420 protein-coding genes, 6 pseudogenes and 3 riboswitches (1 of these 429 cut by a window edge) are annotated in these 452180 nt (G+C 70.1%); of the genes and pseudogenes, 228 read left to right on the forward strand and 198 right to left on the reverse strand.

Going from position 1 to position 452180, the window contains the following annotated elements; all coding sequences use genetic code 11:
- Positions 1-96 precede the first annotated feature (96 nt).
- Positions 97-1095, forward strand: coding sequence for a LacI family DNA-binding transcriptional regulator (locus J2853_RS08460; RefSeq protein WP_307556416.1), 999 nt, complete (start codon positions 97-99; stop codon positions 1093-1095).
- A 156-nt stretch (positions 1096-1251) separates the two neighbouring features.
- On the opposite strand, the gene J2853_RS08465 is transcribed toward J2853_RS08460, so the two are convergent.
- From J2853_RS08465 to J2853_RS08475, 3 genes are all read right to left on the reverse strand, one after another.
- Complete coding sequence (locus J2853_RS08465) at positions 1252-1866, reverse strand: PrsW family glutamic-type intramembrane protease (protein WP_307556417.1); 615 nt, start codon at positions 1864-1866, stop codon at positions 1252-1254.
- Between the two features lie 157 nt (positions 1867-2023).
- Positions 2024-2593, reverse strand: coding sequence for a TetR/AcrR family transcriptional regulator (locus tag J2853_RS08470; protein WP_307556418.1), 570 nt, complete (start codon positions 2591-2593; stop codon positions 2024-2026).
- Between the two features lie 152 nt (positions 2594-2745).
- Complete coding sequence (locus J2853_RS08475) at positions 2746-4314, reverse strand: FAD-dependent monooxygenase (protein ID WP_307556419.1); 1569 nt, start codon at positions 4312-4314, stop codon at positions 2746-2748.
- A 77-nt stretch (positions 4315-4391) separates the two neighbouring features.
- On the opposite strand from J2853_RS08475, the gene J2853_RS08480 reads away from it, so the two are divergent.
- The 5 genes from J2853_RS08480 (at position 4392) to J2853_RS08500 (ending at position 10485) form a co-directional block, all read left to right on the forward strand.
- The gene (locus tag J2853_RS08480) at positions 4392-5018 is read left to right on the forward strand and encodes a TetR/AcrR family transcriptional regulator (RefSeq protein ID WP_307556420.1); all 627 of its coding nucleotides are present in this window, start codon (positions 4392-4394) and stop codon (positions 5016-5018) included.
- Positions 5019-5125: 107 nt separating this feature from the next.
- Entirely contained in the window at positions 5126-5653 is a 528-nt protein-coding gene (locus tag J2853_RS08485; RefSeq protein WP_307556421.1) for a SixA phosphatase family protein, read from the forward strand.
- A gap of 579 nt (positions 5654-6232) precedes the next feature.
- Complete coding sequence (locus J2853_RS08490; protein WP_307556422.1) at positions 6233-7708, forward strand: ice-binding family protein; 1476 nt, start codon at positions 6233-6235, stop codon at positions 7706-7708.
- Between the two features lie 480 nt (positions 7709-8188).
- The gene (gene manA / locus J2853_RS08495; protein ID WP_307556423.1) at positions 8189-9304 is read left to right on the forward strand and encodes a mannose-6-phosphate isomerase, class I; all 1116 of its coding nucleotides are present in this window, start codon (positions 8189-8191) and stop codon (positions 9302-9304) included.
- A gap of 323 nt (positions 9305-9627) precedes the next feature.
- Positions 9628-10485: an SAM-dependent methyltransferase gene (locus J2853_RS08500; protein WP_307556424.1), complete on the forward strand. Its 858-nt coding sequence runs from the start codon at positions 9628-9630 to the stop codon at positions 10483-10485.
- A 313-nt stretch (positions 10486-10798) separates the two neighbouring features.
- Here J2853_RS08500 and araB read toward each other — a convergent pair whose 3' ends face one another.
- Positions 10799-12457: a ribulokinase gene (gene araB, locus J2853_RS08505; protein WP_307556425.1), complete on the reverse strand. Its 1659-nt coding sequence runs from the start codon at positions 12455-12457 to the stop codon at positions 10799-10801.
- 225 nt (positions 12458-12682) lie between these two features.
- Between araB and J2853_RS08510 the strand changes: the two genes are divergently transcribed.
- From J2853_RS08510 to J2853_RS08540, 7 genes are all read left to right on the forward strand, one after another.
- Positions 12683-13714 (forward strand): LacI family DNA-binding transcriptional regulator, encoded by a 1032-nt coding sequence (locus tag J2853_RS08510; RefSeq protein ID WP_307556426.1) that lies wholly within the window; start codon positions 12683-12685, stop codon positions 13712-13714.
- Positions 13715-13906: 192 nt separating this feature from the next.
- On the forward strand, positions 13907-14896 hold the full coding sequence (locus tag J2853_RS08515; RefSeq protein WP_307556427.1) for an ABC transporter substrate-binding protein: 990 nt from the start codon (positions 13907-13909) through the stop codon (positions 14894-14896).
- 238 nt (positions 14897-15134) lie between these two features.
- The gene (locus J2853_RS08520; protein WP_307556428.1) at positions 15135-16658 is read left to right on the forward strand and encodes a sugar ABC transporter ATP-binding protein; all 1524 of its coding nucleotides are present in this window, start codon (positions 15135-15137) and stop codon (positions 16656-16658) included.
- A complete protein-coding gene (locus J2853_RS08525) occupies positions 16655-17716 on the forward strand; it encodes an ABC transporter permease (protein ID WP_307556429.1) in 1062 nt (353 codons plus the stop codon). Before J2853_RS08520 ends, J2853_RS08525 begins: the two co-directional genes overlap by 4 nt.
- Positions 17713-18702, forward strand: a complete 990-nt coding sequence (gene yjfF / locus J2853_RS08530) for a galactofuranose ABC transporter, permease protein YjfF (protein WP_307556430.1) — start codon at positions 17713-17715, stop codon at positions 18700-18702. The genes J2853_RS08525 and yjfF overlap by 4 nt, the downstream gene beginning before the upstream one ends.
- 91 nt (positions 18703-18793) lie before the next feature.
- Positions 18794-19408, forward strand: coding sequence for a DUF2975 domain-containing protein (locus J2853_RS08535; protein WP_307556431.1), 615 nt, complete (start codon positions 18794-18796; stop codon positions 19406-19408).
- Entirely contained in the window at positions 19408-19629 is a 222-nt protein-coding gene (locus J2853_RS08540; RefSeq protein ID WP_307556432.1) for a helix-turn-helix domain-containing protein, read from the forward strand. Before J2853_RS08535 ends, J2853_RS08540 begins: the two co-directional genes overlap by 1 nt.
- Before the next feature lie 4 nt (positions 19630-19633).
- Here the strand turns inward: J2853_RS08540 and J2853_RS08545 are convergent, their stop codons facing one another.
- Positions 19634-20593 (reverse strand): alpha/beta hydrolase, encoded by a 960-nt coding sequence (locus tag J2853_RS08545; protein WP_307556433.1) that lies wholly within the window; start codon positions 20591-20593, stop codon positions 19634-19636.
- Between the two features lie 456 nt (positions 20594-21049).
- On the opposite strand from J2853_RS08545, the gene J2853_RS08550 reads away from it, so the two are divergent.
- The 3 genes from J2853_RS08550 to J2853_RS08560 are packed head-to-tail and all read left to right on the forward strand — an operon-like array spanning position 21050 to position 22300.
- Positions 21050-21298, forward strand: a complete 249-nt coding sequence (locus tag J2853_RS08550; RefSeq protein WP_307556434.1) for a DUF6400 family protein — start codon at positions 21050-21052, stop codon at positions 21296-21298.
- The gene (locus tag J2853_RS08555) at positions 21285-21515 is read left to right on the forward strand and encodes a hypothetical protein (RefSeq protein ID WP_307556435.1); all 231 of its coding nucleotides are present in this window, start codon (positions 21285-21287) and stop codon (positions 21513-21515) included. The genes J2853_RS08550 and J2853_RS08555 overlap by 14 nt, the downstream gene beginning before the upstream one ends.
- The gene (locus tag J2853_RS08560) at positions 21467-22300 is read left to right on the forward strand and encodes an NAD(P)H-binding protein (RefSeq protein ID WP_307556436.1); all 834 of its coding nucleotides are present in this window, start codon (positions 21467-21469) and stop codon (positions 22298-22300) included. The genes J2853_RS08555 and J2853_RS08560 overlap by 49 nt, the downstream gene beginning before the upstream one ends.
- 127 nt (positions 22301-22427) lie before the next feature.
- On the opposite strand, the gene J2853_RS08565 is transcribed toward J2853_RS08560, so the two are convergent.
- On the reverse strand, positions 22428-22832 hold the full coding sequence (locus tag J2853_RS08565; RefSeq protein ID WP_307556437.1) for a hypothetical protein: 405 nt from the start codon (positions 22830-22832) through the stop codon (positions 22428-22430).
- Positions 22833-22844: 12 nt separating this feature from the next.
- On the reverse strand, positions 22845-23072 hold the full coding sequence (locus tag J2853_RS08570) for a ribbon-helix-helix domain-containing protein (RefSeq protein ID WP_307556438.1): 228 nt from the start codon (positions 23070-23072) through the stop codon (positions 22845-22847).
- Positions 23073-23206: 134 nt separating this feature from the next.
- Here J2853_RS08570 and J2853_RS08575 point away from each other — a divergent pair, with 134 nt between their 5' ends.
- A complete protein-coding gene (locus J2853_RS08575) occupies positions 23207-23890 on the forward strand; it encodes an SDR family oxidoreductase (protein WP_307556439.1) in 684 nt (227 codons plus the stop codon).
- On the opposite strand, the gene J2853_RS08580 is transcribed toward J2853_RS08575, so the two are convergent.
- On the reverse strand, positions 23887-24555 hold the full coding sequence (locus J2853_RS08580; RefSeq protein WP_307556440.1) for a TetR/AcrR family transcriptional regulator: 669 nt from the start codon (positions 24553-24555) through the stop codon (positions 23887-23889). The genes J2853_RS08575 and J2853_RS08580 overlap by 4 nt on opposite strands.
- A 102-nt stretch (positions 24556-24657) precedes the next feature.
- Here J2853_RS08580 and J2853_RS08585 point away from each other — a divergent pair, with 102 nt between their 5' ends.
- From J2853_RS08585 to J2853_RS08600, 4 genes are all read left to right on the forward strand, one after another.
- The gene (locus J2853_RS08585; protein WP_307556441.1) at positions 24658-25776 is read left to right on the forward strand and encodes a Gfo/Idh/MocA family protein; all 1119 of its coding nucleotides are present in this window, start codon (positions 24658-24660) and stop codon (positions 25774-25776) included.
- A gap of 628 nt (positions 25777-26404) precedes the next feature.
- Complete coding sequence (locus J2853_RS08590) at positions 26405-28183, forward strand: discoidin domain-containing protein (protein ID WP_307556442.1); 1779 nt, start codon at positions 26405-26407, stop codon at positions 28181-28183.
- A gap of 199 nt (positions 28184-28382) precedes the next feature.
- Positions 28383-28622 carry a hypothetical protein gene (locus tag J2853_RS08595; RefSeq protein WP_307556443.1) on the forward strand — a complete coding sequence of 80 codons (240 nt, stop codon included), beginning with the start codon at positions 28383-28385 and terminating at the stop codon, positions 28620-28622.
- 45 nt (positions 28623-28667) lie between these two features.
- Positions 28668-29630, forward strand: a complete 963-nt coding sequence (locus J2853_RS08600) for an ATP-grasp domain-containing protein (RefSeq protein ID WP_307556444.1) — start codon at positions 28668-28670, stop codon at positions 29628-29630.
- Between the two features lie 100 nt (positions 29631-29730).
- Here the strand turns inward: J2853_RS08600 and J2853_RS08605 are convergent, their stop codons facing one another.
- Positions 29731-30195 carry a helix-turn-helix domain-containing protein gene (locus J2853_RS08605; protein ID WP_307556445.1) on the reverse strand — a complete coding sequence of 155 codons (465 nt, stop codon included), beginning with the start codon at positions 30193-30195 and terminating at the stop codon, positions 29731-29733.
- Between the two features lie 87 nt (positions 30196-30282).
- Here J2853_RS08605 and J2853_RS47780 point away from each other — a divergent pair.
- Positions 30283-31389: pseudogene (locus J2853_RS47780) on the forward strand (MFS transporter); the annotation flags it as partial.
- A 120-nt stretch (positions 31390-31509) separates the two neighbouring features.
- On the opposite strand, the gene J2853_RS08615 reads toward J2853_RS47780, so the two are convergent.
- The 4 genes from J2853_RS08615 to J2853_RS08630 all read right to left on the reverse strand — a co-directional run bounded on the left by J2853_RS08615 (position 31510) and on the right by J2853_RS08630 (position 35870).
- Complete coding sequence (locus J2853_RS08615; RefSeq protein ID WP_307556447.1) at positions 31510-32409, reverse strand: carbohydrate ABC transporter permease; 900 nt, start codon at positions 32407-32409, stop codon at positions 31510-31512.
- 1 nt (position 32410) lies between these two features.
- Positions 32411-33484, reverse strand: coding sequence for a carbohydrate ABC transporter permease (locus tag J2853_RS08620; RefSeq protein WP_307556448.1), 1074 nt, complete (start codon positions 33482-33484; stop codon positions 32411-32413).
- Positions 33485-33550: 66 nt separating this feature from the next.
- Positions 33551-34792 carry a sugar ABC transporter substrate-binding protein gene (locus J2853_RS08625; RefSeq protein WP_307556449.1) on the reverse strand — a complete coding sequence of 414 codons (1242 nt, stop codon included), beginning with the start codon at positions 34790-34792 and terminating at the stop codon, positions 33551-33553.
- Between the two features lie 40 nt (positions 34793-34832).
- On the reverse strand, positions 34833-35870 hold the full coding sequence (locus tag J2853_RS08630) for a LacI family DNA-binding transcriptional regulator (protein WP_307556450.1): 1038 nt from the start codon (positions 35868-35870) through the stop codon (positions 34833-34835).
- Between the two features lie 152 nt (positions 35871-36022).
- On the opposite strand from J2853_RS08630, the gene J2853_RS08635 reads away from it, so the two are divergent.
- Positions 36023-38146 carry an amylo-alpha-1,6-glucosidase gene (locus J2853_RS08635; RefSeq protein ID WP_307556451.1) on the forward strand — a complete coding sequence of 708 codons (2124 nt, stop codon included), beginning with the start codon at positions 36023-36025 and terminating at the stop codon, positions 38144-38146.
- 79 nt (positions 38147-38225) lie between these two features.
- Positions 38226-38292: riboswitch (guanidine-III (ykkC-III) riboswitch) on the forward strand.
- Between the two features lie 10 nt (positions 38293-38302).
- Complete coding sequence (locus J2853_RS08640; protein WP_307556452.1) at positions 38303-39184, forward strand: MBL fold metallo-hydrolase; 882 nt, start codon at positions 38303-38305, stop codon at positions 39182-39184.
- Positions 39185-39293: 109 nt separating this feature from the next.
- On the opposite strand, the gene J2853_RS08645 is transcribed toward J2853_RS08640, so the two are convergent.
- The 4 genes from J2853_RS08645 to J2853_RS08660 all read right to left on the reverse strand — a co-directional run bounded on the left by J2853_RS08645 (position 39294) and on the right by J2853_RS08660 (position 44183).
- On the reverse strand, positions 39294-41657 hold the full coding sequence (locus J2853_RS08645) for a M14 family zinc carboxypeptidase (protein ID WP_307556453.1): 2364 nt from the start codon (positions 41655-41657) through the stop codon (positions 39294-39296).
- A 327-nt stretch (positions 41658-41984) separates the two neighbouring features.
- Complete coding sequence (locus tag J2853_RS08650; protein ID WP_307556454.1) at positions 41985-42416, reverse strand: VOC family protein; 432 nt, start codon at positions 42414-42416, stop codon at positions 41985-41987.
- A gap of 295 nt (positions 42417-42711) precedes the next feature.
- Entirely contained in the window at positions 42712-43500 is a 789-nt protein-coding gene (locus tag J2853_RS08655; RefSeq protein ID WP_307556455.1) for a glycerophosphodiester phosphodiesterase, read from the reverse strand.
- A gap of 143 nt (positions 43501-43643) precedes the next feature.
- Entirely contained in the window at positions 43644-44183 is a 540-nt protein-coding gene (locus tag J2853_RS08660) for an SH3 domain-containing protein (protein WP_307556456.1), read from the reverse strand.
- Positions 44184-44862: 679 nt separating this feature from the next.
- Between J2853_RS08660 and J2853_RS08665 the strand changes: the two genes are divergently transcribed.
- The 3 genes from J2853_RS08665 to J2853_RS08675 all read left to right on the forward strand — a co-directional run bounded on the left by J2853_RS08665 (position 44863) and on the right by J2853_RS08675 (position 48189).
- Positions 44863-45297, forward strand: coding sequence for an ArsR/SmtB family transcription factor (locus J2853_RS08665; RefSeq protein ID WP_307556457.1), 435 nt, complete (start codon positions 44863-44865; stop codon positions 45295-45297).
- A 23-nt stretch (positions 45298-45320) separates the two neighbouring features.
- Positions 45321-46469, forward strand: coding sequence for a cation diffusion facilitator family transporter (locus J2853_RS08670; protein ID WP_307556458.1), 1149 nt, complete (start codon positions 45321-45323; stop codon positions 46467-46469).
- Between the two features lie 397 nt (positions 46470-46866).
- Positions 46867-48189: an aminotransferase class V-fold PLP-dependent enzyme gene (locus J2853_RS08675; RefSeq protein ID WP_307556459.1), complete on the forward strand. Its 1323-nt coding sequence runs from the start codon at positions 46867-46869 to the stop codon at positions 48187-48189.
- Positions 48190-48385: 196 nt separating this feature from the next.
- On the opposite strand, the gene J2853_RS08680 is transcribed toward J2853_RS08675, so the two are convergent.
- The 3 genes from J2853_RS08680 to J2853_RS08690 all read right to left on the reverse strand — a co-directional run bounded on the left by J2853_RS08680 (position 48386) and on the right by J2853_RS08690 (position 51368).
- Complete coding sequence (locus J2853_RS08680; protein WP_307556460.1) at positions 48386-49660, reverse strand: MFS transporter; 1275 nt, start codon at positions 49658-49660, stop codon at positions 48386-48388.
- Positions 49657-50748 (reverse strand): PLP-dependent cysteine synthase family protein, encoded by a 1092-nt coding sequence (locus J2853_RS08685; protein WP_307556461.1) that lies wholly within the window; start codon positions 50746-50748, stop codon positions 49657-49659. Before J2853_RS08685 ends, J2853_RS08680 begins: the two co-directional genes overlap by 4 nt.
- A 164-nt stretch (positions 50749-50912) precedes the next feature.
- The gene (locus J2853_RS08690) at positions 50913-51368 is read right to left on the reverse strand and encodes a hypothetical protein (RefSeq protein ID WP_307556462.1); all 456 of its coding nucleotides are present in this window, start codon (positions 51366-51368) and stop codon (positions 50913-50915) included.
- 250 nt (positions 51369-51618) lie between these two features.
- On the opposite strand from J2853_RS08690, the gene J2853_RS08695 reads away from it, so the two are divergent.
- Entirely contained in the window at positions 51619-52362 is a 744-nt protein-coding gene (locus J2853_RS08695) for an SAM-dependent methyltransferase (RefSeq protein ID WP_307556463.1), read from the forward strand.
- 38 nt (positions 52363-52400) lie between these two features.
- On the opposite strand, the gene J2853_RS08700 is transcribed toward J2853_RS08695, so the two are convergent.
- Entirely contained in the window at positions 52401-54002 is a 1602-nt protein-coding gene (locus J2853_RS08700; protein ID WP_307556464.1) for a penicillin-binding transpeptidase domain-containing protein, read from the reverse strand.
- 584 nt (positions 54003-54586) lie between these two features.
- Between J2853_RS08700 and J2853_RS08705 the strand changes: the two genes are divergently transcribed.
- Positions 54587-56719 carry a tellurite resistance TerB family protein gene (locus J2853_RS08705; protein ID WP_307556465.1) on the forward strand — a complete coding sequence of 711 codons (2133 nt, stop codon included), beginning with the start codon at positions 54587-54589 and terminating at the stop codon, positions 56717-56719.
- Positions 56716-58017, forward strand: a complete 1302-nt coding sequence (locus J2853_RS08710; protein WP_307556466.1) for an ATP-binding protein — start codon at positions 56716-56718, stop codon at positions 58015-58017. Before J2853_RS08705 ends, J2853_RS08710 begins: the two co-directional genes overlap by 4 nt.
- Before the next feature lie 168 nt (positions 58018-58185).
- On the opposite strand, the gene J2853_RS08715 is transcribed toward J2853_RS08710, so the two are convergent.
- From J2853_RS08715 to J2853_RS08725, 3 genes are all read right to left on the reverse strand, one after another.
- Positions 58186-59331: a cysteine desulfurase family protein gene (locus J2853_RS08715; protein ID WP_307556467.1), complete on the reverse strand. Its 1146-nt coding sequence runs from the start codon at positions 59329-59331 to the stop codon at positions 58186-58188.
- Between the two features lie 175 nt (positions 59332-59506).
- The gene (locus J2853_RS08720; protein WP_307556468.1) at positions 59507-60448 is read right to left on the reverse strand and encodes a D-2-hydroxyacid dehydrogenase family protein; all 942 of its coding nucleotides are present in this window, start codon (positions 60446-60448) and stop codon (positions 59507-59509) included.
- Between the two features lie 130 nt (positions 60449-60578).
- Positions 60579-62312 carry a right-handed parallel beta-helix repeat-containing protein gene (locus tag J2853_RS08725; RefSeq protein WP_307556469.1) on the reverse strand — a complete coding sequence of 578 codons (1734 nt, stop codon included), beginning with the start codon at positions 62310-62312 and terminating at the stop codon, positions 60579-60581.
- A 67-nt stretch (positions 62313-62379) separates the two neighbouring features.
- On the opposite strand from J2853_RS08725, the gene J2853_RS08730 reads away from it, so the two are divergent.
- Positions 62380-63198: a TetR/AcrR family transcriptional regulator gene (locus J2853_RS08730; RefSeq protein WP_307556470.1), complete on the forward strand. Its 819-nt coding sequence runs from the start codon at positions 62380-62382 to the stop codon at positions 63196-63198.
- A gap of 21 nt (positions 63199-63219) precedes the next feature.
- On the opposite strand, the gene J2853_RS08735 is transcribed toward J2853_RS08730, so the two are convergent.
- The 3 genes from J2853_RS08735 to J2853_RS08745 all read right to left on the reverse strand — a co-directional run bounded on the left by J2853_RS08735 (position 63220) and on the right by J2853_RS08745 (position 66410).
- Positions 63220-64857, reverse strand: a complete 1638-nt coding sequence (locus J2853_RS08735; RefSeq protein WP_307556471.1) for an L-lactate permease — start codon at positions 64855-64857, stop codon at positions 63220-63222.
- Positions 64858-65079: 222 nt separating this feature from the next.
- On the reverse strand, positions 65080-66183 hold the full coding sequence (locus J2853_RS08740; protein ID WP_307556472.1) for an AF_0692 family protein: 1104 nt from the start codon (positions 66181-66183) through the stop codon (positions 65080-65082).
- A complete protein-coding gene (locus tag J2853_RS08745) occupies positions 66180-66410 on the reverse strand; it encodes a hypothetical protein (RefSeq protein WP_307556473.1) in 231 nt (76 codons plus the stop codon). The genes J2853_RS08740 and J2853_RS08745 overlap by 4 nt, the downstream gene beginning before the upstream one ends.
- 176 nt (positions 66411-66586) lie before the next feature.
- Here J2853_RS08745 and J2853_RS08750 point away from each other — a divergent pair, with 176 nt between their 5' ends.
- The gene (locus J2853_RS08750; protein WP_307556474.1) at positions 66587-67744 is read left to right on the forward strand and encodes a sensor histidine kinase; all 1158 of its coding nucleotides are present in this window, start codon (positions 66587-66589) and stop codon (positions 67742-67744) included.
- Positions 67741-68430, forward strand: coding sequence for a response regulator (locus J2853_RS08755; protein ID WP_307556475.1), 690 nt, complete (start codon positions 67741-67743; stop codon positions 68428-68430). Before J2853_RS08750 ends, J2853_RS08755 begins: the two co-directional genes overlap by 4 nt.
- On the opposite strand, the gene J2853_RS08760 is transcribed toward J2853_RS08755, so the two are convergent.
- Positions 68427-69248, reverse strand: a complete 822-nt coding sequence (locus tag J2853_RS08760) for an SGNH/GDSL hydrolase family protein (protein WP_307556476.1) — start codon at positions 69246-69248, stop codon at positions 68427-68429. The two genes, J2853_RS08755 and J2853_RS08760, sit on opposite strands and share 4 nt — an antisense overlap.
- A gap of 143 nt (positions 69249-69391) precedes the next feature.
- Here J2853_RS08760 and J2853_RS08765 point away from each other — a divergent pair, with 143 nt between their 5' ends.
- A complete protein-coding gene (locus tag J2853_RS08765) occupies positions 69392-70765 on the forward strand; it encodes an IS1380 family transposase (RefSeq protein ID WP_307556262.1) in 1374 nt (457 codons plus the stop codon).
- Between the two features lie 286 nt (positions 70766-71051).
- Positions 71052-72425 (forward strand): IS1380 family transposase, encoded by a 1374-nt coding sequence (locus tag J2853_RS08770; protein ID WP_307556262.1) that lies wholly within the window; start codon positions 71052-71054, stop codon positions 72423-72425.
- A 261-nt stretch (positions 72426-72686) separates the two neighbouring features.
- Here J2853_RS08770 and J2853_RS08775 read toward each other — a convergent pair whose 3' ends face one another.
- The 4 genes from J2853_RS08775 to J2853_RS08790 form a co-directional block, all read right to left on the reverse strand.
- Positions 72687-73319 carry a transposase gene (locus J2853_RS08775; protein WP_307556477.1) on the reverse strand — a complete coding sequence of 211 codons (633 nt, stop codon included), beginning with the start codon at positions 73317-73319 and terminating at the stop codon, positions 72687-72689.
- Positions 73244-73627 carry a helix-turn-helix domain-containing protein gene (locus tag J2853_RS08780; protein ID WP_307556478.1) on the reverse strand — a complete coding sequence of 128 codons (384 nt, stop codon included), beginning with the start codon at positions 73625-73627 and terminating at the stop codon, positions 73244-73246. The genes J2853_RS08775 and J2853_RS08780 overlap by 76 nt, the downstream gene beginning before the upstream one ends.
- A 48-nt stretch (positions 73628-73675) precedes the next feature.
- On the reverse strand, positions 73676-74107 hold the full coding sequence (locus J2853_RS08785; RefSeq protein ID WP_307556479.1) for an MFS transporter: 432 nt from the start codon (positions 74105-74107) through the stop codon (positions 73676-73678).
- 321 nt (positions 74108-74428) lie between these two features.
- Complete coding sequence (locus tag J2853_RS08790) at positions 74429-75034, reverse strand: TetR/AcrR family transcriptional regulator (RefSeq protein WP_307556480.1); 606 nt, start codon at positions 75032-75034, stop codon at positions 74429-74431.
- 91 nt (positions 75035-75125) lie between these two features.
- Between J2853_RS08790 and J2853_RS08795 the strand changes: the two genes are divergently transcribed.
- The gene (locus J2853_RS08795; protein ID WP_307556481.1) at positions 75126-76028 is read left to right on the forward strand and encodes an alpha/beta fold hydrolase; all 903 of its coding nucleotides are present in this window, start codon (positions 75126-75128) and stop codon (positions 76026-76028) included.
- A gap of 42 nt (positions 76029-76070) precedes the next feature.
- Here the strand turns inward: J2853_RS08795 and J2853_RS08800 are convergent, their stop codons facing one another.
- From J2853_RS08800 to J2853_RS08820, 5 genes are all read right to left on the reverse strand, one after another.
- Positions 76071-76502 (reverse strand): VOC family protein, encoded by a 432-nt coding sequence (locus tag J2853_RS08800; protein WP_307556482.1) that lies wholly within the window; start codon positions 76500-76502, stop codon positions 76071-76073.
- 100 nt (positions 76503-76602) lie between these two features.
- A complete protein-coding gene (locus J2853_RS08805; protein ID WP_307556483.1) occupies positions 76603-77661 on the reverse strand; it encodes a hypothetical protein in 1059 nt (352 codons plus the stop codon).
- Positions 77658-77996: a PadR family transcriptional regulator gene (locus J2853_RS08810; RefSeq protein ID WP_307556484.1), complete on the reverse strand. Its 339-nt coding sequence runs from the start codon at positions 77994-77996 to the stop codon at positions 77658-77660. Before J2853_RS08810 ends, J2853_RS08805 begins: the two co-directional genes overlap by 4 nt.
- A gap of 228 nt (positions 77997-78224) precedes the next feature.
- On the reverse strand, positions 78225-80198 hold the full coding sequence (locus tag J2853_RS08815) for a site-specific integrase (protein ID WP_307556485.1): 1974 nt from the start codon (positions 80196-80198) through the stop codon (positions 78225-78227).
- Positions 80195-81175, reverse strand: coding sequence for a tyrosine-type recombinase/integrase (locus J2853_RS08820; protein ID WP_307568632.1), 981 nt, complete (start codon positions 81173-81175; stop codon positions 80195-80197). The genes J2853_RS08815 and J2853_RS08820 overlap by 4 nt, the downstream gene beginning before the upstream one ends.
- A gap of 187 nt (positions 81176-81362) precedes the next feature.
- On the opposite strand from J2853_RS08820, the gene J2853_RS08825 reads away from it, so the two are divergent.
- The gene (locus J2853_RS08825; protein WP_307556486.1) at positions 81363-82190 is read left to right on the forward strand and encodes a transposase family protein; all 828 of its coding nucleotides are present in this window, start codon (positions 81363-81365) and stop codon (positions 82188-82190) included.
- Positions 82191-82313: 123 nt separating this feature from the next.
- Here J2853_RS08825 and J2853_RS08830 read toward each other — a convergent pair whose 3' ends face one another.
- The 4 genes from J2853_RS08830 to J2853_RS08845 all read right to left on the reverse strand — a co-directional run bounded on the left by J2853_RS08830 (position 82314) and on the right by J2853_RS08845 (position 85470).
- On the reverse strand, positions 82314-82880 hold the full coding sequence (locus J2853_RS08830) for a transposase (protein ID WP_307556487.1): 567 nt from the start codon (positions 82878-82880) through the stop codon (positions 82314-82316).
- Between the two features lie 134 nt (positions 82881-83014).
- A complete protein-coding gene (locus J2853_RS08835) occupies positions 83015-83587 on the reverse strand; it encodes a hypothetical protein (RefSeq protein ID WP_307556488.1) in 573 nt (190 codons plus the stop codon).
- Positions 83588-83600: 13 nt separating this feature from the next.
- Positions 83601-84137, reverse strand: coding sequence for a DUF3289 family protein (locus J2853_RS08840; RefSeq protein WP_307556489.1), 537 nt, complete (start codon positions 84135-84137; stop codon positions 83601-83603).
- An 886-nt stretch (positions 84138-85023) separates the two neighbouring features.
- Complete coding sequence (locus J2853_RS08845) at positions 85024-85470, reverse strand: Lrp/AsnC family transcriptional regulator (RefSeq protein WP_307556490.1); 447 nt, start codon at positions 85468-85470, stop codon at positions 85024-85026.
- 250 nt (positions 85471-85720) lie between these two features.
- Here J2853_RS08845 and J2853_RS08850 point away from each other — a divergent pair, with 250 nt between their 5' ends.
- The gene (locus J2853_RS08850) at positions 85721-86146 is read left to right on the forward strand and encodes a nucleoside deaminase (protein ID WP_307556491.1); all 426 of its coding nucleotides are present in this window, start codon (positions 85721-85723) and stop codon (positions 86144-86146) included.
- A gap of 37 nt (positions 86147-86183) precedes the next feature.
- Here the strand turns inward: J2853_RS08850 and J2853_RS08855 are convergent, their stop codons facing one another.
- The 3 genes from J2853_RS08855 to J2853_RS08865 form a co-directional block, all read right to left on the reverse strand.
- Complete coding sequence (locus J2853_RS08855) at positions 86184-87074, reverse strand: aminoglycoside phosphotransferase family protein (protein WP_307556492.1); 891 nt, start codon at positions 87072-87074, stop codon at positions 86184-86186.
- A 122-nt stretch (positions 87075-87196) separates the two neighbouring features.
- Entirely contained in the window at positions 87197-87922 is a 726-nt protein-coding gene (locus J2853_RS08860; RefSeq protein ID WP_307556493.1) for a hypothetical protein, read from the reverse strand.
- Positions 87919-88293 (reverse strand): hypothetical protein, encoded by a 375-nt coding sequence (locus J2853_RS08865; RefSeq protein WP_307556494.1) that lies wholly within the window; start codon positions 88291-88293, stop codon positions 87919-87921. The genes J2853_RS08860 and J2853_RS08865 overlap by 4 nt, the downstream gene beginning before the upstream one ends.
- Before the next feature lie 183 nt (positions 88294-88476).
- Here J2853_RS08865 and J2853_RS08870 point away from each other — a divergent pair, with 183 nt between their 5' ends.
- From J2853_RS08870 to J2853_RS08885, 4 genes are all read left to right on the forward strand, one after another.
- Entirely contained in the window at positions 88477-89145 is a 669-nt protein-coding gene (locus tag J2853_RS08870; RefSeq protein WP_307556495.1) for a response regulator transcription factor, read from the forward strand.
- Entirely contained in the window at positions 89138-91171 is a 2034-nt protein-coding gene (locus J2853_RS08875; protein WP_307556496.1) for a sensor histidine kinase, read from the forward strand. Before J2853_RS08870 ends, J2853_RS08875 begins: the two co-directional genes overlap by 8 nt.
- A gap of 81 nt (positions 91172-91252) precedes the next feature.
- Positions 91253-92251: a dihydroxyacetone kinase subunit DhaK gene (locus tag J2853_RS08880; RefSeq protein WP_307556497.1), complete on the forward strand. Its 999-nt coding sequence runs from the start codon at positions 91253-91255 to the stop codon at positions 92249-92251.
- A 13-nt stretch (positions 92252-92264) separates the two neighbouring features.
- Positions 92265-92897 carry a DAK2 domain-containing protein gene (locus tag J2853_RS08885; RefSeq protein ID WP_307556498.1) on the forward strand — a complete coding sequence of 211 codons (633 nt, stop codon included), beginning with the start codon at positions 92265-92267 and terminating at the stop codon, positions 92895-92897.
- A gap of 24 nt (positions 92898-92921) precedes the next feature.
- Here J2853_RS08885 and J2853_RS08890 read toward each other — a convergent pair whose 3' ends face one another.
- The 3 genes from J2853_RS08890 to J2853_RS08900 all read right to left on the reverse strand — a co-directional run bounded on the left by J2853_RS08890 (position 92922) and on the right by J2853_RS08900 (position 95375).
- Positions 92922-93575, reverse strand: coding sequence for an MOSC domain-containing protein (locus tag J2853_RS08890; RefSeq protein ID WP_307556499.1), 654 nt, complete (start codon positions 93573-93575; stop codon positions 92922-92924).
- A gap of 79 nt (positions 93576-93654) precedes the next feature.
- On the reverse strand, positions 93655-94617 hold the full coding sequence (locus tag J2853_RS08895; RefSeq protein WP_307556500.1) for a threo-3-hydroxy-L-aspartate ammonia-lyase: 963 nt from the start codon (positions 94615-94617) through the stop codon (positions 93655-93657).
- A gap of 269 nt (positions 94618-94886) precedes the next feature.
- Entirely contained in the window at positions 94887-95375 is a 489-nt protein-coding gene (locus J2853_RS08900; protein WP_307556501.1) for an NUDIX domain-containing protein, read from the reverse strand.
- Between the two features lie 219 nt (positions 95376-95594).
- Here J2853_RS08900 and J2853_RS08905 point away from each other — a divergent pair, with 219 nt between their 5' ends.
- The gene (locus tag J2853_RS08905) at positions 95595-96128 is read left to right on the forward strand and encodes an SLC13 family permease (protein ID WP_307556502.1); all 534 of its coding nucleotides are present in this window, start codon (positions 95595-95597) and stop codon (positions 96126-96128) included.
- Positions 96080-96949, forward strand: coding sequence for an SLC13 family permease (locus J2853_RS08910; protein WP_307556503.1), 870 nt, complete (start codon positions 96080-96082; stop codon positions 96947-96949). The genes J2853_RS08905 and J2853_RS08910 overlap by 49 nt, the downstream gene beginning before the upstream one ends.
- Before the next feature lie 121 nt (positions 96950-97070).
- Here the strand turns inward: J2853_RS08910 and J2853_RS08915 are convergent, their stop codons facing one another.
- Positions 97071-98840 carry an MOSC and FAD-binding oxidoreductase domain-containing protein gene (locus tag J2853_RS08915; protein WP_307556504.1) on the reverse strand — a complete coding sequence of 590 codons (1770 nt, stop codon included), beginning with the start codon at positions 98838-98840 and terminating at the stop codon, positions 97071-97073.
- Between the two features lie 201 nt (positions 98841-99041).
- Between J2853_RS08915 and J2853_RS08920 the strand changes: the two genes are divergently transcribed.
- Complete coding sequence (locus tag J2853_RS08920) at positions 99042-99617, forward strand: TetR/AcrR family transcriptional regulator (RefSeq protein WP_307556505.1); 576 nt, start codon at positions 99042-99044, stop codon at positions 99615-99617.
- An 83-nt stretch (positions 99618-99700) separates the two neighbouring features.
- On the opposite strand, the gene J2853_RS08925 is transcribed toward J2853_RS08920, so the two are convergent.
- The 3 genes from J2853_RS08925 to J2853_RS08935 form a co-directional block, all read right to left on the reverse strand.
- The gene (locus J2853_RS08925) at positions 99701-100402 is read right to left on the reverse strand and encodes a hypothetical protein (protein WP_307556506.1); all 702 of its coding nucleotides are present in this window, start codon (positions 100400-100402) and stop codon (positions 99701-99703) included.
- Between the two features lie 71 nt (positions 100403-100473).
- Positions 100474-101124, reverse strand: coding sequence for a response regulator (locus tag J2853_RS08930; RefSeq protein WP_307556507.1), 651 nt, complete (start codon positions 101122-101124; stop codon positions 100474-100476).
- Positions 101115-101501: a sensor histidine kinase gene (locus tag J2853_RS08935; RefSeq protein WP_307556508.1), complete on the reverse strand. Its 387-nt coding sequence runs from the start codon at positions 101499-101501 to the stop codon at positions 101115-101117. The genes J2853_RS08930 and J2853_RS08935 overlap by 10 nt, the downstream gene beginning before the upstream one ends.
- Between J2853_RS08935 and J2853_RS08940 the strand changes: the two genes are divergently transcribed.
- Together J2853_RS08940 and J2853_RS08945 are read left to right on the forward strand one after the other, a co-directional pair.
- Positions 101496-102008, forward strand: a complete 513-nt coding sequence (locus J2853_RS08940) for an oxidoreductase (RefSeq protein ID WP_307556509.1) — start codon at positions 101496-101498, stop codon at positions 102006-102008. The genes J2853_RS08935 and J2853_RS08940 overlap by 6 nt on opposite strands.
- 82 nt (positions 102009-102090) lie before the next feature.
- The gene (locus J2853_RS08945; protein WP_307556510.1) at positions 102091-102387 is read left to right on the forward strand and encodes a hypothetical protein; all 297 of its coding nucleotides are present in this window, start codon (positions 102091-102093) and stop codon (positions 102385-102387) included.
- A 223-nt stretch (positions 102388-102610) separates the two neighbouring features.
- On the opposite strand, the gene J2853_RS08950 is transcribed toward J2853_RS08945, so the two are convergent.
- Positions 102611-103372, reverse strand: a complete 762-nt coding sequence (locus J2853_RS08950) for an SDR family NAD(P)-dependent oxidoreductase (protein ID WP_307556511.1) — start codon at positions 103370-103372, stop codon at positions 102611-102613.
- An 80-nt stretch (positions 103373-103452) separates the two neighbouring features.
- On the reverse strand, positions 103453-104472 hold the full coding sequence (locus J2853_RS08955) for a sigma-70 family RNA polymerase sigma factor (protein ID WP_307556512.1): 1020 nt from the start codon (positions 104470-104472) through the stop codon (positions 103453-103455).
- A gap of 244 nt (positions 104473-104716) precedes the next feature.
- Here J2853_RS08955 and J2853_RS08960 point away from each other — a divergent pair, with 244 nt between their 5' ends.
- Positions 104717-105559, forward strand: coding sequence for an NAD(P)/FAD-dependent oxidoreductase (locus J2853_RS08960; RefSeq protein ID WP_307556513.1), 843 nt, complete (start codon positions 104717-104719; stop codon positions 105557-105559).
- Between the two features lie 77 nt (positions 105560-105636).
- Here J2853_RS08960 and J2853_RS08965 read toward each other — a convergent pair whose 3' ends face one another.
- Positions 105637-106944, reverse strand: coding sequence for a serine hydrolase domain-containing protein (locus J2853_RS08965; RefSeq protein ID WP_307556514.1), 1308 nt, complete (start codon positions 106942-106944; stop codon positions 105637-105639).
- 225 nt (positions 106945-107169) lie between these two features.
- On the opposite strand from J2853_RS08965, the gene J2853_RS08970 reads away from it, so the two are divergent.
- The 3 genes from J2853_RS08970 to J2853_RS08980 are packed head-to-tail and all read left to right on the forward strand — an operon-like array spanning position 107170 to position 109713.
- Entirely contained in the window at positions 107170-107694 is a 525-nt protein-coding gene (locus tag J2853_RS08970) for a PadR family transcriptional regulator (protein ID WP_307556515.1), read from the forward strand.
- Positions 107687-108349: an ABC transporter ATP-binding protein gene (locus J2853_RS08975; protein WP_307556516.1), complete on the forward strand. Its 663-nt coding sequence runs from the start codon at positions 107687-107689 to the stop codon at positions 108347-108349. The genes J2853_RS08970 and J2853_RS08975 overlap by 8 nt, the downstream gene beginning before the upstream one ends.
- A complete protein-coding gene (locus J2853_RS08980; RefSeq protein ID WP_307556517.1) occupies positions 108346-109713 on the forward strand; it encodes an FtsX-like permease family protein in 1368 nt (455 codons plus the stop codon). Before J2853_RS08975 ends, J2853_RS08980 begins: the two co-directional genes overlap by 4 nt.
- Positions 109714-109796: 83 nt before the next feature.
- Here the strand turns inward: J2853_RS08980 and J2853_RS08985 are convergent, their stop codons facing one another.
- The gene (locus J2853_RS08985) at positions 109797-111188 is read right to left on the reverse strand and encodes an alpha/beta hydrolase family protein (RefSeq protein WP_307556518.1); all 1392 of its coding nucleotides are present in this window, start codon (positions 111186-111188) and stop codon (positions 109797-109799) included.
- Positions 111189-111370: 182 nt separating this feature from the next.
- On the reverse strand, positions 111371-112360 hold the full coding sequence (locus J2853_RS08990; protein WP_307556519.1) for an ArsR/SmtB family transcription factor: 990 nt from the start codon (positions 112358-112360) through the stop codon (positions 111371-111373).
- A 65-nt stretch (positions 112361-112425) separates the two neighbouring features.
- On the opposite strand from J2853_RS08990, the gene J2853_RS08995 reads away from it, so the two are divergent.
- The 3 genes from J2853_RS08995 (at position 112426) to J2853_RS09005 (ending at position 115180) form a co-directional block, all read left to right on the forward strand.
- Positions 112426-113643 carry an MFS transporter gene (locus J2853_RS08995; protein ID WP_307556520.1) on the forward strand — a complete coding sequence of 406 codons (1218 nt, stop codon included), beginning with the start codon at positions 112426-112428 and terminating at the stop codon, positions 113641-113643.
- 90 nt (positions 113644-113733) lie between these two features.
- Positions 113734-114363: a DsbA family protein gene (locus tag J2853_RS09000; protein ID WP_307556521.1), complete on the forward strand. Its 630-nt coding sequence runs from the start codon at positions 113734-113736 to the stop codon at positions 114361-114363.
- Positions 114364-114595: 232 nt separating this feature from the next.
- The gene (locus J2853_RS09005; protein ID WP_307556522.1) at positions 114596-115180 is read left to right on the forward strand and encodes a hypothetical protein; all 585 of its coding nucleotides are present in this window, start codon (positions 114596-114598) and stop codon (positions 115178-115180) included.
- Between the two features lie 60 nt (positions 115181-115240).
- Here J2853_RS09005 and J2853_RS09010 read toward each other — a convergent pair whose 3' ends face one another.
- The 8 genes from J2853_RS09010 to J2853_RS09045 form a co-directional block, all read right to left on the reverse strand.
- Positions 115241-116152 (reverse strand): amidohydrolase family protein, encoded by a 912-nt coding sequence (locus J2853_RS09010; RefSeq protein WP_307556523.1) that lies wholly within the window; start codon positions 116150-116152, stop codon positions 115241-115243.
- Entirely contained in the window at positions 116149-117327 is a 1179-nt protein-coding gene (locus J2853_RS09015) for a vWA domain-containing protein (protein WP_307556524.1), read from the reverse strand. The genes J2853_RS09010 and J2853_RS09015 overlap by 4 nt, the downstream gene beginning before the upstream one ends.
- 84 nt (positions 117328-117411) lie before the next feature.
- The gene (locus J2853_RS09020; RefSeq protein ID WP_307556525.1) at positions 117412-118302 is read right to left on the reverse strand and encodes an AAA family ATPase; all 891 of its coding nucleotides are present in this window, start codon (positions 118300-118302) and stop codon (positions 117412-117414) included.
- A 101-nt stretch (positions 118303-118403) separates the two neighbouring features.
- Positions 118404-118706, reverse strand: a complete 303-nt coding sequence (locus tag J2853_RS09025; RefSeq protein ID WP_307556526.1) for an EthD family reductase — start codon at positions 118704-118706, stop codon at positions 118404-118406.
- A 31-nt stretch (positions 118707-118737) separates the two neighbouring features.
- A complete protein-coding gene (locus J2853_RS09030; protein WP_307556527.1) occupies positions 118738-119745 on the reverse strand; it encodes a xanthine dehydrogenase family protein molybdopterin-binding subunit in 1008 nt (335 codons plus the stop codon).
- 3 nt (positions 119746-119748) lie between these two features.
- The gene (locus tag J2853_RS09035; protein WP_307556528.1) at positions 119749-121134 is read right to left on the reverse strand and encodes a xanthine dehydrogenase family protein molybdopterin-binding subunit; all 1386 of its coding nucleotides are present in this window, start codon (positions 121132-121134) and stop codon (positions 119749-119751) included.
- The gene (locus tag J2853_RS09040) at positions 121131-121649 is read right to left on the reverse strand and encodes a (2Fe-2S)-binding protein (protein ID WP_307556529.1); all 519 of its coding nucleotides are present in this window, start codon (positions 121647-121649) and stop codon (positions 121131-121133) included. Before J2853_RS09040 ends, J2853_RS09035 begins: the two co-directional genes overlap by 4 nt.
- A 42-nt stretch (positions 121650-121691) precedes the next feature.
- Positions 121692-122492: an FAD binding domain-containing protein gene (locus J2853_RS09045; RefSeq protein ID WP_307568633.1), complete on the reverse strand. Its 801-nt coding sequence runs from the start codon at positions 122490-122492 to the stop codon at positions 121692-121694.
- A gap of 139 nt (positions 122493-122631) precedes the next feature.
- Between J2853_RS09045 and J2853_RS09050 the strand changes: the two genes are divergently transcribed.
- The 3 genes from J2853_RS09050 (at position 122632) to J2853_RS09060 (ending at position 124791) form a co-directional block, all read left to right on the forward strand.
- Positions 122632-123309, forward strand: a complete 678-nt coding sequence (locus J2853_RS09050; protein ID WP_307556530.1) for a GntR family transcriptional regulator — start codon at positions 122632-122634, stop codon at positions 123307-123309.
- A 139-nt stretch (positions 123310-123448) separates the two neighbouring features.
- Entirely contained in the window at positions 123449-124189 is a 741-nt protein-coding gene (locus J2853_RS09055; protein WP_307556531.1) for a hypothetical protein, read from the forward strand.
- A gap of 128 nt (positions 124190-124317) precedes the next feature.
- Complete coding sequence (locus J2853_RS09060) at positions 124318-124791, forward strand: DnaJ family domain-containing protein (RefSeq protein ID WP_307556532.1); 474 nt, start codon at positions 124318-124320, stop codon at positions 124789-124791.
- An 89-nt stretch (positions 124792-124880) separates the two neighbouring features.
- On the opposite strand, the gene J2853_RS09065 is transcribed toward J2853_RS09060, so the two are convergent.
- Both J2853_RS09065 and J2853_RS09070 read right to left on the reverse strand, forming a co-directional pair.
- On the reverse strand, positions 124881-125201 hold the full coding sequence (locus tag J2853_RS09065; RefSeq protein WP_307556533.1) for a hypothetical protein: 321 nt from the start codon (positions 125199-125201) through the stop codon (positions 124881-124883).
- 235 nt (positions 125202-125436) lie between these two features.
- Positions 125437-125820: a VOC family protein gene (locus tag J2853_RS09070; protein ID WP_307556534.1), complete on the reverse strand. Its 384-nt coding sequence runs from the start codon at positions 125818-125820 to the stop codon at positions 125437-125439.
- Between the two features lie 263 nt (positions 125821-126083).
- Here J2853_RS09070 and J2853_RS09075 point away from each other — a divergent pair, with 263 nt between their 5' ends.
- The 3 genes from J2853_RS09075 (at position 126084) to J2853_RS09085 (ending at position 129138) form a co-directional block, all read left to right on the forward strand.
- Entirely contained in the window at positions 126084-127058 is a 975-nt protein-coding gene (locus J2853_RS09075; RefSeq protein WP_307556535.1) for a zinc-binding alcohol dehydrogenase family protein, read from the forward strand.
- Between the two features lie 185 nt (positions 127059-127243).
- Positions 127244-128443, forward strand: a complete 1200-nt coding sequence (locus J2853_RS09080) for a histidine kinase (RefSeq protein ID WP_307556536.1) — start codon at positions 127244-127246, stop codon at positions 128441-128443.
- Positions 128440-129138, forward strand: a complete 699-nt coding sequence (locus J2853_RS09085; protein ID WP_307556537.1) for a response regulator — start codon at positions 128440-128442, stop codon at positions 129136-129138. Before J2853_RS09080 ends, J2853_RS09085 begins: the two co-directional genes overlap by 4 nt.
- A 38-nt stretch (positions 129139-129176) precedes the next feature.
- Here J2853_RS09085 and J2853_RS09090 read toward each other — a convergent pair whose 3' ends face one another.
- The 4 genes from J2853_RS09090 to J2853_RS09105 form a co-directional block, all read right to left on the reverse strand.
- Positions 129177-130046 carry an LLM class F420-dependent oxidoreductase gene (locus J2853_RS09090; protein WP_307556538.1) on the reverse strand — a complete coding sequence of 290 codons (870 nt, stop codon included), beginning with the start codon at positions 130044-130046 and terminating at the stop codon, positions 129177-129179.
- Positions 130047-130191: 145 nt separating this feature from the next.
- Positions 130192-130959 carry a glycoside hydrolase family 25 protein gene (locus J2853_RS09095; protein ID WP_307556539.1) on the reverse strand — a complete coding sequence of 256 codons (768 nt, stop codon included), beginning with the start codon at positions 130957-130959 and terminating at the stop codon, positions 130192-130194.
- A gap of 13 nt (positions 130960-130972) precedes the next feature.
- A riboswitch (cyclic di-AMP (ydaO/yuaA leader) is annotated at positions 130973-131118 on the reverse strand.
- 338 nt (positions 131119-131456) lie between these two features.
- Positions 131457-131720, reverse strand: a complete 264-nt coding sequence (locus tag J2853_RS09100; protein ID WP_307556540.1) for a hypothetical protein — start codon at positions 131718-131720, stop codon at positions 131457-131459.
- Between the two features lie 673 nt (positions 131721-132393).
- Complete coding sequence (locus J2853_RS09105; protein WP_307556541.1) at positions 132394-132717, reverse strand: hypothetical protein; 324 nt, start codon at positions 132715-132717, stop codon at positions 132394-132396.
- Positions 132718-133138: 421 nt separating this feature from the next.
- Here J2853_RS09105 and J2853_RS09110 point away from each other — a divergent pair, with 421 nt between their 5' ends.
- Positions 133139-136498: an AfsR/SARP family transcriptional regulator gene (locus tag J2853_RS09110; protein ID WP_307556542.1), complete on the forward strand. Its 3360-nt coding sequence runs from the start codon at positions 133139-133141 to the stop codon at positions 136496-136498.
- A gap of 115 nt (positions 136499-136613) precedes the next feature.
- On the opposite strand, the gene J2853_RS09115 is transcribed toward J2853_RS09110, so the two are convergent.
- Together J2853_RS09115 and J2853_RS09120 are read right to left on the reverse strand one after the other, a co-directional pair.
- Entirely contained in the window at positions 136614-138830 is a 2217-nt protein-coding gene (locus J2853_RS09115) for a S9 family peptidase (protein ID WP_307556543.1), read from the reverse strand.
- Positions 138831-139072: 242 nt separating this feature from the next.
- Positions 139073-139714, reverse strand: a complete 642-nt coding sequence (locus tag J2853_RS09120; protein WP_307556544.1) for a TetR/AcrR family transcriptional regulator — start codon at positions 139712-139714, stop codon at positions 139073-139075.
- 223 nt (positions 139715-139937) lie between these two features.
- On the opposite strand from J2853_RS09120, the gene J2853_RS09125 reads away from it, so the two are divergent.
- Positions 139938-140594, forward strand: a complete 657-nt coding sequence (locus tag J2853_RS09125; RefSeq protein ID WP_307556545.1) for a CatB-related O-acetyltransferase — start codon at positions 139938-139940, stop codon at positions 140592-140594.
- A 70-nt stretch (positions 140595-140664) separates the two neighbouring features.
- Here the strand turns inward: J2853_RS09125 and J2853_RS09130 are convergent, their stop codons facing one another.
- Positions 140665-141513: a patatin-like phospholipase family protein gene (locus tag J2853_RS09130; protein WP_307556546.1), complete on the reverse strand. Its 849-nt coding sequence runs from the start codon at positions 141511-141513 to the stop codon at positions 140665-140667.
- Positions 141514-141630: 117 nt separating this feature from the next.
- Entirely contained in the window at positions 141631-143091 is a 1461-nt protein-coding gene (locus tag J2853_RS09135) for a PucR family transcriptional regulator (RefSeq protein WP_307556547.1), read from the reverse strand.
- A gap of 150 nt (positions 143092-143241) precedes the next feature.
- Here J2853_RS09135 and speB point away from each other — a divergent pair, with 150 nt between their 5' ends.
- Genes speB through J2853_RS09150 form a run of 3 tightly spaced genes read left to right on the forward strand, consistent with a single transcriptional unit; the run spans position 143242 to position 146374 of the window.
- Positions 143242-144189, forward strand: coding sequence for an agmatinase (speB, locus tag J2853_RS09140; protein ID WP_307556548.1), 948 nt, complete (start codon positions 143242-143244; stop codon positions 144187-144189).
- Positions 144186-145715, forward strand: coding sequence for a purine-cytosine permease family protein (locus tag J2853_RS09145; protein ID WP_307556549.1), 1530 nt, complete (start codon positions 144186-144188; stop codon positions 145713-145715). Before speB ends, J2853_RS09145 begins: the two co-directional genes overlap by 4 nt.
- A gap of 14 nt (positions 145716-145729) precedes the next feature.
- Positions 145730-146374 carry a cyclase family protein gene (locus J2853_RS09150; RefSeq protein WP_307556550.1) on the forward strand — a complete coding sequence of 215 codons (645 nt, stop codon included), beginning with the start codon at positions 145730-145732 and terminating at the stop codon, positions 146372-146374.
- Between the two features lie 159 nt (positions 146375-146533).
- Here the strand turns inward: J2853_RS09150 and J2853_RS09155 are convergent, their stop codons facing one another.
- Entirely contained in the window at positions 146534-147010 is a 477-nt protein-coding gene (locus J2853_RS09155) for a hypothetical protein (RefSeq protein ID WP_307556551.1), read from the reverse strand.
- A gap of 280 nt (positions 147011-147290) precedes the next feature.
- On the opposite strand from J2853_RS09155, the gene J2853_RS09160 reads away from it, so the two are divergent.
- Complete coding sequence (locus J2853_RS09160; protein WP_307556552.1) at positions 147291-148046, forward strand: SDR family oxidoreductase; 756 nt, start codon at positions 147291-147293, stop codon at positions 148044-148046.
- A gap of 120 nt (positions 148047-148166) precedes the next feature.
- On the opposite strand, the gene J2853_RS09165 is transcribed toward J2853_RS09160, so the two are convergent.
- From J2853_RS09165 to J2853_RS47785, 3 genes are all read right to left on the reverse strand, one after another.
- Positions 148167-149402: an IS701 family transposase gene (locus tag J2853_RS09165; RefSeq protein WP_307554052.1), complete on the reverse strand. Its 1236-nt coding sequence runs from the start codon at positions 149400-149402 to the stop codon at positions 148167-148169.
- Between the two features lie 166 nt (positions 149403-149568).
- Positions 149569-150324, reverse strand: coding sequence for a metallophosphoesterase (locus tag J2853_RS09170; protein ID WP_307556553.1), 756 nt, complete (start codon positions 150322-150324; stop codon positions 149569-149571).
- On the reverse strand, positions 150321-150605 hold the full coding sequence (locus tag J2853_RS47785) for an NAD-binding protein (protein WP_370879519.1): 285 nt from the start codon (positions 150603-150605) through the stop codon (positions 150321-150323). Before J2853_RS47785 ends, J2853_RS09170 begins: the two co-directional genes overlap by 4 nt.
- Before the next feature lie 86 nt (positions 150606-150691).
- Between J2853_RS47785 and pdxR the strand changes: the two genes are divergently transcribed.
- Together pdxR and J2853_RS09185 are read left to right on the forward strand one after the other, a co-directional pair.
- Positions 150692-152164: a MocR-like pyridoxine biosynthesis transcription factor PdxR gene (pdxR, locus tag J2853_RS09180; protein ID WP_307556555.1), complete on the forward strand. Its 1473-nt coding sequence runs from the start codon at positions 150692-150694 to the stop codon at positions 152162-152164.
- 49 nt (positions 152165-152213) lie between these two features.
- Positions 152214-153035 carry an alpha/beta hydrolase gene (locus tag J2853_RS09185; RefSeq protein ID WP_307556556.1) on the forward strand — a complete coding sequence of 274 codons (822 nt, stop codon included), beginning with the start codon at positions 152214-152216 and terminating at the stop codon, positions 153033-153035.
- 28 nt (positions 153036-153063) lie between these two features.
- Here J2853_RS09185 and J2853_RS09190 read toward each other — a convergent pair.
- From J2853_RS09190 to J2853_RS09200, 3 genes and pseudogenes are all read right to left on the reverse strand, one after another.
- Positions 153064-153285, reverse strand: a pseudogene (locus J2853_RS09190) (hypothetical protein); the annotation flags it as partial.
- A gap of 42 nt (positions 153286-153327) precedes the next feature.
- The gene (locus J2853_RS09195; RefSeq protein WP_370879520.1) at positions 153328-154599 is read right to left on the reverse strand and encodes an IS256 family transposase; all 1272 of its coding nucleotides are present in this window, start codon (positions 154597-154599) and stop codon (positions 153328-153330) included.
- Between the two features lie 489 nt (positions 154600-155088).
- Positions 155089-156489 (reverse strand): IS701 family transposase, encoded by a 1401-nt coding sequence (locus J2853_RS09200; protein WP_307556558.1) that lies wholly within the window; start codon positions 156487-156489, stop codon positions 155089-155091.
- A gap of 744 nt (positions 156490-157233) precedes the next feature.
- On the opposite strand from J2853_RS09200, the gene J2853_RS09205 reads away from it, so the two are divergent.
- Positions 157234-157563, forward strand: coding sequence for a hypothetical protein (locus J2853_RS09205; RefSeq protein WP_307556559.1), 330 nt, complete (start codon positions 157234-157236; stop codon positions 157561-157563).
- Positions 157564-157628: 65 nt separating this feature from the next.
- On the opposite strand, the gene J2853_RS09210 is transcribed toward J2853_RS09205, so the two are convergent.
- Together J2853_RS09210 and J2853_RS09215 are read right to left on the reverse strand one after the other, a co-directional pair.
- Positions 157629-157883 carry a hypothetical protein gene (locus J2853_RS09210; RefSeq protein WP_307556560.1) on the reverse strand — a complete coding sequence of 85 codons (255 nt, stop codon included), beginning with the start codon at positions 157881-157883 and terminating at the stop codon, positions 157629-157631.
- 6 nt (positions 157884-157889) lie between these two features.
- The gene (locus J2853_RS09215) at positions 157890-158228 is read right to left on the reverse strand and encodes a DUF6247 family protein (protein ID WP_307556561.1); all 339 of its coding nucleotides are present in this window, start codon (positions 158226-158228) and stop codon (positions 157890-157892) included.
- Positions 158229-159164: 936 nt separating this feature from the next.
- Between J2853_RS09215 and J2853_RS09220 the strand changes: the two genes are divergently transcribed.
- Positions 159165-160034 (forward strand): permease-like cell division protein FtsX, encoded by an 870-nt coding sequence (locus J2853_RS09220; protein WP_307556562.1) that lies wholly within the window; start codon positions 159165-159167, stop codon positions 160032-160034.
- A gap of 342 nt (positions 160035-160376) precedes the next feature.
- Here J2853_RS09220 and J2853_RS09225 read toward each other — a convergent pair whose 3' ends face one another.
- Positions 160377-161291 (reverse strand): site-specific integrase, encoded by a 915-nt coding sequence (locus tag J2853_RS09225; RefSeq protein WP_307556563.1) that lies wholly within the window; start codon positions 161289-161291, stop codon positions 160377-160379.
- 202 nt (positions 161292-161493) lie between these two features.
- Between J2853_RS09225 and J2853_RS47790 the strand changes: the two are divergent.
- Both J2853_RS47790 and J2853_RS09230 read left to right on the forward strand, forming a co-directional pair.
- Positions 161494-161574: pseudogene (locus J2853_RS47790) on the forward strand (hypothetical protein); the annotation flags it as partial.
- A 107-nt stretch (positions 161575-161681) separates the two neighbouring features.
- Entirely contained in the window at positions 161682-162014 is a 333-nt protein-coding gene (locus J2853_RS09230; RefSeq protein ID WP_307556564.1) for a recombinase family protein, read from the forward strand.
- Between the two features lie 15 nt (positions 162015-162029).
- Here J2853_RS09230 and J2853_RS09235 read toward each other — a convergent pair whose 3' ends face one another.
- Positions 162030-162593, reverse strand: a complete 564-nt coding sequence (locus tag J2853_RS09235) for a TetR/AcrR family transcriptional regulator (protein ID WP_307556565.1) — start codon at positions 162591-162593, stop codon at positions 162030-162032.
- A 91-nt stretch (positions 162594-162684) separates the two neighbouring features.
- Between J2853_RS09235 and J2853_RS09240 the strand changes: the two genes are divergently transcribed.
- Both J2853_RS09240 and J2853_RS09245 read left to right on the forward strand, forming a co-directional pair.
- Positions 162685-164094, forward strand: coding sequence for an MFS transporter (locus tag J2853_RS09240; protein WP_307556566.1), 1410 nt, complete (start codon positions 162685-162687; stop codon positions 164092-164094).
- Between the two features lie 27 nt (positions 164095-164121).
- Positions 164122-164484, forward strand: a complete 363-nt coding sequence (locus J2853_RS09245) for a nuclear transport factor 2 family protein (RefSeq protein WP_307556567.1) — start codon at positions 164122-164124, stop codon at positions 164482-164484.
- 292 nt (positions 164485-164776) lie between these two features.
- Here the strand turns inward: J2853_RS09245 and J2853_RS47795 are convergent, their stop codons facing one another.
- The 12 genes from J2853_RS47795 to J2853_RS09300 form a co-directional block, all read right to left on the reverse strand.
- Positions 164777-164932, reverse strand: a complete 156-nt coding sequence (locus J2853_RS47795; protein WP_370879214.1) for a hypothetical protein — start codon at positions 164930-164932, stop codon at positions 164777-164779.
- The gene (locus J2853_RS09250) at positions 164929-165237 is read right to left on the reverse strand and encodes a hypothetical protein (RefSeq protein WP_307556568.1); all 309 of its coding nucleotides are present in this window, start codon (positions 165235-165237) and stop codon (positions 164929-164931) included. The genes J2853_RS47795 and J2853_RS09250 overlap by 4 nt, the downstream gene beginning before the upstream one ends.
- 637 nt (positions 165238-165874) lie before the next feature.
- Entirely contained in the window at positions 165875-166537 is a 663-nt protein-coding gene (locus J2853_RS09255; protein WP_307556569.1) for a GntR family transcriptional regulator, read from the reverse strand.
- Positions 166538-166616: 79 nt separating this feature from the next.
- Entirely contained in the window at positions 166617-167522 is a 906-nt protein-coding gene (locus tag J2853_RS09260; RefSeq protein ID WP_307556570.1) for a dihydrodipicolinate synthase family protein, read from the reverse strand.
- Positions 167523-167580: 58 nt separating this feature from the next.
- Complete coding sequence (locus J2853_RS09265) at positions 167581-168888, reverse strand: aminopeptidase P family protein (protein WP_307556571.1); 1308 nt, start codon at positions 168886-168888, stop codon at positions 167581-167583.
- Positions 168881-170146, reverse strand: coding sequence for an alpha/beta fold hydrolase (locus tag J2853_RS09270; protein ID WP_307556572.1), 1266 nt, complete (start codon positions 170144-170146; stop codon positions 168881-168883). The genes J2853_RS09265 and J2853_RS09270 overlap by 8 nt, the downstream gene beginning before the upstream one ends.
- Entirely contained in the window at positions 170143-170961 is an 819-nt protein-coding gene (locus J2853_RS09275) for an ATP-binding cassette domain-containing protein (protein ID WP_307556573.1), read from the reverse strand. The genes J2853_RS09270 and J2853_RS09275 overlap by 4 nt, the downstream gene beginning before the upstream one ends.
- Entirely contained in the window at positions 170958-171758 is an 801-nt protein-coding gene (locus tag J2853_RS09280; RefSeq protein WP_307556574.1) for an ABC transporter ATP-binding protein, read from the reverse strand. The genes J2853_RS09275 and J2853_RS09280 overlap by 4 nt, the downstream gene beginning before the upstream one ends.
- On the reverse strand, positions 171755-172744 hold the full coding sequence (locus J2853_RS09285) for an ABC transporter permease (protein ID WP_307556575.1): 990 nt from the start codon (positions 172742-172744) through the stop codon (positions 171755-171757). The genes J2853_RS09280 and J2853_RS09285 overlap by 4 nt, the downstream gene beginning before the upstream one ends.
- Positions 172744-173700, reverse strand: a complete 957-nt coding sequence (locus tag J2853_RS09290) for an ABC transporter permease (protein WP_307556576.1) — start codon at positions 173698-173700, stop codon at positions 172744-172746. Before J2853_RS09290 ends, J2853_RS09285 begins: the two co-directional genes overlap by 1 nt.
- Positions 173701-173709: 9 nt before the next feature.
- On the reverse strand, positions 173710-175395 hold the full coding sequence (locus tag J2853_RS09295; RefSeq protein WP_307556577.1) for an ABC transporter substrate-binding protein: 1686 nt from the start codon (positions 175393-175395) through the stop codon (positions 173710-173712).
- 31 nt (positions 175396-175426) lie between these two features.
- On the reverse strand, positions 175427-177283 hold the full coding sequence (locus J2853_RS09300) for a glycoside hydrolase family 127 protein (protein WP_307556578.1): 1857 nt from the start codon (positions 177281-177283) through the stop codon (positions 175427-175429).
- Between the two features lie 693 nt (positions 177284-177976).
- Here J2853_RS09300 and J2853_RS09305 point away from each other — a divergent pair.
- Positions 177977-180832, forward strand: a complete 2856-nt coding sequence (locus tag J2853_RS09305; RefSeq protein WP_307556579.1) for a beta-L-arabinofuranosidase domain-containing protein — start codon at positions 177977-177979, stop codon at positions 180830-180832.
- A gap of 169 nt (positions 180833-181001) precedes the next feature.
- Here the strand turns inward: J2853_RS09305 and J2853_RS09310 are convergent, their stop codons facing one another.
- The gene (locus tag J2853_RS09310) at positions 181002-181481 is read right to left on the reverse strand and encodes a cupin domain-containing protein (protein WP_307556580.1); all 480 of its coding nucleotides are present in this window, start codon (positions 181479-181481) and stop codon (positions 181002-181004) included.
- 192 nt (positions 181482-181673) lie between these two features.
- Here J2853_RS09310 and J2853_RS09315 point away from each other — a divergent pair, with 192 nt between their 5' ends.
- On the forward strand, positions 181674-182135 hold the full coding sequence (locus tag J2853_RS09315; protein WP_307556581.1) for a carboxymuconolactone decarboxylase family protein: 462 nt from the start codon (positions 181674-181676) through the stop codon (positions 182133-182135).
- A 21-nt stretch (positions 182136-182156) separates the two neighbouring features.
- Here the strand turns inward: J2853_RS09315 and J2853_RS09320 are convergent, their stop codons facing one another.
- Entirely contained in the window at positions 182157-183080 is a 924-nt protein-coding gene (locus tag J2853_RS09320) for an NADP-dependent oxidoreductase (protein ID WP_307556582.1), read from the reverse strand.
- 204 nt (positions 183081-183284) lie between these two features.
- Between J2853_RS09320 and J2853_RS09325 the strand changes: the two genes are divergently transcribed.
- Both J2853_RS09325 and J2853_RS09330 read left to right on the forward strand, forming a co-directional pair.
- Positions 183285-184049 (forward strand): class I SAM-dependent methyltransferase, encoded by a 765-nt coding sequence (locus tag J2853_RS09325; protein WP_307556583.1) that lies wholly within the window; start codon positions 183285-183287, stop codon positions 184047-184049.
- A gap of 163 nt (positions 184050-184212) precedes the next feature.
- Positions 184213-185379 (forward strand): glycerophosphodiester phosphodiesterase, encoded by a 1167-nt coding sequence (locus J2853_RS09330; protein WP_307556584.1) that lies wholly within the window; start codon positions 184213-184215, stop codon positions 185377-185379.
- Between the two features lie 189 nt (positions 185380-185568).
- On the opposite strand, the gene J2853_RS09335 is transcribed toward J2853_RS09330, so the two are convergent.
- A complete protein-coding gene (locus J2853_RS09335; RefSeq protein WP_307556585.1) occupies positions 185569-186456 on the reverse strand; it encodes a LysR family transcriptional regulator in 888 nt (295 codons plus the stop codon).
- 103 nt (positions 186457-186559) lie between these two features.
- Between J2853_RS09335 and J2853_RS09340 the strand changes: the two genes are divergently transcribed.
- From J2853_RS09340 to J2853_RS09365, 6 genes are all read left to right on the forward strand, one after another.
- Entirely contained in the window at positions 186560-188128 is a 1569-nt protein-coding gene (locus J2853_RS09340; protein WP_307556586.1) for an amidohydrolase, read from the forward strand.
- Positions 188129-188140: 12 nt separating this feature from the next.
- Positions 188141-189115: an ABC transporter substrate-binding protein gene (locus J2853_RS09345; protein ID WP_307556587.1), complete on the forward strand. Its 975-nt coding sequence runs from the start codon at positions 188141-188143 to the stop codon at positions 189113-189115.
- Positions 189116-189120: 5 nt separating this feature from the next.
- On the forward strand, positions 189121-190044 hold the full coding sequence (locus tag J2853_RS09350; protein WP_307556588.1) for an amino acid ABC transporter permease: 924 nt from the start codon (positions 189121-189123) through the stop codon (positions 190042-190044).
- Positions 190041-190817, forward strand: a complete 777-nt coding sequence (locus J2853_RS09355; RefSeq protein ID WP_307556589.1) for an amino acid ABC transporter ATP-binding protein — start codon at positions 190041-190043, stop codon at positions 190815-190817. The genes J2853_RS09350 and J2853_RS09355 overlap by 4 nt, the downstream gene beginning before the upstream one ends.
- Before the next feature lie 193 nt (positions 190818-191010).
- Complete coding sequence (locus J2853_RS09360; protein WP_307556590.1) at positions 191011-191133, forward strand: hypothetical protein; 123 nt, start codon at positions 191011-191013, stop codon at positions 191131-191133.
- The gene (locus J2853_RS09365) at positions 191130-192263 is read left to right on the forward strand and encodes an aminotransferase class V-fold PLP-dependent enzyme (RefSeq protein WP_307556591.1); all 1134 of its coding nucleotides are present in this window, start codon (positions 191130-191132) and stop codon (positions 192261-192263) included. Before J2853_RS09360 ends, J2853_RS09365 begins: the two co-directional genes overlap by 4 nt.
- A gap of 76 nt (positions 192264-192339) precedes the next feature.
- On the opposite strand, the gene J2853_RS09370 is transcribed toward J2853_RS09365, so the two are convergent.
- Positions 192340-194355 (reverse strand): AfsR/SARP family transcriptional regulator, encoded by a 2016-nt coding sequence (locus J2853_RS09370; RefSeq protein ID WP_307556592.1) that lies wholly within the window; start codon positions 194353-194355, stop codon positions 192340-192342.
- 113 nt (positions 194356-194468) lie between these two features.
- On the opposite strand from J2853_RS09370, the gene J2853_RS09375 reads away from it, so the two are divergent.
- Positions 194469-195347, forward strand: a complete 879-nt coding sequence (locus J2853_RS09375; protein ID WP_307556593.1) for an alpha/beta fold hydrolase — start codon at positions 194469-194471, stop codon at positions 195345-195347.
- A 112-nt stretch (positions 195348-195459) separates the two neighbouring features.
- On the opposite strand, the gene abc-f is transcribed toward J2853_RS09375, so the two are convergent.
- Positions 195460-197097, reverse strand: a complete 1638-nt coding sequence (gene abc-f, locus J2853_RS09380) for a ribosomal protection-like ABC-F family protein (protein WP_307556594.1) — start codon at positions 197095-197097, stop codon at positions 195460-195462.
- 391 nt (positions 197098-197488) lie between these two features.
- Here abc-f and J2853_RS09385 point away from each other — a divergent pair, with 391 nt between their 5' ends.
- A complete protein-coding gene (locus J2853_RS09385) occupies positions 197489-197917 on the forward strand; it encodes a protein-tyrosine phosphatase family protein (RefSeq protein ID WP_307556595.1) in 429 nt (142 codons plus the stop codon).
- 147 nt (positions 197918-198064) lie between these two features.
- On the opposite strand, the gene J2853_RS09390 is transcribed toward J2853_RS09385, so the two are convergent.
- On the reverse strand, positions 198065-199561 hold the full coding sequence (locus tag J2853_RS09390) for a condensation domain-containing protein (RefSeq protein WP_307556596.1): 1497 nt from the start codon (positions 199559-199561) through the stop codon (positions 198065-198067).
- Positions 199562-199945: 384 nt separating this feature from the next.
- Positions 199946-201082, reverse strand: a complete 1137-nt coding sequence (locus J2853_RS09395; RefSeq protein ID WP_307556597.1) for an alkene reductase — start codon at positions 201080-201082, stop codon at positions 199946-199948.
- 65 nt (positions 201083-201147) lie between these two features.
- Here J2853_RS09395 and J2853_RS09400 point away from each other — a divergent pair, with 65 nt between their 5' ends.
- The 4 genes from J2853_RS09400 to J2853_RS09415 all read left to right on the forward strand — a co-directional run bounded on the left by J2853_RS09400 (position 201148) and on the right by J2853_RS09415 (position 205415).
- Positions 201148-201594, forward strand: coding sequence for a MerR family transcriptional regulator (locus tag J2853_RS09400; protein WP_307556598.1), 447 nt, complete (start codon positions 201148-201150; stop codon positions 201592-201594).
- Between the two features lie 638 nt (positions 201595-202232).
- Positions 202233-202541 (forward strand): hypothetical protein, encoded by a 309-nt coding sequence (locus tag J2853_RS09405; protein ID WP_307556599.1) that lies wholly within the window; start codon positions 202233-202235, stop codon positions 202539-202541.
- A gap of 449 nt (positions 202542-202990) precedes the next feature.
- Positions 202991-204427 (forward strand): alpha/beta hydrolase domain-containing protein, encoded by a 1437-nt coding sequence (locus tag J2853_RS09410; RefSeq protein ID WP_307556600.1) that lies wholly within the window; start codon positions 202991-202993, stop codon positions 204425-204427.
- A 184-nt stretch (positions 204428-204611) separates the two neighbouring features.
- A complete protein-coding gene (locus J2853_RS09415) occupies positions 204612-205415 on the forward strand; it encodes an IclR family transcriptional regulator domain-containing protein (protein ID WP_307556601.1) in 804 nt (267 codons plus the stop codon).
- A gap of 39 nt (positions 205416-205454) precedes the next feature.
- Here the strand turns inward: J2853_RS09415 and J2853_RS09420 are convergent, their stop codons facing one another.
- The 4 genes from J2853_RS09420 to J2853_RS09435 are packed head-to-tail and all read right to left on the reverse strand — an operon-like array spanning position 205455 to position 208710.
- Entirely contained in the window at positions 205455-205814 is a 360-nt protein-coding gene (locus J2853_RS09420) for a hypothetical protein (protein ID WP_307556602.1), read from the reverse strand.
- Entirely contained in the window at positions 205811-206674 is an 864-nt protein-coding gene (locus tag J2853_RS09425; protein WP_307556603.1) for a DODA-type extradiol aromatic ring-opening family dioxygenase, read from the reverse strand. Before J2853_RS09425 ends, J2853_RS09420 begins: the two co-directional genes overlap by 4 nt.
- On the reverse strand, positions 206667-207527 hold the full coding sequence (locus J2853_RS09430) for a citryl-CoA lyase (protein ID WP_307556604.1): 861 nt from the start codon (positions 207525-207527) through the stop codon (positions 206667-206669). Before J2853_RS09430 ends, J2853_RS09425 begins: the two co-directional genes overlap by 8 nt.
- A complete protein-coding gene (locus tag J2853_RS09435) occupies positions 207520-208710 on the reverse strand; it encodes a CaiB/BaiF CoA transferase family protein (protein ID WP_307556605.1) in 1191 nt (396 codons plus the stop codon). The genes J2853_RS09430 and J2853_RS09435 overlap by 8 nt, the downstream gene beginning before the upstream one ends.
- A gap of 381 nt (positions 208711-209091) precedes the next feature.
- On the opposite strand from J2853_RS09435, the gene J2853_RS09440 reads away from it, so the two are divergent.
- A complete protein-coding gene (locus J2853_RS09440; protein WP_307556606.1) occupies positions 209092-210540 on the forward strand; it encodes an amidohydrolase family protein in 1449 nt (482 codons plus the stop codon).
- Positions 210541-210763: 223 nt separating this feature from the next.
- Here J2853_RS09440 and J2853_RS09445 read toward each other — a convergent pair whose 3' ends face one another.
- Both J2853_RS09445 and J2853_RS09450 read right to left on the reverse strand, forming a co-directional pair.
- Positions 210764-211339: a PadR family transcriptional regulator gene (locus J2853_RS09445; RefSeq protein ID WP_307556607.1), complete on the reverse strand. Its 576-nt coding sequence runs from the start codon at positions 211337-211339 to the stop codon at positions 210764-210766.
- Between the two features lie 24 nt (positions 211340-211363).
- A complete protein-coding gene (locus tag J2853_RS09450; RefSeq protein ID WP_307556608.1) occupies positions 211364-211747 on the reverse strand; it encodes a VOC family protein in 384 nt (127 codons plus the stop codon).
- Positions 211748-212173: 426 nt separating this feature from the next.
- On the opposite strand from J2853_RS09450, the gene J2853_RS09455 reads away from it, so the two are divergent.
- Complete coding sequence (locus J2853_RS09455) at positions 212174-212647, forward strand: VOC family protein (protein WP_307556609.1); 474 nt, start codon at positions 212174-212176, stop codon at positions 212645-212647.
- Positions 212648-212858: 211 nt separating this feature from the next.
- Positions 212859-213404: a YceI family protein gene (locus J2853_RS09460; RefSeq protein ID WP_307556610.1), complete on the forward strand. Its 546-nt coding sequence runs from the start codon at positions 212859-212861 to the stop codon at positions 213402-213404.
- Between the two features lie 40 nt (positions 213405-213444).
- Here J2853_RS09460 and J2853_RS09465 read toward each other — a convergent pair whose 3' ends face one another.
- The 3 genes from J2853_RS09465 to J2853_RS09475 form a co-directional block, all read right to left on the reverse strand.
- Entirely contained in the window at positions 213445-214044 is a 600-nt protein-coding gene (locus J2853_RS09465) for a hypothetical protein (RefSeq protein ID WP_307556611.1), read from the reverse strand.
- 164 nt (positions 214045-214208) lie between these two features.
- The gene (locus tag J2853_RS09470) at positions 214209-214946 is read right to left on the reverse strand and encodes a phosphotransferase (protein WP_307556612.1); all 738 of its coding nucleotides are present in this window, start codon (positions 214944-214946) and stop codon (positions 214209-214211) included.
- Positions 214947-215014: 68 nt separating this feature from the next.
- Entirely contained in the window at positions 215015-216016 is a 1002-nt protein-coding gene (locus J2853_RS09475; protein ID WP_307556613.1) for a phosphotransferase family protein, read from the reverse strand.
- 171 nt (positions 216017-216187) lie between these two features.
- Between J2853_RS09475 and J2853_RS09480 the strand changes: the two genes are divergently transcribed.
- The 3 genes from J2853_RS09480 to J2853_RS09490 are packed head-to-tail and all read left to right on the forward strand — an operon-like array spanning position 216188 to position 218281.
- Positions 216188-216823, forward strand: coding sequence for a TetR/AcrR family transcriptional regulator (locus J2853_RS09480; RefSeq protein WP_307556614.1), 636 nt, complete (start codon positions 216188-216190; stop codon positions 216821-216823).
- The gene (locus tag J2853_RS09485) at positions 216807-216998 is read left to right on the forward strand and encodes a ferredoxin (protein ID WP_307556615.1); all 192 of its coding nucleotides are present in this window, start codon (positions 216807-216809) and stop codon (positions 216996-216998) included. Before J2853_RS09480 ends, J2853_RS09485 begins: the two co-directional genes overlap by 17 nt.
- An 11-nt stretch (positions 216999-217009) precedes the next feature.
- Positions 217010-218281 (forward strand): cytochrome P450, encoded by a 1272-nt coding sequence (locus J2853_RS09490; RefSeq protein WP_307556616.1) that lies wholly within the window; start codon positions 217010-217012, stop codon positions 218279-218281.
- A gap of 363 nt (positions 218282-218644) precedes the next feature.
- On the opposite strand, the gene J2853_RS09495 is transcribed toward J2853_RS09490, so the two are convergent.
- The 3 genes from J2853_RS09495 to J2853_RS09505 are packed head-to-tail and all read right to left on the reverse strand — an operon-like array spanning position 218645 to position 221930.
- Complete coding sequence (locus J2853_RS09495; protein ID WP_307556617.1) at positions 218645-219424, reverse strand: ABC transporter permease; 780 nt, start codon at positions 219422-219424, stop codon at positions 218645-218647.
- Complete coding sequence (locus J2853_RS09500; RefSeq protein ID WP_307556618.1) at positions 219421-220989, reverse strand: ABC transporter permease subunit; 1569 nt, start codon at positions 220987-220989, stop codon at positions 219421-219423. Before J2853_RS09500 ends, J2853_RS09495 begins: the two co-directional genes overlap by 4 nt.
- On the reverse strand, positions 220986-221930 hold the full coding sequence (locus tag J2853_RS09505; RefSeq protein ID WP_307556619.1) for an ATP-binding cassette domain-containing protein: 945 nt from the start codon (positions 221928-221930) through the stop codon (positions 220986-220988). The genes J2853_RS09500 and J2853_RS09505 overlap by 4 nt, the downstream gene beginning before the upstream one ends.
- Positions 221931-222039: 109 nt before the next feature.
- Here J2853_RS09505 and J2853_RS09510 point away from each other — a divergent pair, with 109 nt between their 5' ends.
- Together J2853_RS09510 and J2853_RS09515 are read left to right on the forward strand one after the other, a co-directional pair.
- The gene (locus J2853_RS09510) at positions 222040-223227 is read left to right on the forward strand and encodes a HAMP domain-containing sensor histidine kinase (protein ID WP_307556620.1); all 1188 of its coding nucleotides are present in this window, start codon (positions 222040-222042) and stop codon (positions 223225-223227) included.
- Entirely contained in the window at positions 223224-223892 is a 669-nt protein-coding gene (locus J2853_RS09515; protein WP_307556621.1) for a response regulator transcription factor, read from the forward strand. Before J2853_RS09510 ends, J2853_RS09515 begins: the two co-directional genes overlap by 4 nt.
- Positions 223893-223978: 86 nt before the next feature.
- Here the strand turns inward: J2853_RS09515 and J2853_RS09520 are convergent, their stop codons facing one another.
- From J2853_RS09520 to J2853_RS09535, 4 genes are all read right to left on the reverse strand, one after another.
- Positions 223979-224590, reverse strand: a complete 612-nt coding sequence (locus tag J2853_RS09520; protein WP_307556622.1) for a dihydrofolate reductase family protein — start codon at positions 224588-224590, stop codon at positions 223979-223981.
- A gap of 190 nt (positions 224591-224780) precedes the next feature.
- Positions 224781-225512 carry an SRPBCC family protein gene (locus tag J2853_RS09525; RefSeq protein ID WP_307556623.1) on the reverse strand — a complete coding sequence of 244 codons (732 nt, stop codon included), beginning with the start codon at positions 225510-225512 and terminating at the stop codon, positions 224781-224783.
- A 352-nt stretch (positions 225513-225864) separates the two neighbouring features.
- Positions 225865-226539 carry a hypothetical protein gene (locus tag J2853_RS09530; protein WP_307556624.1) on the reverse strand — a complete coding sequence of 225 codons (675 nt, stop codon included), beginning with the start codon at positions 226537-226539 and terminating at the stop codon, positions 225865-225867.
- Between the two features lie 240 nt (positions 226540-226779).
- Positions 226780-227400 carry a helix-turn-helix transcriptional regulator gene (locus tag J2853_RS09535; protein WP_307556625.1) on the reverse strand — a complete coding sequence of 207 codons (621 nt, stop codon included), beginning with the start codon at positions 227398-227400 and terminating at the stop codon, positions 226780-226782.
- A 471-nt stretch (positions 227401-227871) separates the two neighbouring features.
- Here J2853_RS09535 and J2853_RS09540 point away from each other — a divergent pair, with 471 nt between their 5' ends.
- The 14 genes from J2853_RS09540 (at position 227872) to J2853_RS09605 (ending at position 245286) form a co-directional block, all read left to right on the forward strand.
- Positions 227872-229329 (forward strand): SGNH/GDSL hydrolase family protein, encoded by a 1458-nt coding sequence (locus tag J2853_RS09540; protein ID WP_307556626.1) that lies wholly within the window; start codon positions 227872-227874, stop codon positions 229327-229329.
- A 127-nt stretch (positions 229330-229456) separates the two neighbouring features.
- Positions 229457-232261, forward strand: coding sequence for a helix-turn-helix transcriptional regulator (locus J2853_RS09545; protein WP_307556627.1), 2805 nt, complete (start codon positions 229457-229459; stop codon positions 232259-232261).
- A 122-nt stretch (positions 232262-232383) separates the two neighbouring features.
- Positions 232384-233196: a glutamate racemase gene (locus J2853_RS09550; protein WP_307556628.1), complete on the forward strand. Its 813-nt coding sequence runs from the start codon at positions 232384-232386 to the stop codon at positions 233194-233196.
- 189 nt (positions 233197-233385) lie between these two features.
- A complete protein-coding gene (locus J2853_RS09555; RefSeq protein ID WP_307556629.1) occupies positions 233386-234399 on the forward strand; it encodes a LacI family DNA-binding transcriptional regulator in 1014 nt (337 codons plus the stop codon).
- Positions 234396-235328: a carbohydrate ABC transporter permease gene (locus J2853_RS09560; protein WP_307556630.1), complete on the forward strand. Its 933-nt coding sequence runs from the start codon at positions 234396-234398 to the stop codon at positions 235326-235328. Before J2853_RS09555 ends, J2853_RS09560 begins: the two co-directional genes overlap by 4 nt.
- 1 nt (position 235329) lies before the next feature.
- Entirely contained in the window at positions 235330-236148 is an 819-nt protein-coding gene (locus J2853_RS09565) for a carbohydrate ABC transporter permease (protein WP_307556631.1), read from the forward strand.
- 59 nt (positions 236149-236207) lie between these two features.
- Entirely contained in the window at positions 236208-237524 is a 1317-nt protein-coding gene (locus tag J2853_RS09570; protein WP_307556632.1) for an ABC transporter substrate-binding protein, read from the forward strand.
- Positions 237521-238483 carry an ADP-ribosylglycohydrolase family protein gene (locus J2853_RS09575; RefSeq protein WP_307556633.1) on the forward strand — a complete coding sequence of 321 codons (963 nt, stop codon included), beginning with the start codon at positions 237521-237523 and terminating at the stop codon, positions 238481-238483. Before J2853_RS09570 ends, J2853_RS09575 begins: the two co-directional genes overlap by 4 nt.
- A gap of 83 nt (positions 238484-238566) precedes the next feature.
- Positions 238567-239538 (forward strand): ADP-ribosylglycohydrolase family protein, encoded by a 972-nt coding sequence (locus J2853_RS09580; protein ID WP_307556634.1) that lies wholly within the window; start codon positions 238567-238569, stop codon positions 239536-239538.
- Complete coding sequence (locus J2853_RS09585) at positions 239535-240707, forward strand: ADP-ribosylglycohydrolase family protein (RefSeq protein ID WP_307556635.1); 1173 nt, start codon at positions 239535-239537, stop codon at positions 240705-240707. Before J2853_RS09580 ends, J2853_RS09585 begins: the two co-directional genes overlap by 4 nt.
- A gap of 76 nt (positions 240708-240783) precedes the next feature.
- Positions 240784-242163 (forward strand): ADP-ribosylglycohydrolase family protein, encoded by a 1380-nt coding sequence (locus J2853_RS09590; protein WP_307556636.1) that lies wholly within the window; start codon positions 240784-240786, stop codon positions 242161-242163.
- Between the two features lie 67 nt (positions 242164-242230).
- Positions 242231-243106: a ribokinase gene (gene rbsK / locus J2853_RS09595; RefSeq protein WP_307556637.1), complete on the forward strand. Its 876-nt coding sequence runs from the start codon at positions 242231-242233 to the stop codon at positions 243104-243106.
- A 124-nt stretch (positions 243107-243230) separates the two neighbouring features.
- On the forward strand, positions 243231-244403 hold the full coding sequence (locus J2853_RS09600; RefSeq protein WP_307556638.1) for a CaiB/BaiF CoA transferase family protein: 1173 nt from the start codon (positions 243231-243233) through the stop codon (positions 244401-244403).
- A gap of 67 nt (positions 244404-244470) precedes the next feature.
- Positions 244471-245286, forward strand: a complete 816-nt coding sequence (locus tag J2853_RS09605; RefSeq protein ID WP_307556639.1) for an HpcH/HpaI aldolase/citrate lyase family protein — start codon at positions 244471-244473, stop codon at positions 245284-245286.
- A 156-nt stretch (positions 245287-245442) separates the two neighbouring features.
- Here J2853_RS09605 and J2853_RS09610 read toward each other — a convergent pair whose 3' ends face one another.
- The gene (locus tag J2853_RS09610; protein WP_307556640.1) at positions 245443-246921 is read right to left on the reverse strand and encodes an MFS transporter; all 1479 of its coding nucleotides are present in this window, start codon (positions 246919-246921) and stop codon (positions 245443-245445) included.
- Between the two features lie 151 nt (positions 246922-247072).
- Here J2853_RS09610 and J2853_RS09615 point away from each other — a divergent pair, with 151 nt between their 5' ends.
- The 3 genes from J2853_RS09615 to J2853_RS09625 all read left to right on the forward strand — a co-directional run bounded on the left by J2853_RS09615 (position 247073) and on the right by J2853_RS09625 (position 249473).
- A complete protein-coding gene (locus tag J2853_RS09615; RefSeq protein ID WP_307568634.1) occupies positions 247073-247723 on the forward strand; it encodes a TetR/AcrR family transcriptional regulator in 651 nt (216 codons plus the stop codon).
- 303 nt (positions 247724-248026) lie between these two features.
- On the forward strand, positions 248027-249238 hold the full coding sequence (locus J2853_RS09620; RefSeq protein ID WP_307556641.1) for a cytochrome P450: 1212 nt from the start codon (positions 248027-248029) through the stop codon (positions 249236-249238).
- Positions 249239-249278: 40 nt separating this feature from the next.
- A complete protein-coding gene (locus J2853_RS09625) occupies positions 249279-249473 on the forward strand; it encodes a ferredoxin (RefSeq protein ID WP_307556642.1) in 195 nt (64 codons plus the stop codon).
- A gap of 123 nt (positions 249474-249596) precedes the next feature.
- Here the strand turns inward: J2853_RS09625 and J2853_RS09630 are convergent, their stop codons facing one another.
- Positions 249597-250193 (reverse strand): helix-turn-helix domain-containing protein, encoded by a 597-nt coding sequence (locus tag J2853_RS09630; protein WP_307556643.1) that lies wholly within the window; start codon positions 250191-250193, stop codon positions 249597-249599.
- A 76-nt stretch (positions 250194-250269) separates the two neighbouring features.
- Between J2853_RS09630 and J2853_RS09635 the strand changes: the two genes are divergently transcribed.
- The 4 genes from J2853_RS09635 (at position 250270) to J2853_RS09650 (ending at position 257750) form a co-directional block, all read left to right on the forward strand.
- Entirely contained in the window at positions 250270-251187 is a 918-nt protein-coding gene (locus tag J2853_RS09635) for a class I SAM-dependent methyltransferase (RefSeq protein ID WP_307556644.1), read from the forward strand.
- Between the two features lie 422 nt (positions 251188-251609).
- Positions 251610-255563, forward strand: coding sequence for a metallophosphoesterase (locus tag J2853_RS09640; protein WP_307556645.1), 3954 nt, complete (start codon positions 251610-251612; stop codon positions 255561-255563).
- A 68-nt stretch (positions 255564-255631) separates the two neighbouring features.
- Positions 255632-256765 carry a HupE/UreJ family protein gene (locus J2853_RS09645; RefSeq protein ID WP_307556646.1) on the forward strand — a complete coding sequence of 378 codons (1134 nt, stop codon included), beginning with the start codon at positions 255632-255634 and terminating at the stop codon, positions 256763-256765.
- A 346-nt stretch (positions 256766-257111) separates the two neighbouring features.
- Positions 257112-257750 carry a nitroreductase family protein gene (locus J2853_RS09650; protein WP_307556647.1) on the forward strand — a complete coding sequence of 213 codons (639 nt, stop codon included), beginning with the start codon at positions 257112-257114 and terminating at the stop codon, positions 257748-257750.
- 218 nt (positions 257751-257968) lie between these two features.
- Here J2853_RS09650 and J2853_RS09655 read toward each other — a convergent pair whose 3' ends face one another.
- Positions 257969-259204, reverse strand: a complete 1236-nt coding sequence (locus J2853_RS09655) for an IS701 family transposase (protein ID WP_307554052.1) — start codon at positions 259202-259204, stop codon at positions 257969-257971.
- Positions 259205-259354: 150 nt separating this feature from the next.
- Here J2853_RS09655 and J2853_RS09660 point away from each other — a divergent pair, with 150 nt between their 5' ends.
- The gene (locus tag J2853_RS09660) at positions 259355-260452 is read left to right on the forward strand and encodes an IS630 family transposase (RefSeq protein ID WP_307554255.1); all 1098 of its coding nucleotides are present in this window, start codon (positions 259355-259357) and stop codon (positions 260450-260452) included.
- Positions 260453-260459: 7 nt separating this feature from the next.
- On the opposite strand, the pseudogene groEL reads toward J2853_RS09660, so the two are convergent.
- Positions 260460-261362: pseudogene (gene groEL, locus J2853_RS09665) on the reverse strand (chaperonin GroEL); the annotation flags it as partial.
- A 21-nt stretch (positions 261363-261383) separates the two neighbouring features.
- Between groEL and J2853_RS09670 the strand changes: the two are divergent.
- Positions 261384-261716 carry an acyl-CoA-like ligand-binding transcription factor gene (locus J2853_RS09670; protein WP_370879521.1) on the forward strand — a complete coding sequence of 111 codons (333 nt, stop codon included), beginning with the start codon at positions 261384-261386 and terminating at the stop codon, positions 261714-261716.
- 61 nt (positions 261717-261777) lie between these two features.
- Here J2853_RS09670 and J2853_RS09675 read toward each other — a convergent pair whose 3' ends face one another.
- Positions 261778-262713 (reverse strand): ribonuclease Z, encoded by a 936-nt coding sequence (locus J2853_RS09675; RefSeq protein WP_307556649.1) that lies wholly within the window; start codon positions 262711-262713, stop codon positions 261778-261780.
- A gap of 277 nt (positions 262714-262990) precedes the next feature.
- Here J2853_RS09675 and J2853_RS09680 point away from each other — a divergent pair, with 277 nt between their 5' ends.
- Entirely contained in the window at positions 262991-263428 is a 438-nt protein-coding gene (locus J2853_RS09680; RefSeq protein ID WP_307556650.1) for a Fur family transcriptional regulator, read from the forward strand.
- A 33-nt stretch (positions 263429-263461) separates the two neighbouring features.
- The gene (katG, locus tag J2853_RS09685) at positions 263462-265693 is read left to right on the forward strand and encodes a catalase/peroxidase HPI (RefSeq protein ID WP_307556651.1); all 2232 of its coding nucleotides are present in this window, start codon (positions 263462-263464) and stop codon (positions 265691-265693) included.
- Between the two features lie 148 nt (positions 265694-265841).
- On the opposite strand, the gene J2853_RS09690 is transcribed toward katG, so the two are convergent.
- A complete protein-coding gene (locus J2853_RS09690; protein ID WP_307556652.1) occupies positions 265842-266597 on the reverse strand; it encodes an SDR family NAD(P)-dependent oxidoreductase in 756 nt (251 codons plus the stop codon).
- 160 nt (positions 266598-266757) lie between these two features.
- Between J2853_RS09690 and J2853_RS09695 the strand changes: the two genes are divergently transcribed.
- Positions 266758-267636 carry a helix-turn-helix transcriptional regulator gene (locus tag J2853_RS09695; RefSeq protein ID WP_307556653.1) on the forward strand — a complete coding sequence of 293 codons (879 nt, stop codon included), beginning with the start codon at positions 266758-266760 and terminating at the stop codon, positions 267634-267636.
- An 11-nt stretch (positions 267637-267647) separates the two neighbouring features.
- Here the strand turns inward: J2853_RS09695 and J2853_RS09700 are convergent, their stop codons facing one another.
- Positions 267648-268229, reverse strand: a complete 582-nt coding sequence (locus tag J2853_RS09700; RefSeq protein ID WP_307556654.1) for an SDR family oxidoreductase — start codon at positions 268227-268229, stop codon at positions 267648-267650.
- A gap of 98 nt (positions 268230-268327) precedes the next feature.
- Complete coding sequence (locus tag J2853_RS09705; protein WP_307556655.1) at positions 268328-269083, reverse strand: SDR family NAD(P)-dependent oxidoreductase; 756 nt, start codon at positions 269081-269083, stop codon at positions 268328-268330.
- 130 nt (positions 269084-269213) lie between these two features.
- Between J2853_RS09705 and J2853_RS09710 the strand changes: the two genes are divergently transcribed.
- Positions 269214-269648: an Rrf2 family transcriptional regulator gene (locus tag J2853_RS09710; protein WP_307556656.1), complete on the forward strand. Its 435-nt coding sequence runs from the start codon at positions 269214-269216 to the stop codon at positions 269646-269648.
- On the opposite strand, the gene J2853_RS09715 is transcribed toward J2853_RS09710, so the two are convergent.
- Complete coding sequence (locus J2853_RS09715) at positions 269645-269890, reverse strand: hypothetical protein (RefSeq protein WP_307556657.1); 246 nt, start codon at positions 269888-269890, stop codon at positions 269645-269647. The two genes, J2853_RS09710 and J2853_RS09715, sit on opposite strands and share 4 nt — an antisense overlap.
- Before the next feature lie 157 nt (positions 269891-270047).
- On the opposite strand from J2853_RS09715, the gene J2853_RS09720 reads away from it, so the two are divergent.
- From J2853_RS09720 to J2853_RS09745, 6 genes are all read left to right on the forward strand, one after another.
- Positions 270048-271226, forward strand: coding sequence for a sensor histidine kinase (locus J2853_RS09720; RefSeq protein WP_307556658.1), 1179 nt, complete (start codon positions 270048-270050; stop codon positions 271224-271226).
- Between the two features lie 13 nt (positions 271227-271239).
- Positions 271240-271902 (forward strand): response regulator, encoded by a 663-nt coding sequence (locus J2853_RS09725; RefSeq protein WP_307556659.1) that lies wholly within the window; start codon positions 271240-271242, stop codon positions 271900-271902.
- A 156-nt stretch (positions 271903-272058) separates the two neighbouring features.
- On the forward strand, positions 272059-272721 hold the full coding sequence (locus J2853_RS09730; RefSeq protein WP_307556660.1) for a response regulator transcription factor: 663 nt from the start codon (positions 272059-272061) through the stop codon (positions 272719-272721).
- Between the two features lie 47 nt (positions 272722-272768).
- Complete coding sequence (locus J2853_RS09735) at positions 272769-273098, forward strand: cupin domain-containing protein (RefSeq protein ID WP_307556661.1); 330 nt, start codon at positions 272769-272771, stop codon at positions 273096-273098.
- Positions 273099-273242: 144 nt separating this feature from the next.
- Positions 273243-273830, forward strand: coding sequence for a TetR/AcrR family transcriptional regulator (locus J2853_RS09740; protein WP_307556662.1), 588 nt, complete (start codon positions 273243-273245; stop codon positions 273828-273830).
- Between the two features lie 83 nt (positions 273831-273913).
- Entirely contained in the window at positions 273914-274522 is a 609-nt protein-coding gene (locus J2853_RS09745) for an SUKH-4 family immunity protein (protein ID WP_307556663.1), read from the forward strand.
- A 217-nt stretch (positions 274523-274739) separates the two neighbouring features.
- Here J2853_RS09745 and J2853_RS09750 read toward each other — a convergent pair whose 3' ends face one another.
- Positions 274740-274871 (reverse strand): hypothetical protein, encoded by a 132-nt coding sequence (locus J2853_RS09750; protein ID WP_307556664.1) that lies wholly within the window; start codon positions 274869-274871, stop codon positions 274740-274742.
- A 98-nt stretch (positions 274872-274969) separates the two neighbouring features.
- Between J2853_RS09750 and J2853_RS09755 the strand changes: the two genes are divergently transcribed.
- The 3 genes from J2853_RS09755 to J2853_RS09765 all read left to right on the forward strand — a co-directional run bounded on the left by J2853_RS09755 (position 274970) and on the right by J2853_RS09765 (position 277451).
- Positions 274970-275629 (forward strand): HNH endonuclease family protein, encoded by a 660-nt coding sequence (locus tag J2853_RS09755; RefSeq protein WP_307556665.1) that lies wholly within the window; start codon positions 274970-274972, stop codon positions 275627-275629.
- Between the two features lie 162 nt (positions 275630-275791).
- Positions 275792-276175 (forward strand): YciI family protein, encoded by a 384-nt coding sequence (locus tag J2853_RS09760; RefSeq protein WP_307556666.1) that lies wholly within the window; start codon positions 275792-275794, stop codon positions 276173-276175.
- A gap of 31 nt (positions 276176-276206) precedes the next feature.
- Positions 276207-277451, forward strand: a complete 1245-nt coding sequence (locus J2853_RS09765) for an RNA polymerase sigma factor (protein ID WP_307556667.1) — start codon at positions 276207-276209, stop codon at positions 277449-277451.
- Positions 277452-277520: 69 nt separating this feature from the next.
- Here the strand turns inward: J2853_RS09765 and J2853_RS09770 are convergent, their stop codons facing one another.
- The 3 genes from J2853_RS09770 to J2853_RS09780 all read right to left on the reverse strand — a co-directional run bounded on the left by J2853_RS09770 (position 277521) and on the right by J2853_RS09780 (position 285119).
- Positions 277521-278360 carry an SDR family oxidoreductase gene (locus tag J2853_RS09770; protein WP_307556668.1) on the reverse strand — a complete coding sequence of 280 codons (840 nt, stop codon included), beginning with the start codon at positions 278358-278360 and terminating at the stop codon, positions 277521-277523.
- Between the two features lie 54 nt (positions 278361-278414).
- On the reverse strand, positions 278415-279557 hold the full coding sequence (locus J2853_RS09775; protein ID WP_307556669.1) for an aminotransferase class I/II-fold pyridoxal phosphate-dependent enzyme: 1143 nt from the start codon (positions 279555-279557) through the stop codon (positions 278415-278417).
- Positions 279558-279656: 99 nt separating this feature from the next.
- The gene (locus tag J2853_RS09780) at positions 279657-285119 is read right to left on the reverse strand and encodes an ATP-binding protein (protein ID WP_307556670.1); all 5463 of its coding nucleotides are present in this window, start codon (positions 285117-285119) and stop codon (positions 279657-279659) included.
- Positions 285120-285604: 485 nt separating this feature from the next.
- On the opposite strand from J2853_RS09780, the gene J2853_RS09785 reads away from it, so the two are divergent.
- From J2853_RS09785 to J2853_RS09800, 4 genes are all read left to right on the forward strand, one after another.
- Positions 285605-286492 (forward strand): helix-turn-helix domain-containing protein, encoded by an 888-nt coding sequence (locus J2853_RS09785; protein ID WP_307556671.1) that lies wholly within the window; start codon positions 285605-285607, stop codon positions 286490-286492.
- A 141-nt stretch (positions 286493-286633) separates the two neighbouring features.
- Positions 286634-287617 carry an SMP-30/gluconolactonase/LRE family protein gene (locus tag J2853_RS09790; protein WP_307556672.1) on the forward strand — a complete coding sequence of 328 codons (984 nt, stop codon included), beginning with the start codon at positions 286634-286636 and terminating at the stop codon, positions 287615-287617.
- 592 nt (positions 287618-288209) lie between these two features.
- A complete protein-coding gene (locus J2853_RS09795; protein ID WP_307556673.1) occupies positions 288210-289094 on the forward strand; it encodes a DUF929 family protein in 885 nt (294 codons plus the stop codon).
- Positions 289091-289549 carry a vitamin K epoxide reductase family protein gene (locus J2853_RS09800; protein WP_307556674.1) on the forward strand — a complete coding sequence of 153 codons (459 nt, stop codon included), beginning with the start codon at positions 289091-289093 and terminating at the stop codon, positions 289547-289549. The genes J2853_RS09795 and J2853_RS09800 overlap by 4 nt, the downstream gene beginning before the upstream one ends.
- A gap of 143 nt (positions 289550-289692) precedes the next feature.
- On the opposite strand, the gene J2853_RS09805 is transcribed toward J2853_RS09800, so the two are convergent.
- From J2853_RS09805 to J2853_RS09825, 5 genes are all read right to left on the reverse strand, one after another.
- Complete coding sequence (locus J2853_RS09805; RefSeq protein WP_307556675.1) at positions 289693-290298, reverse strand: copper resistance CopC family protein; 606 nt, start codon at positions 290296-290298, stop codon at positions 289693-289695.
- Between the two features lie 210 nt (positions 290299-290508).
- Positions 290509-291126 (reverse strand): copper resistance CopC family protein, encoded by a 618-nt coding sequence (locus tag J2853_RS09810; protein WP_307556676.1) that lies wholly within the window; start codon positions 291124-291126, stop codon positions 290509-290511.
- Between the two features lie 110 nt (positions 291127-291236).
- The gene (locus tag J2853_RS09815; protein ID WP_307556677.1) at positions 291237-291953 is read right to left on the reverse strand and encodes an SDR family oxidoreductase; all 717 of its coding nucleotides are present in this window, start codon (positions 291951-291953) and stop codon (positions 291237-291239) included.
- A 144-nt stretch (positions 291954-292097) separates the two neighbouring features.
- Entirely contained in the window at positions 292098-292958 is an 861-nt protein-coding gene (locus J2853_RS09820) for a DUF427 domain-containing protein (protein WP_307556678.1), read from the reverse strand.
- Between the two features lie 87 nt (positions 292959-293045).
- Complete coding sequence (locus J2853_RS09825) at positions 293046-293762, reverse strand: SDR family oxidoreductase (RefSeq protein ID WP_307556679.1); 717 nt, start codon at positions 293760-293762, stop codon at positions 293046-293048.
- Positions 293763-293878: 116 nt separating this feature from the next.
- Here J2853_RS09825 and J2853_RS09830 point away from each other — a divergent pair, with 116 nt between their 5' ends.
- A complete protein-coding gene (locus J2853_RS09830) occupies positions 293879-294829 on the forward strand; it encodes a LysR family transcriptional regulator (RefSeq protein ID WP_307556680.1) in 951 nt (316 codons plus the stop codon).
- A gap of 92 nt (positions 294830-294921) precedes the next feature.
- On the opposite strand, the gene J2853_RS09835 is transcribed toward J2853_RS09830, so the two are convergent.
- A complete protein-coding gene (locus J2853_RS09835) occupies positions 294922-295332 on the reverse strand; it encodes a hypothetical protein (protein WP_307556681.1) in 411 nt (136 codons plus the stop codon).
- Positions 295333-295473: 141 nt separating this feature from the next.
- Positions 295474-296211 carry an SDR family oxidoreductase gene (locus tag J2853_RS09840; RefSeq protein WP_307556682.1) on the reverse strand — a complete coding sequence of 246 codons (738 nt, stop codon included), beginning with the start codon at positions 296209-296211 and terminating at the stop codon, positions 295474-295476.
- A 340-nt stretch (positions 296212-296551) separates the two neighbouring features.
- Here J2853_RS09840 and J2853_RS09845 point away from each other — a divergent pair, with 340 nt between their 5' ends.
- The 8 genes from J2853_RS09845 (at position 296552) to J2853_RS09880 (ending at position 302335) form a co-directional block, all read left to right on the forward strand.
- Complete coding sequence (locus J2853_RS09845) at positions 296552-298282, forward strand: L-aspartate oxidase (RefSeq protein ID WP_307556683.1); 1731 nt, start codon at positions 296552-296554, stop codon at positions 298280-298282.
- A gap of 152 nt (positions 298283-298434) precedes the next feature.
- Positions 298435-298635 carry an NAD-dependent epimerase/dehydratase family protein gene (locus J2853_RS09850; RefSeq protein ID WP_307556684.1) on the forward strand — a complete coding sequence of 67 codons (201 nt, stop codon included), beginning with the start codon at positions 298435-298437 and terminating at the stop codon, positions 298633-298635.
- On the forward strand, positions 298620-298856 hold the full coding sequence (locus J2853_RS09855; RefSeq protein ID WP_307556685.1) for a hypothetical protein: 237 nt from the start codon (positions 298620-298622) through the stop codon (positions 298854-298856). The genes J2853_RS09850 and J2853_RS09855 overlap by 16 nt, the downstream gene beginning before the upstream one ends.
- Positions 298857-298905: 49 nt before the next feature.
- Positions 298906-299067: a hypothetical protein gene (locus tag J2853_RS09860; RefSeq protein ID WP_307556686.1), complete on the forward strand. Its 162-nt coding sequence runs from the start codon at positions 298906-298908 to the stop codon at positions 299065-299067.
- Positions 299068-299150: 83 nt separating this feature from the next.
- Positions 299151-299945: a class I SAM-dependent methyltransferase gene (locus tag J2853_RS09865; RefSeq protein ID WP_307556687.1), complete on the forward strand. Its 795-nt coding sequence runs from the start codon at positions 299151-299153 to the stop codon at positions 299943-299945.
- A complete protein-coding gene (locus J2853_RS09870; RefSeq protein ID WP_307556688.1) occupies positions 299942-300181 on the forward strand; it encodes a hypothetical protein in 240 nt (79 codons plus the stop codon). The genes J2853_RS09865 and J2853_RS09870 overlap by 4 nt, the downstream gene beginning before the upstream one ends.
- Positions 300182-300248: 67 nt before the next feature.
- Positions 300249-302135 (forward strand): ferritin-like domain-containing protein, encoded by a 1887-nt coding sequence (locus J2853_RS09875; protein WP_307556689.1) that lies wholly within the window; start codon positions 300249-300251, stop codon positions 302133-302135.
- Positions 302132-302335, forward strand: a complete 204-nt coding sequence (locus J2853_RS09880; protein WP_307556690.1) for a hypothetical protein — start codon at positions 302132-302134, stop codon at positions 302333-302335. Before J2853_RS09875 ends, J2853_RS09880 begins: the two co-directional genes overlap by 4 nt.
- A gap of 170 nt (positions 302336-302505) precedes the next feature.
- Here J2853_RS09880 and J2853_RS09885 read toward each other — a convergent pair whose 3' ends face one another.
- Entirely contained in the window at positions 302506-303249 is a 744-nt protein-coding gene (locus J2853_RS09885) for a dienelactone hydrolase family protein (RefSeq protein WP_307556691.1), read from the reverse strand.
- 475 nt (positions 303250-303724) lie between these two features.
- Here J2853_RS09885 and J2853_RS09890 point away from each other — a divergent pair, with 475 nt between their 5' ends.
- The 3 genes from J2853_RS09890 (at position 303725) to J2853_RS09900 (ending at position 305906) form a co-directional block, all read left to right on the forward strand.
- Positions 303725-304120, forward strand: a complete 396-nt coding sequence (locus J2853_RS09890; protein WP_307556692.1) for a VOC family protein — start codon at positions 303725-303727, stop codon at positions 304118-304120.
- 206 nt (positions 304121-304326) lie between these two features.
- Complete coding sequence (locus J2853_RS09895; protein WP_307556693.1) at positions 304327-304698, forward strand: YciI family protein; 372 nt, start codon at positions 304327-304329, stop codon at positions 304696-304698.
- On the forward strand, positions 304695-305906 hold the full coding sequence (locus J2853_RS09900) for an RNA polymerase sigma factor (protein WP_307556694.1): 1212 nt from the start codon (positions 304695-304697) through the stop codon (positions 305904-305906). Before J2853_RS09895 ends, J2853_RS09900 begins: the two co-directional genes overlap by 4 nt.
- A 39-nt stretch (positions 305907-305945) precedes the next feature.
- Here the strand turns inward: J2853_RS09900 and J2853_RS09905 are convergent, their stop codons facing one another.
- Both J2853_RS09905 and J2853_RS09910 read right to left on the reverse strand, forming a co-directional pair.
- Positions 305946-307205 (reverse strand): MFS transporter, encoded by a 1260-nt coding sequence (locus J2853_RS09905; protein ID WP_307556695.1) that lies wholly within the window; start codon positions 307203-307205, stop codon positions 305946-305948.
- Between the two features lie 79 nt (positions 307206-307284).
- A complete protein-coding gene (locus J2853_RS09910; protein ID WP_307556696.1) occupies positions 307285-307764 on the reverse strand; it encodes a GNAT family N-acetyltransferase in 480 nt (159 codons plus the stop codon).
- A 26-nt stretch (positions 307765-307790) separates the two neighbouring features.
- Between J2853_RS09910 and J2853_RS09915 the strand changes: the two genes are divergently transcribed.
- The 5 genes from J2853_RS09915 to sigJ all read left to right on the forward strand — a co-directional run bounded on the left by J2853_RS09915 (position 307791) and on the right by sigJ (position 311940).
- Positions 307791-308348, forward strand: coding sequence for a CGNR zinc finger domain-containing protein (locus tag J2853_RS09915; RefSeq protein WP_307556697.1), 558 nt, complete (start codon positions 307791-307793; stop codon positions 308346-308348).
- A 310-nt stretch (positions 308349-308658) separates the two neighbouring features.
- Positions 308659-308931 carry a GlsB/YeaQ/YmgE family stress response membrane protein gene (locus tag J2853_RS09920; protein WP_307556218.1) on the forward strand — a complete coding sequence of 91 codons (273 nt, stop codon included), beginning with the start codon at positions 308659-308661 and terminating at the stop codon, positions 308929-308931.
- A 252-nt stretch (positions 308932-309183) separates the two neighbouring features.
- Positions 309184-309378: a CsbD family protein gene (locus tag J2853_RS09925; protein WP_307556698.1), complete on the forward strand. Its 195-nt coding sequence runs from the start codon at positions 309184-309186 to the stop codon at positions 309376-309378.
- A gap of 302 nt (positions 309379-309680) precedes the next feature.
- Positions 309681-310664, forward strand: coding sequence for a glycoside hydrolase family 113 (locus J2853_RS09930; RefSeq protein ID WP_307556699.1), 984 nt, complete (start codon positions 309681-309683; stop codon positions 310662-310664).
- Positions 310665-310980: 316 nt separating this feature from the next.
- Positions 310981-311940 (forward strand): RNA polymerase sigma factor SigJ, encoded by a 960-nt coding sequence (gene sigJ, locus J2853_RS09935; RefSeq protein ID WP_307556700.1) that lies wholly within the window; start codon positions 310981-310983, stop codon positions 311938-311940.
- Between the two features lie 31 nt (positions 311941-311971).
- Here the strand turns inward: sigJ and J2853_RS09940 are convergent, their stop codons facing one another.
- From J2853_RS09940 to helR, 4 genes are all read right to left on the reverse strand, one after another.
- Positions 311972-312382 (reverse strand): VOC family protein, encoded by a 411-nt coding sequence (locus tag J2853_RS09940; RefSeq protein ID WP_307556701.1) that lies wholly within the window; start codon positions 312380-312382, stop codon positions 311972-311974.
- Positions 312383-312387: 5 nt separating this feature from the next.
- Positions 312388-312852, reverse strand: a complete 465-nt coding sequence (locus tag J2853_RS09945) for a helix-turn-helix transcriptional regulator (protein WP_307556702.1) — start codon at positions 312850-312852, stop codon at positions 312388-312390.
- Between the two features lie 29 nt (positions 312853-312881).
- On the reverse strand, positions 312882-313184 hold the full coding sequence (locus J2853_RS09950; RefSeq protein WP_307556703.1) for a VOC family protein: 303 nt from the start codon (positions 313182-313184) through the stop codon (positions 312882-312884).
- A gap of 238 nt (positions 313185-313422) precedes the next feature.
- Complete coding sequence (helR, locus tag J2853_RS09955; protein ID WP_307568635.1) at positions 313423-315570, reverse strand: RNA polymerase recycling motor ATPase HelR; 2148 nt, start codon at positions 315568-315570, stop codon at positions 313423-313425.
- Positions 315571-316509: 939 nt separating this feature from the next.
- Here helR and J2853_RS09960 point away from each other — a divergent pair.
- Both J2853_RS09960 and J2853_RS09965 read left to right on the forward strand, forming a co-directional pair.
- A complete protein-coding gene (locus tag J2853_RS09960; protein WP_307556704.1) occupies positions 316510-316731 on the forward strand; it encodes a hypothetical protein in 222 nt (73 codons plus the stop codon).
- Between the two features lie 326 nt (positions 316732-317057).
- Positions 317058-317561 carry a GNAT family N-acetyltransferase gene (locus tag J2853_RS09965; RefSeq protein ID WP_307556705.1) on the forward strand — a complete coding sequence of 168 codons (504 nt, stop codon included), beginning with the start codon at positions 317058-317060 and terminating at the stop codon, positions 317559-317561.
- Between the two features lie 89 nt (positions 317562-317650).
- On the opposite strand, the gene J2853_RS09970 is transcribed toward J2853_RS09965, so the two are convergent.
- The 4 genes from J2853_RS09970 to J2853_RS09985 all read right to left on the reverse strand — a co-directional run bounded on the left by J2853_RS09970 (position 317651) and on the right by J2853_RS09985 (position 322095).
- Entirely contained in the window at positions 317651-318622 is a 972-nt protein-coding gene (locus J2853_RS09970; RefSeq protein ID WP_307556706.1) for a TIGR01777 family oxidoreductase, read from the reverse strand.
- Positions 318623-318865: 243 nt separating this feature from the next.
- A complete protein-coding gene (locus J2853_RS09975) occupies positions 318866-320050 on the reverse strand; it encodes an ArgE/DapE family deacylase (RefSeq protein ID WP_307556707.1) in 1185 nt (394 codons plus the stop codon).
- A gap of 56 nt (positions 320051-320106) precedes the next feature.
- The gene (locus tag J2853_RS09980; RefSeq protein WP_307556708.1) at positions 320107-320856 is read right to left on the reverse strand and encodes a M20/M25/M40 family metallo-hydrolase; all 750 of its coding nucleotides are present in this window, start codon (positions 320854-320856) and stop codon (positions 320107-320109) included.
- 117 nt (positions 320857-320973) lie between these two features.
- Complete coding sequence (locus J2853_RS09985) at positions 320974-322095, reverse strand: diaminopropionate ammonia-lyase (RefSeq protein ID WP_307556709.1); 1122 nt, start codon at positions 322093-322095, stop codon at positions 320974-320976.
- 117 nt (positions 322096-322212) lie between these two features.
- On the opposite strand from J2853_RS09985, the gene J2853_RS09990 reads away from it, so the two are divergent.
- The 5 genes from J2853_RS09990 to J2853_RS10010 all read left to right on the forward strand — a co-directional run bounded on the left by J2853_RS09990 (position 322213) and on the right by J2853_RS10010 (position 337571).
- On the forward strand, positions 322213-323151 hold the full coding sequence (locus J2853_RS09990) for a LysR substrate-binding domain-containing protein (RefSeq protein WP_307556710.1): 939 nt from the start codon (positions 322213-322215) through the stop codon (positions 323149-323151).
- A gap of 65 nt (positions 323152-323216) precedes the next feature.
- Positions 323217-323780 (forward strand): P-loop NTPase family protein, encoded by a 564-nt coding sequence (locus J2853_RS09995; RefSeq protein WP_307556711.1) that lies wholly within the window; start codon positions 323217-323219, stop codon positions 323778-323780.
- Between the two features lie 163 nt (positions 323781-323943).
- Positions 323944-324264, forward strand: a complete 321-nt coding sequence (locus J2853_RS10000; protein ID WP_307556712.1) for a plasmid stabilization protein — start codon at positions 323944-323946, stop codon at positions 324262-324264.
- Positions 324265-324432: 168 nt separating this feature from the next.
- Positions 324433-325392 carry a TIGR03557 family F420-dependent LLM class oxidoreductase gene (locus J2853_RS10005; RefSeq protein ID WP_307556713.1) on the forward strand — a complete coding sequence of 320 codons (960 nt, stop codon included), beginning with the start codon at positions 324433-324435 and terminating at the stop codon, positions 325390-325392.
- A 104-nt stretch (positions 325393-325496) separates the two neighbouring features.
- Complete coding sequence (locus tag J2853_RS10010) at positions 325497-337571, forward strand: non-ribosomal peptide synthetase/type I polyketide synthase (RefSeq protein ID WP_307556714.1); 12075 nt, start codon at positions 325497-325499, stop codon at positions 337569-337571.
- Positions 337572-337691: 120 nt separating this feature from the next.
- Here J2853_RS10010 and J2853_RS10015 read toward each other — a convergent pair whose 3' ends face one another.
- The 5 genes from J2853_RS10015 to J2853_RS10035 are packed head-to-tail and all read right to left on the reverse strand — an operon-like array spanning position 337692 to position 342604.
- Positions 337692-338339, reverse strand: a complete 648-nt coding sequence (locus J2853_RS10015; protein WP_307556715.1) for an ABC transporter ATP-binding protein — start codon at positions 338337-338339, stop codon at positions 337692-337694.
- Positions 338332-339267 carry an ABC transporter ATP-binding protein gene (locus J2853_RS10020; RefSeq protein WP_307556716.1) on the reverse strand — a complete coding sequence of 312 codons (936 nt, stop codon included), beginning with the start codon at positions 339265-339267 and terminating at the stop codon, positions 338332-338334. The genes J2853_RS10015 and J2853_RS10020 overlap by 8 nt, the downstream gene beginning before the upstream one ends.
- Positions 339264-340076 (reverse strand): ABC transporter permease, encoded by an 813-nt coding sequence (locus J2853_RS10025; protein WP_307556717.1) that lies wholly within the window; start codon positions 340074-340076, stop codon positions 339264-339266. Before J2853_RS10025 ends, J2853_RS10020 begins: the two co-directional genes overlap by 4 nt.
- Positions 340077-341057 carry an ABC transporter permease gene (locus tag J2853_RS10030; protein ID WP_307556718.1) on the reverse strand — a complete coding sequence of 327 codons (981 nt, stop codon included), beginning with the start codon at positions 341055-341057 and terminating at the stop codon, positions 340077-340079.
- Positions 341054-342604, reverse strand: a complete 1551-nt coding sequence (locus J2853_RS10035) for an ABC transporter substrate-binding protein (protein ID WP_307556719.1) — start codon at positions 342602-342604, stop codon at positions 341054-341056. Before J2853_RS10035 ends, J2853_RS10030 begins: the two co-directional genes overlap by 4 nt.
- 370 nt (positions 342605-342974) lie before the next feature.
- On the opposite strand from J2853_RS10035, the gene J2853_RS10040 reads away from it, so the two are divergent.
- Positions 342975-343199, forward strand: a complete 225-nt coding sequence (locus J2853_RS10040; RefSeq protein WP_307556720.1) for a hypothetical protein — start codon at positions 342975-342977, stop codon at positions 343197-343199.
- Positions 343200-343286: 87 nt separating this feature from the next.
- Here the strand turns inward: J2853_RS10040 and rox are convergent, their stop codons facing one another.
- Complete coding sequence (gene rox / locus J2853_RS10045) at positions 343287-344714, reverse strand: rifampin monooxygenase (protein ID WP_307556721.1); 1428 nt, start codon at positions 344712-344714, stop codon at positions 343287-343289.
- A gap of 701 nt (positions 344715-345415) precedes the next feature.
- Between rox and J2853_RS10050 the strand changes: the two genes are divergently transcribed.
- The gene (locus tag J2853_RS10050; protein ID WP_307556722.1) at positions 345416-348859 is read left to right on the forward strand and encodes a phosphodiester glycosidase family protein; all 3444 of its coding nucleotides are present in this window, start codon (positions 345416-345418) and stop codon (positions 348857-348859) included.
- Positions 348860-349010: 151 nt separating this feature from the next.
- Here the strand turns inward: J2853_RS10050 and J2853_RS10055 are convergent, their stop codons facing one another.
- Positions 349011-349943, reverse strand: coding sequence for a LysR family transcriptional regulator (locus tag J2853_RS10055; RefSeq protein WP_307556723.1), 933 nt, complete (start codon positions 349941-349943; stop codon positions 349011-349013).
- Between the two features lie 152 nt (positions 349944-350095).
- On the opposite strand from J2853_RS10055, the gene J2853_RS10060 reads away from it, so the two are divergent.
- Positions 350096-351484: a serine hydrolase domain-containing protein gene (locus J2853_RS10060; RefSeq protein ID WP_307556724.1), complete on the forward strand. Its 1389-nt coding sequence runs from the start codon at positions 350096-350098 to the stop codon at positions 351482-351484.
- Positions 351485-351628: 144 nt separating this feature from the next.
- Here J2853_RS10060 and J2853_RS10065 read toward each other — a convergent pair whose 3' ends face one another.
- Positions 351629-352579 carry an alpha/beta fold hydrolase gene (locus J2853_RS10065; protein WP_307556725.1) on the reverse strand — a complete coding sequence of 317 codons (951 nt, stop codon included), beginning with the start codon at positions 352577-352579 and terminating at the stop codon, positions 351629-351631.
- 92 nt (positions 352580-352671) lie between these two features.
- Positions 352672-352863: riboswitch (cobalamin riboswitch) on the forward strand.
- 325 nt (positions 352864-353188) lie between these two features.
- Between J2853_RS10065 and J2853_RS10070 the strand changes: the two genes are divergently transcribed.
- The 6 genes from J2853_RS10070 (at position 353189) to J2853_RS10095 (ending at position 359287) form a co-directional block, all read left to right on the forward strand.
- Positions 353189-354193, forward strand: a complete 1005-nt coding sequence (locus J2853_RS10070; protein WP_307556726.1) for an ABC transporter substrate-binding protein — start codon at positions 353189-353191, stop codon at positions 354191-354193.
- Between the two features lie 5 nt (positions 354194-354198).
- A complete protein-coding gene (locus J2853_RS10075; RefSeq protein WP_370879522.1) occupies positions 354199-355272 on the forward strand; it encodes a FecCD family ABC transporter permease in 1074 nt (357 codons plus the stop codon).
- Positions 355269-356105, forward strand: a complete 837-nt coding sequence (locus J2853_RS10080; RefSeq protein ID WP_307556728.1) for an ABC transporter ATP-binding protein — start codon at positions 355269-355271, stop codon at positions 356103-356105. The genes J2853_RS10075 and J2853_RS10080 overlap by 4 nt, the downstream gene beginning before the upstream one ends.
- Positions 356102-356812 (forward strand): (2Fe-2S)-binding protein, encoded by a 711-nt coding sequence (locus J2853_RS10085; protein ID WP_307556729.1) that lies wholly within the window; start codon positions 356102-356104, stop codon positions 356810-356812. The genes J2853_RS10080 and J2853_RS10085 overlap by 4 nt, the downstream gene beginning before the upstream one ends.
- A 306-nt stretch (positions 356813-357118) precedes the next feature.
- On the forward strand, positions 357119-358312 hold the full coding sequence (locus J2853_RS10090; RefSeq protein ID WP_307556730.1) for an MFS transporter: 1194 nt from the start codon (positions 357119-357121) through the stop codon (positions 358310-358312).
- 15 nt (positions 358313-358327) lie between these two features.
- Positions 358328-359287, forward strand: a complete 960-nt coding sequence (locus J2853_RS10095) for a small ribosomal subunit Rsm22 family protein (protein ID WP_307556731.1) — start codon at positions 358328-358330, stop codon at positions 359285-359287.
- A gap of 229 nt (positions 359288-359516) precedes the next feature.
- On the opposite strand, the gene J2853_RS10100 is transcribed toward J2853_RS10095, so the two are convergent.
- Both J2853_RS10100 and J2853_RS10105 read right to left on the reverse strand, forming a co-directional pair.
- Positions 359517-360008, reverse strand: coding sequence for a methyltransferase domain-containing protein (locus tag J2853_RS10100; protein WP_307556732.1), 492 nt, complete (start codon positions 360006-360008; stop codon positions 359517-359519).
- Between the two features lie 145 nt (positions 360009-360153).
- Positions 360154-360303, reverse strand: coding sequence for a hypothetical protein (locus J2853_RS10105; RefSeq protein ID WP_307556733.1), 150 nt, complete (start codon positions 360301-360303; stop codon positions 360154-360156).
- Between the two features lie 29 nt (positions 360304-360332).
- On the opposite strand from J2853_RS10105, the gene J2853_RS10110 reads away from it, so the two are divergent.
- Together J2853_RS10110 and J2853_RS10115 are read left to right on the forward strand one after the other, a co-directional pair.
- Positions 360333-360929: a helix-turn-helix domain-containing protein gene (locus tag J2853_RS10110; RefSeq protein ID WP_307556734.1), complete on the forward strand. Its 597-nt coding sequence runs from the start codon at positions 360333-360335 to the stop codon at positions 360927-360929.
- Positions 360930-361044: 115 nt separating this feature from the next.
- Entirely contained in the window at positions 361045-361464 is a 420-nt protein-coding gene (locus J2853_RS10115) for a hypothetical protein (RefSeq protein ID WP_307556735.1), read from the forward strand.
- A 99-nt stretch (positions 361465-361563) separates the two neighbouring features.
- Here the strand turns inward: J2853_RS10115 and J2853_RS10120 are convergent, their stop codons facing one another.
- Positions 361564-362169: a TetR/AcrR family transcriptional regulator gene (locus tag J2853_RS10120; RefSeq protein WP_307556736.1), complete on the reverse strand. Its 606-nt coding sequence runs from the start codon at positions 362167-362169 to the stop codon at positions 361564-361566.
- Positions 362170-362243: 74 nt separating this feature from the next.
- Between J2853_RS10120 and J2853_RS10125 the strand changes: the two genes are divergently transcribed.
- Positions 362244-362651: a RidA family protein gene (locus J2853_RS10125; RefSeq protein WP_307556737.1), complete on the forward strand. Its 408-nt coding sequence runs from the start codon at positions 362244-362246 to the stop codon at positions 362649-362651.
- A gap of 233 nt (positions 362652-362884) precedes the next feature.
- Here J2853_RS10125 and J2853_RS10130 read toward each other — a convergent pair whose 3' ends face one another.
- Entirely contained in the window at positions 362885-363790 is a 906-nt protein-coding gene (locus J2853_RS10130; RefSeq protein WP_307556738.1) for a LysR family transcriptional regulator, read from the reverse strand.
- A gap of 131 nt (positions 363791-363921) precedes the next feature.
- Here J2853_RS10130 and J2853_RS10135 point away from each other — a divergent pair, with 131 nt between their 5' ends.
- Entirely contained in the window at positions 363922-365229 is a 1308-nt protein-coding gene (locus J2853_RS10135) for an aspartate aminotransferase family protein (RefSeq protein WP_307556739.1), read from the forward strand.
- A gap of 380 nt (positions 365230-365609) precedes the next feature.
- Positions 365610-366086 (forward strand): hypothetical protein, encoded by a 477-nt coding sequence (locus J2853_RS10140; RefSeq protein WP_307556740.1) that lies wholly within the window; start codon positions 365610-365612, stop codon positions 366084-366086.
- Positions 366087-366203: 117 nt separating this feature from the next.
- Here J2853_RS10140 and J2853_RS10145 read toward each other — a convergent pair whose 3' ends face one another.
- Positions 366204-366746, reverse strand: coding sequence for an SMI1/KNR4 family protein (locus tag J2853_RS10145; RefSeq protein ID WP_307556741.1), 543 nt, complete (start codon positions 366744-366746; stop codon positions 366204-366206).
- Between the two features lie 321 nt (positions 366747-367067).
- Between J2853_RS10145 and J2853_RS10150 the strand changes: the two genes are divergently transcribed.
- The 3 genes from J2853_RS10150 to J2853_RS10160 all read left to right on the forward strand — a co-directional run bounded on the left by J2853_RS10150 (position 367068) and on the right by J2853_RS10160 (position 372173).
- Positions 367068-367514, forward strand: coding sequence for a MarR family winged helix-turn-helix transcriptional regulator (locus tag J2853_RS10150; RefSeq protein WP_307556742.1), 447 nt, complete (start codon positions 367068-367070; stop codon positions 367512-367514).
- A complete protein-coding gene (locus J2853_RS10155) occupies positions 367507-368925 on the forward strand; it encodes an MFS transporter (protein ID WP_307556743.1) in 1419 nt (472 codons plus the stop codon). The genes J2853_RS10150 and J2853_RS10155 overlap by 8 nt, the downstream gene beginning before the upstream one ends.
- 104 nt (positions 368926-369029) lie before the next feature.
- On the forward strand, positions 369030-372173 hold the full coding sequence (locus tag J2853_RS10160) for an AfsR/SARP family transcriptional regulator (RefSeq protein WP_307556744.1): 3144 nt from the start codon (positions 369030-369032) through the stop codon (positions 372171-372173).
- Between the two features lie 275 nt (positions 372174-372448).
- Here the strand turns inward: J2853_RS10160 and J2853_RS10165 are convergent, their stop codons facing one another.
- On the reverse strand, positions 372449-373051 hold the full coding sequence (locus J2853_RS10165) for a TetR/AcrR family transcriptional regulator (protein WP_307556745.1): 603 nt from the start codon (positions 373049-373051) through the stop codon (positions 372449-372451).
- A gap of 120 nt (positions 373052-373171) precedes the next feature.
- On the opposite strand from J2853_RS10165, the gene J2853_RS10170 reads away from it, so the two are divergent.
- Positions 373172-374164, forward strand: coding sequence for an aldo/keto reductase (locus tag J2853_RS10170; RefSeq protein WP_307556746.1), 993 nt, complete (start codon positions 373172-373174; stop codon positions 374162-374164).
- Positions 374165-374324: 160 nt separating this feature from the next.
- Entirely contained in the window at positions 374325-374972 is a 648-nt protein-coding gene (locus J2853_RS10175; protein ID WP_307556747.1) for a TetR/AcrR family transcriptional regulator, read from the forward strand.
- Between the two features lie 1308 nt (positions 374973-376280).
- Here the strand turns inward: J2853_RS10175 and J2853_RS10180 are convergent.
- The gene (locus tag J2853_RS10180) at positions 376281-377051 is read right to left on the reverse strand and encodes an ABC transporter ATP-binding protein (RefSeq protein ID WP_307556748.1); all 771 of its coding nucleotides are present in this window, start codon (positions 377049-377051) and stop codon (positions 376281-376283) included.
- A gap of 146 nt (positions 377052-377197) precedes the next feature.
- On the opposite strand from J2853_RS10180, the gene J2853_RS10185 reads away from it, so the two are divergent.
- Complete coding sequence (locus tag J2853_RS10185; RefSeq protein ID WP_307556749.1) at positions 377198-377779, forward strand: TetR/AcrR family transcriptional regulator; 582 nt, start codon at positions 377198-377200, stop codon at positions 377777-377779.
- A 258-nt stretch (positions 377780-378037) separates the two neighbouring features.
- Here the strand turns inward: J2853_RS10185 and J2853_RS10190 are convergent, their stop codons facing one another.
- Positions 378038-378769 carry a TetR/AcrR family transcriptional regulator gene (locus tag J2853_RS10190; RefSeq protein ID WP_307568636.1) on the reverse strand — a complete coding sequence of 244 codons (732 nt, stop codon included), beginning with the start codon at positions 378767-378769 and terminating at the stop codon, positions 378038-378040.
- A 144-nt stretch (positions 378770-378913) separates the two neighbouring features.
- On the opposite strand from J2853_RS10190, the gene J2853_RS10195 reads away from it, so the two are divergent.
- The 3 genes from J2853_RS10195 (at position 378914) to J2853_RS10205 (ending at position 381631) form a co-directional block, all read left to right on the forward strand.
- Complete coding sequence (locus tag J2853_RS10195; RefSeq protein ID WP_307556750.1) at positions 378914-380107, forward strand: NAD(P)/FAD-dependent oxidoreductase; 1194 nt, start codon at positions 378914-378916, stop codon at positions 380105-380107.
- A gap of 87 nt (positions 380108-380194) precedes the next feature.
- Positions 380195-381406 carry a cytochrome P450 gene (locus tag J2853_RS10200; RefSeq protein WP_307556751.1) on the forward strand — a complete coding sequence of 404 codons (1212 nt, stop codon included), beginning with the start codon at positions 380195-380197 and terminating at the stop codon, positions 381404-381406.
- Between the two features lie 30 nt (positions 381407-381436).
- Positions 381437-381631, forward strand: a complete 195-nt coding sequence (locus tag J2853_RS10205) for a ferredoxin (RefSeq protein WP_307556752.1) — start codon at positions 381437-381439, stop codon at positions 381629-381631.
- Between the two features lie 103 nt (positions 381632-381734).
- On the opposite strand, the gene J2853_RS10210 is transcribed toward J2853_RS10205, so the two are convergent.
- Entirely contained in the window at positions 381735-382310 is a 576-nt protein-coding gene (locus J2853_RS10210; protein WP_307556753.1) for a TetR/AcrR family transcriptional regulator, read from the reverse strand.
- 100 nt (positions 382311-382410) lie between these two features.
- On the opposite strand from J2853_RS10210, the gene J2853_RS10215 reads away from it, so the two are divergent.
- From J2853_RS10215 to J2853_RS10250, 8 genes are all read left to right on the forward strand, one after another.
- Positions 382411-383610, forward strand: a complete 1200-nt coding sequence (locus J2853_RS10215; protein WP_370879218.1) for a macrolide family glycosyltransferase — start codon at positions 382411-382413, stop codon at positions 383608-383610.
- 355 nt (positions 383611-383965) lie between these two features.
- A complete protein-coding gene (locus J2853_RS10220; protein ID WP_307556755.1) occupies positions 383966-384484 on the forward strand; it encodes a toxin-antitoxin system HicB family antitoxin in 519 nt (172 codons plus the stop codon).
- A gap of 81 nt (positions 384485-384565) precedes the next feature.
- Positions 384566-385414, forward strand: a complete 849-nt coding sequence (locus J2853_RS10225; protein ID WP_307556756.1) for a DUF4097 family beta strand repeat-containing protein — start codon at positions 384566-384568, stop codon at positions 385412-385414.
- A gap of 27 nt (positions 385415-385441) precedes the next feature.
- Positions 385442-386386, forward strand: coding sequence for an ATP-binding cassette domain-containing protein (locus J2853_RS10230; RefSeq protein WP_307556757.1), 945 nt, complete (start codon positions 385442-385444; stop codon positions 386384-386386).
- Positions 386387-386394: 8 nt separating this feature from the next.
- Positions 386395-387186, forward strand: coding sequence for an ABC transporter permease (locus tag J2853_RS10235; protein WP_307568638.1), 792 nt, complete (start codon positions 386395-386397; stop codon positions 387184-387186).
- A gap of 25 nt (positions 387187-387211) precedes the next feature.
- The gene (locus J2853_RS10240; RefSeq protein ID WP_307556758.1) at positions 387212-387379 is read left to right on the forward strand and encodes a hypothetical protein; all 168 of its coding nucleotides are present in this window, start codon (positions 387212-387214) and stop codon (positions 387377-387379) included.
- A 37-nt stretch (positions 387380-387416) separates the two neighbouring features.
- A complete protein-coding gene (locus J2853_RS10245) occupies positions 387417-388109 on the forward strand; it encodes a HEAT repeat domain-containing protein (protein ID WP_307556759.1) in 693 nt (230 codons plus the stop codon).
- Positions 388110-388115: 6 nt separating this feature from the next.
- Entirely contained in the window at positions 388116-389120 is a 1005-nt protein-coding gene (locus J2853_RS10250) for a HEAT repeat domain-containing protein (RefSeq protein WP_307556760.1), read from the forward strand.
- A gap of 73 nt (positions 389121-389193) precedes the next feature.
- Here J2853_RS10250 and J2853_RS10255 read toward each other — a convergent pair whose 3' ends face one another.
- Complete coding sequence (locus tag J2853_RS10255; RefSeq protein WP_307556761.1) at positions 389194-389385, reverse strand: hypothetical protein; 192 nt, start codon at positions 389383-389385, stop codon at positions 389194-389196.
- A 9-nt stretch (positions 389386-389394) separates the two neighbouring features.
- Here J2853_RS10255 and J2853_RS10260 point away from each other — a divergent pair, with 9 nt between their 5' ends.
- Both J2853_RS10260 and J2853_RS10265 read left to right on the forward strand, forming a co-directional pair.
- Positions 389395-389907 (forward strand): hypothetical protein, encoded by a 513-nt coding sequence (locus tag J2853_RS10260; RefSeq protein WP_307556762.1) that lies wholly within the window; start codon positions 389395-389397, stop codon positions 389905-389907.
- On the forward strand, positions 389901-390266 hold the full coding sequence (locus J2853_RS10265; RefSeq protein ID WP_307556763.1) for a GntR family transcriptional regulator: 366 nt from the start codon (positions 389901-389903) through the stop codon (positions 390264-390266). The genes J2853_RS10260 and J2853_RS10265 overlap by 7 nt, the downstream gene beginning before the upstream one ends.
- 125 nt (positions 390267-390391) lie before the next feature.
- Here J2853_RS10265 and J2853_RS10270 read toward each other — a convergent pair whose 3' ends face one another.
- Positions 390392-391444: an aldo/keto reductase gene (locus J2853_RS10270; protein WP_307556764.1), complete on the reverse strand. Its 1053-nt coding sequence runs from the start codon at positions 391442-391444 to the stop codon at positions 390392-390394.
- Between the two features lie 206 nt (positions 391445-391650).
- Here J2853_RS10270 and J2853_RS10275 point away from each other — a divergent pair, with 206 nt between their 5' ends.
- The 3 genes from J2853_RS10275 to J2853_RS10285 all read left to right on the forward strand — a co-directional run bounded on the left by J2853_RS10275 (position 391651) and on the right by J2853_RS10285 (position 394087).
- Positions 391651-392790 carry an NAD(P)/FAD-dependent oxidoreductase gene (locus tag J2853_RS10275; protein WP_307556765.1) on the forward strand — a complete coding sequence of 380 codons (1140 nt, stop codon included), beginning with the start codon at positions 391651-391653 and terminating at the stop codon, positions 392788-392790.
- Between the two features lie 71 nt (positions 392791-392861).
- Positions 392862-393356 (forward strand): NUDIX domain-containing protein, encoded by a 495-nt coding sequence (locus J2853_RS10280; protein WP_307568640.1) that lies wholly within the window; start codon positions 392862-392864, stop codon positions 393354-393356.
- A 68-nt stretch (positions 393357-393424) separates the two neighbouring features.
- Complete coding sequence (locus J2853_RS10285) at positions 393425-394087, forward strand: SMI1/KNR4 family protein (protein ID WP_307556766.1); 663 nt, start codon at positions 393425-393427, stop codon at positions 394085-394087.
- Between the two features lie 65 nt (positions 394088-394152).
- On the opposite strand, the gene J2853_RS10290 is transcribed toward J2853_RS10285, so the two are convergent.
- The 3 genes from J2853_RS10290 to J2853_RS10300 form a co-directional block, all read right to left on the reverse strand.
- Positions 394153-395988 (reverse strand): serine hydrolase domain-containing protein, encoded by a 1836-nt coding sequence (locus J2853_RS10290; protein WP_307556767.1) that lies wholly within the window; start codon positions 395986-395988, stop codon positions 394153-394155.
- A 259-nt stretch (positions 395989-396247) separates the two neighbouring features.
- Positions 396248-398182 (reverse strand): ABC transporter ATP-binding protein/permease, encoded by a 1935-nt coding sequence (locus tag J2853_RS10295; protein WP_307556768.1) that lies wholly within the window; start codon positions 398180-398182, stop codon positions 396248-396250.
- A 119-nt stretch (positions 398183-398301) separates the two neighbouring features.
- A complete protein-coding gene (locus J2853_RS10300; RefSeq protein ID WP_307556769.1) occupies positions 398302-399258 on the reverse strand; it encodes an alpha/beta fold hydrolase in 957 nt (318 codons plus the stop codon).
- Positions 399259-399523: 265 nt separating this feature from the next.
- On the opposite strand from J2853_RS10300, the gene J2853_RS10305 reads away from it, so the two are divergent.
- Entirely contained in the window at positions 399524-400144 is a 621-nt protein-coding gene (locus tag J2853_RS10305; protein ID WP_307556770.1) for a TetR/AcrR family transcriptional regulator, read from the forward strand.
- A gap of 231 nt (positions 400145-400375) precedes the next feature.
- Here the strand turns inward: J2853_RS10305 and J2853_RS10310 are convergent, their stop codons facing one another.
- From J2853_RS10310 to J2853_RS10320, 3 genes are all read right to left on the reverse strand, one after another.
- Positions 400376-400786 (reverse strand): VOC family protein, encoded by a 411-nt coding sequence (locus tag J2853_RS10310; protein ID WP_307556771.1) that lies wholly within the window; start codon positions 400784-400786, stop codon positions 400376-400378.
- A 335-nt stretch (positions 400787-401121) separates the two neighbouring features.
- A complete protein-coding gene (locus J2853_RS10315) occupies positions 401122-401961 on the reverse strand; it encodes an SMI1/KNR4 family protein (RefSeq protein WP_307556772.1) in 840 nt (279 codons plus the stop codon).
- A 181-nt stretch (positions 401962-402142) separates the two neighbouring features.
- Positions 402143-402856 (reverse strand): GNAT family N-acetyltransferase, encoded by a 714-nt coding sequence (locus J2853_RS10320; protein WP_307556773.1) that lies wholly within the window; start codon positions 402854-402856, stop codon positions 402143-402145.
- Between the two features lie 145 nt (positions 402857-403001).
- Between J2853_RS10320 and J2853_RS10325 the strand changes: the two genes are divergently transcribed.
- The 3 genes from J2853_RS10325 to J2853_RS10335 all read left to right on the forward strand — a co-directional run bounded on the left by J2853_RS10325 (position 403002) and on the right by J2853_RS10335 (position 405014).
- The gene (locus J2853_RS10325; protein ID WP_307556774.1) at positions 403002-403568 is read left to right on the forward strand and encodes an ABATE domain-containing protein; all 567 of its coding nucleotides are present in this window, start codon (positions 403002-403004) and stop codon (positions 403566-403568) included.
- A gap of 132 nt (positions 403569-403700) precedes the next feature.
- A complete protein-coding gene (locus tag J2853_RS10330; RefSeq protein ID WP_307556775.1) occupies positions 403701-404591 on the forward strand; it encodes a siderophore-interacting protein in 891 nt (296 codons plus the stop codon).
- Positions 404592-404630: 39 nt separating this feature from the next.
- On the forward strand, positions 404631-405014 hold the full coding sequence (locus J2853_RS10335) for a VOC family protein (RefSeq protein WP_307556776.1): 384 nt from the start codon (positions 404631-404633) through the stop codon (positions 405012-405014).
- A 213-nt stretch (positions 405015-405227) separates the two neighbouring features.
- On the opposite strand, the gene J2853_RS10340 is transcribed toward J2853_RS10335, so the two are convergent.
- The 4 genes from J2853_RS10340 to J2853_RS10355 all read right to left on the reverse strand — a co-directional run bounded on the left by J2853_RS10340 (position 405228) and on the right by J2853_RS10355 (position 407475).
- On the reverse strand, positions 405228-405413 hold the full coding sequence (locus J2853_RS10340; protein ID WP_307556777.1) for a hypothetical protein: 186 nt from the start codon (positions 405411-405413) through the stop codon (positions 405228-405230).
- Positions 405414-405462: 49 nt separating this feature from the next.
- On the reverse strand, positions 405463-406578 hold the full coding sequence (locus J2853_RS10345; protein ID WP_307556778.1) for a CU044_5270 family protein: 1116 nt from the start codon (positions 406576-406578) through the stop codon (positions 405463-405465).
- Positions 406575-407114 carry an RNA polymerase sigma factor gene (locus tag J2853_RS10350; RefSeq protein ID WP_307556779.1) on the reverse strand — a complete coding sequence of 180 codons (540 nt, stop codon included), beginning with the start codon at positions 407112-407114 and terminating at the stop codon, positions 406575-406577. Before J2853_RS10350 ends, J2853_RS10345 begins: the two co-directional genes overlap by 4 nt.
- A gap of 61 nt (positions 407115-407175) precedes the next feature.
- Positions 407176-407475 carry a hypothetical protein gene (locus J2853_RS10355; protein WP_307556780.1) on the reverse strand — a complete coding sequence of 100 codons (300 nt, stop codon included), beginning with the start codon at positions 407473-407475 and terminating at the stop codon, positions 407176-407178.
- Between J2853_RS10355 and J2853_RS10360 the strand changes: the two genes are divergently transcribed.
- Positions 407456-408076, forward strand: a complete 621-nt coding sequence (locus J2853_RS10360; protein ID WP_307556781.1) for a hypothetical protein — start codon at positions 407456-407458, stop codon at positions 408074-408076. The two genes, J2853_RS10355 and J2853_RS10360, sit on opposite strands and share 20 nt — an antisense overlap.
- 142 nt (positions 408077-408218) lie before the next feature.
- Here J2853_RS10360 and J2853_RS10365 read toward each other — a convergent pair whose 3' ends face one another.
- The gene (locus J2853_RS10365; RefSeq protein WP_307556782.1) at positions 408219-409076 is read right to left on the reverse strand and encodes a helix-turn-helix transcriptional regulator; all 858 of its coding nucleotides are present in this window, start codon (positions 409074-409076) and stop codon (positions 408219-408221) included.
- A gap of 86 nt (positions 409077-409162) precedes the next feature.
- Between J2853_RS10365 and J2853_RS10370 the strand changes: the two genes are divergently transcribed.
- The 3 genes from J2853_RS10370 to J2853_RS10380 all read left to right on the forward strand — a co-directional run bounded on the left by J2853_RS10370 (position 409163) and on the right by J2853_RS10380 (position 413663).
- Complete coding sequence (locus tag J2853_RS10370; RefSeq protein ID WP_307556783.1) at positions 409163-409945, forward strand: SDR family NAD(P)-dependent oxidoreductase; 783 nt, start codon at positions 409163-409165, stop codon at positions 409943-409945.
- 136 nt (positions 409946-410081) lie between these two features.
- Positions 410082-412781, forward strand: coding sequence for a helix-turn-helix transcriptional regulator (locus J2853_RS10375; protein WP_307556784.1), 2700 nt, complete (start codon positions 410082-410084; stop codon positions 412779-412781).
- 3 nt (positions 412782-412784) lie between these two features.
- Positions 412785-413663, forward strand: coding sequence for an alpha/beta fold hydrolase (locus J2853_RS10380; protein ID WP_307556785.1), 879 nt, complete (start codon positions 412785-412787; stop codon positions 413661-413663).
- 71 nt (positions 413664-413734) lie between these two features.
- Here the strand turns inward: J2853_RS10380 and J2853_RS10385 are convergent, their stop codons facing one another.
- On the reverse strand, positions 413735-414901 hold the full coding sequence (locus tag J2853_RS10385) for an erythromycin esterase family protein (protein ID WP_307556786.1): 1167 nt from the start codon (positions 414899-414901) through the stop codon (positions 413735-413737).
- A 90-nt stretch (positions 414902-414991) separates the two neighbouring features.
- Here J2853_RS10385 and J2853_RS10390 point away from each other — a divergent pair, with 90 nt between their 5' ends.
- The 3 genes from J2853_RS10390 (at position 414992) to J2853_RS10400 (ending at position 417608) form a co-directional block, all read left to right on the forward strand.
- Positions 414992-415675, forward strand: a complete 684-nt coding sequence (locus J2853_RS10390) for a TioE family transcriptional regulator (protein WP_307556787.1) — start codon at positions 414992-414994, stop codon at positions 415673-415675.
- Positions 415676-415815: 140 nt separating this feature from the next.
- Positions 415816-416622: a MerR family transcriptional regulator gene (locus J2853_RS10395; RefSeq protein WP_307556788.1), complete on the forward strand. Its 807-nt coding sequence runs from the start codon at positions 415816-415818 to the stop codon at positions 416620-416622.
- Entirely contained in the window at positions 416619-417608 is a 990-nt protein-coding gene (locus J2853_RS10400; protein ID WP_307556789.1) for a BtrH N-terminal domain-containing protein, read from the forward strand. Before J2853_RS10395 ends, J2853_RS10400 begins: the two co-directional genes overlap by 4 nt.
- A gap of 22 nt (positions 417609-417630) precedes the next feature.
- On the opposite strand, the gene J2853_RS10405 is transcribed toward J2853_RS10400, so the two are convergent.
- The 5 genes from J2853_RS10405 to J2853_RS10425 all read right to left on the reverse strand — a co-directional run bounded on the left by J2853_RS10405 (position 417631) and on the right by J2853_RS10425 (position 420786).
- A complete protein-coding gene (locus J2853_RS10405; RefSeq protein ID WP_307556790.1) occupies positions 417631-417912 on the reverse strand; it encodes a helix-hairpin-helix domain-containing protein in 282 nt (93 codons plus the stop codon).
- A 71-nt stretch (positions 417913-417983) separates the two neighbouring features.
- Positions 417984-418892 carry an LLM class flavin-dependent oxidoreductase gene (locus J2853_RS10410; RefSeq protein WP_307556791.1) on the reverse strand — a complete coding sequence of 303 codons (909 nt, stop codon included), beginning with the start codon at positions 418890-418892 and terminating at the stop codon, positions 417984-417986.
- A gap of 37 nt (positions 418893-418929) precedes the next feature.
- Positions 418930-419217 carry a hypothetical protein gene (locus J2853_RS10415; RefSeq protein WP_307556792.1) on the reverse strand — a complete coding sequence of 96 codons (288 nt, stop codon included), beginning with the start codon at positions 419215-419217 and terminating at the stop codon, positions 418930-418932.
- A gap of 55 nt (positions 419218-419272) precedes the next feature.
- Complete coding sequence (locus tag J2853_RS10420; protein WP_307556793.1) at positions 419273-420181, reverse strand: SDR family oxidoreductase; 909 nt, start codon at positions 420179-420181, stop codon at positions 419273-419275.
- Positions 420178-420786: a TetR/AcrR family transcriptional regulator gene (locus J2853_RS10425; protein WP_307556794.1), complete on the reverse strand. Its 609-nt coding sequence runs from the start codon at positions 420784-420786 to the stop codon at positions 420178-420180. Before J2853_RS10425 ends, J2853_RS10420 begins: the two co-directional genes overlap by 4 nt.
- Before the next feature lie 308 nt (positions 420787-421094).
- Here J2853_RS10425 and J2853_RS10430 point away from each other — a divergent pair.
- Positions 421095-421235: pseudogene (locus J2853_RS10430) on the forward strand (transposase); the annotation flags it as partial.
- 52 nt (positions 421236-421287) lie between these two features.
- Here the strand turns inward: J2853_RS10430 and J2853_RS10435 are convergent.
- Positions 421288-422067: an SDR family oxidoreductase gene (locus J2853_RS10435; RefSeq protein WP_307556795.1), complete on the reverse strand. Its 780-nt coding sequence runs from the start codon at positions 422065-422067 to the stop codon at positions 421288-421290.
- Between the two features lie 111 nt (positions 422068-422178).
- Positions 422179-423009, reverse strand: coding sequence for a tautomerase family protein (locus J2853_RS10440; RefSeq protein WP_307556796.1), 831 nt, complete (start codon positions 423007-423009; stop codon positions 422179-422181).
- Positions 423010-423238: 229 nt separating this feature from the next.
- Between J2853_RS10440 and J2853_RS10445 the strand changes: the two genes are divergently transcribed.
- Positions 423239-423835 (forward strand): TetR/AcrR family transcriptional regulator, encoded by a 597-nt coding sequence (locus tag J2853_RS10445; RefSeq protein WP_307556797.1) that lies wholly within the window; start codon positions 423239-423241, stop codon positions 423833-423835.
- A 72-nt stretch (positions 423836-423907) separates the two neighbouring features.
- Positions 423908-424075, forward strand: a pseudogene (locus tag J2853_RS48190) (S1 family peptidase); the annotation flags it as partial.
- A gap of 126 nt (positions 424076-424201) precedes the next feature.
- Here the strand turns inward: J2853_RS48190 and fxlM are convergent.
- Complete coding sequence (fxlM, locus tag J2853_RS10450; RefSeq protein WP_307556798.1) at positions 424202-425446, reverse strand: methyltransferase, FxLD system; 1245 nt, start codon at positions 425444-425446, stop codon at positions 424202-424204.
- A 489-nt stretch (positions 425447-425935) separates the two neighbouring features.
- Here fxlM and J2853_RS10455 point away from each other — a divergent pair, with 489 nt between their 5' ends.
- The 5 genes from J2853_RS10455 (at position 425936) to J2853_RS10475 (ending at position 430886) form a co-directional block, all read left to right on the forward strand.
- A complete protein-coding gene (locus tag J2853_RS10455) occupies positions 425936-426292 on the forward strand; it encodes a transposase (protein WP_307556799.1) in 357 nt (118 codons plus the stop codon).
- Positions 426293-426488: 196 nt separating this feature from the next.
- Complete coding sequence (locus J2853_RS10460) at positions 426489-428000, forward strand: hypothetical protein (RefSeq protein WP_307556800.1); 1512 nt, start codon at positions 426489-426491, stop codon at positions 427998-428000.
- A gap of 202 nt (positions 428001-428202) precedes the next feature.
- Positions 428203-428847 (forward strand): DUF1989 domain-containing protein, encoded by a 645-nt coding sequence (locus tag J2853_RS10465; RefSeq protein WP_307556801.1) that lies wholly within the window; start codon positions 428203-428205, stop codon positions 428845-428847.
- A gap of 7 nt (positions 428848-428854) precedes the next feature.
- Positions 428855-429997 carry an oxidoreductase gene (locus J2853_RS10470; protein ID WP_307556802.1) on the forward strand — a complete coding sequence of 381 codons (1143 nt, stop codon included), beginning with the start codon at positions 428855-428857 and terminating at the stop codon, positions 429995-429997.
- A gap of 22 nt (positions 429998-430019) precedes the next feature.
- Positions 430020-430886, forward strand: coding sequence for a polysaccharide deacetylase family protein (locus J2853_RS10475; RefSeq protein WP_307556803.1), 867 nt, complete (start codon positions 430020-430022; stop codon positions 430884-430886).
- A 38-nt stretch (positions 430887-430924) separates the two neighbouring features.
- Here J2853_RS10475 and J2853_RS10480 read toward each other — a convergent pair whose 3' ends face one another.
- Positions 430925-432484, reverse strand: a complete 1560-nt coding sequence (locus J2853_RS10480) for a PucR family transcriptional regulator (protein WP_307556804.1) — start codon at positions 432482-432484, stop codon at positions 430925-430927.
- Positions 432485-432590: 106 nt separating this feature from the next.
- On the opposite strand from J2853_RS10480, the gene J2853_RS10485 reads away from it, so the two are divergent.
- Positions 432591-434039, forward strand: coding sequence for a purine-cytosine permease family protein (locus tag J2853_RS10485; protein WP_307556805.1), 1449 nt, complete (start codon positions 432591-432593; stop codon positions 434037-434039).
- Positions 434036-435019 (forward strand): asparaginase, encoded by a 984-nt coding sequence (locus J2853_RS10490; RefSeq protein WP_307556806.1) that lies wholly within the window; start codon positions 434036-434038, stop codon positions 435017-435019. The genes J2853_RS10485 and J2853_RS10490 overlap by 4 nt, the downstream gene beginning before the upstream one ends.
- 141 nt (positions 435020-435160) lie before the next feature.
- Here the strand turns inward: J2853_RS10490 and J2853_RS10495 are convergent, their stop codons facing one another.
- Together J2853_RS10495 and J2853_RS10500 are read right to left on the reverse strand one after the other, a co-directional pair.
- The gene (locus J2853_RS10495) at positions 435161-435667 is read right to left on the reverse strand and encodes a DUF2690 domain-containing protein (protein WP_307556808.1); all 507 of its coding nucleotides are present in this window, start codon (positions 435665-435667) and stop codon (positions 435161-435163) included.
- Positions 435668-436193: 526 nt separating this feature from the next.
- A complete protein-coding gene (locus J2853_RS10500) occupies positions 436194-437288 on the reverse strand; it encodes an ArsR/SmtB family transcription factor (protein ID WP_307556810.1) in 1095 nt (364 codons plus the stop codon).
- Between the two features lie 203 nt (positions 437289-437491).
- Here J2853_RS10500 and J2853_RS10505 point away from each other — a divergent pair, with 203 nt between their 5' ends.
- The 4 genes from J2853_RS10505 (at position 437492) to J2853_RS10520 (ending at position 440595) form a co-directional block, all read left to right on the forward strand.
- Complete coding sequence (locus J2853_RS10505; protein ID WP_307556812.1) at positions 437492-437923, forward strand: hypothetical protein; 432 nt, start codon at positions 437492-437494, stop codon at positions 437921-437923.
- A gap of 148 nt (positions 437924-438071) precedes the next feature.
- Positions 438072-439235: a hypothetical protein gene (locus J2853_RS10510; protein WP_307556813.1), complete on the forward strand. Its 1164-nt coding sequence runs from the start codon at positions 438072-438074 to the stop codon at positions 439233-439235.
- Between the two features lie 42 nt (positions 439236-439277).
- Positions 439278-439790, forward strand: coding sequence for a hypothetical protein (locus J2853_RS10515; RefSeq protein WP_307556815.1), 513 nt, complete (start codon positions 439278-439280; stop codon positions 439788-439790).
- 448 nt (positions 439791-440238) lie between these two features.
- The gene (locus J2853_RS10520; protein ID WP_307556816.1) at positions 440239-440595 is read left to right on the forward strand and encodes a transposase; all 357 of its coding nucleotides are present in this window, start codon (positions 440239-440241) and stop codon (positions 440593-440595) included.
- Positions 440596-440851: 256 nt separating this feature from the next.
- Here J2853_RS10520 and J2853_RS10525 read toward each other — a convergent pair whose 3' ends face one another.
- The gene (locus tag J2853_RS10525) at positions 440852-441628 is read right to left on the reverse strand and encodes a class I SAM-dependent methyltransferase (RefSeq protein WP_307556818.1); all 777 of its coding nucleotides are present in this window, start codon (positions 441626-441628) and stop codon (positions 440852-440854) included.
- Between the two features lie 376 nt (positions 441629-442004).
- On the opposite strand from J2853_RS10525, the gene J2853_RS10530 reads away from it, so the two are divergent.
- The 3 genes from J2853_RS10530 (at position 442005) to J2853_RS10540 (ending at position 444897) form a co-directional block, all read left to right on the forward strand.
- Entirely contained in the window at positions 442005-443135 is a 1131-nt protein-coding gene (locus J2853_RS10530) for a CopD family protein (protein WP_307556820.1), read from the forward strand.
- 247 nt (positions 443136-443382) lie between these two features.
- On the forward strand, positions 443383-444501 hold the full coding sequence (nicT, locus tag J2853_RS10535) for a Nickel transporter NicT (RefSeq protein WP_307556822.1): 1119 nt from the start codon (positions 443383-443385) through the stop codon (positions 444499-444501).
- A gap of 195 nt (positions 444502-444696) precedes the next feature.
- On the forward strand, positions 444697-444897 hold the full coding sequence (locus tag J2853_RS10540) for a hypothetical protein (RefSeq protein WP_307556824.1): 201 nt from the start codon (positions 444697-444699) through the stop codon (positions 444895-444897).
- Positions 444898-445037: 140 nt separating this feature from the next.
- Here the strand turns inward: J2853_RS10540 and J2853_RS10545 are convergent, their stop codons facing one another.
- Positions 445038-445775 carry an SDR family NAD(P)-dependent oxidoreductase gene (locus J2853_RS10545; RefSeq protein WP_307556826.1) on the reverse strand — a complete coding sequence of 246 codons (738 nt, stop codon included), beginning with the start codon at positions 445773-445775 and terminating at the stop codon, positions 445038-445040.
- Between the two features lie 148 nt (positions 445776-445923).
- Between J2853_RS10545 and J2853_RS10550 the strand changes: the two genes are divergently transcribed.
- The gene (locus J2853_RS10550; protein ID WP_307556828.1) at positions 445924-446571 is read left to right on the forward strand and encodes a TetR/AcrR family transcriptional regulator; all 648 of its coding nucleotides are present in this window, start codon (positions 445924-445926) and stop codon (positions 446569-446571) included.
- A gap of 29 nt (positions 446572-446600) precedes the next feature.
- On the opposite strand, the gene J2853_RS10555 is transcribed toward J2853_RS10550, so the two are convergent.
- Complete coding sequence (locus tag J2853_RS10555) at positions 446601-449372, reverse strand: ATP-binding protein (protein ID WP_307556830.1); 2772 nt, start codon at positions 449370-449372, stop codon at positions 446601-446603.
- 775 nt (positions 449373-450147) lie between these two features.
- On the opposite strand from J2853_RS10555, the gene J2853_RS10560 reads away from it, so the two are divergent.
- A complete protein-coding gene (locus tag J2853_RS10560; RefSeq protein ID WP_307556831.1) occupies positions 450148-451068 on the forward strand; it encodes an ABC transporter permease in 921 nt (306 codons plus the stop codon).
- A 217-nt stretch (positions 451069-451285) separates the two neighbouring features.
- On the opposite strand, the gene J2853_RS10565 is transcribed toward J2853_RS10560, so the two are convergent.
- Together J2853_RS10565 and J2853_RS10570 are read right to left on the reverse strand one after the other, a co-directional pair.
- Positions 451286-451573 carry a hypothetical protein gene (locus J2853_RS10565; protein ID WP_307556832.1) on the reverse strand — a complete coding sequence of 96 codons (288 nt, stop codon included), beginning with the start codon at positions 451571-451573 and terminating at the stop codon, positions 451286-451288.
- 29 nt (positions 451574-451602) lie between these two features.
- Positions 451603-452180 carry the 3' portion of a phosphatase PAP2 family protein gene (locus J2853_RS10570; protein ID WP_307556833.1) on the reverse strand. Its footprint extends 4 nt past the window's final position, so 578 of the gene's 582 nt are visible here — the last part of the coding sequence; its start codon lies off the right edge, out of view; it ends in the stop codon at positions 451603-451605.

The following is a 452180-nucleotide window of genomic DNA, read 5'->3' on the forward strand; positions in this document are numbered from 1 at the left end:
TGCGACGGCCCGTGGTCGTCATGGGCCTGGAGCAATACGCCGGAGCAATGTGAAAGAAAAGGGTTTCGCTAGATGGTCGATAGGCGATCGCGTGCGGTGACTATCAGCGACGTGGCCTCGCTCGCCGGGGTGTCCATCGCCACGGTCTCCAAGGCGCTGAACGGCAGGGACAACGTGCGGGCGGAGACCCGGCAGCGAGTGCTGGAGGCCGCGGAGGAACTCTCCTTCCAGCCCAACGCGCTGGCCAGGGGCCTGCTGTCCGGGCAGACCCGAACCGTCGGGTTACTCACCAGCGACAGCGTCGGCAGGTTCGGGATCCCGGTGCTCCTCGGCGCCGAGGACGCGTTCGGCGCGGGGGAGATGGCGCTGCTGCTGTGCGACGCCAGGGGCGACGCCATCCGCGAGCAGCACTACATCCGCACGCTCCTGTCCCGGCGCGTGGACGGTTTGATAGTGGTCGGCGAGAGCACGGACACGCGCTCGTCCATCAGCCGTGACCTGACCATCCCCGTGGTCTACGCCTACGGGGCGTCCGACGATCCGGGCGACGTCTCGTTCGTTCCCGACGACGTGGGGGGCGCGGCCCTCGCCGGGCGGCACCTGGTGGCCATGGGACGGCGCAGGATCGCGCACATCACGGGGCCGATGGACTACAAGGCCACGATCGACCGGGCCGAGGGCCTGGCGGTGGCGCTGGCGGAGACCGGCCTCGTTCAGACCGGAGAGACGCTTCACGGCACGTGGTCGCAGCGCTGGGGCCGGCACGCGGCCGAGATGCTGCTGATGGCCGAGCCGGAGGTGGACGCGGTGTTCTGCGGGAGCGACCAGATCGCCGCCGGATTCGTCGAGGTGGCCAGGGAGCGAGGCCGTCGCATCCCCGACGACATCGCGGTCGTGGGCTACGACAACTGGGAGATGCTCTCCGCCGAGACGCGGCCGGCGCTGACCACGGTCGACATGAATCTGGAGACGCTCGGCCGCACCGCCGCCCAGCACCTGTTCGCCGCCATCGACGGCAGGGCCACGCCGGGCGTCCACCGCATGCCCTGCCGTCTCGTCATCCGCGACTCCACCGCCCCGCGCGGCTCCTCCTGATCCGGCGGATCCCTCGTGGAGCGGCGGGCCTCCCGGCGGCCGGCGCGTCTCCGGCGGAAGGGGGTCGCCGTGGAACCGGCCGAGAACCGGGCGGATACGGATCAGGGGCGGTCCCCGGCCTTGAGACGTGCGCGCCTGCCCGCCCGCCGGGCGGCTTTACGAGGCGTTCCCGGTCGCGAGGGCCTCAAGCATGTCCGCTCTGGCCGCGGCCGTCACCCGTGTCTGCTCATCGAGCCCGTCCCGGTCGCCGGTGGTTTGCGAACGGGCCCTCCGGATGCCGAGCGCACTCGCCTCCGCCTGGTATCGGCCGGTGGCGCGAGCCGCGGCCCGGCCTGAGCGGCGACGCGCGTCTCGCCTCCAGCGGCGGCGTTCTCCGAGGTTCGCGAGTGGTGTCACCTCTTCGGGCGCGATGAGGCCGTCGCGCGCGAGGGCCGGCAAGGCCGCGGCGACCATCTTCCCCTCGCGCTTGCGCAGTACGAGTGCCAGGACCAGCGTCGCGAGGAACACCGGCACCATGACGGCTCCGTAGATCCTGTAGATCAGCAGCGGATCGCTTCCGGCGAGCCCCGCCCAATCCCATGCACCGTGCAGGATGATCGCGACGAGCAGGCCCACGAGGGCGAGTCCCGCGCGTGCGGCTCGGCTGCGCCTGCCCGCGGACGCCGCCGCGGCGACGCCGAGCCCGAACACGGCCACCATGAGCGGGTGGAAGAACGGCACCATCACCACGCGCAGGAAGAAGCCGGCCCCGAGCAGGGCGACGGCGTGCACGTCAGACGTGTCCGACGAACCCGGCGCAGCTCGACGTGCTTGTGCGCATCTGGAAACAGCATGGCTGATCCGGGACCGTCCGCCTTGGGCGGCTGCCAGGGCCGGCCAGACGGCGGCCGGGCGACCACGCCGGTGATCGTGCGGACTCTGCCGCCGGTCAGGGCGTGGTCCGGCCTCGCAGCAGGGCGTCGAGGGAATCCACGATCCAGGACCAGGATTCCTGCGGGTCGACGGCGGTGTGGCTGAAGCCCCCGGTCGTCTCCAGGCTGACATAGCCGTGGAAGACGCTGCCCAGCATCCGGACCGCGTGCGTCTGGTCCGGCTCCGTCAGGTCGTAGCCGCGCAGGATCGCCCGCGTCATCTGTGCGTGCCGCACCCCGGCGCCGGCCGCCGCCGTCTCGGGGTCGAGCCGGAGCCGGGCGGCGGCGTAGCGACCGGGGTGCTCCCGGGCGTAGTCGCGGTAGGCGTCCGCGAAGGCGGCCAAGGCGTCCTTGCCGGCACGCCCGGCCAGGGCGGCGGTCACCCGGTCGGCGAGTTCCTCCAGCGCGAACAGGGCGATCCTGGTCCTGAGGTCCTGGGAGTTCTTCAGGTGTGAGTACAGGCTCGCGACCTTGACGTCGAACCGCCTGGCGAGCACCGAGACGGTCACCTGGTCGAAGCCGATCTCGTCGGCCAGCTCCGCCCCCGCCCGGGTCAGGCGCTCCGGGGTCAGCCCTGCCCTGACCATGGCCTTCCTCTCATCAAGGAAAGCCTATTATGCATTTGCCTAATAGTTTTAGGCAAATGAGCCTGCCGTTCATGAAGCCACCGGCCGAGCGGGCCGGCGGTGCCGACGTCATCGAGCTGCCCCGTGCGCGGCGCCGCCTCCCGCCGCGTCGGCTACGCCGCCGACTCGCCGATGGACGCGTTCGCGCCTTCCCCGGCGGGCGTGCCGAGCCAGGTGGACAGGGCCGCCTCCAGCGAGCCGGGGTCGGCGCCGACGGTGTCGGAGGCCCAGGCGACGAACCCGTCGGGCCGTACGAGCAGTCCGGCCGGCGCGGTCTCGTCGAGGACGGCCTCCGTGATCACCTTTATCCGGTCGCCGTAGCCGCCGGCCAGAGCCCGTAGTCCTCCCGACGGGTCCAGCAGCAACGCCCTGCCCTCGTGCAGGTGGTCGGCGAGCCTGGACCCGTCGGCCAGTTCGAGGTCCGGCGCGCCGGCGCCGACCAGCGGGTGGTCGCCGTGAAGGTCGTAGCGCTGCCATACCCCGGAGATCTGCTTGGCGAAGTAGGTGGTCCCGGTGACGGTCTCCGTCAGTTCGGTCACCACCTCGCGAAGCGCCCTGGAGCGAGGGTCCGGGCGCATCAGCACGATCTGCGCGCGGGTCCAGTCCAGGACCCAGGCGCCGATCGGGTGCCGCTCGGTGGTGTAGGTGTCCAGCAGTCCTTCCGGGGCCCAGCCCCGTACGGTGGCCGCGAGCTTCCAGCCGAGGTTCACGGCGTCTCCCATGCCGAGGTTCAGGCCCTGCCCGCCGAAGGGCGAGTGGACGTGGGCCGCGTCGCCGGCCAGGAGCACCCTGCCCATCCGGTAGGTGGTGACCTGCCGGGCGTTGTCGGTGAACCGGGTCGCGGTCTTCACCTCGGTGACGACGACGTCGGTCCCGCTGACGTTCCGGATCGACGCCTGCAGCTCCTCGGCGGTGACGGCGGCGTCCCGGTCGGCGGGCACGCCGCCGAACTCCACGGTGAGGACGCGGCCCGGCAGCGGGCCGTGGGCGTAGACGCCGGTGGCCGTGGCGTGCCAGCCCGTCTTCAGGGCTTCCGAACCCTCCATCTCCACCATCGCCTGGTGCGCGTTGATCTCCGGCTCGGTGCCGGGGAAGTCGAAGCCGGTGAGCTTGCGGACCGTGCTCCTGCCTCCGTCGCAGCCCACCAGCCAGCGCCCGCGGATCTCCTCCCCGCCCGCCGTCACCGTCACCCCGTCGGCGTCGGCCTTCAGGCCGGTCAGCTCCACGCCCCGGCGGATCTCGACCCCGAGTTTCACGGCGCGATCGGCGAGGATCCCCTCAAGCTGCTGCTGGGTGACCATGCCGATCAGGTCGGCGGGGCCGTGCCCGGCGAGCTCGGGGTCGGACGTGTCAAGCCGGTCGGCGCTGAGCATGATCCCGGCGAAGTGGCCGGCGAACCTCGGCGGCGCCTTGGCGGGCCCCCCGTCCGGGAACCGCTGCCGCATGAACGTGGCGAACTGCTCCATGTTGCGATCCTGCGCCTCCCGCAGCTCGGGCAGCATGCCGCGCCGGTAGAGCGCCTCCACGCTGGGGGTGTTCAGCGAGCCGGCCTTGATGGTGGGGTCCATCTCCGTCAGCCGCTCCAGCACCACGACCGAGGCTCCACCGATCAGCAGCTCGCAGGCCAGCATCAGGCCGACCGGTCCGCCCCCCGCCACCACCACGTCGACGTCGTATGACATGTCACTCCTCCGGAAAATATGTACCGCCGCTAGAAATTTACTTCAGCTATAAATTTTTATCAACTATAGTAAGTTCCGTGAGTGACGAGCTTGGGCTTCGTGAGCGGAAGAAGCGGCAGACCCGCCAGTTGATCTCGGACGTGGCCTCCAGCCTCTTCGTCCAGCGCGGCTTCGACAACGTCGCGGTCGCGGAGGTGGCCGAGGCGGCCAACATCTCGACGAAGACGGTCTTCAACTACTTCCAGAGGAAGGAAGATCTCTTCTTCGACCGGTTCCCGCAGGCCGTCGATCTGATCAGCTGGGCGGTCCGCGAGCGTCCCCCGGGGGAGTCACCGCTGGCCGCCCTGCGGCGTCTGGCCCTGGAATTGCTGAAGCAGCGCCATCCACTGGGCGGGGTCGGCGACCGCTACCGGTTCTTCTGGCAGGTGGTGCTGGACTCTCCGGCGCTTCAGGCCAGGGCCAGGGAGTTCGCCGAAGAAGTGGAGGTCCTGCTCGGCGCGCTGTTCGCGGAGGCGGCCGGAGCCGATCCCGACGATCCGTGGTGCCGGCTGACGGCGGCCCTGGTCGTCACGGCCTACCGTACGGCCTACGTCGTCGCCGCCCAGAGGATCCTCGCCGGTGAACACGCGGACGACGTCGTCGACGACCACATCCTGCTGCTGAACCGCTCCTTCGACGCCCTGGAACGGGCGCTGGCCTCCTAGGGACCCCCGCTCGCGCGGCAATCGGTGAATCCCGGCGATCCGGCTCCGCCCGCGTTGTCGCGGACCGGTGGATGTCGCGTCCGGAACCGGTTTGAGAGGCTGTAGTCATGACCGTACCGACGCCCCGACGCCTGATCGTGCTGCGGCACGCCAAGTCCGCCTGGCCGGATGTGAACGACTTCGAGCGGCCGCTCGCCCCGCGTGGACGCCGCGACGCCCCCGCGGCCGGGCACTGGCTACGGGATTCCGGCTGCCTGCCCGATCACGTCGTCTGCTCGCCGGCCCGCCGTACCCGCCAGACGTGGGACCTCGTCGCCCAGGAACTGGGCGCCACGCCGCCGATCCTCTACGACGAGCGGGTGTACGGCGCGAGCGTGCACGTGCTGCTCGACGTCGTGCGCGAGGTGGCGGAGCCGGTGCGGACCCTGCTGCTGATCGGGCACAACCCGGGTCTGCAGGAGCTGACGCTGGCACTGGCCGGTGAGGCGGCCGGCGACGCGATCGAGCGGGTGGAGGAGAAGTTCCCGACCTCCGCGATCGCCGTGCTGACGTTCGAGGGATCCTGGCCGGAACTCGCCCCGGCCTCCGCCCTGCTGACCGACCTCGCCGTCCCGCGCGGAAAGAAGAAATCCTGAAACCACCGATCGCCGGTCATTCCGGTTCGCCCATGAGGCAGGGCGGACCGGGCCGAGGCGGTCGACGGGCTGTCCACGGGAAGGCGCCGAAAAGTGGCCATCGCCTGAGCCGGAGAGATCGCGCGAATCGCTTGTCTCCATTTCTGGAGATTCGAACCCGCCCTTATACGCTGCGAAGTCAGCAAAAGCGGCTTCTATGATATTCCTCGCGTCCCACCACTAAACAGCATTACTCGGATTGCTGGTTTCGAATGGCGACCACCGCGGGAAAGATCATTCCTGCCCTACGTCATTGCGGGTATTCGTGCTGGTCAGAAGTCATGCGATCGAAGAATTCGTTCGATTTGATCAAGACTATTGTGCTGGTCGAGTCGAGCGTGTCCGCTCGGCGGCACGGTCATATTTCCTTTATATCTGGGAACGGCTGTCAGATTTATATCTCCCGCATGTCGGACGGCGATGAAGAGCGCGCCTATTAGTAGGGTCGAAGGCAATGGCGCATCATCGGCAATGCGTCTGGACGGAGCAATACTAAAAGAAAAGGACGGCTTTATGATAGACGCCACTCGCTCTCGCGTAGTGCCGCGAATTGTCAAGCGTTCCTGGCTGGCGGGAGCTCTCACAGCCACGGTCGCGATGGGAGCCCTCGTCGCGACGCCACACACCGCGAGCGCGGCGGCGAAGGCGCCGGTGCCGGTGGCGCTCGGCACGGCTGCGGACTTCGCGGTTCTGGCTGGGAAAGCGGCCATAAGCACCGGCACCACCGTCGTCACCGGGGATCTCGGAGTGAGTCCCGGTTCGGCGGTCAGCGGCTTCCCTCCCGGTACCGTGAGCGGAACCACGCACACGGCCGACGCCGCCGCCGCGCAGGCCCAGGTCGACCTGGCCACCGCCTACAACGCCGCCGCCACCCAGGCTCCTGCCGCCACGGTGCCGACGCAGCTCGGCGGGACCACCTTGGGGCCGGGCATCTACAAGTCCACCGCCGGCACCTTCCAGATCAACGGGAACCTGACGCTCGACGCCCAGGGAGACCCCAACGCGGTCTTCATCTTCCAGACGACCTCCAGCCTCAGCACCGGAACCGCCAGCACGGTGACCCTCACCGGAGGCGCCCAAGAGTGCAATGTCTTCTGGAAGGTCGGCAGTTCGGCCGCTCTGGGAACGAACTCCGATTTCATCGGAAACATCCTCGCGTTGAACTCGGTCTCCACGGGCAACGGCACGACCGTGCAGGGTCGTGTCCTGGCCCGTACCGGCATCGTCACCCTGAACAAGAGCAGCGTCACACCGTCCGCCTGCCAGACCCCGCCGGGCACCGTGCAGGCCGCGCCGGGCACTGTGGAGGCCGCGCCGGGCGTCCCACCGATCGCGCCGTGCGTCCTGGTGCAGGGAGGTCCGTTCGCCTTCGGCATGCCGGTGGACATCTTGAGCATGGCCGTTCCCCCCGGATCGGTGGCCTACTTCGCCACCGGACCGCTTCTGGGAGCGCCCCAGTTCGGCACCGTCGGCCAGGTCGGCCCGACCGCCGCGGACCCCTGTGAGGGGATGGGCCAGCTCCCCGTCACCCCGGGCGCTCCGGGTGGCCCGGGTGCTCCGGGTGCCCCTGGCGCTCCGGGTGCTCCGGGTGCTCCGGGTGCTCCGGGTGCCCCTGGCGCTCCGGGTGTCCCTGGTGCCCCTGGCGCTCCGGGTGCTCCCGCCGCTCCTGGTTCTCCGGGCGCTCCGGATGCTCCTGGTTCCCCGGCTGCTCCGAGCGTTCCGGGTGCTCCGGGTGCTCCGAGCGTTCCGGCTGCTTCGAGCGGTCCAGGTGCTCCTGGTGCTCCGGGTGCGGGTACGCCGGGCGTGGACGCTCCGGGCGCCGGTACGGGAACTCCGGTCGCGGCGGCCTCGAACACGGCGGCCTCGAACACGGCTGTTCCGGGCGCGGTCGTCCAGAACGAGGGCGTGGGCCTCTACCCCCAGGGGATGGGCATGGCCGATCTGGGTTTCGGCGTCTCACCGATGGCGACCGGGGGCGTCGTCATCTACGGCTCGTGCACGCCGTGGGTGTGCTGATAAAACAATGCGTCGGTGCTGGACCCCGGACTACGGAGGCGCTCCGCATGGGGCCTCCGATAAGAGGCGGGCCTGACCCACATGGGCGGATGCCGAGCCTTCTTCATCGGACTCCTTGATTCCGGAACGCCTCAAGGCGTGGGGAAGAATCCGATGCTCCCGACCGTGCCGATACCGTCGGGGGCACGTTTCCTGGCATGACCCCACCGTTGATGTCCTTTCCATGACCTCACCGCTGGGGAGAACCGACCGCTCCTTACCGCTCGCCGATGTCCCACATGGTGCTCCTGGCCGTGCGGGACATCGGCTTTCGGCTTTCCCGGGCCGGGACGGACGCGTGGATCGGGCCGGCCGGACGATCGACGCGCCGAGGCGTGATTCGCCGGCGCGGTGGCCGTCCGCCTGCGAGGACGGCGGGAGAGGCACGTTCTGGCACGTGGACGCCGGAGCATCCGCCACACTTGTAGAGGAGGAGGAATCGTGACAGAACTGCCAGTTGATCCCTTGTGGAACACCGTGAAGAACTACGACTGGGGATCGCGTACGGCCATCGCCACGCTGACGGGGCGCCCCGCTCCCACGGAACTGCCCGAGGCCGAGATGTGGCTCGGCGCTCACTCGTCCGGATCCTCGTCGCTGGTGCGGCAGGGAACGCGGCGCACGCTCGCCGAAACGGTGGCCGCCGACCCGCTGACAGAGCTGGGGCGCTCGACCGCCGAGCGGTTCGGCTCGCGCCTGCCGTACCTGTTGAAGCTGATCGCCGTGGACCTGCCGCTGTCGTTGCAGGTTCACCCGTCGCGGGAGCAGGCGGAGGAGGGGTTCGCGAGGGGGGCTTACGTCGACCCGTTCTCCAAGCCCGAACTGATCTGCGCGCTGACGCCGTTCACGGCGCTGGCCGGCTTCCGCGCGCCACGCCGGGCGGCGGAACTTCTGGAAGAGCTGGGTGTGCCGGAGCTCCGGCCGGTCGTCGCGCTGCTCGCCGGGGAGGAGACCACGGCCGCTCTGCGAGTGCTCGTGGAGTGGCCGGCGGATTCCAGGCGTGAGCTCGTCGCCTCGATCGTGCGAGGCGCGGAGGCCGCGGGCGGCCCCGACCACGCGCTGGTCGTACGGCTGGCGGATCTCCACCCCGAGGACCCGGCCTGCCTGGCGCCGTTGCTGCTGGAGCGGTACGAGCTGGAGCCGGGTGAGGCGATCTTCCTCGGCGCGGGAGTTCTCCACTGCTACCTGAGCGGGTTCGGCGTGGAGATCATGAGCGGCTCGGACAACGTGCTGCGCGCCGGGCTGACCAGCAAGCCGATCGAGGTGGAGGAGCTGCTTCGGGTGACGGTCCCCACCGCGTCGCCCCTGCGGGTCGAGCCGGTGAAGAACGTCTACCGCACGCCCGCGCCGGAGTTCGGCCTGGGCAGCGTCAGCCCCGGCCCGGGCTTCCTGCTGGAGGGAGGCGTGCCACGCATCCTGCTGTGCACGTGGGGAGAGGTCGAGGCCGGAGGGCGGACCCTGCGCCAGGGGGAGTCCGCTTTCGTCTCCGCCGCGGCCGGGCCCATCGAGCTGCGCGGATCCGGGACGGTCTTCTGGGCGGAGCCCGGACAGGAGTAGTCGGCAAGCGGTACGTGGACGACATGTCAGGCGGTGCGGCTCGCGTGAGCCGCACCGCCTGACGCGTGTCGGAGCGGCTCGGCGCCGGTCCCCGAGCTCGCTTTCGAAGGTGTCGTCCGTTCATCGCACGCTTCGGTCCACTGAGCGCGGCGTCACCCGTGAGCCGATGTCCGGAGGTTCGTGGAGAGCGCAGGATCAGGGTCGTGATCGGGTCTTCGGCGTCCGAATGACCCGCTAGATTGATCATGATATTTCGCGCTTTTGCACTAGCATCTACGATGATCAGTTAGCGAATCGGTAGACGATCCAGTGGGAGACGGGCCGTGCCTGACAGAGATGAAGACCGGAACGTGGCCGAGGACCGGCCAGAGCACGCGCCGTCCGGGATCGACGTGTCCAAGCCGAGCATCTCGCGGGTCTATGACTTCATGCTCGGTGGCAAGGACAACTTCGCCGCCGACCGTCAGCTCGCCGAGATGGCTTTGAAGATCGCTCCTGACGCTCCGGCGGCCGCGCGGTCCAACCGGGAGTTCCTGCGGCGCGTGGTGCGCCACCTGACGGCCGAAGCGGGCATCCGCCAGTTTCTCGACATCGGCTCCGGTCTTCCCAGCCAGGGAAACGTGCACGAGATCGCTCACGAGACCGATCCGGAGACGCGGGTCGTCTACGTCGACAACGACCCGATGGTCCTCGTGCACGGCAGGGCGCTTCTCGACAAGTCCGACACGACCACCGTCATCCAGGCCGACATCCGCGAACCGGACGCGATCCTGGAGCACCCGCAGGTCCGGAAGCTCATCGACTTCAACGAGCCGGTCGGACTCCTGCTGTTCAGCATCCTGCACCATCTCAACGACGAGGAGGACCCGGACGGCATAGCGGCCCGCCTCCGCGACGCGCTCCCCTCAGGCAGTTACATCGCGGTGTCCCACTTCCACAACCCGGGTGCCGAGCGTCCCGTCGTCTCCCAGCAGGCCGCCGAGGCCGAGCGGATCTTCAACGAGAACCTGGGCACCGGACGGTGGCGCACCCGGGAGGAGATCCTCGGCTACTTCGGCGATCTGGAAGTGCTGGAGCCGGGCCTGGTGCCGCTGGTGGAGTGGCGGCCGGATTCGTACGACGACCACGAGGTCGGCATCACCTACTACACCTACGTGGGCGGCGTGGCCCGGAAACCCTGAACGGAGCCGCTCCCGGCCGCGCGTCGAGCCGCCCAGGTGCGGTGGTACACGCGCCCGGATAGACGTCCGGCGGGCGTTCGACGGGCGGCCGACGGGTCCGTCGAACCGCTCGCCGCGCGGCGAGCGGTTCGACCTGACAGGGGCACCGGTACGAACCCGGGGCAGGAGGTCGTCGCCTCCGTCGAGACGGACGGCGACACGAGGCCGATGGAGTTCGTCGCCTCGCCCGGCGATCCCCGCCCGCCTTCCCGGAGGTCCGCCCGCCGGGAAGGCGGGGCCGGTCGCTCCTCGGCGCCCCCGGCGGCCTTTCGGCTCAGGAGGCCGCGGCGTTGCGGATGTTCCTCAGGGTGTGGAGCGCGTCGCTGCCGCCCCGGCCGAAGTGGTCGTGCAGCTCGGTGTAGATCGCGTACAGCGCGTCGTAGCTCCTGGCCCGCTCTTCGTCGGGCAGATACACGTTCTTGTTGATCTTTCCCATGGACTTGGAGGCGGAGTACACGTCGGGGTAGGCGCCCGCGGCGACCGCCGCGTGGATGGCGGAGCCCAGGGCGGGCCCCTGCTCGGAGCCGATGGTGCTGAGCGGACGCCTGGTGACGTCGGCGTAGATCTGCATCAGGAAGGGGTTGCGGAGCATTCCTCCGGCGATGACCAGCTCCGACACGCCGACCCCCGCGGCCTCGAAGTCCTCGATGATCGTACGGGTGCCGAACGCGGTGGCCTCCAGCAGCGCCCGGTAGGTGTCCTCGGGCAGGGTGGCGAGCGTGGAACCGATCAGCACACCGGACAGGTCGTGGTCGACCAGGACGGAGCGGTTGCCGCTGTGCCAGTCGAGCGCGACCAGGCCGTGCCGGCCGACCTTCTGGCCGGCGGCTTTCTCCGTGAGCAGCTCGTGAGGGGACAGGCCCCGCGCGCGGGCCTCCTCGTAGTAGTCCTCCGGCAGGCCGGAGTTGACGAACCAGGCGAAGATGTCGCCGACGCCGCTCTGCCCGGCCTCGTATCCCCACAGGCCGGGGGTGACGCCGTCGGACACCACCCCGCACATCCCGGGGACCTCGGCCAGGGTGTCGGAGTTCATGATGTGACAGGTGCTGGTGCCCATCACGGCGAGCATCTGGCCGGGTGCGACGGCCTGCGCGGCCACGTTCGTGACGTGGGCGTCGACGTTGCCGATCGCCACCGTGATCCCCTCGGGCAGCCCCGTCCACGCCGCCGCCCGCGCGGTCAAGCCGCCCGCCGCCGTGCCCATGGCCGACAGCGGATGCTCCAGCTTCTCGGTGAAATCGGCGAATCCGGGGTTCAGCTTGGCGAGGTACTCGGGGGAGGGCCGCCGGCCGTTCTGGTGGATGCCCTTGTAACCGGCGGTGCACAGGTTGCGGGTCTCACGGCCGCACAGCTCCCAGATGATCCAGTCCGCGGCCTCGATCCACCGCTGCGCGCGGGCGTAGACCTCGGGGTCCTCCTCCAGGACCTGCAGCCCTTTGGCGTACTCCCACTCGCTGGAGATCTTTCCGCCGTAGCGGGGCAGCCAGTCCTCGCCGAGCTCGGCCGCCAGCGCGTTGATCCTGTCGGCCTGCGGCTGGGCGGCGTGGTGTCTCCACAGCTTGGGGTAGGCGTGCGGGCGGTCCCTGAGGTCTTCCAGCTCGCACAGCGGGGTGCCGTCGACGGTGGTCGGCAGGACGGTGCACGCGGTGAAGTCCGTACCGATGCCGATCACCCGCTCGGGGGCGACCCCGGCGTCGGCCAGGGCCTGCGGGACGGCGTACCGCAGCACGTCCCGCCAGTCCTGGGGGATCTGGAGTGCCCAGTCGGGGCCGAGGGGGGCGTCCGTCGCGGGTAGGCGCCGGTCGACCACACCGTGCCGGTACTCATGCACGGCGGTGCCGAGTTCGGTGCCGTCGGCCACCGAGACCACCACGGCGCGTCCGGACAGGGTGCCGTAGTCGATGCCGATGACAACTGCGGGGTCGTTGGACACAGCGGTGCTCCCAGGGAATACAGGCGCGGATCAAGTGGGCTGATTGTTAGCGCTATCAGAAGTACCGGTCAAGGCTACAGGTAGTCACGATTCGGGGTACATCCCTCTGGCTAGGGCAATTTCGAGCACAAGAGACCTATCCGAAAAGTTTTCGCCTCTGCTATTGACAGCTTAAGTGTTATCGCAAACACTCTGGTAACCCCAGCGAAACATGGCGAGGAACCCATGACACCGAGTTTCGAGGATGGCAGGGCTCGTACCAGACCGGCGGTACTGGACGACGTCGCCGCACTCGCCGGAGTCTCCGCGATGACGGTCTCGCGTGCGCTGAACACGCCCGACAGGGTGCGTCCCGAGACCCGGGCGCGCGTCCTGGCGGCGGTGAGCGAGCTCGGATACCGCCCCAACTCGGCCGCGCGCCAGCTCGTCACGGGCCGTTCGGGGGTGCTCGGCGTGGTCAGCTTCGACACCACCCTGTACGGCCCGGCCTCCACGCTCTACGCGATCGAGCAGGCTGCCAGGCAGAACGACTACGTGGTGAACATCGCCAGCCTCGGCCTGCTGAACCGCAGGTCGATCGGGGAGGGCGTGGACCGGCTCCGCGCGCAGTCGGTTGACGGCATCATCATCGTGGCGCCGCACGAGTCGGCCGCGGAAGGACTGTGTCACCTCTCGCCCGACCTGCCGGTGGTCGCGGTGGACGCGGGGGAGGACATTCCCGTTCCCGTGGTCATGGTCGACCAGCGCGGCGGCGCCGTACGGGCGACGCGGCACCTGCTGAGCCTGGGGCACGAGACGGTGTGGCACCTGTCGGGCCCCGCGAACTGGATAGACGCCAAAGGGCGGGTCGACGGGTGGCGTTCGGTCCTCGAAGCCGAGGGCCGCCCGGTGCCCGAGGTGCCGGTCGGCGACTGGAGCGCGCACTCCGGCTACCAGCTCGGCAAACGCCTGGCGAGCGACCCGGCGGTCACGGCCATCTTCGTGGCCAACGACCAGATGACCCTGGGAGTGCTGCGGGCCCTGCGTGAGGCGGGCCGGCGCGTTCCCGAGGACATCAGCGTGGTCGGCTTCGACGACGTGCCGGAGGCCGCCTACTTCTGGCCGCCGCTGACGACGGTCAGGCAGAACTTCGGCGAGGTCGGCAGGCACGCCTTCCAGTTGCTGCAGAGCCGCATCGAGGGCGCCTCGGGAGGAGGACCGCGCATTGTCGAACCCGAGCTGGTGGTCAGGGAGAGCACCGGCCCGGTCAAACGCTGATCGCGGCGGGACCGGTGTCCGGCCCCGCCCCGGCCCGAATTGTTAACGTTACCCATAGCAAGCGCTCGACCAAGCCGCCGGCGGCGGGCTCCCCTTCGTCGGTACCGATATCGAATACGTCCAGGTCCGGGAGATCAGGCCCGGACCCGGTGACATCTCCTTCATCCCCCCAGAACAACAAGGAGAGAGACCATGTTCAGACGTGGTTTGGCGGCGGCCCTGGCGGCCGGAGTGCTCGCCTCCGTGCTCGCCGCCTGCGGCTCGGGTCAGGACAGCGGCGCGAGCCGGCAGGGCGGCGGATCGGACCAGATCACACTCGGCTTCTCGCAGGTCGGCGCCGAGAGCGGCTGGAGGACCGCGAACACCAAGTCCGTCCAGGACGCGGCCAAGGAGGCCGGCATCGATCTGAAGTTCTCCGACGCCCAGCAGAAGCAGGAGAACCAGATCAAGGCCATCCGCTCGTTCATCCAGCAGAAGGTCGACGCGATCGCCTTCTCACCGGTGGTCGAATCCGGCTGGGACACCGTTCTGAAAGAGGTCAAGGACGCCGGAATCCCGGTCATCCTGACCGACAGGGCGGTCGACTCCGCCGACACCTCGCTGTACAAGACGTTCATCGGCTCCGACTTCGTCGTCGAGGGGACGAAGTCCGGCGAGTGGCTGGTCAAGGAGTACGAGGGCAAGCCCGATCCGGTCAACATCGTCGAGCTTCAGGGCACCACCGGCTCCGCGCCCGCGAACGACCGCAAGAAGGGCTTCGGGGACGTCATCGCGGCCGACCCGAAGTTCAAGATCATCGCTTCGCAGACCGGTGACTTCACCCGGGCCAAGGGCAAGGAGGTCATGGAGGCCTTCCTGAAGGCCCACAAGGACATCGACGTCCTGTTCGCCCACAACGACGACATGGGTCTCGGCGCCATCGAGGCGATCGAGGGCGCGGGTCTCAAGCCCGGTACGGACATCAAGATCATTACTATCGACGGGGTCAGGGACGGGATGCAGGCCCTGGCCGACGGGAAGATCAACTTCATCGCCGAGTGCAGCCCCCTCCTGGGCCCGCAACTGATGGACCTGGTCAAGAAGGCCGTCAAGGGCGAGCAGATCCCCACGCGGGTGCTCACCGAGGAGACCACCTTCACCCCCGAGCAGGCCAAGGCCGCCCTGCCGGATCGTCAGTACTAGCGCACGCCGGACGCGGGCGCCGACCCCCGGCGCCCGCGCGCCGTGCGCCGTCCACCGCGGCGGGGGACACCCCGGCCGGCACCCGCCGGCCGGGGTGTCCCCACCGGACGCGCGAGAACCACCCTGGGCGCCCGACACCCCGGACCCTTGACGACCGTCCGGACGTGTAGCGGCCACGGGGACACCCCCACACGGTTCGACCACCAGGAACCACCCGAACACGCAGGGAGCCACAGGGATGGCAGAGCCCGCAGCGATCCTGGCGATGACGGGAATCACCAAGGAGTTTCCCGGCGTCAAGGCGCTGAGCGACGTCGACTTCCGGCTCTTCCCCGGTGAGGTGCACGCCCTCATGGGAGAGAACGGCGCCGGCAAGTCAACACTGATCAAGGCCCTGACCGGGGTCTACGACATCGACGAAGGCGAGGTCGTTCTCGAAGGGGAGGCGGTGCGCTTCACCGGTCCCCTGCAGGCGCAGCAGGCCGGTGTCAGCACGGTCTACCAGGAGATCAACCTCTGTCCCAATCTGTCGGTCGCGGAGAACATCTTCATCGGCCGCGAACCGCGGCGACTCGGCGCGATCCAGTGGAAGAAGATCCACCGGCGGGCCACCGAGCTGCTCAAACGGCTCCGGCTCGACATCGACGCCTCGGCCCCGCTCGGCACCTATTCCATCGCCGTGCAGCAGATGGTCGCCATCGCGCGGGCCATCGACATCTCCGCCAAGGTGCTCATCTTCGACGAGCCGACCTCCAGCCTCGACGCGAAGGAGTGCGCGCAGCTCTTCCGCGTCATGCGGCAGCTCAAGGACGAGGGCATCGCGATCCTCTTCGTGACCCACTTCCTGGACCAGGTGTACGAGGTCTCCGACCGTGTCACGGTGCTGCGCAACGGCCGCCTGGTGGGCGAGCGCCTCACCGGGGAGCTCGCCCAGATCGACCTCGTCGCCATGATGATCGGCAAGGAGCTGGAGGTCCTGGAGCAGCTGGACGAGCACCCCAAACGCTCCCCGGCCGCCCGCCAGGACGTCCAGCCGGTGGTCGCGGCGCACGAGCTCGGGCGCGACGGCGCCGTGGCGCCCTTCAATCTCGCGATCCACCGCGGAGAGGTCGTCGGCCTCGCCGGACTGCTCGGTTCGGGCCGGACGGAGGTGGCCCGGCTGCTGTTCGGGGCCGACCGGGCCGATCACGGTCAGATCCAGGTGGGCGGCACCCCCGTGGCCATCCGCGGCCCGCGTGCGGCGATGGCCCACGGCATCGCCTTCTGCTCGGAGAACCGGCGGACCGAAGGACTGGTCGAGGACCTGACCGTGCGGGAGAACATCGTCCTCGCGCTCCAGGCCGAACGCGGGTGGTCGCGTCCGATTCCCCGGCGCCGCCAGGAGGAGCTGGTGGACAAGTACATCAAGGCCCTGCGGATCACCCCCGCCAACCCGGACATGGTGGTGCGCAACCTCAGCGGCGGCAACCAGCAGAAGGTGCTGCTGGCCCGCTGGCTGATCACCGAACCACGGCTGCTGATCCTCGACGAGCCCACCCGGGGGATCGACGTCGGCGCCAAGGCGGAGATCCAGCGGCTGGTGGTCTCGCTCGCCGACGGGGGGATGGCCATCCTGTTCATCTCGGCGGAGCTCGAAGAGGTCCTGCGGCTCAGCCACAAGATCGCCGTACTGCGTGATCGACATCTGGTGACCGAGATGCCCAACGACGGGGTGGACGTCGAGCACGTCATGCGGACCATCGCGAGCGGAGCCGTCGCATGAGCGAACGCGTGAGCGCCCTGACCGGGCGGCGGCTCTTCTGGCCGGTGACCGCCCTGGTCGTTCTCCTGCTGGCCAACCTCCTCTTCACACCGGACTTCTTCAAGATCGAGCTCAGGGGCGGCCACCTCTACGGCAGCCTGGTCGACATCGTCCGCCTCGGCGCTCCACTGATCATGGTCGCCCTGGGCATGACCCTGGTCATCGCCACCAAGGGCATCGACCTGTCGGTGGGCTCGATCGTCGCCATCTGCGGAGCCCTGGCCTGCCTGTGGATCAGCCGGCAGGACGACCAGAACAGCGTCGGCGGAGTCCTGGGCGCGATCGGCCTGGCGCTCGGGCTGGCACTGGTACTCGGCCTGTGGAACGGCTTCCTGGTCGCGGGGGTCGGCATGCAACCGATCATCGCGACGCTGATCCTCATGGTCGCGGGGCGCGGACTGTCCCAGCTGATCACCGACGGGCAGATCCTCACGATCAACAGCACGCCGTACAAGCTCATCGGCGGCGGCTACTGGCTGACCGTGCCCTTCTCCATCCTGCTGGCCCTGGCCGTGACGGTCCTGGCCGTCGTGCTCACCCGCCGCACCGCGCTCGGCATGCTCATCGAGTCCGTGGGCGGCAACGCCGAGGCGAGCCGTCTGGCGGGCATCCGCTCCCGCCGGATCATCGTGATGGTCTACATCTTCTGCGCGTTCTGCGCGGGAATCGCCGGTCTGATGGTCAGCTCGAACGTCTCCAGCGCCGACGGCAACAACGCGGGACTGTGGATCGAGCTCGACGCGATCCTCGCCGTGGTGATCGGCGGCACGTCGCTGGCCGGAGGGCGCTTCTCCATCGGCGGCACCGTCGTGGGCGCCCTGCTCATCCAGGCGCTGTCCACCACCATCTACACCGTCGGCGTCCCGCCGGAGACGACCCTGCTGTTCAAGGCGCTGGTCGTCACCGTCGTGTGCCTCATCCAGTCATCGGCGTTCCGCGCCAAGGTTTTCCAACGCCGTCGCCGGCTGTCCGCGCGGACGGCCGCGCGGGAGAAGACGAAAGTCGAGGTCGCCCCATGACCGGTCTGACCGGCAGATGGCCGGAACTGCGGCGGCCCCAGGGCAAGTACATCCCCGTGCTGGCGACGTTGTCCCTGCTCGCGGTGATGTACGGGGTCGGGGCCGTCCGTTACGAGGCGTTCTCCGACGGACAGGTGATCCTCAACGTCTTCGTGGACAACGCCTTCCTGCTCGTCGTCGCCGCGGGGATGACCTTCGTCATCCTCACCGGCGGCATCGACCTGTCGGTGGGCTCGGTCGTCGCGCTGACGACGATGCTGTCGGCCTCGCTGCTGCAGGAGCAGGGGTGGCCGCCCTACGCCGTCCTGCCCCTCGTGTTGTTCATCGGCGCCTTCCTCGGCTTCACGATGGGCTGCATCATCCACTACTTCGAGATCCAGCCGTTCATCGTCACCCTCGCCGGGATGTTCCTCGCCCGAGGCCTGTGCTACACGATCAGCACCTCCTCGATCCCGATCACCGATCCCTTCTGGACGTCGATGGCGCAGTCGAAGATCAGGTTCGGGGAGTACTTCGTGTCGCCGAGCGTGGTCATCGCCCTGGTCGTCGTCATCGCCGGCGTGTACGTCCTCAGCTACACCCGGCTCGGCCGCAACACCTACGCGATCGGCGGCAGTCCCGCCTCGGCGCTCCTGATGGGCCTGCCCGTCGCCAGGACCCAGATCACGGTCTACGCGATCAGCGGTTTCTGCTCGGCGCTCGGCGGGGTGCTGCTCAGCTTCTACATGCTGTCGGGGTACGGCCTGCACGCGGTCGGCATGGAACTCGACGCGATCGCCGCGGTCGTCATCGGCGGGACCCTGCTCACGGGGGGATCGGGCTACCTGGTGGGAACAGTCCTGGGAGTTCTGGTCCTCGGCGTCATCCAGACCATCATCAGCTTCGACGGCACGCTGAGCTCGTGGTGGACGAAGATCGTCATTGGCGCGCTGCTCTTCGTCTTCATCCTTCTCCAGCGGGTCATCGGCGCCCGCAAGGCACCATGACCTCCCAGGTCGTCCGGTCTTGTCCCCGCGCCTGTTTATCGTTTATCGTTTTATCGAAAATCGATATCCATTCGCTGGGGGAGGACCTGTCATGGCCAAGCCGGGTGGGAACATCCGCAATCTGGAACTGGTGGTGTGGGTCGGGTTCGGGATCGCCCTGATCGGTGTGCTGATCTCTCTCACCGGCATCTTCGCCGGTCCCGGCGCCGGGACACGCCCCGTCGAGATCAACCCCTACAAAACCGCGAGCTCGGCCGATGACCCGGCGCCCCTTCCGACCGGCCCGCCGGGAGCGGTCAGCCTGATCAAGCCGGCGTCCGACTACACCCTGGTCATCGCAGACCCCGGCGTCTCGCAGCGTTTCCTGCTCGCGCTGCCCGATCTGCTGCTCGCAGTGATCATGAGTGTCGTCGCCGGTATTCTCCTGATGGTGATCCGGACTTTCAACCAAGACGATCCCTTCGTTCCGCGGAACGCGTGGAGGCTCTCGGTGATCGGCGTCCTGCTCCTCTCTCTCGCCGGTATTCCCGGAGTGGAGGAGCTGGCCCTGAAGGGGCTGCTCTCCGGCACCCCGCTGGAGAACACGCCCGTCCAAAGCGCCGAGAACTTCTCCTGGGCCCTCATCGTCGGGCTCGCCGCTCTCGCGCTGGCGGAGGTGTTCCGGCAGGGCAGCAAGCTCAGGGCGGACACCCAGGGGCTGGTCTGATGCCTCCGGAGGAAGAGCACCACGTCGTCGTGCACCTCGACAAGCTACTGGCCGACCGCGGAATGACCCTGACCGAGCTGGCCGACCGGGTGGGCGTGACGATCGTGAACCTGTCCATCCTGAAGAACGGCCGCGCCAGGGCGATCCGGTTCTCCACCCTCAGCGCGATCTGCCGCGAGCTCGGCTGCCAGCCCGGCGACCTGCTCGGCTACGATTCCTGAGGGCTCAGGCGGTTCCGAGCGCGGTGCGCAGGAAAGCGGTGGCCTGGGCGATGGCGGCGCGGGTGGCCCTGGTCTTGCTGAGCGAGTTGAGCAGCATGAAGTCGTGGACGGTGCCGTCGTAGCGCACGGTGGTGACCGGGACGCCGGCGGCCCGGAGCTTGGCGGCGTAGGACTCGCCCTCGTCGCGCAGCACGTCGGCCTCGTCGACGAGCAGGAAGGCGGGCGGCAGTCCGGCCAGTTGCTCGGCGGTGGCCTGGTTGGGGGAGGCGGTGATCTCCGCGCGCTGCGCCGGATCGGTGGTGTAGGCGTCCCAGAACCATTCCATGAGCTTGCGGCTGAGGTAGTAGCCGGTGGCGAACCGATCGTAGGAGCCGGTGTCCATGGCGGCGTCCGTCACCGGGTAGTACATCGACTGCTGCACGAAGGTGACGTCGCCGCGTTCCTTGGCCATCAGGGCCAGCGCGGCCGTCATGTTCCCGCCGACCGACTCGCCGGCGACCGCCATGCGGCCGGCGTCCAGGCCCTTGGAGGCGCCGTCGGCGGTGATCCACTGCGCGGTGGCGTAGCCCTGCTCGATGGCGACGGGATAGCGGGCCTCCGGCGAGGGGGTGTACTCCACGAAGGCGAACGCGGCCCTGGCGCCGACCGCCAGCTCGCGCACGAGCCGGTCGTGGGTGGCGGCGTTGCCCAGCACCCAGCCGCCCCCGTGCATGTACACCACGACGGGCAGCGTGCCGGTGGCGTTCCGCGGCTTGACGAGGCGCACGCGCACGTCGCCCACGGAGGCCGGCACGGTGATCCACTCTTCGTCGACGGGCAGCTTGTCGACCGGCGCGGCCTGAAGGTCGTCGAGGACCTCGCGTGCGGCGGCCGGCTCCAGCTCGTACAGGAAGGGGGGCCTCGAGGTCGCGTCGGCGAGCTCCTGCGCGGCGGGTTCGAGGACGATCGGGTTCTGAACGCTCATGTGAGTGCTCCTAATGAGAGCTTGTCGAGAGGCGGGCTACGCGACGGGCCTCTGGCTTCTCGTTCGAGCTCACGTCATCGGCACGGGCCACGTCCAGTGGAGTGTGCAGGAGTTGATCTCTGCATCATCAGGTTTTTGCAGGTTAAGCGGCAGATGTCCGCTGGATGAGATGGCTCCGCGGTGGCGTGCCGTCCGGCCTCGGGCCAAGAGCGATCACACCCGGGCGGTGACCATGACGTGCGTCACGAAGTGGCCATGAAAAGCGACATAAGGTATAAAAAAGGACACAAGTCCCTCTTTGGGGCCATCCAACCCCCGAGCCGCATTCGAGTGATCGCAAAGGACCGGCCATCTCCATCCCATGGCGGCCGGCTCCCCCCTTCCGGGGCCTCCGGCGGGCGTCTCCCCGCCGATCACACGGATGACACGTCCGCCGTCCCACGGGAGAGCCGCGCTTTGAGCCAGGACAGCAACGGCGAACATGCCGTCTTCGAGATCGACCTCACTCTGGAGGAGACGCGCCGCAGGGCCGCGGTCATGGCGGCGCTGGAGCCCGGCTGGGATCCGCCGGCGGTGATGCGCGGCGAGGAGGAGGCGTACGACCTCCTCTACTCCGGGCTCGACGAGCGGCAGCGGGAGACCTACGACATGCTCGTGGACGCGGGAGTCCTGCCGCGGAGAGGGCCGGGCCATGCTGCCGCTTGATCCGCACGCCGACCTCGGACGCAGGGCCTGGATCCCCTGCCCCCGGTGCCGCGACGACAGGGACTGCGGAGACTGCGGAGACAGCCGGAACTGCGGGGTGCACTGGCGCTACCTCATCGGCAACACCGGAAGCGTCCTGCACCTGCAGTGCCCGGGATGCACCCACCTGTGGAACCACGAGACCTCCTTCGGCGCCGGCGGGACCGCCCCCTTCTGACCAGGCCGGGGCGGTGGGGGAGAGGGCCGCCCGCGGGTTTCCGCGTCGCGATCGCCCGTACCCCGGACAAGACCGCCGATCTCACCGGCCGGGGCGTCGAGGTGCGGCGCGGTGACTACGACGACGCGGCCTCCCTCGACACGGCGCTCAAGGGGGTGGATCTCCTGCTGCTGGTGTCCGGTTCGGATCTGACGCCCGGGGTCCGCGTGGTCCAGCACCGGACCGTCCTGGAGCGCGCGGTCCGGGCGGGGGTACGGCACGTCGTCTACACCAGCGGCATCGGCGCCGAGAACGGCCAGGGCTTCTCGGCCGATCACGCCGCCACCGAGGAGATGATCGGTGAGTCAGGCCTGACCTACACCCTGCTGCGCAACACGTTCTACTCCGAGGCGTTCGTGGCCACCGCACTGGCCCAGGCGAAGGAGACCGGCGAGATCGTCTCCTCGACCGAGGGCCGGCCCCTCAACACGGCGCGGCTCCGCGACCTGGCCCTCGCGGCCGGCGCCGTACTGAGCGGATCCGGGCACGACAACGCGATCTACGAACTGCGCGGGCCTCTGTGGACCTACCCCGAGCTCGCCGAGGCCCTGGCGAGGGTCCTGCGCCGGCCGGTCACGTGTCGGGAGGTCACCGACGCGGAGGCTGGATGGCTCGGAAGCCTGTTCCCGATGGTGAGGGCAGGCGCCTTCGCCCAGACCGGCCCCGACCTCTCCCGCCTGCTCGGCCGGCCGGCCACCGGCCTCGAAGACACGATCACCGCGTTCGCCGAACGCGCCGGAGGCTGAGGAACGGCACGGCCAGGGGCCTCCGGCCGTCCGGGCGGCCCCCTCCGAACCCGACCCCTGTCGTTCCCGGTGCGGGTCCGTCGCGGCGGCCGACGGCGGTGCGAGCCGCGGCCGGCTCGGGCCGTGGTCAGGGCAGGGGCTCGATCTCCACGCCGGGGGCGATCGCGAACAGATCCTCCCCGCGATCGGTGACGATCTGCCAGCCGTAGCGCAGGCCGCACCAGGCGACGTGGGCGAGGGCGACGTCGGCCACAGCGAGATCGGCGATCTCGTGGGCCTTCTCCCGATCCTCGATGTGGTTGAGGTCCACGGTGGGGGAGGTGGTGAGCAGCATGAGCTGCCAGCGCAGGTCCTGCGGAAGGATGGCGAGGGCCTGGACGTAGGCGCTGACCGGGATGAGCAGGGTGATGGTGCCGGACCGCAGGGAGGCGGCGATGAGCGCGCGGGCGTAGAGATGCTTGCCCGTCGCGGCGGACACCAGGGCAGAGGTGTCGAGAATGCGGCCGGACCCGGCGGGAGGAAAGGTGCTCACCAGATCATGGTGTCAGGAAGCCGCGCGATCCTGCTCCATCCCGAGGGATCGCGCGGCGCGGTCGAGCTCGGCCTGCGGGATCGGCCCCCAGGCGTCGGTGAGACGGGAATGGACGGACAGGCGGGTCGCGCGCTCGTCGACCGCGAGCCTGACCACCTGGGCCATGGACAACCCCTCGGCCTCGGCCATGCTGCGCAGGCGCTCGTTCTCTTCGTCTTCGAATCGGATGGTCATCGCCATGTCGTCAACTGTAGCCGACAGGTGATACCACACACTACAGCTTGTGGTATCACTGGAGATTTCCATGGCTTTGGTGCACCGGGCGGAGCGCGAACCGCACGGCCGTGCGAGGCTCGTCTGAAGGGGGAAACGACATGCGCATAGTCATCGCGGGCGGGCACGGGAAGATCGCCCTACGGCTGGAGCGGCTGCTCGCCCAGCGCGGCGACGAGCCGGTCGGCCTGATCCGCCGGCCCGAGCACGAGCCCGACCTCCGGGCGATCGGCGCCAAGGCCGTCCTGTGCGACCTGGAGCAGGCCGGTCTGGAGGAGGTCACCGCCCATCTGCTGGGGGCCGACGCCGCGGTGTTCGCCGCGGGGGCGGGGCCGGGCAGCGGCGTTGCCAGGAAGAGCACCGTCGATCGCGGGGCCGCGGTCCTGTTCGCCGAGGCGGCCGAGCGTGCCGGGGTGCGCCGCTTCATTCAGATCTCGTCGATGGGAGCCGGCAAGCCGCCCGCACCGGGTTCCGAGGAGGTGTGGGTGGCGTACATCCAGGCCAAGACCGACGCGGAAAGCGATCTGCGCACCCGTGACCTGGACTGGACGATACTCCGTCCCGGAGGCCTGACCGACGATCCGGGAAAGGGCAGGGTCACGCTGTCGGAGCCGCCGCTGCCCCGCGGCCAGGTTTCCCGGGACGACGTCGCCGCGGTGATCGTCGCGCTGCTGGACGGGCCCGGCGCCCGTCACCGGAGCCTGGAGCTCATCGGGGGAGACGACCCGATCCCCGACGCCGTCGGAAAGCTGGAGGATGGTTCGGGGAGGGCGTCGGAAAGCTAGGGGACGGCCTGGGCCTCCCGCATGGGGGGCTCGGCGGGAGGGACGCCTGGCAACGAGCTCGGGCGGTCGGTGCGCAACCCGTCCAGGACGATCGCGAGGTTGCGCTCCCACTGTTCGGCGCCCGCCGTGATGCGCAACGTGTGCCCGCCGGTCGCGACGGCGGCCAGCAGGAAGGGTACGTCCTGCCACGCGACGTCCCGGCGCATCGCGCCCGCCGCCTGGGCGCGCTCGACCAGAAGCCGGATGCGCTCGCGCAACTCGGCCAGGATTTCGTCGAGGGCAGGCCCGCAGGCACCCCCCAGTGCCTCGCTGATGCCGCAGCTCTCGGCACGCAGTCGTACGAAGACGACAGAGAAGTCATGGAATCCACGCCAGGGGTCGGTGTCGTCCAGGGATCGGTCCGCCAGGTCCAGAGCCTGGCCGAGCACCTCGATGACCACCGTCTCCAGCAATGCCCCACGGGAGGGTACGCGCCGGTAGAAGGTGCCGATGCCAACCCCGGCCCGGCGGGCGATCTCGTGCGCGGTGACGTCGATGCCGACCTCGGCGACGGCGGATCGGGCCGCCGCCACCAGCCGCTCGAGGTTGCGCCGCGCGTCCGCGCGGGGTCGGCGACCCGTGCCATCCAGAAGTAGCCGGTCCACGGCGCTGCCCGACCTGCTCATACGGTGATCCTACCAACAAATGGACTTCTGAAGTCCGGTTACTCTATATTTCAAAACGGACGGTTATGGTCCGTTTATATGCTCATGAGGGGAGAGCGGATCATGACAGCGGATACGGTCCGGGTGGGGATCATCGGTGCCAACCCCGATCGGGGTTGGGCGGCACGTGCGCACATCCCGGCACTGCGAGCATTGCCGGACTTCGAGATCACCGCGGTCGGCACCAGCCGCGAGGCCAGTGCCCGGGAGGCGGCCCGCCGGTTCGGAGTCCTGCATGCCTTCACCGACCCGCGGAGGCTCGCCGCGCACCCGGAGGTGGACCTGGTCGTCATCACGGTCAAGGTGCCGTTTCATTTCGAGCTGATTCAGGCGGCCCTCGACGCGGGTAAGCATGTCTACTGCGAGTGGCCGCTGGCGCGTACGACCGAGGAGGCGGCGGTCCTGGCCGGGGCGGCCCGCGACGCGGGCGTGTACGCCACGATCGGCCTGCAGGCCCGCCATTCACCCGTGATCGGTTACGCACGCGAGCTGATCGCCGGCGGTTACGTCGGCCGGGTCACGGCGGCGACGATTTACGCCGCACGCGCCAAGGGTGCCGGCGGCCTGCTTCCCACCGGATTCGAGTACACCGTCGACCGGGCCAACGCCGCCGGGACGCTGGAGGTCGCGGGCGGGCACACGCTCGACGCGCTGGAACATCTCCTCGGCGGCATCACCGAGCTCTCGGCCGGCCTGTCGATCCGGCGCTCGCGGCAGACCGTTCCCGAGACCGGGGAGACCCTCGAGGTGACCAGTCCCGATCAGATCGTTCTCCACGCGACCCTGGCCGGTGGTGCCGTGGTCTCCGCGCACATCCACGACGCCAAGGCCACCGACGGCCGTACCCGGTTTGAGATCACCGGCACTGAGGGCGACCTGGCGATCGTCTCCGGAGCAGGCGGTCCGGGCGGCATCCAGATGAGCGAACTGCGCCTTCTGGGAGCCCAGGGCGTCGGTGGCTCGTGGCAGGAGCTGCCGGCCCCGGACCGGTACCGCTGGATTCCCGGGGCGGCCCACGGAATCGAGGTCTTCAACGTGGCGCAGACCTACGCGCGGATCGCCGATGACCTGCGTACCGGCGCCCGTACCACGCCGGATTTCGACGATGGACTGCGGCTGCACCGCCTGCTCGACACCGTACGGCTGTCCGCCGAGACCGGCACCCGACGATCCGTTCCATGAGCGGACGAACACGGCCTCTGGGTTCATGATGAACTCCGGGCGCAGGCGGCCGCTCAGCGCGGAGCCTCAGTGGTGCCGGCCTCCGGCCCGCTGGAGGTGGAGGCCGTGCGCGGCGGCGAGTAGAGGATCCGATCGTGCCGGTGTCCGCCGCCCCACCGTGCTTCGCGCAGGACGCCTTCGCGCTGGAACCCGGACTTCTCTGGCGCGCGCTGCTCGGCGTGATCCTGGATTATCTGTGAAGGTCTGGGCCCTCACAGAGAACGGATGGATCGAAACATCGGACCGTTCCACTCCGGCAGGCTTACCGGTCAAGACCTAGACGCCTTGCTCGTCGTGCTCTCTCGTTGGTCCGACCGATAACACTCGGAAAGTAGGTATTTTTTTGCGAAAAGAAGTAGAAACATTGCGGACATTCAGGCGTCATTCTATGGTGTGCACAACGCTGTCCTGCCGATTTTCGGCTGACGGCGGCGATCTTCCCGCCCCCCACCCTGCCGGATCGCGGTGACCGTAAGCCCCGACGACCGCGGTGATCCGGCCCTGCGTGACGAAGGGTCAGCCGATGAAGACATCCGATCAATCAGTCGGTCTTCTGCCATCCGCCAGACGCCGCAAACCCGTCATCCTCATGGTCCTCCTCCTCGTGCTGTGCTGGACGGGAGTGCAGGCGGCGCCGACGGCGCGCGGGGCGGCGGTTCCCGAGCTGTCCACCAACGTCCATCTGTTCTACTACCCCTGGTACGGCAATCCCCAGGTCGGCGGTGAATGGCGGCACTGGCAGCAGGGCGGTCGCACCCCGCCGAACGACATCGGCGCGGATCTGTATCCCAGCCTCGGCCCCTATGACTCCGGCGACCACGCGGGCGCCGTCACCAAGCACATGCAGTGGATCAAGCAGGCCGGAGTCGGCGTCCTGGTCTACAGCTGGTGGGGTCAGGGAAGCTACGAGGACAACCTGGCCGCGGGCGTGATGAACATCGCCGCGCAGCACGGCATCAAGGTGGCCTGGCACATCGAGCCGTACGGCGGACGCTCGGCGGCCTCGGTCGTCGACGACATCCGGTACATCAACAACCGTTACGGCGGCAGCCCGGCCTTCTACCGCGACGCCGAGCACGGCAACCGCGCGGCCTTCTACGTGTTCGAGAGCCTGAAGATCACCGACTGGGCCGCGCTCGACCAGGTGACCCAGAACAACATCGTGCTCGCCCAGACCACCGACACCTCGAAGATCGCCCACTTCTCCGGTCTGTACACCTACGACGGGATCGCCGGTGCCACCGCGCCCGGCTGGGCGAACGCGGGTGCCTACGCCAAGCAGAACGGCCTGATCTGGGCGCCCTCGGTCGCGCCCGGCTACATCGACGACCGCGCCGTCCCCGGCAACACCTCGCCGACGCTCGGCCGCGCGAACGGCGCCACCTACGACCTGGAGTGGGCCAACGCCCTCGACCCCGCCAAGGGCGGCCTGCCGTCGTGGGTCTCGATCACCTCGTTCAACGAGTGGCACGAGGGCAGCTCGATCGAGCCCGCCCACGCCAACCCGCCCGCCGGATTCGGATACCAGACGTTCGAAGGCGCGTACGGCAAGACCGGGGCCGCCGCGGAGACCGCCTACCTGGACCGGACGAAGTACTGGGCGACGGAGTTCGAGACCCGCAGGGGCACCGGGGGCCAGCAGGACACCCAGCCGCCGTCGGCGCCGGGTAACGCGCGCTCCACCGCGACCACCGAGACCAGCGTCGCGCTGGCCTGGAACGCCTCCACCGACAACGTCGGCGTGAGCGGCTACGACGTCTACCGCGAGGCGGGCGCCACCGGCGTCAAGGTGGGCAGCGCGTCCGGGACGTCGTTCACCGTCACGGGTCTCAGCCCGTCGACGTCCTACCGGTTCTACGTGGTGGCCAGGGACGCCGCGCAGAACACCTCGCCGCCCTCCGCCACGGTGACCGCGGTGACCAAGACCCCCACCGGGTGCTCGCCGGGAACCGGCGACCTGGCCCGAGGCAAGTCGATCACGGCCAGTGGCGCCACGCAGAACTACGTCCCGGCCAACGCCGTCGACGGGAACGCGTCGACCTACTGGGAGAGCGCCAACCACGCCTTCCCCCAGTCGATCACGGTCGACCTCTGCGCGCAGGCCGGGGTCAAGCGGGTGGTGCTGAAGCTGCCGCCGATCTCAAGCTGGAACACGCGCACCCAGACCCTGTCGGTGCTGGGCTCCGTCAACGGCATCGATTTCGGCACCCTGGTCGCGTCGAAGGGCTACGTCTTCGACCCGGGCACCGGCAACACCGTCACCATCGCCGTGCCGTCGACGACCCAGAGATACCTGCGGCTGAACATCACCGGTAACACCGGCTGGCCCGCCGGGCAGCTCTCCTCGTTCGAGGTCTACTCCTCCTAGTCCGATCCGGCCCGATGGTCCCCCAGGCCCGATCGGCCTGGGGTGAGGACACGCCGAAGGCGCGGCCGGCCGGCCGGCCGCGGCAACCGTCCGGGCCGGTAGGCAAAGCGCCGACGGGCTGTTTCTTTGGAGTCACGTCCAGCCGGCGCTATGGAAAATGACTTTGTGTGTCACTACAGTGACTCGATGTCATTACAAGTTGGTTGACCAACCGGAGGCCAAAGCCGTGGCAGACCCGACGCACTTCATCGTGGATCTTCCTGACAGTTTGGCGGGTGGCGCCCGCCAGGCGGGAGGATTCGGCATGACGCCGAAGCTTGATGACGGCCCGACCACGTATATGACCGGTGAGGAAGGTGGGGAGTACACCACCTACATGACCGGAGAAGAAGGCGGAGACTACACCACGTACGCGATCGGAGAGGAAGGCGGCTGGTAGGGCGAGGGCGGAGACGGTGACGACGAAGAACAGGCGCTTCGAGGCATGACGCGCTGGGGGATCATCGGCCCGCCGGGCGACGAGCAGGTGGCCAGGGTGGCGAGTTGCCTGCGAGAGCGCCGGGCGGAGCCGGTCATCCTCGATCTTTCGAGGTTTCCGGCCGAGACGACGTTCTCGCTGTTGGACGGCCTGCCCATGGCTCCGGGGCTCGGATCCGGCCCGGAAGGGCCCTGGTACGTCCGCTCGTTGCCGTTGCCTCTGCCCTTCCTTCCCCGTCACGGAGTGGAGGGCACCGCGACGGCGGAGGAGCGGGAGAGCGGGTGGCGTTCGGCCTACGCGAACGGCCGCGAGCTCCGCTCGTTCGTGTTCAGCTTCGTCTCGGCCCTCGAACGCGCCGGTGCGCTCCTCGTCAACCCTCCGTCGACGTTCGGACAGCACTTCCTGAAACTCGACCAACTCCAGCGACTGCGGGACGCCGCCGTTCCGGTTCCGCGGACGCTCGCCACCAACGATCCCGTGGCCGTCGCCGACTTCGCCCGGAGCATCGGCGGGCCGATCGTCTACAAACCCGTCGCGGGAGGAGCCCTGTGCCGCCGCGTGACGGAGGGTGACCTGCTTCCGGAGCGGCTCGGCCTGCTCGCCGGCGCCCCCGTGCTGTTCCAGGAGGAGGTTTCCGGGCGCAACCTGCGGGTGTACGTCGTCGCGGGCAAGGTGGTCGCCTCGTACGAGATCGTCTCCGACGAGCTCGACTACCGGGGCGCGGAGACCGCGGTGTTTCCGGCCCCGCCCAGTGAGGAGGAGCGAGACGCGTGCCTCCGGGCGACCGAGGCGTGCGAGATGGTGTTCACCGGCATCGACATCCGCCGCCGGGACGACGGCACCTTCGCGCTGCTGGAGTGCAACCCCTCACCCATGTTCGCCGCCGTCGAACGAAGAACGGGGGAGTCGGGCGTCACCCGGGCCCTGGCGGAGCTCCTGCTGGGATCGGCGCCTCGCCCGCCCGGATGAGCGGTGCCCGGGCTTCCGGCGCACCGTTCTTACCGGTAGAGGGGGAATGCGCCGGTAAGAACGGTCGAAGACCACATTCTGGACCCGGCACCTTTGAGGCTCACGTCATCGGAGAGGGTTCGGTGGGGTGGGCGATGATGAGGATCATGGTGTCGAGGAGACGCTGCCAGTCGCGTTCGGACAGGTCGTCGCGTCCCAGGCCGCGGGCGACGGCGGCCAGTGCGTCGATTAGACGGCTCCGGACATGATGCGGCTCCTCCCCGAGTGACGTGGCCAGCCTGCCGGCCTCCCGGCGGAAATAGCGGGTCCGGGTGAAGCCGAGGAGCGCGGGTGGTGGAGGCGGTTCCCCGGAACCGCTGTCGGGGTCGGCGAGGGTGACGGTCAGGCGGGTGCCGAGCGCTTCGGCGAGCCGGTCGAGGGCGGAGACGGTGGGGTTGCCCCGGCCGTTCTCCAGATTGGCCACGTACGGCACCGACAGTGCGGCCTCGGCGGCGACGGAGGCGACGGTCCGGCCGAGCGCGGCACGGCGGGAGCGCAGGCGCTGGCCCAGTTCGGCGTGATCCATGATCCTATCTTGACAGAATAGTTTGATCCTGTTTCTCTCTTCACAGGATAGTCCTGAAGGGGGGAAGCTGTGCTGCGGGCCTTACGAGTGCGGGACTTTCGACTGCTCTGGGTAGCGCGGGCGGCTGCCGTCTTCAGTGCCAACCTTCTGGTGGTCGCGGTCCCCGCCCATGTTTACGCGGTGACCGGATCGATATTCGCGACCGGGCTCACCCTGGCCGCCGAGTATCTTCCGGTTCTGCTGCTGGGGCCGTTCGCCGGGGTGCTGGCCGATCGTTGGGATCGCCGGCGCCTGATGTTTCTCACCGGCGTCGCTCACGTGGCGGTCATCTCCCTGTTGTTCCTCACCCGCACCCCCGACACGGTCTGGATCGTCTATCTGGCGGTGTTCGGCGAGGGCATCGTGGGGGTGCTATTCCGTCCGGCGGCCCAAGCGTACACACCTGCCGTCGTGGGCACAGGCCCCTTGCTGACCAGTGCTAACGCCCTGAACTCCTTCACCTCCGGTGTCATCGGGCTGGGCGCGGCCCCGCTCGGTGGCCTGCTGTTCGCTGTCTTCGGCATCGACGCGGCCATCACCGTCGCCCTCGTCGGCTACCTGATATCCGCCGTGGCGATCGGGTTCACCCGGCCACATCCTCATCGCCGGGAGCTCTCCCAGCGCGTGCTCGCCGAGTTGAGGGACGGGCTGCGCCACGTCGGGCGGGCCGCCGCCACCCGGGCCCTGCTGGTCGCCAACGGCGTCTACCTTCTGGCGAACGCGGCGCTCACGGCACTGCTGGTGCCGTTCGGGGTCTCCTCCCTCGGGGGCAGCACGCAGGTCGGCTGGCTGCTGTCGGCGCTGAGCGCCGGTTTCCTGATCGGCGCCCCGATCAGCGGAAGGATCGTCGAGCGCCTGCCCGTCCGGACGACGGTCGCCGCCGGCCAGATTCTCGTCGCCGGCGCGTTCTTTCTGATGTTCAACGCCCGGTCCTTGCCCGTGGCGCTGCTCGCGGCGGTCCTCCTCGGGATTCCCGCGGTCACGGTGATCGTCGCCCTGCAGACCTGGCTGCAGCGGTCCACCCCGGTGGCGCTCCTTGGCCGTGTCGGCGCGGTGTTCATCACCGCCGAGGCCGCCGCGTCGACGGTCGGCGCGTTGGCCGGCCCCGCCCTGAGCGCGTTCAGCCTGCCCATCGCCCTCAACGTGGCCTGCGCGGTCGCGGCGGTAGCCGCCGTCCTCACTTTCTGCCTGGTTCCGGGCCCCCTGGCCGAAGGCGCCGATCACCTGCCGGTCGGGGTGCCGCCGCAACTCACCGGGGGTGCCTCAACAGGCGGCTCAGCCCTTCTCGGCGCCTTCGTTGGCGCCGCGGACGAAGTAGCGCTGGAAGATCACGAAGATGATCGCGACCGGAATCGTGGCGAGTACCGCGGCGCCCAGTTTGAGTGGATACCGGGTGCCCTCGCCGAGAGATCCGGAGACCAGGTCGGCGAGCCCGCGCGGCAGGGTGAACAGGTCGGGGCTCTGCACCGCCACCAGGGTGTGCGGAAACTCGTTCCACGTGCCCTGGAAGGAGATGATGGTCAGCGTGATCAGAGCCGGGCGCGCCATGGGCAGCACGACCGACCAGAAGGTGCGGAACACCCCGGCGCCGTCGATGCGCGCGGCCTCCTCCACGCTGACCGGGATGGACTCGAAGAACTGCTTCATGATGAAGACACCCGCCGCGTCCACGAGCACCGGCAGGATCAGCGCGGTGTAGCTGTCGTACAGCCCGAGTTGGTTGAGCACGAGGAACTTCGGGATGAACAAAACCACGCCCGGTACGGCCATCACCGCGATGACGGCCGAGAACAGCGCCCGCCGCCCGCGGAAGCGGAGCCGGGCGAGCGCGTAGCCGGCCATCGAGTCCAGAAAGATCCGGCCGGCGGTGACGACGAGCGTCACCACCAGCGAGTTGCCGAGCCAGAGCGGCATGCCGGTGCCGAGGAACACCCGCTCGTAGCCGGCGAGCGTGATCGGGTCGGGCAGCGGCGAGAGCGGGTTGGCCGTCGCGTCGGGCTCGGTCTTGAAGGAGTTCGCGATCTGGATGACGAACGGGTACAGGAAGACCAGCGCGAAGAACACCAGGACGGCGTAGCCGCCGAAGGTGGAGGCCAGTGACCTCGCACCCGGCCCCGGGCTCCGCGGCCGGGCGGTGGCCGCAGGGGCCGCGTTCGGATTTGTGACCCTGGTCATGTCACGTTCTCCCCGTTCGCGCCGGGCGGCGCTCGCGCATCACCCGGCGCTGGGCCAGCGTCAGGATCACGATGATCAGGAAGAGCACGAACGAGATCGCCGTGCCGGTGCCGTACTCGAAGTCGCGGAAGGCGGTCTGGTAGGACAGGTAGGCCGGGGTCAGCGTGGTCTTCGCCGGATTGCCCTGGCTCATCACGTACACCTGGTCGAAGACCTGCCAGGTGGCGATCAGGCCGAGCGTCAGCACCAGGAAGAGCGCCGGCTTGAGCACCGGCAGGGTCACGTGCCGCAGGCGCTGCCACCAGCCGGCCCCGTCGATCATGCTCGCCTCCTCCAGCGCCACCGGGATGTCCTGGAGCGCGGCGAGGAACATCAGCATGAACGTGCCGGAAGTGGTCCATATGACCAGCATGATGATCGTGGTCATCGCCACGCTGGGACCGGACAGCCACTCCCACCACGACAGCCCGAGCCACCCACCGCCGGTCAGCGCGACGGGTGGCGCCTCCGGATCGACCAGGCCGGCGCGGCCGAGCAGCAGGTGCAGCACGCCTCGGGGGTCGGCGAACCACTGCGGGCCGTCGACGCCGAACAGCTGGAGCAGCCGGGTGGCCGCGCCGGAGGTGGAGAAGATGAACAGGAAGACCACGCTCATCGCCACCGAGCTGGTGACCGAGGGGAAGAAGAACGCGGTGCGGAAGAACGTCCTGCCCCGGAGCAGCCTGTTGTTGACGATCAGGGCGAGGCCGAGCGCCAGTACGGTCTGCGCCGGCACGACGATCACCACGTAGTAGAAGTTGTTGCGGATGCTGGTCATGAAGTCCTGGCGGGCCAGGCTGTCCTCGGTGAACAGCCGGGTGTAGTTGCCGAGCCCGACGTAGGGCACCCCGGCGCGGAACGGGCTGCCCTGGCCGTTCCAGTCGGTGAGGCTCACCCAGAGCGCCATCAGGATCGGCAGCAGCAGGAACAGGCCGAGAATCGTCACGACCGGCGCCACGAAGAGCCAGCCCGCGACGCTCTCCCCGGTGGCGGCGGTGAACCGGCGGCGAGACGCCCGCATCGTCGTGTCGGCCACGTCGACGTCCTTCCGCTTGGAACGATCCCGGCCCGTGGGAGCCGGGTGCCGTCCTTTCTGCCGGGGTCAGTCGCCGAGGGCGGCCCGGGTGTTCTTCTGCAGGCGCTTCAGGATCGTCTGGGGCGCCGTCGAGGCGAGCTGTTGGAGGCCGGTGTCGAAGTCGGCCAGCACACTCTCCATCTTCGGGGCCTTGACCGGGCCCCGGGCGTATTGGGCGCCGTTCAGGAACGGGGTGTCTTGCGGGAACTCCCTGGTGAAGGCGTCTCTGGCCGACTGCCGGGAGGGCATGGTGCCGAATGCCCGGGCGAAGGCCAGCTGCTGGTTCGCCGTGGTCATCGCCTCGACGAAGCCGATCGCCGCCTTCTTGTACCTGCTCTTGGCGGCGATGCCCCAGCAGTTGGTGAAGGCGAGGGTGCCCCTGCCTCCGGGGCCGGCGGGCAGCTCGTGCACCGAATACCTGACGCCGGGGTAGTCGGCCTTCAGCGCGCCCCTGATCCAGTTGCCCTCGACGGTCATCGCGGCCTTGCCCCTGCCGAACGCCTCGCCGCCCCATCCGGCGTCGAGACTTTGCGGGTACCGGGCGAGTCCGGCCTTGAGCAGCCCTTGGACGTAGCTCAGAGCCTCAAGGTTCTCCGGGCTGTCGGCGACGGCTCGCCTGCCGTCCGGGCTGACGATCCAGCCGCCGGCCTGCACCATGAAGGCGCCGATCCGGTCACGGGTGTCCCCGACCACCAGCGGGACGATCCCCTTCGCCTTGATCCTCTCGCTCACCGAGGTGAGTTGCTCCCACGTGGCGGGCACGTCGGCGCCGGACAGCCCGGCCCTCTTCCACAGGTCCTCGTTGACGGCCAGCGCCAGGGTGGAGAAGTCCTTCGGCGCGCAGTAGAACACGCCGTCGTAGGTGAAGGCGCTCCGCAGGCTCCCGTAGAAGTCCGCCGGGTCGGAGATCCTGTCCCCGTACGGTTCCAGCGCGCCGACGCTCGCGTAGTCGGCGAAGCGGGAGGCGTCGACGTAGAACACGTCGGGAGGGTTGTCGCCGGCGAAGGACTGGCCGAGCTGCTGGGCGATCTCCTGCGCGGGCGTGACCGTCGCGGTGTTGCCCGAGGACCTGGCCCAGGCGTCCGCGGCCCGCCGTACCGCGGTGGTCTCGGTGTCGCCGGAGGAGCCGATGAGAATTCGCAGCGCGGCGGGCCCGCTGCTCTGCCGGGTCGGCCGCCCGTCGTCGAAGCCGCCACAGGCCGCCGAGGAGAGAAACGCGCCGCAGACGGTCAGGCCGACAGCGGCGTCGCGGAGCTTGCCGCGTCTCATCGGAACTCCCCTCCGGTAGGTGGTGTACGGCTGCCGCAGGTCACGCCGACTGGCGCCTGACCAGTGAGGGCTGGAGAAGCACCCGCGTGGTGGCGGACCCGTCCTCGCCGGCGCTCGCCTCGTCGCCGTCGAGGATGCGCGCGAGCAGCGCGACGCAGCAGGCCGCGGCCTCGGACAGCGGCTGGCTGACGCTGGTGAGCCCCGTCGCCCTGGCCACGGACGTGTCGTCGAAGCCGATCACCGCGATCGGCGTGCCGCCTCCGCCGTCCGCGCGCCATCCGCCGCCGCGGGAGAGGGCCGCGTGCGAAGCGCCCAGCGCGAGCGAGTCGCTCGCGCATAGCAGCGCGGTCGCCGGGCGGTCGGCGTCGAGCAGGTCACCTGCCGCCTTCTCGCCGGTGGCCACGCCGTCGTCCGTCGTGCGGTCCAGGCCGGCCGGATCCACTCCCGCCGCGGCGAGCGTCCGCGCCCAGCCGGCCCGGCGGTCGTCTCCGACGCCGGAGCCGGTCGGCCAGCCGATGAAGCCGATGCGCCGATGGCCCGTGTCGAGGAGATGACGGGTGGCCGCGGCGGTGCCCGCGGCGCCGTCCACGTCGACCCACGGGTGGCTCGGCCCCTCCGGCATGCTCCAGGGGCGTCCGAAGGTGACGAACGGCAACCGCCGTTCGGCCAGCCACGCGGTGCGCACGTCGCCGTGGTGGGTGCCGGTGAGCACGAAGGCGTCCGGTTCGTACGCCGCGAGCAGGTCGTCGACGGCGGCGATCTCGGACTGGTCGTCGTGGGCGGTGTAGAGCAGCACGCGGTAGCCGAACCCGGCGGCCGACTCGGTGAGTCCGTGCAGGAACCGGTCGTGGATCGTGCCGTTGATGCCGTCCTCGGCCGGTTCGATGCGCGTGGCGATCAGCCGGGACCTTCCGGTGCGCATCTGCCGGGCGGCCTGGCTGGCGCGGTAGCCGAGTGCCTCGATCGACTCCAGCACCCGGCGCCGGGTGCCCTCGCGGACCAGCTCCGGCGCGTTGATCACGTTCGACACCGTCTGGCGGGACACCTTGGCGTGCCGCGCGACATCGGTGATCGTCACCTTCTGAGCCATCCTCGCCTTTCTGAAATTTGAACGTTCAAAGCCAGATGAGGCATAATTGGATCGTTCAAGTAAAAGAAGCGTTCTGCAATGTGCACCTCCGGCGCTCCTCTGTCAAGACTGCGTCGGCCCCCTTACCCCTGGGAGCCATCGTGCTCGTCGAAACCCTTCCCGAGCCGGGAGGCGCGGCTGCCACCGGGATGACCGCTCCCGAAACGGCATACCGCCCGCAGCCGCTGCTGCATGACCTCGTCAGCACCGTTCTGGCCCCGACGACCGCGTTGGGCGACGCCGACGGGCAGATCCGCCCCGCCGGGGTCCAGGGTCTCTTCCACGCCGACTCAAGAGCATTATCGCAGGTCAAGCTGGAAGTGGACGGACGCGAGCCCGAGGCCGTCGGCTACGCCCCCGACGGACCCGGCGGTGCCCGATTCGTCTCGCTGCCGCGGTGGCTGGGCGACCGCCGCGCCGACCCCACGGTGCGGATCAACCGGACCCGTCGGGTCACCCCCGGCGCCCTGAGCGAGCACGTCGAGATCGTCTCCACCGCCTCGGTGGCCGTGACCGCCGCCGTCACCCTGAAACTGAGCTGCGACTTCGCCCCCATCGAGGTGGTGAAGTCCGGTGGCGACACCGTCCCCGCCCCCGCCGTGATCAGCGGGCCCGGCGAGCTGTCCTGGCGGTCGGGCCGCATCGGGGTCACCGTGACCGGTGAGGACGCGAAGGCCGAACCGGGGGAGACGGCGTGGTTGCGATGGGAGGTCACGCTGCCCCCGGGCGGGCGAACCGTGCTGCGCTGGAATGCCGTGATCGACGACCCCGAAGCCGTCGTGGTCGCACCCGCCCGCGCCGTCGAGTGGAGCCGTCCCCAGGTCGTCGCCGATCACCGTCTGACGCGGTTGCTGGAACAGTCGCTCGACGACCTGCGGTCTCTGCGGCTCGCCGAGGCGAGCGCCCCCGGCGACACCTTCCTCGGCGCGGGCGTGCCCTGGTTCCTGACCCTCTTCGGGCGCGACAGCATCTGGGCCGCCCGCATGCTCCTCCCCCTCGGCACCGAACTGGCCGCGGGCACCCTGCGGGTTCTCGCGCGCCGCCAGGGAACCCGGGTCGACCCCGACTCGGGCGAGGCGCCCGGCAAGATCATGCACGAGCTGCGGCGGCACGAGTTCGCCCTGCCCGGCAACGACCTGCGCCTGCCGGCCGCCTACTACGGCACCATCGACGCCACCCCCCTGTGGATCAGCCTGCTCCACGACGCGTGGCGCTGGGGCCTGCCCGAGCACCAGGTGGCGGCGCTGATGCCGTATCTGGAGGCCGCCCTGGGCTGGCTCGGCGAGCACACGGACGCGGGCGGCGGCGGATTCGTCAAGTATCTCGGCACCCGCGCCCACGGACTGGCCAACCAGGGGTGGAAGGACTCGGGAGACGCCGTGCGGTTCCGCGACGGGCACCAGGCCGAGCCTCCCATCGCCCTGGTCGAGGTGCAGGGCTACGCCTACCAGGCGGCCCGGCACGGGGCGGCGCTGCTGGAGGCGTTCGGGCGCCCCGGCGCGGCGCGCTGGCGCGACCGCGCGGACACCCTGGCCGAGCGGTTCCGCGCCCGCTTCTGGGTGGACGGCCCGCACGGGAGGTTCCCGGCGCTCGCCCTCGACGGGAACGGTCGCCCCGTGGACGCCCTGACCAGCAACATCGGCCACCTGCTGGGCACCGGCCTGCTCTCGGACGAGGAGTCGGCCGCGGTCGCCGAGCTGCTGGTCTCGCCCGAGATGGCCGACGGCTTCGGGCTTCGTACGATGTCGTCGCGGGAGGGCGGGTTCAACCCGATGTCCTACCACTGCGGCTCCATCTGGGCGCACGACACGGCGATCGTGATCGCGGGCCTGGCGCGCGCCGGGTTCGGCGCCCAGGCGGGAACCCTCGCCGAGGGGCTGCTCGCGGCGGGGGAGACGTTCGACTACCGGTTGCCGGAACTGTTCGCCGGCGACGCCCGGGGGTCGGTCGGCCGGCCCATGCCGTACCCGGCCGCCTGCCGTCCGCAGGCGTGGTCCGCCGCCGCCGCGATCACGATCATGCACGCCGCCGTGGGTCTCTACCCCGACGTGCCCGCCGGTCGCGTGCTGCTGCGGCCTCTCGCCGGAGCGCCGCTCGGCGAGGTGTCCGTGCGGGGACTGCGGGTGGCGGCGAAAGAGGTGGACGTCGCGGTCGACCGGGACGGCGCGGTCAGCGTGAGCGGCCTCCCCGCCGGGATCTGCACCGAGCTCGTGGGAAACGGCTGATCTCCCGCGGACGCCACGTGGCGGTCGTGAGCCCCTGATCCGTCGGAGCCGGTCGATTCCTCCTGATGGTATTTTGCGCTCGAAGGCTCACCCGTGCCTTTCCGGACGAGACGTGCGCCGTACCCGGCCTGCCAGGACGACGCACCAGGAGGCCTCATGGATTCGAGCGCATCGTTGACCGGCTTCACCTCCGAGGGTCCCCGGCCCCGCGCGCTGGACGTCAGGTGGATCCACGGCTCGGAGTCGGCGAAGCACAACACCGACCCCGACATCCAGGTGCACGCCTACGACTCCCGCACATTCATCCTGCGGCAGAACATGGCGGTCAACTACGAGGCGCCGTTCATGTTCCTGCTGTTCGGCGACGCCCGGGCCGTACTCATCGACACCGGTGCCACCGAGTCCGCCGAGTTCTTCCCCCTGCGCCGGGTCGTCGACGAACTGGTCGAGCGCCGGCTCGGCGACCATCCCCGGGACGGCTACGAACTGCTCGTCCTCCACACGCATCCCCACGGCGACCACGTCGCGGGCGACGGTCAGTTCGCCGGCCGCCCCGGCACCGTCGTCGTGGACGCGAAGCTGGAGAGCGCCTGGGCGTATTTCGGGTTCGGCGACGATCCCGGCCGGGTGGCCCGGGTCGACCTCGGCGGCCGGGTGCTGGAGTGCTTCGCCGGCCCCGGGCACCATGAGGCGGCCGTCACGTTCTACGACCCCCACACCGGATTCCTGCTCACCGGGGACACGGTCTATCCGGGCCGGCTGTACGTCCAGGACTGGGCCGCCTTCGGCCGCACCGTCGATCGCCTGATCGAGTTCGCCGGTACCCGGCCGGTCACCCACGTCCTCGGCTGCCATATCGAGATGACCGGCCGGCCGGGGGAGGACTACCCCGTCTTCACCACCTACCAGCCCGACGAGCCGCCTCTGCAGATGACGGTGGGCCAGTTGCTGGACGTTCGCAAGGCGATCGACGAGGTCGGAGACCGGCCCGGCCGGCACGTCTTCCCCGACTTCGTCATCTGCCGCAGGGACGGGTAAGCGGAACGCGCGCAGGATCATCCGGGTCAAAACCCGAAAAAGGGCGATGAGAAGACGCGGCGGCCGCCGGTCCGAAGACCGGCGGCCGCCTGTTCGTTCTCAGTGCGAACTACCGCACCTTGCGAACCTCGACCTTTTCCTGCTTGTAGTTGTTGCTGTTGCCGTTCGGCTTGTAGTTGTTCTCCACGTTGCTGGCGATGTCGATCGAGAACCAGCGAACCTGGGTGCTCTTGTTGACCGTGAGCTGCTGCGATCCCTCACGCATCCCCGAGGAGACGAGCTTGGGGGAGCTCAGCGTCGGCCGGCTGCCGTCCAGCGTGTAGTAGATGTTCGCCGGCTCGTTGACCGAGAAGGTGAACGTGGCCGAGGTGTCGGTCCGGCCGGTCACCTCCAGCTTCGACTTGGGAGCCTTGTCGTCGGCGGAGAAGGCCAGGGCGGTCTCGAGGATGCCGATCTGGCCGGAGGCGAACTCCATCGCCTCCTCGTGACCCTCGGCGAAGTCCGGCTGGAAGCCGACGGCCTGGAACTGCTTGGTCTCCGGGTTGTAGAGGTCGGCGCCGACCTCGAAGTCCCAGCCCATGATGCCGCGGTTGAACCAGTGCTCGTCGGCGCTGTTACCGGCCGCCGAGTACAGAACGTCCGGGACCGGACCGGTGCGCCCGGGCCAGATCGCCGTACCGCGGTAGGACTGCACCGCGGAGAGGATGTGGCTGGAGGCGTCCCAGAAGAAGTTCTCCGTGCCGTAGTCGACCCGCGGCAGCAGCTCGCGCCCGGCGGCCTTGTAGGCACCCGGAGGCCACATGAAGTAGCCGCCGTAGGAGTGCGTGTTCATCGCGAACTTGATGTTCGGGTACTTCTCGGTGAGCCAGACCTCGTTCTTCGCCTCCGGCTCGGACAGCTCGGCCGGGCCGGCGAACGTGCCGCTGGTGCAGCTCGTCGTCGAGGCGCCGTCGTATCCGTCGAAGGCGGAGCCGACGGTGAAGTTGCGGTTCAGGTCCACGCCCCAGGAGTTACGCGATCCCGGGTCCCCGGAGGTGGCGGGGCAGTGGTTGGTCATGTTCTTGCGCTGCATGTTGTAGTCGTAGAAGCTGTAGTGCCCGCCGTCGGGGTTGACCACCGGCATGATGAAGATGTCGAGGTTGTCGACCAGCTTCCGGGTCTGCGCGTCGCGAGAGTAGTTGCGCAGAAGCCGCTCGGCGGTCTCCGTGCAGACCAGCGGGGTGACCCACTCGCGGGCGTGCTCCTGGCAGTAGAGGTACACACCGACCTTGGAGCCGTCGCGCTTCTTGCCGATGCGCAGCACCTTCTGCTGGAACGGCGCGCGCGAGACGGTCGCCGGTGCCTTCAGGTTGTCGCTCAGCTTCGTCGCCGTCGCCGCGGCGACCACGCCCCCACCCGCGTTGCCGCGGTAGGTGGAGGCGGTCAGCAGCGCCGACGCCGCGGCGTCCGCGCCGAGCGCGTCCACCACCTGACGGGAGGTGCTGCTGATCGCGGCGGACTCGTTCGTGGCCAGGCTGACCACGACGTCCTTGCCGGTGACCTTCACGGAGAGCGGGCTGGAGGCGACGTCCGGCTTCACCAGCGCCACGCTGAGGTCGTTGCCGCCTTCGGAGCCGTACGCCTTGGAGGTCACGTAGAACGTGCTCGCCGCGGCGGTGCCGAACTGCGCCTGAGCCGCCCGGCGGTAGCCGTTCGTCTTGTTGGGCAGGTCGACGATCTCCGAGATCTGCGGGAACTGCCTGGCGAGGGAGGTGATCCGGCCGGTGAGCTCGGTCGGGTCCATATAGTGGTCGACGAAGTCCGAGACGTAGTGCTTGTTCGGAGCCTTGCGCTTGTCACCCAGCCACTTGGTGACCGGAACCGTGATCGAGGTGCCGTGGTTGCTCGTGATCGTGACCGTGGTGGGGGTCCCGGCAACCGTCACCGGAGAGTTGAACCGGTGGTACATGTACTGGCCCGCGTCGGTGAACCGCGACATCGTCGCGGTGCCACCGGAGTCCGGGGCGGTCTTGCGGCCGCTGTCCCAGGTGGCGGTGAGCACGGTCTCCGCGTCGGTCGCGCTCGACTTGACCTCCACCGACAGGAAGCGCTGGTTGTCGGTGCTGTCGAACCACTCGGCGCGCAGCGGGGTCAGCTTGTCGGCCTCGCCCGCCACCGCGGCGGCCAGCGACTGAGCCGCCTGCCGCTCGGCCTTGTTCTCGGCGAGATCGGTCTGGTCGGAGATGGCGCCGCGCACGTCGAATCCCAGGTCACGCAGATCCTGCGCCTCCTGGGGGCTGAGTACGGCGTGCACCTCGATTCCGTCGGCGACGTCCTTCTTGTACTCCGCCAGGTCGATACCCATGGAGTTGAGAACGTCCAGGCGGGCCTGGTCGGGAACGACGATGCGCAGCAGGGCGACACCGTTCTGAGTCGTGCTGGACTGCCGGTCGGGTGCGACCTCGCTGGACGAGGGCGCCGGGTCGGCGAGCACGGGGAGCGTGTTGAACGTGAGGACAATGGGTAGGACGAGTGCGGCCGCGACACGGCCGGCTCTCCTGCCACTGTGAGAACTCCTCAAAAGATTCCTCCAGTTGGCGTGCTTGGCCGGAGCGGGGGCATTCCGGCAGGAAACACGCAGACGGTGCAGTCTTGATCAGGAAGTGAATATTCGTCAAGACCTAAACCGGTGTATGTATACAACCGAATCCAATGATCACTCTTGGTGAATGGATCGCTTCGTTTCGCGGCACGGAACCGCGGGCTTCGCCCGTGAGGCTCCGGACTTTTCCTTCCGGGCAGCGTGTCGCGCTGCCCGTTCTCACTCGGGGCGGCGGCTTCCATCCGGTGTCGCGGGAGCGATGAGCTCGACCTCGAATCCGTCGACGTCCTCCAGGTAGGCGGCGTAGTGGTGCTCGCCGCCGGCGTGGGGGTGACGCTCGGGAAACAGCAGGGTCCAGCCGTGCCGCGGCGCGTGCTCGGCCAGGGTGTCGACCATGTCCCGGCTCTCGACATGGAAGGCGAGGTGGTTCAGCCCGGGACGGCGCCGCTCGTGTTCGCCGGCGCTGAGGTCGGGCGACTGCTCGAAGACCAGATAGGTGGAGCCGAGCCGCCAGCTACGCCCGTCGCTCCAGTTCTGGAAGAGGACATAGCCCAGCTCGCCCAGCAGCCATCCCCAACTGGCGATGGCTCGCGGAAGGTCGGGCACCCAGAGCTCGACATGATGCAGCGTTCCCGTGGTCGCCTCGCTCATGCCGCGCTTCCTTTCCGAGTGCCCTGCCGGGGTGTCGCGTTCGGACCGGTTTCGTCCACTCGGAACCCGCGGCCGGCGCCGAGCGCGCATCGGACATCACCGGGCTACGACACTCGAACACCCATTCACATATGGAGGTGCAAGGGTAGCAGGCACTCAGATAGGAGCAACCCCGCGAAAAACACCCGCACCGGCGCCGAGGCGGCCAGGTGCGGATGTTCGCGGAGCGGTGCGGTGGAGCTTCACGGCGCCGTGTGCGGAGCGGCCCACAGGCGACGCCGGGTGCTTCGCGCCTCTACGGTTCGCATGCTTCCCGGGACCAGGCCAGATAGGCGGACGTCTCGTTGGTGATGACGCGGTCGACTCCGTAACTCGCCAGCCGTTCCCACGTGCTCGGGTCGTCGGGTGTCCACGCGTAGACGGCCACGCCGTGGTCGAGGTATTCGCGGGTCAGTTCCCTGGTCAGCCTGTCGTACCTGACCCCCGCGAAGGAGAACTTCCTGGCGAGTGTGAGCGGCGGTGCGGTCGTCGTCAGCAGGCCTTTACGGGCGGGGACGGATGTGACGGCTTTCAGGGCCGGCAGGGAGAACGACATCAGGCTCGCCCACCTGTAGGCGTCGAACCGGTGATAGTCCCTTTTCAGGGAACGCAGGTCCTGAGCGTCGGGTACCGCCTTGAGCTCGACCAGAACCTCCTCGGCTCTGCCCCTGGCGAGCGTGAAGGCTTCGGACAGGGTCGGCGGGCGTTGACCGTCCGTGGTGCGGAGTCTGCGAAACTGCGCCAGTGTCATGCCGGAGATCCGGCCCGTGCCCGTCGTGGTCCTGTCGACCAGGGCGTCGTGCATCAGCACCGGATGGTGGTCCCTGGTGAAATGTACGTCGAACTCGACCTGCTCGGAGCCCGCGTCGAGCGCCTGATCGAGCGCCTTGACGGTGTTCTCCACTCCTTTGACCCAATAGCCCCGGTGGGACACGATGCCGGGCGTCGAACAACGGGACGGATCCGGCAGGGCGACACCGTGGGCTTCCCCCGTTCCGCCCACCGCCAGGACCGACAGCAACGAGATCTTCGCGGTCCTTCGCACCCACGGGGTGAGGGTCGATGCCGGTCCGGCCTTCGGAATTCGATGACGACGGTCGATGCCCCGCCTCCGTGCGTCGCATGTCTGAGATTTCCCGCCCCCGGCCGGTGGAGTTCGCCGAGGGCCGGGAGCGGGCCACCCCACGACTACTTCCCGGTCACTTTCCGTAGGTATTTGGCGGAGGCCCAGCCGGGTTTGCCTTGGGAGGAGTTGACCGCCACCCAGCCGTTGGTGGGTTGGCACGCGCCGGCGAAGCGTCCGTCGGACACCTTGAGCTTGCCGACAAGGGAGGAGTGACGTGCGGCGGACGAGCGGACGTTGAGGAAGCCGTTCGCCCGCATGTGCGCGACCCGGTAGGTACACGAGAGGGCAGGGCGGCTCTCCGTGCCGGAGGAGGGAGCGTCCTTCGTTTTCCGTAGGTATTCGCCGGAGGCCCAGCCGGGTTTGCCTCGGGAGGAGTTGACCGCCACCCAGCCGTTGGTGGGCCGGCACGCGCCGGCGAAGCGTCCGTCGGACACCTTGAGCTTGCCGACGCGGTGAGAGCGCAGGGCGGCGGACGAGCGGACGTTGAGGAAGCTGTTCGCCCGCACGTGCGCGACCCGGTAGGAACAGGTGAGCGCGGGACGGCTCTCAGTGCCGGAGGGCAGGGGCTGGGGGGCGGCTTTGGCCGGCGTGCCGAAGGACACGAACCAGGCTGTGATGACAAATAAGGTCAATGTGGTCGGGATTTGTTTTTCGAGCACGATGACTCCCTTCGATTCGCATCACGTCCGCTTGGTGAAGCTCCCGGACGGTCAAGTCTCGGCGCTTGACCTGTGATGCTTACGCAAAGTAGATCTCCGATTACTTGTCGTATAAACACCTGAACACTCGCTCAAGTATCTTTTACCAATGGAAGGTTCGGATGCATGTCCGGGGGCTGTCGAATGGGGGCGGGGAAAGATGGTGATTGATTTGGAATTATCCCTGGGCTGAAATCGTGGATTTGGTGGACTCCGTAGGATATGGGCCCTGGTTCCGCATAGTGGCCTTTTTTCTCATCCCTATATTTTTGAATCAAATATCTGGAAAGTCCGAATTGTGGATATGTCACCCATGGTGGATAAAGGTGAACGATGTATGCATCGCTCCATAAGAGTGAGCTTGAGAGCTGAACATTAAGTTCCGTGCAAATCTCTGCCGCGCCGCCGCTGTCGCAGGGTTGGCGGAGTCGGCCAGTCAAGGTGTCGGTCGAGATCGCTTGGGTGACAATCCATGGAAAACGGCGCAAATTCCCGCCTTGGTGATTGACCGAATGCGCGTCGTCGAGGATTTTACTTGTATGGGATCTGGCAATAAGTAAATGCGTTATCTACGCTTCGTCATATGAGCAGAGCTTCATATGTCGTCGCCGACTCCGATTCCGAGTCCTGTGTGGTGCGCATGGTGGATCCGGACCGGGTCGTCGCGGTGGCCGGAGCCATGCCGAAGACGGTGGCGATCGAAGAACTGGCCCGGGTCTTCGGTCTGCTGTCCGATCCGGGGCGCCTTCGTGTGATCATCGCGTTGCTGGAGGGCGGCGAGATGTGCGTGTGCGACATCGCCGCGGCATGCGGGCACAGCGAGTCGGCGGTCTCGCACACGTTGCGCCTGCTCCGCGCCCACCACGTCGTGCGAGTGCGCAGATCCGGGCGCATGGCCTACCACCGGCTGGACGACTCCCACATCCGGATGCTGCTGGACCTCGGCTTGTCCCACGTCCACCACGTCCCCGCCGCTGACTCCACCGACCCCGCTGACTCCGCTGACGAGATCCATTAGTGCCGGCCATCGGAGGAGGTTCCATGGTCTTGCCGCATCACGAAGGCGACCGGCATGATCACGACGACGACCACGACGACCACGACGACCACGACGACCACGACGACCACGACGACCACGACGACCACGACGACCACGAGCACGATGGCCACGAGCGCGGGCCCGTTTCCGGGAAGACGCGGCACCACGGGCCCGCGTCACGGTACGGGCACAGACGGGAACACGGGCACGCCGTCTCGGCCGACGCGGATCGCCGGTATCTGACCGCCGCTCTCGCCCTGCTGGTCGTCTTCATGGCAGGCGAGGTCGTCGCCGGGCTCGTGGCGCGGTCCCTGGCGCTGATCTCGGACGCCGGGCACATGCTCACCGACTCCGCTTCGATCATGTTCGCCCTGGTGGCGATGCGTCTGGCGACCCGTCCGCCGCACGGCGGCTTCACCTACGGACTCAAGCGTGCCGAGATCCTGTCGGCACAGCTCAACGGCGTCACGCTCCTGCTGCTGGCCGGGTTCTTCCTCTACGAGGCGATCCGGCGCCTCATCGCGCCGCCTGAGGTCGAGGGCGGCCTGGTGCTGGTCACCGCGCTGATCGGCATCGTCGTCAACCTCGCGGCGACCTGGCTGCTCAGCAGGGCCGACAGGTCACGCCTCAATGTCGAAGGCGCCTTCCAGCACGTCGTCAACGACCTCTACGCGTTCATCGCCACCGCCGTGTCCGGGCTGGTGGTTCTGCTGACGGGCTTCGCCCGGGCGGACGCCATCGCGACCCTCGTCGTGGCGGCGCTCATGCTCAGGGCGGGGTACGGCCTCATCCGCGAGACCGGGCGTATCTTCCTTCAGGCCGCGCCGTCCGGGCTGGTCCCGGCAGAGATCGGGGCACGGCTCGCGAGCCAGCCCGATGTCGCCGAGGTCCACGATCTGCACGTCTGGGAACTCACCTCCGGCTACTCCTCGCTGTCGGCACACGTGTTCGTCCGCCCCGGAGGTGACCGCAACGCCGTACGGCGTCGCCTTCAGAGCCTGCTCGCCCACTCCTACGGGATCACACACACCACCCTGCAGGTCGATCCCGCGCCGGACGGTGAGGTCGGCGAGAACGAGTGCGTCGACACCGGCCACTGCGCCGATCCCCACGGACCCCACTACCTGCCCCCACGCGGCCGAGCCACCTGATCCTCTTTCGGCGGGGCGCTCCGCGGAATCACTCAGGATCACCGTCGCCCGGTCGCGGGTCTTTCCTCCGGCGATCCGATCGGCGGCGACCCCTCCTGGCGAATGGGAGAGGGCCAGTAATAGCAAGAAATTTCGATCGAAATACCTTCTAATTCTGCCTAAAGGACTTACCTGGGGAATCGTCGACGCTCTTTCCGATGGCCCGCGTCAGGCCCTTGTTTCCGCCGTTCGCGATGAACGAATGCAAAGGGAAGGGGAATCGTCGCCGCGCCACGCCCGAGCGGCACGAATGCGCACTCCATGAGGCCGGCCCGCCCACACTGGAGGTCAATCACTGTAAACAGGTCGGGGTTCCGCTCTGTGCCGCGGGCTCTCGCTGATCCATGGGAGAGGTTCGATGACCCTGTCCAGGCGTGCGATGGTTGCCGGGCTCGGAGCGTTGGCCGCCCCCCTCGCCCCCCTCGCCTCACGGCCACCGGCCCCGCGATCGGTGACTCCGGAGCCGCCGGCCGTTCCCGCCGGACGCGCACCCGACCAGCTCGCGCGGGACGAGAGCTTCTGGGGCACCGTCACCCGGAAGTACCGGGTCAGTCCGGACTTCGTCAACCTGGAGAACGGCTACTACGGGATCATGCCCGAGCCGGTGCGCCTGGCCTACCACCGCAATGTGGACCACCTGAACGAGCTGAACTCTCATCTGTTGCGCACCACCTACAAAGCGCAGGCCGACGCGGTCAGGCAGCGCATCGCCACTCTTCTCGGCGTGTCCACGGAGGAGATCGCCCTGACCCGCGGTGGCACCGAAGCCCTTCAGAACCTCATCGCCGGGTACAACAGGCTGCGGCGGGGCGACGCGGTGATGTACTCCGACCTCGACTACCACAGCGCGCGGTACGCCATGAACTGGTTGCGCGACCGGCGCGGTGTGAGCGTCGAGCGGATGGTCGTCCCCGAGCCGGCGACCCGCCAGGCCGCGCTGGACGCCTACGCCCGGGCGCTGCGCGACCACCCGCGGGTCAAGCTGTTGCTGCTCAGCCACATGAACAACCGCACCGGGCTCGTCCTGCCGGTCGGGGAGATCGCCACGATGGCCCGTGAGAAAGGCGTCGACGTGATCGTCGACGCCGCCCACTCCTGGGGGCAGCTCGACTTCACCGTCGATGACCTGAAGGCGGATTTCGCCGTGTTCTCCCTGCACAAGTGGATGGGGGCGCCGCTGGGGTCCGGGTTCCTCTACATACGCGCCGGCCGCCTGGCCGACATCGACCCCGCCTACGCCGACGAGACCTACCCGGACGGCGACATCCGCTCGCGGGTCCACTCCGGCACCGTGGACGTCGCCCCGATCCTCACCGTGGGCACCGCCCTGGACTTCCACGACGCGCTGGGCAGCGCGTTCAGGCAGGCACGGCTGCGCTTCCTGCGCGACCGCTGGGTGCACCAGGTGATCGACCTCCCCAACGTGGAGATCCTCACCCCCGAGGAGCCCGCCATGTACGGGGCGATCACCGCGTTCCGGATCACCGGGCGCACCTCCGAAGCCGACAACGTCGCGATCGCCGAGGAGCTGTTCGACCGCCACCGGATCTTCACGGTCGCCCGCAACGGACCGGCCAGGGGCGACTGCGTCCGGGTGACGCCGGCGTTGTTCACCTCCCGGGACGAGGTCGACCTGCTCGCCACGGCGTTGCGTGGTCTCGCCTCGCGCACGCGCGGCTGAAGGGCAAGCCGGCGACGGTCACCGCGGCCGGTGGCCTCTCGCCTCGCGCACACGCGGATGAAGGATCCCGATTGAGAGACCGGGCTCGACGGTGTGGTCCCGCCGCGCGGATGCGCGGCCCGGAACCCCGGGTGAGGCGTTCGACGCGCGCGGGTTCCCGGCCGGCCGTCGCACCGGCCGGGAACCCGCGCGAGGGTTATGCCGCCACCGCCACCTCGGGTGGGTCCGCCAGGCGTCCCGATCGATCCAGGGCGCGTACGGCCGCCGCGCATCCGGCGCCGATCAGCGCCAGGGCCAGCCAGGGCAGGCTCGGCAGGCCCACCGCCTCGCCGAGGTCCAGGGTCCAGCCCGACAGCAGGTTGCCCGCTGCTATGCCGATCCCGGCCAGGGTGCTGTAGAGCCCGTAGTAGGTGGCCACCAGGTGCCGGCCGCCGAAGGTGACGATGGTCGCCATCTCGAACGGATAGATGATCATCGTGGCCAGGCTGAGCAGCGTCGCCGTCCCCAGAACGGGCAGCAGCAGGAGCGCGTGGGTGAGGCCGCCGGCCGGGGCGGCGGCCTCGTCCGCCAGAGGCGCGGCCAGCGCGAGGGGGACGAAGGCCAGCCCCATCAGGACCAGCCCCCGGCTGATCGCCTCGGGCGGGCGCCACCGCCCGGCCGCCCACGCGGTCACCCGGGCCTGCCAGGAGATGGTCATGAGCCCGGAGACCACGAAGACGAGGGTGACCCCGAGCTCGCTGCCCGTCACCCGGCGGATCTCCAGCGGCAGGCCGAGATAGACCTGGAAGCTCAGCACGTACGAGCCGATCATGGCCAGGGAGAACAGCAGGAAGGGGCGGTTGGCGATCACCTCGCGCCAGTCGAGCAGCACGCCGCGTCTCTGCCGCGCCCCGGGGGTCTCCCGCGACGGCAGGGCACGCATCTGGGCGATCGTCAGACCGGCGAACAGCAGCCCCGCGGTGAGGCAGAGGAGTTTGAACGCCATGCCGTTGAGCACCAGGCCGATGAGGGGCCCGGTCAGGATGCCGAGCTGGGCGAAGACGTTGAACGCCGCGAAGGCCTCGACCTGGCGGGTCCCCGCCTCCTGGGCGAGGTAGGCCCGCACGGCGGGGTTGAACAGCGCCCCGGCGAGTCCGGTCAACGCCGAGGCGACCACCAGCGCGGGGACGGAGTCGGCCACGGCGAGAAGCAGGAACGCGACGGTGCGCAGCCCGCACCCCGCGACGATCATGGGTTTGTGGCCGAGCCGGTCGGCGAGGGTCCCTCCGACCAGGAACATCCCCTGCTGGCTGAGATTGCGGATGCCGAGGATGAGGCCGACCAGTGCCGCGGGCAGTGCCAGCGTGCCGGACAGGTGACCCGCCAGGTAGGGCATCAGCATGTAGAAGCCGATGTTGATGGTGAGCTGGTTGACCAGCAGCAGTTTCACCGGCCGGTCGAAGGACCGCGCCAGGGACAGGGTGTTCCTCACCGCGGTGTCTCCCCGGAGATGAGGGGAGGGCGCAGGCCGGCGACCGGGTCGATCACGGTCGTGCATCGCGTCCAGCCGGTCGGCTCGCGCTGTGCCGGGTGGTCGATCTCCTCCGGGGCCGCCGGAGGAGGTGAGCCGAGGAGGTGGTGCGCGGCGCAGTAGTCGTCGTTGAACACCGTGTCGAAGTAGCGGTGGGGGCCGTCGGGGAAGATCGCCGCTATCCGCGTGTGGCCGGGCAGCGTGCGAGCCAGCCAGGACGACACCAGGGCCACCGCTCCGACGCTCCAGCCTCCGGTGGCGTACCGCAGCGCGGCCAGGCGCCGGCAGGCCCAGACCGCTTCCGGCGGTGCGACCCAGTGGACCTCGCTGAACAGCTCGTACGCCACGTTGCGCGGATAGACGCTGCTGCCCAGGCCGCGCATGAGCCGCGAGCGCGCGGGCTGCCCGAAGATGGTCGAACCGATCGCGTCGACGCCGACGAGCCGCAGGTCGGGATGGAAACGCCGCAGCGCGCGGAAGACCCCGGCGCTGTGGCCGCCGGTGCCCACGCTGCACACCAGGACGTCGATCCGCCCGAGCTGGCCGGCTAGCTCCGTCGCCAGCCCCGCGTAGGCCGTGACGTTGTCGGGGTTGTTGTACTGGTCCGGGCAGTAGGCGTCCGGATGCTCGCCCAGCAGTTCGCGCACCCGCTCCCTGCGCGCCTGCTGCCAGCCGCCCACCGGGTGCGGCTCGGCGACGACCACGACACGGGCTCCGTAGGCCGACAGCAGACGGCGCATCAGCGGCTCCATCCCGGGGTCGGTCACCAGCGTCACCGGGTGGCCGTGCACGATACCGGCCAGCGCCAGGCCCAGGCCGAAGGTCCCGCTGGTGGACTCCACGATGGGCACGCCCGGCCTCAGCTCGCCGCGCTCACGCGCTCGGTCCACGATGTAGAGCGCGGAACGATCCTTGATCCCTCCGGGATTGCCGCCTTCGAGCTTCGCCCAGAAGCCGCGTCCCTGCCCCGAGGCGAGCTCCGGGACCCAGAGGACGGGGGTGTTGCCGACCACGTGCTCAGGGGTGTGGCACGTGTTCCCGGTGATCATCTGACTGAGTGGAAGGGTGTCGATCTGTAGTGATTTAAGGGTGTGTGTCATGATCCGTTTCCCATGGTTGCGATGTGGTCGACTCGCTTTTGGGCATGCGGAAGCGACGGCTCGTGCCGATGGTGCCGGGCGTCGAGTCGTTCGCGAGCCTGCCCGCGGGGCGGCTATATACGGGAAACGGATTTGAGCAACAGCAGATCTGCCCCGGGAGGCAGGCAGGCCGGTTGCGAGAAGCGCCGTGCCGGCGCCGGTGATGCCGTCGCGGTCGTCTCGACGGTGATCGGATCACCGATGGCGTGCCCGCTCGGCAGCGGTGCGCGCACGCCGGCGATCGACGACCCGGCCGCCGCGCCGCACAGGTCGTGATCGTCCCCGGCGGGAAGCTGGGGGCACGGTGTGCCGCCCTCGAACGCCAGGGTGGAGATCACGGCGTGGAGCCCGGCGTTCGTGCCGTGGCCGGCCGCCGGCGGTTTCGCCCCGAGCTCATGACGAGGGGCCGGATGGGCGGACGTGATGACGCACAGCCCGAGATGGAGTAACACGATGATGCCGAGCACGGACAGGCAGGCGGCGGAGAGAACGCCTCCGCGCTGTGCCAACCGCCGCATCGATACGATCATGCCGATAAATCTACATTACGATCCGTAATCATTTGCTACAGAGAGTCACTGTAGACCACTCGGGGCGTCGACCCCTTCGCCGTCGCGGTGACGCCACCGTCCGGCGCGTACGTCACGGTGCCGACGGGCCGGATTCGTTTCGAGCCGCCACGGTGGTTCCGGGCCGGCAACTGTGTGAATGACCGCTTCGGCGCGGCCTGGCGGCGATAATTGGGTGGCGAAAAGATTGGGTTAAGGGCAGGTTGACCTGATGGACCGACAACTGATCAGCGCCATCGCTCACTCCGACCATCCGATCGCCGCACCCGTCAGCGAGGTCCATCTGGAGCGGCTGCTCACCAGGACGAGACTCCCCGCGGGGTCGCGCGTCCTCGACCTCGGCTGCGGGGAGGCCGCATGGACGCTCCGGGCACTTGAGCTCCATCCGGACGTGACGGCCGACGGAGTGGACATCTGCGCGCTCGCGCTGGCGGCGGCCGCGAAGGACGCCGAGGCGCGGGGGCTCTCCGACCGGGTCCGGCTGCACGAGACACCGGCCGCCGACTTCCCCGTCGCCGAGCCGTACGACCTGGTGCTCTGCGTCGGGGCCACCCACGCCTTCGGCGGGCTCGCCGCGACCCTGGACGGTGTCCGCCGCCATCTGCGGCCCGGTGGCCTCGCCCTCGTCGGGGAGGGGTTCTGGGAGCGGACCCCCGCTCCGGAGACGCTCGCCAGGCTCGGTGCGGCCCCCGACGACTACGCCGACCTCCCCGGAACCGTCGCCATCGCCGAGGGCGCCGGGTTCCGGGTCGTCTACGGGCACACCAGCGAACTCTCCGAATGGGACGAGTACGAATGGTCCTGGACCGGCAGCCTGGCGCGCTGGGCACTGGAGCACCCCGGCCCCGACGGGGAGACGGCCATGGCCGCCGCCCTCGACCACCGCGACATGTGGCTGAACCACTATCGGGGCGTCCTCGGGTTCGTCACCTTCCTGCTCCGCGGCACCGGCTGATCCCGTACGGGTGGTGCCGCCCGAAGGTGGGGAGGAGGTCAAAGCGCGTTCAGGAACCTCGCGGCGATCGGCGCGGCCACCTCGCCGCCGGCGCCGCCGTTCTGGACGAACACCGCGAAGGCCAGCGAATCGCGGTAGCCGATGAACCAGGCGTGGTCCTCCTCGCCCGCGACCTCGGCGGTACCGGTCTTGCCGGCGGTCCCCGGAGGCAGGCCCGCCTGGGCGGCCGTGCCCTGGGTGACCACGGCGCTCATCATCGTCCGCAGACCGGCGACCACGCCCTCGTCCAGAGGCACCGGCGGCGGTGAGTCGGCGTCGGGCTCCGCGGTCATGATCGCGGGCTTCCAGACGCCGCTCGCCACCGCCGCGGCGACCTCGGCCATGCAGAGCGGACTGGCCTGCACCGAGTTCTGGCCGATGGAGTCGGAGCCCAGCTGGTTCAGATCCCCGTACGGCTGTATCCGGCAGGAGCTCAGGCCGGGCTTCACGCGGAAGCCGAACCGGTCGGCGGCCTCGGCGCGGAGCCGGTCGTCGCGGAGCCGCTCGTAGGTCTGCTGGGCGAAGGTGGTGTTGCAGGACAGGGCGAAGGCCGTGGTCAGGGTCACGGTGCCGTGGTCGACGCCGTCGGAGTCGGTGAAGGTCCTGGCTCCCGGAATGGTGTAGGCCGCCGGGCACGCGACCGGCGACTCCGGGCTCAGGCCGGAGCGGAGCAGCGCGGCCGCGGTCACCACCTTGAACGTCGAGCCGGGCGGGTAGAGACCGTTGAACGCCCTTCTGCCGCCCAGCGCGTCCGCCACCGCGAGCACCTGGCCGCTCTGGACGTCCACGGCCACGATCGCGGCGGGCCGTTCCAGGCCGTCCAGGGCCCGGGCGGCGGCGGCCTGCACGGGCCGGGAGATCGTGCTCCGTGTCTTCGTGGACGGCGGTATCGGGGAGGCCAGCAGCACCCGGCCCGAGGGCTCCTCCTCCAGCGACATGACGACCGCCGTGCCGTCCAGCCCGGTGATGTAGTCGCCCGCCCTGCTGCCGCGGGGGAACGGCGTGCCCTCGCGGGTCAGCGTGGCCGGCCGGCGGATCTGGTTCTCCCTGAACCGCACGCTCCCGCCGTCCTTGAGCGAGCGGTGAAGGGTCTCGGGGGTCCAGAGCACCTTCCAGGTACCGGCTCGCCGTATCAGGTGCAGCACCGAGGAGAACGGCCACCGGCCCAGCCCCGTGACCTCCCGTACTCCCTGGAAGGACATCTCGGCCGCCTCCTCGCCCTGGTGGTGCAGCTCGCCCACGGTGAGGGACAGCGACGAGACCCGCAGGTCGGCGTCGAAGCGCCGGTGCCGCTCGGCGAAGTCGGCCGGGGGATCGGCGACCAGGCCGGCCATGGAGGAGAGGTCGCCGGCGGTCCACGCGGCGAGATACCTCGCCGCGGTCGACCCGGGGCCGTTCGGCGGACTCGGTGCGGGCGTGAGGGTGACCGTGGCCGCGGACGCCGGGGTGGACGGCGGCGCCTCGGTCGCCTCGTCGGAGGGGGTGGGCCGCGGCGTCGGCGAGGCCACGACGGCGCCCGGAGCGCTCGCCACCCCGTACACGCCGAAAGCGATGATCGCGATCGTCACGGCGAGCAACGCGAGGAGCCGTCGATTGCGCATCTTGTTCCCTCTGGGTTTCCCTGGGCGCACACCGGATAAAAGATCATAAAGGTTGCCGACAGGCATGAGCCAGGCCGGATATCGATCCAGAACTCCACCTGCCGCCGACGGGCCGAATCTCGCGCCGGAGGCCGGCACGGTCGGTGTCCCGGCGCCTCCGCCTGCTTTGTCCGATCACGGTCCGGGCGGCCGGCGCCGCGACGCGAGGTCACGCCGTTCGCCTCAGCTAACCTTTAAAATGATAAATACGTTTTTTGAGTATTATGCGCGATTTGCGGCTCTTATGCATTGCATTGGCCGGTCGATCCACGCCGGGTTTTCAGGTCCGCGGCGTGACGAGATTCAAGACGGTAACGAGATTCCTGATTTATCGGGTCAGATGAAATGGCACGGGTTAAGGTGCAATCCGTGACCAGGTGATCACATTCACGTGAGTCTCGCGTATGACCGGATCGCGATCGCCGTACGCGGTCGGAACAAGAGGTGAGCGGATGGGATTTCTCGATCGCTTTCGCCGTGGTGTGAACCACCGGACGCCGACGCGGCCACCCGTGCCGCCGGGCTACGGCACCACCCCCCGTCACATGTCCGGCCGACACGCCTCCGCCGCCCAGGCGGCTCCCGCCGCGCCGGTGCGGCCACCCGCCCCGGCCGGTTCGTGGCTTCCCCCGGGCGAGGGGATCAACCTCGCCGGCCTCAACGTGGTCGGCGGCCTGCTGTACGTCGGCTCGGGACTGCCGTCGGTCTCCGGCACCACGGTGGAGCCGGCGCTGATCGACCCCCGCCTGCCGGTCGACATGCGCCGGCCCGACTGGAGCGGGCAAGGACTGGACCACTGGCCGTCCTACGCCGCGATCTCGCCGCGGTCCAGAGCCGCCTACCTGGCCTGGCTGGCCGACGGGCGGCGCTACCCGCAGGCGCCCATCGGCTACGTGTTCCTCTATCTCTACGGGCTCGAACGGCGGGCCCTGCACGACCTGACGCCGGATCGTTCCACCGCTCCGCACGAGCTGCCGATCATCCACGCCGAGGTGCGTCGCCTGCTCACCGTCTACGGAGACCAGGCCGCGTTCCGGCGCTACGCCGGGCAGTTCGAGCAGGTGCTCGGCGTTCTGGCGACGGACGGAGCCCGGTTCGACGCCGGAGCGCCGCCCGCGCCGACTCGCGACTCCTCACCCTCGCTGCGACTGCGAGCGGGCCTGGGAGCCTTCGCCGCGCAGAGGCGGCCGATCCCGGCCGAGTGGGCACTGAGCTGGATCGGCTCCCATCCCGGCTACCGCCCGCGCACCGCGGCCACGCGCTGCGCGCGTGAGTTCGGCGCGCTGTTCCGGCTGCGCTACGCCGCCCGCCACGGTCAGGGGCTGGTTGTCCAGCCCGGCCACCAGGAGATCGCGCTCGGCTACCGGCCCGCCAGCGCGGGTTTCCGAGGGGGCGCCACACTGACGCTCGCCGGCATCCCGGACGTGCTGACCCTGGCCGCGCCGACCCGCGAGCTCATGACCCTGGCCGACGAGTGCACCTCGGAGCTGGAGGCCTACAGCCGCTTCATCGGCCGCGTCCCCGACGGCCACGCCACCGTGCAGGCACAGGCGCTGCTTCCGGCCGAGCTGGCCGACCTCACCACCGGCGACGCCGGACGGGCCGTGGCCTGGGCGCGGGACCGGCTCGGACACCACGAGACGGCCGTCGTCGCGGGGGAGGAGTTCGCAGCCCTGATCTCCGCCCCGGACGCCGGACCGGCCAGGAAGGACGCCATCGCCCTGGCCCGGTTGCTGGGCACGGCCGGCATCGGCATCGAGCCCGACCCGCGACTGGGCGGCCCGGTGCCGTCGTCCGGTCCCCTGGTGCTGTTCGCGGCTCCGGGCGGACCCACCGCGGCCGCCTCCGACGCCTACCAGGCCGCCACCTTGCTGCTCCACCTGGCCGCGGCGGTCAGCGCCGCCGACGGGGAGACCTCCGCGGCCGAACAGCGCCATCTGAGCGATCACCTGGAACGGGCACTGCACCTGACCTCCGAGGAACGGCGGCGCCTGCACGCGCACCTGCGCTGGCTCATCGCCACACCGGTCAAGCTCAGCGGCCTGACGCGGCGCATCGCGGGCAGCGACGAAAACCAGCGCGTCCACGTCGCGGAGTTCCTCATCGGAGTGGCCGCCGCCGACGGCCACATCTCCCCGGACGAGGTCAGGACCCTCACCAAGATCTACCGGCTGCTCGGGCTCGACCCGGGCCTCGTGCACCCGGCCCTGCCGCTCGCCGCCGCCCCGGCTCCGGCGCCCGCGCCGATCGCCGTCCAGACGCAGCAGGGACGGGGTCAGGCCGTCTCCCGGCCGCCCGCCCCGCGGTCCGAGCCGCCCGCGGGGAGGCTCGACCAGGCAATGGTCGCGGCGAAACTCGCCGAGACGGCACGGGTCGCCGTCCTGCTCGGGTCGATCTTCGCGGAGGAGGAGCCGGCGCCCGTGCCCGCACCGCCTCCGGCGGCCGATCCGGTGGCCGGGCTGGACGACCGGCACTCCGGGCTGGTGCGGGCGCTCGCCACCGCCGAGCAGGTGTCCCGCGGGCAGTTCGAACACCTGGCGGCGCGCTGGAGCCTGCTGCCCGACGGCGCCCTGGATCGCATCAACGAGGCCGCCTACGAAATGGCCGGCGAGCCGTTGCTCGAAGGAGACGACCCGATCCGGGTCAACCGACACCTGCTGGGAGAAGTGCCCGCGTGAGCACCACCGCGATCCGCCCCGGTGAGCGCGAGGCCCTGCTGCGGTCACTGGGCGCGGGCGTCGTCCCGCACGGCGGCCAGCGACACGTGCTGGTGGGCCGGGCAGCCGAGGTGGAGGCGCTGGTCGCCGACGTCGGCCGGATCGCCGGCGGAGGTTCGGCGGCGCGCTTCGTCATCGGTGACTTCGGCGTGGGCAAGACCTTCCTCCTGCATCTGGCGCGCTCCGTCGCGCTGGAGAGGAGGCTGGTCACCGTGCACGCCGATCTCAACCCCGACCGCCGCCCGCACTCCGGCGGAGGACAGGTCCGCGGCCTGTACTCCGAGCTGATGCGCAACCTCGCCACCCGCGCCAAGCCGGACGGGGGAGCGCTCACCAACGTGATCGAGCGATTCGTCTCCACCGCGCTGACCGAGGCCCAGCAGACGGGAGCCGACCCGGGACAGGTCATCCGGGCGAGGCTGGCCCACCTGTCGGAGACGACCGGCGGCCGCGACCTCGCCGAGGTCGTCCGCGCCTACTGGAGGGGCCACGACACCGGCGACGAGCAGCTGAAGTCCGCGGCCGTCCGCTGGATGCGCGCGGAGTTCTCCACCACGACCGGGGCCCGCTCCGAGCTCGGGGTGCGCACGATCATCGACGACTCCACCGTCCACGACCACCTGAAGCTGATGAGCGGTTTCGTCCGGCTGGCCGGCTACGACGGGCTCCTGGTGTGCCTGGACGAGATGGACGACCTCTGCGAACCGGCCTCCGCGCGGGCGCGTGACTCCGGCTCCGGGCAGATCCTGCGCATCCTCGACGACACGCTCCAGGGCGGTGTCCCGCACCTGGGATTCGTCTTCGCCGGCACCCCCGAGTTCCTCCACGATCACGCGGTCCTGCGGTCGCGGCCGGCCGGCGACGCCCTCACCGAGGACGGGCGGGCGGGCCGTTCCGGACCGGTGCTGCACCTGGCCGCGTTCACCCAGGAAGACCTCTACGTGCTGCTGGCCAAGCTGCGTCACGTCCACGCCTTCGGTGATCCGTCCCGCTACCTGCTGGACGACGAGGCGCTGCCCGCCTTCATGCACCACTGCTCGGGCCGCATCGGCGAGACCTACTTCCGCACTCCCCGCACGACGATCAAGGCGTTCTGCGATCTGCTGACCGTGCTGGAACAGAGTCCCGGTGCCGACTGGCGGCAGATCCTGCCCTCCGTCGAGCCGGAGCAGGAGGCGAATCCCGGCCCGGCGCCCGTCGAGGATGAGGAGAGCGCCCCGGCTCCCGCGTGGAGCGTCCCGACCGGAACGGCGGGCTGAGGAAGCCGGTCACAGCAGGGAGTGTCGGCGAGGGGAGCCGGGCGACCCGGCCATCCGTCCGGCCCGAGTGCGCCGGATCCGACAGCACCGCCCGCGCCCCTCGGCGGGCACGAATCCCGGCTGCGGCGACGCGCGCGATTACGGGACGGCACCGGTTCGGATGCCGTCTCAGGCGGTGGCCAGCGCACGGGTCAGCACCTCCACGGCGCGGTCGATGTCGCCGAGGTCACTGAAACGGCCGATGCCCAGGCGGATGGTGCGCGCCGCCTGGTCGGGGGTGAGCCCGATGGCGGTCAGCACCGCCGAGGGTGCGCTGTGGCCGGTGTGGCAGGCGGCCTGGGCGGAGAAGGCCAGCTCGGGGGTGGCGGCCATCAGCTGCGCGGCGGTGAGGTGAGGCAGGGTGAGGCTGAGGTTGCCCGGCAGACGGTGGGTGAGCGAACCGTTGACCCGCAGATCGGTCCACGCGGCGGTAAGCCCGCCGAGGAGCCGCCGGCGCAGGGACAGGATTCGGGTGGCGTCGGCGTCGCGCTCGGCCAGGGCCAGGGCGGAGGCGGCGCCGAGGGCGACGATACCGGCCACGTTCTCGGTGCCGGCGCGCAGACCGTGCTCCTGCCCGCCGCCGACGAGCTGAGGCAGCGGGACGGGGGCGCCGCGCCGGACGTATAGAGCGGCGACACCCTTGGGCGCGTACATCTTGTGGCCGACGACGGTGAGCAGATCGACGCCGAGGGCCGCGACGTCGACGCCGACGGTGGCCGGGCTCTGAGCGGCGTCGGTGTGCAGCGGGATGCCGCGCTCACGGGTGAGGGCGGCGATGTCGGCCAGCGGCTGCAGGGTGCCGATCTCGTTGTTGGCGTGCATCACCGAAACCAGGATCGTGCCCGGCTCGATGGCGCGTGCGAGGTCGACGGGGTCCAGGCGCCCGTCGGCGCCCACGGGGACGCGGGTGACGCGGAATCCGGAGACGGCGAGCCGGTCACAGGCGGCCTGGGTCGCCGGGTGCTCGATGGCGGTGGTCACGATGTGCTCGCCCCGGCCGGCGGCGCGCAGGGCGTGAGCGGTGCCGACGAGGGCGAGCTGGTTGCTCTCGGTGCCGCAGGAGGTGAAGACGATCTCCTGCGGTTCGCGGGCGCCGATGAGCGCGGCCACCTGCGCGCGGGCGGTGTCGACCGCGGCGGCGGCGGTGCGGCCATAGGCGTGGGCGCTGGAGGGATTGCCGAACTCGGTGGTCAGGTAGGGCAACATGGCCTCGACCACGCGGGGATCGACCGGGGTGGTGGCCTGGTAGTCCAGGTAGATCGGCCGGCTGCTCATCGATCCTCCAGGGTGCGCCGAGGTGGTGGGGATCCGGGTGTGGAGCGGCGTCCCGAGGTGCCGGGGCCGACGTCCACGCAAGACGTCCACGTAAGGGGGAGAAGCGATGAGGAAAGCTCGCAACTCACCGAGCGCCTACAGCGTGGAGGTCCCGTTTTCGAGGGCGGGGAGGATGTCAATCCATGACGCGGATCGGGTTCCCCGACTGGAACGCGGCGATGTCCTCGACGGCGTCACGGTAGAAGATCTCGTAGACCTCGCGGGTGACATACCCGACGTGCGGGGTGAGCACGGTGTTGCCCAGCGCGCGCAGAGGATGATCGGCCGGCAGCGGTTCGGTGTCGTAGACGTCGAGCGCCGCGCATGCGATCTTCTTGCGCCGCAGGGCGTCCAGCAGGGCGTCCTCGTCGACGATCGGCCCGCGGGAGGTGTTCACCAGTATCGCCGTCGGCTTCATCGCGGCGAGTTCCGCGGCGCCGACCAGTCCGCGACTGCGGTCACCGAGCACGAGGTGGATCGAGAGCACGTCGGCCAGGGCGAACAGATCCTCCTTGGACACCGCCGTCACGCCGTGTTCGGCGGCTTTTTCGGGCGTCAGGTTCTGGCTCCAGGCAACGGTCTCCATGCCGAAGGCCTGGCCGATCCTGGCGACCTGCGCGCCAAGCCTGCCGAGGCCGAGCAGACCGAGGGTCTTGCCGTTCAGGCCGGTTCCGACGCCGACCTGCCAGCCACCGTCGCGCATGGACCCCACCTCGGCGGGGAGGTTCCTGGCGGCGGCGAGGATCAGCGCCCAGGTGAGCTCGGCGGTCGGATATCCGATGTATCCGGTCGTGGACACCACGATGCCGAGTTTCCGTGCCGCGTTGACGTCGATGGCGGCGTTGCGTGCCCCGGTGCTCACCAGCAGCTTGAGAGCGGTCAACCGGGCCAGTAGTTCGGCCGGGAATCTGGTGCGCTCGCGCATGGCGACGAGCACGTCGAAGCCGGCGAGCCGCTCGACGACCTCGTCGGCGTCGGCGAACGGTTCGGTGAACACCTCGATCTCGGCGTCGAGGGAGTCCCAATCGGCAAAGCTCAGCGCGACGTTCTGGTAGTCGTCAAGGATCGCGATCTTCATGACAGCAAAGCTACTACGAGGGCGTTCGCCGGGATTTCCTCCCGTCGGGCTTCGGTGCGACGCTGTCGTACCCGGTTCGCGATCACGGCGTGGATCGGCCATGGCGGCGCGCGGACCGATGCCGGGTCGTTCACCCTGCCGTGCCGCCCGGTGCCTGGGCCGGCAGGGCGGGCAGCGTCTGCGGCGAAGTGGCGAGCCCCGCGCCGGCCACGATGCCGGCGACCGTCGGGTCGTCGTCGAATGCCCTCTCCGGGAGCGTCGTATTGCCGGCGAGCGTCACGCCTTCGGGAGGATCGCCGGGATCGGCGTCCCAGAAGTTGCCGATGAACGCCACGTGCTCCAGCGGCGGCGACACGTTCAGCACCACCGGCGCGTCGGCCCGGTGGACGACGTTGCCCTGGACGGTGACCCAGGCGGCGCCGTAGTCGGTGTAGAGGCCGAAATTGTAGGGGGTGATCGTGTCGCGGACGACGTTGCCGCGGATCAGCGCGCCACTGGCGTGCGAGGAGCCCTGGTTGCCGGACACATAGATACCGCCGCCGTCGGCCAGCACCTGCATCGTGTCGTGCACCAGGTTGTTCAGCACCTGGGCACCGTGTCCCTCGTACACCACGATTCCCACATGTGGCACGTCGTTGACCTGGTTGTGCGCCACGACGGTGTCCCGGGTGCCGGACAGCAGGATGGCCGGTGAGCCGTGGTAGTCGCGGCCGACGTGGTGGACGTGGTTGTTCTCGACCCGGTGATGGCGCGCTCCCGAGCCGATCACCACACCGCCACCGGACACCTCGTCGATCACACTGTCCCGGAGCACGTTGCCGGTGCCGTCGCCGCGGAACTCCAGCGCGACCGCACCCAGCCGGGTGAACCGGCAGCCCTCCAGCGTGATCCGCGAGGTGTTCTCGAAGACCAGATTGCCGGGCACGGTGGCGGAGCCTCCGGGGACCGTGACCTGCCCCTGGCCTTCGGCGAAGGTGACCGTCTGGAGCGAGCCGCCGTCGTAGTAGCCGTTGCCGTGGTAGTGCAGGAATCCTTCCGGTTCGCCGGGCCGCAGCCAGGTCGCCTCCGCGAAGGTGATGCCGCGGAAGGCGACGTCGTGCACGTCCCTGGCGTGCAGCAGCGTCTCCAGCACCGGCGCCACCACGTCGTCGAGATCCTCGCCGGGGCGAGGCAGGTAGTGCAGGACGCCGCCGTCCAGCGCGAAGGTGCCCTCGGTCAGGAACTCGGGGCTGTTCTCGGCCGTGGTCGGGGCGTCGGCGCCGTTGAACTCCCCGGCGCCCGGGCCGTCCCAGGTGATGACCGACCGGTAGAGCCGCACGGCCCAGCCGAAAGCGGGCTGCGCCATGGTGACGGTCGTGGAGCGCCCGTCACCGGAGATCCGTGCCACCTGGCAGCGGGCCTCGGACCAGGGGTAGGCGCCCCGGTAGACGAATTCCACCTCGCCCTGCCAGTCCTGTGGCGCGAGATCATCGGTGACGTAGCCGGTCTCGGTCCGGGTCAGGCTGTGATCGAGGGAGATGGCGGCCCGTACGGCGCGGCGGCCGGAGACGTAGAGCTGGCGGGTGGCCAAGCCGGGGACCTCGGCTCGGCAGACGCCGTCGTCGCCCCTGCTCCAGCCGGTGATCCTCTGGCCGCCGCTGACGAGGACCTTCTCCTGTGCGGCGGTGCCATAGCCGTAGGCCTGGTAGACGACGCCGGAGTCGGGGGCCGAGAGCCGGAACGGCTCGGTGAGGCGATGGGTGCCGGACCTGAGGTTGATCACGCTGCCCGGCGCCGCCGCCATGCGGGCCCGGTCCAGTGAGGCGAACGGCCGCTCGATCGTGCCTGGACCGGAGTCGTCGCCTGACGGGTCGACAAAGAGCATGGAGGAGTCCTCTCATGTGTATGTGGTACACACATGGTATACAGCATATACGTAGAGGGGAGTCAAGATGGTGGAGCCGGAACGCGCTACCGAACTGCTGTGGGGGACGAGATCCAGGCACGGCCTCAGCCTGGAGCGGATCGTGCGGACCGCGATCGAACTGGCCGACGCGGAGGGCCTGTCTGCGGTGTCCATGCGACGGGTTGCCGAACGGCTCGGCTTCACCACCATGTCGCTCTACCGCCACGTGCCGGGCAAGGCGGAGCTGGTCGACCTCATGCGCGACGAGGTGCTGGGCGAGGGGGCGGACGCCGGCACCGATCACCGTTCGAGTTGGCGGGTGGAGCTGGAGGCGTGGGCGCGGGACGGATTGGCTCTCTACCGGCGGCACCCCTGGCTGGCCGAGTTCTCAGCGGCCCGGCGGGTACCCGGGCCGAACGCGGTGGCCCGCTTCGAGGGGGCGCTGGACGCGGTGGCGAGGGCCGGGCTGCCGCCCGCGGAGGTGGTGGCGGTGGTGACCCTCGTCGGCGGGTTCGTCGAGAGTGCCGCCCGGCAGATGGTGGAGACCGCGCGGACCGAACGGCGCACCGGCGTCAGCGAGGAGGAGTGGTGGGGTGGCCGAGACTCACTCTTCCAGCACCTGGACCGGTATCCGACGCTGAGCCGTATCTACCGGGAAGGGGGTTACGACGCACCGGTCGATCCGTTCGAGTTCGGCCTGCGGCGCGTGCTTGACGGAGTGGAAGTACTCGTCCGTGACGAAAGTCGTGATGAAACTCCCTGTGCGGTATGCGGTAAGGCCGTCGACGCTGGCGCCATGGGCAGGCCGCGGGACTACTGCTCCAGCGCCTGCCGGCAACGCGCCTACCGGACGCGCAAGGGTTGATCATCGGCCTTCGCGCGGTGGTCAGGGGACCATCCAGGACAGGACCGAGGTCTGGAGCGCGGACAGGACGCACAGGAAGGCGAGGAAGACCAGGCTCCAGCCGACGACCCGGCGGAAGATGTCGCCCTCCTTGCCGTTCAGGCCGACCGCCGCCGCCGCGATGACGAGGTTCTGCGGCGAGATCATCTTGCCCAGCACGCCGCCCGAACTGTTGCCGGCGGCCATGAGAAGCTCGGAGAGCCCGGCCTGGTTCGCCGCGGTGACCTGCAGGGCGCCGAAGAGCGAGTTGGACGAGGTGTCGGAGCCGGTGACCGCCACCCCCAGCCAGCCGAGGATCGGCGACAGCAGCGCGAACGCGCCGCCCGCTCCGGCCATCAGCGTTCCGAGCGTGATCGTCTGCCCGGAGGCGTTCATCACGAAGGCCAGAGCCAGCACCGTCATCACGGTGACGATCGCCCAGCGGAGCTGGTGGAGCGCCGTCCCGTAGGCCCGCAGAGCCCGTGGGACGGAGAGCCTGAGCGCGATCATGGTGATGAGACCCGCGACGAGCATCTGGCTGCCGGGTGTGGTGAGCAGGTTGAGGCTGAAGGTGGAGAGCGTCAGCTCCTCGCCCTGGGCGTTGAACAGATGGAGTCCCGGCCACTTCACCGTGTACGTCGCCCGGTCGAGGAGGCTTTTGACCGCGGGGATCTGGCAGACGACGAACACCGCGATGATGATCCCGTAGGGCGCGTACGCCCGGATGACGTCCGCGCGCGAGTCGGGGTGGGCGACGCGTTCGGCGAACTCGGGGGTCGGCTCGTCCGCCGCGCCGCCCGCGATCACGGCGGGCCCGGTGTACGGCTCGCGCGGACGCCAGACGCGGACCATCGCGACGACGGCGGCGGCGGACAGCAGGGCCGCGACGACGTCGGCCAGCGGCACCGAGACGAAGTTCGAGGTCGCGTACTGCCCGAGCGCGAAGACGATTCCGCAGACCAGCGCCACCGGCCACGTCTCCCGGACGCCGCGGAGCCCGTCCACGATGAGAACGAGCACCAGCGGGACGAACACCGCGAGGATCGGCGTCTGCCTGCCCACCATCGCGCCGAGGGTGTCGCTCGACAGGCCGGTCACCTTGCCGAGCGTGATGATCGGGGTGGCCATGGCCCCGAAGGCGACGGGCGCGGTGTTGGCGGTGAGCGCCAGCACGGCGGCCTTCAGCGGGTTGAAGCCGAGGGCGATCAGCATGACCGAGGTGACCGCCACCGGCGTGCCGAATCCCGCGAGCGCCTCGATGAGGGCTCCGAACGAGAACGCGATGATGATCGCCTGGATGCGCTGGTCGTCGCTCACCCGGGCGAACGAGCGCCGCAGCACGTCGAAGTGCCCGGTCGCGACGGTCATCTGGAAGACCCAGATCGCGTTGATCACGATCCACAGGATCGGGAAGAAGCCGAACGCCGCCCCTTCGGACCCGGCCAGCAGCGTCTGCCCGATCGGCATTCCGTACACCGCGACGGCGATCACGATGGAGAGGGCGAGGGATACGAGTGAGGCGATCCAGGCGGTCACCCGCAACACGCCGAGCAGTACGAACAGCACCAGCAGAGGAAGCGCGGCGACCAGGGCACTCCAGGCGAGGGAATGGGCGACGGGATCGAGAATCTGCTGGTACACGGCGGCCACCTCGCAGGTGTGCGGTTTTCCTGGTGATCAATGAGTTTTACCCCACTGGAGACCCTTGTAAAGGGTCTTGTAAATATCCCGATAAAGGCCCGGGAAGATGTGCTTCCGTACCTCGGCCTTTCCGTCGCCCGCTCTCGTCTCCGTCTGAGATCGGCTGGGGGAGTTCATTCCGCGTACGTGGTGCGGGCCTTGGCGTGGAAGGGGGCCGACTCGTCAATGGGGGACATGGGCTCGTCCGGTCGTCCTGCGCACGATGCGGCCGGCGGTAAGGAGAAGGACGATCGCGCCGAGGACGAGGACCGTCTGGCTGATCAGATTGGCGGGGCTCGCGGAGCCTTCGAGGAACAACAGGACGAAGCCGCCCCAGGCGTAGGTCAGCAGCGCGCCGCCTGCCAGAGCGAGACGATGCGTGGCGCCCCAGCCGCGGTGCCGTGACCATCGGGTGACCACGACCGTCATCGCGGCGATCAGCCCGATGCCCATGGCGACGCCCCACCAGCTTTCCGGGCGGACGAAGAACAGTCCCGATGCGACGAACCCCACTGCGCCGACCAGTCGAGGGTTCGGTGCCCGCCGGTCTGTCGCCGGACGGGGGCGGCGTCCGAGGGCGAACGCGATACCGATCAAAACCGTGATCACGGCGGCGGTGCCGATCCTCTGCGGCGTCGATGCGAGGAATCGTTCTTGTTCGTACAGGCCGTAGAAGAGCATGGCGGAGCCGAGGACGAACACGATGCCGGTAACGGCCAGGCCGAACCCGCCCAGCCAGGGTGTGGTGCTCCGGCGGGGCACCAGGGCTTCGACGACGGCAATCGGGACACCGATGCTCCAGATCACGTGCCCGGCGACGAACACCAGCGCGTAGTGGGCGCTGACGCCGAGCGCCGGGAGGTGCGCGACGCTCTGGAAGTCGTAGCCCTCGAAGGACGGGTTGAACAGCGACTGGTCGAGCAGACCCGCCTCGAGCACGCCGTACGCCGCCGCGAGCAAGAGAACGGTGGGCCAGCCGCGCCCGGTGCGGCGTGCCGCTTCGCGGATGAGGAGTGCTCCGCCGCCGTACATGGGCGCGAGAAAGAGCACGCCCAGGAGCTCGGATGGGGGAATGTTGCCGAGCAGATACTCCGCGACCAATGGGGCAAGGAGGAACAACCCGACCGCGGGTGCGATGCGGCGTGGCGTCCATGGCCGGCGGGAGGCGTCCGGGTGAGGGAGCTGGAGGTCGTTGAGGTGGCCGGCCGGGGCGGACGCGAGTCCGTGCCGGTGAGACGGGACGGTCTTCTCCGGTCGCGGTTCCGGTGGGGTGCTCCTGACTGTCATGACGGCTGGGTTTGCTCCGCGGCGATGACCACGACGACCCCCAGGGCCGCCAGGATCAGGTTCGCGAAGAGCTCGTAGCCGGTCAGGGCATCGAATCGGGGGAGGACGACGCGGTTGAAGAAGTTGAGGAACATACCGAAGAGGGGCTGGGCGGCCAGGTGGTCGACGGCTCCGCTGATGCCCTGGAGAACCATGACGATCCCCAGTAACTGGATGGGCTTGCGCATGATCCAACGCTAGACACCGCCGCTGTGACGAGGATCGGTCATCGGGATCTCCCCCTCCGACCTAGGTCTCTGTTCCCGGGCGCCACGGCCGACGAAAGTGCCGCTCGTCGCGACTTTGGTATCGTCCGCTGCTCGCAGGGACGGGGCTCTCCTATCACGCCGTAGGGTTTGGGAGGGTGAACAGATCTGCGATCACGTCCGCGAACCGGCGTGGCCTCCGCGACTGGCTCGTGGACACCGGCTTTTTCCTGTTCGCGGCGGTCTTCGGGGTCCTGACGGCTGCAGAGCGCCTCGGCGCGTCCTCCCTGGCCGGGCCGCAGTGGCTGTTCAACCTCGACCAGATCATCGGTGTGCTGGGCTGCGTCGCGCTGTGGCTGCGCCGACGCCGGCCGGTCGAGCTCGCGCTGGTGCTGATCGTCCTGTCGGCGTTCTCCGAGATGGTCGCCGGCGCGATGCTGGTGGCGCTGTTCACGGTCGCGGTGCGCCGGCCGCCGAGAACCACGGTGGTCGTCTTCGTGCTGAGCCTGCTCGCCGGGGTCGCCTATGCCATGCTGCGTCCCGACCCCGATGAGTCCCCCCTCCTGCTGTTTCTGCTGGGCGTCGCGATCCAGAGCGCCGTGGTCGGCTGGGGCCTGTTCATCCACCACCGGCGCCGGCTCGTGCTGTCGCTGTATGATCGCGCGGCCCGCGCCGAGACCGAGGCGCACCTGCGCGCCGAGCAGGCCCAGCACCATGCCCGTGAGGCGATCGCCCGGGAGATGCACGACGTGCTCGGCCACCGGCTGTCGTTGCTGAGCGTGCACGCCGGCGCGTTGGAATACCATCCCGGCGCCTCCGCCGAGGACATCGCCCGTTCGGCGAAGGTGATCCGAGAGAGCGCCCACCAGGCGTTGCAGGATCTGCGCGAGGTCATCGGCGTCCTGCGGGCCCCGGTCGGCGAACTGCCCCAACCCACCTTCGCCGACGTCCATCAACTCGTCGCCGAGTCGAGCCGGGCCGGGATGCGGGTGGACCTGCGGGAGGAGGTTGCCGGGACCGTCACCGACCAGGTGGGCCGCACCGCCTACCGGATCGTGCAGGAAGGCCTGACCAACGCCCGCAAGCACGCTCCGGGAGCGGAGGTCCGCGTCCAGGTGGCGGGGGCGCCGGAGCGGGGACTGACCATCGAGGTGTGCAACGCGGCTCCCGCCGTTTCACCCACATCCGACGCGCGGTCCGGTCAGGGCCTGGTCGGCTTGGCCGAACGCGTCGCCCTGGCCGACGGGCGCCTTGAGCACGGACCCACCGCCGCGGGTGGCTGGCGGTTGTGGTCATGGCTACCCTGGCCGCCATGACCACAACGGACCCCTGGACGGTGGGCGTGCTCATCGTCGACGACGACCCGCTGGTGCGCGCCGGGCTGACGATGATGCTGGGCGGCGCCTCCGACATCCGCGTGGTCGCCGAGGCGGGCGACGGCACAGAGGTGCTGCCCCTGGTCGATCGGCATGCCCCCGACGTGGTCCTGATGGACATCCGGATGCCCGCGATGAACGGGCTGGCCGCCACCGAGGCCCTGCGCGCCCGCCGTCACGCGCCGGAGGTGATCATCCTGACCACCTTCGACGCCGACGAGCACGTCCTGCGCGCCCTGCGCGCCGGCGCCGGCGGGTTCCTCCTCAAGGACACTCCGCCCGACGAGATCGTGACCGCGGTACGCCGGGTGGCCCAGGGTCACCCGGTCCTGTCCCCGGCGGTGACCCGGCGCCTCATCGCCCGCGTCGCCGGCTCGGGCCACGACCGGCGGCGCGCCCATGCCAGGGATCGCCTGGCACTGCTGAACGACCGTCAGCGCGAGGTGGCCGTCGCGGTCGGCCAGGGCCGGTCCAACGCCCAGATCGGGGCCGTGCTCCACCTCAGCGTCCCCACGGTCAAGACCCACGTCTCCGGCATTCTCACCAAGCTCGACCTCAACAACCGCGTCCAGATCGCACTGCTGGCCCACGACGCGGGGCTTCTGGACGACCAGGCCCCGGACTAGGGCTGGGCCGAACCGGCGAGGACGGGCACCTTGCGCTGAATGAGGTCGGCCATGGCGGCCTGTCCCTGCTGGTTGAGGTGCAATACGGCGTCCGGGCCTTCCTGCCCGGGCGCGAGTGCGTCGAACCCCCGGTAGAACTGAGGCTCGGACTCGCAGAGCGAATGACCCGCGAACTCGGGCTGGAGGTTGACCGAGTTCGTGTAGGGGCTGACGAACCGGACGTCGACCCGCTGCGCCCTGGCGGCCAGCGTGGCCAGGCGCAGGGTCGCGTCCAGCGCGCTGGCGACGTTGTTGCCTTCCACGCGCTCCTTGCCGCTGAACACCTGGCTGTCGCAGATCGGGTCCAACGGCACCCCGGTGGCGTTCTCGCCCCGGGTGACCTGCCGGCCGTACCCGGTCACCACGATCTTGGCCTGCGGGCTGCGGGTCTTGATGTCGGTCAGGAGGGTGTTCAGGGCCTTGCCCATGCCGGGCAGGCGGCTGAGGATCGCCTTGGTGGGCGCGCCCGTGCAGTCCGTCTGGATGCACACTCCGCCGTATCCGGCGAAGTCGACGTCGGTGGTGCCGATGCTCAGCATCACCACGTCGGTGTCACGCCGGAGCGCGTCCAGCTGCGGGGGCTGGTCCTTGAACGTCTGTCCCAGGGTGCTGATGGCCGCGCCGCTGCAGGTGACGTTGGTGAAATTCACCGTCCTGCCGCTCTGGCCGAGCCGGTAGTTTCCGGCACCGGTGCCGGATCCGTAGGAGTCGCCCAGCGCCACCACGTCCAGTGACGCCGATGAGCCGGCAGCGGCGACGGCGACCGGGGCGGTGAGCACACTCAGCGCCCCGATGACTAACCTCGGGCTTTCACGGTGAATATCGCCAGCCTTGATCGTTTACATGAGAAAAGTGCCTTTGAACTGGGATGATCGGACTTGTCTAAGGTCCCGTCCACACCAGCTCAAGAGGCACTTTTCACGTGAAGACTATCGCTTCGCGACCCAAGATCGTCATGTCCGCCGACGGCTCCGGGCTCATCTCCCAATCAGGCGCGCTGCTGTTGCTGGAAACGCTGCGCGTCACCGGCCTGGACCAGGCCCTGTCGGAGCAATTGCAACGATGGCGACCGGCCCGCGCGATCCACGATCCCGGAAAGATCATCGCTGATCTCGCCGTCAGCCTCGCCCTGGGAGGCGACTGCCTGGCCGACATCGCGATACTGCGCTCTCAGCCGGAACTGTTCGGCCCCATCGCCTCTGACCCGACCGTCTCCCGGCTGATCGACCGGCTCGCCACCGACACCGCCAAAGCCCTGAAAGCGATTCGACGCGCACGCGCCATCGCCCGTGAACACGCCTGGACCCTCGCCGCGTCAGCCGCGCCCGGAGCCGACGGCCAGCTAATCCCCATCGATCTGGACGCCACCATCGTCATCGCCCACTCTGAGAAGGAAAACGCCACCCCGACCTGGAAGAAAACCTTCGGCTTCCACCCCATGACCGCCTTCGCCGACCACGGCACCGACGGAGCCGGTGAGCCACTGGCCCTGGTGCTGCGAGCGGGCAACGCCGGCTCCAACACCGCCACCGACCACATCAACGCCACCGTCTTGGCCCTGGCCCAACTGCCCCGGGCCCGACGCCGTCAGATTCTGATCCGCACCGACTCAGGCGGCGGCACTCATGAGTTCCTCACCTGGCTGACCCGTCCAGGCCGGTGGTTGAAATACTCCATCGGCTTCACCATCACCGACGACATCGGCGCCGCGATCGGTCGCTTGCCCGCCAGCGCGTGGACACCCGCCTACGACGCCGAGGGGCAGGTCAGAGCAGGCGCCTGGGTCGCCGAGATCACCGGCCTGGCGAACCTGACCTCCTGGCCCAAGGGCATGCGCGTCATCGTCCGCAGGGAGCGCCCGCACCCCGGTGCGCGGCTGCGCTTCACCGACCCCGGCGGGCACCGCTTCACCTGTTTCGTCACCAACACCAAGCAAGGCCAGCTCGCCGATCTGGAGCTGCGCCATCGTCGCCGCGCCCGCGCCGAGGACCGCATCCGCTGCGCCAAGGACACCGGCCTGCGCAACCTGCCGCTGCACGATTTCACCCAGAACCAGATGTGGTGCGAGATCGTCGCGTTGGCCGGCGACCTCATGGCCTGGATGCAGATGCTCGCCCTGCAGGGCCCGGCCCGCCGCTGGGAGCCCAAACGCTTGCGGCTGCGCCTGTTCGCCGTCGCCGGACGCCTGGTCCACGGCGGCCGGCGGCTCCGGCTCCGCATCGCCGCCCGATGGCCCTGGGCACCGCAGATCATCGCCGCCGTCACCCGCCTGCAAGCCCTGCCGGCACCGCCCTGACCAGCATCAAGCCGCTCCACCGACCAAGAAAGGACACCCACGGGCTCGTGGAACCCCGCCCACCCGGCGCGACAGCCGGGCCACCACGCTGACCAGGAAGCGAAATCACGCCTCAGCCAAATGCTTCAGCCGACCACACGAAGATCACGAAAGATCGAGGCTAACCTCGGGCTTTCACGGTGAATATCGCCAGCCTTGATCGTTTACATGAGAAAAGTGCCTTTGAACTGGGATGATCGGACTTGTCTAAGGTCCCGTCCACACCAGCTCAAGAGGCACTTTTCACGTGAAGACTATCGCTTCGCGACCCAAGATCGTCATGTCCGCCGACGGCTCCGGGCTCATCTCCCAATCAGGCGCGCTGCTGTTGCTGGAAACGCTGCGCGTCACCGGCCTGGACCAGGCCCTGTCGGAGCAATTGCAACGATGGCGACCGGCCCGCGCGATCCACGATCCCGGAAAGATCATCGCTGATCTCGCCGTCAGCCTCGCCCTGGGAGGCGACTGCCTGGCCGACATCGCGATACTGCGCTCTCAGCCGGAACTGTTCGGCCCCATCGCCTCTGACCCGACCGTCTCCCGGCTGATCGACCGGCTCGCCACCGACACCGCCAAAGCCCTGAAAGCGATTCGACGCGCACGCGCCATCGCCCGTGAACACGCCTGGACCCTCGCCGCGTCAGCCGCGCCCGGAGCCGACGGCCAGCTAATCCCCATCGATCTGGACGCCACCATCGTCATCGCCCACTCTGAGAAGGAAAACGCCACCCCGACCTGGAAGAAAACCTTCGGCTTCCACCCCATGACCGCCTTCGCCGACCACGGCACCGACGGAGCCGGTGAGCCACTGGCCCTGGTGCTGCGAGCGGGCAACGCCGGCTCCAACACCGCCACCGACCACATCAACGCCACCGTCTTGGCCCTGGCCCAACTGCCCCGGGCCCGACGCCGTCAGATTCTGATCCGCACCGACTCAGGCGGCGGCACTCATGAGTTCCTCACCTGGCTGACCCGTCCAGGCCGGTGGTTGAAATACTCCATCGGCTTCACCATCACCGACGACATCGGCGCCGCGATCGGTCGCTTGCCCGCCAGCGCGTGGACACCCGCCTACGACGCCGAGGGGCAGGTCAGAGCAGGCGCCTGGGTCGCCGAGATCACCGGCCTGGCGAACCTGACCTCCTGGCCCAAGGGCATGCGCGTCATCGTCCGCAGGGAGCGCCCGCACCCCGGTGCGCGGCTGCGCTTCACCGACCCCGGCGGGCACCGCTTCACCTGTTTCGTCACCAACACCAAGCAAGGCCAGCTCGCCGATCTGGAGCTGCGCCATCGTCGCCGCGCCCGCGCCGAGGACCGCATCCGCTGCGCCAAGGACACCGGCCTGCGCAACCTGCCGCTGCACGATTTCACCCAGAACCAGATGTGGTGCGAGATCGTCGCGTTGGCCGGCGACCTCATGGCCTGGATGCAGATGCTCGCCCTGCAGGGCCCGGCCCGCCGCTGGGAGCCCAAACGCTTGCGGCTGCGCCTGTTCGCCGTCGCCGGACGCCTGGTCCACGGCGGCCGGCGGCTCCGGCTCCGCATCGCCGCCCGATGGCCCTGGGCACCGCAGATCATCGCCGCCGTCACCCGCCTGCAAGCCCTGCCGGCACCGCCCTGACCAGCATCAAGCCGCTCCACCGACCAAGAAAGGACACCCACGGGCTCGTGGAACCCCGCCCACCCGGCGCGACAGCCGGGCCACCACGCTGACCAGGAAGCGAAATCACGCCTCAGCCAAATGCTTCAGCCGACCACACGAAGATCACGAAAGATCGAGGCTAAGACCATGAACGGTAATCTCATACTGAGATCTTGCTGATTCCGGAACATATGGTCTATAGCTGACTGCCTATTGTCCGATTATGACCATTACTGATCTTTAATTCGTGATGTCGGGTGGCATGGTCACAGAGTGCATTAGGGTCAGGCCGGTCTCGGCCAGGCCCCCGTTGACCAGGTGCGGACGGTACTGGATCTTCTTCAGGCCGCGTTTGACGACGCGAACGAGCTGACGAAAGTCGGCGACAGCGAGGTTGGCCAACACGCCCCGCTTGAGCAGTGACCAGATGCCCTCGGCCGGATTGAGATTCGGGGCGTAGGCCGGGAGCTGGAAAACCGTCAGCCATGAGGCGTTCTCCGCAGCGAACGCCCGCATGCCCGGCACCAGATGCAGGGAGAGGTTGTCCCAGATGAGCACGATCGGCGCGCCGAGCTCCAGGTGCGCGGTAACGATCAGGTCGCGGTAGTCCATCCAGGTGAAGCTCTTGGATTCACCCTTGCGCCCCCGCCACAGATGCAGCCGGTAGATCAGCCGAGATCGGTGCCCGGGTTTGTAGCAGACCAAGGCGGCGATGCTCACCCGACCGGTGCCGCCGCCGCGTACCCGCACCACCGGCGTCTGTCCGCGTCGGCCCCAGGTGCGCGCCCGTGGCGGTCTCATCCCCTGGCCTGATTCGTCTTCGAAGCAGATCCAGGCGCCGCGGGCCGCCGCGGTTTTTCCACGGTCGGCCATACCTCTTTCTTCCACACCTCGATGGCCGCGTCGTCGCGCTCGATCGCCCGTCGCGCCGGTCGCTGACACGACCAGCCGTTGCGACGCAGCAGCCGCCACACGCCTTGGACGGTGTAGCCGATGTGGAAACGTCGGCCGATCAGCGTTTTGATCCGCATCAGTGTCCAGCGCTGGTCGGCGAACCCGCAGGCCAGCGGGCCTTGTTCCAGGTCGCGCTCCAGCCGGGCGAACTGCGCCTGACTCAGCCGTGGCAGCGACGGCGGGCCTTTGGAGTGCAACGCCTGGGCGCCGCCCTGCGCGTATCGCATACCTCCGTGATATCGCACGGACCGGGAGCGATTAGCACCGCCCCGACATCACGCATTCAACCTCAATAGCAGCGACCGCCCGTATTGTTGCTCGACCAGAACGCCGTGGGCGTTCATAGCAACATCCATGAGCGCGTCGGCGCCTCCGAGTAGCACCAGTGCTAGCAACAACGCCCACCACGATGGCGCCAACCCAGGCAGCATTAGACACGCACACAAGGCGGCGATCGCCACAAGGAGTATGCGGCGACTCCCAAAATGATCCACAAACATGCCTGCGAAAAATGTGAATATCAGTCCACCCAGACCAACACCTGTCAGTGCTACCCCCAGCGTCGTCGCATTGATGGCCAAGTCTTCTTGAACTGAAGGAATACGGGGAGCCCAGCTGGCGAACGCCGCGCCATTGGTGAAAAAGGCCACCAGGACAGCCCGTCGTGCTCGACGGAGAACCGTCGGGTCAATGCTGGGTTCGGTCAACAACTTGTCTCCTCGTTTCCGCGCAGAACCAGGGAAGCAACCAATTTTCATCCGCACGACGAGCGGTGTCAGCTGACTGCAGCTGTGAATCTGGCGAGCCAGCTGAGATCATCATTGATGTTCAGTGAACGATGCCGGTTCGCGCGGGATCATCTGCGCAGGTCGGGCCTAGTCATCTAGCCCGACATCGCTCATCCAAGTTCAGTAAAACGGCGGCGCCACGGGTCCCGTGGCGGCCTGCCACGGCACGTCGCCCGCATCCGTGACGTCCCGTGCCGGGACAAGCGGCCGGCCGCGGCGCGCCGGTGCGTTCCCGGCCTCTCACGCGGGGCCGGCGACCCGGTCGAGCTGGTGGCGTAGCACCGCCAGGGCGCTCTCGGCCTCGCGCTGCCCCGCCAGGACGCTGGAGCCGAGCCCGGCCGACGTGGCGAGCAGGGCCACGGCCTCCAGGTCGGGGTCGAGATCACCGGTGACGTCCCCGTCCTGCCGTGCCTGTCGCAACTGCGACGCGATGAAGGACTCCATGACGTTCGGCGCGGACAGCAGGGGATGCGCGGCCAGAGCCGGGTCGGTGACGGCCAGCATCGCGTACGAGGTGTAGATCAGGTGGAAGGTCCGGCTCTGCTCGTCGGTCGGCAGGGCTTCCACCAGGATGGCCTCGACCACCTGCCGCGGGCGCGGGGCGGCGCCCACGGTCTGGAGCCGCCGCATGACCCGCCGCGCCATCTGCTCGCTCAACTGCTCCAGCGCGAAGAGCACGAGCTGCTCCTTGGTCTCGAAGTAGTGCTGCACCAGGTGCAGCGAGACTCCCGCCTCGGCGGCGACCGCGCGCATCGTGGCGGCGTGCAGCCCGCGCTCACCGGCGACCCGCAGCAACGCCTGGGCGATCTCGCGCCGTCGCCGGTCGCGCTCCTCGGCACGTGTCATGCGGCGGTCCTTCCTCTGGACGACGAACGGATAAAGATGGTACGACTGTATCGGATACATACGTATCAAGTTTGCGAACCGGGAGGACCACATGAACGACGGCGGTACTCGTTCCGGAACGGGTCACTTCATCGACACGGAGACCAGACAGGCGTTCGACATCGCCTACGAGCGGGCGATGTCTCTGTGGCCGCCCCAGCACGACCGGTTCGACATCGAGACCCGTTTCGGCACCACCCGCGTCTACCGGTACGGCGTCGACCAGGGGGAGCCGATCGTTCTGCTGCACGGCCACGGCGCCAACGCCTCCACCTGGTACCGCCAGATCGAGACGCTCGGCGCGAGGCATCCCGTCTACGCGGTCGACATCATCGACGACCCCGGCGGCAGCGTGCAGCGCCTGCCGGTGACCGGCAGCACCGACGCCGCCGCGTGGCTGGACGAGGTCTTCGAAGGTCTCGGCCTGGAGCGCGTCCACCTGGTCGGGCACTCCTACGGCGGCTGGGTCGCCCTCAACCAGGGCGTCTACGGGGACTCCCGGCTGGCCAGGCTCACCCTCATCGACCCCGGCGGACTGGAGAAGGTGCCGCTGAGGTTCCTCGCCAGTCTGGTGGTGGCCGTGTTCGCCATGCAGGCGCCCGCGTCGTGGCGGCCGAGGCTGGCCCGGCTGCTGGCCGAGGCCGCGCTGGCGGAGCTTCCCGAGATCATGGCACCGGTCATGATCGGCGCCCGGGCGTTCCGGCCGTACCGCAAGCCCACGAGGTTGTTCACCGACGAGGAACTGCGCGGCGTCACCGTGCCCACCCAGGTGATCCTCGCCCGTCGTACCAAGCTGATGCGCCCTGCCCGCGCACTCGCCCGCGCGCGGCGGCTCCTCCCGCTCACTCGCGGCGAGATCGTGCCGGGGGTCGGGCACGGCATACCCCAGGAAGCCCCCGACCTGGTCAACGAGCGCATCCTCACCTTCGCCGGTGAGGCGATCGCTCCGGGCTGAGGCGGACCGGACGGGGCTTCCCTCGGTGCCGTCGAGGCGGGGTCAGGTCGCGAAGACCTGGGAGTCGTCGGCGAACGCCTTGAACTCCAGGGCGTTGCCCGCGGGGTCGAGCAGGAACATCGTCCACTGCTCGCCCGCCTGGCCCTCGAAACGGATGTAGGGCTCGATGACGAACGCCGTACCGGCCGCGCGGAGCCGGTCGGCGAGCTTGTGGAACTCGGGCGTCGTCAGGATCAGGCCGAAGTGCGGCACCGGGACGTCGTGGCCGTCGACGGGGTTGTGGACGCTCTGGGAGCGGCCGGGGGCCAGATGGGTCACGAACTGGTGGCCGTGCAGGTTCCAGTCGACCCAGGACTCCGAGCTGCGGCCCTGCTCCAGGCCGAGCACCTCGCCGTAGAAGTGGCGCGCTGCGGCGAGGTCGTCGACGGGCATCGCCAGGTGAAACCGCGGTATCGGGGAGTCGAGTGTGGTCATGGGTGATCTCGCCGCCTTCCGGGGGCCGGGGGGAGTTGGCCGGTGAGCCCAGGTTACCGACATCGGTCACGGTCGCAGGGGCGCCACCCCGCCCGGACGCTCACGGAGCCGGGGGAGTCACCCGGGGGAGGGCGGGCATCGTTCGGACGGCCAGGACGACGAGTGCCGGCCCGCACAGCAGGAGCGCGACGAGCTGGCCGGCGGTCACGGCCGTCATGATCTGGCTGATCGGATCGACGGCCTGGAAGGTCAGGCCGGAGACGCGGGCGAGCGCCACGGGCACGACCAGGATCGCCAGGGCCAGCGGCAGGGAGGGAGTCCGCCAGGCGGGAACCCGCAGGCGCATTACGGCACAGGTCACGCTCGCGGCCAGAAGGGCCAGGCAGGCCAGTCCCGACGGGTCCAGCCACGGCCACAACCATGACCAGGTCCACAGGTTGACGGTGGGTGCCGGCACGAACCTGCTCAGCAGGTCCAGGGCCGCGTAGAGCACGACGCCCGCGCCGACGGGCAGGGCGGCCACCCACGGGGGACGGCGTACCCGCGGCGCGTCACGATGGAATCCGGCCGACAGCGCCAGGACGGACACCATGAGCGGAAGGCTCTGTACGATCGTGATCCACTCGCCGGAACCCCAGCTCAAGCCATTCGCGGGGAAGTAGTACAGCGCGAGCGCGAGCAACGTCAGCGTCTTCGCGGCGCGCGGGCGAGCGCGGACGAGCGAGGCGAAGGCCGCGATCCACAGGAGGCCGCCGAGTCCTCGCGCGATGTTCCACAGCCGCTCCCCGGACCCGGCGGCGCCCAGGATGGTCTGGTAGTCGACGGGTGGCGAACCGAAGAGCCCGAGGGACCGCAGAAAGTCTCCCAGCCAGACGCAGCCCATCATCGCCTGGAAGAACAGTCCCAGCACGGCCACCAGGCGGACCGCCTCACCCCAGGCGAAGAACCTCGGCGTCGCGCCGGTGCCCCCCAGGCGCACGCGGACCGACAGGGCGGCGACGCTGGCGATCTCCGACCAGCGCGGCCGGGGGTTGTCGGCATCGGAGAGATCTCCCGCCCCCTCCAGGAAGGCGCTGACCATCTCCTCCTCCCGCCCGGCGCGGTAGGAGGCGGGCAACAGCCGCAGCACGTAGCGGTAGCGGTCTTCCAGAAGACTCACGCCACGCCCCCCGCATACCGGGCGCGCAGCCGCTCGCGGGCGCTTTCGACGTTCGCGGCCAGCCGTACGGCCTCCGCCTCCAGGGCGCGGGCCCCGGACTCGGTGAGCCGGTAGTAGCGGCGCAGCCGTCCCTGCTGCGCCTCCTCGCGGTCCAGCGCCACCAGCTCGTCGGCGGCCAGCCGGTCCAGCACGCCGTACAGCGTGCCGATCTTCAGATCCACCCGCCCGCCGGACAGCTTCTCGACCTCCCGCACGATCCCGTAGCCATGCCGTGACTCGTCGACCAGCGCGGTGAGGACGAGGAACGCGGGTTCCGTCATCGTTCGTGGACTCATGAATGCCATCATATATTGGGAAGCAGGATATTAGTGCCGCATCAGGCAACGTTTGCCCTGTTGACTACGGCACGTAGGCGCCGGTCGTCGGCGTGGCGGTTTCGCCAGATGATGTAGCGGCGGATCATGCTGCCTTGCTCTTTGTGGCTGGGGTGGTCGGTGCCGTCGAGGGTGAAGTAGCGCAGGGCGGTGAACTGGGCCTCGATTAACCGGCCCTGATCGGTGGGGTCAAGTATCGGTGCTTGGGGTGGCGTGTCGGGTGAGCCGGTCGAGGTGGCCTTGAAGGCTGGCGATGACGCGAGCGTGGCGGGCGATTTCGGTGTCCCAGCCGCGTTCGGCGGCATCGTCGCGCAGATGGGTGACGTCGGCGAGTTGGGCTTGGAGCGCGGGGATGAACTCGGTGGCGGTGACGAAGTTGTCGCATTGTTCGCAGATGTTGGCGTAGGGGCAGGCCTCTGCGGCCAACTGCCGAGAGCAGTAGCCGTGCGCCACCCGGGTCTTGAGCATCTCCTGGCGGAGCCATTGGATGCGATCGGGAACGATGGGCTTGCCGACGGGTGCGATGGTGAGGGTCAGTCGGGTGCGAGCCTTGCCCATGGCCTCGTCATAGGCGGCTCGGATAGTGGGCGCGGCCAGCGAAGCATAACGCAAGGTCATCTCGGTGGACACATGACCGAGTAGCGCCATGAGCGCTTGCAGCGACATACCGGCGTTGACGAGATCGGTGGCGTAGGTATGGCGGAGCTGATGCGGGGTGAGGTTCAGAGGTTGTCCATCACGGCCGCGCAGTCCGGCGGCGGTGGCAGCGTCGTGGAGTCCTTGGCGCAGGCGGTAGGCGGTCAGCCGTCGGCCGCGTTCGAGGAACAGGAAGTCTGCCGGACGGTCCAGGCGGGGGTGGGGCAAGGCTCGCTGCGGGCCACGCAGGGCCATCCACTCGTCGAGGACGGCGAGGGTCGCCGCGTCGAGCGGGACGGTGCGTTCGGTGGCGAGCTTGCCGATGGGCACCTTCAACCAGCTGCCATGGCTGGCCGAGTCCCAGATGCAGTCCAGTTCGAGGTCGAGCAGCTCGCCGAGGCGGATGCCGGTGCCACGGAGCAGGATCAGCCCGATGCGGGCGAACGGGTCGGACAGCTGATTGATCGCGGCCAGCAGGTTCCGGTCGATGTCGGGTGCCAGTGCGCGTGGGAGTGGCTTGTCCAGCCGGGGGATGTCGCTGGGGAACAGCAGTCGGTGGGGTGGGCGCTCGCTCCAGCCCCACAGGGTCAGGTCGTCGAGGAAGCAGCGCAGGTCGATGATGCTTCGCTTGCTGACGACGGCGGAGACGGGCTGGTCGCGGGCCACACGGCCACGCCAGGGTCGCTTGTGGTTGTAGATGAGGAAGCCTTCGATGTGCTCTCGGGTCAGCTCGGTCAAGTTGTGCACCCGGGGGTGGTGAGCGGCCAGGTATTCGGCGAAGGTGATCAGGCTGTCGGCGCGGAGATCGACCGTGTTCGGCCGCAGGGTCGTGGCCGCGGTGGTCAGGTAACGCAGCGCGATCTTGCGGATGTGTGGCTGAGGGATGGCGTGCAGGCGCTGCTCCAAGGTGGCCTTGACCGCTCTGGCCTGACGCGGTGGTCGCTGACAGATCCGTAGCTCGTAGCAGGCTTGATGCAGGCTGAAGGCTCGCGAGGAGTTGTGCGTCCAGGTGTGCGGACCGGCGCTGGGCGCAGCGGCCAGGGCGTGAGCGAAGGCGTCGAAGGCGTCGTCGGTGAGTTCATCGAGGGTCTTGCCGCTGGTGAGGCAGAGCAGGCTCAGCCCGCCGCGCGAGACGTCCTTGGTCCAGGTGGCGCTCCAGCCGAACCGCTCAGCGATCTGGACGATGCGGGCGACATCGTCGGGGTGACGTGAGGTCCACTCCTGGTAGAGGTCGCCGGGGTTCTTGGCGATCAGGAGGTCCAGGTCAGGTCGCAGGTGTCCTTCGACGAAGCACCAGGTGAGGAACGACCAGGCGCCGGTGCGTTGGAGGTCGGCCAGCCGGACGGGTGTGGGTCTGGTCATCCATTCGGCCGGTCGGGGGTGGATCGTCAGCAGGCGCTGGGCGGCGTTGCGTCGCAACCGCTTGGCGTCCGGGCCGATGGGCAGCTGGGCAACTGCCTCGGCATAGGCCACCAGCAGGTCCGGCGATCCTTGCCGGCGCAGCGTGAGGGCGGCTGGGGCGCTCATGACTGCCTCGCCCGGGCCTTGGCGTACTCGGCCGCGAGAATTTCTGGGGCAAGGTGCACGTAGGCGGCGGTGGTTTCGGGGTTGGTGTGGCCCATCAGGTCACGCAAGACCAGCAGGTCGATGCCGGCGGCGGCTAGTTCGGTGCCGTAGGTGTGGCGCAGCCGATGCGGCCGGACCCGGGTCGCGCCGGAGGTCTGCCGATGCGTGCGGAAGATCCGCCGCAATCCCGCCTCGGTGAGTGGCCGGCCAGTGGCCGGCCCACGCAGCACGACGAAACATTCGGCGCTCAGGCACCCGGCGGGGCGTTCCTCGCGCAGGTAGGCCGATAGTTCGGCGAAGAACGCGCCATCGACCGGCACGAGGCGTTCCTTACCACCTTTACCCGTGACGCGGACGCGGCGCAGTCCCATGTCCACCTGTGCCAGCCGCAGCGAGCGGACTTCCGCGGCGCGTAGCCCGCCCAGCAGCATCAACAAGACGATCGCGCGATCACGGAAAGTACGCAGATCGGCCAGGAAGACGGCGATGTCGTCCGGGTCGAGCGCCTCGGGCAGCAGACGCGGTTGGCGGACCAGTCGTCCGCCGGTGCGGGGCTTACCCGCTCCGATATGACCGAGCAAACCACGCTGTTTGGCCCGCAGGCCGCTGGACCGGCGGGCCGCCGGGACCGGATTGTCGGCACGAGTTCCGGTCGTGACGGCGAATTCGAAGAGTCCCCGCACGGCGGCGATTCGCCGGTTCATCGTCGCCGGTGCCGCGCCACGCCGTTCGGCCAGCCGCACCACCGTGCCCGTGCTCGCGCCAGGGCGCTGCTGCCAGGCCAGATAGTCGAACAGATCGGTGGCCACCACATCGCCCAGCCCGGACAACCGCTCGGCCAGGAACCGCAAGAAGTTGAGCAGGTCATAGGCGTAGGCCCGCACCGTTGCCGGCGAGAACGCCCGCGCTCCCAGATGCGCCAGGAACTGGTTGACCAGTTCAGTGTCTTGGCCGCTTCCACTGAGGTGATCTCAGCAAGATCAATAAGGGCGGTTGCGATTCGATGCCTCTAAAATGACGTCGGCAGACATGAATCGGGATGGATCGCGATGCCCCTGAAACAGGCGTGGAGCTTTCGGTAGAAGAGGTCTCACCACAAGTCTTCTTCGATCCAGAAAGCCCCACGTGATCACCTATCGTGCCACGCTTGACGTCTCTCGGGAGCTGGTTTGCCACCTCTCCCTGCTGCTGTCGGCCGAGCGCCGCCGACTGGGCACCCGCTCGGGTTCTCGGGCTCTGACCTGTTTTGAGCAGGCGGTGATGGGGTTGCGCTGGTTTCGCGACCGCACCGACCGGGCTGCCCTCGGCCGCGACCACGGCGTCTCCCGCGCCACCGCCTACCGCTACATCGACGAGGTCATCGACGTCCTGGCCGACCAGGCGCCCGATCTGCACCACGCCCTGCGGCGCGCCACCGACGCCGGCCTCACCCACCTGATCTTGGACGGCACCGTCATCGCCACCGACCGCTGCGCCGAGAAGACCATCAGCGTCAAAGGTGAACCCATCGACCTGTGGTACTCCGGAAAGACCCGCCACCATGGCGGTAACATCCAGGCGCTGTCCGCGCCCTGCGGCCTGCCGCTGTGGGTGTCGGCCGTCGAGCCCGGATCGGTGCACGACCTGACCGCCGCCCGCACACACGTCCTGGGAGCGCTGTACAAAGCCGCCGCCGACGGCCTGCCCACCTTGGCCGACTCCGGCTACGACGGTGCCGGCATCGGCATTCTCACCCCGGTCAAACACCCCGCCGACGGCCGGCCCCTCGACCTCGACACCCGCACCCGCAACGCGCTCCTGCGCGCCCTACGCTGCCTGGGCGAACGCGGCTTCGCCCTGCTCACCCAACGCTGGCGCACCCTCCAGCGCATCACCGCCAGCCCCAGCAGAATCGGCGACGTCGTCAAAGCCGCACTCGTTCTCACTCATTTCGAACACGGCTACCTGAAATGAAAGTCGCTGAGATCACTTCACTGATGCGATGACCGTCGCCAGTCAGAATGACACGCTGCCTCATGGCCCTCCCCCAGGGACACCAGCCGATTCTGACGGCTGCCGACTCCCCGATGGAGAACCTCAGGCAACCCGGGCGAGTCCTCCGCCCGAAGGCCGGTTAACAGAGATGCGGTTCAGCCACGAGGAGTTGGTCGGGGTGTAGGCGATCTCGACGTTGTTGGCCTCGGCCCAGTCCGCTACCCTGCGGCACCGCTTGGTGGTCAGGTGCGGGGAGTAGGTGTCGCACACGATCGCCAGGCGGACGTTTGGCGGGTAGAGGGTCCGCAGGTAACGGTAGAACTCCAGGAACTTCGACCGGTTCTTGGTCTTCTTGATGTGCCCGTAGAGCTTGTCCCTGGCCAGGTCATAGGCAGCGAACAGGTGCCGCACCCCGTGGGGGCGGGTGTAGGTCGCGCGGCGTCTCGGTCGGGGTTCGCGGTCGGGGTCCTTGTGCGTGCCGCCGCGTTCGGCCCACTGGCGTCCCGGATGCGGCTGGAGGTTCAGCGGCCCAAACTCGTCCATGCAGAACACCACCTCCGGTTCGCCTTTCTCGGGTATGACCTCGCCATCGGCGATCGCGTGCAGGTGCTCGACACGAGCCTTCTTGGCCGGGTAGTCCGGGTCGTGGGAGGTCTTCCAGGTCTTCACCCGTTGAAAGGTGACGCCTGCCGGGTCGCTATCGCAGATAACCGCGTGAAGTCAGCAGCTCCCCGAGGAATTCCACCCCGCCCCGTAGGGAGTGCGGCCCGAACACGCCAGAGACGGCCCGAGCGCCGGGCCTCCTACGGGAACTGCTTCACCTCGCGGCCGATGTCGTCGATCGGGCCGAGGATCGTCCAGCCGGGCCCGAGGGGGCGGGTGGAGCGGAAGCCGTGGGCGTCCGCGTACTCCTCGGCCTCCTCCGCGGTGTCCTCGGGTGCGCGCATGATCGTGTAGCGCGGGGGGTCCTCGTGGTAGAAGCGGTAGAACGTGCGGCCCTCGTCCTTGGGCTGGTAGAGGATCACGCTGACGCCCCAGAGGGCGTCGTACACCTTCTGGTCGCGCGGGGGCGTCGTCGTGCACGTGTCGGAGGGGCGGCCGGGCTCGCGGACGCAGGTCCGGTACCCGCTCCAGTCGATGCGTTCGGCGCGGGGGTGTTCCGCGATCAGCTTCCGCATCCGGGCGTCGGCCCGGGCGAAGGCGTCCTCGCGGCGGTCGTACTCCTGCTGCAGCCGGTTGAAGCGCTGCTCGTCGAAGCCGCTGCCGAAGTGGGCCTCCAGGCCCGCGAGGACGGCGACCCACCAGGCCAGGTACCCGGCCGTCACGACGAGCAGCGTGACGACCAGGACCCGGCCCGGCGAGCGCCTGTGGGGCATCAGGTCGGCGAGGTCAGAACGTGCCGCTGATGGGGATCTCGATGTCCGCCTGCGCGATCGGCGTGGGGTATTTCCCGTCGAACCGGTCATAGTGCTGGAGCGTAAACCAGTCGATGAAGCCGTGCTCCGTGATCTCGTCGTCCGGGTCGAGACCGAAGTGGTCGTAGGAGTGGAAGACGAGCTTGCCGGAGAAGGAGTTGCCCTCGACCTTGTAGTCCTTCAGCGCGATCGTGTGGCCGTGGAACTGGTGGATCGCGATGGAGAGGGCGCGCTGGGCCGGTACTGCGTTCGCGTCGACAGTGCCATCGACCTGTCCACGGCGATAGTGCAGGTCACCCTGAGGGACGACCTCAACAAAACCTACGGAGCCTGGACAGCGCCGCGTGCCGAATGCAGCAACGCGGCCAACACCGTCATGGTCGCTGTCAACACCCCAGATACCCCCTTCGCAGCCGCCGACTCCGCGTTCTTTCTGACCATCCCCTAGGTCTGACCAGATCGCCGCGGTGTCGGCCTCACAACGTGGCCCACCGCGGCGCAGGACGTGCACGAGGACTCGCTTCCCCCGATGCTCCGCGCGTAAGCACACGACCCCTTCCTAACGTATTCCGGCCGCGCCCCCGTGGGGTCATCATGGTCCGGCTATCGCAGACACTCGGCAGTTATCTGCGATAGATCGTCACAGAGCGTACAAGCGCACGATCCAGTTCCGATGTTCCTCACACCCCTTACACGGCTATTCAGGTGTTGAGCGTTCTGCGGTATGGGATTGGGAGCACTGATCCCAACGGTCGATCAACGTCATCACTCCGTATAGACCTGCCACCACCGATCTGCCAGTGCTCGGGTTACTTCGGCGTCGTACTGATCGGCGTCGAAGTGAAACGTCGGGGGGGCGCACATGATCAACGGGTACCTGCCAATCGGACCACTCGACGATGCCAGCGTGACGCTGTACGAACACCGACAGGTAGCCGCAGCATCCGCCCGTGCACGCAGGTTCCCCCAGCACTACGCGTCGCCCCTCGCCGGTTGCCCAGAACGGACTGTGACCGTCGGCAGGCGGCGCCTTCTCCGCAAGCGGGCCGCGGCCTCCCTCGCCGACCGCCTCTGCCGGCACTTCCTCGCCGTCGACCCAGAGCTGCAGTTGGGCGGCCCATCGGGGCCCCGGTGGCAACGCGCTGACTTCAAGCCGATTGAACACCCGAGCACCCTACGTGGGAACTGGCCGCCGCAGGTCCGCTCCTACAGCCGAATGTGGGCGGCTGGCCAAATACAAGCCCATGTCACAGAGGGCGAACGTTGCCTGATGCGGCATTAGGTCTGCCATTTCATGTGGCGTCGTCCGATGTGAAGCCGCCCGGTTCCGGCCCTGTCGTCCCGGCGGGCGGTGATGATCGGTCGGGACCGGCCGCCTCGCGCACGGGGTGCCCCGGCTAAGGCCCCTGGGGTCCGCGATAGGACAGCGTCTGGCTGTAGACGAGGTTGGTGGTGGTGCTGCCGAACTGGGCCAGCTCGTCGATGAGCTGTTCGAGGTGGGCCATGGAGGTCGCGGCCACCTTCAGCAGGTAGCAGTCGTCGCCGGTGGTTCGCAGGCACTCCAGGATCTCGGAGCGCTCGTCGAGCAGCTGGTGCAGTGGCTGGTGCCGGTTGCCGGGGTATTTGAGGCGCACCACGGCGAGCACGGCGTAACCGACCTTCGTCAGGTCGACGGTGGCGTGGTAGCCGGTGATGACGCCCGCCGCCTCCAGCCGCTTGACCCGCTCGGTCGTCGCGGAGGCGCTGAGGCTCACCCGCCGCCCCAGCTCGGTGAGCGGGATGCGGCCGTCTCGCTGGACCTCGACCAGGATTGACCAGTCGGTCGCGTCAAGACTCTCGGTCATTCGGCCAAGATACCGGCAGATTCACGACTTATCGTCCTTTGTGCCGAGAGGACTCTCTTCCGGTCAGGGGCGGGCGCTGGATAGCGTGAAGCGGTGCGGGCGGGCGCGAACGGGCCCGCACCGCCGGGTAGGGACGGGGAGAGGACCGCCCAGGTCCTTCGGCCGAAGACCCGTGCCACCCGGAAGACGGCGAGGCGGACACCCGCCCTCCTTCGCCAGGCACACCCACTCACACACGAACGGAGCGACCATGACACCCGACGACGAGAACCACCTCCGCAGAGCCATCGAGCTCGCCGCCAAGGCGCGCGCGACCGGAGACGCGCCGTTCGGATCGCTGCTGGTGGGCCCGGACGGCGCCGTACTCGCCGAAGACCACAACACGGTCCTCAGCGACGGCGACATCAGCGCCCATCCCGAGCTGAAGCTGGCCAGATGGGCGGCTCGCGAACTCGATCCCGGCGTCGCGGCCGCCACCACCATGTACACCAGCTGCCAGCCCTGCGGCATGTGCGCGGGTGCCATCGAACGGTCCGGCCTCGGTCGCGTCGTGTTCGCGCTCTCCAATGAGCAGTTCGCGACTCTCAAACCGGGGGGCGGCTGGCCGCACGTGCCCCAGGAGGGCCCCGCGCTGTTCGAGGAGGCGCGCGTCCCGATCGACGGCTACTACAGGTGACCACCGCGGCTCAGGCCCCGGTGGTGACCGGCGCGCCTCAGCCCTCCCCGCCCGCCAAGCGCAGGAGGAACCGGGTTTCCCGGTCGAGCGGGCCGCGGTTCAACCGGGGGACGGCGATGAGGGCGGCCGTCGCCCGGCACCAGCCCATGAGCCGGTCGGCGTTCACCTCCGGGTTCAGCGCGGCGAGGCGGGCGATGTTCTCCTCCAGGTCGTGAAGTTCGGTGACGTGGTCGAGAACCCAGTCGACGCCGTCGAACGTGGGATCGCCGACGCTGGGCCGCGGGTCGATCACGACGAAGCCGTGGCCGTGGCTGACGAGAACGTTTCCGGGGTGCAGGTCGCCGTGGACCAGCCCGGCCGGGCCGCCGGAGGCCAGGGCGAGCGCGGCGGCGCGATGACGATCGAGGAGATCGCGGTCGAGGTGCCGCTCCGCCGGATTTCCCCGCCATCGGCCGAGGGTCAGGTCGAAGATGAAGTCGACGCGCTGCCGGAGGGTGGGCAGCTCCACGTCGGGGACATCGGCCAGGCGGAGCGAGCGGAGAAGCAGCGCGACGTCCTCGATCGGCAGCCGGTCGACCCGGGTGCCGGGTTCCACGGCGGCCAGCAGCAGCGATCCCGACGTGTCGTCGGAGTCGATCAAACGGACCACGTGAGGACTGTCCTCCCATGCCCGGAGCGCGGACGCCTCGGTGATGCCGATCTCCGGCTCGGGAGTGAGCTTGAGAAAGGCCGGGACGCCGCCGGCCCGCCGTACGTGGAAGGTCCGTGAGGTGTTGCCCGCCGTGACGGCGGCGACGATCTCCAGGTCCCAGCGCCGGGCGAGCCTTTCCAGAAGCGCGGGCAGGGCGGCGAACCAGTCGTGGAAACCAGGCCCGAACCGGCTGACGAGCCTGGTCTCGGTGGCCGGATCGAGGGTCAGATCGAGCATGCGCCAGTGTCGCACACGCCCTGGGACCTCTGAGGGCACCCCGTCGCGGGCCGTGGAACGAGCCGGTCGCCTGCCCGCCCTCAGGCGACCGGTTCGTTCCCGGGCGTTCGGCGGGGGCGAACCTAGCCCGCCACCGCGCCCTCCCGTGGGGAACGGGAGGTTTCAAGGGCGGGGAGTTCCCACGCGTCGTTCGGGGTGCGCAGCACCCGGACCCCGAGGAATCCCATGCCCAGCGCGGTGAGTCCCCAGGCGGTGAAATCCAGCCACGGGACGGCGAGGGCGGTCGCCACGAAATGCAGGGGCTGCGAGATCGTCAGCATCACCGCCGCCCACCGTGGCATGAGCCTGGCCCGGAAGGCCAGGATTCCGAGCAGCACCGTGCCGACGATGTGGCCCACCACGAAGACGAGGACCGGGATCGCGCTCAGGGCGAAGATCTCGTCGCTCAGCCGGGTGACGGCCGGCGGATCCAGGCCGATGCCGGTCGCGGCGAGCACGGCGTAGTCTCCCGCTCCGAGCACGGTCATGCCGAGATAGCCGGGGATCAGGAAGGCGGCGGCCCAGGCGGTCAGGGCGGGACGATACCGGCGCCCCAGGTGCAGCGCCGTGTACGCTCCGGGCAGGAGGGTGAACAGCGCCGGAAGACCGAGAAGCAGCGCGAGTCGCTGCGCGTCGAGGTTCGCGGCGACCTCGGCCCCGATATCGCCGGACGCTCCCGGCATGACGAGCCGGATCACGGCCACGCAGGCGGGACCCACCGGCATGAGGACCGCGGACACCACCCGGCCCAGTGCGCGCGCGTCACGCCGGGTCCGTGCGGGAACCCCCGGCGGCGTCTGGCCGCTCATCGCTGAGACCTCGACCCCGCGAACAGGAGCACGGCCACGATGAGGGACAGGACGATCCCGACCGCGGCCGCCACGATCCACTCGGCGGGAACGCCGGGGACGAAGAACGCCGGCAGCCCGGTCAGCGCGGAGAGCACGCACGTCACGACCACGACGACGCGGGCCCACGCCGCACCGCCCCAGGCGAACGGGACGGCGGCGAGCGAGAGCACGCTGAGCACGATGTTCACGACCGGCACGACGGGATCGTCGGCGAACTGCGGCACCGAGGTGACGATGCCGCCGACGGCGAGCACCGCCGCGAGGACGAGCCCGACGCGGGCGGGGACGGGGGCGCGGTGTGCGGCTGTGCCGGGAACGGCGGTGGACATGACGGTTCTCCTCTGACCGATGCGGATGCGGCTGGGCCGCGTATGAGTGCCACCCTCGTTTTTCCGGGGCCGGGCCACATGGGGCGGACGCCCTTTCTCGCGGCTCCCGGCCCGGGATTTCTCCCGGTGTCGATAGGGCTACGACCCCAGTCGAATCGCCGATCCGGCCCTCATAATCAGGTCATGATTTTTAGGGAGGCGGACGGCCGCGCGGCGATTCGGGTGCTCCTGGTCGACGATCACCCGGTCGTCCGCCGAGGGCTCGCCGCGCTGCTCGGCACCCTGCCGGGGATCGAGGTCGTCGCGCAGGCGGGCACCGGTCAGGAGGCCGTACGCGAGGCCGCGCTGAACCGTCCCGATGTCGTCGTCATGGACCTGCGCATGCCGTCCATGGACGGGGTGCAGGCGACCCGCCACATCGTGCGGGACCATCCCGCCACCGCTGTCCTCGTGCTCACGATGTTCCACGAGGACGCTCTCGTCGCCGAGGCCCTGCACGCCGGTGCCCGCGGGTACCTGCTGAAGACGGCGGAGCAGGACGAGATCGAGCGCGCCATCCGCGCCGTCGCCGCGGGAGACGCGATCTTCAGCAGCGCCGTCGCGGGACGGGTGCTCGGGCGGATCACGCCGGCACGCGACACCCCCGTACTGCCACAGGTGTCGCCGCGCGAGCGGGAGGTGCTCGATCTCGTCGCCACGGGCGCCACGAACGCCGCCATCGCCGACCGGTTGAAGCTCTCGCCGAAAACCGTCGGCAACCACATCTCGGCGATCTTCCTCAAGCTGGGCGTGACCTCACGGGCGGAGGCCATCGTGATCGCCAAGGACGCCGGGCTCGGTCGCCGTGACTGACGCCGTCGAGCCCGTGCCGATCGCGGGAGAGGCCACCCGTCCCACCCGGCTGTGGGTGGGCGTCATCGCGGCGGCCGGGGTCGTGCTCGCCGTCTCGGCGGTCGTGCTCGCCGTCGTCGCCGGCACCGGGTGGCGGACCTTCGTCTCCTCCTACACCCTGACCAATCTTGTCATCGGGCTCGGCTTCCTCGCCTCGGGCGCGGTCACCTCGTGGTTCCGCTCGCGCAACGTCATCGGACTCCTGTCGCTGGTGTCGGCGTTCGGACATCTGACGACCGCGGCCACGACGATGCTCATGCTGCTCGCTCTCCAGGAGGACTGGCCGTCCCCGGTCGTCCGCACCCTGTCGACCGTGTCGACGGGAGCCTGGCAGATCGGCCTCACCTGGCTGTTCAACCTCGCCCTCCTGCTCTTCCCCGACGGGCGCCTGCCGAGCAGGCGCTGGCTTCCGCTGGTCTGGGCCGTCATGGTCAGTGGCGCCTACCAACTGGTGACCGGGGTGCTCTCCGGCGGCTCGGTGCTGGGAGGCTCCGCGGAGACCACGTCGATCCTCTCCGTCGGGCTGGCCGTACCCGAGCCGATCAGCGCCGTGATGGACCTCGTCGGCACCGTGGCCGAACTGCTGGTGATCGGCACGCTCGTGCTCCGCTACCGCCGCGGCGACGAACGCACCCGCCGTCAACTGCTCTGGCTGATCCTGGCCCTGCTGGCCATGCTCGTGCTCAACACGCAGCGCTGGATCACCGGTGACGGGCCGATCCTGTTCCTGCTGTCGTTCGCACTCATCCCGATCGCGATCGGGATCGCGATCGTCCGGTACGAGCTGTTCGACATCCGGCTCGTCCTTTCGAGGGCGCTGCTCTACGGCCTGGTCCTGTCGGTGATCGTCGCGGTGTACGCCGGGATCGTCGCCGGATTCTCGCTGCTCGTGCCGGCGGACGCCGAGCGCGGCGTGGCGATCGGCGCGGCGATCGTCGTGGCGATCTGTTTCACCCCGCTGCGCCTGCTGCTGCAGCGGATGATCGACCGGGCGTTCTACGGCACGCGATCCGATCCGGTGCAGACGGCCTGGCGGGCCGGTGAGCGGCTGCGCCACGACGACGACCTGACCGGGGTGCTCGATCGCACCCGCACCGCCCTGCGGCTTCCGTGGATCGCGTTGCGCCGGAAGCCCGACGGTGAGGATCTCGCGGTGGCCGGTGCCCCGCCCGATTCGGCGTCCATCGAGATCGCGCTCAGCTACCGCGGTGATGTGGTCGGGGCCCTCGTCGTGGGACTGCGCCGCGGTGAGTCGCGGCTGCACGACGCCGACCGGCGCACGCTCGAACTCATCGGAACCCCGCTCGCGGTCGCGTTGCACGCCACCGCGCTGAGCGAGCAGATCCGGCTCGCCCGCACCGCGACCGTCGAAGCCGGTGCGGCCGAGCGGGTGCGGCTGCAGCGCGAGCTCCACGACGGTCTCGGTCCGACCCTGACCAGCATCGCCTTCCGCGCCGACGCGGCCTCGAACCTCATCCGCTCGGACGCGGACGGGGCGGGCCACCTGCTCGGCGAGGTGAGAGGTGATCTCCGCGCCGCGATCGACTCCGTCCGCCGCGTCGTCTACGGGCTGCATCCCATCGAACTCGACGACCTGGGGCTGGTCGGCGCGCTGAGCCAGAAGGTGACGGAACTCTCCGATCAGACGCGCGGGGGGATCTCCATGGAGCTGGAGGCGTCCCAGTACCTTCCCGCGCTTTCCCCCGCGATCGAGCTGGCCGCCTACCGCATCGCGAACGAGGCGCTCACGAACGTGCTCCGGCACTCCGACGCGCGCCGCTGCCTGATCACCGTTTCGATCGACGGTGAGCTCGTCGTCACCGTCCGTGACGACGGCAGCGCCCCGCCCGCCTGGAACCCCGGGGTGGGCCTGCGTTCGATCTCGGACCGCGCCGAGGAACTCGGCGGATCCGCCACCGCCGGACCGGCCGCCGGCGGCTGGGAGGTGAGCGCCCGCCTGCCCCTGCACCCGGATCCCGTGGCCTGAAAGCCGGGCCGCAGGGCCGGGGAAGCCTTGAAACGCAGGGTGGTTATGGTGGAACAGAGCGACGATCGAGGAGGACCTCGGATGAAGAAGCTCATAAACGACCCCCATGATTTCGTCGACGAGGTCGTCGACGGGTTGCTGCTCGCCCACCCCGACCGCCTGCGAGCCGCGAGCGAGAGCCGCAGGGCGCTGGTGCGTGCCGACGCGCCGGTCGCCGGGCATGTCGGCATCGTCACCGGTGGTGGCTCGGGCCACCTGCCGGCCTTCCTGGGTTACGTCGGAAGAGGGCTGTGCAGTGGTGTCGCGGTGGGCAACGTCTTCTCCTCACCGTCGGCGGAGCAGATGTATGAGGCGACCAAGGCCGTCGACGGGGGCGCCGGCGTTCTCTACCTGTACGGCAACTACGTCGGCGACTCACTCAACTTCGACCTCGCCGCCGACATGGCCGACCTCGACGGCATCCCGACGCGTACGGTCCGGATCACCGACGACGCGTTGAGCGCACCGCCCGAGCGCGGCACCGAACGACGCGGGGTCGCGGGCATGGTCTTCGCGTTCAAGATCGCGGGCGCCGCGGCCGAACGCGGCGACTCCCTCGAAAAAGTGTCCGAGCTGGCCCAGCGCGCGGTCGACAACACCCGCTCCGCCGGGGTCGGGCTCTCGCCGACGATCCTGCCCGAGGCGGGCAGGCCCACCTTCCAGCTCGCCGACGGCGAGATGGAGATCGGGATCGGCATCCACGGCGAACCGGGATCACGCCGCGGCCCGCTCGAAACCGCGGACGAGGTGGCCGGGACCCTGCTCTCGGTCGTCCTGGACGATCTCCGGCTCGGGGCGGACGAGCGGGTCGCGGTCCTCGTCAACGGCCTGGGCGCCACTCCCCTGGAGGAGCTGTACCTGATCTACCGCCGCGTCCACAACGCTCTCGCGGACAAGGGGATCGGCGTGCATCGCCCCTACATCGGCGAATACGCGACGAGCCTCGAAATGGCCGGCGCGTCGGTCACGGTGCTGCGTCTCGACGACGAGCTGACCGAGCTGCTCGACGCTCCGGCTGATTCCCCGTTCTTCCGGCAGTGAGGGGAGGGCTGTGATGAGTACTCTCACCGTTCCCGAGGTCAGCGCCATCCTCGACCGGGCCCTGCGGTCACTGGCCGGGCGGCGTGACCGTCTACGCGATCTCGACGCGGCGGTCGGGGACGGAGACCTCGGCATCACCGTCGACAAAGGCGCGGCCGCGATCCGGGCCGCGCTGGCCGAGACGCCGCCGGACACGCTCGGCGCGTTGCTGCGAACCGCCGGTGCGGCGTTCGCCGGCGGCAATCCGTCGACGATGGCCGCGCTGGTGGGCACCGGCCTTCTCGCCGCGGCGAAGGAGGTGGACGGTGAGCGCGAGCTGAGCCCTGAGATCGCGGTACGGATCGGGGACGCCGCTCAACGGCGTATCGCGGAACGAGGAAAGGCCGCGCCGGGCGACAAGACCGTGCTCGACGCACTCGCTCCGAGTGTGGACGCGCTGCGGGAGGCGGGGGAGGGCGAACGCCTGGAGGCGATGATCGCGGCGGCCCGCGAGGGGATCGAGGCGACGACGGACCAGCCCGCTCGCCGGGGGAGGGCGGCGTGGGTCGGTGAACGGGGCACCGGTCACCCGGACCCCGGCGCCACCGCGTACCTGCTGTTCCTTGAGGACCTGCTGGCGGCGGTGACGGAGGGGGCGCCGCGGTAGAGGGCGATCCCCCGGAACCGGCGTCTACGCGCCGGTGCGACGGCGGACCATCTCCTTGCTCTCCTCCGGCAGCGCGTCGGCGACCAGCAGCCGGGGCAGCAGGTGCGGTTCCAGCGTCATCGCCCGGAAGGAGAGCGCGACGGTCACGTCGTGGCCGGGCCGGTGCACGATCTCGACCGGGTCGGCGGCGCTGATCTCGCCGGGCTCGATCACGCGCAGATACGCGCCCGGCCGTGCGGCCTGCGTGAACCGCTTGATCCAGCCTCCACGCTCCAGCCAGCCCTGGAACGTCGCGCAGGGGAGGCGGGCGCACGACACCTCCAGGACAACCTCCGGCCCGATCCGCCAGCGCTCGCCGATCAGGGCGTCGTTGACGTCCAGCCCCAGGGTCGTGAGGTTCTCCCCGAAGGCTCCGTTCGGGAGCGGGCCGCCCAACTCGGCCTCCCACCCGTCGAGATCCTCGCGGGCATAGGCGTAGACGGCCTGGTCGGAGCCGCCGTGGTGCTTCACGTCATAGACCCGGTCACCGGCGAGGCCGACCGCGCCGGTGCCCTTGGGGCCGGGGGCGGTGACGGCGACCGGGCCCTCGACGGGCCGCTTGTCGATGCCCGTCAGGCTCGGCCCCCCCTTCCACGGGTTGGGGCGAGGCCGGCCGATGTTGACGGAGAGCAGCTTCATGGTGACAACGGTACGTTCTGCCCCTCACTCGGGGGAAATGGTTCTTGGTCGTCCCCGGCCTCGTCGCGCGGCCGGGCGGTCACGAGGCGATCAGTGACGCGAAGCGGTCGAGGTCGATGTTGCCGCCGCTGATGATCACACCGATCCGTTGCCCGCGCAGCGGGGCGGCGAGGTTGCGGGCGGCGGCGAAACCGAGGCATCCGGTGGGCTCGACGACCATTTTCATGACGGATCCGAAGATCCGCATGCATTCGACGAGTTCGGTGTCGGCGACGGTGAGGATGTCGTTGACGTCGCGGCGGATGATGTCGAACGTGTGGGTGCCGAGATACTGGGTCTGAGCTCCGTCGGCGATGGTCTGCGGGGTGTCGATGCGGACGATGGAGCCCTGGCGCAGGGACCGCCGGCCGTCGTCGCCGGCTTCGGGTTCGACGCCGTACACCTCGCACCCGGGCGACAGCGCCCTGGCCGACAGAGCCGTTCCGGAGAGCAGCCCGCCGCCGCCCAGGGGCACGAAGAGCGCGTCGAGGTCGCCGACCTCGTCGAACAGCTCCATGGCGGCGGTGCCCTGGCCGGCGATCACGTCGGGGTGGTCGTAGGGCGGGATCAGGGTGAGGCCGCGCTCGGCGGCCAGCGCGCGGCCGATCTCCTCCCGGTCCTCGGTGTAGCGGTCGTAGACGACGACCTCGCCGCCGTAGCCCTTGGTCGCGGCCATCTTCGCGGCCGGCGCGTCGTGGGGCATGACGACCGTGGCCGGGATGTCCAGCAGCCGGGCGGCCAGGGCGATCGCCTGGGCGTGGTTGCCCGAGGAGTAGGCGACCACGCCGGCGCGTCGCTGCTCGGCGGTGAACCGCGACAGGGCGTTGAACGCGCCGCGAAACTTGAAGGCGCCCATGCGCTGGAAGTTCTCGCACTTGAACACCACGTCGGCGCCGAGGTGCTCGTTGACCCGGCGTGAGCGCAACACCGGGGTGCGGTGGGCGTGCGACGCGATGCGGGCGGCAGCGCTCTTGACGTCGTCGTAGGTCGGTGACTGGGGCATTGGCCTTACTCTCCTCGGTTGATCCACCCGGCGCGACAGCCGGGCCGCCACGGGCGGCCGGAGTGTCGAACCGCCGTCGGCCGAACGCCTCGACCGATCACGAAGACGACGAACGTCCGAGGCCGACGCCCATGCCGCGGGGTGACCCGGACCATCAGGTCTACCGGCAGGACGAGGGCCACGACAAACCGCCGGGATCCGATGCCTCCGCCCGGTGGCCGCGATCCGCGCTTTGTGGGGCCGCCCCGGCAGGCCCGCCGGACGGGTCGTCATCCCAGGTCGAAATACGTCGCCACGATCCGGGTGTGCAGCGGGAACGCCAGCTCACGCGGCCTGTCGATCAGCAGCCACTCCGTCGTCTCGGACGTGGGCGCGACCGGGGGGAGGGCGGCCGGGTCGGTCGGCGGACCCAAGGCGAAGATCAGTACGGTGCCGTCGGGGGCGCTGTGCACGTCGAAGAGCCGCACCTCGTCCGCGTCGACGACGACGCCGGTCTCCTCGCGGAGCTCCCGGACGGCCGCCTGCTGCCAGGACTCGCCCAGGTCGATGAACCCGCCGGGCAGGGCGAGCCCGCCTCGGTGCGGTTCGACGTCACGCCGGACGACCAGCAGGCCGTCGCCCACCGGCAGCACCATCACCGCGACCGGCAGCGGGTTGAGGTAGCCGGTGTTCCCGCAGGCGGAGCAGGTGCGCGGCCACGGCAGGCCGGGGGCGAAGGCCGTACCGCAGAAGGAGCAGTGCGAGTTCTTGATCGTCACGACAGCGAGACTAGACCAGGACGGCGAGCGTCCTCGGGGCCCGACCGGCCGTCGCACGGATATTCCCGCGCACTTTACCCGCGGTAACGGTCCTGGTGAAATCTTCCCCCATACCATGGCCATTCCCGCGATGATCGCCTTACTCTCGTCATGATCGGCCGGAGGCGGCCCGGCTCACTCGCCAGACCGCCCTCCACCCTTCGAGCCTTCGGAGCAGGCATGTCTCCAGAGATCATTTCGATTCTCGCGCTGGTGGCGATGTTCGTCATAGCCACCCTGTTGCCGGTGAACATGGGGGCGATCGCGTTCGCGGCGGCGTTCCTGGTCGGCGTCTACGTGGCGGGCCTGTCCGCGGACGACATCTTCGCGGGCTTTCCCGGAGACCTGTTCCTGACCCTGGTCGGCATCACCTATCTCTTCGCCATCGCCCAGAACAACGGGACGGTGAACTGGCTCGTCCGGCTGGCCGTACGCGGGGTCCGCGGCCGCATCGCCGCGATTCCCTGGATCATGTTCGGCGTCGCCGCCGTCCTGACCGCGATCGGCGCGGTGAGTCCGGCCGCCGTGGCCATCATCGCCCCGATCGCCCTCGGGTTCGCCGCGCAGCACCGTATCAACCCGCTGCTCATGGGCCTGATGGTGGTGCACGGGGCCCAGGCGGGGGTTTCTCCCCGATCAGCATCTACGGCGGGATCGTCAACGAGGTGGTCGAACGGGCCGGGCTGCCGGACAGCGCGATCGCCGTCTTCCTGAGCAGCCTGGCCTTCAACACCGTGGTAGCGCTGATCATCTTCGTCCTGTTCGGCGGACGGGAACTGCTGTCGCGTAAAGAGCCCCTGGATCGATCGGAGCAGGATGGCGTTCAGAGCGACGTCCAGGGCGGCGTCCAGGGCGGCGTCCAGGGCGACGTCCACGGTGACGTCCAGGGTGGAGAACGGGACGGCGAGCGGGGCGGGACGCGGACGACGACCCTCCGCCCGACACGCGATCAGATCCTCACCGTCGTCGGCCTGCTGGTGCTGGGCGTCGGCGCCCTCGCGTTTGATCTCGAGGTCGGCTTCGTCTCGATCACCGTGGCGGTGCTGCTCGCGATCCTCTCTCCCCAGGCTCAGAAGGGAGCGGTGGAAAAGATCAGCTGGTCCACCGTCCTGCTGATCAGCGGTGTGATCACCTACGTCGGGGTGCTCGAGAAGATGGGCACGATCAAGGCCGTCGGGGAAGGCGTCGCTCATATCGGCGCACCGCTGATCACCGCCCTCCTGCTCTGCTACATCGGGGCCATCGTGTCCGCCTTCGCCTCGTCGGTCGGGGTGCTCGGTTCGACGATCCCCCTGGCCGTGCCGTTCCTGCTCATGGGCGAGGTCGGCGCCGTAGGAGTGATCGCGGCGCTCGCGGTCTCCTCGACCATCGTCGACTGCAGCCCCTTCTCGACCAACGGGGCGCTGGTCCTCGCCAATGCGCAGGGGGTGGACCGGGACGCCTTCTTCCGCAAGCTGATCGCTTACGGCGCGGTCATCGTGATGGTGGCACCGCTCGCCACCTGGCTGGTGCTCGTGCTGCCCGGCTGGCTGTGAGCGGGTGGGGCTCGGCCTGATCCTCGGAGTCTCCTCCGAACGGAACCCGGCGCCGGCGCTCCCGGGACGGGTGGTGATCCACGCGACGCCGTCGCGCCGCCGGAGTCCGCGCGAAGCGAGGTCAGAGGTCCAGGACGAGATCCTCCCGGGGCTGGGAGCAGCAGATCAGGACGTCGCCCTCGGCCGGCGGCTCCACCGGTTCGGGGGAGTAGCCCACGGCCCCGGACAGCAGGCCGCTCTCGCAGGTGTGGCAGACGCCGGTACGGCATGACCAGCGGGTCGGCACGTCGCAGGCCTCCGCCAGTTCGAGCAGGCTCCCGTACGCGGAGTCCCATCCGACGGTGAGGCCGCTGCGCGCGAACGAGACCGACGGCCCCGTGCCCGGCGGGCCTTCCGGCGGGTGCACCGGCCGCGCGGAGACATCGGTCAGGCCGGGCGTCAGGGCCGGTCCCGCGCCGAAGATCTCCGTGTGGACGTGGGCGGGAACGAGTTCCGAGGAGGCGAGTGCGGCGGGAAGCTCGCGCATGAACGCCGGGGGACCGCACAGGTAGGCGTCGGCGGCCCGGGGAACGCGGAGGCGGCGAAGCAGGTCGGCCGATATCCGGCCCGCGGTCGCGTAGTCGACGCCCTGCCGGTCGCCGGGTGCCGGACGGCTGTAGAAAACGTGCTCGTGCGCGTTCGGAAGCCGGGCCAGCAGGTCGCGGCTCTCCCGGGCGAAAGGGTGCTCGGTGCCGTCGCGTGTTCCGTACAGCCACCACACCTCGCGCGCGGCGCGGGTGGCGGCCAGCGCGTGCAGCATGGCCAGGACGGGGGTGGCGCCGATGCCGGCGGACACCAGCAGGACCGGTGAGTCGCCGGCCTCCAGGGTGAAGGCGCCCCTGGGGGCCGCGACGTCGAGGACGTCTCCGGCGCGCAGGTGAGCGCGGAGGTAGCCGCTGGCGGCGCCCTCCGGCTCCTGCTTCACACTGATGCGATAGCACGCGGCCCCCGGAGGACCGGACATCGAGTAACTGCGGATGAGCGGGGGAGCCGCGGTGTCCGGGCGCAGCCGGAGGGTGAGGAACTGTCCCGGCAGGGCCTCCGGGAGCGGCCTGCCGTCGACGGCGGCCAGCGTCAGGGAGAACACGCTCGTGCTCTCCGCGTCGACGCGGGCGACCCTCAGCGGCCGGAACCCGTCCCATGCGGGTGGCGGACCGGCGGAGGCCGGGGCCAGCCCGGCGTTGCCCGCCGGTTTGCCCGGGACGCCGTCGGCCTGGTCGAGCAGCGCCCGCAGGGAGCCCTTCCAGCCGGGACTGAGGGCGGGGATGCGCAAGGCACGGGCGAGCTGGTCGCGGGGGTGACCGGGCAGGTACAGCAGGGCGTCGATCTCCGCGACGGTCATGCCCTCCGGGCCGGAGCCGACCTTGACGATCTCCTCTCCCGCCTCCACCCGTCCCTCGGTGAGGACCCGGAGGTAGAACCCCGGCCGCCGGTGGGACACCAGCAAGGAGGGCATTCGCGGTTCGTCCATCCGCAGGCCCACCCGGTAGCAGGTGACGCGCGGCTGGGTGACCTCGAACACCGCCTCGCCGATCCGGTACCGGTCTCCGACGCACACCTCGTCGTCCGGCAGGCCGTCGACGGTGAAGTTCTCCCCGAACTGCCCGTAGACGAAGTCGTCGCGTCCGAGCCGCTCCTGCCAGTGGCGATAGGAGTCGATCTGGTAGACCAGCACCGCGCGGTACTCACCGCCGTGTCCGGCGAGGTCTCCCTGGCCGTCTCCGTCGATGTTGAGCCGGCGCACCATCCGGGGTCCGGTGACGGGCTGCTTCCACACCCCGGTGTGCACGTTCCTGCCCTGCCAGGAGACGTCCTTCGGCAGGCCGACGTTGACCGCCAGCAGCTTGGCCATTCGCTCCTCCCCACGTCATGGGGTTCCATTCGAGTGGTCGGGCCGCGCACCGCGAGGAGCGGCCGGGAGTATGCGCCCGACCATTGTATTTCGCGTGTTTCCGCGGCTCGGAGGCCAGGGGTGGCGGTGGCTCGGCCCGGTCGGCGGCCGGGATTTGACAGAGTCTAAGACGACTGGCCATATTGAGTCAGGAGGTGCGACATGGCCAGGCGGAGCATGCGCGAGGAGATCGTCGAGGCGGGGCTGGAGCAGTTCCACGCCCATGGCTACAGCGCGGCCGGGGTGAAGAACATCACCGATGCGGCCGGAGTGCCGAAGGGGTCGTTCTACAACCACTTCGACAGCAAGGAGGCCCTGGCCGTCGTGGCGCTGGAGCGCTACGCCGAGGGGCTCCGCCTGCGGGAGCTCGCCGACACCTCCGTCGAACCCCTGACGCGCCTGCGAGCCCACTTCGAGTTCCTCCGTGACGAGAACGTACGGCGCGGGATCACGCGGGGGTGTCTCGTCGGCAACTTCAGCGCCGAGGTCGCCGATCACAGCGACGTGATCCACACCGCCGTTCGGAACAGCTTCAGGCAGTGGGCCGTCCTGATCGCGGCGGCGCTCGGCGAGGCCCGGCGCGCCGGTACGGTGCGCGCCGATCTCGACCCTGAGACGACGGCCCGCTTCGTCCTCCACGCCTGGGAGGGCACGCTCCTCGGAGCCCGCGCCGACCGCTCGGCGGAGGCCTTCGACTCCTTCTTCGACCTCGTGTTCGGCACGCTGCTCGTCAAATGACGCGCTTCGCCGGCCGCGACCGCTTCTTCGGGGCGTAGCCGTACCCCGCGCCCCGAAGAAGCGGTCGCCGCCGTTCCCGGCCGTCAACCGGCCATGCCGAGGAGCACGGCCGCGGTGCCCACGCCCAGCGCGAGCGGATAGGCCCACCACCTGGGGGCGGGCCCGTCTTTGAGGACGCGCGTCCCCAGCGGCACCAGCGCCACGCACAGGCCGAGGGTGGCGACGATCGACATCGGACCCGTGCCCTTGAGCACGCCGATCGGCAGCGCGCTCATCGATGCCAGGGCGAGGGACCTGACGATCCCCAGCACGCCTGCCCGCCATACGCCGACGGCCAGCACGACCCAGCCGAAGAAGATCGCGATCGACAACGGTTGAAGCACGTGGAACGCACCGTAGTAGCCGTCGACCGCCTTCCGCCCCGCCTCCACCCCCTGGGCGTCGGCGATCTGGAAGATCAGGTGATTGATCCCGGTGTGGAAGGCGCGGGCGAACAGCCCGAGCACGACCATCACACCACCCCACAGCGCCCACCGCGGCTGGGTCGCCCACGCGCGCCGGACCAGCGCGATGACGGCAGGCCACAGCAGGACGTTCCCCGCGGCGAAGGCGCTGTAGGAGACGGTCATCCGGCCGGGGTCGGTGGAGAACGCCGCGAGTTGCTCGGGGAAGAAATCACCGAAATCCACGCGGAGCAGCACTCCGGTGAGCATCAGAACCGGACCGAGGACAAGCCCGGCACCCTCAACCCAGCGGCCGGGGAATTCAAAAGAGGTCGTTGTCATGCCGTCGATCCAACCGGTGCGGCGCCCGCCGCACATTGGCGCGGGGACCAGGTCCCGGGGTAGATCTGGCACTACCTCGGCTCGGCCTGCAAGTAGGTCAGGACGGCCAGGACGCGGCGGTGGCCGTCGGCGGCGGGCGGGAGATCGAGCTTGGTGAAGATGCTCGCGATGTGCTTGGCGACCGCCGCGCCGGTGACGAAAAGAGCCTGGGCTATCGAGGCGTTGGCCCGTCCCTCGGCGATCAGGGCGAGCACTTCCAGCTCCCGCGGAGTAAGGCGCCGCAGCGGATCGCGCCGCCCGCTGAGCAACTGCCGCACCACCTCGGGGTCGATGACCGTGCCGCCCTCCGCGATCCGGACGAGCGCGTCGACGAACTCGCCGACGTCACCGATCCGCTCCTTGAGCAGGTAACCGATGCCCGTGCCACGACCGGAGCCGAGCAACTCGGCGGCGTAGGTCTGCTCGACGTACTGGCTGAGCACCAGCACGGCCAGTTCCGGGTGCGTCGTGCGCAGTACGAGCGCGGCGCGCAGCCCTTCGTCGGTGAAGCCGGGCGGCATCCGCACATCGACCACCACGATGTCGGGCCGGTGCTCCTCCACCGCGGTGACGAGGGAGACGGCGTCGCCAACCGAGGCGGCGACCGTGTGCCCGAAGCGTTCCAGCAGGCCGACCAGGCCCTCACGGAGAAGAACGGCGTCCTCGGCGATCACTACCCGCACGGAATCTCCACTCGCATCGTTGTCGGCCCGCCGGCCGGACTGGACAGGGACAGCCTGCCGTCGACCACGGCCACCCTGTCGGCCAGTCCGATCAGACCGGTGCCGCCGGCCGGATCGGCACCGCCGACCCCGTCGTCGCGAATCTCCATGATCAGCGTATCGTCGACCAGCAGGCCGAGCACCCGGGCCCTGCCTGCCCGGCTGTGCTTGGCGATGTTCGCCAGAGCCTCGGAGACGACGTAGTAGGCGGTCACCTCCACCGCCTCGGGCAGCCGCCGCGGCAGGGAGACGTTCACATCCACCGGGACCGGGGAGCGCCCGGCCGCGTCACGGGCGGCGGCGGCCAGGCCGCGGTCGGTGAGCACCTGCGGATGCACGCCGCGGATGCCGTCCTGGGTGACGAGGAGTGGTTCGGGGAGCTCAACATCAACCTGCTGGCCGCCGTGCGCCTGGACCGGGGGCTGCTGCCCAAAATGATCGAGAACCGCTCCGGCGCGATCGTCCACGTCTCCTCGATCCAGCGCCGCATGCCCCTGTACAACGGGACGCTGGCCTACGCCGCGGCCAAGGCGGCCCTGGCCACCTACAGCAAGGGACTGGCCAACGAGGTCGCCCCGCACGGCGTCCGGGTCAACAGCGTCGCCCCGGGTTTCGTGCGGACCGGCGCTGCCGACGATCTCGTCGACCGCATCGCCGCCGACGCCGGCACCGACCGCCAGGCCGCGCTGCGGAAGCTGATGGACTCTCTCGGCGGCATCCCCCTCGGCCGCCCCAGCCGGCCGGAGGAGGTCGCCGAACTCGTGGCCTTCCTGGTCTCCGACCGCGCCTCCGCCATCGTCGGTGCCGAGTACGTCATCGACGGCGGCACCGTCCCCACCGTCTGACCCGCGCACGTCATCGACGGCGGCACCGTCCCCACCGTCTGACGCGCACATCCCGTACACCCGCATCTCCTGAGGAGAAGACGTGAACGACCAGACGCAGGCCCGGCCCATCGACCCCGCCGAGCTTCCCGAGACGATCACCCGCTACCTGGACGCCCACCGCGTACGTGACACGGCCACGGCGATCGGCGCCTTCACCGGCGACGCCGTCGTGACCGACGACGGAGACACCCACATCGGCACGGCGGCGGTCGAGACGTGGCTGACACGCGCGGCGAGCGAGTACACCTACACCACCCGGCTCACCGAGGCCCACAGGGCCGACGACACGCACTACACCGTCGTCAACCACCTGAAAGGCGACTTCCCCGGCGGGTAGGTGGACCTTCGCTACCGGTTCACGCTCCACGACGGGCTGATCGGAAACCTCACCATCGAACCGTGACCCGTCGTGGCCGGGCCGGTCGATCGGACGGTGCCTTTCCGCCGCCGGCCGGCCGGCGGCGGAAAGGCACCGTCCTCTCTCGGCCCTTCACGGCCCAAAGGCCCTCAGCCCTTTACGGCCCGGAGGCCCGGAGGCCCGGACCGTGTGGCCGTACCTCTCAGTCCAGGACCGCGCCGCAGGTCATGTTGATCACGGACCCCGTCACGGTGCGGGCCCAGTCCGAGGCGGCGAAGACGGCCACGTTGCCGACGTCCTCCAGCGACGCCGCCCGCCCGGTCAGGGTCCGCCCGACAATGTCGCCCTCGATGGCCGCGCGCAGGCCGGAGCCGGCGGGAATCGTCTCGGGCAGGCCGCCGGTCTGCAGGGTGACGACGCGGATCCCGTACGGCGAGAGCTCGGAGGCCAGCTGGCGCCGCATGGACTCGACCGCGTCGAACGCCACCAGCAGACCTCCCAGGTCGTAGCCGCGCATCGAGCCCCGGTCGCCCGGCCCGCCGAAGGTCATGATCACGCCTGACCGCTGTCCGGCCATGTGCCGGGCGGCGGCGCGCGAGGTGAGGAATTTCGAGCTCACGGAGGTTGTGACCGGGCGCAGGTAGTCTTCCAGCGGCATATCGATCATCGGTGTTCCCTGCACGTCACCGTCCGAGATCACGTTGAGGGACACGTCGATGCTTCCCGCCCCGGTCGCGACGGCGGCCGCGTGCTTGTCGACCGACCTCTCGTCCAGCGCGTCGACCTCGGCGGTCTCGGCCGCGCCTCCCGCGGCGCGGATCTGGTCGGCGACCGTCTCCAGCGTCGCCCGGGTCCGCCCGGCGAGGAAGACCCTCGCCCCCTCACGGGCGAACGCACGGGCGACGGCACCTCCGACCGAGCCGCCGCCTCCGTAGATGATCGCGTTCTTGCCCTTGAGCAACATGGTCGCCTCCTGCGTGGTGGTCGGGTTCCTTCACCGTGTACAACCCGCGGAAGGCCCGGAACTCATCGCCCGAGACCGGATCAATCCACGATCTCGTCGGGAAGACCGAACAAGGCGAAGATCTCCGGGGTCAGGAACGAGACGACGTCGGCGATCCTCGGGCCCCGCAGCGCGATCAGGTCGAGCCCCGTCGCGATGTAGGCGGCCCTGTCCTCGTCCCACATGTAGGTGCCGAACGCGAGCTGCCCGTTCGCCCGCGCCGGCAGGAAACGCCACCGCCGGGTCAGCGGCCGCTCGATCAGGAAGGCCCTGATGGCGTCGCGTCCCTCGTACCATTCCGTCAACGGTGGCATCGCGTACCTGGCGTCGTGGGTCAGCATCGCCACGATGGCCTCGACGTCTCCCGCCTCCCACGCGGTCGCGTACCGGTCCGCCAGCCTTCGAAGCTCCTCCTCGCCCAGGGAGCGCGAGGTCGCCTGCCGGCCGGTGCCGGGAAGCCGGTGGCCGAGGACCTTGCGAGCTCGCTGCAGCGCGCTGTTGACCGAGGCGACCGTGGTCTCCAGCAGGTCCGCGACCTCGCTCGCCGGAAAGCAGAGGACCTCGCGCAGCACCAGGACGGCCCGCTGGCGCGCCGGCAGATGCTGGAGCGCGGCGACGAAGGCCAGCTCCACACCTTCGCGTGCCATGTAACGGGTCTCGGGGTCCGGATCCGCCCCGCCCGGTCTCTCGTCGGGGTACGGCTCCAGCCACGAGATCTCGGCGAGCGGCGCGGCACCCGGGCTGAGATCGGTGGGGAGTTCCCGGCGGCTCCGGCCTTCGAGCAGCGTCAGGCACCTGTTGGTCGCGATCTTGTACAGCCAGGGCCGGATCGAGCCGCGGCCGTCGAACCGCTCCAGACTCCGCCAGGCCCGCACCAGCGCGTCCTGCGTCGCGTCCTCGGCATCGTGGACCGACCCGAGCATCCGGTAACAGTGCGCCTGCAACTCGCCGCGGAACGGATCGACCAGATGCCCGAAGGCGTCGGAGTCACCCGCCCGCGCGGCGTCGAGGAGCCGCGCTCCGGGGGTGTCATTCACGAGTTCCCGCCTGACCTCGCTCATCTGGGAACCCTAGTACGGCGGTCGCGGGTCGGGATCTTGGTTTGAGCCGGAGGCCCGGACACGACTTCTCACCCGGAGGTCATGATCCACTGGGCCTGCCGCAGAGGTCGCGGGCGGGAGCCCACGACGGTCGAGAGGTCGTCGCCCGCCGTCCCGCTGTTTGCCGTTTTAGCAATGCTGTTTGTCAGTTGAGGAACTGCTGGCGGAGTATCTCCTCCGAACCCGAACGGAGGAGATGCTTCGCATGACCGTACAGAGAGAACAGGACATGACCGCCGTCCCCGCGGAAGGGGAGCGGCGTTACGACGTGGTGGTCGAGCGCCGCGGGGACGGTGGCTTCCGCGTCGCGCTCGAAGACGGGTCCGCGGTCGTGGCGAGCCGGTTGCTGGTGACCACCGGCCTGGTCGACGAGCTGCCGCAGGTGCCGGGGGTGGCCGAGCGATGGGGGCGTGAGGTGCTGCACTGCCCGTACTGCCACGGATGGGAGGTCCGCGACCAGTCGATCGGAGTCCTGGCCACCGGGCCGATGGCGGTGCATCAGGCCCTGCTGTGGCGCCAGTGGAGCAAGGAGGTGACCCTTTTCCTGCACGCCGAGGTCAAGCTCGGCGAGGAGGAGTACGAGCAGCTGGCCGCCCGTGACGTCACCGTGCTGGACGGGCCGGTGACGGCGCTGGCGGTGACGGGCGACCGGCTCACCGGCGTGACCCTGGCCGACGGCCGGACGATCCCCTGCCAGGCGCTGGTGGTGGCCCCGTGCTTCACCGCCCGCGCGGACGTCCTCACCGGCCTGGGCCTCGGCGCGACCGAGCAGGAGATGGCAGGGCACGTGATCGGCAGCTACGTCGCCTCCGACCCGACCGGGGCGACGGAGGTCCCCGGAGTGTGGGTGGCCGGCAACGTGACCAACCTGACCGAGCAGGTCATCGGCGCGGCCGGAGCGGGGCTGCGCGCCGGTGCGGCGATCAACGCCGACCTGGTCGCCGAGGAGACCCGCCTGGCCGTCGCCGCCCGTCGCGCCCCCTTCTCCGCGCAGGAGGAACGGGAGGTCTGCGAACGCGTGCTCGGAGACCGCCGGCACGGCCTCTGATCCCGACGGCGCCCGCCCCTTCCACGAGGCGGACCCGGGATCCGCCTCGGCGGGGATCCCGGGTCCGCATGGGAGCTCTAACGCTTGACGCGGACCTGGTCGGCCTGGAACGGGGCCCAGGGCTGCGCGCCCCTGGCCGTGGGGGCAGCCGAGCCGCACATGGCCTGGAGCAGGTGGCCTCCGATCGCGTAGTCGATCGGGTGCGGCAGGAGCTGGCCGTTCTGGTCGATCTCGTTGTACTTCATGAGGTTGAAGCCCATGGAGATCTGGCGGGTGCCGTCCTCGCTGGCCATGGCGTAGGTGCCCATCCCGAACACGCCTCCGCTGTGTCCCCAGGCCGGGCCGCAGGGCGTGGGCTCGTTGTAGATGCCGAGGCCGTAGTTCATCACGACGTTGCCCAGCCCGTCGGTGACCGGGACCGTGGTCTTCATCTGGGCGAGCTCCGCGGGACGCAGGATCTTCCCGCCCAGCAGCAGGCGGTAGAACCTGTTGAGGTCGTCCATGGTCGACACGAGCGCCCCGGCCGTGCCGCCCCAGGACATGTTGTAGACGCTGTAGTCACGCGGCGGGTCGATCAGTCCGTACAACGCCTCGTACGCCTTGGAGTGCGGGCCGGTGATGAACGGCGTGCGAGGGAAGTACGTCTCGCGGAGCCCCGCCTTGCGGATCACCTGGTCGGTGATGTACCGCTCGGGGTCGGTGCGGGTGACCTTCCGCAGGAGCATCCCGGCGATCACGTAATTGGTGTTGGAGTAGATCGAGACCTGTCCCGGCTCGTTCGTGGGCGGAAAGCCAAGGCCGATGCTCGCCAGTTCTTCCGGACGGAACGTGCGGAACCGGTTGTCGTCCAGGCTCTGCCCCGACCCCTGGACCAGTGAGGGGAAGGCGCCGGGAATGAAGTCGGCGATGCCGCTGGTGTGGTTCAGCAGCATCCGCACGGTGACGCGCTGTCCCCGTTCTCCCGGGATGAGGTCGGGAAGGTAGCGGGCGATCGGTGCGTTGAGGTCGATCCGCCCCTTCTCGACCTGCTGGAGGATCGCCACGGCGGTGAACGTCTTGGTGATGCTGCCGACCCGGTGCTGCATATCCGGCTTGACCGGGCGTTTCGTGTCCACGTCCGCCACTCCGGCGGCGTCGTTCCACCGCGCGGACCCGTCGCGGACGCCGGAGTAGACGCCGTACATACCCGCGGCCCGAATCGCGTCGAGGGTCTGCCGGAGGGCCTGGCGGTCAAGACCGGCTTCGGACGCCGACGGCGCGGGCTCGGCCGTCGCGGCGGCCGCGGCGGGTGCGGCGGGAGCGATGACGCACGCCAGGAGCAGCCCGCTCAGCCCGAGTCCGGAGATAGCCCGCCGACGGCGGGAGGTTTCTATGCGTACTGTCATCAACCATCTCTTTCAGGTCGGGACTACGGCATAACGATCTTCGCAATCATTCCGTGATCCGCCCTCATCCCCAGGGAGGAGCCGCCGCTCGTCCGTCAGAAGGAAGTACTCCCGGACCACGTGCCCGGAGACCGCCGGCACGGCCTCCGGTCCCGCCCGCCGCGAAACCCGGATCTCCGCGCCATCTATACACGCGATGTATTCATTGAATGTATAGTGATGATCATGTCGATCGGACACATCGTGCTCGGGCTGCTCGCGGAGCGGCCCAAGCACGGATACGAGCTCAAACGCGAGCACGATCAGCGCCTGCCGGGCGCCAGGCCGCTCGCCTACGGACAGGTGTACGCGACGTTGCAGCGCCTGCAACGGGACGGATTCGCCGAAGTCGCGGAGACCGTTCAGGAGGGTGGCCCCGAACGCACGGTGTACGCGATCACCGAGGAGGGGCTGGCCGAGCTGGCGCGATGGCTGGAGCAGGTGGAGGCGCCCGCGCCGCACGTGTCCAGCGCGCTCCTCTCGCGCGTGGTGGTGGCGGTCGTGGCCGGTGGCGCCGCCGACGGTTACCTGCTCAGGCAGCGGGCCGCCCATCTGGCGCGGATGCGCGAACTCACCGCGGAGAGGGCGTCCGGGTCACCCGCTGAGGCGCTGGCCGCCGACTACGCGCTCCAGCACCTCGACGCCGACCTGCGCTGGATCGAGACGGCCATGGAACGACTCACGGACCTTGAGAAGGAAATCGATGCTTGAAGCACGCGCGTTGCGCAAGACCTTCGCCCGGACCGTCGCCCTGGACGGCGTGTCCGCGAAGGTCGGCAAGGGAGAGATCGTCGCGATCACCGGGCCGAGCGGCTCGGGCAAGTCCACCCTGCTGCACTGCCTGGCCGGGATCATCCGCCCGGACTCGGGGGAGGTCAGCCTCGACGGGCGGCGCGTCGACACCCTCGACGAGGCCGATCGCACGAACCTGCGCAGGCAGAGTTTCGGGGTCGTCTTCCAGTCCGGCCGGCTGGTCCCGGAACTGACCGCGGAGGAGAACGTGGCGCTGCCGCTGTTGTTCAACCGGATCGGCCGCCGGGAGTCGCTGCTGACCGCCCGGTCCTGGCTGGAGAGACTGGAGGTGGCCGACTGCGCCGATCGGCGACCCGGCGAGCTGTCCGGCGGCGAGCTGCAACGGGTCGCCGTGGCCCGCGCGCTGGTCACCGGCCCGCGGGTGGTCTTCGCCGACGAGCCGACGGGCGCGCTCGACTCGCTGGCCGGAGAGAAGGTGATGGGCGAGCTCGTCGGCGCGGCGCGCGTGGACGGCACCACGCTGGTGATCGTCACCCACGACAACCGGGTGGCCGCCTACGCCGACCGGGAGATCGCGCTGCGCGACGGCACGCTGGACGGGGTGACCGTGTGATCACCGTGACGCGAATGCTCGCCAGGGGCGGGTCGCGGCAGGAACGGGTACGGGGGCGTCTCATGGCCGCGGGGGCGGCGCTCGCGACATTCCTGCTGTGCGCGGGGGTGAACCTGCTGGCGTTCGGGCGCGGTACGAGGCTCGAACCGCAACTGGGCATCCTCGTCGAAGCGCCGTTCGACTACCTGGGCGTCCTTGCCACGCAGGAGGCTCGGCTGCTCACCGCGCTGGCACTGGCCCTGCTGGTCGTGCCCGCGATGGCCTTCGTCCACCAGGTGAGCCGGCTGGCCACCGCGACGAGGGAGCGGCGGCTGGCCGCGCTCCGGCTGGCCGGGGCCACACCGCGCGAGGTGCGCCTGATCGGAGCCTACGAGAGCGGGCGGCAGGCGTTTCTGGGCGGGCTGTCCGGCGCCGCGCTGTACCTGGTGGTCAATCTGACGCTGTCGTGGTCGCTGGAGGGCGAGGTGCCCCCGGTCCCGCCGGCGCAGGCACTGGCGATCCTCGCCGCGGTGACGCTCGGCGGGGCGCTGGCCGGACTGATGGCCGGGCGGCACGTGGTGACCTCCCCGCTGGGTGTGGTCCGGCGGACGCGACCGGCCGGCCCCCGGGCGCTCGACCTGCTGCTGGTCGCGGTGGGCGCCGGGATGGTCGTCGCCGGATTCACCGCCAAGGGCAGGTTCCCCGGCGGGCCGTACGTCGCGGTGCTGTCGGTCGCGGTCGGCGTGGTGCTCGTGGTGTTCGGTCTCGTCCTCGGCGCCGCGTGGCTGATCAGGATGGCCGCCCGGCGGGTGGGCCACCGTACCGAGGCGGCGGAGACCCTGCTGGCCGCCCGGATGGTCGAGGCCGACCCCCGGGGATGGGCCCGTGCGCTCTCGGTGGTGGGACTGACCGTGTTCTTCGGCTCCGCCGTGGGCGCCCAGCAGGGACCCATCTTCCTGCGGGGCGGTCCCGGCGCCTCCTACGACGTGACCTACCTGCTGGTGGACCTCGCCCTGCTGGTCGCGCTGGTCACCTCCGCCGCCGCCCTCGTGGTGCACCAGGCGGAGGAACTGCTCGATCGCCGGCGCTCGTTCGCGGTCCTGGCCGCCTCGGGGACGCCCGGTTCCGCGCTGGGCCGGGTCCTCACCCGCCAGGCGCTCATCGCGGCGCTGCCGGTGTGCGCCGTGGCCGCCGTCGCCGGGGTGGCGATGGTCGTCCTGTCGCTGCCGGACGTCTACGGTCAGGTGCCGGAGGCGCTCGGCTTCGCCGCCGGCCGGGCGGTGATCATGGCGGGGGCAGGAGTGCTGGCCGCGCTGCTGGTGGCGCGGGCCGCCCGGCCCATCCTGCGCGGGGCGCTGCGGCCGGAGGAACTCCGGGACGAGTGAACGGCCGCTCCCGTACGGCCGCGCACCGGTCACGGGTGTCCGGGCGGCCCTCTCCGTACGGAGAGGGCCGCCCGACAGGGGACTCAGCGGCAGGCCGGTGCGACGAAGGCCGGGCGGCTCACCTCGGTGAAGCGGCAGCCGAAATCAGGCTTCGACGTGTGGTGGACCTGGTCGCCCGCCGCACGCTTCCCCTTTTCGACCCAGGTGACCAGATCGTCGAAGGCCCGGGTCAGCTCGCCCTGGGTGAAGTCGCAGTGACCGACGGCCCTGATCGCCCGGGAGACGAAGTTGCCGGACTGCCTGTTGCGCGCCGTACGGTCCGCGTAGATCTGCTCCATCGAGTAGGGGACGAAGAGGTCGCCGATGTTGTGCAGGGAGAGCACGGGAATGCGGGGGTCGCCCTCCACCGCGGGGAAGCCGTCGAGGCCGCGGCTCGGCCGGTCGGTGGCGGCGACCCTCAGCACGTCACGGTTGAGCTCGCGCTCGGCTCTCGTCAGGCTGGACCGGTCGTCGAGCTGGTAGACCGTTCGCCGGTTGTCCACGACGTTGCCCTTGGAGATGTTCGCGGTGCCCCCGGTCAGGCCCGGGTAGATGCCGAACAGGAACGGGATCTGGGTGAGCGGCGCGCGGCCGATCGCGTTCCAGTAGGCGAAGGCGGAGTCGAATCCGGGGCGGTCGCCGCCGCTGCGTTGCTCGACCGCGTCGCTCCAGGTCCTGCCCAGTTTGGTCAGCGCCGGAGGCGTGCCCTGGTTGAAACCGCTGCCGAGCTTGGGCAGCAGGCCGAGGACTCGATCGGCGTAGGTCTGCTGGTACTCGGGCGCGGGGGAGAGCGGGAAGTCGGTCCGCGTCCCGGTGAGCGCGGCGGCCGTCACGTTGGCGTCGTTGAAGTAGTCGAACAGCTCGGTGTCGCCGAGGACGCCGCACGCGGGAAGCGCCCCGGCGAACGTCCTGCGGTAGTGCTCGACGGCGACCGCGGCGACGTGCCCGCCCATCGAGAAACCGGTCATGTAGACGCGGCGCGCGGGTTTGCCGGTGACCTGGCGCGCCAGCGCGATCAGCGCGTGCGAGTCCTTGACGCCCTGCCCGACGTCGTAGCCGTTGGTCTGGTAACTGGAGGCGGCCCAGGCGTATCCCCGGGCGATGAGGTGGGCACGCAGGGGGGAGTTGTCGACGTAGACGGTGGTGTCGGTGCCCCGGTAGCCGTGGGCGTACAGGACCAGCTCACCGTTCCAGTTCGCGGGGACCTCGATCCGGTAGGCGGCGCCCTGCTTGACGCCCGCGTGGGCGGTGGCGCCCGGCAGCGCGGTGAAGGGCCTGCCGGAGGGATACTCGCACCACGGGTCGGCCACGGTGTATCCGGGTTGGGTCTCGCTGGGTGTGGGTGGGGCGCAGGCTGTCGCCGCGGCGGGCGGTGACCAGACGACCGAGACGGCCGCGACCATCAGAACCGTGACTCCGAGCCGAAGTGACCTCATCGGGCGCCTCCACTAGAAGATTAATCTGTCTAGGTGGATGTACCACGCCCCGACGATCACCGGTAGGCCCACTTTTACCGGTCTCCAGGCGTCGGGCCGTCCTTGGGGAGCGCAGGCGCGGGACTCCTCTCCCACGTGTCCGGCCTCGGATCGTTCCGTGAGTGTCGTCCGGCCGGCGGGGCTCAGGAAGTCGTTCCGCTCAAGGACGCCCCGAGATCGGTCGTCAGGTACAGAACATTGCGCCCGGATCGCTCGCGCGCGACCAGCCCGCTCTCGCGTAACACGGCAAGGTGCTGCGACACCGCACTGGGCGTGACGCCGAGCGCGCGAGCCAGGTCCGTCGTCGTCGCGGGCGACCGCAGCTCCTCCAGGAGTTCGGCCCGCGCCCGGCCGAGCAACCGGACCGCACTGGCCGCGGGAGGCCGCGTCCCCGCGGTCCACAGCGCCCCGACGCCCCGTGCCGGATATCGCACCGTGGTCTGAGTGGAGGTGCTCTTCTTGATCAGCACGTAGGGCGAGCCGAGAACGACCGGGATGAGAACCAGCCCACCCGGACCGCGATTCACGACGCGCTCGGTCAGCCAGCGCACTTCCCGCAGCATCAGCCGGCCGTCTCGCCAGCGCAGATCCGGGTGAAGGTCGGTGAACAACCTCTCGGCGCCACCCGCGGTCAACTGCCTGGCACGATAGCTGACGTCCGCCTCGAGTACGGCCCGGATCCGTGACCAGTGCGGCGCGACGAGCCGGTCGTGCGCCGCCCGCAGTTCCGCGGCGATCGCCCGCAGGCCCGCCGCCGGCCGCGCGGCGAGCGCGGCGACGGCGTCAGGGGGTTCGTCGCCGAACACTCGCCGGAGGCTGGCGCGCACCTGATGAGCGGTCGTTCTCCGCAACGCCGCCAGATCGTCCTCGATGGAGGCCCCCGTGCCGAGCGGGGCGGGGACGAGGAACTCCGGCCAGCTCAGCCGATCGTTCACGAGCAGCGGCAGGGTGCGGGAGAGGTCGAGCGGACGCCTGGCGAGTTCGTCCGCCGCCCACCGCAGCCACCGCAGGTTGATCGGGTGCCGATCGATGTCACCCAGTTGCTGCAGGCCGGCCACCGTCTCCGACAGCGGTGAGATCGCGAATCGCGTCGCCGCCAGTTCGGCCACGCCGAGATCGATCGTCAGAGCCACGAATCGATTATGTAGCGGTGGTCTAAATGCTGTCGTGACGGCGCCCGGCACCGGACGATCCCGGCATGAAACCAGACATGAAACAGGCCGACGCCGAGCCGCGCCTGCCCGCGGCCTACTGGCGGTTGTGGTGGGCGACGGGCATCAACGCCGTCGGCGACGGGGCGTTCGCCGCGGCCGTCCCGTTGCTGGCCGTCACGGTCACGCGCGACCCCCGGCTCGTGTCGGTGGTGTCCGCGGCGACGTACCTTCCCTGGTTGCTGCTGTCCCTCCCCGCCGGCGCGCTCGTCGACCGGCACGACCGCGCCGGCCTCATGTGGCGCTCGCAGGCGATCCAGGCGGTGATCGTCAGTGTCGTCGCGGTCCTTGCCGCGCTCGGTCGGCTCGGCATCCCGATGCTCGCGATCATGGCCTTCGGGCTGGGGGCGTGCACGGTCGTCTTCGCCAACGCGGCGCAGGCGATCCTGCCGGACCTCGTCGCGAAGCCCCTGCTGTACAGAGTGAACGGCCATCAGCAGACGATCACGACGGTCGGCTACCAGTTCCTGGGACCACCGATCGGCAGCCTGCTCTTCGCGGTCGCCGTGGCGCTGCCGTTCGGGATGGACGCCGCCTCGTTCGCCCTGTCCGCCGCGCTGCTGGCGACCTTGCCCGGGCGCGGTCGCCGGCAGGCCGGGCACCCGCCGATGCGCGCGGCCATAGCGGACGGCCTTCGCCGGCTGGCCCGTCATCGGCTGCTGCGCACCCTCGCGATCCTGCTCGGGGTCAACACCTTCTGCGGCCAGCTCGGCAACGTCACCCTCGTCCTGCTGGCGACCCAGACCCTGCACCTCGACGCGCGCGGTTACGGCCTGCTGCTCGCCGGCGCCGCGATCGGCAGCCTGCTCGGCGGCCTGGCCGGCGCGCGCGTCGTCAGCAGGGCCGGTGAGCTTCCCACGCTCCTCACCGCGCTCGCCGTGAACGTCGTCGTCTTCGTCGGGATCGGGCTGAGCCCGAACGCGCTCGTGCTCGGCGCCCTGCTGGCGGTCAACGGCTTCGTCATCACCCTCTGGAACATCGTGACCGTCGGTCTCCGGCAGCGGATCGTGCCCTCCGAGATGCTCGGCCGGGTCAACAGCGTCTACAAGATGCTCGGCTGGGGACTGATCCCGCTCGGGGCGCTGGCCGGCGGGCTGGTGGCGCACACGTTCGGGTTGCGAGCGCCGTACCCCGTCGCGGGGGTGCTGCGAGGGATCGCCCTGCTGGTCGCGATGCCCGTGCTGATCCGTGCCATGCGCGACTGATGGTCGCTTCTGGTGGTTCGTCGGGGGTTGTCGATAAGCTCCGTAGCCGTCCCGGTTCCAAGGCCCTCACAGCAGATGATCGGAGAGTTCATGCCGGCGGACAAGGCGATCGCGGACCTGTGGTTCGACCCCTCCTGCCCGTACACCTGGATCACCTCCCGGTGGCTGCTGGAGGTCGAGAAGGTCCGGCCGGTCGAGGTGCGCTGGCACGTGATGAGCCTGTCGGTGCTCAACGAGGGCCGCGACGAGGATCCGGAGGGCGACACGGAGGGCTATCTGTGGGTGCCCGTGCGGATCTGCGCCGCAGTGCGGCAGGAGTACGGCCAGGAGGCGCTCGTGAGGCTGTACACCGCGATGTGGACCGTCGGGCGCGAACGCGGACAGGACTGGCCCGGTTCCCTGCACGACGCTCTGACCGCGGCCGGACTGCCGCTCGAACTCGCCGAGTCCGGCATGTCGACGGCCTACGACGACGTGGTGCGCGCCTCGCACGCCGAGGGCATCGGCCTGATCGGTGACCACGTCGGCACCCCGGTGGTCGCCGTCACCGGCGCCGACGGTGAGCGCGTCGTGTTCTTCGGCCCGGTCATCTCCCGGATCGCCACCGGCGAGCAGGCCGGTCGTCTGTGGGACGGGACGCTGCTGGTGGCCGGCACCCCGGGCTTCCACGAGCTCAAGAGCGCCCCGCACGAGGAGCCCCGGCTCGACGGCCCGAACTGACCTCGGCGAGCCGGGGGCGCCCAACCGCCGGGCGGCTTGTCGATCTCCGACGGCTTTTCGCGTGCCGTCCCGCCGGCCGGCGGAAACATCGTCAATTTCTCGGTACGGCCGGTGAGTTGCCGAACCGGGGACGCGCCGCGCCTCTCTATATTGCCGAAGAGCGTGCGTCGTGCCCGAAAGCATGAGTTCAGCGGCTCGCCCCGATGGTTGGTGCCGAGCGGCTGGAGCGAACATGGTCGATGGAGCGTCCCGCGATCCCCGCCCGCAAGGGAAGCGCGGCTTCCCCGAAATCGACCCCAGCCTCCGGGCCACCGCGGCGGCGACGGCGGGTGGCACGCTCGTCATCCTGTGGCCCGCGTTCACGCTGGGCGCGTACGGCGCCGTCTTCTTCGACGCCGTGCTGGGAATCTGGGCCGTGGCCACGGCGGTGCTGCTCTCGGGTCTGATGCTGCGCACCAGAGGTGCGCTGCCCTGGGGAGGCTGGGTCGCCCTGGCACTGCCCTCGGTCTGGGTCGTCCTGGCCGTCGTGGCGCCGAGAGCTCACGGGTTTCGCTACCTCCACTACTTCGAGGTGGTGCTCACCCTGGTGGGCGCGCCGACACTGACGTGGCTGCTGTCGAGGATCCTGCTGCCCGACTACGCCGAGCTCCCCGAACTGCACCGGCTGCGGGCGATCGCCGTCACGATCGCCGTCGGAGTCCTGGCCTTCCTGCTCGGCAAGTTCAATTACCTGTTCCTCACCTGCGCCGATTTCGACATCAGCGGCAACAACCCCCCTTCCGGCTGCACACACGGCCCGCCTTTCCACCTCCTCTGAGAGCCCCGCGCGTGGGCGGCTCGTGATCGCCCCGCGGGCGGGTCCGGGGCGGGGAGGACGTCAAAGGCGGTAGACCCGGCGGGCGGTCGCGCCGAACACGTCGCGGGAGACCTCGGAGGGCCGGTGGGAGAGAACCTCCCGCCACGTGGAGACCAGGGTGGGCAGGTCCGTCCAGAGCTTCTCGATGGGGAAGTTGCTTCCCCACATGCAGCGGTGGGAGCCGAAGAGCTCCAGGCAGGTGGCCGCGACCGTCTCGATCAGCGACCGGTCCACCCGATGCACGAACGTGCCCTGGCCGGTGAGTTTCACCACGACGTTGGGGCGCTCGGCCAGGAGTCTCAGCCCGCGGGTCCACTCCGCGACCCTGGAGGGCTCGGAGTCGTCGAGCATTCCCGCGTGGACCAGCACGAACGTGACGTCGGGGAAGTCGTCGACGAAGCTCGCGGCGTCGGCCATCTGACCGGCGAAGACCTGGAGCTCGAACAGCCAGCCGAGGTCGGCGAGCGAGGCGATGTTGCGGCGGAAGACGGGGTCCTTCATGCGGTCGGGGGAGGAGGCGAAACGGAACTCCGGCCGCTCGTGCCAGTGCAACTGCAGCCGGGTGCCCCGCATGAGCGGGGTGAGCTCGGCCTGGCGGCGCATCACGTCCGCCGCGCCCTCGTCGAACAGGTCCGCCGAGCCGATCACGGCCGTGGGCCAGCCGGTCTCGGCGTGCGTCTCGCGCAGCCGGCGCACCTCGTCCAGGGAGCGGTCGAGCGGCCAGTTGGCCTGCACATAGACCGCCGACGTGATGCCGCAGGCGGTGGCCTCCTCGACGTACTCCGACACCGGGTAGTCGCGGCGGATCGGCTCGTACGGGCCGAAGATGCGCGGGACCATCTCTCCCTGGAGCCAGGGCAGGTCGGCGGCGCGCCAGATGTGGTGGTGCGCGTCGACGATCCCGGGAGACGGAAGGGCGCCGGCGTGGGTCATGAGGGGACTCCCGTGGGTCGTGGGGTGGGCCGCCGCCGCGCCGCCGCGCGCCGGGGGCCGGACAGGACGGCCGGGAGGCGGCGGACCTCCGCCAGGCCGGTGGGCAGGTCGCGCACGCCGCCGAGGTGGTCGAGGCTGGGAAGCTGGGCGGCCATGGCGCGTGTGACCGGGCTGTAGGTGGGGGAACAGGCCAGCGGCGACCACCAGACGAGCCGGTGTCCCAGGCGCGACAGGCGGGCGGTCGCGCGGACCATGGGCTCGTGGTCGCCGCGTTCGAGCCCGTCGGAGAGCACGATCACGAGCGCGCCCCTCGCGAGCGCCGTGAACCGCGGGACGCTCAGGAACTCCTGCAGCGCCGCCCCGATCGCCGTGCCGCCGTCGGCGTCCGTCACCTTCCCCGACACCGCCCGCAGCGCCCGATCGAGGTGCGGGTGCGACAGCGCGGGGGTGATCCGGGTGAGCCGGGTGCCGAAGGTGAAGACCTCGGTGCGGGCCGGCGCCGCGCGCAGCGCCGTGTGCGCGAGGCGGAGCAGGTCCGGGGTGTGCTGCCGCAGCGAGCCCGAGACGTCGACCAGGATGAGCAGGCGGCGCGGGCGTGGGGGCCGGGCGCGTCGGCGCAGTTCGACGATCTCTCCGTCGTGGCGGTGCGCCCGCCGCCAGATGTGCCGCATGTCCAGCCGGTCCCCGGACCGCGCCGGGCGCCGCCGCCGCGACGGCGCCCAGGGCAGTACGGCGGGCCAGGCGGCCTCCAGGTCACGCATGACCGAGCGCCGCCGCTCGTCGTCCGGGCCGAAGTCCCGGCTGCCGTACGTGCTGAGCGCGCTGGCCCGGGTGCCGTCGCCGGGCAGTACGTCCTGTGGCGCGGGGTCGTCCTCGCCGGGTCCCTGGGGGGAGGGCACGTCGCTCTCCGAGGCCGGTGGCGGGACCACGTCCTGAAGGCCGCCCTGCCGGAACCACGCGTCGAAGACCCGGTCGAACGCGCCCAGCTCGCCGACGTCGTGCAGCAGGGTGATCCGGGCGTACCAGTACAGGGCGGTCAGGTCGCGCGGTGGCGAGGCGTCGATGACCCGCAGCAGGTCGGCCTGTTTCGGCAGCGCGGTGGTCACGCCCGCGGCGCGCAGCGCGGACAGGAACCCCCACAGGTGACCGGCGGCGAGGGCGATGGGTTCAGGCATCGCCGGACACCTCCGTGGGGTCTGCGGGGACGGTGGGATCAGGCATCGCCGACCGCCCCCGCGTGGCCGACGGAGAGGAAGGACTCAGGCATCGCCGAACAGCTCCTCCGCGTGCCCGAGGAGCAGCCGGGTGTCCTCCTCGTCCTTGATGAGCAGGCCGAGAGCGCGGCGCAGCGCCACGGGCCATGGGCTGCCGCCCTCGGCCAGGGCCGTCGCGCCCCGGGCCCACTCCACCGATTCTGCGATGCCGGGCCGTTTGAGCAGCGGCAACCCGCGTACCCGCTGAACCGCGCGCACCAGCCCCTCCGCCGCCCGCTCCTCCAGACCGGGCACGGCCGCGCGCAGGATCGCCCGCTCGCGGTCGACCTCGGGGAAGGCGATCCAGTGGTAGAGGCACCGTCGTTTGAGGGCGTCGTGCAGCTCGCGGGTCCGGTTGGAGGTCAGCACCACGATCGGCGGCGTGCGCGCCCGGACGGTGCCCAGCTCCGGGATCGTGATCTGGAAGTCACCCAGGAACTCCAGCAGGAACGCCTCGAACTCGCTGTCGGCGCGGTCGATCTCGTCGATCAGCAGGACCGCGCCGTGGTCGGACTCAAGGGCCCGGAGCAGCGGCCGCCGCAGCAGGAACTCCTCACGGTAGAGGTCGCCGACCTCCTGGCCGCGGCTCTCGGCGACCCGGACCTGGAGGAGCTGCTTGGGATAGTCCCACTCGTACAGCGCCTGGCCGGAGTCCAGGCCCTCGAAGCACTGGAGCCGGATGAGGTTCCGGCCGACGACGCGCGAGAGCACCGAGGCGACCTCGGTTTTCCCGACGCCCGGTTCTCCCTCCAGCAGCAGCGGCCGGTTCAGCCGCAGTGCCAGGTGGATGGCCGTGCAGAGCCCTTCGTCGGCGAAGTACCCCTCCCGTTCGAGTGTCGCGGCGAGCTCGCGCTCGTCCAGGAGAGCCGGCGCCACGGAGGACCCGACAGACGTCACGGATGACCCGTCGGGCCTCGCGACGGATCCGCCGGGTGCCACGGGGGATCCCCCGGGTGCCACGGAGGATCCGTCGGGCGTCGCGAAGGGCCTGCCGGATGTCACAACTGCGAGTGCTCGGTCGTGAGCAGGTGGACCCGCTGGGCGGTGTGCGCGGCGGCGTCGGCCGCGGCGGCCTTGCCGTGCTCGGAGCCGAACGCGGCGGCCCGGGCGTCCTCGTCGTCGAAGTAGAGCTCGTTCACCGAGTCGAACGGCGCGTCCTCGCCGTTGCTGACGCTCACCGTGTACTTGCGCAGTCCGGGGAGCTTCCTGGCGAACTCGATGTGCTCCTCCACGACCCACTTCGCGAACTCCTCGTGGGAGATGTTCTCCGCGCGCTTGAGCAGCGATACGACTTTCAGCATATTGATTGATTCCTCCATATTTGGTGGGTTTTCAGGCGTCCTGGCGGAGGGCGTCCAGCCCGCGCAGGACACGTTCGGGGGTGAACGGCATCGCCGTCAGGCGCACGCCGCAGGCGTCGAAGACGGCGTTGGCGATGGCCGGGATCGGCGCGTTGGCGGTCATCTCGCCGATGCCCTTGGCGCCGTAGGGGCCGTTGCCCGCGGGGCGCTCCAGGAACAGGCTGTGCTGCGCGGGGAGGTCGGCCGGGCCGGGCATGAGATATTCGGCGAAGTCGCGAGGCCCGTGGTCGCGTCGCGGGTAGTAGGGCTCGGTGGTCTCGAACAGGGCGTGCGACAGGCCCATCCAGGCTCCGCCCTCGACCTGCTGGGTCGCCATGGCCGGGTTGAGCGCCCGGCCGATCTCGTAGACGTTGTACAGCTCCAGCACCTCGATGACCCCGGTCTCGTCGTCCACCTCGACGACGGCGGCCGTGCACGCGTGCGCCTGGCACGAGTCGGGGTCCATCTCTCCCGTCTCGGGCACCGGCGTGCTCGGCTCCTTGAGGAAAATGCCGCGCCCGGAGATCGTGCGGCCGTGCTTGAAGTGCGCGGCCAGCGCCAGGTCGGTGATGTGGATGCTCTTCTCGTCCGAGCCCTTCAGCTTGATGACGCCGGTGCCGTCGGTCTCCAGGTCCGCGGCGTCGACCTCCAGCTCCTCGGCGGCGACCTCCAGCATCACGCCGCGCGCCTCGGCCGCCGCCATGATGACGGCGTTGCCGACGCGGTGGGTGCCCCGGCTGGCGAAGGTTCCCATGCAGTGCGGGCCGGTGTCGGTGTCGGCGGTGTCGACCAGGACGTTCTCGATCGGCAGGCCGAGCGTCTCGGCCGCGCACTGCGCGGCGATCGTCTTGATGCCCTGGCCGAGGTCCACCGAGGACAGCGTGATCACGAACGTGCCCGTGGTCGTGGAGTGGATCAGCGCCTGTGAGGGGTCGCCGCCGAGGTTCATACCGGTCGGGTAGTTCACCGAGGCGTACCCGCGCCCGCGCAGCTTGGCCATGGCCTACAGCCCTTCTCGTGTCGTCGAGGACATGCGGCGGTACGCCTCGGGCAGTTCGTGCCCGACCAGCTCCGCGGTCTTCTGGATCACTTCGACCAGGGCCGTGCCCTCGGCGACCTTGCGGTGGGCCTTGAGGTCCCCGTCGCGGTAGGCGTTGAGGAGGCGCAGCCGCAGCGGGTCCATGGACAGCGCCCTGGCGACCCGGTCCATCTGCGACTCCAGCGCGAAGTCGCCGATGGTCACCCCGAACCCGCGCATGGCGCTGGACGGCGTGCGGTTGGTGAACACGCAGTGGCAGTCGGCCCACACGTTGGGGATCGAGTACGGCCCGGGCAGGTGGGCGGCGGCCTTGGTGGTGCCGTACGGCGTGTGCCGGGCGTAGGCGCCGGAGTCGACGTACAGCGTGACCTTTCGGCCGATGATCCGGCCGTCGTCCATCACGGCGTCCTTGATGTAGATGCGCTCGGCCGCGCGCGGCGAGGAGACCTGCATCTCCTCGTCCCTGTCGTAGACGAACTTGACCGGGCGGTCGGTCACCATGGCGGCCACGCAGGCGACCGGCTCGACGGTGACGTCGACCTTGCCGCCGAAGCCGCCGCCGACCGTCCCGCCGACGATGCGCAGCCTGTTGAACGGGACCTCCAGGATCAGCGCGGTGTTGTCGAGGGTGAAGAAGCACGCCTGGGTGTCGGAGTGGATGCGCAACCGGCCGTCCGCCTGCGGGACCACCACGCAGCCGGTGGTCTCCGTGGGGGCCTGCTCGATCGGGGCGGACTCGTAGCGCCACTCGAAGACGTGGTCGGCCTGGCCGAACGCCTTCTCCACGTCGCCGAAGCGGATCCGCCGGCAGTGGTGTCCCTCGTACTTGAAGAAGTTCTGGCCGTGGTACTCGTTGACCAGCGGCGCCCCCTCCGCCAGGGCCTCCTCGACGTCGAAGACCGCGGGCAGGTCCTCGTAGTCGACCCTGACCCGGGCCGCGCCCTCCAGAGCCGCCGCCTCGGACTCGGCGACCACGGCACAGATCGGCTCGCCGAGGTAGCGGACCTTGTCCACGGCCAGGATGGGCTCGTCGTCCGGCCCGACGCCGATCAGCTTGAGGGGGGTGTAGAGGTTGTTCGGGATGTCGGCGTGGGTGAGGATCCGCGTGACGCCCGGCACCGCGAGGGCGGCGGTCAGGTCGACGCCCCGGATCCTGGCGTGGTGGCGGGCCGAACGGTGCATCTTCAGATGCAGCAGCCCCGGCGGGGCGACGTCCTCGAAGAACTCGGTCCGGCCGGTGACGTGCCCCCGCGCGTCGGAGCGCTGGACGACCGAGCCGATGACGGTGAAGTCGTCCTCGCGCTCGGCGGCGAAGGGGCGCTTGTCGATGGGAGCGAGCCGGTAGGTCATCGCGACACCGCCTCCTCCGCGGGCCGTCCCGGCTCGACGCCCGCTTCGCGCCTGCGCCTGGCCGCGTCCAGGATGGCGATCACGATGGGCCGGTAGCCGGTGCACCGGCAGACGTTTCCCGAGATCGCCTCGATCACGTCCTCCTCGCTCGGATCGGGGTCGCGGTCCAGCAGGGCCTCGGCGACCATGATCATGCCCGCCGTGCAGAACCCGCACTGGGTGGCGAAGTTGTCGACGAAGGAGCTCTGCACCTCGTCGAGGTTTCCGTCGGAGGCCACCCCCTCCAGCGTGCGGACCGAGTGGTCCGCGACCGTCTCCACCGCGACCAGGCACGCGGTCGCCGGCCGGTCGTCGACCAGCACGGTGCAGGTGCCGCAGCTTCCCTGCGCGCAGCCGCGCTTGGCCGCGGTGAGCCCCAGCGACTCGCGCAGGATCGTCAGAAGTGTGGTTCCCGGTCTGGCGATGAACTCCCGGGGCTCGCCGTTGACGACGAGCGAGACGATCTGTGACGGCATGGTCCTGCCCTTTCTGGGGGATGGGCACGTGCGGTGAGACGACTAGCCGATGAAGGCCCGGCGCAGATGGACGGGCAGGACCCGCGACCGGTACCACGCGCTGGCGTAGGCGTCGTCGAAGGGCGCGGTGTCGGCGCGAGCGGCCTGCCCGGCCTCGGTCAGGACCTCGGGGCTCAGCGGGCGGCCCCGCATCAGCCGTTCGGCCGACACCGCGCGCACCGGGCGCGGGGCGACGCCGCCGAGCGCGGTCCTGGTCGAGGTCACCACGCCGTCCGCGGTGTGCGTCACGGAGGCGACGGTCACGATGGACGCCGAGTTCAGCCTGCGGCGCATGGCCTTGTGGTAGTACCAGGTTCCCGGCTCGGGCAGCGCCGCCACCACCGCCGTGACGAACTCGCCCTCGGCGACCCCCGACGCGAGCACGTCGGCCACCGGGGCCTCGCGCCGCCCGCCCGGCCCGGTGATCTCACACGTCGCGCCGAGGGCGAGCAGGCAGACGGCCAGGTCACCGTACGGCTGCGCGACGAACAGGTTGCCGCCGACGGTCGCCAGGTTGCGGATCGTCGGGGAGGCGATCGTGCGCAACGCCGGACGCAGGAAGCCGAGCCCGGGATGCTCCTTGACGGAGGACAGGGGAGCGGCCGCGCCGATCCGGGCCACGCCGTCGCGGACCTCGATCCCGGCCAGTCCCGCCCTCCGCAGGCTGACCAGCTCGTTCCTGATCGCGGCCCCGCTGTTCACCAGCGGCATCACGACGGTGCCGCCGCCCATGATCCATCCGCCCCTCGCGGAGTGGACGGCCGCGGCCTCGGGAGACTCGGGCAGGTGCACCGCCTGGATCATCACGTCTGGGACTCCTGGCTTGCTCCGTTACAACCGGTTAAATTATCGATAATTGATTATCGGCACCGTAAATCGGGCTTCGTCCCCGCGTCAAGAGGTGATCGTTGAGCGAGAATCGACGCTCGATAGGATGCGCTCCATGACCGAAGAGCCCTCCATGTTGCCGAGGCTGACGCTGTCGCGGCAGATCCGCGACTCGCTGGTCAGCCGGATCGTCTCCGGCCAGTTCAGGCCCGGCGAGCGGCTGGTGGAGACGCGGCTCGCCGCGACGTACGGCACCAGCCAGGCTCCCGTCCGCGAGGCGCTGCGCGAGCTGGAGGTCATGCGGCTGGTGGAGACCCAGCCGCGCCGGGGCACCTTCGTGCGCCCCTTCGTCCACGAGACGCTCCGGGAGAGCTACGTCGTGCGGGCCGCGCTGGAGGAGACGGCCGTCCGCCTGGCCCTGCTCGCCGGGACGGTTCCGGTGGAGGCACTCCGATCGGAGGTGGAGGCGATGGTCGCCGCGGCCGCCGAGGGTGACGGTGAGGCCTCGGCGCGGGCGAGTGTGTCCTTCCACCGGCACATCGTCGAGGCCGCCCGAAACGAGCTGCTCAGGCTCTCGTGGGAGGGCCTGCAGATCGAGGCGCGCACGTCGGTCACGATGCTCGCGACCGACGTCGACCTCCACGACATCAGCCGTGACCACGCCGAACTGCTGGCGGCGATCGAGCGCGGCGACCTGGAGACGGCCTGCAAGCACGCCCGGGACCACCAGTGGCACTATGCCGACCTCCCGCACGACGCCCACGGCCGGATCCGCGACACCGCCGCCGGCTGAACCACCGCCGGCGTGCGGCCCTTTTCGGGCATGACGGACGAAGCCCGCGGCTGCTACCCCGAGCGGCTCGCCTGAGCCCCGCCGATCGGCCGGGCGGGTCACGTTGCCCCGGCCTCCCCCTCCGGAGGATCATTTGACCGTGGACGGGAACGCGCGGTACGGGCCGCCGGTCGCGGTGGACGGCGGCGGCACGTCACTGGACTACTATCTGGTCTTCGCCGGGGCAGACGACCGGGGCCGGGGAGCACCTCCGTCGGGAAACCTGATCGAGGAGTTCCTCCTGTGCGACGACTACACCGCGGCCGGTCTCGACAGCGTCGAGTGGACGCCGGCGACCGGCGCCTGGCGTGACTCTCCGGCGTCGAGCCGCGGTATCCGCGTCGACCCCCTGCTGCGTGAGCGGGTGGTCGCGGTGAGCCGCCGCGAGGCCGGCGACGCCTACACGATGCTCGGCGGGGGCGAGCTGCCGCGGGAAGCGAGCATCCGCGGCCTCTTCCACGACGGTCAGCCCCTGCCCGCCGCCGCTCCGCTCGATCTGGGCCCCCCGGGTGGCGGCGGGCCGCGCCTCTACCGCATCCTGTTCGCCGGAGAGCTCGGCGAGCGCGGTCTGGCGAACCTGTGGCAGGCCTTGAGGCTGGAGCCGGCCGGCGACCCTGCGGATCCACGGACGCGCGTGGTCGGCACGGCGACGGCGACCGTCGTCGGCCACGTCCTCACCTGGGAGCTGCGCCGGATCGGGCCGGGCATCGCCTGGTGCCTCGATGTGACCGTGCGCCTGGGCACCGGCCCGTCCTCCGCCGTCGGGGCGCTGCTCCACCACCACCGGCAGGCGATCCGGGAGCAGGGGCTGATCCCCGTCACGATAGAACGCTTCGCCTGAACAGAGGAGCGAGGCACCGGCGCCCCGCGAGGTCCTGCCGTCTCCCACGGTTCACCCTTTTTCTCGGCCCGTACCGACGCGTGGTTATCCTCGAAAGAGCCGTCGATCGTGGCATGGGAGGCGAATCGGTGACGGAGCGTAAACCGCCGGGAGTCAGTTTCGAGACATGGGTCGATCGGCAGATTCGCGAGGCCACCGAGCGCGGGGAGTTCGACAACCTGCCGGGTGCCGGCAAACCCCTCCCCGCCGGGGGCGGGCCGGACGACGAGATGTGGTGGATCAGGCAGAAGATGCAGGCGGAGAACCTGTCGTTCCCGCTGCCGGGGACGCTCGCGCTGCGCAAGAAGGCCGAGGAGGCCCGGGCGGCGGCGGTGGGGGCGCGGACGGAGGCCGAGGCTCGCAGGATCATCGAGGACATCAACGATGAGATCCGCGCGAGCTACGGGAAGACCCTGTCCGGGCCGCCGCTCACCCAGCCGCTCTTCGACGTGGAGGAGGTCGCCGGCGACTGGCGTGCCCGCCACCCCGTCGAGGAGAAGCCCGCCCCCGAACCGCCGACCCGGGGGAAAGGCTCCTTCTTCCAGCGGCTCAGGCGTGGCTGAGCGGTAACGGTTGGCCCGAGGGCCTCGCCGTCTTCGCTGTCCGCGCCGTTCGAGGACGAACGGGCAGGGCCTCGGGCGGTGGGGGAGATTCAGCCGGTCCGTCCGCACAGGTCGGCGTGACCGGCGTTGTAACCGTCCACCCAGCCCTTCCTGTCCAGGTTCGACCCGCTGTAGGAGAAGCGCTCCGCCTTGCTGCAGTCGCTGCCGGCGTAGGAGTAGCCCTTGCTGTAGGCGTCCCGGTAGACCTTCGGCTGCTCGTCCGGAGCGGGAGTGGCCTTGCCGTGCGAGATGTTCTCCACCACCGCCCGCGCGGAGACCGAGGTGATCGTGGACGGGGAGCAGGCGGCCGTTCCGAGTGCGAAGATCGCGAGAAGTGCCGGGCTGAGCAGCAGATGGTGCCTACGGTCCATGAGCGCCTCCTCTGATCGCGCCACCGGCAGGAATCGCCGGAGGTCATGGTCGATGAAGCGGGGATATGAAATGAATTATCCAGAATGAAGAAGCTATTTGCTTAATGCCCGATTCTGGGATCGGGCATGGGCGGGCGTTTTTTCTCCTCGCCGACGCCACGGGTCACCCGGGCGTGATCGGCAGCGGTTCCGGCGACAAGCCCTGCCCGGACGCCCGAATCGGGGCTTCGGCTCGTCAGGAAGCCGTCGCGGCGCGGTCGGATTCGCTGCGCAGGACACAGAACTCGTTGCCTTCGGGGTCGGCGAGGACGGCCCAGCCCGAGCTGTCGGGCCTCCGGCGGTCGGCGACGAGGGTGGCACCGAGATCCAGCAGTCGCACGACCTCCTCCTCGCGCGAGGTCTCCGGACGCAGGCACAGGTGGATCCGGTTCTTGACCACCTTGGGCTCCGGCACCTGGTTGAAGTGCAGCAGCGGCCCCTGCGGCAGCATCACCTGGGCCTCGGGGTCACCCGGCCTGTCCTCCGGATTCAGCGGGCAGCCGGTCACCCCGCTCCAGAACCTGGCCAGCTCATAGGCGTCCGCACAGTCGATCGCCACGTTCTGAAACACCGAGACCATACGTGAGATCCTGCCGAACGCCGGCCCCGCCCGCCACCGAATTACGACTTGAAGCGCGGGAACGCCTGGAATCCCCGCCCCACGCGCGAGGACCGGCCGGCGTCGTCTTGAGGGCGGCCCCGTCGCCTCGCCCAGACGGCGGGAGGGAACCGGCCTGCCCGCACCGCCACCCGTCTCACCGTCCCTTGATGCCGAGGGGCCGAGGGGCGGGCCGTCCCGCGAGGCGTAACGTGGAAGGCAGGGCATGTCGTTGGGGGATTGTGATGCGTGCCATCGTCATCGAGAGATTCGGCGGACCGGACGGCCTCGTCTACAAGGAACTGCCCGAGCCCGAGCCCATGGCGGGTCAGGTCGTCATCAAGGTCAAGGCGTTCGGGGTCAACCACGCCGAGATGCACATGCGCAGAGGGGAATGGGCCGAGGCCGCGGAGGTGAGCGGCATCGAATGCGTCGGGCTGGTGAAAGCATGCCCCGGCGGCGAGTTCCCCGTGGGCGCCAAGGTCGCGGCGCTGATGGGCGGCCTCGGGCGCACCGTCAACGGCAGCTACGCCGAATACACCCGGGCGCCGGCCTCGAACGTGGCCCTCATCGAGTCCGACCTGCCCTGGGAGGAGCTCGCCGCGATTCCGGAAACCTACGCCACCGCCTGGACCTGCCTGTTCCGCAATCTGGAGATCGTCCAGGGGCAGACACTGGTCGTCCGGGGCGCGACCTCCTCCTTCGGCCGGGCCGCGGTCGGCCTCGCGGTGAACGTCGGCGCGCGGGTCGTCGCCACCACGCGCGATCCCGAGCGCTTCGCGGCGCTGGAGAAACTCGGTGCGGATCGCGCAGAACTGGAGGGACCGGGACTTTCCCAGCGGATCGCCGAGGCCAAGCGGCTCGACGCGGTGCTCGACCTCGTGGGCAACAGCACCATTCTCGACTCCCTCGAAATGCTGCGCCGGGGCGGGCGGGCGTGCCTGGCCGGCTGGCTGGGCGGTCTCGACCCGATCCCCGACTTCAACCCGCTGCTGCAGATGGCGAGCGGCGTCTATCTGACCTTCTTCGGCAGCTTCGTGTTCGGGACTCCCGGGTTCCCGCTGTCCGACGTGCCGCTCCAGGAAATCGCGGAGCAGGTGGCGGCGGGCCGCCTCACGGCGAAGCCGTCGCGCGTGTTCCGTTTCGAGGAGATCCGCGAGGCGCATCGCGTGATGGAGGCCAACGAGGCCGGCGGCAAGATGGTGGTCGTCCTCGGCTGAGCCCGATGAGAGCCGCCCGGCCTGCCCGAGGCGGATGCGAACCCGGGGGAGCGCCCGCCGAACCCGAAGATCATCCGAGCCGACGGCGTAACCCCGGCCCGCGTGGACATCGCCACCGCGATCGAGGGCGAATGTCCGACCGTGGGCAGATGCCGGGTGATCCGGTGAGGCGGTACCTTCTCGTCATGAAGTGGGCTCGGCGGCTCGATGGAAGGGGCGTTGCCGACGCGGCGACGGCGGTCGTCCTGGCGCTGCTCGTCGGGTATGCCATCGTTGATCCGCCGGGTCGGTCGTCGTGGTGGCCCGCCTGGTCGGCGTGGCCGGTCGCGGTGGTCGTGAGCTTTCCGATCGTGCTCCGGCGGCGCCGGCCGCGGGCCATGCTCGGTCTCGCGTGCGCCGCGGGCGTGCTGGTGACCGTGACCGGTGCCGTCGCGGCGGGCGCGATCTGGGTGTCGTTCGTGCCGACCGTGCTCGTGCTGTACGCGGTGGCCTCCACCACCTCGGTCGTGTGGTCGCTGGCGGGCTTGTCGGCCTGCCTGTTCGCCGCGGTGACCGCGGTCCTGATCTTCTACGCGCGGGTGTTCCCCGGCCTCGCACCCGCGGGCCCGCCCAGTGAGCTGCCGCAGGCCTGGCCGATCGAGATCGGTGTGGCCGGTGTGCTGCTGGCCGCCGGCTGGGGCGTCGGAACGGCCGTCCGGTGGAAGCGTGACACGACCGCTCGCCTCGTCCGCCACCTCGCGGAGGCCGCGGTGGCCGACGAGCGCAGGCGCATCGCCCGGGAACTGCATGACGTCATCGGCCACAGCATGAGCCTGATCGCGGTCAAGGCCACCGTCGCCAACCACGTCGCCGACGCCCACCCGCAGGAGGCGCGCGCCGCGCTGGCCGTCATCGAGCAGACCAGCCGGAGCACGCTCACCGAGATCCACCGAGTGCTCGGCCTCCTGCGCTCCGACGGTGATCTGCAGCAGGCCCATCTGCCCGTTCCCGGTACGGCGGACCTGCCCGAACTGGCCGCCCACGCCCGCTCGGCCGGGGTCGAGGTGGACCTGACCGTCCGCGAGGAGGCCGAGATACCTCCCGCGGTCGCGTTGTCGGTGTATCGAATCGTGCAACAGGCCCTGACCAACGTCGTCACCCACGCGGCACCCACCCGCTGCTCGGTCACCGTGGACATCGACGATCGGGAAGCCGTGATCGAGGTCATCGACGACGGCCCCCGCCACGGCCGCCCGCCCCGGGCGGGCCACGGCGGACACGGCCTGATCGGCATGCGCGAACGAGTCAAGATGTACGGGGGCACGTTCAGCGCGGGGCACCGGCCCGAAGGGGGCTTTCGCGTGTCGGCTCACCTGCCCTACGACCCGAACGGCACCGTGACATGAGCGTCGACGCCGAACCGAACACCCCACCACCCGTCCGGGTCCTGCTCGCCGAGGACCAGGTGTTGATCCGCGACAGCCTCAAGGTACTGATCGACACCACACCGGGGCTGGTCACCGTGGGCGAGGCCGGCACCGGCGCCGAAGCGGTGCTCCTGGCCCGCCGGTGCCGGCCCGACGTCGTCCTCATGGACGTGCGCATGCCGGACATGGACGGCATCGAGGCGACCAGGCGTATCTGCGCCGATCCGGCCGGTGCGGGCATCCGCGTCCTGATCCTCACCACGTTCGATCAGGACGAATACGTGTACGCGTCGCTCAGGGCCGGCGCCAGCGGATTCCTCATCAAGAGCGCGACGGCGGCCGAGCTCCTGGCCGCCATCCGGGTCGTCGCCTCCGGCGAAGCGCTGCTCGCGCCCACCGTCACCCGCCGGCTCGTCGCCGAATTCCTGCGACGCCCCCACTCCTTCCCGGCCGCGCGAGACCTCGGCGACATCACCCGGCGTGAGCGCGACGTGCTCACCCTCGTCGGCAGGGGAATGTCCAACTCCGAGATCGCCGAGCACCTGCACCTCACCGTCGGCACGGTCAAGACCCACATCGGCCGCCTCCTGGCCAAACTGCACGCCCGCGACCGGGCCCAGCTCGTCATCGCCGCCTACGAAGGCGGGCTGGTCACCGGCCCGTCGTCACAGTGATCAGCGGGCTCGCCGGTTCCCGGTCGCTGCCGTACGGCTCAGCCCTTACGCAGTCCGAGCGTCTCGGACGCGATCTCCAGCGCGGCCAGGTGCTCGTCGACCGAGCCCAGCCCCGCTTTCATGGTGTTGATGGAAAGGTGGGTGGCGCCGGACTCCCGCCACCGGCGGGCCAGGTCACTCAGTTCCTCCGCACTGCCCGTCCAGCTGGCACGGCCCTCCATGCCGAGCGCTGAGGGGTCGCGTCCCGCCTGCACGGCGGCCTCCTCGATCACCGCCTTGGCCTCGTCCAGCTTCGGGCCCGGAGACATCTGCGGGAACCAGCCGTCGGCCAGCCGCCCGGTGCGGCGGTAGGCCGCGGGTGACTGCGCGCCGAACCAGACGGGGATCGGCCGCTGCACGGGCAGGGGCGCCAGCCCCGCTCCGGTCACCCGGTCGTAGACGCCGTCGAAGGTGACCGACGGCTCGGTCCACAGCCGGCGCATCAACTCGACCTGCTCCTCGATGCGCCTGCCCCGGGTGGTGAAGTCCTGGCCGAGGGCTTCGTACTCGACCTGGTTCCACCCCAGCCCCACGCCCAGCCGAAACCGGCCGTCACTGAGCAGGTCGATCTCCGCCGCCTGCTTGGCCACCAGCGCCGTCTGCCGCTGGGGCAGGATGATGATGGCGGTGACGAGTTCCAGCGAGGTCAGCGCGGCGAGATATCCGAAGAGGACCATCGGTTCGTGGAAGGTGCTCTCCACGTCGTACACCCCTTGCCAGCCCTGGTGCACCGCCGGGTCGGCGCCGACGACGTGGTCGTAGGCCATCAGGTGCCGGAAGCCGAGCTCCTCGACTCCTTGCGCGTAGGCGCGCACCGCACCCACGTCCGGGCCGATCTCGGTCTGGGGAAAGACAACACCGATCCGCATCATGGCTCCTGTCGATCGTCAGGTGAACTCGCGGATCATCATTCCGTGCGCAGCGCCTCTCAACCACATGCGACCCCCTGGCCACCGGTTCGAGCGGAAAGATCTACATCTGGGACGGCGGGGGGTGATGCTCGCTTTTGCCGGTTCAGGCGGTGGGGGGACGGCCGAGACTGCGCAGCTGATCGGGGGTCAACGAGGAGACATCCTGGTCGATGGGCGTTTCGGTGTACTGGTGGATGGTCCAGGTCTTCCAGTCGGCGGGCGGCGGGACGTCGCCCATGGGCACGCCGTAGTAGGCCACCCAGAGGGGGTACTGGGACAGGCCCGCGCCGTAGGTGTTGGCGAAGTTCCAGCTGCTGTAGACCATCGGCTTGACGCCGGTCTTGGCCTGGACCCGGGCAAGCCAGGCCTTGGCCCAGGCGTTGACCTCGCTGACGGACCTGCCGTCGGTGGTCTCCAGATCCAGCACCAGCAGGTCGCCCGGCTTGGCCGGCTGCGAGTTCACCACCGAGAGGAAGAAGTCGGCCTCGGTGATCGGATTGTCGGCGGGGTGACCGAAGTGGTAGGCGCCGCGCACGATGCCCTTCTTCGCCAGTTCCCTCCAGTGCCGGGTGAAGGCCTTGTCGCGGAAGTGCAGTCCCTCGGTGGCCTTGACGATGCCGAATTTGGCCGGACTGGCGTTCCAGTCGTGGTCGGGCTCGTAGTTGGAGACGTCCTGGCCGTAGGTGAGCGCGTCGGCCCGGCCCGGATTGATCGGCGCGGCGAGCGTTTTGGCCGGGGTTTGCACGACACCGCTCAGGGCCTTCACGGAAAGGTCGGAGGCCAGGGCCGGGTGACCGGCGAGAATCGCACCGGTGACAACGGTCGCACTCACCACGGCGGCGAGGGGGCGAGAGAAACGGTATTTCAACATAGGGGGGATCAACTCCTTGCTTCCATGCCGCCTACCGGGTTAGCTGACGGGTTCGGGCGTGGAAGTGCCCTACGCGGTGCCATGTGGAATGGGCCGCGATTCACCCCAGAAGATTGGGTCCCCGGCTCCGTGAATTCACGGACTCGGCGGCCGTGCTCGTTCCGCGTCGGAAACTCCCGCGGCACGAAACACGGTCTCGGTAATGATCAGGGCACCACCCGGCCACGACGTCGCCGAACGTGTATCCCCAAGGACCCGAAGGTAAGCGGTGAGGATCGAATGATGCAAGGCGTCGCCATATTGACCTAACGAAATCCCCTCGAACGCAGGACTTCGATGGTGAATTCTTTACCTCGGTCGAGCGGGTGAGAAGTCCTGCGGGATCCATGCGCAGGTCACGCGGCCAGGTAGATTCCTTATCATTCCGGCCTTGCGTGCCAAGGAGAGAGCCCGTTCAGTAAAGTCGCGATCGATTGAAGGTCGGTTGGGTTCCGTTTTCATACCATGCGTACTTTGCCATTCTCGTGCAAGAAAAGTAAAAAGTACGCAATGCCGTGGACGACGTGGGTGGCCGGCCGCCCGGAGACATCCCAGGGCCGGGCCGCGTCGGCCTCGTTGCGCGCCGCCTCGTGGACGGCCGGTTCGGCCGGGACGCCGGCGAACCGGCCGAGGCCGTCGGGGCCGTGGAAGCGGACGCCCTGCGCCTGCGGGCTGGTGGCGGCGTACCGGGCGGGGAGCGCGCCGCGGTCGACGGTCCGCATGGACAGACCCCGGCGGGAGAATCGATTCTTGGGGAGAGAGGCGCCTGCGGTCCATCGAGTGAACGCGGGTGACGACGGCACTCCCCTCGACGGGGTCGCGGACCGGCACCATGAGGCCGGCGCCCGCCTCGGCCGGGCGTACGGCCGGATCGAGTCCGATGCCGTCGCTCGCCCCGGTCACCACGGCGAGCCTTCCGGCCGGATCGGCTACGGATACGTTCTTGATGACGACCCCCTGGTCAGCGGATCTCCTCGGTCGGGCCGAGGGTCGCGGGCGCCCGCGAGGTGGATCCGTGTCGCGCTTGTCCACGGACTTTCGATCCGCGGACAAGCGCGGCCCACCGGGGGTGCTCCGCCGGTCGAGTACGGGATGCTCTCCCCGGACACCCACACGGGATGAACGTCGACCAGGCCGGCTCCACCGAACGCGGGCCCGTCAAGCTCTTCATGAATCCGGAATGATTTAGCCCGTGTTCGCTGTGATCGCAATTATTCCGGAAGGGTGCGATCTCAGTGAACACGGGCAACCTCTCTCCGCCGTGGGTCTGGATATTTTCCTGATTCCAGGTTCTGCCGCATGCGGTCGACGTGCTTTGACTACATGCCGCACCCAGGCTGGAGGCCAATCTTGATGGGGTGGCTAATCAGAGACCTTAGACGTTTCGCCGTTTTTTCAGTCGTCATCGAAATCGCGGTCACGGTCGCGGTCGCGATCGCGGCCACCGCCATTGACAGTGTTGTTGTTGATATTGACATTGACCCTGCGGACGCTGCGGTGGTGGGAGCGGTGGTGGCAACCGCAGCCGCGGCGCCAACCACAGCCGCCGCCGCATCCTCCGCCCCATCCTCCGACCCAGGTCGTGAAGCCTGCGCTCGTACCTGCGGTGGTGGTGGGAGCGGTGTTGGCGGCTGCGGTGGCCGCGCTCATGCCTATGCCTCCGCCGGCCAGTGCCGTGCTGATGGCGAGTCCCGCGACGATGCTTTTGACGTTGGGCATTTTGTTCCTCCTTGAAAGGATTTGTTGCCCTGTTTCGGCGCTTTCGCAGTGCTGTGAAAGGCGCCTGGGATGACCGCGGATAGGTCGTCCTGGTTGTCATGATTTCCAGGGATATCGTGCGAGAAACGGAGATTAACGGCTTTTGCCACCACCTCACCCTTTTATTGATAATGCTGGGATAATATCTATTATTTTGCTATGAAATGTCGCTAATGTCGCATTTGTCGTACGAGAGATGGAGGTGCCGGCGGGTCGGAAGGCGAGAAAAAGACAGGGAATGTGAGAGGCAGGCTCAACCCGTTTGGCCGCTTTCGCTGGATCGATCAATCCGTCGAGGGCGCCGGGGGTGGGCTTTCGCCGTACGCCCAGGCCGTGAGCCGGGCCCGCAGCCCAGGGCGCCGCCCCTGGCAGAATCGGTCGCGTGCGGGTTGAGATGCTGGGGCCGTTGGAGGTTCGCGCCCAGGGCGGTGCCGCGGTGGGGGTGGCGGGTGCCCGGCTGCGGGCGCTGCTGATCGTGCTGGCGCTTGATCCGGGCCGGGTGGTCTCCATGACGCGACTGGTCGACGGGATCTGGGGTGAGCGCTCGCCCTCGGGGGCGGTGAACGCCGTGCAGGCGTTGGTCTCCCGGTTGCGCCGGGCGCTGCCACAGGCGCGCATCGAATCCCATCCGGCCGGATACCGCCTGGTGATCGAGCCGGACGCGGTGGACGTGACGCGCTTTGAACGCCTGGTCGCGGCGGGACGGTCCGCGCTGGCCGCTGACCCCGCCGAGGCCGCGCGGATCCTGCGTGAGGCGCTGGCCCTGTGGCGCGGTCCGGCGTTGCTGGACGTGGCGGACGCGGAGTTCTTCGCCGCGCCGGTCGCCCGGCTTTCGGAACTGCGGCTGGCGGCGGTGGAGGACCGCGTGGAGGCGGACCTGCGGCTGGGACGCGGCGGTGAGCTGACCACCGAGCTGACGTCGCTGGTGGCCGAGCATCCGCTGCGTGAACGGCTGGTGGGGGCGTTGATGCGGGCGCTGTGCGCGGCCGGCAGGCCCGCCGAGGCGCTGGTCGTCTACGGGCGAGCGCGGGAGGCGCTCGCCGAGACGCTGGGCACCGGCCCGTCGCCGGAACTGTCCGCGCTGCACATCGCGGTGCTGCGAGGCGAGGTGGGCACCGCGGCGCGGCCGGCGTCCTCGGCCGAGGCGAAGGACGGGGCGAAGGCCGAGACGAACGACGGGACGAACGACGGGACGAACGACGGGACGAACGACGGGACGAACGACGGGACGAAGGCCGAGGCGAAAGAAGGGACGGAGGCGGAGGACGGGGCCGAGGCGAAGGACGGGACGGAGGCGGAGGAACGGCCGCGGACGAACCTACGCGCCGGGCTGACCAGCTTCGTCGGCAGGGACTCCGAGGTCGCCCAGGTCGGCAGGCTGATGGGCGAGTACCGCCTCACCACGCTCATCGGGCCGGGCGGGTCCGGAAAGACCCGGCTGGCAGGCGAGACGGCCCGTACGCTGCTCCAACAGGCGATCGACGGGGTGTGGCTGGTGGAGCTCGCCCAGATCGGCGACGGCGCCGATGCGCCGCAGGCGGTGCTGGCCGCGCTGGGGATCCGGGAGCGGGCGCTGACCGGCCGGACGCCGGGGGGTGAGCCCGCCGACCGGCTCGTGGCCGCGCTGCGCACCCGGAGCATGGTGCTGGTGCTGGACAACTGCGAGCATCTGGTCGGCGCGGTCGCGGCGCTGGCCGAACGGTTGCTCGGCGAGTGCCCCCGGCTGCGGATCCTGGCGACGAGCCGGGAACCGCTCGGCATCGTCGGCGAGGCGCTGTGGCCGGTCGAGCCCCTGGGCCTGCCGCCACGGGACGCGGACGCCGCCCAGGCGAGGTCCTACGCCGCTGTCCGGCTGCTGAGCGACCGGGCGGGCGCCGCCAGCCCCGGGTTCGTGGTGAGCGAACGTACGGCGCCGGCCGTGGTGCGGATCTGCCGGGCGTTGGACGGCATGCCGCTGGCCATCGAGCTGGCCGCGGCGCGGCTGCGCACGATGACCGCCGAGCAGCTGGCCGACCGGCTCGATGACCGGTTCCGGCTGCTCACCGGCGGCGGCCGGACGGTGCTGCCCCGGCACAGGACGTTGCGGGCGGTGGTGGACTGGAGCTGGGAGTTGCTGTCCGAGGAGGAGCGGGCGCTGTTGCGGCGGCTCGCGGTGTTCTCCGGCGGCGCGACGGCGGAGGCGGCCGAACGGGTGTGCGCGGACGGCGCCGTCCCGGCCGGCCAGGTGCGCGACCTGCTCGTCGCGCTGACCGACAAGTCCCTGCTGGTGGCCTCCGACGACGGGACACAGCGCTACCGGATGCTGGAGACGATCCGGGAGTACGGCCTGGAGCGGCTCGGCGAGGCCGGCGAGCGGGACCGGATCCGCCGGGAGCACGCCGCCTGCTTCGCCGAACTGGCGGAGACCGCCGATCCGCACCTGCGCCGCGCCGGGCAACCGCTCTGGCTCGGGCGGCTCGCCGCCGACCAGGACAACATCAACGCCGCCGTGCGCGGCGCCGTCGCGGCGGGCGACGCGCGGACCGCGATCCGGCTGGTGGCGGCGGCCGGCTGGTACTGGTACCTCGACTGGGCGCTCAGCGGCCGCAAGGCGGAGGGTGCCGAGCTGGCCGCGGAGGCTCTGGCGATGCCGGGCGCGGGCGACGACGAGGCGCGGGCGACGGCCCTGGCGACCGCCGTGCTGTTCGAGCTCAACGGGAACGGTGACGAGCGCCGGGCCGGGGAATGGTTCGCCGAGGCGCGACGGCTCGCCGACCGGGTGGAGCGCCGCCATCCGGTGCTGCGGCTCGTCGAGGCGCTCGGCCGGATGCCGTGGGACGACCGGACCGCTGAGGCGCCGCCGGTGGACGCGAGGGATCCCCTCACCGACGATGACCCGTGGGTGCGGGCGATGGCCCGGTTGAACCGCGCCCTCACGCTGGTCGGGGCCGGTCGCGGGCACGCCGAGGCGGAGGCCGGATTCGAGGCGGCCCTGGCGGAGTTCCGCGCTCTCGACGAGCGGTTGGGGATCTCGTTCTCCCTCACGTCGCTGGCCGATCTGGCCGAATGGCGTGGTGACCTGGCCGCGGCGGTCGACCGCTACGAGCAGGCCGTCGCCGTCGTCACCGAGGTGGTGCCCGGTGAGGACGTGTGGCTGATGCGGCTGCGGCTGGCCCAGTTGCGATGGCTGCTCGGCGACACGGAGGGCAGCGCGGCGGCCATGGCCCGGGTCGAGCGGGACACCGAGCGGATCGGGCTGCCCGACGCGCTCGTCGCGGTGGCCTACGCCAAGGCCGAACTCGCCCGCTGGGCCGGTGAGCCGCGCTCGGCGCGGACACAACTGGCCCGCGCCGAGGCGCTGTCGCGGCACCTCACCGTCAACTGGCAGTTCCGCGCGATGGTCCTCGGCTCGCTGGGATATCTGGACGCGGGCGAGGGTGACCTGGACGCGGCCCGCGACCACCACGCCGCCGCGCTCGACTGGGCGCTGCGCTCCAGGAGCGCACCGACGATCAGTCAGACGCTGGTGGGCGTCGCGGACCTGGCGCTGCACCGGGGCAGGCCTCACGAGGCCGCCCGGCTGCTGGCGGCGAGCGTCGCGGTGCGCGGCACACCGGAGCTGTCCCAGCCCGACGCGGCGCGGGTGCGGTCGGCGACATGGGCCGCACTCGGCGAGCGGGAGTTCGCCGAGGCGGCGCGGCGCGGACATGACGCGACCGTCGAGACGGTGAGCGAGATCGCCGCGGTCACCCTCGGCGCCTGACGCGCTCCCGCCGCCTTCGCCGGGGCGGGGGCCGCCGCCCGGCTGCCTCCGCGACGGGAAAGGCGGCGGCCCGGCTCGGATGGGACACCGCCGGCGGTACCGAGGGCGGCGCGCCTCACATGAGGTGGCGGGCCAGGAAATCCCACCTGCGCCGGGCGACGTAGCGCTCGTAGCCGAAGAACATGTGCTCCGCACCGGGGACGATGAGCAGCTCGAAGTCCTTGTCGGCGGCGATCAGGCGATCGGCCAGCCGCAGCGTCAGGTGGGGGGAGACGTTGTCGTCCAGGCCGCCGTGGACCAGCAGCAGGTTCCCCTCCAGCCTGTCGGCGATGTCCACGTTGGAGGAACGGGCGTAGGTTTCCTCGTCGAACGGGCCGTCGTACGTCTCACCCCACCCCAGGTTGTAGTACCGGTTGTCGTGCGGGCCGGACTCGGAGACCCCCGTCTTGAAGACGCCGGGGAAGTCCAGCATCGCCCGGACGGCGGCGAATCCGCCCCCTGAGTGGCCGAAGATCCCCACCCGGTCGAGGTCCATCCACGGCCTCCCCTCCGCCAGTTGTTCCAGCGCCGCGACGTGGTCGGCGAGGCCGCCCGCGTCCGCCAGCCGCCGGTAGGAGGCGTCGTGGAACGCCTTGCTCCGCCCGGGGGTGCCCCGGCCGTCAACGGCCATCACGACGAACCCGAGCGCGGCCGCCGCCTCGGCGTCGTGGCCGAAGAACCCGGGATCGAAGGACGGGCTCACCCGGTTGACCTGCGGGCCGGGGTAGGGGTGGTCGAGGACCGGGTAGCGCCGGTCGGGATCGAATCCGTGCGGGCGGTACAGCACGCCGTAGATGTCGGTCCGGCCGTCGGCCGCCTTGACACGGAACCGTTCGGGGGGAGTCCAGCCGGTCGCGGTGAGCCGGGTGATGTCGGCGCGCTCCAGCTCGACGATCACGCGCCCGTCCCATCCGCGTACGGTGGCCCACGGCGGAGAGTCGGTGGTGGAGGCCGAGTCGATGAAGTACTCCCCGTTCTCCGGCACGACGACGACGTGGTCCAGGTCGTCGTCGGTGACCCGCGCGAAGCCGGAACCGTCCAGCCCGGCCCGGCACACCGACCGGCGGTACGGATCAGAGGCGACCAGCCCCGAGGCGACGAAGTACACCACCCGCCGCGCCTCGTCGACACGCAGGATCTCCTGCACCGCCCACTGCCCCGAGGTCACCTGCCCGCGCGGCTCACCGGAGCGCGCGTCGTACAGGTAGAGGTGCCCCCACCCGTCACGCTGGGAGTACCACAGCAGTTCCCGCCCGCCGGACAGAACCCTGACCATGGGCCGCTGCGCCGGCTGCTGGGACGGCTCCACCCGGGTGTCCCCGGTCTCGGTCAGCACGGTCGTCACCTCCCCGGTGCCGGGATCGAGCCGGTGCAGCCGGAGGGTGCGCACGTCGCGCGGCCGGCTCAGGTAGTAGACCGCCGAGCCGTCCTCCGCCCACCACGCCCACCTCGTGAAGATCGGCGACATCACCGGCATCGCCTGCGGTTCCGCCCGCGCCGGTACGGCCGTGCCCTCGGCGACGTCGAGCACGACGAGCTCGGCGAGCGGCAGCCGGTCGTCCCCGGGGAACGGCTGCCGCTGTGTCAGCAGCGCGGGCGCGCCGCCGTCGTCCGGCATGGACTCCACCAGATGCGTCCGCCGGACTCCGCGCTGATCGGTCCGGTGTGTCAGCACGCGCGTCGAATCGGGCGACCACGACACGGCGGGCGGCGCGTGCGGAAGCCCGGCCTTTTTCAGCATGCCGGAATACATGAAGAAGTCCGGGCCCGCCCCGTAGTCGCGGTCCGCGTCGCCGTCGGAGGTCAGGGCCCACTCCCGGCCGTCCTCCGCCGAGCGTGCCCAGAGGTCGTGGCCGCGGCGGAACACCACGAACCTCCGGTCCGGTGACGGGACCTCGAGCGGGTGGCGGGGCGGGCCGCCCGCGGCCTTCTCGCACGCGCCGCCGTCCAGCCCGCACCGCCAGTGCGCGCCGAAGGCGTCGAACTCGACCGCGTCGCCGGTCAGTTCGACGGCGCCGAACGGCAGCGCCGCCGCGTCCACGTCGTGTCCCGAGGCCGCCGCCAGGGCGGCCGCGACCATCTCCCGGTCGAACGCCGGCTCGCGGGTGCCCGCCGCCGGGTCGACGAGGACGAACCTCCTTCCGGCGGAGGTGTCCACCGCGTACCAGAAGCGGGCGCCCCCGTCGATCCAGTGAGGATTGATCTTGTCCCCGAGGACGAGTTCGTGGCGGTTGTGCCGCAGCAACCGCTCGGCGGTCCGGCAGGCCGCGGCGTCGAGTCGTGTCGTCTTCATGAGGTGTCTTTCCTGTCATCCGCGATGGGCGTCGACGGCCTGTCCTGGCCTGGCCCGGTGGTCTTCCAGGACTGTCGCGGAGCACGCTGACGGCTGTTTGAGCGCGCGCTGACAGATCGCTGATACGGCCCCGCCCTTTCCGTACACGGACGAGAGGTGAGAGCCCGCGGATGCGCGGCCGGGGCTTGGCCGACGACCGGCTCACCCGGGTCTACGAGCGCCTTGTCGCCGAGCGCACCCGCTCAGGTGCCGCCGGCCGGCGGGGACCCGGCGAAGGCGCCCGCGGACGCGGCGAGGGCCGCGGTCCTGGCCGCATGGTCGGGAAGGTCCGGGTCGGGGGGCGTACGGAGAAGCACCAGCTGGTGGTACAGCGGCGCGGTGGCGGCGATGAGCAGTCGCCGCGCGTCGGTGTGCGGCGGGAGCTCGCCGCGCCGAACGGCTCGGCTGACGATGACCTCGCAGCGGGCGTACCGGTCCTCCCAGAGCCGTCGCACGCTGCGGGCGGCTTCTTCGGAGCGGAACGAGGCGGCGATCAGGGCTGCGACGATCGGCGGCCGCGCGGTCAGGGCCGCCTGGCTTTCGTGGTTCAGCGCCGCCAGGTCGCCCCGCAGGGAGCCGGTGTCCTGGGGTTGCCAGTCGTCGTCGCTCGCCGCTTCGAAGACGTCGGCGAGCAGGCCGCCGACATCCCGCCAGCGCCGGTACACCGTGGCGCGATGCACGCCCGCACGGGCCGCGACGGCGTCCAAGGTGAGCTCGTCGTAGCCGCGCTCCCCGAGCTCGTCGCGGACCGCGTCGAGAACCCGCGCGCGGATGTGGCCGGTACGGCCACCCGGCCGGCGCCGGGGCGGCGGGCTGCCCTCCGGCGGTGGAACCGCGGGAGTCATCGCTTGGAATCCGGTTGCTCAGCGGACGGCGTCATGACAGCATCTTAATGTATTACTTGTCGCGTTAGTAGAGACATCGATGGTGTTCCCCAGGTCGTGCGGCCTTTGACGGCCGCCTCGCCCTCGAATGCCTCGGAGCGTCCGCATGCCCGCTGCCAGGTCCCGACGTCGTGCGAGGACCGTGAGTACCTGCCGTCCGCAGGAGTCTGAGAGGAAACGGTCCATGAGGCCCCACGTTCCCGCCGACCCGACCGTGGTGCATCCCATGCCCGGACAGCCGCGGGTGGTGCTGCTCCGGCCGCTGGTCACGTCCCCGCTGATCGAGGTCGGGGAATACTCCTACTACGACGACCCGGACGATCCGACCGCGTTCGAGACGCGCAACGTGCTCTACCACTACGGGCCGGAGAAACTGATCATCGGCAGGTTCTGCGCACTGGGCACGGGAGTGCGGTTCATCATGAACGGCGCCAATCACCGGATGGACGGCCCCTCGACCTTCCCCTTCCCCACCCTGGGCGGCTCATGGGCCGAACACTTCGACCTGCTCACCGGCCTGCCGAACCGCGGGGACACCGTCGTCGGCCACGACGTCTGGTTCGGTTACGGCGCGACGGTGATGCCGGGCGTCCGGATCGGACACGGCGCGATCATCGGCTCCGGTGCCGTCGTCACCTCGGACGTGCCCGACTACGGGATCGTGGGCGGCAACCCGGCCCGGCTCATCCGCACCCGCTACAGCGACGAGGACGTCGCCCGGCTGCTGGCGGTGGCCTGGTGGGACTGGCCCCCGGAGTACATCACCGAGCACGTGCGGACGATCATGTCGGGCGGCGTCGCCGACCTGGAGGCCGCCGCCCCGGGCGCCCGCCGCGCGTGACGCGGGCACAGGACGTCCGTGCCCGCGGTCCGGTCACGCGGACCGCGACCACCGAACGATCACGCCGTCGTCAACCGTGCCATACGCCGGCCACGCGTTCGGCCGCCTCGGCCGCCTGGGCGCGGCCGGCGCGGGCGACGGCCGCCCGACGGGCCGGATCGAGTATGGTCCGCAGGCTCGACCCCATCAGCCGCTGGGCGTCCGCGTCCGGGGAGATCATCGCGATCCGCGCGTCCGGCCCCAGTGCGGAGACCTGGTCCGCCACGCCGGGCATCGGCCCGCCTCCGCGTGTCACCGGCGCCAGCACCACCACCCGCTCGTGGCCCGCCGCCAGATCCATGTTCGCCGCCGAACGCATCCCGCCGTCGATGTGGCGACGGCCGTTGACGGTCGCGGGAGGCCGGACCCCGGGGGTCGCGGCGCTGGCCGCCACCGCGTCCACCAGCTCGACGCCGCTCGCCGAGTCGAACGTCACGAACTCTCCCGACTCCGCGTCCACGGCGGTGATGACCAGTCTGCGCTCCGGCCACGGGTGGGCACCCCCGATCCACCGGACGATCTGTGCCCGCCGTTCGGCCTCCGGCGGGGTCCTGGCGGCGAGTGCCATCCTGCCCATCCGGGCCCGGAACTCCGCCGGATCGCCCGTCCGGATCGTGGCCCACACCAGCCGGGACAGATAAAAAGGGGGAATGCGAGGCCGCGTCTCCTCTCCGGGCGGCTTCAGCTGGGCCGCGTACCGCAGCTCCAGGTCGAGGCCCGCCAGGAGTTGCGCGCTCACGACGGCTCCGGCGGAGGTTCCGACGACGAGGTCAGCCTGCCCCAGGTCGACGCCCGACTCGGCCAGACCGGTGACCATGCCCAGTCCCCAGGCGATTCCGGCGATGCCTCCGCCACCCAGCACCAGGGCCCTGCTCGCCATCGCCGCCTCCTCCGATGTCATCGAATGCGCGTCTTCATTGTGCATCGACCGGTGAGGGCCGCGGGCGCGGTCGTCCATGACATTCGGCGACGACCTCTCGCTGTCGCTCGCGGTGGATCAGTCCATCAGCCCGAGCTGCCCGGCGGCCCGGATGGCCAGCCAGACCTCGGCGAAGGCCGTGGTGGACGACAGATCCCTGCCGGTCAGCTCGGCGAACCGGCGCAGCCGGTAGGCCAGGGTGTTGGGGTGGACGTGCAAGACGGCCGCGGCGTCCTCGGCCCGGCGGTCGCGCTCCATCCAGACGCGGACCGAGAACAACAGGCGGGAACCCCGCTCGGAGTCGTAGCGCAGCACCTCGCCCAGCACGTTCTCGACCAGGGCGGTCAGCACCCAGGGGTCGTCGGGCAGCCAGCGGCCGGTCGTGTCGTCGCCGTAGTGGACCAGCGGGCGGCCGAACTCGGCCGCCCGCGTCGCCGCCCACACCGCCTCGCGCTGGGCCACCCGCGTCGACTCGCCGGGTGGGAACGGGCGGCTGACCCCCGCGGCGATCCCGGGCAGGGCGGCGACGACCGCACCGGCCTCGGGCGCGCAGAGCACGTAACGGTCCTCGCCGCGGCGCAGCATCAGATGGGGCTGGTCGTCGAGCGCGCGGCGCAGGGCGTCGTCGGACACCCCCCGCGCCACCAGCAGTACGGTCTCGGCCTCGACGTTCAGCCCCATCCTGATCAGCCGGCGCCGGGCGGTGGACAGGTCGAGGACGTCCTGCAGCAGTTCGGCGAGTGTTTCCGCGCCCTCGCGGCGCAGCGTCTCGCGCTCGTGCCTGGCCCTGGCGAGCTGGAGGGCCGCAACCGTGGCGATGTGCTGCGCCACGGCCAGGCCGGCGGGACGTGCGCCCCCGCGCTCGAAGGCGACCAGGAACCCGGCCGGTCCGCCGGGCGCGGGGACGGGCAGGACAAAGCCCCCGGGGATGGTCGGCGGGGCGTCGGGCTCCGAGGGCAGCACGGCGAGGTCGGGAGGCACCGGCACGCCCGCGAGCAGCGGGCGGCCCTGCGGGGTGCACAGGAACACCGCGTACCCGCTCAACCTCTCCAGCCGGTGGAACAGCGTCACGGTGTCGAGATCCTCGGCCGCCAGCCAGCGCAGCGCGCCGAACACCTGCAGTTGCGCGCCGAGCCGCTGCGCGGCGTCCTCCTGCACGGCCGCCGCCACCTCCTGGGCGACCGCGATGAACGGCACGGCCAGCGGAACCTCCAGAACCGGTATCCCCCGCTCCCGCGCCGCCACCAGGAACGCGCGGTGCAGCGGCGGCACGTGCAGCTGGGCCGACAGGGCCAGGGCGGCGACCCCGGCGTCGTCGAGCCGCTCCAGATAGGCCCGCTGGCGGGCGGCCGTACGGGGGACGGCGAGCCCGGTCGTCATGATCACTTCGGCGCCCAGCAGCCAGGGGGTGGGATCCTCCAGCTCGCTCACATGGGCCCAGGAGACCGACCGGGACAGGCCCGCCTCACCGGCCAGGAGGCGTAGCTGGAGCGCGGGGAAGGACAGGAGATCTTCCACGGTGAGTTTGTGGCTGTCCACAACAACGACGGTAACACTTCGTGAATGAGCCAATTGTCGGACGGCACCGGCTCCCTGACACTTTCCTGACCAGCTCCTTTTCGGGAGACACGACCCGGTTCACGCGGATCGTGCCCGAGGGGAGAACGTCGTGAAAGGATCCCGCAGAGCATGACCGAGCACAGAGGGCCCGTCGACTCCTCCAAGATCCCGAGGTTCGCGGGGCCCGCCACCTTCGCCCGGCTGCCGCGACTGGACGAGGTCGGGCGGGCCGACGTGGTGGTGGCGGGTGTGCCGTTCGACAGCGGCGTCTCCTACCGGCCCGGGGCGCGCTTCGGGCCGTCGGCGGTGCGGGAGGCCTCCAGGCTGCTGCGGCCGTACAACCCCGGGCTCGACGTGTCGCCGTTCGAGCGGCTGCAGGTGGCCGACGCCGGCGACATCGCCTGCAACCCCTTCAACATCGACGAGGCCGTCGAGACGATCGAGCACGCCGCGGCGGGACTGCTCAAGACGGGGACCAGGCTCGTGACCATCGGCGGCGACCACACGATCGCGCTGCCGCTGCTGCGGGCCGTCTCCGCGGCGCACGGGCCGGTGGCGCTGCTTCACTTCGACGCCCACCTGGACACCTGGGACACCTACTTCGGCGCCGCCTACACCCACGGCACCCCGTTCCGGCGCGCGGTCGAGGAGGGCGTCGTCGACACGGAGGCGCTCTGCCACGTCGGCATCCGCGGCCCGCTGTACGGCAAGCGCGACCTGGAGGAGGACCGCCGCCTCCGGTTCGGCATCCTGACCTCCAGCGACGTCATGCGGCGCGGGGTGGACGAGGTGGTCGACGCGCTGCGGCAGCGGGTCGCCGACCGGCCGGTCTACATCTCGATCGACATCGACGTGCTCGACCCGGCGCACGCCCCCGGCACCGGCACCCCCGAGGCGGGCGGCCTGACCAGCCGGGAGCTGCTGGAGATCCTGCGAGGTCTGGCGGGCGTCAACCTGGTCGGCGCCGACGTGGTGGAGGTGGCCCCCGCCTACGACCACGCCGAGATCACCTCCGTGGCGGCCTCCCACCTCGCCTTCGACCTGATCAGCCTGCTCGCGCTCAAGGAGAAGCCATGACGGGGACCATCACCGAGATCGAGACCTACGGCGTGGAGCGGATCCCCGACGCCGACCGCAGCGCCAGACCCCTGGACCTCTTCCGCGTCGCGTTCGGCGGCGCGAACACCTTCGCGACCTGCGTGCTCGGCGCCTTCCCCATCCTGTTCGGGCTCTCCTTCTGGCAGGGGCTCACCGCGACCGTGCTCGGCCTGGTCGTCGGGGCGCTCATCCTCGCGCCGCTCGCCGTCTTCGGCCCGCTCAACGGCACCAACAACGCGGTCTCCTCCTCGGCCCACCTGGGTGTGCACGGCCGCGTCGTCGGCTCCTTCCTGTCGCTGCTCACCGCGATCGCGTTCTTCTCGATCTCCGTGTGGTCCTCCGGCGACGCCCTGGTCGGCGGCGCTCACCGGCTGATCGGCCTGCCTGAGAACCAGCTCGCCTTCGGCGTGGCCTACGCGATCTTCGCCGTCCTGGTCCTCGTGGTCTGCGTGTACGGCTTCCGCTTCATGCTCTTCGTCAACAAGATCGCGGTCGTGGCGGCCTCGCTGCTGTTCGTGCTGGGAGCCTTCGCCTTCGCGGGGGACCTCGACCTCGGCTATCCCGGCGCGTTCACCTCCACCGCCGACCCCCTGTTCTGGCCCTCCTTCGTCGGCGCCGCGCTGATCGTGCTCTCCAACCCCGTCTCCTTCGGGGCGTTCCTCGGCGACTGGTCCCGCTACATCCCGGCCGACACCCCGAGGTCCCGCGTCATGGCCGCGGCGTTCCTCTCCCAGATCGCCACGATCCTGCCGTTCTTCTTCGGCCTGGCCACCGCCTCGATCATCGCGACCAAGGCCGCGCAGTACGTCGACCCGGCCGCCCCCAACTACGTCGGCGGCCTGCTGGCGATCTCTCCCGGCTGGTTCTTCCTGCCGGTCTGCCTGCTCGCGCTGATCGGCGGCATGTCCACCGGCACCACCTCCCTGTACGGCACCGGCCTGGACTTCTCCAGCGTCTTTCCCCGCTTCTCCCGCGTCCAGGCGACCGTGTTCATCGGCGTGCTGTCGATCGGCTTCATCTTCCTCGGCCGGTTCGCGGCGAACCTGACCCAGAGCATCTCCACCTTCGCCACGCTCATCGTCACCTGCACGGCCCCCTGGATGATCATCATGGCGCTCGGCTACGTCACCCGGCGCGGCTGGTACGACCCCGAAGCCCTTCAGGTCTTCAACCGCCGCCAGCGGGGCGGGCGCTACTGGTTCACCCACGGCTGGAACTGGCGCGGACTGACCGCCTGGATCTCCGCGGCCGTCCTGGCCATCCTGTTCGTCAACCTCCCCGGCCAGTTCGTCGGCCCCTTCGGGAACCTGGCCGGGGGCATCGACATCTCCCTGCCCCTGGGCCTGGCGGTGGCCGCCGTCCTCTACCTGCTGCTGCTCACACTGTTCCCCGAGCCGCGCGCGGTGTTCGGACCGGCCGGTCCGCGTCTGGTGCGCTCCTCCGACACGCCGGTCCCGCCCATCACCTCGGAAGGCCGGACCGTGGCGGAGCCGAGCACAGTGTGACGGAGAATGGCCCGATGACACTCATCGACCTGTCGGTGCCGATCGTGACCGGCATGCCCGTCTATCCGGGTGATCCCGAGGTCACGGTCGGCCCGGCGCTCACCGCCGCCGCCGACGGTGTCAACGTGCTCAGCCTGCACCTGGGATCCCAGTCGGGCACCCACGTGGACGCGCCGTACCACATCGACGACGCGCTTCCCACCCTGGACGACCTGCCGCTGGATCGCTTCACGGGCCCGGCCACCGTGATCGACGCCTGCGGGCTGCCTCCCCGGTCACCTCTCGGCCCCGAGCTCTTCGAGGCCGGGGCGCGTCCGGGGACGATCGTCCTGGTCGCCACCGGCTGGGCCGCCCACTGGGGCACCGACGCCTATCTCGCCCACCCCTACCTCACCGAGGAGGCCGCCACCCTCCTGGTCGAGGCCGGGGTGCGCACCGTGGGGATCGACGCGCTGAGCGTGGACCCCACTCCGGGCGACGACTTCCCCGCCCACCGCGTGCTCTGCGGCGCGCACGCCGTCATCGCCGAGAACCTCACCAACCTGAGCCTCCTCCTGGACGCCCAGGCCGACGGGCGCTCGGTGGAGGTCTCGCTCTTCCCCCTCCGCCTGCCCGCCGCCGACGGCGCCCCGGTCAGAGCGGTGGCCCGCGTCACCTGACGGGGGAGGAGGACACCCTCACCGTCACGATTCTCCTGGCTCCGAGGCGGACCTTCCCCGCCTCGGAGCCACCCCGGCGGAGGGGCGCCCGGTCTCGTCGAGGGGGCACGCGCCGACGTGCCCCGGACCTGATGGCCTGGGGCACGTCCAGGAAGGCGGTTATCCGCAGTTACCCCAGGTGTTCCGGCCGCCGGACGCGGTCTGGTCGTGGCCGATGGCCTTGATGATTCCCCAGTACTTCACGCAGTAGCCCTTGGCGTACAGCTTCACCGGACCGGCGTAGTACTTGTAGTTCTTGGCGTCCTGCTTCGTCGACGTCCTCGCGGGCTCGTCCTTGATGCGCCGGGTCTGCGTCTCCAGCCGTGCCGAGACGTAGGTGGAGGTCCCCACGAAGCTCGTCTTGATGGTGGTCACGCAGTTGAACCCGGTCTTGCGGTTGTAGAGCAGGTAAACACGGCCGAACGTCCTGCCGGCGGCGGTCTTGACCGGGCGGCTGCTGTCGGCCACCCGGGCGAATCCGGCACCGCACACGCTTTCCGGAGTGCCGGCGGCCGCCACGGCGTACGCCGGGTTCGCCATGACCGCTCCGGCGGCCAGCGTTCCGGCGAGGATGATCCTTCTTGTGGACTTGAGCACTCACTCGTCCCATCGTCAGGCGCCACTCGTTGATCGAATGGCATCGGGCACGATCATTCTCCATCGACCGCCGACCGGAAACTGCTGATATGCCGGAATTTTCGGCGGTTTGTATACCTGTTTCCGGATATGACCATTTACCTTTCCCTCCGGTCCTGGTCGAGGAGGTCGGTGAGGTGACGGCTCGTATGATCGTCCCGATGACGGCGGCGGCCTGAAAAGGGATCGACACGGTCCGGCTCACCCGTCGTCCCGGCGAAGGCGGACGGAGGAACGGGCGATGGGCGCGGACAGGGTGGCGGTGGTGACCGGGGCCGGGTCGGGGCTGGGCAGGGCGATCTCCCAGGCGCTGGGCGGGGACGGCTGGTCGGTCGTGCTGACCGGGCGCAGGGAGGAGCCGCTCCGCCGGACGGCCGGCTCCCTGCCGGACGGCGGCGCCACGTCGATGGTCGTGCCCGCCGACGTCGGCAGTCCGGAGTCCGTCCAGGCGTTGTTCTCGGAGGTCGGCCGGCGCTACGGCCGCCTGGATCTGCTGGTGAACAACGCGGGCACCTTCGGCCCGTCCGCGTCTCCGGCGGACGTCACCTACGAGGAGTGGCGCTCCACCGTGGACGTCAACCTCACCGGGTCGTTCCTGTGCGCGCAGGCGGCGTTCCGGATGATGCGCGACCAGCGGCCCCAGGGCGGGCGGATCATCAACAACGGGTCGCTCTCGGCGCACACTCCCAGGCCGAACAGCATCGCCTACACGGCCACGAAGCACGCGATCACCGGGCTGACGAAGTCGCTGTCCCTGGACGGCCGCCGGTACGGCATCGCGTGCGGCCAGATCGACATCGGCAACGCCGCCACCGAGATGACCGCGGCGATGAGCGCGGGCGTGCCGCAGGCCGACGGGTCGATCGCGGTCGAGCCGACGACGGACGCCGATCATGTCGCGCGGGCCGTCCTGTACATGGCGGGCCTGCCGCTGGAGGCCAACGTCCTGTCCATGACGGTCATGGCGACGGCGATGCCGTTCGTCGGCCGTGGCTAGTAGGGCTTGGTTAGGTGGGGACGGGCTGGGCGTGTCTGGGTAACGCTCGGCGGCAGGTGGGGCAGATTCCGGCCCAGCACGCCAGGAGTAGTTGCAACTCGGCGATGATCCGGTAGGTGCTCAAACCGCAGCCGGCACTTTTGGGTCGAGCCGCTCCAGGGTGCAGAAGGCGTGTGCGACCGAGGCCAGGGTCACGTGATGGTGCCAGCCACTCCAGGTGCGGCCCTCGAAGTGGTCCAGACCCAGGCCGGTCTTCAACTCCCGGTAGTCGTGTTCGATGCGCCAGCGGATTTTGGCCAGGCGCACCAGGCGCCGTAGCGGGATGTCTGCCGGGAGGGTGGACAGCCAGTATTTGGTCGGCTCGCTCTCACCAGGTGGCCATTCGGCCAGCAGCCAGCACACCGGCAGATCCTCGCCCATGTGCGCGCGGCGGATCCGTAGCCCCGCCGGCCGTACCCGCAGCGCGACAAACCGTGAGCGCAACGGCCCCTTGGACCCGGCCCGCCAGGTCACCGCGTGCAGCGCGCGCCGTCCGGCGGCGGTCACGATCTGCTGGGCTGAGCGCGGCTTGTCTCGATAACGCGGCACCGGCCGCCGCCCAGTCCCCGCATACGGCGCGACCGTCCGGCCGGCATCGATGCCCAGCAGCGCGGTATCGGAGCGCACCCCCACCACGTAGCCGATGCCACGCTCGGTCAAGCCCAGACGAAAGGCCCCGTCTTGGCCATAGCCCTCATCGGCGACCACCAGCGGCGCCTCCAGCCCCCAGCAACACAGCTCATCGATCATGTCCAAAGCCAGCTGCCACTTGGGCACATGAGTGATGTCCGCGGGGATCCGGGCCCGTTGCCTGCGCGCCGCCACCGCGGCCGAATCCTCCGTGCGCGGTGAGGCCGCATCCCACCCCTCGGGCACGAACAGCCGCCAGTTCACCGGACAGGACGCGACGTCGGTGACCAGGTGCACACTCGGGGCGACCTGGCAGTTAGCGGTCTTGCCCAGCGCCCCGCAGTACTGCGGGGCCACTCCCGGCGACTCCTCACCATCCTTGACAAAGGACACATCATCGACCACCCAGGCGGCCGGGTTGATCGCCGTGTCCATCCGCCAGGCCAGCTCGGCCAGCACCAGTTGATGTGACCAGGGGGCGTCGGTGAGAAACTGCTGCAGCCCCTGGCGGTCCACGCCCAGCCGGGCCGCCATCGGCTCCATCGATTTACGGGCCCCGTCGGTCAGCAGGCCGCGCACATATCGTTCGCCCCATCGCCGCTGATCAGCACGGGCGAAACAGGAGAACACCTCGGCGGCGAACGTCTCCAGTCGCGCCCGCACGGCCTCGAGTTCTTGAGGGGTCATCTTCCCTCACCCCCAACGCAGGTGACATACCGTCTCCTACCCGAGGTAACCAAGTCCTACTAGTGGCACCACACACAACGTCGACCGGGTTTTCCCCGGCCGGGAACAGCACCTGCCCCCGAAATGACCCGGTCAAGGCTCGGAGACACTCCACTGGACGAATGCGTCAGTCGTTGACGCACCGGTAGTGGGTGGTCAGCCGCCCCTCGTCATCAAGGACGTGGAAGGCGAGCGCGGGTGGCTGGTCGAGGTGGACGTGGTCCCGGGGGTGGGCGTGGCGCTCCCAGGGGAGCCGGAGCGTGGAGACGACTCCTGGCGCCACCAGCAGCGGCCTCCCGGCGAACGTGGTCGCCGCCGAGGTGTGGGCGTGCCCGCACAGAAAGGCCGCGAGGTTGGGGTGGCGGCCCACGAGCGCGGCGAGTCGCTCGGCTCCGAACTGGCGTATGCCGTCGACGTAAGGCACCTGCAGCGGGGTCGGCGGATGGTGGAAGCCGACCAGTACGGGCACCTCGGCGGGGGCCTGGGCCAGGACGTCCTCCAGCCACGCCAGAGTCTCGTCCTCGAGGAAGCCCTCGTCCTTGCCCGGAACGGAGGAGTCGCACAGCGCGATGACGAAGCCGGTGGCGCTGTACACCTGGTTGACGGGGGCCGCTGATCCCGGCTGTCCCAGCAGATGCTGCCGGAACGCGGCGCGCTCGTCGTGGTTGCCGGGACAGATCAGTACCGGGTGCCGCGACTCCAGCAGCCGACGGGCCTGCTCGTACTCGGCCGGCAGGGCGTGGTCGGCGATGTCTCCGGTGACCAGGACCGCGTCGAGGTCGTAGGGGAGGTCTTCGAGGTGGTCCATGACGGCCTGGGTGCGCCCGATGCTGCGCTGTCCGCCGTCGATGTGGATGTCGCTGAGGTGAGCGATCACGATCACCGCTGTGGTCCCTTCGTCGCGGTGTGCAGGATGTGAGCGACGACAGCCGAGTAGTCCTGGCCGTCGCGCCCCGCACGCTCGGCGTCGGCGAGCTGGTCGCGAACCTCGGCGGTCAGGCCGAGGCTGAGCCCACGGTCATGGACCGCGTCGGCGACGAGGTCGGCGTCCTTGCGGGCCAGGGAGAGCGCGAAGCGCGCCGGGTAGTCGTCGGTCTCGATCGCACGGCGTCGACGCGCGGCCTGCTCCGCCGGCGCGCCCCATCGCGCCGAGCCCGATGACAGCGACCTGTTTCATGCCCGCGCCCCTTCGTTCAGTCTTTCGACCTCGAACCTAAACGGAAAGCGGACCAGGGGTAAGGTCCAGTTTCATGCCGAATTCCTGGTCCGGTTCCCGCCTCGACCTGCACATCGATCTCGACGCCGCAGGCGGGCGGCGGTCCGCCCTGGAGTCCGCCCTCCGGGCGGCGATCCACCAGGGGCGCCTGTCCGCCGGGCTGCTCCTGCCGTCCACCCGCGGGCTGGCTCAGGAACTCGGGCTCTCGCGGGGCACCGTCACCGCTGCCTACGACCAACTGGTCGAGGAGGGCTACCTGACCACACGGCCGGGATCGGGCACCACCGTGGCCGACGTACCGCCAGGCGTCCCGGCCCCCGCGCTCACCGCATCCACGCCGGCAACTCCCCGTCACGACCTTCGCCCCGGGCTCCCCGATGTCAGCGCCTTCCCCACCCGAGCCTGGCTTGCCTCCACCCGCCGGGTCCTCACCCACGCCCGACCCGAGGTCTTCGGTGCCGGAGACCCCCAGGGCCGGATCGAACTGCGCAACGCACTCACCGACTACCTGGGCCGCACCCGCGGCGTGATCACCACCCCGGACCGAATCGTGATCACTTCCGGCTACTACCAGGGCCTGGGCCTGCTCGCCGACGTGCTGGCCGCAGGCGGAACCAGCACCGCGGCCGTGGAGGACCCGGGCCACGACCTCTTTCGAGACGTCGTCCGACGCGCCGGTTTCACCGTTCTCGCCATGCCCGTCGACGCACACGGCGCCCGCATCGATGCGCTCACACAGAGCACGGGAGCGGTATTCCTCACTCCGTCGCACCAGTATCCGACCGGCGTTCCCCTGCATCCCGGCCGCCGCCAGACACTGTGCGCATGGGCGCGCTCCACCGGCGGCCTGATCGTCGAGGACGACTACGACGGTGAATACCGCTACGACCGCCAACCCGTCGGGGCCCTCCAGGGTGTCGCTCCTGGTCAAGTCGTCTACTGCGGCACCGCATCCAAGACCCTCGGCCCCGCCCTCCGCCTGGCCTGGATGGTGCTACCGCCCCACCTGGTGGGGCCGGTCGTGCGAGCCAAACAGGAAGCCGACCTGTACACCGAAACCCTCGGCCAACTCATCCTCGCGGACCTGGTCACCACCCACACCTACGACCGCCACGTCCGCGCCGCCCGCCTGCGTTACCGCCGCCGCCGCGAACTCCTTCTCAACCGCATGGCCGCCATTCCCGAACTCACCGCCCACGGTGTTCCCGCCGGTCTGCACGCCCTCGTCACTCTCCCCGCCGACTGGCCCACCGAACACCGGCTCCTGACCGCCTGCGGCGACCACGGCCTCGCCCTGCGCGGTCTCACCGACCTCCACCACGACCCCGTCGGCCGCCCCCAGGGTCTGCTGATCGGCTTCGCCGCCCCGTCCGAACACGCATACCCAGCCGCCCTGGACACCTTGTTCGCAATCCTGGCATCCAATCGACGAAGCGGTGCTCTCACCGGCGGAAGCACCGCTGTCAGCTCGACTCGCCCTCAACCGCGTCAGGGCTTGTTCGTCTAGCCCGGTTCGCGTACCATCTCCAGCCGGATGTCACCTATCATTTGCAGGTATGTCGCGATATATCGTCAGTGAACTTCGTGAAGGTGCACGCAAGCGAAACGGCACGCGCGCGAAGGGGCCCGACCTGCCGCATGTCGAAGACCTGACCAGCTCCTCGGGGTTGCCGCTACGCCACTACCGCCCTTCCGCCGAGCCGCGCCCGCTGGTGGTGTTCCTGCACGGTGGGGGGTGGGTCTTCTGCGACCTGGAGACTCACGACAGGACCTGTCGCCGGCTCGCCCAGGAGTGCGACGTCGAAGTGCTGGCCGTGGACTACCGGCTGGCACCGGAGCATCCCTACCCGGCCGCGATCGACGACGCCGTCGAGGTGCTCCGCCGGGCCAGGCCGGTGGCCGTCGTGGGAGACAGCGCGGGCGGATATCTCGCCACCATGGCCTGCCTGCGACTGCGAGACGAGGGCGGGCCGTCGCCCGCCGTGCAGATCTTGATATGCCCCAACACCGACCTCACGCTATCCCAGCCCAGCATCGCCGAGAAGGGCACGGGTTACGGGCTCGACGCCGAGATGCTCGCCTGGTTCGCCGCTCAGTGGATGCCTGACCCGGCGAGGCGTCGTGCGGCGAGTCCGCTGCACCACCCCGACCTGTCCGGCTTGCCGGCCGCCCTGGTGGTGACCGCCGAGCACGACGCGCTGCGCGACGAGGGCGACGCCTACGCCCGCCGCCTGGCCGAGGCCGGGGTCCACGTCACGCACCGCTGTGAACCCGGCCTCGTACACGGATTCATCCAGGGCATGGATCTGACCAGTGCCGAGGCGGCAGCCGCGCACGAGCGGATTTTCGCCGATATCCGAAGAATGATTCCGCGCTAGTGTGATGCGCCGCAAATCCAGAGGGTAATTATTCCTTTGATGGCTGGCTGGGCGGGTTGATCTTGGCGAGGTAGTCGGCGAGGGACTTGAGGATCGCGTCGGCGGTCTTGGTCCAGGTGAACGGTCTGGGGTCCTGGTTCCAGGTGTCGATCCAGGCCTTGATGTCGTCCTCGAGGGCCTTGACAGAGGTGTGGACTCCGCGGCGGATGAGTTTGTCGGTCAGTAGTCCGAACCAGCGCTCGACCTGGTTGGGGTCTGTCCAGCAAACGGTGTAACTCGATTTTGATTAGTTCTATCGGGGGGTCGGGGACAAGCGGCCGTCGAAGGTGATGGCGAAGGCGTTGAGGGCGGCCTTCCACCGGGTGACCCAGCGCTTGCGGCCCTTGCCTGTGGGGTCCAGGCTCATGATGGCCATGTAGACGCACTTCAGTGCGGCCTGCTCGTTGGGGAAGTGGCCACGGGCCTTGACCGCGCGACGGATTCGGGCGTTGACCGACTCGATCGCGTTGGTGGAGCAGATGACCCGGCGAATCTCGGCATCGAAGTTGAGGAAGGGCACGAATTCGGCCCAGGCGTCTTCCCACAGCTTCACGATCGCCGGGTATTTGCCGCCCCAGGTCTCGGCGAACTCATAAAACCGCTCCAAAGCGGCAGCCTCGGTCGGCGCGCTGTAGATCGGCCGCAACGCCTTGGCGATGGCATCCCAGTGCTGACGGGCGGCGTAGCGGAAGGAAGCGCGCAGCAGGTGCACCACGCAGGTCTGCACCACGGCCTGCGGCCAGACGGTCTCGATCGCCTGAGGTAGCCCCTTCAGCCCATCGCAGACCACCATCAGCGCATCACCGGCGCCGCGGTTCTTGATCTCGGTCAGCACATGCAGCCAGAACTTGGCGCCCTCGCCGCCGTCGCCGGCCCACAGCCCGAGGATGTCGCGCTCGCCATCGACGGTGACCGCCAACGCCACGTAGATGGGCCGGTTGGCGACCTGACCATCGCGGATCTTGACGTGGATGGCATCGATGAAGATCACCGGGTAGACCGCATCGAGTGGCCGGTTCTGCCATTCGGCCATGCCCTCCAGCACCTTGTCGGTGATGGTGGAGATGGTCTGCTTGGACACCTCCGCACCGTAGACCTCGGCCAGGTGCGCGGAGATCTCCCCGGTGGTCAATCCCTTGGCCGACAGCGAGATGACCATCTCATCAACGCCCGACAGCCGCCGCTGCCGCTTGCGCACGATCTTCGGCTCGAAGCTGGCGTCCCGATCACGCGGGACGGTGATTTCCACCGGCCCGACCTCGGTCAGCACCGTCTTGGACCGGGTGCCGTTGCGGGAGTTGCCCACTCCGCGGCCGGCTGGATCGTGCTTGTCGTAGCCGAGATGGTCGGTGATCTCGCCTTCCAGCGCCGACTCCAGCACCAGTTTGGTCAGCCGGCCCAGCAGCCCGTTTTCTCCGACCAGCTCCACTCCGTCGGCTCGGGCTTGGTCGACCAGCCGGCCGACGAGTTCCCGATCCGACGCCTTGTGATCTTCCTGCGCCACCGCAGCAGCCTCCAGGTCCATCGCTTCCGATGCCTGGACCACAGTACTCATCAGGTGTGTCTCCTTGATCAGGAGTTACACCGAAAACCGTACAGTCCCCAACATTATTCCGTTGGCCATGCAACACCCCGGGAGGGCCTGCGCGTATAGATCAATGACGTTCGCCCGAGCACGAGAGCCCCGGCTATGGCCAAAGGAGAGCGACATGGAACACGGCAAGCTACGGAAGCGATTCGGTGCAGCTGCCGCTGCGCTCACCGTCACAGTTGGGCTGGTCGGCCCAGCCCAAGCGCGGGCGGAGGCACAGGCGGCACCGTCATGCGCCGGCTGGTACCACGAGAACTACTCCGACGACGTCGACTTCACCAAGCAAGGCACCTACCTGAAGCGCGGTCCTTACGGGCATTGCGAAACCGTCACGGGTGTGCAGTCATATCGGTGCTCTGTTAAATCCGGACGTAGAGGTTGAGTGCGTGTCCGGCTCCGACGGCGGCAAGAAGGTGCTGGAGCTCAGGGGGCGGGGGCGCGTTGGACCAGGCACGCCAGTAGCGCTGGAGCCGTATCCAGGGGGTGAGCCAGCTTCGCACGTGGCGCAGCGCTGACGGCCAAGACGGCCGGAGCCGGCTGTCGGAGCTGATTTTTCCCCCGGCCCTCGGCGGCCTGCCCGCCGTTGGAATAATTCTCACCCGGTGAAGGCGGCGGTTCATCGCCCGGATCCGTGGTGCCATCGGGTGGGCTACCGGCCAGCCAGGTGTGCCAGCAAAAGCAGAACGCGGCCATCACCAGGGTTTGGTGGCGGCGGATCGCCACCGAGGAGCGGACCTGGAAGTCGGCCCAGCCGAGCTCGTCCTTGACCTGTTTGTAGCCCTGCTCGATCCAGCCGCGTAGGCCGTACAGGCGCACGACCTGCGCGAGATCGGCTGGGGGGTGCGACGAGTCGGCGGCGGCCGATCCGTGCGGGCGCGGCAGGTTGGTGGTCAGATACCAGGTGCTCTTATCCGGCAGCGTCGCCGGGTCGGTGGTGGCGATCACCAGCCGGTAGGGCTCATCAGGGCCCCACGGACCGAGCCGGGCATCAGCCGCCCACCAGGTTTCATGGTGGCCGTCGCGGAAGCGGCGCTGCACGCGGGTCCAGTCGGCGGGATCGTCCGGGCCGCCCCAGACCAGGGCCCGGGCGGCGTCGATCGGGGTGTGGTCGGCGCAGGCGGGCGCCCACAGGCCCTTGCGCCGTTTGAGCGCCAGTACATAGGCCAGTCCCAACTGCCGTAGCTCGCGCCGGTAGTCGTCGTTGTCGCCGTAGGCGCAGTCGCCCACCACGGCGGTGAAGGGGATCTGGGCCTGCAGTGCCTTGCCCACCAAACGCGCGGCGATCTTCGGTTTGGTGGCGAACGCCGGATCATTCGTGCCGCGCGGCAGGCGGCACGCGGCCGTGTACGGCTGGGCATGTAACGGCACATACAGCCGCTCATCGGCCCACAAGGTGGTCACGGTGACGATCCCGTTGTCGGTCTTGCCGAGTCGGCCCAGCCACTGCCGGGACACGTGATCGGTGGCGTGCCCGTCCTTGCGGTCGCCGCTGTCGTCGATCACCAAAACCCCGCCCCGGTGCGGCGCGGTCGCCGGATCGGCCCGCAGCAGCGCCACCCGCCGGTCGTTGACCGCCTCGGGGTCCCACACCGATTCCGACAGGAAGTACTGCAGCCGCTGCACCGCCGGATCGTTGATCCCGACCATCGGCTCGGCCCCGGCCAGGCAGGTCAGCGTCTTGTTGCGTTCGCGTGGCAGCAGCAGCCCGGCCAGATACTCGCGAAACCCGCGCCGCTGCCCGAGCGCGGAGAACACGTCATCGAAGCGTGCCGCGTAAGCCTCCAGCGGGCCAGGCGCCACCGGAGTTGGCAGACGAGCGGTCATCACCCACCCCCGAATCACCCGAACGGTCATCAATCAGGTGATACCCGGCATCATCCTTGATCCAACGAACTACCGATATACGACCGTCTATATCCACTGCAGGGTTGCGAACGAATATGGCTACGGATGGGCTTGGGTCCGAATCGCGGGAACCACCAAAGAAGGGTGGGCAAACCTGCAGCATTTGGAAGACGCTTACTGGAACGCCTGGCAATACGAAGAGTGCTACCCCTAGAAAGCTGGAAACGGGGTCGCCGCGAGGAGGCCTGCTGCAACAGGTGCCCTGGTTCCTGCCGTAGGTGAGCGAGTCATTTCCACCGTGACGCTGCCGGTTATGGTGGGTTTGAGCGGACCAGAGATGCGCTGAGTGAAGGCTCCCGGCAAGACGGCAGTCGACCAAGATCCGATGCTCCAATCGGGAGCCTCGTTGCTGTCTTACCCTGCCGCAATACCGCTGTCGAACCGTACGCTCCCCCACCTGGCCGATGCCATCTGCGCTCAACGTGTCCAACGTCTGGCTATGCCATCGGGAAGCGGCACCGTTTGTAGACGGGTTCGGGCACCAGTTGGTGATCGAGGAGTCCGGAAATGCCGATGAGTTCGGCACCATGTCAGCCTGGTTTGGGGCGGGTAGGAACTGGTTGTTGCTTCTCGCCGTAGCTGACGCAGTCCAGTGACCTGACGCATTAAAAAGATCGCCCCGCCGCCTCGATGATCTCGCTGATCTTTAGGCACGATGAGAACATGGCCACCACCGTTGTCGAGATCCACGTCCCGCTGCGCGAAGTGTCGAGCCTCGCCAAAACCGAGTACCAGTTCCCATGGATCGACGAGATCGAGGAGTTCTTGTTCGAGCTGGAGCAGCAAGGTGAGGTCGAGGTCTTCGACGATGGCGAAGAGTTCAGAGAGGTTTACGTCTTCTTCGTCACCGGGACCGACGAAAATGCCCTTTTGGTTGCCGCGTCCCGCGTGGCGGCTCTTGATGGGGTTCCCGCAGGTGCCTTCGCCGTGATCACCGACGATGAGGCGGCAGAGTTCGGGCTTGGACGCCGGATAGACCTGCCGATGCCCTGATCAGCAGGTTGGACGGGAGCTGACAGCGACCGAACCGGGCCGAAAGCGGCCTACTTGGCGACCTTTCAGCCAGCCCACAGAACCTTGACCACGGCGACCCGTCGTTGATCTTCCAAGATCAGGAAGAAGGCCAGGCCACGCTTGTGGTCACCGAACGCGGCCGAGCGCAACGGCCCGTCGGGATTGGTCGCGGACGCGGACGGAAACCCCCACGGGGCGGTCTCCAACGCGGCGCGCAACTCCAGGTAGAACGGCAGCGCCTCGACGGGCAGCGCATCAAGCTGGGCCAGGGCCTCGGGGTCGTGCTCGACCCGATACACCTACCGCTACTCGCCGGCGGCGATCCGGGCACGCAGTCGCGCCTCGGCGATGTCCCATGAGACCGTCGCGAGGTCCTGGCCGCGGCCGGCGCGTCCTGCAAGACCAGCGGCGATCTCCGTCACCCGCTTATATTCCCCCCGAGCGCACAGCACGGCGATCGGCCACCAGCGTTCGACGAAGTCCAGGGCCGGGGCCAGATCGAGTTCCTCGGTCGCCTGGGCCATCGCCGCCCGGTACTCCCGGTCGAACGCCTCGACGTGCTGCGGTGCGAGCGCGGCGCGGATGGCCTTGGGCGTGCGCTCGGGAACCGGGGTCGGGGCGGGGCTGTGTGGCTGAGCGGTCACCAGGTCTCTCCTTTACGTCCTGCTACTAGCCTAAACCGCGACGGGCGCACCGTCTCTCACGCACGCGCATAGGGGTGTCCCGGATAGTCCCGGAATCCTGCCAATCCCTTGGCCCCTTGCCCTTCGATCATGAGTCCCCGCCCGCCCTGACCCGCCTCGCCCGGGGCCTGGGGCTCAAAGGAAGCTCCGGCCGAGTCAGAGCTCATGACTCTTCCTCCCGTACCGTAGCGATCTGACCTACGGTGCACACACCCTTCTCCCTACCGACGGCCACGGCACGCGAAGCTGCTCGATCACCCAACACGCGGCGAAATCGCTTCGAACTCCGTGCCACGGAGATGTTCATGCGTAGCGTTGACTCCACCTGCGACGGAATTCGCGCCAGAGCATCTCTTCGGCCCAGGATGCTCCCGACCGCTTTCGATGCGCTGAAGCGCACGCCGGCCTCGTGCAGCAGGTGTACGGGTCCGATCCCGTCACCTGAGCGGGGATCGGTTTTCTCACCTGCGGGAAAGAGATACCTGCCCTGCTGTCACCTGATTTGTCTTCAAGCGACTCGTACTGTGGCCGGGCATGAGCCGCCGAACGGTAAGAGTCAGAGAACACCTTCGGACCCTGCGCAACGGCACTCAGATCAGGGTCCGGGCACATAACCGCAGGGTTCCGGCTGCAGCGACGGCAGGAGGCGGCCTTGCCCTGATCGTTGTCGTTTTCATCCTAGCCAGCGTGCTCAGCGATCCACCGGAAACCGAACCCGCGCGCTCACCATTGCCGACTGCCCCGACACCGCTAGAGACAGCTTTGCCTCCAGAGCCAGTGATCGAGCCTCCACCGCCGGAGCCAGTGACCGAGCCCCCGCCTCCGGAACCAACGTGACCTTGGTGTCCCTCCGACGCGTCTTGACCGAAGTTCGGAAAGATCGACATAGTCGGGTAAATGACGTATGAGGAATTGGCCTTCGGCGGTGGCGACCCCAACCGGGAGTCGTGGTTGCGCTCCTGGATGGCGGCGCACATCAGGCTGCTGATCGCATCACTGGTGGTGCTCAGTCTGGCTGGGGCCGGCGGCTGGTACTTGTACGAGCGATCCTGGCTGCCCCAGCCTCCACCGGATGTCGCACTCTCTCCGTTCCTTGAGTTCGAGGTGGTCATGTGCGGGTGCAGTGGCATAACCGCGGCGACCGTTGAGCAACGGCAGGAGACCGAGGCCATGCTCCGGGCAATGCCCCAGGTGACATCGGTCAAGGTGAAAAGCGGCCAGGAGCAGGCTGATCAGCGGCGCAGAAGCTATGAAGGGATCGGGGACATCAGACGGGCGGAGGGTTCGTCCCCCGGCGGCGACGTCCTGCATGGCGTGCTCCGGCGCGCTCAGGACTTTCCTGCCATCGTCGAGAAGATGAAGTCAGCGCCGAGGGTTTCCACCGTGTCGCGGTCGGGAGTGAATTTCTGGGCTGGCAAGGCCGAGGCCGAAATCACGTTATGCGGGCAAGACTTCATGTCCCGAGCCGCACCCGGGTGCCGGCAGAGCAAGCGCGCGGGAGCTGCGGGGGCGGTCACCGAGGAGGAGAAGGCGGCCATCGTAGCCCGGCTGTGGGACCTTCCCGGAGTGCAGACGATTTACTTCCAAGACCCCGGCTACGCTCTGAAACTCGCGAAGCTCTCCGATCCGGACTACAAGCCGGATGCGCCCATGTCGGGTTCTTTTTTCGTCAAGTTCTCCGATCCGGCCCTCGCCCGCGCGATCGCCCCCGCCATCGAGTCGATGCCCGGCGTCGTAGCGGTGTGGCCAGTCCTGCCGAAGGAATGACGGACTCGGGGTGACGGTGAGAAGGTCGCTACCGGTCGGAGGCAGATCCACCGCCGCTTGCGATTGAGTGACGAACAGCGGCGGTGACCAGTCCGACGGCGATCGGTCCAGCGTTGGCGCAGGGCCGACCACAACCGCTGATAGGCCGATGCCGCCGACGCACGCAACAAGGTGTGGGTGAATGCCCGCTTCTGGAATTGAACAATTCCAGAAGCGGATCGGCCGTCAGCTCCCGGAAACACGCCCGTTTTCCCTGGTGACGCGCCTGCTCACGGTGATTTCGTCAATGGATGTGACACCAACCCGGCCTCACCGTTCCGTTCCTACTGGACCCCCAGACTGTCACGGGTGCGGGCGGGTGACGGGGTAGCGGCTCCAGGTGCCGCCGGCGGCGATGACGTGCTTGGTAGCGGTGGCGGGGTTGTAGCCGAGAGCGTGGGCGACGACAGGCGCGGGGGCCTGGATGACGAGCTGACGGAAAGCGGCAGTGCGAGTCTGGGTGACAGGAATCCCGAGGGCGCGGAGTTGCTGGAGGAGGGCTCCGGGGGTGAGAGGCTGTCCTGCGCGGCCGCCGGGGAACAGCCAGTTGACGGCGGTGTTCATGTTGGCGCGATTGGCGGCCAGTTCGTGGAGCAGGACGGCGAACGGTGCTGGGACGGGGACGGGTGGGTTGCCCAGGCGCAGGGTGGTCTGGTCGTCGTGGCCGAGGATGTCGTGAATGGTGAGGCGGACCAGGCGGCTGATGGGCTGGGCGTAGAGCAGTGGAAGGCAGGCCGCGACCCGGGTGCGCAGCGGGATCGTTTCATCGGTCAGGAAGCGGCGCAGAAGCTTCAACCGCCAGTCCTGGCTGATCGGAGCCTGGTCGGTTCGGATTTGGGTGGGCTGTTCCGGGCGGGGCATGTGGCCGCCTGACATGGCCCATCGGAGGAAGGCGCGGAGCCGGTGGGAGTCGAGCTGTTCGGTGTGCCAGGCGTCGATATCGGCCTGAGTCGCCTCGGCAAGGTTGCGGCCGCGTGCGGAAAGCCAGACCAGGAAGGCCATGGCGGCGGTGAACCGCCCTGCGGCGGTATCACGTGAGCCGTGGCTGAGCGGAGCGCGTGCGGCTGCGGCGTGCAGAGCGGGCAGCAGCCGCCAAATGGCGAACCGGTTGAGAATCTGGGCGTGGTCGGGGTCGGTGATCTCGGAAAGCCGTTGCTGGTACCAGCGTTCGAACAACATGATCTGCCGGTCGACCTTGGGAAGTCCGCCGAAGGCCATCAGCAGGTCGCGCAGATGAGCGGTGGTCCGCCAGCTCGGTAGCGCGTGCAGGCCCTGATGGGTGAGCGGGATGTCGCCGCGGGCCAGCCCGCGCAGGTAGTCGGAGACGAGTGGGTTGTTGGTACCTGCAGATCAGGGTGTTCCGTATAGGTGTTCCGCGAACTGTTCCGGGGAAGGCCCCCTATCCAAAACACTTGAGCGCGTGAATGGGACCCGAGTCGGCTACGCGCGCTGCTCCACCGACGAACAAGACGTCGTCATCCAGACCGAGCAGCTCCTCGCGCTCGGTGTCCCCGAGGAACGGATCTACATCGACCGCGGGTTCTCCGGCACCACCCGCCGCAACGCGCCGGCCTCGAGCAGGCCCTGGCGGCCGTGTAGGACGGGACGGTGTTCACCGTCACCAAGTTCGACCGGTTCGCTCGCAACATGGCCGAGGCCAACGACATCCTCACCGGGCTGTCCGGCCGTGGCGTGCTGTTCGGCCTCGGCGCGAGTGTCTACGACTGGAACGACCCGTTCGGCCGCCTGTTTCTCCAGACCCTCGCGATGGTCGCCGAGTTCGAAGCGAACTCGGGGTACATCAGCGATCAACTCTCCCGGCCGACCAGCGGGGGCACAATCTTTGGGCGGGACTCACGGTCCGGTAGCTATGAGTGCTCACCCACTGGCGGCTGTCAGGCCCGAGTCTGCCTCAGGGACGGACTCGTTAAGACTGATTAGTAGCGGTGAGGTAGGTCAGGCTTGCGGCTGGTGATCGAGGACGAACTCCGCCATTGCGCGCGCGGCCAGGGCCGGGTGGGCGTCGGGGCGGGTGACGGCGTGGGCGAGCGCCCCGTCGATGAGCACGAGGAGCTGGTCAGCGCCGAGGTGGGGGGCCGGGTGGCCGTGCCGGGTCAGCTCGGCGGTGAAGATCTCGTGGAGGCCGTCCTTGTAAGTGCGGATTTCCTTGTGCGCGGGGTGGGCCGGGTCGGTGAGGGCGAGTTCGGCCGCGGTATAGCGGCAGCCGCGAAATGACGGGCGCGTGGTGATCTTCTCCAGCTCGTCGAAGACGGCGAGGACACGCCGCCGTGGGTCGTCGCCGGCCCCATCCATCACCTGGCGGTAGCGGGCCTCGCCGACGGCGGTATGCAGGACTTCGGCGACCAGGCCGTCCTTGCCGCCGAAATGCTGGTAGAGCGAGCGGCGGGCGACGTCGGCCTGCTTGAGAATCGCATCCACTCCGACGTGCACACCTTGTGCATATGTGAGGTCGTGCGCGGCCTCGAGCAGCCGCTCGCGGGGTCCCGGTCTTGTTGCCATGTGTCCTATTCTGGCACGGAGTTGACAGTAGATCAATCATTCTATCTAATGAGCGATGCGTATACCGATCGTTCTATTTTTAGGAGCTGTCATGGCCCGCACGGGGACCCTTCCCATCGTGCTGACCGGCGTTTTCATCACGATTCTCGACTTTTTCATCGTCAATGTCGCCGTCCCCTCCATCCAGAGTGACCTGCACGCGAGCACTGCCGCCGTCCAGTGGACGGTCGCCGGGTACGGGCTGGCGTACGGCTCAGGCCTCATCCTGGGCGGGCGGCTCGGCGACATCTTCGGCCGCCGCCGGATGTTCGCCTTCGGCCTGGCCCTGTTCACGCTCGCCTCGGTAGCGTGCGGCCTGGTTCCCGACGCGGCCACGCTGGTCGCCGCTCGCGTCGCGCAAGGCGCGTCGGCCGCTCTTCTCGCTCCGCAGGTTCTGGCCATCCTGCGCACCGCCTACAGCGGGCACGCCCAGGTCAGGGCCATCAACTTCTATGCGCTGACGATGGGCCTGGCCGCGGTGTTCGGCCAGCTCATCGGCGGCCTGCTCATCCAGGCCAACCTATTGGGGATGGGCTGGCGCGCCTGCTTCCTGATCAACGTGCCGATCGGCGTGGCCGCTCTGGCGATGACCCGGCGCATGGTCCCCGAGAGCCGTCCGGACGGTGCCGTACGGCTCGACCTCGGCGGCGCCGCCCTGGTCACGCTCGCGCTGGTGGCGGCCCTCCTGCCGTTGATCGAGGGCCGCGAGCAGGGCTGGCCGCTGTGGACGTGGCTGTCGCCGGCCACAGCCGCCGCGCTCTTCCTCGCCTACGCCAGGCGACGGCACGAATCACCGCTGATCGACCTGACTCTGTTTCGCGAGCGCGCATTCACCGCCGGTCTGCTCACTCAGCTCGCCTTCACCATGGGCATGGCCGCCTACTTCTTGATCTTCGCTCTCTATGTCCAGGAAGGCAGGGACCTGGATGCTCTCCAGGCTGGTCTGACCTTCGTGCCGATCGGGGCCGGTTATCTGGCGGCATCATTGCTCGCGCCGAGGCTCGTGGCGCGTTTCGGCCGCCAGGTCATCGCATTCGGCGGGCTGACCAGGGCCCTCGGCCTGGTCCTGCTTCTCCTCGCCGTTTCCCGGGACGCGCCGATCGGCTGGCTGGTCCCCGCGCTGGCCATCGACGGAATCGGAATGGGCCTGGCCCTTGCGCCGATCATGGGAACCGTCCTGGCCAGGGTCGCCCCCCACCACGCCGGGGCCGCCGCCGGCGTGCTCACCACGGCTCAGCAGGTGGGCGGGGCGCTCGGGGTCGGGATCGTGGGCATCGTTTTCTACGGCAGCCTGCCCGGCGGCGTGGCCCACGCGTTCCAGCACGGGCTGGTCTATCTGATCGTCGTCACCCTGGCCATCGCCGGGCTCGTACAACTGCTACCGCGTACCACGGTCAAGCGTGACGCGGCCTCTCCTGCCGGTGCTTCAAGCCCCGGCGCCAAGGCCCTCAGCCACAAGTGATCCGCAGAACCGAGAAAGAGGAGCCCCATGAGTGACCTGAACGACCTCGCGCGCCGCTACATCGCGATGTGGAACGAACCCGACGCCGAGCTTCGCCGCAAAGCGATCACCGAGCTGTTCGCGCCGGACGCCGCTCACTACACCCCCTCTCACGAAGTCCACGGCCACACCGAGCTGGAGGAGCGGATCGCCACCGCCTATGAGCAGTGGGTCAAACCGGGGATCCATGTCTTCCGGGCCGTTCCCAACGCCAATGGACACCACAACGCAGTGCGCTTCAACTGGGAGATGGTGATCCGCGCCTCCGGGGCGGTGGACTCCGTCGGTTTCGATTTCATCGTGCTCAACGGGGAGGGCCTGATCAAGAGCGACCACCAGTTCATCGACTGATCCGATCAACAGGTAGTTCTCCCGTGTCTGCAGGCCAGATTCGCGCTGTCATAAGAGCTGCACGCCGGACGCGGTTCGCTGGTGCGGGATTTCATCATCCGGCACGGCTCCGCCGCGCGGGCTGCCACCAGTGCGGCTACCACCATGAGGTCTTCGCTCTGGGCCGGCCAGGCGTAGCACCGTAGCAGCGCCGCGCGTCGGTGCTCGGGGAAGTCCTCCGCATCCAGCCATTCGCTCATGCTCGAAGCCATCCTTCCCATCGATGAATCGGCAGATGAGCGTGCGCGGTTCCTCAGCGCCTGCGGGCGGCGGGATCACGTCCGGCCTGCCGGCGTGCGAGTGCTTCCCCGGAAACTCGGGCGTAGCGGGCCAGTGAGGCGACCGAAGTGTGCCCGGAGTAGGCCGGCAGGGTGGAGGTGCTGGCGCCGTCCTCGGCCGCGTGGGTCAACGCCGAGTGCCGGAGTTGGTGCAGTGTCCAGCCGCCGGTGGCGGCCTCGAACAGCTCGGCCGACGATAGGACAACCGCGCCTTCCCACTGCCCGCATCGACATCGGCCGGCGGCAGTTCCACCCGGGCCCGCCTGTCGGTGATGAACACCGGCCCGCTCCGGCGCCCGTCCAGCGGACGGGGCAGCCGGGCGGTGCCGGTGCGCCAGACGATGACGTCCACCGCGCCACCCTTTCGCCGTACCCGGGCCCGCCGGTTGCGCAGGTCCAGCTCATCGACATCCAGGCCCAGAACCGGTGTAGGCACCGAACCTTTCGGCCAGGGCGCGCAGCACCGTGGCATAGGACCGGGCGGTGTTGGGGTTGGGCACTCCGGCGAGAAACTTTTCGATCGCCTCTTTGAGCACCGGTGCCTGCCGTTCGGTTCCGATCCTGTGGACCACTCCCACGACCGCCTCCGCGCTCTATCGCAGATAACCATGAAGCCTGGCCCCTGCGGAGCGAGGGCATTCCTCCAGGACGGCATCGACGCTATCGCAGATAATCATGGAGTATCTGCGGCTAGCTGCTCTCCAAGGGGTCCGGGGAGGAGCTGTACAGCGCTGACCTGCTCTGAGAGGGCTTAGCGCATGATCCGGTTCCGATGTTCCTCAGACCCCGGCAACGGCCCGGTACGCGTCATGGACGCAACCCCCGGCGGCACGCTCCCCAGCGGTTGCCAGCCGCTCGACGACGGCGCCCACCGGCCCGGGCAGTCCTTCGTCGATTCCGCGGCAGGCGTCCGTATCGACGTGCTGAGCACGGCAGCGGCTTTGACACGGTCCGGATCCGTCGGCCGTGAGCGGCGTCCCGGCGACGGGCGACGGCCGCGGACGGTGATCCTCGCGGTCGCCGGGACGGGCATGGTTCTCGTCCGGCGACGAGAACCGGGGCGGCCGTCCGCGTCATAGCTCCGCCCCGTGCGCCCACAGACCGCGCACGTGACCGATGTGGCGGCGCATCAGCGCCTCGACCCCGGCGGGGTCGCGCACCTCGATGAGGTCCATCAGCTCGTGGTGCTCGGCGGCGGACCGGCCCAGCGCACCGCCGCGCAGCAGCGGGGTCAGGCCGGGCAGCCGGGTCTGCGAGCGCAGCCCCGCCACCACGTCCACCAGGAACCTGTTGTTGCTGTAGCCGAGCAACGCCAGATGGAACACGTGGTCCGCCTCGACGTAGCCGACGAGGTCGGTGTTCTCGACCGCGTCGACGATGTCCTGCGCGAGCCCGCGCAGCGTGGGGAGGTCGGCCTCGGGGATGACGGGTACGGCGTCGCGTACGGTCGACGGCTCGATCAGCAGCCGCACGGCCGTCAGGTGGTCGAGGTCCTCCTCCGACACCTCCGTGATCCGGAAGCCCTTGTTCCGCCGGGAGACGACCAGCCCCTCCCTGACCAGGTCGAGCATGGCCTCGCGGACCGGCGTGGGGGACACGCCGAACCGCGCGCCCAGGGTCGGCGCGGAGTAGACCGTTCCCGGTGTGAGCTCACCCGAGATGATCGCGGCCCGCAGTGCCCCCCTCACCTGTTCCCTGAGCGTCTCCTGCCTCCCCAGGGGGCGCAGGCGCGTCATGGCAGGAACCCCGCGGGAACCGGCGGGCCGGGCCGAGGCGGGGGGCGGCGGCCCGCGCCGGACGCGGGGCGGCGAGACCTCACCTGTAGCCCTTCGCGAGCACCGCCTCGGTGTCACGGGTGACCAGGGCGACGACCTCGGGGGAGAGCGGGGAGCGCGGCGGGCGGCAGACGCCTCCCTTGCGGCCGGCGAGGTCCATCGACAGCTTGATCGACTGGACGAACTCGGTCTTGGAGTCCCAGCGCAGGAGCGGGTGCAGGTCACGATAGATGGGCAGGGCGCGGGTGATGTCGCCGGGGTCGCCGGAGGTGGCGAGCCGGTAGAGCTCGACGGTGCTCTCCGGGATCGCGTTCGGGTATCCGGCGATCCAGCCGACGGCCCCGGCGAGGCCCAGTTCGAGCAGCACGTCGTCGGAACCGATCAGGAGGTCGAGCTCGGGGGCCAGCTCGCGGAGCTCGTACGCCCGGCGCACGTCACCGGTGAACTCCTTGACCGCGACGATCAGGCCCTCGCCGTGGAGTTCGGCGAGCAGGTCGGGGGTGAGGTCGACCTTGGTGTCGATCGGGTTGTTGTACGCCACGATCGGCAGCCCGGCCTTGGCGACCTCGCGGTAGTGGTCGATCACGGTCCGGCGGTCCGCGCGGTAGGTGTTGGGCGGGAGGAGCAGTACGGACGCGGCGCCCGCCTCTGCCGCCTGCTCGGCCCAGCCCCTGGCCTGGAGCGCTCCGTAGGCGGCCACGCCCGGCATGACGTGGAAGCCCTCGGGGGCGGCCTCGACGGCGGTCCGCACGACACGCGCGCGCTCCTCGTCCGACAGGGTCTGGTACTCACCGAGCGAGCCGTTGGGCGCGACCCCGTGGCAGCCGTGCTCGGCGAGGAACCGCACGTGTTCGGCGAAGCCGTCGTAGTCGACGGACAGGTCGTCGTTGAAGGGCAACGCCGTGGCGACGCTGACGCCGTGCCACGGCCGGGTGGATGCGCTCATGCAACTCTCCTTGCGGAAGGGGGATCACCGGGACGATATCAGTGCTATGTCACATTGTTTAGCGGGACATCCAACGTTCGAGACCGTCCGCGTCGAGCGGCAGTTCCGCGGACAGCACCTCGGCGCCGTCCTCCGTGACCACGAGGTCGTCCTCGATGCGGACGCCGATCCCGCGCAACTCAGGCGGAACCGTCAGGTCGTGGGCATGGAAGTACAGGCCGGGCTCGACCGTGAGCACCATGCCGGGAGCCATGAGCGCGTCCTGGTACGCCTCCGGCCGGGAGGAGGCGCAGTCGTGCACGTCCAGGCCCAGGTGGTGCCCGACGCCGCAGACGAGGTAGCGGCGGTGGTGCTGGCCGTGGTCCGACAGCGCCTCGTCCACGGAGACGGGCAGCAGATCCCAGTCGTGGAGCCCCTGGGCGATGACCTCCATCGCGGCGTGGTGGAAGTCGCTGAACCGGCGGCCGGGAGCCACCTGGGCGAGCGCCGCCCGATGGGACTTCTCCACCAGGTCGTGAACCTGCCGCTGCGCGGGGGAGAACCGGCCGGACGCGGGGAAGGTCCTGGTGACGTCGGCGGTGTAGAGGCTGCGAACCTCCACGCCGAGATCGAGCAGCAGCAGCTCGTCCGGCAGGACGGGGCCGTCGCAGCGCACCCAGTGGAGCGTGGGGGCGTGCGCGCCGCTGCCCACGATGCTCGCGTAGCCGGGGCCGTTGCCGTACGTCCTGGCGTGCCGGTCGAACGTGCCCTGCAACCAGCGCTCGCCCAGGCCCTCGACGGCCGCGGGGATCTCCGCGAGAACCGTGGCGAAACCCTCGACCGTGCGGTCCACGGCCTCGCGGAGCCGGCCGATCTCCCACTCGTCCTTGATCATGCGCAGCTCGGCCAGGACGCGGCGCAGCTTCTCGGGGTTCTCCACGGAAGGCGCCTCGGCGAGCGGGCGCACCTCGAGGCCGAGCGAGGCCGACCAGTCGGCCAGTCCCGGCGCGGCGCCGACCCACAGCTCACCGTGCATGGCGTCGCTGAAGAAGCCCGGCTCGCCGGGGTAGGCGGGGGGCGGCAGGTACAGGGTCGCGTCGCCGCCGCGCATCACGAGCACGCCGCCCTCGACCTGGCAGCCGGTGAGCCAGTAGAAGTCGCTGTCGGGCCGGAAGTCGTACGCCGTGTCGTTGCTCCGGATCGGGGCGTGCCCCGCGGCGACCGTCACGTCCCTGCCGGGCAGCGCCGCCGCGAGCCGGGCGCGATGCGCGGCGGCCGCCTCGGGCGCGCCCGAAACGACGGGCGGTGTCCGGTCCGGGGTTCCCCACCCCTGCGCCATGTACGCGTTGAACGCCGGGATCTCCGTCAGCTTCGGGTGGCTATTCACTTATTCCTCCTCCTATGTCTTTGACGAGCCCGGTCAGGCGCGCGAAGACGCGATCGTCGCCGAGGCCGTCGTGCTCGTACTCGTTGGTCACCCAGACCTGGGTGTTTCCGACGCGGGCCGCCGTCTCCAGCTGCAGGCCCGCGTCCACGTACATGTCGTCGAAGTAGACGGCCGCGGCGACCGGGACCTCGTTGGCGGCCAGCCGGTCCACGTCGTACAGGGAGGACCAGTCGTCGCGTTCCGCGAGCGCCTCCATCGCGGGACGGAACGGCCGCAGTTCGCGGATCTCCTCGAACATCCAGGGATAGATCATCTCCCCGGTGAACAGCAGCGGCCTGGCGGTCTCCGCGAACCGAGGGTGCTCGGAGCGCTCCCGCTCGGCCGCCGTCCAGGAGCCGCGCCCGTAGATGGCCTCCTGCAGCGCCGCGAACAGCGGGTCGTCGCTGTAGGACGAGCGCGCGAGCACCTGGTACAGGAAGGTCGACGACAGCTCGCCCGCGGTGAAGGCCTCGTCGAGCAGCCAGTGCATGCGCTCGTACCCGGGCTTCATCCCGAAGTCGATGCCGAGTGACTGCAGCCGGCGCACCGTGAGCACGTCGCCGTCGGGCAGCAGGACGTCGCCCTCGGCCAATCGGTCCGCGATCCGCGCGACCAGCTCCACCTGGTGCGGATAGCGCCGGTAGAACTCGGCGTTCTTCGCCTCGACGCGGGGATAGGTGCGCCGGTAGACCTCGGACGCGTCCGGGTCCAGGCTGGGCAGGCCGCCGGTGACGTAACACTCGGTCAGGCCCTCGGGCGCGTACGACAGATACGTCATCGTGAGGAAGCCGCCGTAGCTCTGCCCGAGCGTCGCCCAGCGACGCCCGCCGAAGACGGTCTTCCGCAGGTGCTCGGCGTCGGCCACGATCGAGTCGGCGCGGAAGCGGGCGAGATGGTCGGCGGCCTTCGCGGCGTCGTCGAACATGCCCATCCTGCGGCCGTCGACGCGCGTGCTGCGGCCGGTGCCGCGCTGGTCGAGCAGGACGACCCGGTGGGTCTTCAGCGCCTGCCCGATCCACCCGTCCGCCCTGAGCGGGCGCGGCCCCTTGCCGCCGGGGCCGCCCTGCAGGTAGAGCAGGCACGGCAGGTCCTCGCCCCGCCGCGCCGGATCGACCAGCTCGCGGGCGAAGACGGAGATGCTCTCCCGGGGGTCCGCCCAGTCGAGCGGCACCTCCACCACGTGCTCGCGCACGTGCATGCCAGGGATCGTGTAGTTCATCCGGCGGCCCTCCTTCTGCGGTCCCACTCGGGGTTGATCCGGGGGATCGCGGCCAGCAGCGTTCTGGTGTACGGGTCCTGGGGGTCGGCGAAGACCCGCTCGCACGGGCCCTCCTCGACGATCCGCCCCTTGCTCATGACCGCCACCCGGTGGGCGATCTGGCGGACGACGGCGAGGTCGTGGGCGATGAAGACGTAGCTGAAGCCGCTCTCCCGCTGCAGGCGCCGCAGCAGCTCGATCACCTGCGCCTGCACCGACACGTCGAGCGCGGAGACGGCCTCGTCGCAGATCACCAGCTTGGGGTTGACGGCGAGCGCGCGAGCGATGCCGATGCGCTGCGCCTGCCCGCCGGAGAACTGCGCGGGATAGCGCTGCGAGTGGTCGGGGTTGAGCCCGACCCGCACCATCAACTCCTTGGCGAGCGCCCGCTTCCCGCCCTTGGGCTCCATCCCCTGGTAGACGAGGGGCGCCGTCAGGATGCGCTCGACCGTGTGCCGGGGGTTGAGCGAGGAGAAGGGGTCCTGGAAGACCACCTGGACGTTGCTCCGGAACCCGGCCAGGTCGGCGCCCTTCGCGTGGGTCACGTCCCGGCCCTCGAACTCCAGAACTCCCGCGGTCGGCTCCATCAGCTTGGCCACCATGCGGGCCGTGGTGGACTTGCCGCTGCCCGACTCGCCCACCACGGCCAGGGTCTCGCCGAGCCGCACCTCGAGGTTCACCGCGTCGACGGCGGTGAACTCCGCCTTCCGCCCGAACGGGCCGCGCACGGTGAACCGCTTGGTCAGCTCCCGTGCGCGCAGCAGGGGTTCGCTCATGACAGCACCTCGTCGTCGATCCGCGGGATGCTCTCCAGGAGCATCCGGGTGTACTCGTGCCGTGGCTCGGCGAAGACCTGTTCGGCGGTGCCGTACTCGACCTGCTCGCCCTTGCACATCACGAGCACCCTCGCGGCGATCGAGCTGATCACCGCGAGGTCGTGGGTGACGAAGACCATCCCGGTCCCGGTCTCCTTCTGGAGCCCGGCGAGCAGGCGCAGGATCTGCGCCTGGACGGTGACGTCGAGGGCGGTCGTCGGCTCGTCGGCGATGAGCAGCGCGGGGGAGCAGACCAGCGCCATCGCGATCATGATGCGCTGGCGCTGCCCGCCGGAGAACTGGTGGGGGTAGTAGCCCGCCCGCCGTTCCGGCTCGGGGATGCCGACCTGCGCCAGCGCCTCGACGACGACCTTCCTGGCCGCCTTCCGCGAGCCTCCCCGGTGGGCCCGGTACATCTCCTCGATCTGCAGGCCGACCGTGTAGTACGGGTTCAGCGACGACAGCGGGTCCTGGAAGATCATTGAGGCCTGCTCGCCCCGGATCCCGCGCATCTCCCTGTCCGTGCGAGCGAGGAGCTCGACGCCGTCCAGCCGGATGCTTCCCCTGGTCATGGCCCCTCGCGGCAACAGGCCCATGATGGCCAGGCTGGTCATCGACTTGCCCGAGCCGGACTCGCCGACGATGCCGACGGTCTCGTCCCTGCCGACCGTGAACGACACGTCCTTGACCACGTCCACCAGGCCGCGCGTGGTCGGGAAGGTCACCGTGAGGTCCTCCACGACAAGCAGTTCACTCATCGGATCCTCACTCTCGGATCGAGGCCGGTGTAGACGAGGTCGACCACGACGTTGCCCACCACCACGAAGAACGCCGCGAGAAGGGTGACCGCCATGATCACCGGCTGGTCGTTCTTGGCGATCGAGTCGGCGGCCATCTTGCCGACGCCGTTGAGCCCGAAGACGGTCTCGGTGATCAGCGCGCCGCCCAGCAGCGCGGCGAAGTCCATGCCGAAGATCGTGGTGATCGGCGTGAGCGCGGGCCGCAGCGCGTGCCGCCGCATCGTGAGCGCCGGGTGCAGGCCCTTGGACCGGGCCGTGCGCATGAAGTTCTCGGCCAGGGTGTCGATGACGTTCGCCCTGGTCAGCCGTGCGTAGAGGCAGGCGTACCCGGTGGCCAGGACGATCCACGGCATCAGGTACGACTGGAACCACAGGACCGGGCCGTCGGAGAACGCCACGGCCGTGGGGAACGGCAGGATCTGCAGCTTGACCACCAGGACGAACTGCAGCGACAACGCGAGCACGTAGTTGGGGATGCTGGCACCGCCCAGGGCCAGGCCCATCAGGGTCCGGTCCCACCAGGTGCCCTCCTTGACCGCGCTGAGCAGGCCGGCGCCGATGCCGGCGAGCAACCACAGCACGGCCGCGCCGACCGCGACGGTGGCGCTGACCGGGAGCCGGTCCAGGATCATCTCCCACACCGACTGGCTGGTCTGGAAGGAGTAGCCGAGGCAGGGAGCCGGGCAATGGATGAGGTTCACGCCCGACCCGTAGTCCCGCCCGGCGAACAGCCCGCTCAGGAAGTCCCAGAACTGCGTGAAGAACGGCTGGTCCAGCCCGAGGAGCGTGCGAATCTGCAGGATCCGCTCCGGGGTGCAGGTCTTGCCGCAGATCATCACCGCCGGGTCCGGCGACAGCTTGAAGAAGATCAGATAGGTGAACAGGCAGACCATGAAGAGGATCAGCGCGAGCCCGGCGATCCGGCCTGCGAGATAACGCGCCATCAGGAGGCCTCTCCCGCGTCGGTGACGGCCCGGATCCGGTCCCCGAGCACGGTGAGGGACAGCACCGTGAGGAAGAGGAAGAGCCCGGGGATCGCGAAGTACATCGGGTCCACCGCGTACCAGCTCACCGAACTGGCGATCATCTGGCCCCACGAGGGGGTCGGCGGCGTGACGCCCACGCCCAGGAAGGACAGCCCGGCCTCGGTGCCGATGTAGCCGGGCACCGCCAGGGTCGTCATGACGATGAGCGAGCTGCGCAGGTTGGGCAGGATCTCCCTGAACACCAGGGCGCCCGTGGAGGCGCCCGACGCGCGGGCCGCCTCGACGAACTCCCGGTTCACCAGCGTCAGCGTCTGCCCGCGCACCACCCGCGCGAGGTACGGCCAGCCGAACACGCTGATCACCACGACCAGCAGGACCGACCGGTTCCCCGACGGCAGCGACGACAGAATCGCGATCATGAAGATCAGCGAGGGGAAGGCCATCAGGAAGTCCATGACCCGGGAGATCACCTGGTCGGCCCAGCCCCCGTAGAACCCGGCGAGCATGCCGAAGACCACGCCCAGCAGGGTGGTCAGCACGGTCGCCGAGACCGCGATCAGGAACGACACTCGGGCGCCGTACATGATGCGGGCCAGGACGTCGCGGCCGTTCTGCGGCTCGACGCCGAACAGGTGCTCGGCGCTGATTCCGCCGAGCGAGCCTCGCGGCAGGCCACCGAGGTTGGTGTCGATGGCCGCCGCGTCGAAGTCGTTCGGCCCGTGCCCGGTGAGGGCGGTGATCAGCGGTGCGCAGATCGCCATCAGGACGACCAGGACGAGGAAGCCCGTGCTGAGGACGGCGGCCCAGTCGTGCAGCAGCGCGCCCGCTATCCGGCGTCCCGCGGTGGCGGGCACACCGGGTGTGCCCGCCCCGGGGCCGGCCTTCGCGTCGCGCGAGGGTGCGGCGGTGGTCATGGCGTGCGCCTACTTGCTCGGGTCTTTGAGCCCGAGGGAGATCAGGTCGATGCCGCCGGAGAACGCGTCGTTCAGGTAGGCCCCCGCGACGTTGCCGCCGACGATCGTCACGTTCTTCTCGTAGACGAGAGGCACGATCGGCGCCTGCTCCATGATCTGCTTGTCCAGCTCGGCGTACGCGGCGTTGGCGGCGTTGACGTCGGTCATCTCGCCGATCTCGTCGATCCGCTTGTTGATGGCCTCGTCGTTGATCTGGGCGAGGTTCTGGTTTCCCTTGTCGAAGATGTTGCGGCCGTCGAACAGCGGCGGCAGGAAGGTGGCGCCGGACGACCAGTCCGGGCACCAGCCGGTGATGGCCGCGTCGTGCTGCTGCGCCGGGGTGGCGATCACCTCGTAGAAGGTGGACGTGTCGATGTTGTTGATCTTGACGTTGATCTTCAGCGGCTTCAGCGCCTCCTGGATCGCGACCGCCATGCCCTGCTGGCGGGCGTCCGGGCGGACGTCCAGGGTCAGATCGAACCCGGCGCCGAGCCCGGCGTCGTTGAGCAGCTGCTGCGCCTTGGCCGGGTCGGTCGGATACGGGTCGTAGTCCACCCGGCCGACGATGGTCGGCGGCTGGATCGAGGTCGCCTTGTCCGCGAGCGTCGTCCCGCCGTCCCCGGCGACCACGGTGTCCTTGTTGACCGCGTAGTTGATCGCCTGCCGGACCCGCAGGTCACCGAGGGGCTTCTTGGTGGTGTTCAGGCTCATGTAGGTGGTGCAGCCCATGTAGGTGGACAGCGTGCGTTCCTTGATCTGCGGGGTCTGGATCCGGGCCACCGTGGCCGCCTGGATCGCACCCGCGGTGGCGTTGGCGTCGGCGCCCTGTCCGGCGAGCATGCGCTCGTCGATGGTCGCGCCGTCGAGCCCGAAGGTGAACTCGAACGCGTCCGCCTTGGCCGCGCGGAGGGTGTCGGAGGAGGACTTCCAGTACGGGTTGCGGACCAGCTTCAGCGACGCGCCGCGCTGGTAGCTCTCCACCTTGTACGGTCCCGACGCGATCGGCTTGGTGTCGAAGGCGCCCGCCGCCCCCGTGTCCTTGGGGAAGGGGACGAAGTTGGGCTGCGCGAGCGCGCTGGCGAAGTCCGCGAACGGCTTCTTCAGGTGGAAGACGATCGTCTTGGCGTCCGGGGTCTCGATCGTGTCGAGGCCACCGGAGACATACGGGCCCTTGTAGTCCTTGGGCGCGTCGATGAGCAGCCTGGCGTACGGCGAGCCGATCCCGGCCTCCGGGTCCCAGGCGCGCTCGACCCCGAACTTCATGGCCTCGCTGGTGATCGGCGTGCCGTCCTCGAAGAAGATGTCGTCCTTGAGGGTGAACGTCCACGTCTTGTTGTCGTCGGTGCCGGTGCCGGTGGTGGTGGCGAGGTCGGGAACGATCTTCGTGCCCTCCGCCCCCGGGCCCGCGCCGAACGTCGTCAGGCCCCGGTAGATGAGCCGGTAGAAGTTGTTGACGCCGCCGTCCCAGCCCCGGACCGGGTCCAGGTGGGAGTAGTCGGCGGCGAGCAGGACGTGGACGGTGCCACCCGTGGCCGCCGCTGCCGCGCCTGTCGCCGGGGCCCCGGCCCCGGAGGCGGGGGCGGAGGACCCGCCACACCCGGCGAGCCCCAGAGCGGTGAACACCGCGACAGCGGCGAGAACTGCCGATCTCCTCATTGCGCCTTCTTTCTATGGGTTAACTCGGGGGTCACGCGTTTCTGACCCATACGCGCATGGCCTCGGGCCGGCGGTTGCCCCAGAGGAAGTGGGGGACGAAGGCCACCGGAACCGTCCTGCCGGGCGCCGGCCGCTCCGACGGCAGCTCGGGGTAGAGCTCGGCGGACGGCGGCACGGCCGCCTCCGCCGTCATCCGCAGGACGACCGCGCCCGGCAGCTCGTCCCGCGACCGCTCGACGGCCGCTCCGGCGATCCGCTCGGGGGAGACGACGAGGTCGTCCACCGGCACCGGGCAGTCCTGCTGCTCGACGCAGTAGACGAGCGGACCGCGTGCGACGCTGACCGCGCCGCGGGTCGCGTCCAGGTAGGGGTGCGAACCGTGCGCTCTGACCGGCATCGGGATGCCGAGCCGCAGCTCGTCGCCCGCCGCCCAGACCCGCTCGACGGTGAGCCAGCCGTCCTCGGCGCCCTCGACCGGCAGGCCGTTCACGGACGCCGTCACCGAACGGGCCCACGCGGGGACTCGCAGCCGGATCGCGTACGGCTCGCCCGACGCCCGCTCGACGACGACGCGCACGTCGCCGTCCCAGGGGTAGTCCGTCTCCATCGCCAGGGCGATGGAAGGGGTCTCGATCCGCGCCCCGGTGTAGGTCGCGATGTGGAGCGCGCCGTCGCGCTCGGCGGCGACGTGGTCGCCGAGCTGCGCCATCCAGCGGACGATGTTCGGCGGACAGCAGGCGCAGCCGAACCAGGGGCGGCGCAGCAGCTCGCCGCCCGTTTCCGCGCCGCTGCGCTGCTCGTGGTCGGGGCGGCGCTGCAGCGGGTTGTCGTAGAAGAACGCCCTGCCGTCGGCGGACAGGCCCACGGCGTACGCGTTGAACAGCACCCGCTCGAACACGTCGAGGTACTTCGCGCCTCCGGTCGCCTGGAACATCCGCCACGCCCACTGCATGGTGGCGATCGCGGCGCAGGTCTCGGCGTAGGCGCGCTCCGACGGCAGCTCGTAGCGGTCACCGATCGCCTCGTCGGAGTGGCGGCTGCCGAGACCGCCGGTGACGTAGAGCTTGGTGGCGACCATGTCGTCCCAGAGCCGGTCGAGCGCCGTGAGCAGCGAGCGGTCGCCGGTCTCCAGGTAGATGTCGGCCGCGCCCGCCGCGAGGTAGGCCATCCGTACGGCGTGCCCGGTGACCGAGGGCAGCTCGCGGAAGGGCAGGTGGTCCTGGAAGTACTCGGGAGGGAAGATCGTGTGTTTCAGCGTGCCCCGGCCCCGCCGGTCCACGAACAGGCCCGCCTGGACGAGGTAGGCACGGTCGCCGGTCTCCCTGAACAGCTCGACCAGGGCCATCTCGACCTCGGGGTGGCCGCAGGTGCTCTCCTCCTTGCCGGGCCCGAACCGCTCCACCACCAGGTCGGCGAATCTCACCGCCACCGCGAGCAGCCGCCCGTCGCCCATACGCCGTCGCGCGGCGACCGCGGCCTGGATGAGGTGGCCCAGGTTGTAGAGCTCGTGGCCCCAGGAGAGGTCCTCCCACGGCTGCCGGGGGTTCGCCGGGTCCTGGAAGTAGGAGTTCAGGTAGCCGTCCTCGGCCTGTACGCGCTCGAGCAGCTCGACGACCTCGTCGAAGAACTCCCGGGCCCCGTCCTGCGCGGTGCCGGCGCCGATCTCGTACGCCACCCCTTCGAGGGTCTTGTACAGGTCCGTGTCCAGGAACGGGTATCGGCCGCGGTACGGCGGAGCGTCCGTCATGAGGAGGCGCTTCAGGTTGTCCACGTTGCCGGCGGAGCGAAGCCGCTCGATGGTGTGCGGGACCGTCGCCGTGCTGTTGCGGACCTGCCATTGACGCAGCAGGCCGTCGGTGATCTGTACGTTGACCTGCTCAAACGTCATGAGATCTCTCGATGCCATGTAGCATTTCACCTGTACTATGTAGCATGGCACTGAACCCTAGACCGGAGTAAACGGACCGCCAAGAGAGCGGAATATTTGAGGGTTCATCCGTGTCGAAATAGTTTTCAGATTGCAATGTCTGATCTATTGACGCCCGTGTGCGCCGTGGTCGGTGAGAATCGTCCCGGATCGGCCGCGGTGCGGTTTTCGCCGGGGCGGCCACGGCGATCGTCCTCTCGCCCGGCCGGGCGCCCTCGAGGCCGTCACTCGCCGGCGAGGTCCGGTCGTTTGCCGCGTGCGGGCGTGCACCGCGAACGACGCCGTGGCGATTCTTTCGTCACAGCCCCTTGACGAGCATTATGGGATCGTTAACACTCTCGATCATGAGTCGTGAATGCGGTGGCGCCTCGACCCGTCAATGGACATGGTGGTTCGGCGCCGTCGGTCCCCTCCTGCCCTGAATGGGCCTTGACCTGGTGTTTCAATCGCATCTTCCGCTCGTCGCCCTCCCGTGGGCGGGCGGCCGGGCCCGTCGGAAGGCGCTGGTGAGCGCATGTTCGCCCGGCCTTCTCAGCGACAAAATGTTAACGCTAACAACAAAACTTCGACAGCGATCCACCCTCGATCCCTCGTCTCCGCGGACACCGCCGGGCGAGAAACCTCAGATCTCGAGTCACAGACGAGGACAGTGAATTGACGAAGCCCATGTTCCGACGCGACGTTCTACGCCTGGCGGCGCTGGCGGCCGCCACCCCGTCCGCACTCGCCCTGGCCTCATCCACCGGAGCCGGGACGGCCCAGGCCGCCGTGCGTACAGCGGCGACCGCCGTGGCACCGCCGCGGAACGACCCCGCGGTGCCCGCCGGCTGGGTCGTGAAACCGTTCGACAACAGTCGGGTCACGTTGGGCGAAAGCCTGTTCGCCACCAACCGGGACCGGATCCTGAATTTCCTGAGGGCCTATCCGGCCGACCGGATGCTGGCCAACTTCCGGGCCAACGCCGGGCTGGACACGCTGGGCGCCGAGCCGCCCGGCAGCTGGGACGACGCGACCGGCAACCTGCGTGGTCACTACAGCGGGCACTTCCTCAGCGCCCTGGCCCTGGCCTACTCGGGCTCCGGCGACGACTTCTACAAGGACAAGCTCGACTACATGGTCACGGCGCTGGGCGAGTGCCAGGACGCGCTCGCCGCCACGGTCGGGCAACCGGCTCCTCCCGCCCCGCCCGTCGCCAGGGTGAGCGGGAGGTTCGGCCAGGCGGTGAAGCTCGACGGGTCCCAGTACGTGTCACTGCCCACCGGCGTGGTGAGCGGCCTCGGCGACTTCACCATTGCCCTGTGGCTGAACCCGTCGGCGATCAGCACCTGGTCGAGGATCTTCGATTTCGGCACCGGCACCACCCGCAACATGTTCCTGGCCGTGAGCGCGGGCTCCGCGCCGAGATTCGCGATCACCACCGGCGGCGGTGGCGGCGAGCAGCGGATCAACGGCAACGCCCAGTTGCCCGTGGACCGATGGACCCACGTCGCGGTCACCCTGTCCGGCGGCACCGGGACGCTCTACGTCGACGGCGTTCCGGTCGGCACGAACCCCGGCATGACCCTCCAGCCGTCCAGCCTCGGCTCGACCGGCAACAACTGGATCGGAAAGTCCCAGTACGGGGACGCGTACCTGAAAGCCTCCGTCGACGAGTTCCAGATCTACGGCCGCGCGTTGACCGAGGCCGAGGTGCGGGCCCTGATGACGGACGCGGACGGAGGGCTGGGCGGCGGAGACACGGCCTGGTATCGATTCGAGGAGGAGAGCGGGGAGACCGCGACCGATTCCTCGGGGAGGGGGCAGGACGCCCGGCTGGTCTCCGAAGCCGGCGGGCACCCCGGTCCGAGCCATCCCGGATTCCTGGCCGCCTACCCCGAGACGCAGTTCATCCTGCTGGAGCAGTACGCCACCTACCCCACGATCTGGGCGCCCTACTACACCTGTCACATGATCATGAGGGGGCTGCTCGACGCCCACGAGTTCGCCGGCAACGAGCGGGCGCTCGACATCGTCATGAAGATGGGCGACTGGGTTCACAGCAGGCTGGGCCATCTTCCCCGGGCCCAGCTGGATCGCATGTGGGGCATCTACATCGCCGGCGAGTACAACGGCATGAACGCGGTGATGGCCGACCTCCACGCCCTGAGCGGCAAGCAGGAGTATCTCGCGACGGCGAAGTGCTTCGACAACACCGCGCTCCTCACGGCCACCGTCGCCAACCAGGACACGCTGGACAGGAAACACGCCAACCAGCACATCCCCCAGTTCATCGGCTACCTGTCGGTCTTCGAACAGTCCGAGGAACGCGACTACTACACCGCCGCCGTCAACTTCTGGGACATGGTCGTCCCCCATCGCACCTTCACCGACGGCGGGCTGGCCGGCCCGAGTGACAACGGCGAACTCTTCGGTGCCCGCGACGTCATCGTGGGCTCTCTGGGGACCAACAACGCCGAGACGTGCTGCAACTACAACATGCTGAAGCTGAGCAGGGGCCTTTTCTTCCACACCGCGGACCCGAAGTACATGCAGTACTACGAACGGGCCCTCTACGGTCAGATCCTCGCCTCGCGCCGGAACGTCGACAGCGCCACGGACCCGCTGCTGACCTACTTCATCCCCATGCGGCCGGGCGCCTCGCGGAGTTACGGCAACCTCGGGACCTGCTGCGGCGGCACCGGCCTGGAGAGCCACGTCAAGTTCCAGGACTCGATCTACTTCCGGTCCGCGGACGACTCGACGCTGTACGTGAACCTCTACATGGCCTCGGTGCTGAGCTGGCCGGAGAAGGGCTTCACGATCAGGCAGTCGACGGACTACCCGACCGACCCCACGGGAACGACGACGCTCACGGTGCAGGGTTCGGGCCGGCTGACGGTGAAGCTCCGGGTGCCCTACTGGGTGGAGAAGGGCTTCACGGTGCGGGTCAACGGGGCCGAGCAGAGGCTCAACGCCAAGCCCGGCGGGTACGTCACGCTCGACCGGCGCTGGAGCCGGGGTGACAAGATCAAGATCTCGATGCCGTTCACCCTGCGCGTCGAGAAGGCACTGGACATCCCGACCACCCAGAGCATCGCCTACGGTCCCGTTCCGCTGGCCGCCGCGAGCGACGAGACCACCTACCGGGAATTCTCCCTCTACAAGGACTTCACCCTGTCCGGGGACCTCACGGACGCGATCACGTCCACCGCGCCGATGAGGTTCACGACGAACGGCCTGCCGCTGATCCCCCTCTACGTCAACGACACGAACCGCTACCACGCCTACTTCCATCGCGTCGAGCCGACGATCGTCTTCGGGACGGTGGACTCCGGCGTGCCGAACCACGAACGAGACGACGCGGTGACGTTCCTCGACGCGGTCTGGGCCAAGGCCCCCTTCGACAACCGCGAACGGTTCCGGTCCACGGTGGACCGCACCGCCGGGGAATGGGTCCGCGCCGGGCTGATGACACCCGACGAGAGGAAGAAGGTGGTCTCCGCCGCCGCCCAGGCCAAGCTGCGCCGCTGAACCGTGTTCTCGCGACCCGGTCCGGAGCCGATCGCGGAGAGGTCCATCCCATGAGAGAAGGCAGTTCGTTCACACGCTGAGAAGTGTCAGGCAAGCCGGCCGGGCGTCGCCGAGGAGAAGGCGGCACGCGCACTGCGAACAGGTCGCCCGGCCGTGCTCGCCCGATGCCCTACCTTGGCCGATCGTCGACCTTGATCTTGTCTCCGGTGTCGGAGATGAAGATGACCAGCAGCTTCGCCGGTTGTGTCCGGCTGGTGTTCTCCGCGAGCACATGGTGGGCACCCGGCGGCTCGACCCAGTCCTCGCCTTGGCGGTACGTGCGCGCCGCCTCGCCACCGAGCTGGCTGCGCACGGTGCCCTCGAGCACGTAGGCGTAGACGAAAGCGTTGCCGTGCCGATGCGGCGCCGCGCGTGCGGTGGGCGGGAAGTCCACGATCGCCGAGGTGAACGTCTTGCCCTTGACGTTCGGAAGCGCCTGTTCCAGGAGAGGCGACAGCTTGTCGGACGGCGGCTGCGAGGACGGTGGCTGCGAAACCGTGGCGGCGACGGGCAACGCGCCGGTCGCACGCTCCACCGCGGGAGCGCACGCGGTGGCCGCGGCCACCATGCCGCCGGCGAGAAAGCCACAGGCGATCCGTATCCGGATCATGACGGCTCTCCTATCCTGCTCGGACCTTTGGGGCGCATGGAAATCGCGAGGTGTCCCGGCTTCCGCCCGAAGGGTTCGCGTTGTTGCTGGTGTATCCCTGTCCAGGCGTTTCGACGCCTAACCACGGGCGAATCCAAGCCTTGGTGATGGGCCGTCCAAGTCCTCAACAAGGGTGGTCCTAAGCTGAAACCCATGACTGAGCAGCAACGCGTCAACGCCGGTAAGCAGCACCCGGCCAGTTACAAGGCCCTCTTCGCCCTGTCGGCGACGGCGGAGGAGAGCGCCGCGGCGGCAGGTCTCGACCCGCTCCTGGTCGAGCTGGTGAAGATCCGCACCTCCCAGATCAACGGCTGCGCGTTCTGCCTGCGCATGCACACCCGCGACGCGCTCAAGAAGGGCGAGAGCACGGACCGCCTCGCGGTGCTGCCCGCGTGGGCGGAGACCGATTACTTCTCCGAGATCGAGCGCGGAGCCCTGCGCCTGGCCGAGGCGATCGCGCGGGTGTCGGACGGTCATGTGAGCGACGCGGACTACGCGGCGGCCGCCGCGGTGCTCTCCGAGGATCAGGTTTCGGCGGTTACGTGGTTGTCGACAATCATGAACGCCTTCAACCGTGTGGCGATCACGAGCCGCTACACCGTCGCCGACGACTGAGCCGGCCGCGCACGTAGCCGGCTATTCCCCTTCTGCGACCCTGATGATCGTCTTGCCGGGGGTGCGCTGGGCGGGCGCGAACGCGGAGGGCACCTCGGCGAGCGTCCGCACGGCCCCGACGATCGGGCGGAGTCGTCCGTCCCGGACCCGTCGGACCAGGTCCGCGAGCCGGACGCGATCGGGCTCGACGACAAAGAAGATCGCCTGCCCGTCTCGGGGCCGGACCGTGGGTGGCGAGGCGATGGTGACGAGCGTGCCGCCGGCGCGCACCAGCGCGGCCGAGCGGTCCAGGATGTCACCGCCGATCACGTCGAGCACCACGTCGACCTGACCGGCGTCCTCAAGGGAATCGGCCTGCAGGTCCAGGAAGGCGTCAACGCCGAGACCGAGTGCCGTGTCTCTGTCGCCGGCCCTGCCGGTGCCGATCACTCGGGCTCCCGCCTCGCGTGCAAGCTGCACCGCGATGGAACCAACGCCGCCCGCGGCGCCGTGGATCAGGACGGTCTGTCCGGCAGCGAGGCGGCCGTGTTCGAACAGGCCCTGCCACGCGGTCAGCCCCGAGATCGGAAGTGCGGCGGCCACGGTGTGGTCGACGTCGGCCGGCAGCGGCGCGAGGTTGCGGGCCTCCACCGCCGCGTACTCGGCCAGCGAACCGTTGCGGGCCCAGTCGGTCAGCCCGAACACCCGCTGGCCGACGGTCAGGCCGGTGGTTCCGTACCCCAACTCGGCGACGACACCCGACAACTCATGTCCGGGCACACTGGGCGTCCGGTCTCGGCCCGCGCGATCGGACCACGTTCCCGGCCAGTCGAGCTCTCCGGGGGTGAATCCTGCGGCATACACCCGAACGATGACGTCGTTCTCAGCGGCGTGCGGATACGGCTCCTCTGTCAGGGAGAGCCCAGCCAGACCGGCGGCGCGGTCTCGGACGGTGATGGCCCGCATAACAGGTCCTTGCCGTTGGTGGAGATGTCGAACAGGACGAACGTACAGGGCATCGACCAGGGTTCGCACTGTCGGCTCGGAACGCCGCGTAAACCTTTGTTGACCTGCGGATACGGTGGATCTGGCATCGCGCGTTCCTCGGTTGTGACGGAGCGCACGGCAACCAGGCCGTACGCCTGCGCCGCCCGTGACCGATGGGCCACAATGGCCCGCATGTCTGCCATGCCTGAGAAGTATGTTGAGGCCGCATCTTCGTCGCGATTCAACGACTATGACAGGATCGCCGAGGGGTACACGACCGAGAACGAGAACAATCTCCTGAACGCGTACTACGAGCGGCCCGCGATGCTGGAGCTCGCCGGGGACGTGACCGGAAGACGAATCCTCGACGCCGGCTGCGGTTCGGGTCCCCTGTTCTCCGAGCTACGCGATCGAGGCGCCGTCGTGACCGGCGTCGACGCGAGTGCCGGGATGCTGGAGCTGGCCCGACGGCGGCTGGGCGCCGACGCGGACCTGCGGGTCGTCGACCTGGCCGGCCCACTGCCCTTTCCCGACGAGGCGTTCGACGACGTCATCGCGTCCCTGGTGCTGCACTATTTGGAGGACTGGGGACCGACGCTGGCCGAGCTGCGACGCGTGCTGAGGCCTGGCGGCCGGCTCCTCGTCTCGGTCGATCATCCATTCGCGATCACCCTCATGCGTCACATGGCAGGGGAGAAGCCCAGCTATTTCGAGACCCGTATCCGGACCGAAGAATGGACCATGGGCGGGCAGACCGTCCAGATGAGCTTCTGGGACCGGCCGCTGCACGCGATGACCGAGGCCTTCACCGCGGCCGGCTTTCGCATCAGTGTCATCAGCGAACCGCCGTTTGTGCCGGAAGCCCGCGAACTGTTCCCCGAGGAGTTGCGCGAGATCACCGGCCAGAGGTTCCTGGGCTTCCTGTTCTTCGTTCTCGAAGCCGGCTGACGGCGCCTCGTAACGATCGATTGCGGTGGCTGAGCGTTTCAGCGGGCGATTCCCGCCTGCTGAAACGCTCGGTCACGCTCGGTGTTCCTCTCCGCGGTGATCCGGGAGAAAGTCCGCTGTCGGACTCGATGGGGACGACCCCCGGGTCGAGCAGGTCCGGCAGGTGATAGCCGCGCTGAAGCCGCTGGTGAAGCAGCCGATATGTGACCAGGTCCCGGAGCCGGAGCGCTGGGTCAACGCCGGAACCCCGGACAGGGGCTCCGCCAACGTGCTGATCTCCGCTCACCGGGGAGCGAACACCCTCGCTCCCGAGAACACCCTGAAGTCGTACGAGTACGCCTTCGCCTACGGCGTCGACATGGTCGAGGTCGACGTCCAGCAGACCAAGGACGGGCGTTTCGTCGCGCTGCACGACTCCACGGTCGACCGCACGACCAACGGCACCGGCAACATCGCGGACCTGACCTTCGACGAGGTGCGAGCCCTCAACGCCGCCGACTACGAGCCCTGGAAGGGCGGCGAGTACGACCCGGCGCAGATCGCCTCGCTGGAGGAGATCCTCGCCCTCGCCAAGCGGGCCGGTCGCGGCGTCGAGCTCGACGTCAAGGGTTCGGTGACCGAGGAGGGAAAGGTCGCCGAACTGGTGGGCAAGTACGGTCTCACCGAGGAGTCGATCTGGAACTCGGGCGACCCGCGGATCCTGGTCGCCGAGCCCGGCTCCCGGATCATCTACAACCGCGACACCTGGGAGCCCGGCTTTCTGATCTACGAGATCGGGCAGGTCGCCAAGGTGTACGGCTCGACGCTGGCCGAGTACTCGCCCGAATCCATCGCCGCGGCCCATGACGCGTGCGCGGTCGTCATGCCGCACGCCTACGACGCCGGCGCCGACCAGGAGGTGGCCCAGTTCAACCTCGCTCGTTCGATGGGCGCCGACGGAGTCCAGACCAACCAGCCCGCCCTCATCGTGGCGGCGGCCGGAGAGGCGGTCGACTCCAAGCTCCTCGTCCGCGGCGGCAAGGACCATGATGACAACGGTCACGGTGACAACGGTCACGGTGACAACGACCGCGGCGACAACGGCCATGGTGACAACGGTCACGGTGATGAGGTCTGCCTGGTCAACGCCGACAACGGCCTGGGCTTCCCCGGCAAGACGGTGAGCCTGACCAAGGGCAACGGCAAGGGCAAGAAGTCGATCGACCTGGTCACCGGAGACGGCGGCTGCGCGACCGTGCCCGCCGTGAACTGGCGCGGCTCGTTGATGTCGTTCGCCGGCGACGGCGCCGTGCACGCGTCCCGCGGGAAGTTCGTGCCGAGCGACAACTGAGTCAGCGGGAAGTTCGCGCCGAGCGACTGAGTCAGATCGAGGCGGGGGCGCCCACCGGTACACGGTGGGCGCCCCCGCCTTTTTGTGACCCGCCGACGAATTCCTCGTTCTCCCCGAAGGCGCCGCATTTCGCGGCTGAGACCCGATTACGGGATGATGCCCGGAAGAGCCGAGCGCCGGAGACCGGAGTCAGACGCGTGCGGCGGCCAGAGCGTCCAACAGCAGGCGCAGCCTGGCGCTCTCGCGATCGGGAAGATACAGCGCGAAGATGCTGCGGCTGACGTTCAGCCACTGGACGTCGGCGACCACGACGTCCTGGCCGTGGTGACGCAGCGCAAGCTCCGGAAGCAGCGCGACCCCGACGCATGCGCCGACCATCGCCAGCGTGGCGCTGGAGTCGTCGGAGTGGCCGACCACGCGCGGATGCAGGTTCCAGCGGGCGAACAGCCCGTCCAGGACGGAGGCGTCGCCGCTGGCGGGGTGATGCATGATCCACGGCAGGTCCATGAGCTGCTCCGGGCCGTAGGGCGCGAGGTCCGGCCACGCTCTCGGCAGCACGAGCTTGAACGGGTCCTCGGCGATCCATCGCCGGTGCATCGAGGAGGGCCAGGACAGGCCGGAGGTGCCCACCTGGTAGACGATCGCCGCGTCGAGTTCCCCGCCGGCGCCCAGATGTCCGATGAGCTGTGACGGCTCGGCCACGGACACCGTGAAACCCGCCCGGTCCTCGGGTTCCAGCTCCCGCAGCAGGCCGGGGAGCGCGTTCAGGCCGAAGCTCGGAAAGACGCCGAGGCGGACCTCCTGCTCGGTGTTCCTGTGCGCCTGCCTCACGGCCGCGACCAGCCGGTCCATGTCGGCCAGCACGATCGAGGCGTGCCGCGCCATCACCTCGGCGGCGCTGGTCGGCAGCACCTTGCGGGCCGATCGGTGGAACAGGCGCACCCCGGTCTCCCGTTCCAGCGAGGCCATCTGCTGGGAGACCGCGGAGGCGGTGTAACCGAGCCGGTTGGCGGCTGCGGCGAAGGAGCCACGCTGGATCACCTCACGCAGGGTCCGCAGATGTTCCGGCTTGAGCATAAGAAGTCCTTCACCTCAGGAGAATGAAATGTCGTATTTTACTGGGGTTCAGAACCCAGGGTGAGCCTTTACAGTGTTGCCAACCACCGCTCGAGAGGCCCGCATGACAATCCGTATCTTCCGCAACGCCAGGATCCACACGGGAGATCCCTCGCGGCCGACGGTCCAGGCGCTGGCCGTGGACGGCGAGACGATCGTGGCGGCGGGAAGCGAGGCCGAGGTACGCGCGGCGGCCGGCGCGGGCGCCGAGCTGGTGGACCTGGCGGGGGAGGCCGTCCTTCCCGGCCTCTACGACGCCCACATCCACACCGCCAACTACGCGCGCGCCCTGAGCGAGGTCGACCTGCGCGACGCCGGCTCGCTGGAGGAGGCGCTGGCGAAGATCGCCGCGCACGCCGTACGGCTGGCGCCCGGAGCCTGGTTGTTCGGTGGGCGCTGGAACAGCAACACGTGGGATCGGCCGGTGCAACCGGACCGCCACGCACTCGACTCCGTGTGCCCGGACCGTCCCGTCGCGCTGCCCAGCGTCGACGGCCACACCGTGTGGGCCAATTCGCAGGCCCTGCGCATGGTCGGTGTGGACCGCACGACCCCCGACCCGGTGGGCGGCCAGATCGTCAGGGACGAGCACGGCGAACCGACGGGGATCCTGCGCGAGTCGGCCTCCTACTCGCTGCGCGCCCTCATGACCGCCGGTGACCTGAGCACCGAGCTGCACGCCGCCCAGGAGGAACTGCTCGCGCTCGGCCTGACCAGCGTGCACGACATCGACGGCGAGGACTGCCGCGCCGCCTACCTGGAGCTGTACGGCGCGGGCCGGCTCAAGCTGCGGGTGCACAAGGCGATCCCGGTCGCCCACCTGGAGGCGGCCATCGAGGAGGGCCGCCACACCGGGCAGGGCGACGACTGGTTCCGTACCGGCCCGGTCAAGCTGTTCAGCGACGGGGCGCTCGGCTCGCACACCTGCCACATGAGCGAGGCGTTCGCCGGCGACCCGGGCAACCTCGGCATCGCCGTCACACCGTACGACGACCTGGAGAAACTGATCCGCACGGCCGCCGCCGCCCGGATCGCGGTGGCCACCCACGCCATCGGCGACCAGGCCAACCACCTGGTCGTCAACGCCTACGAGGCGGTGGGATCGTCTCCCGGGCTGCGGCACCGCATCGAGCACGCCCAGCACCTGCGCCGGACGGACATCACCAGGATGGCCAGGCTCGGCATCGTCGCGTCCATGCAGCCGGTCCACTGCACCAGCGACATCGACCTCGTCTCCTCCCTGCTCGCCGGGCAGGACCTGGCCTCCTATGCCTGGCGCACGATGCTGAACGAGGGCGTCCCGCTGGCCTTCGGCTCGGACGCGCCGGTCGAGCACCCGAACCCCTTCGCCGCGCTGCACGCCGCGGTGACCCGTACCCGGCCGGACGGCACTCCCGCCGGCGGCTGGCAGCCGGAGCAGCGGCTGAACATCGGCGAGGCACTTCTCGCACACACCCTCGGTTCGGCGTACGCGGCCGGAGAGGAGGGCCGCAAGGGCCTGCTCGCGCCCGGCCTGCTCGCCGACCTCATCGCCGTCGACACCGACCCCTTCACGGCAAAGCCCGACTCCGTCCAGCACACCAAGGTCCTGACCACCGTCGTCGGTGGAGACATTCGCTGGCAACGGTCCTGACCACCGTCGCCGGTGGAGACCTCCGCCGGCAACGCTCCCGAGGAGCCCCCCACCTTGAAGATCCGGATCGCCATCCTCATGCTCCTGGCCTGTACGGCCTGCGGTGCCCAGTCGCTGACCCCCGAGTCGGGCGGCGAGAGCACGCAGCCGGTCGTCCTCGACCAGGCGCCCGCCGACGACAAGGCCGCGGCGGTGATCAACGCCATCACTCCCGATCCGGCCCTGACCGCCCGGCTTCCCGCGGGCATCAAGGCCGGCGGCCTGAAGATGACCAGCTCGCTCGGCTACCCGCCGATGGACATGCTGGGCTCCGACGGCAAGACGGCCGTCGGGCTCGACCCGTCACTCGGCCGGGCGATCGCCAGGAAACTCGGCGTCAAACTCGCCATCACCGACGAGGAATTCAACTCGCAGATCCCCGGCATCATCACCGGCCGCTACGACATCATGATGTCCTCCCTCTCCGACACCGCGGAACGGCAGACGAAGGTCACCTTCGTCGACTACGTCCAGGCCGGTGCCGGGATGCTGATCAAAAAGGGCAACCCGGACGGCATCGACGCCCCCGCCGACCTGTGCGGCAAGACGGTCTCCGTGGTCGACAACGGCTCGTCGCTGAAGCTGGCCAACACCTATGACGCCGACTGCAAGAAGAACGGCGAGAAGGGGCTCGACATCATCAAGTTCCCCGGCGACCAGGATGCGCTGCTCCAGGTCAACAACGGGCGCGCGCAGGCCAACATCACCGACTACGTGGTCGCCGCCTACAAGGCCGCCGACCTGGACACGAAGGTGGAGGCGCTGGCGATCGACGGCACCGAGAGCCCCTGGGGCATCGCCATGAAGCCGGAGAACAAGGAGCTGATCGGCGCCGTCCAGGGCGCGCTCGACGCGCTCATCAAGAGCGGCGAGTACGGCAAGATCCTGCAGGCCTGGGACCTGGACAAGCTGGCCGTCCAGTCCGCCGTGATCAACGGCGGAAAGTAGCCGACGTGCGAACGGAACCCTTCACCGGCCCGTCGGGGATGGCCATCCCCGTCGTACGGACGTGGCACTGGGGGCGCTGGCTCGCCGGCGCCCTCGCGCTCGCCGTGTTCGGCTGGCTGGCCGGCCTCATCGTGATCAACCCCAACCTGGACTGGAGCGTGGTCGGCCGGTACCTGTTCGACGCGAACATCCTCAGCGGGGTCCTGGTCACCATCGAGATCTCGGTGCTGGCCACGATCATCGGCCTGGTGCTCGGCGTGCTGCTCGCCGTCATGCGACTGGCGCACAACCCGGTGCTGCGGTGGCTGTCGACCCTCTACATCTGGTTCTTCCGCGGCACACCCGTCCTGGTACAGCTCATCTTCTGGTACAACCTCGCGTTCCTGTTCCCGGAGCTGGTCCTGAAGATCCCGTTCACGATGATCGGGCTCAAGTGGGACACCAACCAGGTCATGACCGGCTTCGCCTCGGCCATGCTCGGGCTCGGGCTGAACCTGGCGGCCTACTTCGCCGAGACCGTCCGCGCCGGGATCCAGGCCGTCGACCGAGGCCAGACGGAGGCGGCGTACGCGCTCGGCATGACGCCCGCCAAGCGGATGCGCGTGATCGTGCTGCCGCAGGCGCTGCGCATCATCATCCCGCCCACGGGAAACGAGTTCATCTCGATGCTGAAGACCACCTCGCTGGTCTACGTCGTCGCCGGGCACGACCTGATGACCAACGCGAGCCAGATCTACAAGGCCAACAACCTCATCATGGAACTGCTCATCGTCGCCAGCCTGTGGTACATGCTCATGACCGCCGTCGCCACATTCCTGCAGGGCAGGCTGGAGAAACGGTTCGGCTCCGACGCCGTGCGCCTGGTCCGCGGCGGCGGTCTGGCGGTCAGGGTCCTGCCCCGTCAGTCGAAACCAGAGGTGACCGCATGAACAGCGTCCCGGTCGTCCCGGTCGTCACTGCCAGCGGCGTGCGCATGAGCTACGGGGACACCCAGGTGCTCAACGGCGTCGACTTCAGCGTCGCTCCCGGCGAGGTGAGCTGCGTCATCGGCCCGTCCGGGTCGGGCAAGTCGACGTTCCTGCGCTGCGTGAACGGGCTGGAGCCGGTGCTCGGCGGCAGCCTGCGGGTCCTGGGTGAGGAGGTCGGCTACGACCTGCGCGACGGCAAGTACCACCCCTGGTCGCCCAAGCGGTTCGCGGCCTTCCGCACGAAGATCGGCATGGTGTTCCAGCGGTTCAACCTGTTCGCCCACCAGACCGCGCTGGAGAACGTCGCCTGCGCGCCGGTCCACGTCACCGGCGTCTCCGCCGCCCAGGCGCGCGAGACGGCCATGGAACACCTCGACCAGGTCGGGCTCGCCGACCACATGCACAAGCGGCCGCACCAGCTGTCCGGCGGTCAGCAGCAGCGGGTGGCGATCGCCAGGGCGCTGGCCATGAATCCGACGCTCATGCTCTTCGACGAGCCGACCTCCGCGCTGGACCCGGAACTCGTCGACGAGGTGCTCGAAGTGATGAAGAGACTCGCCCGCGAGGGGATGACCATGATCGTGGTGACACACGAGATCGGATTCGCCCGCGAGGTCGGTGACACGCTGACGTTCTTCGACGAAGGCGTGGTGGTCGAGCAGGGCACTCCCGGCGAACTGCTGACCAACACCCGGCAGGCCCGCACGAAGGCGTTCCTGTCCAGCGTGCTCTGACCCGGCCGGCCGGCGGGCCGATCTTCGCCGAACCGTGCGCGGGCCGGTGCCGGGTGGCATGCACGCGATCGGGTGGCGCTCAGGTCGCGCAGGGTGACCCGCGACCGCTCCACCGGGGGGTGCCCGCCGGCACATCGGGGCCGGCGGGCGTGTTGTATGTTCTTCTCCTTCGCTGTGTCCTCTTGGAGTCTTTTTGACCAGGCAGTTCTTCTCCTCGACAGCCCGCCTGAGCGGTGATCCGTCGCGTGCCGTCGTCTCCGGGGCCGCCCGGTGGCCGCTCACCCGCTCCACGCCCGAGCCGTCGGCGGCCTCGTGACCGATCACCTGCCCGCCACCCGGGCCGCCGGCGACCTGGCCGGGTACGTCGCCCACTGTGACGAGCCCGCCGGCTACCTCGATTTCGCCCACGTCGGGCCTCCGCTGCGCGCGGCCGTCGACGCCCGGCACGCGGCCCTGCGGGTCACGGGCACCTCCGACCCGGTGAGACCCCTGGAGAAGATCAGGGAGGAGGCCCGCCGGAGAGCCGTCGCCGTGATCGGCGGTGACGTCGAGGTGACGTTCGAGGCGTCCACCACGGCGGGACTGTTCGCCGTGGCGTTCGGCCTGGCAGGCTCCGGCACGCTGCTCGTGCCCGAGGGCGAGTTCCCCGCCAACGCCGTACCGTGGCTCCGGGCGGCCGCGCGCGGCGGCCCCGCCGTACGGCGGGTGCCCCGGGACACCGAGCGGATCACCGCCGGGGCACTGCGGTCGGCGCTCACCCCCGACGTCGCCGGGCTGACCGTGAGCGCGGTCGACTACCGGACCGGATGGAAGGCCCCCCTCGCCGAGCTACGTGAGGTGCTCGGTCCCGACCGCCTGCTCGTCGTCGACGCCATCCAGGGCTTCGGGATCACCGAGCTGGACCTGGACGCCGCGGACGTGGTGGTGGCCGGCGGCCAGAAGTGGCTGCGCTCCGGGTGGGGCGCGGCGATCCTCGGGGTGCGGCCCCGCGCGCTGAAACTGATCGCGCCCGACCTCGGTGGCTGGACGGGCCTGGCCGACCCTTACGAGGGGAGCGCCGGAACCGAGCTGGGCGCACCGGCCAAGGGGCCGGACCGGCTCCTGACGACGAACACCGACCTGGAGGCGATCGCCGGTCTGAACGCCTCCCTCGGGCTGGTCGTCGAGGCCGGTACGGCACGACTGTCCGACAGGCTCGGGCAGGTCGTCGCCGTGCTGCTCGACGTGCTGCGTCACCGCGGGGCGGAAATCCTCGGAGACGACTGGCCGGCGTCGCGACGGGCGGGGATCGTGTCCTTCCGGCTGCCCGGTGAGGATCCGGAGGCCACGCTGGCCCGGCTGTCCGCGGGCGGGGTGACCGCGTCCGTCCGCGCCGGGCGGGTACGGCTCTCGCCGCACGTCTCCACGACGGAGGAGAGCCTGCGCCGGTTCGCCGCCGCCCTCTGAGGCGAGGTGGTCTTGACATCCACGCCGCCCTGAAGGACGGCGATTCCGGTCTGCCGCGCATGCGACTCCCGGCGGGTCACCGCGCCCGGCGGGAGCGGACCGCGGTGCCGTCGTGGGCGAGGGCGGCGGCGAGGTCGTCGAGGTGCCGGGAGACCGGCCCCAGGGTGATCAGACCGCTGCCCGCCCCGGCCAGCTCCGCCGCCGCGGGAGTGAGCTCTCGGTGCGCGCGTTCCATCGCCTCCCGGTCGCCGACGGCGATCGCGGCCCGCGCGGTGAGACACCATAGGGCCTCGAACAGCAGGTCGCGGGGCGGGTCGGGGACGTCGCGCAGCGCCGCGGCGGCCTCGGCGGGGAGGTCGCGCGCCAGCAGCACCAGGGGGCGGGCCCAGGGCTCGTAGGGGCCCCAGTCGGTGAGCTCGTCGGTGAGCTCGTCGGCGGGGGCGGGCGGTGCGTACCGCAGGCGCAGGCACAGCAGTGCGAGAGGCAGCAGGCCGTGCTCCAGTCCGGGCATGCCGGCGCCGTCCAGCCGCGTGGCGGCGTCCCGGTAGGCCGCCTCGACCTCGGCCGCTGGTGCCCGCTCGGTCGCGGCGAGCCGCAGCGCCCGGTACCACCGGGTGAACACGCCTACCAGCGGGTGTTCGTGGCGCTCGGCCAGTCGATCCGCGGCGGCCGCGTGCCGGTCGGCTTCGGGGAAGTCCGCGAGCGCGCCGCGGGCCTGAAGGCGGATGAGATGTCCGAGCACCTGGAAGGTCACCAGGTCGTGTCTGGTGGACAGGGCGATCAGCTCGGCGCCGATCCGGTCGCGGTGCGGGGCCAGGCCCGCGCGGTGGAAGGTCTGCATGAACACGCCGTTGAGGGCGAACGCCAGCAGCGCGGGGTCGTCCAGGCGGCGGGCGATCTCCTCGGCCTGTCGGGCGGCCTGGGGTCCGCGGGCGGAGCGGGTGCCGCGCGACTCCACGGCGATCGTGGCCAGCAGGCCGGCCCGCGCCGCCTCGTGCGTGCCGGGCGGGACGGCGGCCAGGGTGCGTTCGGCCGCCGCCACGATGCGCGCCGCCTGCGGCGGGTCGTCCGAGCGGGTCCAGATCGCCGGGACGTCGTAGGCGCCGATCACCCGGGCGGTCAGCTCCACGTCGCCCAGTTCCTCGGCCGCGGCGATGGCCGCCAAACGGTGCGGGCGGACGGCCTCCAGCCCGGCGCCTCCGGTCACCGCGAGGCTGCGCAGCAGGCCCACCGCCGACTCCAGCCGGGCCCGGGGGCCGGACGTCACGGTGCGGTCGTAGACGGCCGCCGCCTGCGTCCACACCTGGGCCGCCGCCCCGTCCGGCCCGGACGCGAGGTCGAGGTGGCCGGCGTGGTTGAGGATGTCGGCCTCCAGGCGGCGAAGGGGCGGGCCCGGGTCCACCCCCAGCTCCTGGACCAGCAGGGTCCGTGCCCGGCGCAGGACGGCGAGGGCGTCGCCCTGGCGGCCGGTGCGGTACAGAGCGAGAGCCAGCAGCCGCCAGGCGTCCTCTCGCCAGGGGTGCTCGGCCACGTGCGCGTCCAGATCGGGCACCGCCTCGGCGGCCAGCCCGAGGGCCAGCCGGGTCTCCGCCTGACGTTCGACGGCGTGCAGCCGCAGTTCGGCCAGGCGGGAGCTCTCCGTGCGGGCCCAGGGCTGGTCGGCGAACTCGGCGTAGGCGGGCCCGCGCCACCACTCCAGCGCCTCGGCCAGCCGGGCCAGGCCGTCCCTGGGAGGCAGCGTCGCGGCGGCGGACACCGCCCGTTCGAAGCGCCAGGCGTCCACCGCGCCCGGATCGGCGCGCAGCGCGTACCCCGGTCCCTCGGTGACCAGCAGCCGGGCCGGGGTCCGTGGTGGACGCCCGGGTTCCAGCGCGCGGCGCAGCGCGGCCACGAAGGTGCGAACCGCGCCCACCGCCCCGGGGAGCGGGTCGGTCCACAGGTCGTCGACCAGGGCGGTGACCGGGACGACGCGGCGGCGGGCGATGATCAGCCGGGCCAGCACCGCACGGTGCCGCGGCCCCTTCAGGGCGAGCGCGTCCCCGTTGCCGTCCCAGGCCGTCACCGGCCCCAGCACCCCGAACACGACCCGCATCCCTTGACCGTCCTTTCCGGACATCGCCCCTGGCCACGGTAGCGCGCTGACCGGATGCTCATTCGCGCCCGGCAGGCTGGAGGAATCCAGTCACCTACGGAAAGAGCGAGATCATGGCGCCTGTCATCGCCGGCTTCGACTACCGGCGCGTCCCCGTCGCCGACGGCGTTCTCCTGAACGCGGCCGTCGCGGGGGAGGGGAGTCCGATCGTGCTGCTGCACGGCTTCCCCCAGACCCACCTGATGTGGCGGCACGTCGCCGCCGACCTGGCGGCCGATCACACCGTGATCTGCCCCGACCTGCGCGGTTACGGCGCCAGCGACAAGCCGGCCGAGACCGACGGCACCACCTACTCCAAGCGCACGATGGCCGCCGACATCGTCGCCCTGGCCCGCGCGCTGGGGCATGAGCGCTTCGCGCTGGCCGGGCACGACCGCGGTGCCCTGGTCGCCTTCCGCGCCGGCCTGGACCATCCCGAGACGATCACCCACCTGGCGAGCCTCGACGTGCTGCCCACGGCGGACATGTGGGAGGTGATGCACGGCACCACCGCCGCCGTCGGCTTCCACCTCTACCTGATGGCACAGCCTCCGGGCCTGCCCGAGCAGATGATCGCCGCCAGCGCGGACGCCTTCTTCGGTCACTTCCTCGACATCTGGGCCAATGATCGGGAGGCGATCCCCGCCGAGATCCGCGCCGCCTACCTGGACGCCTCCCGCGCGGCCGTCACCTCGATCGTGGCGGACTACCGCGCCTCCGCCGGCATCGACGTCGACCACGACCGGGCCGACCGCGCCGCCGGAAACCGGCTGCGGATGCCGGTCACCGTACTCCAGCAGGACTGGGGCGCGGCCCTCGGCTTCGACGCGGCGGCGCTGTGGGGCGCCTGGGCACCCGACCTGCGGCACGTCCCCGTCACCTTCGGCCACTTCATGGCCGAAGAGGCCCCCGCCGACGTCGCCAAGGCCCTTCGGGATCTCCTCTCCCGCTGAACGGCCGAACCGGCCTCGGGGACGGTGCCCGACGGGGCGCCCGCCCGCAGCCTGTCATCTCGTGATCGGGAGGCCCGGAACCCGGTGGGCGGGTTCCGGGCCCTGAGGTGTCTCAGTCCCCGTCGGGCGCCCCCGTCTCCAGCAGCCGGCCGTCGGAGAGCCGCAGCCAGCGGTTCACCCCGATCTCCGCGAGGAACCGTTCGTCGTGGCTGACCACGACGAACGCGCCCTCGTAGGCGTTGAGCGCGCTCTCCAACTGGCCGACGCTGACCAGGTCGAGGTTGTTGGTCGGCTCGTCCAACAGCAGCAGCTGGGGCGCCGGCTCGGCGTACAGGACGCAGGCCAGGGTGGCGCGCAGCCGCTCGCCGCCGGACAGCGCTTCGACCGGGAGGTGAACGCGGGAGCCCCGGAACAGGAAGCGGGCGAGGAGGTTCATCCGCTCCGCCTCCGGCATCCCGGGCGCGAACGCGGTCAGGTTCTCCGCCACGGTACGGCCCGGATCCAGCAGGTCCAGCCGCTGGGACAGGTAGGCGACCCGGCCGTCGGCGCGCTTGGTCCCGCCGCCCTCCGGCGTCAGCTCGCCGTCGATCACACGCAGCAGGGTGGATTTTCCGGTGCCGTTGGGGCCGGTCAGGGCGATCCGCTCGGGCCCGCGGATCGCCAGGTCGGCGCCCTCCGCGGCGAAGATCGCCCGCTCACCGTAGCGGACCTGCATCCGCTCCCCGAGGAAGACCACGCGTCCGGCCGGGACGTTGGTCGCGGGCAGCTCCAGCGAGATCCGCTGCTCGTCGCGCAGGGCCCGGCCCGCCTCGTCGAGCCGGGCCCTGGCGTCGCCGACCCGTGCGGCGTGGGTCTCGTTCGCCTTCCCCGCCGACTCCTGGGCGCCCCGCTTCATCGTCCCGGCGAAGATCTTCGGCAGGCCGGCGTTCTTGAGATTGCGGGCGGCGTTGCCGGCACGGCGCTCGGCCCGCTCGCGGGCCTGCTGCATCTCCCGCTTCTCCCGCTTGACCTCCTGCTCGGCGTTGCGGATGTTCTTCTCGGCGACCTCCCGCGCGGCGCGCACGGCCTCCTCGTAGGCGCTGAAGTTCCCGCCGTGGGACCGGACCTCGCCCCGGTCGAGTTCGGCGATGCGGTCCATCCGGTCGAGCAGTGCCCGGTCGTGGCTGACCAGCAGCAGGCAGCCCTTCCAGTCTTCGAGCACGCCGTAGAGCGTGCGGCGCGCGTCGAGATCGAGGTTGTTGGTCGGTTCGTCGAGCAGCAGGACGTCGGGCTGCTTCAGCAGCTGTGCCGCCAGGCCGAGGGAGACGACCTGGCCGCCGCTGAGAGTGCTCAGGCGCCGGGTGAGGAGGACGTCCCCGAGGCCGAGCCGGTCCAGCTGGGCACGAGTGCGCTCCTCGATGTCCCAGTCGTTGCCGATCGTGGTGAAGTGCTCCTCGCGCGCGTCTCCGGACTCGATGGCGTCCAGCGCCCTGATCACCGGAGCGATTCCCAGGACCTCGGCCACGGTCAGGTGCCCGGCGAGGGGCAGGCTCTGCGGCAGGTAGCCGAGCACCCCTCTGACGGACACGGTCCCGCCGCCGGGCCGGTACTCGCCGGCGATCAGCTTGAGCAGGGTGCTCTTACCGGCGCCGTTCGGGGCGACAAGGCCCGTACGGCCGCCGCCCACGGTGAAGGACAGGTCCTGGAAGACCGGGGTGTCGTCAGGCCAGGAGAAGGAGAGGTTGGAACAGATGACGAACGCGTCGGACATGCGAAAGCCTTCGGGTGTGACGCGGGCATGCCAGGGGCCGCCCAGCGGGGAACGGGGGTCGGTGAAACGACAAAACGGCCACGGCGGCGGCGCTCCTACGCGCCTGCCGGTGACCGATCCCTTCCGGTATCACCCGGAGATGTCGTCGTCCCCCACCACGTCTGGTCTCCTTTGTTCCCTGACACTCGCAATTCACGATAGCAAAAGGAATCCTCCGCTCAAGGACGAGTCTCGTGCCCCTCACAGGGCCGGGGCGGCGCCGCCGGCGAGCGGGGGCGCACCGGGCGGGGGCCGGCCCGGTCGTGCCTCGGCCGCATCGATCGCGGTCCGTCCCGTACCGTTCCGTGGCGGGCGAGGGACCGGCCGGGGAGAACGGGATTAGGATCGCACGATGATCGTCACCTGGGAATCCGGGACTCCGGGTGTTCTGCGACTGCCCTCGGGCCGGCTGGTACGCGGTCGGGGACTGCGCCGGACGCCGCCGCCGGGTCCGGAACCGACCTTCGGCCTCTACCTGCTGGGCCATCGGCCACCGGAGGTCGGGTGGGAGAGCAGGTGGCTGCGCTGGCCCGACTTCTGGTTGCCGTCGGACCGGGCCGCGGCCGCGGAGGCGCTGCGCGAGGCGTGGGCGCGCGCCGAATCCGAGCGGGTGGAGATCGCCTGCTCGGGTGGCCGGGGGCGGACCGGAACCGCGCTGGCCTGCCTGGCGGTGCTCGACGGGGTGCCCGCGGCGGAGGCGGTCGGCTATGTCCGGCGGCACTACGCCCGGCAGGCCGTGGAGACCCCCTGGCAACGCCGGTTCGTGAGCCGTTTCCGGTAGCTCGGCCCGGTGGCCTTCGGCGACCGGCCGTCCGGTACGGAGGCGTCACGGGGACCGGTTCGATCCGGAAGGCGCGTTTCCCTCCCCCCGGCGGGGTCCGCCGGGGGAGTGGCGCCTCGATCCCTCAGCCGAGGGAGGGGCGGTGGTTCACCCGCCGGCCACCTCGGCCACGACCGGCCCGGACGTGGCCGGCGCCTGCTCCGTGTCCCCGGCCGGGCCGGTTTGGGAACGTTCCCATCCGGGAGGGCGCTCGATCGGGGTGATGCCGCACAGCCCGGCGACCGCGTCGAGCGGTACGTCCTCGGCGACGGCGCGCACCAGCAGGGTCTCCATCCCGCGGAGCAGCGTGTGGACCGTGGGCCGGGGCAGGTAGGCGGTGTCGGCCAGCAGGTGGAGCTCGCAGGTGTGCCGGGCCTGGCCGGTGACGAACTGGGCCGTGGCGTCCACGTGATCCCAGGAGCCCGCCGGGGCGAACGTGGTGCGCCCGGTGAGAGCGGCGATCGCGGCGGGGTCTCCCGATGGCTCCACCGTGGGAAGCTCGGGCCATTCGCCGCCGCTTCGCGTGTCGTTGAAATAGGCCGACAGGTCGATGGGCCCGCCCCGTTCGCGGCCGAGCTCCTCGCGCATCGCCATCAGCCCCAGCGGTTCGTAGTGCGCGTGGCGGTAGGCGGTCAGCGCCTGGCGGTGACCGATGCGGGTGACCTCGGCCAAGGTCCCGCCGGGCAGGTCCAGCGCGAAGATTCCGTCCTGCGCGGCCGGGCCCATCAGGACGCCGATCCGGGGATCGTGCCGGTTGGCTCCGATGAGCTGCATGACGATCCTCCGATGTCCGGTCAGGGCGGACAGGAGTACGGCGCTCGCCGTGGTCAGCACGCTGGCCGCGCTGACCGACCAGCGTGCCGCCAGCGTCTCGGCGGCGACGCCGAGCGCGACCGAGTTCATGAGGACCCGGATGTACCTGGGCGATTCAGGCGCATATGGGGGGTAGTCGAACAGGGATCTGGGCGCTTTCTCCAGTGTCGCCCGCCAGTATTGGAACGCTCTCTCCCCGCGTACCGCGCCCGGCCCCTCGCGTTCGAAGGTGGCCTGGTCCATCGGCTGCCAGGTGGGCTCGGGCGGGTCGTTCCCGGCCAGCAGGCTGCGCCAGTCGGCCGCCAGCAGGTCCAGTGCCCCTCCGTCGGCCGCCAGGTGGGACAGGCCGAAGGCCACGGCGCGGGGCCGGCCGCCGATCGTCACGATGGCGCACCGCACCGGCAGGGCGGTCTCGTAGTCGAACGCGGTGGAGGCCAGGTCGGCGGCCAGCCTCCGGGCGGTGGTCAGCGGCTTGGCGGGTCCGCCGTCGACGAGCCGGACCGTCAGCCGTCCCTCGCGCGCCACGTGCTGGACCATGCCGCCGGGGGTCCGGCGGAAGTTCGTCCGGAGGCTCTCGTGCCGTTCGAAGAGGCGGCGCAGAGCCAGCAGGACGCTGTCGAGGTCTCGCCTGCCGTAGACGGGCAGTGTCCAGGGCATGTTGAAGTAGGGGTCGCCGTCGGGCCGCCAGGTGGTCAGCCGCCAGATCGACGCCTGTCCCCAGCTGAGCGGGGCCACGCCGCCCCGGGCTCCGGCGAACTCCACGACGGCCGTGCGCCGCGGCGTGTCGTCCACCGTTGTTTCCGTCTCGGCCGGCGGCCGCACGGGTGACACCGGGGCCGGATCGTCGATCTCGGCACGGAACCGCTCAGGATCGGTTCGCGGAAAGGTCGCACCGTCAGAATTCACGCCACAAGGTTGATCTTCCCGAACCACGGTGTCAACGGGTGTTTCCGGCAATCTGGAGCCGCCGTTCCGTGCACATGGAATCGGGGTGTTCGCGCGGGCCGGCGGGGCCCGTCACCGTGGAGCGGACGGCGGGAATGTCCGCGGCCGGGCGCCGTCCCGCGCCGGGGCCGGTCGCCGGCGACGTCGTGGCCGACGTGACGGGAACAGACCCGCCGGCCGCTGACGGACGTGTCCCGCCCGGCGACGACACGGCGGCCATGGCCCGGGTGGTCAGGGCGCGGCCGGTTCGGACATCCGAATGTCGCGGTCGACGGCCAGCACCGGGTAGTCGGTGTACCCGGTCTCCCCGCCCGTGTACATCAGGCCCCTGTCGCGCACCGAGTTGAGCGGTGCGTCGGCGCGCAGCCGTTCGACCAGGTCGGGGTTGGCCAGGAACGCGCGGCCGAGTGAGATCAGGTCGGCTCCCGCGGCCAGCAGCCGCTCGCCCTCGTGCCTGCCGCCGTCGGCGGGGAGCGGTCCCGGCCAGGGCAGGATCGGATTGGCGATCAGTGTGCCCGGCCAGTCCTCGCGGATCCTCCGGAACAGAAGCCGGTCCGGGTCGGCGGAGACGACGTGCAGGTAGGCCAGGCCCTTGTCGGCCAGCGCGCCGATGAGCGCCGGGTAGATGCTGTCGGTGTCGCCCTCGCGGATGCCGTTGACGGTGGTTCCGGGGGAGATGCGCAGGCCCGTCCGTTCGGGGCCGATGGCGTCGCCGACGGCCTGGACCACCTCGAGCGCGAAGCGAATGCGGCCGGTCACGGAGCCGCCGTAGGCGTCGGCGCGGTGGTTGGTGCCCTGCGCCAGGAACTGCTGGATGAGGTAGCCGTTGGCGGCGTGCACCTCCACTCCGGCGAAGCCCGCGTCGACGGCGTTGCGGGCGGCGGTGGCGAAGTCGGCCACGGTGGAGCCGATCTCGTCGACGGTCATCTCACGTGGCACCACCGAGGCTCGGTGCCCGCCGGGGGTGAAGATGGTGTCCGGGAGCGGGACCGGCGAGGGCGCGACCGGCATCAGCCCGCTGTTGTCGGGGTGACCGATCCGGCCGCCGTGCTCCAGCTGCAGGAAAATCCGGCCGCCCGCGGCGCGTACGGCGTCGGTGACCCGTCGCCATCCGGCCACGTGCGCCCGGTTGTGGATCGCGGGGATGTTGGGATAGGTCTGCCCCACGGCGTTCGGCGTGGTGGCCTCGGCGATGATCAGTCCCGCGGAGGCCCGTTGGGCGTAGTAGGTGGCCATGATCGGCAACGGGACGCCGTCGTCGGCGGCGCGGTTGCGGCTCATCGGCGCCATCACCAGCCGGTTGGGCAGGCGCAGGGTGCCGAGGTGGGTGGCTTCGAACAGGCGGGAGGTAACCGGTGTGCTCGTCATGCAGGCACGGTAGGAGTTAACATCAATGTCAGATTCAAGTCCGGATCCGGTGTGCGAGGTGAGGAATGCGGATCGGCGAATTGGCGAAACGTACCGGGGTGAGCGAGCGTTCGCTGCGCTACTACGAGACGCAGGGGCTGCTGACGGCCGAGCGCACCCTGGGCGGTCATCGCGACTATCCCGACCGTGCGGTCGACCGGGTCATCCGCATCCAGGAGCTCTTCGCCGCGGGACTGCACAGCAAGAAGATCGCGCAATTGCTCCCCTGCATGCGGGACGCGGACGGCGGCCCGTCCGAGATCGCCACCTCGCGGCTGGTCAACGACCTCATCGCGGAACGGGACCGCATCGATCGGATGATGGCCGACCTGGTCCGCTCCCGTGACGTCCTGGACGAGGTGATCGACGCGGCATCGGACTCGCGCCGGCCGGCCGTTCCCCACCGTGACGAACGGCAACCGAGAGCACTGCCCGGAGCCGGCCAGGGCGCGGGCGAAGCGGCGATCAGCTGATTTCGGCTGCCGGGGGCGCCGTGCCGTCGGCCGGCCGAGACCCCGGGCACGAACGCTCGCGGCGGTCGATGTGGCTCTTTTTGGCTGAGCGTGGGTTTCTCCCGGCACGAACTCGATTCGATCAATGATTGCCGTCGTAGAGGAATTCATCGGCACGTCATTTTTTGGGTGTCGAGGCCCTGTGCGCTTTACCCTGGAAATACGGTGAGCTCCATCTCCGGGTGTCCCGCTTTGACCGCGTGGGTCGTCCCGGCGATCTGACCGGCCTGCCGATCGATGTCGCCGCGCGTATTAACCGCGGATGCCCGGATGCGGATCTCCGGTGATCCGCGGGACGGGGTCCCCCGATATCCGTCATGGTCTCTCCCGCGCATCGGGCCTGTCGTCGCACCGGATCACGGAGGTCATGGCAAGGACGCTCCCGGCGACGTTATCGAAGGTCCGGCCGCCGTCTTCCCGGTTGGGTCACTCCTTTTCGGGGTAACCCCCCCGCCTTTCTTTTTCTGTGACAATCCCGGGCCGGGGCTTTGTTCTTTCCGAGTGATTGTCCAGGTAGCACTCAACTAGCGTCTTACATGGCGTCGATTCCATGTATGTCCGGGAAATCGGGTCGACGCTTTATAGGCCCAGGCATCAGGATGGGCTCGACCATCAGAAATGGAACGATTTTCATGTTGAAGCACGCTATCGCCGCCGGAACATTGGCGGCTTCCAGTCTCATCGTCGCCGTGACGATGTCAGCTCAGTCCGCCGGTGCGAGCGCGGTGACCCAGGAAGCCGTTTCGGTGTCCGCACTTTCGAACGCCGGTAGCCTCGGCTATCACGATCCCTACGGTCCGTATGGCCACCATCACCATGGCCACTTCCATCACGGTCACTACGGCTATCCGCACTACAACCCTTATGGTCATTTCCATTACCACGGCTTCCATCACCACCACTGGTGAGTACGGCAAGCGGTAGCGACTGACCGTCGAGTCGAGACGCGAGCGACGCCGATCGGGCTACCCCGATCGGCGTCGCTCGTCGTGGTTCTCCGCAGGGGCGATCGGAGGGGGACGCCGGTCGGGGCCGGGGCGGTCTCCGGGGTGCTGACCCCACGGGCGCCGGAGGACGACGGTATGCGGTCGAACGCGCGGCGCAGTCCGCAGGATCGCGTTCCGGTGTGTCCGGCCGGCCGGCGATCGTGCTTACAGATCCATTGACAGAAGGATCTACCAGAGGAAAGCTCTGTAACGTCTACGCACCATGGTCGCGCCTTACGTTTCCCCGCCTGCGCGCGGGCCTCCCGGAGCTTTCTTTGGAGGTACTTCTCATGGCCTGCTCGATCGAACCTTCGTCGAGGTCCGGTGGCCGCCGACGGCATTCCCGGTGGTCCGGGTGGCGGACCGCGGGGGTGGTCGTCGCCGTGACGGCGTTCATGGCCACAGGCGCCGGCTCGGCGTCCGCGGCGGGCGCGCCGGCGGCCTCCTCGAAGAGCGCGACGCCGGGGGCGGTGGCTTCGCCCACCGTCAGCGGCCCGGTGACCGGGGGCACCCACGGCTTCCCGTTCACCTCCTCGGCGGTCGACCTGCGCTCGCACGGGTATGCCGAGCGGGAGTACTTCTTCTCGGGCACCGCCCACACCTTCACCTCGGATCAGCCGCTGAGCGGCGACGGCAGATGGCAGGTACGGAAGGGGTCACCGGCGCCCTACAAGTCCCGGATGGTGGTGCGGGCGCCCATCGATCCGAAGAAGTTCAACGGCACGGTCGTCGTCGAGTGGCTCAACGTCACCGCGGGGCGCGACATCGACGTCGACTGGAACTACGGGCACAACCAGCTTCTTCGCGACGGCTTCGCCTATGTCGGCGTCACCGCCCAGATCGTCGGCCTCAACGCCCTCACCGCGTGGGACCCCGAGAGGTACGGCTCCTTGACCAGCCCGTCCGACGACTACTCCTACGACATCTTCAGCCAGGCGGGTCAGGCACTCCGTTCGACCGGCCCGGGCAGCCCTCTGCGCGGCCTGCGCGCCAGACATCTGCTGGCCGACGGCGAGTCGCAGTCCGCGGGGCGTATGACCACCTATGTCAATGCGGTGGCGCCCTCCGCGAAGGTTTACGACGGTTACCTCATCCACAGCAACGGCGCCGCCGGGGCCGCCCTGTCCGGCACGCTGCGGCCGCCCGCGCCGACGTTCCTGCGCACCGACCTGCCCCGGCCGGTACTCAACTTCGAGACCGAGACCGACGTGCTGGGCCACCTTCCGGCACGGCAGCCCGATGACAGGTTCCACCGTTTGTGGGAGGTGGCCGGCACCGCCCACGTGGACGACGACATCCTGGTCTTCATGGGGTATCAGGGGCATCGCCAGACTCCGCAGTCGGTCGATCCGGCGTGCACCTCGCAGCGCAACACCGCTCCTCAGAGTTATGTGTTCGACACCGCCTTCGCCGCCCTGCGGAACTGGGTGGTCTCGGGCAAGCTGCCGCCGACGGCTCCGCGCATGCAGATCAACGCGGAGGGCACCGACGTGGCCAGGGACGGCTTCGGCAACGGCCTGGGCGGGATCCGGCTGCCGCAGCTGGAGGTACCCACGGCGACGCTGAGCGGGGTGGGCAACACGGCGGCCGACGCCAGCCCGATCTCGGCGTTCTGCCGTCTCTTCGGGAAGACCGTCCCGTTCGACGCGGCGACGCTGGCCAAGCTCTATCCGACCCACTCCGCCTACATGCGGGCGTTCACCGCGGCGACCAGGAAGCTCGTCGCGCAGGGTTTCCTCTTGCCGGCTGACGAGCGGGCCTTCCTGTTCGACGCCGAGCAGGCCCCGGTACCCGCCCCCGCCGGCTGACCCGGCGGGAGACCGGCAGGCCACGGCCATCGGCGAACATGTGTACGCGTAACGGCCGACGGGGCGCCGGGCAGGAAAAACGGCGCTGTCGGGGTTTCTTTCAGCCTTCCAATAGGCTTGTCAGCGCGGCAGGGGCAACATTTCGGTCACCTGACCGCGGCCTGGAGCATGGAGGACACCTTAGATGGCGGGACGAGGAGAAGGCCCGGACTTCGTCGAGGCGCTGGCTCGCGGGCTGGACGTGCTGCTGTGCTTCGACGCGGAGCGGCCTCGGATGTCCCTCAGCGAGGTGGCCGCCGCGGCGAACCTGGCCAGGCCGACGGCCCGGCGGCTGCTGCTCACGCTGGAAGAGCTCGGTTACGTCCGCTCCCACGGCGGCCAGTTCACGCTCACCCCGCGCGTGCTGAGCCTGGGCGTCGCCTTCGTGAGCTCACTCGGACTGTGGGACATCGCCCGCCCGCACATGGAGCAGCTGGTCAGGGTCGTCGGCGAATCCTCCTCCATGGCGCAGCTCGACGGATCGGACATCGTCTACGTCGCCAGGGTCTCGGTACCCAAGATCATCGCACTCCGGGTGGAGGTGGGCACCCGCTTCCCGGCGTTGCAGACCTCGCAGGGCAAGATCCTCCTGGCCGCCCTCGACTCCGGCGCCCTCAAGGGCGTGCTGGCCCAGCCCAGCCGGTCGCGTCTTCCCGGGTTCCCGCCGCGCGCCTGGGAGGACATCGAGGCGGAGCTCCTGTCGGTGCGCGCTCGGGGCTGGGCGCTGGCGGACGAGGAGCTCGCGCCGGGCGTGCGCTCGGTCGCCGTTCCGATCCGTGACGGGAGCGGAACCGTACGCGCGGCGATGAACGTCACCGTGCACGCCGCGGAGACCAGTCTCGACACCCTCGTCGACAAGCACCTGCCCCACCTCCTGCGTACGGCGGGAGACATCTCGGCCGAGTGGGCGCTGTGGCAGTCCAGGCCGCACAGCGAGATCACCGGTTAGCGGCCGGCCGGGCCGGTGGATCCGCGCGGCGCGTACGGCTCAGGTGGCGATGTCGGGGTAGGGCAGCGTCATGTGGCCGAGCCGCCGGGCGTACTCGGTCTGGAAGCCCAGCGGTTCGTGATCGCGTTCGAACATGGCGATGAACAGGGTGAGCGTCAGAAACGGGTGCGCGCCCAGCTCGAACAGGGCCGGGTAGTCATGGGTGGCCAGGGCCTCGCGCTCGACGTCGTCGAACCGCAGCCAGGTGGAGGATTCGCCGTCTGTGCAGTTGAGGATGCGGTTGGCGTAGGTGTCCTCCCACATCGTCACCGTGGCCCTGGGGTCCTCGCGGTAGCGTTCGACGAGGTCGGGGTCGCGGTCGACGGTGAACAGGAACTTGTTCAGCAGATACTTGCTCACGAGCGGCCTCCGTTCGGGTACCAGGTGAAGTAGGCCTCCATGGTGTGGAACAGGTCGTAGGTGTCGACGTAGTCGGCCTTCCGCCCCTCGCCGGCGACGCCCATCATCAGCATGAAGTCCATGAAACCGTGGGTGGCGTTGCCGGGCAGGTGGAGGCTGTCGAGGGTGACCTCGGCCAGGCAGCCCTCGATGTCCCCGGACGCGATCCACTCGACGGCCTTGCGGTCGAACTGCGGGTCCGGTCCGGTCGGCCCGAACTGGCGGGGCCCGCCGAGTTCGAGCGACAGGTGCCCGGTGCCGATGACCGCGACCCGCTTGTTCTCGGGCCACGACTCGATGAGCTGTCGGATGGTGCGCCCCAGCTGCACGAACCGCTTCGGCTGCGGCAGGGGAGGGGCGAAGATGTTGGTGTAGATCGGCACGATCGGCAGGTCGTTCTGCGGGCGCAGAGTGATGATCGGGCAGGTGATGGAGTGGTCGATCCGCAGCTCGTTGGAGAAGGCGAGGTCGAATCCGGCGTCCAGGCCCTCGCGCAGCACGTAGGCCGAGAGGTCTTCCTGGCCGGTGAGCAGCATCCTCGGCAGGCCGAACTCGCGCTCCTCGTTGTAGAAGTTCGCGTCGTAGAAGGGGGCCTTGCCGACGAGGAACTGCGGCATGTTGTCCAGCCACAGCTGGTGGAAATGGTCGGAGCCGACCATGACCAGCACGTCCGGACGCGCCTTGGTCAGTGTTTCGCGGAACGCCTCCACCTTGCGCACCCATTCGTCCGCGAACGGGGGACGGTCCTCCCCGGTGGCGGTGCTGGCGCGGTAGTAGAAGGGATGATGGGTGGACGCGATCACCGCGACCAGTTCAGCCATGCGAACCTCCAGTGGCGTCGGCGGCGGGGCCGTACGGTTCGGGTGCGACGGAGCGGTTGTTGAGATCGACCGACAGGAAGATCTCGTTTGCCACCGGGCGGCGTAGCTCCTCGGCGAGCTGCCCGATCAGTCCGGCGGTGCGGGCGAGCAGGGCGAAGCCGCGCAGCAGTTCCAGCGGCAGGCCCAGGTCGGCGAGGGCGGCGCCGCAGACGCCGGCTCCGTTGAGCGGCAGCGTCTTGCCCAGCACCTGCGGATGGACGCGGCCGATCGCGGCGAACAGCGACAGGTGCGGTCCGAACAGACCCTCCTCGCGTGCGATCTGCATCAGCCGCGGGGTGCGGGGGTCGCCCTGTTTGTGCACGTGGTGGCCGAGGCCGGGAACGAACCTCCTGGCTTCCCGCTGGGCCCGTACGGTCTCCAGAGCGAGGGCGTCCCAGCCGGCGTCGTCGCCCGGCGGCGCGTCACCGAGCGAGACCAGCACCTCGTGCAGGAACCGGCCGCAGTCCTCGGTGACGCCCAGGAAACGGGATCCGCCGCCGAGCAGCCCGGCCGCGAGCGCGCCCTGGATGGAGTCCGGCGCCGACAGGTAGGTCAGCCGGGTCACGATCGCGGTGGGGGTGAAGCCGTGGTCGGCCAGTGCGGCGAGCACGGCCTCGAACACCCGGGTCTCTCCCCGCGTGGGCCGCCGCTGGGTCGCGAGCCAGAACGCCAGCTCCCCGAATCCCACCGTGCCCATCACGTCGTCGGCCAGGTCATGGCCGAGCAGGGTGATCGATTCCAGTGACGAGGCTCCGAGCGCGGTGGGGTACTCGGGCCGGTCGATACGTTCGGGGTTTTCCGTCTGCTCAGTCACGGTCGTCCTCCTGCGAGCGGCTCAGCCAGGTGCGCAGTTCCGCGCCGTGCTCGTCGAGTCCGGGCGGCGGCAGGGTGTAGGCGACCGGTGTCTCGGAGAACGTGATCGGGTGCCGCGTCGTCGGTATGGCGCGGTCGCCCTGGCCGACCTCGACGATGGGGGCGAGCCCGAAGCGCTCGGCCATCGCGAACCCGCCGTCGATGGTGTTGATCGGCCCGCTCGGCACTCCGGCCTTGACCAGCAACTCGAACCACTCTACCGCGCCGCGCTCGGCGAGCCTCTCGGTGAGGATGGGGCGCAGTTCCTCGCGGTGCTCGGTGCGATCGGCGTTGCGGGCGAAGCGCGGGTCGTCGGCGATCTCGGGGATGCCGAGGACCTCGCAGAGCTTGCGGAACTGCCCGTCGTTGGCGGCGGTGACGATGAGGTCGTTGTCCGCGGTGGGCAGCGGCTCGTACGGGAACACGCTCGGGTGGGCGTTGCCCATGCGGTAGGGCACGACTCCGCCGGCGACGTAGGCGGAGCTGTGGTTGACCAGTCCGGTCAGCGCCGAGGACAGCAGGTTGACCTCGACGTGCTGGCCCCGGCCGGTGAGGTCGCGGTGTCGTAGCGCGGCGAGCACGCCGATGACGGCGTGGTTGCCCGCCATCACGTCGAACACCGAGATCCCGGCCCGGTAGGGCGGGCCGTCCGGGTCGCCGGTGAGGCTCATCAGGCCGGAGATGGCCTGAACCATCAGGTCGTAGCCCGGCACGTCCTTGCCGGCGCCGGAGCCGAATCCGCTGATGGAGGCGTAGACGATGCCGGGGTTGGTGCTCTGGACGGTCTCGAAGTCGAGCCCGTACTTGCCCAGCCCGCCCGGCTTGAAGTTCTCGATCAGCACATCGGCGCGGCGGGCCAGCTCTCGTGCCACCTCGGCGTCGGCCTCGTCGCGCAGGTCCAGGGCGATCGATCGCTTCCCCCGGTTGATCCCGAGGTAGTAGGTCGACACCTCGTCGCGTACCGGAGGCGTCCAGGTGCGGGTGTCGTCGCCCGCGGGCCCTTCGACCTTGATGACCTCGGCGCCCATGTCCGCCAGGAGCATCGTGGCGTACGGGCCGGCCAGGATCCGGGAGAAGTCGGCGACCAGCACGCCGGACAGTGGCCCGCCTCCGGTCGATCTTTCCGGCGTGGCGTCGTCTGCCATCTACAACTCTCCTCTGTGTCCGTCTAGCGGACATTCATCCGTTAATCCGATTTTGGCATATGCGACGTGTATGTCAAGAAGGTTCGCCGCCCAGGCCCCTCGGCGGCCGGGGCGCGCCCGGTCGAACACCGGCCCGCAGGCAGCTCGTTGAGCGCCTCTGTCCGGAGCACGGACACTCCGAGGGCTTATTGCCGTCCTCGGCGAGCCTGGGCGGCAGCGTGAGACGGCGGTGGCAGGAAGGTCGACCCCCGATGACGCTTGACACTGGCGCCGATGCTCATAAAAGTAACAGCGAACAGAATTGACCGTTTGACGGACATCCGTCCGGAAGATCGACGCGCGTCGCGCAAACCGGTCGCACACATGGTGAGGAGTTCATCGATGAACGAGCGGACCGAGTTCGGGCCCGGGCGGCCGGTGGTGCTGCGAGGCGGCACGGTGCTGCCGATGGACGACGGGCGCCAGGTGCTCACGCACACCGACGTCCTCGTCGTCGACGACCGGATCGCCGCCGTCGGAGCCGATCTGCCGGTGCCGGAGGGCACCGTCGTGATCGACGCGACCGACGGCATCGTCATGCCCGGAATGATCGACACCCACCGGCACATGTGGCAGACCGCCATGCGCGGCTACGGTGCCGACTGGACCCTGACCCAGTACTTCGTCTGGTACTACCTGGAGCACGGGAAGCTCTTCCGCCCGCAGGACGTGTACGCCGGCAACGTGCTGGCCGCGATCGAGGCCATCGACAGCGGTGTCACCACCGTCGTCGACTGGTCCCACGGCCTGCAGAGCGTCGAGCACGCCGACGCCGCCGCCGACGCGCTGCAGTCGGTGCCCGGCCGGTTCGTGCTCGCCTACGGCAACATCCAGCAGCCGCCCGCCGAGTGGACCGGCACGCCGGAGTTCCGTGACTTCGTCAACCGCCGCATCACCGGTGACGACATGCTCGGCTTCCAGCTCGCGTTCGACGTCACCGGAGACCCGGCCTTCCCCGAGAAGCCCGCCTTCGAGGTCGCCCGCGAGCTCGGCGTCGCGGTCACCACCCACGCCGGCGTGTGGGGCGCCACCGGCGACGACGGCATCCGGCTCATGTACGACCACGGCTTCATGAGGCCCGAGACGGTGTACGTGCACGCCGCCTCGCTCTCCGCGGACTCCTACCACCGCATCGCCGCCACCGGCGGCTCCATCTCCGTCTCCACCGAAAGCGAGCAGAGCGCGGGCCAGGGCTACCCGCCCACCTGGGCCATTCGCGCCCACGACATTCCGGTTTCGCTCTCGATGGACACCAGCGCCTGGTGGAGCGGTGACCTGTTCTCCGCCATGCGCACCACGCTCGGCGCGGACCGCTCCCGCGAGCACATGGAGGCGCACGCCAAGGGCGAGACCGTCACGCACTGCAGCCTGCGTGCCGACCAGGTCGTCGACTGGGCCACCCGCGGCGGGGCACACGCTCTCGGTCGTGCCCACGAGCTCGGCAGCCTTGAGGTCGGCAAGAAGGCCGACCTCGTCCTGATCAAGAACGAGCACTCGCCGGTCTCCTTCCCGCTGCTCAACCCCTTCGGCCACGTCGCGTTCCAGGCCCAGCGCGGAGACGTGCACACCGTCCTCGTCAACGGTCGCGTGGTGAAGCATGAGCACCGCCTGGTCGGCGTCGACCTCGCCGCGGCCCGCCGCCAGGTCGAGCAGACGGTCGATCACCTGCGGTCGACGATGGGGGAGGAGCAGTGGCAGAAGGGAATGAACCCCGACATCCCCGAAACGAGCATCCTCGACAACCCCTACACCTACACCGACTACCACAGCGACTCGACGCACAGCCGATGAGCGTGTCCGGGCCTGAGCCACGGTGACCGGCGCGGATCACGCTCAAAACCGCTCAAAAACCGCTCGATCCAGCTCGATCCCGAGAAGGAGAAAGGGTCCGGCACCACCGGGCCCTTCTCGCCGGCCCCCACCCGGGTGCGAGGGCGTTCTGGCTGGTCGCTCTCGTGCACCGGGTGCCCGGCGTGGGAGCGGGTGGGGGCCGGCGAGGTGAGGGGCGGCCGGTTCAGGCGTCGTCGGCCGGGTCGTCGGCCATGCGGTAGGCGCCTTCCTCCAGGCGCCGGATCAGCCGGTGGGTCCATTGGGCGCGGCTGTCGGCGGTGTGCAGCCACAATCCGATGACCTCGCCGATCGGGCCCCAGGTGTCCAGGTCGGTGTCGGGCGGCAGGTGCGAGGCGATGCCCGCCCGCCATTCGTCCATCACCCGGGCGCGTTGCCGCAGCAGGTCGACGGCCTGGGCACGGGGGAGGTCGTCGATGAGGCCGACCGCCGCGGCGAGCAGGTCGAGTCGTGGATCGCGGCTGGTGAGCGCCGTATGGAGCAGGGTGAAGTAGGCCTTCTCACCCTCGTCGGTCACCTCGTACTCCACGCGCGGCGGCCCGCCCGTCACGCTCGGCTTGGTCTCGTGCGCGAGCAGCAGCCCCTGCCCGGCCATGGTCTTGAGCGCGTGGTACACCGAGCCTGAGGCGGCGTTGGACCATTGGTGCGCGCCCCAGGACTCCAGGTCGGCGCGCACCTGGTAACCGTGCGCCCGCCCTCGCCGCCGCACCGCGCCGAGCACGAGTAACCGAATCGCCGACATCTGTTGTGTCCTCCGGGCTTGTCCTCAGGCGGGCGTGCTGACCCACCACAGCGTCCCATAGGGGTCGACGAAGCCGCCCATCCTGTTTCCGTCCTCCTGGGCCGTGACCTCCATGGCCGGCATGGCGCCCGCGGCGACCGCCCGCGCCCAGGCCGCCTCGGCGTCCGGAACGGTCGTCCAGAGCTGGACGTGCACCGGTTCCGCGGGAGAGCGCATGCACCGCCCGCCGTCGGGACCCGAGTCCGCGAAGAACAGCACCCCCGTCCCGATTCGCGCCTCGGCGTGGATCACCCGCTCGGGGTCGGTGGGCAGGGGAACGACGTTGGAAACCTCCGCGTCGAAGGCGCTCTCGATGAACGCGCGGAAGCCGTTCGCGCTGTCCACCATCACATAGGGGGTCACTGACATCCCGGTCTCCTTTTACTAGCCAAATTTTCCTACTCCTCCAAACTAGAGCAGCTAAGCAAATTTGGCTAGCGGTTTTTGCCGTCCGGTCGACCGTTCGCGACCGCGCCCGGCGATCACGTGCTCGACAGGGACCCCGGCATCGTGGGCGCCGCGATCGAGGAGGTCGTCAGGCGGCCGGCATGAGTCACCCGTCGGTGCGACGGCCGTACCCGGGCCTCGTCGGCGGCGTCGTCCGGCACGATCGAACCCCGGCGATCACCCGATGGGGCCCGGCTCCTTCTCGGCACCCGGAATGACTTCCTGGTGGACGGTCTCCGCCGCGGCGCCAGAAGGAGTGACGGGCATCACGTTCGTTCCCGTCACGGTGTGCCGGGCTGTCCGGTCCAAAGGGGTGTAACCGCCGATGACCAGTGATGGGGGACCAACATGCACCGCGGTGATTTCCCGGCCCCGGAGACCGGGCTGCTGCTCACACATTTCCTCACCGTCGCCGACGTGGCCCGCTCCCGCGCCTTCTACACCGACATTCTCGGCGGAGAGGTGGTGCTGGACGAAAATCCGTGTGTCGTCAAACTCGCCAACGGCTGGCTGATCATGAACACCGGCGGCGGGCCCACCTCCGACAAGCCCGGCGTCACCCTGCGTCCTCCCGCCGATCCGAGTACGGCCACGAGCTTTCTCAACATCCGCGTGGCCGACATTCAGGCCTGTTACCGGCAGTGGAGTGCCAAAGGCGCCGAGTTCCTCACCCCGCCGGTGGACCGCCGGGTCGAGCTGCGCTGCTACCTGCGCGATCCGGACGGCTACCTCATCGAGGTCGGGCAAGCCACCGGCGTGCTGGAAGGCGTCCTCACCGAGCCGCCGGCAGGTTCGGGCCGGCCGCGCCCGTCCGCCGCGTGAGGGCGCGGACCCGCCGGCCCGCACAGGCCGGCGGGCCGCGTTCCAGACGGTCGGACGGCAGGCGGGTGGCCGGCCCGGAGTCGCGCCGGGCGCGTTGTCCGTCGTTGAGCCATCGCGTCACGGCACATCGCACCCAATGGGTGCGCACCGCAACGAATCTCATTCACTGTCCCGCTGAATTTTCCAGCACTGAAACATATGGAGCGCAGAGATGTATCCCAGCGAGCTCACCGGAAGCTACACCGTGGACCCGGCCCACAGCCGCTTCGGCTTCGTCGCCCGCCACGCGATGGTCACCAAGGTCCGCGGCAGCATCCCCGTCAAGGAGGCGACCGTCCACCTCGACGCCGCCGACCCCGCCGCCTCCAGCGCTCACGTGGTCCTGGAGGCGGCCGGCATCCACACCGGCAACACCATGCGTGACGACCACCTGCGCACCGGTGACTTCCTGGACGCCGCCAACCACCCGCACCTCACGTTCGACTCCACCGACGTCAAGCACCTCCACGGCGACAGCTTCGAGATCACCGGCGAGCTGACCATCCGCGGCGTCACCCGGAGGGTCACCCTCCCCCTCGACTACACCGGCACCACGGTCGACGCGCAGGGCCTGGCGCGGGTCGGCTTCGAGGGGGGCACCGTGATCAACCGCAAGGACTTCGGCGTCAACTACAACGCGGTCCTGGAGACCGGCGGCATGCTGATCTCGGAGACCGTCACGCTCGAGTTCGACCTGTCCGCCATCAAGGACGCATGACAGCGCGAGGGCCGCGATCCGTTCACGGACCGAGGACGGATCACGCGGGCGGCCGGAAGTCGGGGGTCGGCCGAGTCCATAGGGTGAGGTCGCTGCTGGTGGCGACGGCGAGGGTGCGGCCCGAGGGCGAGAACCCGGCGGCTCGGAAGGTGGAGTAGTCGGCGTGGAAGACGTGCCACCAGCCTTCTCCCGGTGGATCCTTGTAGATGTCGCCGCCCGCGGAAAGCAGGACGCGGTCATTGGGCCATTCGGGGGTGACGACGTTGAGGCTCCAGCCGTCCGGGGTGGTGCTGTGGAGGCCGCCACCGAAGAGGCCGGCGATGTGCACCCGGGTGCCTGCGATCGGCCCGAGCCCGGGGCAGGTGAGGTCTGGGGAGGCGTCGGGTGTGTCGGCGTCAGGGTCGGGATCACGATCTCGGGTGATCTTCTCGCCGGTGACCGCGTCGAAGAGCCCGTGGCCGTCGTTGGAGACGACCATGACCAGATCTCGTCCGCTCTCCGGATGGACGGCGAAGCCGATGCCCAGCAGGCCGCCGATGGGCGTTCTGTTGTCCAGCACCGGTTGCCAGGGCGCCGGGGCCTGGAGGACGGGAGCAGCCAGAAGATGCTGGCGCAACCGATGCTGATAGTCCGAAATCAACACATCTCCCTATGAGGCCGCGATCAGTGGCTTCCGAGGTCGCCGACCGGCTGCCCGGGATCTTCGCGGACCATGACCTCGTCGGTCCGGAAGACGACGCGCTTCAGAAGACGGCCCGCTCGATGCGGTAGAACGGCACTCGTGGCCGTCGGGCTCGCGCGGCCTCATAGCCGGGATCTCAGCACGTCGACCTCGCAGCCCGGCGAGGACGGGTCGAAGCCGTGCTCGACCAGCCAGCGGATCGCCAGCAGGCTTCGCAACGACCACCACGCGCGGATCACGTCGAGGTCGACGTGGGCGCCGTAGCCGGCGACGACGTCGCCAAGGTGCTCCTCGTGTCCGAGCGTCAAGGTGGCGAGGTCGTACAGGGCATCGCCCTGGGCCGCCTCGGACCAGTCGATCACGCCGGTGACCTCGTCACCGTCGACGAACACGTGGGTGATCTGCAGGTCGCCGTGCGTGAACACCGGTGTCCACGGCCGGAGCGCAGCCTCGGCAACCTGGCGGTTGCGCGTGACCAGGTCGGTGGGAAGGACGCCGTTCGTGACGAGCCACTCGCATTCGCCGTCGAGGTGCGATGCGATCTCGTCGAGGCTCCGGCCGGGCCATGGCGGCAGCGGCGCGTCGTGCAGCATCCGTGCGGCGGCACCCGCCGCGGCCCACGCCGCCGACGACGCGATCGACGGCTCGCCGAGACGGCCGAGTGCCGTCCCCTGGAGGGCGGCGAGCGCGAGCACGGGCGGCTTCCGCCACAGGACCTCCGGAGTCGGGATCGGCGCCATGGCCATCGCCTCGACCTCGACGTCGGTGCGCGTCTGATCAGCGTCGACCTTCAGGAACACGTCGCCGACGCGCAGGGTCGCGCGCTCGGAATGGGCGACGACGACCTCGACCTCTTCCACGTCGGCCATTATCGCGGTATGACCACGGTCGCGTTCCGTCAGCATGATGGCCATCGGCGATGAACCGTTCAATCGTCGGTGGTTTCGAGGTAGCCGGTGAGGCAGGTCAGCGCCGCGGCGGCGTCTTCTCCTTCGCCGTGCGGTCTACGGAGATCGTCGATGAAGACGGCGATATCGGCGAGCATCCACCATCGCCGATAGAGGGCGATGCCCGCCGGCGTGGCGACGCGGCCGGTCGCCTCGGTGTATCCGGCCAATATCTCGTCGTCGACACCGACGGGATCGGCGCCGATCATGTCGGTGAACGCGGTGGTGAGCATCCATAGGTCGCGTTCCGGTGGGGCGATCTGCACGGTTCCCCAGTCGATGAGCCGCATCCCCTTCGCGGTCCGTATGACGTTGCCCGGATGGGGTTCACCGTGGGTGACCACCCACCCCGTCGCCGTGTCGCCGACGGCGTCGATGAGCCTGTCGAGATCGGCGAGCCATCGCCGGACACGTCCGGCGTGGCCGGCCAGCAGCCCGCGGGCAGGCTCGGCGTGCGGTCCACCGGTCCACGGGCGGTCGACGTCACGCAGCGCCTCGTGCAGTCGGTCACGGCCGGGAAGCCGCAGGTCTGCCCGCGGAGCGAGCCGCTCGACCACAGGGGTGGCCCGATGCAACTCGGCGAGCAGGCCGACCATCTCGGTCACGTCCTCGTGCCGATGCGGGCCGAAGTCGCCGGCGGTTCCGCAGACCATCGGGAACACCGACAAGCCGTACCGCGGGGTGAGCCGCCGCAGCACAGCGCCGTCCGTGGCCGGGATCGGCGTGACGAGGAAGTCGAGTCCGGCATCACGCCGAAGGCTCAGCGCACTTTCGAGCGACCGCCCCAGAAGACCGAAGATCTCCTCGCGCGTGGCTTCGTCGGCACCCAGATCATCGGCCGTGACGAACCAGGCGGCCCCGTTCCGGTCGGAGACGGACCAGTGATAGCTGCCCGCGCCCACCGGCAGGTACTCGGCCGAACTCGCCTCGACGGCCCAATATCTGCGGAGCGCCGCGATCAGTTCGCTTTCGTCCAAACCCATCGGCTTGTCCCGCATGGAGAGGCATTCTGCCCTACCCGTCCTGGTGGCCGGTCGGATTTTTTCACGACGCCCGTCCGTTTCCTACCGACAGCGCCGCAGCAGGTCCCCACAGGTGTCGGACAGAGTGTGCTTGGTCTTGACGAATCAAATGAACAATCTTTTAATTCATCTATGGGACGTATCGCGGGCGTCACCGCCGCTGAGACGCGCGAACGCCTGCTGCAAGCGGCCGCCGAGGTCTTCGCCGAGCGCGGGTACGACGGTACGCGCGTGGCCGACATCGCCGCGGCCGCGGGAGTGAGCAACGGCGCGCTGTACGCGCACTTCGGCTCGAAGGCCGAACTGCTCGTGGCCGCGCTGCGGGCGCACGGGCGGCAGCTGATGGCCAGCCTGTTCGCCGCCGACCCCGACCGGTCGATCACGGAGTTGCTCCTCGCCATCGGCCGCGGGCTGCCACGCCGCCGCGACGCCCCCCGCCATCTCATCGTCGAGGCGCTGGTCGCGGCCCGCCGTGACGAGGACGTCGCGCGTCCGATGCGCGACTACGTCGGTGAGCGAACCGACTGGATCGCCGAGTTGGTACGCGTGGCCCAGAGCGACGGCGAGCTGGACCCCGCGCTGTCGCCCGAGGCGCTGGCCCACTTCTGCCTGCTGCTGTCAATGGGCAGCGCACTCATCACGCCGAACCTGCACGCCGTCGACGACGCGGAATGGTCGGCGTTACTCGCCCGCGTCGCGGGCGCCCTCGTCCCACCGACGCCATCACCGCATACAGAGCGGAGTCCCCATAGTGAAAGTACGAATTGATTCTGAGCGTTGCCACGGACACGGCCGCTGCTATGACCTTGCCCCTGATCTGTTCGGAGAGGACGACGAGGGCTACGGGCAGGTCGTCGGCGACGGGGCTGTGCCACCGGGCCAGGAACAGGCAGCACGTCTGGCCCTGGCCAACTGTCCGGAAAGAGCGATCGAGATCCTCTAAGGAGGCGTGGCATGACCGTCGACGACCGCTTCACCCAGAGTTTCCAGGAGAGGCAGCAGAACCGGCCCCTCGAACCACGCAGTGAGATCATCACCGGCCCCGTCTCCGACTGGGCGACCGACTTCTCCCACGCCGAGCCCGAGTGGGCCGCCGATCCCTACCCCATCCAGGACGAGCTGCGGCAGCGCTGCCCGATCGCGCACACCGAGCGGTTCGGCGGCGCCTGGCTGCCGACGCGCTACGAGGACGTCGCGGCGATCGCCTACGACACCGAGCGCTTCTCCTCGCGGGCGATCATCGTGAGCAACGTCCGGCCGCCCCTTGAGCTGGCGCCGGTGGGCGGTACGCCGCCGATCTCCTCCGACCCGCCCTTCCACCACGACGCGCGCAAGCTGCTGCTGCCGGCGTTCACCAAGACCGCGGTCTCCAAGCAGGAGGAGGTGACGCGAGCGTTCTGCCACTCGCTCATCGACTCCTTCGAGGGGCAGGACGTCATCGACGCCGCCCGGGACTACGCCCAGCACATCCCGATGCGCGTCATCGCCGACATGCTCGGCTTCCCGCCCGAGGACGGGCCGCAGTTCCGTGAATTCGTCGAGAACGCGCTGGAGGGCATCAACTCCCCGCCCGAGGAGCGCATCCTCCGGGTGGAGAAGCTGTTCGACTACCTGCTCACGCAGATCCGCGACCACGTCGACAACCCGCGCGACGACCTGACGACCTACCTCATCAACGCGGAGCTCTACGGCCAGAAGCTGGAGCCGAATCACGTGGCGGGCACGATGGCGCTGCTGCTCATCGCCGGCATCGACACCACGTGGAGCGCGATCGGCGCATCGCTGTGGCACCTGGCCAAGACACCGGCCGACCGTGAGCGCCTGGTCGCCGAGCCCGCCCTGTTGCCGACCGCGATGGAGGAGTTGCTGCGGGCCTACGGGCCGGTCACGATGGCCCGGCTGGTCAAGGAGGACATGCACTGGAACGGCGTCGACATGAAGGCCGACGACTGGATCCTGCTGTCATTCCCGGCGGCCAACCGCGACCCGGCCCAGTTCGACCGGGCGGACGAGGTCGTCATCGACCGCCAGGTCAACCGGCACGCCGCGTTCGGCCTGGGCATCCACCGCTGCGTGGGCTCGCACCTGGCGCGCATGGAACTGCGGGTCGCGCTCGAGGTCTGGCTGGAGCGGATCCCGGACTTCAGTCTGGAGGACCCGGCGGCGGTGACGTGGGCCACGGGCCAGGTCCGCGGTCCCCGCACGCTCCCGCTCCGCATCGGCTGACCGTGGAAGGGCGGCGTGCGCGGTGACGCCGTCGTCCGGTGAGCGTCGCTCTCCTGGAACGACGGGAACGACTGGAACGACGGGCGGTGGCCGCGGGATGCCCCGCGGCCACCGCCCGTTCGTCAGCGTCACCGTCCCGAGATAGATCAGCAGACGGGACGTCTGCGATCGATCTGCGACGAGCATCAGGTAGACGGGGATACCGAGGGTGCCGAAGCTCGTGCTGTCGATGATCGCCAGAGCGGCGAGGGTGAGCAGTAAGCCCGTCGTCATGTGTCGATTATTCGATCGAAGGCCGGATCGTTCCTCCTTCCGGATGCCGAATCCGGCGTACACCCAATGGCCTACACACTCCGGGGCTTTTCACCCCGCGTCGCGAAGCCGTAGCGAGAGCCCGCCACCCAGAAGCGCCGCGACGGCCCATGCGGCGAGCACGCCGAGGCCCGCCCACGGGCTGAGGGGCAGGCCGGACAGATGGGTGGTCGCCTGGACGGTGAGTCCGGCGTTCATCGGCGAGATCTGCCAGAGGAGCCGCTGCCAGCCCGGATCGGAGACCATGAGGATGACGATCGGGAAAAGGTAGAGCAGACCGAGCACGGTCCCGATGGCCGCCGCGGAGTCCCGCACGGCGACGGCGATGCCGAGGCTGAGCAGGGCGACGAGCGCGAGATAGAGGACCGACCCGGCGGCCGCGCGAAGCGTCGGTCCGTCGGCCAGGGACAGCGGCGGTTGGCCGTGGGCGGGGATGAAGCCGTTGCCGGGCAGGATGAGCCGCCCGGCCAGCACGGACGTGAGCACGGCGAGGGTGCCCGCGGCGAGTGTCAGGCCGGTCAGGACGGCCGCCTTGGCGGCCAGGACGGTGGCCCGGCGCGGCGTCGCGGCCAGGGTGGTGCGGATCATCCCGGTGCTGTACTCGTCGGTGATCGCCAGTACGGCGAGGACGGCGACGATCGCCTGGCCCAGCTGAACTCCGAAAAGGCTGAGCTTGACGGTGTCGTGGTCGCAGCCCGCCGGCGGGCAGGACACGGTGGCGGTCGCGGCGGCGCTCAGCGCCACGGTCAGCGCGACGACGGCGAGCAGCAGCCGGCCGGTGCCTGGCATGGTGCGTAGTTTGGTCCACTCCGCGTGCAGTTGTTGTCTCACGCGTCTCTCCTGCGGAGCTGGAGGACGGCCAGGACGAGGGCGAGTGCGGTGTAGCCGCACAGCACGGCGAGGCCGGTCCACGGCGCCAGCGGGTAGTAGCCCGCCTGGGGTACGTAGTGGCCGGTCACGTGCGCGTACTCCGGGATGCTCTGCTGGATCGCGAAGCCGGCGGCCGGGGTGAGCCGCAGCAGCCACTGCGCCGCGGTCTCGGGCAGGACGGAGACGGTCGCGAGGACGTGGGGGACGACGATCACCATGATGGAGGTGATGACCGCCGCGACGCTGCGCCGGAACACGGCGCCGAGGGCGAGGGCGAGGACGGCGGCGACGGCGAGCAACGCCGCGACACCGGCGACGACGCGCGTTTCGGTGAGCACCGTCACCGGGAGGACGTAGTTGCCGTTGGAACGCAGGATCTGCTCGCCGACCGTGACCGTGACCGTGGCCGCGGCCAGCCCGGCGACGAAGGTGACCGTGCCGATCACGAGGGCCTTGGCCGCCAGCGTTCTGCCGCGCCGCGGACCGGCGGTCAGGGTGGTGCGGATCATTCCCCGCCGGTACTCGGCGGTGATGGACGTCACCGCCACCACGATCACCAGGATCAGCCCGGTGAGCACGCCGGTGAGGGTGCGCTCGACGGGCTGGCCGTCCATCAGCGGCGCGATGTCTCCGGTTCCGGTCACGGTGAACGTGCCGCCGGACTCCCGCACCCCGTTCGGACGATGGTGGCGTTCCCAATCGGTCGTTCCCGCGGCTCCCACGGCCTCGCGGTTCCACCCGCCGCCGGGCGCGTCGCCCCGCAGGTCGACGTGGTCGAAGACGGCGGTGGCCTGGGTGAAGCGCACCTGCTCGATGCTCCCGCCGAGATCGGCCTGCTTCACCGTCAGGTCGCCCGGGGAGGTGACGAAGAGCCCGACCTGCACCGTGGCGGGCAGCCCGTCCAGGTGAGCCGTGCCGACCTCGGTCCACCGGGTGCCGTCGGCCGACTCGTGGCCGGTGAGCGTGTCACCGGTGCGGGTCAGCCGCAACCAGCGCGGAGACGCCGTCGAGACGCCGCCCGGACGGCCGGCGGTGTCCTGGGTGAAGTTGTGCTGCATCCGCACTCCGTGGCCGCCGGTGACCATCACCGCCGCGTAGGCCGATCCCTGCCGCGTGCCCTCCTTGACGATGAGCCCGGCCTTCGCCCACGGCACGACGCCGGGGACGAGCTCGTCGTGGTTGGGCGGGGGATAGGTGATGATGCCGGTCAGCGAGGTCACCCGGACGGTGATGCTGCCGTTTCCGGCCAGCGACCGGTGCATGAAGAAGAACCGGTCCTCCACCGCTTCGCCGTCCGGCCCCACCGGAACAGCGGGACAGGTGACCTCGACCGGACCGATGCCGCATGAGGCGTGGCTGCCTGACGCGGAGACCAGCCCGAGCAGCACGACGACCAGCGCCGCGGCCACCAGGCCGATCACCCAGCCGCGAACCGTCCGGAACTTGGTCCACTCCGCGCGCAGCAGGTGCGCGAAGCCTTCGCGCTCGATCCGCGGGCGGTGCGGGGTGGGGGTGCCGGCGGTCATCGTGCCGCCTCCTGCCCGGTGGCGGCCCCCGCGGCGGCGCGGAACTCGACCGCGTCCCGAGTCAGCTCCAGATAGGCCTCCTCAAGCGTCGCGCGATGCGCCGAGACCTCGGAGAACGGCACCGCGCTCCGGTTGAGGAGCGTCACGACGCGCGTCGCCTCCAGTCCGGAGACGGTGAGGGTGTCGTGGCCGGCGACGGCCACGGTGGCACCGGCGTTCGCCAGCGCCGCCATCGCGGCGGGTCGCGCCGTGGTGCGCAACGTGACCCGGTCGCGGGACGCGGCCGCGATCAGGTCGGCCACGCCGGTGTCGGCGACGACCCGGCCGCGCCCTACCACCACCAGATGGTCGGCGGTGTCCTGGAGTTCGCTCATCAGGTGGCTGGAGACCAGGACGGCGCGGCCCTCGGCGGCCAGCGACCGCAGGAGGCCGCGTATCCACACGATGCCCTCGGGATCCAGGCCGTTGGACGGCTCGTCGAGCATCAGCACAGGCGGGTCGCCGAGCAGGGCCGCGGCGATCCCGAGCCGCTGCCGCATGCCCAGGGAGAAATCGCCCGCCCTGCGCCGGGCCACGGACCGCAGTCCGCTCTGCTCGATCACCTCGTCGACCCGCCTGGCGCCCAAGCCCTGGGAGTGGGCCAGCCACAACAGGTGGTTGCGGGCGGTGCGGCTCGGCTGCAGCGCCGAGGCGTCCAGGAGCGCCCCGAGGCGGCACAGCGGCCGGCGAAAGCCGGTGTACGGTCGCCCGCCCACCAGCGCGCTGCCCTCGTCGGCCGCGTCCAGGCCGAGAATCACCCGCATCGTGGTGGATTTTCCCGCGCCGTTCGGGCCGACGAACCCGGTGACCTGTCCCGGCTTCACGGTGAAGGACATCCCGTCCAGCGCGACGGTCCGGCCGAACCGCTTGCGCAGCCCGGCGACTTCGATGGTTGCTTGCATGCGTTCGGTTCTACGGAGCCGGTCATAACGTGGGCCGAACGCGGGCCGTCATGTCGTTGTTAGGTGCGGGACGGCATCCTGGAAGCAGGCACGGAACGGGAGAGGACCGATGAGGAATCCGCGACGCCTGGCGCTGCCGGGCCGCACCGTACGGCTGCGCTTCACCGCCCTGTACGGTGTTCTGTTCCTGCTGTCCGGTGTCGGACTGCTGGCCGTCACCAACCTCGTGGCCCTCGGATCGTCACGAAGCACGGTGCCGGCGGAGAACGCCCAGCTCCGGCAGCCCACGCTCGCGGCCGCCCAGGAGCAGATCGGCCTGCTCCAGACCCGGCTGTCGGAGATACATGCGGTCCAGTCGCGTCAGCTCCTGGTCGGCTCGGCGGTCGCGCTCGCCGTCATGGCCGTGGTGTCGGTCGTGCTGGGCCGGGTCGTCGCGGGCCGGGTGCTGCGCCCGCTGCGGACGATCACCACGGCCACGCGGCGGATCTCCGCCGACAACCTGCACGAGCGGCTGGCCGTACCGGGCCCCGCCGACGAGGTGAAGGACCTGGCCGACACCATCGACGGGCTGCTGGAACGCCTGGAGAGCTCCTTCGCCGCGCAGCGCCGATTCGTCGCCAACGCCTCCCACGAACTGCGCACCCCGCTGGCGACCATGCGGGCGTCGCTGGACGTGGCCGTCGCCAAGCCGGAACCCGTACCGGCACAGACGATCGCGCTCGCCGACCGGATCCGCACCGAACTCGACCAGGTCGACCGGCTTCTGGAGGGCTTCCTCATGCTCGCCCGCACCCAGCACGGCGCCCTGTCCGACCGCGCGACGATCTCGCTCGGCCGCGTGGTGTCCGCCGCCCTGGACGCCCGAGCCGCCGACATCACGGCCGGGAGCCTGACCGTCCACGACGGCGACGTCCACGACGGCGCCTGGACGCGGGGGAGCCGCACGCTCCTGTCCCGCATGGTCGACAACGTGATCGACAACGCGGTCGTCCACAATCACGACGGCGGCTGGATCCGGGTCGCCACCACATCCGACGGCGGGACGGCGCGGCTCGTCGTGGAGACGGGCGGCCACGTTCTCGACCAGGAGCAGCTCTCGCGGCTGGCCCAGCCGTTCCAGCGGCTCGGTGCGGACCGGACCGGCTCCGGCAGCGGCTCCGGGCTCGGACTGTCGATCGTCGCGGCCGTCGCGACGGCGCACGGCGGCGACCTCGACCTGCGTGCCCGGCCCGAGGGCGGCCTCCGGGTCGCCGTCTCCCTGCCCCTGGCGGATGCGCGGGCGGGGGTTTCGGCGTGAGGGTGCTGGTGGTCGAGGACGCACGCTCCCTCGCCGCCGTCCTGGCCGAGGGCCTGCGTGATCAGGGCATGGCGGTGGACGTGGCGTACGACGGCCGGCAGGCCGCGGCCAAACTCGACCTCAACGCCTACGACGTGGTCGTCCTCGACCGCGACCTGCCGGGAATCCACGGCGACACCCTCTGCCGGATGATCACTGACCGCGATGACCGCGTCATGGTCCTGATGCTGACCGCGGCCGGCGCGCCCGGCGACCGGGTCAGCGGCCTGACCCTGGGGGCCGACGACTACCTCGCCAAGCCTTTCCACTTCCCCGAGCTGGTCGTACGCATTCGCTCCCTGGCGCGCCGCCGGCCCTTCGCCCGCCCCCGCACCCTGCGCGCGGCGGGCGTCGAACTCGATCCCCTGGGCCGCACCGCCATCCGCGACGGCCGCCGGCTGGATCTGTCGGTCAAGGAGTTCGCCCTCCTCGAAGCCCTCCTGCGCGCCGTCCCCGCCTTTCTCAGCACCGAGGATCTGCTCGAACAGGTCTGGGACGAGCACGCCGACCCGTTCACCAACACCGTCACCGTCACCGTCGGCCGCCTGCGCCGCAAACTCGGCAGCCCTTCGATCATCACCACCACCCCCGGCGTCGGCTACCGCATCATCGACCCACTCGATTAGGAGACGACCTCCAGGGGGCAACGACGGGGCTTCGCGGGGCCTTGAGGGCGGGCGGTGCGGATCGGGTGCGGCGATTGCGGGCGCGGTCAGTCCAGGGCGAACGACCCTGTGGCGATCTCGCCTGCCGGCTCGTACGTACCGATCATGACGCCGGTGGTGGAGACCGTGCTGTCGACGAGCTTCAGCCCGGAGGGAAGGGTGCCTTCCGGGAACAGGCGTTTGCCCGACCCGATGACGAGGGGGAAGACCCACAGGCGGTACCGGTCGACGAGGTTGTGGCGCAACAGCGTCTGGATCAGGTTCCCGCTGCCGTGAACCTGCAGCTCCGGCCCGTCCTCCTGCTTGAGCGCCGCGATGCCCTCGGCCACGTCTCCCTCGATCAGGACCGACCTGTTCCACTCCAGCGTGGGGCGACCCCGCGACGCGACGTACTTGGTGGCGTCGTTCAACGGCTTGGATCCGGCCTCCTCCGGGACGTGCGGCCAGTGCGCGGCGAAGATGTCGTAGGTCTTGCGCCCGAGGACGAGGTCGAACGGCTTGCCCATCACCTCGCCCATGACCTGGTTCATCCGGTCGTCCCAGTAGTTCACCGACCAGCCACCGTGGGTGAACCCGCCGGTGTCGTCCTCTCCGGGTCCGCCCGGTGCCTGCATGACCCCGTCGAGGGTCAAGAAGGTGTTCAGGATCAGTTTCCTCATCTTCTGTGTCCTTTCGATCGGATCCGCTTCATGCGGATGGTGTTCCGGCACGGCACCGCGTCGTGCCGTGCCGCGGCGAACGCCGGGTACGGGCTCAAGGGCAGGTCCCGCTCCCGGTTCCGTGCCGGAGGCGAGTACCGGAACGAGCGGGTGCACGCCGGGTCGCCGCGGGCTGATCGGGACGGGCCGGTCAGCCGAAGCGTTCGGCCACCCAGCCGTCCCACGCGGCCTGCTCGTCGCGGCCCGCGAAGTTCTGGTGGCCGAGCACGAGGACGTCGCCGCGGTCGGTGCCGGAGTGGATGAACCGGTACAGGCCCTCGTCCGTCCGGACGCCCAGGTTGACCGGCAGGTTCGCGTAGTAGACGACCCCGGCGGAGCCGTCGGGAAGCCGGACGGCGTCACCCTCGGCGACGTCCGGCGTGACGTCCAGCGACTCTGTGACGATCTTCCAGATGGTGTCCGGGCCGCCCGCTCCGGGCCGGAAGGCCGTGGTGACCGACGGGGTGCGGCCGGTGAAGTACGTGAGGTACTGCTTGAGAGTCTCCAGGTAGATGGGCCAGCCGGCCTTCATCGCCTCGAACTCGGTCTCCCAGTCGTCGCCGAGCATGCCGTTCTGCACGATGCGCAGCACGGTCGTGCCGCCGCCACGCCCCTCGATGAGGTACTCGATCGCCATGAACCGGCCGTCGGGGGCCTCGGCGCCGCGGGTCACGAGGCGGGTGCCCGGCTCGTAGGCGGTGATCGTGGCCTTCTCGGTGTGGCCCGGCATCGTGAGGTCGGCGGGACCGCCGACGGACGTGCCGAGCTCGGTGCGTCCCATGAACCAGGAGTCGACGCCCGGCCCGGTCGCGATCGCGTCCCAGACCTGCTCGGGCGTGGCGCCGAACTCGATCTCCTGACTCAACTCGAACGGGTGCGTCATCGGGTTTCCTTCGTGCTCGGGTGGACGGCGGCGACGATTCGGTGGTCGCGGCCGTGCTGGGCGGCGGCCGGGTCCTCGATCACGGCGACTTCCTGCATGCCCAGAGATTAGCGCCCGACAAATTTTTTTGTCAAGGAAGAGTTGGTTATCGGTACTCCGCGATGCGCCGACATATATCGGCGCGGCGTCGAACGACACGGCTCCGGAGAGGACCGGCCGACCCCAGCGGACGTGCGTACCGGTGCGTGGTGATCTCGGGGGCGGCTGCGGAAGTACAAAGCCGGACAGGCCGGAGCGGTATGGGCCGCTCCGGCCTGTCCGGCCTGCTTGCTAGGGGAGGATCAGAGGTTCACTACTTCGGTTGCACGCAGAAGCGTCCACCGCATCCGCCGATGCCGCCGCCGGGCGAGCGGGGGGCGAGGTCCTCATACCGGATGACGTTGCCGTTGGGCATGACGATGTCGGTGGCGGCGGTGTCGCCGTTGCTCGCGAAGATGTCCTCGTAGATCTCCCAGACCTTCTTGGCGAAACCGAAGACCTGGCCCCAGTCGACGCCGTTGTTCCAGTGAACGATCTGCACGGCGTAGGTGCGGAGGGCGAGGTCCGGTGTCACCTGGCCGGTCCAGTTCTCGGTGCGGCTGGAGTAGCCGAAGGCGGTGCCGTTGACGCCCCAGCAGTCGCCGCCCACCGTGGCCAGGGCGCCGCCGTCGCGGTCCATGAGGATGGCCTTGGCGCACAGGCGCACGCCGGTGAGCCACACGCCCGACTGCACGGTCGAGGTCCCCTTGACGCTGCCGTCGTCGTAGACCTCCGCCCTGGTGTCGATGGTCTTGTTCTGGTTGTTGGCGTGCCAGGAATGCTTGCTGTTCTGCGCCACCAGCGTGGCCGCGTGCGCCGACGGCGCGACCAGACCCAGCCCGGCGAATGCCGTCACCATCACCAGCAGGCCGCCGAACAGTCTCCTGGCCATCGCCTTCACATCCCGGCGAAAGCCCGGAACGTCGTTTCTGAGAGCGGGGGATCGCATGCTTTCTCCATTGCCTTGGGATCGACCCCCTCACTATCAAGCTTCGTATTTCACCAGCTCAATGAGGGAAATTACGTACGTGTCGCCAAACCGGCGATCGTGTGGCAGTTCTCCGCGAACCTCGGCCCGGATGTCTGTCAGCACTCACCGTAGATCGGGATGACGGACCGGTTCCCGCGCATACGAACCCGCGAGATCCGGCAGGCGGCCGCCTCCGGTGGCCGAGATGGATCGCGGCGTTCACCCGGCCGGCGTCAGATCTGGACGGGCGTGGCCCGTGGACGCGCCGAAGACGCGCAACGAGGCTTCGGTGCGGTTGCTCACGCCGAGCTTGGCGTAGATGTTCCCGAGGTGTTTCTCCACCGTGCGAACGCTGATCCGCAGGACCTGTGCCGCCTGCGCGCTGGTGCGGCCGTTGGCGACGAGCCAGAGCACATCGGACTCGCGTGGGGTGAGGCCCGGACCGCCGATGGGCGTCGGCCCTTCCCCGCCCGACTCCGAGATCAGCAGGGCCGCGCTGCCGTGATGCCGGAACAGCCGCACGGTGAGACGGCGGGACCCGTGCGCCGTCGTGTAAGGCTGCGACGGCCGGCCCGGGAGAGGGACGCGGAGCTGCTCGGCCAGCCAGGCGTTCAGCTCATCGGGCAGCACGTCGCCTTCTCGCGCGGATATCCGGAAATACGTCGCCAGCAGCAGCCGCGCCGCTCTGTTGACGACCCGGACCTTGCCCATCGGACCGATCAGCACCACCCCGTACGCGGTGTCGTCGATCCCGTCCAGCGCGGCCAGCGCGGCTTCGAACCAGGAATGGGCCGCCGAGGCCGCGGACAGGTGAGCCGGATACGGCTGAGTGATCGTCACCGGCCTCTGCCCGGCATCGGTGAGGTCGTGGCCGCCGGCCGACGGGACAGATCGTCCGAAGCCGGAGACCCGGCTTCGCCCGGTGCGCGGAGTGGTTGGGTGGGATCGGTTTCGCGTAGCCCTGACACTCGGCAAGGCTACGACAGGGTGATCTTTAGCTATCATACGTAATTTCACTGATTATCAGGTGCGAGCGAAATACACCTGAGTCAGAGACCTGGACTCGCACCCGCCCGGCTGAACTCCTGGTCGGAGACCACCGGCCGACCGCCTCCGGTGTGAACGTTTCACGACCGCGGAGGGCCGCGCGCCAGGTACGGAGGCCACCGTACGGGGGCGTGGGCGAACGGCGTTGACCACGTGATCGCGAGTACGTACGTTGCCGCTGAAACATTCGGTGATCAGGGCCGAATGTTTCGGAACGGATCCGTCAACAGCCCTGCCGATGGGAGATTCCCGATGAGGCGCTTCGTGTCCGTGGTGCTTGCGGTGTGGCGTGAGGCCCGCCACCGAGACCGGCGTCGTGCGCCGAGCCGGTCCGTGCCGGTCGCCGGAGGGCCGTACGCGCAGGGCACGACCTCTATCCTCAGGGTGGCGGCCGTGGTGGCCGTCGCGGTCGCCGTCACCGCGGCGTCGCCCGCGCTCGGTGCCATGGGCGCGCGGAGCGGCGAGGGGACGCCCGGCCCCGTCGCGGGAAAGGTGACGCCCAAGATGGACGGGCACTGGGTCAACACCTGGGTGTCGATGCCGCAGCTGACCGAGCCGGGCAACATGCCGCCGGCCCCGTTCACCCAGGACGACCTGGTGCTGGCCGACAGCACGCTGCGGCAGACCGTTCGCACGTCCGTCGGCGGGCGGCAGATGCGGCTGCGCTTCTCCAACGCCTTCGGCGGCACGGCACTGCCCATCACCCGGGTGTCGGTGGCGCTCCCTGCCGGTGGCCAGGCCGGCGTCAGCGCCATCAAGGCCGGCACCTCCCGGCCGGTGACCTTCCACGGGAAGCCCTCGGTGGTCATACCGGTCGGGGCGCAGGCCGTCTCCGACCCGCTGAACTTCGAGCTGGCCCCCGGCTCCAACCTCACGGTGACGATCTATCTGGCCGAGGGGCAGAAGTCCGTCGACATCACCTCCCACCCCGGCTCCCGGACCACCTCGTACATGGTGGCCGGTGACCACGTCGACGCCGAGGACCTGCCCGGAGCCACCTCCACCGCTCACTGGTACTTCCTCAGCGGACTGGAGACGTGGTCCAAACGCACCACCGCGGGGGTCGCCATCGTCGGCGACTCGCTCACCGACGGCAGAGGCTCCACCACGAACGGCAACGACCGCTGGCCGGACCGGCTGCTCGACCGGTTGCAGGCCCACCCCGGCACCGGTGACATCGCGATCCTCAACCAGGCGGCCGGCGGGAACCGGGTGCTCAACGACGGCCTGGGTCCCAACGCCCTCGCACGGCTCGACCGCGACGTCTTCGCGCAGAGCGGGGTGAAGTGGCAGATCGTCTTCGAAGGCGTCAACGACCTCGGCACGGCCGAGGCCACCGAGGCCGCCCAGAAGCAGGTCGCGGCCGACCTGATCGCCGCCTACGACCAGATGATCATCCGGGCCCACGCCCACGGCATCCGCGTGTACGGTGCGACGCTGACGCCGTTCGGGGCCAACGAGATGTACGACGACGCCCAGGGATACCGGGAGGCGGCCCGGCAGACGGTCAACCAGTGGATCCGCACCAGCCGCCGGTTCGACGCGGTGATCGACTTCGATCGGGCGGCCCGCGACCCGGCCGACCTCCGGCGGTTGCTGCCCGCCTACGACGGCGGAGACCACCTGCACCTCAACCCGGCCGGCTACAAGGCGCTCGCCGACGCCGTCCCGGCCCGGCTGTTCCGCGACGAGCCGCTTCCGCGGGGGTTCGGCTTCGATTAGACGAGTCGTCACGAGGCCACGCGTACCGGTCGCACCCGGTGGCGTGGCCGGGCGGATTCCGCTCGGGCGGTGGGCTCAGGGGACCGTTCCGGCGGGCGGGGGGACGGTCACGGGTGATGCTGGTTGAATGATCACGTCATCGACCGCCGAAGGCCGTCACGCCGGGCATTCCAGAAAGGTCCACATGGTGATCAAGGGGCGGGACGAGGAGCGTGCGGCACTCGAACACCTCATCGCGGAGATGCGCGCGGGCGTCAGCGGGGTCCTCGTGCTCCGGGGTGAGGCCGGTATCGGCAAGAGCACCCTGCTCGACCATGCCACCCTGGTCGCGGGCCGGGCCGGGGGCGTGTCCGTCCTGCGGGTGACCGGAGTCGAGTCGGAGGCCGACTTCCCGTACGCCGCGCTGCACCGGCTGCTCATTCCCCTCCTGAAGGAGCCGAACGGGCTGCCGCCCTCCCAGGAACGGGCACTGCGGGTCGTGTGCGGCCTGGAGGAGGGACCGGTCGCCGACCGTTTCCTGGTCGGGCTGGCGACGCTGACGCTGCTGGCGGAGGCCGCCACGCGGGAGCCGCTGCTGTGTTGCGTGGACGACGCCCAATGGCTCGACCGGGAGTCGCTTCACGTGCTGACCTTCGTCGGCCGCAGGGTCCACGCCGAGGGGATCGGCCTGCTGTTCGCCGTTCGCGAGGGCGGCACCGGCCTGGAGGACCTGCCGGTCACCGAGATCACCGGTCTGGAGGAGCGGCACGCACTCGAACTCCTGCGTTCGGTGGCGACCGGCCCGCTCGACACCCGCGTCGCCGTACGCATCGTCGCCGCGACCACCGGGAACCCGCTGGCGTTGATCGACCTCGGCCGGGAGCTGTCGTCCGATCAGCTGCTGGGCGGCATGTCGCTGCCCGACCCGCTGCCCGTGGGCGAGCGGCTGCAGGATCACTATCTCCGGCAGGTGCGAGGGCTGCCTCGGGAGACGCGGACATGGCTGCTGCTCGCCGCCGCCGAACCGGGTGGCGACCTCGGCCACATCGGACGGGCCGCCGAGTCGCTGGGGATCGAGCCCGAGGCCAGCGGCCCGGCCGAGGACCTGCGGCTGCTGACGCTGCGGGCCACCGCCGGCTTCCGGCACCCGCTGATCCGTTCCGCCGTGTACGGCGGCGCCACGAGCGTGGAGCGGCGACGCGTCCACACCGCACTGGCCGCGGCCACCTCCCGGCCCGCCGACGCCGACCGGCGGGCCTGGCACCTGGCCGCCGCCGCGGTGGAACCCGACGAAGGCGTCGCCGCCGAGCTCGAACACTCCGCGGACCAGGCCGGCGGACGCGGCGGCTACGCGGCCCGCGTCACCTTCCTGAGCCGGGCGGCCGAGCTGACGCCCGAAGGCCCCCGCCGCGTCGAACGAACGCTGGCGGCGGCCGAGGCCGCCTTCACCGCGGGAGCGCCGCTGCAGGCGCAGACCCTGCTGGACGGCATCGACGCCGCGACGATCGACGACATCGGCCGGGGCCGGGCACTGGTGGTGCGCGCGGGCGCGCTGATGGCGCTGGGCGGTGAGGGAGCGTTCGCGCAGGCGCCCCTCCTCTGTCTGAACGCCGCGCTCGCCTTCGGCGAGAAGGCGCCGGACCTGGCCCGTGACGCTCTGCTGGACGCGGTCGAGCACACCATCCGCGCCGAGCACCTGATCCGGGACACGACGCCGGCCGAGATCGCCCGGGCCGCCGAGGACCTTCTGGCGCGCACGGACACCCCGACCGTGCGCGACCTGATACTGCGCGCCTTCGCCGTGCTGGTCACCGACGGCTATGAGCAGGCCGTTCCCCACCTGCGGCGGGCCTCGCGGGCGCTGCTGGACCCCGAGACCTCCGAAGAGCACGTCCTGCGCCGCTACACCGGGGTTGTCACGATGTCCATGCTGCTGTGGGAGGAGGACCTGCACAACGGCATCATCGACCGGGCGGCCGGCATCGCCCGCAGGACCGGTGCCCTGTGGCGCCTGGACACCGCCCTGTACTGCGCGGCGATGTCCCAGACCAACCTCGGCGAGCTGGTCGCGGCCGACGGCCTGCTGCTGGAGGGCCACCAGATCCGCTCGGCGATCGGTGCGACCGACGAGGTGTGGGCGATCTACCGGCATCCCGAGCTGCTCGCCTGGCACGCCGAGATCGACGGCCTCCCCGAGATCCTGCAGGGGTCGATGCAGGCGGCCAACTGGCTGGGCGTCGGCGCCGTCGAGTCGATCGGGCGCATCGGCCTGGTGGTCCTGGCGTTGGGCCGGGGCGACTACGCGCAGGCCCGTACGCTCGCCCACGACCTGATCGAGTCCGACACGATGGGTGTGCACTCCCGGGTGCTTCCACACCTGGTCGAGGCGGCCGTGCGCTCGGGCGACCGCGTACTGGCGACGGCGACGCTGCACACGCTGGAGTCCCGGGCGAGGGTGGCAGGCAACCCGTGGGCGCTGGGCCTGCTGGCGCGCTCGCAGGCCCTGCTCGCCTCCGCGGACCACGCCGAGCCGCTCTACCGTCAGGCGATCGACCTGCTCTCCGGGACGCGGGCGCGCTCGGACCTCGCCCGCGCCCACCTGGTGTACGGCGAGTGGCTGCGGCGGCAGAAGCGCCGCAGGGACGCCCGTGACCAGTTGCGCACCGCCTTGGCGATGTTCGAGCGGATGCGGGCCGCCGGATTCGCGGCGCGAGCCGCCCAGGAGTTGTCGGCGACGGGGGAGACCGCCCGGCGCGGGACGGCCGACACGGTGACCGTCCTCACCCCGCAGGAGCTCACGATCGCCAGACTGGCCAGAGGCGGCGCGACCAATTCCGAGATCTCCGCCCAGCTGTTCATCAGTGTCAGCACCGTCGAGTATCACCTGCGGAAGATCTTCCGCAGGCTCGGCGTCACCTCGCGGCGGCACCTCGGCCGATCCCTCCCCGACTGATCGCGGTGACGACCACGCGCAGGTCCGGGGCCGGGCCGGGCCGGGCCGGACCCGGCTCGCCCGTCCGCGCCCGGACCCGGTACCCGGCCGAGGCCGGGTGACGAACCGATAGGTTGAACCGCATGGCTGTTGCGTTGATCGACTCCGGGCTGGGACTTCTCCCGACGGCAGGATGGCTTCGGTATCTCCGTCCCGACCTCGACCTCGTGCTGTGCCTGGATCCCGAGGGCATGCCGTGGGGGCCTCGCAGTGAGGCGTCGATCACCGAACGGGTCCTGGCGGCGGCGAAGGCGGTCGCCGAGATGGAGCTCGACGCCATCGTGGTTCCGTGCAACACCGCGAGCGTCACGGCTCTGGACGCGCTGCGGGCGATGTTCGAGCCCGGCGTGCCGGTGGTGGGAACGGTGCCCGCGGTGAAACCGGCGGCCGCCACCGGTGAGCCGTTCGCCGTGTGGGCCACCGCCGCGACCACCGCGAGCGACTACCAAGCGCGCCTGATCGACGCCTTCGCCAACGGGCGACCCGTCGAACGGGTGGCATGCCTCGGGCTCGCCGAGGCGGTGGAGCGCGGAGACCTCGAAGCGGCGCGCGAGGCCATCGCCGACGCGGCGAAGCGAACGCCCGGGCACTGCACGGGGGTGGTCCTCGGGTGCACCCACTACCCGCTGGTCAGTGCGGAGATCGCGGCCAGTATGCCCGGCGTCGCCAATCTCTACGACAGCGCCGAGGCGGTGGCCCGCCAGACCTTGAGGCGTCTGAACCTGCCCGAGCGATCCGACACCGGTCTCGGCGCGGTCGAGGTCCTGCTCAGTGGCAGGGCCGGGACGCTTCCCGCGAGCGCGCACGTTTTCCCTCTCGGCCGCGCCATCGCCTCGGGTGAACGGATCACCCGTGACCTCCTGCCGGAGGCGACCTCCCGCACGCCCGGTCACTGATCGTCGCTCCCCGCATGCCGTGCACCCCATCGGACGCCCCGTAAGGATGTCGGCGATGTCCGCTTTATCCGACTGTGACTTGACGTCGAACGCGTCCAGCCGGTTACATTCCCTCATCCCGTAAACGTTTTCAGGGTTTTCTACATCACCCCTGTAAACGTTTACCGACTTTGACGACCGAGGTGACACGTGAATGAAGGGCCGACGATCACGACGATCGCCCAGCACGCGGGCGTGTCGATCGCCTCGGTGTCGCGCGTGCTCAACGGGCTACCCACCAGGGCCGAAACCGAACGCCGCGTGATGAGCTCCGCACGGGAGCTCGGCTACGTGCCGAACTCGATGGCCAGGTCGCTGAAGTCCAGGCGCAGCAACCAGATCGGCTTCGCGATGGCCGACATAGGCAACCCGGTGTACCTCGCGATGATCCGCGAGATCCAGCCGGTGCTCAAGGAGGCCGGCTACCGGCTCGTCCTGCACTCCACCAACGTGGACGCCGCCGACGAGATCAGCGTGCTGCGCGGCCTCGGGGAGCGGTATGTGGACGGCCTCATCATGATCCCGCTGCGTGTGACCGACGAGCACCTGAAGATGTTCGCCGCCGCCCGCGCGCCGATCGTGATCATCGGTTCGGTCCCCGAGGGCACTCGCGTCGACAACGTGAGGACCGACTCACGTCTGGGGGTGCGCCTCGCCGTCGAGCACCTTCACGGCCTCGGCCGCAGGCGGATCGGCTTCGTGAACGGCCCGCTCGACACCATCCCCGGCGCCGCCCGCTCGGCCGCCTACACCGAGGCGCTGGCGGCGCTCGGCCTGCCGTACGACCCCGGCCTGGTGCAGGTGGGCGACTTCTACCGCCCGGAAGGCGCCCGGGCCACGGCCCGACTGATCGAACGCGCGCCCGACCTCGACGCGCTGCTGTGCGCCAACGACCTGATCGCGCTCGGGGCGCTCGACGTCCTGCGGCGCGAGAGACGGCGGGTGCCGGAGGACGTCGCCGTGGCGGGCATGGACGACACCGACCTCGCCACCGTGGCCTGGCCCCCGCTGACCAGCGTCTCGCTCGGCTCGGCCGAACGCGGCCGGGCGGCGGCCGAGCTCCTGCTCGACCGGCTGGCCCGCGGTGACCGCGCGCCCCGAGCGGTCACCGTCGAGCCCCGGCTCGTGATCCGCGCCTCGACCACGGGGGAGGAGAACTCATGACTTTGACGGCCGACAGGACGCGAAAGCCCGCCACGGGTCACGGCGGGGCGAAGAAGAGGAGCCGGCAGGGGCGCGAGACGTTAGTGCTCATGCTGCCGGCGCTCGTGCCGGTGCTGATCTTCAGCGTCGGACCGCTGCTCTACGGCATCTTCCTCGCCTTCACCGACGCCAGGTCGGGGCGCAACGCCGTGACCTCCTTCGTGGGCCTGTCGAACTTCGGCGAGCTGATGACCGACGCGGACTTCTGGGCGTCGTTCCGCATCGGCCTGATCTGGGCGGTCTCGGTCACCGTGCTGCAGTTCCTGGCCTCGCTGGGGCTGGCCCTGCTGCTCAACGAGAACCTGCGGTTCCGGTCGTTCGCCCGGGTGCTGGTCCTGGTGCCGTGGGCCATGCCGCCCGTCGTCATCGGGCTGATGTGGCGGCTCGTCTACCACCCGAACGCCGGGATCCTCAACAGCATGCTGCAAGAGGCCGGCCTGCTCGACCACAACATCGACTGGCTCAACAACTTCTCCATCGCGCTACCCGCGGTGATCGTCGTCGGGATCTGGACGGGCATGCCGCAGACGACCGTCGTGCTCCTGGCGGGACTGCAGAGCGTGCCCAAGGAGCTGTACGAGGCCGGCCACATGGACGGGGCCTCGACCTTCCGGCGCTTCTGGAGCATCACGCTGCCGCAGCTGCGCCCGGTCATCGTGACGATCACGTCCCTGGACTTCGTCTGGAACATCAACCAGTTCGGCCTGGTCTACGTCCTCACCCAGGGCGGGCCGGGCGGGCAGACCAGGCTGCCGATGCTCTTCGCCTACGAGGAGGCCTTCCGCTACGGCTTCTTCGGGTACGCGGCCACGCTCGGCGTCGCCTTCGTGATCGTCGTGCTGGCCGTGCTGGGCCTCTACATATGGCGGCAGCTGCGAGAGGCGAACTGACATGCGCAGACCACTGCAGTACCTCGCCCTGCTGGGCTACGTGATCTTCCTGGCCTTCCCGATCGTCTGGCTGCTGTCCACGGCGCTCAAGTCGTCGCGGGAGATGGCGAGCCTGGTCCCGACGTGGATCCCGCGCCACCCGATCCTGTCGAACTTCGCCGACGCGTTCAGCGAGCAGGACCTCGTCGGCAGCGCGCTGCGCAGTCTGGCGGTGGCGGTCGCGTGCTCGGTGCTGACCATCGTGATCGCGCTGCCCGCCTCGTACGCGATGGCCCGCCACCGCTCGCTCATCAGCAGGTTCGCGGTCGGCTGGGTGCTCGTCAGCCAGGTCTTCCCGTTCATCCTGATCATCATCCCGCTCTTCATGGTGCTGCGGAGCCTGGGCCTCGTGAACACCCTGCCCGGCCTCACCGTCGTGCACGTCACCTTCGTGCTGCCGTTCGCGCTGTGGATGCTCCAGGGGTACGTGCGTGCGGTGCCGCGTGAACTGGAGGAGGCCGCGGCGGTCGACGGCGCGGGCCGGATCCGCTCCCTGGTGAAGATCGTCGCGCCGCTGCTCGCCCCCGGCGTGGTCGCCACGGCGCTGTTCGCGTTCATCTCCTCCTGGAACGAGTTCCTGTTCGCACTGGTCGTCCTCAAGGACCCCGACGTGGCGACCCTGCCACTGACCCTCGTGAAGTTCACCGGCGCGGAGGGGGTCGTACGGCTCGGCCCGCTCGCGGCGGCGTCACTGCTCGCGACGATCCCGAGCCTGGTGTTCTTCGCGATCATCCAGCGACGACTCAGATCGGGCCTGATGGCCGGTGCCGTCAAGGGATAGCACCAAAAGAAACCCCCTCAACCATGGCGAAGCCACAGCATCCCCCGAAGGAGAATCACTTGCGTACCAGAACCGCACTCGCGGTGGCGGCGGTCATGACGGCCGCGCTGACGGCCGGCTGCTCGTCGGCCGGAGGCACCGGCGCCGGCGGCGGTGACCAGGCCTCCGGGCCGGTGAGCCTGAAGTTCCTGAGCCTCGCCTGGCAGAAGGAGTCCATCGCCGCGAACAAGCAGCTCGTCGACGAGTGGAACAAGGCCAACCCCGACACCCAGGTCGAATACGTCCAGGGTAGCTGGGACAACGTCAACGACCAGCTCGTCACCTCGTTCGAGGGCGGTGACCCGCCGGACGTCATCCACGACGACTCCCCGGCGCTCGCCGGCTTCGCCTCGCGCGGCTACCTCATGGACCTCACCGGCAAGCTTCCCGCCGAGCTGAAGAGCGACATCCCCCAGCCCGCCTGGGACACCGTGACCTTCGCCGACGGCAAGGGCGGCCAGGGCGTGTACGGCGTGCCCTTCCTCCAGGAGTCGCAGGTCATCATCGCCAACAAGAAGCTGCTCGACGCGGCGAAGGTCCGCATCCCGACCCCCGAGGCCCCCTGGACCTGGGACGAGTACGCCGAGATCAGCAAGAAGCTCACCAAGGACGGCGTCTTCGGGGTGGCCTGGCCGCTGAAGGCGCCCGTCAACAAGGTGCTCAACCTCGGCCTGAACTTCGGCGGCACCTTCTTCACGACCGACGGCACCAAGGCCACGGTCAAGGTCGGTCCCGAGGAGCGCGAGGTGCTCCAGCGCATCCACGACCAGCTCTACAAGGACAAGTCGGCCGACCCGTCCGCGCTCGGCATGGGCACCGCCGACCCGCTGCCCGGTTTCTACGCGGGCAAGTACGCCATGCTCCCCGCGGGTGTCTACCTTCGCCAGCAGGTCGTGGAGCAGGCCCCGCCCGGCTTCGAGTGGATCACGATCCCGCCGCTGAAGGGCACCACCTCCGAGCAGGGCGCCACGTCGCAGACCCTGTCGGTCGCGGCCGACAGCGCGTACCCCGACCAGGCGACGAAGTTCATCGCGTTCTTCCTGAACAGCACCAACCAGGCCAAGCTCGCCAAGGGCGACTGGCTGCTCCCGACCAGCATGAAGGCCGCGAGCGACCCGTCGATGACGACGACGGAGAACGGCTGGGACGTGGCGACCGCCTCCGCCAAGGACCTCGTGGTCGCCCCCTACCTGCGGGTGAACGGGTTCGACGAGTGGAAGAGCAAGGTGGCGACGCCCACCCTGCAGCAGTACTTCGCCGACAAGATCACCCTTGACCAGGCGGCCGAGACGCTCGTCGCGGAGGGCAACAAGGTGCTGGAGCGTTACAACAAGTGAAACTGAACCGCGCCCGGGGGTGCCTGCTCGGCCTGGCGGCCGGCGACGCCCTCGGGCGGCCCGCCGAGAACCTCGCCCCGGGGGAGATCGCCCGGCGCTGGGGCCGTCTCACCGAGATCGAGCCGGGCATGGGCGGCACCGACGACACCGAGTACACCGTCTTCGCCTCCTCCCTGCTGTGCAAGTACGGCTCGGCGATGACCTCCTCCGACGTCGCCAGGGAGTACCGCGAGCAGATCATCCCGAACATCGAGGGACCGATGCGCGGCGCGGGCTTCTCCGAGCTCGGGGCCATCCAGGCGCTGCGCCGGGGCATCGAGCCACCGCTGTCCGGTCTGTGGCACCAGCACGGATGGTCGGACGGGCTCGCCATGCGCGCCGCGCCGTACGGGATCTTCGCGACCGGCGACCCGGACGAGGCGGCCCGGCTGGTGGCGGTCGACGGGGTGGTGAGCAACAGCGGCGAGGGCGTGTACGGCGGCCAGGCCGTCGCCGCCGCGGTGGCCGTCGCCATGACCGGGGCCTCGCCGAACGAGGTCGTCGAGGCCGGGATCGCCGCCGTCCCCGAGGACTCCTGGACCTCCCGCAACCTGCGGGCCGCCGTCGCGGCCGTCGCGGCGGGATCGGCCGAGGAGCTGTACGAGGCCGTGGTCGTGCGCCACTACCCCTGGACGGACCTCGCGCCCGAGGCGGTCGCGCTGGCCTTCGCCGGATACCTCATGGGCGCGGGCGAGGTCGAGGAGTCCGTGGTGTCGGCCGCCAACCTCGGCAGGGACGCCGACACCACCGCCGCGATCGCCGGCGCCCTCGCAGGGGCGGGGCGCGGCGAGAGCGCCGTACCGGCGCGGTGGGCAGGGGAGATCGGCCCGGTCACGGGCAGGTGCCTTCCGGTCGTCGCCGGGCGTCACGTGCTCGACGTCGCCACCGAGCTGGTGGCCGCGACGGAGAGACCGGTGTGAACGCCCGCGCGAGCCGGCGGGCACGTTCACGGCACCGGTCCGAAGGATGTTCACGGCACCGGCCTGAGAGATAAAGGAGAGACATGTCATCGGGGGACAGGATCCGCGGGGCCTTCATCGGCCTCGCGATCGGCGACGCGGCCGGTTGGCCGTCCGCGCGGCACCGCTCCGCGCTGCTCGCGCCCTGGAGCAGGCGGCTCGGGCGGGAGCTGGACGGCTTCGCCGAGGAGCATCGGGTCACGACTCCGCCCGTGCCCTTCACACTGAACCAGCCCGTCGAGCCGCTGGCGATCGGGCCGTCCGACGACGCCGAGTGGCTGGCCTGGACCGCGCTCACCATCCATGAGGACCGCGCCGAGGCCTTCGGCAGGCTGGCGGGCCGGTCGGACCTGCGCGTGCGGATCTCCGTGCGCTCGGCGCTGGACAACCTGGCGGCGGGCAAACGGCCCCCGGCCAGCGGTCACGACAACCCGCACTTCTTCGACGACGCGGCGGCCGTACGGGCCGTCGCCTTCGGGGCGATCGGAGCCGACCCGAGGGCCGACGCCTCGGTCACCAACGCCGGGGACGGCGTCCACGCGGCGATGGCCGTGGCGGCGGCGGTCACCGAGCTGGTGGCGGGCGCCTCGATGGTCTCGGCCGTCGAGGCGGCCCTGGCCGAGCTGCCCGAGGACACCGCGATCGGTTACGCGACGAGGACGGCGCTCGCGGTGGCGCGAAAGGCGGGCGACCCCTTCGCGGCGGTCCCTGCCCTGGACGCGGCCCTGCTCGACCACGTCTACAGCTACGGCGTCGCGGCCTCGCAGACGGTCGCGGTGGCGCTCGCGCTCGCGGAGGTGTCGCAGGGCTCGCTCAGCGCGGCCGTGCCCGCCGCCGCGTGCCTGCCCTCGCTCGCCGACTCCGCCCCCGCGCTGACCGGGGCGCTGACCGGGGCTTTCACCGGGTACGAAGCGCTTCCGGAAGGCTGGCGGGCCGCGGCGCGCACGCTGACCGGCTGCGGCCTGCCGGACCTGGCAGGAACGGATCTCATCGACATCGCTGGAGGACTCGCATGACGCCGCAGGACGATCTGCTGACCGACAAGGCCGTCGGATGTGTGACGGGCGCGGCGGTCGGCGACGCGCTCGGCGGCGCGACCGAGGGCTGGACGTCCGAGCAGATCCAGGACCGCTACGACGGGTACGTGACGGGCATCGTCCCGCCGTACTTCGAGGACTGGCGCAACGCCCGTCCCATCGCCCCGTACCACAAGGGCGACGGCCACGTCACCGACGACACCCTGATGACCCACGCGCTGATCCGCGTGTACGAGAAGGCCGGCCGGCACCTGGACGCGTACGCGGCGGCCGAGTACCTGGTGCCCGAGATGATGGGCGAGAAGCGCTGGATCCCCGAGCTGGAGGCCGAGGCCCTGCCCCTGCAACGGGTCTTCCTCGCTGAGAAGTGGCTGGTCCTGCGCCTGCACTACGGCCACGTCGACCCGCGCGAGGCGGGCGTCGGCAACATCGTCAACTGCGGCGCCGCCATGTACATGGCACCGGTCGGCATCGTGAACGCGGCCAACCCCGACGCGGCGTACGCCGAGGCCGTCGACCTGGCGGGCGCCCACCAGTCCAGCTACGGCCGGGAGGCCGCCGGGGTGCTCGCCGCCGCCGTCGCCGAGGCCATGCGCCCGGGCGCGAGCGCGGACTCGGTGGTCGCCACGTGCCTGCGCCTGGCGCGGGACGGCACGCGGGCCGCCATCGAGGCCGTCTGCGAGCGGGCACGGGACTTCGGCCACTGGGAGGGATCGTTCGGCGCGCTGCGCGAGGCCGTCGCCCCCTACGACACCGTCGCGGAGACCTACCGTGACCAGGGGCTCGGAGCCCGGAGGCCGAGCCGCCTGCACAGCATCGAGGAGTTGCCGCTGGCGCTCGCCTTCCTGCTGATCGCCGGGGGCGACTACCGCGACACCGTCCTCGGGGGCGTGAACTACGGCCGTGACGCCGACTCGATCGCCAGCATGGGCGGGGCGATCGCCGGGGCGCTCTCGGGCGCCAAGGCGGTGCCCTCGGAGTGGCTCGACCCGGTGGCGGAGGCCAGCAGGATCGACCTGGTGGCCCCCGGCGTGTCCATCGCCGAGGTGGCCCGCCGCCTCCACGTCGCCGACCTCGCCACCCGCCGGGCCCACGAGAGCGCCTTCACCTCCCTGACCTGGGACACCTCCGCGGGCGAGACGGCATGACCGGCCGGACCCGGGATCGGCGGAGGGCGGACGGCGTGACCGCTTCGATCAGGGACGTCTCAGCGGGGGAGAGGGCATGACCGATCGCCTGATCCGGCTGACCTGGGTGCAGCCGGAGGACCTGGTCGGCCACGAGCTGCGCCAGGCGGCCCAGGACGGCCGCCGGGCGGAGGCCGCGGGGATCGCCGCCCGGTGGCACTCCGCCGGAGGGCACGACGCGCCGCCCCGGGCGGGGGCCTCTCCGGAACCCGCCACGCCGGAGCTGCGCCGCCTGGCCGGGGAACTGCTGGACGAGCTGGCCGCGATCCCGTCCCCCCTTCCCGAGCCGTCCGGGCTTCCCGGCATCCTTGCGAGCGCTCCCGGAGCCCCGGCCCCGGTGGCCGCCGACCCCGGCGGGCTCTCCGAACGGCTGCTCGGCGCGTGGCTCGGGCGCGCCGCCGGGTGCGTGCTGGGCAAGCCGGTGGAGAAGATCCCCCGCGAGGGCATCAGGGAGATCGCGGAGGCCACCGGCAACTGGCCCATCCGGGGCTGGTTCACCGCGGCCGGCCTTCCCGGCGACGTGGCGGCCCGCTGGCCGTGGAACAGGCGCAGCGCCGTCAACTCCCTGGCCGAGAACATCGACGGGGTGCCCGAGGACGACGACCTCAACTTCCCGCTGCTGTCCCTGTCCCTGCTGGAGCGCTTCGGCCGGGACTTCACCACCGCGGACGTCGCCGCGATGTGGCTGGACGAGCTGCCCGCGGGCCGCGTCTTCACCGCCGAACGGGTGGCGTACCGCAACCTGCTCGACGGGGTGGAGCCACCGGGCACGGCGACGTGGCGCAACCCGTTCAGGGAATGGATCGGCGCGCTGATCAGGGCGGACGTGTACGGCTGGGTCAACCCGGGCGACCCCCGCACCGCGGCCGAGTTCGCCTGGCGGGACGCCCGTCTCAGCCACACCGCCAACGGGATCTACGGCGCGATGATGGTCGCGGCCATGTGCGCGAGCTCCCTCGTCGCCTCCTCGGTCAGGGAGGTCGTCGCCGCGGGGCTCTCCGTCGTCCCCGCCGGGTCGCGGCTGGCGCGAGCCGTACGGGACGCCGTCGCCGACGCGGAGTCCGAGCCGGACTTCGAGCGGGTGGTGGACCGGCTGTACGAGCGTCACGGCGGCCTGCACTGGGTCCACACGATCAACAACGCGGCGCTGGTCGCGGCGGCCCTGACCCATGGGCGCGGGGATTTCACGGCCTCGATCGCCGGGGCCGTCGCCGGAGGCTGGGACACCGACTCGGCGGGAGCGACGGTGGGATCGATCGCGGGCGGGCTGCTCGGCGCGTCAGGGATCCCCGCCGAGTGGGCGCTGGAGAACCGGCTGGCCAGCGGCATGCGAGGTTTCGACGGCATCGGCTTCGACGAGCTCACCCGCCGTACCCTGGCGGTCGCGGGGGCACAGCCGTGCGACCCGGCGTCATGACCCGCCCGTCCCGGCGGTCGCGGGCAGCCGGTCACCACCGGGTGACGGGCGAGCGAGAGGACAGAGCATGATCTCGGTTTTCGGCAGCGCCAACATGGACCTGGTCGCCTACACCGCGACCGCCCCCAGGCGTGGCGAGACGGTGACCGGCCGGGCGTTCGGCACGGTGCCCGGCGGCAAGGGCGCCAACCAGGCCGTCGCCGCGGCCCGCGCCGGCGCCGAGGTCGCGTTCGTCGGCGCGGTGGGGGACGACGCCTTCGGGCCGGTCATGCGAGAGACCCTGGAGTCGGCGGGCGTGGACGTGAGCCGCCTCCGGGTCGTGCCGGGCTCCTCGGGCATCGCCCACATCGTCGTCGACGACGAGGGCGGCAACTCCATCATCGTGATCCCCGGCGCGAACGGCACCGTGACGGGCGTCTCTCAGGACGATCTCTCCGTCATCGCCCGCTCCGACGCGCTGCTGCTCCAGCTCGAACTGCCCATGGAGGCCGTGGTGGCCGCGGCCCGCCAGGCCGAGGTCCCCGTGATCCTCACTCCCGCCCCGGCCCGGGAGCTGCCGTCCGAGCTGCTCGGCGCCGTCGCCCTGATCGTGCCCAACGAGCACGAGGCCGAGGCGATCACCGGTCTCGCCGACCCCGGCGAGGCACTCGAGGCGCTGCTGGACCTCGTCCCCGAAGCCGTGATCACCCTCGGCGGGCGGGGCGCGCTGTACGGCTCGCGTTCCGGCGAACGGCTGCGCGTGCCCGCCGTACCGGTGAAGGCGGTCGACACCACGGCGGCGGGGGACACCTTCGTCGGCGCGCTGGCCGTGGCGCGGGCCGAGGGCAGGCCGCAGGCGGAGGCCCTGCGGTTCGCCGCCACGGCGGCGGCCCTGTCGGTGCGGCGCGAGGGCGCCAGCACGTCGATGCCCACCCGCGCCGAGATCGACGCGGCACTGCGGTGACCGCCGCCGGGCCCGCCCGCGTCCCGGCGACGGTCACCGGACGCCGATCCTCGCCGCGTCGAGCCGTACGGGGACACCGCGCCGAGCCCCCGGCGGGCGTGGCCGAGAACATGGAGGAACACCGATGAAAGCCCTGGAAGGCGTCCGCGTCCTCGACCTCGCGACGCTGTTCGCCGGACCGATGGCGGCGATGCTGCTCGGTGACTTCGGCGCGGAGGTCGTCAAGGTCGAGCACCCGGCCAAGCCGGATCCCTCGCGAGGGCACGGGCCCGGCGGTCTGTGGTGGAAGATGCTCGGCCGCAACAAGCGGGCCATGACCCTGGATCTGTCCACGACCGAAGGCCAGGACCTGCTCCTCGCCCTGGTGCGCGACGCCGACGTGGTCGTCGAGAACTTCCGGCCGGGAACGCTGGAGCGGTGGAACCTCCCCTACGACCGGCTCCGTGAGGTCAACCCGCGCCTGGTGCTCGCCCGGGTCACGGGCTTCGGCCAGTTCGGGCCGTACGCGAAACGGCCCGGGTTCGGCACGCTCGCCGAGGCGATGAGCGGGTTCGCCGCGATGACCGGCGAGCCCGACGGGCCGCCGACCCTGCCGCCGTTCGGCCTGGCCGACGGCATCTGCGCCCTCGCGACGGCCTACGCCGTGATGGCGGCGCTTCGCGCGCGTGAATCCACCGGGGTGGGGCAGGTGGTCGACATGTCGATCATCGAACCCATCCTGACGGTGCTCGGGGCCCAGCCGACGATCTACGACCGGCTCGGGATCGTGCCGCCCCGCACCGGCAACCGTTCGGTGAACAACGCGCCGCGCAACACCTACCGGTGCGCGGACGGCTCCTGGGTGGCGGTGTCGACCTCGGCGCAGAACATCGCCGAGCGGGTCATGCGTCTGGTCGGCAGGCCCGAGTACATCGCCGAGCCGTGGTTCGCCACCGGCGCGGGACGGGTCGAGCACGCCGCCGAACTCGACGAGGCCGTCGCCGCCTGGGTCGCCGCGCGGACCCGCGACGAGGTGCTGACCGTGTTCGAGGAGGCACAGGCCGCGGTGGCGCCGATCTACGACGTGCGCGACGTGCTGACCGATCCGCAGCTCACCGCCCTGGACGCCGTCACCACCGTGGAAGACCCCGAGCTCGGGCCGCTGCGGATGCAGAACGTCATGTTCCGGCTGTCGGACACCCCGGGAGAGATCCGCTGGACCGGCCGTCCCCACGGCGCCGACACCTCCGGCCTGTTGTCGGAGCTGGGCCTGTCGGCCTCGGACATCGAGACACTGCGAGAGAAGGGAGTGGTCTGATGCCGGACCGCCCGCCCGAGACGGACCCGGCCATCCCGCACGCGCCGCCTACGAGGGGAGCCGGGTCGTGCTGACCTTTCTGTACGCGCCCGCCGACCGGCCGGCGCTCGTGGCCAAGGCGCTCGCCGGGCCCGCCGACGTGGTCATCGTCGATCTGGAGGACGCCGTCGCGGCGGACGGCAAGGGCCAGGCCCGGGCGGAGCTCGTACGGCTGCTCGCCTCTCCTCAGCCGCGTGTCCAGATCAGGATCAACGACGTGCGCACGGCCTGCGGCCAGGCGGACCTGCTGGCCATCGGAGCCCTGTGCTCGGGCACGGCCGGCATCCGGGTGCCGAAGGTCGAGTCGGCCGCCGACGTCCGTGACGTCGCCGAGGCCGTGCCGGGCATCGCGTTGCACCCGCTCGTCGAGTCGGCCCTCGGCCTCGAACGGGCCTACGAGATCGCCTCGGCCGATCCGGCGGTGGCGAGCATCGGCCTGGGTGAGGCGGACCTGCGTGCGGACCTGGGCGTCAGCGACGAGGCGGGCCTGGCCTGGGCGCGGTCGCGGGTGGTGGTCGCCGCCCGCGCGGCCGGACTGCCGTCGCCCGTCCAGTCGGTCTACACCGACTTCCGCGACCTGGAGGGCCTGGCCGAGTCGTGCCGCGTCGGCCGTTCCATGGGTTTCCGCGGCCGGGCCGCCATCCACCCGGCCCAGCTCGCGGTCATCGAGGCCGCCTACCGCCCGACGGAGGAGGAGGTCATGGCCGCCAACGAGGTCGTGGCGGCGGCCGGAGTCGGCGCCGTGGCGCTCCCGGACGGCCGCTTCGTCGACGAGGCCGTCGTCCGCCAGGCCAGAAGCGTCCTCACCGACGCCCTCCGCACCCCGTCGATCGGCTCGGGCTGACGAGACGGCCGGTGCGGCCGCCTCGCAGATCCGAAGGCCGGACTCGCGATGGTCTTCAAGCCGGTCGAGCCGCCCCGGGCCCGCCTTCATGGCCGGGCCCGGGGCGACGGCGTCTCGCCCGGAGTGCCGCTCAGTCCGCCTGCGGAAAGGGAACGGTCACGAACCGGCGGAGGGCGCCGTGGCCGGAGTCGGGGCGAGGGGGTGCGGTGCCACCGGGGCCGGAGCCGGGCGGCGGCGAGGGAGGAAGGCCGCGAAAACGAAGGCGACGAGAGCCGCCCCGGCGCCGATGGCCATGACCGTGCGGAAGCCGTTCGCGGAGGGGAAGGTGGCGGCGCCGACGGTGGTGGTCATCTGGGCCAGGACGACGCCGGCCACCGCGCTGGAGATCGAGGTGCCCATGGACCGCATCAGCGTGTTGAAACTGTTGGCGGCGGCCGTCTCCGACACCGGCACGGCCGCCATGACCAGCGCGGGCATGGCTCCGTACGCGAGGCCGATGCCGGCTCCGATCACGGCGGAGACGAGCACGAGGTGCCAGACGGCGGACATCAGCGCGATGCTCAGGCCGTAGCCGGCGGCGACCACGATGGCGCCGAGCATCAGTGTCACCTTCGGGCCCTTGGCCTTCGAGATCCGCGCGGACAGAGGTGCCGTGACCATCATCACCAGACCGGACGGCGCCAGCACCAGGCCCACGGCCAGCATCGACTGGCCCAGGCCGTAGCCGGTGGCCTTCGGCAGCTGCAGAACCTGCGGAAGCACCAGGGACATCGCGAACATCGCGAATCCGAACACCGCGGACGCGAGGTTGGTGAACAGCACCTGCCGGCGGACGGTGGTGCGCAGGTCCACCAGCGGCTCCCGGGTGCGCAGTTCCCACCAGCCCCACAGGAGGAGTACGACGACCGACACGCCGAACAGGCCCAGGGTCTGGGCACTGCCCCAGCCCCAACCGGCGCCCTTGGAGATGGCCAGCAGCAGGCAGAGCAGTCCGGTCGACAGCCCGGCCGCACCTACCACGTCGAAGCGTCCTCCGGTGCGGACGGCGGACTCCGGTACGAGCGTCAGCACGAGCACGGTGGCGACGGCGCCGAAGCCCGCCGCCGTCCAGAACAGCATGTGCCAGTCGGCGCGTTCGGCCAGCAGGGCCGCCGCGGGCAGGCCGAGTGCGCCGCCCACCCCCAGCGAGGCGCTCATCAGCGCGGTCGCGGAGCCGAGCCGCTCGGCCGGGAGTTCGTCGCGCATGATGCTGATCCCCAGCGGGATGACCCCGGCTGCCAGACCCTGAAGCGCGCGTCCGACGACCAGGGGCGTCAAGGTGTCGCTGAGAGCGGCGACGGCCGAACCCGCCACCAGCAGGACAAGGCTGAGCAGCAGCATGCGTCGCTTGCCGTACATGTCACCCAGCCGTCCCATCACCGGCGTCGCGACGGCGCCGGCGAGCAGCGTGGCGGTGATCGCCCAGGTGGCGTCGGACGGGGAGGCTCCCAGGAGCGTGGGAAGTTGGGGGATGAGCGGGATGATCAAGGTCTGCATGAGCGAGACCACGATCCCGGAGAGAGCCAGCACCGCCACGATGGTGCTCGCCCGCGATGGGGCGACGGTTTGGGCGGTTTGGGAAGGGGTGCGGGGCATGGTGATGCTTTCGTTTCGGCATCCAAGACAAGCGCGATGACGAGCATTAAATCAAGCGCTTGACTTAAGCTAACAGCAATAGGTTTACTGACCGCCAACGGGTGGTCGTTCCGGAAGGAGGTGCCCACGATGAGGCAGGGTGACGGTGAGCATGGCCGTCCGGGCTGAGCGGGTCAGCGCGACGCGAGAGCAGATCCTGGCGGCGGCGGAGCGGCTGTTCGCCGAGCACGGGGTGTTCGCCGTGTCCAACCGTCAGGTCAGTGAGGCCGCCGGGCAGGGCAACAACACCGCGGTCGGCTATCACTTCGGTACGAAAGCAGACCTGGTGCGGGCGATCGTGCGTAAACACACCGAGCGGATCGAGCGGATCCGCCAGGGCATGGTGGCCGAGGCCGGTCGTTCGGCCGAGGTGCGAGACTGGGTGGCCTGCCTGGTGCGACCGGTCGCCGAACATCTGGCCGCCCTGGGCAACCCGACGTGGTTCGCCCGGTTCGGCGCCCAGGTGATGACCGATCCCACCCTGCGCGACATCATGATCGACGAGGCTCTCACCTCCCCCTCGCTTCGGCAGATGCTCGACGGGCTGCACCGGTGCCTTCCCGAGTTACCGGCCGAGGTGCGGGCCGAGCGCGCCGACATGGCGAGACAGCTGATGATCCATATGTGCGCCGAGCGCGAGCGCGCTCTCGCCGACGGTCTCCCCACACCTCGGTCCAGCTGGCACGACGCCGCCACGGGGCTGATCGACGCGATCACCGGGATGTGGCTGGCCCCCGTCACGCCAGAGCCGCGGACGAACTGAACCGGAGAGGAAGCCATGACCGCCCTCGGCGGCGACCGGCCCATCGCCTCGCCCCCGCTCCCGGCCCGGCGCGTCCGGGGCTGGGATCCGAGCCCACGGCCGCCGTCCGCCGAGGCCGGGGTGGCCGTCCCGGACGGTCACCCGCCGGCGACCACTGGTCGCGCGACGCCCCCCGACGGCACGATCACCACCGTCCCCGGCCGGAACATACCCGGGCAGGGAGGCACGGCGCCTCTCCGGTCTCGCTCCGGCCCTGTGGCAGCGAACGGAAAGATCAACTACTTCTCGGAAGGAAAGCGATCGATGACCGAAACGTTGAACCAGGCGGAAATCCCACAGTTCCCGATGGCCAGGGCGGCGGGCTGCCCGTTCGATCCACCGCCGACGCTGAAGGCCCTGCAGGAGGAGGGCCCACTCGTCAAGGTCAGGCTGTGGGACGGCAGGACGCCGTGGCTGGTGACCCGGCACGCCGAACAGCGGGCACTGCTGGCCGACCCGAGGGTCAGCGCCGACATCACCCGCCCCGGCTATCCGGGCCAGACCCCGATCAGCGGCGGGTCCCCTCTGAGCTTCATCCTGATGGACGATCCCGAGCACGCCCGGTTGCGGCGGATGGTGACGGCGCCGTTCGCCGTCAAGCGGGTGGAGGCTCTGCGGCCGGTCGTGCAGAAGATCGTGGACGAGCTCATCGACGACCTGCTGGCCGGTCCCAAGCCCGTCGATCTGGTCGAGGCGTTCGCCCTGCCGGTGCCCTCGCTGGTGATCTGCGAGTTGCTCGGCGTGCCGTACTCCGACCACGACTTCTTCCAGGACAACAGCAAGACCATCGTCAAGCGCGACGTGACACCCGAGCAGCGGGCCGCCGCCGGCGGCCGGCTGGCCGAATATCTGGGCGACCTGGTGGGCCGCAAACTCGCCGACCCCGGAGACGACCTGCTGTCCCAGCTGGCCGGACGGGTCAAGGCCGGGGAGCTGTCCCAGCGGGAAGCCGCCCAGATGGGCGTGCTCCTGCTCATCGCCGGGCACGAGACCACCGCGAACATGATCGCCCTCGGCACGCTGGCACTGCTCCAGCACCCTCACCAGCTGGCCCTCCTGCGCGAGAGCGACGATCCGAAGCTGGTCGCGGGAGCGGTGGAGGAACTTCTGCGTTATCTCAACATCACCCACAGCGGGCGTCGCCGGGTCGCCCTGGAGGACATCGAGATCGCCGGCCAGGTCATCCGTGCCGGCGACGGGCTGATCATGGCCAATGACATCGGCAACCGCGATGCCGCGACCTTCCCCGACCCCGACGAGCTGGACATCCGCCGCGACGCCCGCCTCCACGTGGCCTTCGGCTTCGGAGTGCACCAGTGCCTGGGGCAGCCACTGGCCCGGATGGAACTACAGGTCGTCTACAGCACCCTCTACCGGCGCATCCCCACGTTGCGCGCGGCGACGGATCTGGACCAGATCTCGTTCAAGCACGACGGGCAGGTCTACGGCGTCTACGAACTCCCCGTGACCTGGTGATTTTCCCGGCATCTCCATCAACGGCAATCAAGAGGATCTCATGAGGATAACCATCGACCAGGACAAGTGCGTCGCCTCCGGCCAGTGTGTGACGGCCGCCATGGACGTGTTCGACCAGCGTGACGAGGACGGCATCGTGGTGCTGCTCACCTCCACCCCACCGGCCGAACTGGCCGACGACGTCCGGCAGGCCGCGATCCTGTGCCCCGCGCTGGCCATCCACATCGAGGAATGACGAACGGGCCGGCCGAACCCCCGGGACGCGACCGCCGGAAACGAGTGGCGGCCGTCCCGTTCGAGGGTGATCGCACGCCGGCCACCATCCTGAGCGGGGGCACCGAGATCACCGATCCCATCGTCACCCGCCGGATCCGGCGCGGGGCTTCGCACGGACGTGCATGCGCTCTCCCTGCCTTCCGAAGAGGCTGAGGATCTCGACGGGCCGCCCGTCCGCGCTGCTGAACCAGTGGGGCAGCCGGGTGTCGAACTCGGCGACCTCGCCGGGACCGAGGATCAGATCGTGCTCGGCGAGGACGAGCCGCAGCCGGCCGTCCAGCACGTACAGCCACTCGTAGCCCTCGTGCGTGCGGAGATCCGGCTCGGCGCCCCGGTCGGTGATGATCATCTTGTACGCCTGGAGAGGCCCCGGACCCCGGGACAGGGGTATGAACGTACCGCCGTTCGGCAGGGTGCGGGGTGTCAGCCGTATCCGGGGATCTCCCACTTCGGGGGCGCCGACCAGGTCGTCCAGGGGCACGTGGTACGCACCGGCGAGCGGCAGCAGCAGTTCCAGGCTGGGACGCCGCTGCCCGGACTCCAGTCGGGAAAGGGTGCTCTTGGAGATGCCGGTCTCCTCGGAGAGCGCGGCCAGGGTGAGGCCGCGCTTGGCGCGCAGCCGTCTGAGCCGGGGGCCGACCTCGTCGAGGACCGATTGGTGGGGCGGTGGTCTGTCCATGCGGGCATTCCATCCCTTTGTCCCGGAACTGGCAACAGGAGTTGCCGTCGCCACCCGGCGGGCGCAAACTCCCGGCATGAGCCCACACAGCGCTTCCGGACACGGACACGGACACCACCACACCGACATCGACTGGGAGGTCATGGCCTCCCGGCTGGAGAAGGGCGGCGAGTTGCAGCTCCCGGTCCTCCGCCGGACGGCGGCCCGCCTGAGGGAGCTGCTCGGGCCGGAGAGGGAGATCCGGCGCATCCTTGACATCGGCAGCGGGCCGGGCGTGATGACCTGCGTGTTCGCCGAGACCTTCGCGGACGCCGAGGCGGTCGCCGTGGACGGCGCGCCCGGCCTGCTGGACCGCGCCCTGGCCCGTGCCGAGCGCCTCGGCCTCGGCGGCAGGGTGGCCGTCCGGCACGCGGAGCTACCCGAGGGCCTGGACGGCGATGACGAGCACGGGGAAGGCGGTCTCGGCACGGCGGATCTGATCTGGAGCAGCAAGGCCGTACACCACCTCGGAGATCAGCAGGGTGCGCTGAACGCGCTCGCCGGGGCGCTGAGGCCCGGCGGGCTGCTCGCCGTGGCCGAGGGCGGCCTGCCGATGCGCTTCCTCCCGCGCGACATCGGCATCGGCAGGCCGGGCCTCCAGGCCCGGCTCGACGTCGTCCAGGAGGACTGGTTCGAGATCATGCGAGCCGAACTGCCCGGCAGTACCACCGTGGTCGAGGACTGGCCCGCGATGCTCAGCCGCGCCGGGCTCACCCGAACCGGCGGCTTCACGTCCCTGCTCGACCTGCAGGCGCCTCTGGGCGAGGCGGCCCGCGCCTTCCTGCACGCCCATCTGACCCGGCTGCGGGAGACGACGAGCGAGTTCCTGGACACGGAGGACCGCGGGACACTCGACGTGCTGCTCGATCCCGTGGCGCCGGGGGGCATCCTGCGGCGGCCCGACGCCTTCCTCCTCTCCGCCACCACGGTCTTCACGGGCGTGCGACCGACGTGAAGAGGAGCCGGGGCAATGGACGGAAACGCGCAACGGACGCCCCGGTCCGGCGGGTGCTCGCCGTCCATGCCGTTGTCCCCGCTCGGCGTCGGCATCACCGGCACGGTGACGGCGATGAAGGAACGTCCCCGATCGACGAATTCCGGTGACACCTGGCGGGGCCCGAATTCTGATGGTGACGAAAGATCGTAGTCAGTTACCGGCGTCAATGTTCGGATATATGGTCATTTGTCGATCTTGTAACCTAGTTGGTCCTGTCTCGTAACAGGTGATCATAGTGAGCCGGATAGTTCCGCTTTCCTTTGGTTTCTTCACGCACGCCGTTCATTCGTCCGCTCCAGTCTGACCGCCCGAAGGGCAAGCCGCCCGATCGGTACTCATGAGCGGAACAGAAGGGACTGCACTTGATGCAGCCAAGGGCAGTGCGAAAGTTACTGGGTGGCCTGGGGAGCCGACGGCGTTTCGCCGCAGCCGGCGCGGTCGCGGTGCTGCTGGTGAGCAGCCTCGTGACCGCGGCCTACGCCGACCCGGGACCGGAGGAACAGGGGCGGGGACGGCCCAGCCCGACGCCGACCGGCTCACAGACCCCTCCGGTGCTCACCCCCGTGAGCGGTTCGTACCTCGGGGGCACGGTGAAGGTCGCGGCGACCCCGACCGTGGCCGGTGACAGTGTCACGAAACTCGCCGTCGACGGCACCGCGCTCAACGCCACCCGTACGGTGGGCGTCTCCAGGCTCAGCTTCGACGTCGGCTCGAACTCGACGGAGGCGCAGTACCACAGCTACGTGCTCGTCAACGGCGTCTACCGCAGCGACATCGGCGACCACGTGAACGAGCGGGCGACCATCGAGATCCCGAACGAGCACCTCGTCAAGGGAGAGAACACCGTCGAGATCGTCGTCGGTACGATCCAGAGCTCATGCGGTGTCAACCACGACGACTTCGTGCTGTCCGAGGTGGGTCTGGAACTGCTCGGTGAGGTCGCGGACGGCGAGGAGAATCCCTACACCCTCTCCTTCGGCGACGGCAGCTGCGGCACGAACACCTCGCTGCTGACGCGCGCCACGCTCACGTTCTTCGTCCAGTCCGACCCGCAGGGCACCACGGGTCTCACCGCGGACGTGGACACGACGACGCTGGCGGGCGGCGAGCACGTCATCACCGCCACGACCGCGGCCAAGGTGACCGTCAAGAACACCGTGACCGTGAACAACGCTCCGGCCGGGGCGCCGCGACTGCTGCCGGTGGACGGCACGCTCGTGGCGGGCACCAAGCCGGTCTTCGCGACGGTCCCCGCCGGAGGCGAGGGCGGCGTCGCGTCCCTGACCGTCGACGGCGACAAGCCGGTCACGAAGGCCACGCTCGGCAACGGCGTCGCGAAGTTCGGTTTCGACGTGGGCGCGGACTCGATCGACGACAGGTTCGACAACTTCCTGCTCGTCAACGGCAAGCGCATCGACCTGGGCGGCTCCTGGGCGAACCAGCGCGTGACCGTCGCGGTCCCGGCACGGTTCCTGGTGCCCGGCGAAAACACGATCAAGGTCGTCACCGGTGACCTCAAGGAGTCCTGCGGCAACAACCGCGACGATTTCACGATCGCCAACCTGGACCTCGCCTTCGACGGCGCCACCGTGACCGGCCGGGACGTCAAGCCCTCGTACGACCTGGGCGACGGCACCTGCGGCAGCGTTCAGACCCTCCTCCGCGAGGCCGAGCTGCGCTACACGATCGACGCCCCGGCGGTGAACGTCATCGAGACGCTCGGCTCGGGTAACGCCACCCTCAGCTTCAACGTGGCAAGTAACTCGATCGAGGCGCGCTACCAGAACTTCGTGCTCGTCAACGGCCAGAAGGTCGTGCTCGACGGCGACTTCGTGAGCCGGCGCGTCGACCTCACGATCCCGAACGAGTACCTCGTGCCCGGCTGGAACACGATCGACTTCGTGACCGGCACCTTCCCGACGTCGTGCGGCAACAACCGCGACGACTTCGCGATCTCGAACATCGCCCTCACCCCTGCGCAGGGCACGGCGACCGGTCAGATGCTCAAGGCCTCGTACGGCATGGGCGACGGCAACTGCGGCGACACCGTGAACTCGCTGACGGAGATCGACCTCGAATTCCTCGTGGACGCGCCGGCCCGCGGCCTGCGCGCGGACCTCGACACCACCGCCGTCAAGGACGGCAGGCACACCCTGGCCGCGGCGTCGGCCACGGGCCAGGTCGCCACCCGCCTGCTGATCACCGACAACTCGGCGCCGGCGGTCGCCAGGAGCGTCCCGGCCGCGGGCAAGAAGATCAACGCCTCGGTCGTGCTGGACGTCAAGCTCGAGGACGCCTCTGGCGTCGTGTCCGGGCCGGACGTCAAGCTCGACGGCCGGCCGATCGAGCTGGGCGCCCAGGTGGGCCCGGGCCTGCACTCCGGTAAGCACACCCTGGCGGTGACCGGCGCCGACGGGCTCGGCAACACCCTGACCCGCGAGATCGTGTTCGAATCCGCGGGCATCCCGGACGTCCCCACCGAGCTGACCCCGGCGCTGGGGGCCGTCGACGTGTCGGATCCCGTCAAGCTCTCGGCGAAGGTGGCCGAACCCGACGGCGGCCAGGTGACGGCGACGTTCTCCGAGGCCGAGATCCTGACACCCGACGAGGTGTTCCAGGGCACGGCCGCCTCCGTCCCCACGACCCTGAAGGTCCCGGGCGAGAAGAAGGCCAGGGCCACAGGACTCGATCCCGCCGACGGCAGGACACTCGACGCGCCCGTCGGCCAGGACGTCACCTACCAGCGGTACGACGTCCGGGTGAAGGGTCACGTGGACTCCCCGGTCCTGCGCTGGGAGGGCGTCATCGACCCGGAGCGCCTGGCTTCGCTGCGGGTGTGGAACACGAAGACCAAGGCGTGGGACCTGCTGACGAGCGCCCGCGGCGCCGCCGAGGGCAAGACCGTTCTCACGGCCGTCGTCGACGGGGACCACATCGACAAGCAGGAGGTCCACGTCATGGTGACGGGCGAGGACCCGTTCGCCGACGACATCGAGCCCGGTGACCCGAACGGCTTCGCCGACCCCGCCTCCTACGACTTCTCGATCGTCCACTACACCGACACGCAGTACATCTCCGAGGGCGCGGTGGAGCAGGAGACCCCCGAAGAGCGGGCGGTGTGGGAGTCCGCCTACTCCGGCGTCGTCGACTGGATCAAGGCGAACAAGGACACACGCAAGATCTCGTATGTCGCGCACACCGGCGACATCATCGAGAACAACATCCGCAAGCCCACGGACGAGGCCATGCAGCGGCAGGTCGTCGGCGAGTTCGAGGTGTCCTCGAAGCAGCAGCGCGTGCTGGACGACGCGGACATCCCGAACGGCGTGATCGCCGGCAACCACGACAACCAGTCGGGCACCGAGGACGGGCCGGACGCGATCTACAACAGGTACTACGGCCCGAGCCGGTACCAGGACGCCTCGCAGGGCTGGCAGCACGCCAAGTACGGCGGGCCGTGGAAGGAAGGCGACAACCAGAACCACTACGACCTGTTCTCCGCGGGCGGGCTGGACTTCGTCGTGGTCGGCCTGTCGTACGGCGTGACGAGGGACGAGGCCGAATGGGCCGACTCCGTCTTCAAGAAGTTCCCCGACCGCAACGGCATCCTGCTCTCGCACGACTACCTCGTGCCGAGCACCAACCCCGACGGGCGCGGCGCCGGATTCTCCGCCCCCGACGGCTCGATGCTCTACAAGACGGTGGTCGAGAAGAACGCGAACGTCTTCCTCATCCTCGCGGGACACGAGCACGGCGTGGGCACCAACGTGAAGCCGAAGGTGGGCCAGGTCGGCAAGGGCGTGGTCGAGCTCCTGGCGGACTACCAGTTCTACACGGTGTCGGCGGACCGGCTCGGGCTCACCGAGGTCGGCGGGTACAACCCGACGGACCAGCTCCAGTTCGGCGCGAGCTTCTTCCGGTTGCTGCAGTTCAACGTCAAGAGGGCGGAGCTGAGCGTGGACACCTACTCCCCGCTGCTCAACGACTTCGGCGCCACCGAGTTCGACCCGCTGCGCCGCTACGACGGGCGCGAGGACAACATGGTGCTGCCGGTCGATCTCACCTCCCGCACGACGAGTTTCCAGACCGACTCGCTGGCGCTCTACAAGCCCACCCGGGTCGTCGGCAAGAGCAAGGTCGCGTCGGGTCAGGTCGCCTCGGTCACCTGGAACCGCCTCAAGGACGACACGGCCTACGCCTGGTTCGTCACGGCCCGTTCCTCCGGCGGCGGCGTGACCGCCTCCGAGCCGAGCGTCTTCGTCACGAAGGACGAGCACGGCCGTCCCGGTAAGTGGGGACCGGACTCGCCCATGTACCACTGGTTCCGCCGCTAACCCGTCACCGCCGCCCCGGACCCGGTCCGGGGCGGCATTCACCCATCCCCGACAGGGAGAGACGAGACATGTCCCGCAGGCGCTGGCCGTCCGCCGTCGTCCTCGCCGTCATCCTCGGCGGCGTGCTGGCCGGTCTGATGCGTCCCGCTCCGGCGGCGGCGCACGACGCGACCACGGCCGCCCACGCCGAGGTGACCGGCACGGGCGCGAACGTCAAGGTCGTGCTCGACCTCGAGTACGACCTCCTCATGAAGTCGGCCTGGCTCTACGCGGAGGCCTACGAGGCGAAGGAGCGGACCGAACAGCTCCGCCAACTCGCGATCAACCGCGACGCCGTGACCGCCTATGTCACGGACCGCTTCGCCGTGGCGTACGACGACAGGCCGTGCGCGCCCACGCCGGCGGGCGAGGCGGACGTCCGCGTCCGCGGCAAGGCGGCCTTCGCGGTGCTGACCTACGCCTACGCCTGTGCGGGCGGAGAGGGGGGAGTCCACGCGATCTCGAGCGCGCTGTTCCCCGACACCGAGAGCTTCGTCCACAGCACGGAGACACTCGTCCGCTACGACCTCGACGGGGAGAAGGGCTCCGCGGTCCTGGTCGCCAGGAACCCGACGCTGCGGGTCGGCGAGCACCCGGCGTCCCATCAGATCGGGGAGTTCTTCCTGCTCGGCGCCGAACACCTGCTGCTCGGCCTCGACCACATCTTCTTCCTGCTCGCGCTGCTCCTCGGCGCACGCCGCCTGCGCGACATCGTCGTCACGGCCTCCGCCTTCACGGCCGCCCACAGCATCACGTTCCTTCTGGCGGCCATGGGGATCGTGGACGTTCCGGGAGAGATCGTCGAACCCGTCATCGCGGCGTCGATCATCGTCGTGGCGGTCACCAACCTCCTGGGCCGCGGGGAGGACAGCCTGGGCAGATGGCGGCTGCCGATCGTCTTCGCCTTCGGCCTGGTGCACGGGCTGGGCTTCGCCGGGGCACTGGACATCAAGGAGAGCGGATCGTGGGAACTGCTCCTGTCGCTGCTGAGCTTCAACCTCGGCATCGAGGCGACACAGCTCGCGATCATCGCGGTGCTCTTCCCGCTGTTGCTGCTGCTGCGCCGGACGTCCGCGACTCGCTGGGCGATGGCCGCGATCTCGGTCCCCATCGTGGCGGTGAGCCTGTACTGGTTCCTCGACCGCATCCCGCTGCCGCTCTGACGAAAGCCGGTCCTGGGTGCCGTCGCAGTCACCCCCCGAGCCGGGCGACCGGCCGACTGAACGATGCCGGGGGTGCGGGCCACGCGGGGAAGGCGGAGGCCGGCGCGCCGTGCATCGGTAGCCGCTCGCCCGGCTTTGGGGACGTCGCGATCATTCCCCGGTCTCGCGGGCCGTCGGCGATGACGGCCTCGGTGGTCGGGAACGGCGCCGCGATGGAGGCGGTGTTCTGCAGCGCGGTGTGTCGGGCGCCGAACCGCGGGTCGTCGCCGGGCGGGCCGGTGGGAACGGCCGGCCTTCCCGCATCCCGCCGACCGGGCGCTCGGCATGGATCAATAAACTCCTCGGTATGACATTGCTTGACCTCAATCCGGACCAGTTGCTCTCCACCACCCGCGCCGTGCGCAAGCGTCTCGACTTCACGCGCCCGGTTCCCGACGACGTGATCAGCGAGTGCGTCGCGATGGCGTTGCAGGCGCCGTCGGGATCGAACATGGTGACCATGCGGTTCGTCGTGGTCCGCGACGAGGAGAAGCGACGCGCGATCGGCGACCTGTACGGGCAGGTGTACGCCATGTACAAGGCCTCGCCCGGCTACCCCGGCAAGCCGACCGGCGACCCCGAGCGCGACCGGATCCAGAGCCGGGTGGCGAGCTCGGCCGACTACCTGGGCGAGCACATGGGCGAGGCTCCCGTGCTGGTGATCGGCTGTAACGAGGGCAACGATCGGGCCTCGGCCACCGCGGGGATCGGCAACATTCTCCCGGCGACGTGGAGCTTCATGCTGGCGGCCCGGGCGCGCGGGCTCGGCACCGCCTGGACGTCGATGCACCTGGTCTACGAGCGGGAGGTCGCCGAGATCCTCGGCATCCCGTACGACACCGTCGCGCAGGCGGTGCTGACGCCGCTCGCCTACACCAAGGGCACCGACTTCCGTCCGGCTCACCGCCCGGACCCCGGTCAGGTGATCCACTGGGACGCCTGGTGAACTCCGGCGGCCTCGACGCGTCACACCTGGTCCAGGCCGGGGGAGGGCCGCGCGACACTATGCGGCCCTCCCCGAGTTCTTTCGGTGATCCGGCCTAGTAGGGCTTGGTTAGGTGGGGACGGGCTGGGCGTGTCTGGGTAACGCTCGGCGGCAGGTGGGGCAGATTCCGGCCCAGCACGCCAGGAGTAGTTGCAACTCGGCGATGATCCGGTAGGTGCTCAAACCGCAGCCGGCACTTTTGGGTCGAGCCGCTCCAGGGTGCAGAAGGCGTGTGCGACCGAGGCCAGGGTCACGTGATGGTGCCAGCCACTCCAGGTGCGGCCCTCGAAGTGGTCCAGACCCAGGCCGGTCTTCAACTCCCGGTAGTCGTGTTCGATGCGCCAGCGGATTTTGGCCAGGCGCACCAGGCGCCGTAGCGGGATGTCTGCCGGGAGGGTGGACAGCCAGTATTTGGTCGGCTCGCTCTCACCAGGTGGCCATTCGGCCAGCAGCCAGCACACCGGCAGATCCTCGCCCATGTGCGCGCGGCGGATCCGTAGCCCCGCCGGCCGTACCCGCAGCGCGACAAACCGTGAGCGCAACGGCCCCTTGGACCCGGCCCGCCAGGTCACCGCGTGCAGCGCGCGCCGTCCGGCGGCGGTCACGATCTGCTGGGCTGAGCGCGGCTTGTCTCGATAACGCGGCACCGGCCGCCGCCCAGTCCCCGCATACGGCGCGACCGTCCGGCCGGCATCGATGCCCAGCAGCGCGGTATCGGAGCGCACCCCCACCACGTAGCCGATGCCACGCTCGGTCAAGCCCAGACGAAAGGCCCCGTCTTGGCCATAGCCCTCATCGGCGACCACCAGCGGCGCCTCCAGCCCCCAGCAACACAGCTCATCGATCATGTCCAAAGCCAGCTGCCACTTGGGCACATGAGTGATGTCCGCGGGGATCCGGGCCCGTTGCCTGCGCGCCGCCACCGCGGCCGAATCCTCCGTGCGCGGTGAGGCCGCATCCCACCCCTCGGGCACGAACAGCCGCCAGTTCACCGGACAGGACGCGACGTCGGTGACCAGGTGCACACTCGGGGCGACCTGGCAGTTAGCGGTCTTGCCCAGCGCCCCGCAGTACTGCGGGGCCACTCCCGGCGACTCCTCACCATCCTTGACAAAGGACACATCATCGACCACCCAGGCGGCCGGGTTGATCGCCGTGTCCATCCGCCAGGCCAGCTCGGCCAGCACCAGTTGATGTGACCAGGGGGCGTCGGTGAGAAACTGCTGCAGCCCCTGGCGGTCCACGCCCAGCCGGGCCGCCATCGGCTCCATCGATTTACGGGCCCCGTCGGTCAGCAGGCCGCGCACATATCGTTCGCCCCATCGCCGCTGATCAGCACGGGCGAAACAGGAGAACACCTCGGCGGCGAACGTCTCCAGTCGCGCCCGCACGGCCTCGAGTTCTTGAGGGGTCATCTTCCCTCACCCCCAACGCAGGTGACATACCGTCTCCTACCCGAGGTAACCAAGTCCTACTAGTGGCCCGTCACTGAACCTTGGACGGGTAATTGATCTCCTGGGGTGAACCCGTCAGGCTGGCTGCTTCCGCAAGATAGGGAGGTGGTCATGGCGCGCCGACCAGAGGTGTTCGTCCGGCCGTTGTCGATGGAGGAAGGCCGCAGACTGCAGCGGATCACGAGGACCGCGAAGGATCCGATCAAGTTGCGGCGGGCGATCGTGGTGATGATGTCCGGCCAGGGCCAGTCGGTGCCGGACATCACCTCGTTGATGCAGGTCGGTGACGACTACGTCCGTGATGTCATCCACGCCTTCAACGAGCGGGGGTTTGACGCGCTGGACCCAAAATGGAGCGGGGGCCGTCCCCCGGCGATCAGTGAGCGGGTGCGTGAGCGCATCTGCCTGATCGCCAAGACGGTCCCCGCTGAGTGGGGCATCGCCGGCATGTCGACCTGGAGCCTGCGCACGCTGGCCGAGCACCTCATCGCCCGAGGGGTGGTGGCGGCGATCAGCCGCGAGCATCTGCGGCGGATCCTGCGCAAGGGCGGGGTGAGCTGGCAGACCACCACGACGTGGAAGGCATCCACCGACCCGCACTTCATCGCCAAGATGCGACGCGTGCTGAAGCTGTATGACAGCCCGCCCGCTGATGGGCGGGTGATCTGCGTCGATGAGCTCGGGCCGCTGAATCTGCTGCCGCGTAAGGGCAAACGGTGGCGACCTCAGGGTTCACCGGCCCGGCTGCGGGCCACCTACCATCGCTACGACGGCGTCATGCAGATGATCGCGGCCCTGGATCTGGCCACCGGCAAGCTGTTTTACCGCATCCGCAAACGCAAACGCTGGCGGGAGTTCTTGTCCTTCCTCAAGACGCTCCGGGCGCGCTGGCCTGGCGAAAAACTGCATGTGATCATGGATAACTACTCGCCGCACAAGCACCGCGAGGTCCGCGCCTGGGCGGCTGCCAACGATGTCGAGCTGGTGTTCCTGCCGACCTATGGCTCGTGGTTGAACTGGATCGAGTCAGAATTCGCCGCCTTGCGCTACTACGCCCTCAATGGCACTGATCACCGCAGCCATGCCGAGCAGAACGCGGCGATCGGCGCCTATGTGCGCTGGCGCAACGCCCAAGCCCGGCCCAAGACGAACTTCGCCGCCAGCTCACCCATCAGAAGCTGGACCAGTTACCCGGCCAAGGTTGCGTGACGGGCCACTAGAAGTCCATGTCGCCGCCGCCCGGCATGGCGGGAGCGGCTCCGGCCTTCTCGGGCTTCTCGGCGATGACGGCCTCGGTGGTCAGGAACAACGCCGCGATGGAGGCGGCGTTCTGCAGCGCGGAGCGCGTCACCTTGGCCGGGTCGATGATGCCCGACTCGAACATGTTCACGTACTCGCCGGTGGCGGCGTTCAGACCCTCACCGGGGGTGAGGTTGCGCACCTTCTCCACCACGACGCCGCCTTCGAGACCGGCGTTGACCGCGATCTGCTTCAGCGGCTCCTCCAGCGCCTTGCGGACGATCGCGGCACCGGTGGCCTCGTCGCCGAAGAGCTCGAGCTTGTCGAACGCCTTGGCGCCGGCCTGCAGCAGCGCCACGCCACCGCCGGGGACGATGCCCTCCTCGACGGCCGCCTTCGCGTTGCGAACGGCGTCCTCGATGCGGTGCTTGCGCTCCTTGAGCTCGACCTCGGTCGCCGCGCCGGCCTTGATGACGGCGACGCCGCCGGCCAGCTTGGCGAGACGCTCCTGGAGCTTCTCGCGGTCGTAGTCGGAGTCGGTGTTCTCGATCTCGGCGCGGATCTGGTTGACCCGGCCGGCGATCTGGTCGGGGTCACCGGCGCCGTCGACGATGGTGGTCTCGTCCTTGGTGACGATGACCTGGCGGGCGCGGCCGAGCTGGTCCAGCGTGGTGGACTCCAGCTTGAGGCCGAGGTCCTCGCTGATGACCTGGGCACCGGTCAGGATGCCGATGTCGCCGAGCATGGCCTTGCGGCGGTCGCCGAAGCCCGGAGCCTTGACGGCGACCGAGCGGAAGATGCCCTTCATCTTGTTGACGATCAGGGTGGCCAGGGCCTCGCCCTCGACGTCCTCGGCGATGATCAGCAGCGGCTTGCCGGCGAGCCACTCGACCAGGCCGTCATCGCGGCCATGATCGAGCTCTACACCGACCCCGAGCCCGACAAGGCCGGCCTGCGCATGATCATGTCGACGCCCGAGTTGGAGGGCGAGGCGCTGAAGGCGTTCACCGTGGCGGAGGGTCCGCTCGCCGAGGCGATCGCGGCGCGCACCGGCACCGACCCCGGACATGACCTGTTCCCCGCCGTCACGGCCGCCACGGTCGCCGGAGCCGTCCGCGTGGCGGGGCGGCACTGGCTCGAACACGGCACCACCGGATCCTTCGCCGCCATCCTGCGCGGTGCCCTGTCCTGTGTCGTTCCCGCCGCGCCGCCCGAAGGCCCGCAGGATCGGTGACCGGCGCGCGCGGCTCCGGCGATGCGGTCAACCGGGGATCTCCCGGCCCGCCGTCTCCCCGTCACGGGCCCTGATCGGCCCGCCGCCTGGGAACGGGGACCCGGGTGAGGTCACGGGCGACGACGATCTCTCCGGAGAAGTGGGAGCGGGCCTCGTCGAGAAACCTCGGCTCGTCGTCGGCGTCGTAGCGCTCGGAGAAGTGGGTGAGGACCAGGAGGCGTACGCCCGACTCGGCTGCGACCCGGGCGGCCTGGCCGGCGGTGAGGTGACCGTACTCCTCGGCGAGCCCGGCCTCGGCGGCCAGGAACGTCGACTCGATGACGAGCAGGTCGGCGCCTTCGGCGAGGGCGAAGGCGTTGTCGCACAGCCGGGTGTCCATGACGAACGCGGCGCTCTGCCCGGGGCGCGGGCGGCTGCACTCCTCAAGGGTGACGGTGGCGCCTTCGACGGTGACCGTTCCTTCGCGCTGGAGTTCGCCGATGAGCGGCCCGTGGACGCCGCGGGCGCGGAGGAGTTCGGGGATCATCTGGCGTCCGTCCGGTTCGTCGAGGCGGTAGCCGTACGCGGGGACGGGGTGGGAGAGCGGGCGCGCTGTGAGGGTGACGGGCCCGGCGGGCAGGCGTACGACCTCGCCGTCGAGGGGATGCTCGGCGATGTCGGCGGTGTCGTGGAAGACGGTGGCGTGGCGCAGTCGCCGCCAGTAGGCCTGCCCGCTCAGCGGGTAGGCGGCCCCGATCCGGTGCCCGACGCCGTCGCGGGAGATCCGCTGGACGACTCCCGGAACGCCGAGGCAGTGGTCCCCGTGCAGATGCGTGACGCAGATCCAGGTGATGTCGCCGGCGCTGACCCTCGCGTGAGCCATCTGCCGCTGCGTGCCCTCACCCGGATCGAACAGGAAGCCGGCTCCGTCCCAGAGCAGCAGATACCCGTTCTGGTTGCGCAGGCGCGTGGGCACCGCGCTCGAGGTGCCGAGGATGACGAGTTCGCGAAGGGACACAGCCGCCATGTTAGGAGGGGGCGGCCTTCGGCGTCTCCGCCCGTTGGGGCGACACGCCTTCCCGACGGAGCGGAACCCGCAGGTCCTCGTGGCCGATGTCGTCTACCATCACCCTCGATGACCATGGAGTCGGCCGGCTTGACTGTGATGCGCCCCCAAGATCACCATCTGGATGACATGTCACGCCGTAATGGGGCAAACGTTGTCCGACGCGATACTAGACTTGGGTCATTCATTGTCTTGGATGGTTCGTGTTTGCGAAGGCAGGTTTGGCGCCATGACCGCACCCAAGTCCTCGACCACCGCCGAGGAGCTGCGTGGGGCAGGCCTCCGGGTGACGGCCGCCCGCGTCGCACTGCTCGACACCGTGCGGGAGGGTGATCACCTCGGTGTCGAGGCGATCGCCTCCGGAGTGCGTGATCGTGTAGGCCACATCTCCCTTCAGGCCGTGTACGAGGCCCTCCACGCGCTCACCGCCGCAGGACTCGTGCGCCGCATCGAACCGGCCGACAGCCCGGCCCGGTTCGAGGGACGCGTCGGGGACAACCACCACCACGCCGTATGCCGGTCGTGCGGTGCCGTCGCCGACGTCGACTGCGCGGTCGGCGAGGCGCCCTGCCTGACCGCCTCCGACAGCCACGGCTTCGTGATCGACGAGGCCGAGGTCATCTACTGGGGCCTGTGCCCCAGCTGTTCCACCGCTCACAGTTCCTGAGCACTGTGATTCGCCTAATTCAGAAAGATTTCCATGTCTGAGAACCATGATGCAATCGTCGTAGACGCGAAGACAGAGGGTGAGGGTGGCTGCCCGGTCGCGCACGGGCGCGCCCCGCACCCGACCCAGGGCGGCGGAAACCGCCAGTGGTGGCCGGAGCGGCTCAACCTGAAGATCCTCGCCAAGAACCCCGCCGTGGCCAACCCCCTCGGCGAGGAGTTCGACTACGCGGAGGCGTTCAAGTCCCTCGACCTCGCGGCGGTGAAGCAGGACATCGCGGAGTTGCTGACGACCTCGCAGGACTGGTGGCCGGCCGACTTCGGTCACTACGGCCCGTTCATGATCCGGATGGCGTGGCACAGCGCGGGCACCTACCGGATCAGCGACGGTCGCGGCGGCGCCGGGGCGGGCCAGCAGCGCTTCGCCCCCCTCAACAGCTGGCCGGACAACGGCAACCTCGACAAGGCCCGCCGCCTGCTGTGGCCGATCAAGAAGAAGTACGGCAAGAAGATCTCGTGGGCCGACCTCATGATCCTCACCGGTAACGTCGCCCTGGAGTCGATGGGTTTCAAGACCTTCGGCTTCGCCGGCGGCCGTGCGGACGTCTGGGAGCCCGACGAGGACGTCTACTGGGGTCCCGAGACCACTTGGCTCGGCGACGAGCGCTACACCGGCGACCGGGAGCTGGAGAGCCCCCTCGGCGCGGTCCAGATGGGCCTCATCTACGTCAACCCGGAGGGCCCGAACGGCAACCCGGACCCGCTCGCCTCGGCCCGCGACATCCGTGAGACGTTCCACCGGATGGCGATGAACGACGAGGAGACGGCCGCCCTGATCGCGGGCGGTCACACCTTCGGCAAGACCCACGGCGCCGGACCGGCCGACCACGTCGGCGACGACCCCGAGGCCGCGCCGATCGAGGCTCAGGGCCTCGGCTGGAAGAACACCTACGGCACCGGCAAGGGCGCCGACACGATCACCAGCGGTCTCGAGGGCATCTGGACGAACACCCCGGTGACGTGGGACAACAGCTTCCTCGAGATCCTGTACGGCTACGAGTGGGAGCTGTTCAAGAGCCCCGCCGGCGCCCACCAGTGGCGGCCGAAGGACGGCGCGGGCGCGGGTACCGTCCCCGACGCCCACGACCCGTCGAAGAGGGTCGCCCCGACGATGCTGACGAGCGACATCGCGCTCCGCGTCGACCCGGTCTACGAGCAGATCACGCGGCGCTGGCTTGAGAACCCCGACGAGTTCGCGGACGCGTTCGCCCGGGCGTGGTTCAAGCTGACCCACCGTGACCTGGGCCCGATCGTGCGCTACCTCGGCTCGGAGGTCCCGGCCGAGACGCTGCTGTGGCAGGACCCCGTCCCCGCGGTGACGCACGAGCTCGTCGACGCCGAGGACGTCGCCTCCCTCAAGGGTCAGGTCCTCGCCTCGGGCCTGTCGGTGTCCCAGCTCGTGTCCGTCGCGTGGGCGTCGGCCTCGTCCTTCCGCGGCAGCGACAAGCGCGGCGGCGCCAACGGCGCGCGCGTCCGCCTCGAGCCGCAGAGCGGATGGGAGGTCAACGACCCCGACCAGCTGGCGACGGTGCTGCGCACCCTTGAGGGGATCCAGGAGACCTTCAACGCCGCCCAGACCGGTGGCAAGCGGGTCTCGCTCGCCGACCTGATCGTGCTCGCCGGCGGTGCCGCCGTCGAGCGGGCCGCCAAGGACGCCGGCTTCGAGGTCGAGGTCCCCTTCACACCGGGCCGCGCGGACACGTCGCAGGAGCAGACCGACGTGGAGTCGTTCGCCGCGCTCGAGCCGGTCGCCGACGGGTTCCGCAACTACCTCGGGAAGGGCAACCGGCTGCCGGCCGAGTACCTGCTGATCGACCGGGCGAACCTGCTGACCCTGTCCGCCCCCGAGATGACGGTCCTCGTCGGTGGTCTGCGCGTCCTGGGCGCGAACTCCCAGCAGTCGCCGCTCGGCGTCCTCACCGCGACCCCCGGGTCGCTGACCAACGACTTCTTCGTCAACCTGCTCGACCTGGGCACGACGTGGAAGGCGACGTCCGAGGACGCGAACGTCTTCGAGGGTCGCGACGCCGCCACGGGCGAGGTCGTGTGGACCGGCAGCCGCGCCGACCTGGTCTTCGGGTCGAACTCCGAGCTGCGCGCGCTCGCGGAGGTCTACGCGAGCGATGACGCGAAGGAGAAGTTCGTGAACGACTTCGTCGCGGCGTGGGACAAGGTCATGAACCTCGACAGGTTCGACCTCGTCTGATGACGACGTCCAGGCCGGCCCTCACCGGCCGGCCTGGACGGGTCGCGGCGCCGTCCGATCGCAGCGCCGGCCCCACACGAGATCCGCCTGGGTCAGACCCGGCGAACGTTCACTGTCAACGCTGCCGGCCACATCGACACCCAGCGCGCTATCCGGTGACCGGGCGGACCGGGAGAAGGGTTCCGGAGATGTGCTGGGCCGCGTCGCTGCACAGGAAGACGGTCAGCGCGAGAATGTCCTCGGGCTGACCGACGCGGCCACCGGGATATGCCGACGCCACCTTGTCGATGTACTCCTTCCCTACGGAGGCGCGCATCCCAGGCGTATCGGTCAGGCCCGGAGCCAGGACGGCGGTGCGCACGCCCTGGTCCGCCAGTTCCCGATGGACGACGTTGCTCAGGATGTTCACACCCGCTTTGCTCGCCCCATACGCGGCCAAGCCCGGATTCGCCTGAACGCCGATCATGCTGGAGACGTAGACGATCCGGCCGCCGCCCCCGCGGATCATGACCGGGGCCACATGCTTGGTGACGACGAAGGACCCGACCAGGTTGGTTTCCAGCACACCGCGCAGTGTGGCGAGGTCGGTGTCCAGGACCGGGCGGGCCGGAGGCATCCATCCCGCGTTGTGCACGAGCGCGTCGATGCGGCCCCACTGCCGATCGACGCGGGTCACGGCTGCCTCGACCGCGTCCTCGTCGCTGACGTCCGCGACGACCGGGAATACCGGCCCGGCCCCGGGCAGTCGGCCGATCTCCTCGGCGAGCCGATCTCCGTCCTCCCCACGACGGGTCAGGACCGCCGTGCGCGCGCCTTCGCGGGCCAGTCCGACGGCCAGGCTTCGGCCGATTCCGCGGCCCGCGCCGGTGACCAGGATGACCTTGTCCGAGACATTGATGTCCATGCTCTTACTTCCTTGCGCATATGAATGAACGCGCCGCACGGGACGTGACGGGCGCGGGAGGCATGCCACCAGGGTCACTCGGGCGCGCAAGCTGTACCAGTAACAGCCTTATCCTGGTATCAGCAGCTACCCTCCACGGACCGGTCGAAGGGGATCCCGTATGTCGGACCTGGAGCGACGCAAGGAGATGGGTCGTTTCCTCATCGACCGTCGGGCACGGCTGACACCGCAGGCCGTCGGGCTGCCGCCGGGCGAACGACGCCGGACCCCGGGGCTGCGGCGAGAGGAGGTCGCCCAGCTGACGCACATCAGCACGACCTGGTACACGTGGCTCGAACAGGGACGCGGCACTCGCCCCTCGCTCCAGGTTCTCGACGCGCTGACGCGCGCGCTGCGCCTGAGTCCGGACGAACACGATCACCTGCTGGCCCTGGCCGGCTACACCGACGTCCTGGCCCCCGACGCACCCGGCGGCGCTCGTGTCCCCACGGCGGTGCAAACGATGCTCGACGCCCTGAATCCCGTTCCCGCGTATGTCATCAACCTGCGCTACGACGTCCTCGCGTGGAACGACGCCCAGCGTGCGTTCGCCGTCGACTACCCGCGCCTGCCCGCCGACGAGCGCAACACGCTGTGGCTGCTGTTTCACCATCCGGCCCTCCGCCGCCGATTCCTCGACTGGGGTGCCGATGCCGACGCCATGGTGGCCCAGCTCCGGGCGATCACTGCACGGCACGTCGGCCAGCCACAGTTCGTCGAGCTGCTCGCCCGTTTGAACTCCTCCAGCGAGGAGTTCCGCACCCGTTGGAACCGGCACGAGGTCCGTGCCGTCGCCCCGCGCGTCAAGCGGTGCCGCCACCCCGACACCGGCCGAATCGACCTGGAAGCCGTCACGATGGAACTCGTCGGCATGCCCGACGCACGCGTCGTGGCCTTCACTCCCGCCGATCCGGTCAGCGCCGCGCGGCTGCCCCTCCTGCTGGGCCGCGACGACTCCGGCGCCGTCAATCGGCGACTCGTCAAACCCGGTGAACGCTGACGGTCAGCGCACTAGTCGGTGATGACGACGACGCCCGACGGCTCGTCCAGCAGTTCCACCGTGCGGTCGGCGGCCCGGTCGATCTGGACGCGGGGCTCCGCGGGGAGCTGCCGCTCGTTGTAGGTGCCGGGCCCGTAGAACTGCCCGTAGCTCAGCACGACGCCGCCTTCGGCGAGAACGGAACGCTCCAGCTCGGCGACGGCCAGGGCATCGGGTCCCTCGGGCAACCGCCAGGCGACGCTTTGGGCCAGGATCTTCGGCGATCCGCTCTGTCGTGCCGCCTCGATCACGTTCCGGTTGCCCTCGGTCCGGATGCGGGCGTTCGGCTCCGCGTGATCACCGATCTTCTCCACCGCGTCCGGCAGATCGGTCAGCTCGTTCAGGATGACGTCCGGGTTGAAGTCACGAACCGCCTGGATCAATGCGTCGCGGTCGAAGACGTCACACAGGATCGGCTCGGCGCCGAGCCGGGCCAGCGACTCCGTCTTGCCGGACGAGCGCGTCATGCCGCCGACCACGTGCCCCGCCTGGACCAACCGGGGAATCAGCCGCTGCCCGATCACGCCGGACGCACCGGCGAGGAATATCCTCATGATCCCTCCTGTCTGTACGGTTCGGTAGGTGAAAGCCTAGGCGCTGCTCCCTGTAGGGCCAGGTCAGGGCCTTCGGAGGGCGCGGCGGGGCTCGGCGTTCAGGCGTTGTAGCCGCCGTGGGCGTCCAGTACCGCGCCCGTGACGTACGACGCGGCGGGGCTCGCCAGGAAGGCGATCGCCTCGGCGATCTCGCCGGGACGGCCCATGCGCTGCAGGGACAGCGAGCCGAGCAGGGCCCTGAGGGCCTCGGGGTCCGGCGGCTCCATCCCGCTCTCCATCAGCCCGGCCTCCACGACGTTGGCCGTGATGCCCCGGGGGCCGAGGTCCCGCGCGACGCCCATGGTGTATCTCTCGACCCCCGACTTGGTCGCCGAGTAATCGGCGAGGCCCGGGAGCCCGACCCGGGAGCCCAGTCCGGAACTCACCGTGATGACGCGGCCGTCCGCGCGCAGCACTCGGGAGGCGGCCCGGATGACGGCGATCACGCCGAGGTAGTTGGTGGCGTGCATTCGGTCCAGTGCGGCGGTGTCGACGTCCGGGTCGTCCACCGTACGGCCCTGCTCCGGTGAGATCGCCGCGTTGTTGACGAGGATGTCCAGGCCGCCGAAGTACGCGACCACGTCGTCGATCAGCGCCGGCGCCCGGCTCATGTCCGCCTGGTCGGACTTGAAGGCGGCGACCTTCGTTCCCTTGCCGCGGACCTCGTCGACGACGGCCCGCGCCTGCTTCTCCGAGCTGACATAGGTGAAGGCGACATCGGCGCCCCGCTCGGCCAGCAGCCGTACGGTCGCGGCTCCCAGTCCGCGGGATCCCCCGGTGACCAGGGCGACCTTGCCCGTGAGTGGCTTGTTCATTCTTCTCACCTCGCTGGTTGGCTTCTCCCGACTGTCGAAACATTAATTGTTACAACAGCCTGATCGCAACGTTGGCTGTTACGACAAGGCGGCTGTAACATAGAGCGTTGCGACCGGGAGGAGACGGTTCATGAGCGCCAACAGCAGGTTGACCATCGCCGCTCACGCGCTGGCCTGGATCAGCCTCTACCAGCGCCAGGGTCATGAGGTCGCCACTTCCGAGCAGATCGCGACCAGCGCGAACACCAATGCCGTGGTGATCAGGAGGCTGCTCGGCGAGCTGCGCAGGGCGGGGCTGGTGGAGTCCCGGCGGGGCGTGGGCGCGGGCTGGTCGCTGGCGCGCGAGCTGGAGTCGATGACCCTGCTCGACGTGTACGAGGCGGTGGAGCCCGGCCCGCTGTTCGCGATGCACCGCGCCACCCCGGATCAGGGGTGCGTGGTGGGTTACGGCATCCAGCCGGCGATGCGGGGCATCTACGAGGGCATCGAGGAGACCCTGAGACGCGAGCTGGCCCGCGTCACGCTGGAGGACGTCCTCCGGGACGTCCTCGCGGCACCTCGCTAGCCCCGTTTGCGGCTTCGCCGGGTGAACGCGTCACCGGCCGCGCCTATCGCGAAGCCGAGGACGATCATGACGACGTAGCTGTAGATCTCGTAGCCGTCGGGGGCCAGGAACCGAACAAAACCCATGAAATGGATCCAGCCGAGCCACTCGTGCAGGAGGCCGCTCCCGCCGCCGACGACAAGGACGAAGCACAGCAGACCCGACAGGGCCGCCAGGGGGGACTTCGGGTTGGTGGAGGTCATGGCCCCACGGTAGGCGGGCGATGCCGGGCGCCGGATCGGGCTTAGGACGGCCGTGCGATGACCGAAGTCGGCCGTCGGTGGCCGAAGGGCCGTACTTAAGTATCCGGTCGCGGCACAGATGCCCGGTCGCGGGCGGGGCCCGCGTAGATTACCGGGCATGCGCCGCATCGACCGCACTCGCCGGGACTGGGCCGCAGATCTGGGGTTGTTCCTCTTCGCCACCTGCTTCGCCGCCGTCAGCTCGCAGTCCGTGCCGGTCGTGGCGGATCTCGATCCCGTGTGGCGGGCCGCTGATCAGGTGGTCGGGGGGCTGGGGTGCGCGGCGGTGCTGCTGCGGCGGCGCTGGCCGGTGTCGTTGGCGGTGGTGCTGCTGCTGGCGGGCACCCAGGCGCACTATCTGACCGGTCCGGCGATGGTGGCGGTGTTCACGGTGGCCGCGACCCGGCCGTGGAGAGCCACGGCGTGGGTGGCGGCGCTGGCCTTCGCCCCGCTTCCCATCTTCCTGTGGCGGCTGCCCGAGCTGCCCGAGGGCCAGGCGGGCTCGGCGCTGACGTACTTCGCGCTGATCGCCGGGGCCATCGGGTGGGGACTGTTCCGGAGGTCCCGGCAGCAGCTGATCGCTTCGCTGCGGGAGCGCGCGGAGCTGGCCGAGGCGGACGCGGAGTTGCGGGCCGAGCGGGCCCGGCGCGAGGCTCGGGAGGAGATCGCCCGTGAGATGCACGACGTGCTCGGGCACCGGCTGTCGCTGATGAGCGTGCACGCCGGGGCCCTGGAGTTCAACACGGGCGCGCCCCGGGTGGAGATCGAGCGGGCCGCCGGGGTGATCCGGGAGAGCGCCCACCTGGCCCTGCGCGACCTGCGCGAGGTGATCGGGGTGCTTCACGCGGGGCCGGCGGGAGGCGAGCGGCCACAGCCGGACCTGGCGGACCTGGACCGGCTGGTGGCGGAGGCGCGGGCCGCGGGCGGCCGGATCGAGCTGACCGGACCGCCGGACGGGCCGGTGCCGCCGCCCGCGGTAGGGCGGACGGCGTACCGGATCGTGCAAGAGGCACTGACCAACGCGCGCAAGCACGCGCCCGGTGCGGCGGTCGCGGTCCGGGTGACCGGAGGCCCGGCGGACAGGCTGACGGTTGAGATCCGCAACGCGCTGCCGCCCGGACCGGCTTCGGGCGCGGACAGGGGCGAAGGCGGCGGGCAGGGACTGATCGGACTGGCCGAGAGGACCCGGCTGGCAGGCGGCGAGCTGAGGGCCGGCCCCGCCGGCGACGGATTCCGGGTCTGCGCCTGGTTACCCTGGCCTGCGGCGGATGCGATGTCCGCCGCAGGCCAGGAATGAGGGGAGTGCGTAAGTGATCCGCGTCCTGCTTGTCGACGACGACGCGATCGTGCGGGCCGGGCTGCGCCTGATGCTGGGCGGCGCCCCGGACATCGAGATCGTCGCGGAGGCCGCCGACGGGGCGGAGGTGCCCGCGCTGGTGGCCGCGTACGGACCCGACCTGGTGCTGATGGACATCCGGATGCCGGGCGTCGACGGGCTGGCCGCCACCAAGGCGCTCCGGGCACAGCCCGGCGCTCCGGAGGTCCTGGTCCTGACCACCTTCCACACCGACGCGCACGTACTGCGGGCCCTGCGCGCCGGCGCGGCCGGATTCCTTCTCAAAGACACCCCGCCGCAGGACATCGTCGCGGCCATCCGGACCGTGGCCGCCGGGGACCCGGTACTTTCCCCCGCCGTCACCCGCCGGCTCATCGTGCAGGTGGCGGGCGGCTCCGGGCAGGACGACCGGGCCGCCGCAGCCCGGACACGGCTGGACCTCCTGGCCGAGCGGGAGCGGGAGGTGGCCCGGGCGGTCGGGCGCGGCCGTTCCAACGCGGAGATCGCGCGGGAGTTGCATCTGGCGCTGCCGACGGTGAAGGCACACGTGTCACGCATCCTGACCCGGCTGGATCTCAACAACCGCGTCCAGATCGCTCTGCTGGTCCACGACGCGAGCGCGTCGGAAGACGCCTGAGCACCCGCTCCCACGAAGTCCACGCCGCACGTCGGTCCCGATGCTCACGGCGGGCTCTTGCCGACGAGCCGTGATGCCCGGTTTGGTGGACTGAGCGTGCTCTGAGACTCTGATGTGCCCACCGAACCGGGCGACTCCAGTGCCTGAGGAGAAGACATGATCAAGATCCTGATTGTGGACGACCATGCGCTGGTTCGCGCGGGATTCCGCATGATCCTGGATGCCCAGGACGACATGACCGTGGTGGGGGAGGCGGAAGACGGCAATGAGGCGCTGCGCCGTACCCGGGAACTGCTGCCGGACGTGGTGCTGATGGATCTGCACATGCCGGGTGCCGACGGCATCACCGCCACCGGCGCGATCATCTCCGAGTCGCCCGGGGTGCGGGTGCTCGCACTGAGCACCTTCGACCTGGACGAGTACGTCGTCGACACGCTGCGGGCCGGCGCGTCGGGCTTCCTGCCCAAGGACATCTCTCCCGAGGAGTTGGTGGAGGGTGTGCGGGTGGTGTACCGAGGGGAGGCGGCGGTCGCGCCCCGACTGCTGACCCGTCTGATCGGCACGTTCGTCCGGGCGGCACGACCGCGCGGTTCGGTCGCGCCCGGCCTTCTGGCCGAACTGACCGACCGCGAGCGGGAGGTGCTGACGCTCATCGCCCGCGGCCGGTCCAACACCGAGATCTCCGCGACCCTGCAACTGGCCGCCTCCACCGTGAAGAACCACGTGAGCAGCCTGTTCGCCAAGATCGGTGTCCGTGACCGCGCCCAGGCCGTCATCGCCGCCTACGAGGCCGGTCTCATCACTCCCCGGGATTCCTGAGCCGGGCCTTCTCACGGAACGTCGCGTTCATGGAATGATCGAGCGCCATGGAGATCATCGACAGCGGGCGGTTCGTCCCCACGGAGGACGGGGCCGCCGACTACGCGGAGCACCTGCGGGTGCCCGCGCTCAGCTTCGGGACGTATTCCATCCCGGCCGGCGCGACAGACGGGCAGTCACCGCACAACGAAGACGAGATCTACGTCGTGACGAGCGGGCGCGGCTCCTTCACCTCCGGCGGCCACACGGTCGAGGTCGGCCCCGGCACCACGCTCTTCATCCCGGCCCGTGAGGAACACCGCTTCCACGACATCACCGAGGACCTGGTGGCACTGGTGTTCTTCGCCCCCGCGTACACCGGGATCCCTCAGCCCTAGCGCCGGTTCCGTCGTGACGGTGACGCCGGGCCGGCGCGTATCTCTGGTTCCCTCATCGACCCTGTCGACGTAGTACTCTGCACGGAGTGGTCAAACCGTAGTACTACATTCAGAGTTGTTCCACCTTGGGTTCGGGAGACGGCGATGCGGCAGAATCCGGCACGGCGGGCGGCGCTCCTCGACGCGGCCATCGAGGTCCTGGCCCGCGAAGGGGCGCGCGGACTGACCTTCCGCGCCGTCGACATCGAGGCGCAGGTGCCCAACGGTACGGCCTCCAACTACTTCAACAACCGCGACGACCTGCTCACCCAGGTCGGCCACCGCTTCTACGAGCGGCTGGAACCCGAGCCCGGCGTGATGGCCGCCGTGCTGGAGGGGCCGCGCGACCGCGACAGGGTCACCGAGCTCATGCACGACCTGGTGGACCGCGTCAGCCACTTCCGCTCCGGCTACCTGGCCCTGCTGGAACTGCGCCTGGAGGCCACCCGCCGCCCGGAGTTGCGACGCCTGCTCACCGAACGCATCCGCGCCGACGTCGAGGCCAACGTCGACCACCACACGCAGGCCGGTCTGCCCGGCGACGCGACCACCGTGGTCCTGCTCTATCTGGCACTGAACTGGCTGATCCTGGAACGGCTCACGCTGCCCGACATCTTTCCCGAGAATCAGATCCACGCCATGGTCACCGACATCGTCGAACGCATCCTGCCCGGTCCCGGCCGCTCGGCCTGACGCCCGCGTCCTCTGTTGTGACCGCTTCCGTCCACTGACAGTCCCACGGCGCCCGTGTCGCCGCCCAGTTCGGAGTTTCGGCAGTGCTTTTTGATGTCACCCGCAGCGAACTCGTCGACGTCTTCGGCGAGGACCGTCTCACGACCCTGCCCTCCATCGCCTTTCCGCCCGCCGCCGCGGACACCGAGGGCGCCCGCCTCCTGCAGACCGTCGGCGTCCCCACCGGGACGCTCCGGCTGCGTGAGCCCGTCGAGGACTCCGGTCGCCTGCCCCTCGTCCAGGACGTCATTGACGTCGAGGACTTCGAGGACGCCTCGGAGGGCGCGGGCGAATGGCCCGTCATCGGCTGGTTGCTCAACGCCCACCTCGCCCTCGACCCCGGTTCCGGAAAGGTGCACGCCTTGGACGCCGACGAGGAGATCGTGCGGGAACTCCACACGGACGTCTCCTCCCTCGTCCAGGTCGCCCTCCGGTTCCAGCGACTGCTGGAAGGGTTCACCTTCGGAGGCGGCGAGGAAGCCGACTTCGAGCGTCTGGAACGCGAGGTCGAGCTTATCCGTCAGGAGACGAGCGGCATTGACCCGCTTCCCTTCCAGGACGACGAGACCGTCTGGTCGGTGGTCGGCGAGGAGATCGCCGCGGGCCGACGCTTCAAGGGCGACAGTCCGGGAGCCCGCTCGCTCTACGGGTGATCGCCGGCCGATGTCGCCCACGCACCGCGCGGTCTGCGCGGTGCGTGGCCGCCTTCCTCCCTCTTGAGCGTGGGACGGAACAGCTGGAGGCAGCAGGCATCGCCGCCTGCCGGGGGAGGTAGCACAATTGACTCCACGGCCGCTCGTTGGTGATCGGGTTCTAGACAAACCAGATCGTTGACGCGACCGCTCGGCGTACCCGTCACCCGCTCGCCGATCACATCGATCTCCTCGCCCGGGTCCTGATCCAGTAACGCCGCACGATGCCGAGCTCGGTGTCCCGGACGTCCGCCGGGACACCGCCGTGGCGTTCGATCGCCAGGGAGCACCGGTGGCCGCGGACGGTCATGGAGGCGCCGCGCGCTTACGCGAGCGTGACATGTGCCTACCCGCCAGGCCCTCTCATACCGCTGCCGCCGGCGGGGAATGACTGGTATGGATGGAACCATGATCTTATTGAGGCGGACAGGCCGAATCGCCGTACTCACGCTTCTGGTCATCCCGATCATCGCCGTCACCACCGCCCAGCAGGCGGCAGCCGACTCGCGCAAGCGGCCACAGGCCGACGCCGGGACGCAGGCCCGCCGCATGCTGGCGCAGCTGAAAGTCGCCAAGCCGTTGTCGATCCGTGGTTACAACCGTGAGCGGTTCCAGCCCCGATGGGCACACCACAAGGGCACCTGCGACGCACGAGAGATGGTTCTGGCCCGCGACGGGCGAGGCGTGCGCAGAAACGCCGCCTGCCACCCGGTCAAGGGCGTCTGGTACAGCCCGTACGACGGCAGGTCGCTGAAAAGCGAGAAGCAGATCGACGTCGACCATGTCGTGCCGCTGGCGTATGCCTGGCGCTCCGGCGCCAGCAAATGGAGCCAGGCGCGGCGGCGCGCCTTCGCCAACGACCTCACCCGCCCCGAGCTGATAGTGACCAGCCATTCCGTCAACATCGCCAAGGGCGCCCAGGGGCCGCAGAGCTGGCGTCCGCCGCGCCGCGGCTATTGGTGCCGCTATGCGACCTCATGGATCACCGTGAAGCATCACTACCGGCTCTTCGTGACCCGGCAGGAGAAGGTGGCCCTGCTCAACATGCTCCGAACCTGCCGAGGGTGATGATCGAGATGCGGCCGGGAAGGAGAGCGAGCACCGGTACACCGTGACCGCGTCGACGAGGATGCCTCCGGATGTAGAAACGGCCGGTTGCCCGTTCGACGTCTGGATGAGGGTGCCGCTCGGCAGAATGGCCGGGCGGTACTCGCCGAAAAAGGAGACGTCATGAAGGTCATGGTTGTGATCAAGGTCAGTGGCGCGGACGAGGACAAGATCGCTCCGACGCGGGAGATGGTGGCGGAGATGGAGGTCTACAACGAGAAGCTGATCAAGGCGGGCATCATGCTCGACGGCGGGGGTCTCAAGCCGAGCTCCGAGGGGGCGCAGGTCGTCTTCGAGGGAGGCGCGACGTCGGTCGTCGACGGCCCGTTCACCGAGTCCAAGGAGATCATCGCCGGCTACTGGGTCTGGCAGGTCAGCTCCCTGGAGGAGGCCGTCGAGTGGGCCCGGCAGTGCCCCGCCAACCCCGACAGCGGGATGCGGGAGGTCCTGGAGGTGCGCCCGTACTACGAGGATGAGGACTTCGCGGACCTGGGAACGCAGGGCTGAGGACGCCCCCGGAGTTCGAGGAGAGGCCCCGATGGACGCGCGGCGCACGGTCGAGGCGGTGTGGCGGATCGAGTCCGCGCGCCTGGTGGCCTTCCTGGCCCGGGTGACCCAGGATGTCGGGCTCGCCGAGGAGGCCGCGCAGGAGGCGTTCGTGTGCGCCCTCGAACAGTGGCCGCAGCGAGGCGTCCCGCGTAATCCCGGCGCGTGGCTGACCACCGTCGCCAAGCGCCGGGCGATCGATCTGATCCGGCGCGAGCACGTGCGGGACCGGAAGTACGCCCGGCTCGCCGCCGACCTTCTGGCACCGGGGCCGGAGGCCGGCGGCACGGCCGACTCGGAGCTGCTGTCGCTGGTCTTCGTCGCCTGCCACCCGGTCCTGTCCCGCGAGTCACGCGCGGCGCTGGCACTGCGCCTGGTCGGCGGGCTCAGCACCGAGGAGATCGCCCGTGCGTTCCTGGTGCCCGCCGCCACCATGGGGCAGCGGATCAGCCGGGCCAAGCGCACGCTGGCCGAGGCGCAGGTGCCGTTCGAGGTGCCCGGCGACGAGGAACTTCCGACGCGGCTGTCGGCGGTGCTGGAGGTCGTCTACCTCGTTTTCAACGAGGGGTACTCGGGCACGTCGGGTGAGGAGTGGATCCGCCGGGACCTCGCGGAGGACGCCATGCGCCTCGGCCGTATCCTGGCCGGTCTGATGCCCCGCGAGCCGGAGGTGCACGGGCTCGTGGCGCTGATGGAACTGCAGGCGTCCCGTTTCCGGGTCCGCACCGGCCCGGACGGCGAGCCCGTCCTGCTCCAGCACCAGGATCGTTCCCGCTGGGACCGCACGCTGGTGACGCATGGGCTGGCCTCTCTCGCGCGGGCCAAGGGAGCAGGCAGGCCACTGGGGCCGTACACCGTGCAGGCGGCCATCGCCGCCTGCCACGCCCGCGCCCGTCGTTTCGAGGACACCGACTGGGAGGCGATCATCGCACTGTACGACGCTCTCGCCCAGCTCGCGCCCTCACCCGTGGTGGAGCTCAACCGCGCGGTCGCGCTGCTTCACGCGGACGGGCCCCAGGCGGCGCTGGAGGCACTCGACGCCATCCGCGAGGACCCCCGGATGGCCCGCTACCACCTGCTCGGCGCCGTGCGCGGCGACGTCCTGCTGTGCCTGGGCCGGCACGCCGAGGCGGCCGAGGAACTGGAACGGGCGGCCGGCGTGGCACCGACGACACGCGAGCGCACGCTGCTCATGGAGCGAGCGGCCGCCGCGATCTCAGCGTCCCCGGCCGGGTAGACGCGGCCCCCGGCCGGCGTGGTCACGGAACTGCCGGCCCCCGGGCCTCGTCGGAGGCGCTCTTCGAGGTCATCGGTCCCATCGGCGGAACCCCCCTTCGCTGTTGACGACCTGTCCGGTGATCCAGGCGGCTTCGTCGGTGACGAGCCAGGCGATGAGGCGGGCGGGGTCGTCGGGAGTGGCCCAGCGTTGTCCCGGAAAGCGGCGGCTGACCGCCTCGTGGACCTCGGGTGGCGCGTAGCCGGTGTCGACGGGGCCCGGGTTGACGGTGTTGAGCGTGACGGCCTGGTCGGCGAGGTGGTCGGCCAGGGTGCGGGTGATGGAGGCGAGGGCGCCCTTGGCGGCGGCGTAGGCGACTTCGCCCCGCATGGGGCCGAGATCTTGCCCGGAGGTCATGAAGATGACACGGCCTCCGGGCCGCCCGTCGTGCTGGTCGGCGAAGGCCTGGGTGAGCAGGATGACCGATCGGGTGTTGACGGACCAGTGAGCGTCGAGCATGCCGGCGTCCAAGGTGCCCAGCGGCCCGTCGCCGCCGCTGCGGGCATGGTTGCAGACGAGGATGTCGAGGTGACCGAATGTTCGGACCGCCGCGGAGACCAGGTCGGCCGGCGCGTCCGGCTCGGCGAGGTCGAGGCCCAGATGGTGGACGGTCGCGTCGTCGGCGGCCAGCGCCTCGGTCACTCCTTGAACGATCGCGTGGGGTCCACCGGGATCGGCTCCCCAGGGCTGGTCGTGGTCGTGGGGAGCATGGTGATGAAGGAACAGGCCGGCTCCCAGGGACCCCAGCCTGCGGGCGATCGCGTATCCGATGCCGTCACGTCGGCTCACTCCGGTGACCAGGGCGGTCCGGCCACGGAGCGGCAGCGGATCGCGGCGCAGCCGGGAGAGGTCACGTTCAGCGTGGGTCATGAACACAATCCTCGCCGTCGTCACGGGCGGGGTCCAACGGTTTGACGATCCCGGTCACGTGGTCGGGCGGTGCGCTCTCATCCACTGCGCGAAGGCGGCCAGGCCCTCCTCGGGGCCGGCGCGGCCGACGCCGATACGGAAGCGGTCGGTGGGGGTGGGGGTGAGTTCGGAGTGGTAGATGCCGGCGGGCAGCAGCAGGACGCCGGACTCCTCCACCAGGCGGGTGCAGAACTCCTCCACGCCTTCCGGGCCGAGGTAGCGAGGGTAGGCGACACAGCCGCCGTCCGGTGCCCGCCACTCGAAGAGGTCCGCGAACTCGGCGAAGAACGCGTCGAAGACCGGCAGGTTCGCCGCGATCAGGGCCCGGTTGCGGTCCAGGATCGTCTTTCGGGCCTTGATCGCGACGCGGGCCAGAACCTCGCTGGGAGCGGAGTTGCAGATGGTGGTGTAGTGCTTGGCCCGCTCCAGGCGGGACAGCAGGTCCCGGTCGCGGCAGGTGATCCAGCCGATCCTCAGGCCCGCCAGGCCCAGGGCCTTGGAGGTCACGTTCAGCGACAGGGCCCGCTCGGACAGATCCGCGGCCTGCGGCAGGGTGCGAGCCGGATCGAGCTCCAGGCCGCGGTAGACCTCGTCGCTGAACAGGTGGATGCCGCGCTCGTCGCACAGCCGTACCAGCTCGGTGAAGTCGGCGGTGTCGATGACCTTGCCGGTGGGATTGTTGGGGAAGTTCACCGACACCACCCGGGTGTTCGGCCGGATCGCCGCCCTCACCCGGTCGAGGTCCAGGGCCCAATCGCGGTCAGGATCGAGGGCGACGCCGGTGACCTCGCACAGCGCGAGCGGCACGGTCTCGGCCGCCTGGTAGTTCGGGGTCACCACCACCGCGTGATCGCCCGCGTCCAGCAGGACGTTCATCGCCAGGTACAGGGCTTCCTCGGCGCCCGCGAAGCAGATGACGTCGGCGGCGTCCGCCCGCTCGTAGGTCTGGGCGATCGCCTCGCGCAGGGCAGGATCGCCGTAGGTCTCGGTGTAGCCCAGGGACAGGTTCTCGAACGCGGCCCGGTCCCGGTCGTCGGCCAGGGCGAGCAGTTCGGTGAGCGTCATGGTCTGGGCGTCGGAGGCGGTCAGGTGGTGGCGCGCGGTGAACTCCCATCGGGAGAAGTACTTCTCCAGGCGGAAGTCGGGCAGGCGGGTCATGACGTCTGGTCCTTTGCGTCCGGTGCTTGGTGCCCGGCCCGATGGCCCCGGGCCCCGAAACGCCACGTCGAGGAGCTCGACGTGGCGTTTCGGGCAGGGTCAGCGCAGGCGGGACTCGATGGCCTCGATGATCCGCGGGCGCAGTTCCGCGGCGCGGACGACGGCGTCGACGGAGCCGACCTCGACCGCGCGCCGGATGTTGTGCACGCGGTCGAACTCCGTGGCCACCTCGCCGAGCTTCTCCGCGTGGACCGCCGAGCGGAGCTCGTCGAGCTCCGCGGTCAACGCGGCGCGGTCGGTGCCGGAGGCGGCCGCGACGCGGCCCTCCAGGTCCCGCACGCGCGGGTCGGCCGCGGTGCGGGCGTTGACGTCGCCGGAGAACACCACCGCGGCGGCGGGGGCGCCGCCGAGCACCGAGGCGAACGAGCCCTCCAGCGCGAGCACGGTCATGTTCGGGTTCAGCGCCTTCGAGAACACCACGAACGCGCCGCCGTGGTAGCGCGAGATCACGCAGAACACGATGGGCCCGCGGAAGTTCACGATCGCGCGGCCGATCTCGGCGCCGTACTCCAGCTGCAGCTTCCGCATCGACTCCGGTGAGCCGTCGAATCCCGACAGGTTCGCCAGAACCACCAGCGGCCGGTTGCCGCTGGCCGCGTTGATCGCTCGCGCGGCCTTCTTCGACGACCTCGGGAACAGCGTGCCGGCGGTGTAGGTGTCCGGCCCGTCGGTGGGCGGGAAGCCGCGCCGCGGCACCGCGCGTGACTCGATGCCGAGCAGGCACACCGGCATGCCGCCGAGATGCGTGTCCTGCACCACCGCGGTCTCCGCGTCGGCCATGCCCGCCCAGCGTTCCAGCACCGGGTGGTCCTGGTCGGCGAGCGCGCGCATCACGGTCCGGATGTCGAACGGCTTCTTGCGGTCCGGGTTGGCCTCGGCGGAGAAGATCTCGCCGACGGTGGTGAAGTCGCTGCCCGCCACGACGTGTGGGAAGTCGGAGATGTCGCGGTCGACGGGGTCCGTCGTCCTCGCCCGGCGCGGTGCCTCCTCGCCGGGGGCGACGTACGTGTGGTCGTAGTACGACATCAGCACGTCCCGCGCGCCGGTCAGGTTCGGCGCCCAGTACTGCGCCTGCCCGTTCGGGCCCATCACCCGGTCGTAGCCGCCGATGCCGAAGTTGTCCTCGGCCGACACGCCACCGGAGAAGTCGAGTGACTGCTTGCCGGTGAGCACCATCGCCGAGTCCGGCGTCATCACCAGGATGCCCTTGGTGTGCATGAGCATCGTCGCCTCGGCGTTCCAGTACGGCTGCGCGCCGACGTTGATGCCCGCGACCACGATGTTGATCTCGCCGCCGTCCTGGGTGAACTCGACGATCCGCTTGAGCGCCGCGGCCACCCAGTCCATGTTCTCCGTGCCCGACTCCATGGAGATCCGGGCGCCGGCGGACAGCGCGTACCACTCCAACGGCACCCGCATCCGCTCGGCCAGGTCCAGCGCGGCGATCACGCGGCGGCACTCCGCTTCGGACAGCGCGCCGAGCGACTTCGTCGGGTCGCCGAGCAGCACGACCCTGGTGACGCCCTGCGGGTGCCGCCGGGTCGGCGTGCTGACCACGCCCGCGACGATCGCCGCGGTGTTGCGCCCCTTCGGCCGGTCGACCGGCACCAGCGCGTGGTCGTCGTCGAGGTCGTACTCGACGAAGTCGCCGAGCAGGCCGGTCAGCTCGTACGGATACACCGTGTTGCGGCTGCTCGCGCGCAGCACCTTCTGCCGGTAGTCGTCGAACGGTTCGACCGGCTCGTTCGACGGCTCGCCGACGGTCAGCTCGGCGCCGCCGGTGGCGTCGAAGGAGATGCGTACGGCGATCTTGGTCAGCTCGCCGGTCTTCCGGTCGCGCTGCCGCGCGATGAACAGGATCTCCTCCAGCCCGGCGCCCGCGGTCGTCGGTCGCACCCGCCCGGCGATCATCTCCAGCTCGGCGTGGGTGAGGTCGCTCGGCGGCCAGACGTAGACCACGATCCGGTTGGTGTTGAAGCGGTTCTTCGACGGCCTCCGCGACTGCGCGCGGCGGATCGAGTCGAGGCAGGAGGCGACGGTGTCCTCGGCCGTCGGCAGCGCGACCAGCCTGCCGTCGTGCTCGCGCAGCTCGGTCAGGTCGCGCACCTGTGCGAACGCGACGAGGCGGTCGTCTGACGGGTTCTCCCGCGCCACGCACTGGAAGAGGTAGACCTCCTCGTCCGACGACGGCAGCCGGGTGAGGTCGAACTTGCTCAGCCGCTCCAGCTGCATCCGCTGCGCGATGTACGGGTGCAGGCCGCGGATCAGCCGCTCCTCGGTCATCCCGGTGGCCGACGGGCGGAACGTGAAGTGGTGGTGCATCACCGCGCCGCCGCTGCCCGCGACGGTGGTGGTGAGTCTGCGGACCTGGTCCGGCAGCGGGTGCGCGCCGATGACCTCGTGCAGCGCGGCCGCCATCGCGTCGGAGTCCTCCGGCTGCTTCTCCCAGGCGAGATAGATGTCGGCGTCGATGGCGTCCTCGCCGCTCGCCAGCTCCGCGAGCCCGCGCAGCGCGCTGCCCAGCGCCTCGAAGCTCACCGCGGAGGAGACCACGCACGAGTCCGCGCGCTCGGCGACCACGAACGTGCAGCCCGCGACCTCGCTGGTGCGGACGTCGGTGAGTCCCTTGTTGCCGTAGTACCGCCGGGTCAGCACTTCCAGCATGATCGCGTTGTTCAGGTCGTCGCGGGTGAGGCGCTGGCCGAGCAGCCGCACCAGCGGCTCGGTGCTGCGCACCATCTCGGCGACGCGCTCGGCGCGGTCCGGCGCGTCCGGCCGCGCGTCCAGGTGTCGTAGGTGCTTGCGGACGCCGGCGTAGACGCGGGCGCGGTTGCGGCGCAGCAGCGGCTGGCCGAACCAGGCGAACACCACGCCGCGCGCCAGGTCGGAGACCACGGGGAAGCGGACCTGCGTCGCGGCCACCAGCCGCTCCAGCGCGAGACCGGCGGGCTCGCGCAGCATCTCGTCCGGCGGCGCCTCCCGCAGCCACGCGCGCAGCAACGTCGTGACGACCGTGGCGTCGGCGGACGCGCGTTGCTGGGCGAGGAAGATCCGGAACACCGCGGCTTCGAGCCCGGGGGAGCGCTTCAGCTCGGTGACACCGTAGTGCCCGAGCGCCTTGGCGAGCTTGGCCTGGAACGCCTCCGGCAGCCCGGCCCGCTCGACGTCGAGGCTCTGCAGGTAGGTGTGGAAGTACTCGCGGGCGCTGTGCAGGTGGCCCTCACCGCCGCCGTCCTCGTCCGCCGACCGGTTGCGGCTCAGCTCGGCGAGGTCGGCGAACACGCCGACGAGTTCGAGCTCCTCGGCCAGCGGCCGGTCGCCGTCCTCGGCGGCCGTCCGGCGCGCGGCGAGGTAGTCGTCGAGCACCCGGCGTTCGTCGTGCGGGTCGACGTCGAAGCCCAGCAGCAGGCTGCGCAGGTCCTCCTGGCCGCGTGTGGTGCGCTCCCGCACCGAGATCCTCCCGGGCGCGGCGGGCAGGTCCAGCTCGACGGACCCGGCGGCCGAGGCGTCCTCGGCTTCGGCGTCGTCGGCGAGCGGCTCCAGCCGCATCAGCGGCGCTCCGCTCCCCACCTGGCTGCCCACGGACACGAGGCATTCCCTCAGCCGCGCCTTGAACGGCGCCCGCAGCACCGTCTCCATCTTCATGCTCTCCAGCACCAGCACCGGCGCGCCCGCCTCGACCTCGGCGCCGACCTCCAGCGGCGTGGCGACGACCAGCGCGGGCGCGGGCGAGCGGACGACGCCGCCCTCGTCGCGGCTGACCCGGTGCGTCACGCCGTCCACCTCGACCAGGTGGACCGGCCCGTGCGTGTCGGTGAGCAGGCGGTACCGGGTGCCGTTGACGATGATCTGCCCGGTGTGCCGGTCGAAGCGGTCTAGCTCGACCTCGGCGGTGCGGGCGTCGCCACCCGCTTCGACGCCGACGCGGAACCGATGCGCGCCGACCCGCGCGACGCGCACGCGGTAGCCGACGCCACGCAGCTTGAGGTCCAGCGGCCGGCCGCTCTCGTGCTGCACCTGCGGGCGTCCGCCGAACGCCGTCGACAGCAGCCGCTGCCGCTCGGCGCGTTCCTCCTCCTCGTACGCCTCGATGGCGGCGGCCGCCAGCGCGACGGTGGAGTGCCGGTGCGAGACGAGCCTGCCCTCGCCGCGGACGCGGTCGATCCAACCGGTGTCCGCGCTGGCGTCGATCACCTCGGGCTGGTCGAGCAGGTCGAGCACGAAGCTCTTGTTCGTCGCGCCACCCTCGATGATCACCGTGGTCTGCGCCATCGCCCGGCGCAGCTTGCCGAGCGCCTCGTCGCGGTCGCGGCCGTAGGCGATGATCTTCGCGATCATCGAGTCGAAGTCGGCGGGGATGGTGTCGCCCTCGCTGACGCCGGTGTCGACGCGGATGCCCGGCCCGGCGGGCAGGTCCAGCAGCGCGATGCGGCCCGGGGAGGGCGCGAAGTCGCGGTCGGGGTCTTCGGCGTTCAGCCGGGCCTCGATGGCGTGCCCGCGCTCCACCGGCGGCTCGCCTTCGAGCATGCCGCCGGATGCCACCCGCAGCTGCGCCTTGACCAGGTCGAACCCGGTGGTGTACTCGGTGATCGGGTGCTCGACCTGCAGGCGGGTGTTGACCTCGAGGAACGCGAACAGCTTGTCGCCGGGGTGGTAGAGGAACTCGACGGTCGCCGCGCCGCAGTAACCGACCGCGACGGCCAGCCGTTCGGCCGACGCCCTGAGCTCGGCTGCCTGCACGGGGCTGAGCACCGGAGACGCCGACTCCTCGATGACCTTCTGGTTGCGCCGCTGCACCGAGCAGTCGCGGACGCCGAGCGCCCACGCGGTTCCCCCGCTGTCGGCGATCACCTGGACCTCGACGTGCCGGGCACCGGTGACCAGGCGCTCCAGGAACACGACGCCGCTGCCGAACGCCCGCGCGGCCTCCTGGCTGGTGCGCTCGTAGGCGTCGGCGAGTTCGGCCTCGTTCGTGACCACGCGGATGCCGCGCCCGCCGCCGCCCGCGGTCGCCTTCAGCATGAGCGGGTAGCCGATCTCGGCCGCCGCCGCCAGGGCGGCGTCCAGGGTCTCGACCGCGCCGCGGCTCCACGGCGCGACGGGCACGCCGACCTCCTCGGCGATCAGCTTCGCGCCGATCTTGTCGCCGAGCTTGCGCATGGCCTCCGCGCTCGGTCCGACGAAGGTGACTCCGATCTTCTCGCACAACTCCGCGAACGCCGGGTCCTCCGCGACGAAGCCCCAGCCGACCCACGCGGCGTCGGCGCCGGTCTCCACCAGCGCGCGCTCCAGCGCCTTCAGGTCGAGGTACGGGCGCGCGGACGCGGGACCGAGATCGTAGGACAGGTCCGCTTCGCGGACGAAGGCGGCCGTGCGGTCGACGTCGGTGTGCAGAGCAACGGTCTCGATCTTTCTTCCGGTCTCCGCGGTGATCTCCCGCACGGCGTGGATGAGCCGCATGGCGGCCTCACCACGGTTGACGATGGCGACACGACTGAACACCCGAACGAGCCTTCCTGCAGACCAACGATGTGCGCGCCGCGACACGACGGCCCCGGCAGCCTTCACACCCTTCCGTCTATCGGCCGTCGGCGCCATGTCGCAGACAGCGCACGTTATGCGTCTCCAATTGTGGAAACCGATCAAAAATCATCGACCACCGCGCCCGGCCGGGACCGATCGACGGCGTCGACCGGCAGGTGCGGGCGACCGGCCCGCCGCACGCGCCGGCCTCTCCGCGCTGCCGGTCCATCGGGATTCTCCCCGAGTCGTCGCAGCTCAGAGGCTTGCCGGTGGCCTCATGGCACTCTATGCGGTCCTCGCCCGTCACCTGCGCTCCTCGCCGGCCACACCTGAGTCTTACCGCTCACCCGCCTGCCGGGGCCGCGACGCCCCTTCGTCGGCCGTCCCGCCGGGAGGCGGACCCTCCGATGCCTACCCTCGGCAGGGGCAGGCTGCCCGTTTCAGGTAGGCCCATACTCGGATCCATGAACGGAAAAGTGCAGCTCGGGGACTTCCTGCAGGCGCGGCGTTCCCGGCTGCGCCCCGACGAGGTCGGGGTGCCCACCTACGGGGAGCGGCGGCGCGTGCCGGGTCTCCGGCGCGAGGAGCTGGCGCTGCTGGCCGGGGTGAGCGCCTCCTACTACACCCGGCTGGAACAAGGACAGTCGCTGAACGCCTCGCCGGAGGTGCTGGACGCGATCGCCCGAGCCCTGCGACTGGACGAGTCCGAACGCCTGCACCTGCACGACCTGGCCCGCTCGACCCAGCGCCGCGGCCGGGGACGGCGACCCGCGCCGGAGCGCGTGACGGAGGCGACCGGTCAGCTGCTGGACGCGCTGTCGGACGTCCCCGCGATCGTGATCGGCCGCCGCGGTGACGTCCTGGCGTGGAACCGGCTGGGCCACGCCCTGTTCGCCGGACACCTGGACCCCGGCGCCGTGGACCGGCCTGCGGAGCGCCCCAACATGGCCGGACTCGTGTTCCTCGACGCCCATACCCGCGACCTGTACGCGGACTGGCCGAGCAAGGCCAGGGCGGTGGTGGGGAATCTGCGCCTGGTGGCGGGCCAGGACCCGGACGACGCCGCGCTGCACGCGCTGGTGGGTGAACTGAGCGCGAAGAGCGAGGACTTCGCCGCGATGTGGGCCGACCACCGCGTCAAAGCCTGCGCCGTCGCCGTCTACGAGATGCGGCACCCGCTGGTCGGCCCGCTGACCGTCACCCAGCAGACCCTGAGCCACGGGCCGGGTCCGAACATCGTGGTCGCCACGGCGGAGGCCGGTTCGCCCTCGCGGACCGCGCTGACCCTGCTCGCCCAGGTCACCGCCCCGGCCGCCCCGGCGTGGCCCGGGACCCCGGTCGGCACCGCCTGACCTCGCACACCCAACGGGCGCCGGCCCGCACCTGCCGGCGCCCGTCCCACCCCGGGGCACGGCCGACGAAGTGACCGCTGCCGGAAGCCCCGCCCGGGCGAAAGCCCATCCACCCCTTGTGCGTCGGCATACCGCTGCCGCATGCCCGAAAACAGTGAGGGAACCATGATCAAGCAGCTCTCCAAGGCCGCCCTGTCCGCCGTCCTGACCGCTGCCGCCGTCGCGACGATCAGTCCGGCTCCGGCGTCGGCCGCCGCCCCGCTGAGCGGCGCGCGGATCGCCGCGCACTTCGACCTGGCCAAGGGCCAGATGCCGGAGAACCTCGCCCTGGCGCCCAACGGCACCGCGTACGTCACCTTCGCCGCCGCCCGCCAGATCGCCCAGGTCGCCCCCGGGGGCGCCACCCGGGTCCTGGCCACACTGCCCGAGCCCGCCGACGGCGGCGGCCGCACCCCGGTCCTGGGCTTCGCCCTGACCACCGGCATCGTCCGCGCCCACGACGGCACCCTGTACGTCCTGTACGCCACCGGAACCTCCGACCTCACCGGCCTGTGGCGCCTGCGCCCCGGCGGCGAACCGCAGCGCATCGCCGCCCTGCCCGCCACCGGCCTGCCCAACGGCCTGGCCCTGGAACCGCGCACCCGCACCCTCTACATCACCGACTCCGTACGCGGCACCATCTGGAGGGTTCCCACCGCCGGCGGCACTCCCACCGCCTGGTCCGCCGCCCCCGAACTGGCCTCCACCGGATTCCTCGGCGCCAACGGCCTGAAGATCCACAATGGTGCGGTGTGGGCCACCAACCTCGACAAGGGCACCGTCCTGCGCATCCCCATCATCCAAGGCGGGCGCGCCGGTAAGGTCCGGATCCGGGCCACCGGCCTGCCCGGCATCGACGACTTCGCCTTCACCGGCCGCGGCGACCAGATCCTGGCCGCCCTCAACGGCCCCGGCCGGGTCACGCTCATTCAGCCCGACGGCACCCACTCCGCTGTCCTGACCGAGGCCGACGGCCTGCAGAACCCCACCTCCATCGCCCTGCGCGGCGACACCGTCTACGTCCCGAGCGCCGCCTACACCACCGCCAAGGACCCCAACCTCATCCTCGCCCGCCTGCGCGACTAGAGAACGGCGACGGCGCCCATGGCGACGGGACTTCAGCCCCGGGCCGATCTCGTCGCCACGGGCGCCGAGGCCGGGTGAGGCCGAACGGCGCGACAAGGTGATCTCGGAGTCCGGTACGGCCGGCGGGAACACCGGCACCGCGCTCGCGCGCCGTCCATCCCGAGATCGCCGGGGGGACCGCTGCGAGCTCCTCACGCAGGTCTTCCCGGGGGCTGTGGATCCTCCCGGCGGCAGGATTCCCACGGGACGCCCCGGCCTCGCCCGCGAGCACTGAGCGCATAGGCTGGAACAAAGGCGAACACCATGCCGACAGGGGTCAGGGACAGGGCGATGAGCCCGCCGCCCAGGGCGTGGCCGTCACCGGCGACCGCGACGCACACCGTCGCGAAGACGAGTGCTCGCGGTGCCGACGCCGTGGAGGCCATGGCTCGCATCCGGGCAGCCGCTCCTGGCCCTACCGCGGAGAACGAGGACGCGCCGGGGAAACCACGTCAGCTTTGGGAGATTTTTCCGTCATTATGGTGATATGTCCTATGTGTGGATATTTTTCCTATCCGCTCATCCTGTGATCCATCTACGAAGGAGCGGGTGAATGTCGGGGGCAGAGGAGCGCAGACGTCGCGTCAAGACGCTGCGAGCGGAGCAGGCGCGGCGGCAGGCGGCGGCGGCGCGCCGTCGAAGGTTTGCTCTGATCGCCGCACCGATCGCGGTGGTCGTCCTGGTGATCGCGGTCATGGCGGGAGTGAAACTCACCGGGACGAGCACGACCGGTGGGACGCTGTCGGCCGCGTCGGAGAGCACCCTCGCCAAAGTGACCGGGGTGCCCGCCGAGACACTGGCCAAGGCCGGTGCGCCTCCGCCCGACGCCAAGGTTCTCCCCGTCTCCGGTGAGCCGCCTCTCATGCAGGACGGCAAGCCGAGGATCTTTTACCTGGGCGCTGAATACTGCCCCTACTGCGCCGCCGAGCGGTGGCCCCTGATCGTCGCGTTGTCGCGGTTCGGCACCTTCACCGGCCTGGGGGAATCCCGCTCCACCAGCGATGACGTGTTTCCGAACACCGCCACCTTCACCTTCCGGTCGGCGACCTACTCCAGCCCGTACGTGGCGTTCACGGCGGTGGAGACGGAGGATTCGCAAGGCCGGCCGCTGCAACAGCCGGACACCGCGGACGCGGCGCTGGTGACCAAGCTGAACGGGCCGCCGTACGTGCCCGCCGAGGCCAAGGGGTCCATCCCGTTCATCGACATCGGCAACCAGTTCCTGATCACCGGCGCGAGCTACTCGCCCGACGTCCTGAAGGGTCTGGACAACGAGCAGATCGCCGACAAACTGGCCGATCCCACCGGTTCCATCGGCAAGCCGGTGGACAGCGTCGCCAACCTGATGACCGCGAGCATCTGCGCGATCACCGGTGACAAGCCGGCCAATGTGTGCAACGAGCCCGTTGTGAAGAACATCAGGAAGGGCCTGGGGTGACACGCACCACCGCGCCGGCACCCGCCCGGTGGATCCCGCTGACCGGCACCGTCCTCTCCCTGGCCGGCCTGGCGATATCCGTTTACCTCACCGTCAGTCACTACACCGATCCCCGGACGCTCGCCTGTCCCGACACCGGTGCGATCAACTGCGTCAAGGTCACCACGAGCCCGGAGTCGGTGATTCTCGGCATTCCCGTGGCCGCGTACGGCCTGATCTTCTTCGCGGCGATGATCCTTGCGAACCTTCCCGCCGTCTGGAGGCGGCAGGAGACCTGGGTGACGGCCGCTCGCCTGGTCGCGACGGGGATCGGCGTCGTCACCGTGCTCTACCTGGTCTACGTCGAGCTCTTCCAGGTGAGCGCGATCTGCCTGTGGTGCACCGGCGTCCACGTGATCGCCTTCGCTCTCTTCGTGATCGCGCTGATCGGCTCGTCGAGGTCGCTGATCGACTGATCGCCACCGATGGACGGCGATGACCGTTCGGCGATTCTCCCTCACACGTCCGGACATCCGGCCGGGCCCGCGCACCACGGGCACGCCCCGCCTCAGGCGCACCACGGCGCGGGTGAGGCGGCCCGCCGGGCCTGCGGGCATGATCACTTCGTGTCGGCGGACCGGTCCCGGAGGAGGCGCGGGATCCAGATGCCCAGACCGATCCCCACGAGCACGGCGAAGGCGACCCGTGTCCAGTTCGGAGAGTCCTGGGCGCTCGCGGCGTGGGCGGCGTGGGCGGAGACGGAGCCGGGCGAGCCGGGCTGCGCCGCCGCCGACGCGATCGGGGATGAGGACGCCGACGCCGGGGTGAGCCCCGGGGCGGGTGGGACGGACGACGCGGCCGAACCGGTCACGGTGAAGGGGATCTCTCCCTCGATCGGGTGGCCGTCGGAGGAGACCACCCGCCAGGCGATCGCGTATCCGCCGGCGGGCGGCGTCTCCGGGACCTCGGCGGTGACCTTCGGCCCGTCGGCGCGCGCCTTGGCCAGGGGGACGGGCCTGCCGGCCGCGTCACGCAGGGCGACCGTGGGGAACAGAACGTGAGCGCTGAACTCCAGTTCGATCCGCTTGACGGACGTGACCTCGGCGCCCTTGGCCGGGGAACTGCTCCTCAGGCTGTCGTGGGCGAGCGCGGCGGGCGCGGTGAGCATGACAAAGACGGCGCAGCACAGTGTCACCGGCACCATCCTGCGAATGAATCGTGGCATATACGCCATCACGGGCTCCAGAGGGGATCACCGCCATCCCCGCTCTCGTCGTTCGATCCGGAATCCGACGGTCACCGGACCGGCCATCCGTGCTCTGACACCGGTCGTGCGCGGAGCGAGCACGTCTTTCCCAGCATCGCACGAGCCGTGTCGGAGGCCGCCACCGCGGCGCCGCTCACCCCGGCGGCGCACCGGCCGCCGGTGCGAACGTCAGGACACGGCCCGGCGTCCGCGACGCCGGGCGACGAAGAGGGTCACCCCGGCGACCACCACGAGCAGGGCGCCGATGACCAGTACGGGCGTCGCGCCCGTCCCGTCGCTCTGATCGTCGTCGGACAGCGCGGCGGCCGGCGACGCGGACACGGCCGGCGGCGCTGCCGGGCTCGCGCTGCCTTGCGTCGGCGCCGGCGTGGGTGTCGGCGTGGGCGTTGGCGTGGGGGACGGCTTGGGCGCCTTCAGGGTGAAGCGGAGCTCTTTGCTGATCGGGTGCCCGTCGGCTGACACCACCCGGAAGGCGATCGTGTATCGCCCGTTGACCAGGTCATCCGTGAGCGGCTGGGTGAGGGTGGCGCCCTTGATCTTCGGTTTGCCGTCGACGACTTTCTCACCGCCGGGACCGGTGACGACGACGGTGGCGAGGTTGCGGCTGATGTTCTCGGTGAAGACCAGCTCGATGTCGGCAGGAGGCTTTTTCACCGTCGCGCCGTCGGCGGGATCGCTCGACTTCAGCGTCGTGTGCGCGGACGCCGTCCCCGTCATGGCGGACAGGGCACAGGCGGCGATGGCCGCGAGCGCGATGAGACGGGCGACCGGTTGCCGGTGGAACACGACGAACTCCTTCAGAGGAAGATCAGACCAGACTAGCGGTGGGGGACCGGCCCCGTGCGATGCCGGGTTTCTCGCCTGGCGCCACGGCGGATCGCCCGTGCGGCTGCCGTTCAGACGAGAGGCTCACCGCCGTCGAGCGGCAATGACACGCCGGTCATGAAGGTGCTGGTCATCGCGAACAGCACCGCCTCGGCGATGTCCTCGGCCGTTCCGATGCGCCGCGCGGGGTTGCGAGCGATGCGTTCCGCGAACAGTTCGGCCTTCTTCCGTTCCCCGAGTCCGTCCCAGGCCCCGGTGTCGACGGTTCCGGGAGAGACGGCGTTGACCCGGATGGGCGCGAGCTCCAGCGAGAGGGCCTTGGTGACGACGTCCACCGCCCCGTTGGTGGCCGCGACCCCCAGGACGCCGACGGCCGGCTTGAGAGCCGACGACCCGGAGAAGAAGACGAAAGAGCCTCCCGCGCGCACCCGCGGCGCGAAGTGCTTGGCCAGCATGATCGGCCCGATCACCTTGGTGCCGAAGGACAGCGACAGCGTGGCCGGGGTGAGATCTCCCACGCGTCCGCGGGCCCGCGCCGAGGCGGTCGACACCACGTGATCGACGTCGCCGAGCCGTTCGGCCAGCGCCGCGATCGACTTCTCATCGGTGAGATCCACCTGCTCGGCGCTGACGCCGGCGTCGTCGTAGGCGTCCGCCAGGGCCGCGCGGTCGCGTCCCGCGACCACCACCCGGGCGCCGGCCGCTCGCGCCGCCAGCGTCACCGCGCGGGCGATCCCGCTTCCACGGCCGACGACGAGCACGGTCTTGTCCTGCAGTGTCGCTGACATCGAAGTTCTCCTTCGGCCCGCTCGAACGTGGGGCAGGGCCGCACCGTCGAGGAGGCACATCCTTGGTAGGGATCTTTTCGCCGTTCCGGCAGGATTCCGCGAGCGCCCGGAGGCGGTGTCGCGAGCGCGGCGCACAGGCTGCGGTCACCGGGTACGGACCTCGTCGAGGTCCAGGCCGCGGTCGGTGCCGTGGGGCAGCACGTTCTGCCCGGGTTCGAGCTTCAGCCGCTCTCCGTCGAGGAACACCGCGACCTTGTTCGGTTCGAACGACACCAGTCCGGACACGCGGCCCATCTCGGCGTACGCGTCCTGGTAGGACCAGGCGGCTCGCTGGGAGGCGCCGATGTCGTAGTAGCTCGCCAGCCCCTTGTAGGGGCAGAACGTCCGACCCCCGACCGGGGTGAGCGCGCTCTCGTCGATGTCCGTCCTGGGGACGTACCAGCGAGGCGCGAAGCCGGACTCATACAGGACGATCGGATGCGCGGACCTGGCCACGACATGATCACCGTCGCGAACCTCCAGCCGCCGTGAGGTCCGGCGGATGTCGATCCGGTGATAGGCGTCGGCGGCGTGCCCCAGGATCCGCTCGTCCTCCTCGTAGAACGCGTCCATGGCGCGCCACGCGAAGGCGATTCGCCCCTCGAGCCGACCGGCGTGGGCGGGCAGGTCGACGTACTGCCATGCGGCCCGCTCCGTCTCCCGTTTCCCTTCGGCGACCGTGAACCATGAGGTGGCACCCAGTTCGCGATGGCGGGTGACATGGTCGGATCGCTGGAGAACGCCGGGTTTCACGTCCTCCAGGCGGAAATACGCCACCGGGTAGCGGCCCGGCTCGTGCAGCAGCGTGACGTCTTCGCCGTCGGCGATCCACTCGCCCGCGAACCGGACGCGCAACCGCCGGCGAAGCCGTTCGGCGAACAGCAGCCTCTCGGGCAGCGGGTCGGGGGTCAGGAACTCACCGACCGCGCCGGGCGAGAGCGGCCCTTGCTGCCATGACAGACCCATGGCGTTCTCCTTCCGTGCGGTGGCGGGCGACGAGCCCGCTCGTCCCCGGCCCGTAGGCGCCGCCGGGCCGACGACAGGCGGCGCCGCTCAGGTCAGTGGTTCTCCACCGTCGACGCGTAGCGTCACCCCGGTGAGGAACGGGCTGGTCATGGCGAACAGAACCGCGTCGGCGATGTCCTGGACGGTTCCGATGCGACGGGCCGGATTGCGGGCGCGGAGATCGTCGAAGTAGGCGCGCTTGCCCTCTTCGCCGAAGGAGTCCCAGATGCCGGTGTCGATCACGCCGGGCGAGATCGCGTTGACCCTGATCGGTCCCAGTTCGAGCGCCAGGGACCTGGTGAGGAAGTCGACCGCTCCGTTGGTGGCGGCCACGCCGAGATAACCGATGACGGGCTTGAAGGCCGCGACGCCGGAGAAGAGCACGAAGGAACCGTCGTCGGCGATGTGCGGCGCGAAGTGCTTGGCGAGGATGGCCGGGCCGATGACCTTGGTGTCGAAAGAGCGCCGCAGGGCCTCCCTGTCGAGATCGGCCAGGAGCCCCCGGGCGCGTGCCGAAGCGGTCGAGACGACGTGATCCACCTGGCCGAGCCGCTCCGCGAGCGCCGCGATGGTCGTGTCGTCGTTGAGGTCGACGGTCTCGGCCTCGACTCCCGGGTCCTCGTAGGCGGCCCGCAGCGCCGCCTGATCACGTCCCGCGACCACGACGCGAGCTCCCCGCGCACGCGCGGACAGCGTGATGGCGCGGGCGATCCCGCTACCCCGGCCGACGACGAGGACGGTGCGATCTTGCAACGACAGTGCCATGACGGGTCCTCCTTTCGTCTTTCGTCCCTTCCGTCCTTTTGACTCTAACGACTACCCCCGTGACCTGGTCTCTTTCTGAATATGAAAGTTCTGGTGATATGCGATAGATTTTGCGAATGGCTACGCTTCGAGCGCTGGAGTGTCTCGTGGCTCTGGCCGACATCGGGTCGGTGACCGGGGCCGCCGCCGCGCTTCACATGTCGCAGCCCGCGCTCTCGCATCAGATCGCGGCTCTGGAGCGGGAGCTGGGCACGCCCGTCGTGGAGCGGTTGCCGCGGGGCGTCCGGGTCACGGTCGCGGGCCGTGCCGCCGCCGCGGAGGCGCGCATCGCGCTACAGGCCGCCGCCCGGGCCGTCCACATGGGCCGGGAGGCGGGTGCGGGGCGCGCCGGTCGGCTCCGGATCGCCTGCGCCGAGACGATGACCGTCTGGCTCCTGGTCCCCGTACTGCGCCGGTGGCGCTCGCATCACCCCGAGGTCCATCTGGACCTGATGGAGTTCACCAGCACGGATCGCATGGTCGACCATCTCGTGGCGGGCGGAACGGACCTCGTGGTCGGCCCGCGGCCGACCGGCGCCCCCGCCCACATCGAGGTGCTGGGTCAGGAGGAAATGGTCGTCGTGACCTCGGACGACCACCCCTTCTCGGGACGGCCCTCGGTGACCGTCGCGGAGCTCGCCGCCGAGCCTTTCGTGCACTACGACCCCGACAACGGGCTGGCGGTGTGGGTGGACCGGTTCGTCGCCGGACACGAGGTGGCGCTCACCCCGGTGGTGCGGACCCGCAGTCCGCGGACCGCCGCGCAGCTGGCGGGAGCCGGGATGGGCGTCTCCATCGTGCCTGCCTCCGCCCTCATCGCCTGCCCGGCAGGGGTGGTGCGCCGCCTGAACCCGCGCGTCCACCGTGACATAGTCGCGATCATGGCGGCCCCCTCGGACGGGCTCGCCCGGAGGTTCGTCGCCGACCTGCGACGGCAGGGGCTTCCCGTGCCCGACACCGAGGCGCGGCCCCCGCTCGGCGGGCGCGGTCCCGGCTCACCCGCTCCCGATCGGTCAACCGGCGGCTGACGCGCCCGCCGGGCCCACGAGCGTGACAGGGGCCGCGACCCCGAGGCGGTCGCCGGGTCGTCGAGGACGGCCTGCGTGGGGGGGGCGACGGCTTACCGTGCCGCCGGGCGCCCGCGCTCCCACCAGAGCGCGGCCCCGGTGACCACCGCGCCGACCCCCTCCCAGATGCCGACGCCGATGAACCGGGCGGGGGCGGCGCCGGTCACCACCAGGACGGTGAAGACCGTGAACGTCAGCAGGCGGAACGGCACCGTCCACAGGAAGAAGGGCCGGTAGTCGGCGGCGGCGGCCAGGAGGTAGTAGACGCCCATGTTCACCGCGGCCATCGAGGAGGCGGCGAGGTACACCTCCGTGTAGTCGCCGGGGTCACGCGTCTGCGGCACCTCGAAGCCGAGGAGGGCCAGCATGGTGTCCGGCGACACCAGGCCGACGACGCCGAGCACCACGGCGAGGAAGCCGAAGACCGCCATCGTCCAGCCAGAGAGGGAACGCGGGAGTCGCATGGCGGATCCTCCGGGTGCCAGGTCGGCGATCGGGTGGGGGGTGCAGCCTCTCGGTGATCTTAGGATCACCATATATGCCAATACAGGGCTGGCGCTTGGTGGAGGCCGGACCGGAGGAACGGCTTGATGGGCGGGGCAGGCTCAGGTGGTGGCGAGCCAGTCGGCGTACCGGGTGGGGGCGAGGTCGGCGTCGGCCGGGGCGGTGATGACGTCGCCCTTGATCGCGGCGAACATGCCCGCCGTGTCGTCGACGACGACGGGCCGGCTGTCGCCCTTGGCCTTCAGCGTGATCCTGCCGAGGTCGTCGAGGGCGAAGACCTCGGGGCCGGCGATGTTGCGGACGCCGTTCAGCGGTGAGCCCGCGGCGACCTCCGCGACGGCGGCGGCGACGTCCGCGGCCGCGATCGGCTGGATCGGCGTGCGCGGCAGGCGCACGCTCTTCTCGTCGGAGGTCCAGGACAGGGTCGTGTCGACGAACTCCATGAACTGGGTGGCGCGCACGATCGAGAACGGGATCGACCCGGCCCGCAGCAGGTCCTCCTGAAGCACCTTCGCCCGGTAGTAGACGAGGTCGGGCACCTGGTCGACGCCGACGATGGAGAGGATGACGAAGTGCCCGACGCCGGCCTTCGCGCTCGCGGCGATGAGGTTGTCCATTGAGGTCTGGAAGAAGGCGGGCGAGGCGTCGTCGAAGGTCGGGGAGTTGGTGAGGTTGACGACGACGTCCGCGCCCGCCACCGCCTCGTCCACGCCCACACCGGTGATGACGTTCACGCCCGTGGACAACGCGTACGGCACGGCCTCGTGCCCGGCCGCGGTGAGATTCCGTACAACCTGCGAGCCGATCAGGCCGGTCCCGCCGATAACTGCGATCTTCATGATGAACCTTCCTGTCGCCGGAGCGTTCGGTGCCATCCGGTCACCGTTAAGACCGGGCAGCCGTCCGGTCTGTGACAGCCGCGGCGAAAAAGGCGCGGCGCGCCGGCCGGGGCGGCGCCGGCCAGGAGGGCGCGCACGATACGTACCCGCTGGGGACGACCCGAACACGAGGGTCCCGGCCGGTGCGACGCCGAGGGCCGCACCGGCGACGGGGGTGGCGAGCCGAGCGTCGCCGATCCCGCCGAACGGCCGCGCGCCTCGATGGGGATGTCACAAATCACGCCGCTGCCCGGTCGTCTTCTCCGGAATTGCTTTCATCTGACGCGGCCGAAGGAACACCATGCACTCATCAGAGAAACGGATCTCCACGTCGGTCCTGGTCATCGGCACGGGAGGGTCCGGGCTGCGGGCCGCCATCGAACTCGCCGAACGCGGGGTCGACGTCGTGGCGGTGGGCAAACGGCCGAAGGCGGACACGCACACCTCGCTCGCGGCCGGCGGCATCAACGCGGCGCTCGCCACGATGGACCCCGAGGACAGCTGGCAACAGCACGCGGCGGACACCATCACGGAGAGTTACCTCCTGGCCAACCCCCAGACGGTGCGCATCGTCACCGAGGGGGCCGCGCGGGGCATCGAGGACCTCCAGCGCTGGGGCATGCCGTTCGCGCTCGAGGAGGACGGGCGGATCTCACAGCGCTTCTTCGGCGCCCACACCTACCGGCGCACCGCCTACGCCGGGGACTACACCGGGCTTGAGATCCAGCGCACCCTGGTCAACCGGGCGCTGCGGCTCGATGTCCCCATCCTCGACACCGTGTACATCACACGCATCCTCGTCCGCGACAACGTGGTCTTCGGCGCGTACGGTTTCGACCTGACCGATGGCAGCCGCTATGTCATCCACGCCGATGCGGTGATCCTGGCGGCCGGCGGCCACACCAGGATCTGGCGGCGCACCTCCTCCCGGAGGGACGAGAACACCGGCGACTCGTTCCGCCTCGCGGTGCTCGCCGGTTGCCGCATCCGCGACCCGGAGCTGGTGCAGTTCCACCCGTCCGGTCTCATCTCACCCGAGAACGCGGCGGGCACCCTCGTCTCCGAGGCGGCGCGGGGCGAGGGCGGGATCCTGCGCAACGAGCTCGGTGAGCGTTTCATGGCGCGGTACGACCCGGAGCGGATGGAGCTGTCCACGCGTGACCGGGTCGCCCTGGCCGCCTACACAGAGATCAAGGAAGGCCGCGGGAGCCGAAACGGCGGCGTGTGGCTTGACGTGTCGCATCTGCCGAGACAGACGATCATGACGCGGTTGCCCCGTGTCTACCAGACGCTCATGGAACTGCAGATGCTCGACATCACCCAGGAGCCGATCGAGATCGCACCGACCGCGCACTACTCGATGGGCGGGGTCTGGGTGCGTCCCGAGGACCACAGCACGGGCGTCGACGGCCTGTACGCGATCGGGGAGGCGTCGAGCGGCCTGCACGGGGCGAACCGCCTGGGCGGCAACTCGCTCATCGAGCTTCTCGTCTTCGGCCGCATCGTCGGACAGGCGGCGGCCGAGTATTCAGCGGGCCTCGACGCCCAGCGCCGCTCGGCCGAGGCGCTCGGCGCGGCACGGGCGGAGGTGGACGGGCTGCTCGCGGCCGACGGTCCCGAGAACGTGCGTTCTCTGCAGCGGGCCATCCGCAACATCATGACCGAGCATGCCGGCGTGGTGCGCGACGAGAGCGGCCTGCTGAAAGGTCTCGCCGAACTCACCGCGGTGGAGGCGCGCATCGCCGACGTCGGCGTGCACCCGGACATCGCCGGATTCCAGGACCTGGCCCATGCCTTCGACACGAAGGCCGCGGTGCTCGCCGCGCGCGCGACGATCGAGACCGCGCTTGAGCGTCGCGAGACCCGCGGCTGCCACAACCGCTCCGACTACCCCGAGCTCGACCCCTCGCTGCAGGTCAACCTCGTCTGGTCCGGACCCGGGGCGGTGGAGAGGGAGCCCATCCCGCCGATTCACGCCGAGATCGCGGCGCTCATGCGTGAGGTCTCCACCGGGGGAAAACTCGTCGAGTAACGATCACCGGCGACTGAATCCGCGCCCGAATGCGCGCTCGAATCCGCGCCCGAAAAAGAATTTCGCGGCAGTTGTCACAAGTCCAGAGGCTGCCTGGTCTTAGCTGACGTCCGGCCGGCACGTGGGTGCCTTGGCGAAGAGAAAGGTTTTTCATGAAGGTCGTAGTAATCGGGGGGACCGGCCTGATCGGGTCGAAGCTGGTGGCCAAGCTGGGGGAGCACGGTCACGAGGCGGTCGCGGCGGCGCCGAACACGGGTGTCAACACCCTCACCGGTGAGGGGCTGGCCGAGGTGCTGAGGCGAGCGATGACGTCGCCCAGGCGGTCGGCCGGGTCGCGGTGGGATCACCGCTGAACGGCAGGGTCGAGGTGGGCGGGCCCGAGCAGTTCCGGATGGACGAGTTCTTCCGTGACGTGCTGGCCGGCTGGAACGACCGGCGCTCGGTGGTCGCCGACCCGCACGCGCGCTACTTCGGAACCGAGCTGGGCGAGCGGACGCTGGTGCCGGATGGCGGCGCCGCCCTCGGCCAGATCCGGTATCGCGACTGGCCCGGCCGTACCGCCACCGGAAAGTAGCGCGTTCTCGCCCGAGCTTCACCACCCTCAGGCCACGAAAGGTGGTTCCATGCCCGACAGCGACCCGGCGACTACCGGGTTCACGCAGAGATCGACCGCGGGGCGGACGGCGCTCACCACGCTGTGCGAACCCGGCGCGCCGATGCCCACCCTGGCCGGCGACGACGAACCCGCCCGGCGTCAGGGCCGGCGCGCCCCTCGCCCCTCCTGAACGCGGATGGGCTTCTTACCGCATCACGACGACAGGCGGCCGGTGGGCACCACGGGCGCCTGCGACCGTACGGGGGTTGTGCCGTGACCGCATCGGCGATGGTCGCCGAGTTCGACGATGTCGCCGGGTGGACCGCCGACGCCGTCGAACACCTCGGACAGCGTCACGCCATACCGGCCACCTGCCGCGGCAGCGCGAGTCCGGCCGCACTGGCCTGGCTGGCCGAGGCGTGCGAGCTGTCACCCGGGATCAGGTTGCTGGACGTGGGCGCCGGAGCGGGCGGCCCGGCGGCCTGGGCGGCCGAGCGGTTCGGGGTCCGGCCGATCCTGCTGGAACCGATGCCGGCCGCGGGCCGGGCCGCCGCCCGGCTCTTCGGATTGCCGGTCATCGCGGCCGATGGCCGCCGCATTCCGCTCCGCACGGGGTCGGCCGACGCCGCCTGGTGCCTGGGGGTGCTGTGCACCGTGCGGGACAAGGCCGCGGTACTCAGCGAGATCCACCGGGTGCTCACGCCCGGTGGATCACTGGGGCTCCTGGTGGTCGTCGCGCGAGGACCGCAGACCCTTCCGGCTCCGCACGGCAACCACTTCCCCACCCAGCGGGAACTCCTCGCGCTGCTTTCCGGCGCCGGGTTCGAGCTTCTCGAGCAGGTCGACCAGCCCCACGGCGCGCCGTTGTCGTGGTCGCGACGTGCCGAGCAGGTCGCCGCGGTCGTCGCGGCCCGCCACCGGGCCGACCCCGCCTACGCACTGGCAACTCACCAGGGTGAGCGCTTCACCCGCCTGTTCGCCTCCGGCCAGATCACCGTACGGCTGATCCACGCGGTCAGCCGGCGGCCTACCGGACGTCCCCGCACGCCACATATGGAGGAAAGATGAGCGCACCGAGCGGCGATAACGAGTTTCTGTACGAGCTCAGGATCGAGGTCGAGGAGGAAGTGATCCTGGCCGAGGCGAGCCATCCGGAGGAGGCGGTAGACCTGCCGGTCACGGAATGGCTGTTCGATCCGACGGACGCCGAGCGCGAGGAGATCGGCCTGCGAGGTCTGCTCCACGCGGTCGAGGTGCTGGAGGGTGACTCCCGGTCAGGCGATCACGGCGCGGCGAATGCCTGAAACACCCGCCCAGGCCCATTCGGCGCCGGTGGAACACGCTTCTTCCGGCAACCGAGGTATGACAGACATGAAACACTCACCACCGCAAGGGGCCGCTGCCGCCTCATCGGCGCGGATCGACACCCTCGACAGTCTCCGTGAGCACCTGCAGTGGGCGATCGAGCTGGAACACGCGACCCTGCCGCCGTACCTGTGCGCGCTGTACTCGCTGGACCCCGAGCGCAACCCCGAAGCCGTCGAGGTGGTGGGCGGCGTCTTCGTCGAGGAGATGCTGCACCTGGCGCTCGCGGCGAACCTGCTCAACGCCGTCGGCGGCCGGCCCCGCCTGGACACACCCACGACGCTGCCGGCGCATCCCCGGCGGCTGCCCCACGGCGACCGGTCCCTGGAGCTGTCGCTGGTGCCCTTCGGCGCCGACGCGCTGGAGATGTTCCTGCGCCTTGAACGACCCGCGCCGCCCGGCGCACCGGCGGAAGGCGACGACTACGAGACGATCGGGCAGTTCTACACCGCGATCGAACAGGGACTGCGCGACCTGTGCGACCGGCTCGGCGAGCGGGCGGTCTTCAGCGGCGACCCGGCCCGCCAGGTGAACGCCGGCCACTTCCGGCACACCGCCGGGCGGCTGATCGCGGTCGACGGCCTGGACTCCGCGCTGGCGGCGCTGCGGGAGATCGTCGAGCAGGGCGAGGGCACCTCCCACGGCGAGGTCTGGGACGGCGACCAGGACGTCTTCCACCCCGAACGCGACGAGGTCGGCCACTACTACCGCTTCCAGGAGCTTCAGGCGGGCCGGCGCTACCGGCGCGGCGACACCCCGCGATCCGGGCCCACCGGCGAGACGATCTCGGTGGATCTGACCGGTGTCCTGCCGATGCGGCGCAACCCCCGGCTGGACGACCACGCCCCGGGCAGCGCGATCCGCACCGCCCAGGAGGAGTTCAACCACACCTACTGCGCCGTCCTGCATCTGCTGGAGCAGGCGTTCAACGGCAACCCGAAACTGATGTCGGTCGCCACCGGCACCATGTACGCGCTCAAGGCCCAAGCTCAAGCCCTGATGCGGATGCCGGACGGGGACGGGACCACGGCCGGGCCGACCTTCGACTACGTGGCACCCGAACTGCGCCGGTGGAGCGTCGGCGACCGGCGGCGGATCGTCGTGCTCCGCGACGGCCCGTACATCGTGTACGGCGGCGTCCCGCTCCGCCGCAAATACAAGATCGTCTCTTCGGAGAAGGACTCGCTGACCTGGAAGACCGGCGAGCCCCTGGCGACCGAGGAAACCTACGCGCTGTGCCGCTGCGGCCGCTCGGGCTCCAAGCCGTTCTGCGACGGAACCCATGCCGTGGCCGGGTTCGACGGCACGGAGACCGCGGACGTGCGACCGTACAGGGAACTGCAGCACGTGCACGACGGGGTGGGCATCTCGGCTCAGCGGGTGGGGGAGCTGTGCGTCCATGCCGCCTTCTGCATCGGCCGCACCAGACCGATCGCCGCGATGCTCGCCGACACCGGGGACAGCGACGTGCGCTCCAACGTCATGGGCCGTATCGATCACTGCCCCTCCGGTTCCTACAGCTACGCCCTTCAGCGCGGCGGCGAGATGATCGAGCCTGATCTTCCGCAGGCCATCTCGATTCTGGAGGAAGAGGACGGGCTGGCCGGCTCGCTGTGGGTCACCGGGGGAGTGCCGGTCCTGCGGGCGGACGGCCGGCCGCTGGAGACCCGCAACAGGATGACGCTGTGCCGCTGCGGCCATTCCGGCAACAAACCGCTGTGCGACGGGACCCACCGGGAGATCGGCTTCCGTGAGGACCCGCCAGGTCACGAAGGCGACCGCCGGCAGGGCGCGTCACCCCCCGCCGGAGCCGGCACGGAGGTCGCGCACGCGACGGCGCCGCGGCCGGAGCCAGGAAACGGTGGTCCGGCCACGCCCCTCCCGAAGGCGTGATCGATCGTCGGCCGGCGGCCTTCGCCGCCGGCCGCGATCCCGCCGACGGCGGCTACCGGCTCCGGGCCGACATCGTCGTGAGCCGGCCCGGAGCCGAACCTGAGACGGCCACCCCGTTGCTCGCCCAGGCGACCGCGCGGTGCCCCTGCGCGAAGATGACCCGCCAGGGCGTCCCCGGAACGATCAGCCTCGCCCCCTGAGAGGCCGTCGCGCCGCAGGCCGCCCGGACTGAGCGACAGGGCACGCGATCTTCTTGATCTCGTGGCGCTCCGGCAGGGTGAACGTCCGGGACGGCCCCGCCGACCAATGTGCGCCGAACGCGCTGATCGGGGGGCGGAACCCGATCAGCGCGTCGCGGACGACGGGGGTGTCAGCCCAGGTGCCGGGCGAAGAATCGCAGCGTGCTGTCCAGCTCGAACGCCGGGATCTCCCCGTGCTTGCCGGGGTTGGCGTGCAGCGTCTTCTCGGCCGAGGCGAAGACGTCGAACAGCGCCAAACTCGCAGCCCGGGGCACCATCTCATCGTCCCACTGCACCAGGAACTCCACCGGGACGGTGATCTGCGCGGCGGCCTCGGCCGAGGTCTCCGCCCCGTTCAAACCCAGCACCGCCGCGCGGACGCGGGGCTCGGCGGCGATGAACGGAACGCCGAGCCCACAGCCCAGCGACATCCCCCAGTAGCCCACCGGACCGGCGCCGACGTGGTCGAGCTCCTGGACCGCGTCCAAGACCGCTCGCCATTCCGGGACGGTCTGGCCGGTGAGGAGCGTGTGGAAACCGGCGATCAGCGGAGTCAGTTCCCCTCCGGTCTGCGCGCAGGTCCGTATCTCGGCGATGATCCGGTCGTGTTCCTCGCTTCTGGGCCGGTCGCCATGGCCGGGCGCATCGACGGCCACCACCGCGAAACCGCACTCGGCCGCGAAGCGGCGGGCACGCGCCACGATGCCGGGGGCCTTCTTGTGCTGGCCGCCGCCGTGTCCCATCAGGATCAGGGGGCGGGTCCCGGCGTCACCGTCCGGTGTCCACAGCACGCCGGGGATCTCGCCGAAGGCGAAGGGGAGGGCGAAGAGTTGTTCGGTGACGCCGTCGGACGACGTCTGGGAGGTGAAGCGCATTGTGTTTCAAGCCTTTCGGGATGCCTTCTGCGGGCGCTCCCTAAGCCATGCGGGGGAGGGAGGCCCGACCTGTCACAGCGTTGATCGGTCTCACCTCCTCAGTTCGCAGCAGCACACGGCGACGCAGAACCTACCACGACCAGCTTCACCCGCGTCTCACCAGGGCGAGCATCGTCTGATGCGGCACCGGCACGGATGGTCCCGCCGCTTACGGCTGGAATCGAGTTTCGGTTACAGAGAGTCAACCGCCGCCGGAGGGCGGCTTCGGGAGTGCGGGGCCGAGACGCCGAGGGAACTCGTACATGCCAACTTTGTGAGGCGAAACGCAAAGGCGTTCCAGGTTCGGCGAGTCACATGCCACCTTCGCCGAGACGGGACAACAAGCTGGTTCGCTCCGGACACCACGGCGGACGGGTGCCCATCGCCCCTTCGGGCCTGCCGAGTCTGCTCCCCAGACGAACAAGGAGGACTTTCCTTGCTTGAATTTCCCACCTTCGCCCATGTCGCGCTCACGGTCTCGGACCTGGCGGTCAGCGTGCCGTGGTACGAGCGGCTGATCGGCTCGGGCCCGGTGCTCGACGAGGACACCGGCCCGTTCCACCACAGCGTGTTCGCCGTCGGCGGCACGCTGCTCGGGCTGCACGCCTTCCCCGGCGGCGTGGCCGGTGGCGACCGTTTCGACGAGCGGCGGCTCGGGCTCGACCACCTGGCGTTCCAGTGTGCCGACCGCTCCGAGCTGGAGCGGTGGCGGCACCGGCTCGACGAGCTGGGCATCGAGCACGGCGGCATCGTCGACGCGCACTACGGCTGCGGGCTGTCGTTCCGCGATCCGGACAACATCGCGCTGGAGTTCTTCTCGCCGCCCGCGTAGGAGGGCCACCGGAAGCCCCGTGCCGCCGGGCGCGAGGAGATCTCCCCGGCGGGGCGTCACCGGAGACGACGCCGTCACGGCCCGGACGACGCGGCCGCGAAAACTCGTGCGAAAGTTCTGGTGGGGGGATGTCAAGACGAGGGCGGTGACTCCGACCAACCGGCCGAAGGGCCCAGCCGGGGCTCGCGAACCACGAGGAGTACACGATGAAGTTCCTGATCAGCATGCTCATCAACCCGGCCGTGCTGGACGCGCTGACCGACGAGGAGAAGGCGGCGATCGGCGACGGCCACGGAAAGTTCATCGAGGCGTTGAAGAAGTCCGGCGAGCTGATCATCACGCAGGCGCTGGTCGACCCGTCACAGGCCGTTGTGGTGTCCGTACGCAACGGCCAGCCGGTGGTGACCGACGGTCCTTTCCTGGAGTCGAAGGAGTATCTGGGCGGCTTCTACCTGATCGACTGCGAGAACAAGGAGCGGGCGATCGAGCTGGCGGCGCAGATCCCGGACACCGCGATCGAGGGTCTGGGGATCGAGGTGCGGCAGGTGATGTTCGCCGACGGACAATTGGAAGCATGACGACACCGGCCATCGAGGACCTGCTGCGTGAGCTCGCGCCGCAGGTCCTCGGCGCGCTGATACGCCGGAACGGCCAGTTCGAGGGGTGCGAGGACGCCGTACAGGAGGCCGTCCTCGCCGCCACCGTGCAGTGGCCGGTCGAGGGAGTGCCGAACAACCCTCGCGGCTGGCTGGTGACCGTCGCGTCCCGGCGGCTCATCGACCAGATGCGCAGCGACCACGCGCGCCGCGTGAGGGAGTCGGCGACGGCCACCGAGGTGGTGTCCGAGGACGTACCGGACACCGACGACACGCTCGTCCTGCTGTTCCTGTGCTGCCACCCGACGCTGACCGCGGCCTCCCAGACCGCCCTGACGCTGCGGGCGGTTGGGGGTCTGACCACCGCTGAGATCGCCCACGCGTTCCTGGTGCCGGAGGCCACGATGGCGGCCAGGATCAGCCGGGCCAAGCAGCGGATCAAGGCCGCCGGCAGCTCGTTCAGCCTGCCGGACGGCGCGGAGCGCGAGGAGCGGCTGCGGGTCGTCCTGCACGTGCTCTACCTGATCTTCAACGAGGGCTACACCGCCTCCTCGGGCAGCGAGTTGCACCGCGCCGACCTCGCGCACGAGGCGATCCGGCTGGCCAGGATGGTGCACGCCCAACTGCCCGAGGACGGTGAGGTGACCGGGCTGCTCGCGCTGATGCTGCTGACCGACGCCCGCCGGGAGACCCGCACGACGGCGGCCGGAGACCTGGTGCCGCTGGACGAGCAGGACCGTACGAAGTGGGACCGCGGGCTGATCGACGAGGGCATCGAGCTGATCAAGGCGTCGCTGGCCGGTTCGGCGCTGGGGCCTTACCAGCTGCAGGCCGCCATCGCCGCCACGCACGCCGACGCGGCCAGGGCCGAGGAGACCGACTGGGCACAGGTGCACGCGCTCTACCTGATCCTGGAACGGATCGCGCCCAACCCGATGGTCACCCTCAACCGGGCGATCGCGCTCGCCGAGACCGAGGGGCCGCAGACCGGGCTGACCCTGCTGTCCACCTTGGACGGTGACGAGCGGATGGCCGGGCATCACCGGCTGCTGTCCGTACGGGCGCATCTGCTGGAGAAGACCGGCGACACGGCCGGGGCGTACGAGCACTACCGGCGCGCCGCGAAGGCCACCGCCAGCATCGCCGAGCAACGCTACCTGGAGTCCCGGGCAAGCCGGGTGAGGACCTAGGGTCCACCCCCTTCACCACGCCGGGGCGCACCCCGGGATCTAGGCGGTCGTCCGGTGCCGGAACGGATCGCGCCGGTGATGACGTTCTCCGCGGGCCGTGACCGTCAGGGCGACGACGGTCATCATGGAGAGAAGGCTCCAGGCCGGTACGAAACTGTCGGTCAGATCCTTGAGCAGCCCGAGGACGGGCGGCACCAGGATGACGGCGATCTGGTTGACGGCCATGGCCAGGCCGAGGGCGAATCCCGTCTTGCCCGGTGGCGCCGATTCGGCCACGTAGGCGACCCACGGGCCGTACCAGCCGATGCCGAAGAATCCGAGCCAGACGAACAGCAGGCAGGCCGCCGCGGGCGAATGCCCCATGGGGGTCGTCAGCGCCGTCATCCCCATGGTCACGGCGACCATGCAGGTCACGACAGAGCCGTAGCGCCCGGACCTGCTGCGATCGCTCCAGGCCGCCAGGCAGACGCGGCCGGCGACGCCCGCCCCCTGGGTCGCCACGAGGACGAGCGCCGCCGTACCCGCCTCCACGGACGTCGTCTCGTGGAGATACAGCACGGTCAGGACGCCTATGCCGCTGTGTACCGAGACCAGGCTCATCCCTGACAGAACGATCTTCACCATGGGCGGTTCGCGGAGCGTCCGCAGCCGAGCACCAAGCCCCGACGCGGGCGAGGCATGCGGTTCCGCACCGTGAGGAGCAGGGCTCTGGGTGGGCGGCCGACGGTAGAGGCACATGAAGGCGACGGCTCCCAGGAGCGCGACGAGGCCGCCGGCCATGAGCGTCACCCGCCAGCCGAAAGCGGTGGCGAGGAAGGGCAGCGCGGCCGCGGCGAGTACGCCGCCCAGCGGCAGCCCCGCCTGCCGGATGCCCATCGCCAGCCCCCGCTGGGACGCGTCGAACCAGGACGCCACCGACTTGCTGCCGCCGGGCTGAACGGTGCTGTATCCCGCACCGACGATCAGCAGGACAAGGAGCAGGGACGTGTATCCCGGCGCCATGCTTCCCACGCCCAGGCTCACGGCGACGACACAGGCGCCTGTCCCGACGATCCAGCGCTCGTTGTAGCGGTCCAGCAGTTCCCCGGCCACCAGGAACCCGACCAGGGGGACCAGCTGGGCCGCCGAGAGCAGGAGGCCCAGCTGAGCCGTGCTCAGGTTCAGATCGCGTTGCAGGTGGACGCCCATCGCCCCGATGCCCTGCACGAAGAAGCCGGAGGCGGCCTGGGTGAAGGTGGCGACGCCGAGGACGACCCACCGGTATCGCCGCGTGCGAAACGTGAATCCGCCGGCGCTCATCGGAGTCCCCGCCCGGACGGCGCGCCGCCGGGCCGGTCACGGTCGACGCGGTCGGTCGCCTGGCACGGCTGAACGTTCGTCACGGGCGCCAGCACAGCGCGGGGTCGGGGTGGTCGAAGAAGCCCAGTTCCCGGTAGAGCGGTTCGCCCTCATGAGAGGCGTACAGATCCACCCGGACGGCCCCGCGTTCCCGGAACCAGCCGAGCAGGCCCCGCATGATCGCGCGGCTGTGGCCGCGCCGTCGACACGACGGATCGGTGACCACGCCGATCACGTGTCCGATCCGGCCGTTCCGTGAGTGCGGGCCGGGAAACCACTGCTCGACGGTGCCGATGCCGCAGGCCGCGAGACCGTTCTCGCCGTCCACGACCAGGATCTGCGCGTCGTCCGCGATCAGTTTTTCCCTCAGGACCGCGGCGAGGGCGTCCCGCCAGTCGTCGCCTGCCGATGAGGGGTTGAAGAAGTCGCCGCCGAGGTTCTCGAACAGCAGCGCCCGCAGGCGTACGAGCTCCGCCACGTCGTCCTCGACCGCCTGCCGTACGTCGGTGTGGTCTGTCATGCGGAACAGACTGGTGTAATAGTCTTATGCACCTCAACCCTTACGGCGAGGACGTCGTGAACCTGGCCGCGGACCTGGCCAACCGGCACCCGGCGACCGCCGGGGAACTCGCGGACCGCTGCCGCGCCGCCGGGCTCGTGCTGGAGCGCCCGGCCACGCCGCAGGACCTGGACCGTGTCCACGCCGTACTGGAGGCGTGGGAGAAGGTCGTCGACGCCACCGACGAGCACGAGCGCGCCGAGCTGGTCAACCGCATGCTGGCGGAGTCCGCCGCCTACCCGCGGCTGACCGACCACGCGGGCGGCGGCTGGCACCTGCACTACCGCGACGACCGGCAGTCGCTCGGCTCCGTGCTGTTCGCACTCATCTCCGTGGGCACCGCGCTGCACCTGGTGGGACGGGGCATGCACCGGCTGCGGCGGTGCGCCGTGACCGAGTGCGCCACGATCTTCGCCGACACCTCCCGCACCGGGCGGCAGCGATATTGCTCCCAGCGGTGCGCCAATCGCGACGCGGTACGCCGGCACCGCGCGAGCCGCGCGGCCGGTCGTCCCGTGAGCCCCGAACCCTCAAGGAGCCGATAGGGCTCCGTCGGCGGCGGCGGCGGGGGGCGCGTTCGGCGGTGAGGTCGCCGTCGAGGTAGGGCGCCTTCTGGCCGGGACAGGATCCGGACAGGGGACAAGCACGTACCGGGTCCGCGCGGATCGAAGGCGTGACGCCGGCACCGGGGCCTGCCGTGCCATCGGTGACGACGAACCTCCGAGATGAACTCGATCGCCGGGCCGCCGGATCGCACCCGCAGCGGTGATCGATCCTTGTTCGTTTTGTGATGTGTGGTGCCTGTGTGCCCGGGCAGAGGGCCCGCCAGTCGAGCGAACAGATAGGGAGCGGGACATGACAATCACCGGCATCATCATCGCCATCGTCATCGGAGCCGTCATCGGTGCATTGGGCCGGCTGGTCGTGCCTGGGCGCCAGGGCATTCCGATCTGGCTGACCATCGTGATCGGTATCGTCGCCGCCCTGATCGGCACCGCCATCGCCAGTGCCCTCGGCGTGGCCAGCACCGGTGGCATCGACTGGATCGAACTGATCCTGCAGGTCGCCGTCGCCGCGGTCGGTGTGATCGCCGCGGTGAGCCTGTACGGCAGGCGCGGCGTCCGATAGACGCGATCACCAGTGGTTTTCCGCCTGCGCTACGAGCAGGTTCGTGGTGGCCGTGGCCCCGCCCGTTCAGGGCGGGGCCACGGCCTTTTCGCCGCTTCACGGGCGGGCGTCCGCGCATGCTCGCGACCATCCGGGCGACCTGACGCGGGGGGCGCGCTCATCGCGGCGGCGGCCCGCCGGTGTTTGCCGCGTCGCGCTGGGGATAGGGGACGTTGACGTGCACGAACGCCTCAGGCGTTGAAGGGAGTCATCATGGGAGCCAACGACAAGATCTCCAATAAGGCCGAAGAGCTCAAGGGTCGCGTCAAGGAGAACATCGGGAGTGCCACCGGCGACGAACGGCTTCGGGCCGAGGGAAGAACCGACCAGGACGAGAGCAACGTCAAGCAGGCCGGCGAGAAGATCAAGGACGCCGGCAAGAAGGTCAAGGACGCCTTCAAGAGCTGACCGCCGACCATATCGAGGCCGCGTGGGCCACAGGGGGTGGCCCACGCGGCCTTCCGCGTGCCCGTTCTCGGCGCGGGTTCTCCTGACCCCGCCGGTCCGTCGGGACGAGAACGCCCTCGACCGATCAGGCCGGCTCCATCGTCGTGGGCCTCGGCGCCCCCGTCCACGCCAGGGTAGCTTGGGACCGGTTGTCGCCCCGCGCGCCGACCGGCCGCTGCCGGGGTCTTGGCCTGGACGGCGGTGAACGTGGTGGTCTTGATCGTGCTGGGCCGGCTGCCGTCGCGTGGAGTGGAGCCGATCGGATGTTGAACCTCCGTGGCATCTCCTACCTGGCCGACGGGGCGGAGCCCGACGACCTGCGGCGGGACCTGAAGATCATCGCCAGGGATCTGCACTGTAACACCGTGATGCTCATCTGCCGAGACGCGTCGCAGCTGATCGGGGCCGCTCGCTGCGCCCTCGACCTCGGCTTGGACGTCCATCTCCGGCCCGACGCCACCGACCGGCCGCCGCCGAGGATGCTGGAGCACCTGGACACCGTCGCCGAAGCCGCGGAAGCGCTTCGCCGTGACCACCCCGGCCGTGTCACGCTCCTGGTCGGCAGCGAGTTCTCGCACACCGTATCCGGCATCGTCCCCGGACCGAGGTCGTTCCTGCGCCTGCACCTCATCATCCGATACCACCGGTTGCTGAGCCGCCGGATCGACCGGCGGCTCCACAAGCTTCTGACCCGCGCCGTCGCCGTCGCGCGGAGCCGTTTCGACGGTCCGATCACCTACGCCGCCGCCGGATGGGAGAACGTCGACTGGTCCCTGTTCGACCTCGTCGGCGTCAGCCTCTACCGCTCCGCCCGCAACCAGGCCACGTACCGGGACCGGTTGCGCGCCCTGGTGCGCGACCACGGCAAGCCCGTGGTCGTCACCGAGTTCGGCTGCGGCGCCTTCACCGGGGCCGACCAGCGCGGCGCGGGTTCCTTCCGGATCGTCGACTGGTTCGCCGAGCCGCCACGCATCCGCGGCGACCATCCGCGTGACGAGTCCGTGCAGGCCCGCTACCTGGGCGAGCTGATCGACCTGTACGACGTCGAAGGCGTGCACGGCTGTTTCGTCTTCACCTTCGCCATGCCTGACTTCCCGCACAAGGACGATCCCGGCCTCGACCTCGACAGAGCGGGCTTCGGCGTCATGGCCGCGTGCGGCGACGCCACCTTCCGGCACAAGCAGGCCTTCCACGCCGTCGCCGACCGCTACCGCGAACAGGTGACGGAACGCGAGTCTCCCGGTTAGTGCCGCATCCGCCGCCGCTCCCGCTCCGGCATCCGCTTGCCCTCCTGGACCTCCGGCAACGCTTCTGGCTCGCCTCTCCGCCGACGCCGAACACGACGCCTCCCGGCTCACCCCGACCTCACCTCGACCCGGCGCGTCGCCGACGCCCACGGCGTGACGACGGCGCGGGCCGCACTCGCCTGGGTGCCGTACGGTGCCTCCGCAGCCCGGCGCGTGCGACCCCCGGGAATATAAGGCGGCGCGTCGACCTCACATTTCCAGGGGTTGTTTCGTCGATCCGGTGAGGGCGGACGCGACAGAGGGAGTCGGCGACACCATGACCACAAGATCCGAGCCAGAAGACGGCCGGCGTGATCCGAGCCTGAACGCGATCATGAGCGAGCGGCGTCAGCTGATCAATCTGGCGTACCGCCTCCTCGGCTCCCTGGCCGATGCCGAGGACGTCGTCCAGGAGACCTACGCCCGTTGGTACGCCATGACCCCGCAGCAGCAGGAGGCCGTCGAATCCCCCGGCGCCTGGCTGACGACCGTCGCCGGTCGCATCTGCCTCGACCTGCTCGGCTCGGCACGGGCCAGGCGGGAGAGCTACGTGGGCCAATGGGTCCCGGAGCCGCTGCCCGAGTCCACGGAGTGGATCAACGGGCGGCCGGGCGGCAGCATGGCCGACCCGGCCGACCGGATCACCCTGGATGAGTCGGTCAGCATGGCCTTCCTCGTCGTGCTCGAATCGATGACCCCGGCCGAGCGCGTCGCCTTCGTCCTGCACGACGTCTTCCGCTACCCCTTCGCCGAAGTGGCCGAGATCGTCGGCCGCACGCCGGCGGCCTGCCGCCAGCTGGCCTCCTCGGCCCGCCGCCGCATCCGCGCGTCGCGACCTCCCGCGACCCCGGCGGCCCAGCGCGCCGGCATCGTCAGGGACTTCAAGCAGGCATGGGAGGCCAAGGACATCGACGCCCTCATCGGTCTCCTCGCCCCCGACGCCACGACGATCGCCGACGGCGGCGGCCTCGCCAGCGCCGTGCTCCGCCCGATCGAAGGCGACGAGCGGATCGCCCGCTACATGATCGATATCGCCGCCAAGGTGCCCAACCTGACGATCCTGGAGCGTACGGTCAACGGTCAGCCGGGTCTGGTGGCTCAGCAGGGCGGCGTCATCGTGACGGTGGCGGCGTTCGACGTCGTGGGTGACCGGATCCAGCGCATCTGGGCGGTACGCAACCCCGAGAAGCTCCGGTCGTGGACGGCGGACCACGGCAGCCGGGAGTCCCGGTGGTGACGATCACCGCCCGCGGCGGGGAAGGGACGGCTCAGTGCAGTTCCTGGATGCGGATCAGGTTGCCCGCGGGGTCGCGGAAGGCGCAGTCGCGAACACCGTACGGCTGCTCGATCGGCTCCTGGACGACCTCGGCGTCGGTGGCCTGCAGCTTCTCGAAGGTGCCGTCAAGGTCGGGGGTTGCCAGCAGGATCCAGCCGTAGGTGCCCTTGGCCATCATCTCGGCGACGGTGCGCCGCTCGTCGTCGGTGATGCCGGGATCGGCGGCCGGTGGCGCCAGGAGGATGGACGTGCCGGGCAGGCCGGCGGGGCCGACCGTGATCCAGCGCATCTTGCCGTGCCCGACGTCGCTGCGGACCTCGAAACCGAGGATGTCGCGGTAGAAGGCCAGGGAGGCGTCCGGGTCCTCGTGCGGCAGGAAGCTCGTGTGGATGGTGAGGTTCATGGCAGTCACGCTAGACGCGGCCCGAGAGCCGGCGCTTCTCGATTCCTGATGGGTCTGGTCACCTGTTTCGCCACGCACGACGGCATCCCCGCCGTCGTGCGCGCCGCCCGGTTCCGGTAGGCGCTGGGCGGCATGCCGACCAGCTCGGTGAAGCGCGTGCTGAAGGTGCCCAGGGACGAGCAGCCGACCGCGAAGCACACCTCGGTGACGCTGAGGTCGCCACGACGCAGCAGCGCCATCGCGCGCTCGACGCGCCGCGTCATCAGATAGGCGTACGGCGACTCACCGTAGGCGAGCCGGAACTGGCGGCTGAGGTGCCCGGCCGACATGTTCGCGCCGCGGGCCAGCGCCTCGACGTCCAGCGGCTGCGCGTACTCCCGGTCGATCCGGTCACGAACGCGGCGCAACCGCGCGAGGTCGCTCAGACGCTGCGCCGCGATGAGGGCGTGCGTCCACGAGGGGTGACACATGAGAGAACTCCTTTCAGCCCGGTTCAAAGCTACGCGGTCTCCCACGCGAACCCGTCCGGGTCGGTGCAGGACCCGATGTCACCGCCGATCATGATCCGGTGCGATCCTGTGCCGTCGGCGGAGACGCCGGCGTCCGGGGCGGAGCCGATGAGACCGTTGACGGTGGACGGCCGGGACACCGTGAGCGACAGGGTGAACCCGCGGAACCCGGTCGTCGGTGCCTCCGAGGCTCGCAGGCGCACCTGCGAGCCCGAACCGAAGGCGTCGGTGTAGAAGCGTCCGACGGCGGTGGGGTCGGCCACCTCAAGGTGGGCGGATTCGATGGAAACCATGGCGATGACGCTAGTCGCGGCTCCGTGACCCGCGCTTCTCGATTCCTGATCGATCTGGTCACCCGCTTCGCCACACTCGTCGCCCGGCGATCCGGAGCCGCCCGAGGAGAACCGCGGGCCCGGCTGGCCGGTGATGACCTTCGGCACGCTCTCGCCGGCCGCCCGGACCTGGAGAGGAGGCAGGCGATTTCCCGGTCCGTGACGGTCGCGACCCGGACGGCGAGCTGCTGGGCCGAGGTCAGGAGCTCGTGAGGATGACGAGTCGCTGGGTCGCCCGGGTCATCGCGACATAGCGGTCGACCGCTCCTTCGATGCCCTTGCCGAACGCCTCCGGGTCGACGAGGACGACCAGGTCGAACTCGAGCCCCTTCGACAGCTCCGGGGTCAGCGACCGGACGCGGGACGTCGCCCGGAACGTGGGATCGCCGATGACGCAGGCGATCCCGTCGGCGTGCGCGGCGAGCCAGGTGTCGAGGATCGAGCCGAGATCCGAGGTGGATCCGTGGACGACGGGGATGCCGCTGCCGCGGATGGAGGTCGGCACGTTGGCGTCCGGGAGCGCGGCCCGGATGACCGGCTCGGCTTCCGTCATGACCTCCTCCGGAGTCCGGTAGTTGATGCTCAGGGAGGCCAGGTCGATCCGGTCGAGCCCGATCCGCTCAAGCCGTTCCCGCCACGACTCCGTGAACCCGTGCCTGGCCTGGGCGCGGTCCCCGACGATGGTGAAGCTCCGGGACGGGCAGCGGAGCAGCAGCATCTGCCACTCCGCGTCGGTCAGTTCCTGCGCCTCGTCCACGACGATGTGCGCGAACGGGCCGGCGAGCGGGTCCGGTTCGGCGCCGGGCAGGGCGGTCTCGTCGATCAGGGTGTCCTTTAGATCCTGTCCGCGTAGCATCGTCACCGCACCTTCACCGTCGTCGTCGGCCTCGAGTATGTGGTCGATGACGTCGGCCATGTGCTCGCGTTGGGCGGCGACGGAGGCGTTGTGCCGACGCTTGCGTCGCGACGCCTCCGGGTCGCCGAGCCGCTGCCGCGCCGCGTCCAGGAGCGGCAGGTCGGACACCGTCCAGGCCTGGGCGTCCTCGCGCTGCAGCCGCCGAACGTCGTCGGGGCCGAGCCAGGGAGCGCACATCCGCAGGTAGGCGGGTACCGACCACAGGTCTCCGACGAGGTCGGCCGCTTCGAGCAGCGGCCACGCGCGGTTGAAGGTCGTGAGCAGTTCCCTGTTCTGCAGCAGTGACTTGCGGAGCAGGTCGGCCGGGGCGTCGTCGTCGTGCTTGTCCACCAGGATCGTGAGCAGTTCCTCCCAGATCTGGTCGCGCGCCTCGTTGTGCGGAGTACCGGGTTCCGGTGCTTCGAACGCCTCGGCCCAATCGTCGGCGCCCAGCCAGATGTCGGACCAGTGGGTCGCGACCGTCATCCCCTTGGTGGGCGGGTTCTCGTAGAACCTGACGGCCGGCTCGATCGCCTTCACCAGGTTCGCGGACGACTTCAGGAGGGCCACGTCCGGGTCGGTCTCGATCGCCGCCGTGGCTCCCTCGGCGATGAGGTCCCGCAGGGTGCAGGTCTGCACGCCCTCCTCTCCGAGGCTGGGGAGGACGTCGGAGACGTAGGCCAGGTAGGGCTGGTGCGGGCCGACGAACAGCACGCCGCCCCGGTGGTGACCGAGGCGGGGGTCGGAGTAGAGGAGGTAGGCGGAGCGGTGCAGGGCGACGACGGTCTTTCCCGTACCCGGACCGCCGTCGACGACGAGGGCGCCACGGGATCCCGCGCGGATGATGGCGTCCTGGTCGGCCTGGATGGTGCCGAGCACGTCCCGCATCCGGGTCGACCGGTGGCCGCCCAGGCTGGCGATGAAGGCGGACTGGTCGTCGAGCGCGGCGTGCCCCTCGAACCCGTCCGAGGTGAACACCTCGTCCCAGTAGTCGCTGATCCGGCCACGGGTCCAGCGGTACCGGCGGCGGCTCGCCAGGCCCATCGGGTTGGCGTGGGTCGCTCCGAAGAACGGCTCAGCCGCGGGTGAGCGCCAGTCGAGCAGCAGCCGGCGACCCGTGCTGTCGGTGAGGCCGAGCCGGCCGATGTACACGGGCTCGGGGTCGTCCGCGCCGACGATGTGCCCGAGGCAGAGGTCCAGGCCGAAGCGACGCAGGGCGCGCAGGCGAGCGGTCAGCCGGTGGATCTCCAGGTCCCGGTCCAACGCGGCCCGGCCCTTGCCACCGGGTGCCCTGCGCTCGGCGTCGAGGCGGCCGGACAGGTCGGCGATCGACTGTTCGAGGCTTTCCGCGATGGCCGCGAAGTGCCGTTCGTCACCGGCGATCAGCGCCGGGTCGGCCTTGGGGGAGAGGCGGTCGGGAAGGTCAAAAGCGCTGTCGGTCAGGGGGTTCACGTCATCGGCTCCGATCTGAGGTTCGTAAATCTCGGCGCTCACGAGCGCGGCTGAACTCTGCTGTGAAGGGGAAAGGGGGAGTCGCTCGCCGCCATCGCGCGCAACAGGGCGTCTGGACCGGCGTGGCGAACCTGGTGGCCAGGACGGGCCACACTCCGCCCGGCCCGCTCACTACACGGACCGGTGCGTCTCGCGGCGCTGCCGCTCGACGAACCGGCTGGATGACCCGGGAGTTGATCACGCTCCCGGGTGTCATGTTTTTTCCGGCGGGTCCTCGCCGACGTCGGCGCCGCGGCTTCGGGCACGGCCGCGTCGATCGGCCTCCAAGCGGCGGTGGCCCCCGAAAGAGGTCAGCCGTTCAGGCGCCCCCGGCGCCGCGCTTGACCGGACACCTCCCGTGGTGGCTCGACGCCCCCGCGCGACCCGATCACCGACGACGACACACGCATTTCACACCCCCGTTTTCGCAGGTTCTGGCCCCGGCCGACGATTGTGCCGCACGACCCGGGTCTTGCCGCAAGCCCCCCGGTGCGCTATACGTTGAGAGTGGAGAGGGGCGGACGTTCTCCCTTTCCTTCGTCGTCCGCCGTGGACGGACAACCTCCTCGTGAGGCGGCGGCGCGCCGCGTACGGCGATACCGCCGGCTCAAGAGGGTCTCCATGAGCCTACGGACGCACCCGCGGAACGAGAAGTCCTTCATCGACTGCCCGCGCCCTCGGCCGGGCCGTCTCGCGACTCCCGGATCATCGGTCCGGGAGTGATCCGGCCACCTCCGGCCTCGCCCGAGGCGGCTGCTAGCGTGTGCCCGTGCCGAAAACAGACAAGGTGCGCCGCCACTGAGAGTGACGGCGCACAACCCCGGTTCTCGCCGTCGCTCCTGACCTCTGGCCAGGAGCGCCTTCATGGCGCTCGGATTCCCCTTGTTCCGGAGCGCACCCATGTTCACCTTGTCTCTTCGTCAACGCCGGCGTGTCCTTCTGGCCGCCCTCCTCTCCGATGCGGTGTTCCCTCTCGCGATCACCGGTGCGACAGCGGCCGTCCCCGATGTGACCGCTCGGCTGTCCGGCGCGGATGCACTGGGCCCGTGGATCGTCCTCGCATACAACGGGCTGTTCGCCGCGGCCCTGCTCCTGGCGGGGACGACGGCGGATCGTCGATGATCTTGGCCGTGTACCCGCCGGAGGAACGGCGCCGGGTGCACGGCTACGCGGGCGCCGTGCTGGGCGGCAGCCTGGCATTCACCCTGGCCGCCGCCACGGGGATGATGGCGGCTCTCGGCCCCTCATCCGGAATGGCGGTCGCCGGAGCCGTGTGCCTTACCGCCGCCCTTGTCGTCCAGCGATCCGTCCCCTCCCGCGACGCATCGGCGGCCATCGCCATACCGAGTGACGCTCGGTATGGCGATGGCCGAGATCGATCTCACCGATAGTCGCCGTTCCTCGCCCCCGGAATGAAAGCCGGTGCCGCGAGTGGCAGGATTTCGGGCATGACTGATGTGGAGATTCGACGGCTTGTGTCAGGTGAAGGAGAGCGTTATCGGAGGATCAGGCTCAAAGCACTGGCCGATTCGCCCGAGGCCTTCGCCTCCACCTACGGCAAGGAGGTCGCCTTCACCGCCGAACTGTGGGAGGAACGGCTGGCCAGTGAGGTCGCGATACTGGTCGCGGTCGTGGACGGGGTGGATGCCGGAATCGTGGGGGTGATGCCCGGCGGCGGAGAACACCCCGGGCGTGCCCATCTGGTCTCGATGTGGATCGACCCGGCCGTCCGTGGGCGGGGAGCCGGCGGACGGCTCATGGACGCGGCGCTGTCGCAGGCACGGAAGATGGGCGCCGAGGAGGTCGAGCTGTGGGTCGTGGACGGAAACGAATCGGCCATCGCCCTCTACAAGAGCAGGGGCTTCACGCCGAGCGGCATGCGCGGCACGCTGCCTTCCGACCCCTCGGTCTTCGAATCTCACCACCTGCTGGAGAATCTTCTTCAGGCGTGACGATCCGCTACAGGCCGGTCACCCGTACGAAGTCGTCGCGGTAGACCAAGCCCCCGCCCACGTCGGCGGACCGTTCCGGGCCGGACGAGTCAGTTCCGGGTGGGGCGGGGGCCGTAGGCGATCGATTCGCGCACGCGCCGCACGAGGTCGCCGGCGGCCTCCGGCCATTGGGCGTGCTCGAAGACGAAGCCCGCTTCGAGCAGGCGGCAGGGAACGACCCGGCGGCTCTTCAACAGGAGTTCGGTGTCCGAGCGCAGCGCGAACGCGCCGAGTTCGGCCATCCACGTCGTCGCGGGCAGGCCCACGGAAACACCCCACGCGGCGCGCAGAACGCGCATGAACGTGCGCTGCGGCAGAGGAGCGGGAGCGGCGAGGTTCACCGGCCCGGCGAGGTCGTCCCGGTCGGCCAGGAATTCGACGGCGCGGACGAAATCGCGGTCGTGGATCCAGGACACGTACTGCGCGCCGCCCGCGACCGGGCCGCCGAGGCCGAGCCGCGTCAACCGCAGCAAGGCGTCGAAGACGCCGCCGCGATCGGGACTCATCACCATGGCGGAGCGCAAGGCGACCTTGCGCGTGTGCGGAGTTTCGGCTCGCTCCTGCGCTCGCTCCCACGCTTTTGCGATCTCGACGCTGTAGGCCCAGTAGCCGGGGACGCCGATTTCGGTGCCGCCGGGCACACCGGTCGCCTCGTCGTTGGGCGCGTCGAAGCGGTGGGAGTAGACAGTGGCGGTGCTCATCTGCAACCAGACCCGGGGAGGCCGCGCGGCGGCTGCGATCGCCTCACCCACGACCCGGGCGGAACGCACGCGCGAATCCATCATGGCCCGCAGATTGGCCGCGGTGTAGCGACAGTTGACGCTGCGTCCGGCCAGGTTGACCACGATGTCGCTGCCGTCGATCTCCTCCGCCCACGGGCCCGGGGTCTCGCCGTCCCAGCGGACCTCACGGTCGCGCACCGGCCGTCTGGTCAGGACCACGACCTCGTGACCCGCGGAGGTCAGCGCGCGATTCAGGATTGTGCCTACCTGCCCGGTTCCCCCGGGTATCACTATCTTCATCAAGCTCTCCCTGGGTGTGCGGGACGAGCCTAACGCAGTGGGTTGAACGCGTTCAAAAGAGGGTCGACGGCAACGTCGAAAGAAGCTCGGCACGGTCGGCGTCAGGGAGCCGGCGCTCTCGCTGCGCTGTGTCAGTGATCAAGCGGAATGCGGAAAAGACCGTTGCCCGACGATCGGGCAACGGTCCTTGCGGGTGGTCGAGCGGAATGTGGTCACCGGCCCCGGCCCGTGTCCGGCCGGGGGTCAGGAACAGAAGTCCGCGACGGTGTCGGTGAGGATGCCGGTGAGGCGGTCGAGCGAGGCGAGGTCGACGTACTCGGTGGCCGCGTGGGCCCCCGCGCCGTCGACGCCGAAGAGCAGGCAGGGGATGCCCGCGCGATCAAGGAGGGCGCAGTCGGTCCAGAAGGGCTCGGCGCGCACCACGGGCGGGTGGCCGAGGGCCCGCTCGGCGTGGCGGGTGAGGGTGCGGACGACGAGGGCATCGGGGTCGGCCTCGAAGGGCTCGCGGTGCACGCCGCGGGTCAGCCGGTAACGGAAGCCGGGGACCGTGGCGGCACAGCGGTCGAGCACGGCGGTCAGTTCCCGCTCCACGCTGTCGGCGCTCTCGCCGGGGACGGTGCGGCGCTCCAGGGTGATGCGGCAGTGCGCCGGGTAGGTGGAGGGCTCCTCCCCGCCATGGATGACGGAGGCGTGCACGGTGCCGGTGCCCAGGAGGGGGTGCGCCGGGCCCCGCGCGAGGCGCCGGCCCAGTTCCTCCAGCGCGACCAGGAAGTGGCCGGCTTTGGCGATGGCGTCGATGCCGAGTTCGGGCCGCGAACCGTGGGCCGCGCGGCCCACGACCTCCACGTCGAACCAGGCGAAGCCCTTGTGGGCGAGGGTGACTTCGAGATGGCTCGGCTCGGTGACGATCGCCGCGTCGGCGGTGAAGGACTCCAGCACTTCCTCGGTGCCCGAACTGCCGTACTCCTCGTCGGCGACGCAGGCGAGGAGGACGTCGCCGCGCAGGGGCCCGTGGGCGGTGGCGCGGGCGGCGGCGACCATCATGGCCGCGATGCCGCTTTTCATGTCGAAGGTGCCGCGGCCGAACATCCTGCCGTCGCGGATCCACGGGTCGAGCGGGTCGCCGTCGTAGCCGGCGAGGCTGACGGTGTCGAGGTGGCCGTTGAGCATGAGGGAGCGGCCACCGCCGGTGCCGCGGGCGATCGCGACGAGTGAGGGCCGGCCGGGGCGCTTTTCCAGGCGGTGGACCTCGAAGCCGCGGGCGGCCAGCCATGAGGCGCAGAAGTCGGCGATGACGGTTTCGCCGGCCCCGCCGGGTACGAGGTCCGGATTGACGGAGTCGACGGCGATCAGCCGGGCCAGCAGCCGGCCGGGGTCCGAGTCCAGGGGGCCGGGAGCCGCTGGGGCCGAAGGGGTTTCGGGGATCATGAGGGCCTTCCGATGTTCTGAGGCCGCCCCGGGAGCCGGGGACGGGCCGTGGGCGGTCAGTCCTGGCCGGCCAGGCGCAGGAGGGTGGTGGCCAGGACGTCGACGCCGTGGGCGCACGCCTCGGGGGTGGAGTACTCGCGGGGGTTGTGGCTGATGCCGTCGTACTCACCCCGGACGAAGATCATGGCGGCCGGGCAGAGCGCGGCGATCTCCTGGGCGTCGTGGCCGGCGCCGGAGAGCAAGGAGAGGTACGCCAGGCCGTGGTCGTCGGCGGCCTGCGCGATGACCTTCCGCACCTCCTCGTCGAAGGGGACGTAGGCGGTCTTGGCCATCCGCCGGGTGGTCAGCGACAGGCCCGGCCGGCTCTTCTCCAGGTCGCGAAGGAACGCGGCGAGGGCTTCCTCTGCGCGGGCCATCTGGGCGTCGTCGGGGTTGCGCAGGTCGACGGTCAGCTCGGCGCGGGCCGGGACGATGTTGGTCAGGTCCGGGTGGACGGTCAGGTGGCCGGCGGTGGCGACGCTGTCGATGTGCGAGCCGGTCAGGACCGGGGCCGCGGTGGGGTCGGTGCCCTCGCGGCGGCCGTAGACGTTGCCCATCCGGTCGATGCGGACGGCCAGGCCGGCCTGCTCCATCCACGTGATGACCTGCCGGCGGCCGGCCGCGTCGGCGTCGGTCAGGGCGAGGCGGTCGACGCCGCGCAGGCCGGTGCGCTCGTCGTCGTACGCGCCGATCTCGGCGAGGTCCATCAGGGACCGCCACAGGCGGTCGCGGTCGACGGTGATCGTGTCGGGGGCGGGGCTCGTCATGGGCTGTCTCCTGGAGATCGTCGGAAACGGCGGGGTGGGCGGTGCGTACGGGGCAGCCGGCTGCGGGGGGCGTTGACGCGGTCGTTCGACGCGGGGTGTCCTTCGGAGATCCGGACTTCAGCGATCGAGGGTGGAGTGCGGGTTGGCGGCCGGGCCCTCGGTGCTCAGCAGCACGACCACCGAGGACGGGCCGAGCCCCAGCGCCGTGCGGCGTTCCTCGGCGCCCGCGCCGGTGAGCGCGGCACGCAGACCGGCGAGCGCCGCGGCCCCGCAGGGGCCGGAGGAGACCCCGAGGGCCGAGAGGTGATCGGCCGCGCGGGCACTGCCGGCGTCGGGGACGGCGATCGCGGCATCCAGCCCACCGCGCAGGTAGGGCCAGGCGATGCTGGAGGGGGTGCCGCAGTTCAGCCCGGCCATGACGGTCTCGCCGGTGGTGACACTGACGGGTTCGCCGAGGATGAGGCTTTCGAGGACGCAGGCCGCGGCCTCCGGCTCCACCGACAACAGCGCCGGAGTCCGCCCGGACAGGCGGCTGCGGTAGTGAGTGACGACGGCCTGGGCCAGAGACCCCACACCCACCGGTATGGAGACGAGGTCAGGCCCCCCGGCGACCCCTTCGGCCACCAGCTGCTCGTCGATCTCGGCGCAGAGGGTGGAGTAGCCCTCGACGATCCACCCCGGGATCCGCTCATAGCCCGGCCAGGCGGTGTCCTGGACCAGGATCGCGTCCGGCGCGGCAACGGCCTCGGCCGCCCGGCGTACGGCCTCGTCGTACGACCCCGAGACCTCGGTGACCTTCGCCTGTTCGCCGGCGACGGCCGCCACGGCCCGCGGATGCACGCCCCGCGGGACGAAGACGTGGGCGCGCTGCCCGAGCAGGCGTGCCGTGCGGGCCACCGCCCGGCCGTGGTTGCCGTCGGTGGCGGTCACCAGGGTGACCGGACCGGATCCCTCGCCGCTCGCGGCCCGCTCGGCAAGGGCGCGGTGGACCGCCCAGGAGGCGCCCAGCGCCTTGAACGCGGGCAGCCCCAGACGGCACGACTCGTCCTTGACGAAGACCCGGCCGACCCCCGACTCGGCCGCCAGCGGCGGGAGTTCGGTCAGCGGGGTGGGTGAGTAGCCGGGCAGCGCGGTGTGGAAGTCCCGCACCTCGGCGGGGGCGGGCGCACACCGCCAGGTACGGGCACCGGGCCGTACGGACCACGGCGGCGTACGGAGCGAGGAAGCGTTCTCAGGCACACGATCAGAGTCCAGCACCCGCCTACGATCGGTCCAGCGAATGTTTCCGACCTATGCTCATCGAGGAAACCGACCATTGACGCGTTGCTCCGGGACGGCGAGGAGAGTGGTCCGCCGATGTTCGACCTGCATCGACTGCGCCTGCTTCGCGAGCTCAAGCACCGCGGCACGCTGGCGGCCGTCGCCGCCGCCCTGTCCTACGCCCCCTCATCCGTCTCCCAGCAGCTCTCGCAGCTGGAAGCCGAAGTCGGCGTCCCATTGCTCGAACCGGTCGGGCGACGGGTACGGCTGACCGAGCAGGCCGAGATCCTTGTCGCCCACACCGAAGCGGTCCTCGAACGCCTGGAGCGCGCGGAAGCGGAGATCGCCGACTCCCTGACCGAGCTGACCGGCACCCTGCGCATCGCCTCGTTCCAGACGGCCGCCCTGGCCCTGGTCCCGATCGCGCTCGACCTGCTGCGCGAACTGCACCCGCACCTGCGCGTCCACGTCAGGCACATGGAACCGGAAAAGGCCCTGCCCGCCCTGCAAGCCCGCGACTTCGACCTGGTCCTCGCCGAGGAATATCCCGGCAACCCCAACCCGAGGCCCGCCGAACTCGAGCAGGAAGACCTGCTCAGCGACCCTCTCCACCTCGCACCGCCCGGACTGGCCGACAGCCCGGACACCGAGAGCCCGATGGCGGCGCTGCGCTCACTCTCCGGCCACCCCTGGGTGATGGAACCCGAAGGCACAGCCGCGCGGCACTGGGCCCTGACCCTGTGCCGCAACGCCGGCTTCGAACCCGACATCCGGTTCGAGACCACCGATCTCCTGCTCCACCTCCGCCTCGTCGAGCAGAAACACGCCGCCGCCTTCCTTCCCGACCTCGTCTGGAGCGGACGGCATCCGACCGGCGCACTGCGGCGGCTTCCCCGCGGTCAGCGCGCACGCCGCATCTTCACCGTGGTACGCCGCGGCCGCGGCCGGCACCCCGCCATCCTGGCCTGCCGGGACGCCCTCCATCAGGCGGTCGCCCTGCGCTCCCGCCGGACCTCGGCAGAGCGCGGGGATTGACCGCGCGGCGCCGCCCGGCGAACGCGGGCTCGCCCTGCTGGCCCGACGCTGAGTAGAGTTCGGCGGTGCGACGCGTATCCGTGGTGGGAATCTCGGGATCAGGTAAGTCCACACTGGCGACGGCGATCGCCGGACGGCTGGGCGTGCCGTGGCTGGAACTCGACTCGGTCTTCCACATGCGCGACTGGACGCCGCGACCGATCCCGGAGTTCCGTGCGGAGGTCGACCGGTTCACCTCGGGCGAGGGGTGGGTGGTGGACGGCAACTACTCCGCCGTCCGCGACCTGGTGTGGGAGCGCGCCGACACCGTGATCTGGATCGACCTGCCGAGGCACCTGGTGATGCGCCGGCTGCTGTCCAGAACGCTGCGCCGGATGGCCACCGGCGCGGAGCTGTGGAACGGCAACAAAGAGTCGTTCCGCTTCCTGCTGGACAAGGACGAGTCGATCATCCGTTACGCCTGGACGGCGTACGGGCCCCTCCGCGACCGCTTCGAGCGTGCCGCCGCCGATCCCGCCAACGCGCACCTGACCTTCGTCCGCCTCACCTCCCGCGCCGCCGTCGATCGGCTGACCGAGCTTCCGCGGGGCGGCCGAGACGGCACGAATGATGATCGACGGCTTCGATGACGGGGCGCGCCCCTCGTCCCGGGTCCCGGCCGGTGGCCTGCTCGACGCGCTGATCGGCGATCGGTCCGCCCCCGTTCGGCCGGTGCCCGCATGCCCGGGCGGTGCCGGGGCATGGACCGGACAAGGACACGAGTGGTGAAAGGCCCGGGGGAAGGAGATCATCATGCCCCGAGGATCGAGTCCCAAGCGGGAACGGCAGTACGAGCACATCAAGGACAGCGAACGTGAGCGCGGCGCGAGCGAGAAGCGGGCGACCGAGATCGCGGCCCGTACGGTGAACAAGGAGCGGGCCAGGGCCGGTGAGTCGCGGACCGCGAGCCGTACCTCGACCCAGGACATCTCCTCGTCGCGGCGCGGCGGGCTGCGCTCGCACTCGGGCGCGGGCGGCCGGACGCGGGACCAGCTGTACGCCGAGGCCAAGCGCCGCGGTGTCAAGGGACGTTCAAAGATGACAAAGGCCCAGTTGGAGAAGGCGCTCGGCTAGAGCGTCCGCGGGGTCTGGGCTCCCGCGCTAGGCCGCCGACCGGTGGGTACGAAGCTGGATCGTGAAAAGCCGTCCAGCCACAGCCGGTAAAGGATGATTTGCCCGCCACGGCCCCGATCGACAGGGATGCCCGCACCCGCGTCCGAAGAGATGGGTAAGGGCCGGGGTATGACAGAGATCGGTTACACGATGATGTGTGAGCAGACGCCCGCCAGGCAACTGGTCCGGGACGTCGCCGCGGCCGAGGAGATCGGCTTCGACTACGCGGTCATCTCCGACCACTACTTCCCCTGGCTGGAGGAGATGGGGCACTCGCCGTACGCCTGGTCGGTGCTCGGCGCGGCGGCCCAGGTCACCGAGCGGCTGCCGCTCATGACGTATGTGACCTGCCCGATCATGCGCTACCACCCGGCGGTCGTGGCGCAGAAGGCGGCCACGATGGGCGAGCTCTCCCAGGGCCGCTTCACCCTGGGCCTCGGCGCGGGCGAGAACCTCAACGAGCACGTGATCGGCCGCGGCTGGCCGCCGGTCGACACCCGGCACGCGATGTTCGCCGAAGCGCTGCAGATCATCCGCGACCTGCTGGAGGGCGGCTACGTCACCAGGCGCGGCGAGTTCTTCAACGTCGACTCGGCCAAGCTGTTCGACCGCCCCGACGACGGCGTCCCCTTGGCGATCGCGGCCTCGGGCGAACAGTCGCTGGCGCTGGCCAGGCAGTTCGGCGACGGCCTGGTAGCGGTGGATCCCGACGCCGAGCTGGTGCGCGGGTTCGGCGGGCAGGGCAAACCGGTGTACGGCCAGTTGCCCGTCTGTTTCGACCCGGACAGGCAGGCGGCGGTGGAACGCGCCCACCGGCTGTGGAGGTGGTCGGCGGCCGGGTGGAAGGTGATGGCCGAGCTGCCCGCACCGGTCAACTTCGCCGCCTACACCCAGAGCGTGCGGCCCGAGGACGTGGCCGCCAAAGTGCCGTGCGGCCCGGACGTCGACGCCGTCGTCCAGGCGGTGCGCGCCTACACCGACGCCGGATTCACCCACGTCGCCCTGGTGCAGATCGGCCACGAGCACCAGGACGCCTTCCTGCAGTGGTCGGCCAAAGAACTGCTGCCCGCGCTGAGAGAAGGCACCTGAGGATCAATCCGTCATGATGTACGGACATAGGAGGCCGTAAGCTCTTTTCCCCGCGTGGACGCGGCACGGGCTCACCACGGAGCTGGCGGGAAGGCGGGGCGGCGATGCCGGGACCGGGCGATGAGACGGTGTTGCCGGATGTGCTGCTGGGAGCGGCCGAGGACGCACCGGAACAGGTCATCGTGCATGTCCGCGGTGACGGCAGCGAACGAACCGTCACCTACCGCGAACTGCGGGACGAGTCGATGCGGGTCGCCGGGGGCCTGCTCGACACGGGCCTGGCACCCGGGAGCGTCGTCCTCCTTGTCGCCGACCGCGGCGACGACTTCCAGCCCCTGTTCTGGGGCCTCCTCGCCGCCGGTCTGATCCCGGTTCCCCTGGCCCCCGACGTGCGGCGGGTGCTTCCCGTGTGGGAGTTTCTCCACCGGCCCCCGATCGCCGTCGACGCGGCCACGGCGCCGCTGCTCGCCGAGCTGGGAGACGGCGTGCGCCTCCTGCCGCTGGACGGGTTGCGCCGGGGGCGCCCGCCGGAGGTCCTCCCGGTGCGGGCGCCGGAGGACGTGGCGTTCCTGCAGTTCTCCTCGGGCAGCACCGAGGCGCCCAAAGGCGTCGAGCTGACGCACGCCGCCGTGCTGGCCAATCTGGAGCAGATCCGCGTCGCTGCGGCGATCACACCGGATGACGTGGCGGCGAGCTGGATGCCCTACTTCCACGACATGGGACTGATCGGCACCCATCTGGTCCCGCTCTCCGCACGGCTCAAGCAGGTGAGGCTGGAGCCGCTGTCGTTCGCGAAACGGCCCGCGCTGTGGTTGGAGGCGGCGGCGCGCCACCGGGCGACGCTGCTCTCGGCGGCGAACTTCGCCCTGGCGCTGGTAGAGCGGCGGGTCGCGCGGGACACGCTCGCCCGGCTGGATCTGACGAGCGTCCGGATGATCGTGGTGGGCGCGGAGCCGATCTCCCCGACGGTGTGGCGCGCGTTCGTCCGCGGGATGCGGCCCACCGGACTCGCCGCGGAGGCGCTTCAGCCGGTCTACGGCCTCGCGGAGGCGACGCTCGCGGTCACCTTCCCGCCGCCGGGCGAGGTGGCGGAGCCGCTCGTGCTGGACCGGGCCGCGCTCGGCCGCGGGCGGGTGGCGTTCACGGAGCCGGGCCCCCACGCCGTGGAGTTGATGGACGTGGGCCGCCCCGTTCCGGGATGCGAGGTGCGGATCGTCGACGACGAGGGCAGGTCTCCGGGCGGGCGCCGGGTCGGGCACATCGAGGTTCGCGGCCCGCAGCTGGCCCGCGGTTACCACCGCTCCCCGGAGGCGACGAGGGACGCTTTCACCGACGGCTGGCTGCGCACCGGTGACATGGGGTTCCTCCACCGGGGACGGCTGTGCGTGACCGGCCGGTTCAAGGACGTCGTCTTCGTCAACGGCTCCACCCACCACGCCTCCGACCTCGAAGAGGTGGCGGCGGGCACACCGGGTCTGCCCCACGGCCCGGTCGCCGTCGTCGGCTCCGTCGACCCGGTGTCCGGCGGGGAGCGGGTCGTGGTCTTCGTCGCGGCCCGGTCGCCGGGCGCCGGCGCGACGGCCGGTGCGCCGGGCGAGGTCGCGGCCCGGGTCGGTGAGGCGCTGGGACACGACGACGTACGGGTACTGGCGTTGCCCGCCCGGGCGTTCCCGCGCACCACGAGCGGGAAGCTGCGCCGGGCGGTGATGCGAGAGCGCTTCGAGTCGGGGTCGTACGCGGAGTTCGAGGTCCACCGGGCAACGGGCGCCGGCCCCGCGGCGGACGCGCCCGGCGGTTCGGTCCCGGTCCGGAGCGCCGATGCGGGCGGCGGGGCCGCGGGGTCGCCGGTGCCTCGTTCTCGCCGGGACGTCGAGTCCGCCGTTCTCGGCGTCTGGGCCCGGGTCCTGGACCTGCCCGCCGCGAGGATCGGGCCGCACGACCGGTTCTTCGCCCTCGGGGGCTCGTCGCTCAAGGCCATGCAGGTGCTCGCCGCCGTGGAGGACGTGTTCGGGGTTTCCCTGCGGCCGTCCGACATGCGCGACCACGACACCGTGGCCGCGCTCGCCGGCCAGGTCCTGACCGCCGACGGCCTCGCGCGAGGTGACGAGCCGGAGCGGCCGGGAGACGGCCGCGGCGTCCCGGTGATCGCCGTGACCGCGATGGCGTGCCGTTTCCCCGGCGCCGACACGCCCGAGGCGTTCTGGAACCACCTCGCGGAAGGCCGCGACGCCGTCACCGGCGTGCCCGCCGGGCGGTGGCCGGACCCGGCGGACGCGGACTCCCGGTGGGGCGCGTTCCTCGACGACCCGGCCGCCTTCGACGCCGGATACTTCGGCATCGGGGAGGAGGAGGCCCGCGCGACCGATCCGCAGGCGCGGCTCTTCCTCGAACTCGCCCATGAGGCCCTGGAACGGGCCGGATACGCGGGGCCGAGGCGGCGGGGCCGCCGGGTGGGCGTGTTCGCCGCGGCGGGGGAAAGCGGATACCGGCGGCTGCTCGAACAGGCGCATGGAGAGACAGAGCCGCCCTCCTCGGCGCTGACCGGGAACCTGACCGGCCTCCTCGCCGGCCGGGTCGCGCACTGCCTGGACCTGACCGGCCCCGCGCTCGTCGTCGACACCGCCTGCTCGTCCGCGCTTGTCGCGCTGCACCTGGCGCGCCGCAGTCTGCAGCAGGGCGAATGCGACATCGCCGTTGTCGGCGGCGTCCACCTCAACCTCACCCCCGACGGATACGCGTCGCTGGAAAGGTCCCACGCCCTGTCACCGACCGGGCGTTGCCGCACGTTCAGTGCCACGGCCGACGGTTTCGTCCCGGGGGAGGGCGGCGCGGCCGTCGTGCTGATGCGCCTCGACGACGCGGAACGGGCCGACGATCCGATCCTGGCGGTGCTGCGCGGCACCGCGGTGAACAACGACGGCCACTCGCTGAGCCTGATGGCGCCCAATCCGCTGACGCAACGGGAGGTCATCGCCCAGGCGTACCGTGAGGCGGGCGTCGACCCCGGCAGCGTGTCCTACGTGGAGGCCCACGGCACCGGTACGCCGATCGGCGACCCCGTCGAGGTGGGTTCCCTCACGCACGCCCTGCCGCCGCGCACCGACGGACGTCCCCGGCTGCTCGGTTCGGTGAAGACCAACCTCGGACATCTTCTCAACGCCGCCGGCATGCCCGGCCTGGTGAAGGTGCTGCTGGCGCTCGGACATCGGCAGCTACCCCCGTCCCTGCACCACTCACCGCTCGCGCCGGACCTGAACCCGGGCCGATCGGGCTTCGCGGTGGTGAGCGGGTTACGCGAGTGGGACGTGCCCGGCCCCCTGATCGCCGGCGTCAACGCGTTCGGGTTCGGCGGTACCAACGCCCACGCCATTCTGGAGGAGCCGCCCGCCCGGCGACCGCCCCCTTCGTCCGTCTCCGCGCGTCCGCGGCTGCTCACGCTGTCGGCACGCAGCGCCGAGAGCCTGCGCGCCGCCACGGCCGATCTCGCGCGGCATCTGCGTGAGCACCCGGAGCTCGACGAGGGCGATGTCTGCGCCGCCGTCGCCACGGCCCGCGACGAGGGGCCTCACCGGATCGCCGTGGTGGCCGACGGCGATCTCGCCGCGCGCCTTGAGGAAGCCCCGGCGAGCCGCCTTCCGGGGACCCGGCCACGGGTGGTCTTCCTGCTGCCGGGACAGGGGGCGCAACGCCCGGGACAGGCTCGTGCCCTGTACGCGGACGCGCCGGTGTTCCGGGACGTCCTCGACGAGGCGTCCGAACTCGCCGGTGAGGTCGGCGGGCGCAGCCTGTCGGCCTGGTGCCTGGATCCCGGCGTCCTCCCCACCGAGCTCACCCGGACCGAGGTCGCCCAGCCGCTGCTCGTCGCGTACGGTGTCGCGCTTGCCCGCCAGTTGCGCGCATGGGGCATCGCGCCGGACGCCGTCGCCGGACACAGCGTCGGTGAGATCGCCGCCGCCTGCGTCGCAGGGCGGCTCACGCTCGCCGATGCCGTACGGTTCGCCGCCGAGCGCGGGCGTCTGATGCGGGACCTGTGCGTCCCGGGCGCCATGGCCGCCGTACGCGGAGGGGAGGAGACCGTCGCCGCGCTGGTGGCCGATTCGCGGGGCGCGCTGAGCGTGGCCGCGATCAACGCCTCTGCCCAGGTGGTCGTCGCCGGGACGCCGGAGGCCGTCGACCGTGCCGTGCGCGAGCTGACCGCCCAGGGCGTGGCCGCGCGCCGGCTGGAGGTGTCCCGGGCGTTCCACTCCCCGCTGATGGACCCCGCGCTCGGGCCGCTGGCCGAGGCGGCCGCCTCCCTGACCCTCCACCCGTCCGTCACACCGCTGATGAGCACGGTCACCGCCGAGTGGCAGCCGGTCCTCTCCCCGGAGTACCTGCGGGAGCACGCGGCGCGGCCGGTCCGCTTCGGCGCCGCCGTGGAGCGTCTGCTCGACGACGGATACGACACCTTCCTGGAACTCGGCCCCGCCCCCATCCTGAGCGGGCCCGTCCGCACGGTCGCGGCGGCACACGCGCAAGGGGCCGGCGCCGTCGTGCTGGCAGCCGGGAACGAGGACGGCGCGCGCGGCCTGCTGGAGACGGCGGGCAGGCTCTGGCAGCGCGGCGTGAGCCTGGACCGCACGGCGCTGGACGCCGGACGCGCACGTCTCGCCGTGCCCACCTACCCCTTCCATCGCCGGCGGTACTGGCCGGCGTCCGCGCCCCGGCGGTTGCTGCACCGGTTCGTGTGGGACGACGCGCCGCTGACCGTCGGACCCGAGCCACGCACGGTGCTCCTGGCCGGTCCGGACTGCCCGCTCTCTCGCGCGCTGGCGGACCGGCTCGCGCGGCGCGGCGTCGCTGTGCGGCGGGAGGGGGACCCGCTTCCGGAGGGGGCGCCGCGTCCGGACGTCGCCGTCCTCCTCCCCGGCCCCGCCACGGAGCCCGACTCGGCGGCGGCGCTGGACACCGCGCAGCTCACCATGGTGAAAGACCTTCAGGACCTGCTGCCCCGGCTCGCTCGGGACCGGCCCCGGGTTCTCGTCGTGACCGAGGACGTCCACGCCACCGGAGTGGCACCGGAACGCCTGCGCCCGGAGCAGGCGGTGCTCATCGGGCTGGCGCTCGCGCTGCCCGAGGAGCTTCCCGGCGTCGTGGTCCGGAGCGTCGACCTGTCCTCCCTGGACGGCGTCGCCGCGCACCTCGCCGCGCTCGACCGGGAACTGGCCGCCCGGGAAGGGACGCGGGACGGCGGGGCTCCCGCCGGGAACGCGGGCGCCGTCGCCTGGCGTGCGGGCCGGCGCCTCCGCCGTGTCACCGAGGCCGTCGCCGCGGCGCCGGCGGACCTGCCCGCCGACGGGGTGTACCTGATCACCGGAGGCGCCGGTGGGATGGGGAGCGCGCTCGCGCGCGACCTCGCCGATCGCGGCCGGCCGACGCTGGTGCTGACCGGCCGCTCGCCGCGACCGCCCGCCGGGCTGCTGTCCGACCTCCGGGCACGCGGCGCCGTCGCGGAGTACCGCGTCGCCGACGTGTCGTGCGAGGCCGACGTCGACGCCGTCCTGGCGGACCTGCCACGCCTGGACGGAGTGTTCCACGCGGCCGGGGTGGTACGGCCGGGGACACTGCGCGCCAAGTCCCTCCAGGAGGTGGCCGAGGGCCTGGCCGCCAAGACGCGGGGCGGCTACCTCCTGGCACGCGGGCTCCGGCGTCACGGTCTGCGCCCCGTGGTCTGCGTGGCCTTCTCCTCGGTCTCCTCGGTGCTGCCGGGCCTGGCCGGAGCACTCGGCGACTACGCGGCGGCCAACGCGTACCTCGACGCCTTCGCCGCCGCCGAGCGCGCCGCCGGCCGTCCGTGGCAGGCGCTGAACTTCGCCGCGTTCGCCGGGACCGGCCTGGCCGCGAAGACGGGCGTACCGGCGGGCGGCGCCGTCCGCGGGCCCAAGCCCCTGGCCGTCGCCACCGCACTGGAGGCGCTGCGTGACGCCTGCGGCGTCGAGGCCGCCCAGCTCCTGATCGCCGAACTGGAGCCGGGCTCCCCGTCACGTCCGCGCGCCGGCGTCGGCACAGGAGCGCCCGCGGTCGCCCGTGCGCCCGTTCCCGTGCCCACGGCGCGTACGGAGGGGCGGGCCGAGGAGGAGAACAGCGTGCCGGCCGTCCTGCGGCGGCTGGTGGCCGTGGCGCTCCGGCGCGGCCCCGACGACCTCGGCGACGACGAGTCGCTTCTTGGCCTCGGCCTCGACTCGCTCACGGCCGTCGATCTCGTCAAGCGGCTGGAGAGGGAACTGGACCGCTCGCTGCCGATCACGCTGTTCTTCGAGCACCGGACCCTGCGCGAGCTCGCGGCGCACCTCCAGACCGGCGAGCCGCACCGGGGCGACGCTCCCCGGGACGACCGGGAGGCGGTGGCCGACGGCGCCCCCTTCCCCCTGACGCCGGTGCAGCTCGCCTTCCACACCCAGGCCCGCCTGCATCCGGACGTCGCCGCCTACGGCTACGTGCGCCAGACCGTCACCGGTCCGCTCAGCCCCGAGCTGCTGGGCCGGGCGCTGGGGCACCTCGCCGACCGCCACCCCATGCTCCGTCTCCGCGTCCGTCCCGATGACGCCGCACCCACGCAGATCGCCGTCCCCTCCGGCCACGGCCCGGTGCCCGGCTGGTACGACGTCCGCCCGCTCTCCGGCGCGGGTGAGAACCGCGAGGAGCTGGAGGCCCTCGAAGCGGCACTGTGCAACCGCCCCTTCGACCTCGCCGAGGCGCCGGTGCGCGCGCTGCTCGCACACACCGCCACCGGTATCGCTCACCTCGTCCTTGTCGTCCACCACGTCGCCGCCGACGGTTTCAGCCTCAACCTCCTCTGTGAGGAACTGTGGACCGTCTACACCGCGCTCGCGCGGGGCGGAACCCCCGCCCTGCCCCCGCCCGGCACGACGTTCTCCGCCTACGCCGCCCACGTGCGCGAGGAACGGTCGGGGGCGGCCTTCGCCGAGGACCTGGCGTACTGGCGCGGGACACTCGCCCCCGGAGGCGAGCCCCTCGCCCTTCCCTACGACGGTGATCCGCGCGGACTTCCCCGGCCCCCGCTGCTCGCGCATCAGGTCGCCGTCGGCCCGGAGCTGTCGGCCGCGTTGCGCGACCTCGCCGCGGCGCACGGCGTCTCCCTGTTCCATCTGCTGCTCGCCGCGTACATGCGCTGTCTGTCCCGATGGAGCGGTGACCGGCGTGACGTGACCGTGAACGTCGCCCGGGCCCGCCGCGACATCCGGCTTCCCGGGGTCGAGCGGATCGTCGGCCCGCTGGCGGACACCCTGCCGGTGTCGGCCAGGGTCGATCCGGACGAACCCGCGCACGCGCTCGCGGCACGGCTCCTGGACATCTGGTCCGCGGGGGAGAGGCACGCCCGGCTCACCAGCCTGGATCTGGCCCGGCTGCTGCCCGCGGACGGCGCCGGACCCCGTACGGCCGGCCCCGCGTCGTTCAGCTTCGCGCGTTTCCCGGCCTCCCTCGATCCCGGCTGCCCGGTGGACGTCCGGCCGGCCGCGGCGGGAACCGCTTCGGCCGCCACGCGGCTGAGCCTGCTGGGCTGGGAGTCAGGCGGCGAACTGCGCTTTTCCTGGAACTTCCCCTCGCGGCTGTTCGATCGCACGACGATCGAAAGGCTGGCCCGGGAACACCTGGCCGAACTCACCGCGATCGGCCTCCCCGGGAACCCGAAGGAGACGCGGGCCGAGCCGCGGGTCACGGCACCGCGCGTGGGCGTCGTCGCGCGGCTGTGCGCCCGATTCCGCGCGACTCCCGGCGAGGTCGCCGTCGACACGGGCGAGACCACCGTGACCTACGCCGGGCTCGACCGCGCTTCCGCGGCCCTCGCCGCCCGGCTGTGCGCCGCCGGCGTCGCCCCGGGCGACCTGGTGGGGTTGCTCACCGAGCCCGGCGCCGACACCGTGGCGGGTGTCGTCGGGATTCTCCGTGCGGGCGCCGGATGGGTACCGCTGGACGCCACGCATCCGCCCTCGCGGCTGGCCGATCAGCTGAAACGGTCCGGGGCGCGGGCCCTCGTCTGCCATGACGCGACCCGCGTCCCGGCGACGACGCTCGCCGAGGCCGCGTCCGTCGCGCTCGTCACCGTCGGCGGCCGGATGCCCGCGCCGCCGTACGACGGCGGCGCGGGGGCGCAGGCCACCGACCCTGACGCGTTCGCGTACGTGATCTTCACCTCGGGCTCCACCGGCCGCCCCAAGGCGGTGCCGATCACGCACAGGTCGATGGAGAACTACCTGGACTGGGCACTGGCCACGTTCGGCTATCACCGCGGCGACCGGCTCGCCCAGACCGCCTCCGTGTGCTTCGACGCCTCGGTGCGCCAGCTCCTGGCGCCGCTGCTCGTCGGCGCCACCGTGGTCACCGTGCCCCGGCACCTCCTCCGGGACCCCGAGGCCCTGCTGGACCGAGTCGAGCGGGGCCGGATCTCCGTGTGGAGCTCCGTGCCCACCCTGTGGTCGCGGCTTCTCGAAGCGGCGGAGACCCGGGTGCGAAGCGGCGCGCCGTTGCCGGACCTGTCGGGGCTGCGATGGATCCACGTGGGCGGCGAGGCGCTGCCCGCCGCCCACGTCAGGCGCTGGTACGACCTGTTCGGACCGGGCCACCGGATCGCCAACCTGTACGGGCCCACCGAGGCGACCGTCAACGCGACCTTCCACGTCATCGGCACCCGTCCCGCCGACGACGTGCTCACCCTGCCGATCGGCCGTCCCCTCACCGGGACGCGGGTCGAGGTGGTGGCCCCGGACGGCCGGCGTTGCGCCCCGGGTGAGCCCGGCGAACTCCTCATCTCCGGGGTGGGTCTCACTCCGGGATACCTGGGCGAGCCCGAACTGACGGCCGCCGCGTTCACGGAGCGCGACGGGCGGCGCTGGTACCGAAGCGGCGACCGGGTTCTCCGCGGCCCGGACGGGGAGCTGGAGTTCCTCGGGCGCGTCGACGACCAGGTGAAGACACGTGGGCACAGGGTGGAACCCGGCGAGATCGAGGCGGTCCTGCAGACACATCCCGCTGTGGCCCGTGCCGCCGTCGTCGTCCACGACGATCGGCTCGCCGCCTTCGTCGAATGCCGGGCGGGCGCCTCGGCGCCGGAGGCCACGGCCCTGCGCGCGCATCTGGCCCGGACCCTGCCGGCGTACATGCTCCCGTCCCGCATCCGCATCGTCGACGTGCTTCCTCTGACGGGTACCGGCAAGGTCGACCGCAGCGGGCTCGGCGTGCCCGCGCCCCGGCCCGCCACCGCCGAGAGCGCCATGGACACCGCCGAGGGCGCCGCGGATCGGCCGCCCGCCGCGGGCATCGCCGAGGGCGCCGTGCACACCGCCGAGGGCGTCGCCGACCGGCCGCCCGCCTCGGCCGGCGACGCTCCGGGGACCTCTCCGGTGACGCCGACCGAGCTCCTGCTGGCACGGATCTGGTCCGAACTCCTCGACGTGCCACGGATCGGCAGGGACGACGACTTCTTCGCGCTGGGCGGGGACTCGATCCTCGTCCTCCAGGTGTTCGCGCGGCTGCGGGAGGAGATCCCCGTGCTGCCCAGGCCCACCGTCGTCTACACCCATGGCACGCTCGGCGCCCTGGCCGCCGCCGTGGACAGCGCCTCCGTGGAGGACACCTCGCCGGACGACGCCCCGGCGGGGGACTCCACGGCGGGCGACTCCACGGAGGGCGACGGAGACCGCCGGCAAGGTGGCCTCCACCCGTCCCGCGCCGACCGCACGGGTCCTTCCCCGTTCCCGCTCACCCCCTCGCAGCGCGGCTTCCTGCTCGCCGAGGCGATGGCGCCCGACGCCGACCCGGCATGGCTGGCCCGCATGAGGGTGCACGGACGGCTGGATCCGGACCTGTTCCAGCGCGCGGTCGACACCTGCGTCGTTCGTCATCCCATGCTGCGGACCGTCTTCCCCGCCGGTGCGCGCCCTCCGGTCCAGCAGGAACTTCCGCCCGCCCTGCGGCTCCCCGTCGTCTTCGAGACCCTGGCCGACCCCGGGCTGTTGCCGTCGAGGGTCGCCGAGGAACGCGAACGCCACCTCGAGTCATGGGCGTGGCCGCTGCTGCGGCTGCGGCTGATCACCCTCGCGCCCGACGAGCACGTGCTGGTCGTCCACGCCCATCATCTGATCGGGGACGGATACAGCGTGGCGCTCCTGGGCGGTGAGCTGCTCGCCGCGTACGACCGTCTCCTGCGGGGTGGCACCGAGCCTCCCCCGCTTCGCGGCACCTTCCGCGACCATGTGGCCCTGCTGGAGCGCGCGACGACGACCCCCGCCCGGCGCGCGCGGCTCGCCGCCCCGTACCGGCGTCCGGTCCTCGGAAGGACCCGCGAGGGTTTCGTGCCGGCGTCGCCGTATCGATGCACCGGGTTCACGCTCGACGCGAACCGGGTGGCGGTCCTGCGCCGGGTCGCCGGCGAGGCGGGGACGACGCTCTTCGTCTCGCTGCTCACCGCGTACTACCGGACCCTGGCCGCCGTCACCGGGCAGGACGACCTCATCCTCGGACTGGCCGTCACCGGTCGCGACCACGCGTTGCCCGACGCGCACCTCGTGTTCGGGCCCTTCGCCACCGCCGTGCCGCTGCGTCCGGGCCCGCCGCACGGAGAGGGCGCGACCACGCGCACCTTCGCCGAGGACCTGCGCGGGGTCGCCGCCGAGGTGACGGCCGCCCGCACCGAAGGCGGCGAGGGCATCCACGGGGGCGGGGGGGTGCCGGCGGCCGCCCGGTTCTTCTTCACCTTTCTCGACTTCTCCGCACTCGGGCCGCTGAGCGGTGACGCGTTGACCCTGTCGTGGGACGACACGGATCCCGAACTCACCCCGCCGCCGATGGGCACCGACACGTTCCTGGCCGTGCGGCCGGTCGGGACCGGAGAGCTGCGGCTGGTGCTGAGGGCTTCGGCCGCGGCCTTCACGGAGGCGGACTTCGACGCGTTCGCGCGTGCGTTGGGGGAGGAACTCACCAGAGCCGCGGACGAGGCCGTGGATCCCGTCCGTCCGGCCGGCGCCGTCAAGGCGGCGGGGACGGTCGACGCGGCGGGCGCCTTGGACGCCGCGCTCGTCGGATACCTCCCCGCACCCGGGCACCTCGCCTCACTCGCCGGATCCGCGGCCGTCTCGTTGCCGCGTGAACGGCTAAGGGATCTCCTCTTCCCCGAAGGGCGCCCCCGTCTGGTCGAGGAGATCGGCACCCCCTTGGGCCGTTCCGGATTCATCTGTCTCCCGTTGTTCGCCGACGAACTTCCGGTCGTCCCCGATCTGGCCGCGCGCACCGCCGGGGCGGTGGAGTACGCCGCCTCGCTGGGGGCCCGCTGCGTCTCGCTCGCCGGAATGATCCCCTCGCTCACCGGCTACGGATTCGACGTCCTGCGGGAGACGAAGACCCGAGCGGCTGTCACCACCGGTCATGCGGCGACCGTCGTGTCCGTGGTCAAGACCGTCCACGCCGCGCTCGAACGGTCGAGGTACACCCTCGGTGAACTCACCGTCGCGGTGGTCGGTCTGGGCTCGATCGGCCGGGCGTCGCTCGAACTGCTCCTGACCCTCGCCGAGCGGCCACCCGCCCGGCTGCTCCTGTGTGACGTCGCGGGGAGCGCACCCCGTCTCACGGAACTGGCCGGTGAGCTGGTCGGCCGTGACCTGGCCGGAGCCGTCGAGGTACACGAGTCCGACCCGGAGCTGCCGGACGTCGTGTACGAGTCGGCTCTCCTCGTCACCGCGGTCAGCGGCGGTGGCGCGCCGCTCGACGTGGAGCGGCTGCGGCCCGGCGCGATCGTCGTCGACGACTCCTTCCCGCACTGCTTCGACACGGGGAAGGCCCTGGCCAGGATGGCGGAACGACGTGACGCGCTGACGGTGGGCGGCGGCCTGCTGGCGATCCGTGACGTCGAGCGGCGGATCGCCGAGGGGCTGCCTCCGGCCGCGGCGGCGGGATACGCGGCGCAACCCTGGCTTCCCGGCACGATCGCCTCCTGCCGCCTCGAATCGCTCCTCTGGGCCGCCCGCCCCGGCCTTCCCCTGGTACACGGCCTGGTGGACGTCTCACCGGCCCTTGCCTACTGGAAGGAGATGGAGGCGGCGGGCGTCCACGCGGGACCCTTGCACCTGCTCGGCCACGCCGTCGACATGGCCCGCGAGCCCGCCGACCCCTGCTCGCGGGAGTGACCCCGGGAGGCCGACGACCTCGGCTTCCATGCGGCCGGCCCCGCGCGCGCCCGCCGGCCCGGAGCCCTGCGGGCCGATGACGGAGCCAGGTGACGGAGACCGGTGACGGAGACGGACCTGTCAGCGCCCGTCTCCGGCGAAACCGACGATCTCGTCGGCCCAGCGATCCAGCAGGATCGGGTCGTGACTGATCGCCAGGACTCCCGCCCCGGTGCGTTCCCGGTAGGCGTTCACCACCCCGACCAGGTGCGCCTGCGTGGAGGCGTCCAGCATGGTGGTCATCTCATCGCAGATCAGGTAACGGGGTTCCAGGGTCAGCGCCCTGGCCACGCAGGCCCGCTGCAACTGCCCGTCGGAGACCTCGTGCGGCCATCGCGTGAGCAGCTCGTCGGTCAGGCCGGTCTCCCGGGCCAGTTCGACGACGCGCCCCTCGTCCGGCCGGCCGTTCGCGACCAGGGGCTCGCCGATCACTTCGGCGAGCGTGAGGCGTGGATCCACCGCGAGCCGGGGTTGCTGGTAGATCAGGGCCACCCGGATGCGCAGGTCGCGTGCCGCGCGCTGTCGCCAGCGCGTCACGGCCGTGCCGTCCACGGTGAGCGTGCCGGACGCCGGGCGCAGCATCAGCGCCATGACCCGGGCCAGCGTCGACTTCCCGCAGCCGCTCGGCCCGGCCAGGCCGGTCACCTCACCGGGCGTGATCGTCAGGGACGCCTCGTCCAGCGCGGTGTGCCCGCCGTACCTGACGGTGATCGCGGACGCTTCAAGCATGCCTGTCCTCCAGGGCGTGGTGGCAGGCCACGCCGCCGTCCATCGGCGGCGGCGCGGCGCACCGCTCGGTCTCGTGGCCGCAGCGCGACCGGAACGCACACCCTTCGGGCAGCCGGGTCAGCTCGGGCGGCAGGCCGGGGATGGGGACGAACGCCCGGTCCGGCTGGGCCGCCACCAGTCCCGACGTGTACGGGTGGCGGGGGCGCCCGAGCACCTCGGCCACCGGCCCCACCTCGACCAGGCGGCTGGCGTACATCACCGCGAGGTCGTCGGCGACCCGCTCGGCCGCGCGCAGGTCGTGCGTGATCAGCAGTACGGCACGCCCCTCGTCGCACAGCTCGCGCAGCGTCGCCATCGCCCGGTCCACCAGGGGCCGGTCCAGCCCGCTGGTCGGCTCGTCGGCCAGCACCAGCCACGGGTCGCCCGCCAGCGCGATCGCGTTCGCCACGCGCTGGGCCATGCCGCCCGACAACTCGTGCGGGTAGCGGTCCAGCTCGTGCGGGCGCAGGCCGTACCGCGCCGCCAGGTCGTCGGCCGTGGCGCGCGAGCCGAGTTCGCGCACGGCCTCCTGGAGTTGCGCCCGCGCCGTGCGCACGGGCGTGAGGTGGGTGGCCGGGCTCTGCGGGATGAGCCCGATCGCGCGCCCGCGCACCCGCTCGGCGAGTACGGCCTGTGAGGCGCCGACCAGTTCCACCGGCTCCCCGCCGTGTTCCAGCCATGCCTGGCCGGAGACCGTCGCGTTGTCCGGGAGCAGGCCGAGCAACGCGTGCGCGAGCACCGACTTGCCGCACCCCGACTCGCCCACCAGGGCCAGGCACCTGCCCGGCCGTACCTCGAAGGTGGCCTCGCTGACCGCCTGCACCAGCGCGCCCGGGATCCGGAAGCCGACGCTCAGTTCCTGGACCCGTAGTCGTTTCCGGTCGGTCAAAGTTCCAGCTCCGATCTCCAGCGGGGGCTGCGGCGGTCGCGCCAGTGCTGGGCCAGCACCGACACCGCCAGCGTGGGCACCAGGATGAACAGGCCGGGCACCAGGCTCGACCACCAGTCGCCGGTGAGCAGCGAGCGCTGCCCATCGTTGATCATGTTGCCGAGTGAGGCCAGGTGCGGAGGCAGACCCAGACCGAGAAAGCTCAGCGCGGTCTCGTGCCAGATCGCGTGAGGCATCATCAGCACCGTCGCCAGCATCAGGTGGGGGAGAAGATGCGGGAGGAGATGGCGGCGGATCACCCGCATCCTGGTCGAGCCGCCGGAGATCGCCGCCTCCACGAACGGGCGTGAGCGCAGCGAGAGCACCTCCGAGCGGACGATCCGCGCGGCCGTGGTCCAGTGCGTCACGCCCACGGAGACCACCACGGCGGCGGCGCTCGGCGCGAACAGCGCGACGATGAAGATGCCGAACAGCAGGTGCGGCAGGGCGTTGAAGCCGTCCACCACCCGCATGAGAAGACGGTCGGGCAGTCCTCCCAGGGCGCCCGCGGCCAGGCCCATGAGCCCGCCGATCACCATGCTGACCAGCGCGGCCACCAGGCCCACCATGAAGGAGACCCGCAGGCCGTAGATCGACCGGATCAGCACGTCCCGCCCGACCTCGTCGGTGCCGAAGGGATGCGAGAGAGAGGGCGGCTGCCCGGCCGCGCGCAGGTCCACCAGGCTCTGGTCGAGGTCCACGACGGGGGGCACCAGGAGGACGGCGAGTGCCAGCACCACCAGGGTGCCGATCGCGAGTCTCACCGGCATTCAGCCCACCCCCAGAGTGCGCACCCGCGGGTCGGCCACGGTGTAGGCGATGTCGGCGAGCAGGTTTCCGGCCAGCACCGCCGCCGTGCCCAGCAGCGTGAGCGCCGCCAGCAGCGGGAAGTCCACGGCCAGCGCCGCCTGGACCGAGGCCGCGGCGACGCCGGGCCAGGAGAAGATCGTCTCGACCAGGATCGCGCCGGTGACCAGTTCCGGCATCCGGGCGCCGAGCAGGGTGAGGAAGGGCAGCAGCGCCGACCTCAGCGCGTGCCGTACGATCACGGTTCGCTCGCGCAGGCCACGGGCGCGGGCGCCGATCACGAAGTCCTCCCGCAGCACCCCGATGACCGACTCCCGCACATAGAGCACCAGCCACGACGACTGGGAGATCGCCAGAACCGCGACCGGCAGGACCATGTGCGCGGCCACGTCGGCGGGGTTGATCGTGGTCGACGCCGCATCCGTCAGGCCTCCCGCGGGCAGCCAGTCCAGCTGGACCGCGAAGACCCAGATGGCCAGCAGCCCCAGCCAGAACACCGGGGCGGCCTCGTTGGCGAACGCGCCGCCGGTGATCACCCGGTCCAGCCAGGAGCCGCGCCGCCAGGCGGCGAGGGTGCCCACCACCAGGCTGCCGACGAACATCAGCACCAGCGCCGAGCCGGTGGCCAGCAGGGTCCAGCCCAGCCGCTCGCCGATGATCTCGCTGACCGGCCGGTGGAAGGAACGCGACTCGCCCAGATCACCGCCGGCCAGGTTGCCGAACCAGGTGGCGTACTGTTCGAGGACCGGCCGGTCCAGGCCCCAGTTCTGCCGGATCGACTCGACCACCTCCGGAGAGGTGACCAGTGCGCGTTCGCCGAGATACTGCCTGACCGGGTCGAAGGGGGAGGCCTGGGCCAGCGCGAACATGCCGATCGTGACGGCCGTCAGCAGCGGTATCGCGAAGGCCACCCGCCAGGCGACCATCTTGAGGATCGCTCTCACGCGACCGGCTTCCAGGTGGGGATGCCGGCGAACAGGCCTCCGGTGGCGTGCTCGTGCCCGTCCACGCCCGGCACGATCCCTTCGTACTCGCCGCGGATCACGTACACGTGCTTGAGGAAGACCAGGTAGGAGTAGACCTCGTCGTCCCTGATGATTTTCTGGAAGCCGGCGTAGGCCTGTTCGCGCTCCGCCCGCTCGCCCGAGGCTCTGCCCCGCTCCAGCAGCCTGTCGACCTCGGGGTTGTCGTAGAGGCCGGGGTTGAAGAAGCCCTGGCCCTTGAAGCCGGAGTGGAACAGCTCGTAGTTGACGTAGTCGGGGTCGTACGGGCTGCCGAATCCCATGACCGCCGCGTCCTTGCCCAGTCGCGCTTCGATCGCGTCCCAGTCCAGGCCGATCGGCTCGACGCGCAGGCCGATCTTCTTGGCGTCGGAGGCGGCGGCCAGCGCGAGTTCCTTGCGCAGCGAGTCGCCCGCCGGATACATCAGGGTGAACCCGGCCTTCCTGCCGTCCTTCTCCCTGATGTCGTCCTCGCCCATGACCCAGCCCGCTTCGTCGAGCAGCTTTCGCGCGGCCGCGGGGTCGGTGCCGCCGGTCACCTCGGGGTTGTGCCATGCGGTGTCGGGCGAGATCGGCCCGTAGGCGGGGGTGCCCGCGCCGGCCAGGATCGTGTCGGCCATCGCCTGCCGGTCGAGGGCCAGGCCGAACGCCTTGCGCACGGCCCGGTCGCCGGTCACCGGCTGGGTCATCGGGAACATGATCGCGCGGTAGTCGGCGCTCGGCACGTCGTACACGGTCACGTCCTGCCGCCCGCGTAAGCCGGCGGCGGCCTTCGGCGGCAGCACGGTGGCGTCGAACTCGCCCGCCCGGACCCGGGTCGCGCGCACGTTGTCGTCGGGTGCGAAGGCGAGCACCAACCTGGAGATCGCCGGAGCGCCGCCCCAGTACTCCTTGTTCGCCTCCAGCACGATCTTGTCCCCGGGTGTCCAGGAGACGAACCGGTAGGGGCCGCTGCCGACCGGCCTGGTCTTCTCCAGCGTGCCCTTGGGCACGATGCCGAGCGTGGTGCGCTGCACGAGCGGCGCATAGGGGTGCCGGAGGCTGAACACCACGGTCCGCGCGTCGGGAGCCGCCACCTCCTTGATCGCCGAGTAGTCGCTCCTGATCGTGGAGTTGTTGGCGGGATCGAGCAGCGCCTCGTAGGTGTACTCCACGTCCTGGCTGGTCAGCGGCTTTCCGTCGTGGAACTTCAGCCCTTCCTTCAGGGTGAAGGTGACGGTCGTCCCGTCCTTGGAGACGGTGGGCGGCTCGGCGGCGAGCGCGGGCTTGATCGTCAGGTCGGGCGTCCGGCTCATCAATCCGTCGAAGATCAACGAGCCCCCGTCGGGGGAGAAGCCGAGCACCGGGTTCAGATTGTCGAATTCCGAGCTCAGACCGAGGACGAACGTGTCATCCGTCCGGTCGGCCGGGCCCTGGGGGGCGGAGCAGGCCGCGCCGGCCAGAGCGAGGACGGCGCACAGCGTGGCGGACTTCTGGAGAAGTGTTGTCACAAGAGAATTTCTACCACTTGCAAAGAATTCGCAATAACTTGAGACGGGCCGCTCGTAGAGATCGTGTCGCCTCCACCCGCGCCGCTCGGAAACGCGGTTCGGGGTCTGACCTGGAGTCTCCTGATCATGCTGCGTTCTCGTACTCACCGGCCGGACCGCCGAAGACGGGAGACGGTTCACGGATGACCGATGCGCGCGACGAGCCGGGGCGGCATGTCCGCTGACCGGCGCACGCGCCGTCGGGGCACCGGATCATGAGGCTGACGGTCGCGGTGTGCGGGGTTCCGCGGTGGTTCGGCGCCCAACCGGGGTAGGGGAGAGGCAGGAAAGGTGATCGACGGCACCACCGGCTGAGAGCGGGGGGATGGACATGAGGAAACCGCTGAACGTCTGGCTGATCGTCTCCTGTATCGCGTTCATCGTCCTGCTGGCGCTCACCCTCGGGGCCGGGATCTCCCAGAGGTGGCCGCTCTTCCTGGCGAGCATCGTGCTGACCGCGGTGGCCGCCACCTGCGCGCTGGTCACGGGGGAGTGGCTGACGACCCTCCGCAGGGGCGGCTCCGCAGAGCCCAGGTCCAGAGCCCGGCACCGCTGAGCGCCGCCGGTCGGCGGGAGGGCTCCGGGGGCACCGATTCCGGCTGAGGTGCCGGGCGGGGCGGTGGGCAGACGGGCGATCGAGCGCTCAGCCGGCGGCGGCGCCGAACCACCTGGGCAGCCGGTCGAGCAGATCCCGCTGGTCCTCACCGACCCACGCCACGTGGCCGTCCGGCCGCAGCAGCATCGCGGGCACCTCCAGTTCCCCGCCGGCGTCGACGACGTGGTCGACCCGATCCGCCCAGCCCTCCACCGAGAGCCCGCCGGTCCGGTCGAGCAGCAGCCCGCGGCCGCCGTGCATCAGTTCGTAGAGGCGACCCCGCTTCAGCTCCACGTCCCGCATCCGCCGGCCGAGCAACTCGTGCCCCTCGCCGAAGTCGTAGCGGACCCCGATCGCAGTGATCTTCTCGGTCAGGTACCGGTTCACGTCCTCGAAGCGCATCAACTCCGACAGCAGCCGGCGCACCGACCGGGGACCCGGCTCGGTGGACAGCAGCTCCATCTGCGCGCGGGTGTTGTCCAGCACGTCGGCGGCCACCGGGTGCCGTTCGGTGTGGTAGCTGTCCAGCAGTCCCTCAGGTGCCCAGCCGTTGACCGTGGCGGCCAGTTTCCAGCCGAGGTTGAACGCGTCCTGGATACCGAGGTTGAGCCCCTGCCCGCCGGTGGGCGGGTGGATGTGCGCCGCGTCGCCGGCCAGCAGCACCCGCCCGTCCCGGTAGCGCTCGGCCAGCCGGGTAGCGTCGCCGAATCGGGAGAGCCGGCGCGGTGAGTGCGCGCCGAAGTCGGTGCCGGCGAACACCCGCAACCGCTGCTTGAACTCCTCGATGGACGGAGGGGCCGTGCGGTCCTCGGCCACCCCCTCGGCGGGCACGACGACGCGGTACACCCCGTCCCCGAGGGGCCCGAGGCCGAACCGCTTCTGGGTCTCGCGGACCTCCGCGACGACGGCGGCGACCGTCGCCGGATCCTCGGTCACCTCCATCTCGCCCAGCAGCGTCTCGACCCTGGTGGGCTCACCGGGGAAGCCGACGCCGAGCAGCTTGCGCACCGTGCTGCGGCCGCCGTCGCAGCCGACGAGGTAGCGCGAGCGCAGCCGCGTGCCGTCGGCCAGCTCGACGGTCACCCCGTGGTCGTCCTGGCTCAGCCCGACCAGTTCGCGGCCGCGCCGGATCTCGGCGCCGAGTTCGGTGGCGCGCTCGGCCAGCAGGCGATCGGTGATGGTCTGCGGGATGCCGAGGACGTAGGGATGCGCGGTGTCCAGCCGGTCGGGCGAGGGCTTCTCGATGCCGGCGAAGAAACCGCCGACCGGGTGCCGCCGGCCGTGCGCGAGGAACCGCTCCAGCAGCCCGCGCTGATCCATCACCTCGATGCTGCGCACGTGCAGGCCGAGCGCGCGGACATACCCGGCCGGCTCCGCCTCCTTCTCCAGCACGAGCGCGTGCACGCCGTGCAGCCGCAACTCACCGGCCAGCATCAATCCGGTCGGTCCGCCGCCGGCAATGATCACGTCAATCATGAGCCCCCCATTCAACAAGATCGCGTTTCGCCAGACGCTTCGCGCACCCGCACGCCCTCACCTCCGCGCCGAGTGCCCGCGGCCGTGTCGTGAGTCTCCCCGCCGGTTCGGCGTCCCACGGGACCACACACGTCGACAGGAGCACACGTGTGTCGCGAACCCCTGATTTCCGCAGGTTCTGGCTTCGGCTGGAGATTCTGCAGCATGACCCGGGTCTTGCCGCAAGCCCCCCGGTACGCTATACGTTGAAAGTGGCAGGGAGTGAGTGACCTCCTTGCCTTTTCCTTTTGCCGTCCGCTGTGAACGGACAAGCCCCTCCCGAAGCGGTGTCGCGCCGCGTACGGCGATGCCGCCACGGGCCGGGCCTCGAAACCGAGCTTCGCGTTCTGGTCGGCCTCCTCCGGCCGCGCGGCCGTCAACCGCCGCGCGGCGTCCAAAGCGCGCACTCGGCCGGCCAGGTGTCCCGCGCGCCGCCGCTCATGTGCCACGGGCCGGAACGGTCGCCTCCGGCGAGGACGCCCATACCGCCGCCTCTTCCGCCAGGGTTCATCGCCCGCTCGTGACGGCGTCATCCGCGCTTCTCGGGTGATCTCTTTAATCGGGTGCTGCCTTGATCGAACTGGGCGTAGCGGGGGCGTCGCCTCCGTGTCATCTCCTGACCCGAGGTTCCAATGAAATTGATGGTCTTGAACCATCGGCATATGACGTCACTGACGGTGGCGCTCGCCGCGGCGGCCACGCTGGCGGTCTCACCCGCCGTCGCGTACGCGGACGGCAGCCGGCCCGCGCCGGTCACCGGCGGAATACCTTTGATCGACACGACCGAGGAGATCGGTCCGGCGATCAACCTGCAGCACGTGAAGGCGCTCGACCAGAAGGGCTGGTACGACGCGCAGTTCCTGACCGTGGACCTGTCCGACAGGGCGGTCAGCACGGATCTGATCACCTCCGGACCGGTCGCGTCCGGCGGGCCGCTCAGCGTGGCCGCCAACAAGGCCGGCGCCGTCGCGGGCGTCAACGGCGAGTTCTTCGACATCGGCAACTCCAACGCGGCGCTCGGTGGCGAGGTCCAGAACGGGCAGCTCGTCAAGTCCGCCGACATCGGCGGCCGCCAGCACGTCGGCGTCAGCGGCGACGGCATCGCCCAGCTCGTGGACCTCGCGGTCAACGCGACCGCGAACTTCACGGGCGCGGACCACACGATCCTGTCGCTCAACGCGGCGAACGGCGGTGGGGTCCCCGCGGACGGCCTGATCGCGTTCACGTCCGTGTGGGGCGACTACAGCCGCAACCGCGGCCTGACGGGCGTGGCCAACGACGAGATCGCCGAGGTGCTGGTCGAGAACGGCTCGGTCGCGTCGGTCACGCCGAACGGTCCCGCGGGCTCGGGGACGATCCCGGACGAGGGCTTCGTGCTCGTCGGGCGCGGTGCCGCGGCGACCGCGATCCGCGCGCTGCGGCCCGGCGACCCGGTGACGCTCAGCTACGCGCTCGCCGACGACGTCGCCAAGACGATGAAGTTCGCGCTCGGCCACGGCGGCACCATCGTCTCCGGCGGCCAGGTCGTCGGCGGCCTCGACACCTCGATCGCCCCGCGCACCGCGCTCGGCTTCAAGGACGACGGCCGCACGCTCGTGCTCGCCACCTGGGACGGTCCGGGCGGCACCGGCAAGGGCGGCGTCGGGATCGACAAGGAGGCGCGTGACCTCGTCGCGATGGGCGTGCAGACCGCGGTCAACCTCGACGGCGGCGGCTCGACCACGATGGTCGCCCGCGCGCTCGGCGAGGACGACGCGACCGTCCGCAACGTCCCCTCCGACGGCCACGAGCGCAACGACCCGAACGGCGTCGGGGTGTTCGTCGCGAAGGGCGACGGCAGGCTGCACCAGCTCCTCGTCAAGCCCGCGCCGGGGGCGGCGTCGGCCGACGGCGGCGTGAAGGTCTTCCCTGGGCTGCGCCGTGCGCTCGTCGCGGAGGGCGTCGACAACCATCGGACACCGGTGGAGGTCGACCCGAAGTCCGTGCGGTGGTCCGCTCACGGAGCGTCCGTCAAGAACGGCACGCTCGCGACCCCTGACGAGGCGCACGGCACGATCACGGTCGACGCGCAGGTGGGTCGTGAGGCGGCGCACGCGAAGGTCACCGTCCTCGGCCCGGTCGACGGCGTCGAGCTGTCGTCCCAGCGCCTGTCGATCGCCGACGCGTCGCCCGACCACGCGGTCACCGTCTCCGTGACCGGCCGCGACGGCCAGGGCTACACGGCCCCGATCGACCCGCGGGACCTCTCGCTCGACTACGACCACGGCGTCGTCGACATCCAGCCCGTGGACGGCAAGCTGAAGATCACCCCGCTGACCGACGCGGGCACCGTCCTCACGGTCTCGGTCGGCGGCACGTCGGCCCGGCTCCCGATCACGGTCGGCGTCCAGACCCAGACGGTCTACGACTTCGACGACGACGTGCTCGCCCGCTGGCGCAACAACAGCACCGCGGCCACGACGTTCTCGGTCGACCCCGACGGCCTGCGGATCGACTTCAACGCGATGCGCAACGTGGGTGTCACGGCGGCGTCGGCGGCCCAGCGCGTCCAGGTGCCCGGCCAGCCGCTGCGCCTGCGGATGCGGATCAAGTCGAGCATCGACGTGCCGAACGGCCTGACCTACATGGCCTACAACGACGCGACCGGCAAGGGCAGTGGCATCTACGGCACCGCCCTGACCGCGAGCGACGACTGGCAGTACGCGACGTTCACGCTGCCGGCGAACACGGCGTTCCCGATCTCGATCTCGGGCTTCCAGGGCATCAACACGAGCGTCCCCCAGCAGAAGGCGGGCACGTTCGTCCTGGACCGCGTCGAGGCCGACGTCCCGACGTCGATCGACCTGCCTGCCCAGCCCGACCCGCGGTCCGACTCGCTCATCTCCGACGACGGCTCGCTGCCGCAGGGCCACGGCACGTGGCAGTTCGCCACGCTGTCGGACGTGCAGTTCACGGCCGACAACCCGGCGCTGACCCAGGTCGCGACGGCCGCCGTCAAGCGGATCCGCACGACCAAGCCGGACCTGATCGTCCTCAACGGTGACATCACCGACCGTGGCCTGCCGCAGGACCTCACGCTTGCCCGCCAGGTGCTCACCGACGCCGGGTGCGACCTCGTCCCGGTCGGCCGGGAGCCGTCGGAGAACAGCACGCCGAATCCGAAGGCCGGCTCGATCCCGTGCTACTACGTGCCGGGCAACCACGAGTCCTACGGCCTCAACAACGTCCAGTCCGACCTGACGAACTTCACCAACGAGTTCGGCCGGCCGTACCGGACGTTCGACCACAAGGGCACGCGGTTCATCCTGCTCGCCAGCTCCCTCGGGTCGCTGCGCGCGACGGCGTGGGACCAGCTCCCGATGATGCAGAAGGCGCTCGCCGACGCCAAGAAGGACAAGTCGGTGCAGAACGTCCTGGTGTTCGCCCACCACCCGGTGGACGACCCCGCCGAGACGAAGTCCAGTCAGCTCGGCGACCGCGACGAGGCCGCGCTCATCGAGAACATGCTCACCGACTTCCGCGACTCCACGGGCAAGGGCGCCGCGATGTTCGGATCCCACGCTCAGATCGCCGACGTCCACCGCGTCGAGGGCGTCCCGTACACGGTGCTGCCGTCGTCGGGCAAGGACCCGTACGGCACGCCGGACCGCGGCGGTTTCACCGGATGGGTCGACTGGTCCGTCGACTCGCGGCGGAACGCGGACCAGCAGTGGCTCGAGGCCGAGGTGCGCGCCTTCGCGCAGTCCGTCACGCTCGACACCCCGGACTCGCTTGAGGTGGACAGGACGGCGCGGCTCTCGGGCAGCATCGTGCAGCCGCAAGGGGTGTCGACGGGCACACGGGTGGTGCCGCTGCGGTACCCGATGTCGGTCGACTGGAGCGGCTCGTCCACCCTGGCGATCGGCAGCGGGAAGGCGGCCGTCGACGAGGCCCGCCGCAAGGGCAAGGTCGCGATCCTCGACCCGCGGACCCGGACGCTCACCGCGCTGCACCGTGGCTCGGTGACCGTGTCGGTGACGAACGACTCGATGCGGGCCTACACCGACGACAGCTCGCTCGCGCCGATCACGACCTCGAAGACCATCCGGGTCGGCGGCAGAAGGTGACCGACCCCGGCACGCAGCCGCCGCGGACCGACTCCCGGGCGGTCTGACACGCGAGGCGGCCTGGCTGAGGGCGAGCACACGTGTGCTCGCCCTCGGCGCTGCCCGGCCGGCTGCCGCGTCGTTCCGCCGGCCGCGGGCCGTGGTCTTCTTGTCACCCCGCCGGCTCGAAGGGACCGGCCGGAGCGGGGAGACCGGGCGACGGGCGGCCGGCGACCTCAAGGACGGTCTGCACGAACGCCTGGAGCTTGACGGTCTCGGCGGTGGTCAGCCAGAGGAGCCCGTACTCCATGGGCGGCGCGTCGCTGAAGGAGACGTAGGCGATGTCCGGGCGGGAGTAGTAATCGGCGGCGCGGGCCGAGGTGGGGCAGACGCCCTTGCCGGCGGCGACCAGCGAGAGGACCTCCTGCCAGGCGACGGTCTCGGGACCCTGCGGGATGGGTTTTCCGCTCGGGGTGGACGAGGGGAGATGGAAGTCCATCCAGTACCGGGGCGGACCGGAGATCGTGATCAGCGGGGAGTCCGCGAGATCCTCCAGTGACACCGTCTCTCGTCCGGCGAACGGATGGCCGGCGGCGACAACGAGCGCGCGTGGTTCGGAGAACACGACGGGACCGGTGGTGATGTCGGGCTCGTGGGCCGGGAGCTCGGTGAGCTGGAGGTCGAGTTCGCGTGCTCGCAGGAGTCCGAAGCGGTTGTGGAGCGGTATCTCCTGGATGATGACTTCGCAGTCGGGGTTGCGGGTCTGGAACAGGTCGGCGGCTGTGACGATGAGACCGCCGCACCACGCCGCGGAGAAGCCGACCCGCAACGTACCGGTGAGGCCGTGCCCGGCCGCGGCCGCTCTGGCGATCGCCTCCTGGATCTGCCGGTAGGCGGGGGCCAGGTCGTCGCGGAGCTGCCGTCCGACCGAGGTGAGCCTCACCTGGCGGCTGGTGCGCTCGAACAGCTCGGCGCCGACGGCGCGTTCCTGTTTCTTGATCGCTTGACTGACCCGCGCCACCGACACGTGGAGTCGTTCGGCGGTCTGGCCGAAGTGCAGTTCTTCGGCCAGGGTCAAGAAAATCTCGATGTCCCGTAATTCCATGTCGCCCCGATCCGTGAACTCCTGTGTTAACGAACCGTTGCGGGATCCGCCGTTGTTCCCGCTCTGGCCAGGGCGAATGATTGATCATGTCGCCGGCGCCCAGCGCGGCGACGACAGATCACCACCCCGATCGACACTCCAGAGAGCATGGCATGCTGAAGAACGAGAACCGGATCGACCTGGACCACTGGCAGACGCGGCTGGACCGGCTGCGCGCCACCCACCACGTCCCAGGCGCGTCCCTGGCCGTTCTGGTGGACGGCCGGATCCACGAGTTGGCCAGCGGGGTGCTGCACCGGGGGACCGGGGTGGAGGTGACGACCGACTCGATCTTCCAGTCCGGGTCGATCGCCAAGGTCTACACCGCCACGCTGATCATGCAGCTGGTCGACTCCGGCGAACTGGATCTGGACGCGCCGGTGACCGAGGTGCTTCCGGAGTTCGCCACCGCCGACCCGGCGGCGACCGAGCAGATCACCGTCCGCCGGCTGCTCTCCCACACCAGCGGGCTGACCTGTGACTTCAATCACGACACCGGACGCGGCGACGACTGCCTGGCCAAATACGTCGAGGCCGCCAAGGGCGTCGCGCTGGACTGCCGGCCAGGGACGGGCACCTCCTACTCCAGCGTCGGGTACAACGTGCTGGGCCGCGTCGTCGAGGTGGTCACCGGCCAGGTCTGGGACCAGGCGCTGAAGGACCGGCTGCTGGTCCCGCTGGGGCTGGAGCACTCGATGACGCTGCCCGAGGAGGCGCTGCGGTTCCGGGTGGCGATGGGGCACCTGGGCGAGCCCGGAGCCGACCCAGACCCGGCCCCGGCCTGGGACATGATGCCGCGTTCGGCCGGCCCCTACGGCCGGGTCCTGACCACCGCCGCCGACGTCGTTCGGCTGGCCCGGATGCACCTGGCCGGCGGCCTCGCTCCGGACGGCACCCGCGTGCTGTCGGCCGGTTCGGTCGCGGCGATGCAGCGCCGCGAGGTCGACAGCCCCGACAAGTGGACCGTCAGCGCCGACGGCTGGGGGCTGGGCTGGAGCCTCTACGACTGGGACGGCGTCGCCGGCTACGGCCACGACGGGTCGTCGGTGAGCCAGCACGGCTACCTGCGCGTCGTGCCGCACGCGGACGTGGCCGTCGTGCTGCTCGCCAACGGCGGCGGGACCCGCGAACTGTACGATGCGCTGTTCCGGGAACTCCTCGCCGAACTGGCCGGTGTGACCATGCCCGAGGCCTTCGGCCCGCCCGCCGAGCCGCCCGCCGTGGACGTCACCCCCTACCTGGGCACCTACCGTCGCGAAGGCGTCGAGATCACCATCACCCAGGACGAGGACGGCACCGCGCACCTGCGGTACGAGTTCGTCGACGGGATGAAGGACCTGTCCCCGCCGCTGGAGGCCGTCCTGATCCCGGTCACCGACACCGTCTTCGCCGCGACCGGCTCGGCCTTCGGCGTGGACGCCCTGCCCGTGGTGTTCGCCACGCTCGCCGACGGCACCCGGTGCTGTTACGCCGCCATGCGCGCCGCACCCAAGATCGCATAGAGCCGCCCCGCACCGCTTCGACCCGATCTCCGCCGTGATGCGGCGACCGGGTCGAAGCCCATCTCACCGCCCTGGACCGAGTTGAAGCCCGACTCGCCGCCCTGGGCCACCTCTTCAGCCGGCTCGGGCTCGACCCCGCCGTCGTCAAACGCGACGGCGCTCCCCGACCCGCTCCCCGCGCTCTGGACGCTCGCCATCCGGCGGCCGGGCGTGGGGAAAGGGATCTCCCCGGTGTGACATCAGGAAAGGCACGAGCACGTCCAGGAGCGCTTCGGGATTGTCCTCCTGCACGCTGTGTCCCGCGTCCATCTCGCATCCCCTGACATCGGTCGCCCAGGTCCGCCAGGGAGCGACCGGGTCGCCGTCGTACAGTTCCGGCAGGTCGTCGTGCCTGCCCCAGACCACGAGCACCGGACAGGCGATCTTCTTTCCTGCGGCCTTGTCGGCGGCGTCGTCGCGCCGATCCACGGTGAGTCCCGCGCGGTAGTCCTCGCACATGGCGTGGACGGTCTGGGGGTCGCGTCGCGCGGCGCGGTAGTCCTCCAGCGCCTCGTCCGCCACGCGGTCGGACCTGTCGGCGTACCACGCGTCCGGATCTTGATTGATCACACGTTCCGCCGGGTTCTTCGTCTGCCCGAGGAAGAACCAGTGCCACCACAGTCGCGCGAAGGTCTCCCCGGCGCGATCGAGCACCTCGCCGATCGGGGGGCCGCCGATGTTCACGAAAGCCCGCACCGACTCCGGATGGTCCATCGTCAACCGGAAGGCGACGTACGACCCGCGATCGTGCCCGACGACCGCGAACTCGTGATGGCCCAAAGCGTGCATGAGAGCCACGACGTCGTCCGCCATCGCGCGCTTCGACATCTGTGCGTGCTCCGGCTCATCCGCTGGAACGGTCGAGCGGCCGTAGCCGCGTAGGTCGGGGCAGACGACGGTGAAGTGCTCGGCGAGCGCGGGAGCCACCTTGTGCCAGGTCGCGTGAGTGTGCGGATGGCCATGCAGGAGCACCACCGCCGGACCTGAGCCGCCGTGGCGCACGCGCAGCGTCACCGGCCCGACGTCGATGTGGTCGAAAGCGAAGTCGTCGAACATCCGGCGCGGCTTCCCTCGTCCGATCACCCCAAACGTGAGGCCGTGATGACATGGTCGGACGCATTCCGTCACGTAAACGCCGTCTTTGTCTCTGATGGTGGGTGTGCGACCATGGTCGGTGAAGGCGACGGCGGAACGAGGAATCCGGTGTGAATCCGGTGCGGTCCCGCCACTGTGATCGGCGAGCGGATCCCGAACAAGCCACTGCCCGCGTGCGGGTGGGAAGGCCGGGACGAGCATCGACCCGAGAGCCAGGAGACTCACGCGGTCGCCTCCTCACGATATGGGGCGGATCTCCCCAAGAGAGGACGGTGCGCGGCATGCCGGGTTTCGGGCTGCCCGCCGTACGGGACTCCTCTGGCGATCCGGCTCCTCGCCCGCCGCGGTCGCTGTCGAGGAATGGCGGCCGCGGCCCGTTTTCAGGAGACCATCAATGGGTTTTCCCCGCTCACGGGGCGAAGCGGTGTCCGTCGCCCTCTACGGGTCCAACGACACCCGAGTACGCTCCGTCCCCCCTGCGCCGCTCGGAATCCCGGCGGTCGAGCCGTCCTCTGCTTCTTCATCCCACCGCGCTCCTCGGGTGCCGCTCGTGAGCGAAAGGATCCGGCCATGACGGCCCGGCGCGCGCGCCCGCTCCTCCTGCTCCTCGTGTCGGCCCTGCTGATGACCGGCTGCGGGAACACCGGAGCCACCGGGGCCACCACAGAGCGCGGTCCCTCGGCCGCGAACCCGCCTGTCGCGGGCTTCCCCGTCACCGTGGTCAACTGCGGGGTGAGCACCACCTACCGGCGGCCGCCGCAGCGGGCGGTGACGCTCAACCAGCACGCCACCGAGGTCATGCTCGCCCTCGGGCTGGAGAAGTCGATGGTCGCGACGGCCTATCTCGACGACCGGATCCTGCCCGAGTACGAAACCGTCTACCGGGCGATCAAGGTGCTCGCCAAGGAGTACCCCTCCTACGAGTCGCTGCTGTCGGTCGAACCCGACTTCGTGTACGGCGGGTTCAACAGCGCCTTCGACGAGAAGGAGGGACGTGGCCGTGCCGTCCTGGCCGAGGCCGGAATCGACTCCCACGTCAACATCGAAGGCTGCCCGACCGGCCCGGTGACCATGGTCCAGGTCGAGGAGGAGATCCGGACGATCGGGAAGATCTTCGGCGTGGCCGATCGCGCCGAGCGGCAGATCGCCGCGATGCGCGGAGTGCTGGATCGCGTCAAGGAGAAGATCGGCGGAATCGACCCGGTCAAGGTGTTCGTCTACGACAGCGGCGACAAGACGGCCTTCACCGCGGGAGGCGCCGGCATCGGCAACGAGATGATCGAACTGGCGGGCGGGACGAACCTGTTCGCCGACCTTCCCAAGGCCTTCGGGGACGTCTCGTTCGAGCAGGTGGCCGAGCGGGCGCCCGAGGTGATCGTCATCTACGACTACGGCGACGAGTCCGCGGAGGACAAGAAGAGGTTCCTGCTCTCCAATCCCGCGCTCAAGGACGTGCCCGCGATCAAAAACCAGCGTTTCGCGGTGCTGCCGCTGTCGTCCACGGTGCTGGGCGTGCGGGTGCCCGCCGGCGTGGAATCGCTGGCCCGCCAGCTGCACGCGGACCGCTTCGCGTGATCGAGATCGCCGAATCCCGGCCGGCGGCGACCACGACCGAGGCCGCCGCCGGTCGGGCACGCGTGCCGTACGCGCTGGTCTTGACGCTGCTCGGCATCGCCGTGGTGGTGACCGCCACGGCCGGGATCGCGATCGGCTCGGTCCGCCTGCCGTTCGGCGAGGTGTGGGGCATCCTGCTGCACCGGATCTTTCCCGCGCTGGTCGAGCCCACCTGGACGCCGGTCAGGGAGACGATCGTGATGGACGTCCGGGTTCCCCGGGTCCTGCTGTGCGGCGTCGTCGGCGCGGGCTTGTCGGTGTGCGGGATGGCCCTGCAAGCCCTGGTGCGCAACCCGCTGGCCGACCCGATGCTGCTCGGGGTGTCATCGGGGGCGACCGTCGGCGCCGTGCTCGTCATGGTGCTCAACGTCTCGCTGCTCGGCGCCTTCTCCCTGCCCCTGGCCGCCTTCGGCGGCGCTTTGGCGGCACTGCTGCTGGTCTACTTCCTGGCCAGTGCCAAAGGGCGGATGACCACCATGCGGCTGGTGCTGTCCGGGGTCGCCACGGGCGAGGTGCTCTCGGCCGTCGCCAGCTACCTCATCATCACCTCCGGCGACCCGCGCAAAGCCGAATCGGCGCTGCGCTGGATGCTGGGCGGCCTGGCCGGCACCACCTGGGACCTGCTGTGGATCCCCGCCGGGGCGGTCCTTGCCGGCACCGCGGTGCTGCTGGGTGTGTCCCGCCCGCTCAACCTGCTGCTGGCGGGGGAGGAGGCGGCCGCGGCCCTGGGCCTGAACGTTCACCGCTTCCGCGCCGCGCTGTTCGTGCTCATCGCCCTGATGATCGGCGCGATCGTCGCCGTCAGCGGCTCGATCGGGTTCGTGGGGCTGATGATGCCGCACGTGGTGCGTCTGCTGGTCGGCGCCGACCACCGGCGCGCACTGCCGGCGGTCGCCCTGCTGGGCGCGGCCTTCCTGATCGCCGCCGACCTCGCCGCGCGCAGCGTGACCGCCCCGGAGGAGATCCCGATCGGCATCCTGACCGCCCTGGTCGGGGGTCCCTTCTTTCTGTGGCTGATGCGGCGTAAGGCGGCCCGATGACCCCGGTGGGCGAACCCGCGGCGCTGCGGGTCGAAGGGGTCAGCGTCGTCATCGCGGGCCGGGCCCTGGTGCGGGACGTCTCGCTGCACGTCGTCCCCGGCGAGGTCGTCGCGCTCGTCGGACCCAACGGGGCAGGCAAGTCCACCCTGCTGCGCACGTTCTACCGGGCGCTGCGCCCGACCTCGGGGCGGGTGCTGCTGGACGGTGAGGACGTCTGGGGCATGACCGGCAAGTGGCTGGCTCGGCGACTGGCCGCCGTCCTGCAGGAGGCACCCGGCGAGTTCGAGCTGACCGTGTACGACGTGGTGGCCATGGGCCGCACTCCCTACAAGCGGATGTTCCAAGGGGATGACACCGGCGACCGGCACATCATCATGAGCGCACTGGAGGATCTGGACATCGCCGGCCTCGCCCGGGCCCCGTTCGACAGGTTGTCCGGGGGAGAGAAGCAGCGCGCCCTGATCGCCCGCGCGCTGGCGCAGCGGACCGGGACGATGGTGCTGGACGAGCCGACCAACCACCTCGACCTGCGCCATCAGCTCGACACCCTTCAGCTGGTCCGGCGGCTCGGGGTGACCGCCGTCGTCGCGCTGCACGACCTCAACCTGGCGGCGGCGTTCTGCGACCGGATCTGCGTCCTGGACACCGGCCGTCTGGTCGCGGCGGGCCCGCCCGCCCAGGTGCTCACCGCCTCCCTGCTCGCCGAGGTCTACCGCGTGGACGCCGAGGTGGATCGTCACCCCCGTACCGGAGTCCCGCAGATCAGCGTGGTGCCGGACAGCCTGGCCGACACGCGCCGCCGTTCGGAGGAGGACGGGGTGACCTCGGCATGACCCGCCTGCGGCCCGTCCCGCCCGAGTCCGTCGCCGCGGTCCTGGCCGACATCGCCGGCTTGGGGTCGTTCTTCTCCCTCGACGTCGGAGTCGACGTCGGCGAGGCCGGTGGCGCGTGGCGGCCCGTCACGGACGCCTACGTGGAGGGACTCCCGCACCTGGTGGCCGCCCGCGCGGCCCGCTACGGCACGCACGAGCTGCGGATAGCCGCCTCCATCGTCCAACTCGGTCATGCCGCCCGGCTGTGGTCCGTCGTGCTGGGCTGCGTCACCCTGCACGGCGTCATCCCCGACCTCGGCGACCTCCGGCAACGGACGGACGGGCCCGCGCTGCGGTTGCCCGTGCCCCGTGGATGGCAGGTGCCCTGCGACGACACCCTGACGCGAGTCGTCTACCGCCTGGTCATGGACGATCACCTGGCGCCGCTGTCCGCCGGGCTGCGGGTCAAGGTCGCCGCGCGGCTCCTGCACGGCAACGCCGCGTCCGCCCTGGCCGAAGCGGCACGTGCCGTCCTGCGGGCCCGTCCCGACCTGCGCGGGACTCTCACCCAGCTCGCCGCAGGCCTGCTCGGCACCGGAGACCTACGCGGTACAGGTGAGTTCACCGGGCCGGATCTGGGATTTCGGCGGCGAAGCTGCTGCCTGTACTACCGCGTACCGGGCGGCGAGAAATGCGCGGACTGCTCACTGGAACGAAACATCACATGAGAGAGGTCTGGCGGCTCACCTCAACGATGATCATGGTCGGTGTGCCCCCGGGGCGGCTTCGAGCACGCCGGGCGCCTCGACAGCCAGACATGTGATCGTCGGTTCAGGGCGGAGCCGAGTAGGCCCAGAGGAAGTGGGTTAGCCTTTGCGTGATATTGGTCGCGCTCCGGAGGTACCGATGCAGCAGGGCAAGGTCACGATCCCCGTTTCGACGCGAGGGCGCGCCCGCTAAGCAGCAGGTCGACGCTCCTCGCTTCGAAGCGGTCTCCGATCTCATGACCGTTTCCTTTGCTGAGGAGCTCTATTTTGCGTGCCCTCAAGTCCGCGCGGCTCGGCGCGGACTTCTCCAAGCTGTGGACCGCCTCGGCGGTGTCCAACCTCGGTGACGGCGTCACCATGGCAGCAGGACCGCTGCTCGTCGCCTCGCTCACCAGCGAGCCGGTGCTCGTCGCCGGAGCCGTCTTCGCCCAGCAACTGCCCTGGCTGATCATCGCCCTGATCAGCGGCGTCTACGTGGACCGGCTCGACCGCCGCCGCCTGGTCATCGCCGTCAACGTCCTGCGGGGGCTGGCCCTGGCCGTCCTGGCCGCCGCGGTCGCCACCTCGACCGCTTCCGTTCCGCTCATCTACCTCGTGTTCTTCCTGCTCGGCGTCGGTGAGACCCTCGCCGACACGGCCTTCTCCGCGCTGGTGCCCGTCACCGTCACACCTGAACAGCTGATCAGAGCCAACTCCCGGATGGCGGCCACCGGTATCCTGGGTAATCAAATCCTGGCCAAGCCTCTGGGCGGCTGGCTGTTCGCCGTCGGCGCGGCCCTGCCGTTCGCGGCCGACGCGTTGACCTTCCTCGTCGCGGCGGCACTGACCTCGGCCGTCCGAGTCCCTCCGGCCAGGTCGACAAGCGGCGGCGGTGTGCGCGAGGACATCGCCGCCGGGATCCGCTGGTTGTGGCGGCATCGGCTGCTGCGCACGCTCGCGGTGACCATGGGCGTGGCCAACGTGGCCTTCTGTGCCGCGTTCGCGGTCTTCGCGCTCTACGCACAGCAGAGGCTGGGGCTGAGCGAGGTCGGCTACGGCCTCCTGCTCACCACCTTCGGGGTCGGTGGGCTGGTGGGCAGCCTTCTCGCTTCGAGGCTGAGAGAAAGATTCGGGTCCAAGACGCTGCTCCGTGGCGGCCTGATCGTCGAGATCTTCACGCATGCCGTTCTCGCGTTCACAACCGAGCCGCTGGTCGCGGCTGGGATTCTGATCGTTTTCGGCGTCCACAGCGTGAACTGGGGGATCATCGCGGCCACCCGGTTCCAGCAGGCGGTGCCGGACGAACTTCGCGGCCGGGTCGGCAGCGTCTACGCACTCATCCAGGTGGGCGGCGCCGCAGCCGGCTCACTGCTCGGTGGCCTGATCGCCCAAGCCGTAACGATCACCACGCCGTTCTGGGCGGCCGCCGCCGCCATGACCGCCGTCACCGTGGTCGCCTGGCGACCGCTGCGCGCCGCCTGAGCCCCGGGGAAATCAATGATCACTCTTCCCGCCGAGCTCGGGCATGCCCTCGCCGCCATGGTGGCTCGTCACCGCGAGCAGGACCTGGCCAGGGCGGCCGGCCGGCTCACCGCACGCTACCGGCAGCCCATCCACGAGCCGGCTCTTCGGTCGGCGGTCGACGTGGCCGCCTACGCCGCCACCCGCATGCCCGCCACCTACGCCGCGGTCACCGCGGCGCTCACCCAGGCCGCCGTGTGCGTGCCCGATTTCCAACCGGCGAGCCAACTCGACATCGGTGGCGGCACGGGCGCGGCCATCTGGGCGGCCACCGCCGTCTGGCCGTCCCTGCGGCACGTCACCGTGGTCGAGCGCGACCTGGCGGTCATCGAGTTCGGTCGCCGTCTCGCGGCCTCGGCCGTCCATCCGGCGGTCAGGAACGCCACGTGGAACAGGTCGGAAATCCGGGTCGATCTCAACACGTCACCGGCAGATCTCATCACGCTCTCCTACGTGCTGGGAGAGCTGCCACCGGCTGTGCGGGATCCGGTCGTGGGGTGGCTGGCCGGCCAGGCCACGACGGTCGCCGTCATCGAGCCCGGCACACCGGATGGACATGCCCGCGTCCTCGCCGCCCGCGACCAGCTGATCGGTCTCGGTATGCGGGTCGCGGCGCCGTGCCCGCACTCTGCCTCATGTCCCCTTGCGGGGGGAGATTGGTGTCACTTCTCCGCTCGTCTGCCCCGCACCGGGCTTCACCGCCGGCTCAAGTCGGCGGAGCTGGGGTTCGAGGACGAGAAGTTCTCCTATGTCATCGCGACGTTCGCGCCGGCGATACCCCCGGACAGCCGCGTTCTTCGACATCCGCGCACCCGCAAGGGCCTGGTCACGCTGACCTTGTGCGCGGACGGGGTGCGCGAGGAGAGCGTGTCCAAGCGGCACGGCGACGTCTACCGTGCTGCTCGAAACGTGGAATGGGGTGATCCCTGGCTGTAGGGACGACCATCGCCGCCGGTGCCGAGGAGCCTCCCGGCACCGGCGGCGATGTCGAGGCCGGCCGATTGAGCCGCCTGGCGATTTCGGCATGGGGGAGCCCCGACGGTGGGAACGGCGGATCGCGGAAACCGCGGCATTTCAGGAGCACGGCCCGTGACGGAGATCTCCGTGACGGTGATGACCCACGTGGACCGGCGTCTGCTGGGCGCCCGTGCTCGACCGGTTGCCGCTACAGGCGCCGGGTGGCGCGCACGACGACATCGTGGAGGGGGACCGTCCGGCCCCCGGGGCCGGGGAGCGCGCGGAGGTGCTCTTCGGCGGTGGCGATCTCCCACTCCGCGCCGTCCAGACGCGCGGTGATGGCCGCGGAGGTGGCCGACGCCTCGGCAGGGGGGTGGTGCCCGTGCCCGTGGCCGGTGGAGTCCGGGGTGCGCAGGTGCCCCACGATGAGCAGTGTGCCGCCGTCGGCCACCCATCCGGCGATGCGGTCGTAAAACTCCAGCTGGGGCATCGCCGGATGGGCGTAGTGGGTCATGACCAGGTCGAACCGCGTGCCCGGGCTCCAGACGCTCAGATCCGCCTCGACCCATCGCAAGCGCTCGGGGGTCCCGTTCGTCGCCGCGCGCTCGGCGGCGCGAGCGAGGGCCGCAGGCGAGATGTCGGCCGCGGTGACGTGCCAGCCGTGGGAGGCGAGCCAGATCCCTCGGCGCCGGCGCCGCACCCCGCGTCCAGGGCCGTGCCCGGTGCCAGGCCGCCGGTCTCACGGGCGAGGTACGGGTTCGGCGGGTTGACGCCCATGGATCCGGGCTCCCCGGCTCGCCCCTGTTGCCAGTGCCGCTCCCAGAAGTCCTTGTCGAATCCGTGTGTCACAGGTCGTCCTCCTCGTTCGCGACGGTCTCTCCGCCGTAGCCGCCGACCTCGTCGCGGCCATGTGCCGGCAGCTCCGCCGGACTCACCCGCACCGACAGGTCGTGGGTGCGTTCCTCATGGTGCCGACCGAGAAGGCGGATGAGCAAACGTTGTTGCCGAATGGCAAAATGGATGGATGGATGAAGCCATCGACCGCACCCTGGACGCCGTCGGACCGAGGTTGAAACGCCTTCGGCTGCACCGGGCCGTCACGCTCGCCGACCTCGCGGAGGAGACCGGCATCTCCACCAGCACCCTGTCCCGGCTTGAGGCGGGCCTGCGACGCCCCACGCTGGAGCAGCTGCTTCCACTCGCTCGTGCCTACGGGGTCACACTCGACGAGCTCGTCGACGCGCCGCCGACCGGCGACCCCCGCGTCAATCTGCGTCCCATCCCCTGCGGCGACGGCTCGATCATCCTGCCGCTGACCCGCAGGCCCGGAGGAATCCAGGCCTACAAGTTCGTCCTTCCGGCCGGAAGCGACGACGCCGAACCCGACCTGCGCACCCACGAGGGCTACGACTGGGCCTATGTCCTCAACGGAACGCTCCGCCTCGTACTCGGGGAACACGACCTCATCCTCAAGCCCGGGGAGGCCGCGGAGTTCGACACACGCACCCCGCACTGGTTCGGGGCCACCGGCGCCGGTCCCGTCGAGTATCTGAGCCTCATCGGGAAACAGGGCGAACGCGCACACGTCCGTGCGGCACCGGGACGTGGCCCGGTCGAGTGAGAAAGCTCGGGGACACCGGTCTCTGGCCGTAGCTTCGGGATTTCCCTACCCGCCCGGGTATGTCGTCATTACGCTGACCCTGTCGATGATAGATCACGCGGAAAGGCACAGAGTGATGGCCAACCGGAAGGAACTCACCTGGCAGCCGATCAGCATGCTGGAGGCGCTGGCCCAGCACGTCGAGGAGAGCGTGATCATGGTGCGCGAGCAGCGGGCCATCCTGGAGAGGGGCCGGGCCACGCCCTCCGTGCTCGATGACGCCACGGTGGCCCGGGTGAAGCGGACCCTCACCCAGATGGCCGCGGACAACGAGTTGTTCGCCGAGCAGGGCCGGCGCTGGGCGGCCGAAGACCTCACCCCTGCCCGGCGCGACCAGGTCGAGCGCTACGCCGCCCTGGTCGCCGAAACGCAGAACGAGACCACCGAGGTCCTTGCCCTGGCCGACGATCTCGCCAAGGGGGCGATCGAGACGGTCCTGACCAAGAGCGACATAGAACTCGGCATCGAGGCGTTCCTCCACGACGGCAAGCATTAGTCGTTCCGGCGGGAATCAAGCCCGGCACCCCGACGATCCGGAAGGCCGCGTTCGATATCCGCGAGTCCGGGTTGCCGAGCTCAAGACAGGGGCCGAACGTCAGGGGCGCCAACCTCGTTCGACCGATCGGCGGCATCGGCCGGGGTCGTCGCCCGCACTGGTGAAGAGCGCGGTCAGCAGTGGCACACCGGACGCCAGCGCCCGGGGCGGCAAGGGACCCGTGACGACCAGTGATGCCAGGCCGTGACCGATGATCCAGCTCTGTGTCGCCAACTCCAGCGGGTCGACGCCGTCACGAAAGCGACCGGCGGCCGTGGCCCGTTCGACGGCCCGGACCAGGAAGTGCAACGTCTCATCCGCGGCCGCGGCGTCCTCGAGTTCGAAACCGGCATCGAACATGACCCTGTAGAGATCGGGGTCGGCCAGGGCGTTGGACAGATAGGCGGAGGCGAGGGCGGCCAGATCCCGCACCGCATCCGCGGACGGTGACATCGCGTCGAGCCTGGCCGCCAGACGAGTGAATCCTTCCTGCCGCATCGCTTTCCACAGGCCGTCCATGCCGCCGAAGTAGGTGTAGACGGCCATCGTCGAGAGGCCGGTTCCGGCGACCAGCGAGCGGAGCGTGACCGGCTGCCGGGCGCCGAGCATCTGCGCGGCTCGGTTGATCAGCAGGGAGCGGACCGCCGGGTCTTTTGTTCTCACCATGGCGCCATAATACATAGCATTGCTATGCTTTCACTGATCATCGAACTCGCCTGCGCCAATACCAAGGAGCGGAAATGGCCGTGACACTGATCAACCCCGACGGGCTGCCGAAACCCGATGTCTACCGCCAGATGTCGATCGCCACCGGGTCGAAACTGGTGTTCCTGGCGGGCCAGGTCGCCCGCGACGCTGAGGGAGGACGAGTCGGCGAGGGAGATCTGGCTGCTCAGGTCGAGCAGTCCTACCTCAATATCGGCACTGCCCTGGCCGCGGTCGGCGGGTCCTTCGACGACGTGGCGAAGCTGACCGTCTACGTCGTCGACTGGACGCCCGACAAGATGCCGTTGCTGGGCGAGGGGGTCGCTCGGGCGGCCGCGAAGTTGGGGGTCGACCCGGTCAAGCCGATCACACTGCTGGGTGTTGCGGCACTGGGGGAGCCCGATCTTCTGGTCGAGGTTGAAGCCACCGCGGTCATCGACTGAATCGGGTGTCCTGGACACACTCGCCGGCTTCCCGTGTCGGCGGGCGTGGTCACCCGGGAAGCCGCCGGCATGGCCGAACGGCCGGGGGTCGGACCAAAGGCCCTCCGTCCGCGAACGGCGTCGTCGTCACCTGCCGATGACCTGGTGGGCGGGGAGGTGGTCGAACGCATCTCGGGCGGTCGCCAAGGGGGTGACCCCGAGTGCCACGGCGAGCTCGTCCCGAGGCGTCCGCGCTACGCGGGTTCCACCTTGCGGGCGCTGTCGCGAAGCTGTGCCACCGCGCGGGCGATGAGGTCACCGCGGCGCCGATCCTGGCGGGCGTGGACGACGATGCGCCGCGAGACGGCGGGGCGGACCAGGGGCCTGGCGACGACTCCGCCGGGGAGCTCCGCAACGGCCAGGCGTGGCAGGACGGTGACGCCGATGCCCGTCTCCACCAGCCGCAGCGCCGCCCGGTGATCATCCAGGCGGGCGGCGTAGCGCGGCGTGAATCCGGCGGCCCTGCAAGCGGTGAGGATGATCTGCCCGATCGGGCTGTCGTAGATGTCGTGATCTATCCAGGGCTCGCCTTCGAGATCCCGGAGGGCGAGTTCGCGGGCGTCGGCGAGGGGGTGGTCGCGGGGGAGCACGGCGACGAGCTCCTCGACGGTGAGTTCATGACGCCGGTAGCCGTCCAGGTGTACTTCGGCTCCGTTGGCGGGCTCGGTCCGGATGTCGAGGTCCGGCCGTCGGCGGCCGCGCCCGTCGACGGGTTCGTTGAGGCTGATCTCGACGGTGAGGTTCGGTTGGTGCCGGCGAACGGTCCGCACGACCTCCGGGATCCACTGCTCGGCCGCCGAGGCGAAGCAGGCGATCGCCAGATGCTGTGCCTGGCCGCCCCGGAGGTCCGCGACGACCCGTTCGAGGCGTCCGAAGTCGGCGAGGAGTGCCTGAGCCTGATCCGCCAGGTGCCAGGCGGCATCGGTGGGGCTGATACCGCGCCCTTGCTTCTCGAAAAGGACCAGTCCGGTTTCCTTCGCCAGGGTGGTCATGTGCTGGCTGATCGTCGCGGGAGAGTAACTGAGGTTCCGTGCCGCCTTGTTGATCGACCCGGCGGCCAGGACCGCGCGCAGGATCGCGAGACGTTGCGGGTTGAGCACGGCACCAACAATAAGGCAGTGCCGAACGGTCGGTCGTTTTTGTTTGCTTGTGACGAACCTTTCAGCTGATCGAAGATGGCATCGAGCAGGACATTCGACGTCCTCTCGGGCTCGATGAGAGAGGGTTGGCAATGGACACGACGTTTTGGGATGAGGCGGACCGCTTCCTGATCCGCTACGGAGCCGGCTTCACCCCTCGAGTCATCGAACGCGCCTCCGGTTCGTATGTCTTCGATCGCCAGGGCACGCCGATTCTCGACTTCACCTCGGGGCAGATGAGTGCCATCCTCGGCCATGCGCACCCGGACATCGTGGCGACGGTTTCGTCCGCGGTCGCGTCACTGAGCCACCTCTTCAGCGGCATGCTCAGCACCCCCGTGGTGGAGCTCGCCCGCAGGCTCACCGCGACCCTGCCCCCGACGCTCGGCAAGATGTTGCTGCTCACCACCGGAGCCGAGGCGAACGAGGCCGCGATCAAGATGGCCAAGCTCTCCACCGGCCGCTTTGAGATCGTCTCCTTCGATCGCTCCTGGCACGGCATGACCCAGGGGGCCGCCGCCGCGACCTTCTCCGCCGGGCGGCGCGGCTACGGTCCCCCGGTGCCGGGAAACCTCGCGCTGCCCGCGCCGAACGCCTACCGATCGCCGTTCCGATCCTCCGACGGGTCACACGACTGGGAGGCCGAGCTCGCCTACGGCTTCGCCCTGGTCGACCGGCAATCCGCCGGGAGCCTCGCCGCCTGCCTCGTCGAGCCCATCCTGTCCTCAGGCGGGATCATCGACCTGCCGCCCGGGTACCTGCGCCGTCTCAAGGAGATGTGTGACGAGCGCGGGATGCTGCTCATCCTGGACGAGGCGCAGACCGGTCTCGGCCGCACCGGAGCGATGTACGCGTTCGAGCGCGACGGGGTCGCACCCGACATCCTGACGTTGTCGAAGACCTTGGGAGCCGGGTTGCCCGTGGCGGCCGTCCTCACGACCGCCGAAATCGAGCGGGTCTGCCACGAGCGGGGTTTCCTCTTCTACACCACCCACGTCTCCGACCCCCTGGCGGCCGCCGTCGCGCTGACGGTCCTTGACGTCATCGACCGTGAGAACCTCACGGAGCGCGCCGCGGCCCTGGGCGATCAGCTCACCGATCGGCTGCTGGCGCTTCGCGACGACTACGAAGTCGTCGGTGACGTCCGCGGCCGCGGCCTGCTCCAAGGTGTCGAGCTCGTCAGGGACAAGAAGAGCAAGGTGCCCGCCGACGCACTGGGCAGCGCGGTCACCTCGGCCTGTCTCGAACGGGGCCTGCACATGAACATCGTCCAGCTACCGGGGATGGGCGGCATCTTCCGCATCGCCCCGCCTCTCACGATCGGGGACGACGAACTGCACGCCGGAGTGGACATCGTCGAGGCGTCTCTCAAAGCCGTGCTCGACGCCGCCGCCAGGTGATGCGAATCGGTGCCCACGCCCGGTGCTCGACCCCGGCAGGGCCTGATCCCGCCGGGCGCCGCCCGTCGCCGGTGAGCCGGCCGGCACGTGCCTGACCCCGGCCGGGGTCAGGCCAGGCGGGCATCGCAGCCTTCCCCTTTTGACGGTCGCCTGGCGCTCTGCCCCGACGGCGGTCAGGACGCGGACTCGATCTCGAGGACCGCCTTGCCGTGCAGGCGGCGGCCGAGTAGGGCCTCGGTCGCCTTGGCGGCCTCGTGCCAGGAGCCCCGCCAGGAGATCTGTGGGTCCAACCGTCCGGCGACGACGCGGCCTGCCAGCCAGGTCAGGTCGGGTGCCAGGCCCTGGCAGGCGAGCAGGAAGAACGTGACGATCGAGCGATCGTGCCGTCCCTGGTCGCCGAAGAAGGCACCGAAGTCGCGATGGCGCCCACACAGGATCTGTGGGCCGCCTTCCTGGACGACCTCCAGACCCGACGGCCGAACGGCGGCACGCTCCTGGCGCAGCTTCAGGACACGCTGCTCACCGCGCTCGGCAGGATGCCCGACGAGGGCTGGGCGGATCGCGTCCTGATCACCCGTCGGCTGGCCGCCCGGACGCCGTCGATGAACGCGCACGGGCTGCAGTTCTGCGACCGCACCACCCGCACCGCGATCACGATCTTGCAGGAGCGCTTCGGCCTGGCCGACCCGCACGACATGCGGCCCCGACTGGCCCTCGACATGATGGTCGCGGCCTTCCACTGCGCGCTGGAGGAGTTGACGTTCCAGCCCGGACCCGCGAACCGCGACGACCTCACCGCCCGTCTCCGCGATGCGTTCGCCGCGATCCCGGGCAGCGTCACGATGACGCTCCCCTGAACGAGGAGACCGCCCGGTACAGACCCCGGCTCTTCGGACGGGGGCCGGATCGGGTGGTTCGGCCGCAGCCGCTTCGTCCCCGTGCCTTCTCCGGACCAAGGCCGAGTGAAGCCTCGCTCAGCGGCACATCGCGTCGATGAGCTCCGGGAAATGCGGGAACTCCGCTCGTGCGGCGGTCACGATCCGGGTGGGGGCGCGGTGGCGGCCGGGTGCGTGCCGCTCGGCGATCGTATGGAAGGCTTTATTCGGCTGCGTAGGGGAGTCGGGGTCCGCGAAGGCCTCGGCGGGGCCTAGGCCGGCGGCGAACAGCCAGAGGAGGTCACCGAGATCTCCGGCGATCACACCGCACTCACCCTCGGAACCGATGTAGACGACGGGCTGGTCGGTGATCGCCGCATCGGGCCGTACCAGCCAGAAGCCGACGTAGTCACCCGCCCCGGTCGTGCCGAAGAAACGGAACTCGCCGCCGTCGACCTCCTGGTTGCCGGTCCACAGGCGGAACCACCACGCCGTCCGGTCGGGCTCCTCGAACCGGTCGTACGGTTCGAAGTCACAGCCGTGGGCCTCGTCGGTCTCCTCGTCCCACTCCCACTCGAAGCCGACGTCGGCCACTTCGGCCAGGGCGGCGGGTAACGCGAGATCTTCAGCTGTGTTCGCCACCCCGGAAGATTACCGGTCGGGGCCGGCCCGTGCGGGTGCTGCCGGTAGGGCCGCGATCACACGAACGTGTCGGGGAATCCGGGAGTCGTCGCAACGCTCGTGGCCGGGAGGCTCTCCCGGCGCGACGTTCCTCAGGGGGAGGGCGTGCGGCCGGGAATCCAAGGTGATCGGGTCGGCCTTCCTCGCTCTCGGTGCCCCGGGCCGGAGGGATCGGTGCTTCCGACGGGAACCTCGCACCGAGCGGGGCGACGGTCATTCATGCAGTTCATACTGTACAGGTCAAACTGGACAGTTAAGACTGTAGAAGTTAGCGTGAGGGGCATGAGCGAGAAACCAGGCCTGTCGCCCTCGGCGATTCAGGCGTCACGCGAGGTCCGTGCGGTCATCAGCCGCCTGCGGCGCCGCATTCTGAACGCCGCCGAGGTCGAGGACCTCACCTTGGGCCAGGCGTCCGTCCTGGCCCACCTGTCCGGCAAAGGAGGCGTCACGGCGAGTGAGCTCGCCTCCACGGAAGGGGTGCGGCACCAGTCGATGACGGCGACGGTCGCATCGCTTGCCGCGATGGGGCTGGTGGAGCGGAGCCCCGACCCGGACGACGGGCGGCGCCTGCTGATCGCGCTGACCGCGGAGGGCCACCGCCGGGTGGAGGAGGGGCGGCAGGCCCGGACGGAATGGCTCGCCGGCCGGTTGCAGGACAGGTGCACGGAAGAAGAACGCCAGGCCGTGATCGCCGCCATGGCCCTGCTGGAGCGCCTGACCCATGACTGATCCGAAGACGGATGCCATGAGGGAGGCGGACGAACCGGGTTTCGACCGGCGGCTGCTGCCGCCGATGTTGCTGGGCTCGGTCCTGAACCCGATCAACTCGACGATCATCTCCGTCGCGCTCGTACCCATCGGCGACGCCCTGGGCACGCCGTCCTCGCAGACCGCGTGGCTGGTCTCCGCCCTCTACCTCGCCACCTCGCTCGGGCAGCCGGTCGTGGGCCGGCTCATCGACATCTTCGGGCCGCGCAGACTCTTCCTCCTCAGCACCGGCCTCGTCGGCGTCGCCGGCGTCGCCGGGACCCTGGCACCCAACCTGGGCGTGCTGATCGTCGCGCGCGTCCTGCTCGGGTTCGGCACCTGCGCGGGTTATCCCGCCGCGATGGCACTGCTGCGCAGCGAGGCCAAGCGCACCGGACGGGACAGCCCCGGAGGGGTGCTGACCGCCCTGGCGGTCGCCAACCAGACCGTCGCCGTCGTCGGCCCGCTGCTGGGCGGTCTGCTGATCGCGGTGGGCGGCTGGCGCGCCACCTTCGCGCTGAACGTGCCGCTGGCCGTCGCAGCCGTGCTGCTGGGGCTGCTACGGCTGCCCAAGTCGGCCGCAACGGGTGAGTCCCCGCAGCGCGGGCGCCTGGCCGCCCGGCTCGACCTGCCCGGCATGGGCCTGTTCGCCGCGATGCTCACCGTGCTGCTGCTGTTCTTGATGAACCTGCACCTGCGCAACTGGTACCTGCTGGTGATCGCCGTGGTCGCGGGAGCCGCGTTCGCGGCGCGGGAGCTGCGGGCCGCCACCCCCTTCATCGACCTGCGGGTACTCGGCGGCAACACACCGCTCCTGGCCACCTACGGACGCGCGCTCGTCGCCTACGTCGTCGCCTACGCCTTCCTCTACGGCTTCAGCCAGTGGACCGAAGAGGGCTACGGGCTGACGCCCTTCCACGCCGGGCTGGTGCAGATCCCCATGTTCCTGTTGGCGATCGGAGTCTCGATCATCTCCGGGCGGCGCAAGAGCGTACGAGAGAAGCTGCTGGTCGGCGCGGTCGGACAGATCGTCGCCTGCCTGATGATCCTGACGCTCACCGGGGAGAGCCCGCTGTGGACGCTGCTCCTCGTCGCCCTGATCTTCGGCGTCCCGCAGGGGCTGAACAACCTGGCCCTGCAGAACTCCGTTTACTTCCAGGCCGATCCCGAGCGCACCGCCTCCTCCGCAGGGCTGCTGCGCACCTTCGCCTACATCGGCTCGATGATCGCCTCCTCCGCGACCGCCGTGTCCTTCGGGCAACGCGCCGACACCGGCGGCATGCACCGGCTCGCCTGGGTCATGCTCGGCGCCGGCGTGCTCTACCTCCTGCTGACCCTCTTCGACCGCACGTTCGGCCGCGCGGCGGCACCGGACGCCCAGGCGGCGAAGTAGACCTCCGGCGCAAGAACCGCGTCAACGCCTTCGCCGGCGGGGTCTGTGGATCGCGGGCGGGTGACGGTTGGCCGGTCGTCGCCGCGGTCCGGCAGAATTACCGGGTGATTACTGATGTGCGGGTCGGTTTGCTCGGACCGTTCGAGGTCCGGAACCGCGATGGGACCGTGGTGGAGGTTCCCGGGATCCGGCTGCGCGCACTGCTGGCCGCACTCGCCCTCGAACCTGGCCGGATCGTCTCGCGCGGGAGGCTGGTGGACTGGATTTGGGGGCAACGGCCGCCCGCGGACGAAGTGAACGCCTTGCAGGCGTTGGTGTCCAGGCTGCGCAGGGTTTTGCCGGACGGTGTGATCGAGGCGGATTCCGGCGGGTACCGGCTGGCTGCGACTCCTGACGCCGTGGACGTGTGCCGGTTCGAGCACCTGGTCGGTCAGGCCCGTGCCGCCGAGCCCGCGGCGCGGGCGGATCTGCTGCGATCGGCCTTGGCACTGTGGCGCGGTACGGCCATGGCGGACATCGCATTGAGAGACAGCGACGCGTTCGACGCCGCGGTCGCGCGTCTGGACGAACTCTACGTCGCCGCCCTCGGGGATCGGGCGGATGCGGATATCCGCCTCGGCCGTGGCTCGGAGCTGGTCTCCGAGCTGACCGAGCTGGTCGCCACGTATCCGCTGCGGGAGGGGTTCGTGGCGGCCTTGATGCGAGCGCTCGCCGAGGCGGGGCGTGGGACCGAGGCGCTGACCGTGTACCAGCGGACGCGCGAGCGGCTCGCTGAGGAGTTGGGCGCCGACCCATCGGCCGAGCTCTCCGCGCTGCACACCGCGTTGCTCCGTGGCGAGCTGGGCGAGCGGGCGGAGAACCGCAGGACGAACCTGCGCGCCGAGCTGACGAGTTTCGTCGGCAAGGACGAGGACATCTCCGCGGTCGCCGGTCTGGCCGTCGAGCACCGGCTGGTCACCTTGACGGGGGCGGGCGGCTCCGGCAAGACGAGGCTGGCCACGGAGACCGCGCGGACGATGCTCGCCAAGCTGCCGGATGGGGCGTGGCTGGTCGAACTGGCCTCGGTGCGGGCAGGCGGCGATCTGGCGCAGGTCGCCCTCACCGCGATCGGCCTGCGTGACCCGGCGTTGCTCGGTGGCGCGCGGGGCGGCGAACCGATGGGCCGTCTCATCGCCGCGCTCCGAGAGCGCGCGGTCTTGCTGGTCCTGGACAACTGCGAGCACGTGATCGAGGCGGCCGCGGCTTTCGCGGGTCGGCTTCTGGGGGAGTGCCGGAGGCTGCGGATTCTGGCCACGAGCAGGGAACCGCTCGGTATCACCGGGGAGGTGCTGTGGCAGGTCGAGCCACTCGCGCTGCCCGCGCGGGGAGCGGACCCCTCCGAGGTCGGGACCTCGCCCGCGGTGCGGCTGCTGCGGGACCGCGCGGGTCTGGTGCGTAAGGACATCGGCGCGGACGAGCACACCTTGTCGGCCATGGCGCGGATCTGCCGGGCGCTCGACGGGATGCCGCTGGCGATCGAACTGGCCGCGGCACGGCTGCGCACCATGTCCGTCGATCAGCTGGCGCGTCGGCTCGATGACCGATTCCGGCTGCTGACCGGCGGCAGCCGTACGGCGCTTCCCCGGCACAAGACGTTGCGCGCGGTCGTGGACTGGAGCTGGGACCTGTTGACCGAGGCCGAACGCGGCGTGCTGCGCCGGCTCTCGGTGTTCTCCGGCGGGGCGAGCCTGGAAGCGGCCGAACGGGTGTGCGGGGACGAGGTGTTCGCCGGGGAGCAGGTGCTCGACCTGCTGACCGCGTTGATCGAGAAATCGCTGCTCCTCGCCGACGGCGAGGGCACGCCGCGCTACCGGATGCTCGACACCATCAGGGAGTACGCGGCGCACCGGCTCGCCGAAGCCGGGGAAACCGAGCGGGCGCGCAAGGCGCACCTCGCCTACTTCACCGAGCTGGCCGAGACGGCCGAGCCGCACCTGCGCCGGGCCGGGCAACTGGAATGGCTGGCCACGCTCGGGGCCGAGCACGACAACATCGGCGCGGCCCTGCGCGGGGCGATCGCCGAGGGACGGGCACAGGAGGCGATGCGGCTGGTCGCGGCCGTGGGCTGGTACTGGTACCTCAGCGGGCGCCGGATCGAGGGCACCGAGTTGAGCGTCGCGGCGGCCTCGCTGCACGGCGAGGTGACCGATGAGGTGCGGGCGATGGCCTACACCGTCGTGACGGTGTTCATGACCTCCGGGCCCGGCCGCGATCAGTATCAGGCGCGGGAGTGGATCCACGAGGCGTACCGGCTCATCCGGCGCGGCGGGTATCGCCACCCTGTGCTCGGGTTCGTCGAGCTGTGGGAGCAAATGCTGCGGAAGCCGACGGATTTCCTGCCCGCGTTCGAGCCGCTCATCGCCGACGACGATCCATGGGTGCGCGCACAGGCCAGGCTCACTCGTAGCCGGCTGCGGCTCACGCTCGGCGGCGACGAGACCGACGTGGACATCGACGCCGAGATCGCCCTCGCCGAGTTCCGCACGCTGGGCGAACGGATGGGGATCTCGTTGGCGCTGACCTTCCTGGCCGATCGGCTCGCCATGCGCGGCGAGTTCGCACGCGCGTGTGAGTACCACGAAGAGGCGGTCGCGGCGCTGATCGAGGTGGGCGCGACCGAGGACGTGGTCGGCCTGCGGGCGCGGCAGGCTCAGCTGTACTGGCTGCTCGGCGATGAGCGGTCCAGCACGTCCGCCATGGCCGAAGCGCAGCGGTACGCGGGCGAAGTCCCCTGGCCCGACGCGCTTGCCGAACTGGCGCTTTCGAAGGCGCAACTGGCGCGCTGGCGCGGCGAGCCGGACACGGCATACCGGCATCTGGCCACGGTGCGGGCGGAACCGGGCGGCCCCGTCCACCTCAAGGCCCTGGACCTGTACGGCTACCTCGCCGAGGATCTCGACGAGGCCCGCGCGCATCGGACCGAGGCGTTCCGCGGGGCCGTGGAGTACATGTACTATCCACCGCTGATCGCCGAGGTGCTGGTCGGGATCGCGGATCTCGCGCTGCGTCAGGGACGGTACGAGCAGGCCGCGCGATTGCTCGCGGCAAGCGACGGCGTGCGCGGTACACCGGACCGTTCGCAGCCGGACATCTCCAGGATCGCCGCGGACACGCGGAGCCGCCTCGGTGAAGCCGGGTTCGCCGAGGCGACCCGTGCCGGCCGGCGGCGGGATTGGCGTGAGCTGGCCGAGATCACGCTCGCTTCGTGAACGTCGCGCGTGCCCATCGGTGGCCGATCACCGTGAGCCCGTGCGCACCGGGCGATCGCCGTGATGGCCGAGCCCGCCGACGGCGCGCTGACGTGCCCCGGGTCCGGTGGAGCCGGCGCGGTCGACTCTCATGCCGGCCGGACGTCCGGACAGGACATCTCGCTCAACCGGTCATCTACCAGAACACGCGCCGTCACCAAGAATGACGCGGACCCGGGCGGGGACGCATCGAGGAGCCCCCGAAAGACGCACGGGTGGGGCACCGGCCGGGGGTGTCAGAGGCGGTTGGGGTGCGGGGTGCCCGCGCCACGGAGCAGCGTGTCCACGACGAGCGTCGCGAGGATGTCGGTGTCCTGGCCGTCCTCGTTCAGCGCGGCCTGGTGGATGAGGGCGTAGTAGACGCGGCGGGTCCATGAGATGTCGATGTCGGCGCGCAGGACGCCCGCCTCCTGGGCGCGGCGGAACAACCGTTCGCAGGTGTCCCGTACGTCGGCGTGGATGCGCGCCACCTCCGGGCTGGCCGAGGATGTCTGGCTCATCGCGAATCCCCAGTCGGCTTTGACGCCGAGGACGTTCGCGGTCGTCTGGTAGAGGGCGACCAGCGGCGGAGCGGTGTCCGGGTGGGCGGCGCCGACCGCCGCGGCGAATCGCTTGGCGGCCCACACCGCCAGGGCGTCGATGAGCGCCTCGCGGGTGGTGAAGCGCCGGTGCACGGTGGTGCGGGCGACGCCGGCGGCCTCGGCGATCTGCTCCATCGTGGCCGCGGGATCGCGGCTGAGGGTGCGTTCGGCCGCCTCCAGGATCGCCGTCATCGTCCGCTCGGTGTCCGCGCGCAGCGGTCGGCTGTCGTCGGGGTTCGGCTGCCGCGATGTCTTCATGAGGGAAGCATACGGCAGTGTCATGGATTGGAGCAGAGTTGCACTATTCGTGTTGCAAGTTGTAGCTTCGTCGAGTCTTGCTTGATGCGACTAATTGTCTCGACCGAAAGGTTGGAACCGATGGAGTACACCCGCCTCGGCCGCAGCGGCCTGTCGGTGTCCCGGCTCGTCCTGGGCACCATGAACTTCGGGTCGCGAACCTCCGAAGAGGACAGCCACGCGATCATGGACCGTGCGCACGAGCGCGGCATCACCTTCTTCGACACCGCCAACGCGTACGGCGCGCAACAGGGTGAGGGCATCACCGAGGCGGTCATCGGCCGGTGGTTCGCCACCGGCGGCGGACGGCGCGACAAGACCGTCCTGGCCACCAAGGTCTACCAGCCGATGGGGGAGGGGCCCAACGACGGCGGGCTGTCCGCGCTGCACATCCGGCGCGCGGTCGACGCCTCACTCACGCGCTTGCGGACCGACCACATCGACCTGTACCAGATGCACCACATCGACCGGAACACGCCGTGGGAAGAGATCTGGGAGGCGTTCACCGTTCTGCGCCAGCAGGGAAAGGTGCTGTACTTCGGCTCGTCCAACTTCGCCGGATGGCACATCGCGCAGGCGCAGGAGGCCGCGCGGTCCCGGCACTTCCTGGGGCTGGTCAGCGAACAGTCGATCTACAACCTGATGTCGCGCTGGGCCGAGCTGGAGGTGCTGCCCGCCGCGCGGCACTACGGGCTGGGAGTGATCCCATGGTCACCGCTGCACGGCGGAGTGCTCAGCGGCGTCCTGCGCAAGCAGCGGGAGGGGGCCGCCGTCCGCAGCGGCTCGGGACTGTGGGCCGCCGCGTTCGCCGACCGGCGGGAATCGGTCGAGAAGTACGAGAAGCTGTGCGCCGACCTCGGCGAGGACCCGGCTCACGTCGGGCTGGCCTGGCTCCTCGCGCAGGACGGAGTGACCGGGCCGATCGTCGGACCGCGGACGATCGAGCAGCTCGACGGCTCGCTTCTCGCGCTGCGGATCACGCTCGACGCCGACACGCTCGCCAAGCTGGACGAGATCTTCCCGGCGCCCGCGCCCAACGGGGCCAAGCCCGCGCCCGAGGCGTACGCCTGGTGAACGCGCCCAGGCGCCGATGCCGTACCGCGACTCTCGTACCCGGGGCGTGTGCCGCCTGGTGGGCGCGTCAGGCCGTGGTCGAGGCGGGGTGAGCGCTGGTTCGGATGCCGTATCCTGGATCGAATCGGAACATCTTTCCGGTTGCGGGTGAGGGAGTGTCGTGACGGAGAACACTGTGCCGACCGGAGTCGACTCGACCGATTCTGCGGGTCCGGGCGTGCTCGAACGCGCGCCGCGCCGGTTGCGCGCCGACGCACAGCGCAACGTCGACTCCTTGCTCGAGGCGGCGAAGGCCGTCTTCGGCACATCGGGTGTGGACGCGCCCGCGAAGGAGATCGCCGATCTGGCCGGCGTCGGAGTCGGAACGCTGTATCGGCATTTCCCGCAGCGCTCAGACCTGGTCAAGGCCGTGTTCCAGCGCGAGGTGAACGCCTGCGCCGACGCGGCCCCGGCGCTGACCGCGGCGTACGAGCCGGGAGTGGCACTCGCGAAGTGGCTCCACCGCTACACCGAGTTCCTCGCGACCAAACGAGGACTCGCCGCGGCTCTTCACTCGGGCGATCCGGCGTTCGACGCCCTGCCGTGCTACTTCATGCAGCGACTCGGGCCCACTCTCGGGTCACTGCTCGAAGCCGCGACGGCCAGTGGCGAGATTCGTGCCGGCATCAGTTCCAAGGACCTCCTGTACGCCGTCGCCAATCTGTGCATGCCGACGGAGGACGAGGGAATCGCCTACAGCCAGCGCATGGTCGCGCTCCTCGTCGACGGACTGCGCTACGGCGCCGAGGCGAGCCGGCCCCGTTCCTGAAGGCACGCGGATCGTACGAGCGAGGAGAGGAGACCCGCTCGGCGCGGGCCGCCCACGATCCGCCGGCCATGAGACGGCCCTCATCGAGTTCGCTGGTGCGCAGAGGGTTTCCGGCGCGGTGGTGCGGATCGGTGCCGGGTACCAGCCCGTACACGGAGATCAGCGGCACCAGTCCGGCCGCGCCGCCGAGCAGGGCGGGCAGCAGTGCCAGGATCAGCGGCCACGGGCCGCCGGTGATCGCGGTGAGCGCCACGGTGAGCACGATCGCCACCGGCGTGTGCGCCGACAACCAGGCCAGTTGCCGGCCGCGGACGTCGCCGGCGCCGGGGGTCATCAGCGTCAGCCACAGTGCCGTGCCGTCGGTGCCGTAGAGGTTGGCGGCCATGGCGGCCGCCATCACGATGAAGATCGGGCCGGCGTAGGGCAGCATGCCGTCCCAACCGAGGATGAGCGGGCCGGCGGTGAAGCAGAGGCCGTAGGACAGGGCGAAGGTGAGCTGGTGGTTGCGTACCAGGTCGCGTGACCAGGTACGCAGTTCCTTGGCGACGACCGCGCCGGTGGCGGTGGTCGCCGTGATCGGACGCCTGCCGCGCGCGGAGGACCGGGCCGCTCCCACACGCAGGGTGAGCAGCGCAGCCCAGGCACTCAGGAGCAGCAGCACCAGTACGGCCAGCGCCGCCAGCGCCCACCAGCGGCCCTGGACGGCCAGCAGGCCCCAGCTCGAGGGCAGATACCACACCACGGCGGGCACGCCCGTCTGGCCGAAGGCCCAGAAGAAGATCCAGATCTGCCCGAGCGCCGCCAGGACGGCGCCGTTGAGCAGGCCGGAGACGATGGCGCCCGGCCGTGAGCGCAGCGCCAGCCCGACCACGGCCACGCACACCTTCGACAGCAGCACGAACACGGCCAGCTGCAGTGCCGTCGCGGGCACGGCCACCAGGGCGTTCGCGACGCCGAGCCGTGCGCCCGCGACCAGCAGCCCGAGCAGGGCGATCAGGGTGACCAGCGGGGCGACGCCGACGAAGGCCGCCACCAGCAGCCCTGTCGCCAGGCGGCGCGGCGGCAGGCCGAGCAGGGAGAAGTACTCCGGCCGGAGCGTCTCGTCGCCGCCGCCCATGAAGACGGGGCCGAGCATCCAGCCCAGCAGCCAGACCGCATACGCGGCGGCCGGCAGGTCCCCGCCGACGAAGGCCACGTAGACGGTTCCGGCCGCGAACAGCGCGCCGAGCGCGGCGCCCGTGCCCGCCGTCTGCGCCCGGCGGCCGTGGAAGGCATGGCGCAGCACGGCGAGCTTCATCTGGGCCATGGTCAGCGCGACAGCCATGACAGCTCCTTGATGTCGTCGCCGGGGTCGCCGACGAGCCCGACGAAGGCATCCTCCAAGGAGTGTCCGCCGCGCACCTCATCCAGCGTGCCGACCGCGGCCACCCGGCCTCGGTCGATCACCGCGACGTGATCGCACAGCTGCTCCACCAGCGCCATCACGTGGCTGGACAGCACGATCGAGCCGCCGCCCGCGACGAAACCGCGCAGGATCGTTTTGATCGTCGCGGCCGACACCGGGTCCACGGCCTCGAACGGCTCGTCCAGCACCAGCAGTCGCGGCGCGTGCAGCAGCGCGGTGGCCAGCCCGATCTTCTTGCGCATGCCGGTCGAGTACTCGATGACCAGCGTCCTGTCCGCGCTGTCCAGCTCCAGCACGGACAGCAGTTCCTCGGCACGCCGGGCCACTACGTCCTTGGCCAGGCCGCGCAGCAGGCCCAGGTAGGTGAGCACCTCACGCCCGGTCAGCCGCTCGGGCATGGCCAGCCCGTCGGGCAGCACCCCCACCAGGGCTTTGGCCCGCTCCGGCGCTGACCACACGTCCTGGCCGAAGATCTCGGCGTGGCCCGCGTCCGGTCGCAGCAGTCCCACCGCCATCGACAACGAGGTGGTTTTGCCTGCTCCGTTGGGGCCTACCAGGCCGAAGAACGATCCGCCCGGCACCTCCAAGGCGACGTGGTCGACCGCAAGCTTGTGACCGAACCTCTTGGTCAGGTCGGCGAGGCGTAGCGCGGGAGCGTTGGTCGGTGCTCTCAAGGCTTCCTTCTCGAATGTCGGTGAGCGGTTGATTTGTCACGAGCAATGGAACGGCACGGATCGTGCCGCCGATGGGGTGGGGTCAGTTTGGGCGCGCACGATCACATTTGTCAATACGGCACGTGCCGTGCCGATAAGGTGACGGCATGACCACCAGCCACCCCGATCGAGCCGCCGCGCGAACCAAGACGATCATGCAGGCCACGCTTGCCCTGGCCCAGGAGGTCGGTTATGCCAAGCTGAGCATTGAGGCGGTCGCGGCCCGCGCCGGTGTCGGCAAGCACACGATCTACCGCCGTTGGCCTTCCAAGGGCCTGTTGTTCCTCGACTCGCTGCTGTCGCTGAACGAGCCCGTCTTCGACTATCCCGACACCGGCGACATCGTGGCCGACTTGCGCCGGCAGATCTGCACGGTGGTGGACCTGCTGGCCAATCCGCCGTGGGGCCCGCTCTACCAGGCCCTGGTGGGCGAGGCTCAGCACGATCCCGCGGTCGCCGCCGGCCTCAACGAGCGCTTTATCCGGCCGCAGACGGACAAGACCATCGTCCGTCTCAGGGCGGCCCAAGAGCAGGGGCAGGTGTCATCCGACATGGATCTCGACCTGGTCATGGCGACCCTGTCCGGTCCCCTGTACTTCAGACTCCTGATCACCCAGGAGCCCCTGACCCACAACTACGTCGATCGCGTGCTCGAAGCCCTTTTCGCCGGGATGAGCCCGAGGCTTTAAGGCGGAAACGGACTCCGGCATCGCACCGTGCAATCGCCCGGCCAGGCACGGTGCGCCTCGGACGTCGGCCCCGTCGGCGGTTCGGACGCCGTCCTCGTCCACGACATCCGGGACGCACCGAAGCCTCCAGCGATCCCGGCGCGGTTCACCCGGGTCTCGCCGCCGCCGTCGGTTTGTCCACCTGCTTTGAGGAACGAGGCACCGGGTACGCGCACGTCGCGACCCGCGCCTGGTGACCGCGTTTTCCGGGTCTTCCCGTCAGGCTTGAGGGTGCTGTCGACGGCCGCTCCGGGCGACCGCGCCGGTCGCGACGTCCTGCAGTGATATCAGAAGCGGCCAGGTCAGGGCCGCCATCTGATCGGGGGTCTGCGGGCACTCACGCTGGAGCCAGTCGGCGGCCACGCCGAAGAGCGCGCCGGCGGTGAACGCGGCGGTGACGTCGTGCGAGGTGTCCGACGCCGAGCCGTCGCTCTCCGGAGCGGCGTCGCTCTCCGTAGGGGTGTCACGTTCCGGAGCGGCGTCGCTCCCCGTAGCGGCGTCGCTCTCCGCAGGGGCGCCGTGGACGCTCCGCCATACGTGCTCGTGGACGGCCGCGGTGAGGCGGCGGCGGACGTGGTCGGCCACGCGTGCGCTGCCATGCGGCCCGAACAGGCTGCGGTAGAGCCCGGCGTGCTCGGCCAGCCGGGCGAAGAAGATGGCCAGTGACCGCGTCCCCTCCCTGGCGCGGTCGGCCGAGTCGGGGAGGGGGGACGGCACGGAGTCGATCAGGCTGTCGATCATCGCGGTGGAGGCCACTTCGGCCAGCTCGTGGACGTCGCGATAGTGGTCGTAGAAGGCCGTGCGGCTCACCCCGGCGCGGTCGGCCACGTCGGACACGCTGATCCGGGACAGGTCCCGCTCCTCGACGAGCGCGAGCAGCGCGCGCGCCAGGGTCGCTTGGGTGCGGCGGACGCGCCGGTCGCCGGATGGGGTGGTGCTGTCTTTCGTCATGGCCACGTCTTCAGCTTACCTTCTGCTTACATATGTCAGTTATCTTGCATGTGTAAGGTAACGTGTCAGGGCGGGACAACCGAAAGGATCACGACCTATGCGCATACGTGCAGGCAGGGCCGCTTTCCGGATGGGCGGCGCCTCGTGACCTCGCCGGACGGCATCCTGATCGTCGGCGCGTCGGCCGCCGGCCTGAGTACGGCGGAGGCGCTGCGGCGGCACGGCTACCAGGGCCGGCTCACGCTGGTGGACGCCGAACCCCACCTGCCCTACGACCGGCCGCCGCTGTCGAAACAGGTCCTGGCGGGCGCCTGGGAGCCGGCCCGCGCGCGGCTCCGTACGGAGGAGCAACTGGCGGGCTTGGCCGCCGAGTTCGTGCGGGGTGAGGCCGCCGTCGCGCTGGACGCGGCGCGCCGTGAGGTGACCACCGCGTCCGGCCGCGTGCTGCGGGGCGAGGTCGTGGTCGTCGCCACCGGGCTGACGTCGCGCCGGCTGCCGGGACAGGACGGGCCGGCGGGCGTGCACACGCTGCGCGGCCTGGACGACGCGCTCACCCTGCGCGCGCACCTGATCGGCGGCACGCGGCTCGTGGTCGTGGGCGAGGGAGTGCTGGGCGCGGAGATCGCCGCGACCGCCCGCGGCATGGGCCTGGAGGTCACCCTCGCCGGCGTGGGGCAGGCCCCGTTGCACGACCAGCTCGGCGCGACGATCGGCGCCAAGCTCGGCCGGACGCACGCCGAGCGCGGAGTCCGGCTGCGGCTCGGCACCGCCGTCGACGCGCTCACCGGCGAGGGCGGCCGGGTCACGGGGGTCCGGCTGGAGGGCGGGGAGGTGCTGCCCGCCGACGCCGTCGTGGTGGCCATCGGCTCCCGCCCGGCGATCGGCTGGCTGGAGGGCAGCGGGCTCACTCTGGGCGACGGGGTGGAGTGCGACTCGCGCTGCCGTGCCGCCGAGGGCGTCTACGCCGTCGGGGACATGGCCTCCTTCGAGCACGAGGGGCTCGGCCGGCGGCTGCGGCTGGAGAACCGCACCAACGCCACCGAGCAGGCCCAGACGGTGGCGGCCAACATCCTCGGCGCCGACCGCCCCTACACGCCGATCCCCTACTTCTGGACCGACCAGTACGACGTCAAGATTCAAGCCCACGGGTGGCCGTCGCCGGCGGCCGAGGTCACCCTCGCCGAGGGCGACCCGGAGCAGAACCGTTTCGCCGTCCTCTACCGCGAGGGCGGCAGGGTCACCGGCGTGCTCGGCTGGAACATGCCCAAACAGGCGCGCCTGCTGCGGCAGCAGGAGCTCGGCTCCTGGCAGGCGGCCTCGCCGCTCACGCCCGCGTGACGGCGTCCGGGGGTATCGCCACCTCATGCACGAACCGATAGCCGCCTGTCCGCAGGCGGGCGACCAACCCTTTGGAGGAGACGCCGAATGAGTGTCAACGAGCAGGTCCTGAGCTATCCGATCCCGAACGACGCGGCGTTGGACCCGCCGGCGGAGTGGGCCGAGCTGCGCAGCAAGTGCCCGGTGGCCCACGTCACGCTGCCCAGCGGTGACCGGGCGACGCTGCTGACCCGCTACGACGACGTCAAGCAGGTGCTGGCCGACCCGCGCTTCACCCGTCAGCTCACCGCGCCCGACGCGGCCCGGCTGTCGGCCGACGGCGGCGGGGTGTTCAGCAGCGAGATGGCGCAGATCATCCCCGACGGCGGCGAGGAACACCAGCACTGGCGGCGCCTGGTCGGCAAGTGGTTCACCGCCAAGCGCATGAACGCGCTGCGGCCGTCGATGGCGCGGATCGCCGAGGACCTGATCGACGACATGGTCAAGCGCGGCGCCTCCGGCGATCTCAAGGCGTCCCTGGGCTTCCCGCTGCCGGTCTACGTCATCTGCGACATGCTCGGCGTCCCGGCCGCCGACCGCGACCGGTTCTCGTACTGGTCCGACGCCCTGCTCAACCTCACCCGCTACACGCAGGCCGAGATCGAGGCCGCCCAGACCGCGTTCTTCCAGTACATGTCCGAGCACGTCGCCGCCAAGCGCGCCGCGCCCGGCGAGGACCTGCTGAGCGAGCTGATCGCGGCCGGCGGTCCCGAGGACGGCGGGCTGTCCGACATCCAGATCCTGGTCACCGGCATGGCGCTGCTGATCGCCGGCCACGAGACCACCGCCAACATGATCGGCAAGATGGTCGCCATGCTGCTGGCCGACCGCACCCGCTGGGAGCGACTGCTGGCCGACCCGTCGCTGATCCGCACCACGGTGGAGGAGTCGCTGCGGATGGACTCCAACTCCGGCTTCGGCCTGCCCCGCTACCTGCGCGAGGAGACCGCGGTCAGCGGCACCCACCTGCCCAAGGGCACCACGGTGGTGTGCAGCATGGCCGCCGCCAACCGCGACGAGAGCGCCTTCGAGTCCGCCGACCAGATGGACCTGACCCGCAGCCCCAACCCGCACCTGGCCTTCGGCGCCGGAGCCCACTCCTGCCTGGGCCAGGCACTGGCCCGCACCGAGCTGCAGGTCGTGCTGGAGGTACTGCTGCGCAAGCTGCCCACCCTGGAGCTGGCGGTGCCCGCGGCGGAGCTGGAGCGGGTGGAAGGGCTGGCCGTCGGCGGCCTGCGCGCGCTTCCGGTCCGCTGGTGACCCTTACCCGCCCGTAGAGAGGAACCCGGCATGAAAATCATCGTGGACGAGGACAGATGCTGCGGCGCCGGACAGTGCGTGCTGCTCGCGCCCGAGGTGTTCGACCAGCGTGACGAGGACGGCATCGTCGTTCTGCTCCAGGAACACCCCGCTGAGGACCAGCACACCGTGGTCCGTGAGGCGGCGCAGGTCTGCCCCGCCTCCGCCATCGAGCTGAGCGAGTAGGACAGAAGGGGCGGGTGGCGTCACGGCGGGAAGGCCGCCGCCGCGTCGCCCGCCCTCGGAAGAACCCTCCCGCCGCTTCGTCGCGGTCGTCGGCGAGGAGCGATCACGGGGCGATCGCGGCCATGGCGAGCTCCACCACGCCGTCGGCGTAGGCGTCGGTGAGTGGCCCGGTGCGCAGCAGCCAGCGGTGGTAGACCGGCCCGAAGAGGAGCTCGATCACCTGGTCGAGGTCGACGTCGCCACGGACCTGCCCGGCGCGCTGCCCGGCGCGCAGGCGGAGCCGTACCGCGTCCAGCTGGGGCCGTAGGAGCCGGTCGCGTACCTGATCGGCGAGCTCGTCGTCGGCCAGGGTCTCGATGGTGAGCGCCCGGGTGGTGGCGGACAACCGGGGGTCGGCGAACTCGGCGACCGTGCCCCGGACGACGGCACGCAGGTCGGCGCCGAGGTCGCCGGTGTCGGGCAACGCGATGTCACCGGCGGCGTCCACGAGCGCGTCCAGAATCACCGCCCCCTTGCCGCGCCACCAGCGGTAGATCGTCTGCTTGCCGACGCCGGCGCGTGCGGCGATCGCCTCGACGGTCAGGTCGGAGTAGCCGGTTTCGGTCAGCAGGTCCAACGCGACGGTGAGGATCGCTCGGCGGGAGCGTTCGTTGCGGCGGGAGGGGGCGGGGCCAGGCACGGGACCATCCTACTCTAGCGAGACGATACGACTCGTCTTGACAGGGAGGCTCATTGAGGGCAGGCTGCCATGGCGAGACGGAACGTCTCGTTATCTTGTCATGAGGAGAACCATGTCCCACATCGCCATGGTCAGCATCCCTGCCCACGGACACGTCAACCCAAGCCTGAACATCGTGCGCACCCTCGTCGCACGGGGCCATCGGGTCACGTACGCGAACGCCCTTTCGTTCGCCGACGTCATCGAGCGCACCGGGGCCGAACTCAAGCCGTACGAGTCGACCCTGCCGACCGCCGGCGAGGTGTGGACCGAGGACCCGATCGAGCAGCTGACGATCTTCCTCGACGACGCGATCGCCATGTTCCCGCAGTTACGTGCCGCGTACGCCGATGATCGACCCGACCTGTTCCTCTACGACATCGCCGGCGCACCGGCCCGGCTTCTCGGCGAACAGTGGGATATCCCCGCGATCCAGCTCTCGCCCGCCTTCGTGGCCTGGGACGGTTACGAGGAGGAGATGGCGCAGGTCGTCGAGGCCATGCGCGCCGACCCACGAGGAGCGGATTACTACCGGCGGTTCGCGACGTGGCTCGCCGACAACGGATCGTCCGTCACGGACAGTGCCGCGTTCCAGGGCCGGCCGGCGCGCTGCCTGGCGCTCATCCCGCGCGCTCTGCAACCGAACGCAGACCGTGTGGACCCGGCCGTCTACAGCTTCGTCGGTCCCATCCTCGGTGACCGGTCCGATCGGGACTCCTGGATCCGCCCGGCGACCGCCGACAAGGTGTTGCTCGTGTCCCTCGGGTCGGCCTTCACCCGGCACCCCGAGTTCTACCGGCGCTGCATCACCGCCTTCGGCGCGCTGCCCGGCTGGCACACCGTCCTGCAGATCGGCCGGTACGTCGACCCGGCGGAACTCGGTGTCCTCCCGGACAGCGTCGAAGTGCACCCCTGGGTCGAACAGCTCGCGATCCTGGAGCAGGCGGACGCGTTCCTGACCCACGCGGGCATGGGCGGCAGCAGCGAGGGGCTGTACTGCGGCACCCCGATGATCGCCGTGCCCCAGGCGGCCGACCAGTTCGCCAACGCCGACCAGCTCGCCGCCCTCGGCGTGGCCCGTGTCGTCGATCTGGCCACCGTCACGCCCGAGGAGCTGCGGGAAGCACTGTTGCACCTCACGTCCGACGCCGGGGTGTCGGCCCGTTGCGCCGAGATCCGGCGCCATGTGCGCGAGCAAGGGGGCGCGGCCCGGGCGGCCGACCTCATCGAAGCCGAGTTGACCACCGCCGTCCCGCGTTGACGCGGACTCGTGACCGAACGACGTCGCCCGGCTCCGGCACGAACGGTGTTCTCGGTGGAGGCCGCGGCCGGGCCTCTCGTGCGTGATCGAGGAGTGTCTCATCTCTGTTCGCCGGCGAGACCGCGCCGAAGGCGACCGGGAGCCGGGCCGGGATGGGCGCGGCCGCTATACGGAAGGGCTTCGGTCCCACCCCGCGCCGGAAAGGCGTCGGCGCGACGAGCGCACCCTCTGACGTGCGCGTTCCGGATCCGGTCCGTCGTGTTGTGATCGGCCGGACCCCCACCCTGAGCCAGAATGGTGCCATTCCGAGCCAATATGGCTTTACTATGGCACCACCCTGTGCCATAGTGATGCCATGGACCTGACCCCCTATGTGGCCTCCCTCGGTCGCGAGCTGCTGACCGCCGCCGAGACCGGTGACGGCGACGCCAGTGCGCTGATCGAGCGATTGACCGTGTCGATGGAGTCGGCGATCCGGCTCACCCTGCTCGAGACGTTGTCGGCGGCTGCCGACGAGATCACCCGAGACCTGGCCCCCGGTTCGGTCCAGGTGCGCCTGCGTGGACGTGACCCGGACTTCGTCGTGACGGTTCGGCAGGCGGAGCAGCCGCTCGACGACACCCTGGATCCGGGCGCGGTGTCGGCTGACGACGCCGCGGCGAGCTTCGAGGACGGCACGGTGGCACGGATCAACGTCCGCCTCCCGGAGCAGCTCAAGGCCGCGATCGAAGAGGCGGCGGGCAAGGAAGGCCGCTCGCTCAACGCCTGGCTGGTGCGGGCCGCCTCGACCGCCCTGCGTACCCCGGAGCACGACCACGGCTCCGACCGGCGCGGCAAGCGCGGCGCGCAGCGTTACACCGGCTGGGCTCGCTAGCCCGCGCCGACACCCAGAACCACTTCTTCGCACATCTCCGACCAGCGGGGATGTTCTTCTGACTCCTTCCGAGGGATAGGCATGCCTGTTTTCGCCACGCCCGAACCGATTTCCGCCACGATCGAGCTCTCCGTCGGTGACGTGCAGATCATCGCGAGCGACCGGACCGACACCGTCGTCGAGGTGCGGCCGAGCGACGCGTCCGACGAGTCCGATGTGGACGCCGCCCAGAAGACACGCGTCGAGTACGCCAACGGCACGTTGACGGTCCGTGGGCCCAAGGCCCGCATGCTCGATTTCTCCAAGAAGACCAGGTCGGTCGACGTACTGATCGAACTTCCCACCGGCTCGCACGTGCAGGCGGACCTGTCGGTGGCGGACCTGCGCGGTGTCGGCACGCTGGGGGAGTGCCGGATCACGTCGTCGGTCGGCCATTTCCGCCTCGACCGGACCGGACCGCTTCGCCTGGGCACCTCCGGTGGCGACATCACCGTCGAAACGGTCGCGGGCGACGCCGATGTCTCCACCGGCACCGGGCGCGTGCGCATCGGAGAGATCGGCGGCACCGCCGTCGTCAAGAACTCCAACGGCAACACCGACATCGGCACCGTCACCGGCGAACTGCAGGTGCGCTCGGCCAACGGCGACATCTCCGTCGACCGGGCCGACACCACGGTGGAGGCCAAGACCTCCAACGGCACCATTCGCGTCGGCCAGGTCACGCGCGACACCGTCACGCTGCACACCTCGACCGGCCACCTCGAAATCGGCATCGCCGCCGGCACCGCCGCCTGGCTCGACCTGAACACCTCGCACGGGCGGGTGGAGAACTCGCTGGACGGCCTCAGCGAGGCACCGGAGAAGTCCGAGCAGACCGTCGAAGTCCGAGCGCACACGTCGTTCGGCGACATCACCGTCCGCCGTTCCTGACCAGATCCCGAAGGGGTTCTCATGACCATGCCATCCCAACCTGCGATCACGGCGACCGGACTGCGCAGGTCGTACGGTGACCACGTCGTGCTCGACGGCATCGACCTGAAGGTCCCGCGCGGCACCGTTTTCTCGTTGCTCGGCGCCAACGGCGCCGGCAAGACCACCACGGTCAAGATCTTATCCACCCTGATCCGCGCGGACGGGGGCAGCGCGCGGATCGCGGGTCACGACCTGTCCGCCGAGCCGGACGCGGTGCGTGCCTCGATCGGCGTCACCGGCCAGTTCTCGGCGGTCGACAACCTGCTGACCGGTCAGGAGAACCTGACCCTGATGGCGGATCTGCACCACCTCGACCGGAAGACGGGCAGACGCCGGACCGCCCAGCTGCTCGAACAGTTCGACCTCGTCGACGCGGCCAGGAAGACGGCGGCGACCTACTCCGGGGGGATGCGGCGGCGGCTCGACCTCGCGATGACGCTGGTCGGCTCACCGCAGGTGATCTTCCTCGACGAGCCGACCACCGGGCTGGACCCGCGCAGCCGCCGCGCCATGTGGCAGATCGTGCGGGAGCTCGTGGCGGGTGGCGTCACCATCTTCCTCACCACTCAGTACCTGGAGGAGGCCGACGAGCTCGCCGACCGGATCGCGGTGCTCGACCACGGGAAGATCGTCGCCGAGGGCACCGCGGACGAGCTCAAGCGGCGCATTCCCGGCGGCCACGTCCTGCTGCGGTTCGCCGACGAGCGCGACCTCGAATCCGCCGTGCGCGCCGTGGGCCAGGTGTCCCGCGACAGCGACACCCTCGTCCTGCGCGTACCGCACGACGGCAGCCTCAGGTCGCTGAAGGCACTGCTCGACCGGCTTGACCGGAACGCGGTCGAGGTCGACTCGCTGAGCGTGCACACCCCCGACCTCGATGACGTCTTCCTCGCTCTCACCGGCAACAAGGAGAAGGTGACCGCACCATGAGCACCGTGATGAGCACCGCGGCGTACGCCCTGACCGACTCGGCGACGATGCTTCGCCGCAACCTCAAGCGCATGGTGCGCTACCCGTCCATGACACTGCAGCTCATCGGCATGCCGATCGTCTTCCTGCTGCTGTTCGTCTACGTCTTCGGCGGAACGCTCGGCGCCGGGCTCGGCGGCGTCTCCGGCGGACGTGCGGAGTACGTCAACTACGTCACCCCCGCGATCATCCTGATGACGATCACCGCCGCGGTCCAGGGCACCACCATCTCGATCGCCATGGACATGACCGAGGGCATCGTCGACCGGTTCCGCACCATGGCCATCGCCCGCGTGTCCGTCCTGACCGGGCACGTCGTCGGCAGCCTCATCCAGACGATGCTCGGCATCGCGGCGGTCGTCGGCGTCGCGCTGCTCATCGGCTTCCGGCCGTCGGCGGGGCCCGGCGACTGGCTCGCCCTCGTCGGTGTCCTGGTGATGATGGCCTTCGCCTTCATCTGGCTGTCGGTCGCGTTCGGCCTGGCCAGCAAGACCGTCGAGTCGTCGAGCAACGTCGGCATGCCACTGTTGCTGCTCCCGTTCCTGGGCAGCGGGTTCGTCCCGACCGACTCGATGCCCACCGTCCTGCGCTGGTTCGCCGAGTACCAGCCGTTCACGCCGCTCATCGAGACCCTGCGCGGCCTGCTGATGGGCACGCCGATCGGCGACAACGCCGTCATCGCGGTCGGCTGGTGCGTCGTCATCGCGCTCGGCGGCTACCTCTGGTCGAAGAAGCTGTTCAACCGCGAGTCCACCCGCTAGGCGGCACCCGGGCCAAGGAGAAACGGTGCGGCGCCGACGGATCTCACCGGTCGACTCGCTGCCCGTCACCCGCCCCGAGAGCCGGCCGTTCGATCCGCCGCAGGAACTCCGGCTCGGCGGACAGGTCGTGACCCTCGATCCGCGCCGCCCTCGCCGGTGCGGATCGAGGGTCCCTGGCGATCTCGCGGCGTGACTCCGCTTGACCTTGACACGGTGACAAGGTCTTCACTGTGGCCAAAGAGGAGGTGGTCCCGATGACCATGCCGAAACAGGACACGGATACGACTCGAGCTTTTCAGGGGCTGGAGGACGGCAACTCGTCAGTGCGGCTGCGGGCAGCGCTGGCGGTCGGCACGGACCCTGACCCGCGGTTCGTCGACAAGCTCATCGAACGATCCGCGATCGAACCCGAATTCTACGTGCGCGATATGCTGACGTGGGCACTCACCCGCCACCCGGCGTCCATGACGATTCCGGCGCTTCTGGAGGAACTCCACTCGGAGCGTGCGCAGGCACGAAGCCAGGCGCTGCACACGCTGTCCAAGATCGGGGATCGGCGAGCATGGCCGGCGATCACGCGGGCGCTTCTGTCCGACGCCGACGATGAGGTTGCGCGGAGTGCCTGGCGGACGGCGGTTGTGCTCGTGCCCGAAGGTGAGGAGCCCGAGTTGGCCGCGGTGTTGTCGACACAGCTCGGGCGCGGCGAACGTGAGACGCAGCTGAGCCTCAGCCGGGCGCTGATCGCGCTCGGTGAGGTGATTCTGCCGATTCTGCGCGCTGCGATGACGGATCTCGACCCTCGCGTGCGCGCGCACGCGATCGCCACGGAACGGCTGTTGCGCGACCCGGACGCCGGATTCGAGTTCGCGATCAAGGAGGCGAAGCGCGTCGTGGCCCTCGGCGGGAGCGGTCAGGAGGAGTGACAGGCAGTGTTGATCGGCGAGGTGGCACAACGGTCCGGGGTCAGCGCCCGCATGCTCAGGCATTACGACTCGCTCGGCCTGGTGCGGCCGACGGGTCGCACCGGCGCCGGTTATCGAGAGTACTCCAGCGAGGACATCCGGCGGATCTTCCATATCGAGAGCCTGCGGTCATTGGGGCTGTCGCTGCGTGACGTCAAGCGCGCGCTCGACGATCCCGGCTTCGCGCCCTCGGAGCTCGTCGACGACCTCATCCGCCAGACGCGAGAACGCATCGCGGGTGAGACGGAGCTGCTCACGCGACTCCGTCGGATCGATGCCGCGGAACCCGCCAGCTGGGAGGACGTCCTCCAGGTCGTCGCGCTCCTCCAGGCGTTGGGGTCGAAGAGCGCGGGGAAGCGCCAGAGCGCGGCCATGTCCTCGGTCGAAGAGGTTCCGGTTCCGGTGGAAGCGCTGGTCGAGGCAGTGCTGAACGAGACGGACCCGAACGTCGCCGGAGCCCTTCGATGGGCCCTGGCGCAATCGGGCGATGACGGATTGGCACTGCTGGCGGAGGGCCTCGGCTCGCCGGTGGCCGAGGTGCGGAAGCGTGCCGTCCAGTCCATCGCCGAGATTCCGAACGGTGAGGTGACCGCCCTGTTGCTGGACGCTCTCGCGAACCCCGACGTCGTGGTCCGCAGGTACGCGGCTCTGGCGCTCGGGGCACGTGGAGTGGCCGACGCGGTCCCGACGCTCATCGACATGGTCGTCGAGGGGGCGAACGACGTCGACGCGGCCGACGCGCTGAGCGCGCTGGCGAGTCGCCCCGCGTTGGCGGATCAGATCGCCACCGGCCTCATCGATCGCCTCACTCACGGCACCGCCGAATCGTCCGCGCGTCGACGGCTGACCCAGGCGCTCGCGGACATCCCGGGAGCCACGACGTCACGTGCCCTCGCGGATCTGTCACATGACGAAGACCCCGGCGTCGCGCTCACCGCTGTGTACATTCTCGGGATACGCGACGCACGATAAAGGATCTTTCCTGGGGTGCCGTGTACGCGGTGGCCCTGTCGTCGCCGGGCGCCGCCGACAGGGCCACCGCCGGCTAGGCCCCCGTCGACGGGGTCACCGCCGACAGGACCGCGGCGTCGCCGAGAACCCCCGCTGCATCGCGCTTGTCGCCGAGGACCCCGGCTGCGCGGAAGCCGGGGTCGCCGCGGGGGCGCTCGCGCTGGGCAGGATCGCGGCCGGCCCGCTGCCGCCGGAACCCCGGGCCGTCACCCCGCCGCCACCGCACGCGCCGAGCATGCCGCTCGCTCCCTACCAGCGGGCCGTCTTCACCGCCTCCGCCTGGTCCGTACGCCCCCTGCTGGTCGCCGTGGCGCTGACGGCCCTGATCATGTGGGTCGGCGTCGAAAGGTACGCCGACGGGCACGACATCACCCTCATCGGCTTCGCCGGTTGGTACTCCATGATCGGCCTCGTGTTTCCGCTGTTCATCGCGGCACCCGCGTACACCCGCGTGCAGATCGACGGTTCCGGCGTCACGGTGCGGGTGCCCATGCTGCCCGTCCTGAGCCGCACCGTCCCGTACGAAGGCATCCGCTTCGCGGAGGTCGGAAGTGAGTCCCCGCCTGGGCGGTACAGGCTGAGTGACACCGACTCCGGGTGGGGTGTCGTCACGGGCAAGGGGCCGGTGCTCGTCGTGTCGCTGGCCGACTCGCGGTCCTTCGTCTACTCCACGCGCGAGGCGGAGACGGCGGCGCGGCTGATCAACGGCTGGCTGAACCGGCAACGCGGAGGGGCCGCATCGTGCTGATCACCGTGGACGCCTCGTCGGCGCAGCCGCTCGCCGACCAGGTGGCCGGCTCCGTCCGCAGCGCGGTCGCCGACGGCCTGGCCTCTCCCGGCGACAGGCTCCCCTCCGCGCGCACCGTGGCCGCCTCCCTCGGCATCAACCTGCACACCGTGCTGCGCGGCTACCAGCAGCTCCGCGACGAGGGTCTGGTCGAGCTGCGCCGCGGCCGCGCGGCCGTGATCACGGCCATGGCCGACCAGTTCCGGCTGCGGCTCACGGTGGCGGCCGAGGAGTTCGCCAGGACCGTCCGCCACGTGGGCGCCTCCGACGAGGAAGCGGTCGCCGCCGTGCGGCAGGCCCTGCTCAACCTCCACGAATGACCTCGCGAGCGGGGTCCCGCCGACGGGCCGCCGCCTGCGAGTCATGTCGTGGTGGGCCGGTCGTGTCCCGTTCCGGGGGTTTCCCCGTATCGCGCCCGCGGCGCGGGAGCGATGCGGGGACGCGGTCAGGCGGCGGCGCGTTCGTCGACGGGCCGGCGGCGCAGGAGTGCGTGCTCGATGGCGGGGGGGTCGTAGGCCATGTCGAGCGTGCCGATATCGGTGCCGGGTGGCACGATCTCGTCGATCCGGTCGAGGATCTTGTCGGTGAGCGTGACGTCGAGGCCGGCGAGAAGGTCGTCGAGGTGCTCCATGGTGCGCGGCCCGATGATCGCGGACGTGACGCCGGGGTGGGCGATCGCGAAGGCCATGGCCAGGTGGGTCAGCGGGATCCCGGCGTCCTGGGCGAGCGGGACGAGCTGCTCGACGGCGTCCAGCCGGCGCTCGTCGCTCAGGTGCTTGAAGCCGAACTGGGATCGGTGTGTGGTGTTCTGCCGGTTCTTGCGGTAGCGGCCGGTGAGCAGACCGCCGGCGAGCGGGCTCCAGACCAGGGAGCCCATGCCGTACTCCTGGACGACGGGGAGGACCTCGCGCTCGATGCCGCGGTTGAGGATCGAGTACGGAGGCTGCTCGGTGCGCAGCCGGATCAGGCCGCGCCGCTCGGCGACCCAGTGGGACCGGACGATGTCCGAGGCGGGCAGGGAGGAGGTGCCGACGGCCCGGACCTTGCCGGCGCGCACCAGGTCGGTGAGCACCGAGAGGGTCTCCTCGATGTCGGTGTCGGGGTCGGGCCGGTGGATCTGGAACAGGTCGACGTAGTCGGTGCCCAGGCGGCGCAGCGAGTCGTCCAGGGCGCGGATCAGCCAGCGGCGTGAGGCACCCGACCGGTTGGGAGGAACCGGGGTGCCGCCGCCGGGGCCGTGGTTCACGGAGAACCGGGCCTTGGTGGCGAGCACGACGTCGTCGCGGCGCCCCTTGAGGGCCTTTCCCACGATCTCTTCGGACTCGCCGTGGGAGTACATGTCGGCGGTGTCGATGAAGTTGATCCCCGCGTCCAGGGCCTTGTGGATGATGCGGATCGAGTCGTCGTGGTCGGGGTTGCCGAGGGCCCCGAACATCATGGCGCCGAGTGCGTAGGGGCTGACCTGGATGCCGGTCCGGCCGAGGGTGCGGTACCGCATGTGGTTCTCTCCTGGGGTCGCGGTCGAGATGGGGTGAGCGCTGGTTCGGACGCCGTACTCTGAACAAAAGCGGAACGTCTTTCCGGAACTATACGGAAAGACGTTCCGGTTATGCAAGCGAAGGATGTCGCGACGGTGTGGAGATACGGGGCGGGTAGCGTGCAGACCGTCGCGTGGGCGGGGCGCCGCCCCTACCGTCGCAGGGTATGCAGACCGTGGATGTACTGGTCGTGGGCGCGGGCCTGGCAGGACTGCGCACAGCCCGCCTGCTCGCGCGACGGGAACTGAACGTGATGGTGGTCGACCGCCGCAGGTCGCTGTCGAGGGGCATCCGCACGACGGGGATCTTCGTGCGGCGCACCCTCGATGACTTCGACGTACCGGATCACCTGCTCGGGCCTGGTGTGCGGGACGTGCTGCTGTATCCGCCGTCGCGGCGGGCGCCGATCCGGCTCACCAGTGACCGGGACGAGTACCGCGTGGCCGACATGGCGGCCGTCTACGAGCACGAGCGCCGCGCGGCGGAGTCAGCCGGGGCACGAGTCCGCCTGGGCGTACGGTATGTCGGCGCGTCGATGGGGTGTGTGCGGTTCGAGGGTGCGGAACCCGTGACGGCCCGGTTCGTCGTCGGCGCGGACGGCGCCCGCTCACAGGTGGCCCGTGATCTCGGCCTTGACGTCAACCGGCGCTTCCTGGTCGGTGCCGAGATCGTCCACCCGGTCGCGTCGAGCGCGACCGCCCCCGCGTTCCACTGCGTGCTGGATCCCCGGGTCGCTCCGGGGTACCTGGGGTGGGTCATCGACGACGGCCGGCACGCGCACGTCGGCGTCGCGGGCTATCCGGACGCGATGCGCACCGGCGTCCGCCACCTGCTGGACGCCTTCGCCGCGGACGCGCCCGGCCATGCGGCGCCGACCGGGCCCGTCGAGCGCCGAGGCGGCCCGATCCCGGTCGGCGGTGTGCTGCGACGGTTGGTGTGCCCCGCCGGACTGCTCGTCGGAGACGCGGCGGGCGCGGTGTCGCCACTGACGGCCGGTGGGCTGGATCCCTGCTTGCGCATGTCCGAACTGGCCGCGGCGGTCGCCGCCGAGTACCTGCGTACCGGAGACCGGCGCACATTGAGCCGGTACGACGGGGGCGCGTTGCGGACCCGGTTCCGAGGCCGGCTGTTGCTGCGCCGCGTGTTCGCCGGGATCCGATCCCCCGTCGCGGCGGAGGTGGCGGTGACCGCGCTCCGTGGTCGTGCCGGTCGTGCTGCGGCGGCGCGAATCCTGTTCGGCGACGGCTCGTTTCCCGACGTCGGCTCACGGCTCGCCGACCCGGCGACCGACGGCCCGGGCCGGTGACGACACCCCGCTTCGCCCGTGCTGAGTCGATCCTCACCCCGACGCGACGGGCTACGGTTGTCACCGTGACGATGCATGACCCGACCGCGGTGCCGCTCGATCCGTATGCGGCGTCGCTGGCACGAAAATGGATGGCCGCGGGGGCGTTGATCCGCGACGCGGTGGGCGCGGTGCTGCTGGTCGATCCGACCTACAAACCGCAGTGGGAGGTGCCCGGAGGGTCCGTCGACGCCGGTGAGTCTCCTCTGGCGGCGTGCCGGCGTGAGGTGGTCGAAGAGCTCGGCCTGGACCGGCCGGTGGGGCGCGTGCTGGCGGTCGATTGGATACCGTCCCGGCCCGGCTGGCCGGACGGGCTGATCCTCCTGTATGACGGCGGGGTGCTCACCGCCGCTGAGATCGCCGCTATCCGGCTTCCCGCCGACGAACTGGCCGCTTGGGCGTTCGTTGACCCGGACGAGGTGCCCGGCCGGGTGCCGGCGCCACTGGGCCGGCAGATCGCCGCCGGCCTGCGGGCCGAGGCCGACGGCACGGTGGCCTACCTGGAGGACGGTTATCTCGCGGGCTGACCGGACCGCACACGCCGAAGGCGTCGTCGGTTGCGCGGCGAGGCGGGGGGAAGTGGAACAATCCCGGTGTGTCTGAGGAACTGTCACGTTGGTATCGAGGCCGCATGGTGTTCGGCCCGTTCCCGCCGTTCGAGGCCGAGGAAGCCGAGATCCTTGAGCGGGAGATCGGGGCGTCCCTGCCTGCGGCCTACCGCAGGTTTCTCGAGGCCGCCGGCGGCTCTCACCTCGAGTACGCCATCGACATCCCGGCCGGTGAGCCGGACTCCGAGACCTTGGGCTTCAACGAGCTCTACCGGCTCGGCCGGGGGGAGGACGGTGACTACGGCTACGGGACGCTGCTGGGGGAGTACCGCGGCGGCTCCAGCGGGTGGCTCGCCGCCGAGGTCCCGCTCGACGGGCTGTTGCCCATCGCTCGCAACGGCGGCGGCGACACCCTGTTTCTCGACCTGAGCCCCGCTGCTCACGGCCACGTCCACGCGTTCGTCCACGGGCTCCCCGGCTGGGCCGGACCCCGCGGGCAGGGCCTTCTCACCAAGATCGCCGACTCCTTCGACGCCTACCTCGACAACCTGCTCATCGATCCTGACATGGCCGAGCTGACCTGGGGTGACGTGGCCGGCGACGACCCGGCCGCCCCCTGGAGACGCACGGTCGAGGCGTGGCTGGACACCGGTCTGCCCGGCTGGCGCGACGAACCGTGGGCCAACGACCGACCTCGGCTCCCCGGCTGAGTCGTGCGACGCCAGAGCCCCGGAAAGGCCGGCGACGAGACCCGCGCATCAGAGCGCCGCCGTCGCTATGACCAGCCGTAGACGGACCTGACGGCCGCCGCGACCTCGTTGACCAGCGCCGTGTTGTTGCCGTTGGCCAGGACGGCGTAACCCGCGCCCAGCTCCGGGTAGCCCTTGAACACCGACTTGAAACCGTAGTTGGAGCCGTCGTGGGTGTAGGAGAAGTCCCGGGTGCCGGAGCCTGCGACGAACAGCCCGCGCCCCATGCCGGGCTGCGGCCCCTCGGTGAGCAGCGTGCGCGCGGACGACCGGTCGAGCGGGCCGGCGATGTCCCCGGTGGCGGTCCAGGCCTGATTGAGGTACGACACCAGGCGGCACAGGTCCAGCACGGTCGTGTACAGGCCGGCGGCGGCCGACTCCGGATACCGGTTGCGCCCGCCCGGGATCACCGCTCCGGCGGTGGTGTGACCGGAGGCCAGCTCGAAGGCGGGAGAGAGCGCGTACGAACTGCTCGTCATCCCGAGCGGGGCGAGCACCTCCTGGCGCATGTAGTCGGTCAGCGGCCCGCCGGTCAGCTCCTCCACCATGCGCTGCAGCAGCACGAACCCGGCCCCCGAGTAGTGGTACTGCGCTCCCGGGTCGGTGGTCAGCTCGATCTTCGGGGAGTTGCCCTCGCCGTTCATGACCTGCAGCAGCGACGGCACGGTGGCGGACGGCCCGTACCCGGCGAAGCCGCCGCCGGAGGCGTCGAAGCCGGAGCAGGCCCCGGCGGGCGAGGTGGAGCCGCGCCCGATGACGCCGGCCCGGTGCGTCAGGAGCCGGTCGATGGTCGGCACCGCCGACGGCGAGACGCACGAACGGCTCGGCAGGGTCCAGCCGAGATGCGGGCGGACGTCGGCGGTAAGGGGGATCCCGCGCGTCCGCAGCAGGCGCAGCACGCCGATCGCGGTCACGGCCTTGCTGATGGAGGCCGCCTGGAACGCGGTCTCCGGATGCGCGGCGGCGGCGCCGCCCGCCTCCAGCCACCCGTATCCGGTGGACCAGGCGATCTTGTTGCCGACGACCACCGCGACCGCCACGCCTGGTGTCCTGTACGCGCTCATCCGCTGCCAGATGGTCGAGCCGCCGACCGCGTTCTCGAACTGCCGCACCCGGTCCGCGGGCAGTGCGGGCGCCTTGCCCCGGGAGCACAGCCCCCAGCCGCCGCCGGGCGCGAAGGCCAGGCCGTGGACCTGCCAGCCGCCGGCGGCCAGGAGGTTCAGCTGCGTGAAGCAGGCGTCGTCGATGCCGCGCACGTAGAACTCGTCCTGCGCGATCACGGCCCACCCGCCCTCCGGGGGAAAGGCGACGCGGGTCAGGCGGCGCCCGCCCTGGGTCAGGTTGCGCATCATCTGGTAACACTCGTCGTCGACGCCGCGGGCGTGGAAGCCGTTCGCGGCGGCGACCACCCAGCGGTCGCCCCCCGCGGGCGGGAAGGCCACGTCCACGACCTGCTGTCCGGCGTCGTAGTAGGCCTGGACGCGCTCCAGGCATGTCCCAGGCAGGCCGCGCGCCGACACGCCGCGATCCGTGGTGATCACCCAGCGGTCACCGCCCGCCGGAGGGAAGGCGATGGCGTTGATCTTCCGGCCGGCCTTGACCAGCGCTCCCAGCTCGGTGAAGCACGCGTCGGGGATGCCCCGGGCGAAGTAACGGCCGTCCTGCGTCACCATGACCCAGCCGCCGGACGGGGTGAAGGCGAGCACCGTGATGCCGTACGGCGCCAGCTCGGCCAGCTTCGCGTGCGCCTCGGCGGACAGGCCCCGATCGGCGGACGGATAGGCCGCCGCCTGCGCGGGCGGCGCGGCGGCGGCCACCAGACCGGCGGTGCCGGTCAGCGTGAGAAAACGTCTCCGGTCCACGGGGCTCCTCGATCGTGACGACGAAACAGGGCGAATCTTTGCAGAGGTGGCAATCAATGACCAACTGCGGGTCTGACCGCTTTCCGTGATCGGCATCCGTACGGCCAGGCCAGGGACGTGTATCACCGCGGAGAACCGTGCACCCACGTCCTACGGGCCAGGCGTGTGTCCGCGGCGTATCCGCGAAGACACGAGCCGGGCGCGTTCGCCGTGGCGTCCGATGAGCGGCCGCCGGTGATCGAGGACGTCTCCGTCCCTGTCACGCCGGAGCGGGTTCCGGTTTGTCGTTTCCCAGCGGTCCCAGCGGGCCGAAGCGCCATTCGCCTTCGCCGAGCAGTTCGAGTTCGTGAGTGTGGTGCTGCTCGACCGTCGAGCGGTGGCTGACGCTGACGACGATGGTGCCGGGCAGCTCCGACCGCATCAGTCGATAGAGGGCGAACTCCAGGTTCTCGTCCAACGCCGAGGTCGACTCGTCGAGGAACACCACCTTCGGCTTCGTCAGCAGAATCCGTGCGAACGCGATCCGCTGCTGCTCGCCCGGGGAAAGCACCTTGGCCCAGTCCTGTGCCTCGTCGAGCCGGTCCACGAGGTGCGGCAGCGCGACCTTGTGCAGTGTGGCGCGTATGGTCTCGTCATCGACGGTGCCTTCCTCGCCGGGATAGGTGACGACAGTGCGCAGGTCGCCCAGCGGTACGTAGGGAAGCTGAGACAGGAACATCGTCTCGTTGGGTCCGCCCGGTCGGATCAGCGTGCCGGTGGTGAACGGCCACAACTCGGCGAGGCTGCGCAGCAGCGTGGTCTTGCCGATGCCGGACGGCCCGGTGACGACCAGCGTGTCACCCACGTCGAGCCGCATGTCGAGCGGCTTGATCAGCTGCTGTCCGTCGGGGGTGCGGACCTCGACGGCCTTGAGCTGAACCGTCCCGTCGACGCAGGGCAGCGTCGTCACCTCCGGCAGCGCCCTGGCCTCTTCGTTGGCGACGACCAGACCGTGAAGCCGGATGATCGCCGCCCGGTACCCGGCGAAGGCGTCGTAGGCGTTCCGGAAGAACGAGAGGCCGTTCTGGATCCCGTTGAACGCCGATGCCGACTGGGTGAGATCGCCGAGGCGGATCTCGGCGGCGAACAGCCGCGGCGCCTGCAGGAGATAGGGCAGGGGCACGATGCTCTGGCTGATCGAGTAGTTCCAGGCGTTGAAGCCGATGCTCCTGTTCAGGTACCGCTTGTAGTTGGCGACGACGGGGGCGAACAGGTGCCGCAGCCCCGAGCGCTCCGCGAGCTCGCCGCGGTAGAACGCGACCGCCTCCGACGCGTCGCGCAGGCGCACCAGGGCGTAACGGAACGCCGCGTTGAACTTCTCGTTCCGGAAGGCCAGCCAGATGATCGGCTTGCCGATCCAGAACGCGATGGCGGAGGCGATGAGGACGTAGACCAGCCCGATCCAGAACATCGCCCTGGGGATCTCCGCCCCGAACACGGAAAGCGTTCCCGAGAGGTTCCACAGGATCGCCGTGAACGACACGATCGAGGTGACCGCGGAGATCGCGCCGAACAACAGCGTGCTGGACGTCCCCCCGTTGCTCGGAAGGTTGGGCAGAGGTCCGTATCCGGCGGTGACCACGTCGACGTCGGACTGGATGCGCTGGTCCGGGTTGTCGATGGTGTCGTCGATGAACCGCGACCGGTAGTAGGCCTTACCGTCGAGCCAGTCGCCGGTCAGCCTGTCGGTGAGCCAGGCGCGCCAGGCCAGCACGAACCGCTGGAGCAGGAACAGATCAAGCAGCAGCCGGGCGATGTGTATCGCCGCCAGGATGCAGAAGATCCACAGGGACATCCAGAAGCCGTGTTCGCCGGAGTCCTTCACCGGGGTGTTGCCGACGGCGATGCCCTGAACCGCGACCTGGAGGCTGGACAGCATGTCGTTGCCCTGGTAGCTGAACAGCACGTCCAGCCGGACGCCGGCGACCACCGACAACAGCAGGGCGCCGAGCCAGAGCCAGACCTTGACGCTTCCCGGACCGGTGAAGTACGCGCCGGTGATGCGCCAGAACTGCCTGCCCCATGTCGTGAGGAGGCCGAGCAGCACGAGGACCACCACGGTGCACACCGCGGCGATCGCCCAGGCTTCGGCGATCCACACCAGCGATGTCCAGACCTCGGAGCTCCAGTCGAGCGTCGGGGTGAACAACTCCATTCCGGAAACGTATAGGCACAGATTGCGACGAGAGCCCTGGAGAGCTCAACTCGCGGGAGGGAGTCGTTCGCGTCGCCGTTCTCCGATATCCGCCGGCCGCGGACGGATCAGCCGGCTTGTCAGAGGCCGGCGAGCCACTCGACGACGGTGGCGACGAAGGTGGCCGGGTCGTGGCCGTGCATCGAGTGCGGCATGTCCGGGAACTCGCGGTAGGTGAACGAGTTGCCGGTGCCCTCGACGAGCCGGCGGACGTGGCGGACCTGCTCGTCGGAGCTCGCGCCGATCAGGTTCCCGGTGTCCGGGTCGACGTGGTGGAAATGGTGGGTGAACAGCACCGGCACCTTGACCTGCCGCAGCATCGCCTCGTGGTCACAGGTGAGGGCGACCCGGCCGGAGACGAAGGCGTCGCCCCACTCGGGGTCGTACTCGCGCAGGTTCTGCCGCGGACCCGCGGGCGGCAGCCCCCCGGGCACCGACTGTACCGCCGCGGGCAGCCACTCCGGGACCTCGCGGGCCATGGCGGCCTGCAGACCGGCCTCGTCGCCGATCGACCACTGCGGGCCGAGCCACCGGTGCCGGAGCCGGAAGATATGGCCGACGGGGCCCTGACGGATGGACGGGCCGATCGCGGGGGTGGTCTCCGAGGCGAACAGCGGCGGGTCCTCGTAGACCGCGGCGCGGATCTGGCCGGGGGCGGCGTACGCGGACAGCCAGGCGGCGAGCACCCCACCGGACGACAGCCCGCTGACCACCACCGGCCGGCCGATCACGCGGTCGATGAACCGGACCAGGTCGCCGCCGAAGACGTCCAGGCTGTAGCGGCCCGGGGTCCACGTGGACCGGCCCTGCCCGCGCAGGTCGACCGCATAGACCTGGTAGGTCTCGGCAAGCAGGCGCATGGCCTCCTCGTAGCCCCACCACGACTCGGTCTGGCCGGGGATCAGCAGGATCGCGGGGTTCGCGGGATCCCCGGCCACGGCGTAGTTCATCCGGACCTCGCCGAGGTCCACGATGTGCTCGGGGAAGGCGTGCGCCTCGAAGATCTCGGGGTGGTCGTTGTACTCGATGTAGGTCACGGGGAACCCTTCGTCGCGGAGAGCAGCCGGGGAACAGGACGGAGGCCGGCGCTTCGGGCCCGAGGCGGGCCCGCTGCGGTTGGGGTGCTCGCCGCGGTTCGGCGGCGCGACGCGTGACCACGGGCGCGGGGGTGACAGGCTTCGGCGTATCGGTCCGTGATGGAGCGCGCGTGTACGTCCAGCCAGCCGGTCCTGGTTGGTTGTGACACCATCACAAAACTGAGGAAATCATCAACAGCGGGCTCAGTCAACTATGGTGACGCCTATGAGTGCGTCCAGACCGGAACGCCGCAAGGCACAGACCCGCCGCAAGCTCGTCGACGCGGCGCGCGCGATGCTGGCCGACGGCACGGCGCAGCGAGCGAGCATCCAGGACATCACCGAGGCCGCCGACGTGGGGTTCGGCTCGTTCTACAACCACTTCACCAGCAAGGACGACCTGTTCGTCGCGGCGGTCGCCGACGTGCTGGAGGAGGTCGGCGCGCTGTTGGAGCGGCTCAGCCGCGAGCTGGCCGACCCCGCCGCCGGGTTCGCGCAGTCGGTCCGGCTGGCCGTCCGGATGACCCGGACGCGCCCGCAGGTCGCCCACATCCTCGTGCGCCACGGACTGTCCTACCTGGACGGCCGGCACGGGCTGACCCCGCGCATCCTGCCGGACATCACCCGGGCCGTGGCGGCCGGCCGGTTCACGGTGGACAACCCCCGGCTGGCGTTCGCCACCACCGTCGGCTCGGTGCTGGGCACACTGCAGCTGACGCTCGTGGATCCCGACTTCGCCGCCCAGCCGGTGGACGAGCAGCTCGCCGAGCAGCTGCTGCGCATGTTCGGCGTCGCCGCGGGCGAGGCGCGCGAGCTGGCGACCGGGCCGCTGCCCGACCTGCCCTGACCCGCCCGGCTCGCCGCGAGTGGCGTCGCGCCGCCACGGTGCCCCCGTGTGCCGAGCGGCTCGCTCGGCACACGTGATGCCCGCGTACGGCGGGGCCCGTCTTCTCGGCATCCGGCCGGCGGAGGCTCTCCTGCGGGGGGCTCGCCGACGTCCGCCTCCACGAAGGCAGACGTGAACTCACGGCCGAAGGTGGAGATCCGCGCTCCCGCCCGCCGCCGGCCCGGACGACGGTCAGGCCAGAACCTCCAGGTAGTGGGGGTTGTACATCACACCCAGGATGTTGCCCCACGGGTCGATGACCGAGGCCGTGATGAAGCCCTCACCGCGATCGTGCGGCGAGTCGTGCGGCTTCGCCCCCATGGCCACGAGTCGGTCGACCGTCGCGGGGACGTCGTCCACGTGCCAGAACGCAATGGCGCCCGCGGGTTGGCCGATCGTGCCGGGATCCGCCGTCATGGCCAGCTCGGTTCCGGCGTACGCGCTGTTGACGATGCCGAATTCGTGCTGGTAGTCGCCGATGCGCCACTCCATGTAAGCCGGGGTGTCCATGTAGGGCGGGATCCCGAACAGCTCGGTGTACCAGCGCTTGGTCGCCTCGAAATCGGGAGAGTAGTAGGAGACGGTCGTGAGTCCTCGCAACATCGCCTGGTTCCTTTCTCGCAGGGTTATGTGACCATCCTCGTCGTCAAAGTGCGCATCTACTGAGCACTTTCGAACGAAACACCGGGCGTGACGCACAAGTGGAGCTTCATGTTCGATGGCCTGCGGACTTTCCCCAGGTCATAGCGGGGGGGGCGAGCTGCCGGGTGGGCGTGCGGGGCGCGGTTTCCCGGGTCGGGGCGCGTGCGCCGGGCATCGCGTTACCGGGCGGATGCCGTGAAACCCTCGACGGACCCGGGGGCGACCGGCCGGGTGGAGCGGGTTCCCGTTCCGCGGCCCGTCGCCGCCGCCTCGCCGGCGGCGCCGCTGTCGTCCGGCTAGGACCAGGTGGGCTCTCCGAGGCGTGTCGTCGTCGACAGCACCTGGCAGCCCATGCGGTGGACGGCGTCGAACAGTGTGGCGCGAGCCCGCGCTTCGTCTTCGGCCGGGAAGGCGACCAGGATCTGGTGACCGTAGGCCGTCTCGTAGGTCAGCGACCAGCCGAGGTCCGTGGCGGCGAAATGGTCTTGCCGGTAGTCGTCCCCGTCGTCGTTCATGCCCCGGTCGGCCGTGGGCGCGAGCGCGTCACGGAGGATCCGCAGCCGCTCAAGGTAAGGCAGCTCGCCGTCGGACAGCTCGATGCGGACGTGTTCGCGCTCGCGAAACGGCTCGAACCACGGCGACGCCGCGACCTCGTCGGGCAATATCGTCGTGGTGATCCGTCCACTCAACCAGCCGTGGAGGAACTCCACCGCGCCGACGTCCTGCGCGTCGTAGTAGACGTTGCGCGGGTTCCAGACCACGACCTTCCAGCTGTCCGGCTCTCCGTCGGTCAGCCAGCAGAGCGAGTCACCGTTGTCGGTGCCGGCCCACTCCAGCAGCCCGCCGGGTTCCGGATAGAACGGGTACGGGCATTCGTCGGGATACTGCTCGCGGTAGGACCGCTCTCTGTCCAGCAGCCGTTGTGCGTGCTGGACCAGCAGGTCGCGGGCACCGAACGGGGTCAACGGCGTGATGAAGTCAAGAAACTGGCCGAGCCCGTATCGTTCGATGAGGGCCTTGAAGTCGGTGGGCAGCCCAAGCCCGAGAGTGGTCTCGACCGCGCTCCAGTCGCCGTGCGCGTCGACCGGTTCCACGGGCGGCGGCACAAAGCGGATCAAGTCATCAATCGCTGTCATGGTTCGTAAGCGTAGTGGCTGATGATCAAGCTTCTCTTCCCGCCGACCAACGATCCGACCGTGAGGTCCGTCCACGGGGGGCGAGGATCGGATCCGCCTCTTTCCGTGCGGGGACCGGCCGCGGCGTCGGATCGACACCCATGCCCGGCGCCACGTCCTGCCCTGCCGGTGGGAGGCGCTCTCAGGCCGGCTGATAGGTGCTGTTGGCCGCTGTCCGCCGGATGACGAACCCCATCGCCGAGTAGAGCCGGAGGGCGTTCTCGTTCTCCGTGACAAGGTGAAGGAACGGCCGCTCACCCCGCTCCACGATGCCGTCGATCAGCCGCTCCGTGAGCGCACGGGCCAGCCCCCGGCCGCGATGGTCCGGGTCGGTGCAGACGGCGCTGACCTCGGTCCATCCCCCGGGTCGCATTCTCTCGCCGGCCATCGCGATCAGCTTTCCCTTGTCGCGCACGCCCAAGTAGGTGCCGAGCAGGGGGGTGCGCCTCTCGAACGGGCCGGGCCGGGCGGTCCTGGCGAGCTCGATCATGTCGTCCGTGGCCGACGGTCCGAGCGTCTCGATCGCGAAAGCCGGATCTTCGCGCGGCACCCTCGCCATCAGCGCGTCGGTGGCGACCATCTGGTAGAGGGGAAGGTGCCGTACCAGCGTCCACGACGACGGCGCCGAATCGGGCGCGTCCATGATCAGCACCGGATCCCCGTCGGCGAGGCGCCCCAGCTGCTCCCACTCCGCCGGCGTCGCGTCCGCGGGCAGCGCCATGAAGGGGGAGACGTCCGCCGGATAGCGAGCCGCACGGCCGTCGGTGAGCGCCAGGGCACGATGCGCCCCCGTCAGCGAGTGCCAGATCGGATTGTCCAGCACGGAGGCGGCCGCGACCTCGATGAGATTTGTCATGGTTGTGACCGTAGCCATTACGGCTATAACTATCAAGCGCAGATCGTTGACCTGTTGCTACCGAACGACGTTTGCGCCCATCTGGTGATTTGCTAGTCTGAGCATCCGGCCCAGGGGGCGGCGAGGAGACAACAGGGGGACCCGGATGCCGGCAGCGGGCACGTCACGTTCCCCGGCCCCGCCGGCGGCAGACCTCGTTCTGGCGTTCGCGAACACGCACGCCGGCGGTCGCGGCGAACAGCTCAAGGACCGCGACGCGCTGCGCGACTGGCTGAAGGCCGCCGGATACCCGGACGAGGCCGCGACCGACGCGGACGCCGCGGCGGCGCGGGAGTTCCGGGACGCCCTGCAGCTGCTGATGCTGGCGCACTCCGGAGAGGAGGCCGCGTCGCGGGAGCACGTCGCGCGCGCCGAAGCCCACCTCTCCCGCGTCGCGGACGGTGCGCCCCTGTGCGTCGTCGTCACCGCGACGGGGACCACGCTGGTGCCCGTCCGGCACGGTGTGTGGGGTGCGTTCGGCGCCGTGCTCGCCGGAGTCGCGGAACTGGACCGCGCCGGGATGTGGCGGCGCGTCAAAGCGTGCCGCAACGAGATCTGCCACGAAGGGTTCTTCGACCGCTCCCGGAACGCCTCGGCCGTGTACCACGGGCCCGGATGCGCGTCGATGGTCTCCATGCGCGCCTACCGGCAGCGCAAGAAGGACGCGCTGTGACGCCGGGCTCGACGAGACGGCGCCGGCGACGGTGAGGCGCCGGGCCGAGTACGGCGTTCCGCATGGCGAGGTGCGGGTTCCGGTCGCGGGGAGATCAGTATAGGTTAGCCTCACCTAAACAAGGAGTTCGCGGTGGTTGATGCGTTTCGCGCGTTTGATGTTCAGGTCAGGAGCCTGCAGCGGCTGAGTCCCTCGTTCATACGGGTGACCTTCACCGGCAATGACCTGGACCTCTTCGCGGACAACGGATTCGACCAGCGCATCAAGCTCGTCCTGCCGCTGCCGGGGCACGGCGTGAAGAACTTTCCCCGTGACGGCGACTGGTTCACCCAGTGGTACGCGCAGCCCGAGCCCAACCCGCTGCGCACCTACACCGTGCGCGCGGTCCGGCCGGACGTTCGCGAGGTCGACATCGACGTCGTGATCCACGAGGGCGGCGACGGACCCGCCTCCCGCTGGATCGGCGCGGCCTCGCCGGGTAGCGAGGCCGCGCTGCTGGGACCCGACGCCCGCTACGAAGACGTCCACGGCGGTCTGGAGTTCCGGCCGCCCGCCGACTGCGGCACGGTTCTGCTCGCCGGTGACGAGACCGCGGTTCCCGCCATCCTCACCATCCTGGAGAGGCTGCCGGCGCGGTTCGCCGGGGAGGCGCTGCTGGAGGTTCCGCACGAGGCCGACGTCCTGCCGGTCGCCACGCCCAGCGGGGTGAAGGTGAGCTGGCTGCCCAGGGAGCACGGTGAGTGGGGCAGCCGCCTGGTACCCGCCGTCGAGGCGGCCGCGGCCCGGCTGATCCCCTCCGGTACGGCAGCCGCCGAGCTGGAGGACGTGGACGTCGACACCGGCGAGTTGTGGGAGGTGCCCGCCGAGACGCCGGCCTCAGGCCCGGTCTACGCCTGGCTCGCGGGTGAGGCGTCGGTGATCAAGAAGCTCCGCCGCCACCTGGTGAGCGAGCGGGGCATGGACCGCCGCGCGGTGGCCTTCATGGGCTACTGGCGGATGGGCCGTGCCGAGACGACGGAGTAGTCCACGTCCGATGATCGGCTCTTACGTATACTGACGGGCATGGCATGCCGCATCAGTGAGCTGGTCATCGACACCGCCGACCCCGACCGGCTCGCCGCGTTCTGGAGCGAGGTCCTCGGCTACGTCGAACTCGGCCGGGAGGACGACGGAAGCATCGAGATCGGGCCGCCCGGCACCGGCTTCGGCGGCCCGCAGCCCACTCTCATCCTCAGCCCCAGCAGCGCCCCGCGGACCGGGAAGCTCCGGCTGCACATCGACGTCAACGCCACCGACCGCGACCAGGACGCCGAGCTGGAGCGACTGCTCGCTCTCGGCGCCAGGCCCGTCGACGTCGGCCAGACCGGCACCGAGAACTGGCACGTCCTGGCCGACCCGGAAGGCAATGAATTCTGCCTCCTGCACACCCGGCTCCAGCCCCTCTGACCATGTGCGTCCTGGCGCCGAGCCGCCCGGCCGTCGGAGTGAGGCCGGGGGGTGCTCGTCGGGGTCAGCGTCCGAGCTCGCGCTTGAGTTTCGCCTTGTTCGTCGACGGGCGACCGCGGATGTCGCGGCGGCGGGCCTCCGCGCGGAGCCGGTCGTAGGCGAGGGGAAACCACCGCGAGAACATGACATCGACCGGCGTAGCCGATCACAAGGTCAGTTCCTCCGAGCGGCAGGATCACGTCCGGCCGGCCGGCGCGCGAGCATCGTCCCGGCGGCGAAGGCGCTGAGCACGCAGCCGATCTGCGCAAGGGCGATGGAGATGGGCCGGGAGGGGAGTTTCCCGAGGTCGCCCAGCGCCGCCACGGGCAGCGACAGCAGCAGTGCCGCGCGCCGTCCCACCACGGACCCTGCCGCGTATCCCGCTGCCGCCGCGATGACGTCACCGGGTTCATCGGCCGTTGCGCATGAGCGTCTTGGGAAGCGCCGGACTTGCGTCGGTCCAGCCGGACGCTGTCAGCGCGGTCCACGCGGTGGGTTCGGCCGTGCAATCAGGAGATCGTCGTTCTTGAACGGCCAGAAGCCCGCCCGACGCTCCGTCGATGATGAGCTGTCTTTCACAGCCCGACAGCTCTATCCCCGTCCCGACGCGTCCCAGAGGGTCCTTGACCGTCCCGATGTTCTTCACGCTCGAAAGGCCCGCCAGCGTGCGGTAGAGCGCGGCCCGTACGTGGGGAGTCGTCGGAAGCTGGGAGAGCAGGCCGGCGGCCTGCGTGAACAGAGACTCCTCGGTGACCCGGTAACCACCTCGCCGGGTCCACTCCTGAAGGACCTCCTTGAGCTTCGCCGGATCGGCCGGCAGATCCATGACCTCTTCCGTGGTGACATGAACGGCTCCGACCTGAGGATAGGAAACGTCCGGATGAAGCTTGTCGTCGAGTCGCGTGGCGAACGGCGGTGCCGGCAACGCCGCACCGCCCACAATCGGAGCGCCGCCGGCCCCCTCGCAGCCACCGAACCTGTACGCGCCCTGTTGGCGCCAGGTCTCCTCGTCGGCCTTGGTGAGCGGCTTGCCTGACTGGGCGGTGACCACGAGCCAGCTGGGATCCCGCTCCGATCTCGCCATCCAGACTTCGTGGGTGCACGTCACCCGGAAGTTGACGATCTTGGGAGTCGGGCCGCCGACGGGCCCTTGTCCCCATCCTCCTACCGCCATGCTCTGGCCGGTGGTGTGCCAGTAGCGGCCGGTCGCCGGGTTCGCGGTCTCGATCCGCTCCGCAGCGGCGAGGAGTACGGTACGGGCGGACAGGGGGGCAGGTGTGGCGAGCTCGGTGTCCGTGCTCCGCACGAGTACGACGGTCGCGACCGCGACCGCCGTCGCGACGGCGGTGAACCGAAGGGCGGTCGACAGGCCTCGTCTCGGGCGCGACGGCCGGTGAGTGGGCTCTGCCGGTGCCTCGGTGGCGGCCATGATCAGCATGTCGTCGGCGGAGACGCGTGATCCGCGATCCAGCGAAGCCGGGCGGGCCATGGCAAGCAGGTGCGTCGCGTCGGGCTCGCGGCTCATCGGACTTTTCCCCCTGGGACGGTCACGGGCTTTTGGGATGTGATGGTGCCGGTGGCTTCGATCGCCGATCGCAGTCGGTGGCGCGCTCGATGCAGCCGGACGTAGAAGGCGGCCTTGGTGCAGCCGAACACCTCGGCCGCTTCGGCGGCCGACAGGCCGTGCCAGGTGGTCAGGGTCAGGATCTCTTTGTCGTCCTCGGACAAGGTGGCCAGCGCGCGGAGTACGGCGACTCGCTCGGTGGCGTGTTCGCCCGCGTCGGTGACGGCCTCTTCCATCCACGTTCTCAGTTCGGCCTCCAGGGATTCACGCCGGGCGGCCTGCCGGAAGTTGTCGCGCAGGATGTTGCGAGCGACGCGGAAGAGCCACGGCAACTGCGCGTGGTCGGGGATGTCGTCGAGACGCCGCCAGGCGACCAGGAAGGTCTCGCTGACCACTTCCTCCGCGAGTTGATGCCCGGCGCGGCTTGTCGCGTAGCCGTACACCCGCGCTTGGTAGGTGTCGTAGAGCGCGGTGAAGCGCTCGTGTGGGTTGGGCAAGCCGGTTCCTTCGGTCGCGGGGAAGTCGTTCACGAAGCATGTGGTCCGAAAGAAGGCTTTCTTACATCCCGATTCCGTCTCGCCCCGTCCCGGGGCTCAGCGCGTCGCGTTGCGCGGGACTCAGGCGGTCCGGCCTCGGGGTGACGGCGTACCCGCCGCACCCGAGCCGCTCCACGGCGAGCGGGTCGGAGAGGATCGGACGACGGCCGATCGCGTCCAGGGCGCCGACCGCCCGCTGGACGGGCCAGTCCAGTGCCGTGGCGAGGTCGTCCACGGTGAGTGGCCGAGCGGCGTACACCAGCGCGGCCAGCACCGTCAGCGCGTCGTGCACGACGGCGTCGGTGAGGCCGCTGTCGTTCATCTGCTCGCTGATCCAGGTGAAGAACCCGGCCCTGGTCCTCGATCTGTCCAGGTACGAAGGCTCCTACGGGCGCCTCGGCACCCGCTACGAAGTGGCTGCCGAACGCGGGAAGCTCCATCTCACATTCACCCTGGACCCCATGGAGGCGCGACTCCTCGACAAACCGGAACGGCTCGACTACGAACTTCTCCCGATCAGCGAGACCCACTTCCTGATGCCGTCGGACGATCCGCTCGAAGACCCTCAGACCATCGCGATCTACGACTTCAAGAACGGCGCAGCACGGTATCTCCACACCAATTGCCGAGCACATCCGAGAGTTGATGAGGAGGATGCCACGGTGCACGTCATGGCTGTTTCCACGATCGCCGACAACGACGGTTTCTGGGATTCCCTGAGGAAGGCCTACGGCCGGCTTCCCAGGGGCGCCAGGTGGACGCTGGCGGTGGCGAGCACCGACGGGACCAGGGCGGTGAACGTCATCGTTCACGACTCGGTCGACGGCGTCAGGAGCTTCTTCGAGGATCACGTCGGCGCCTTCGCCACGACGGAGTACTTCGAGGCCGACGCGGCCAACGCGGTCGGCTTCCCGGCGAAGTAGCCGCCCCTTCGGCGGGCCGACCGATTCTGCTCGCGCCGGCGATGACACCCGGCGGCAGCACGCCGCGGCACCGGGGCGTCCCATGTCAGCGGGCGGCGCACCTGGGTCGGTGAGTTCGCCACGTGAGTCGTGTCCGGCTCCGTCAGAGTGACCTGTTCGCCTTGACGTACTCGGTTCCCAGGACATTCAGAAGAGCCAGGGCTTCGGCGCCGGGGGATCCTGCCGGTGCGCTGTAGAGAACGAGGCGCTGGTCGCGGTCGGTGAGCATGAGCGAGTCGCAGTCGACGGTGATCTCCCCGACGACCGGGTGACGGAACGTCTTCGTGAGCGTCGGCGCGGCGCGCACGTCGTGCCGCTCCCAGAGCCGGGCGAAGTCGGGGCCGGCGTCGCGGAGCTCGTCGACGAGTTCGGTCACCGCGGGGTCAGACGGGTACCGGGCGAGGGTGGACCGGAGCTCCATGACGAGGTGGTGCCGGAACTCCGTGGCGTCGGAGATGCCGTACAGCGTCGCATCGGCGCGCGCCGATGTGAGGAACGCCCGGCGCGCGAGATTGCGGTCCTTGGGGGCGAGCTCGGCGAAGTCCTCCATGAGCGCGGCCGCGAGGTCGTTCCAGGCGAGCACCTCGAACGTGGCCGACGTGACGAAAGCGGCCGTCTGCGGCAGCCGCTCGATGAGCGCGAGGATGCTCGGGCGGACGTCGCGCCGATGCAGCCCGGTACGGCTCGGCGCCGTGCCCGCGAGGACGTGGAGGTGATCGGACTCGGCGTCCGTGAGCCGTAGTGCGCCGGCGATCCCGGCGAGGACCTCGCCCGACGGGCGCGGCGCCCTGCCCTGCTCGAGCCGGACGTAGTACTCCGTGGAGATGTGCGCGAGGACCGCCACCTCCTCACGGCGAAGACCCGGTGTCCGGCGTCGCGGGCCCGAGGGAAGGCCGGCGTCCTGCGGCCGGAGCCGCTCGCGACGGCTGCGGAGAAACGCCCCGAGTTCCTGTTTGTCCATATCCCAAGTGTGCACGCTGCGCGGCGATGGATCCTGGTACCGCCTGTGCCTGTATCCGGCCTGGTGGCCGAGCTGACACTGTCGTCATGACGAACAACATCAAGATCGCACCCATCGGCCTGCTCACCGGCAAGGTGGTGTTCATCACCGGCGCCAGCCGCGGCATCGGGGCGGCCGCGGCCCGGCTCTTCGCCTGCGAGGGCGCCGCCGTCGTGCTCGCCGCCCGCAATACCGGCGCCCTGCAGCAGGTTGTCACCGAGATCCGCGCCGACGGCGGCGTCGCCGACGCCGTCACCCTGGACCTCGCCGACCGTGCGGGCATCCGCGCGGCCCTCGACCGCGTCGAGGAGCTGCACGGACGGCTTGACGGCGCGTTCAACAACGGCGCGGTGATCCAGCGGCCCGGCCCGCTCGACACCACGAGCGACGAGGACGTCGAGGAGCAGTTCGCGGTGAACTTCCGGGCGCACTGGACCGCCATGACCGCTGAGGCCGCACTCATGCGACGCAACGGTGGCGGGGCGATCGTCAACACCTCGAGCATCGGCAGCCGCCGCGCGAACCCCGCCCTGCCCGCGTACGGCGCCATGAAGCGTGCGCTCAACAGCATCACCGAGACCGCCGCGGTGAGCTGGGCCCGTGATGGCATCCGGGTCAACGGCATCACCCCCGGCGGCACCGCCACGGAGATGATCGACGCGTGGGAGGCGGCGACCCCCGGCATCGTCGAGCGCATCAACGCGAGCACCCCGCTCGGACGGATGGCCGAGCCCCACGAGGTCGCCGAGGTGGCGGCGTGGCTGCTCAGCGACCGGGCATCGATGGTGACCGGTGCGATCGTGCCGGTGGATGGCGGTGCGGGCGCCTGAAAGGGGGAACCCGGGCACGCCGTCGCGTAACCCCGTCAATCGTCGAGAGGGCCGACGAGATCGGTACGCAGCGGCTCCACCCCCGCGCCGGGCCTGTGACACCCTGGGGCGCGGAGATCTCCTACAGTGGGTGCTCGTGCTTTACGGAAGATCCACGGAAATCAGCGCACTCGACGAGGTGATCGCGCGGGCTCGCGACGGCTCCGGCGGTGCGGTGGTGTTGCGGGGCGAGGCGGGTGCGGGCAAGACCGCTCTGCTCGACGCGGCGGCCGTGCGAGGCGGCACGATGCGCGTGCTGCGCACCACCGGCGTCGAGCCCGAGTCCGACCTCGCGTTCGCGGCGCTGCACCAGGTGCTGTGGTCGGTGACCGGCTCGCTCGACGCGCTCCCCGAACCGCAGCGCGACGCTGTGCGCGCGGCCCTGGGACTCGCCTCGGGCGGTGCCGGCGATCGGTACCTGCTGGCCGCCGGTGTGCTCTCGCTGCTGGCCGAGGCCGCCGCGCCGGACGGGCTGATCTGCGTGGTCGACGACTTCCAGTGGGTCGACCGGGCCTCGGCCGACGCACTGCTGTTCGCCGCCAGGCGGCTGGGGACAGAAAAGATCGCGATGCTGTTCGCCGTACGCGGGGACGCTCCGGTCAAGGGTGTGCCGCTGACGGTGGACGTGCGTGGCCTGCCCGGAGCCGCAGCGGCCGAGATGCTGGAGTCCCGCCACGGTGTGGCGCCCGGGGTGGCACGGGAACTCATCACGCTGACCCGCGCGAACCCGCTCGCCCTGGGCGAGATCGCCGCCCGCCTGACGCCCGCGCAGCTCGCCGGACGCGAACCGCTGCCCGACCCGCTTCCCGGTGGTGCCCGGCTGTTCGGCGATCGGGTGGCCGCGTTGTCCGCCTCCGCCCGGCTGCTCGCCCTGGCCGCCGCCGTGGAGGCCGACCTCGACCCGGTCCTGCGCGCCACCGGCCGGTTGTCCGCCGAGCGAACGGCACGGCCCGGGGACGAGATCGGGGCCCGGACCGCGCGAACGGCGCTGGCCGAGCTGGAGGAGTCCGGGCTGGCCGACCTCTCGGGCACGCGCGTGCGCTTCCGTCATCCGCTCATCCGGTCGGCGGTGCACGAGGCGGTCACCCCCGCCGACGTCCGCCGGATGCGGGCCGTACTGGCGGAGGTGACCGAGGGCGACAGCCGCGCCTGGCACCTGGCCGGAGCCGCCATGGGCCAGGACGAACTGGTGGCCGCCGAGCTGGTGGCCGCCGCGGAGCGGGCGCGCGACCGCGGTGGGTACGGCACCGCCGCCACCGCCCTGGCCAGGGCCGCCGAGCTGACCCCCGAGCCGCGCGCCCGTGCCGCCCGCCTGAAGGACGCCGCCGTCGCGGCCTGGCTCGGTGGCCGCCCGGGACAGGCGGAGTCGCTGCTGGCCGAGGCCCGCGACCAGGCCGGCGCGGACGCCGGCCTCGCCATGGAGATCGCCCGGCTCCGGGGCCGGTTCGAGCTGAACTCCGGCGACGCCGCCGAGGCCGTGCGGATCCTGGCGGCGGGCGACAGCCTGGACATGCTGGCCGACGCCGCGGAGGCCGCCTCCTACGTCGGCGACACGGTGGCCATCGTCGAGCTCGGGCGGAGGGCGGCGGCGCACCCCGAGGGATTCCTGCGGGACACGGTGGCCGGGATCGGCTTGGCGCTGGACGGCGACACTGCCGGGCCGGGCCTGCTGCGGCGGGCGCTGGCGCGGGTCGGCGAGCTGGGGGAGGCGGCGGAGTACCTGTGGGCGGCGGCCGCGGCCAGCCAGCTGGGTGAGGCGGACCTGGCGGCCGAGATGGCCGACCGGGCCGGACGGGTGGCCAGGGTGTCGGGGATGACCGGGCAGCTGCCCGTCGTGCTGGAGTTCGTGGCGACCGCCGAGCGCATCGCCGGGCGGCTGGCGGGCAGCCAGGCCGTCTCCGAGGAGGGCCTGGAGCTGGCCCGCGAGGCCGGGTACGAGAACACGGTGGCCGCGCATCTGGCCAACCTGGCGGTGCTGGCGGCGCTGCGCGGCGAGGAGGACGCCTGCGAACGGCAGGCCCGCGAGGCGCTGGCCATCGCCGTACCGCATCGGGTGGGGTTGCGGGTGGGGGTGGCCGCGTACGCGCCGGCGCTGCTCGACCTGTGCCTGGGCCGCTACGCGGCGGCGTACGACCGTTTCACGGCCATCGCCGCGGCGGGACCGGGCGCCGGGCATCCCACCGTGGTGTGGCGGACCGGGCCGGATCGCGTCGAGGCCGCCGTGGGCGCGGGCGACGAGGCGGGCGCGCGGGAGGCGCTGGAGGCGTACGAGCGATGGTCGGCGCACGCCGCGACGCCCGAGTCGCACGCGCTGCTGGCCCGCTGCCGGGGCCTGGCCACCTCGTCAGAGGACGCCTTCGGTGAGGCGCTGCGGCTGCACACCAACCCGTTCGAGGCGGCCAGGACGGCCCTGCTGCTGGGTGAACGCCTGCGCCGCGCGCAGCGGCCGGGCGAGGCGCGGGCGCACCTGCGGACGGCGTGGGAGACGTTCGAACGGGCGGGCGCGCGACCGTGGGCGAGGCGCGCGCAGGACGAGTTGCGGGCGGCGGGCGAGAGCGGGCAGGCACCGCCCGCGGCCGTGCTCGACGCGCTGACCCCGCAGGAGTTGCGCATCGCGGGCCTGGTCGCCGACGGCTTGTCGAGCAAGCAGATCGCCGCTCAGCTCTTCCTGAGCCCGCGCACGGTCGAGTACCACCTGTACAAGATCTATCCGAAGCTGGGCATCGGCTCCCGTACGGATCTGGCGCGACTGGTAGTTCTACAGAAGGCGCCCGTAGCCGGAAACGCCATGCTTTGAGGCATGCAAAACGTGACCATCTGGAGTGAAGAGTTCGGCGCCGATACGGACGCGCCGATCCTGTTGATTATGGGGTCGATGTCGCAGGGCGTCCTGTGGCCGGACGAGTTCGTCGGCCGCCTGGTCGCCGGAGGCCGCCGGGTGATCCGGTACGACCACCGTGACACCGGCATGTCGGGCACCGTCGACTTCGCGGCGGAGCCGTACACGTGGGACGACATCAAGAACGACGTCTACCGCGTGATGGACGCCCACGGATTGGAGAGCGCGCACCTGGTCGGCCATTCAGCGGGCGGGCTGCTCGGCCAGTTCGTCGCCGTGGAGCGGCCGGAGCGGGTGCGCTCGCTGACCGTCATCGGCTCCTCGCCGCTGGGCGGCGGTGAGGGGCAAGTGATCATGCGGGCCCTGATGGGGCAACCGCAGCCCGAGGGGAGCCTGCCCGAGCCGGCGCCGGAGTTCGTGGCCTTCTACCGCGCGCTGATGGCCGCCCCGCAGCCGGAGGAGCGGCGCGCCCGGATCGACGGCATGATCGCCGAGCAGCGCCTGCTGCACGGCACCGGGCTGCCGTTCGACGAGGACGCGGCGCGCCGGCTGCAGGAACGGATCTACGACAGGGCCCGAGACCTGTCGGCGGTGACCAACCACCGGCTGGCCGCCATGGCCAAGCCGGACTTCGAGCCGGTGGGCGTGCTGCACCAGGTGAAGGCGCCCACTCTGGTCATCGAGGGCAGCCACGAGCCGGTCAAGCCCGGCCACAGCGCGATCATCGCCGAACAGATCCCGGGGGCGCGGCTGATGATCGTGGCGGGCATGGGCCACACGCTGCCGCCGGAGGTGCACGAGGAACTGGCCGCCGCCGTCCACGCGCATACGGCCGGGTGACGTTCGCCTGGGCGGCGTCATCCACATCGAGCCGGCCCGCCGCCTCGCCTCGGAGGTGGACGGTGCGCCGGTCAACCCAGCTTTTTCAACCTGACGGCCCGCTTGAGGAAGACGATGCCGTCGATCATGTCGAGCTGAGCCGGGTCCAGCGGGAAATAGGTGAAATCGTGGGAGGTACGCGGCGCGGGCTTCGTGACGGCCTCGGCCAGGCGGCGGGCGTCGATGAGAGAGTGGTCCCACGGGAGCGTGGACAGGAGGCCCTCGACGGTGTCCGGGGACGGAATGTCGTCGCCGACCGTGCCGAAGGCCGAGGCCAGGAAGGCGTACCGGTCGCCCAGGTGCGCTCCGGCGATCGCCCCCGCGCTCCACCACTCCAGCGTCTGGTCGCCGAACGACATGAGGCTCTTGTTCCGCTGCAGGTGGAGGTTGCTGGAGAAAACCAGGGCCGGGCCGTGCTCGGCGACGGCGCGCAGGTTGGCGGCCATCATCGCGTCCCGCAGGGCCGACAGCCGGGTCCACCGTTCCGGGGAGGCGTCGGCCATCCAGTGGTGGTAGCGGAGCAGGCCGACGGCGGTGCGTCCGTACAGCTCCGCCCTCTCCCTGTCCTCCGCGCTCAGCCGCGGCGTCTGCGTGTCGAGCAGCGCCACCAGGTCGTCGGTGAGCAGCCGCAGCCGCTGGGCGTCGGCGGACCGGCCGATCGACAGGGACGGGTCCATGGCCGTGGCCTCGTTCGACCACCGGTCGTCCGGGCCCAGCAGTTCGTCGAGGGTTTCCATCGTGCAGGGGAGCGGGCCGTCGAGGAGGGAGTGGAGGGCGGTGAGCGCCTGGCGCGGGCTCTCGGCCCAATACTCCAGCGGGCCGTCGAAGCCGAAGAACCGGAGCTTTTCCTCATGCTCCTCGTTGTACGCCCGCATCCAGCGCACGAGCTCGCGGTTGGCCGCCGGCGCGCCGAAGTCGTGGCTGAAGCCGCGTTCCATGACGTCGTCGAGCGTGCCCGCGCCCGTCGTGATGTGGTCGTCCACCACGAGGCCCCTGAGACAGTCGCTCTCGATGGCGAAGGACCGGTAGCCCTCGTGCTCGACCAGGTGCCGGAAGATCTCGTTGCGCACCTCGCCCAGCTCGCCCACGAAGTGCCTGGCCTCGCCCAGGCCGAGCAGCAGGGGCTTGGCGGGAAGCGACCGGAGGAATGCCGAGACGCCCGTGCCATCAAGCGGCCGGGCCGTGTCCTTGATTTCCATGCCCTCAACGGTATCGTTGAACCGACGGTGTAAACTTTCCGGCGAAAAACCCGCTCTCATCGCGACGGAGCTTCAATCGGTGATGCATCCATGAGACCAGTGGACCTGGCGCGTGAGCACGGCCTGTCCACCCAGGCGGTCAGGAACTACGAGGACGCGGGCATCCTGCCCGCCGCCGAACGCACCGTCCACGGCTATCGCACCTACACGTCGCTGCACGCGCAGGCCCTGCGCGCGTTCCTCGCCCTCCTGCCCGGGCACGGTCACCAGACGGCGACGTCGATCATGCAGGCGGTCAACCGGGGTGCCACCGAGGACGCGCTGCGGCTCATCGACGAGAGCCACGGCCAGCTCCTCGACGACCGCCGCACCCTCCACGCCGTCGAGGCCGCGCTCCGCGATCTGGCGCCCGTGCCGCAGGAACACGGCGACACGTTCATCGGTCCCCTGGCCAGGAGGCTCGGCATCCGCCCCGCCACCCTGCGCAAATGGGAGAACGCCGGGCTGGTCCGGCCGCGCCGCGACCCGCAGACGGGCTACCGGATCTACAGCGTGGCCGACGTACGGGACGTCCGGCTGGCCCACCAGCTCAGGCGGGGCGGCTACCTGCTGGAGCAGATCGCCCCGCTGATCGCCCAGGTCCGCTCCGCCGGAGGCGTCGCCCCGCTGGAGTCGACCCTGCGCGACTGGTACGCCCGCCTGTCCGCCCGGGGCCGCGCCATGCTCAAGGGCGCCGGCGACCTGGACGCGTATCTCCGCGCCCGCGAACCCTGAGCCGGCAAGCGGGCGGCCGAGCAGGGGCAGGTCTGGGATCTGAGCACGATCTCGCCGCTGGGCCTTTCGCGGGGCACGGCCTTGGGGCCGACAGATGCGGCGGTGGACTCTCCTACGGTGGGAGGGTCCACCATGGTGGCGTGCACGACGAACTTCTCACCATCGGGCGCTTCGCCCGCCTGTGCCGGCTCAGTGTCAAGCAACTACGGCACTACGACGAGATGGGACTGTTGGTTCCGATCCGCGTGGACGCCGGCTCCGGCTACCGCTATTACTCACCTGAACAGGCACGCGATGCCCTGACCATCGCCTTGCTGCGCGAGATGGACCTTCCCCTGGCTGTGATCGCCCGGGCGCTGGCCGCCGGGCCCGATCGCAGGGCACAGATCCTGCGTGCCGAGCGGGACCGGCTGGCTGAGCGGATCAGCAGGGACCAGGCCCGGCTGAAGATGCTGGAGCGGCTGGCGGAGGGCGGCCTGCCCGGCTATGAGGTGACACTGCGCAGGGAGCCGGAACGACGGCTGGCAGTGGTACGAGCGGTCTGCGCTCCCGCGGAGATCGGAGAGAAGGTCGGGGAGTGCGCGGGACGGCTGCCGGCCGTGCTCGGCGGGGCGGGAATCGCATGGGAGCCGCCGCTGTGGGGGCTGTACCCACTGGACCTGGAAGAACGGATGGAGATCGCCGTCGGAGCGCAGACATCGCAGAGAGAGGGGACACCCGGCCTGGAGTTCGAGGTGCTGCCCGGCGGACTCGTTGCCGAGACCGTGCACATCGGGCCCTACGCCCAGCTGCCCTTGGCCTACAACGCGCTCTTCGCCGCCGTCCACGAGCGCGGGCTGCGCCCGCAAGCGCCCGTACGTGAGGCCTATCTCGTCGGGCCGACAGAGGCGCCGCAGGAAGAACTGATGACCCGGTTGATCATCCCCGTCCAGGAGAGCATGGCATGACCACAGTGATAGACATCGACGCCCGCGCTACGCAGCACTGCGAGACGACGGCTCTGGGGGTGCTGCTGCGGCACCAGGGAATCGACCTGTCCGAGCCCATGCTCTTCGGCCTCGGCTCCGGCCTGTCCTTCATCTACTGGGACGGCAAGAACATGGGCTTCCCCTTCCTCGGGGGACGGGTCAGGCCTTTCGACCTCACCAGGAACCTGGCCGCCAGACTCAATCTGGAGCTCCTGGTCCAGGAGACCACCTCGCCCCGCAGGGCATGGGAGAACGTGGCGGCCTCCATCGACGCCGGCCACCCCGTCGGACTGCAGCTCGACAGCTACCACCTGGACTACTTCGGGTCGAAGGTGCACTTCGGCGGTCATGTCGTCGCCATGTACGGCTATGACGACCACAACGCCTACCTGGTGGACACCGGTCAGCAAGGCGGAGCGGTGTCCACCAGCCTGGCCGGCCTCGCCCAGGCCAGGGCCGCGCGCGGTCCGATGACCGCCAAGCACCGCTCCTTCACCCTCACCGCTTCGAGGAACCCGCCCCGGCCGCAGAGCCAGATCGTTCCGGCCATCACCGCCTGCGCCGGCGCCTTCCTCAACCCGCCCATCGCCAACCTCGGCCACCGGGGCATCGAGAAGGCCGGCAAGCTGGTACAGACCTGGCTCCAGCGCACCGACAACGCGCGGCGGGACCTGCCGCAGGCCGCCCTCCTGATGGAGAAGGCCGGCACCGGCGGCGCCCTGTTCCGTAACCTCTACCGCGACTTCCTCGCCGAATGCACCGGACTGTTCGACAGCGGCCACCTGCGCACCGGCCACGGCCTGTACTCCGAGGCGGCCACCCTGTGGACGGCAGCCGCGGCACTGATCACAGAAGCCGGTGAATCAGGCGATGCGCAGTGCCTCGTACAGGCAGGCGCCATCCTCAGTGATCTTTCACGCATAGAGCACGAGGCCATGCGGGCACTGAACCGCCTGGGGGAGTGAGACCCAAGCGGGCGCACCGGTGTCAGCGGCTCCGCTCGGCCATCAGCCGCTTGCGTTGAGGCGTGTAGTGCCACCACGGCCGGGCGGGCCCCCCGTCCGCCTGCTCCACGGCCGACATGACGGTGTCGAGCAGGCACGGGTCGAGCCGCTCGCCGTAGGCGGCGCACATCCGTTCGTACAGCTCGATCGGGTCCTGGCCCGCCAGTTGCCCGATCCGGGAGACGCCGATGCGTTCGAAGTAGAGGACCACGGACCGGCCGACGTTGGCCAGCTCGGTGAGGTCCGATCCATCACGTGAGCTCATCCTGCCGGAAACCTCCTTCTCGGCCACGGCGCGGTACCGGGATACCGCCGGGGTCGTCTCGTTTCTCATGGTCACGGCCTCCGAGAGTGAACGCCGCTCACGGCGCCGACGGCCCTTCCTACGCCCATCTTGTCAAGAGCGTCCGACAGCAGGCCGATCTGCTCGGGCGCACCCGAACACGGGAACAGCACCAGGTCGTCGGCCCCCGCCTCGGCGAGCCGGTCGATCTCCTCGCGCAGCCGGTCGCCGTCGGTCAGGACGTCGGGGCGGATCCGAGGAAGGTACTCGGCCCCGTAGTAGTGCGCGACGTACGCCTCGGCGGTCTCCGCCGCGTCCGTACCCAGGCAGAAGTAACGCTCCACGATGACGCGTGGCCTTCCGGTACGGCCGGCCCGAATCCATTCCCGGCGAATGGAGGCGACGCCCTCCTTCACGACCTCCAGCCCGAAGGAGGGGGCCACCCAGCCGTCGGACAGAGCCGCGGCCCGGGTGAAGGCGGCGGGCACGAGCCCGCCGAGCAGGACTCCGGGGCGCCCCTCCGGCAGGGCGGGCATCGGCCCGGACGCCCCGGTCACCTCGCCGCGCCACACGCTGCGCATCGTCGCCAGGGTGTTTTCAAAGGCGGCTCCTCTTCCCGCGAGCGTCACGTCGCTGGCCGCGTAGTCCTCCGGCCAGCCGCCCATGCCGAGCCCCACGGTCAGCCGCCCGGCGGAAAGCCGTTCGACGGAGTCGATCTGCTTGGCCAGAACGACCGGGTTCCGGCGGTAACCGGTATTGAGCACGGTGGTCAGCAACTCGATGCGTTCTGTACGGGCCGCCGCGGCGCCCAGCGCCACCAGCGGGTCCAGGTTGTCGTACACCAACCGGTCGATCACGCCCAGCGAGTGGAATCCGCGCTCTTCGCTCTCCGCCGCCCATCTCCCGATCGACGCGGGGTCCGTCCCCGGCACGGCGGCGGGGAGTCCGATCCCGATCCGCAATGTTCCTCCTCATACGAATGGCCTGCCCGCACCATCCTCAAGCCGCCGGCGGTCCTGTGTCTTGCAGCTTTCGGACATGTCGTATCGCCAGAGACGCCGAACCCTCAGCCAGGTCCCTTCGGGGCTTCGGAAGAGCGAGCACGGCCACCGCCCCGGCGGTCACGACGCCGGCGCAGACCCCGAACGCCAGGGCGTACCCGGAGGTCGGTGCGCCGGTGTGGGCCGCGGCCAGGGTGGTCAGCGCGGCCAGGCCGAGCGAGCCGCCGATCTGACGGGAGGAGTTGAGGATGCCGGAGACCAGCCCCGCCTCGCCGGGGGCGACCACGGCCGCGCCGAGCCCCTGGAAGGCGCGCCCGGCGGCAACCGACCCGACGTGCGTGTCATCGGTAGTCTTCCGGGGCGACGCCGCTGTCGCGCTGGGTCGCGGCGAAGTAGCCGCCCCAGTCCGGCCGGGAGCCGTCCGCGTCGGTGAAACCGTATTCCTTGGCCAGCTGCCAGGTCGCAAGTGACCGGCCGCTCCAGCGGTCCACCTGCGGGTCGGCGGCGAGCGCGGCCACCGCGCGGCCGAGGTAGACGGGCGTCTCCGACATCGCGAAGTAGGAATCCTTGGCGATGCCGTCCCGCCAGGTGTCCTCGGTGACGCCGAAGTGGTCGAGCATCGCCTCCGACCGCAGGAACCCCGGGGTGAGCGCGACGGCGGTGACGCCGTGCGGTCGCAGGTCTCCCGCCTGTGCCTGCGCCATCCGGATGACGCCGGCCTTGGCCAGGTCGTAGAAGAAGGTGCCCCGGTAATCCTGTTCGGCGGTGCCGTCGGTGACCTCCACGACCAGGCCGCGGCGGCGGGTCACCAGCAACGGCAGCGCGTGCCAGCTGGTGATGATGTGCGTGTGCACCGCCTGCCGCTGCAGCAGCAGGCCGTCCTCGAGCGACTGCTCCCACAGCGGCTTGTCCCACACCGTCAGCGGGTCTCCGCCCCAGACATTGTTGACCAGGATGTCGAGCCTGCCGTCCTGTTCCCGGTCGATCCGCGCCACCAGCTCGCCGACCCCGGCGATGTCCAGGTGGTCGGTGGGTACGGCGATGCCGTGACCGCCTGCGGCGGTGACCAGCTCGGCGGTCTCCTCGATGGTCTCGGGACGGTTCATCGGCGATCTCGAAACCGCCGTGCTGCGGCCGGTGACGTATACGGTCGCGCCGGCGGCTCCGAGCTGGACGGCTATCCCCCGGCCACCGCCGCGGGTGGCTCCGCTCACGAGGGCGATCTGCCCGAGCAGCGTTTTTTCTGTCACCGTTCCTCCTTGTTGCGTCGGTAGGGGTCGAGCAGCGTGCTCAGGTCGCGGCGGAGCGCTTCGGCCAGCGGCTGTGACCTGGTCATCGCCCAGGTGATCTGGGTGCCGTTGCGGATGGAGTCGACGGCGGCGGCGAGCGCGTCCACGTCGGCGCCGGTCATCACGTGCCCGCTCGCCATCGCCGACCGCAGGTAGCCGGCCAGCTCGGCGCGGACCGCCGCGTCGTGTTCGCCCAGGAGCGCGCGGAACTCGCCGTCGGCCAGCTCCAGGTGAAGGAACGCCAGGTGATTGGCGAACTCCTCCGGTCCGAGGTCGGGCCCGGCGCTGCGCACCACCGCACGGATCAGCCCCTCCACCGGATCGGTGGCGGACTCGAACGCGGCCCGCATCGGCCGGATGAACGCCTCCTCTGACAGCCCCCATCGGACGAATCCGAGCAACAGATCACGCTTGCTGCCGTATCGCCCGACGAGCACGCCCGTCGACACCCCGGCTTCTTTGGCGACGTCCGCCAAGGTCAGCCGGCTTGGCCCCACCTGCCCGACCGCCGTGGCGAGCGCGACCATGACGCGCTCCTCGCTGATCGTGCGCGGTCGACCCGCCATGATCCCTCCATTAAATAATGAACAGTCATTATATATATCACGCGACCGCACACCCATTGGCTACGGCCGGTGTCGATCCCCTCTGAGCGTGGAGACGGTCCTCTGTCGCAGCAGCCTCACCAGGGCCGATGACACCTGCCTCTTCTCGGTCACCTGAGGCTCGACGGTGATGGGCGGCAGTCCGCCGTCTGCGGGGGTTGGAGGAATCCGCGATCCGGGTCGCGACCCTCAACCGGGCCTCGGCCCGGGTCCGGACCCGGGCCGAGGCACGAACTCGGCCGTCACCGTACTGTTGAACGCCTTGACGCGACCACCCCGACCGGCTGAACAGTGAGGCCGTCTTCGCCGCTCTGTGCGGGGCCGACCCGGGCGGGGCCTCCTCCGGAAAGGCCACTGGCCACCGGCTCAACCGCGGCGGCGATCGACGCGCCAACAGCGCGCTCTACCTCTGTACCGGGTTGCGAGTTGTGCCGACACCCCGATACGGGGTGGGTGATGCGGCTACCAGTCGAGTGCGAACGGCACGAAGGGGGCGTCCTCCGGTGCTGCTTTGCGAGCCTCCAGGGCGGTCCTGGCGGGCGCGCCCACCGGGACGCGCAGCGGAGGATCGGGCTGTTCGATCGTGTCGGCGAGCGCGGTGGCCACTTCCTCGGGGGTGATGGGCTCGAAGATGGAGGTGCCGCGCAGGGGGCCGAATTGGTTGAACAGGGGAGTGTAGGGGTCGTTCTCGGTGAAGAAGGACTTGGCGCGTTCGGCTCCGCCGGAGGAGACGGTGCCCGGCTGGAGGATGCTCACCTTGACGCCGAAGTGGCCTGCCTCGACGGCCAGTGTCTCGGCGAACGCCTCCATCGCCCACTTGCTGGCGGCGTAGGGACCGATGATCGGCACGACGAGTCGGCCCTGAACGCTGGAGACGAACACCAGCCGGCCCGCGCCTCGTTCGCGCATGGCGGGCAGCACACCCTGCACCACCCGCAGGGGTCCGAAGGTGTTGAGCTGGAAGAGGGCTTCGACCTCGGAGATGGGCACGTTCTCCAGGGGCGTGCGGATCGTCGTGCCGGCGTTGCTGACGAGCACGTCGATCTCTCCGGCGTCACGGAGGGCCTCATCGATGCTCTTCTGATCGGTGACATCGAGGCGCAGACGCTGGTCGACGGGGAGATCGTCGAGGTCTTCGGGCCGGCGGGCGGTGGCGACGACCCTGTGGCCGCGGTTGGCGAGTTCGATTGCGATGGCACGGCCGATGCCCCTGGAGGCGCCGGTGATGAGCACGGACGTCATGTCGGTCTCCTGTCTGTGTGGTGTGCTGAAAGCAGCGACGCACATCGTGGGCTGATCGCCCGGCTTCCGTGGGGGCGGGGCGATGAGGTGTCGCCGTTGCGGACGAACTGTTCAGCCGGCGGTCTTCATCCCGGTGGCGGTGTCGGCGTAGATCTGTGCCGACACGAAGTTGCCGCCGGCGATGTCGAAGACCCACGCGTTCTCGATGTCCATCGACTGCTGTGTCGTCCTCCCCTTGGCGGTGATGGAAATCTCGGCGATCAGGTGATCGTCCGCCTCTATGAGCCGCCTGAGGCTGGTGACGAAGGTTTCGTAGTAGCCGTTCCCCTGCTCGACCACCCGCTTGAAGTAGTCGTCGAATTCCTTGGCTCCCCTGAATTCCCCGCCGTACGGCATCGAGGTCGGCATCTTCAGCACGAAATGGTCGCGCAGCATCGACACGATCCGGCCGCGGTCGTTGTCCCGGAACATCCGGGTGATCGCCTCCACCATCTCCGTCCTGGTGTAGGCGTCCCGGGTGCCCGGTACGGCGGCCGCGCGGTCCAGTGCTTCCCGGGCAGTCGTCTCCGTGGCCGGCACGCCGTCGGCGAAGGAGAAGTTGACGGGCGGGGTCACGTGCATCTTGACGAACACGTCCGCGGGCCTCACCCCGGGGTTCTCCGACAGATTGCGGGTCAGAGCCCTGTAGAAGGCCTGCTTCGCCTTCTCGCCGCGGTCCAGGCCGTCGGTGATGGTGAAAACCATGAAGTCGTCCGAACGGGGCCCTCCGCGGAAATCTCGACTGAAGACCAGCTCTCCGGGCGCGAGCTGGTTGATGACCTGGAAGCGGTCATCGGGAAACATCCCCAGCCCCTCGACCAATGCCTCGTGCACGGCCTCGGAGACGGCTTCCAAATATTCGGGGGGCTTTCCACGAAGCAGGTCGATGGTGACGAACGGCATGAGGATCCTTTCCAGCGCTGAAGTCAGGCGCGACCGCCGTCGCGCGGTCCTTGTGTCCACGCCGACGGAACAGGGGGCCGGGCTCATCCGGAGAGCGGGCTCGTTGTGGTCGTGCCGACACCCGTCAGGCGCCTGATTCGCAAAGCTGCGGCAGCGCTCGGTATCTTGTGAAACCGATTCTATACCGCGCGGTATAGAAGGCAAGCCAGGGACCGGATACGGTGGAGACATGGGTCGAAGTTCAGACAGCAGGCAGCGCATGGTCGCGGCTGCGCGGCAGCTCATCCGCGAGCGGGGGTACCACGGCACGGCGCTGTCCGACGTGGTGAAACGGAGTGCGGCGCCCCGCGGATCGGTCTACCACCACTTTCCCGAAGGCAAGGTGCAGATGGCGGCCGAGGCGGCCGACAGCCACGCCCGGGAGCAGGTAGAGATGATCAACCAGGTGGCGGGCTCCTCGTCGTCGGCCGAGGACCTGGTCCGCACCTATTTCGACCTGGCCCGTGAGGGCATGGTGAACAGCGGCTATCAGCGCGGCTGCGCCATCGCCCCGCTGGTGATCGAGGCGAGCGAAGAGTCAGAGGGGCTCGACGAGGTCGGCCGCCGCTCGTTCTCGAGCATGGTCGACGGTATGGCCTTCCAGCTCACCGTGCTCGGAGTGGAGCACACCGCCGCACGGGAGCTCGCTCACGCCGTGGTGGCGGCGGTGGAGGGTGCCCTGGTCACCTCGCGCGCGCTGCGTAGTCCAGAGCCGTTCGACGCGGTGCGGGTGATACTGGCCGACCGGGCGCGAAACCTCACCGCACACCTCCAGGCGTCGTCGTAGGCGCCCCTCCACCGGGAGAGTTCCTCGACGTCGGCTCCGGCGTTGACAGCCCGCAAGCCGCCGGCGGGCATGATGGAGGCCCTGCAGCGCGACCTGCATCTCAGCGCCGAGCAGGCCCAGACCCGCCTGCTCAACGAGATCCGCCTGACCCCGATCGCGGGACAGCTGCGCAGGAGGCTCGGTATCCGTTTCGCCGGCTCCTGGCTCCAGGGCCCCACCGCGCAGACCCTCGTGGTGGCCACCACCAACGCCTACCGGACGCTCACCCATGCACGAACAAGCTCGCCTCCGCTGTCACGCGACCGTGCCGGTCGCCGCATCAACGAATTGTCATACGCGCTTTCCCGACCGACCCCGGTTGCGTGGTCATCTGGGGGCATCCGAGTCGCTCGGGGGCTGAGGCCAGACAGTCACGATCTTGATGTGATGCTTGGTCACAACCGGACCGTCGAGGCCTTGAGCGTCCGCACCCGCCGGGTAGATCGTGTACTGCGGGCCGGGCCCGTGGCGGTGATCACGGTCCCACGCCCGCACGAGGTCGGCCAACGTGTTCGCCAAGGCGTCGGCGTTCGGCCCGAACGCGCGACTGCCGAGCTCGACCGTGTCCTCGTTGGGTCTTCGCCTGGTGAGGTAGGCGAAGCTGTCTCCGTCGACGACGGCGTTGCACATCGAATGGCTGACCGGGTCCGCGAGAGCGTCAGCCAGCTCTTTGTCATCCTTGTCGTAAGACAGCAGGCAGGAGCCGTCGGCGGTGGTGGCCAGCCAGGTCTGGAGCGTGTCGATCGACTCACCCGATCGGACGGTGACCCCGGTCCACGTTTGTGCCTGTCCTGCCTCGAACGCGCGATCCAGGACGCCGGGGTCTGTCGGACAGGGCTCCTCATCGAAGCGCAGCCGTACCTTCCCGTCGCGTAGCGGCACCCAGAGCCGTGGCCGCTCGCCGGCTCCTTGCATCGCGACGAAGCCACACAATTCCTTTGAGGTGCTCACCAGCCGATCTCCGGCCTTGGTGAAGCCGATCGAGCGGGTAAGGCCTCGGACCCGCAACGGCGCCACGAGCGATCCCCCTTCGACGAGCTGTTCGATCCACGCCGGTGGGACGTCCGCGGCCTCGACGGTGACCACGATCGCGTCGAAGGGCGCGAACTGCGGGCAGCCGAGTTCCCCGTCGCCGAGCACCACGGTGACGCGTGAGTACCCGGCCTCGTCCAGCAACCGGCTGGCCCGATCCGTCACCTCCGCATCGATATCGCAGGTGGTGATCTGGCCGTCGGGTCCGACAAGTTCGGCGATCACCGCCGCGTTGTACCCTCCCGAACCGATCTCCAGAACTCGCATGCCCCGGGTGATGCCGGCCTGCTCCACCATTCGAGCCTGGATCTGCGGCGCCGACACCGAACTGATCGTGGTTCCGTCCTCGGTCCACTTCGTCCGGATGACGGCCTCCACGTCGTAGGCCTGCTCCAGCGACGTCGCCTCGGGGGCGAACAGGTGCCGGGGCACACGAAGGAACGCCGCAGCGACCTCGTCCCGGCGGATCGCCCCCATGTCCCGGAGACGCTCGACCATGGCCGTTCGCAGCGGCTCGTCGGAGACGACATCGGTGCTCATCGCCGCACTCCCGCGGTGAGAGCGGGAACCCGGGACGTTGAGTACACAGGGGCTGCGTGCGGCTGGGTGGCAACGTCTGCGGGGCGGTCGTCGCTGAGGGTCGTCACCCACCCAACCCTAGTGAGAGCCGACGTGGTCACGGGCGCAGACACGAAGTCTCGGGGCGGCGGATGAACCGAGGATCGCCGTCATCGGCCAAGCCCCTGCAGACCGGATCCAACGTGCTCAGATCGTGGTGTCGCGCTGGGACGGGATGCGCGCGGGCCCGTGGTCGTGCAGAAGGGCAAGGGCCGGTCGATGTCGGGGAAGACGACCAGGATCTGCTGGTAGGCGGGGTAGTCGGGCAACACGGAAGGCGATGCCGTCGGCTCGGCCTTCACCGTTCTCCTGAGACACGGTGAGGCGCCGGCCTCGTGACCAGGATGGGCCGTCGGCGCCCGCGAACCCTTAAGTGGATCTTCGCTCGTTAATGGTGTAGATCATTGAGCCGTGGACGACCGGTTGAAACGTGATGCTCTGACCGATGACGAGTGGGCACGGCTGGAGTTGTTGTTGCCTGCTCCGGCCCGGAGGGGTAGACGGTGGGCTGATCACCGGGTGATCGTCGATGGGGTGTTCTTCCGGTTCAGGACCGGCTGTTCCTGGCGGGGGTTGCCGGAGGTGTACGGCAGTTGGAAGACGGTTTACGGCCGGTATCGCCGTTGGTCGGCGGATGGCACCTGGAAGATGATCCTGGATGCGTTGCGTCCCGTTGGGGATGAGGTCGGCGGGCGGGCCTTCGGTGCCCGGCCGAGGGTGCCGGAGGACATCCGGCCCTGGAAGAGGTTCGAGGTCGCGGACTGGTGATCGCGGGTCGCGACCTCAGGGGGAATGACTCCGGAGGCCGGGGATCGCCTACCACTGTGTTTCCGGCACCTCCATCGCCCGCACGGGTGAGCGAGGTCTCGTGCACTGCGAGACGGCGGCTGCGAGGCCGGCCGGGGCGTTGCCACCGCCGAAACAATCGCGAGCCATGTGATCACGGCCCAGGCAGGATGTTCCCGTGAACCATGTCCTGCGCGGCCTTGCCGCCAATCCGGCCCTGCCGGCTGAGATGGTCGACTGGCTGATCACGACTGCTGACGAGGACATCGCCGCCGCTCTGGCCGAGCGTGAGGACCTCACTCACGCACAGGCCGCTGCGCTGGCCTCGCGCATCGAACAGAGCGTCGCGCGGCTTGTGGAACGGGGCCTGCTGCCGGCCGACGACGTCGATCCCGCGGCGCAGCCGCTCGCCGCGCTTGCCCTGCTTGCTGTGGGTGCCGGTCGCCCGGCATGGGCACGGCTGCTCGCGGCGGATCCGATCGTCGAACATCGGGAGGAACTGGCCGCCTGTCCCGGCCTTCCGCCCGAGGCGAGGGAGAGCCTCGCAGCCGACACAGACATACGGGTCGTCGCGGAGCTCGCGCTGTGGACGACGCCGGACATGGCCGCCCGGCTGGCAGAGCATCCGCATGCCGAGGTCCGCTGCGCGGTGGCGAGCAACAAGGCGACCCCGCCGACGGTGCTGGCCGCGCTGATCACCGGTGAGAGGCTGCCCCCAGCGCTACGGTGCCTGGTCTGCGACCGCGAGGAAACTCCGTTCACCCACGATCCGCAATGCCTCAGGCTCGACTGCGACCTGCCGCCGGATGCCTCATGTGGCGGCTCTCACGAGTCCACCGTTCACCGGACGCACGTGAACGCGCTGTGGAACCCGGCCACGCCCACCGCGGCCGTCGTCGGCTTCGCCGACCATCCCTCGATGCTGCTGCGCTGGCCGCTGGCCGTCCGCACCGACCTGCCTTCTGCGACCTACGAACGTCTCGCGGGCAGCCCGGAACCCGGTGTCCGTGCCGCCCTCGCCGCAAATCCCGCGATCGATGACAACCTGATCCGCGTACTGGCCGCCGACCCCGGCCACGACGTGCAACGCGGCCTTGCTCTCAATCCGCATGTGCCGCTGGAGGTGCTCACCCACCTGGCAGACACCACCAAAATCGGCTCCACCCTGTTGCCGCGGATCGCCGCCGCCTCGGGTGCCGAGGTCGAAGAGCTGGCTGTCTCGCCGAATCCGGCAGTACGGATGCTGCTGGCCGAGCGGCGCGATCTGCCGTCCGGGATTCGCGACGCGCTGGCCACCGACCCCGACGCCAAAGTGCTCAAATCCATCGCACCGCACCCGGGCCTGTCCGAAGCCCAACTACGTGCCATGGTGAACCGGCACGGGGTGCGAGTCATCGCCCAGGTGGCGAAAAACCCGGACGCCTCACCGGCATTGCTGGAAGACCTGACCCGGCACCGGCCGCCGGCGAAAAAGGCGTTCCGTGAGATCGCTGGGCATCGTAACGTGACGGCCCCGGCGCTGCTGGCCTGCCTGTCAGACGGGAAGGCCAGGCCCATCGCCGCCGGCCACCCCGGCCTGCCGCCAGAGGTCATCGTGGAGTTGCTCACCGATGACGACTGGCAGGTGGTGGAGGCGGCGGCCGCCAATCCGTCACTGCCGCCCGAGGTGATGTCGAAGCTGGTGCCCTGACCGTTCCACACGTGGGCGGTGCGCCATGAGCTCCTGGACACCGTGGCGCCGGAGGTCGTCGACGAGCGCACACGTGTGATCGAACTCGGGTCGTACCCTCCCCGGCGGCGCGTTCATCCATGGAGATACATCCACCGTTTCTCCTGAATGTAGTGGGAAGCTATATGGCCGATCCGGCCCGTCCGGTGGTTTGCTGCTGAGCATGGAGTCGACAACGGTTGAGAAACGAGTGGTCGTGCCCGCTCGCGAGGGTCGCGCGGTCACGGTGGCCGCCGGGCAGCGGGTGCGTGTGGTCGACCTCGAAGGCGGGCAGGTGGGCGACGTGTTCGCCTTCGGCGCCGGCGACGTGACCGAGCATCTCAGCGCCTCGCATACGCGCAGTCATACGAGTCGCCTGTTCCCGGCGGTGGGCGAGCAGTTCGTCACCGATCGTCGTCGCCCTATCTTGAGCCTGGTCTCCGACACCTCCCCGGGCCGGCACGACATGCTGATCGCCGCCTGTGATCCGGCGCGTTACGCCACGCTCGGCGTGCGGGAGGCTCACGCCTCGTGCGCGGAGAACCTGCGCCGGTCCCTGGCCACGCTGGGCCTGGCCGTCGCCGTCACCCCGCAGCCGGTCAACGTGTTCATGCGGATCCCGGTGCAGGAGTCGGGAGAGCTGCGCTGGCTGCCCGCCACCAGCCGACCGGGTGACGCGATCACCTTCGAGGCCGCCATGGACTGCGTGGTGGTGGTCTCCGCATGCCCCCAGGATCTGGTCGAGATCAACGGGAACAGCCCGACGTCGCTGGCAGTCGACGTATCGCCCACCGGGAACCACCCGGCCGTCACGAAATTCAAGGAGTAAGGACATCATGAGCGCTTCCACCTTTGGCGTACGGCACCCGTCGCTGGAGCCGGGGCGGCTGGGGGATCTGGAACTGGCCAACCGGCTCGCGGTCTCGCCCATGACCCGGGTCTCGGCCACCCCGGACGGCACCCCGACCCGGGAGATGGCCGACTACTACACCGAGCTCGCACGCGGCGGGTTCGGGCTGGTGATCACCGAGGGCACCTACACCGACACCCTTTACAGCCAGGGATACCTCAACCAGCCGGGAATCGTGTCGGAGGCGCAGGTGGCGGCCTGGCGGGAGATCACCGGCCGGGTGCACGCCGCGGGGGCGCCCATCGTGTTGCAGCTCATGCACGCGGGCGCGCTGTCTCAGGGCAGCCACTACCGCGAGGACACCGCGGGCCCGTCCGCCGTGCCGCCGCTCGGGGAGAAGATGCCCGAGTACGGCGGCCACGGGCGATGGGCGACGCCTCGGGAGATGAACCCGGCCGATATCGAGGAGGCGGTGCGCGGCTTCGTGAGCTCGGCGGTGAACGCGCGCGAGGCCGGGTTCGACGGGGTCGAGGTGCACGGGGCCAACGGCTACCTGCTGGACCAGTTCCTCACCGACTACACCAACCGGCGCGACGACTCCTACGGCGGTCCGATCGCCAACCGGGTCCGTCTGGCCGCGGAGGTGGTGGCGGCCATCCGCGCGGAGGTGGGGCCGTCCTTCCGCGTCGGGATCCGGTTGTCCCAGACCAAGGTCAACGACTTCACCTACCGCTGGCCGGGAAGCGCCCACGACGCGGGGGTCATCTTCACGGCGCTGGCCGACGCGGGCGCGACCTACCTGCACATCGCCAGCGAGGGCCGGGACTGGATCGAGACCGCGAAGCTGGAGGGCGGTGTCACGATCACCGGCCTGGCCCGCCGGGTGAGCGGCCTTCCGGTGATCGCCAACGGCGGTATGCACGAACCGGAGCAGGCCGCCCAGGTGCTGGCCGACGGTCACGCGGACATCCTGTCGGTCGGCCGGTGGGCGCTGGCCAACCCTGACCTTCCCCGCCGTCTGGCCGAGGGGGAGGCACTGGAGGACTTCGACCACCTGATGTTGCAGCCCATGGCGACGCTGGACAACACGCGCCGGTGGCGGGAGGCAGGTGCCCGTGCCGGGGTCTGAGCCGGCGAGCATGATGGCGGACATGAGTGAGACCTGGCACGGCGGGGCCGCCGCCGTCGTGACGTTGACCTTCGACGTGGACGCGGAGACGCCGATCCTCGCGCAGGGCCGCGACTACGCCCGGCACGCGAGCACGATGTCGCATCAGGCCTACGGGCCGGATGTGGGGCTGCCCCGCATTCTGGACCTGCTCGACGAACTCGGGGTTCCCGCGACGTTCTTCGTGCCGGGCTGGGTGGCCGAGCATCGCCTCGGCCTGGCGGGGTCGATCGTCGAGCGGGGGCACGAGGTGGCGCACCACTCCTACGGTCACCGGCCGCCCACGTCGATGACCCCGCAGGAGGAGCGGGCGGACTTCGTGCGGGCACTTGAGGTCTTCGCCGACCAGGGCATCGAGATCGCCGGGCACCGGGCCGCGCTGTGGGAGGCGAGCTGGCAGACCGCCCGGCTCGTCGCCGAGTACGGGCTGCTCTACGACTCCTCGCTGATGGGCGACGACCGGCCTTATCGGATCTCCGCCGGATCCGGTGAGATCGTCGAGCTGCCCGCGCACTGGTCGCTGGACGACTGGGAGCAGTACGCCTACCTTCCCGCGCCGCACATCGGGTCGGTCATCGAGTCGCCGGCGAAGGTGCTGGAGTTGTGGCGGGCGGAGCTGGACGGCATGCGGCACTACCGGTGCCTGTTCAACCTGTGCGTGCACCCCTTCCTGTCGGGCCGTCCCGGCCGGGCTCAGGCGCTGCGCCGATTCATCGAGTACGCGCTCACGTGCGGGGACGTACGGTTCGCTCGCTGCCGCGACGTCGCCGAGGCGGCGGCGGCCGACCCGGAGATCGCCACGCGCCCGCATCGGGAGCCGGTGGTGGATCCAGGGGTCTATCCCGTATAGCCCCGGCCGGAGCCCGCTCGTGGCTCCTCCCGCCGGGGTCAGCCCATCTCGTCGGCTTCGAGGGCGAGGAACAGGTCCACCCGGTCCTCGGTACGGCTCACGTCACGGCCGGTCAATTCAGCGATCTTGGACAGCCGGTTCCGCAGTGTGTTGACGTGAACGTGCAGGGAGGCGGCGGTGGCGGCCCAGTGCCCGTCGTGGTCCAGGAAGGCACGCAACGTCGCCTCCAACTCCCCGCCGCGCCTGGCGTCGTGCTCGCGCATCGGCACGAGCACGACGTCGGCGACGCCGCGCAGCGCCCCCGCGTCCTGCAGCCCGAGAAGCAGCCGGTGCGTGCCCAGTTCGGCGAAGGTCCGCACCACGGGCCCGCCGCGGCCGCGGCGTAGCACCCGGCACGTCTCCCGGGACCGCATCAGGGGTTCTCGCAGACCGGAGGAGTCGGCGGCGACGCCGCCGAGACCCACCACGGGGCGGCGTCCGGTGAATCGCCGCGCCACGACCTCCGCCAGCCGCTCCGCCAGCGACGCCAGCCCGTCCTCCGGGTATCGCCAGGACAGCACCGTCACCACGTCCTGGGTGCCGCCCGCCACGACGACCGGGATCCCCTCGGTCACGAAGAACTCCCCGACCACCTCGGCGAGACCGGGCAGCGTGGCCGCCTCGCCCTCGGCGAAGGCGATCGCGCACACGGCCAGCGGGCCTCCGGCGTCCACGCCGAACGCCTGCAGCCTGCCCGGAACCTCGGCCGCCCGCCGCCCGCCGGAGAGCACCATTTCCAGCAGTTCGCTGGCGAAACGAAGCTCGATCGCCTGCACCGCCTGTTGCTTGGCCACCTCAAGGCTGAGGAAGCGAGCCGCCTGCTCCAGCGCGTCCTGCTCGATCCGATCGAGAGCGCTGACCGGGCGAAGGCAGATCAGCGCGGCGTCGACATCGCCGACCGCTCCCACCAGGAACAGGGTCGCGCGATCGGCGGGACCCAGCTCCAACTCCAGCGCCGGCGGCCGGCGGGCCAGTCCTCTGGCCACCGCGTGGAGTTGCTCGTCGTCGAGCCGGGCTCCGGCGTCGGCGAGCAGCCGGCCCATCCGGTCGACCACCGCGAGCGGCAGATCATGATCGCGCCGAAGGACCTGGAGCACGCCGGAGGCGCCGGCTCCGCGCGAGATCGCCCTGGCCAGTGCGTCGCCCCTGCGTACCATTCCGACCAGCACGCTCTGGCGCTTCTCGGCGTACATGGAGGCGACCGTCTCGGAGACCGCGGTGAACGGCACATTCGGCGAGATCTCCAGCAGCGGCAGGTCCGCCTCCCGGCAGGCGTCGACCAACTCCCGCGGCGTCGTCGGAGTGGTCGCACGCAGGCCGAACATGACCCCCGCGGCCCCCGCCCGCCTCATGCTCGCCACGAACTCCGCCGGCGTCACCTGACCGAGCCACAGGCCGTTGGTCAGTACGAGCTCACGCTCGCGCACGTAATTCGAGGGGTCGGGCAACTCGGTGGTGTGAATCCATGTCACCTCCGCCTCCATCGCCCCGGGCGGGCCGGGAACAAGGACCCGCAGCTCCAAGGAGAGGGTCCGCACGAGGGCGCCAAGCGTGAACATCCTGTAAATATATCCAGCGTTCCGGTGGATATCTATAGATTCATACACTCCCTTTCGGGTGACCGTGAGTGCTTATGTGGTGCGCATCACTCAGGGAAGGAACCCCATGTCAATCAATGATCTCGCCGGAAGCGAGACGCAGGGCACGTCCCGCTTCGACGAGCACGGCATCGAGCCCATACCTCACACGGCCCGCGACTCCACGCCGTGGCAGCAGTTCTGGATCTGGTCGGGGGCCAACATCGCGCCGATCAACTGGGTGCTCGGGGCGCTCGGCGTCACGCTCGGCCTGAGCCTGCTGGAGACCCTGGCGGTGATCGCCGTCGGCAATCTCGCCGGGTGCGCGATCTTCGGACTGTTCAACGTCATGGGCCACCGCACCGGTGTGAACCAGATGGTGCTGAGCCGTGCGCCGTTCGGCCGCAGGGGCGCGGTCGTGCCCGGGGTCGTACAGGGCCTGCTGACCATGGGCTGGGTCGGCGTCAACACCTGGGTCGTGCTCGATCTGGTGCTGGCGGTCCTCGGGCAGATGGGCATCCACGGCGGCACCGGCCTGAAATACCTGGTGGCCGCGATCATCATGGTGGTTCAGCTGGGACTCGCGCTGTACGGCTTCTACGCCATCCGCACCTTCGAGAAGTACACGGTGCCGATCACCGTACTGGTCATGATGATCATGACGGTGCTCGCACTCGGCCAGGCCGATCCCAGCTGGACCGCCGCCACCGCGACCACCCCCGCGGCCAAAATCACCGCCGTCACCCAGCTCCTCACCGCCATCGGCATCGGCTGGGGCATCAGCTGGCTGCCGTACTCCGCGGACTACAGCCGCTTCATCAAGGTCCAGGCCTCCGGCAGGTCCGTGTTCTGGTCGACCGCGCTCGGCACGTACGTGCCGACGGTGTGGCTGGCCGCGCTCGGCGCGTGCCTCGCCGGCGCGGGCAGCGGCACCGACCCCTCCGGCCTGGTGATCGACGCGTTCGGCGTGATGGCGATTCCCGTCCTGATACTGATCATGCACGGACCGGTCGCCACCAACATCCTGAACCTGTACTCCTGCTCCCTGGCCGCGCTGTCGATCGGCGTACGCATCAAGCGATGGAAGGTGACCCTCATCGCCGGCACGGTGGCGTCGGCCGTACTGCTGGTGTTCGTCCAGGCCGACAGCTTCGCCCACGCCTTCGACCAGTGGATGGGATCGATCCTGGTGTGGATCAGCCCGTGGGCGAGCATCGTGCTGGTGGACTTCTTCATCCTGCGCCGGGGCAGAGCCGACGTGCCGTCGCTGTACCGTGACGACGCCTCGCCCTACGGCCCGGTGAACCACAGAGCGCTGATCAGCCTGGGCCTGGGGCTGATCGCGGCGTGGAGCTGGCAGTTCGGAACCGTCCCGGCGGCACAGGGACCGATCGCACGGGCGCTGGGCGAAACCGACTTCTCCTGGCTGTCGGGAAGCCTGGTCGCCGGCGGGCTGTACTACCTGTTCGCCGTCCGGGGCCGGAGGAGGCCGGCGGGAGTCCAGGACGTGATGCGTGAGGCGGCGCTGCCCCGATGAGCGCGCGAATCCGCATCCTGACCACCGGCGGCACGATCGCCTCCCGCCCGGACCCCCGGGGAGGGGTCAGCGTGGCGGTCCCCGGCCACGAACTGGTCACCGGAGCCGGACCGGCCGTGAGGGCCGAGGTCCGCGAAGTGATGCTCGCGCACAGCTTCAACCTCACCCTGTCGGACGTGCTGCGCCTCGCCGGGCAGATACTCGCCGAACTCCGCGGCCCCACCGTGAACGGCGTCGTCGTCGCCCACGGCACCGACACCATGGAGGAGACCGCCTATCTCCTCGACCTGCTCCTTCCTCCGGAGCACACCGCGGTGTTCACCGGCGCCCAGCGGCACGCGGCCGAACCGGACAGGGACGGGCCGCGCAACCTCGCCGACGCCGTACGGGTGGCCGCCGACCCGGCGGCGCGCGGACTCGGCGCGCTCATCACCATGGCCGGGCTCGTCCACGCCGCCCGGCACGCGACCAAGGCCCACACCCTCTCACCGGAGGCATTCGCCTCCCCCGGCCGTGGGCCGATCGGTGAGGTCTTCGGCGAGAGGGTCCGGATATCCAGCCGCCCCGTGCGGCCCCTCGGATTCGACCTGACCGAACTGGGCGACCTGTCCGCCCGGGTGGACATCGTGCCTGTCTACCTGGACGCCGACGGCGTGCAGATCGCGGCGTGCAGGGCCGCGGGCGCCCGCGGCCTGGTCCTGGAGGCGATGGGCGCGGGAAACCCCACTCCCGGGGTGCTCCGCGAGATTCGCTCATGCGTCGCCGACGGCATCGCCGTACTCGTCGCCTCCCGCTGCCGGCAGGGGCCGGCGACCCCGGTGTACGGCGCGGGCGGCGGCGCCGACCTCGCCGAGGCGGGCGCGGTGTTCGCCGGATCGCTGCGCGCGCCCAAGGCCCGGATCCTGCTCGCCGCGGCTCTCGCGGCCGAGTCGCGGACCGGCAGGGCTCTGGCCCGGCTGAGGCCGCACCTCGACCTCTGAAACGGGGTCGAGGCGCGGCGATGAGATCAGGGGTCTCAGCCGTCCTGAAGAAATTCCGGCGGTCGCCGGAGTGGAGCCGGCCTGGCCGACCGGTGGAGCCGGGAGCGCTCCGCCGGGGTTTTCAGTCCGGCGCCCCGGCCGTCACTGTGCGGGTACGGCGACCGTTTTCGCCAGGTAGGAGCCCGTGCGGCCGCTGTAGGTCCTGGCTCCGCTGTCCCACTCGCCAAAGGCGTACGAGGTGACGTTGGCGTCGTTCACCATCGAGGTGTAGCAGCTTGTGCCGCCGCTGGAGGGGGAGCAGCTGTACGTCCGTCCATCGCTGTTACGGATGATCCGGGCGAAGGGGGTGAACTGGTTTCGGGGGTCCCAGCCCGCGTTGCTGATCCGGGCCCAGGCGGCCCGGCAGGACGGGCTGTACCGAAGCTCCAGGAGGGCCTGCCCCAGGGTCAGGCTGTCGACGGTGCGTGCGTCGCCGCCGCAGTAGGTCTGGGGATTCCTCCCGTCGCAGGCCGAGCCCGAGCAGGCCGCCGCTACCTGGGCTCCCTGGGATTCCGGCTCCGGGCTGGCCGCGGCGGGGGAGGCCAGCGCGACCAGACCGAGAGCCGCTGCCGCCGCGCCCATGGTGACGGTTCTGCTGCGGAAGATCATGTTTCCTCCATCATGCGTGTGTGATGAACAATGCGCGGGGCCTCTGCCCCTCGTCGTTCAGGAAGGCATGAAGTGCCGTCGCCGGGCGGGCAGGATGTGGGCCGCCGTACGGCACCAACGAGGGATGGAAAGGGGGAGGCGGCGCACGCCGAACTCACCCCGAGTAGGAGTCGCGGATTCCCCGTCGCATGCATTCCCGAAGACTTCGCCTACTCCTTTTGTATACATTACTTCGCAGGATGAACAAAGGCATCTTGACAATGCTTGTTCGGAAATTTGCGTGAGGCCGTCTTGCTCATCGTGTCGTCGAAACTCAATATCGGCGAAACGACCTGCGGATTTTTCCATCTGACATGTCGATCGGCGAAGGAGTTTCCGTCGGTCTTGATGCGTGCCGTCGGACGGCAAGGATCGTCCATATACCGCGATTAGTTATCGTCCGTTTTCACGGGGGTCCTTTCCCTCTCGCCGGTCCCGAGGTCGTCAGAGGAATCAACGGACGGGGGTTTACGGCCGTCCTGATTGGTCACGGTCCGGAGTTGACGTTGAGCAGTTCTGTACCGAGAGGGGTGAGGGTGTGTATCACCGTGTTGCCCTGGCGAGTGGAGGTGATCAAGCCCGCCTCTCGCAGCGTGGTGGCGTGCTGACTGGCGGTGGGTGGTGTGCCGTCAATGCGCCTGGCCAACTCTCCCGTACTGCAGCCGCTCTCGATCACGCGTAGACAGGCGGCCCGGGTGGGTCCGAGGAGGTTCGCCAGAGTCTGGGGCCCGCGGCCGACTGCGGTGCCGGCCCACCATTCCAGCTCCCGGGCGATCGGATAGACCAGAACCGGCGGCAACCTGGGGTCGATGAAAGTGACCGGGACACGCCAGCAAAATGCCGAGGGCAACAACAGCAGGCCTCGCCCTGCCAGGCGAATCTCATGCTCGACGGGGTAGTTCACCTCCAGCACCGGTGGCTTCCACCGCATGGTCGGCCCCAAGCCGGACAGGAGTCCCTCACCGCCACGATCGAGCAGGGATCGAGCGCATATGGCCCGCTCGGCGTCGACGAGGGCCTGCATCTTCGGCCAGTACGGGGCGATCACCGCCCGGTGGTACGCGCGAAACGCCTCTCCGAGCTGGTTCAGCGCCTCCTGGTTCCCCTCTGCCAGCGGACGTACCCACAGCGGCACGTGCGGAAGAACCGCCAGCTCTTGGCGCAACCGGCGTCGTGGCGTGGCCAAAACCGCCTCGATACCCGCCTCCAGCCCCTGCGACGCCTGCGGTGGGGTCAGGAAATCGGGGAAATCCCCTACGGGCGGCGCCAGATGGCGCAACAACTGCACGTGCGATCGAGGTAGCCGGCGCAGCGCGGTTCGGGTTCGCGCACGCCACGGACCCAGAATCGCCCGGCTGTGGACGGTGTCGAGCAGAGTGATGCTCAGCACCGTTTCCCACAACGGGTCAGGCTGCCTCGCGAACCGGATGCGCGAAAGATCATCACTGGTGAAATGTATTCGAAGCGTCACGTAACCCCCGGTGGATCGGCTCCTATCGGGCCCCTCGTGCCTGTCACCCAGCGTTTTTTGGTCAGAACTGAAATATCTGGCGGTATACCCATTTGTCAAGGCAAGCTGCATAGCACGGAGGCGAGGGGCTCGGCCCGCTCTCTCCCCGCACGGGGAAGGGAATTCGACCTCGCCAGCACTGACACGCGCCGAGTTCACGACCAACGATCCGATGGGCCGGCCCACCACGGGAAGGGCCGGAAGAGCTCTTGGTCCTGCGAGGCGACCGAATGGGTTCCTCGGTGGAAATGTCCGTGGGGAGTGAAGGAGAAGGAATGCCAGGTAGCGTTCGAAGGAAATTGGGAGCCCTTGCGTTCACGGTCCTGCTCGGTATCAGCGCACCTCTAATCGGTGCCGCGCCCGCCCAGGCGGACGTTCCGGGGGATGTGCCGAAGGTCGCCGCAGCCGGTGCTTGGGGCTGCACTTACCCGTACGTATGCCTTTATGACGTCAACCACGTCATGCTCGAACGGTACCAAGTTGTCACCTCGGGCTTTCAGAACATCACCCGCTCAGGAATCTTCTATTACGTCAACACCCGCAACGACGACGTCGCCTACATTCGAAACGTGGAGGGCGGGGTAGGCTGCATGCCCGCCGGGAATCCGAATGCCGTCTACGCATCGACGAGCTCTGAAAGAGTGAACGGCGTCCGCATCGACTCCTCCTCTTCCTGCTCGGGTTACGTCTTACCCCGCATCTACTGACGCGCCTTCAAAGGGTGGAGGTGCTTCACGTCCTGACCGATGTCGACTCGGTCGACACGGCCACGCGGACCGCCCGGAGGACGCTCCTTTCGCAGCGTGCCTCACCCCTTTGGCGCGTTTCTCAACGGCTTTTGTTCGCCGATGTCGATTGTCGACGCACGTTGTCGAGGGTGATCAACCGTGCTTTCACGTCCGGTGGCCGGAAATCATCGCCACCGTCCGGTGGGCAGACCTCTCGTCATCTCAGGACGGGAAAGAGTCATCCCACGTCGGCGGCGAAAACATCCTCCGCGTCGATCGGTCCATCATTCCGGTTGCGAAATCGCTCCGGAACCGCCCATCCATTCAAAAACCAGAGGTCAGGTATGACCTCAAAAATGTGACGCCGAACGGGGAGGAGAGCGGAATGCGGTTTCACCGGCGAGCCGTCGCCGTACTGGCGGCGGTGGCGGCCGTGCTGGCGGTGGTCTTTTACCCGCTGGACGAACCGGCTCCCGGCCGGCTCGAAGCCGCGTCCGCCAACACCGTGCGGTCCCTCACCGAGCGGGAGAAAGACCTGCTGCACGACGCCGAGGAACTGCTGACGCGTTCCTGCATGGCAGCTCGCGGCTTCAAGGTGTGGGTCGTCCCCCGGAATCCACTGGCGGAGGACCGCGACTTTCCATTCGTTGTCGACGACGTGCTGTGGGCCTCCCGGCACGGCTACGGCAGGGATATCCAAGCCCAACGCGAACGGCTTCGCACATCCGACCCGAACCGGCGGTATTTCGCCGATCTGTCGCCGACGGAACAGCGGCGCGCGTTGGACGCCCTCCACGGCAGACAATCCGCGAAGCGCCTGCAGGTCAGCACCCCGAATGGCATGACCGTCGGCCGGATCGACGACGGCTGCGTCGCGCAGGCCCAGGAGGAGCTCTACGGGGACCTGGGCGTTTGGTTTCGCGTCACAACGGTGACCGACGCGCTCGTCGAAATCCGCCAACGGCAGGTCGTCGCCGATACCGAATTCACCAAGTCGATCAAAACCTGGTCCACATGCATGAATGCGGAGGGATTCCATTATGCGGATCCCCATGAAGCACGCGCCTCGTTCGCGGACCCGGACAATGCCGTCCCGTGGGAGAGGGAAGTGCGCACGGCGGTCGCCGAGGCCAGATGCGCGACGAGCAGCGGCCTGTCCGGTACGGCCCGCCGTCTGAACCAGCGATACGACGACCACCTGCGGCGTTCGTACTCGGACGAGGTGAGCACCAGGCTGCGACTGGAAATCGCCGCGCTGGAACGCGCTCATTCCATCGTCCAGACCACATAAGGCCGACCGAACCAATCGGTCGGGAAGAGAAAAGGGAGAACAATGAACAGAAGAAGCACCGCCCTGGCGGCCCTGGGAATCGCCGCCCTGGCTCTTTTCGCCACCCCCGGCGTCGCGCAGGCAATCGACCGGCCGACGCCCAAGCCCGTAACCGCCCCGTCGTCGACCGACACCGCGATCACCTCGTCGTCGCCCGACTCCGCTTTGGCGGCGGCCCCGGACGGCTATCTCTACGCATGGGTGGGCGCCAACAAAGGCGGCGCCTGGTGCCGCTGGTTCAACGACGACACCAACTGGGACACCTGCTCCGGAGCCGTCTCCAACATGGAGATGCGCAATTTGGCGAGCTCCCTGGAGAATCGCGGCTACACCGGCTCGTACGATGACGTCAACCTGTACTACAGCCCGAGCTACGGCGGCTCCAGGAACTGCCTGCCCAACGGCTACTACCTCAACAACCTGACGGGCATCTACTTCCTGTGGGACGGCAAGGCCGGCCAGGGCCAGTCGATGAACGACAACATCGCCAGCCACCGCTGGGCGAACTCCTGCTGAGGGCCGGCGGCAGAACGGCGCCGGCGTCTTCGTGATCCGAGCGAGCCGCGGCATCCGACGAAGGGTTTCTTACTCCGCACGACAAAGGGAGAACCCCCTTGGCCGGATGCCGCGGTTCCAACGTCGAATGCGTGGAACCAGTCGTTCCCGCAGAAGAGGACGACCTCGGATCCCCGGGGGAATCAATCGTCGGTGCTGGACTTCCAGCCGGAAACGATTCGATCGACTCGCAGGAGAGTGGCACGACGGGTATCCAGAGACCGGCGGGGGAGAGCCGCGACCGCCGGGGTGGTCGCGGGCGGTGGTGCGACCTGGATCACGCCGGCTCTGTCCCGGCTCCGTCGGGGACGGGGGCCGGATTCGCGGACGCTCCGCGATTTCATCGAGCGACGGTCGCCGACAGGCCTCAAGTGGATCTTCGCTCGTTAATGGTGTAGATCATTGAGCCGTGGACGACCGGTTGAAACGTGGTGCTCTGACCGATGACGAGTGGGCACGGCTGGAGTTGTTGTTGCCTGCTCCGGCCCGGAGGGGTAGACGGTGGGCTGATCACCGGGTGATCGTCGATGGGGTGTTCTTCCGGTTCAGGACCGGCTGTTCCTGGCGGGGGTTGCCGGAGGTGTACGGCAGTTGGAAGACGGTTTACGGCCGGTATCGCCGTTGGTCGGCGGATGGCACCTGGAAGATGATCCTGGATGCGTTGCGTCCCGTTGGGGATGAGGTCGGCGGGCGGGCTTTCGGTGCCCGGCCGAGGGTGCCGGAGGACATCCGGCCCTGGAAGAGGTTCGAGGTCGCGGACTGGTGATCGCGGGTCGCGACCTCAGGGGGAATGACTCCGGAGGCCGGGTGGGCCTCCGGGGTGCGTTCGGCTTCTGGGCCCGGGAGAGTGCGGTCGGGGGAATCTCGGGATCGGTGGGGCTTGTTCCTTTTTCGCTCCGGGGCATCGAATGAGTAAGCCGCCTTCTCCTGCTCGACGGAGCGCGGCCGTACCGGTTGCGGCATGGTCCGTCCCGCGCGGGCGACGTCAGGCGGGCCACCGCGCGAAGACCGGCGACGTGCGCTCACTGGAGGTGTGGGGTGTTCCCATCCGGTGCCGAGTGCTGGGTTCGGACGCGGCGGGCGATCGTGACGATCTCGCGGCTGGTTTCGGTGATGGGACCCCGGTGCCAGTCGCCGTACTGATCCTCGATGGTGAACCCGGCCCCGGTCAGGAACGTGGCCAGCGCTGGGACGTCGAGGAAGCGTAGGCTTGCCCGGTCGACGCGGAGGACTGTGCCGTCGCGCTCGGCGGTGGTCTCGGTGAACGTGACGACATCGCCGGCGACGGACTCAACGTCATGCCACATGCGTAGCTTGCGTCCGGTGGCGCCTTCGATGTCGAAGGCGTTCGACGGGTTCCAGCTTTCCCAGGCGCGAGCCTGCGGGTGGCGGGTACCGAAGACGAATCGGCCACCGTCGCGGAGCGAGGTGCGGATCGCGGTCAGGGAGGCCCGCAGCTCGTCGTCGGTGACCAGGTGCTGGAAGGCGTTGCTGGTCATCGTGGCCAGGTCGAACTCGTCGTCCCAGGCGGCGTCGGCGGCGACGCCGGAGACCCATGCGATGTCGGTGCGGCGTTTGGCCCGATCCAGCATGCCGTGGTCGGGGTCGAGACCGACGAGACGTCCGGTGTGACCAAGATCGCGGGCGCGGTGCAGCATGCTCCCGGTGCCACAGCCGAGATCCAGTACGGCACCGGCCGCCATCACGAGTTCGGTGCAGAAGACGACCTCGGGGTAACGGGCGGGGTCCCACGGATTCATCACGTCGTAGAGAGCCGCGGCCTCGGCATCGGAGAACATTCCGGCAGTATCCACAAACGGCCGACGACAGCCAACCGAATTACGCCGGTGCGCCGCTGCACCGCTGTCGAGCCCAGCCCGCCGGCATCGCCTCGAACACCGCCTGGGCCGGCCCGATGCTCGACGATCCGGACTCTACGTATTCAGGCACACTCTACGCAATTGGGACACTGCCGGATCACCGATCGGGCGGTGAAAATCGTCACGTTGACTCAAAAGTTAGCCATGCCTAACCTAAGTTCCCTCTGTCTTCCGGTGACTGTCATACCTGAGGTGAACTGTGTCTTTCCCGACCCTCGCGGCGGTTTCGCCGCCCCCGACGCCGCTGGGGCCCTTCTCGGACTCCGCAGTGGCATGGGCGACATGGATCACGCTCATGGGATTCGCCGGTGTGGTCGCACTGGCTCTTTTCGCCGCGGGACCCACGGCCCGGCGGGTCGGCGCAGGCGTGCTCGCCCCCGTCACGGCGCGGCTGGCGCGAGCCGCCGTCGCACTCGGAGTGCTGGCGGTACCGGCGGTGCTGACCGATCTCGCGCACGGGGCATCGGAGTCCGGAGGATACGACTACGCCGCGGCCTGGAACTCGCTGTACGACGGCAGCGCCACCGGGCTCCTGTCCGGCCTGGAGGTCACCCTCGCACTGGCGGGTGCCGTGCTGGTCGCTCCGCTCGCGTTCCGGGCCGTGGTCGGCGGCCGGGCGAGGTCGTGGCTGCTCGGCATCGGCCTGGCCGCGGGCGCGGTGGCGCTGGGCACGACCAAGTTCCCAGCCGAGGTACCCGACGACTGGGGCCGGGCCGGGTTCGAGACCGCGATATGGATGGTGCACCTGTTCGGCGGCGCGACCTGGATCGGGGGGCTGGCCGGACTGCTGCTGCTCACCCTGCCCGGAGGGGTTCCGGAGACCGCGCGAGGCGCGTTCTGGTCGGGGGCCGTCCGCCGGTTCTCCGTGCTGGCGATGAGTTGCGTGGCGGCGATCATGCTGTCCGGTCTGTTCCTGTACTGGGAGCATGTCGACGGCCCTTCGCAGCTGTTCACCACGATGTACGGCCGGGTGCTGGGCGTGAAGATCCTCATTTTCGGCACCATGCTGCTGCTCGGCGTCTTCAACCAGTTCTGGCTGCATCCCCGCATCGAGGCCCTGCGGGCCGGCGGTGACCAGCGGAACCTGCGGACCATCCTCCTCCGGCGGTTCCCCGCCCTGCTCGCGGTCGAGCTGTTGCTCGGCATGACGGTGCTGTTCGTCGCGCCCTTCCTGCACGGCTCGGCCCGCAACCAGGCCTTCCAGGCCGAAGCCGCCGCACACGCCACCTCGCTGTCGGCGGAGCTGCCGAAGATCCCCGCCAAGCAGGTCAGCGCATCCACCTGGACGTGGGGCACCGCCGAGACCCTTCTTGTCATCGCCGCCATGGCCGCCGGCTACCGCGTGTCGGGACGCATCGCCCGGAGCCGGACCACGGCGGCCACCGCCGCGGCAAGAAAAGAACCCGACGGCCTCGTCGGCGTGTAGCCGCCGTTCCGAGCGCGCCGACATGGGCGACTACGGGGGAGGGAGACGGAAGGACATCGTGGGTGGCGGCAGGTGCCGTCCGGCGCCTTGGCCGCAGCGATCTCCCCCGTCGTGCCCGACCTCATCGCGATCCGTTCGCAACGATGATCATGCAAGAGTGCCTTCTGGCGCATAGGTCGCTCTTGCGAGTATTTCGCAATAAGAGTACGTTTCTGGGGGTGTTTGTCCCTTTTGATGGAGCGATCGCATGAGCTCACCCGCCGCCACCTCGCCCTCGCGGCGCAGGCACCCCCTGTCCGGCGGGGAGTGGAGTCGCGTCGCCGGAATGGCCGGCTTCATCGCCGCGCTGCACATCGTGGGCTGGTTCTCACTGATCGCGTTGATCGCCCCGCACAACTACCAACTGGGCCAGGCGGGAGCCTTCACCGTCGGCCTGGGCCTGACCGCCTACACCCTGGGCATGCGGCACGCCTTCGACGCCGACCACATCGCCGCCATCGACAACACCACCCGCAAGCTCATGGCCGATGGCCGGCGCCCGGTCTCGGTGGGATTCTGGTTCTCCCTGGGGCACTCCACCGTCGTCTTCGCCCTGTGCCTGCTGCTCGGCCTCGGCGTGCGCACCCTCGCCGGCCAGGTCGAAGACGACGCCTCCGCCCTGCAGACCGTCACCGGCCTGATCGGCACCCTGGTCTCCGGCGTCTTCCTCATGATCATCGCGGTGATCAACGCCGTGGTCCTGTGGCAGATCGTGAAGGTCTTCCGGCAGATGCGCCGCGGCGCCTACGACGAAGCCGCCCTGGAAGCGCAACTGGACAAGCGGGGGTTCATGAACCGCATCCTGGGCGGAGCCACCAAGGCCGTGCGCAAGCCGTGGCACATGTATCCGATCGGGCTGCTGTTCGGCCTCGGCTTCGACACCGCCAGCGAGATCTCCCTGCTCGTGCTGGCCGGAGGAGCCGCCGCGTTCAGCCTGCCGTGGTACGCGGTACTGACCCTGCCGGTGCTGTTCGCCGCGGGGATGAGCCTGCTGGACACCATCGACGGCTGCTTCATGAACTTCGCCTACGGCTGGGCGTTCTCCAAGCCCGTGCGCAAGATCTACTACAACATCACCGTCACCGCCCTGTCGGTCGCCGTCGCGGTGCTCATCGGCGCGATCGAGCTGATCGGCCTGCTCGCCGACGAACTCCGCATCCAATCCGGGCCGCTGGCCGCCATCGCCGCCCTGGATCTCAACGACGTCGGCTACGCCATCGTCGCCCTGTTCGTCGCCACCTGGGTCGTCGCGCTGGTGGTGTGGCGCCTGGGCGGCATCGAGCAACGCTGGTCGGCCGACGTCCGCCCGGCCGACGCCGACAACTGACCCCGGCCCGGACGGCCGGGCGACCTTCCCACGCACCGCGGACGTCCGGCCGGAGTCCACGACAGCCGCGAACCCACACTCTGCGGGGAGCGCGCGCCCACGACTTCCGAACGTCTCCGCCCCGTGGCGGACGTGCCGCACGCCACCCCATCAGCACGCCGACCTCCGGCCATCGGCAGGGGATCGGTCCGGCCCTTGATCGGCGGTCCCGCTCGGCAGCGCCTTGGGACCGAGAGCCTGGAAGGCTTTCACGAGGGCCTGAACGGCGCCCCGCCGGTCGGTGCGCCGGCGCGCGACATGGTGCGTCAGATCTCCGCAGAAGAGTCGTCCGGCGCCCGCCGTCGGTTCATGGAGGAGTTCCCGAAGGCTTTCGGCCTCAGCGAGCACGAGGAGTGATCGGTGTTGCTGCTCGAGGGGGAACACGGACCACGGAGTCAACGACTCCTGCCGCGAAAGGCTCGCCGAGATGTTCGCAGCAACGACCACGCGCGGGCCGGCCCCGGTCGCCGGCCTTGCGCCGGGCCGGTGTCGTTCGCCTACCGGGTCTGGTCGGTGGGGCGGATGAGGATCTCGTTCACCGCGACGCGCTCCGGCTGGGTGACGGCGTACACGACCGCGTTCGCGATGTCCTCGGGCTGCAGGGTGCGCATGGAGGCGGCCATGTCCTTGGCGGCGGCCTGCATCGTGGGGTCGGTGATGTGGTCGGTCAGTTCGGTGGCGACGAAGCCGGGCTCGATGGCCACGACCCGCACGCCCTGGGCGGTGACCTCCTGCCGCAGCGCCTCGGTGAAGGCGGTGATGCCGAATTTGGTCGCGGCGTAGGCGCCGTTGCCGGCGGACGAGATCCGTCCCGAGGTCGAGGAGACCTGTACGACGGCGCCCTTGCGCTCCAGCAGGTGCGGCAGCGCCGCGTGGACCGTGTACATCGACCCGAGCAGGTTGGTATCGATCATGCGCGTCCATTCCGTGGTGTCCGCACCCGCGATCGGGCCGGCGAGCATCACCCCGGCGTTGTTCACCAGGATGTCCAGTGCGCCGAAGTGCTCGACGGTCTTCGCGATCGCGGCCCGCACCGACTCCTGGTCGGTCACGTCCAGTTCGAGGGCCAGCATCTGGTCGGGCGCCTTGCTCGCCAGAGCCTCCAGCCGGTCGACGCGCCGGGCCCCGACCGCGACCCGGGCCCCCTCCGCTGAGAGGGCCAGCGCGGTGGCCTCGCCGATGCCCGACGACGCTCCGGTGATGAGGACGACCTTTCCGTCCAGCGTGTTGCTCATGTTCTTCCTTTTCCGAATCACAGGTTCCCCGGCCCGCTCGGCCGTTCGGGTACATCACCTAAACGGACCGGTCGGTCATTTTTAATGCTAACACCGAAACGGACTGGTCGGTCATGTTGGGCGGTAGGCTGATGGGGGAGGGAGGCGTATGACTGGAACGACGTCCGTCGGCTCATCACGCAGTGACGCGGTGCGCAACCGTCGACTGCTGCTGGACGCCGCGGCTGAAGCGTTCGCCGAGTGCGGAGTCGAGGTGTCCATCGGTGAGATCGCGCAACGCGCCGGGGTGGGGAAGGGAACGGTCTTCCGCCACTTCTCCTCCAAGGAGGAGCTGCTGGCGGCGATCATGCTCGGCATGCTCAACGAGCTCGTGGACACCGGCACCGCACTGCTCACCGCCGACGATCCCGGCCTGGCACTGCGGGAGTTCATGACCGCCGGCGTGGAGATCTTCGTCAGGGACCGGGCGTTCTGCGAGGTCATCGGACGCCCGTCCTTGCAGCACGCGCAGGTGCGGGACGCGATCGACCGCCTGTGCGATGTCGCGGAAGGGCTCACCGCCCGTGCCCGCCGACAGGGCATCGTCCGCCCGGACATCACCGGCACCGATGTCGTCCTGATACTGGGAGGCATCCAGCACACGGCGGCGCCGCTGCTCATCGCCGAGCCGCAGGCATGGCGCCGGTACCTGGAGCTGATCCTCGACGGCGTCACCACCGGCACGGGGCGAAGGCTGCCGTACCCACCGCCGAGCCGGCTGCCCCTGATCGATCCGGACCCCGACCCCGGGCGCTGATCCGAGCGACTCTCGATGCGGGGGTGCCGTCACGCCGTAACCGCCGTGCCGTCAAGCAGCGTGGTGCGGATCTGTTTGCGGGAGGCGATGCCGAGCTTGGCGAAGACCTTGCGCAGGTGCCATTCGACGGTGTGCGGGCTGATGAACAGCTGAGCGCCGATCTCGGGGTTGGTCAGTCCGTCGCCGGCCAGGCGCGCTATCTGCGCTTCCTGGGCGGTGAGCGTGGCGCGCGCCTCGGCCGGGCGCTTGCGTATCGTCTCGCCGGTGGCCTGCAGTTCGCGCCGGGCGCGTTCCGCGAACGCCTCGGCCCCCATCTGGGTGAACATCTCATACGCGGCGCCCAGGTGCTCGCGGGCGTCGAGACGGCGGTTCTCCCGGCGCAGCCACTCGCCGTACAGCAGCCGGGCACGGGCGAACGTGATCCGGACCTCGGTACGGCCGAGCCGCTCGATCGCCTCACGGTACAGAGCCTCGGCGGCCGGTCCGTCGCTCACCTGGGCACGCGCGACCGCCGAGGTGCCCAGCGCCCAGTCGGTGCCGCTGGCCTGTGCCATCTCGTCGAGTCGTCGGGCGGCTTCGGCCGCGCGGGCCGGCCGTCCGCTCCGGGTGGCGGCCTCGACGAGCTCGACCATGGACCTGATGAACGGTCCGCCGAGTTCCTGCGGGTGCTCGCAGCCCCGCTCGGCCGCGACGTACGCCTCCTCGTAGCGGCCCAGGCTGTTGTAGAGCACGGAGCTCGCCCATTGGCCGGCGGTCTGCACCTTGCCTTCCCCCGCCAGGAGCGTGTCTCGCGTGATCGTTTCGATCACCTGGCGTGTCGCGGCTTCCCGGCCTTTCCACGGTTCGACCACCAGGGCCGCGTAGTGGGCGAAGACGCGACTGCCCGTCGCCTCACCGATCGTCGCCGCCTCGGCGACCAGCGCGTCGGCGACGGCGAGCTCACCGGCCATGGCCCGATTCGAGGCAAGCATGTGAAGGGCCGACGGCAGCACCGACAGAGCCCCCGTCTCGCGGGCCAGGTCGACCAGCCCCGCCGAGAGCGCCGACCAGTTGTCGAAGTCCCAGACGTTGTGGGCCAGGCGGCACGCGAGCGGGAGCCAGCCAAGGCCTTCCTGCCTGGAGATCCCTTCGGTGCGGAAGGCGTCCAGGGCCTGCCGCACCATCGGCACGCCCGCCGCGTACCCCTCGGTGGACATCACCGCCAAGCCGTTCAGGAGCAGATCGTCGCGCCCCGGTCGTGGCCCCGGCGGCGCGGCGAGAGCCGCTTGGGCGATGTCCACCAATTGGGCGCCGCTCGACAGCCGACCGGCGGTCATGGCCGCTTCCAGGGCGTCACGATAGGTCTCGCGGGCCAGTCCGGCGTCCAGCGGCTCCAGGCGCTTGGCGGCTCTGAGCAGCAGTGGCAAGGCGGCGCCGGCGCTTCTGGAGGTGAACATGATCTGACCGCGCAGCAGACCGGCCTGGGCGAGCTCGTGCTCGTCCAAGGGGCTGAGTTCGGCGGCGTCCAGCAGTTCGAGCGCGGCGTCGAACCCGCCGGCCTGGTACTTGGCCCGTGCCGCCGTCAGCGCTCTGGCGCCGCGGCGTGCCGGATCGGGGGTCAGCTCGGCCGCCCGCTCCAGGAACGCGGCGGCCGCGGCGACGCCGCCGCGTGCCTGCGCCCGGTCGGCACAGCGCTCCAGTTCGGCGGCCACCGCCTCCTCTGGGCCGGCTGCGGCGTTGGCCAGATGCCAGGCCCGGCGTTCGGGATCGGCGTGCGGATCGGTCGCGTCGGCCAGCGCGCGGTGCACGCTCTGCCGGTCCTGCGGGGCCGCCACGTGGTAGGCCGCCGAGCGCACGAGAGGATGGCGGAAACGCACCCGGGTCCCGATGGTGATGAGCCCCGCCGCTTCGGCCGGCGCCGCGGCGGCGGCGTCGATTCCCAGCAGCTCCGCCGCGCGGGTCAGCAAGGTCACATCGCCGACCGGCTCGGCCGCCGCGATGAACAGCAGTCGCTGCGTGTCGGCAGGGAGCGAGGTGACCCGCCGCAGGAAGCTCTGCTCGATCTGGCTGGCCAGCGGCCGTATGTCGGGCCGCCCGAACCCGCCGGCCAGCTCCGCCGGCGTCAACCCCCGGGGCAGCTCCAGCAGGGCCAGCGGGTTTCCCTGCGTCTCGGCGACGATCCGATCCCGTACCCGCTCGTCGAGCCGCCCGGGCGTCACCGAGTCCATCAGGGCGCGAGCGTCGCTGTCGCTCAAGCGCCCCACCTGAAGGTGCCGCAACCCCGTCAACTCGTGTTCCAGGCCGGGCTCACGCACCGCGAGCACCAGCCCGATCCGCTCGGCGAGCAGGCGCCGCGCGACGAAGGCGAGGGTTTGCGCGGAGACCCGGTCCAGCCACTGGGCGTCATCGACGAGGCAGATCAGTGGTTCCTTCTCGGCGACGTCGGCGAGCAGGCTGAGCACCGCGAGTCCGACCAGGAAGCGATCGGGCGGGGTGCCCGCGCTCACGCCGAACGCCGTCTCCAGCGCGTCGCGCTGCGGGCCCGGCAGGCTACAGAGACGATCCAGGAACGGGGCGCACAGCTGATGGAGCCCGCCGAAGGCCAGCTCCATCTCGGACTCGACGCCCGCCGCCCTGGCCGTCCGGCAGCCGGACGCGCTGTCACGCGCGTACTCCAGCAGCGCCGTCTTGCCGATGCCGGCCTCGCCGCGCAGGATCAGTACCGAGCTGTGGCCGGCCTGCACGGTGGCGACGAGCTGGTCGAGCGTCTGGCATTCGATCTGCCGGCCACGCAGTTGCAACCGGGGATCCGTGCCGGCCATCAGCACCGCCCACCCGGCACTCCGGCGTTGATGTCACGGCCGGGAGAGGTCACACCGTTGCGGCTCATGTGCTCGTTCCTTTCCGGGGATCGCCGCTCAGCCAAAGAAGGGGAGGAGGTCATGGGGCTTCCATATTTGTCCGTGTTTCGATGATGATTTGGGTGCGCGCGTGGCAGCCGTGCCGTCGGCCATGTCGGGTCTGTCCCGAACGGGGTGCGCGAGACCATGGAAGCAGGCGTGGCGATCGTAGGTCGAGGCAGAATGACAGGCACAAGTAGCCGGTCGGTTGTACCCGCCATCGGGCGAGGGGGCGTTGGAGCACGGCTGTTCGAGGAATCCGGTGGGGCCGAGCAAGCCGCTGAGATGGTCAGCGAACTCGAGGAGATGGCCGGGCCCGGCGCAGCGACTCGTCCCCGTCGCCCCCGCGCTGAGTCTTCTCACCCGTGGACGTCTCCTGGGAGAAGGGGGCGTTCCCGCGCGGAAGACAACCCACGACCAGGTTCTCGGTAGCGATCGCCGCAAACCAGCGGATATCGCTGACCAGCGAAGATACGAAGCGGGGGGAGATTATGGCCGCTTCCGGTGTCCTCGGCGTTACAGACTCGTCGGCTTTCGGTGGCACGGTATTCAGCGGGCACATATTCGTTGGTTTCGCGGCGGATGGCTACGGTGACCGCAGCCTGCGGCGGAAAGGCGACTCTTCGAGTTGCGTGGAGGTGGCGAAATCGAGTCGTAAGCAAACCGGCGTAGTTCACCTCGACTAAGGTGTCGTCGTATGAGTCACGTCGAGCCGAACATGCCGGTGAACACAGTCGGCAACTCCCCGTATATACAGGGAGAACTTTCCAAACTTGCCGAGCGTTATGGTTTGCGGCGTGCTGCTGCACGCCCCAGTCTTCCTACGTACCTGCGCCAGATGTGGGAACGACGGCACTTCATCACGACGTACGCGACGGCGCGGAACGTTTCGACGTACAGCGGCTCTGCTCTCGGTCGGCTGTGGCAGGTTCTCACCCCCCTGTTCAACGCCGCTATCTATTATGTGATGTTCGGTATAATCCTTGGCGGCAAGGGTGACATTCATAATTATCCGGCATTTCTTATTGTCGGAATGTTTATCTTTTCTTATACTCAACGGTCGATAACCAGTGGCGCTAAGTCGATCTCGGGCAACCTGGCGCTGATTCGTGCCCTGCACTTCCCTCGCGCGGCACTTCCCCTGGCCTATACGATCCAGGAACTCCAGCAGCTTGCCATCTCCATGGGAGTGCTCGTCGCGATCGTATTAATAACGCAGGAGCCGATCACCTTACTTTGGTTACTCATCCCTGTCATTTTGATCATGCAGACGATGTTCAATATCGGCGCCAGCCTCTTCATGGCCCGAATCGGCTCCACGTCACGCGACGTCAACCAAATGCTGCCGTTCGTTATGCGCACCTGGCTCTATGCTTCCGGCGTGTTTTTTTCCATCCAGGAAAAAGTGGTTGAAGATGCTAATTTGCCGCAGTGGGTGGCTGACCTGATGTACCTCAATCCCGTCGCCTCCTATATCGAATTCATGCGGAATATTCTCATCGAGTCACATAATCCTCCGCACTGGATTTGGATATCCTGCACCTTCTGGGCGATTTTTTCCCTTGTTCTTGGCTTCTGGTATTTTTGGCGCGCCGAAGAAAAATATGGCCGTGGCTGAGCCGTATGCGGATCTGTCGGGCTGAGCGGGAGTTGGCGTGCGCCCTCGGTGTTCTCGCCCGCTGTTTCCCAGATGTCGGCGTCCCGGCCGAATCTTGTGGCGGGTTTTGATCTCTCGCCGGATAGATCACCGGTTTCCATTGCCATGCAAGATCATCTGCTCGGATCGTCCCCATTCCGGAGTCTGCCCGCCCCGGCGAGAGCGTGTCTTTGATCTTTCAGATGTGGGTGGTGCTCGTCTCGAAGACGCGGTCGGCGGCGGCTTGCTCGGCCTTGCCGGTGCGGAAGTAGCGGGCCGCGCTTTCGGCGGGGACGCCGGCTGAGCCGATGAGGATGTCGACGCCGCGGCCCGGGGCGAGAAGGCGTCTGGCGAAGACGCTCTGAAGGTCGTCGAGATCGAGAGCGTCGGCCTCGACGTTCTCGATGCCGGAAAGGGCGTCGCGTGCGATCTCCGCCGGGCCACCGGCCCTAGACGCACAGCCCGGCCGTGCGCGCGACAGGCGCACGGCCAGGCCCTCACCTCGAGATCTCGGTGTTACGGCTGCGGACGGCGCCGTCTGATCAGCTCTGTGACCAGGTACGTTCCAGCGAGCATCACCACCGGTGTCACCACCGCCCCGATCAGAAGACCGGCGAGCACGTCATGCGGATAGTGGACGCCGGAAGCGATTCTCGTAAACGCGCCCAGGAGCGCCAACGGGACGACCACCGCGGCCAAGCGCCGCCAGACGACGAGCGCGGCGACCGCGACGGCTCCGGCCACAACCGCGTGGTTGCTCGGAAACGACCAGTCGCCCGAGGGCGGGCATGCGCTGATCGTCATGACGTTCCCGAGCGCTCGGCAGGGACGTTCTTCCTCGACCAGCACTTTGACAGTCTCGGCGATCACATAGGCCACGGTGGTCGCAACAGGGGCGAGCACCGCCAGAGCCATCGCGGGCATGCCCTTGCCGCGTGCTCTCCAGATCACGGCGATGAACACCGCGATCGAGCCGATGATCAGGGCCAGGCTGCCGGCCGCGATGGCGGCGCGCACCCAGGCCGGGGCTTCCTGCGTCAAGCCGACGATTGCCTGGTAGCCCTCGACACTGGGCTCGGGCGGCGCTGCGATCG

It is taken from the genome of Streptosporangium lutulentum, assembly GCF_030811455.1.
Classification (GTDB): Bacteria; Actinomycetota; Actinomycetes; order Streptosporangiales; family Streptosporangiaceae; genus Streptosporangium; species Streptosporangium lutulentum.

Excerpts from the sequence above, each read along its gene's own strand:
- J2853_RS08470 (WP_307556418.1), bottom strand. The coding sequence starts at position 2,593 with ATGGTCAGGGCAGGGCTGACCCCGGAGCGCCTGACCCGGGCGGGGGCG.
- J2853_RS08475 (WP_307556419.1), bottom strand. The coding sequence starts at position 4,314 with ATGTCATACGACGTCGACGTGGTGGTGGCGGGGGGCGGACCGGTCGGC.
- J2853_RS08485 (WP_307556421.1), top strand. The coding sequence starts at position 5,126 with ATGACCGTACCGACGCCCCGACGCCTGATCGTGCTGCGGCACGCCAAG.
- J2853_RS08510 (WP_307556426.1), top strand. The coding sequence starts at position 12,683 with ATGACACCGAGTTTCGAGGATGGCAGGGCTCGTACCAGACCGGCGGTA.
- J2853_RS08515 (WP_307556427.1), top strand. The coding sequence starts at position 13,907 with ATGTTCAGACGTGGTTTGGCGGCGGCCCTGGCGGCCGGAGTGCTCGCC.
- J2853_RS08520 (WP_307556428.1), top strand. The coding sequence starts at position 15,135 with ATGGCAGAGCCCGCAGCGATCCTGGCGATGACGGGAATCACCAAGGAG.
- J2853_RS08525 (WP_307556429.1), top strand. The coding sequence starts at position 16,655 with ATGAGCGAACGCGTGAGCGCCCTGACCGGGCGGCGGCTCTTCTGGCCG.
- yjfF (WP_307556430.1), top strand. The coding sequence starts at position 17,713 with ATGACCGGTCTGACCGGCAGATGGCCGGAACTGCGGCGGCCCCAGGGC.
- J2853_RS08535 (WP_307556431.1), top strand. The coding sequence starts at position 18,794 with ATGGCCAAGCCGGGTGGGAACATCCGCAATCTGGAACTGGTGGTGTGG.
- J2853_RS08540 (WP_307556432.1), top strand. The coding sequence starts at position 19,408 with ATGCCTCCGGAGGAAGAGCACCACGTCGTCGTGCACCTCGACAAGCTA.
- J2853_RS08545 (WP_307556433.1), bottom strand. The coding sequence starts at position 20,593 with ATGAGCGTTCAGAACCCGATCGTCCTCGAACCCGCCGCGCAGGAGCTC.
- J2853_RS08555 (WP_307556435.1), top strand. The coding sequence starts at position 21,285 with ATGCTGCCGCTTGATCCGCACGCCGACCTCGGACGCAGGGCCTGGATC.
- J2853_RS08570 (WP_307556438.1), bottom strand. The coding sequence starts at position 23,072 with ATGGCGATGACCATCCGATTCGAAGACGAAGAGAACGAGCGCCTGCGC.
- J2853_RS08575 (WP_307556439.1), top strand. The coding sequence starts at position 23,207 with ATGCGCATAGTCATCGCGGGCGGGCACGGGAAGATCGCCCTACGGCTG.
- J2853_RS08580 (WP_307556440.1), bottom strand. The coding sequence starts at position 24,555 with ATGAGCAGGTCGGGCAGCGCCGTGGACCGGCTACTTCTGGATGGCACG.
- J2853_RS08585 (WP_307556441.1), top strand. The coding sequence starts at position 24,658 with ATGACAGCGGATACGGTCCGGGTGGGGATCATCGGTGCCAACCCCGAT.
- J2853_RS08590 (WP_307556442.1), top strand. The coding sequence starts at position 26,405 with ATGGTCCTCCTCCTCGTGCTGTGCTGGACGGGAGTGCAGGCGGCGCCG.
- J2853_RS08600 (WP_307556444.1), top strand. The coding sequence starts at position 28,668 with ATGACGCGCTGGGGGATCATCGGCCCGCCGGGCGACGAGCAGGTGGCC.
- J2853_RS08605 (WP_307556445.1), bottom strand. The coding sequence starts at position 30,195 with ATGGATCACGCCGAACTGGGCCAGCGCCTGCGCTCCCGCCGTGCCGCG.
- J2853_RS08615 (WP_307556447.1), bottom strand. The coding sequence starts at position 32,409 with ATGACCAGGGTCACAAATCCGAACGCGGCCCCTGCGGCCACCGCCCGG.
- J2853_RS08625 (WP_307556449.1), bottom strand. The coding sequence starts at position 34,792 with ATGAGACGCGGCAAGCTCCGCGACGCCGCTGTCGGCCTGACCGTCTGC.
- J2853_RS08640 (WP_307556452.1), top strand. The coding sequence starts at position 38,303 with ATGGATTCGAGCGCATCGTTGACCGGCTTCACCTCCGAGGGTCCCCGG.
- J2853_RS08650 (WP_307556454.1), bottom strand. The coding sequence starts at position 42,416 with ATGAGCGAGGCGACCACGGGAACGCTGCATCATGTCGAGCTCTGGGTG.
- J2853_RS08665 (WP_307556457.1), top strand. The coding sequence starts at position 44,863 with ATGAGCAGAGCTTCATATGTCGTCGCCGACTCCGATTCCGAGTCCTGT.
- J2853_RS08670 (WP_307556458.1), top strand. The coding sequence starts at position 45,321 with ATGGTCTTGCCGCATCACGAAGGCGACCGGCATGATCACGACGACGAC.
- J2853_RS08675 (WP_307556459.1), top strand. The coding sequence starts at position 46,867 with ATGACCCTGTCCAGGCGTGCGATGGTTGCCGGGCTCGGAGCGTTGGCC.
- J2853_RS08685 (WP_307556461.1), bottom strand. The coding sequence starts at position 50,748 with ATGATCACCGGGAACACGTGCCACACCCCTGAGCACGTGGTCGGCAAC.
- J2853_RS08690 (WP_307556462.1), bottom strand. The coding sequence starts at position 51,368 with ATGATCGTATCGATGCGGCGGTTGGCACAGCGCGGAGGCGTTCTCTCC.
- J2853_RS08695 (WP_307556463.1), top strand. The coding sequence starts at position 51,619 with ATGGACCGACAACTGATCAGCGCCATCGCTCACTCCGACCATCCGATC.
- J2853_RS08700 (WP_307556464.1), bottom strand. The coding sequence starts at position 54,002 with ATGCGCAATCGACGGCTCCTCGCGTTGCTCGCCGTGACGATCGCGATC.
- J2853_RS08705 (WP_307556465.1), top strand. The coding sequence starts at position 54,587 with ATGTCCGGCCGACACGCCTCCGCCGCCCAGGCGGCTCCCGCCGCGCCG.
- J2853_RS08715 (WP_307556467.1), bottom strand. The coding sequence starts at position 59,331 with ATGAGCAGCCGGCCGATCTACCTGGACTACCAGGCCACCACCCCGGTC.
- J2853_RS08720 (WP_307556468.1), bottom strand. The coding sequence starts at position 60,448 with ATGAAGATCGCGATCCTTGACGACTACCAGAACGTCGCGCTGAGCTTT.
- J2853_RS08725 (WP_307556469.1), bottom strand. The coding sequence starts at position 62,312 with ATGCTCTTTGTCGACCCGTCAGGCGACGACTCCGGTCCAGGCACGATC.
- J2853_RS08730 (WP_307556470.1), top strand. The coding sequence starts at position 62,380 with ATGGTGGAGCCGGAACGCGCTACCGAACTGCTGTGGGGGACGAGATCC.
- J2853_RS08740 (WP_307556472.1), bottom strand. The coding sequence starts at position 66,183 with ATGACAGTCAGGAGCACCCCACCGGAACCGCGACCGGAGAAGACCGTC.
- J2853_RS08745 (WP_307556473.1), bottom strand. The coding sequence starts at position 66,410 with ATGCGCAAGCCCATCCAGTTACTGGGGATCGTCATGGTTCTCCAGGGC.
- J2853_RS08755 (WP_307556475.1), top strand. The coding sequence starts at position 67,741 with ATGACCACAACGGACCCCTGGACGGTGGGCGTGCTCATCGTCGACGAC.
- J2853_RS08775 (WP_307556477.1), bottom strand. The coding sequence starts at position 73,319 with ATGGCCGACCGTGGAAAAACCGCGGCGGCCCGCGGCGCCTGGATCTGC.
- J2853_RS08780 (WP_307556478.1), bottom strand. The coding sequence starts at position 73,627 with ATGCGATACGCGCAGGGCGGCGCCCAGGCGTTGCACTCCAAAGGCCCG.
- J2853_RS08790 (WP_307556480.1), bottom strand. The coding sequence starts at position 75,034 with ATGACACGTGCCGAGGAGCGCGACCGGCGACGGCGCGAGATCGCCCAG.
- J2853_RS08795 (WP_307556481.1), top strand. The coding sequence starts at position 75,126 with ATGAACGACGGCGGTACTCGTTCCGGAACGGGTCACTTCATCGACACG.
- J2853_RS08800 (WP_307556482.1), bottom strand. The coding sequence starts at position 76,502 with ATGACCACACTCGACTCCCCGATACCGCGGTTTCACCTGGCGATGCCC.
- J2853_RS08810 (WP_307556484.1), bottom strand. The coding sequence starts at position 77,996 with ATGAGTCCACGAACGATGACGGAACCCGCGTTCCTCGTCCTCACCGCG.
- J2853_RS08815 (WP_307556485.1), bottom strand. The coding sequence starts at position 80,198 with ATGAGCGCCCCAGCCGCCCTCACGCTGCGCCGGCAAGGATCGCCGGAC.
- J2853_RS08835 (WP_307556488.1), bottom strand. The coding sequence starts at position 83,587 with ATGCCCCACAGGCGCTCGCCGGGCCGGGTCCTGGTCGTCACGCTGCTC.
- J2853_RS08845 (WP_307556490.1), bottom strand. The coding sequence starts at position 85,470 with ATGACCGAGAGTCTTGACGCGACCGACTGGTCAATCCTGGTCGAGGTC.
- J2853_RS08850 (WP_307556491.1), top strand. The coding sequence starts at position 85,721 with ATGACACCCGACGACGAGAACCACCTCCGCAGAGCCATCGAGCTCGCC.
- J2853_RS08855 (WP_307556492.1), bottom strand. The coding sequence starts at position 87,074 with ATGCTCGATCTGACCCTCGATCCGGCCACCGAGACCAGGCTCGTCAGC.
- J2853_RS08860 (WP_307556493.1), bottom strand. The coding sequence starts at position 87,922 with ATGAGCGGCCAGACGCCGCCGGGGGTTCCCGCACGGACCCGGCGTGAC.
- J2853_RS08865 (WP_307556494.1), bottom strand. The coding sequence starts at position 88,293 with ATGTCCACCGCCGTTCCCGGCACAGCCGCACACCGCGCCCCCGTCCCC.
- J2853_RS08870 (WP_307556495.1), top strand. The coding sequence starts at position 88,477 with ATGATTTTTAGGGAGGCGGACGGCCGCGCGGCGATTCGGGTGCTCCTG.
- J2853_RS08880 (WP_307556497.1), top strand. The coding sequence starts at position 91,253 with ATGAAGAAGCTCATAAACGACCCCCATGATTTCGTCGACGAGGTCGTC.
- J2853_RS08885 (WP_307556498.1), top strand. The coding sequence starts at position 92,265 with ATGAGTACTCTCACCGTTCCCGAGGTCAGCGCCATCCTCGACCGGGCC.
- J2853_RS08890 (WP_307556499.1), bottom strand. The coding sequence starts at position 93,575 with ATGAAGCTGCTCTCCGTCAACATCGGCCGGCCTCGCCCCAACCCGTGG.
- J2853_RS08895 (WP_307556500.1), bottom strand. The coding sequence starts at position 94,617 with ATGCCCCAGTCACCGACCTACGACGACGTCAAGAGCGCTGCCGCCCGC.
- J2853_RS08905 (WP_307556502.1), top strand. The coding sequence starts at position 95,595 with ATGTCTCCAGAGATCATTTCGATTCTCGCGCTGGTGGCGATGTTCGTC.
- J2853_RS08915 (WP_307556504.1), bottom strand. The coding sequence starts at position 98,840 with ATGGCCAAGCTGCTGGCGGTCAACGTCGGCCTGCCGAAGGACGTCTCC.
- J2853_RS08920 (WP_307556505.1), top strand. The coding sequence starts at position 99,042 with ATGGCCAGGCGGAGCATGCGCGAGGAGATCGTCGAGGCGGGGCTGGAG.
- J2853_RS08925 (WP_307556506.1), bottom strand. The coding sequence starts at position 100,402 with ATGACAACGACCTCTTTTGAATTCCCCGGCCGCTGGGTTGAGGGTGCC.
- J2853_RS08940 (WP_307556509.1), top strand. The coding sequence starts at position 101,496 with ATGCACGCCGCGGATGCCGTCCTGGGTGACGAGGAGTGGTTCGGGGAG.
- J2853_RS08950 (WP_307556511.1), bottom strand. The coding sequence starts at position 103,372 with ATGTTGCTCAAGGGCAAGAACGCGATCATCTACGGAGGCGGCGGCTCG.
- J2853_RS08955 (WP_307556512.1), bottom strand. The coding sequence starts at position 104,472 with ATGAGCGAGGTCAGGCGGGAACTCGTGAATGACACCCCCGGAGCGCGG.
- J2853_RS08960 (WP_307556513.1), top strand. The coding sequence starts at position 104,717 with ATGACCGTACAGAGAGAACAGGACATGACCGCCGTCCCCGCGGAAGGG.
- J2853_RS08965 (WP_307556514.1), bottom strand. The coding sequence starts at position 106,944 with ATGACAGTACGCATAGAAACCTCCCGCCGTCGGCGGGCTATCTCCGGA.
- J2853_RS08970 (WP_307556515.1), top strand. The coding sequence starts at position 107,170 with ATGTCGATCGGACACATCGTGCTCGGGCTGCTCGCGGAGCGGCCCAAG.
- J2853_RS08975 (WP_307556516.1), top strand. The coding sequence starts at position 107,687 with ATGCTTGAAGCACGCGCGTTGCGCAAGACCTTCGCCCGGACCGTCGCC.
- J2853_RS08985 (WP_307556518.1), bottom strand. The coding sequence starts at position 111,188 with ATGAGGTCACTTCGGCTCGGAGTCACGGTTCTGATGGTCGCGGCCGTC.
- J2853_RS08995 (WP_307556520.1), top strand. The coding sequence starts at position 112,426 with ATGAAACCAGACATGAAACAGGCCGACGCCGAGCCGCGCCTGCCCGCG.
- J2853_RS09000 (WP_307556521.1), top strand. The coding sequence starts at position 113,734 with ATGCCGGCGGACAAGGCGATCGCGGACCTGTGGTTCGACCCCTCCTGC.
- J2853_RS09005 (WP_307556522.1), top strand. The coding sequence starts at position 114,596 with ATGGTCGATGGAGCGTCCCGCGATCCCCGCCCGCAAGGGAAGCGCGGC.
- J2853_RS09010 (WP_307556523.1), bottom strand. The coding sequence starts at position 116,152 with ATGACCCACGCCGGCGCCCTTCCGTCTCCCGGGATCGTCGACGCGCAC.
- J2853_RS09015 (WP_307556524.1), bottom strand. The coding sequence starts at position 117,327 with ATGCCTGAACCCATCGCCCTCGCCGCCGGTCACCTGTGGGGGTTCCTG.
- J2853_RS09025 (WP_307556526.1), bottom strand. The coding sequence starts at position 118,706 with ATGCTGAAAGTCGTATCGCTGCTCAAGCGCGCGGAGAACATCTCCCAC.
- J2853_RS09030 (WP_307556527.1), bottom strand. The coding sequence starts at position 119,745 with ATGGCCAAGCTGCGCGGGCGCGGGTACGCCTCGGTGAACTACCCGACC.
- J2853_RS09035 (WP_307556528.1), bottom strand. The coding sequence starts at position 121,134 with ATGACCTACCGGCTCGCTCCCATCGACAAGCGCCCCTTCGCCGCCGAG.
- J2853_RS09040 (WP_307556529.1), bottom strand. The coding sequence starts at position 121,649 with ATGCCGTCACAGATCGTCTCGCTCGTCGTCAACGGCGAGCCCCGGGAG.
- J2853_RS09045 (WP_307568633.1), bottom strand. The coding sequence starts at position 122,492 with ATGATCCAGGCGGTGCACCTGCCCGAGTCTCCCGAGGCCGCGGCCGTC.
- J2853_RS09050 (WP_307556530.1), top strand. The coding sequence starts at position 122,632 with ATGACCGAAGAGCCCTCCATGTTGCCGAGGCTGACGCTGTCGCGGCAG.
- J2853_RS09065 (WP_307556533.1), bottom strand. The coding sequence starts at position 125,201 with ATGGACCGTAGGCACCATCTGCTGCTCAGCCCGGCACTTCTCGCGATC.
- J2853_RS09070 (WP_307556534.1), bottom strand. The coding sequence starts at position 125,820 with ATGGTCTCGGTGTTTCAGAACGTGGCGATCGACTGTGCGGACGCCTAT.
- J2853_RS09075 (WP_307556535.1), top strand. The coding sequence starts at position 126,084 with ATGCGTGCCATCGTCATCGAGAGATTCGGCGGACCGGACGGCCTCGTC.
- J2853_RS09080 (WP_307556536.1), top strand. The coding sequence starts at position 127,244 with ATGAAGTGGGCTCGGCGGCTCGATGGAAGGGGCGTTGCCGACGCGGCG.
- J2853_RS09085 (WP_307556537.1), top strand. The coding sequence starts at position 128,440 with ATGAGCGTCGACGCCGAACCGAACACCCCACCACCCGTCCGGGTCCTG.
- J2853_RS09090 (WP_307556538.1), bottom strand. The coding sequence starts at position 130,046 with ATGCGGATCGGTGTTGTCTTTCCCCAGACCGAGATCGGCCCGGACGTG.
- J2853_RS09095 (WP_307556539.1), bottom strand. The coding sequence starts at position 130,959 with ATGTTGAAATACCGTTTCTCTCGCCCCCTCGCCGCCGTGGTGAGTGCG.
- J2853_RS09100 (WP_307556540.1), bottom strand. The coding sequence starts at position 131,720 with ATGCGGACCGTCGACCGCGGCGCGCTCCCCGCCCGGTACGCCGCCACC.
- J2853_RS09105 (WP_307556541.1), bottom strand. The coding sequence starts at position 132,717 with ATGCCCAACGTCAAAAGCATCGTCGCGGGACTCGCCATCAGCACGGCA.
- J2853_RS09115 (WP_307556543.1), bottom strand. The coding sequence starts at position 138,830 with ATGAAGACGACACGACTCGACGCCGCGGCCTGCCGGACCGCCGAGCGG.
- J2853_RS09120 (WP_307556544.1), bottom strand. The coding sequence starts at position 139,714 with ATGACTCCCGCGGTTCCACCGCCGGAGGGCAGCCCGCCGCCCCGGCGC.
- J2853_RS09125 (WP_307556545.1), top strand. The coding sequence starts at position 139,938 with ATGAGGCCCCACGTTCCCGCCGACCCGACCGTGGTGCATCCCATGCCC.
- J2853_RS09130 (WP_307556546.1), bottom strand. The coding sequence starts at position 141,513 with ATGGCGAGCAGGGCCCTGGTGCTGGGTGGCGGAGGCATCGCCGGAATC.
- speB (WP_307556548.1), top strand. The coding sequence starts at position 143,242 with ATGACCGAGCACAGAGGGCCCGTCGACTCCTCCAAGATCCCGAGGTTC.
- J2853_RS09145 (WP_307556549.1), top strand. The coding sequence starts at position 144,186 with ATGACGGGGACCATCACCGAGATCGAGACCTACGGCGTGGAGCGGATC.
- J2853_RS09150 (WP_307556550.1), top strand. The coding sequence starts at position 145,730 with ATGACACTCATCGACCTGTCGGTGCCGATCGTGACCGGCATGCCCGTC.
- J2853_RS09160 (WP_307556552.1), top strand. The coding sequence starts at position 147,291 with ATGGGCGCGGACAGGGTGGCGGTGGTGACCGGGGCCGGGTCGGGGCTG.
- J2853_RS09165 (WP_307554052.1), bottom strand. The coding sequence starts at position 149,402 with ATGACCCCTCAAGAACTCGAGGCCGTGCGGGCGCGACTGGAGACGTTC.
- pdxR (WP_307556555.1), top strand. The coding sequence starts at position 150,692 with ATGCCGAATTCCTGGTCCGGTTCCCGCCTCGACCTGCACATCGATCTC.
- J2853_RS09185 (WP_307556556.1), top strand. The coding sequence starts at position 152,214 with ATGTCGCGATATATCGTCAGTGAACTTCGTGAAGGTGCACGCAAGCGA.
- J2853_RS09195 (WP_370879520.1), bottom strand. The coding sequence starts at position 154,599 with ATGGACCTGGAGGCTGCTGCGGTGGCGCAGGAAGATCACAAGGCGTCG.
- J2853_RS09200 (WP_307556558.1), bottom strand. The coding sequence starts at position 156,489 with ATGACCGCTCGTCTGCCAACTCCGGTGGCGCCTGGCCCGCTGGAGGCT.
- J2853_RS09205 (WP_307556559.1), top strand. The coding sequence starts at position 157,234 with ATGGCCACCACCGTTGTCGAGATCCACGTCCCGCTGCGCGAAGTGTCG.
- J2853_RS09220 (WP_307556562.1), top strand. The coding sequence starts at position 159,165 with ATGACGTATGAGGAATTGGCCTTCGGCGGTGGCGACCCCAACCGGGAG.
- J2853_RS09225 (WP_307556563.1), bottom strand. The coding sequence starts at position 161,291 with ATGGCCTTCGGCGGACTTCCCAAGGTCGACCGGCAGATCATGTTGTTC.
- J2853_RS09235 (WP_307556565.1), bottom strand. The coding sequence starts at position 162,593 with ATGGCAACAAGACCGGGACCCCGCGAGCGGCTGCTCGAGGCCGCGCAC.
- J2853_RS09240 (WP_307556566.1), top strand. The coding sequence starts at position 162,685 with ATGGCCCGCACGGGGACCCTTCCCATCGTGCTGACCGGCGTTTTCATC.
- J2853_RS09245 (WP_307556567.1), top strand. The coding sequence starts at position 164,122 with ATGAGTGACCTGAACGACCTCGCGCGCCGCTACATCGCGATGTGGAAC.
- J2853_RS09255 (WP_307556569.1), bottom strand. The coding sequence starts at position 166,537 with ATGACGCGCCTGCGCCCCCTGGGGAGGCAGGAGACGCTCAGGGAACAG.
- J2853_RS09260 (WP_307556570.1), bottom strand. The coding sequence starts at position 167,522 with ATGAGCGCATCCACCCGGCCGTGGCACGGCGTCAGCGTCGCCACGGCG.
- J2853_RS09270 (WP_307556572.1), bottom strand. The coding sequence starts at position 170,146 with ATGAACTACACGATCCCTGGCATGCACGTGCGCGAGCACGTGGTGGAG.
- J2853_RS09275 (WP_307556573.1), bottom strand. The coding sequence starts at position 170,961 with ATGAGCGAACCCCTGCTGCGCGCACGGGAGCTGACCAAGCGGTTCACC.
- J2853_RS09280 (WP_307556574.1), bottom strand. The coding sequence starts at position 171,758 with ATGAGTGAACTGCTTGTCGTGGAGGACCTCACGGTGACCTTCCCGACC.
- J2853_RS09285 (WP_307556575.1), bottom strand. The coding sequence starts at position 172,744 with ATGGCGCGTTATCTCGCAGGCCGGATCGCCGGGCTCGCGCTGATCCTC.
- J2853_RS09290 (WP_307556576.1), bottom strand. The coding sequence starts at position 173,700 with ATGACCACCGCCGCACCCTCGCGCGACGCGAAGGCCGGCCCCGGGGCG.
- J2853_RS09295 (WP_307556577.1), bottom strand. The coding sequence starts at position 175,395 with ATGAGGAGATCGGCAGTTCTCGCCGCTGTCGCGGTGTTCACCGCTCTG.
- J2853_RS09300 (WP_307556578.1), bottom strand. The coding sequence starts at position 177,283 with ATGACGTTTGAGCAGGTCAACGTACAGATCACCGACGGCCTGCTGCGT.
- J2853_RS09310 (WP_307556580.1), bottom strand. The coding sequence starts at position 181,481 with ATGATCCGGATACGGATCGCCTGTGGCTTTCTCGCCGGCGGCATGGTG.
- J2853_RS09315 (WP_307556581.1), top strand. The coding sequence starts at position 181,674 with ATGACTGAGCAGCAACGCGTCAACGCCGGTAAGCAGCACCCGGCCAGT.
- J2853_RS09320 (WP_307556582.1), bottom strand. The coding sequence starts at position 183,080 with ATGCGGGCCATCACCGTCCGAGACCGCGCCGCCGGTCTGGCTGGGCTC.
- J2853_RS09325 (WP_307556583.1), top strand. The coding sequence starts at position 183,285 with ATGGCCCGCATGTCTGCCATGCCTGAGAAGTATGTTGAGGCCGCATCT.
- J2853_RS09335 (WP_307556585.1), bottom strand. The coding sequence starts at position 186,456 with ATGCTCAAGCCGGAACATCTGCGGACCCTGCGTGAGGTGATCCAGCGT.
- J2853_RS09340 (WP_307556586.1), top strand. The coding sequence starts at position 186,560 with ATGACAATCCGTATCTTCCGCAACGCCAGGATCCACACGGGAGATCCC.
- J2853_RS09355 (WP_307556589.1), top strand. The coding sequence starts at position 190,041 with ATGAACAGCGTCCCGGTCGTCCCGGTCGTCACTGCCAGCGGCGTGCGC.
- J2853_RS09370 (WP_307556592.1), bottom strand. The coding sequence starts at position 194,355 with ATGCGGGTCGTGTTCGGGGTGCTGGGGCCGGTGACGGCCTGGGACGGC.
- J2853_RS09375 (WP_307556593.1), top strand. The coding sequence starts at position 194,469 with ATGGCGCCTGTCATCGCCGGCTTCGACTACCGGCGCGTCCCCGTCGCC.
- abc-f (WP_307556594.1), bottom strand. The coding sequence starts at position 197,097 with ATGTCCGACGCGTTCGTCATCTGTTCCAACCTCTCCTTCTCCTGGCCT.
- J2853_RS09385 (WP_307556595.1), top strand. The coding sequence starts at position 197,489 with ATGATCGTCACCTGGGAATCCGGGACTCCGGGTGTTCTGCGACTGCCC.
- J2853_RS09395 (WP_307556597.1), bottom strand. The coding sequence starts at position 201,082 with ATGACGAGCACACCGGTTACCTCCCGCCTGTTCGAAGCCACCCACCTC.
- J2853_RS09400 (WP_307556598.1), top strand. The coding sequence starts at position 201,148 with ATGCGGATCGGCGAATTGGCGAAACGTACCGGGGTGAGCGAGCGTTCG.
- J2853_RS09405 (WP_307556599.1), top strand. The coding sequence starts at position 202,233 with ATGGGCTCGACCATCAGAAATGGAACGATTTTCATGTTGAAGCACGCT.
- J2853_RS09415 (WP_307556601.1), top strand. The coding sequence starts at position 204,612 with ATGGCGGGACGAGGAGAAGGCCCGGACTTCGTCGAGGCGCTGGCTCGC.
- J2853_RS09425 (WP_307556603.1), bottom strand. The coding sequence starts at position 206,674 with ATGGCTGAACTGGTCGCGGTGATCGCGTCCACCCATCATCCCTTCTAC.
- J2853_RS09435 (WP_307556605.1), bottom strand. The coding sequence starts at position 208,710 with ATGGCAGACGACGCCACGCCGGAAAGATCGACCGGAGGCGGGCCACTG.
- J2853_RS09440 (WP_307556606.1), top strand. The coding sequence starts at position 209,092 with ATGAACGAGCGGACCGAGTTCGGGCCCGGGCGGCCGGTGGTGCTGCGA.
- J2853_RS09445 (WP_307556607.1), bottom strand. The coding sequence starts at position 211,339 with ATGTCGGCGATTCGGTTACTCGTGCTCGGCGCGGTGCGGCGGCGAGGG.
- J2853_RS09450 (WP_307556608.1), bottom strand. The coding sequence starts at position 211,747 with ATGTCAGTGACCCCCTATGTGATGGTGGACAGCGCGAACGGCTTCCGC.
- J2853_RS09455 (WP_307556609.1), top strand. The coding sequence starts at position 212,174 with ATGCACCGCGGTGATTTCCCGGCCCCGGAGACCGGGCTGCTGCTCACA.
- J2853_RS09460 (WP_307556610.1), top strand. The coding sequence starts at position 212,859 with ATGTATCCCAGCGAGCTCACCGGAAGCTACACCGTGGACCCGGCCCAC.
- J2853_RS09475 (WP_307556613.1), bottom strand. The coding sequence starts at position 216,016 with ATGGGTTTGGACGAAAGCGAACTGATCGCGGCGCTCCGCAGATATTGG.
- J2853_RS09480 (WP_307556614.1), top strand. The coding sequence starts at position 216,188 with ATGGGACGTATCGCGGGCGTCACCGCCGCTGAGACGCGCGAACGCCTG.
- J2853_RS09490 (WP_307556616.1), top strand. The coding sequence starts at position 217,010 with ATGACCGTCGACGACCGCTTCACCCAGAGTTTCCAGGAGAGGCAGCAG.
- J2853_RS09500 (WP_307556618.1), bottom strand. The coding sequence starts at position 220,989 with ATGACCGCCGGCACCCCCACCCCGCACCGCCCGCGGATCGAGCGCGAA.
- J2853_RS09505 (WP_307556619.1), bottom strand. The coding sequence starts at position 221,930 with ATGCAAGCAACCATCGAAGTCGCCGGGCTGCGCAAGCGGTTCGGCCGG.
- J2853_RS09510 (WP_307556620.1), top strand. The coding sequence starts at position 222,040 with ATGAGGAATCCGCGACGCCTGGCGCTGCCGGGCCGCACCGTACGGCTG.
- J2853_RS09520 (WP_307556622.1), bottom strand. The coding sequence starts at position 224,590 with ATGAGGAAACTGATCCTGAACACCTTCTTGACCCTCGACGGGGTCATG.
- J2853_RS09525 (WP_307556623.1), bottom strand. The coding sequence starts at position 225,512 with ATGACGCACCCGTTCGAGTTGAGTCAGGAGATCGAGTTCGGCGCCACG.
- J2853_RS09530 (WP_307556624.1), bottom strand. The coding sequence starts at position 226,539 with ATGCGATCCCCCGCTCTCAGAAACGACGTTCCGGGCTTTCGCCGGGAT.
- J2853_RS09545 (WP_307556627.1), top strand. The coding sequence starts at position 229,457 with ATGATCACGTCATCGACCGCCGAAGGCCGTCACGCCGGGCATTCCAGA.
- J2853_RS09550 (WP_307556628.1), top strand. The coding sequence starts at position 232,384 with ATGGCTGTTGCGTTGATCGACTCCGGGCTGGGACTTCTCCCGACGGCA.
- J2853_RS09560 (WP_307556630.1), top strand. The coding sequence starts at position 234,396 with ATGACTTTGACGGCCGACAGGACGCGAAAGCCCGCCACGGGTCACGGC.
- J2853_RS09565 (WP_307556631.1), top strand. The coding sequence starts at position 235,330 with ATGCGCAGACCACTGCAGTACCTCGCCCTGCTGGGCTACGTGATCTTC.
- J2853_RS09580 (WP_307556634.1), top strand. The coding sequence starts at position 238,567 with ATGTCATCGGGGGACAGGATCCGCGGGGCCTTCATCGGCCTCGCGATC.
- J2853_RS09585 (WP_307556635.1), top strand. The coding sequence starts at position 239,535 with ATGACGCCGCAGGACGATCTGCTGACCGACAAGGCCGTCGGATGTGTG.
- J2853_RS09590 (WP_307556636.1), top strand. The coding sequence starts at position 240,784 with ATGACCGATCGCCTGATCCGGCTGACCTGGGTGCAGCCGGAGGACCTG.
- rbsK (WP_307556637.1), top strand. The coding sequence starts at position 242,231 with ATGATCTCGGTTTTCGGCAGCGCCAACATGGACCTGGTCGCCTACACC.
- J2853_RS09600 (WP_307556638.1), top strand. The coding sequence starts at position 243,231 with ATGAAAGCCCTGGAAGGCGTCCGCGTCCTCGACCTCGCGACGCTGTTC.
- J2853_RS09610 (WP_307556640.1), bottom strand. The coding sequence starts at position 246,921 with ATGCCCCGCACCCCTTCCCAAACCGCCCAAACCGTCGCCCCATCGCGG.
- J2853_RS09615 (WP_307568634.1), top strand. The coding sequence starts at position 247,073 with ATGGCCGTCCGGGCTGAGCGGGTCAGCGCGACGCGAGAGCAGATCCTG.
- J2853_RS09620 (WP_307556641.1), top strand. The coding sequence starts at position 248,027 with ATGACCGAAACGTTGAACCAGGCGGAAATCCCACAGTTCCCGATGGCC.
- J2853_RS09625 (WP_307556642.1), top strand. The coding sequence starts at position 249,279 with ATGAGGATAACCATCGACCAGGACAAGTGCGTCGCCTCCGGCCAGTGT.
- J2853_RS09630 (WP_307556643.1), bottom strand. The coding sequence starts at position 250,193 with ATGGACAGACCACCGCCCCACCAATCGGTCCTCGACGAGGTCGGCCCC.
- J2853_RS09635 (WP_307556644.1), top strand. The coding sequence starts at position 250,270 with ATGAGCCCACACAGCGCTTCCGGACACGGACACGGACACCACCACACC.
- J2853_RS09645 (WP_307556646.1), top strand. The coding sequence starts at position 255,632 with ATGTCCCGCAGGCGCTGGCCGTCCGCCGTCGTCCTCGCCGTCATCCTC.
- J2853_RS09650 (WP_307556647.1), top strand. The coding sequence starts at position 257,112 with ATGACATTGCTTGACCTCAATCCGGACCAGTTGCTCTCCACCACCCGC.
- J2853_RS09655 (WP_307554052.1), bottom strand. The coding sequence starts at position 259,204 with ATGACCCCTCAAGAACTCGAGGCCGTGCGGGCGCGACTGGAGACGTTC.
- J2853_RS09660 (WP_307554255.1), top strand. The coding sequence starts at position 259,355 with ATGGCGCGCCGACCAGAGGTGTTCGTCCGGCCGTTGTCGATGGAGGAA.
- J2853_RS09680 (WP_307556650.1), top strand. The coding sequence starts at position 262,991 with ATGACCGCACCCAAGTCCTCGACCACCGCCGAGGAGCTGCGTGGGGCA.
- katG (WP_307556651.1), top strand. The coding sequence starts at position 263,462 with ATGTCTGAGAACCATGATGCAATCGTCGTAGACGCGAAGACAGAGGGT.
- J2853_RS09690 (WP_307556652.1), bottom strand. The coding sequence starts at position 266,597 with ATGGACATCAATGTCTCGGACAAGGTCATCCTGGTCACCGGCGCGGGC.
- J2853_RS09695 (WP_307556653.1), top strand. The coding sequence starts at position 266,758 with ATGTCGGACCTGGAGCGACGCAAGGAGATGGGTCGTTTCCTCATCGAC.
- J2853_RS09700 (WP_307556654.1), bottom strand. The coding sequence starts at position 268,229 with ATGAGGATATTCCTCGCCGGTGCGTCCGGCGTGATCGGGCAGCGGCTG.
- J2853_RS09705 (WP_307556655.1), bottom strand. The coding sequence starts at position 269,083 with ATGAACAAGCCACTCACGGGCAAGGTCGCCCTGGTCACCGGGGGATCC.
- J2853_RS09710 (WP_307556656.1), top strand. The coding sequence starts at position 269,214 with ATGAGCGCCAACAGCAGGTTGACCATCGCCGCTCACGCGCTGGCCTGG.
- J2853_RS09715 (WP_307556657.1), bottom strand. The coding sequence starts at position 269,890 with ATGACCTCCACCAACCCGAAGTCCCCCCTGGCGGCCCTGTCGGGTCTG.
- J2853_RS09720 (WP_307556658.1), top strand. The coding sequence starts at position 270,048 with ATGCGCCGCATCGACCGCACTCGCCGGGACTGGGCCGCAGATCTGGGG.
- J2853_RS09730 (WP_307556660.1), top strand. The coding sequence starts at position 272,059 with ATGATCAAGATCCTGATTGTGGACGACCATGCGCTGGTTCGCGCGGGA.
- J2853_RS09735 (WP_307556661.1), top strand. The coding sequence starts at position 272,769 with ATGGAGATCATCGACAGCGGGCGGTTCGTCCCCACGGAGGACGGGGCC.
- J2853_RS09740 (WP_307556662.1), top strand. The coding sequence starts at position 273,243 with ATGCGGCAGAATCCGGCACGGCGGGCGGCGCTCCTCGACGCGGCCATC.
- J2853_RS09750 (WP_307556664.1), bottom strand. The coding sequence starts at position 274,871 with ATGACCGTCCGCGGCCACCGGTGCTCCCTGGCGATCGAACGCCACGGC.
- J2853_RS09755 (WP_307556665.1), top strand. The coding sequence starts at position 274,970 with ATGATCTTATTGAGGCGGACAGGCCGAATCGCCGTACTCACGCTTCTG.
- J2853_RS09760 (WP_307556666.1), top strand. The coding sequence starts at position 275,792 with ATGAAGGTCATGGTTGTGATCAAGGTCAGTGGCGCGGACGAGGACAAG.
- J2853_RS09765 (WP_307556667.1), top strand. The coding sequence starts at position 276,207 with ATGGACGCGCGGCGCACGGTCGAGGCGGTGTGGCGGATCGAGTCCGCG.
- J2853_RS09770 (WP_307556668.1), bottom strand. The coding sequence starts at position 278,360 with ATGACCCACGCTGAACGTGACCTCTCCCGGCTGCGCCGCGATCCGCTG.
- J2853_RS09775 (WP_307556669.1), bottom strand. The coding sequence starts at position 279,557 with ATGACCCGCCTGCCCGACTTCCGCCTGGAGAAGTACTTCTCCCGATGG.
- J2853_RS09785 (WP_307556671.1), top strand. The coding sequence starts at position 285,605 with ATGAACGGAAAAGTGCAGCTCGGGGACTTCCTGCAGGCGCGGCGTTCC.
- J2853_RS09790 (WP_307556672.1), top strand. The coding sequence starts at position 286,634 with ATGCCCGAAAACAGTGAGGGAACCATGATCAAGCAGCTCTCCAAGGCC.
- J2853_RS09795 (WP_307556673.1), top strand. The coding sequence starts at position 288,210 with ATGTCGGGGGCAGAGGAGCGCAGACGTCGCGTCAAGACGCTGCGAGCG.
- J2853_RS09805 (WP_307556675.1), bottom strand. The coding sequence starts at position 290,298 with ATGCCACGATTCATTCGCAGGATGGTGCCGGTGACACTGTGCTGCGCC.
- J2853_RS09815 (WP_307556677.1), bottom strand. The coding sequence starts at position 291,953 with ATGTCAGCGACACTGCAGGACAAGACCGTGCTCGTCGTCGGCCGTGGA.
- J2853_RS09820 (WP_307556678.1), bottom strand. The coding sequence starts at position 292,958 with ATGGGTCTGTCATGGCAGCAAGGGCCGCTCTCGCCCGGCGCGGTCGGT.
- J2853_RS09825 (WP_307556679.1), bottom strand. The coding sequence starts at position 293,762 with ATGGCACTGTCGTTGCAAGATCGCACCGTCCTCGTCGTCGGCCGGGGT.
- J2853_RS09830 (WP_307556680.1), top strand. The coding sequence starts at position 293,879 with ATGGCTACGCTTCGAGCGCTGGAGTGTCTCGTGGCTCTGGCCGACATC.
- J2853_RS09835 (WP_307556681.1), bottom strand. The coding sequence starts at position 295,332 with ATGCGACTCCCGCGTTCCCTCTCTGGCTGGACGATGGCGGTCTTCGGC.
- J2853_RS09840 (WP_307556682.1), bottom strand. The coding sequence starts at position 296,211 with ATGAAGATCGCAGTTATCGGCGGGACCGGCCTGATCGGCTCGCAGGTT.
- J2853_RS09845 (WP_307556683.1), top strand. The coding sequence starts at position 296,552 with ATGCACTCATCAGAGAAACGGATCTCCACGTCGGTCCTGGTCATCGGC.
- J2853_RS09850 (WP_307556684.1), top strand. The coding sequence starts at position 298,435 with ATGAAGGTCGTAGTAATCGGGGGGACCGGCCTGATCGGGTCGAAGCTG.
- J2853_RS09860 (WP_307556686.1), top strand. The coding sequence starts at position 298,906 with ATGCCCGACAGCGACCCGGCGACTACCGGGTTCACGCAGAGATCGACC.
- J2853_RS09870 (WP_307556688.1), top strand. The coding sequence starts at position 299,942 with ATGAGCGCACCGAGCGGCGATAACGAGTTTCTGTACGAGCTCAGGATC.
- J2853_RS09875 (WP_307556689.1), top strand. The coding sequence starts at position 300,249 with ATGAAACACTCACCACCGCAAGGGGCCGCTGCCGCCTCATCGGCGCGG.
- J2853_RS09885 (WP_307556691.1), bottom strand. The coding sequence starts at position 303,249 with ATGCGCTTCACCTCCCAGACGTCGTCCGACGGCGTCACCGAACAACTC.
- J2853_RS09895 (WP_307556693.1), top strand. The coding sequence starts at position 304,327 with ATGAAGTTCCTGATCAGCATGCTCATCAACCCGGCCGTGCTGGACGCG.
- J2853_RS09900 (WP_307556694.1), top strand. The coding sequence starts at position 304,695 with ATGACGACACCGGCCATCGAGGACCTGCTGCGTGAGCTCGCGCCGCAG.
- J2853_RS09905 (WP_307556695.1), bottom strand. The coding sequence starts at position 307,205 with ATGAGCGCCGGCGGATTCACGTTTCGCACGCGGCGATACCGGTGGGTC.
- J2853_RS09910 (WP_307556696.1), bottom strand. The coding sequence starts at position 307,764 with ATGACAGACCACACCGACGTACGGCAGGCGGTCGAGGACGACGTGGCG.
- J2853_RS09915 (WP_307556697.1), top strand. The coding sequence starts at position 307,791 with ATGCACCTCAACCCTTACGGCGAGGACGTCGTGAACCTGGCCGCGGAC.
- J2853_RS09920 (WP_307556218.1), top strand. The coding sequence starts at position 308,659 with ATGACAATCACCGGCATCATCATCGCCATCGTCATCGGAGCCGTCATC.
- J2853_RS09925 (WP_307556698.1), top strand. The coding sequence starts at position 309,184 with ATGGGAGCCAACGACAAGATCTCCAATAAGGCCGAAGAGCTCAAGGGT.
- J2853_RS09930 (WP_307556699.1), top strand. The coding sequence starts at position 309,681 with ATGTTGAACCTCCGTGGCATCTCCTACCTGGCCGACGGGGCGGAGCCC.
- sigJ (WP_307556700.1), top strand. The coding sequence starts at position 310,981 with ATGACCACAAGATCCGAGCCAGAAGACGGCCGGCGTGATCCGAGCCTG.
- J2853_RS09940 (WP_307556701.1), bottom strand. The coding sequence starts at position 312,382 with ATGAACCTCACCATCCACACGAGCTTCCTGCCGCACGAGGACCCGGAC.
- J2853_RS09945 (WP_307556702.1), bottom strand. The coding sequence starts at position 312,852 with ATGTGTCACCCCTCGTGGACGCACGCCCTCATCGCGGCGCAGCGTCTG.
- J2853_RS09950 (WP_307556703.1), bottom strand. The coding sequence starts at position 313,184 with ATGGTTTCCATCGAATCCGCCCACCTTGAGGTGGCCGACCCCACCGCC.
- J2853_RS09960 (WP_307556704.1), top strand. The coding sequence starts at position 316,510 with ATGTTCACCTTGTCTCTTCGTCAACGCCGGCGTGTCCTTCTGGCCGCC.
- J2853_RS09965 (WP_307556705.1), top strand. The coding sequence starts at position 317,058 with ATGACTGATGTGGAGATTCGACGGCTTGTGTCAGGTGAAGGAGAGCGT.
- J2853_RS09970 (WP_307556706.1), bottom strand. The coding sequence starts at position 318,622 with ATGAAGATAGTGATACCCGGGGGAACCGGGCAGGTAGGCACAATCCTG.
- J2853_RS09975 (WP_307556707.1), bottom strand. The coding sequence starts at position 320,050 with ATGATCCCCGAAACCCCTTCGGCCCCAGCGGCTCCCGGCCCCCTGGAC.
- J2853_RS09980 (WP_307556708.1), bottom strand. The coding sequence starts at position 320,856 with ATGACGAGCCCCGCCCCCGACACGATCACCGTCGACCGCGACCGCCTG.
- J2853_RS09990 (WP_307556710.1), top strand. The coding sequence starts at position 322,213 with ATGTTCGACCTGCATCGACTGCGCCTGCTTCGCGAGCTCAAGCACCGC.
- J2853_RS10000 (WP_307556712.1), top strand. The coding sequence starts at position 323,944 with ATGCCCCGAGGATCGAGTCCCAAGCGGGAACGGCAGTACGAGCACATC.
- J2853_RS10005 (WP_307556713.1), top strand. The coding sequence starts at position 324,433 with ATGACAGAGATCGGTTACACGATGATGTGTGAGCAGACGCCCGCCAGG.
- J2853_RS10010 (WP_307556714.1), top strand. The coding sequence starts at position 325,497 with ATGCCGGGACCGGGCGATGAGACGGTGTTGCCGGATGTGCTGCTGGGA.
- J2853_RS10015 (WP_307556715.1), bottom strand. The coding sequence starts at position 338,339 with ATGCTTGAAGCGTCCGCGATCACCGTCAGGTACGGCGGGCACACCGCG.
- J2853_RS10025 (WP_307556717.1), bottom strand. The coding sequence starts at position 340,076 with ATGCCGGTGAGACTCGCGATCGGCACCCTGGTGGTGCTGGCACTCGCC.
- J2853_RS10040 (WP_307556720.1), top strand. The coding sequence starts at position 342,975 with ATGAGGAAACCGCTGAACGTCTGGCTGATCGTCTCCTGTATCGCGTTC.
- rox (WP_307556721.1), bottom strand. The coding sequence starts at position 344,714 with ATGATTGACGTGATCATTGCCGGCGGCGGACCGACCGGATTGATGCTG.
- J2853_RS10050 (WP_307556722.1), top strand. The coding sequence starts at position 345,416 with ATGACGTCACTGACGGTGGCGCTCGCCGCGGCGGCCACGCTGGCGGTC.
- J2853_RS10055 (WP_307556723.1), bottom strand. The coding sequence starts at position 349,943 with ATGGAATTACGGGACATCGAGATTTTCTTGACCCTGGCCGAAGAACTG.
- J2853_RS10060 (WP_307556724.1), top strand. The coding sequence starts at position 350,096 with ATGCTGAAGAACGAGAACCGGATCGACCTGGACCACTGGCAGACGCGG.
- J2853_RS10065 (WP_307556725.1), bottom strand. The coding sequence starts at position 352,579 with ATGTTCGACGACTTCGCTTTCGACCACATCGACGTCGGGCCGGTGACG.
- J2853_RS10070 (WP_307556726.1), top strand. The coding sequence starts at position 353,189 with ATGACGGCCCGGCGCGCGCGCCCGCTCCTCCTGCTCCTCGTGTCGGCC.
- J2853_RS10080 (WP_307556728.1), top strand. The coding sequence starts at position 355,269 with ATGACCCCGGTGGGCGAACCCGCGGCGCTGCGGGTCGAAGGGGTCAGC.
- J2853_RS10085 (WP_307556729.1), top strand. The coding sequence starts at position 356,102 with ATGACCCGCCTGCGGCCCGTCCCGCCCGAGTCCGTCGCCGCGGTCCTG.
- J2853_RS10095 (WP_307556731.1), top strand. The coding sequence starts at position 358,328 with ATGATCACTCTTCCCGCCGAGCTCGGGCATGCCCTCGCCGCCATGGTG.
- J2853_RS10110 (WP_307556734.1), top strand. The coding sequence starts at position 360,333 with ATGGATGAAGCCATCGACCGCACCCTGGACGCCGTCGGACCGAGGTTG.
- J2853_RS10115 (WP_307556735.1), top strand. The coding sequence starts at position 361,045 with ATGGCCAACCGGAAGGAACTCACCTGGCAGCCGATCAGCATGCTGGAG.
- J2853_RS10120 (WP_307556736.1), bottom strand. The coding sequence starts at position 362,169 with ATGGTGAGAACAAAAGACCCGGCGGTCCGCTCCCTGCTGATCAACCGA.
- J2853_RS10125 (WP_307556737.1), top strand. The coding sequence starts at position 362,244 with ATGGCCGTGACACTGATCAACCCCGACGGGCTGCCGAAACCCGATGTC.
- J2853_RS10135 (WP_307556739.1), top strand. The coding sequence starts at position 363,922 with ATGGACACGACGTTTTGGGATGAGGCGGACCGCTTCCTGATCCGCTAC.
- J2853_RS10150 (WP_307556742.1), top strand. The coding sequence starts at position 367,068 with ATGAGCGAGAAACCAGGCCTGTCGCCCTCGGCGATTCAGGCGTCACGC.
- J2853_RS10155 (WP_307556743.1), top strand. The coding sequence starts at position 367,507 with ATGACTGATCCGAAGACGGATGCCATGAGGGAGGCGGACGAACCGGGT.
- J2853_RS10165 (WP_307556745.1), bottom strand. The coding sequence starts at position 373,051 with ATGAAGACATCGCGGCAGCCGAACCCCGACGACAGCCGACCGCTGCGC.
- J2853_RS10170 (WP_307556746.1), top strand. The coding sequence starts at position 373,172 with ATGGAGTACACCCGCCTCGGCCGCAGCGGCCTGTCGGTGTCCCGGCTC.
- J2853_RS10185 (WP_307556749.1), top strand. The coding sequence starts at position 377,198 with ATGACCACCAGCCACCCCGATCGAGCCGCCGCGCGAACCAAGACGATC.
- J2853_RS10190 (WP_307568636.1), bottom strand. The coding sequence starts at position 378,769 with ATGACGAAAGACAGCACCACCCCATCCGGCGACCGGCGCGTCCGCCGC.
- J2853_RS10200 (WP_307556751.1), top strand. The coding sequence starts at position 380,195 with ATGAGTGTCAACGAGCAGGTCCTGAGCTATCCGATCCCGAACGACGCG.
- J2853_RS10205 (WP_307556752.1), top strand. The coding sequence starts at position 381,437 with ATGAAAATCATCGTGGACGAGGACAGATGCTGCGGCGCCGGACAGTGC.
- J2853_RS10215 (WP_370879218.1), top strand. The coding sequence starts at position 382,411 with ATGAGGAGAACCATGTCCCACATCGCCATGGTCAGCATCCCTGCCCAC.
- J2853_RS10220 (WP_307556755.1), top strand. The coding sequence starts at position 383,966 with ATGGACCTGACCCCCTATGTGGCCTCCCTCGGTCGCGAGCTGCTGACC.
- J2853_RS10225 (WP_307556756.1), top strand. The coding sequence starts at position 384,566 with ATGCCTGTTTTCGCCACGCCCGAACCGATTTCCGCCACGATCGAGCTC.
- J2853_RS10230 (WP_307556757.1), top strand. The coding sequence starts at position 385,442 with ATGCCATCCCAACCTGCGATCACGGCGACCGGACTGCGCAGGTCGTAC.
- J2853_RS10235 (WP_307568638.1), top strand. The coding sequence starts at position 386,395 with ATGAGCACCGCGGCGTACGCCCTGACCGACTCGGCGACGATGCTTCGC.
- J2853_RS10260 (WP_307556762.1), top strand. The coding sequence starts at position 389,395 with ATGCCGCTCGCTCCCTACCAGCGGGCCGTCTTCACCGCCTCCGCCTGG.
- J2853_RS10270 (WP_307556764.1), bottom strand. The coding sequence starts at position 391,444 with ATGCGGTACCGCACCCTCGGCCGGACCGGCATCCAGGTCAGCCCCTAC.
- J2853_RS10275 (WP_307556765.1), top strand. The coding sequence starts at position 391,651 with ATGCAGACCGTGGATGTACTGGTCGTGGGCGCGGGCCTGGCAGGACTG.
- J2853_RS10280 (WP_307568640.1), top strand. The coding sequence starts at position 392,862 with ATGCATGACCCGACCGCGGTGCCGCTCGATCCGTATGCGGCGTCGCTG.
- J2853_RS10295 (WP_307556768.1), bottom strand. The coding sequence starts at position 398,182 with ATGGAGTTGTTCACCCCGACGCTCGACTGGAGCTCCGAGGTCTGGACA.
- J2853_RS10305 (WP_307556770.1), top strand. The coding sequence starts at position 399,524 with ATGAGTGCGTCCAGACCGGAACGCCGCAAGGCACAGACCCGCCGCAAG.
- J2853_RS10310 (WP_307556771.1), bottom strand. The coding sequence starts at position 400,786 with ATGTTGCGAGGACTCACGACCGTCTCCTACTACTCTCCCGATTTCGAG.
- J2853_RS10315 (WP_307556772.1), bottom strand. The coding sequence starts at position 401,961 with ATGACAGCGATTGATGACTTGATCCGCTTTGTGCCGCCGCCCGTGGAA.
- J2853_RS10320 (WP_307556773.1), bottom strand. The coding sequence starts at position 402,856 with ATGACAAATCTCATCGAGGTCGCGGCCGCCTCCGTGCTGGACAATCCG.
- J2853_RS10325 (WP_307556774.1), top strand. The coding sequence starts at position 403,002 with ATGCCGGCAGCGGGCACGTCACGTTCCCCGGCCCCGCCGGCGGCAGAC.
- J2853_RS10335 (WP_307556776.1), top strand. The coding sequence starts at position 404,631 with ATGGCATGCCGCATCAGTGAGCTGGTCATCGACACCGCCGACCCCGAC.
- J2853_RS10345 (WP_307556778.1), bottom strand. The coding sequence starts at position 406,578 with ATGAGCCGCGAGCCCGACGCGACGCACCTGCTTGCCATGGCCCGCCCG.
- J2853_RS10355 (WP_307556780.1), bottom strand. The coding sequence starts at position 407,475 with ATGAACGACAGCGGCCTCACCGACGCCGTCGTGCACGACGCGCTGACG.
- J2853_RS10365 (WP_307556782.1), bottom strand. The coding sequence starts at position 409,076 with ATGGACAAACAGGAACTCGGGGCGTTTCTCCGCAGCCGTCGCGAGCGG.
- J2853_RS10370 (WP_307556783.1), top strand. The coding sequence starts at position 409,163 with ATGACGAACAACATCAAGATCGCACCCATCGGCCTGCTCACCGGCAAG.
- J2853_RS10380 (WP_307556785.1), top strand. The coding sequence starts at position 412,785 with ATGCAAAACGTGACCATCTGGAGTGAAGAGTTCGGCGCCGATACGGAC.
- J2853_RS10385 (WP_307556786.1), bottom strand. The coding sequence starts at position 414,901 with ATGGAAATCAAGGACACGGCCCGGCCGCTTGATGGCACGGGCGTCTCG.
- J2853_RS10390 (WP_307556787.1), top strand. The coding sequence starts at position 414,992 with ATGAGACCAGTGGACCTGGCGCGTGAGCACGGCCTGTCCACCCAGGCG.
- J2853_RS10400 (WP_307556789.1), top strand. The coding sequence starts at position 416,619 with ATGACCACAGTGATAGACATCGACGCCCGCGCTACGCAGCACTGCGAG.
- J2853_RS10405 (WP_307556790.1), bottom strand. The coding sequence starts at position 417,912 with ATGAGCTCACGTGATGGATCGGACCTCACCGAGCTGGCCAACGTCGGC.
- J2853_RS10425 (WP_307556794.1), bottom strand. The coding sequence starts at position 420,786 with ATGGCGGGTCGACCGCGCACGATCAGCGAGGAGCGCGTCATGGTCGCG.
- J2853_RS10435 (WP_307556795.1), bottom strand. The coding sequence starts at position 422,067 with ATGACGTCCGTGCTCATCACCGGCGCCTCCAGGGGCATCGGCCGTGCC.
- J2853_RS10440 (WP_307556796.1), bottom strand. The coding sequence starts at position 423,009 with ATGCCGTTCGTCACCATCGACCTGCTTCGTGGAAAGCCCCCCGAATAT.
- J2853_RS10445 (WP_307556797.1), top strand. The coding sequence starts at position 423,239 with ATGGGTCGAAGTTCAGACAGCAGGCAGCGCATGGTCGCGGCTGCGCGG.
- fxlM (WP_307556798.1), bottom strand. The coding sequence starts at position 425,446 with ATGAGCACCGATGTCGTCTCCGACGAGCCGCTGCGAACGGCCATGGTC.
- J2853_RS10465 (WP_307556801.1), top strand. The coding sequence starts at position 428,203 with ATGGAGTCGACAACGGTTGAGAAACGAGTGGTCGTGCCCGCTCGCGAG.
- J2853_RS10470 (WP_307556802.1), top strand. The coding sequence starts at position 428,855 with ATGAGCGCTTCCACCTTTGGCGTACGGCACCCGTCGCTGGAGCCGGGG.
- J2853_RS10475 (WP_307556803.1), top strand. The coding sequence starts at position 430,020 with ATGAGTGAGACCTGGCACGGCGGGGCCGCCGCCGTCGTGACGTTGACC.
- J2853_RS10480 (WP_307556804.1), bottom strand. The coding sequence starts at position 432,484 with ATGTTCACGCTTGGCGCCCTCGTGCGGACCCTCTCCTTGGAGCTGCGG.
- J2853_RS10485 (WP_307556805.1), top strand. The coding sequence starts at position 432,591 with ATGTCAATCAATGATCTCGCCGGAAGCGAGACGCAGGGCACGTCCCGC.
- J2853_RS10490 (WP_307556806.1), top strand. The coding sequence starts at position 434,036 with ATGAGCGCGCGAATCCGCATCCTGACCACCGGCGGCACGATCGCCTCC.
- J2853_RS10495 (WP_307556808.1), bottom strand. The coding sequence starts at position 435,667 with ATGATCTTCCGCAGCAGAACCGTCACCATGGGCGCGGCGGCAGCGGCT.
- J2853_RS10500 (WP_307556810.1), bottom strand. The coding sequence starts at position 437,288 with ATGCAGCTTGCCTTGACAAATGGGTATACCGCCAGATATTTCAGTTCT.
- J2853_RS10505 (WP_307556812.1), top strand. The coding sequence starts at position 437,492 with ATGCCAGGTAGCGTTCGAAGGAAATTGGGAGCCCTTGCGTTCACGGTC.
- J2853_RS10515 (WP_307556815.1), top strand. The coding sequence starts at position 439,278 with ATGAACAGAAGAAGCACCGCCCTGGCGGCCCTGGGAATCGCCGCCCTG.
- J2853_RS10525 (WP_307556818.1), bottom strand. The coding sequence starts at position 441,628 with ATGTTCTCCGATGCCGAGGCCGCGGCTCTCTACGACGTGATGAATCCG.
- J2853_RS10530 (WP_307556820.1), top strand. The coding sequence starts at position 442,005 with ATGGGATTCGCCGGTGTGGTCGCACTGGCTCTTTTCGCCGCGGGACCC.
- nicT (WP_307556822.1), top strand. The coding sequence starts at position 443,383 with ATGAGCTCACCCGCCGCCACCTCGCCCTCGCGGCGCAGGCACCCCCTG.
- J2853_RS10545 (WP_307556826.1), bottom strand. The coding sequence starts at position 445,775 with ATGAGCAACACGCTGGACGGAAAGGTCGTCCTCATCACCGGAGCGTCG.
- J2853_RS10550 (WP_307556828.1), top strand. The coding sequence starts at position 445,924 with ATGACTGGAACGACGTCCGTCGGCTCATCACGCAGTGACGCGGTGCGC.
- J2853_RS10555 (WP_307556830.1), bottom strand. The coding sequence starts at position 449,372 with ATGGCCGGCACGGATCCCCGGTTGCAACTGCGTGGCCGGCAGATCGAA.
- J2853_RS10560 (WP_307556831.1), top strand. The coding sequence starts at position 450,148 with ATGAGTCACGTCGAGCCGAACATGCCGGTGAACACAGTCGGCAACTCC.